This window comes from Christiangramia sediminis (genome assembly GCF_020552705.1).
Lineage (GTDB): Bacteria > Bacteroidota > Bacteroidia > Flavobacteriales > Flavobacteriaceae > Christiangramia > Christiangramia sediminis.
Map to the genome: position 1 here is coordinate 575,830 of NZ_JAJBZG010000001.1, position 371,848 is coordinate 947,677.

Consider the following 371,848-nt stretch of genomic DNA (forward strand, 5'->3'; position numbering starts at 1 on the left):
CCTTTCTGAATTTCTTTATTCAGAAATCTTTCCAAAACATAGAGCACTGTGGCACTACTCATATTACCGTAAAGACGTAAAACTTCCCGGGTATCGTCTATATTCTTTCCTAAGTTACCAAAAAGATCAGAAACAGTTTGCACAATTTTTCTACCGCCTGGATGAAATATCAAATGTTCTACTTTCTCAATAGATGATCCATGCTTTTCCAGAAATGGATGAATGATATCTGGAAAATGACTGGAAATCGTTTCGGGTACGGCTGGATCAAGGATCATTTGCAAGCCGTGATTAGTAAGATCGAATCCCATCATTTGGGTAGCATCATAAAAATGATACATTTCTTCTCCTATTATTGCAGGGCCTTCAGTATTTTCTTCAGAAGAAAGCAATACGCAGGCGGCCCCATCACCAAAGATAGCCGCGCTAACCATATTCGCCATACTAAAGTCATTCAGCTGAAAAGTGGCCGTAGGGCTTTCAACAGCTATTATTGCTGCTCGCTTCCCCGGATTGGATCTTAGAAAATTATACGCGTAAATCATTCCTGAAATTCCTGCCGCACAACCCATTTCGGTAACTGGAAGCCTGGTAATATCCTGTCTTAAATTCAGATCATTTATAAGGTAAGCGTCCAAAGAAGGGATCATTATCCCAGTGCAACTTACCGTGATTATATAATCCAGGGAATCGGCATTCCAATTAGAATTTCTCAATGCTTTTTCAAGAACATTCTTACCGAGTTTTTTTACCTCCCTTACATAAATATTGTTTTTATCTTCAAAGGAAGTCGCTGTAAAAACATCTTCTGGAGACATAATTGAATAGCGTTTATCTACTCCAGCACCTTCAAAAATTTTCAGGATCTTTCTTCTGAATCGTTCATCCTGATCTTCCAGCCAGTTTTCAACCAGGGGTAACACATCTTCTGTTTTTCTGAAATATTCAGGTAATTCCTTTTCAGCCCGCACAATTTTTACACTCATAAATTCCAATTATTCTTTTCTAATGATCCACTGATACCTGAAAGCCCATTTCCATGATATTTCATGATGTTTAGCAGTAACTTTTTCAGTGAAATCCTTAATTTCTTCTTTTTTGAATCCTCTCAGGATGGAAGTTAAACCATCTTTTCTGGCGATCTCATTATTTACAAAAACAGCACAAAAAGCCTGGAACAAAATATACGCAACACGATTTCTATGCAGATCATTTATGACCACACCCAATTTTGCCTGAACATATAGCTGATTTAACAGCTCTACAATTTGATTATCTTTAAAATGATGGAGGGTAAGTGTACAGAGAATTATATCAAACTCCATATTTTTAAAGTCTTCACTGAAAATATTAAGAGTTTTAAAATGTAAATTCCCATAATCCCTGGATAATTCTTCGGCGATCTCAATAGCGTGATGATTGGCATCAATTCCTGTCAATTCAAATTGATAGTCTTTTCTTTGTCCCAATTCAGCAATTTTCCTGAGTATTGCGGCATTTCCACAGCCTATATCTGCAATCCTGATTATTCTTGACTTCGATCTTTCTGCTAATAACTTTTCGATTCCATTAATGGTGATCTGGTTACCGCCCAGCCAGGCATTAATATTTTCCAGATCTTTTAAAGTTCTTCGTAATTCTTCCCCCTGAAGATCAAAACCATCCATGATCTCTGCCCTATCAGTACGCTGGGATGTGTCTATTCTAAACATGAATTCGTTTTCCGTGGGTTCGTCTAATTATGTGCGGTAATATTCCCGGAGCTTTACTAAAAAAGCTCTGAGAAATATCAGACAGTGATTTATTTAAAAGTATTTTCTGAAGCAATCTTCCGGCCTTTATCCTTGATCTAAAATGATGATTCCATTCCTCAATATACCTGTTTTCAATATCACTTCGGGTACAATTCTTTTTATCATAAAATTGAAGAATATTTTCTGAAGCAATTTTTGCGCTATGAATTGCCATGGCCATTCCATTTCCACATAATGGATGGATAAGACCCGCTGAATCACCGATCATAAGAATATGCTCCTCAATAAGTGATTTTTTATCGAAACTTACCTGGGCAATGCTCAATTCTTTATCAAATACCATTTCAGTATTATTAAAGAATTCATCTAAATGCGGATTTTTTCTTAAAACCTGTTCTTTATAATCCTGTGTATTCTTATAATTTTTAAAGCTATTGTATGTAGCGAGATAGCAGACATTAATAGTATTCAATTCTGTTTTTGAAAGTCCGCAATACCCCCCGTTGAAATTATGCAGGGATACCAGGTCATCTGGATAAAAATCAGATGTAGTTTTGTAATGTGCTTTTACCGCCAGCCATCCCGATTGATCCTGAATAAAATTTCTCTTCAATTTCTTATCGAGATTTGATCTTTTACCGTAGGCACCTAATACAAATTCGGAAGAGATAATTTCTCCTTCAGAAGTAGTGATTAAAAATTGCCCATTCTTATAAACGACCTCTGTAACTAAAGAATTGATGATGATACAACCCGCGCTTTTCGCCTTCTGAAATAAAAAATGATCCAGTGAATACCGGCTTATACCAATGCCTCCCATTTCCAGCTGACAACTGATGATATTTCCTGAAATTGAAGAATACTCCATCTTATCGATCCCGGGTGGTTTTATACTCTCTAAATCGATTTCCAAAGAATGTAAATAAGGAATAATCTCCCGGGATAAATACTCCCCGCAAACTTTATGATGAGGATAGCTCTCTTTTTCCACAAGAAGAACTTTAATGCCTTTTCCGCATAAATGAATGGCCGCAGTTAAACCGGCCAGCCCGCCACCAATAATAATTACCTGGGTATTTTGCACTTTATGAAGTTACTTAAAAGAATAAAAAAATCCCGGAATAACCCGGGATTCTTATAAAATCTATTTAAAAAATAAATTAGTTCTCATTATTCTGCTTTTCAGCTTCTTGTTTGGCCTGCTCTTTAAGCTCTTCGTTAGCAACGATCGCAAGTTCTACTCTTCGGTTCTTTGAACGGCCTTCGGCAGTAGAATTATCATATTTAGGTTGCGATTCACCATACCATTTTGTTGTAAACCTACCTCTGTCTATTCCTGCATCTACAAGATACCCGGTAACAGCCTGTGCTCTGTTCTTAGAAAGAGTAAGATTGTAACTATCACTTCCCGTGTTATCGGTATGTCCTTCTACAAGAACATTTGAGTTAGGATATTCTTTGAAGATATCGGCAAGTTTGTTAAGTGTAGTTTGAGATTTTGAGTTGATATTATACTTTTCAGTATCAAAATAAACCCCGCTGGATTCGTCAAAGGTCACATTGATCCCTTCACCTACTCTTTCAACTTCAGCTCCCGGAATTTCTTCTTCTATTTGTTTGGCCTGCTTATCCATACGGTCACCAATGATCGCACCGGCAGCACCACCAACTACTCCACCAATAATAGAACCGAGAGCAGTATTACCATCTCCGGTATTATTACCAATTACTCCACCAATAACGGCACCACCTGTAGCGCCAATTACGGCTCCTTTTTGTTTGTTATTCGCATTTTTTGTCGCTTCACAACCAAATAAAAGGCTGGATACCACTAAAATTGCGAACATTTTATTAAAAACTGTCTTCATAGCTATTCTATTTACTTTATTTATTATTTAGAAAAATTCATTCTTATGGTGAATGGAGAACCATCTAAACTTACTGTTTGCTCCCATACCATATTGGTATCAGATAAACTTTTAAGACTCAATCTAAATCCCTGGTTACCGGTAGTAGATTTATAATCATCATTAGTTGGCTTCAGAAGAAAGTCATATACCCCTGCAGGTGTATTCTCTTCATCTATAGACCAAATAAAATAATTGGTCCCTCCGTCGCAGCCTACACCACTTACCGTATAAGTTCCACGATTGTTATTGGAAACGAAATCCCAGGTACTGTTTTCAAAACAGGAAGCAGAGGCTTCATTGAATAGAGTTACATTAAAATCTCCGGGATTATTAGGATAAGTGATACTGGTAAGTGTCCAGTCTCCATCAAAAGTTTTACGGGCTTCTTTAGCCACTTTACTGGTTCCACCGCAGGAAGCTATTAATGCTGCTACGGTAAATAAAATTAAATATTTTTTCATTGTAGATTTGATTTAAACTAAAAATCCAATGTGTATTACATATTACATAAGTACACATTGGATGATATAAGTTGATTTTTATATTATCTTCTGAAAAGTCTGCTTAAAAGTGAAATCACCAATAATACAAGGAAAATGTAGAAAATAATCTTTGCAATGTCTGCAGCTCCTTCCGCAACACCACCGAATCCAAAGATAGCGGCTATGATCGCGATGATCAGAAAAATAACGATTAAACGTACCATAATTTATTAATTTAATTGATTAGTCAAATCTAAATTACAGCAGTGATAGTCCGTCAACAAAAGATTATTAATAATTTAACAGTGAATTTGTTAAGAATTCTTAATTAGTTAGGCCTTATTTTAAAAGCTTATTAATATTCTATTAAATACTTCAATTTTGCCCTGAATCTATCCTGAGGCAAATACTGTTTTTCAAGATTTTCAGCAAACGGAATTGGAGTATCCATGCTTCCTACCCGCATTACCGGGGCATCAAGACTTTCAAAGCAGTTTTCAGAAATTTGAGCGGCTATTTCTGAAGCAAAACTTCCAAATTGCGAATCCTCAGTTAGAATGATACATTTTCCAGTCTTGGTGACCGATTCACAAAGAGCATCTAAATCTAAAGGCTGAAGACTTCTAAGGTCAATAAGGTCTGCGTTATGATACTTCATATCCTCAAGAATCTCTAATGCCCAATTTACTCCTGCACCATAAGTAATAATACTAACTTCCCCACCTTCTTTTATTCTGGCAGCTTTTCCGAATGGAATGGTATAATAATCTACAGGCACTTCCTGTCTTATACTTCTGTAAAGGCCTTTATGTTCAAAGAATAACACGGGGTTTGGATCATTAAAAGCGGTATTTAGCAAACCTTTTGCATCATAAGGAAAGGCCGGATAAATAACCTTTAAACCCGGTACCTTGGTAAACCATGCTTCATTCGTTTGGCTGTGAAAAGGTCCTGCACCAACTCCACCCCCACAGGGCATTCTGATAACAACATCGGCATTCTGATCCCATCTGTATTTCACTTTGGCAAGGTAATTTACAATGGGATTGAACCCGGAAGTCACAAAGTCACTGAACTGCATTTCTACCATCGCTTTCATTCCATTGATAGAAAGTCCCATGGCAGCTCCGACGATGGCCGATTCACAAATGGGCGTATTGCGAATTCTATCTTTCCCAAATTCTTCGGCAAAGCCTTCCGTAATTTTAAAAACACCGCCATAATCTGCAATATCCTGCCCCATAAGAACAAGGTTCTCATGCTTTTCTACTGAAGATCTTAATGCTTCAGAAATAGCATCTATAAAACGAATATTCTGAGTGTTTTCTGAAAACTTAAAATCCTCATATACAAACTTTTCAAATACGTCATTTAATTCATTAGTTGAGTTTGATTGTATTGGTTCTTCAGCAAAAGCTATCTTTAAATTCTCCTCAATTTCAGTTAGGATCTCTGTACGAAATTGTAATTGCAGGTCTTCTGTTAGAATATTCTTTTCAAATAAATATTGTTCAAAGTTGATTAGGGGATCCTTTTGTTGCCATTCATCCATCAATTCCTGGGGAACGTATTTGGTCCCACTAGCCTCTTCATGCCCCCGCATTCTGAAGGTCTTAAATTCAACCAGCACTGGTCGGGGTTGCTGCCTGATACTTTCTGCCAATTCAGAGATCTTTGTGTAAACATCCAGAATATTATTTCCGTCTATGATATGAGATTCCATTCCGTAGCCAACACCTCTGTCTGCAAGATCTTTACATCTATATTGTTCCAGCGTTGGAGTAGACAAACCATATCCATTATTTTCAATACAAAAAAGCACCGGTAGATCCCAAACCGAAGCAATATTGAGCGCTTCGTGAAAGTCCCCTTCGCTGGTCCCTCCCTCTCCGGAAAAAACTGCCGTAACTTTCTGCTCGTTTTTAAGTTTATGAGCCAGTGCGATTCCGTCAGCCACACCAAGTTGCGGACCTAAATGCGATATCATGCCGACGATTTTGTATTCCTGGGTTCCAAAATGAAAACTGCGATCTCTACCTTTAGTGAAACCTGAAGCCTTTCCCTGCCACTGAGAAAATAATCGATTTAATGGAATATCCCTGCTCGTGAACACCCCCAGGTTTCTATGCATGGGTAGAATATATTCGTCCGTTGTTAAAGACTTTGTAACCCCAACCGAAATGGCTTCCTGCCCAATTCCACTAAACCATTTGGAGATCTTCCCCTGCCTAAGCAAAATAAGCATCTTCTCCTCTATCATTCTGGGCTTAAGCATAGACCTGTAAAGGTCAAGTAAAGTATCATTTGATAAGTGAGTTTCTTTATATTCCACTGCCTGAGCTTTGGTGTTATTTGAAAGCATAAAAAAAGTTTATATCCCAAATGTAACCAAATTTCTATATGCTAAGAAAAATATAAACGAACGGCATATCCCTTAATTTTACTTAACTTTGTCTGTTACCATATAACATAATACTGCTAAAAATGGCAATGAATAATATACCTAGCGTAGATCTGGCCGATTTTTTATCGGATGACCCAAAACGCAAACAAAAGTTCGTCAACGAGATTGGAAAAGCTTATGAAGAAATTGGTTTTGTAGCTTTAAAAAATCACTTTTTAAGCGATGAGCTCGTGGAAGAACTCTACAAAGAAGTAAAATCATTTTTTGAACTTCCGTTAGAAACTAAACAGAAATATGAAATAGATGGCCTTGCCGGACAGAGAGGATATATTTCTTTTGGTAAAGAACATGCTAAAGGAAAAAAGGAAGGAGATCTTAAGGAATTCTGGCATTTTGGTCAGGAGCCTTCAGAAGATGCAAAGCTTACCGAAGAATACCCTGAAAATGTACAGGTTGAAGAACTTAAAGATTTCAACCATACAGGAATGGAAGCATACAGAATGCTGGAGAAAACAGGGATTTATGTTTTACGAGCACTAGCGTTATATATTGGTCTTGAAGAACATTATTTTGATCACTGGGCCAGTAATGGAAATAGCATTTTAAGGCCTATTCACTATCCTCCTATTAAGGAAGAGCCGAAAGGTGCCGTTAGAGCGGGTGCTCACGGAGACATCAATTTAATCACATTATTAATGGGAGCTTCCACCGGAGGACTTCAGGTTTTAAGAAAAGATGGTGAATGGATAGATGCTATTCCTCAGGAAGATGAGCTGGTAATTAATGTAGGCGATATGCTGGAAAGGCATACCAACAATAAATTAAGGTCTACAATTCATCGTGTGATCAATCCACCCAAAGAACAGTGGGATCAACCGAGGTATTCAATACCTTTCTTTATGCACCCCAGAAGTGAAATGAAACTTGATTGTCTTGAAGAGTGTATAGATGAAGATCATCCAAAGCAATATGAAGATATTACTGCTGGAGAATTTCTTCATCAGCGTCTTGTTGAGATTGGACTTGCAAAATAAATATTATGGCAAAAAAGAAATTAGGCCTTGAAGATCTGGGAGGTTTCGTTTTTTCCACCAATGATGATTTTGACGAATCTGAATATGCTAACGGAGAATCCCAGGAAGAAATCGCTCCAAAAGATCAGCAACTCGAAGCTCATTTCAGTAATAAGGGCCGTGGTGGAAAAACCGTGACCATTATTAAAGGTTATGAAGGACCTGATGAAGATCTTATTGTTTTAGGCAAGATGCTGAAGAAAAAATGTGGTGTGGGAGGATCTACTAAAGACGGAGAGATCATTATTCAGGGTGATGACAGAGAGAAAATAATGAAGATTCTTAAGAAAGAAGGATATAATGTAAAGCGTGTTGGGGGTTAACTAACACGTTTTTTTATACTATAAAATGGAAAATAGAACCCTACACATTGTTAATGGTGATAGCCTGGCTGAGCAGATGCAGGAATTGAATCTGCCCGGAGAGATCATTGTTTGGAGAGAATTGCTGTGTGAGGGACCTACCCAGAAAGAAATCAATTCTGATTTTTTTAAATTACGAAAGAAATTTCTTCTGAAGACCTATAATATTTCCGCAGAGAATTATGAAGATCGTTTTATTTCTGAAATAAAGAGGTTAAGATCTTTAAAGGATTATAACAATGTGGTCCTTTGGTTTGACTTTGACCTGTTCTGCCATATTAATATGCTGGCAGCAATAAGCCTACTGGCAGATAAACATGGGGAGATCCCCATTTCATTAGTTTGTAGTAAGAAGTTGAAAGGTGAAAAGGAATTGCAGGCCTTATCTCATTTAAGCCAGAAAGAATTAGAAAATCATTACAGGAATAGTATTCAGCTAAATACTGAAGATATTGAAACAGCCATTCTTATCTGGGAATTGTATTGTGGAAATAATCCATTAAAACTGAAACCTCAGATCAAGGTAAACACTAACTTTGAATATCTATCCAGCTGTATTAGAGCACATATAGAAAGATTTCCAAATAGTATTACCGGGATCAATTCATTAGAAAGAAATATACTTCGGCTTATAGAAAATCAGGATATCAAGAACGAAAATCATCTCCTGGGATATGCTTTGCAATACCAGGGATATTATGGTTATAGTGATGACCAAATACAAAGACTTATCACTAAGTTATCTATTTTCTATGAAAAAAATGAAGACAAGATCGTGCTTTCCGAAAAAGGAAAACTGGTACTTGAAGGCAAAAAGAATTTTTACAGAGACTTAAAAAACGAGGACTATTTTGGTGGAACCAAAATGTATGATTTCCTCTATGAATCTGAATCTCACCGATTATTAAAATTATAGAATGAGTTTAGAAGCTTCAGAATTGATCCTCAACGAGGATGGATCTATTTATCATCTTGGTTTATTACCTGAAGAATTAGCAAACACCATAATAACGGTGGGCGATCCTGCCAGAGTTCCTAAAATTAGTGCTCATTTTGATTCTATTGAGATCAAGAAACAAAAGAGAGAATTTTGTACCCATACCGGCGTCTACAAAGGCAAGAAAATTACCGTAATGTCAACTGGAATGGGGACTGATAATATTGATATTGCCCTTACTGAGTTGGATGCACTGGTAAATATAGATCTGAAAGCAAAGAAGATCAAAAACAAATTGACCAGTCTTGATATTATAAGAATTGGAACCACAGGTTCTATAAGAAAGGAAATTCCCGTAGGGAGTTATATTCTTAGTGAATTTGCTCTTGGTTTTGATGGTCTTATGCATTATTACAAAGATGATTCATTCTTAAGAAAAGATATAGCCGAAGCGTTTGTTGAACAAACTGGTTGGTCTACAAAAAAAGCATTCCCCTATGTGGTGGAAGGCGGAAAGGAATTAATAAACAAATTGAGTTCAGATAAGACCATACAAGGCTTTACGGGAACCAATGTTGGATTTTACGGGCCCCAGGGAAGAGTTTTAAGGGCTGAAGTGCCAGACCCTGAGATGAATGATAAAATTGCCGCTTTTGCATATAAGAGATATTCAGTTACGAATTTGGAAATGGAAACTTCAGGCATCTACGGAATTTCTAAATTACTGGGGCACAATGCCGCTTCTATGAATCTTGTCCTGGCCAATCGGGCTACCGGTGAATTTCTGGAAAATGCCTCAGAGATGATGGAGGAACTCATCCTCTATACTCTTGATAAGATTGTGCAGTAAGGTCCTTATTTAACAATATATTAAAAGCAAAGCATGCGCTGCTTTGTATTTTTGATGAAACAATCTACAATCCATGCAGCAACCTAATGAAGACCGATTTAGACACCGAGATCTAAACTGGTTAAGTTTTAATGAGAGGGTTCTTCAGGAAGCCGCAGATAAGATCAATCCTTTATATGAAAGGATGAAGTTTCTGGCCATATTTTCCTCCAATCTTGATGAGTATTTCAGGGTAAGAGTATCTCAATTGCGCCAGATGAAGCGGGTAAAGAAAAGTATTCGTAAAAAACTTGCTCTTCGCCCATCTAAGATCACCAAACAAATTATTCAGGAGGTAAAAAATCAACAGAACGATTTTGGAGATATTTATAAAAATCACATTATTCCTGAACTGGCTGGAAATGGAATTCATATAAGAGATGCTAAACATTATAGCAAGACTCATAAAAAATTTGTAGAATCTTTTTTTAAGGATAAAGTTGAGCAGCATATAGAACCTATTGTGCTGGATCTTAAAAAAGAAAATGAGCTCTTCCTCAAAAATTCAGTACTCTATTTCCTCGTTACCTTTAAAAATGAAGATAAACTGGCAGTAGTAAATATTCCGGTGGAAGAATGCGGAAGGTTTGTAATGATGGAAGATGTGCAGGATGAACATAATATCACTTATCTGGATGAGATTGTTCGGCATGAGGCTTTTAAGATCTTTCCCGAAAATGATATTACCGGTATCTATGAAATAAAACTCTCTCGTGACGCTGAACTTTATATAGATGATATTTATGAAGGTGTACTTTCTGAAAAGATCTACAAATCTTTAGAACAGAGAACTGACGGGCAACCCACCAGACTCTTGTATGATGCTAAAATGCCCAAGGAAATTCAGAAGAAAATCAGAAAGCTTTTGAAGCTTGGAAAAATAGATATGATGCCAGGTGGACAGTATCATAATTTTAAAGATTTTTTCTCCTTTCCAGATCCAACCAATAACAAGAAATTGCATTTTAAGAAGTTGCCCGCACTTCCGCATAAGACCCTGGATAAGAGCAAAAATTACTTCAAGGCTATTGCCGAAAAAGATCAGTCCTTACATTTTCCCTATATGTCTTTTGCCTATGTGGAAAGATTTGTAGAGATGGCTGCTGTAGATAAAGACGTTACCGAAATAAGTATTTCACTTTACCGGGTAGCTGATGAGTCTGAATTGACAAATTCGCTCATGAAAGCCCTGGATAACGGCAAAAGAGTTACTGTTTTTGTGGAAGCCAAGGCGAGATTTGATGAAGAGAACAACATTAGCTGGGGAAGAAAATTTGAAGAAAAAGGAGCGAACGTTATTTACAGTTATCCAAAGGTAAAAGTACATTCCAAGATCATGCTTATATGCCGACAGGAAGGCGACGTAAATATGCGCTATGCTTATATAGGAACAGGTAATTTTAATGCCGAAACATCTGCGATCTATTGCGATCATGCAATTTTTACAGCAAATAAATACATAACCAAAGAACTTCAAAGATTATTCAAAGTTCTGGAAGGCGAGCTTCTTATTCCAAGAGAAAAAAATCTTCTAATTTCTCCATTTTCAACAAGACAGGAATTTATCAAGCTCATCTATAATGAGATCGAGAATGCGAGGGAAGGAAAAAAGGCAAAGATCACGGCTAAAATGAACAGCCTTGAGGATGAAGAAATGATCGAACTTTTATATAAGGCCAGTAATGCAGGGGTAGAGATAAGAATGCTTATACGTGGATTTACCTGTCTTATTCCCGGTATAAAAGGGATGAGTGAAAATATTTATATTACCAGTGTGGTAGACAGGTTTCTTGAACATGGCCGTATCTACCTTTTTGAAAATGGTGGCGAGGAGCTGATGTTCTACGGAAGTGCAGACTGGATGAATAGGAACCTGAATAGAAGGATCGAGGTTATCTCTCCGGTGCTCGATGAGGATATTAAACAGGAGTTTAAAGATATTCTCAATATTCAGCTAAATGATAATGTAAAAGCACGAATTCAGGATCCTGAGGAAAGTAACATGTATGTGAAACGAAAAGATGGAGAAAAGGAAATCCGTTCGCAGTACGAGATCTATAATTACCTGAAGAAAAAGCATAAGTCATGAAAACGATCAAAGTAGGTGGTGTTCCGGAACATTTTAATCTTCCATGGCATCGCTGTATAGAACAAAACAAATTCCAGGAGAAAGATATAAATGTTGAATGGATCGAGTTTCCAGAAGGTACCGGTGCCATGTGTAAAGCTTTACGTTCAAAAGAAATTGATGCCGCGGTTATTCTTACGGAAGGCGTAATTCGTGATATTATTAACGGCAATAAAAGCAAGATCATCCAGACTTATATTGCGAGTCCTTTAATTTGGGGAATACACGTAGATGCAGCTTCTCCTTTTAAAAATATTCAGGATCTTGAAAATACCAAAGCTGCCATAAGTCGTAAAGGCAGCGGATCACATTTAATGGCCTATGTGAATGCGGAACATATGGACTGGAATACTGAAGAACTTCAGTTCGAGGTCATAAATAACCTCGAAGGAGCAATTGAAGCCCTTAAAAATGATACCGCCCAGTATTTCATGTGGGAACATTTTACAACCAAACCACTTGTAGACAATAAGACCTTTAGATTAATTGCCGACTGCCCTACTCCATGGCCATGTTTTGTTATAGCGGCAAATGAAAATAGCATTAATACTAAGCCTGAAGCACTTAAAACTATGCTCGAGGTTTTGAATTCTGAAACCAGCAATTTTAAACTTCAGAAAAATATAGATGTGGAACTTTCCGAAAGATATCAGCAAAAGCTGGAAGATATAAGAAAGTGGTTAGATCATACAAGATGGAGCCAGGAACAGATAAGTCTGGAAGACCTGGAAAAAGTTCAGCAGAAACTTCTTGAACTTAAGCTTGTAGAAAAGAAAAAAAGTCCAGACCACCTAACTCACACTTTTTAGACTTTCCTGGAATTTATATACAACATTCTAGTTTTCAGTATTTTATAATATATATTTTCATATACTTTGTATATTTGCAAGTATATTTCTCCAGCCTGATATAGTCTACCTGTATTTTAGCTGATCCCCCCTTGTATTAATCCCCAATCGCCAGTTCTTAAATTGAATTGCCCCAGGCAGTTTGTAAAATTTCAAAATAAGGGATATGAAGGCGAAATTAGTATTAATAATAGTGTGTTTAATAGTTTCAGGCTTTAGTGCAGAAGCCCAGATATTAAAAAAACTAAAAAAAACGGTCGAAAAAACTACCGAGAAGGTATTACTGAAAAAGACAGAACAAAAAACTGAGCAGGTAGTTGAAAATTCTATTGATTCTGTCATAAATCCGGATGCAGAAAATTCTTCTAATGGGAATCCAAACCCAAATAGTAAAGATCCCAATGCTAATAAAGCAAAACTTATAAATACCGAAGCGAAACGTGCATTTTATACCTCAGATGTGGTGGTTTTAACTTCTGATAGTAAAGGAAAAGGAAGTGAATATTACTTTGACAGTGATGAAATTGCCGCTCGTGGTGAAGCTCCAAATAATGATAATTCCATTTTTATAGATAGCGAAGGTTTTCAATATGGGTACAATGAAAGTAAAGCACGTTGGGAGAAAACAGGTCTTTTTAAGTCTGATGCCATGGCTTTTATGATGCCCATGATGTCGATGGGATTACTTAAACTTCCTGCTGAACCTACCTTAGATGCTACTGAAAAATTGAAAGATCAGGGGTTAAACCTAAATACATTTCAAATAGTTGAGTGGGCCTTTATCTACAAACCGGAACACTTCCGTTCAGAAGAATATACAGAGACCACAGGGCCTTGTCCTGGCGGAGGAACCTGTCCGAAGTTTTTATATAATGATCCTGAATATAAAGGTTCCTGGGTAATGTTCGATAAACAGGGCCGGTTATCAGAGATTTACGCGAATGTAAATACCCAGCAGGCGAAAGGAGATGGAACCTATAAATTTAAATATGAACCGGTCACGGTTCATGTTCCTTCTGCAGTGGAAGTAAAACAGCCATTTCAGGATCTTTTTGCAAAAGGCCTGGATGCAGATCCCAATAGTTCAAACTCCGGAAGTCGTGTTTCAGAAAGTAATAAAAGCTCGGGCAGTTCAAGCAATACTACACCTACTTCTGATCCCAATGAAAAAATCGCCAGCATAGACCCTGATAATGTATTAAGCTTTCCGGGGGTTACTGCCATTCTTGAAGCTCAAGGCACAAAAGTGACCTTTATGCTGAATACTGAAACCATGGCCATGAAGATGGATCTTAATGATCCTAAAATGAAACCAATTTACTTTGACAGGCATAACTATATGTACATGGAGAATGATGATGGCTGCATTAAAGCCAAACTTGATCTGAATAAAGCCTTTGCTCAAATGGAAGAAGGATTAAAAGATAAGACAATGACTGCTGGAATGGATATGGAAAAAATAAGATCAGATTATTACAAGAATAACTTCGGGATGAAGGGATCGCCTGCAAATGTTACACCCATTGCCGGATGGGCCTATCTGTATAATCCTGAATTCCTGGAAGCCCAGGGCGAATTTGAAAAAAGTAACGTTGCCTGTGATGGAGGTTCCTGCCAGAAGTATGTAATGTCTAACGGAAAGGGAAAAGGAAGTTTTGTATTATTTGACCAATATGGAAGGTTAAAGAAAATTTATTCTACCGAGGCCAAGGGAGGAAGTGTTACCTACTCCTATCCATCCCATAGTGATCTTAAAATTCCGGAATTTAGTAATTGTCAGTTTATAGATATCAATGAAAATATTATAGGGAAAATGATGGGAGGATAGAAAATTAAATATTTGACTTCCTGGAAATATGGCCCATAGCATTTTTATGAAATCTTAAACTTACAATTTTGTCCCATCTCAGCATAAGAATAGTGATCCTACTCTTGCAATTTTTTATATAGAAAATCTAATAGACTAATACAGTATTAAAGGATCCATTATTAATGTTTAACCAAAATTTGATATTATGAAAAATTCAAACCAACAACCAATCAATCTTAGATCAATCTATCAGTTACTTTTAAGTTTTTTATTGTTTTTTATTGTTTCGTGTGAAAAAGAGACCAGTGAGTATACTGGTAAAGTAGCAGACCTCAAGGCCAATAAGACTATGGATGCAGGTCCTTACGAATTTCCAGGAGGTCTCGTATTTGACATTTCAGCAACTCCAGACGGAAGTATTATGGTTGGACTGAATGAATTTTCAGGTGAAAGGAGTATTAAACTTATAAAAAACGGAGAGATCTCTACTATGATTGGTTTAGATGTAGCCACTGATGTACAGGGAGTAGAATCTATTGGTGCTGGGAATGCTTTTTTTACTACCGCAGGAACAGACCTTGCCGCCACGGGAGAATTATATAGAGCATCGAAGGGTAGAGTTAGGATGGTTGCAGATCTGGCTAAATTTGAAAGAGATAACGATCCAGATGCCTTTGAAGGTCTGCAATGGAAAAATCAACAATGTGAAGAAGAATTTACTGATAATGGGGACTTAGTTTTTTCTGCTGGTCCACAAAATAATCCATACAAGCTAACGGCTTTTGATGGGGAAACAGCAATTGTTGCAGACGCTGCAGGGAATACTGTACTTCAGGCAACCATTGAGGGAGATGTAGATTGGAAAGCTATTTTAACACCTCCCTTAAACCCTGAAGGCGAATGGATGCAATTATTTGAAACCACTGATGGTAATGAGGATATTACTTGCTATGTTCAACCCGTACCAACTTCTGTTGCCATTGGAGATGATGGTTATGTCTATGTAGGTGAATTAACCGGTGCAACCCCAGAAGGATTGCCTGTTGGCCTTTCCCGGGTCTGGAAAATGCCTGCCGATGGTTCTAATATGGTTTGCTCTGAAATTGATGGTTCTTCAGAATGCAACGTACTAATTGGGGGATTAACTTCAGTAATTGATCTTGAAATAGGACCTGATGGTCTTCTCTATGTAGTTCAATTTGATTCCAACAGTTGGTTATCATCTGTAGTTTCTTCTATTCCATGGGCTGGTGGTTCGATCATTGCTATTAATACTGAAACAGGACAGGTTGAAAATGAAGTAGCAACCGGACTGGTTTATCCTGGAGCTATCACTTTTGACAAAAAAGGCAAGCTTTGGGTATTAGAAAATAAATTATTTATCGGAGAGTCGGCAATTGTAAGGATGCTCGATTATTAGTGATATTTAGTTCTAAAAAATTAAGGCCGGTATCTTAACCGGTCTTTTTTATGCACTTAAATCCATAATACAAGAAAATTGGGATGTCATTATAATTAAAAGTAGGACCCAAATCGAATTAAATATATTTAATAAAATATAATCTGGAAATCAAATAGTTATATAATTCATCTTTGAATATAAAGTTTTCACCCAGACTTTATAGGGTATTTTTTAGCCTTAAACGATAGTTTTTGATTTGATTAATTCTATTTTTGATCGAGAAATCAAAAAACGATTAATCAATGAAAAAATTATTACTCCCCGCATTCATCTTGCTTTTTTGTTTTAATGTCCAGGCTCAACAAGAAGATGAGGATGGAGAAAGAAACAAAGAAACCGGATTTTTGAAGGATGAAAATTTAGGTAAAAATGAACTAAGTATTAACGCATTAACACTTATTGCCGTTGGAGCCTTAGATATAAGTTATGAACGCAATATAAATGAAGATTCAAGTTGGAGCACAGAATTTTGGGTTCAGTTTAATGAAGAAATCGCAGATGAATTCTATCGTGATATTGCCATTACAGGAAAATACAAACATTTTTTTAGTTCTAATTATGCTCGTGGCTTCTATGTACATGCTTTCGGAATGATCTCCAATGGTGATTACGGCGAAGAATTATATTATGTTGGCGATCAGCTGGTAGAACAAGAAGAGATGAAATTTACAGATTTTGCACTAGGTTTTGGAATTGGTGGAAAACTAATTTCTTCCGGTGGTTTTAAAGCCGATTTTAGTGGAGGTATCGGAAGAAATCTATTTAATTCAAACTCACCTACAATTGTAGGCCAGATAATGGTAAACCTAGGATACAGGTTTTAATACCTAAAATTATAAAAAGTAAAAGCCGACTCAATTTCTAGTCGGCTTTTTTTACTACCAATATATTTCATTTTTACCATTTGCCCTCAAATATTCATTTGCCTTGCTGAAATGACTGTTGCCAAACCAATAACCTCTATTTGCGCTTAAGGGTGAAGGGTGACCGCTAGTCAATATCAAATGTTTTGATTCATCTATTAGTTTAGCTTTTTTCTTCGCGTATCCACCCCAAAGTAGGAACACCACATTTTCTTTTTCTTCGGAAATTGTTTGAATCACATGATCGGTAAAAATTTCCCAGCCCTTATTTTGATGAGAGCCAGCCTGATGAGCCCTTACCGTAAGCGTTGCATTTAAGAGTAAAACTCCCTGATCTGCCCATCGCTCCAGGTTTCCCGTTGCAGGAAGTGGTTTAGCAAGATCATTTTCTATTTCCTTAAAAATATTAATTAAGGAAGGCGGAAAAGTAATTCCGTCTTTAACCGAAAAACACAAGCCATTGGCCTGGCCTATCCCATGATAGGGATCCTGCCCAAGGATCACTACTTTCGTATCTTCAAATTTTGAATGCTCAAAAGCCGCAAAAATATCCGGGCCCGGAGGAAAACATTTATGTTCAGAATATTCCTGCTTAACGAAGTCTATAAGCTTATTAAAATAATCTTTTCCAAATTCTGGTTCCAGCTGTTTATTCCAGCTTTGATCTATTCTTACGTTCATAGGAAATTAAGTAACTTTGCAAAGCCTCAAAAGTAGGGAAAAATTGATATGATTAAAATTAGTTCCAGGAGTCTTGATGATCTTGAGTTTCCGGTGGTATGTGACCAAATTAGCGAATTATGCATTACCGGTCAGGGAAAGGAAAAAGCCCTAAGCATTCAACCTTATTCAAATTATAAAAAAACGGTATTCGGTCTTAACCAAACCAAGGAATATGTTGCATCAAAAACGGTGGATCAGCCTATTCCCAATCATGGTTTTGATTCCATTCAGCAGGAAATAAAATTACTGGGAATTGAAGGTTCTGTGGTTGAAATCAGCGGATTTCGAAAAATAGCCTCTATTACCGAAACTGTAAACTCACATTTAAAGTATTTCAGGAAATTCCAGGAAAATTATCCCGCTTTATCTGAAACGGTTTCTCATATAGAATTCGATCTGAGCCTAACCGATAAGATTAACGGAATTATAGACCGGTTTGGGGAAATGAAAGATGATGCTTCTCCCCTTCTTCAGAATTTGAGAAGATCCATTAATTCTGTAAAAGGTAAAATAAACTCAAGTTTTAATTCTGCACTTACTACCTATCAATCCTACGGATATCTTGATGATATAAAAGAAAGTGTGGTAGAAAATGTTCGGGTTCTGGCTGTAAGCTCTATGCACCGCCGTAAGGTAAAAGGCGGAATTATGGGGAATTCAAAAACCGGAAGTATTGTTTATATCCAACCGGAAGCGACTTACCAGTTTACCCGGGAGCTTAATAATCTAGAATACGAACAAAAGGAAGAGGTAAAAAGAATCCTGAAAGCATTAACGGAATTTTCCAGGCCTTATCGCGAGATCCTTATAGAATATCAGGATTTGCTAAGCGATATGGACGTGATCGCTGCAAAAGCTAAATATGCGGAAAAAATAAACGGTATCCTGCCCAAGATCACCAAAGAAAGAGAACTTCATATTCAGGAAGCTTATCACCCTTTACTTTATTTAAGTAACAAGAAAAAAGGTGAAAAGACTTTTCCGCAGAGTATCGAATTAATGCCCGATAACCGAATTATGGTCATTTCTGGACCTAATGCCGGCGGAAAGAGTATCACCCTTAAAACAGTGGGTCTGTTACAGGTGATGCTTCAAAGCGGGATACTTATTCCTGTTCACGAATATAGCCGTATGTGCATTTTTAAAAAAGTGTTAACCGATATTGGAGATAATCAGTCTATCGAAAATCACCTGAGCACCTATAGCTACCGATTAAAAAACATGAATTACTTCCTGAGGAAATGTGACGATAAAACCTTATTTCTGATAGATGAATTTGGTACAGGAAGTGATCCTGAATTAGGTGGTGCCCTGGCCGAAACTTTTCTCGAAGTCTTTTATGAAAAAGGTTCCTATGGAATTTTGACCACGCATTATGCAAATCTCAAGAAGCTGGCCAATGAACTGCCGGAAATGAGCAATGCCAATATGATGTTTGATAATACAACACTGGAACCTATTTATAAACTTCAGGTTGGGGAAGCGGGTAGCTCTTTTACTTTTGAAGTAGCCCAGAAAAACGGAATTCCCTATAGTCTCATCAATCGCTCAAAAAAGAAAGTGGAACGAGGTAAAATACGTTTTGACCGTAGTATTGCCAAACTTCAGAAAGAAAGGTCTGTACTTAGAAAAACTACCGATTCTCTAAAAGAAAAAGAAGAAAAAGCAGCTGCTCAAAAGGATAAACTTGAAGAAGTGAATTCTAAAGTTCAGCAGAAACTGGAGAATTATCAGGAGCTGTACGATTCTAATCAGAGGCTTATCTATTTAGGGCAGAAAGTGAATGATCTAAGCGAAAAATACTTCAGCAATAAAAAGAAAAAGGAACTTATAGGCGAATTTCTTAAGCTGGTGGAAATTGAAAATTCCAAACGAAAAAAAGAAAGTGTCAAAGAACAGAAGCAGAAAAAAGCAAAAGAAAGACAATTAAAGCAGGAAGTTCAGAAGAAAATAAAACCTATCAGGGAAAAGAAAAAAGAAGAAAAAAAGAAAGCCGAACAGATCAAAAAAGAGGAGGCAAATAAGCCAAAAGCCCAGCTTAAAATTGGTGATCGCGTTCGGTTGGAAGATGGTAAGGCAGTTGGTTCTATAGATAGTATAGAGAAAGGCAAAGCCATTGTAAATTATGGTATTTTTACAACTTCGGTTGGACTGGAACAACTTGAACTTGTCCAGGCTGCTAAAAAATAAGATATGAGTAATATTCCTGAAAATAAAAAGATCGTACTCTTTGACGGGGTTTGTAATCTTTGTGATGGTGCCGTACAGCGTATTATCAAGCACGATAAGAAAGATGTCTTCAGATTTGCATCTTTACAAAGCGATATTGGGAAAAAACTTGTAAAAGAGAGAGGAATGGATCCTGAAGAATTGGATTCTATCATATTAATAGAACCGGGCGTGGCATATTACCGAAAGTCCACTGCAGCTCTGGAGATCTCAAGGGATCTTTCTGGCGGTTACTCGTTATTAAAGAATTTCTTGTTTATTCCTGAATCTCTTAGAGACGGTATCTATGATTTTATAGCAAATAATCGCTATAAATGGTTCGGGAAAAAGGAACAGTGTATGATCCCTACTCCCGAACTAAAAGCTAAATTCTTAGATTAAACCTTTTCTGAAACAGTTTCAGTTTCCGGGTGATATTCATCATCCCATTCTTTCACATTAGGAGGTCCCATCATATCTACAGATTTGGCCACCATAAGAGATACTGCCGCATCACCGGTAACATTCACCGTTGTTCTACACATATCTAAAGGTCTGTCCACGGCAAAGATCAGGGCGAGACCAGCTTCAGGAATTCCTGCCTGGGCAAGTACGATCACTAACATTACCATTCCTGCACCTGGAACTGCTGCAGAACCAATTGAGGCCAGTGTAGCGGTTGCGATAATTCCCAATTGAGCTCCGAGGGAAAGGTCCATCCCAAAAGCCTGTGCGATAAATACCGCAGCAACGGCCTGGTATAAACTGGTTCCATCCATATTAATAGTTGCTCCAATTGGCAACACAAAACTAGTTACCTCCCTGTTCACACCCATATGTTCTTCAACTCGTTCCATGGTTACAGGAAGTGTAGCAGCACTGGAACTGGTTGAAAATGCCAGTAATTGTGCCGGGGCAATTCCATTTATAAAGAATGAAGGTGTATTTTTTGTAAATATCCATACCAGTAAAACATACACACCAATCATTAGTGCCAAACCAATTAAAACCGTTAAAGCATACATAGCGAGGGCAGCAAAAAGATCGGCACTAGGGGATTCTACTACAAGGGCAGCTAATAATGCAAATACACCATAGGGTGCCGTAAGCATTATTAGGTCTATCATTTTCAGGATCACTTCATTAAAGCCGTCAAAGAAATCCTTTACGGGTTTAGCAGTTTTTTCAGGGATAAGGATCAAACCTATTCCGAAGAAAATAGCAAAGAATATCACCTGTAACATATTAGCATTATCACTGGCTGCACCAAAAATATTGCTGGGTACAAGATCTTCCAAGGCCTGTAACGGTCCAGCATCTTTTTGTTTTTGGGCATCCGAAATCCTTACCGATGCATCTCCCTCGTAACTTGCAATTAGATCGCTACGCGTTTCCTCCGAAATAGTACGTCCGGGTCCAATAAGATTCACCAGAAGAAGACCTATGGAAACCGCTATTACCGTAGTAACTATATAAGTGGCAATGGTACGGGTACCCATTTTTGAAAGCTTGGAGATATCTTTAAGATCTGAAATTCCTTTTATAAGAGAAGCCAGGATCAAAGGCACTGCGATCAATTTAAGGGCATTGATGAATATATTTCCGAAAGGTTTTATCCAATCACCAACAAAATCTGCTCCCCAACTAAAATTAGTCATGATTAGGGCAAATATCACCCCGGCCGCCATTCCTAATAAGATCTGCCAATGCAGTGCAAGTTTTTTCATTTTATAGTTTTCTGATTATTAGATTTTCGATGATTTATTCTGAAGATAAAAATCTGCAATAACTAGAGCTGCCATAGATTCTACAATAGGTACAGCCCTGGGTACCACACAGGGATCGTGTCTACCTTTTCCCTGCATTTCTACTTCTTCACCCTTGGAATTGATAGTTTGCTGTTTTTGCATTAAGGTAGCCACAGGTTTAAAGGCAACCTTAAAATAAATATCCATTCCGTTGGAAATACCACCCTGGATGCCTCCACTTAAATTAGTTTGGGTAGATCCATCTTTATTAAAATGGTCGTTGTGCTCGCTACCTCGCATTTTGGTTCCTTCAAAACCGCTTCCATATTCAAAACCTTTTACAGCGTTAATGGAAAGCATGGCTTTACCAAGTTCAGCATGTAATTTATCGAATACAGGCTCACCAAGACCTTTTGGAACATTTTTGATCACACATTGCACCGTTCCACCTACGGTATCGCCATCGGCTCTTATTTCCTTAATATAGGCTTCCATTTCCTTAGCCATTTCAGGATCTGGACAACGTACCGGATTTTTTTCTATTTCTGAAAAATCCAGTTCAGAATAATCCTTTTGCAATTCTATTTTTCCTACGGAAGAAACAAAAGCATTAAAACTAATATTCTGAAGCATTTGTTTGGCAATGCTCCCGGCCACCACCCTACAGGCAGTTTCTCTTGCAGAAGACCTTCCACCACCTCGATAGTCCCTTACGCCATACTTCTCATCATAGGTGTAATCGGCATGCGAAGGCCTGTACGTATCCTGGATATGAGAGTAATCTTTAGATTTTTGATTGGCATTCTTAATCACAAAACCAATAGGTGTTCCTGTAGACCTGCCTTCAAATATTCCTGAAAGAAATTCAACCGTATCCGGCTCATTTCGCTGGGTAACGATGGCTGACTGACCAGGTCTTCTCCGATTCAGATCATTTTGAACACTTTCCAGATCGATAGCAAGACCTGCAGGACATCCATCTATAACACCACCAATAGCTACACCATGTGATTCACCAAAAGTGGTTAACTTGAACATTTTACCAAAGGAATTTCCGGGCATCAGAAGGATTTTGAACAAATGTAATTTTTTAAGAACATATTTAAAAATGGAATCCTATTTAATGTTAACTAACAAATTCATTAAGATTTTAAATTAGAATAATCAAAGTCAGGGATTGTAGAAGCTTATATGCCTAATGTTCTTCCGTATGGATATGCTGAATAGAATCTTAAGAAAAAAACCATAGATAAAATTCAGAATGTTTGAAGAGAGAGAGATCTGAGATCACTTTAGTAGTAAAAAAAGAAAAGCCCGTTTATATAAACGAGCTTAAAATTTACAAATTACATCTCCACATTTAACACTAAATGAAATTATAGAGATCGTAAAATCTAGGAATTTGCGGAATGATTCTCCAGGATAGAATTTATCTTTTCAATAAGAGTTTCCATATCAAAAGGTTTGGAAATAAAATCTGCGGCTCCCGCAGATTTACAAATTTCACCCACATTATGAAGGGCAGACATCATAAGTATGGGAACATGTGAGACGGTCTCATCTTCTTTCATTTGAGCACATACGTCTGTCCCGTCAACTCCAGAGATAAGCTTATCCAGAAGGATTAGTTCAATATCGTTTTCAAGGATGTTTTCCCTGGTTTTTCTGGGTTGTTGAGAAACAGTTACCTCATGCCCGTTAAATTCAAGAATATCTCGCAACATAAAACCGATGGTTTGATCATCGTCAACAATTAAAATCTTTGCCATTATTTAATTATGATTTAAGGGTAATATAAAAGTAAATTCTGAACCTTTTCCAATATCACTTTTCACGAATATTTTACCGTGATGTCTTTGTATAATTTCATTAGAAAGGTATAGTCCAATACCAAAACCGGCATAGGTGTCATCTTTATTTCCAGCAACTCTATAAAATCTTTTGAAAATCTTTTCCTGTTCTTTTTTAGCTATTCCAATACCAAAATCCTTTACGCTAATTGCCACATTGTCTGGCTGCTCGTGATATACTTTTATCTGAACTTTGTTGCTCTCTGGTGAATATTTTAAGGCATTGGTAACAAAATTGATGATCACCTGCCCTATTCTATCCTTATCAGCATAGATATTGCATTCACATTGATGCTCTAATTCTATTTGAACATCTTTATTAGAATAGGTTATATCATCAATGATATTTTCTACCTGTTCATTAAGACTGAAATTTTCTTTTTTAAGTTGCAGTTCCTGTTGTTCGATCCTTGAAAGATCCAGCATTTCTGAAATTAATCTAATAAGTCTTTCCACCTGCGTTTCAATACGATTCAGGTAAGGTTTTATTACTAATTTTTTATCAGATTCAGAATTTTCCTTAGGGAGCATTGAAAGTAGTAACTGGACATATCCTTTAATAGAAGTTACAGGAGTTTTTAATTCATGGCTAACAAGTTTTAAAAAATCACCTTTACGCTGCTCTTCTTTCTTTATTTTATGAATTTGAGTACAGGAACTTATCCAGGATGTAATCTCATTATTTTCATCCCTTATAGCGGTGGCCCTGCAAATATGCCACTCATATCCGCCGTCTTTATTACGAAGTCTGATATCCTTGTCTAAATCGCCACCAGTAGCTAAACACCCGACTACAATTTTCTCTACTTCTTCCCTTTCATCGGGATGAATTTTAGCTGTCCAGGGTTCAGCTATGAAATCTTCTAAATTTTTACCTACATAGTCCAGCCAGTTCTGATTATAAAAAACAGCATTTCCCTCGGCATCTGCCAGGCTTATCTTATGAGGCATGAAATTTACCAGTTCTCGAAATTCAGCCTCGCTCCTTTTAATTTTTTGATTTAAAAGAGCTTCTTCGGTTACATCTGTAGCGATATCAGCTACTCCAACAATATTTCCCTTTTCGTCCCTCTGCGGCTGGTAAGTAAAATCAAAGAACTTATTTTCCAATTTTCCATCTATGACCAGATCAATGGGTAGCTGGCTGGCATAAAATGGCTCACCGGTTCTATAAACATTATCAAGCAATTCCGTAATTCCCTGATCTTTAACTTCGGGTAAAACTTCCAGGATGGTTTTTCCAAATACATCCTCCCCTTTTCCCCATAATTTGATCATAGAGTCATTGGCTTTTTCAATAACATGATCGGGGCCTTTAAAAATGGCAAAAGCAATGGTGGAAGAAGAAATTAATTCATGATAAAGTTGCTCATTTTTCTTCAATTCAGCCTCAGCATGCTTTCTCTTAGTAATATCCTCAAAAGATAAGAGTATATATTTTTCATCTGATCTAAACAACTTAATTTCCTTTGCATTAAGTATGATATAGCGTACCTGAGAATCCTTAGAGTCTATGCTGATCTCAAAATTGCTCATGCTAGATTTAGAAGGTAGTATGGTCTCTAAAATATTTCGCAACTGTGGAATATCCCAAAGCCCCTCTTCTAATTCATAGACAGGCCTTCCCTTGGTTTTCTCTTCATTGGAACCAAAAGTTTTATGATACATTTTATTGGCAAAAACCACGTGAAGATCCTCCTTCAAAACCAATAAAGGGTGATGAATGTTATCTATAACAGAATCTTTTAGATCCTCGCTACTACCTGGTAAATATTTATTGTTTTGGGATTGAAGAATTGAATTCTTTTTTTCCAATTTTTCAATATATTCTCTGGCAATTTTAAGCTCGTTTTTAAGTTCTTCAGTATTCAAGTCCTCCTCCATTCCAAACTGTAGATTCTCTCAATATTTTTGAAATTATTGTGAGGCTAAATTTAGCGTTTTGAAAATGCGATTATAAATTTTTAAGGATTATTAACAAAACTTTGGATTTTAGGCTTTCAGAAGTGCATTCCGTAGAATACTAACGGGATGTTGGGCAAGTCTTCCAGTACCATCTTTTATTTGATGGCGGCAACTGGTTCCATTAGCTGAAATGATCACTGAAGCATGTGCTTTTCTTATTGCCGGAAACAATGAATTCTCCCCAATTCTCATACTTATTTCGTAATGTTCTTTTTCATATCCAAAAGAACCTGCCATTCCACAGCAGCCGGAAGGGATTATAGTAACCTTATAGTTTTCCGGAAGATTTAATATATCGAAGGTTTTAGAAACATTTGATAATGCTTTTTGATGACAGTGGCCGTGAATCTTAACTGTAGCCTTCTTTTTTGAAAATTGTTTTGAAGTTATATTTCCTAGAGAAATTTCCTGCTTTAAGAATTCTTCAATAATAAAGCAATTTTTTGCCAGTTTTTTTGCGGCTTCTTGGTCATCTGCCAGTCTTAAATATTCATCTCTAAAACTCAAAATTGCTGAAGGTTCTATTCCAATTAACGGAATCTCATCAGAGATAAAATCTTTGAAAATACTTACATTCTTATTGGCCAGCTCTTTTGCTTTAGAAAGAAAACCTTTAGATATCTGACTTCTTCCACTCTCAGGATGGTCTATTATAAGTACTTTATAACGGAGTTTAGCCAGTAAATTCAATGCATCTTTTCCAACCTGCACATCCAGATAGTTGGTGAATTCATCGTTAAACAGGTACACGGTCTTAACCGGATCCTCAAGATGAAATTTCGTTATATTCTTAAGGTAATAATCTTTCAGTGTTTGTTTACCAACCACCGGCAACTCCCTTTCTTTGGCGACCCCCAGAACTTTTTTAGCAATGCCAGAGGTGAAATTATTGGTCATTACAAAGCGTGAGAATTTCGGAAATTTTGAGGCTCTCTCATTCTGCTGCGTAATATTGGCAAAGGCTTTGTCTCTAAAACTCGGTTTGTTAGCTTTATGATACTGATGCTGAAATTCAGCTTTTAAGGCAGCCATGTCTACATTAGACGGACATTCACTCTTACAGCCTTTACAACTTATACAAAGGTCCAGTACCTCTTTTAATTCAGGATGGTCAAAGCGGTTTGGTTTATCAGAATTTGTAAGGAATTCCCGCAGCGCGTTTGCTCTGGCCCTGGTAGTATCTTTTTCATCTTTGGTAGCGCGATAACTGGGACACATCGTACCACCTGCCTCTACAGATTTCCTGCAATCACCACTTCCATTACATTTTTCAGCCAGCCTTAAAACACCATCGGCATCTGAAAAATCCATGATCGTTTCTATTTCCGGTTCTTTTCTATCCGGAGTATAACGCAGGGAAACATCCATCGCCGGAGCATCTACTATTTTCCCGGGGTTAAATATATTATGAGGATCAAAAGCATATTTTACTTCTTTCAGTAGATCATATACTTTTTTACCAAACATCAATTCAATAAACTCTGCCCTTACCCGGCCGTCACCATGTTCACCACTTAAAGAACCATTATACTTTTTAACCAATTCGGCTACATCCCGGGTAATACTTCTGAAAAGTTTTACATCTTCAGTTTTCTTTAAATTAAGAATGGGTCTTAAATGGATCTCCCCGGCCCCCGCATGAGCATAATATACTGCCTGCTGGTCATAGGATTTCATGACCTTGCTGAAATCTGAAATATAATCTGCCAGCACCGGTAAAGCCACGGCTGTATCTTCTATACAGGCAACTGCCTTTTTATCTCCTTTTAGATTTCCCAGTAATCCAAGCCCAGCCTTCCTAAGCTCCAGGGCGAGATCTATTTGTTCATCATAGAGAACTGGAAATGCATATCCCAGATCAGAATCTTCTAAAGCCTGAAGTAGTGCTTTAACCTGTTTTTGCAACTCAACTTCAGAATCTGAACGTAATTCCAGCATTAAGATACCCTGAGGATCTCCTTCAATAAAAAATCTATTATCACGATATTTTAAACTTTCCTTGGTACAGTCCAGGATCACTTTATCCATCATTTCGCAAGTGTAAAGCGAATGCTTCATAGCAGGCACCACAGCCTGCATACAGGCATCAACACTGGAATAATGTGCAGCGACCATTGCGGTTTGTTTAGGCGGAAGATCGTCCAGCTGTAAGGTGATTTCGGTTATAAAAGCAAGGGTACCTTCACTCCCTGCTATAAGTTTAGAAAAATTAAAAGGATCTTTATTTAAACCGAATATTTCTGTACTTAATAATTCATCGATCGCATAACCTGTATTTCTCCTGTGAAGTTCTTTGGGTGGATAATTCTTCAGAATTTCCTCCTGATTAGTTTTATCATTTAATCTATCATCCAGCAACCGATAAATATCTCCCTCCAGATTTTGAAGTTTTAATTTTTGCCGGTATTCCGTTAATGAAAGATCCTTGAATTCTGCCTTGCTGCCGTCGCTTAATAATACTTTCAGCGAGATAAGTTTATCCCTGGTGGTACCATATTTTATAGAAGTTGTACCACTGGAATTATTTCCAACCATCCCTCCTATCATACAACGATTGGAAGTAGAGGTGTTCGGACCAAAGAACAGCCCATGTTTTTCCAGTTTTCGGTTTAGATCATCTCTTATCACCCCGGGCTGAACGGTAACTTTTTTATGTTTTGGGTCTATTTTAATAATATCAGTGAAATGCTTTGAAACATCTACTACAATTCCATCTCCTGTACATTGCCCGGCGAGGGAAGTCCCGGCAGTTCTTGGGATCAGGGAAGTTTTATGATCCCTGGCAAAAGCTATTAACTTTAAAAGATCTTCTTCATGCTGCGGAAAGCTTACCGCTAAAGGAATTTCACGATATACCGAAGCATCTGTGGCGTAAATACCTTTCCATAAATCATCCAAATATAACTTTCCAGATAGCTGATTGGAAAGATTTTCTAAAGCCTTCTTCAATTCCATACTCAAATTTAGAAGTTTTCTCTCATCTTGCTTAACAGTTTTTTAATTAATATTAACAATACATTTGCTCGCCTATGCGTTGTGGTATTAGTATTCAATATAAATTTGTCCTTATCTAACAAAACAATCAAACATGAAAAAATTAGTTCTACTCGCAGCTTTAACATTTGGAGCTGTTTTTTTTACTGATGTGAAAGCACAGGAAATTTCGGATAATGCTATTGGTCTAAGAATTGGTGATGGTGGCGGTTTTGGGGCTGAAGTTTCGTATCAGAGGGCATTGGGTGATAATAACAGATTAGAATTAGATCTGGGATGGAGAGACAGTAAGGATTATGATGCTGTAAAATTAGTAGGTCTTTACCAATGGGTCTGGAACATTGAAGGTGGATTTAACTGGTACGTAGGTGTTGGTGGCGGTATAGGAAGTTATGATGACAAATATTACAGAGACTTAGATGATGATGATGTAAACGATGGTTTATTCGCATTATTAGCAGGTGATATTGGAATCGAATATAATTTTGACTTCCCTCTATTACTATCTTTAGATTTTAGACCAGAAATAGGATTTTCCAGCTATGATAGAGGAGATGATCTAACTCCAGATATTGCACTGGGAATAAGATATCAATTTTAGATTTTCTTTAATAGGTTTAAGGAAAGGAAAAGGTGGAGATTAATTTCTCCACTTTTTTTTTATGCCTTCACCAGTGCTTTCTCATATAGATCTTCATACATGGGAACGATCTCATTGATATCAAATCTCTCTGCAGCTTCCCTTGCCTGCCTTTTGAATTTGACTAAAACCTCCTGATCTTCCAGTATAGAAATCGCGCTTTTTGACATAGCTTCTACATCCCCTACATCATGAAGATAACCAGAGAATTTATCTATATTAACTTCAGGCAAACCTCCTGTATTAGAAGATATTACAGGAACTGAGTGAACCATAGCTTCAAGGGCAGCCAATCCAAAACTTTCCGTTTCTGAAGGCAGTAAAAACAGATCTGAAAAACATAAGATCTTATCTATCTCGTTACTCTGTCCCAGGAAAAGAACGCGGTCTCTAATATCTAATTCCCGTACCAGTTTTTCAGCACTTTCTCTTTCCGGCCCTTCACCAACCATCATCAATCTGGCTTTTACTTTTTTCTGAATTTCGAAAAATATATTTACCACATCTTCTACACGTTTTACCTTTCTAAAGTTACTAACATGGGTAATGATCTTTTCATCATCATGAGCCATTAATTCCCGCTGGCAGTCGGTAAATGTCTTTTGCTGAAATTTCGAAACATCAATAAAGTTAGGGATCACTTCTATTTCCTTTCTTACCTCAAAGAACTTTAAGGTATCTTCTTTCAGGCTTTTGGATACAGAAGTGACAATATCACTATTGTTGATACTAAAGGTCACTGCCGGTTTATAAAATGGGTGATTGCCCACCAGAGTAATATCGGTTCCGTGCAGGGTAGTAACCATAGGGATGCTTATTCCTTCTTCTTCCAGCATCTTTTTAGCCATATACCCCGCATAAGCGTGAGGTATGGCATAATGTACGTGAAGTAGCTCAATACCGTAATTTTTGACCACATTTACCAGCTTACTGCTTAAGGCAAGCTCATAAGGCTGATAATGAAAAAGTGGATACTCAGGCACATTTACCTCATGGAATCTAATATGGCTGGAAATGGTTTCCAGTCTCACCGGTTGTTTGTAAGTTACAAAATGAACTTCATGACCTCTTTTAGATAGCGCCAGGCCCAATTCAGTAGCTACAACTCCACTACCACCAAAGGTAGGATAACAAACAATGGCAATTTTCATCGGTTAAAAATCTATAGATTCGTAAATCACTTTCTGGATCTCAGACCTTATATCTTCACGAATAAGCTTCCTGTTATTGGAGTCGGGATAAGTTCTGTTAGACAAAAATACATAAACAATTTCTTCCTCAGGATCTGCCCAGGCAAAGGTGCCGGTAAATCCACTATGTCCAAAACTCATCATCGAAACACAATTACAGGTTGGTCCCACATCCTTGAGTTGTGGTTTGTCGAATCCTACCCCTCGCCTTACATCATCTTCACAATAATAGCAGGTATTATATTTTTCAATGGTCTCTTTGTTAAGAAACTTATCTCCTCCATAAGAACCACCATTCAGGTAAGTCTGCATAATTTTAGCTACGTCATTTGCGGTACTAAAAAGCCCGGCATGCCCACCAATTCCGCCTTGCATAGCTGCACCCTGGTCATGAACATAACCTCTCACTACCTGTTTTCTCCATAATTGATCATTTTCGGTTGGTGCAATTTGCAGGCTATCAAACCTTGTTCTGGGTAAATAACCCGTATAATTAGCTCCCAGTTTTTTGTAGATATGTTCCTGAGTAATATTCTGCAGCGAAGTGTCATAATAAGCTTCCAGGTAATATTTCAGAATATAGAATGGGAGATCACTGTATTTATAATTTAAACTTCTTTCCAGATCGCTATCCCTGATCGTATTTAATATAGTATCACCAATATCTCTTCTGATATACATTTTATCTGCCACCTGAGTATTAAAAACTTCTGAAGGAACATCACTATAATACAAATCAGAAAGTTGTTTAGTCCTGGGGTCTAAAGTAGATATATAGAAAGGAATCCAGGCCTGTAATTTTGCGTAATGCATCAACATATCCTGCAACCTGATGTTCTTTTTATTTGAATTCTTAAAAGAGGGAATCAATTCACCTAATTTAGTATCAAAATTGAGTACCTCCTTTTCATCCAGTTCCATCACCAAAGGAAGTGTAGCCAGTATCTTGGTTAAAGAAGCCAGATCATATACCGTGGTATCGCTTACCGGAAAGTCTTTTTCGTAAGTTTGAAAGCCGAAATTCTTTTCGTAAATGACCTTCCCTTTCCTGGCTATAAGGATCTGGGCTCCGGGAGTCATTTCTTTATTGATCGCAAAATTGATAATGCTATCAATTTTCTTAAGTTTTGACGAGTTCATCCCGACACTTTCCGGGGTTCCGTAAGACAGCCTTTTTATATTATTGGTATTGAATCCGGTACCTACAGGAAATTCATCTTTTATACTTACCGGAAGTCTCCCTTTAGCATCTAAAGCTCCAAATAACACCTGAGCCGCTTTTCTTTGTGCAACAGGATGATTTTGATAACCCACAATAATCCCTTCCAGATTGGCAAAACTTTTTACATCAATTAGCGCGTAAGGCCTTGTAAATAATGAAAGAACTGTTTTATTCTTCCTGGCTATCTCATGCAGCCAAACGAGTTCTTTATCTGAAAATTTGTAAGATGCCCAGGGACTACTATTAGATTTATGAAAGCCAATAACCACATAATTATACTCCTCGAGCTTTTCAAGTAACTCAGGTAATTTGGCAGCCTTTACCCAGTCAACTTCCGCATATTTTTTCATCTGGTTCAAAAACGAACTACCATCATCGTCTCCAAAATTCACATAGGCTATTCTTTGTTTTTCCAGATTTTTAACCGGGACCACTGCTTTATTATTTTTCACCAGAGTAATCGCATTTTCATACAGCTTCTCTAATAAGGCCTCATCCCGGGAGGTATAAAGTTCCTCGATAAGGAAATTTGTGTTAATGGGTTGAAATTTATGTAAACCAGCCTTGTATTTGGCATATAAAATTTTCTTTACAGAAAGCTCCAGTCTTTTTTCAGAAACCAAACCTGAATTCACCGCCTCTATAATACTGGCAGCAGCTTTGCCGATATCTTCGCTCATCAGCAACACATCATTTCCAGCCATAAATGCATCCAAATCTACTTCCCCGGGTTCTTTATCTTTTGCAACACCTTTCATATCCAGGGCATCTGTAAATATAAGACCGTTAAACCCCATATTTTTTTTCAGAATATCAGATATGATCGTTTCAGAAAGAGATGCGGGTTTGCCATCCTGAGCTTCTAAAGCCGGGACATTTAAATGAGCAACCATGACGCTACTAAGGCCGTTTGGGATAAGTTCCTTATATGGGTAAAGTTCAACGTCATCAATTCTTTCAGCAGAAAAGTTAACGGTAGGCAACGTTTTATGTGAATCAGAGTCTGTATCTCCATGCCCAGGGAAATGTTTAGCACTGCTAAGCACACCTTCACGGTGCATTCCATTCATAAACGCCATTGCTTTTTCAGTAACATTTATCTTATCTTCACCGAAAGAACGGTTACCGATAATTGGATTTTCAGGATTGGTATTAATATCAACCACCGGGGCAAAATTGAAATGCACTCCCAGTCTTCTGGTGTGCTTTGAAATCGCCGCACCAGCCTGCTCAATCAATGTATTATTCTGAATTGCGCCAAGGGTCATATTCCAGGGCAGGGCAAACGTACTGTCAAGCCTCATGGCTAAACCCCATTCTGCATCCATCCCAACCAGCAAGGGAACTTTAGACATTTCCTGAAATTCATTGGTAAGCTGAGCCTGTTTTACCGGACCACCTTTTGAAAAAATAAGTCCGCCAATATGGTTTTCCTGAATCTGTTTTCTAATACTATCGGCTTCATTCTCATTTTTAGACCAGATACTGGCCATGAATAACTGCCCCACTTTCTCCTTCAGATTCATAGAATCATAAACACTGTCTACCCATTTCTTTTGCTGGGGATAATCTTCAGCAAACAATGGACTTTTAGTTTGTGCAATTCCCTGGAAGGAAATAAATAAGAAAAAAATACATGCGTAAAACCCTGGGGCGTGATTCAACTTCATTAATTCAGAAAACGTTTATGCCAACTTTCGGATGCTGGAACTTCCCAGTCTGAAAGATATTCAGCTTTATTATTTACAAGGTTATTAAAAACAATAGTATTGGGAGAGACCGCTTTTTCCTTAGCCATTTTCCTGAAATCGGCAAGACTTTTATAGGCGACAAATTCTCCCTGTTTATAAGAAACATTCATCTTGTCTAAAAGATCAACGTTATATTCTCTTTCTAATTGTTGAATAAACTGTACGGAAGCATCTATAGAGCATCCCGAAGCGGCATTTAATTGCTGATCCAGGGCGATCGTAATAAAACGCCTGTATTTTATCTCATAAGAAGCTTTAAGGTTGGCACCATGAGCGGTCCACTTCTCTATGAATACATCCAGTTTATTTGAAATTTGCTGAAGTTCTTCTTCTGTAAAAGACCTGTTCGCCTGATAAATCCAGACTCTGGAACTATCGGGAAGGCTTTCAAAGGCTACTAACATAAGGGCTAAAATTGAATTGTTACAAATCTAATTTATTTACCCGTTAGGTCAAATATAGTACCGTGATTTAACTTTTGAATTATTATTTAAAGATCATCGGCGTTGGCGATCATTTCAGCCACGTCCATAACTGCCACGCTGTCCTCTTTTTCCTTATTCTTAACACCGTCTGTCATCATGGTATTACAGAAAGGGCAACCAGCAGCAATGATCTCGGGTTGGGTTTCTAAAGCCTGTTCGGTTCTTTCAATATTCACATCTTTATTGCCAGGTTCCGGCTCTTTGAACATCTGTCCTCCACCAGCACCGCAACAAAGACCATCTTTTTTGCATTTGCGCATTTCTACAAGCTCTACCTCAAGTTTTCTTAACAAATCTCTTGGCGCTTCGTATTCATTATTTGCACGACCTAGATAGCATGGATCGTGGAAAGTGATCTTTTTTCCCTTAAATTTTCCTCCTTCAACCTTCAACCGACCTTCATTAAGAAGGGCTTTCAGGAACTGCGTATGATGCATCACATCATAATTTCCACCAAGGGCGGGATATTCATTTTTAAGCGTATTAAAACAATGTGGACAAGCGGTAACAACATTTTTAATTTCATACCCATTAAGAACCTCGATATTCGTCGCTGCCTGCATTTGGAAAAGAAATTCATTTCCAGCTCTTTTCGCAGGATCTCCGGTACAGCTTTCTTCAGTTCCCAAAACCGCGAAATCTACTCCAGCCTGATGTAATAATTTTACGAAAGCTTTGGTGATCTTCTTGGCACGGTCATCAAAACTTCCGGCGCAACCAACCCAGAACAATACTTCCGGTTTTTTACCTTCTGCCATATATTCGGCCATTGTAGGAACCTTTAGTGCTTCTGCCATATTGTTGATCTTTATCTTATTCTTAAATTCTTAATTTATTTTTCTTTAGCCCAATTCAAACGATCCATCTGGTTGTAAGGCCATGGTGCTCCGTTATTTTCAATATTGGTCATTGCAATGGCCAACTCATTTGGAGCGGCACTTTCTTCCATCACTAAATATCTTCTCATATCTAAAATAATGGAAAGCGGATCTATACCTATAGGGCAAGCTTCTACACAAGCATTACAGGTTGTACAAGCCCACAGTTCTTCTCTTAAAATATAATCGTCCAGTAATTTCTTGCCGTCGTCTTCAAACTTTCCATTTTTATTAATGATCTCGCCAACCTCTTCTACCCGGTCACGAGTATCCATCATAATCTTTCTGGGAGATAATTTTTTTCCTGTTTGATTGGCCGGACACTCTGAAGTACATCGTCCACATTCTGTACAGGTATAAGCATTTAATAATTGAACCTGGTTTAGGTCAAATATGTCTGAAGCACCAAATTTTTCAGGTTCTCCTTCGTCTTCACCCTCAGCAGGCGCAGCAAAAGGATCTGCATTTGGATCCATCATAAGCTCAACCTCTTTTCTTACCGATTCCAGATTATCCATCTTTCCCTGTACGGTTAATTTAGATAAGTATACGTTTGGAAAAGCCAGAAGAATATGGAGGTGTTTTGAATAGTATAAATAGTTGAGGAAAAACAATATCCCTAAGATATGTAACCACCAGGCAGTTCTTTCAATAATAATTAAGCTTGCATTGCTTAAACCATCAAGTAATGGTAACAAATACTGGCTTACTGGAAAGCTACCCATTATGCCTGCTTCTGATGCATAATGATCTGCCCCGTTCATCTGCAATTGATAGTCGGCTGCATTCATGGTTAGAAACAGTATCATTAAAACCATTTCAAAATAAAGAATATAATTGGCATCATTTTTTGGCCAGCCTTTTAACTCTCTACTTAAAAATCTTCGTATATGGTTTACATTACGTCTAATCCAGAAAATTACCACTCCCACAAATACCAGTAAAGCGAGTATTTCAAAACTTGCAATAAGTATATCATAAAAGCCTCCCATAAAAGAGAAGATCCGGTGAGTACCGAAAATTCCATCTATAATGATCTCCAGAACTTCAATGTTGATGATGATGAACCCAACATACACAATAATGTGAAGAAAACCTGCAATTGGTCTTTTGACCATCTTGCTTTGACCAATGGCTACTTTGGCCATTTTGGCGAATCGTTGCCCGGAATTATCTGAACGATCTACTTCTTTTCCAAGTTTTACGTTTCGAATAACTCGTCTGATATTCATGGCGAAAAAGCCAATTCCTGCCACAAGGGCAATTACAAAAAGGATCTGCGCAACAATTTGCATGGTTGGTTATTTTAAAGAGTCTTTAGGTTCTTCGTATTCTCCGGATTTTTTACCAAAAACAGAAAAATGAACATATCTCTTTGGGTTGAGTTTAATATCCTGTAACAACTCCTCAAGTTGTTTAGTAGCTCTATCCAGGTTGTTATAAACTGCATCATCATTTATCAGCTTCCCAGCAGTTCCTTCTTTGCTATTTAATTTGTTGGAAATACCTTCAAAATCTGCGATCACTTTTTCAAGGTCTCCCGTGATTTTATTGATATTCATATTAGATAGTGTATCTGAAAACTTATTGAAATTAGAAGACATTTCATCAAGATTGGTGAAAGTTCTATCAAGTTTTTCAGAATTTCCTTTTACGATACCCTGAAGCTCATCAGCGGTAACTTTAAAGGAAGAAACCGTAGCATCCAGGTTTCTAAAAGTTCCTCTTATATTATTTCGTGTAGAATCATCAAGTATCTCTGTAATGGCTGTAAGCATAGAATCTGCACTTACAATAGTACCTTCAAGTTTATTCTGAAGTGGGGTTAGCCTGTCATTTACAAGCTCCATAATACCTTCTTCCTTATCTCCTTTAAGTGTATCTCCACTTTTTGCAATTCCCATCTTTGCATCATATTTAGGAACTATGGCTAAGGACTTACCCCCTATAATACTACCTCCATAAATTTGCGCCTCACTATTCTTAGAGAATTTGAAGTCATTTTTTACGGTAAAGGTTACAAGAAGATCTCCAGAATCATTTAAAAAATCGATCCCGGTGATCTGACCGACTTTAAGGCCATTGATGGTTACTTCTGAAGAGGGGGATAAACCTTCAACATCACTATATACTGCATAGAAGGTTCTACTGTTATCAAGAAGATTTTCTCCCTTTAAAAAACTATATCCAAAAATAAGGATAACTATAGCAGTGATAGCTAATAAGGCAGTTTTGACCTCTCTGGAATATTTCAAAAGCAATTTTTTTAGTGAATACGCACAAATTTAGAAATAAAAATAGAAAAGCCGTTCTATTTAAGCTTAGATTTTAACGCGTCATTAACCGTTATTTTTTGCTCATCCTTAAAAGCAACGATGTAACTGCCACTGTATCCTTTCTTTATAGCATCCTGATGCAATTGCTGCACTTTTAAATAATCTGAGGTTTCACCGTAATAATACTTATATAGTTTTCCTTCCTTGGTTCTATCTATATCACTCAATCCTTTAAAGTTATAAGGCTTGGGATCTATCTTCTTAGAACCTGCAGCCAGCTGAACCCTAAATACCACATCTTCATAAATTTGTTGCGAAGCGGGCTGGGCAATGACCTCTTTTTGACCTGCAGGATGACTTTTAGCAATAGTCTCTAAAAGATTAAGGTTGATAGTATGACTATAATTTATAATTGCAGCAGTAATAGCCCGGGCCATATCTTCCTGTCCCCTCCTGCTATTTAAATAAGGACCTTCCTGATTATTAGTTAAGAAACCTGTTTCCACTAAAACACTGGGCATATAAGTTTGATGCAATACAATTAAGCCCATTTGTTTTACACCACGATTCTTTCTTTTAAGATCGTTGGTAAATTCTTTCTGAACCATATCTGCTAGCAAAATACTTTGATCCAGGTATTCTTCCTGCATGATAGTTAAACCGATAAAAGATTCCGGGGAATTTGGATCGTATCCTTCATAAGTAACCTCATAATTTTCCTCCAGATAGATCACAGAGTTCTCTTTTTTGGCGACTTCGAAATTTGTTTCATTCCTGTTAAGTCCTAAAACAAAGGTTTCGGTTCCTGAAGCCTGAGAGTTATGAGAATTACAATGTACAGAAACAAAAAGATCTGCATTTGCTTCATTGGCAATCCTTCCTCTTTCAAATAATTCAACAAAAACATCAGTTTTACGGGTATACACCACTTTTACTCCCTCATATTTTTCCAGGGCCTGCCCTATTTTCAGGATTATATTAAGGGCAATATCCTTTTCCTTAAAGCCATTCCCCATGTTTCCAGGGTCTTTACCTCCATGACCAGCATCTAATACCACTACAAATTCTTCCTTATTCGGTGGAATTTCTGCAGAAAAAGCCGAATTAGATAGACTGAATAAGATAATTGTGAATACGAAAAGTTTAAGTAAGTTCGTTCTCATAAAAAGCTAACGCTTATGTGGGGTGAATATTTTAATTAATATTTTTGCTGCACTCTCAAAACTCAGCTAAAAAAATATACGTAATTTTGAATTTGCAAAAAGCAAGCCAATCTGTACAAAAATAGCACTTAAAGCATTGCAAACAAATATCCCTAATAGTCTTTTTTGCTTAGTTTTCACGCTGTTCTTTTCCCTTGTTTTATACCCGCAGGAAGTTGAAACTTCTTCTATACCTGTTCAAGCGGAAAAGGATTCAATAGCTCCTATAATTGATTCACAGGAGATATCACAACAACTGCAACAACAGGATTCCGTTAAAACCGATACCGTAAAAAAACCTCAGTTTTTAACCGATATCGTGAACTATACGGCAAAAGATTACATGAGGTTGAGTCCTCAGGAAAATAAGATGTATCTATATAATGAAGCAAGAATTGTATATGGAGACATGACTATTGAAGCCGGTCTTATTATTATAGATAATTCAAAAAATGAGGTCTATGCTTACGGGATACAGGATTCTACAGACACCTATTCCCAAACCCCAATTTTTACCCAGGCCCAGAGAAAAGTAGAACCAGACTCAATAAGATTCAATTTTGATACCCAGCGAGCCCTGGTCTATAATTCCCGAACTCAGGAAGCTGAATTCAATGTTAAAGGCATGGTAACCAAGCGGGAAAATGACTCGGTGTATTTTATGAAAAATGTACGTTTCACAACTTCTGAAGATGTTGATGATCCCGATTACTATTTCTATGCCAGGAAGATAAAATTTGTTCCGGACAAGAAGATCGTTGCCGGTCTTGTAAATATGTATATTGCTGATGTTCCTACGCCATTGGGTCTTCCTTTTGGGTATTTTCCTCTTACAGATGAAGAGACTTCTGGTTTCATCATTCCATCTTTTGGAGATAGTCAGTATGGATATAACCTTCAAAATGGGGGGTATTATTTCGCCATTAGTGATTATGTAGACCTATTGACCTTAGGAAGTTATTTTACCAACGGGTCTTATACCTTTGAATTTTCTTCTAATTACGCTAAGAGATACAGGTACCGGGGTAATGCCAGGGTGAGGTATGAGAAATTATTTAACAGTCAGCGAGGTTTTCCTGATTTTAGTGAGCGCTCCAGTTATAACATTCAATGGTCTCACAGCCAGGACGCCAAAGCCAATCCAACTTCAAGGTTTTCAGCATCTGTAAACCTTGGTAGCAGCGAGTATTACGCAGAATCCATTAATCAGTCCAATACCGGAAACTATTTAAATAATACCTTGAGTTCTTCTGTATCTTACAGCAAAACCTTTGCTGGTGAACCTCAGATAAATCTAAGTTTAGCGGCACGACACTCTCAAAATACCAGAACTGGTATCGTGAACCTTAGCCTGCCTACCCTTCAATTGAGTATGTCCAGGATATATCCCTTTGCCCCGAATGGAGGTGCTAAAAAAGGGATCATTCAGAATATAAATTTTCAGTACACTCTTAGAGGAGAAAACCAGATGAACACGGTAGATTCTCTATTCTTTAAACCTGAAATGTTTAGAGACGCAAGATTGGGTGCTCAACACTCCATACCTTTAGCTACAAACTTCAAACTTTTTAAATTTTTAAGTGTTAGCACAGGGACTAGTTATGAAGAAACCTGGGTTTCAAAAACTTTCGAAAGAAGTTATGATCCGGTGTTAAATCAAGAAGTTATAGACACCATCAGTGGGTTTGATTCTTATAGAACCTATAATTTCAATGCGAGTATTGGTACTACGGTTTATGGTTTAAAAAACTTCGGGAAGGACAAAAAGATACAGGCGATAAGGCATGTGATGCGACCTTCTGTTAGTTATAATATCAATCCCGCTTTTGATCAATTTTACGATACATATGAAAGGGATGATCTTAGCACAGCAAACCAAATTGAACTTGTAGATTATTCCAGGTTCGACGGCACCTTGTATGGGGCTCCCGGCAGAAACTTCTCAAGTTCTATAGGTTTTAGTTTAAGCAATACTTTTGAAGCAAAGGTTAGGGATAAAGACAGCACGGCTACAGAACCAAAAAAGATCACCCTTTTAAATAACTTTAGTCTTAGCACAAGTTATAACCTGGCTGGAGATTCTTTAAAATTATCGCCAATATCATTAAGAGGTTCCATACCTATAGTAAAGAACAAATTGGATATAAATTTTGGGGGTAGCCTTGATCCTTATGCATTGGACAATAATAATCGAAGGATTGACAGGCTAAATATTGAAAATGGCGGTAGCCTTTTTAGATTAACCAGTGGAACGGTAAATTTTGGATATTCTTTTTCAAATAAAGATTTTGAAGGTGGAGATGAAGAAGAAACCGATGAATTGGAAAATGAAACCTTTAGAAACGGAGGTAGACCCGATGATCTTTTTGGTAAGGGAATGGGGCCTGATGGCGAATTATTTGAAGAAGATCCTTTTGAGGGAAAAGAAGATGAAAATGAAAGCTCGTGGTATAACTACAAGATCCCCTGGGATGTTCGCCTTGCTTATTCCATGAATTATACCAACAGAACGAGACAGAGTGAAATTTCAGCCCACTCCATAATGTTCAACGGAAATGTTGAACTGGCACCAAAATGGCAGGTTGGGATTAGCTCTGGATATGATCTTGTGAATAATGGAGTCACCCCTACCCAACTTAGATTCCAAAGAGATCTTGACAGCTGGCTTATGAGTTTTAGCTGGGTTCCTTTTGGGAATAGAAGGTCATGGAATTTCCTTATCAGAATTAAGTCCAGCGTTCTAAGTGACATTAAATATGATAAGAGAAGAGCTCCTGACAGACGATTGTAATTACTAAATATATCTTTCAATATGAAGAAAATTGTAAAAACAGACAAAGCTCCTGCTCCAATTGGCCCATACAACCAGGCGATCTTCGCAGGAAATACATTATATATTTCCGGACAGATTGCGCTTGATCCGGTCACTGGAGATTTGAAAACTGAGGATCTGGAGAACGAAACCCTTCAGGTTCTGGAAAATCTGAAAGCGATCCTTACGGAAGCAGGACTGGGCTTAGAGAATGTTGTAAAAACCTCCATTTTCATCAGTGATATGAATAATTTCGGAAAGATAAACGAAGTATATTCACGCTATTTCGATTCTGAAAATGCTCCTGCAAGAGAAACGGTGGAAGTGGCTAACCTTCCTAAATTTGTAAATGTAGAGATCAGTGCTATTGCGGTGAAATTCTAGTTATTCCAGGCCTTTGATTAATAATCTGGCAGTTGCGGGATTTGTTGCCAATGGCACATTGTGAACATCACATAAACGCATAAGCATAAAGATATCCGGTTCATGTGGATGTTTATCCAGGGGGTCTCTAAAGAAAATAACCATATCTACTAAACCCTCGGCAATTCTTGCGGCTATTTGAGCATCTCCACCTAAAGGTCCGGAAAGTAGTTTCTCTACTTTATATCCGGCGGCTTCCGTTTTGGCTCCAGTGGTTCCGGTAGCAATGATCTTAAGTTGTTTAGAATCGAGGATATTACGATTCTCATTAAGAAACTGAACCATTTCTGGCTTTTTTCCATCATGAGCAATAATCGCTATTGTCTGCATATTAGGTAGATAAGATTTCTGATATTCTTAAAAGATCTTTATTTATATTGTGCTTTCCTTTAAGCGCCTGGTCCAGGCTACAGGATTCCATTTCGTTATTCATCATTCCGACCATCAGATCTTTTTGGCCGTCCAATAATAATTCCACCGCTTTTACTGAAAGTCTGCTGGCCAGTACACGATCAAAGCAACTGGGTCTTCCCCCTCTTTGAATATGCCCCAAAACAGTTACCCGGGCATCATAATACGGTAGGTTCTGTTTCACGTATTCAGCGAGTTCAAAAACGTTCTTACCAATCTTGTCACCTTCAGAAACTACTACAATGCTGGAAGTCTTCCCAGCCCTTCTACTTCTTTCGAGGGAATCCAATAATCTTTCCAGACCCAGATCTTCCTCCGGAATAAGGATCTCTTCAGCACCAGCACCAATTCCACTATTCAAGGCTATAAAACCAGCATCACGCCCCATTACTTCCACAAAGAATAACCTGTTATGAGAACTTGCGGTATCACGAATTTTATCAATAGCTTCCACCACCGTATTTAGCGCGGTATCATATCCAATAGTATAATGGGTTCCATATATATCATTATCTATGGTGCCGGGAACTCCAATCACGGGAATACCGTGTTCCTGACTAAAAACCTGACCGCCACGAAAAGTACCGTCACCACCTATAAGTATCATCGCATCAACTTCAGCATCTTTTAAATTTTTTGCAGCCTTAGCTCTACCCTCTTTAGTAAGAAATTCTTTGGAACGGGCAGACTGTAGAATAGTACCTCCCTGGTTCACTATATTACGAACACTCCTCGCATTCATACTTATGTATTCACCATTGATCATTCCCTGAAAACCCCTATAAAAGCCTACACAATCTGTATGATAATAGGCACAGGTTCTTACCACCGCCCTTATGGCAGCATTCATTCCAGGTGAATCTCCTCCTGAGGTCATCACCCCAATACGTCTTACTTTTTTGCTCATAGAAATCTAATTGAAACTTAAATCTACAAACTAAATTTCAAGAATTCAGTATACAGACTTAATTCCTCCAAAATTAAAGGGATGAAAGTGAAAGGAGATTAAATAAATATTAAAATTTAATTATCGCTGGAAGGGAAATTAATATACTCGGGCGCCATTGATTTTGCAGATTTTTTTCTTTCTTCACTAGCTTCAGATTCAGCCTCTGCAATCTCTGTATTGGCTATTTTTCTAATGAGTTCCTTAAAAGTATCAAAATCAACTTTATATGAAAGTCCCACCCCTTGAGTAAAGCCTATTTCTTCACCTATAAACTGAATATTGTTCTCTCTATTGAAAACTTTTGCTCTCAGCGTCCCGTCTTCGTTCAATAAAAATTCAATTTCTAGGTCTCCAATAATAACAGATTCTGTTACTCCCCCAATTGGTACTCCTACCTGGCCATTAATGATCACCCTGTCTGAAATCTGGGTGGAAAGGGTGAGTCCAAATCTGTCCACCGTTTGTTGATCTGGTGTACGGTCTCCCTGCACATAATTTACACCCACCTGAAATTTACCGTCGTCATCAGCAAAAATATCATTCACAATACTGGAAGCTCTTTCTGCAAGTGTACCATAAATAGCCGCGCCGCGTAAACCAAATTCGCTATAGAAAGTTCCCTGTGTTACCAGGAATAAAGCCTGTAATTCGGTGGTTGCCCGGTCATTTATTCTATACTGTAATTCAGACTTTACCGTTGAACTTGCACTTGGAAATTCAATTTCAAAACCAATATCCGGCTGTTCTATTTCCCCCTGGAGATTAATTACGACTTCCACCGGAATTTTACGATTTACAGATGGATTTTCCAGTAATACCGCTGGATTGGCGTTTAAAGAATAAACCGCGCTTACATCCAGTTGCGCATCTGTAGGATCACCATCCCAGTTTATGCTCCCCCCAGATTCAACTGTAAATACTTTTTGTACAAGACCAGCATATTTAAAATTATAAACACCTTCGTAGACAATAAAATCGCCCCACATATTAAACTTACCGTTGGTGTTAATTTCCAGTAAAAGGTTCCCCGAACCGCGTCCCCTTAATGTACTTCCACTGGTCTTATCAACCACCACTTCTACTTCAGCATCATTAGTGATATCAAGATCAAAGATCATCTCTATACCCTTAACCTCTGGCAATTCTAATTCTTCCCCGGCTAATTTTGCGGCTTTCTCTTCAGGACTTAAAAATCTTATAAATGAATTATCACCTACAGATTCGGTATCGCTCAAGGGAATTTTGAAAACCGTCCCTCTTTCAGTAGCCGCATTTACATCAATTATAAGCTCATCTGTGGGTCCTTTTATAGTAGCTTCCCCGTCGATAAAAGCAGTACCGTAATAAAGGGCGTCTTCATCTGCTTCTGTATCCAGCACCAGTAATCTATCTGAATTAAGCGAAAGATCAAGAAACCATTCAGAAAAATTGCGATGAGAAATTATACCGCCTAAAACTCCCCTGGTATTGAATTTTGTATCTACAATATCAATATTGTCAAACACGAATTGTTGCTTGGTAAGATTAACCCTGGCCTCTTGCTGAAAATCTAAATCTACATTTAAATATGGAATCCTGAGGCCGGCATTATTTAGTCTCAAACTTCCAGAAAAATCGGGATTCTTATAGTTTCCTGTCACAAATGCCCGGCCCGAAGCGAAACCTCTAATATCCGTGAGAACATCTGCTCCTAATGCAGTAAATATGGACATGTTCAACCTATTAAGATTCACTTCCAGGTCTATGGCTGGTTCATTACCACTTACATTAATATCTCCTATGGCAGAAAGTGATTCTATATCTTTTTTCTGAAGAACTGCGTAAACTGAATAGTCTGTAAGATCTGTATTTCCCTGCACCTCCATCTGAAGGTTTCCCATAAAGGTATCGTTTACTTCCAGCGAATCTATCTTGAGGTTGGTTGTTGGATAATAAGCACCATCTTGCTGCAGTAGATCAAGATCTCCATTTAAAGTACCGGCCAGATCAAGACTGTCAATTTCAGGAGTGATTTTACCGATATCTACGTTTATAAATTTCATTTTGAAATTTTTATAGGTAGAATCATGCATTTCACCACTCAGTCTTATTTCTTCATTTTCATGACTCATTACCAGGGAATCAATCTGAAGATCCCTGAAACTGTTATCAAATACTATTTTATTACTTCTGTTATTTTCTTCATTAAGATACCAGACATTTTCCTTGAACTTAAAATCTGATTGCTGAATTCCTACCACAGATTTATTGTTCTCATTAATGGTATGGAAAAGATTCAGATTAAATACATCGTTATTTTTATTACCACCCTTAAATTCTGAACGTATAAAAAGGGTGTCACGCTGGGTTACATTAATAAAACTGAATTCAGAGAAATTATAGAAATCTGTGGCTACACTATCGGCTTCAAAGAAGGTATTATATATTGGGTTTGTGTTATCTACCTGAAGGTTGATCTCCTCCACCATATTATTAAAAATATCAATTCGTGGAGATTTAAATGTCAGTCGGAATTCAGATTCATCAGACTCTACTCTACCCCGTATAAATGTATTAGGGGCCAGTTCAATTTCCGGATAAAAAACTTCAACGATCTGGTTATAGATGTCAAAATCAAATTCCATATACTGATTGGTAGTAATGGTCTTTGGTTTATAATTGGTGTAAATACTACCAATGGAATTTTCTACCAGAGCCCCAACTTCTTCCAGTTTAAAAATACCGGTAACTTCACCATTTATAACATCCGGAGAATTGATGGTAATAGTACGAACCTGTCCTTCAAAACTTGAAGAAACGCTAAGATCATCAAAATAGTAAAGGTCATTTTGATTTTTATAGGAAGTATTAAGAAGCAAAATATTACCAAAGGCGTTATCGATATTGGTTCCCTTCATATTCATGATCACATCACCTTTGAAAACAGAAATGCTATCACGATTCACAAAATTCAGGGCATTAAGGTCAGCATACTCTACTGAAGCTTCAAAATCATATACATTGATATCTTTTGAAACATCCACCAGCCCGTTAAATTCCATTTCCAGATTAGGATCATCTGAAACAAAATAACCGTTAAAAAGAGGATTTCGAAGATTCCCAATCACTCTAATATCTGAATACGTGTAATTATTGTAAGTGATCCTGGAAATAGCACCTTTAAGTTGCGTATTAAGATTTTCCCGGTCAAATCCTCCCCCGTCAAAATCAAGGTTAAAACTGGTCTTTCCTAATTGCTTATTATCGATCAATTTACCAATATTGAAGTTCTTAAAGATCAGTTTACCTTTATAGGTCGAAGCAGAAGAACTATTAAAATCACGTAGAACAAAATCGGCATTGGCAGATCCTAACTGACTATTTAAAAACACATCAGCATCAAGAAAAGAATTCGTAACAAAAGTGTTTCCTTTCATATTGACACTTCCAAACTCCCTTAGGGATTCAGGCAATTTTCCCAATAACGCACCCGGTAGAAAATTGACCATATCGTAATAATTGGTAACAAAATCTGAATAACTACCTCTAAAGCTAAAATCATCCGGATTTTTGGAAAATGAACCCTTTACCTCAAATTCACCATATATTTCAGTTCTATCCATTCCCTGAAGTCGGAAATCATCTAAACGAAAATCATTAAGGGTACCGGTAAGTTTGGTTTGAAATTTTAAAAGCTGGTCATCTCCAAAACCATCATAAAAAGCTTGGAGATCATTACTGGCGAGAATACTTTCTCTAAAATCTGCCTCTACCTGAACAAGATTCTCAAAATCTGAAAAATCTGAAAGTTCATACCTAAAGTAAAGATCTGCGTCCACAAGCGAGCCAGGAGTTTGAAGTTTCATATCCACCAGGTTCATCTGAGTAGGATCATAATGAAATTGAGTAGATAGATTATCTATTTCAATTCCGCGATGTTCGTAACCTTTTAAACTACCTATACTAATATCTATATTTGCACCATCTATCTGTAGTTCATTGGCATAAATGCTAAGACTATCTACCACAAGAACATCCTGTTTATCCAGGTTCTGGTCTGTATAACTAAATTTACTGTTTAAAATTTGAACATTTTCAGCATTCAATTCAAAATGAGTGGAATCCCCGGTGGGCTCTTTTCTCAACTTCTCTATTAGAACTCCCAGATTATCTTTATCCTCATTCTTATAACGCCTCATTCGCATATTCAGTCCTTCAATGCGCGTATCCCCCAAATTAGGAGAATTGTTAATAAGATTAGTGAAACTTAATATGGAAGAACGGATCTCCTGCGCAGTTAACAAAGTATCGGCATGATGATCTTCTACATAGATCTCATTGAGCTTTATATTCCCAAAATAACCCAGGGAAACCCTGCCAATTGACATATTTACATCGTTCTTTTCGCGAAGAGAATCAGTAAGTCTTTTAGCTACAGATGTCTGAACTGCAGGAATAGAAAATACTATCAATAAAATTATGAATAACAAAACGAGGGCAACCAGCGTTTTAGTTAGTATTTTCCAGAATTTTTTGATACGTTATTATGTTTTAACTTTGCGTCTAATTTACAACTTCTATGCCCAATAATTTTTAATGCCAAATCAAAAAATCAACATTCTCGCTATTGAGTCCTCCTGTGATGATACAGCTGCTGCTGTTCTTTGCAACGGAAAAATCCTGGCAAATATTGTTGCCACTCAGGAAGTGCATCAACAATATGGAGGAGTAGTTCCAGAACTCGCTTCCAGAGCGCATCAACAGAACATTGTTCCGGTGATCCATCAGGCACTGGCGAAGGCAAATATCGATAAAAAAGATGTTTCTGCAATTGCTTTTACCAGAGGTCCGGGATTGATGGGCTCGCTGCTGGTTGGAACTTCATTTGCCAAGTCACTTTCTATGGGATTAAATATTCCTCTTATCGAAGTAAACCACATGCAGGCGCACATTCTCGCTCACTTTATTGAAGAGGAAGATTTTGAAAAACCTGAATTTCCATTTCTGGCGATGACCATTAGTGGTGGTCACACCCAGATCGTTCTGGTTTCAGATTATTTTAAAATGGAAGTAATTGGCGAAACCATAGATGATGCCGTGGGAGAAGCCTTTGATAAAAGTGCTAAAATATTGGGATTACCTTATCCCGGCGGACCATTAATTGACAAATATGCCCAGGAAGGAGACCCAAAAGCCTTTAAATTTCCCAAACCTAAGGTAGATGGATTAAATTTCAGCTTTAGCGGGTTCAAGACGGCGGTACTTTATTTTGTTCAAAGGGAGACAAAAAACGATCCTGAATTTGTTGAGAAAAACCTGAAGGATATCTGCGCCAGCATTCAATATACTATTATCGGAATCCTTATGGATAAACTTAAAAAGGCGGTCAAAGAAACGGGGATTAATCAGGTGGCGATTGCAGGAGGAGTTTCTGCCAATAGCGGCATTAGAAAAGCTTTAAAGGATGCTGAAAAAAAATGGGGATGGAAATGTTATGTTCCCAAGTTTGAATATACCACAGATAATGCCGCCATGATTGGAATTGCCGGTTATCACAAATTCCTGAAAAAGGATTTTGCCGATTTTTCTGTAACTGCACAATCCAGATATAAATTTTAATATGCAGCTATTCTATAATCCTGAAATTTCAGAAAATGATAAGCAGATCATTTTTCAAAGAGACGAAAGCAAGCATATTGTAAAAGTTCTTAGAAAAAAGGAAGGAGATATTTTAAATATCACCAACGGGAATGGTCTGTTAATAAGTGCCGAAATTATTAAAGCCGATATTAAACAATGCCTGGCAAAGGTTATTTCAGCTGAAAAACAACCTCCACCGCCCTATTATGTACATATGATCGTCGCGCCCACCAAAATGAACGACAGGTATGAATGGTTCCTGGAAAAAGCAATGGAAATTGGGATCCATGAAATTACTCCCATCATTTGTGAGCATAGTGAAAGAAAAGTGGTGAAATTAAATAGATTTGAACGTGTTCTCCAAAGTGCCATGAAACAGTCATTGCATTATAGAATGCCTAAGCTTAACGAACCCATTAATTTCTCAGATTTTATTTCTAAAGAAACTGAAGGCTCAAATTTTATAGCCCACTGTGAAGAGGAGACAGAAAAAGTATATCTTCAGAATAAAATAGAAACCGGAGAACAGGTAAATATTTTAATTGGGCCGGAAGGTGATTTTAGTACCAAAGAAATAGAAATGGCACTGAATAAAGGCTGGGAAGCGGTAAGTTTAGGCGATAGCCGCCTAAGAACCGAAACAGCTGCAATCGTAGCCTGCCATACGGTAGCTCTAAAGAATCAGAAATAGAATGCAAAAATTAAAAATTTCAATAATCATTGCACTGGGAGTTTTCGCATTTGGTAATGCCCAGGAAATCGCAATATTGAAATATAATGGCGGTGGTGACTGGTATTCTAATCCTACCGCACTTCCAAACCTCATTAACTTTTGCAACACGAATATCAATACCAGGATTAATCCAAAGCCGGAAACCGTCGAACCTGGCAGTACAGATATATTTCAATTTCCATTTGTGCATATGACGGGGCATGGCAATGTGATCTTTAGTGATGATGAAATTGAAAACCTTAGAAATTATCTTTTAAGCGGCGGATTTCTTCATATTGATGACAATTATGGTATGAATGAATACATCAGGAAAGAGATCAAAAAACTTTTTCCGGAGAAAGACTTAACGGAACTTCCCGCGAATCATCCTGTATTTTCTGCAGCTTTCGATTTTCCCAACGGACTTCCAAAAATTCATGAGCATGATGCGCTTCCACCGCAAGCTTTCGGAATTATAGAAAATGACCGACTCGTTTTACTTTTTACTTTTGAAAGTGACCTGGGTGATGGCTGGGAGAGTCCTGAAGTACATAATGACCCGGAAGAAGTACGCCAAAAAGCGCTGAAAATGGGAGCTAACATTATAAAATACGCCTTCGAGAATTGATTGATCAACTTACACATAACGAATCCTCCTTTCAGAAAAAGGAATTCCCCATAATTCTATTACTCGACAATATCTTAGGGGAAGCTAACCTGGGCAGTATGTTTCGCCTGGCCGATGCATTCGGGATTCAGAAAATAATATTTTGCGGGAGTGAGCCTAACCTTAAAAGTAACAGACTTAAGCGTACGGCCAGAAACACCTATAAAACGGTAGATTCAGAATTTAAGGAAGATCCCACAGAAGCAATCAAAGAATTAAAAATAAAAGGTTTTAGATCGTTGGCAATTGAGATCACCTCTTCCAGTAAAGCAGTTGAAAATATTAGTCTTGAAAACAATGAAAAAATACTGCTGGTAGCTGGTAATGAAAGACATGGCATTAGTGATGAAGCTCTGAAACTATGTGATGATTGCTATCATATAGAAATGTTTGGAGAGAACAGCAGTATGAATGTGGCACAGTCTGTTGGAATTGCGTTATATGAAATTACCAAAGCATTCAACAAGTTTGATAAGAAATAATATATTTACGCTGTGAAAGCACACGATTTTGCAAATGGAATATTAAGAGCAACGGGTATCATGATTGGTATCGTTCTTCTGCTCTATTTTTTATGGGAAATACAATCTGTCATTGTTTATGTTGCGGTAGCAGGTGTAATCGCGCTTATTGGACGCCCTATTGTAATATTTCTTAGAAATAAATTAAAATTACCCAATCAGCTTGCAGTTATAACCGTTCTAATATTAGTTCTGGCCATATTTGTAGGAATTATTTTTGTTTTTGTACCTATTGTTATTGAACAAAGTAAATACCTGGGACAGATAGATATTGAAGCTTTTAAAAGCGATCTTAATGACCTCAATGATCAGATTAACAATTATCTGGGAATTAATGAGATCAATATAATTGAAGCCCTTAAAAGAAGTGAATTTATACGCAATTTTGATGTTAGCCTAATTCCCAAGTTTTTAAACAACGTATTTGGAATTCTGGGAGCTACGCTTATAGCCGTTTTTTCCATACTTTTTATCTCTTTTTTCTTCTTAAAGGACAGTAAATTAATGCTGAATAGTATCCTGGTTTTCGCCAATCGTGGGGAAGAACAAAAATTTCAAAGAGTATTTAACAAGATTAAGGTTTTATTGTCCAGGTATTTCGTGGGACTCACGATGCAAATCACCGTATTGTTCATTCTTTATACGATTCTGCTTTCGGTTTTTGAAATTAATAATCCCATTGCGATCGCCTTTATCTGTGCCTTTTTAAACCTGGTGCCCTATTTAGGACCTCTACTGGCAGGAATTCTAATGGCATTGTTTGTAATTTCAAGTTTTCTTGGTGCCGACTTTAGTAGCATCATCTTACCACGTCTTATCTACGTAATGTTAGGATATGGAATTTGCCAGCTGATAGATAATTTCATTTCTCAGCCCATGATCTTTGGAGCCAGTGTAAAATCGCATCCGCTGGAGATTTTCCTTATTATTCTTATTGCCGGTCTAATGTTCGGAATTACCGGAATGGTGGTGGCTGTTCCTTTTTATACAGCATTAAAGGTAATCGCTAAAGAAACTCTTAGTGAATATAAGATCGTGAAAAGGTTAACCAGAGACCTCTAGAAGTCTATGCTTAATAAGGCACTCCTTGAACCGGAAGTTTCCAGATTCATCAAAGAGAATCAGAAAAAAGACCTGCCTTCTCTTATTCTTAAAGGAAGTCCTTTCGAAAATGTTAGTGTACAAGAATTAGCTACCCAGATCAAAGGTCTTAAAGTTGCCGAAAAAAAATTCCCGGAGCTTTATAAAAACCCTGATATTATATATCCTCCAAAACTGAATCTGGAGCAAAGCTCTTCTGAAATTACCGCAAAATACAAGGCTTCTCTTATCGATGGAAAAGCAGGAATAGATATCACCGGTGGACTTGGAATAGACACTTATTTTATTTCCAAAAATTTTAAAAATTTCAGCTATTGCGAATTAAATGCCGATCTCGCTGAAATAGCTGAACATAACTTTAAGGTTCTCCACGCAGATAATATTTCAGTTCATAACGGCGACGGACTTGCTATCCTGAAAAGCTCTGAAGAAAAAAAGGACTGGGTGTTTGCAGATCCTGCGAGAAGGGACGATCACGGCGGGAAAGTCTTCAAATTAGAGGATTGTGAACCGAATATCCCGAAGCATCTTAAAATGCTATTTCAGCATTCCGACAACCTGATGGTAAAAAGTTCTCCCATTCTGGATATTACAGCTGGGATCCAGGAATTAAGATTTGTAAAGGAAATACATATCGTAGCCTTTAGAAATGAAGTAAAAGAGCTTCTATGGATCCTGAATAAAGATCTGTCTGGAACTCCAATCATAAAGACAATCAATTTCGACAGGGATAAGGTCGAGATATTATCTGGGAAGTTTGAGAGCAGTCAAGCGGAAGTTCAATTTAGTTTACCTGAAGCCTATTTATATGAGCCCAATGCGGCCATTATGAAATGTGGTTTATTTGATATTCTCGCGAAAAATACATCGACAAAAAAATTACACCAACATTCTCATTTATACACTTCAGACAAACTCATCGACTTTCCTGGGCGTTCATTTAAAATCCTTGAAGTAAAAGACTTTAAACCTGGGGATTTAAAGTCTTACTTTAAGTCCAAAAAAGCTAATATAACCACCCGGAATTTTCCTGAATCTGTAGAAAGTATCCGCAAAAAATTCAAAATTAAAGACGGTGGCAGCGACTATATTTTCTTTACCACAAATATGAGAGAAGAAAAGATCGTGATCGTCTGCAAAAAAGTTTAATTATCTAAGATCCCTGAAAATTTGAGGTTTTCTACTCCCCTTAGGGAATTTTAATTTCGCTATTTCCTCCACTTCTAATTTCTCAATTTCCGGAGTAACATTTAATCGAGATCTGAAATTATCTTTTAAATCATCAATTTGCTCAAACGAATCAGGAACAATTACTTTCAGCTTATCATTCCCGAAATCATCGAGCCTGGCCTCAATAATAAAAGATTTGATCTTTCCGTAATTATTCAAAACTTCAATAATATGCTGCGGATATAAACTTGTACCTTTTAGTTTGATCTTCTGCTGCTTTCTACCAATTACGGGGCTTAATCGAATGGTATTTCTACCACAGCTACACTTTGCTTCGGTATAGCTAAGCATATCGCCTGTAGCAAATCTAAGTAAAGGCATGGTTTCAGTTCCTAAAGGAGTGACCACTAATTCGCCAATTTCTCCCGGTTGCACTGGTTTCCCCTGTGCATCAAGAATTTCAGCATAAATAAGGTCGGTAAGGACGTGATTACCGGTATGGGCCGGACATTCGGTAAATGCCGTAGACATTTCAGTGGAAGCATAGGTTGAAAATAGCTCTATATCCCAAAGATCGGTGATCCTTTTTCCTAAGGCATTCAGGTCAAAATTCTGATCTCGTAAAGGTTCACCGATACAAATGGCCGCCCTTATCGAAGAGTTCTTAAAATCGATATTATTATCCTCTGCATACTGGATCATCTTCAATAAAAATGACGGCACCGCTACCAGGTAATTCGGTTTGAATCTTTCAATACTCTCCCATTGCAACTGGGGCAATCCGCTTCCTGTTCTTATAATTCCGGCACCAAGCTTTCTTAAACCCAGGAAGTAAGCCATGCCAGCCATAAACCTTCTATCCAGCGTAGTAGTGAGCTGAACTTTATCAGATTTCTTTAGACCGGCCATCTTAAATGAACGATATTCATTCTCCGCTAGACGATTCAGATCTGTACCGTTTAGCGCAAAATTTACCGGACTCCCCAGCGTTCCCGAGGTGGTTACAAAGTCTATTATATCCTCATCTGGCACCGCTATAAAATCTGAATTGAACTGCTGAAGATCCTCTTTTGAAGTTATGGGCAATTTCCCAAGGTCGTCCAGAGATTTAATCTCTTCTATAGGAATAGCCTGATCTTTAAAAAGCTTTTTATAGTAAGGAGAATTGGCTGAAATATATTCCAGCTGTTTTTTGAACAATTTCCATTGTTCAGTTCTAATAATTTCTGGAGTCTCAAACGAGTGATCGTTCATATTAAAGTTTTCGATAGCTTTTTTTGATCATTTTCTCGATCATTTCAAGATCGGGAAGTGTTGTAACTTCTCGTTGCTTAGCCTGTTTAAAATGAATTACAGCTTTTTTATAATCTGCATTATTATAATAGATCTTTCCAGCCAGGAACCAGGCTTCCCAAAAATCAGGATTTAACTGAATCGACTTTTGCGCTGTTGCTTCTGAAAGCTGAACTTCGTTTGCTAACTGATTCTTTACTTCAATTTCCAGCTTTCTGAATTCTTCATAATCCTGAAAACTTTTGGTCTTTATAAATTCACTTTCCGGAATGTTGTTTTCAACATCAGCAACAGATCGAGCAACCAGTCCGTTTTCAAATTTATCAAAAACTTTGTCCAGATCATAAGCTACAAATTCTCCCATTTGGTAAGGATTCGAAGAAACCCATACTTTTCTTTCTGCAGGTTTAAAAACGATGCCATGATGTGCCAGCAGCTGATTGATCGCTTTTTCGTTTCCCAATCCAATCTTCTTATCTTTAAGACCGTTCATATTCCTCAAAATTGAAACTGCTTTTTCCGGATCAAGCTTCTCAGTTCCCGAAACCAGTTCCTGCATCCGGTCATACCGATATTGAGAATGACTTTCTTCAATAGCCTTTAAATTTCGATCATCCTCCAAATAAGCTTCACTCTGAAAATGATTACTACAAATTAGCTGATCTGAATTCTGAACCTCATATACCCCAAAATTAGATGGGGAAACCTCAATCAATATGGCTTTTTTCTCGTCACCACTTCCCACCATGATAGCTTCTGAAACAAATACTTCTCTGTTTTTAGCAATTTCAATAGCTTCAGCAGTACTGGAAGCATATTGCAAGATCTCCCGCGCAAGCAGGCTGATAGGAGTTTTAGCCATAAATGGCATTTTAGATTTCCCGGCATTGATGGTTACACTAATTCCCTTTACGTTCATTCCGCTAACCGCGCCGATCATTCCTCCCCAGGTATACATCATAAATTTATGTCCTGAATCGGGATTTACAAAAGCCGCTATTTTCTGATCTCCAAATTCATCGCCTGCATAAAAATCAAAATTTCGTCCAAGCAACAAGTCTCCATCTGCTGTCTTAGAATCCCAGGCCGCAAAAGAAGTACAACCAACCAGCATTAGATCCTGAAGGGCATGGCCAATATCATGCGCACCGTGAAAATAAAGCATTCTAATGTATCCTGGGGCGAAATCGTCGTAACGCTCCAGTCCGTATCTGGAAACGCCGTAGATCTCCTGTTTGTACTCTTCAGGCACATGCAGATATAGTTTACGATTGAACCATGAAACAAATGATTTCAGGAAGCCCCTATAATTTTCTGAAGGCACCATTTCCTGCAGCTTATCCATAAAAGCAATTTCCTGGTGATGAATAAGCTCACGGGTTAAATTCCCATTCGCCACTCCCCTTTCCAGTGCATCTCCTTCCAGATAAAGTTCCCAAATTCCCTGTTCGTTTTGAAAAAGCTGGTTATTTCCTAAACTATAAAATGTTTCGCTGTGCTTAATTCGTGTAGTATCTATTTCCTCAATTCCGGAAATATCGGGTCTATGCTGCATGGATTTTTTAACCCCGCAGGAAGCAAGACTGGTTAAGATCAATACCAAAAGTAAACCGCTAACTTTCATTTATTCAACTTTTCTAAAAACCAGGATGTTATTCTGACGATAAATGATCTCAAAATTAAGATCCAGCAACCATCTATTGGAGAGATCTGAATCTATAAAAATAACCTTCCGGGCATTTTTTTCCACAAGCTCTCTTAATGCCGTCTCCTCCTGAAAATTACCGTATATAACATAAACCCCGGTTCCGGGAAGCTCCTCAATATCAGTATAAAATAAGATTTCGGCAGAATTTGCCCTGGCTGTACTTTTAGAAATATTCAATGGGGTTCTGTCACTTTCCAAGGCATGGATTTCTGAAGTATTAAATTTATAGGAAAGAAATAGCGGAATGATCCCATATCCCGAATTGATCACCGTAATACTTTCTCCTTCTTCAATATACCTGCTGATTCGTAAATTCTTTTCTCTAATTATTCGAAATCTTTTTCTGACTTCCGGGTATATGGATTTGTATCTGTAATTATCCAGAACCGCACGTTTACGATATAATTTCTCACTTTCACTATTGGTGATCCTGCCTTTAAAATCTCCTAATTGGCTCAAGTAAAATGGGGATTTTCCACTTTCAGCTCTATTAAGGATCAGTTTTCTAAAAATTGCTCTTTGTAAGACAAAACTTATTGAAACAGCCGTGATAACCCCAATTATTGAAATTATGGAAACCGATCTTAAAGCAGGATGCTGGGCAAAAATAAGCGCTCCCATTCCCAAAAGAGTAGTAATTACCGAAATAAGGATAGAAGTTTGGTAAGTTTTCAGCTCATATCTTCCCGTTTCATATTCACTTAAACAGGCATTGGTTATAAAAATACTATAGTCCAGTCCCAGCCCGAAAATGAAGGTAGAAATAATAATATTCAGAATATTGAATTCTATATCGAGGATGGCCATGATGCCTAAGGCACAAACCCAGGTGATGGCAATAGGCAATAAGGTAAAAAGACTAATTTCGAGGTTACGATAAGAGATAAGCAGCACAAAAAAAACTGCCAGAACAGAGATCAGGATCAGTTTATTGAAATCTGCCCTCAGGTTTCCAAGAAAATTCTGGTTCATGGCTTTTCGATCCAGGGCAAAAACTCCCGGTTCGCCCTGAAAATAGGATAGGAATTCTTCCGTATTTTCCTCCTCCAGGCTCACCGTACTGGTAACTGTAGCCAGTTGTTCCCCTTCAGAAATAAAGTCATTTAAGTATAAAGAACCGGCATTCTTATAATCATTCAGCCCGATGGTTTCAAAATCTTTATCCAGCTGAGCATAAAAATTATTGAAAGTCTCTGGTTTGAAACCATATTCCGAAGAAATATTTACCAGCTCCTGCTTTAGGGTATCTTTTCTGAGAGGAGTCCAGAAGGAATTCCAATTCTCAATTTTTTCAGCCTGAGTGGTGGTAGAATGTATCACTCCCCCAATACTGCTGAAATTCTGGATAATTTTCTCATTTTCAAATTCCTGAAGTCTTTGATATAATATATTATTTTGCTGAAGTGCCTCATCTACCGTATTTCCATAGGCAACCATGTAAATACTTTTACCAGATCTTCCGGCGAGCGATTCCACCTCTTTTTCAAGTTTTTTCACTTCGGCGGGTTCATAATTCAATTTTGAAAGATCCTTATTGAATTCCACCTTATTAAAAAAGAAGAGTGAGATCACAAAAATGGCGATAATGCCAATAACTAAAGGCTTTATTTTTGAATAATCTACAGCAGCAATTTTATCTATGAAGCTGGTATTTTCAATCTTTTTTATCCCTGGATTATAGAACAAAGGAATTAAGATCAGAGCAAAAAACGAAGAAAGAAGCACGCTTATAGCGGCAAATATTCCCAGATCGTTCAGGGCTTCACTTTGCACAAAAATAAGACAGAGAAAAGCAATGGCCGTAGTGACACTGCTCATGAGAACAGGCTTGGTAATATCCTGGTACAAATGTTCAATATCCCTGTTGTTTCTGAAATGGGTCAAAATATGCAGCGCGTAATCCAGAGTGATTCCAAGTAAGATTGCACCGATCCCCAGGGAAATTACCGAAATACTTCCTTTAAAAATACTGATAACTGCTATTGCGGTAATTCCTGCCAGAATGCTGGGCAGAAACAATAATACGGGAACGTAAATTTTCTGGTAGAAAAATAAAAGAAGCAATAAGAGAAGGCTTATAGCAATTCCCATGGTAAGCCGAATATCTGTTTTAATTCGGTTCGCGTTCGCGAGAGAATAAAGGACGCCTCCAAAATAACTTGCCTCTACCGTAGCATAATCTTTATTGAGTTTATTTACAGTTTCCTCCAGTGAGCTGATAAATATCTCATTCTGATCGGTTTCAGAAGCAGAAAAAACAGGGTCTAAAAAAAGGATAATATGCTGCCTGTCCTTAGTAACAAGATAATTTTTATAAATACTAAAGTTATCGCCCACCTGCAATTCCTGAAGTTTAGCCAGGCCGAGATTGGTAAAATTCAAGGGATCGCTTAGAAAGTAATCCTTAGTGATAAATCCTGTAGGAGACATTAATTGCCTGTAACCAGAAACCAGGCGATTGTTTATACTGTCCCGATATAATCTATTCTCTATCTCTTTATAATCCTGTTCGTCGAGAAAAACAGGAAGATTCCCGTGTACAAAATTGTAGATCTGGTTTATATCCTTTTCAGGAACTTTCCCTTTTATTTCAAGAATATATTCTGAAAAGTCTTTTTCAAGAATCCCGGTAAATTCATTGGCATAAACAACTAAAGAATCAGGATTTATATTTTCAGATTCCGCAGAAATACTGACGATCAATTTGTCTGAAAAATCTGTTTCCTTCAATATTTTTTTCAGCAATTCCTGTTGTTTCCCGGCAGGAATAAGCTTGGTAATATCCTCTTCCAGAGAAATATTCCAGGCAAAAAACGAGATAAGAATGGTGTACAATAACAGTATTATAAAACCGACCAGCTTGTGGTTTTTCAAATAGCTGTGAATATTGAGGAAAGCTTTATGCATTAAGGTTTTATCACCTGCTTTTGGTTAAGTACCGAAAATAGAAAATAAAATACAATCCAAAGGAAAATCGACAGCACAATTGCCAGGGCAAAACTACCCATGATATATTGCCATAAGCCCATGAAAATATCTGCTCCAGAATCTAATTGTTGAAGATTTAGATCCCAGTCAAAACCCTTTCCAGTGATCAAAGAACCCATCTGATAGCTGGCGTACACAATTACCGGAATTAAAGGCGGTATGCTTATATTGGAGAATAAAAAGGCTATAACCTTATTTAATTTAAATACCGCCGCAAGGGTAAATACCAATAAAGTATGCAGCCCCCAGAATGGTGAGATCCCAATAAAAACACCCAAAGCTATTGCTGCAGCCTTTTTATGGGGAGGCTCCTGACTTTTAATGATGTCTTCTTTCCAGAATCTCTTAAAGCCTTTATTCTTGAAATCCTGGTATTTATTTCTTGGGTGTATATAGAAAAAGCTCACCAATACGAACCACATGTACAGCAAAACTATTCGTACAATATCCCAGAATGGCCTGAAATGAGTGACCCTTTCCCCTTCAGGATATAAAACCTTAATGGGAATATTTTTCACTTCTGCTTTTTTCCAGGCGGCCTTTACCAGCACCTCGATCTCTAATTCGAATTTCCAGGTAATAAGTTTTAGAGAATTTATAAGCTTTACCGGGTATAATCTATAACCGCTTTGAGTATCGTGAAGCTCAATGCCAGTTACAACCAGGAACCAAAAATTAGAAAACCTGTTTCCTTTACTGCTTTTTCCTGGAATGCCATCACGTCCCATATTCCTGTCGCCAACCAGTAATAATTCAGGATCATTTTCTTCTCTCCCTTCAAGTTCAGTAAGAAACACATCAAGATCGTCGGGATAATGCTGCCCGTCTGAATCTATGGTGATCGCGTAAGTATAACCTAATTCTTCTGCGTAGTTAAACCCGGTCTTTAATGCTATTCCCTTACCCCTATTTTCTGGATGAACCTTCAGATGAAATTCAGAATGTTGCTTTAAAATTTCAGCAGTAGCATCTGTAGAACCATCATTGATAATAATGATACGGTTGGTGTAGAGTTTAAGATCGGTTAAAAAATTATCGAGGGAATGTGCATTATTGTAAGTGGGCACAATTACGCAGCAATTAAGATCTTCAAATCTTCTTTGAAAAACCGGCTCTTTTTTCACTCTGAAATCATTTACTGCAAAAGTATTATTTATTCAGAGATGAACATAACGGAAGTGAGATATTAGCAGAATTTATATAAGGTGTTAATTTTCAAAACTATACCCTGATTGTTCTTAGCAATTCCTTTAAGCTTAATGAATTCTCCGGTTTCGGTGAGATGGGATTCCAGGATAAGTTCTGCATCCTGGCCAGGATCGAAGACGGCAGTAAATTTCAAATTATCGGCCCTTACCAGTTGAAGTTTCTTATCAAAGATCCTCTCAGCTTCTTCCTTAAATAACTGCATTAAAACCACCCCGGGTGTTACAGGCCTTCCAGGGAAATGACCCTGATAGATCTCGTGATCTTTATTTACTTTTAAGCTGGTGACAGCCTTATCACCTGCAAGCGAAGTGTTGGAAATTTCATAAAAGCCTTCTAAAACCATAGAATATATTTAGAATGTCCAAGATACTTTAGTTTTGAAAAACTGAAGGAGGAATAGGCTGATTAATTTTGATGTTTTTCATCAAGATCTCGGTATAATCCCCGGATGGATCTATTAGTCTGACAGATCTTATAAGATGTTCCTGATTAAAATTGATCCAGATCTCCTTGAACATTCCCCTAAGATTTTGATCTTTAGGAATAATGAGCGCCTTTACATTTTCGCCGGCATGATGATAAGTGATATCGAAGTCTTTATCTGCCATCAATATTTTTCCATTCACGCTTCCGGCTACCAATTCACCCATTTTATCAAAAAGCTTATTAGAAGAGAGATCAACCTCTGAAAGCTGTCCTTCTTCAACTATAAAAAGTTTGGAGTCTTTAAATAATAGCTGATAATCGTATGGTTTTATATATTCCCACTTCAGCGTATTTGGGGATTTATAGTAGACTTTCCCATGACTTTCCGGATTTCCATCCATCATTTTCATATGTTTAGTCTGTGAGAATTCAGCAGAAAAGCTTTTAATATTGTTAGATTTTTCAATCACACTGGTCTTAAATTCCTGTTTCTGGGAACTGTTAAGAGTTCCGTTCTGGGCCAGCATATTTAAGCTGAAAAGAAATATGCAAAGTTTAATTATACGCATGAATATCAAATAATTTATCAGGTCTTACAGTGCTGAAATTACGTTGTTTAAGAACAACCAATAACTGTTCCAAGATAGGTGCCGTCTTAGGCATATTATCATGTAAAAGAATGAGGTCTCCCCTTTTTAAATCCTTAGTTATTCTATTTAAGATCTTACTGGAGGATTTGGTCACCGCATCATATGGCCGATTATTCCAGCCAATTACCTGATGTCCGGTTTTCTGCAGAGCTCTTTTCGTCTTTGGATTTATAATCCCAAAAGGTGGCCGAAAAAGATTCAATTTTATCTCTCCAATTTTTTCAGCAATTTGATCGCATTGCTGAATTTCTTTCAACACAGATTCTGTACTTAGAAATCCCATTTTCCGGGTATGAGAATAGGTATGATTCCCCACAACATGCCCTCTTTTGATGATCTCCTGAAAAATTTCAGGGTGTTTTTTAATATTGCGTCCTATACAAAAAAAGGCTGCCTTGGCATTATGCTCGTCTAATATATCCAGGATTTTCAAGGTATTTTCCACGGGACCATCGTCAAAACTCAGAGCGACGGAATTTTGAGGATAATCAGGATTTTTATTATAAGCCTTTACAAAAAAGTTGAACTGAACATTGGTAGAAAGCAGCAGTATTAAAAGGCTGTAGACAATTGCGATCAAAAGAATAGGCCAGAAAGGCCAAAGTTCCTGGTAGTATAGAGCGATCGCGAAAATTGCGGCAACCGCAAATAAGGTTTTAATCAGTTTAAAGATCAAAGGCTTTGTAAAAGAATTAGTCCGTGGTTTCTTCCCAGGTATTGATTATAAATCAAAACTTTTCCGGGAGCACTGCAATTTAAAGTATTCAATTTAAAAATCTCAGGAATCTGCTTTTCTTTCAGGATCTTAGATGCCAGCCAGAATGCATAAGAGGAAACAGCATTATTTTCTCCTACCAGGTGTTTAAAACCCAGCTGGCATTTAGCTAAAAACATTCCATTCTGTAATTCTTCGTAATAATGATCAAATCTTGCATCTCCATTTCTTCCTAAAATAACAGCGTCTATTTCTGAAACCGAAGTATTATTTCTTTTCAGGAACAGCTCAATTTTTGAGTTTAGCCCGGAAATTTCAATGGAATTTATGATCTCAACATCCTTAAATTCAGCATATGAGCTTGCTTTTTTCTCTGGAGCCAAAGAAAAGAAAGCGGCCGATTCTGAAATTATCGTTCCGGAACTTTCAGATTTATAAAGATCCAGATTACTTATATTTTCTTTTTTGATCTGTGCATCTAGTCTTTGAAAACCGGTGAATTCCTGAGAAGTTTCATCCACTCCACCAACTAGGATATTTTGAGTACTCTCATCTTCCATTTGAAGTATGGCATCTAATAAGGCACTTTCAAAGGAAACCGAATTTTGAGTAAAAGTCATATTATATCCTTTACACTTCAAATCCAGCGCGATCTGCCCTCCCACTGTATTATGAGTGGACTGAATAAAAGAAGTCGGACTCAATAAACCTTCCTCAGATTCCAGCATATTGGTCATGAATTTCTCGGTATCCTGCATACAGCCCTGCCCGGTCCCAACAAGAATAGCATCGGGTATTTCTACTTCAGCTTCCAGTAATGCTTTTTTAGAGCAATAAAGTCCCATTTTAACAGCTTTGGACATGCGTCTAAGCATCATTGAGTTTATAATGGACTTGTAGTCCTGATCCAAAGCCGTCAGCGTATTTTCCTTATATACCAGGGGATTTTCCTCTTCGAAAATATCTTCCGACTGAGGAGAAACAGATGATATTCCATTGATATAGATCTTACTCATTTCGCTGAAATATTAAGGAGGTGCAATTTCCGCCGAAGCCAAAAGAGTTTGAAAGCATTGTATTTATATTTTTTTTCTGAAACCCGGTAACCGGTCCTAAGCCAGTTTCAAGCATTTCAGTACTGAAATTAAGATTAGGGAACATCTCCCCTTTCTGAATTGCCAGTAAACTAAAAATAGCTTCTACCGCACCGGCTGCTCCCAAAGTATGCCCTGTAAATCCTTTAGTGGAACTAAAATAAGGCACTTTATCTCCAAAGATCCTTTTTAAAGCAACGCTTTCTGATAGATCGTTATTCTTTGTTCCCGTACCATGAGCATTAATAAAGTCGATATCTGTTGTGGATAAATTAGCTTTTTTTAGTGCTTTGGAAATTGCCTGGAATGCTCCTTCACCATTTTCAGAAGAAGCGGTTTGATGAAAGGCATCGTTTGCATTTCCATAACCTGAAACCCGTCCTAAAACAGTTTTGCCATTTATACAGTCTTCCGCCTCCAGCATTAAATATCCAGCAGCTTCACCCAGGTTTAAACCATCCCGTGCATTATCAAACGGGCGAGAATTTTTTGTAGACAGGATCTTCAAAGAATTAAAGCCGTTCAAAGTAAATTTCGTTAAACAATCACTCCCTCCAACGATCACACGCATCAACTTACCTGATTCGATCATTTGGGCACCCATCATTATGGCATTTGCTGACGAAGAGCAGGCAGTGCTAATGGTTGTAATCATTCCATTCAGTCCGAAATATTCTGCGATCTTTTCGGTGGTATAACCAGGATGTTGTGCCTGGATATATTTTCGTTTTTCAGGATTATTTTTATAATCATAAAAATGCTTCTCGGTCATATCAATTCCGCCAATACTGGTTCCGGAAATAAAACCTGTATCTTCCGGAAATTGATCATACGCAGAGTTTTCCAGTAATTCTTTTATCGCATAAATTCCCAGTAACGCGGCTCGGGTATAGGAATGATCTTCCGGTAAATTTAGCAACTCGCTTAATTCAGAATTACTCAGTTTGATCTCCCCTACCGGCAGATCTTTGTGTTTCGTAGGAAGAATTTCAGGAAAAGAAATTCCATTTTTTCCATATTTAAGAGATAAATGGGTTTCTTCAATATCCCTGCCTATAGCAGAGATTATACCCATCCCGGTGACGGCAATGCCTTTCATAAATTACCTGGTCCTGTTTTTCTCTATAAAATCGGCCATGGTATTAATAGAATTAAAGATCTCTTTTCCCTGGTTTGGATCGCTGAGTTTGATCCCATAATCCTTTTCCAAAAGCACTATAAGTTCAAGGGCATCAATACTATCAAGCCCTAAGCCATCTCCAAAAAGATGCTCATCATTTTCAATCTCACTAACCTCCATATCTTCGAGGTTAAGTTGTTCAATTATGCTTTTTTTTAATTCGGTATGCAGGTCACTCATGGGTAGGTAAGTATAATTTCTTTAGCTCCTCTTCGTTAAATTTCTTTCCGCCGCTAAGGGCAATTTGCCACAAAAATACATCATATTCATTATTGTGCAAGTCAACCCAGCCACAAAGCACATTAACTACTTTTTTCTGCTGAAATAAAGCTTTGGAATAATCTACAAATAAACCCGGATCAAAGTCTTCGGAAATAAAAAAAACATTCTCAGATCTCAGTTGATGCCTGATACTAATCTCTCCAAGCATTATATTGGGCAATGTATAAACAAAAAGTGAAGGTGAAGGAAATTCATTCATCGTTTCCGCATAAGCGGTATCAGTTTCCAGGCTGGAAGAAGAATTGGCAAAGACCAAAGCAGTTTCTTTATCCTGAATGTCTCCGTGGGTCAATAATTCTACCCCAAGATACCCTAATTTAGAAAGGTTGTCCATTTTAAAGAATTTCGGGTATTTAAGCTCTTGCTGCTTATAAATTTTTTTTAAGAATTTTGAAATACTTAAATCAGTTTCAGCTTCAAAAATAAGCTGCCCATTCTTATAAACTTTTGAGTTCCTAATAACAATTGAATTATGTACGAAAAGCTCCCTGTTCATATCCTTTCCTTTTTTAAAAACATCGCCAAGTTACATCCCCCAAACCCGGAAGCGGTTTTTAAAGCCAGGTTTAAATCCTTGTTTTCATTATTCTGAATGATATTCAAATTTTTAGATACACCTAATTCAGTAAAATTATAAGAAGCGATCAATTCATTATTAAGAAGACTATGTTTGGTTAATATACTTTCAATTAAAGCTGAAGTTCCCAGGGTATGCCCATAATAGCCTTTTAAACTATTTACCGGAACAGATTCCAGACCGGCCCGATTAAAAGCAATAGACTCCATCTCATCATTATAAATGGTCGCGGTACCATGCGCAGAGAGATAATCAATTTGAGTTGTACTGATATTGTTGTTTTTAAGCAATCTGGAAATACTCTGATACAAACCTTCACCGGTTCGGCTGGGACCTGAAATATGATTGGCGTCATTAGCGGTCACGGCATCAATATATTCCACTTTTTGCTTAGTTTCAGAATCATCTGGACCTATCAAAATAGCCGCCGCGGCTTCTCCCAAACTTACTCCTTTCCTGTCATTGGAAAAAGGCCGGCAAGGTTCTGGGCTTATAGCCTGGAAGGATTGAAAACCAGAAAGTACAAATTCTGAAACCAGATCCCCTCCCACGACGATCGCATTAGAAAATCTTCCTGCCTGAATAAAATCGTTAGCGGTTTTAATAGCCAATGCTCCCGAAATACAGGCATTAGAAACCACAATTGGTTTTTGCTTAAATTCGAAAAAATCGGCAATTACCTGAGCCATTTTCCAGAGATATATTCTATCTGTTGGAAACTCGTTTTTCCCTAACTGATCTATATTTCCTTTGGTGGTGGAAATGATCAGTCCCGTATTATTAAGGTCTACTGAAGTAGCTTCTTCAATAACCTGATGGATAGCAAGGATCATCAACTTCTCTAATTTGGTAAATAAAGTGGGATCTCCAATAGTATTGAATTTTCTATCAATAAGATCTGACTCTATCAAACCGGCGTAATACCCGTTTTCGAAGAATTTTGAATAATGATGAAGCTTTAATGCCGATTCAGAATTTCTGATAGCTTCAATATTTACAGCAGTATTGAAGCCTAAAGGGGAAATTATTGAATCATTTAGAAGATAATTCCTGCTCATTTGATCAATCCCATTTTCTTTTTCCAATCTAAGAAAAACGGCGGATTGTTAAGCACCAATTCTGATTTTTTATCTGTAAAAACCTGGGTGGTCTCCCCTGTACAGATCAATTTTCCAGAGGAGAAAATTTTATATTGAAAAATCATCTTGGCAGCTTCAGAATTTATAAAGCGGGTTTCTACTTCAAATTCATCAGCATATTTAAGTGGAAGTTTATGCTCACATTGAGTTTTTACAATGGGAGTGGCAAATCCATTCCTTTTAGCATCCAGATAGGAAATACCATTCTTTTTACAGAAATCTTCCCTGCCTTCTTCAAAATACTTAAAATAGTTCCCATGCCACACAATCTGCAAAGGATCACATTCATGAAAACGAACTTTCATTTCTATTTTACACTGTAAAACCTCACTCATTTTACCGTTACGGTTTTCATTTCGGAAGTGGCGATCACTACTCCCCTTTCATTTTCTGTTCTGGCAGAAACTGAAGTCACATTCATGATCTCATGCAGGATCTCAACATAGGTTTTTAATGTTTCTCCAACTTCGGGTAATCCGAAGATCTCTACAGTTTTGATCACTCCTATAAAACCGGTCTTTGGTTTGGTTTGTCCGCTAAGAGAACCCTGATAACCTCTGTGTAGAGACATGCTTTGAGCCATATGCTCAATCAATCCGCTTTCAGTAAGCTTATTCTCTTGAAGCAAAACATTGTTTCCAGGAACTGTAAAACCAGTAACCCCGGTAAGATTGGTATATTCATAGAGTGTATCTACAAATACGAAAGGTTCCTTTTGAGGGATCAAATTTATGATCTCCTCGTGTGAGCTAATTGGATGATGTAATAGATTTTCTGCCATTTTTAACTAAAATCGTTCCAGTAATCGTAGTAGTTATACCACTGATGCGGATATTTTTTTACCATTTTTTCAAGATCGTCAAGATAAGATTTTAATATTTCCTGAGCAGTAAACTCAACCGGTTTATACGGCCTGGCATAAAAATGATAGTGGAAATTCTTCTCCCGCATTAAATGCACGAATAACACGGGAATCTTATTTCTTGCCGCAAGTTTAAAAGGCCCCTGCGGAAATTTCACTTTTTCGCCCAAAAATTCTGCCTTATAAGTTTTAGAATGTTTCAGGAACCTGTCTGCCGCAAAAACCAAAAGTTCATTTTTTGCCAGCGCTTCTTTCATCTTAAAAACATGGCTAAGATCATCCTTTAAAACAATGGTCTTAACATCTGAAGGCCCGGTGACAGATTCAAGATAATTTTTGATCTGCCGATGCTCAAAATCGGTCACCACAAGATTCACAACGGCTTCAGAATGTTTTTTTTCAAAGAAATGTTTAGCAAGATTGAAATTCCCTATATGCGCGGTGAGTAAAATTCCGCCTTTGTTTTGCTTCAATAAAGCATTAATATGCTCCACGCCATCAAATTCAAAAGTGAATTTATGTTTTAATCCGCTGGTGATGGCCACCCTGTCTAATTGAATTCTGCCAAAAGTAAAATAGTTCCGATATACATTTAAAGCAGACTTAAATGGTGAATAGCCCAATCTTTTTCTGAATAGATAATAAGTGCTTTTAGTGGAAGTAAAGGAAAAGAATATGAAATATAAAGCAACGAACAGCAGTACAAAATAGGCAGAATACAAACCTGTTTTTTTAATTATTTGCACATAGATACGGAAGCCTAAAAGCGTACCGCGAGATTTTCCTTTCCAGGTAGCCATAGATCTATGAATATAAGCCCCCGTTAATATTTATAACCTCCCCGGTGATATAAGATGATTTATCTGAAGCCAGGAAACTTACGAGGTTAGCGACCTCTTCAGCTTTCCCAAATCGATTTAAAGGAATGTGCTTTTTAAGCTCATTTTCATCAAAATCCTTAGTCATATCTGACTGAATAAACCCTGGAGCCACAGCATTTACCGTAACTTTTCTTTTTCCAATTTCCTGGGCAAGTGCCTTGGTCGCAGAGATCATGGCTCCTTTTGCAGCTGAATAATTCACCTGACCGGGATTTCCTTTTAAACCGGAAAGAGAAACAATATTGATCACCCGGCCATATCTGGCTCTAAGCATATCTTTTAATACCGCCTGGGTAACATTGTAAAAGCCATTTAAACTGGTGTCTATCACCGAATCCCAGGATTCTTTATTGGTAAAAATAAATAGTCCGTCTTTCGTTATTCCGGCGTTGTTTACGAGAATCTCGATCTTCGCTTCGGGGTTCTCAGATTTCCATTTAGTAATGGATCCCTGAGTAGCATCCATATCTGAAACATCAAATTTCAAAATACTGCACTTCACCCCAAGCTGTTCAATTTCATCTTTAGTAGACTCTGCAGCTTCTGTATTCGAATTATAGTTCAGAAGAATATTATAATTGAGTTCTTCAGCGATTTTTAAACAAACTGCTTTACCAATCCCTCGTGATCCTCCTGTAACCAATGCGTACTTCATAATTAGTAGGCTTCGTTGTTTCTTAAGTATTCTTTTAGAGCTCTGATCTCCACATATAAAGGTCGGTCTTCTTTTACCTGCGGAATAATCCCTCTTAATTTCTCAAGTTTTGATCTTGTGGCCGAAGATAATTTATCATCAAAATCCAGGAAATATAACGCCTGAATAATTGTAGCAAGTTCTGTGGAAAGCACCTCAAAACTATTTTCAATCACCTTTTTGGTCATATTTGCCGAATTTGCACCCATGCTTACGATATCCTGGTTGTCATTATTATTCGGAATACTGTGAACATACATGGAGTTTGAAAGCATCTGATTTTCAGCCGTCGTGGAAACTGCGGTGAACTGAGCTCCCTGCATTCCGAAATTTAATCCCAGTTTCCCCATATTTACAAATGGTGGCAGAATATCGTTCAGTTTAGAATTCAGAAGATAATTCAATTGCCTTTCAGCCAACATAGAGGTCTTAGTGATTGCTAAACGTAGTTTATCCATTTCCAGAGAAACATAATCACCATGGAAATTTCCGCCGTGGTAAACATGTTCGGTTTCCACGTCGATAATTGGATTATCATTCGCTGAATTCACCTCTTCTATTAAAATCTTCAAGGAGGTATCCAAAGTATCAGAAACAGGACCAAGGATCTGCGGAACACATCTTAAACTATAGTATTCCTGCACTTTTTCCTTGAAGAAGGTATTTTTATCTGCCCCGTTGGTATAAAGATGTTCGTTACGGTCACGGGTAAGTTTAGAATCTGAAAGATGATTTCTCATTTCCCGCGCGATCTTCTGCTGACCCGGATGAAGTTTGGAGGAATTCAATTCTTCAGATAAATGATCATCATAAGCCTCTACGATCTCATTAATCACTGAACTACAAAAAATAGCCCAGTTCAGTAATCTTTTCGAGTAAATAAGATTTACAATTCCAATTCCGGTCATCGCTGACGTGCCATTCATTACAGCAAGTCCCTCCCTTATTTTAATTTGAGCCGGTTTAATATCCAACTCCTTAAAAACAGATGTTGTATCTCTTCGCTCTCCTTTATAGATCACTTCACCTTCACCTATTAGCACCAGGGCCAGGTGCGCAAGTTGCACCAGATCTCCGGAGGCGCCTACGCCACCATGTTCAAAGATCACCGGAGTAACATCCTTATTGATCAATGCGATTAGAGTTTCGGCTACACTTTTATGAATTCCAGATTTACCAAGGCACAAAGTATTCAGACGGGCGAGCATCAAGGCTTTTACATATAAAGGCTCCATCAAGGCTCCGGCACCGGAGGAATGACTTCTAATTAGATTCAATTGTAATTTGATCTTATCTTCATCTTCGATCTTATACTGAGCCATGGGGCCAAACCCGGTATTCACTCCATAAATGATCTTATTTCGGGAAAAATCTTTTAGAAATTCAAAACTCGTTTCAAGTCTTTTCAGGGTAGCTTCACCAAGTTCAATCTCCTCATTATCAAAAAGAACATGGTAAAAATCAGTGAATTCAAGTGCATTATCTAAGTTCAGCATATACCGTTTCAGCTAGTAATTTTAGGTTTGGGATCGCTGTTAAAGCTTTTAACAAATGTAGCATAATTAATAGAAAGCGCGATGAAACACTGCGATTGAAATTTTAATTTATTCCAGCAAAAATGCTGTGATTAGTCCTAATTTTAAGAGAAGATAAATTTAATCTTAACAAGTCTAATTAGATTTTATTAAATAGTTAGTTATAAGAATTCCACTGATTATTACAATTTAAGAGCGCTACATTTGATTATGATCAGTATTATTTTCGTGGGCTTGGTAGAGTAATCCTAACATAATATCTCTTTTAACCACCATCGTCCAGATTATATATTGTCCATTTGCTTATATCTCAAAAAAAGTCCTGGTAAACTTGTCAGGGCTTTTTTCATTTGTTTTCATTACTAAATTTCCGGCTTTCTCATTAAGTTTGTCTCCAGACTCCTTTTACATCTTATGAAAAATGAAATCAGGGATATTATTATTATCGGTGCCGGACCTTCCGGAAGTGTAGCCGCAGGTTATTTAGAGAAACAGGATGTTTCCATATTAGTGCTGGAAAAACAAAAGTTCCCCAGGTTTACTATTGGCGAAAGTTTGATCCCAAAATGTATGGATAATTTCAAGGAAGCCGGATTTTTAGATACTTTGAAATCTCAGGGCTTTCAGAAGAAATTTGGCGCTCGCTTTATCAGGAATAATGAGGTTGCTGAATTTGATTTCAGTAAAAAATTTGGAGAGGGCTGGGACTGGACCTGGCAGGTTCCCAGGGCCGATTTTGACCAGGTATTAACAGATGATCTTACTTCCCGTGGAGTAGATATTAGATTTGAGACAGAAGTCACTTCAGTATCTTATTCTAATGGTTTATGGAATATAAATACTGTGGATATTAAGGGTGCTGAAACTGAAATAAGCTGTAAATTCATAATTGATTCCAGCGGAAATGGGCGTGTGCTGGCTAAGCAGCTTGACTTAGAAGCTCCGCCAAAAATTTACGACCACTCCTCTATTTTTACCCATATTAAAGAATCCTCCAGACCTGAAGGAATCGAAGGAAATCAGATAACTTTTGAAGTATTAAATACCGAAACCTGGTTCTGGTATATTCCTTTCTCTAATGGAGACAGCAGTCTTGGCTTTGTAGGACCAAACTCCTGGTTCGAACAGTTTGCAGGAGATAAGACTGAAGCATTTAAAAATATGCTTAAAGAAACTGATTATTACAAAGGAAGATTTGATGATTATTCTTTCAAATTCCAACCCGTTAAGTTCACTAATATTTCGAAAAATGTAAAATATCTTCATGGGAATGCATTTGCTTTGACAGGAAACTCGGCGGAGTTTCTTGATCCTGTTTTTTCCTCCGGAGTAGCTTTCGCTACAGAATCCGGATTACTGGCTGCAAAACTAGCTTTAAGAGAGATCAACGGTGAAAATGTTGACTGGGAAAACGAGTACTCGAAATACATTAAAAAAGGAGTAGAAGTTTTTTCAACCTATGTAAAGGAATGGTACACAGGGAAACTTCAGGATATATTTTTTCATTCACATCCAAGTCTTCAAATAAAAATGCAGATTTGTGCTGTATTGGCGGGATATGTTTGGGACACAAAGAATCCTTTTGTGAGAAATCACGCCAGAATCCTCGATAATGTCCATAAATTAATTCAGGATGAAAAAATTGTTTAATTTTTTGAAGACTTAGTACGTTGAAGTCAAGTACCTTAAATTATAGAAGCAAATATTAATGCCACATTTAGCCGAAAAAAGAAATAAAAGGTTTGGATGGTTTACAAGTAAAAGTTACATTTGCAACCGCAAAAATACTTGCGAAGTTCTTAAATAACGGAGAGGTGGCAGAGTGGTAATGCAGCAGCCTGCTAAGCTGTCATCCTTCGGGATGCCCGGGTTCGAATCCCGGTCTCTCCGCTAGATTTTTAGTCTGCGGTTTTTTATTCTCTTTTTCAGCGTGAAAGATCGGGATAAATTTCCTCCGCTTCCCGGCTACTTTTTAAAAGTGATTTGGAACGGAAAAGACTAAAAACATAATGTAATTAAATAAGATTTAATCTTATTTTGAATGAATTGTGCAAACAATTCGGGGTGTAGCGTAGCCCGGTTATCGCGCCTGCTTTGGGAGCAGGAGGCCGCAGGTTCGAATCCTGCCACCCCGACGAACCACCTAATAAGTGGAACCAAAACACTGTTAATCTCTTGATTTTCAGTGTTTTTTGTTTTTAAGGGTATCAAATAATATCATTTAAAAGCATAAGTCTGGTGAATCATTCGGTGAATCATTTATTACAGATAATTGCTTAACTTCATAAGGCATTTTAGTTGGTTTGATTTTCGTCTTAGTAAACTGATTGTTTCATTAAAGACGCTTGAGATGCCTAATTACACTACCTTTTCCGTATTATTCTTTGTCCGAAAACATCATGATGGGACGAAGAAATTATTTATTTACGCCCGAATTACTGTTGATGGAAAACGCTCCGAAATTAGTCTGAAAAGATCAATTCTGGTGAATCATTGGGATGCCTCAAAAGGACGCGCCAGGGGAACCGCTCCAAAATCACGAATTCTAAACCAGTACTTAGACCAGGTTTATAATAAGTTATTAGACTGCCATAAGCAGCTCTCTTCAGAGAATAAATTAATCTCCTCCCAGAGTATCAAAGCTCGTTTCTATGGGAAGGATACACATCACAAAACTTTACTGGAACTGATGAGTTATCATAATTCTCATATGATAAATGTGTTGAAGCCTGGCACGCTTAAAAATTATTATACGACCGAAACTTATTTAAAAGAGTTTTTAAATAAGAAAATGAGCTGCAATGATATTAACCTCAAACAGATCAATTACCGGTTTGTAACCGACTTTGAACAGTTTCTACGCAGTTATTCCGCTAAGGTTTCCAGAAAGACTTGTGGCAATAATGGCACTATGAAACACCTGGAACGCTTCAAAAAGATGCTGAATCTGGCAATTAAATTAGAATGGCTGGTAAAAAACCCATTTGACAATTTTAAATTTCGGTTTGAGAAGAATGACAGACAGTATCTCAGTAAGCGAGAGCTTCACATATTAGAGAATACTAACTTTACCAGAGGCAGCTTGCAAAAAGTAAAAGATATTTTTATTTTCTCTTGCTATACAGGGCTTTCATATGTTGATATTAAAGAATTAAGCCTTCATCAGATTGTAAAAGGGATTGACGGGAGTAACTGGATCTATACCAAACGTGAAAAAACAAATGAAACCGTAAAAGTGCCACTACTTCCCCAGGCGCAAATTTTATTAGATAAATATAAGGACCAAATTACACCCGATGATTATTTGTTTCCTGTTTGCTCGAATCAAAAGGTCAATAAATACCTAAAAGAAATTATACTGCAACTGAAAATAAAAAAGACCATAACTTTTCATTCTGCCAGGCATACCTTTGCCACTACGGTAACTTTATCAAATGGGGTGCCCATTGAAACGGTTTCCAAGCTACTAGGGCATACAAAATTATCGACCACACAAATTTATGCAAGGGTAATAGATTCTAAAATCTCCAATGATATGGAATGTTTGAAAAATAAATTACGAAATGGATGACTATAGACGGAGTAGATATATAAAGATTCCTATTCCCAAAATAGAAACTATTATTCCAATTATTAGAAAAAAATAATGCACTATTTTTAATTTGGACATATTCAAATTTGAATCATAAAATTATTATTGTCTCATCAAAAGGATTACTGTTTATACAATTAGTATTAGCAGTTTAAATTAATCGAATTAAAAAAAGTTAGTTATTAATGCAAGATGGGGCCTGTGGGCAAAATCTTTATTACCACCGATGGTTACAATAAAAAATAGATTTTTAGGGGTGAAAATTAGAAACTTAAGTTTACCAAAATTATTTAAAAAAGGGATTCTATCTATTATAATATAGAATCCCTTTTTATATTAAAGGTTATAATCTAGTGTCTCACTATAATCTTATAAGTTTCTTCTTCCTGCCTTCCCTGAATTTTTAGAAAATACATGCCATCTTTCAAATTAGAGACATCCAGTTTGGTAGTTCCATATGGATCAAGCTCTATATCTATGACAAACGCTCCATTAAAATCATATAATTTCGCGAGTTGAGTAGATGGTGCGATTACTAAACTTTGCGTTTCATAGGTGCTGTTTGATTTTTCCGGATTAGCTTCAATAGTCACTTCATTAGATGCCGGATTCGGATATACGTTAAATCCTCCCGGGCCTCCCAACCCACAGGTTTCTGAGGTAACATACATTGCACCTCTACTTTCTCCACATCCATTAGTTGTAAATAGCTCCACTAAATAAGTGCCAGGGCTACTGGAAGAAAAATAAATCAAGGATACCGGTGCATTTGTAAAGGTGACTTCACTCTGCCCATTTATTTTTAAATATGGCGAACCTGATTCTAATCTATAAGAAGTTGCACCATCAGAAGCGGGAAGAGTATAAGGCTCTGAAAAACTATTAGTGCAAAGTGTGGGTGCCTGGGGTAAATTAGCATATGGTTTACCTACATATAAATTTTTTGAAACGGTTGTGCTACCGCAACCTGGAGAAGATATAGTTGCAGATATAGTGACATTACCTCGACTGTTACTATTTGCTGGAGAAATGACCACTTGCCCAGTTGAAGAATTAGATAGATTAATTATACTAGAATTTGTATCCCAGGAAACTAAAGCATTTCCAGATTGAACACTATAGGTTTGAGAGGAGCAAAGATTATCACTCCCTGAAATATTTAACGTACTGCAAACAAATGAACAATCAAAAATACTTGCTGCTACTGCAGGATCAATTTCATCAGCTAACCAATTACCATTTACCTGAAATAAGTCTAGGTGAAATTGGTTAAAATTAGTTATATCTATTTCATTGTTATTAACTTCTAAAGTTTCTATCAAGAATGGCGTTTCACGGAATGAAGTAATAAAGTTATCGAAAGGAGTATCTTTAGGTGAAATGGGGGGAGCACTTGCTCTAAACACATTCAAGTAGTCTGAATTATTTAAATTGGTAAAGCCCTTTCCAATATCTAATGCACTTACTGTAGGAACTAGAACAAAATCAGGGTCACTTGTTACATTAATATCTAAACCATACAAAGCATTTGAATTGGAACTTGTTGATGAAGGTATGCTTGTAGAGACAACTCCTCCAGGATAATAATCATAAGGAAGTGCATTGGATGGAGAATTAAAACTTTCATTTATAATATTCACATTGATATTAATTAGCCAAAGAACCTTCTTAGTAAATGTAACATTCGCTGAATAAATTTGATTTGTTTGTCCAAAATTAGGCAAGGCTTTAATATCGATATCAGCTGTTAACTTCCTACTACCAGGTAATACTCCAAATAAAAATCCAGGTTCGAATGTAAAAATAGTTGTTGCTAAAAATGTTCCCGCATTTGAAATAAATCCGATGCCCGTAAAACTTGTGAAAATATCAGTTAACCATCCTGTCTTAACTCTTCCATCTACTTCAAATAATGTAGAACCTGGGTTGAATCCTTGTGTAATCGCACATTGGCTTCCATTCGATATTGCTACATTTTTAGTTTGCTGAGGATACCCCATATTTTTTAGGGTTGTCTGCCAAGTATCATGGATTGTGTTATCAATAGCATAATCCCTATCTACCCACTTGATAAGCATTTGCTTTACTGCAGGTTCATCTAAAAGTCCAAGATAATCAGATATACCAACTCCATTATTGAATAATGGTAAAACTACATCCCCTCCAAAAAGTTGCACAGGGGATTGAACATACTGGTTACGACCATTCCGAGCGGCATATTGATAGCCCAAAGGAATATTGGCCCCTAAATGGGGTGAATCTTGACTAACAAATAAACGGGTGTCATGGGACAAACTTGGGTCGTCTTCCATCTCTTTTAATGCATAACGGGCAATAAGGCCTCCCATACTTTGACCTATTACAACATTTTCTTCCGTGGTGGTTTTCTGGTCATTGACCCATTCTATAACCGCTTCCAAGGCGTAGGCATTTCTTTGAATATAATCTGTCCCATCATTCCAGTTGACATAAATGATATCATATTCTTGATCATTATCAATAGTAATATCTCCAAGAAGTAAATCCCCTAAGGGATCACTTCTGGAGCTCTCAACATTTTCAAGAAAATCAATGAGACTTGATTCACCAAATGGGAATTCCGGACTGGTTACGGCTCCAAGGTCTAAACCTTCAGCAACTATCAATGGCCTACGAATTTCACCATATACATTCCCGTAGTTTATTTCGAGTGTTGCTTTCCCAAAAGATCCTTGAAAAGTTTTTGTTGAAGTAATCTCTAAAGTTTCGATACATTGACCACCTCCACTATTTCCATAGGCACAATGATTTGGAAGATCCTCAAAATTTAATTTCGAATGGCTCAATAAAGTTTCCCCTGTGGACAAAGATATTTAGTAGGTCCATGTTTTTATACCAGGAGTGTTATAATTTATAGAAACTTGCTGTCCCGGATTAACATTTACATACCCATTTCCGTCATTAAAATTAATTTTTATTGACTGCACTGAACTGGAGTTATTGGTGTACCATAAATTAGATGGTAACTTAACCGTAAAATCCAAGCCTTTATAATTAATTATTGATGGTGAGATTGCAAATGCCTTTTTCTGTTCATAGGGATTCTGCCATACTCCATTCACATATTTATCGTATAACTTATTATTCGAAATCGTTATTTTATTCGGATAAGCATTATCAAGGAATTTTGAATATTTAAAATATAAACCGCTCAATGTAATTGTGTTCACATCACGCGCATTGTTCCAGTTATTTTCAAAATTGCTATAGGAAACAAAGCCCTGATTGATATTTGAATTAACTCTCGACATCAAAAGTGTGCTATACAGTTGTTTAAGCACCCCTGGGGGTACAAAAGTACTATCACTTAAACTTCCTGAGTAAGCGTCTAATGAGGTGTATTCCATGGCAAAATCCTGAAGCAATCCATTAGGAATTCTGGACTTATCCAAATTGGCAAAAACAGAATTCATCTGGGTTGCAAAAGCGGTATTAATTTCAATTTCTTTAGGTGTAGTGTAAGGCAGTTTACCCTGAGAAAACACAGGGATTACCGCCCACAGAAGCAGGTAGAGTAGTTTTGATTTCATAAAATTGGTTTAAGTTAAATAATAGATTTGGGTAGGGTCTTTTTTATAACTTAATAGTATTTCACATCAAATCTTCCTTGGCGGACTTCTATAACCTCTCCTTCATTATTTTCGGCATCAAAATGGAAAGTGCCAGATATTATATTCCTTTCGCTATCTATGAAAGAAATATAAATTTCCCCTGTTCTTTCATTGTTTGTAATATAACCTCCAAGTATTCCATTTCTGTAACTCGCAAAACTTGATGAAGAATTATTTTGCAAACTGTATGTTTCTCCTGCTATTAGTTTCTGATTTCTTATCTCAATATTTAACATTCTATTCTTTTCTCCACGATTTCTTATTGATAAGCCAAAAAGATAAGATCCTTGATAAAAGTTATATTGGGCTTTTAATACGGAGCCACTATTCAGGCTTTGTCCTCCGGGAGTCAGTATTTTCCCATTAACAAGGCAACCTGCTGTATTCGCCCCGGTTTGTGTCATTTCTGGCAGGCAATCTACCGGATTATCGCAATCGGTACTACTATCTTTGGAGCAAGATGTAGTAAACAGTACGACTAAAAGATAAAATGTGAGAGTTTCAGATTTCATAATTGATAAGAATAAATAGTAAAGTAATATCAATGTAGGGTAGGAAAACTATTACAAGTTAAATCATTAACATTTATTATACAAGCTTTTAATTAAAAATTAAAAATTTTGTTAATATTTATTGTAGTGAAAATTACTAAAAGTAAGAGTTCCCTATTATAATAGATAAAATTTTATAAATATTAGTTTTGCCATAGAAATCATTAAAATACTTTTTAAAATCTATGTAAGTATCCTAAAGTAAATTGACCTTGTTCATATGCCCCTTCTGCTTTAGCTTCAAAGAATAATCCAAATTTTGTTATGATACCAATGCCAAGTTCTATACCTAATTCATTATCATCGGCAGCAACATTTTCATTTGGAACTTTGGCTTGAGCATAAGCGGTATCAATTCCTAAAAGACCATAGAAATCAATTGTTTGGTTGTTTACAATGGAATAGGTAGCGTCAAAATTAAATTGATAAGTGGTTAAATCTATTTGTGAAGGAGTCGATGGAAAATAATAGGTGAATCCACCCGTGACTCCCCACCTAGGTGTAAATTTATAGAGTCCCCTTATATTGGCTCCAAATCCAAGTTTACTGGAAAAATCGTCATCAATACTTATTTCAGTACCAAGGGTAAGCCCAGCACCAACACCAAATTCTTGAGATGAAACATTAGTAATAGACATAATAGTTACAAAGCAAGCAAAGAATAATTTTTTCATAGCTAAGAATGATTAGGTTAAGGTTAATTTATGATCTAAAGTATAAAATATACTCATTGATTACATTTTATACTTTCAACTAAGATGCAAAAATTATAAATGGTTGCTTCAACTCCTCAAAAGAAATATTTTCTTTGCAACCTCCGGGCGCAGAGCAAGATTGTCATGACAATGACACATCTTGCTTCCTTTCTTTTTTTCTTAATTAGTAGAATGATCTAGTTGTCCGTCTTTAACCTTATTTTCCTCAAAGAATTCTTTAAAAAGATCTTTTAAAGCCAACTAAAATCAACCTAACTGTATACCATAAAAATTTACTTTTTTTACCTGGAGCATTTTCCTTTTTGTTTCTTATTGTAACAACCCAGTAAGATCAAATAAAAAGGATTTAAGCTTATTAAATTTACTTCTTTCAGAGCTGTTTGCATTACCTTTTGATGTCAATATATAATTCAGGATTTGAAATTAATAAGGACTTATAAAAAGCAAAGCGGCTTTATGCAGTCCGCTAATTTTAAATCCTGTTATTTCAGCATCAAATGGTAAGGCGATGCAAGAATAGCAGATGAGGATTGAAAGGTAGATCTGGATCGTTTTGTAGAACAAGGTTATGAAAAGCAATCTGGCGGACTTGAGTCAAAAAGGTTTTACTAGCTTAATATTCATAGTCTATTTAATCAAAGCTTTTTGACTCATGTCCAAGACCTTTTAATTAAGCCGCTTTTCCTGAAACGAAGCTTTTGCGAAGAGAAAGGAAATATAGTGAAGGTTCTTTGTTACTTTCAAAAACCTAATTCCACTGTATTAATTTGAAGATATTTCATTCTATCATATCTGTGAGAATTGTATTTCAAAATAGATGTTTTTTACTAAAATCTTTTCCAATTTTACTGGGCTGCGAAGGTTTTTTCGTAAAAACAGTTTTCAGTTGAAATTCAAAATGAATCTTTTGGTCTAATTCGGATGACTGGGTAACATTGTACAATTTAGATTTTTGCGTGAAAAATTTCCCTGTTTTCAAGGGCTTCAAAGGTTTTTACGTGAAAAATAGAATGTTTTTAAAACCATAAAGTGGTAAACTCATTGAATCTTAAGGGGGGAATGGATGTCGTAACGTGGCTCTGCCCGTTACCCTCTTGCTACTCCATCCCTTCCTTCCATTTAGGGATTTTCGTGCTTTTAATCTGAAGCCAGAAAACCATTTTTATAATATGATTTGCGTAGTGAAAAATGCTAGCCATTCAATTTTCACTAAAAAACTTGAACATTTTACTAAAAGTGATATAATTATTCAGGTTTTGGTAATCAAATAATTATAATAATTTCATCTTTCATTTTATTTGGTTTCAAATGATATAATTGATGGTAAAATGAATAGCACGACTTACTTATTATATCCTGAGCGTTTTCTTTTTTTCAAATGAACTGGGTTTTTTATAATTATTATAAAGCGAAAATCCTAAACACAGATTTTTCCTTTTTTGTGTTTACTTTCCATAGAGCCTTCGCTGTTACCTTTCTGATAAGCCTGGATTCAAACATTTAGAATTAATTGAGGACTTATAAAAAAGCACAGCGGTTTATGCAGTCCTGTTAATTCTAAATTTTATATCTTAATCAGAAGTGTTACAGTGATATTGTAAGTAATTTTAATGATGGAATATTTTAAAATCTAGTTTAAAAGCAATCTATTTAATTGGATGATGTTCATGCGAACTTCCTTAAAAAGCTTTTTCCGATTTTTTAAGGAGGCTCAAAATTTCTTTAGTGAATCTCTTTTCCCTAAAAGGAGTTGTAACGGAATAAAGGGAATGAGGTTTGCGTTTTTACTATAAATACTTTTTCACAAAAATTACTGCACTTTAGCTATTATATAGCCGGGCACTGATGTAAAATATATACACCTTAGTAACTATTACAAAGTTTAGGTAGAATTAACATCTATATCCCATTTTACTTTCGATGATATACTTTAATAAAGGATTCTCATAACGGTCTAAAAGTAACTTGTTGTATCTTCAGATCTTCGTTTGGAAATTTGTGATATAATATACTTTATTATCTTCCTTTTATTATCATTTAACGAGAACGCTGTAATTCGATTAATTCCATGAGGGGAATTAAAATTAAAAATTACAGCACTATCAGCAAAACATTTCGCACCTGTTTAATTGTCGCCATAGAATTGATTAATTTAGTTACATCCCTTAATCTCGTGGGACTATGATTTTATCATTCTAGTAGGAGGATCATATATTGAGAATTTAATAAGCTCCCCACTTAAAAAGCAATTAACATTTTTTAACATTAGGTAACAATGCTTAACTGTTTACCTGAATGCTAATGCGTTGCTTTATCCCATTATTAATCGTAACCTATTTAAATTATGAAAAATTTATTTTTACTTTCAGCATTCGGACTTATGTCTATGGGTGTTTTTGCCTCAAATGACGAAGCAAAACCGGAGATTCCTAATTTCGAGACTGAAGCTATCGCAACAGAAGCACTAGAAGCTGAAACAACTGTTGATGCTGTAAGGGCTGAAATCACAGTAAATTGTGAGGATGGATCTTCTTACAGTGTAAGTTGTGAATCTTGTAGCACGTCACAGCTTATTGGGATAGCTTCGGCTTTATGTGCCTAAAAAACTTACCCTTCTCTTCATTGTTGGAGAAGGTTATTTCTTCATTTAATTAACTACTATAACATGAGATTTTTATTCATTTTTTTCTTTTTAGCCTCTATAACAGTTAGCCAGGCTCAAAATAAAGGTATTGTTTATTATGGTCACATAGAAAGCCCGGGGAAAGGTGGACCAGCCGGACTCGATTTTAATGCATATTTAGTGTTTAATAAAGAAGCATCTTATTATGTAACGGCTAAAGATTCCCTTGAAAAACAAACGGAATTAGATGAAAACCAAATCAAAGAGGTAAACGGAACTAAACAAATTTACTTAGGTAAACATACGCTTCCGCAAGGTAAGCAGGTTTATTACAACCGTAAAAAAGACAGTCTGTGGTGGAATAAAAAATTTAAAGAACCAGTTTACGGACGGGAGAAACGAACCCAAATAGATTGGAAGTTAGAATCAGAAACAAAAACATTCGGTGGTCTTACCTGCCATAAAGCGACCGGTTCTTTTAGAGGAAAAAATTATACGGCATGGTATACTGATGAGATACCATTACCCTATGGTCCATGGAAATTACAAGGGTTGCCAGGGTTAATTCTGGAAGCATACGATGATAAGAAGGAGATGTATCTTTATTTTAAATCTGTTGAATACCCGCTAGATAGAAATCTTAGTGTCGGACCTATGGATAAACCTAAAGTAGATAGTCAATATCCATATATTTCAATTGAAGAATACAAGCAAACTTTAGATAAATTAGTTGAACGTAATAAGACAAAAGCTATTCTTATTGCAAAGCAAATGGGTGGTGATGTTACTGTAAAAACCGGAGGGGTTGAAACCCTGAGCGTCGAAGTATTTGATTAATACAATATTCTTACTATACACTAAAACCCCATCTAAAATGGGGTTTTAGTTTTATCCATCCTGTATGAAGTACATTTTTCTACTTTTTTTATTTTGCGTTTTTGGAAATAATTATGCGCAGGAAATAGCTATTCGGGGAACTATTATGGATAAGCAACTTCAACCTCTTGAAACGGTTCTGTTACAAGCCAGGAATACAAAAAATCAAGTTCTTGATTATACGTATAGCGATCAAAATGGGAATTATGAATTGGAGTTCATAAATAACAAAGAGTCAATAATCATTGAAGCTTCCAGTTTAGGATTTTCAACTGTTAGGAGAGAAATAACAATTACCGATCAAAGAATGTTGGAGGCTCTGGATTTCGAAATGGAAGAAAAAACGGAGTCCTTAAAAGAAGTGGTTGTTGAAGGTCATCAAAAAATTAGAATAAATTCTGATACCACGTTTATCCGTGTTTCCCAATATGCTACCGATACGGAACAAACGGTTGAAGACCTCTTAAAAAGATTACCAGGTATCGAAGTTTTACCCGACGGTAGTATCAACGCCCATGGTAAGCCTATAGAAAGCCTTTTAGTGGAAGGAGAAAATATACTTGATAAAAATTATAAAATTCTATCTAAGAATCTAGATGCAAAAACGCTCGAAGAAGTTCAGATTTTAGAAAATTATGAAGAAAATCCTATTTTTAAACAATTATCAAGCTCAGAAAAAGTAGCTCTTAATTTAAAGCTCAAAGATAAATTCAAATATGTCTTATTTGGTAATATTTCCGCAGGGTACGGTCTGAAAAACCGATATGAAGCAGCCTTAACTTTGGGCTTGCTTAGAAAGCGAATTAAATTATTAGAATTTAGTAATGCCAACAATACAGGGAACAAAGCAGCCAATTTGTTACAAAGTGAAAGAACAGTAATAGATCTATCCCAAATATTTCAAAAGATCGAAAAACAGCCATTCACTATTTTTTCGATAGATGAACAAGAAGAGAATATTTTCAATACCAGGAGTATTTTTAATACATCCATGCTGCATTCAATCGGATTATCCACTAAAATAAATGACGAACTATCTTTAAGAGGGGGATGTAAGTATTATTTCAGACATAACTACGCAAGATTATCAGACTCAGACAGAATATTTCACAGGTACGAACAACACTACTTTTTTTGAAACCAGTAATTATCAGAATAACAACAGAATAGGAGATACGGAGTTAGAATTTAAATTCGCCCCTAACTCCAGGAATTATTTTAATAATACAGTTAGTTACAATATAAACCCTCATGATGCATTGAATAGTATCACTTTAGGTAATCAAGGAATTACGCAACAAAATGATATTACTTCAGAAACATTTTATAACCATTTAGAACATACATATTTGGTGACGAAAAATAGTGCATTGAACAATTATCTTTATTTTGGATATGGTGATTCTAAAGAAAGTGCACAAATTATCCATCCAAGTTTGAATGATCTGTTCGAAAGGGAAATCGATGAAACCTTTTATCAGAATGTTCGCAATAAGTTCAATTATTATGGTTTGCAAAGTTCACTGCTTACCAAATCTCAAAAGTGGGAAATTCATTTGCAGTTACATATTCATAATGAGGGAGAAACTGCAAAGAGTCGTCTTTTTACCGAAACAGAAGAAAATTTTGACGGATATACTAATAACCTGAATATTGATAATTTTTTTGTAGCAATTAGCAATTTCTTAAAATTTAAATTCACCCAAGATAATTATCTAAGGGGAGGTATTTCTCTTAAACGGAGTCGGTTTAATAGTGATGAATATCTGTTGAAAAATGCCAATTTTGCTTTTAGACAGAAGCTAAAAAATAAGGGAGTAGTTCGATTAGGTTATAGCTATAAGGAGGAATTACCTGGATTGCAATTACTTTTGCCTAATTATGCGCTGAATTCGTATCAGGATTTTATCAGTGGTTCTGATGATATCAAAAAACTGGAAAACTCTGTATTTTCTTTAAACTATAGTTTATATAATGATATTAAAGGGTTCTCAATAAATGCCTCTGCTTTACATACAATAACACATTCTGGATATGCTCAGGGAGCATTTACAAATGAAAATTTTATTTTTAATGAGTTCATACCTACATCTAAAGGTAAGAATACCTTAGTTAATTTGATCTTCACTAATTATTTCAGCAAGCTTAAACTGGCAACTAAGGTAGAAACCAACCAGAGCTTCATTCAGTCTCCATTTTCTATTGATCAAACCAGTGAGCTTAAGCTTCAGAATTATTCAGGAGATTATTCATTTTCCGTGAGTTCCTATTTTGATAAATGGTTTAATTTTTCAAGTGGTTTTGCCTATCGTTATTCTTCTTCCGAGCTTAAAGAGGAAACTAATTCTTTTGAAACATCGAAAGCCTTTGCTGACTTCGATATAAAGATTTTTGAATCTATAAAGTTCAATCTCAACAATGAACTTTACGTTTTAAACAAAGAAAATTACACCTTTATGAACGCAAATATCGTATACGAACCCAAGCAAAGCAGATGGTCAGGAACCGTTCAGTTGAACAATCTATTAAACGAGCGTGAATATCTATTACAAAGTATTAATTCCTTTAAGTCATATCAGAAACGGATTAGTCTTGTCCCTGTCTATGCACTATTGAGTATCAAATACAGATTTTAACTTAGCCGATTAACTTATAACCAACTCCTCTAACATTCAAAATTTTCAGCGTTTTATCTTTATGCAACAATTTCCTGAGTTTACTTATAAATACATCCATACTCCTGGATGAATAGAAATCATTATTTGTCCACATTAAATCTAAAACCGTATTACGTTCTACTATCTGATTTTTATTCTGAGCTAGAAATAAGAGTAATTGATTCTCTCTGCTTGTAAGGGTCTCAATTTTTTCTTCCTTATACTGCAATGTTTGGTTATTCGGATTGAACCTATACTGCCCTAAAATTAGCTCGTGCATGTTATCCTGCCTTGGTTTCCTGGATATTAGGTTTTTTACACGTACAATTAGTTCTTCTATACTAAAAGGCTTTTTGAGATAATCATTTCCACCAGTGTCAAAACCAGTAACTACATCCTGGGGTTGAGATTTGGCAGTAAGAAAAATGATTGGTGTTTGAGTATCATTACTTCTAATCTCTTTTGTTAAAGTAAGTCCATCCTTTACAGGCATCATAATATCAACCACCAAAATATCGGGAGAATGATTCTTATACATTTGGAAAGCTTCTTCCCCGTTTCGGGAATGTAGTACAATAAAATCACGTGTTTCCAGGCTTTCTTTAATTATCTGAGCCAGAGTTATTTCGTCTTCAACTAATAGCAGTTTTATTTTATTCATTAGGTATAGAAATGATAAATGAGGTCTTATTCTTTTTTAAAACGATTTCTGCAACACCATTATGTTTTTCAGCTATTTTTCTAACATAATATAAACCAATACCATATCCTTTTACATTGTGAAGATTGCCTTGCGGTACACGATAAAATTTATCAAAAATATTTCCCGCATGCTCTTTGTTCAAGGTATTTGCGTTATCGCTGACTCGAATTTTTAATTCCTTTTTATTCTCAATGCTTACTTCAATTCGATTTCCTCCGTATTTTATAGCATTATCCAGTAAAGCTCCCAGGCAATTACCAAGATGAAATGGTTCAATATTTGAATTGCTTTTCGAATCCTCAGAAATTTTAAGAATAATTTCTTTTCCATCAGAATTCATCCTATAATTTTTAATAATATTTGCTGCCCATTTAGGGATATCTACCTGGCTTTTATCCAGAATCCAATTTTCAGAATCTAAAAGTGCGGTATCCATAAGTTGATCAACCATATTTTCTAATTTTCTAAGCTGTTGATCGGAATAGTCTAAATATCTATTTGTTTTCTCAACATCGTGGTTTGTATTGAAAAAACGTATGCTTTCAATGGCAGCCCCAATAGTTGCGATTGGAGTTTTAAATTCATGCGTTATATTGCTTATAAGGTCATTTTTTATTTCAGAAAGTTGTTTTTGTTGCTTTATAACCCATTGCAAATAAAACAATGCAAATAGGATGGAGGTCATTAATAAAAGGGAAATAAGTATACTTAGAAAACTTTTTTTCAAAATGATTTGAATTGCATTTGGAAATTGCAACTCTAAGCTTTCCCGATTTTTCAAATAGGTAGATTTCCCAATTACACTAAATTCACCTGATGAGAAGGATTTGCTGCGGGAGGTAGCGAAAAGTGTATCTTTTTTATAGTGATTTAATTTATATGGAATGTTATAATCTCTTCTTTTGAGTTCAGCATTTAAGAGAATTTTTAATTTTTTAAAATTGATAGAATCTTCGTTGATAGATATATAAATATCCTTAATATTATTCAACATTATCAAACTGTCAGAAGACTTATCTCTATAACTTGAATCTGTACTATCAGGACGGATCTTATCTATAATTTTTTTATTACCACCAGTGATAGAAAAATTGTCAGGATTGTTGCTGGTTTCCTTTTTAACTTTCAACGAAACCGAATTTTCCTTTGCAAAATCTACGAAGTAATTATCGATAGCAACGTCCAGTGCATTTTGTATTTCGTTTTTAAACGCAACCGTATTTTTCTGGTATTCTGTATAACTCCAATAGAGCTGTACGGTTATAGTTACAACTATAACAATACTTAATAAATAAGGGATACGTCGATATAGTTTTTTCATATTTCTACGGAAGATAATAAAATTTAAATGTACCGAATTATGTCCTGATTGCAGGGTTAAGTATATATAACTATTCCATTTTCTCGTTTTAAGTGAAGTATAAAATAATTAAAACGATCCTGAATTATTTAATTTGAAATCTCAGTCTGGTTCATAGACCGAATTTTGTTTGCAGCAATTGAAACAACATTTACTTTTTTACCTGGAGCATTTTCCTTTTGCTCTTTATTGAATTCTGCATTCAGATCAAAATGAAACTAATGATGCCTTTTATCATTTACATCTTTCAGAGGAAATTTATCCAGCGGACTTAAGTCAAAAAAGTTCTTCCATTAAATACAATAGAAATCCATCATACTTTTTTTACTTGTGTCCAAGACTTCATCAATGAACCTCTTTTTCTGAAAAGTAGCATTTGTGAAGAGGAAGGAAATGAAGTGAATGGGATACTCTAGATCATTATTCTAAAATAGATTTCTTTTAATAAATGATTCATACTATGAGCCTGAAATATATTTTTCCGTGAAAAATCTTCTAATTACTGGACCTTCCGAAACTTTTTACGTGAAAAAAATTTTTAGTAGAAGCGCAAATTAATTTGCTTTATAATCAATTGTAGTCAAATAGGACCAAAATTAAGGGGGAATACCTATTGAAAATTTGACAATGTTTTCTAACATAGATCTTTAGTTTTTTTAATTAGGGGTAAAAACTCATAATGTTAGCTTTTGGACAAGCTTGTTTTTAAGGAAAATTATATCTTTATAACACAAAGACGAACAAATTATATCAATCTTCTTTGTTTTATGAAGTTTGGTGAATCATTCGGTGAAACATCAAATTGATTCTCAGTGAAAGTATTGTGGTTAGGGCGTTTATAGATAAATAAATTATCCTGCCACCCCGACTTTAAATAAAAAAGAACCACTATAAGCTATAGTGGTTCTTTTTTTTATGCCTACCTACTCTCAATCTCCATATTTAAAGTAGAAACCATTAATATGCTCTTATGGAAGTTGGTCTTTATTATAGAACTAATGAGTAAACAATTTTTTCAGGTATTTAGAAGAACAATTTAATTCCTCCATTTATCACAAAACCGTCAACCGGGGCATAAATATCCCTGAATTGCGGATCTGAAATAGAACCGGTATAAATAGAATCAAAACGGGTTTGTCGAGTATCAGTAAAATTTTCAAAATTGAGGAATATTGAAAAGTCATCCCATAATTTTTCCATCATCAGGCCAAAAATCCAATAATCCTGACCGGTAGCACCATCGCTTAACTGCTGCGGACTAAAATAATAGCCCTCCAAACCAATTTTTAATTTTTCATGTAATTCATACATCAGCACATTATTTAAGCGGTGCTTTGAAACCAGGGGCATTTGAAATGTATTTCCGTTTTCGGTACGCTTAACATCAGCAAAAGTATAGCCCGTAAAAAGTTTGAAATCTTTATAGCCGAATTTCAAATTTGCTTCAATCCCTTTACTTTCAATAAAACCTTCGGGTTGCAAGTATTCAAATACACCTTCAGAAGTGTTTTCCAGAATTATGGGATTATCGATCTTAGTATAAAAGAATAGTGTATTGCTGGTAAACTCTATAATGTCAAAAAGTTCAGTGCGATAGTTAATATCAAAATTACCTCCAATAGAATTTTCAGCTTCGGTAGTACTCACGTCAATAGGCAATACATTTCTAAATTGAAGCCTCTCTGCATCTTCGGTAAAGACCGAAGGCGTTTTGTAACCAAGACCTCCCCCAATTCGGGTGGTAAGCGCATCGTTAATAGTAAACATTGCTGAGACCCGGGGTAACACAAACCAACCGTATTCATTTTGATAATCGGTTCTAAGGCCTGTTTCCAGTTGAAACCAATCGGTGGCACTCCAGTTGTTCTGCACAAAAGCACCATAAGTAAAGTGTTCATAATCTACCACAGGAGCATTCGTAAGCACATCCTGTTCAAAACGATCCACCCATAAATTCAAACCACCTATCCATTCCATCGTCTCTGTTCCCAAAACAACAGAAGCCTCGTTATAGGAAGCAAATTGATTTCCAGCAAAGGTATACTTGCCCGTCTCTATTTCCCGGTCAAAAAAGCTAAAACTGTTTTTCAGGTTAAAACGATTATTATCGTTCCAGGAATGTTCAAACCCCGATTGCAAAGTAGATCTGGCGGTATTATTCCTTTCAAAAAAGGGATCTTCAACCTCATCTCCTTCCAGATAGCGTATATTCCCGCCGGTACGTTCTTCCACGGTTGTATTCACCCCAACATCAAGTTTTGTATTTTCTGTAAATTCATAAAAAACCCTGGGATTTATAGTATATCGATCAAATTCTGGAATAGCGGTTAGTCCAATATCTGCCGGATCATAGGGCGAACCAAGATTATAAGAAGCAAAAACGGTAGTACCAAGTTTTCCGTAGGTATCAGAGTAGAATCCGCTAACGTCCAATCCCAATGCGGAAGTGGCATTGAGCATAAAGTTAAGTTCTCTTTCTTCACCCGGAGTTTTAGAAATAAGATTCACCAGGCCTGCGATGGCACCACCTCCGTAGAGTGTAGAAGATGAACCTTTAATTACCTCAACCTGCTTTAGGTCCAGGGGAACTATTTGCAGTAAACTGAGGCCGCCCGAAAATCCTGAATATAAAGGATAGCCGTCTTTGAGCAATTGGGTATACTTCCCGTCGAGTCCCTGAATTCGAATACTGGAATTTTCGGAAATTGCCGAAGTCTGCTGAGTTTGGATACCGGTGGTTTCGTTAAGCAACATCCTGATATCTCCGGGTTTCATATTTCCTTTTTCGGTAAGTTCTTCTCCAGAAATAACCTCTACCCTGGTGGGTAAATCTGCAATTGTACGCCTGGAACGGGTGGATTGTATAAAAATCTCTTCCATTTCTTCCCCGCCCGGTTGCAGCAAAACTTGGAGTGTATCATTAGTTTTTCTTGGAAAATCAAGACTAACTTCTTCAGAAACAAATCCAACAAAACTAAATACAATTTTCTGGGTCCCATTAGGGATATTTGTTAAAGATAATTCTCCGTCTATATTAGCCGTGGCTCCTATATTAGTTCCTTCTATTACTGCGTTTGCACCTAATAAGGGCGTATTATCTTCAGCATTCTTAATTACTGCTTCCAGGGAATTTTGCCCCAGGGAGTTAAAGGCGATCAGGAAGATCACCATTTTAAATAATGTTTTAATCATTATGAAAATTTAGGTTATTATACTATTTGTTTTCAAGAAATAATAACCTGTTTTGGCGGTTGCCAAACCCTTTCTGAATATTCTGTTTCTATTCTTTTAAATGAAAGACCGAATAAATTTGATAATGCTACTGGTTGAAAATTAAAAGGAATTAATAATCTTTCGCTGATAGATATGAAGCCTATACAACTGCCGCAGCTGATAAAAGGAGAGCATAATCCACAGTCATCCTTTTCTTTATCATCTCCATTTTCTAATTTTTGGTCTACCAAACTGGAATCACAATCATCATCCATACAGCAAGGGTATACAGAAGTTAGCAAGCAAAAAATTCCTAAGAAAACAGCCAGGAGTTTCATACTTCAAAAATAGGAAATTCTTAAAAAGTAAAGCCGGTTTTGAAAGAAGTCTTCTTAAAATAGCTAAGGATAAAGACTGATTTTACTATATAATTCAGGAATGTTAACTTCCCAATTGTATGTCTCCTGAAGCTTTAATTTAAGTGTGGACATTACTTGTTTTTCTCCATGTATGAGAAAAACTTTTTCAGGAATATTTTTAATTGATTTTACCCAATCCAACAATTCGGCTTGATCTGCATGCGCAGATAGACTTTCAATTTTTAAGATTTTTGCGTTGACCTCATAGTATTTCCCCCTGATCTTGATCTCTTTGGCTCCATCTTCAATTTTTCTACCACGTGTCCCTTCTGCCTGAAAGCCCGTCAAAACAATTCGGGTGGTAGGATTCTCTATAAATTTAGTGAGGTAGGTAAGAATTCTCCCGCCAGTAAGCATTCCGCTACCGGCAAGAATAATACGAGGTCTGGATTTATCGATGATCTCCCAGGTGCGCTTATAAGAACTTACCAACTCAAAATGCTCATGAATCGCTGTAATTTCAGAGATTTTTTTATGAAATTGATCAAATTTACCAAAAAGAGCAGTGGCGTCTATCCCCATAGGACTATCAATATAGATGGGGAGCCTGGGGATCTTATTTTTTTGAAACATTTCCCATAATAATACACTGAGTAATTGAAGCCGTTCCACCGCGAAGCAAGGGATAAGCATTACCCCGTTTTCGTGGATAATTTCCTTGATACTTTTCGCTAAAATTTCTTCAACATCTTCCTGCGGATGTAAACGGTCTCCATAGGTGCTTTCCATAAATAGAAAATTGGCCCATTCAGGTTTTTCCGGGGGATCGAGAAGCAAGTCGTCTTTTCTGCCCAGGTCACCAGAGAAGACAAGTATTTTCCCTTCTATATCTAACTCAATAAAGCCTGCGCCTAGAATGTGTCCTGATAACCGATGCCGGAAACGAATACTTTCATTTAATTCATTCCAGGAGCCGCTTTCAAAGATTTGGAAGAAGCGAAGCGTCTCCTCCACATCATCAAGCGTGTAAAGTGGCAGGGCTGGATGATGTTTTGAATAGTTCTCTTTATTGGCTTTTTCAGCCTCTTCTTCCTGAATTTTAGCCGTATCTTTTAAAATAATTTCCGCTATTTCCAGCGTTGGGGCATTTCCCAAAATAACACCGTTGAATCCCTGTGCCTTAAGCTTAGGCAAATAACCAGTATGGTCAAGATGCCCGTGGGTAAGGATCACATAATCTATTTTTGAAACATCTACAGGCAGTTTTTCCCAGTTTTTCAGGCGTAATTCCTTCAGACCCTGAAAAAATCCGCAGTCTATAAGAATATGCAGACTATCTGTTTCAATAAGAAATTTTGAACCGGTTACTGTTTCCGCAGCTCCCAAAAACTGAACATTAAGCTTTTTCATTACTTTTTGAATTACATATGCTTTTAAACTCATTAAGAACCTTTCTTCGCCTCTCCTCTGAAATCCCCAAATGATCCAGGTAATGTGGCTGGCTTAGAAGATGTGATGCAAGCACGACATCCCTTCCTAATAGAAATTGTTTTTCTTCCATGGAGAGCAAGGTAGAGACCGTCACCGGATAAAGTTTCAAACTGTCAATGCGTTTTTTTAAACTGGCATTTTCCGGATAATCCCAGCTAAGAAGATACAATCCCATACACCTTCCATATTGCAGTGCATCTTCAGTAAAACGTGTATTGGTTACCACCCACCCCTGCCCTTCTTTTTCTTCATAGTTTTTGCCAGACATGTGTATGTCCTGAAACCGTGAATGTATATAGAGAGGAATTTTCACATCACAATTCCTTCCTTCTTCATTATGAAATTTGCACTCTACCAGGTGCCTTTTTCTATCTTTAATAGCTACCACATCCACCTCGTGGGATACACATTTTCCCTCTATTAGTTCTCCAATCTTCACTTGATAGCCATCTCTTTTCATAATTTCTGCGATGAATCTTTCAAAAGGAAAACCTGATGGTCCCATCTCATAAATGGCTTTTTTAAGGCTGTATCTGGAAGCATAACATTCTCCAGATTTCTTAAGCATTGAAAATGCCCGGTTATATATTTGTTTCGTTGTGATTCCCGGGTATAACTCATTGGAAATTTCTTTGAGAACCCAGTTTGCGGTTTTTCTATTGACACCACTTCGCAACAAGGAATTGTTGAGTTTAGTCGGAGAAAAAAAGACTTTCTCGCCCGAAGATTTTAGGATTTTCCTTTTCATCAGAAAAAATGATTAATTAGTTGAAGTTACGTAAAGAGAAGCTCCAACTTTATGATATAAATCATCTTTTTTACTGAAAATATCTGGATTTAAGAATAGAAGAGTTTAATCTATTATACGGGAAGCAATAATAGTTTAGGAATAACTCAAAAATGATAATTTATGAGTGACAGACTATTAAAAAAAAATTATCGATTTGAAAAGAAAAGTCAGCATTCTATATTAATACTGATTTTAAAATTCTACCACTTCTGCCATGGTTTTAAATAATTCAGCATTGCTTTTTAGTAGTCTATAGGTCATTTCTATTTCCTTTAACCTGGCAGCAATGAGATTATTTTCTCTACTATTAATTAAGAAAAGAGAACTTTCCCCTAATTCAAATTTTCGTTCTTCTGCGATTACCAAAGACTGGTAATCCCTAACCAGTTGATCCATCAATTCATTTTGTTCCTGTAAAGCTATAATCTGATTTTGTAATGATCTTAATTCATTTTCAATTTTCAAACGTGCAGTTACCAGATCCAATTCGGCATTTTCAAGTTCAAGTTTGGCAAGCTGAAGATCACCTCTTTCCTTTCGAAGAAATATGGGGAAGCTAAATTTCATCCCCATTTTGTAATCACGATTGTTCAGGGTATTTAGATCATTTGTGTTACTGGTTAGAAAATTATATTCCAGATCCAGTTTAGGTAGCAATTTATTAGTTCTTAATTTTTTTTCTACCTCCAGCATATCTATTTCATAAGCAAGAGCTCTTACTTTAGGATGTTCTTCTATATTTAGCGCAAAGATTATTTCTTCTGTATTTAATGTTTCAGTTACTTCGGGATAAAGATTTTCATTAGGGATTACTTCAGGATTTAATTCCAGCGGGATATTTCCTTCCAGCCAGATGAAATTTGAAAGATTTAAACCCGCATTCAATAGGTCTAATTTACTTTGTTCCAGTTCCAGTTTTCTATTTTGTATGCTAAGTCCTGCTTCAAGTGTATCTATAGCCGGTTTCGCGCCTAACCTATATTCAGCGGAAACACCTCTAAAACGAATTTCTGCATTCTCAAGGAAATTCTGATAAAGATTATACTCTTGAAAAGCGGTATACCACTCAAAATATGCTACAGATGCTTTATAAAGGATTTCTGCAACCTGTAACTGTCTTTTTAGCTGAGATTGATTTCTATAAATTTTTGCCTGTTTTAATGCAGCCATACGTTCGCTCATAAAGATCCCGTCTGCAACATTTAATGAAACCCCGGCAGAATATAGGCCATCTTCGGGTACATTATTTTGAGGGTTTAAATAAACCCCTGAGTTATCCTCAAACTTTGCATTTAATTCAAGTCCATACCAGGTGGGTATTTTAAAAGCAGAACTAAAATTGCTATAGTACTCTGTTGCCTTATAATTTTTCGCAGCGTAATCTGCTTCAATTTTAGGATCAAAACTTCCCCTCGCTTTTAGAAGTTTTATCTCGCCTTCATCCAACAAAAGATCTGCCTGTTTCACCAGGGGATGATATTTCTTAACCATGGCTATATATTCTGTAAAACCAAGGGAAAGACTATCTTCTATCTGGGAAAAACCTACTGAAGATGTAAATAAGAAAACAAAGAAGACTAAGATTCTGTTCATTTTTCAGTTTTATTATTTTTTGCAGGGGTATAATAATTCTGTGGGAAACCATTTAGCTGACGCCAGATCTCATACCAGATTGGAACATCCTCAAGTAAGGCCAGTGTGGTAGCTCCAGATCCCACTCTTATGGCAGCCGGCCAGGGCTCATCATCCTTATCCTGGGAAAGCAGAACCCTGTATTTACCATTACTACTAATAAAATTCTCAATGGCTACTATTTTTGCCCCGTAGGTTCCATAAGAAACATTTGGCCAACCACTAAATACTATTGCAGGCCAGCCATCAAACCTAATTCTCATTTCTTCACCCAGGTGCAATAAAGGAAGATCTATAGGATCTACAAAGGTTTCAACCGCCAGGTCGTATTCAGAAGGCATTATTCCTACCAGAGGCTCTCCCTCCTTGAAACTTTCACCTATTCCAGCCTTTATAGCCTTATTAATATATCCAGACTGTGGTGCCTTAATATAGTAAAGGTCATTCCGCATTTGATAATTAGTATAAGAGCTTTCCAGTTTTGAAACATCGGCTTCAGTTTGAAATAGAGCACTCTCTGCGGTAGATCTATCACTATTTGCCTTGGCCATCTTTTCCCTGTATTCCGCACTAATCCTGTTAATTTCGATCTCTGAGTTTATAATTTCATTCCTGCTATTAAGCAATTTATTTTCCTGGGATATTAATTTAGCCTGTGCTTCCTGAAGTTTTAATCTCTTCTCTTCTAAATCTGTCATAGACTTCAGTCCTTCCTCATTTAGCTGTTGCGTACGATTAAACTGTCTTTCAGCAATTTCTAAATTCGTCTTAAATGCCTCCAAATCTATACTATCACTACGCATCTTAAGTATGCTCTGTTTTAGCTTGTTCTGGGCCTGCTGAAGTTTGAGGTTTCTCTCTGTTTCCAGGGCACTGATCTGACCACTAAGAGAGTTGATCTTATTTTCATAAGAATCCATAGACCTCTTTTTGGAATTCACCTGGTCTCCGGTACGTTCGGCTAATTGCGGATCGAAATATTCATTTTTAATTTCCGATATAAAAAGGATCGTATCCCCTTTATTCACAAAATCTCCTTCGTTAACATACCAGTTCTCAATTCTTCCAGGAATGGGGGATTGAATGGTCTGAGGTCGCTGCTCTGGAGTTAATGTAGTTACAGAGCCAGTCCCCGAAACTGTTTGCGTCCATGGGAGAAATAGTATAATTACCAAGAAGAGCGCAAAGAATTTCAAGAACCGATTGAAATACTTAAAATGTGTATCTCTAAGCACCTTCCTGCCCGCTTCAAACTGACCTATATCAATTTTCTCGTGCAACTTATTATTAGTGATGTTTAGCATCTTATTCTTTATGAGTTACTAATTTTCCCTGTTCAATATTCAAGATCCTATCGCAATACTTCTCCCATTTCTTATCCTTACTACTTACAATAACCGACCAAGAATTTTCTGAACTAAAAATAAAGTCCAGGATCTTATCTTCTTCTTCGGGATCTAATTGATCCAGGGGTTCATTTAATATTAATACTGATGGTTTTCTAATGATACTCCTGGCAAGAATGATCTTTCTTCTAATTGAATAAGGAATTTGTAGACCTTCGGGATGAATAATCGTATTTAGTCCTTTTGGTTGCTGTTTTACAAATCCTGCCAGGCCGGTTTTTTCAAGCGCCCAACGAATCTGCTGTTGTGATATGTTTTTATCCCCGAAAGTGATATTATCCAGTAAAGTGCCTTCAAATGGTGATTCTTCAGATAAAGATTGCCCCAGTAAAGACCTGTAATGGTTTAACTTGATGCTCTTTATGGAATGGTCATTAATAAATATTTCACCTCCGGTTGGGGACATGAGCCCTGCTATGAGTTTTAACAGCGTAGATTTACCCGCTCCATTTTTACCTCTTATTAATATTTTTTCACCTGGACGAATACTAAGATCTATGCCGTTAATAATATTCTTACCGTTGAATCCCTGGTAAGAAATATTTTCCAGTTCTATATGTAAGGTATCGCCCTCAGAAAAAACCTGGTCTCCGCTTTGATCTTCAAGTTCTTTGTCTACCACCTGCCCCAGTTTTTCAAGGGAAGTAAGAATATCATAAAAAGATTCAATACCCAGAATCATTTTTTCTACGGAACTAATTATCAGTAATATGATGATCTCTGCGGCGACAAATTGCCCAATGTTCATTTCCTGATTCAAAACCAGGATCCCTCCAATTATCAAAAGACCAGCAGTAACAAGCACTTTAAAGCCTATTATTTGAATGAACTGAAGTTTTAAAATTTGAAAATGACCCTCCCTGGCATCCAGGTAGTCGCTAACCATTTTATCATTTCTGGAAATTGCATGATTGGTATTCCCAGATACTTTAAAGCTCATTAAAGTCCTGGCTACTTCCTGTATCCAGTGAGCAATCCGATACTTATGCTTAGATTCTACAAGACTTGTGACCAAACCTTTTTTAGCCGTAAACTTGAAAACTATATAAATTAATGACACCAGCAATAAGCCATAAATTATAAAGAACGGGTGATAAAGTGATAGCAGGATTAATCCAAAGATCACCTGGGTAATGGCGGTGGGAAAATCTATCATTACTTTTCTTAAAGCCTTTTGGATAATAAGCACATCAAAAAACCTATTGGCTAGTTCCGGTGGATAGAAGTTCTTTAATTCTTCCATTTTGATCTTCGGAAAGCGGTAGATAAATTCAAACGAGGCCCGGGTAAAAATTTTCTGCTGAACATTTTCCAGAATCCTGATTTGCATCAACTGAAGTACTCCTACAAATGCAACTCCCAGGGTTACTAAAATAACCAGCACTACCCAAGAGGTAGAGATCCTGGCTCCCTGTAACAAGTTTACGATGGCTTGAATTCCCAAAGGTACGGAGAGGCTTACCAAACCCGAGAATATGGCATAATAGAAAATTTGGAGAAAATCCTTCTTTTCTAGTTTTAGTAAACCTACAAAACGCTGCCAGGGTGTTAGACTTTTTTCCTTCATAATTATTTTTTTACAAGACTTTCAACCATGTGAATAAAATACTCTGAGGGCGTAACGCTGGCATTACAATCTGTGAGAGAAACAAAATGATCTCTAAGAAAATGTTGATGGAGTGTCCCCTCAATAATAGTACTGGCTAAACTGGATGGATAAGGATATTCAGCATTTACAGCTGTTATCATATCCTTTAGCCGATTTACCAGTCGTTTGTAAACAGAAAAATATCCGTCCTGGTTTTCTTCATCTACCTCCTTGGTTAAAAAGGATTTTGAAAACTCATTAATTATAATGTTGCTTAAAGAAATTTCATTAATATGCCCAAACTCGGCGTCTTCTTCAACAGGTTTAGTGATCACTTCTATAGCTTTTTCTAGTTTTTTATAGTTGTCTGAAATGCTATTGGTGGCAAATACAAGTTGATATTCTTTCCATCCCCAATACCAGGTGGTTATATACACGAGAAATTTATGTTTGTTTTCAAAGTATCTATAAATAGAACTTTCATTAGACTTGATCTCGTGCCCGAGCTTTCTGAAAGTGAAATTCTCAAAACCAATCTTATCAATCAATAAAATGCCATGTTCAACAATCCTTTTACCAAGCTCTGTAGACTCCGGATCTTTCAAATAGATCTTATCACTTACACTTATCCTGATATCCTGAAGAAGATATTTCATATTCAAAAATTTGAACAAAAATAATAGTAAAACTTATATTAATGATAGTAACACTATTATTTAACAAATAATTGAAAATTGTCTACCCATAGTAAGGTAATTGACTGAAAAGCTAAAACAAAAAAAGCCTGTCAATTAAAAATGACAGGCTCTTTTTAAATAATTTAATTTAACTATCGCAAACTGGCTACACTTATAGCGGGATATTTAGCTTTTATAAACATATAAACTCCATAACCCACAAATCCTATAGCTACAATTCCCAATACTATAGATCCAAATTCATTTTGAATATAACTAAAAGCATCTGTTTGGGTACTGATTTTACTTCCGCTGGAGAGACCGGATTTCAAGGTAAGATAGGCCATCAAACCTATGACCGCACCTCTGGCTGTATGCCCAAATTTTCCTGCGTTGATTAATGTCTTTTGTTCTTTTCTATCCATCCCGGCTTCTTCTACCTCTTCCCTGAATTTATTAGAATAAGCTCTATAGAGATCATAAATAGCCTTTATTGCCATTCCAATTCCTATAATAATAGCAATTGTGTCTCCATTGGATCCGGACATTAGAGAACCCATCATGGAACTCGAACCACCAGAACTGCTTCCAAAAGCTAATTTAAGTGAATAGAAGGCGAATCCTCCGTAGATTAAACCACTAATAAAATATGCTACTCTTTTTGCATATCCCTTAGCATCATCATCTAAACCCTTTGGATTAGCAAAAACCTGATACATTCTCCAGAATACATAACCTAAAAGACCAATTCCTAGAATTACAAGAAGAATTTGACCATAAGATTGCTGTGCAAGGTATTGCAAAGCTCCCTTTCCCCCTGTTTGCTGACCTCCCTGGCCAAATGCAGCCAGTGCCGTTAAAACTCCAATTAAAGAATATACTGCTCCCTTAGCCGCCATTCCGAAGCGTGCAAAATTTTTCTTTTTACTCATTACTTTTAATTTTTGATTGGTTAATCATTATTAAAGTTATGGGAATTTGAAATCCTTACCAGTTATTTAGAAAAATTTTATACTAACTTTAGCTAAATCAGGCCTATTTGATAAATTAAATGCTGCTTATCGCTTTAATTCCAACCTGATTTTTATCAAAAACTTTTAAGTTAGATTGAATCACTTTTAGGTAGTTCTGATAAGTAGTTCTTAATCTAATCAGAAAATGAGATTAATTTACTGATTGGTAGTTCATTATGGTCAAAAAAAATAATTAAATCCACAATTTTACAAGCTCTTTCACGTTATTTTCTAAAATTCATAGATATGAAAATAACAAATTTGAAACACGTGTTACTGGTTTTGTTGATGTTATCTATAACTACCATTTCTTGCTCGTCTGATGATGATAACAATCCAGATCAACAAAATCCACAAGTGATTAGTCAAATAGAAAATAATATAAGAGATGGTAATTGGAGAATAACAAAATTTATCGATTCAAACGAAGATGAAACTAATCATTTCAATGGATTTAATTTCACATTTGGCGCAAATGGAGTATTAATTGCTGAAAATGAAAATGATTCTTTTGAAGGCACCTGGAGTATTACCGATAGTGACAATTCAGACGACGATGACGATAGTGCAGATGATTTAGATTTTAATATAAATTTCAATTTATCAAATGATTTTGAAGACTTGAATGATGATTGGGATATTTTGACCCACTCCAGCAATAAAATTGAGCTTATAGATGTTAGTGGCGGAAACGGGGGCTCAGATTATTTAACTTTTGAAAAAAATTAAGTCATATTTGAGTTTCCAATTCTAAAGGATAAATTAAGCAAAATTGGTCTTGATGAGAAATAGAGTAATTGCCAATTATATAATGCAGTTATACCCTACTAATCTTATAACGCATACATCAATTAAATATCTGTTACCGAGCTAAAAGTAAGCTCTTCAGAAAATAATCTATAAAACTGTCAAGATCTTTGATAGAAATTTTACAATATAAGTCGCCACTCGATATTTATTCTATATAAGAAATATAGAATATCAGCACGATGCTAATTATAAAAATAACTAACCTTATATGATCTTCTCTTTTTGTTCGAGATTCCATAATAACCCAATTAGAAAATGAGTTTAAAATAGCTAATTATGCAGGGGAAAAATCGGGGCAGAATAATTTATATAACACAGACAAACAGTGTTATGAATAATAAATATACAGTATTTTCATTAAAAATAGAAACTTACAATTTCTCAATAAACTTTTGATGATCTCTTAACCATCTTTCCAGTTTTAATCGCTTTACTTCAGAAGCTTTTAGTCCTTTTTGCTTTTCATACCAATCATCTTCATTCTCTTTCTTAACAAAAGATCTTTCAATGGAAATTAAACGTTTACCCAGTAGTTTATAGGAAATCAATGTTTTGATTTCGTAAATATTCTTTGATTTTGATATTTTTATCAACTTCATAGCTCCCCAACAATTATTAAAATCAATTCTAATAAAAGAATTACCAAACAAATTTTTAGTTTGTAAAAATATATCAGGAAAATCCAAACTTGCATAAAGCATTGTTAAACCTGATCATCTGCATGGTTTGGATTAAATAATTTATTTCCGAAAGAATTATTTTAATGCTTCTCTAAAACAGAAATTCAATTTCAAAAATTGGGTGATATTTAACTTTAAAAAACAAGGAATAGGGAATTCTTCTGAAGTTGAGATAGTTACTCATCCATCAAAATTTATGTTTTGAGTATTCTTAAATGTTAATTCTTAAAATTTCCTTAAATAAACACAATAGGATTTCTAACTTTACGTTCCAATTAAACCAAACAAAAAATCCTATACCCTATGAAAAGATTTAAAATTGTCTTGGCCTTAATTACAATTAGTGTTTTCTTATCCTGTGATACAGACAGAGATGATATAAACCTTTCTAAAGCTGAAGCGAATGCGTTAAATCTAATTGTTCAAAACGGTGAATGGCAAATCACCCAATTCTCTTTAAATGGCTCGGACAGAACCGCGATTTATGAAGATTATATTTTCGTTTTTGAAGAAGAAAATAATCTATCTGCAAATTCCTCTATAGACCAGGTAACGGGCACCTGGAGAATTAATAATGATGCCGGGAGTGAATTTGATTCTTACAATGATGTAGATTTTAATATTTTCTTTACCTCAAATGGCAAACTTGGAGAGCTAACAAGGAATTACGATGTTATATCTGCTACCAATACAGAAATCAATCTAAATCTTGACATGAACGAGAATGGAGATACAGCTATACTTAGTTTTAGTAAGAACTAGCTGTAGCATACTAATATAAAATTATTAAAAGGGCATTATACTTAATTGGTATGATGCCCTTTTAGTTTTCTCCAGTATCAACATTACACCAATCTTTTATTAAATTGCATGGATCAATAAAATTAGGATGGATACATATAAAGCAGAAGAAAGTAGATACGAAAAAATGCAATATCGCAGATGTGGTAAAAGCGGAATAAAACTTCCATTATTATCTCTTGGATTGTGGCATAATTTCGGAGATCATGATAATTTTGAAAATTCACGTAATATCCTCAGAACAGCATTTGACCATGGGATCACACATTTTGATCTTGCTAACAATTATGGACCTCCTTACGGTTCAGCTGAAAAAAATTTCGGAAAGATCTTTGAGGAAGATTTCCAAAAATACCGAGATGAACTTATTATTTCTACCAAAGCGGGATGGGATATGTGGCCGGGACCATATGGTAACTTTGGATCCAGAAAATATCTTATTGCCAGTTTAGACCAATCTCTACAAAGAATGGGGCTGGATTATGTAGATATATTCTATCATCATCGCCCAGATCCTGAAACTCCGCTGGAGGAAACTATGGGTGCATTAGATCAAATTGTAAGGCAGGGCAAGGCACTTTATGTAGGTATTTCACAGTATAATGCTGAAGATACTTTGCAGGCCTCTAAAATATTAAAAGAACTGGGGACCCCATTTCTTATTCATCAACCAAGGTATAATATGATGGATCGCTGGGTTGAAGATGGTCTTCTAGATACTCTTGAAAAAGTAGGAATTGGCAGTATCGTTTTTTCTCCACTAGAACAGGGAATTCTTACTTCAAAATATCTTGATGGTATTCCTGAAGGTTCACGTGCGGCAACTGAGGGTAGCTATTTGGATAGATCCCAGATAACAGATGAGGTCGTAAATCAAATTCAGCAACTACATGAAATAGCCAGTAACAGGAATCAGAGTCTTGCGCAAATGGCGGTAGCCTGGTTGCTAAAAGATGAGCGTGTAACTTCAGTGTTGGTGGGTGTAAGTAAGGTTCCTCAGTTAAAAGATAATATTGAAGCTATTAAAAATATTGACTTTACAGAAGCAGAATTAAAAAAGATAGATGCTATTTTAAATTATTAAACACCCGGAACTTCTGGAATTTACTTGATATAAATTTCCAGAAGTTCTGTTTTATCGCCTTCTATTTCAACTTCATCAGCAATTGCCGGGATCAAAATACTCTCCCCTTTTTGCAGAATTTCTGTATGATCTTTAAGGCTAATTCTTGAAACCCCGTCAACACACATAAAGATCACAAAAGAATCCAGTTGAGAATAATCTTTTTCGATCTTTCCCTGAACCGGTAAGAAATTGGTTGTAAAGTATTCACAGGATGCTATTTCAGAAGAAACATTCTCTTCCTTCCTATAAGTAAGTTTATAATCATCCTTTTTTTCAAAATCAATAGCATCAATGGCCAAAGCCGTGTGCAGGTCTCTGCCTTTTCCTTCTGAATCTACTCTGTCCCAATCGTAAATTCTATAGGTAATATCTGAAGTTTGCTGGATCTCAGCCAATAATACGCCGCTTCCTATGGCGTGAACCTTTCCTGTATTAATAAAAACCGAATCTCCTTTTTTAACTTCTTCAAAATTCAACAACTCAGTGATCTTGTTTTTTTCCAGGTATTCAAGGTATTCCGTTTTATCCAGCTCCTTTTTAAAACCAATATTCAGTTTGGAACCTTTATCTGCCTGCATTACATACCACATCTCGGTCTTTCCAAAAGAATTGTGACGCTGTTTTGCCAGTTTATCATTGGGATGCAACTGAACTGAAAGGTCAGATTTAGCATCGATGAATTTTATGAGCAACGGAAAATCCTCTCCAAACTGTTGATAGATCTTTTCGCCAACTAATTCAGATTTATATTCTGATATAAGCTCAAGAAGATTTTTTCCAGCTTCAGAACCATTGTCTACTATAGAAATATTATCCTTAACTCCTGAAATTTCCCAACTTTCACCCACATTATCTGTAATGGTATCTTTATTTAAATGATCCCTTAATTTATTTCCACCCCAGATTTTTTCCTGAAGGATTGGTTTAAATTTTATTGGATAGTTGAGCATTTTATTATTATTTAATCTGATTTTCTACTGATTAAAAATAGATTTCTATGTAATCGTTCCCGGTGGGTATTGGGCTGGGTATTCATGTTAATCTCATCGATCTTCTTGATTTCAAATTCAGCCAAAACCTCTTTCATCTCCTGCAGTTGCTCTTCACTTACTAATAACAGAAATTTATCATTTTCAGGAATATCATAAGTTTCTCCATTTTTAAGAGATTCAATAGGTTGTCCATATTCCCAGATGAACTCCGGAGTGAAGCCATTATATTCATATAAAGGCATGGGTTCTTCTTCCAAATAGCGATCTACTTCAGAAATACTTTTATATTCAGGATTCAATTCCAGCTGCTTCACCAAGGGAAAGCCAAAGAATATTATACAAATTATAAACCATACTGTTAAATAGAAGACCGGTTTTATTCGATTTTTCTTAAGGTAGTAAAAAATGAGCGTTCCTATACTAACCAGGCAAATTGAAATAAGTAAATACCATGGCCAGATTTCCGTAAATTGATCTTTCAATAAATAGAATCCTATAACCGGAAATGCCAATCCTATCAGGGCAATAAGTGAAAAATTAAAGTATACTACCCATTTCTCTTTTTTCCGCATCATATCAAATCTCCTGAAGAGATATTCAATATAAAAGCCAGTATTCAAAGCTAATGGGATTAAGACCGGTAACAGGTATCTGGATTTCTTTTCGGGGATAATAGATAGCAACACAACGGCAGCCAGGGTCCACCAAAGCGTAAATTTATAACCTGTTTTATCAAAAACACGATTTTTAAGGTAGGGATAAAGTAAACTCACAAATGCGGGAATGGTCCATATTCCAGATTGAATAACAAAACTCCAATAATAGTAGAAAGGTCTGGTGTTGTAATCCAGCCAGCGACCAGTTTCTTTTTCAGTAATCTTAGCTACCGCCTGGGTATCGAAAAAATAAACATACAGGCTCCAGGAAGCTGAAACAGCCAATGCAACCAATACCATTATTAATAATGCGGGCCACTTATCTTTTAAGTTCCTGTATTTATAAACCACTCCATAAGCAATTAAAAATGGCAATAAAAGCGCATACATAGATACCGGGCCTTTGCTAAGAAAGGAACATCCCAAAAGGATTCCGGTAATTACTCCGTTGGTGAATTTATTAGCTTCATCAGTAAATATTTTATATAATCCATATATGGCCATTAACATCCAGGCATGGGTATGAATATCCCATTGCCCGTCCCTGCCTGAATATAATATGTAAAATGAAGTCGCTCCAATCAAACCTGCGATAAACGCAAATTTTCTATTTGCAGTAAATTTTAGTCCGAGTTTATATATAAAAATAACCGTTATGGTTCCCATGATTGCAGCCGGTAATCTTAAGGCAAAAAGATTTTTCATGCCAAATATCAGCATAGAAATAGCCGTTAACCAGGTGGGTAAAGGTGGTTTCTCATATCTGGGTTCATTATTCAGGGTAGTGAAGATCCAATGATCTAAATTGATCATTTCCCGGGCAGTCACAAAATTACGGGCTTCCATGATATTTACCATGATGGCATCAAGGTTCACGAAAAATATCGCTATACATACCATGAATAATAAAAGAAAATAATTATACTTTGACCTCATTTTTCTGAATATAAATATTTCTAATATACATAATCAAACCAAAGCCGTGGCCCGCCAATAGTACAGGATCCTTTCTAATTACTGCATAAACGATTATAATTCCTGAACCCAAAAGACTTAATAGCCAGAACCCCATTGGTAAACTTGATATTTTTTTCCTCTCTGAATATATCCATTGATAAATAAATCTTAGAACAAAAATCACCTGACCCAAAGATCCGAGCAATAACAACCAGAAAGGGATCGCATCATTTCTGAATAATTTGGCCGCATCGTACTGATCATTATTGAATCCATATATTACAATTAGTAAGGGAAATATCCATAAAAATATTCTGAAAAATCTTGGGAACCTGTACCATTCGCCCTGTAATTGCAGATTTCTTATATAAATGAAATACGTAAGGGTTTGCCCCATCATAATAGCAAAGTCGTCCCTTAAATACCCATAAACAAACAGTAAGAATGAAGCGAGTAAACTTAAATGCCAGAATAAAATTGGGGTAATAATTTTTTTACTTTTTTCAGAAAGTATCCATTGCAGGATCATCCGGCCTGAAAAAAGAAACTGTGCCGCAAATCCCAAAGCATACACTAACCAATTATCCATTCTTTCTTCCAACTTTAAATAATGGAAAATCCCTTTTTTTTGTAAAATGAAAGTTTTGAGATAAAGTGACCATATAAGTAACCGGGGAGTTTTTGGCTAAATTAATATTATTTCTCAAACACTATTATAGTCATTTACCGATTAATTCTTGCACTTTGAAGATTTTTGAATAATTGACCCCCAACGATTCATATTTACTTATATATTTGATTCACCAAATCTATTGAAATACCCTGCTTGGCTAACTAAAATATAATTAGTGATGCTAACACAACAGGACTACATCCTTAATACTGAAGAAGAATACCAACAGATTAAATCTGTAAAGGAGCTGGTTCAGAACATTCATGAATCCGGTACCTTTTTTAATCTTTCTCTTAAAACTTTAGAGTTAATCCGAAGGTTTAATAATCTATATATTCAGGTTTTCGAAACTGAAGATGAAAATCCAGGCATCCTGAATCAATTAGTTATTATATCTAAAAACCTGGAGGCAGAATTAATCAGAGAAAATTAGAAAACTAAAAAATACTATATACTGATAATCAAAAACTTCCTTCGGGAAGTTTTTCTTTTTTAGAAATAAGTGATTTTTTAAATAAAAAAACATTGCATTATTTATAAAGTGGCTTATATTTGCAACCGCAAAACGGTGGCATAGCTCAGCTGGATAGAGCACCTGCCTTCTAAGCAGGCGGTCCCAGGTTCGAATCCTGGTGCCATCACGAAAAGCCTTCTCATTCTGAGAGGGCTTTTTTGTTATATTCCTTAAAGAGATTTTAAAGAATTGTATTTATTTTGCTCATTATTTTAATCTCAATTTTCTCCACAAACGCACACTTTACGCACACAAATTAATATTTAACATTTTTTTAGTACAAACGCTCACATTTAAGATCTTTAAATTAAAAATTGGGATCTTCCCATACATTAAAGGGAAAATAGTTCAGCACATTCCCCTGCATTTCGTTATCACTACATTCTAGGAAAAGAGCTTCACGAAAAAAGTCTTGGACACTATTCCCCTATTTATTTGTAATACATTGACAGTTCAAAATGTCAAAGAAGTGTGCTACTCTCACAATCCCAAAAGTGGAATAGAGTCCGCCAGATTGAAATATTATTGCAATTATTCTTCCACTTCAAATTTTTTCATACTCCTCATAATTATTTAAGACTACTACCCAGCCATCCCGATTTACCTTTTTTGTAATGCAAAATACCATGATTTAGAAGTTAGCCGGAGTGCATAACCGGTCGGCTACGCTTTCCCTTTTATAACTCCTCTCTAATTCTAAATCATGAAACTGTATCGGCATCAAAAAAGGTAACAGCGACGGCACTACGGGAAGTAAATTTTAAATCAGAAATCATGAAATCGTATCAAATCCATAAAACTGAAACGGAAAGAAAGTTAAAAAATCAAAAAAGGAAAACGCTCAGGATACAATAAGTAAATTTTTAAACCTACCCGTGGGTGAAAGCGGGATTCATAAATATTTTAATCTAAATTTTTTCAATCATGAGTACACTTAGAAACAAAGTACAGTTAATCGGAAATGTAGGGAACGCTCCCGAAATCAAGAACCTTGAAAGCGGCAAAAAAGTAGCCAGTTTTTCAATCGCCACTAATGAATTTTATAAAAATTCTAATGGTGAGAAAGTGCAGAATACCCAATGGCATAGTATTGTGGCATGGGGTAAAACTGCGGAAATCATTGAAAATTATGTAGGTAAGGGAAAAGAAATAGCTATTGAAGGCAAACTGACTTCCCGCTCCTATGAAACTAAAGAAGGTGAGAAAAGATACGTAACCGAAATTTTAGCCAGCGAAATTCTTCTACTGGGTGCAAATGCCAGTAATGGTAACAATTAATTTTTAAATTAAAGAGGGCGGCCTTGCTCAAAGATCCGCCCTCTTTTCATTATTAATCCAGTTAAACGAGATCAACATGAAAACCAAAGTTAATGAAATATCGATAAAATATCAGGGCAATTTTAAAATAAGCCAGGCACCTAAAATCACATCTTCCCAAAGTGCCACCGAACTTTTATTCAGCTCCTGGAATAGGGATCAAATAGGGCTACAGGAATGTTTTAAGGTTATGCTTTTAAATAACGCCAATAAAGTAAAAGGAATATTTGAAGTCTCTACAGGCGGAATTACCGGAACCCTAGTAGACTTACGTATTGTATTTGCAGTTATCTTAAAAAGTCTGACAACTTCTGTTATTCTGGCGCATAACCATCCTAGTGGCACCTTAACACCGAGTAATGCAGATAAAGCCCTCACTACGAAAATAAAAAATGCAGCGATCCTTTTTGATATTAAAGTCCTTGATCATCTTATAATAACTCCAGATGGTAACTATTTTAGTTTTGCCGATGAGGGTCTTTTGTAAACAATCAAAACAAATTTTTAACCGGGTCTTGATCTTTAAGGCCCGGTTTTCTATTTGAAAAATTCGCAATCAATTTTTCCAAATTCTAAGATTAGTTCAATAAGATAAAATTCTACATCTTAAAAAATACAATTCATTATTGGGACATATAAAAGGCTATTAAATTCTGTTTAATAGTTTGAATTTTTTGTCCCTGCGGGACGAAAAGGCAAAGCAAGAGGATAACCCGCGAAGCGAGGTTAAGCATGCCTTTAAAGTTTCAAATAGCTGTTATTTAGATACTTATAAAATATCGAAGTTTTTAAAATTTTCGAATTTACAGTAAATGGCTTCTAAACCCCTGCAAAATGGTCAATATTTACTGTAAATGCTAAAAATAAAAAGAAGAATTATGGAAAAATCTACAAATATAACCATCAAGAAAAATATCGCTCAGCGATTCATAAAATTTTCTAGAAGGCACTACAAAACCCACACTGAAACTTTAGCCGGTATGCTGGACTTTTTTTATTACAATGAAATCTCACCTAAAGAAAAATTTGGACCTACCGGAAGACGGATTGAAAATACCCTAAAAAAAAGAATAAATGCAGTGATTGCTATAATGAAAGATGTAGAAAAGAACAAAGCTAATCCTACGCTAGCAATTCTTGAGTCTCTCATGGAAGCCGCAGATCCTAAAAATAAAAACCAGATAAGGGATTATGAAGAAGATGATACTCATCCCGATTTCTATAAATAATTCATTATGTATATCACTATTTCAGCACAAAAATTAGGAGGTAATTATTCACAGAGTGTCGCAGGCTATGTGGATTATTTGGAAAAAGAGAACCAGATACCAGAACAAGATCAGAAATTGGAAAATTTCTTTAACCAGTATGAAGATGATATAATCCCGGAGGAAGTGGTGCAGGAAATTGATTCCAATACTTCTAAATTAAAGAAAATTGAGCCCAAATTTTACTCTATTACGGTAAACCCCTCCCAGTATGAACTTAGAAGACTGGAGGACAATAGCGAGTCTCTAAAGCGCTATACGAGGGAACTTATGAAAGATTACGCTTCCTGCTTTAACCGTGAAATTAATGGACGTCCAATCAGTATTAATGATATTAAATATTACGCCAAAATTGAACATCATCGCACCTTTAAAGGAAGTGATTTTCAGGTGAAGGAGAACCAGGAATATGCTACCAAAATACTTCAGCTGAAGAACGATATTCAAAAAATTCATAGGGTTGAAAAAGAAGGGAATATCAAGAAAATTGAGCTGCAAATAAAACAGCTGGAAAAAGTGGCTCCTCATCAACAGAACGGAAGCCGTATTGTACAGGGAATGCTCAAAGAAGGTAATCAAAGCCATATTCATATTATCGTGAGTCGAAAGGATGTCTCCAATTCAGTCAGCTTGTCCCCCGGGAGCAAATACAAATCTTCCGAAGTCGAAATGAATGGGAGATTAGTGAAAAGAGGGTTTAACAGGGATGCTTTTTTTCAGAAGGCAGAAAAAACGTTTGATAAAAATTTCGGGTACCAGCGCAATTATGTCGAGACATATCAGGCTCGCAAAACTTATATCCATAATCCCAAATTATATTTTTCAGCAGTAATAGGTCTACCTGCTTCTGAAAAAGCCATGGCGATGAAAATAGTACGGGAAAGTGGTCTGCCAATTCTTCCTGTTATTCCCGTATCCCAGGCTCAGCTAACAGTAAAACTGATTAGAACTCTTCAGAAAAGTATTGGCGTTGCGATAAGATCTGGTTCAATAGGAATTTAAACTAAAAAATTATGGAAACTTTTAATCTGTATTCAATCATTTTCCTCATTGCGGCTATAATTTTGATTTATTATCGTGTCTATAAAATATCTACTTACGCTTTCCTAATCAATTCACTGCTTACCGCTCTTCTACTTTGGGGAATTCTAGCCGCTACTCCATCCATTAATGAAATAGCTACGGTAGCACTTTATTTGGGCTGCCCTTTAATTCTAGGGAATACAATACTATATGTATTTCTGCCTAAAAATGAGAAAACAAATATACCTGCCAAGTACGAGGTCCATTTTAAAACTATAAAATCAAAATTTAAAATTGGGAATATAAAACGTGGAGTTTCTATTATTGGTGCTGCAGGTAGTGGCAAAACAGAAAGCGTTGTTTACAATTTATTGGAACATTTCAGTAAGCATGCCTTTTGTGGGGTTATTCATGATTACAAGGATTATGAAATCACAGAAATGGCTTACCCCCTATTTAAGAATCCAAATCTACCCTTCTATATCCTATCATTTGATAAAATATGTAACCGTGTAAATCCTATCGCACCGAGGTATATGGAAAACGAAGAGGATATAAATGAAGTATCCAGAGTTCTTTTGGAAAATCTGCTGGAACAAAAAGAAACAGGTGCTACAGGTACAGGTAAATTTTTTAACGATGCCGCTCAGGGGTTAATTAGCGGTTTGATCTGGAAATTAAAAGTATCATTTCCTCAATATTGTACCCTGCCACATCTTATAGCCGTTTATCAATATTTAAATACCGATGAGCTTATTAGTTTTTTAAAATCCAACCAGACTTCAAGGGCTTTTGCAGATGCTTTTATTAGCGGAAAGGATTCTGACAGACAAACCGCCGGGGTAAAAAGTACAATTTCCAATGCTCTTATGAAGATTAGTAGCAAACGTATTTTTATGGCTCTTGCAGCCGATGATATCCCACTCAATATTAATGCCTCTGAAAATCCAGCGGTAATCTCCTTGGTGAACAATCCAAAATATGATACCGTTTACTCCCCTATTATCGCAACGGTTATGCACACCATTGTAAAGCAAATGAGTATTCGCCATGCCCAATCTTCGTTTCTCCTTATTGAAGAGGCGCCCACAATAAGGCTATTGAATATGCATCGAATTCCGGCCACCTTGAGAAGTTATGATATTGCAACTATTTATGTGATGCAGGATAAAGTACAAAATGATATGATGTATGGAGATAAAGCCAGCAAAGCAATATTGAGTAATTTGTCCTATCAGTTCTTCGGAAAAGTTAACGATCCTGATACCGCCAGATATTATGAAAGATTTTTTGAGATTATAAAAGATGAAACCAAAACGGTGATGCGAGGAACGGGATTGGATTTTGACACCAAAATTTCTACCGGTGAAAAAGAGATTTATAAAGTTCGGGCCAATACCTTTTTTGGGCTGAAACAGGGTGAATTCGTTACGTATGCCGATGGAAAAGATGAAAAGGTATATTTCCAGAAGCAAAAAATTCAGCGACAACTGCCAGAAGATGGTCAGTTTTATTCAGAAGAAGAAATCAATGCCAACTACATAAAAATATACAGGGAAGTCCGGTTTATTTGCAAAAAGGAAAAAGAAAAACCAAATAAGAATAACTCATAATAATAAAATTTGGATTAATTCCTATTTTATGGATAATATCCTTTTTGTAGCTTTGTAGGATGATTGAAATCATTAAATATTCAGAATATCCTATTTTTTTGGTTCGGCCTTTTATTGGCGGAATAACTGCCGGATTTCCTTCACCTGCCGATGATCACCTGGATAACAACATAGATCTGAATATCGAATTCATTAAGGATAAGGACGCTACTTTTTTTGGAAGGGTGCAGGGTGACTCAATGACGGGTGCTGGGATAGACCATGGAGATCTTCTAATCATAAATAAAAGCCTAGAACCCAGAAATGGGAAGATTGCTGTGTGTTTTATAGATGGTGAGTTTACCGTCAAAAGAATAAAAATCGAAAAGGAAATTGTGTGGTTAATTGCCGAAAATAAAAATTACCCTCCTATTAAAGTAGGCAAGGATAATGATTTTCTTATCTGGGGGATTGTTACCAACGTAATAAAATATTTCTAATGTATGCTTTGATAGACTGCAATAACTTTTATGCTTCCTGTGAAAGGGTATTCAATCCTGATCTAAATAATAAACCTGTAGTGGTGCTTTCAAATAATGATGGATGCGTCATAGCCCGTAGTAATGAAGCAAAAGCTTTAAATATTCCTATGGGTGCGCCAGCCTTCCATTATGAGAAAATATTCAACGAGAACAAGGTGCATGTATTTTCCTCTAACTATGTGCTGTATGGGGATATGAGTAACAGGGTAATGAATATTCTTGCTAACTATACCCCCGATATTGAAATTTACTCCATAGATGAAGCATTCCTTTTATTTAAAGGCTTTAGTCAACATTTTGATTTAGATAGTTATAGTAAAGATATAATTCGAAAAGTGAAGACCTCTACCGGAATACCAATAAGTATTGGAATAGCTCCTACGAAAGCATTGGCAAAAGTAGCGAATAAAATAGCAAAGAAATTCTCAGACCGCACCGAAGGAGTGTATGTAATAAATACTGATGAAAAAAGGACAAAAGCCTTGAAATGGACCAAGATAGGTGATGTATGGGGAATTGGAAGGCAACATGAAAAACGCCTGCTAAAAATAGATATTGATAATGCTTTTAAATTTACTCAGCTACCTGATGAATATGTAAAGAATGAAATGAGTATTGTGGGACTAAGACTCAAAAGGGATTTAGCAGGTCTCCCTACATTAGCACTTGAGGAGGTTTCAACCAAAAAGAACATCGCGGTTACCAGGGCTTTCGAGAAAATGTATTCTAATTACGATGATTTAAAAGAAAGAGTATCTACTTATACAGTTAAAGCAGCTGAAAAACTTCGTCGACAGAATTCCAATTGCTCTTTAATACATGTCTTTTTACTCACTAATCCTTTTAGAATGGATCTGCCGCAATATCGTGCAAATATTACCTTACATACTCCCTTCCCTACCAATTCCAGTATAGTTTTGACAAAATCCGCACTGCTGGCATTATCCAAAATTTATAGAAAAGGATATCAATATAAGAAAGCTGGAATCATGGTAATGGGCCTAGCCCCCGAGAACCAACGTCAATTAGATTTATTTACCAGTGAAAATCCAAGCCATCAGGCCTTAATGAAAACCATTGATCGACTTAATAAATCAGAAAACGGTAAAATAAAATTTGGCGGCCAGGATCTTGGCCGCACCTGGAAAATGAAACAGGAAAGACTTTCAAAAAGGTATTCTACTCGGCTTGATGAAGTAATTATTGTCAAGGCCTAAATAGGAGATATTTTAAACTTCTCCCATCTAATCCACATGATACCTGGTTATTAAGCTTTTATCTTTACTGCCTTCCGGTAATAATAACTCTCTCTCAATTAAAAAGATCATCCCTTCTGTATTACCAACAAATCTAAATATACTTTCTAACCTTACATTATCAAAAATCAAGTAAGTGTAAAAGGTTCTGATTAAGTTATTTTCGCTTCTCGAAAAGTTTACTTCAGGATCTATTTTATCCCAAATTTCAATATCTGTGTCACCTTCAGTCCGGTAAGTTTTGATTAAAATCGTGTCATCTTCAAGGATGATTTCCCTATCTATCCATTTATGCGGTGAAGCAGCAGAAGCGGGAACGGTTATATATTCTGTTAACTTGGAAGTAAATGTCGCCTGCCCCCAGCCAATTGAAGTTATACAGATGAGTAAAGTAAAGTATAAAGTTCTCATTTAAATAAGTATCAATTCACTTGTAATTATCTTTTTATTCATCATTAAATTAAGCTATATATTTAACTGAAAATCAAGTTAAAAAGAAAATTTTTAAATTTTAGTTGTGTAAACTTAATACTGGAAGGTAATATTAAAAGCTCTTCTAAAATGGAACGTTTAACTATACCAGTTGCTGAAATAGAATTGAAAAGCGGGACTCATTTTGATTTAGCGGAAATTTACGATTCAACTAACCTAAGTGGTTTATATATCATCCCATCTGATAACCAGCGATATATTTATCCTGCGAAGGAAATTCCAAAACTTCCCAAAGGTCAAATGCTCCCATGCATAGTTCTGGCAGGTGAAGCCGAATTAACTGGATATAAAGCTCAGTGTGTGGATGATGGCGGTGGGAATAATTATCTAGTAGAATTAATTAGTGAAGACGGAATGCTGATTGAATATACTCAGGAACAAATAAAGGAATTTAGTAATTCCTGAATTCCAACAATTTTAAATTTTGTAAATCTTATCTATTAATAAGTAAATTCCCTGCTATCTGGCTTTCTAAAGCTTAATGGTAATCTGAATCTATAGAAAACAACAAATTAAACCATATTACATTAAAAAGGAGGAGGCTTGATAGCTTTCGCCCTCGCGCCCCCATAAAATAAGTCCCGGAAAACCAGGACTTATTTGCAGATTAATATCCAACAGCGCTGTCTTTATCAGCCGGACCCGCCCCCATCATCTGCCAGGTGTTGGCCGCTCCTTGTACCGCTATTATCAACTTGATTTCAAATTTACTTAAATTAACTTTAAGACATTAAAATAATAATCTGACATTGAATTGAAGCAGTTTAGTTTACTATGATAGTTTCTGAAATCACTCAACTTTCGGAATATAAAAAGTTTCGATTATAAATACTTAAGCTCCCAAAATTAGTGGCGGTGCAAAGTTCATTTCAATTATTTGAAATTTTATTTACATCCGTTTTTGGCACAAGTGATTCTTTCACTCGTGTTTTTTCAATGATAATTATCCTCTTTTTCATCTTAATAGCTATCAACTTTTACTTGTTGAAAGCTTTTTTGTCTCCAATGTTAAGGTTTTGAATCTTCTTTATATATTGTTAAAAAATTAATGCAATTACAAATGGGCAGTATTCCCTACGCACTGCTCCAAAAAATAACCCATTTCTGCATGCAGCCTGAACAGGAAATCAATTCGGGGAACCTACAAATACTTAAACCAAGGAAGGCGCTCAACAAAGCTTTTCTTAAGGTGAAGCCTAACCGGTCCCAGATAGAACAATTCAAAGAGAATCTTAAGGAGTTGCTGGACAGGACCAACGACACCGAGTCTGAAGAGTTTCACAAGAACCTGGTCATAGATTTTTTAAAGAAGACCTATTACGATCCTAATCACTATATCAATACTAAAGGGCGTAATGACCTGGTGATCCATAACGGGAACAAGGCTAAAAGTGCGGTGGGGGTTATTATTGAAGCCAAGAAGCCTACTAATCGGGCAGAGATGCTCAGTAAGGAAAAGATTAATGTCAAGGCTTTCCAGGAGCTTGTTTTATATTATTTGCGGGAACGAATTACTCAAAAGAATCTGGAGGTTAAATACGTAATCGCCACCAATATAAATGAGTGGTTTATCTTCAATGCAAATGTTTTTGAAAAAGCTTTTGCTCAAAACAAAAAGCTGGTAAAACAGTTTGAAGATTTTGAAGCGGGAAGGCTGGCCGGGAAAACGACCGACTTCTTTTATAAGGAAATAGCAGAGCCTTTTATTGCTGAAATGCAGCAGGAGGTGGAATTCACCTGGTTCGATATTCGTAATTATGAGAGACCGCTTCGGAACAATAATCCAAAAGACGATAATAAACTTATCTCTTTATTTAAGCTATTATCACCCGAACATCTTTTAAAACTGCCGTTCACGAATGACAGTAACAGCCTGGACAAACGTTTTTACGGGGAGTTGCTGCATATCATCGGCCTTACTGAAACCAAACAGGGCGGCAAGAAAATCATTGAAAGGCAAAAGAAAGGTCAGCGTAACTCCGGCTCTTTCCTGGAAAATGCGATCATCCAGCTGGACAGTATGGATAAGATAGGCCGCTTGGAGAGTCCATCGCAATTTGGGGAGACCAAAGAAGAACGATTGTTCAATGTGGGACTGGAACTTAGCATCACCTGGCTTAACAGGATCTTATTCTTAAAACTGCTCGAAGCGCAGCTGGTTAGTTACCACAATGGCGACAGGTCTTATGAATTTTTAAGCCTGGACAGGATCCACAATTATGATGATCTTAATAGTTTGTTCTTCCAGGTTTTGGCGCGGCAATATTCTGAAAGAAACGAAGATGTAAAAGCACTTTTTGAAAAAGTTCCTTACCTGAATTCTTCGCTTTTTGAGCCTACAGATATTGAGCACGCTACATTGTTTATCAGTAATCTTCGTGATGATAAGACACTGCCTATCTATAGCGCCACCGTTCTAAAGGATAAAAAAGGTAAAAAACGCAGCGGGGAACTTAATGCGCTGGAATATTTATTTGAATTCCTAAACGCCTATGATTTTAGCAGTGAGGGCGGGGAAACCATACAGGAAGATAACAAAACGCTCATCAACGCTTCGGTGCTTGGGCTTATCTTTGAAAAGATCAATGGTTATAAAGATGGTTCTTTCTTTACACCGGGTTTTATTACCATGTACATGTGCCGTGAAACCATCAGGAAAGCGGTGGTGCAAAAGTTTAATGATACCAAAAACTGGGACTGTAAAAACCTGGATGAACTTTATGATTGTATAGAAGACCGTAAGGAAGCCAATGAGCTCATAAATAGTTTAAAGATCTGTGATCCCGCAGTGGGATCGGGGCATTTTCTGGTATCGGCGCTAAATGAGATGATCGCTATTAAAAATGATCTAAATATTCTGCAGGATCGCTCGGGTAGAAGACTGAAGGAATACCAGGTGGAAGTAGTGAACGATGAACTTATTGTTACCGACGAGGAGGGAGAACTCTTTGAATATAATCCCACGGCCAAAGAAAGCCAGCGCATACAGGAAGCACTTTTCCATGAGAAGCAACAAATCATTGAAAACTGTCTTTTTGGAGTAGATATAAATCCAAACTCGGTAAAGATTTGCCGTTTAAGATTATGGATCGAACTACTAAAAAACGCGTATTATAAGAATGAGACGGAACTAGAAACCCTGCCAAATATCGATATTAATATTAAATGCGGGAACTCACTGATAAGCCGGTTTGACCTGGATGCCGACTTAAGCAAGGCACTGAAAGAAAGTAAATGGAACATTGACAGTTACCGGGTGGCGGTAGATACCTACCGTAACGCCCAGAACAAGGAGCAGAAGCGGGAGATGGAAAAGATCATCCACGATATCAAGAACGATTTTAGGAGCGAGATCTCTTCCAACGACCCCAAAGTAAAGCGGCTGCAAAAAGTAAAAGGTGAGATCTTTATGATGAGCAATCAAACCCAGATGTTTGAAATGTCTAAAAGAGAAAAAGCCGCCTGGAACAAGAAGCTGAAAAAGTTTACAACCGAAGCAGGTAAACTGGAAACACAGATCCAGGAGATCAAAGATAATAAGATCTACGAAAACGCTTTTGAATGGCGTTTTGAATTCCCAGAGGTTTTAAATGAGGATGGAGAATATATAGGCTTTGATGTGGTGATTGGGAATCCGCCGTATATTTCTATTCAAGAGTTAAAAAAAATAGATCCAAATCAAAGTCTTTACTACTCAAAAAACTACCATACAGCAGCAAAAGGTAATTTTGACATCTATCTTCCATTTACTGAAATTTCATTTGCAATAACAAATCCAAAAGGAATAGTTGATTTTATAATGCCTTCTCTTTGGATTTACAATGATTACGGTGGTAATTTGAGAGGCTTACTTTTGTCAAATAATTATTTATCAAGGTTTTTGGATTTTGGCTCAAGCCAGGTTTTTGATGATGCTACAGTTTATACAGCCTGTCAACAATTCACGAAAAATGATAACCAAGGCTTTGAATATTCAAAAATTGAAGTTGGAAATTTTGGACAAGAAGTTTGGAATAAAATCGAGTATGCTGATTTGGGACCCTCCAATTGGAACTTAGCTACTCGAGAAGTTACTTCAATTTTAAAGAAATTAGAAAATGATTCCGAAAAACTCGGTGATCTCTGCTCTATCTTCGTTGGCATCCAAACAAGTGCTGATAATTTCTACCACTTGATTAGAAAAGAAAATGGAAATTACTATTCCAAAATTCTTGATAAAGAAATTGAGATGGAAGAAGATTTAATGAGACCTATAGTTACAGGTACTGACGCGAAGAGATATTTGCCTCCTCAAATAAAGAAATATCTTCTACATCCGTATAAAGAAACTGGATCTTACGATTTAATAGATCTCAACGAACACTCATTACCCAAGACATTCCAATACTTTAAAGCTAACGAAAATTTTTTAAGGAGTAGAGAGAAAAGTAAAATGGATCATGAGAAATGGTATGGATATAATTATCCAAAAAATTTGGAAAAGCAGACGATTCCTAAAATTGGAATTGCACAGACGGTTCAAAATTTACAATGTTTCTTGGATGAAAAAGGTGAATATTATTTCCATAATGTTAGAGTAAATGGTATTTCACCTCTAAATGAAACTTTAAAACCAAAATATCTTTTAGGGCTACTGAATTCTTCTGTATTGAACTTTTATTTCACTAATACAGCCAAACCGAAAGACAATGGTTATTATGAAGCAAATAAACAGTTCATTTATCCTTTACCAATCAAATTTGCAACCGATTTTATTCAAGAGCAAATCATTGAATTAGTAACCCATATTCTCGAACTTAAAATTGAAAACCGCGCAGCCGACACCTCTTTATTAGAAGCAGAAATTGATCGGCTAGTCTATGAGCTTTATGGGTTGACGGAGGAGGAGATTGAGATTGTGGAATAGGAAAACGAATTTCTTAATTTCTAGAAATTAGTTCAAAATAGAGTATATAGAGTAATGTCGGTCATTATAAATATAATATGAGTAAATATCATAATATACCCAAACCTAAAGGAAAAGGTAGACTTTCAACCAATGACATACTTGGCGGTCAAATTACGCCTGCAATTGAAAAAATGAGAAGTTTATCCGAAGATGAATTCGAAGACTTAGTACTTGAATGGGCTGATGGATATTTGAAGAACAAATATGATAAAATAAGACAATATGGTGGTTCTGGAGATAAAGGCAGAGATATAGTGGGATTTTACCAAAATGGTGATATCGATATTTATCAATGTAAACACTACTCAGCAATCTTATCACCTTCTTTATTTTGGATTGAGCTGGGTAAACTATGTTACTATACCTTCACAAACCAATATAAAATTCCAAAAGCATATTATATAGTTACTACTAAAGGAGTCGGAACAAAATTGTTAGATTACATTAATAATCCAACTGAATTCAATGACTTACTTATTTCAGAATGGGAAGATAAGTGTGAAACTAAAATAAAATCTACAAAAACAATCCTAACTAAGGAATTTAAAGAATACATAGAAAATTTTGATTTTTCGATAATAAAAGATAAATCACCATTAGAGCTTATTAATGAGCACAAGCAAACTACTTACCACCCACAGCGTTTTGGAGGTGGGTTAATCAAATATCGAAATCTTATACCAAAACCAACTAAAAAAATTCAAAAACACGAGCTGCGTTACACTACCTTATTATTTGATGCATATTCAATTAAAACAGGTGTGGACATAAAAAATCAAATAATTTTAGGAAATACAGACAAAGAGTTAACGGAGCATTTTGAAGACGAAAGAACTTCATTTTACTGCACCGAATCCTTAGATAGATTTAGTAGAGATAATTTTGCCGATTTGACAACACCACCATTTGAAGAAATGAAAGAAGATTCTTTACTAGTTATTAAATCAAAATTAAGATTAAGTAGTTATGTGGAAGCTTTGGATAGATTAGAAGATGCTAAATTGGAAATACTATCTCAGCAATTTTCAAGCAATCCATTACATAAAGAAATCCGCAATCTTGACAAGGTCGGGATGTGCCATTATTTAGCCAATGAAAAAAGTATAAAATGGAAAAAGTAAACTCCAAAAACAAAGTTTACAATAGCAACATTGAAATTGCTATTAGAATACTTGTCATTCTCTTAAATCTTCCATTAAAAAGATCTTCAACATATAAATTGATGGTTTTGGACCATATATCGTTAAACACATATGATGTAGGTGGACCAGCTAGCCTTCATGCACCAATACCAAACAGAGGTGTTCAAATATATTCTAGAAAAGAAATATTAAATGAAAGTATAAAGTTGTTGATATCAAAAGACTTGATTAGTATAAATCCGTCTAAGAATGGTTTGCTTTATGAAATAACAGAGAACGGTATTAATTATTTAAAATATTTTGAGTCAAAATATTTTAATAAATTAAAAGATAAAGTTGAGTGGACATCTGAGAAATTTGGAAATTTATCAGATGGTGATTTAAAAACTTATGTTAATCAAAATTTATCCAAATGGGGAGAAGAATTTATGACTGACGGTAATCAAGCAAATCAGGTATGAAAGGATTTTGGATATATAAAATAATAGCAAGTGGTGAAGACAAAGAAGATGCTTCAATAACTTTAAAAAAAGGAGCGAATATTATTACAGGCCCTTCAGATACAGGAAAGTCCTATTTATTTTCAGTTATTAACTATATATTAGGACGAACTGCTCCCCCTGATGATGATATTCCAGAAGGTGTGAACTATGATATTTTTAGCTTAGAAATAGAAACTTTTGAATCAAGCGACAAATTTAAACTTCAAAGAAAATTAGGTGAAAATAAAATTGCTGTTTGGAATATAAATGCACCAGAACAAAGGAATGTTTTAATTGATACATTTAGTACAACTGCTAACTTATCTAATGAAAATCATATTTCTAATTTTCTTCTTAATCTTTGTGGTTTAAAGAATAAAATTCTTTTAAAAAACAGATTAAAAGGTGTGAAAATACCCTTAAGTTTTAAAAATTTAATTCAATTTACCAATATTGCTGAAGATAGAATAATTACGAAAGGTTCACCATTCTATTTTACTAATGTTAACTCACTTCATACAGTTGAACAATCTATGATAAGTTCAATATTAGAGGAAACTGATTTTTCAAATGTTGATTCAATTGAAGACCCAAAAAAGAAAGAAACAAAAATTTCAGGAAAATTAGAATTTATAGATAAACAAATTGTCGATTACTCAGAGCAAAGGCAAAAGTTGGTTGAAAAATTTGAAAAGCTTATTACAAATAAAACTTCATTGGATAAAGCTCTTATAAATGACCAAATTCAAAAACGAATTGAGGATTCGTATAATTTAGAATCGCAAGTAACTAAATATTTAAATGACGTTAATTCTGTTACAGAACAAAAAATTTACTCCTTAGAATTAATAAAAAGATTTGAAATACTCGAAAGACAATATTTAAGTGACTTAGATAGGCTCGCCTTCATTCTGGAAGCAGAATCACTTACATCACAATTGCCCAGCCAATTATGCCCAATCTGTTCAAATCCAATGAATAATGATGAAATTCAGCATTTAAATGAAATAGAAAATTTTAAAGAAGGAGTAATTGCGGAGATAGCTCTTATTAAAGAAAAATTAGAAGACCTAAAAGAGAGTATAACTGAGTCCGAAGAAAATGTTTTAAAGCTTGAAGCTGAATCAAATAACCTAAAAAAAACTTTAGAAAAATTACAAAACCGCTTAGAAAGTATAAAACCAGAGATTCAGAATTTAAAAACTATTCTAAATGATTATATAGAAATTGAAAAAATTAGTAATTATATAGAATTTATTGATACGGAAACTACTACTCTTTATGAAACAAAAGATTCTCTGGAAATTTTAAAATCTGAAAAAGAATCAACGGACATAGTAAATGTTTGCGATTATGAAATTTTAAAAAAGCTATCGGGATATATTGAGCAGAGATTAAACACTTGGAACTATAATGTTAATCCTAAAGTAATATTTAACTCAGATTTTAAAACATTCGATATTGTTATTTCCAATAAAAGTAGAGGTAGTTATGGGAAAGGGAGAAGAGCAATTTCTTATACCGCTTGTTTATTAGGTTTCTTAGATTATTGTTTAGATGAAAAAAAGAATTTTAGCAACTTTATAGTTATTGACTCACCTTTAACAACATTCAAAGACAAAGAAGTTTCTGAAATTGAAGATGACTCGATTGAATTAGATGACTTATTTTTTGATGACATCAGAAAAACTTCGTTAGAAAGTCAATTAATAATATTTGAAAATAAGATTCCAAAAAAAGTAGAAGGTATTAACATCATTGAATTTACAAAAAGCAAGAATCAAGGTAGATATGGGTTTTTTCCAATAGAATGAAATAGATCCAGCACAACATCTGTTGCTGAGTTGAATTTCCTAATCTTGAATATGCTACATTGAAACGGTGAAAGAAAGGTAAAGCTGAAAAGAATAAAATAAATCAATTATACCGTGAAACTATACCACCAAATTAACAACGCTTCGCTTTCCAATTTAAAGGAGAAACTCTTCAAACTAGAGAGTTGAAGCCAATCTACAGGAGGTGATGGGACTGCAGTTGGTAAAGTCGGAATTCAGTATTAAAAATAAGAGGATAGATACCCTGGCATTCGATCTGGAAACGTAAGCTTTTATCATTATCGAGTATAAATGGAATAATAACATCAGCGTAGTAGACCAGGGATTTACCTACCTGAGTTTAATGCTGGAAAATAAGGCAGACTTTATTATTGAGTACAATGAAACCTTAAAAGGTAGCCTAAAGCGTAATGAAGTGGACTGGACACAAACCCGGGTTGATTTTGTTTCCACCGGCTTTACAGAAAACCGCAACCAACTTTAAGGATATTGCCATTGAGCTTTGGGAAGTAAAGCCGATTTAAGAAAATAATAGTTTAAAACGGACTCTTCTCCCTCAATCCAGTCTCCGTAACCTTCCACATTCCATCTTCCTGGATCAGCTTAAATGTTTCAGGATTATCTTCAAAATTGGTACTGAATTTAACCCAGGCGGTTTTGTCATCCATAGATTCCTCCAGCACCTTAAAATTCGATGCAGATGAATTTTGAGATTCAAACATATCCTGTACAGATATGAAAGATTCATAACTTGCTGAAGTGGTATATTTTTTCAGCTGCGAGTTATCCTTAGAATAAAAACTTTCCACGACTTTCTGAGCAGTCATCGCAGGGCTCATCTGGGATTCCGCACAGGAAATACACATAGCCAGAATCAAGATAAATACATGATTTTTCATAATCAATACTAATTAGGGTTATTAACGAACCGCTGTTTTATTTTCAATTTCATATTCCGTTCGCCGTTCCTTTCATTTAAATCCAGCATCACTAATTTATCATCAGCAATCGAGAATTTTGGCATTACATATACAAAACGGGCGGTTTCCCCTACTCCAATCTTATCCGGCATTTCATATTTAAAAACCGGATCCATATTCAGATTTTGCATAGATTTCTTTTTTCCATTTTTTCGAGTTTTTACCGAAACCTTCAAAAAATTTACTTCGTAATCGATGGCCGATCTGTTTTGTATTTCCATAACAAAGTATAAATGCTCATTATGGAATACAATATTTTCAAGCTTTAAAACAACTTTTTCATTCCGCTTGCGAAGCTTTGCAGACTTTGAACTCTTATTCAACAAATACGAACTAAACTTATCGAGATAAAGTCGGTCATTCAATGATGGTTTTATTTCAGCATTGAGAGGTAAATCAGTCTCGATTTTAACATTTCCAGAATCAACCACCACCCTGTTAACATTGCCTATACTTCCTGACTTTTCAATAAAATAATTAAGGTTTTGAAGCTCTTCGGAATACTTAACAATATACGAAAAAACAGCCCCTGAATTACTGATAAACAGCAAATTACTTTCTTTTCCTGGAGTTGCCTGAAGCAGTGCAAATGTCTGTTCTTTTTCCCTATTATAGGTCAATATAAAATTATCGGAGCCTGCAATTCCCTGTTGGATTGGCTCCGGAAAAAATAGTGCCACGTTTTTGATATCATTAGCGTAAATAGTATCTAATTTCACCTGAGCATTTATCCGGGAAAAGGAAAAAGCGACAAGAATGATTGATAATATGAGTGAATTTTTCATGATTGAAGTGTGTTAATGAGTCTTTAAAATGAGTTTATAGTTATTGGTGATAGTGACTTTAATATTTTTGTTATCTCTTTGGAATATTTTTTTAATTCCCGAAATCTGCGGAACTCCGGTTACATTGATATCTTCCACCACATCACTTATGACTTCCCTGGTGGCATCATTGCGGAAACTATTTTCAACATAGATTCCTTCACTGCCATCCTGCAGGTCGAAAGCTTTTAATTTCACTGGTTGATGTTGGATGTTTTCAATTTCAATTAACGCCCTATTTGGCTTAAAACTGATAAACCCATAGATAAGGGTGTTTTTCTGAACAGATTTAGCATTTATCACTGCATTTTCTATCAGGCGCATACGCAGTCTGGAATTAGTTTTAACCACCTGTTCGCCATCTACTTCTACGTAGATATATGGATCTGTATTGATTGAAGCTACCTCCGTTTTATTTTTCAAAGGTTGTGTAGAGAAGAATAACTGATGTTTCAGCCCAATTTTTTTAGTTTCCAGACTTTCCTTTATCTCTGGAATAATGGAATCGGCTAATTGAACTTCAGGTTTTCTTAACTCAGTGCTTGCTCGTCGAAAGCTGTTCTCGTTATAATCGATCCTACCAGATTTATAGATACTATCAACGATCCGCTCCTTTTCCTTGCTTTGAAGATCCGGATCATAAAAGCCCAGGGAATCGATCAGTCTTTCATCATAAATACTGGGAGCATTGGTTTCCCTGACCTCCTTCAATGCATTAATGGCATCGAGTTTTGATTTGTACTGCTCCTGCTCTTCTTCCAGTTCCGGTACGTTGGTTTGTTTTAGTTGTTCAAATTCTTCAGAATCATCACCCAAAACCAAAACGGAATAGGAAACGATAAAAATGATTACAAATGCCAGTATACTCCCGAAGACGACTTTATTCTTTTCTATTTTCATATTCGATCTTTTTTAAACTGTTTTCAAAATAATTGGTGATTAAAATTCCGTGGGTATTATTCGGGAAATTGCGATCCACCTGAATCAGATTACCGGTAGAGACCAGTTCATAGGTATCTACAATACTTCCCCGATTAATTTCAAAAATGGTAGTGGTTTTAAATTGGAACGGCTCCTGTTCCAGGTCAAGTTCAGAGTTTATGCTCAACACATTTTGTACGAGGGAATATTGAAGTAAGCGATTATAAACTCCATCGGCTTTCTTCTGTCGGTACACATTGTCCACCGAACTATTCCCCAACCAGAGGGCTTTCTCGAGATTCTTTTCGTAATTACTGGCATCGATATCATAAAAATTTCGGTGAAATAATTCCAGATGTGCCAAGGCTTCAACCTTAAGATTTTCCTTTTGGCTTACCCACTTTAGCGGAATCACAGCTCCATCTGTACTTACTGCAAATGCATTATTAAGAGCTTCCCGGTGCATATCATATACCAGCCAGCCAGAAAACAGGCTGATAACAACTGCTCCGCATACCACCGTAATTACTATAAGGCGGTTGATTTTTAAAACACTGAAAATATTGTGATAAGCTGTTTTCATTAGGCGGTAAAGAGTTTAAAGGTGAATGATGTGGCACGGGTATAGAGTTTGAATTTCAGAAATACGATAAAGGCTATAGACCCGGCTTCTACAATGATTTTTATAATTCCATTATCGGTTGATGATCCTAGTAAGTTCGACCAGAAATTGATGTTGATTTCCGCATAAAGCTCATTTACAAATATGTTTACCAGGAAAAAGGCAGGAACGAGCATATAAACCGCGGCATACATCCTGAAAAAATTATAGGCCATACTTCGGAATTTCTCAAAAACGGCCAGGCTGATAACTAAAGGGAAAAAAGCCTGCATGATGCCAAGTAGAAAATAGCGTTCCGCCAGAAACAACGGATAAATAAAAAGATCTAAAACCCATAAAAACAATCCGATTATAAATGAGATCACTTTGACCGGGTAAAGCGGAGTTACCAGAGCTTCATATAATAAAGCCATCGCCTTTTTTGCAGCTTCTATAGCACCTACATCCTGTTCGATATCAATATCCTGTAGCTGAAGTGGTATAAGCGCAGGTGCTGTATCGCGATAATTAGATTCAATTGCCACCAAAATACCGTCGAAGACACCCAGCACCTGCGTTGAAAATATGACCAGTAAAACGATTACAAAATTTTTAGCGAGTTCTCCAGGGCTCAATCCCCAGGTATACCCATCCCTGTCTGCAATTCCTTCATTGTATTTTTTTAAAATATTTACCAGGAAAAACATCACCCCGAGACTTTTCATCCCGGCTATGGTGTATTGCGAAAAATCACTGCTTTTGATCGTCTGAAAAACAGCATCCACATATTCCAGCCCTATTCCTAAAAAAACTCCCATAGCCTTTTAATAGTCAGTTTCCCTGTTGTTGATTTTATCCTGCATTTCCCGAAAGGAAATGATATCGCGATAGCGCTGGGTCTTCTGGTTGATCTCGGCCACCATTTCTTTAGAATTCATTTCCTTTTCTTTAAGGATGGCCGCTCTTTCAGCATCGGTCATTTTTAAATAATCGCTGGAGAGTATCTGGTCTATAAAATCCAGGTCTTCCAATGAGTTTTCAATAATGGAATTAAAGGAATCTGAAATACGGTTCACTTCCTCCGGTTTGATATACGGTGAATTCAAAATCTCCCTGAGATCATCCCGAACTATATCAAAAAGCCGTTGATTATTCTCTGCAATCTCCTGGACCGCTTTCAACTGTTTTACAACACTATTTACCTTCTCCAGATTCTCCTTTTGTTGCTTCAGGAAATTGACAGTTTTCAGTAACTGTGAGGTTTGTTTGGCCGATTCTATAAGCGATTTTGCAAGGCTTATAAAATTGGTGTTGTCATAAACAGGCATTCCCTGGCTCGCAGCCCGCGCGGGCATTATTAAAGCAATTATTATTGCCAGCATTGCAATTTTAGTTTGATGATTCATAGTTTTAGTTTTTTGATGTGAATTCAGTTATTGCTTTTTCCATATTAGAATGTTTTTCATAAAGCCTCATGATCTCTTCATTCTCCCATCCATCTGTCAGATAGGCTGCATATGCTTCTTTCGGTACTTCCAGGCGGAAAATATTGCTCTCCTTACCGATTTTTATAAATATTTCAGTGTAGATCCTGGGGCCGACAAAGTTGTTTTTAATAGATTTCAGCTGATTTAAATCATGCATGGAAAGGTTCAGACGCTTTTTCAACTCGTCATATCCCTTTTCATTTTGGAGGCTATAAATGACCTGTGTGTTCTCCAAAATACTTGCTGAAGTGGAATTATTGGGAAGCTGATTGATGGATTGAAGTATGATCCCTATTGCCCCATTCTGTTTACGGATAGCCTGGTAATAAAATTCCACGCTTTCCAGGACATTTTCGAATTTTAGTTGTTTAGCAAATTCATCAAAAAGGATAATTCCCTTTTCAGCACGGTTTCTCCAAATTGTCCTTTGTATAGCAGATTTAATTAATTTCAGCATTACAGAAAGGATCTCCTTGTTATCCTTGACTTCATCCAATTCAAAGACGATAAGTCTTTTATCTTCAATTTTATAGGTTAGATCTAATCCTTCTTTAAACAGGAAACTATAAATTCCATTTCCAACATACTCAGACATGATGTGGAGGAAGTCGGTTATATTGAAATAATCCGGATGAACTTTTAATTGAACATGTAGATCATTTTGATTCTCTTCTATAAAGCGATAAAAACTGCCTAATGAATGTGGGATAGGAACATTCTGATAATAATGGAGTAAGATCTTTTTAGTGGAAACAGATTGCGCCTTAGTTACTTTCAAACCGGAAGCGAACAGTTCAAAAAGGAAATCTGCCAGATCTTCCAGACGCTGAGGAGTCAGATCTTTCAGATCATTTATATAAAAGGGATTGATACCTAAATTTGTTCCCTTTTTATAGCGTAGAATAGCATAACTGCCAGGGTATAATTTGGCAAATTTGGCATAAGAGCCTCCAAGATCAATGATCACCAGACGTACCCCGCTTTCAAAATACTGACGGAGAATATTATTGGCCAGAAAGGATTTGCCTTCTCCCGTAGGGGCAAAAATTGCAAAATTTCTCGCCTTGATCCGCTTTTTTTTCGCATCCCATACATCCTTAAAAACCGGGATATTATATTCCCTGTCATTAAAAATAATTCCGGTTGAATCTGATTTATAATTTGTATTATTTATTAGCATACACAAGGCATGCTTTAAATCGGTGACATATAAATCTTCATTTGAAAAATTGGAGGAAAAGCAGAAATAGCTGTTCAGGAAATAGTTCTTACGTTCTTCACCACCCGGATAATACGGTATGATATCCAGTTCTTTAAATTCAGACTTTATCCTGGAAGTTATCCTCTGCAACTTGCTGGCATCATCGGTCCAATAAATGATATTCAAATGCCCCCGGATAATCCTGGAACTATCATCATTATTTATCTGATCCTGTATATGCTGAATTTTCTGAAGAACCACTTTATTCTGTGATCCGAAATTGGAACTTTTGCTGAGCTCTTCTATTTTTTTGTCCAGCAGCTTTCTCCATTTTTGTTTATCGTCCAGATAAATGATCTGGTTTACAATATGGTTTTCATTTAAGGTCAGGCCTAAGCCGTCAATAAAGCCCTGGTGAAAAATGAAATCATCCGAGGTGAAATGCTCGTTTCTTTTGCTGCTTTGAACACTTTCCCCGAAACACAATTCACTGTTTATGGATAATAAATCGAAATAATTATCGCCAATATGGATGCCTGATTTATCAAGCAATATATCTGTGTCACAAGCTTCATTGAAACCATTGAAATAGGATTCACTAAAGCTTTTGATTTTATCTGCGTTAAGCGGAACTAAACTGATTTTACGGCTATTATTGATGTATGAAACCGAATCTGAAACCGTACTTACAAATTCCTGGATATTCTCCTCTAGTGTCTCAGGAATCGCTTTTAAAACATTTCTGAAAGGATTTTTATATTTCGCATTGTTCAAAGTTTTGTTTTTTGTCAGTACGAAAAACAAATAGCTTTGGTGATCTATATACTCCCGCCCTTTAAAATGATCGTGTGTAGCCTTTTCCAAAAAAGTTTTATCAGGCAGCTCTTCTGAAGAATACTTCTGTTTCAAATAAACATCCTGTTTGTGAATAACACAGGATGCAGGTAGTGACTTAAACGCTTGAAAAAAAGTACTGTGCAGTTCATCAAAATCCTTTTCTGATAATGAATAGATTTCTGGAAGCATAACTTGGTAGCAAAGAATCAGATTCCCATTACTGGCAAAAACCAAATTCTCCTGAATATCTGAGATCGGCGAATAGGATGCGAGGTTAATTTTCTTCATAATTCAAAAGACTTAATTTCTTATTGCTGATAATACCTGGAAAGACACTTGAGAATTGAAAGAGCCTGGGATTGTTGGAGATTCTGGTCAGGACTATATAGAGGACGGTATTACTAATACAGACTCCAACGATTACGGTCAAACTGAAGGAGAAAATAATTACCATAAGGGAACCTACGATAGAGATCATCATCAATGCGAACATGGTGATGGGAAGTCCCCAAATCATGGCTCTTTTTCTAATATTTCTATATACCTCAAACTGTTTCATTATACAACGATGCTTATGAGGTAAGTAAAAATTCCTACTACTGCTCCGGCGATGAGTACAAAAACCAATACACGGGTAATTCCCTTTTTCAAATCGGCATTTTCACCAAAAAAATGACCCGCATTGAAAAGAAATCCCACCAGAAAGATCACTCCGAGAATGATTGGAAAAATGGTTCTAATAGTGTCGGAAATGTCTGCGACAGAATTTTCTATTCCGCCTATTTGTGCGAAAAGAGGAATAGTAAAAAGGGACAAAAAAAGCGTGGTGTAAATAGATCTTTTCATGATGTTTCGTTTTTTGACTGTTTATTAAAACAGGTCGTTGATGACTACTTGATGAATGGATTTTTATTGAATCTATTATGAAACTGGAGGGCTCATTTTAAATGTTCAAATTTTAACTTGAGTTGATGTTAAACTTTGAGATATTCTCATTAAAACTTTTGATTGACTGAGTTTTGAATAATCAAATAAGAAATTATGAAGCTCATAAAATCAATCTTCGGGATCTTTTTCATGGCAGGAATAATCCTAACGCCCCAGTATATTTCTGCGCAATTAAAAAGCAGTGAGAAAATAATTATTGTTGTTGATCCCGGACATGGAGGCAGGGATTCCGGAGCTATAGGAGTGAATGGGATCCAGGAAAAAGAGGTCGTGCTGAAATTAGCGCTGCATATGCAAAAGCTAAATCAGGAAGTCTTCCAGAATAAATTTGAAATTTATCTTACGCGCTATTCAGATACTTTAATTTCTCTAAGCGACAGATCTAAAATTGCCAGATCGCTGAATGCAGATCTATTTATTTCCCTGCATTGCAACCACTCCCCTGTTCCGGGTTCGAGAGGAATTGAAGTTTATGTTTCACGGAAAATTGGCATTAATCAAAACGAATCTATCTACTTAGCATACCAAATTGAAAAATCAATCGCTCAAAGGACTGGTATAAAGAGCCGAGGAGTAAAATTTTCAGATTTCCAGGTTCTTCGGGAAACAACTGATATTTCCTCATCTGTATTGATAGAATTAGGTTTTTTGAGTAATTCGGATGAGGCAGATTATTTAAGAGATACAAGTAATTTTGTAGTTTTATGTTTGGGAATATTAAACTCTATAAATAAAGTAGACTTGCGTTTATCCCGGAACATACTCGAATAAAAGTGTATATTGCTCCGCATATAACGAGTTGGCAACAAGCTTTTAATGAAAATTCTGCTCAAATGATTAAAATAAATATTGGTCCGGATTGTGGAAATTCTCCAAAAAAACAATTTCTAAAAGAAATAAATATTGCTTTTGCAAAAGGTGATTCTGATTTTCTAATCGCGAGTGTATCCGACAAAATTATTTGGGATATCATCGGAGACAGAAAAATTGAAGGAAAAGAAAATTTTGCTGAGGAACTAGAAAAAATGAAATCACAAAAGGCATCCGAACTAATTATCAACCGAATTTTAACTCACGGAAAAGAAGGTGCTGTAAGTGGAATTATGAAAATATCAAACGATAAAAAATATGCATTTTCAGACTTTTACGATTTTAGTGGAGCAAAAGGTGCAAAAGTGAAAGCCATTACCTCATACATAATTGAAATTTAAATTAAGTTAGCAATCAATTATAATCACGGATTGGATATTAAAACTAACAAGATGAAAAATAAAAATCCCGGAACAATAACAGTTAAAACAATTATTAGAGCAGACATTAATAAAGTTTGGAATAGCTGGACAAATTCGGAGCACATAACTAAGTGGAATTTTGCAAATGACGAATGGTGCTGCCCAAATGCCGAAAATGACTTAAAACCAAATGGTAAGTTTTCCTGGAGAATGGAAGCAAAAGATGGAAGTGCCGGATTCGATTTTACTGGAGAATATGAAAAAGTGATTGAAAAAGAATTAATCACTTATAAAATGTCTGATGGTAGATTGGTAAGAATTGATTTTGTGGAAAATGGAGATAAAGTAACTTTAAGTGAAACTTTTAATGCAGAAGGAACAAACTCAGATGAACAACAAAGAGCAGGATGGCAAGCAATTTTGGAGAATTTCAAAAAATATGTAGAAGCGAAAAAATAAAAAGCCAGTTGCCAACAACGGCTCATCGCAAATAACGGGTAGTTTGCTGAAAATTGCTATTTTAGAAACCAATTATTAAACAATTAATCCGACTAATCCGCATCCTAATTCCCGCAACTTGCGATAGCCGGGACCGTTGGCAAAAATTTATCTGAAACTAATAGATGAATAATTTAAATTAAATATTTAAGACTAAATTGTTCTAAGAAAATCATTAAAAACCAGATTTGAGTTTCGTTTTGAGTATTTTGAAGAATAATTAAAAAAATTTATATAAATATAAAAGTTCAAAAACGAGAAGTATTAATTAAAGATATCAGTCTAAATGATAAAAGTTTTAAAATATCTTTATGTTTTAAGTGTACTTTACTTCACAGGATTATTTCTATTTGTAATACTAAATATAATCCTACGTGGAACAGATATCTTTAATGTTAGTATTGAAGATGTTTTATATATTTTATTAATTCCTTCTCTAATATTGTTGGCTTCAAAGATTTTAATAAACCGTATGAGTTAAGTAAATTCTAAAGTAAAAAATGAAAAATCCATATGCAATAATCTTCTCTGGATTCATATTCATATTAATGGGTATTGGTGACAATCAAATAGAAATAATTCCTTCTGAGATAAAATTGATCTCTGGATTTTTAATCATATGTTACGGTATATTTCTCTTTAATAAAAACAACTCGAAAAATGATAAATCAATAGTAGAAAATAAAAGGAAATTTAAGACAAGATATTCTTTCATCTATTTAGCAATAGGTGCTTTACTCTTAAAAAGTTCCAAATTTATTTTTCCTGATCAATATTTAAAATTGAATATTATAACAACAAGCTCCTATGAAAAGCAATAATCGCTTCTCTCAAATTTAATATTTTATTTTCTCTTATCTCATTATGATGATGATTTTGTAGTGTTGAATTGGTTGACAAGCCTTTTCACTCCTCGAGTTGCTTGTCAATAATTCAATACTTAATAACCTGCCCGGGCTCCTATTTGTGGTCATTTGTTTTTGAAACGCCACCTGCATCGCTATGATTCCGGTTATATAATCCTGTCCACTTGCTCATAAAAATGTGATCCACTATGGTCACCACCGTTGTTGTGTGATACAGGATAAGTTTGTCTAGGGCTTGGTCATTTATATTATTTTCATGCTACCACTCCTATCACATAAGGAGTTTCTGTTTTTATAACTGCTAAAGTCCGACTCAGTAACTTATGAGCCACCTTAATAATGATCTTCTTACTATCTTTTCCAACATGCTTACGGTAATAGGCCTGCATGATAGGATCTGTTCGTACAGCCTGCCAAGAGGCTTCTACAAAATAGGATCGCATTAAACGCTGAGCCCTGGGGGTCATCCCGGTGGTTCGAGAAGTAGTCCCACTCTGATAGATACCAGGTGCTATTCCAACATAACCAGCCAGATGCTTCAGGGTATTGAAACGTCGCAGGTCACCTAATTCGGCTAGAATACCAGCTGCCACGATACCACCGATTCCAGGAACACTCTTTAGCAAATAATAATCCTTTTTATAGTGCTTGCGCGCGTAAGACCGAAGCTGATTTGAAATATGACGAAATTCCTGGTCCAGAAACCGAAAACTTCGAAGTTTACTAGCCAGACTCTCGTTAGCCGTCCCATGGGAGAATTCCTGAACTTCCAGCCAATTGCGAAAGGCATGGCTCCAGTGATTATTATCGAATTCTGCAGGAAGCTTTACTCCAAAATACAAGAGTTGCATCTTGATCATACTTTTGATCCGGCGAAGATCCTTGCTCAGACTATACCGTCTTCTAAATAAGCTTCGAAAACATTCCTGTTCTTCCCCAACAATTCCGATACTATCCAGACGCCCATCTTTGAGTTCCCGACTAATGAGTTGGGCATCGATACGATCGGTCTTGGTATACTGTTCTTTTCCCTTACGATGGATATCTGCTGGATTTACTACCAGGGACTGCCATCCGTAAGATTCAAACTCCCGGTGTGCAGCATAGCCAAAGCATCCTGCTTCGTAGGCAATACTAACCTGGTGATCCGGATAATGCTTCTGGACATATTTATAAAGAATCTCACAATGGGGCTCCATACTGAAGGATTTACCAGAAAAAAGATCAGTACTACAGTGAATCTTCCAGCTTGACTTGTGGATATCAAGCCCAATGAATAACTTTGGTAAGGCAGTAACTCGGGTTTCCATATCTTTAATGTTTATCGTGAATTTTAAAGATAACCGATTACTGCTTTTTCATTGATGCTCATCGCAAATAACGGGTAGTTTGCTGAAAATGGTTATTTTAGAGACCAATTATTAAAACAACTAAGCCGACAACTCCGTGTCCCTTACTCCGCCAACTTGCGATAATCGAGACCGTTTTGGGCACAATACCAGAAAAAACCGATCTTTGTAAGAAAGTTTGAAAATGGGAAATATTAGATTAATAATTACTTTAATTTTTACATCGTTATTAATTGGTTGTAATACGGAAAAAACAAAAGTAGAAGATCCAGAATTCACGAAAACCGAACAAAAAGGTGATACGCTGATCAAACACTTGAAGCCATTTAAAAAAGATTTACCTACCATAGGTCTATTGATGTATAATGGAGTTTTACAAAGTGAGGTAATAGCAGCATCAGACGTATTTGCAAAACCATCTGAGGACGGAAAACAACTTTTCAATGTAATTACGATTGCAGAGACTAAAAATCCAATCACAACGGAAGAAGGAATTAGAATTATTCCAGACTATACATTTAAAAATACGCCAAAATTAGAAGCCCTTTTTGTTCCTAGTGCTTATGATGTGTATGCACAAGTTCATAATGATAAGATTGTAAATTTCATAAAAGAAAAAAATAAAGAAACTAAATATACTGTTAGTAATTGCGCAGGTGCTCAATTAATAGGTAAATCTGGAATTGCGAACGGACACAAAATTGTAACCTGGATTGGAGGAGGAGAACAATTACAAAAGGATTACCCGGAATTAAAAGTTCAGAATGATAGCCTGGTAACTTATGTTAAAGATGGAAAATTTCTATCTTCAAATGGAAATTTAGCTAGTTACATTTCAGCATTAAATTTAGTTGAAATAATGACAAGTCCAGAACATAGAAAATTTGTAGAATCTTATTTATATCTGGACAGATTACAAAATTGGAAAAAGTAAGTACTGTGCCCAACATCGATTCATCGTAAGTAATGGTTTACTCGAAAAAGTCTAATTTTAAGAACTAGGGAACCAACAAGTTCTTGTCTCTCGAGAATTTCAGGGTAATATCTTTAGATTTATTTTTTTTATACATCTATCTCCACCCAAATCGCAGGATGCTCACTGGCAGCCTGATTTTTTATTTGCATACTGGGATAAATAGACCACATAGGCTGATTTTCAGGCCATACTCCCCTCCTATTTAATCCACATTTTATCACTTTGGTAAAAAGTTCTGGGGACAGTAATAAATAATCCTTTTGTTTAATATTCACTCCTTTCTGGTAAGCGCCCAGGCTAAAATAGCCAGCGTCTTTCCCTTTATCATAGTCCACTTTAAAGGAATGGTGTCTGGTAACATCTCTTAAATTGGTTTCCTGCAGAAGGGGTATTATAGAATTACTAAAACATGCGGCATTGAGGGTACCAACTAGGGCTATATAATTTTTGCCTTCCTCAAGTAAATTCATGTATATCTCTGCAGCTCGTTCAGCCTGTTTTCTTCTATAAATTTCTGAAAGATCATTAGCAATCCCGGTTTCCTGTAAATGAGCGGCAAGAATGAAAATTGTATTTCCTGCTTTGGTCCTGATATCATATTCTAACAAGTCTTTATTAAAAATGTTTCTTCCTGAGATATCCTGGTCAAAAATATGACTTCTCACAGACCTAATTTCAAACCCTTTCCTGGTCAAAATCCCAATTTCCCGACCTCTCTTATCATTTCCCTGCACCACAAAAGAATCCTTAAATGGAGTACAGTTAAATTTAGGCAGTAAAATCGTATTAAATTCCTCCAAGGAAGCCCGATCTTCAATTTCCTGCAGAATGAGGATATCCGGATTTATATCTGCAATTACCCTCGCTTTGTTTTCAATTGCTAAAGGCTCTATGGGAACATTTTGCAAGGCTATCCACCCATTCCAGTCGGTAAGTTCCCCTGCTTTTAATTCTTTTGAATAATTCATTCCTTTAAGAAAAAGAAAACCCGATTTTCTTTTAACAACAGCATAGGGTAATTGCAGTGAATTATCTATTCCTAACATACATGAGAGTTCTCTTAGACGTAGGTTATCCTTATCCGTTCTTTTGATTTTCGCCATTAATTGATCTATCTCTATAGTCCATTCTGCTGAGCAATCATCAAAAGGTTTATCCAATAAACTTCTATCTCTATGAAATAAATTCTGAATATTAAAAGTTGCTATTTTCATTTTCTTTTGTCTTTTGTTTTAAAATCAAAAGCGATTAGATTGAATAAGATTTTCATTCTGCTTCTTACCCTTGTGCCATACTTATTTTCAAATTCCTTAGCAATTAGATTAGTAGTTCCATGAGTTTTTAAATTTGTTTCTAGAAACAGTTCATAACGAGACACCATAATTTCACCTATTACGTTGCAATCCCTCCCGTAGTATCTTCCTACTGGCTCCATACCCATATCATCAAAGCAGAAATAGCTATCATCCCCATAATCCTCAATAGTTTTATAACCAAGATGGTTAAAGGCAAATACTACATTTCTACAGGGCATCACCACATAACTTCTTTGATGGGGCACCATGAATCGCATAAGTTTCATCAGGCTTGTTTTTCCACATCCTACAGGGCCTGTCAGCAAAATTCCTTTATCAGGATCTATTCCTAATTTTTCGCAGTTTGCTTGATCTTTTATAAAATAGTTAGATAGCTTAAACAGAACCTCTTTATCCTCTTCATATATTTTAAAATGCTGCCCAAAAAGCATTTTACCTTTGGCTTCGAGATAGATAAGGATTTTTGGAAAATCGTAGATTATCTTCTTACCATCGAACCTTCCAAGGGAATATTCAATTCCATCTTCCAAAATACTAGAGGGGTTCGGCATAATTCTTATATTTAGTTGTTTTTAGGTTGTCACTATTTTGAAATACTGATGACTGACTTTGGAATTCGTTTACTTTCAACATCCAATTTTCAGCAGTTGCGTGCCAATTAGTAATCGTTATTTTCCCTCTTACTAACCATCCAATTGAAGTGTAGTGATTGTAGAATTTTCGCGCCTCCAGTTCAGGCCAATTTTTATTTCTAAAAAAAATTAAAACTTCATTTTCATTTTGCGGGAGCTCTAGTTTATTAATGTTTTTATTTTGTTTATTTAAGTTTACTAAAGGAGTTAATGCTTGTTTTGAGGTTGATTCAAGCTTGTTTACTACTTGTTTAGAGCTTGCATCAAAAATGAACATCCTAACTCTACTCCCCTTATATGGATTATGAGAAGGCAGATATTGAATATATTTTTGATCGTGTAATTTTCTCAGACATCGATGGTAAGTTGGATTGGAACCAATTTTGGCCATTTCCATGATTTCATCTCTATGGATATAGAATAATTCTTTAAAACGGTGAATATTCCAGGATTGAAATAAAGCCATATATACACTGATATGAGTGGCATTAAGGCTGGAATCCTTGGAGAATCTCTGAAATATCGCATTCAAGTGTTTTATATAATTCATGGCTTATTCATTTTGGATTAGATTATCTGCCAATATTTTTTGAATAATAGCTGAATCATAGTAAATAAGCCCTCCAATCTTGCTATACGGTAGTATACCCTTAGTTCTAAAACCATTCAGAGTTCCGGCGCTAATCTTAAGCATTTCTATGACTTCGGTGGATTTGAGCCATCTTTTAGAAATATTTCCAGATTCCTTTTCGAGTAGTTTCTGAATTTCTTCCAGGAGCTCCATTTTAAACTCCATTAAATCATCTGTAGTAATAATTGATGTTGGCATAATAATTTTGTTTTTAAACAATCCCACCGCAGATTATAAAGTTTAAAGCAGTGGGATTGGAATTAATTTTCATTACAAAATTGATAGATACCAATTGAAGATTTAGCCAAGTAATAACCAACTTGGTAAAATTATTTTTCAGGGAAATAGTGATATAATTAGATATAAAATAAAGAGATTCCTAAAAGTCTGGAATGTAATTCCATAATTCAAGTAAAATACCCACTTGGCTTCACCTTGGTTGTTCAGTTCATGCATCGAGTTCTTCCATATATTCAAGCATGGAATTTCTCATCTTGTCGATAAATTTTAAAGGTTCAGAGCGACCCCTAAGCCTTGAAAAGGTATGAGGGTAGTCTCCCAAATCTAAGCCTGTTAAAGTCTCAAATATTACCATAAGTTCTTTCAGGGTGCTATTCCCATTATTTACACTGCCACTTAAATGTAGGGCATAGATCAGTTCTGTTAGTGCAACCTTAGAAGAAGTCCAGTTTATTTTTACCGGTTCTTCAAAAGCTATAGAAGAAGTTTGTTTATCCTGGGATAATTTGTTCAAATATTCCAGCAAGAAATTCCGGGCATTCAGCTCACTTAATAGCAAATCGTGGGAGGAGCTAAATAAAGGATCTCTTTCATATTGATTATAATTTGCAATATGATCTTTACTGAAATATTTTCGGGTAAAATAGATCTCATCGAGGTATTCTTGATCCAGTGCGATATACTGAAGAAAATTTTTATGCGCAGAAAGGAAACTATTTATTTTTTGAATTTTTTTTCGGATAAATTTCGACCGTAAAGATTCGCCTATAGATGAAATTTCCAATTCAATAGATAGCAAGTTTTCGTAATAAATCTGATATGTTAAAGGAATCGTTTTCTGTTCTCTAAAAAACTGAATTTCTGAAGGAGTATCCGGGAAGTCTTTTAAATAAATCTCTTTCCGATAAATTTCTAATACTTTACGACAGTAGTTAATTACTTCGAAGTATGCAGTATTCTTATTTAGGAATGTCTGCTCAATTTCGTGGATCTTATTTTTTAGCTCATACTCGGTAATAAGAAAATCCATTAGATTAATATTTAAAGAATACTACCTTAAATATCCTGCAATTCTTCCACTTTATATAATATTAGAAATCTGCCTTTATAAATGAATGCGTTGCATTTATAAACAATCGGAAAGAGAAAGAAGAAAAAATATTGTTAACCTGGACGAAATAACTAATGCTTCATATTGGATTTGGCGAAGCTGAAGATTTTACTATACAGTTGGACAGATTCATCATAATCACCAACGGATTCATGCCCATTTTGATAATTGATATCCATTAAAACAGGATTGTTTGTATGATTGCTATTTTGCAGTTTAGCAATATATTTACCACTATCCCATAATGGAATGCGGTCATCGTTATAGCTTGGCATGACAAGAACTGCCGGATAAAGCATTTGAGACCGTATGTTTAAGTATGGATCCATTTTTAGGAGACCTGTAAATTCTGTACTGTCTTTAACCGTTCCGTACTCAAGGTAACTTGTACTGCTTGCGGTACTGGAAGATTCTAAACCAAGAGGATTCAAACGTGGAACTTCTGCTATAAAGGAAGAAAAGAGATCGGGACGTTCATTTACAGCCATTCCGGCAGTGATCCCTCCTGCACTGCTGGTATAAAGAGAAATTAATCCTGCTTCTGTCAAATTTAAATTTATTAGAGCTTCGGTACAGGCGATAAGGTCTTTCCAGGAATTATATTTAAGATTCTTCATTCCCTGTTCGTGCCATTCCTTCCCTTTTTCACCACCACCTCTAACATGAGGAAAAGCCAGAACACCCCCCTGTTCAGCCCAATCTAAAAATATAGGAGAGAAAAAGGGACTCATACTTTCCCCGTAGGCCCCATAGACATAGATAAATACCTCATTTGCTGAATTTCTCTCCATACCTTGCTTATAAACAAGCGATAAGGGAACTTCTACCCCATCATGGGAGGTAATCATTATTTGCTCAGTTATAATGTTTTCAAACTCTGGATAAGTCAATAGAGGTGAAAGAACTTCTCTTGAAAAACTTCCATCTTTGTGTATTAAATAACGGGTATAATCGGTAGTCCAACCATCCAATCCCACTCCAATGTTATTGTGCATTATAGATCCCCCAAAAAAGGTAGCATAACCGGGATCAAAAGGAGGTTGTAATTGTTGTATCTCATTTGAAGAGTTGAGGACGTATAAAGAAACATTCGAGCCATATAAGGACCGTGCATAATAGATATTGCTCTTAGTTACCTCAAATTTAATTATAGGGTTATCAGTACTTCCTTCTGCTAAAATAATCGGGTTATTGAAATCAGGATTTTTGATACTTACTTTTCCTAATAAATTTCCTTTTAAATTTCCTTGGCGAAAAATAAAATCTCCACCACGAACCTCACCCTGATCATAAAATATCGCGTCTTCCTTTTTAAAAAATGGTTTCCAATCTGGTTTTCCTTGTAAAACATCTGAAATTGTAGCTATGTAGCTGTCATAATAATCATCAGAACTGGCTACATAACCAATTATATGTTTATCCAGGCTCGATCCTATTTTTACTTTAGGGTAAAAATCTTCAGAAATTAGTAAGTCTTCATTTGTCTGAAAAATCGGTATCCTGCTTTCGGGATTCTTACCTAATTTATGAATAACAGAAAAGGAGTTCTTCTTATATTCGGGTTGGGTTTTATCTACTTCAGGAAAATATAAATAGATAAATCCGGAACTGTCCGGCAACCATTCTATTCCTCCAAAATCTGGATTGATTTTAGTAATTACGTCTTCTAAAACCTTTTTCTTTTCAAGATCATAGATTAAAACCTTACTGGAAAAACCACCATTTTCATTAAACCCTATTGCTATCTTTTTGCCGTCAAAGGAGGGTTTGAGATAGGTAATTGATAAATTCTCTCCGCCGTACTGAAAAGGATTATACAATTCTTTTTCATTGTCAGCCAAGTTCTCCCTAAAAAACAACTTTTCATATCCCAGACTATCATCATATTTTAAATAAAAATAATTTCCTGCTTCATTAATCCTAATCATACTCACGGAAGATTCAGCATTATTTTGCAATTTTCTAAGCCTTTCCAGGTAATTCTTCATTATATCATTGGCAGCAAAATATGATTCAGCTAGCGAATCCTGGGCTTTGAACCATTCCTTCACTACGCTATCTTCAAGCTTATTTAAATTTGAATACTCGTCTATAATCTTAATTCCATAATGTATTTCGATAGCAGGTTCTTTAGAGATTTTGGGATAAACCAATTGATTGTCTTTTCCTTCCTGGGCAAAAGAAACCGAAAGGAATAACCAGAAAAAATAGAATTGAAAAAGTCTGATAATGTTTTTCATATTTTCGTTCTTTAAAAAATTCCCGAAACAATATTTTGATCCGGGAATTTTTTTACGAATTAATATTTAATCTCGTTTACCAACCTTAGGAACTTTGATCTTATCTCTGTCAATTGGGCCCGCTACTCCACCTCCTTTAATTTGTTTTAAATTTTTAAGAGCTCTTCCTTTAAAATCTTTTAGTTCTTTCTTCATGATTATAATATTAAAATGGTTTATAATAAATTTCAGTACTAAATAATCACATTTGGGTACAAACTGCAAAAAGCTTAGCCGTCCATTTATAAATGACGTGTTGTTTAGCGCGATTTAAGTTCATTTAAAAACTTAGATGGATATACCCCTGTTTTCTTATAAAAGGCTTTCGAAAATGATTCCCCTGTTTTGAAACCAAAAACTTCCGCTAAACCTTGATAATTATATTTTAATAAATCAGGATTTTTACTCAACTGATTTATTGCCGCTTTGATTTTTAAATCCTTGATATAAGTAGGAAAGCTTATCTTCTTATAATGATTAATTACAGTGGATAAATAGGTAGTGTTGGTTCCTATTTGTTGTGCCAGTCCATACATATCTAAATCTTTGCTCATAAAGCCCTCTGATGTTTCAAATACAGCAAGTTTTTCTAAAATATCCTTTCTGATTTCCTCTGGAACAGAAGAGGGGTGCTCAGTAATGGTCTTAGTTTTTTCCTCCCCCATTTCCGATCCTTGCATAAGTAGTTTTAATCTGGTATTCATTTTTCTGGATCGCATATAGAAATATAATCCCATAAGCATGGCAAGACCGGCTAGAATTGCAATCAATGCCACGTATATATTTTTTGCTTGAAGCTGATTTTCAGCTTTAAGTTTTTGCCTTTTTAAATCCGGGATATCATATGCTACTACAGCTTGATTTGCTATGTTTTCATGCTCCGAGGACAAAACACTATCATAATAAATTAGTTTTTCTATATAATCTATCTGCTCCTTCTCATCATCTTCTAATATTGAACTAATTATTAATTGCTGATAAACATCCTTAACTTCATCAAAAGGATCCTCTGTTGAGGAAACGATGGAATCAATGGTTTTAAAATACGTAGTGGCAGCCTTTTCATTTCCGAAATGTTTTTCAATTTTGCCCAAATAATAAAGCTTGATCGCCTTACTGGTACCCTCAAAATCATTAATATATTTTAGTAATGTATCCTTAGCCTTTTTGAAATCCCTTTTATAAAAGTTTATCTGGGCATCCACCAAAACAAAATCCTTAAAATCTTCTTTTTTGTGCTCTAATCTCGCAACTCAATCCCCTTCTGAACATAATATTTTGAGGTATCCAATTGAGACAATCTCAAGTAGGTAAGTGATAGATTATAAAACAGTGTGGCATAATCATCATAAAAACCTTCAGTTGAACTTGATTTCTGTTTTAAAAGATTAAGGGATCGATTATATAAATCGGCGGCGGCGTAATGCTGACCATTAATATTCCTTATGGCAGCAATGGCCAAAGAAATTTCACGTTGATCTTCTATATTATTCTTTTCTAAAGCCAGATCATGGGCCTTTAAAAAATTATCTAATGCAAGTTGGAATTTACCCTGATCATAAAATATATTTGCCTTAAGAATATAGCCAAGAGTTGGATAATTCGGATGTACGCTGTTTTCAGTAATCTGGATCATAGAATCTGAATAAACTAAAGCAACGTGCGGTTTTTCATTCAAAATTCTGTAGTAATAAGCCCTTGCTACTTCAATGGGATCATTCTCCTTTTTTGCTTTTTTTAGGTGGACTTTTACAATCTCTTTAAGTTCGTCAATTCTAGAATCTGCCATAGCGACTGATTCAAGTTCATGCAATTCTGAAAAGGTTGAGTTAATCGAGTAATTAGAGGTAGTCTGTTCTGAATTATCCTGGGAAAACAATGCTTGGGAAATACATAAAGTCAAAACCACGAACATCAGCACGCGGCACAGGAAAAACTTTATTTCAGAATACAAAATCATCTTTAACCATTTAAAAATCCCCGTTTGACCATAAATGTCGGAATTGATAAAAAATCCGTTCTATCAGCGTAACTTCCTTTAGTAAAATTTCTGCTGTTCCATTTAATTCCTGATAAAATTCTAATTCTTTTCCATAAGAGGTTTTCAGGTCCTCAACAACTAAGTAAACAACATAGCCAGGATTATTCCCTCCTTTTGGCACTTCCGAAATAGATCCTACCTTCGCTCTTAGCATTCCCCATTCATGATATGGATAATTTTCCAGCTTTAAATTCACTTTTTGTCCCTTCTTCAACTTTCCTGCATTCCGAATGGGTATTATACACTTCCCTATCAGATCCTGTTGAATTTGGGGAACAACACTATATATTAATTCCCCTTTTTCTACATTCTGATATTCTCCCCAAACTTCGAAATAAGATAATCGTCCATCTATTGGGCTTTTCAAAAGGTAGGTATCTTCCCATTTTTGAATAGCATTGATTAAATTCTGTTGAGATAGCAAAAGATCAATCTCCAGATTAAGCTTAGTTCTCAAAGAACTATTTGTTGTGAGCTGTAATTTGGTGTGTATGCCTTTATTCTCCAGAATTAACTGATTATATTGTTGATTTATAAAATGAAATTGACGCTGCTCCATCAGGAAATCCTTTTCTATATTTTCCAGATCAACCTGGGAAATTACTCCCTTACTGTACAATTCCTGAAACCTCTTATAATTGGCTTTCGATACTTCCAGATTTCTATTGGCAAGAAATAACTCCGCTTTTTTACTATCAATGGAATGAAACTGATTTAATAATTCCTGTTTTATTTGTTGATCATAAACAATTTCGTCATTAATGGAAGCGTCAAGTAGCAATTGATGATAATTACTTAAAAAAGCATTATAATATAATTGTAGATCATTGCCCAAAATTAATTGTGAAGGATAAATCTCACTTAAAACTTTAAGGGAATGGGTATTGAAAAGGGTATCTAATTTAGCTTTTAACTGTAATACATTCTCGGTATTTGAATCATTTTCCAGTTCGCCTAAAATATCCCCTTTTAGAACTAGATCACCAGGCTGAAAATTCATGGCTAAGATTTTACCTTCAGTTTTTGCTTTGATATGAACCGGAGGATTTTTCGAGGTGACAATTACCTCTCCTTGAATAACTTCATTAAATGGAAAATTGGAAGCAAATATTAGTAATATTACAAAGAAACCGAATGTCAACTTAGTGCCATTCCGTAACATCCAACTCGGTTCACGTTGAAGATTATTATCATCTTTATTTTTGTTGAAGTTTTTGATAATCGCTGATTTTAAAGTTGATTTCTTATTAATTTGTAGTAAACACCTTTCCTAGAAAGCAACTCTAGATGATTTCCCTTTTCCACTATATTTCCTTTATCCATCACCAATATTTGATCAGCATTTTTCACCGTGGAAAGCCTATGGGCTACAATAATTACTGTTTTGTTCAAATAAAAATGGCTTAAGTTTTCCGTAATCACTTTTTCATTTTCAGCATCTAAAGAACTTGTAGCCTCATCGAAAAATAAATATTTAGGATTTTTGTATATCGCCCTTGCAATTAGAAGCCTTTGTTTCTCACCTCCGCTTAAAAGCTGTCCCTGTTCACCAATCCTGGTCTGATATCCAAGTGGGAGTGAATTAATTAAGCTGGTCAAATTGGTCTTTTCAACCGATTCTATTAACCGATTTTGGTTTAAAGGTTCATCAGATTTTGATTCTGTGATATTTCGTTCTATCGTATCATTGAACAAAATTCCATCCTGTAAAACTACCCCACACATCCTTCTCCAATTGTCAACTTCAATATGCTCGAAATTTTCATTTCCAATACTTATCCTGCCGTCACTAGGCTTATATAATTTCAATAATATTTTCAGTAAACTTGTCTTACCAGACCCACTAGGTCCGACAATGGCAGTAACTTTCCCGTATGCAAACACTGTAGAAACATTCTTAAGAACAGCGTTTGATCCCTGTTCCCCATAATTGAATGATATATTTTCGAGTTTTATATCGCCTCCCAATTCGACCACATTGCTATCATCCTGATAAACTTCAGATTTTTGATTATGAATTTCAGCCAATCTCTTTAAAGAAAGTTTTGCTTTCTGGTAGCCCACTAAAAAATCTATGGTATTAGAAACTGGAATATAGAGGCTGCCTACGATGAATTGAATGGCCAACATGGTCCCCAATGATATTTCACCTGATATGACTGCTTTTGCGGACCAAAAAACAATCAAGATGCCTGTAACTTCATTAATAAATTTCCCACCCTTAATTTGACTATGATCAACTTTTAAGATGGTTGATTGCAGTCCAAAGAGCCTAGACTGATTCATCTTCCACTCCGATTTTCTTCTTTCTTCTGAATTGTTAAGTTTGATTTCCTTCACCGCCATAATAATTTGAAGAAAATGGGATTGCTCTTTTCTATTTAAATCAAATTGCTGGTGATCCAGAATTTCCTTTCTTTTCATAAATAAAAGGGACCAACCCAAAAACAAAGCTGTTCCAGTCAGGAAAATCAGAAGAATCGTACTATTAAAAATTCCTAAAACAAAAGCAAAAACTATTATACTAAGCAAGTCAAAAAATATAGTTAGGGATTGACCGCTCAGGAATTCCTCCACTCTCTGATGATCGTAAATCCTCTGCATAAAATCGCCAGTGGTTTTTGAATCAAAAAAAGTAATTGGAAGCTTCAGGAGTTTATCCAAAAAATCTGATACCATCGCTATGGTTACTTTTGTGCTTATGTGTAATAAGAGCCAATCCCGAATGACCTCAGTAACGGAACGGGTTAGAAATAAAAATAGTTGTGCTATAACGATCAGGTATATAAAATCAAGATTTTCATAATTGATTCCGTAATCCACAATACTTTGGGTTAGAAAAGGAAGAATCAACTGAATTAACATCGCAGTAAATAATCCCAAAGTAATCTGTCCTATAAATTTTTTATATGGACTAAGATATTCGAATAAGAATCCTATTCCTTCCGGTTTAGTTTCTTCATTTTCGTTATTCAGAAAATTCTCCTTAGGTTGGACAAGCAGTAAAACACCCTCATTTTCGATTGCACCAGACCATCGAACCTGAAATTCATTATGAGAATATTTTATTCTCCCTATGGCTGGATCGGAAACAAAGACATTCTTATTATCTGTTTTATATACCACCAGAAAATGATTATGCTCCCAATGGGCTATAGCTGGAAGTGGGATGTCATCGATCAGTTCCTGAAAGTTTGCTTTGATACCCACTGAATCTAAACCAATTTTTTCTAATGCCCTGGAGAGACCCTCGAAGGACACACCTCCTTTTTGTTGGGATGAAATTTCACGTAAAAAATTTAAATTGAAATTTTTGCCATAATATTCCGTAATAATTTTTAGGCAGGTCGGCCCGCAATCCATTTGATCAAGCTGATGGTAAACCGGAAAATTAACTGTTCCAAACATGATACCCAATTAATAATCATAGCACTAAATTAATCTAGAATAAAAATGAAAGAAAGCGAAATAGCAGTCTATTTATAAATAACGGCGTATTCGTCGAAACTCTACAAATCTATGATTTGGGTGATTATAGATTTTATCAGGGACATAAAAGAAAATTTTACGTAGCGGTTTAAAAAGCTTTGTAAGAAATTGAATTTTATAAATTTATATAAAAAATGGACACGTTGATACTACAAATTTCAAAAAAGCAATTTTGCTATATAGGAAGGTCTTCAAATTCGAATGCTAATAATCCGTTTTCTCAATGCTGCACTTACCGGTGACAATTTTTTTAATTTGAAAACTATTTTTTAAAGCCCCTAAATTATCAGAGACAACATAGTTATAACAATTCATGCATTCAAATGAACTATATGGAAATAAGTAATTTGATTAATGTTTTATCTTGCTGTATTTAAGAACTTTAAATAACATTTATAAGTTGATCATAATACTTCCGAAACCGGAGGTCACGAGTTCAAATATAAGTCTCTCTGTAAGTAAATAAAAGGCTCTCGATTTCTCGAGATCCTTTTATATTTTGTCCTAATACCGGATTATTAAAAAGTTTTTATATCTGGTTTCATTTGATATAAAAAGCTACTAACTAAATGGAATATCAGCTAAGCTGTCCTAACAAATGGGGGTACTTCACTCGACCTCCATCTTTTTATTTTTCCAAACAACCTATATTATAGGATAGTTTCATTTCATTGAATTTTTCGGATCAGAATTACAATATATTTTTTTGATTGGATTTAATTCATGTAATTAAACTACCATCTAAAAGACGGTAGTTTAATTTTCATACATATAAGTTTCACTTTTTATTTATAGCCAAGTTGTAAACGCAAGGTATTACGACGAGGTTCAGAACGGTTGCAGAAAGCAACCCTCCAAGTATCACCACCGCCATTGGACTCTGAATCTCACTTCCTGGCTCACCTCCTTTTAACGCAAGTGGAATAAGTGCCAACCCTGTGGTAAAAGCCGTCATCAGAATTGGATTTAACCTGTCAAGTGCACCAGATTTGATGAGTTCATATCCCCTAAGGCCTTCCTTCCGAAGATCTTCATATCTCGATACCAGTAAAATTCCGTTTCGTGTCGCGATCCCAAATAAACTGATAAAACCAATGGTTGAAGCAATACTTACAATTCCTGATGTGAAATAAACGATCAGAATTCCTCCGATAAGGGCGAGGGGCAAATTGATAAGCACGACAAAAGCCAGTTTCACATTATTAAATTCAAAATACAGTAAAAGAAAGATCACAAAAATTGCAATAATAGCAGTGATTAACAGCATTTGTGAAGCTCTGGATTCACTTTCAAATTGTCCGCCATATTGTACCCTGTAACCTTCGGGAATAGTCACTGAAGAACTAACGGTTTCGCGAATTTCCTCCACTGCACTTCTCAAATCCCGACCCTGCACGTTGGCAGCAACCACGATCTTCCTTTGCACATCTTCCCGACTGATGGTATTAGGGCTGCTTACCGACGAAACGCTCGCGAGCTGTTCCAGTGGTACCTGTGAACCATTTGGCAATCCAATCAAAGCGGTTTTGATTTTCTCAATGCTGTTTCTAACATCCTCCTTATAACGCACCACCAGGTCAAAATACTTCTGACCTTCATAAATTTCACCTACCTCATGACCGGCAAAGGCGATATCTATCTGCTCCATTAACTGTCCTACGGTCATTCCATAAGCTGAAAGAATCTGGCGTTTTGGCGTAATCTTAATCTGAGGCACTTCGATCTGCTGATCAACAGCTACATCGGCAAGCCCCTCGATAGGAGTAATATTCTCCTCTACACTTTTACCAATTTCATATAGCTGTTGTAAATCGGGTCCAAAGATCTTAATCGCGATATTGGCTCTCGTACCTGAAAGCATATGATCGATACGGTGGGCAATTGGCTGCCCCAGCGTAATATTAACACCCGGAACGATACTTAATTTCTCCCTTACATCTTCAAAAAATTCTTCCTTCGATTTATCTTCCAGGGTGAATGGTACATCGATCTCGGCGGCATTTACTCCCTGGGCATGCTCGTCCAGTTCAGCCCTACCGGTCCTTCTGGTAACCACATCCACTTCAGGCATTTCAAGCAATATTTGCTCTACCTGGTTTCCAGTCTTATTACTTTCTTCCAAAGACATAGATGGAGGTCCCACAACACTTATCACGAGTGATCCCTCATTAAATTCAGGAAGGAAACTTCTTCCTAATTGCGTAAATAACGCAATACTCAGTAAAAAAGCAACCACTGTTACCGCGATCACTGTCTTTGGGATCTGTAAGGCTCGATTTAGAATATCGGCGTAAGCCTTCTGTAACCATCTTTCCACTTTTGTTCCTTCGGACTGCTTTTTCAGCATTTTCTCCTTTTTCAGAAGATAACTACACAGCACCGGAGTAACCGTTACCGCTACAATCAGCGACGTCAATACAGAAGTAATAAAAGCAATTCCCAGTGGTTTGAGCAATCGACCTTCCATTCCACCAAGGAAAAACAGCGGCACAAAAGAGACGATAATTATAAGGGTTGCTATGATGATGGAACTTCTAATTTCAACCGATGCATCCCTTACCACGGTGATCACCGACTGCCTTTCAGCTTTTGGTTTTCGAATATTTTCGCGCAGGCGTTTATAAACATTCTCCACATCAATGATAGCATCATCTACCAGTGCTCCAATTGCAATTGCCATCCCTCCCAAACTCATGGTATTGATGGTATAGCCCAGCATTTTTAATACGATAATCGATACGAGTAACGAAATTGGGATCGCTAATAGCGAAATTAGGGTAGTACGCCAATTCATCAGGAAAATGAATAACACAATGACCACAAAAAAAGCTCCTTCAAGCAAGGTCATATTCAGGTTACTGATGGAAGCATCAATAAAATCTGCCTGTCGGAAGATCTGACTTTTGATCTCGACGCTTTCCGGCAGACTGGTTTCCAGTTCGGCAATGGCTTCATCCAGTCTTTCCGTAAGCTCGAGGGTATTTACATCGGGCTGCTTGGAAATTGTTAGGATAACCGCCGGTTCCGCATTCAGCGAACCATCACCTATCTTATCAGCAGCTCCTATTTTCACTTCTGCCACATCCTTGATCTTGATACTCTGGCCGTTCACCTGTTTTACCACAGCTTCTTCCAGATCATCTATCGCATAAGCCCTACCACTTCCTTTGATGATGTATTGATTTCCGTATTGATTAAGAAAACCACCGGGAGCATTCGTATTCGCCTCTTTAACCTTCTCGGTTAATTCGTCGAGACTTACATCGTAATATTTCATTTTTCCGGGATCGGCAAAAACCTGGTATTGTTTATAGTCTCCTCCAATCACCACCACGTTTGCAATCCCTCCGATGGCTTTAATCCGTGGACGGATCTGCCAATCAGAAAGGGTTCTTAATTCCATTGGGCTAAGACTGTCTGAAGTAACCCCCAATAGCATGACTTCTCCCATAATCGAGGAGATGGGTGCCATGGTAGGAGCTCCTATTCCTGTTGGTAAGTTTTCACGAACCATTGGAATACGTTCACTTACAATCTGTCTTGCCTTGTAAATATCGGTGCCCCAGTCGAATTCAACCCAAACGATGGAAATCCCTGCGGCTGAGGAAGAACGAATCCTTCTTACATTCGGCGAACCGTTCATCGCGGTTTCGAGCTGATAGGTCACTAGTTTCTCTACCTCTTCACTTTCCATTCCGTGTGCTTCCGTTAGTATGGTCACGGTAGGCGCGGTAAGGTCTGGGAATACATCCACGTTCATATTACGTGCGAGGTAAAACCCGGTGACGCTCAGTACCACAGCCGCCAGAAGAACCAGAAGCCGGTTTTGAAGCGAAATCGATAATATTTTATTTAACATCTAATTTCTATTTCTTTATTAATGATCATGACCGTGTGCGGGTGTTTGTCCGGACATTGAAGCCATCTTAACCTGATAATTTCCGGTGGTCACGACAACGTCTCCGGCATCAAGTCCGCTAAGGACCTGCGCATTCTTTCCGTTTCGTTTCCCGATCTTTACAGGTCTCCTCTCGAAACTTTCACCACCGGTTTGTACGATCACAGAATAATTCCCGTAATCTTCCAGCAGTGCAGCTTCAGGTACTACAATTCCGGTTTCAGCTTCTCCAAGTGCAATTTGAACTTCAGTAAAACTGCCTTTGGGCATTTCAACTACATCGTTCACTTTGATATACACCGGGATCATTGGTTTGCGATCCTCCACTTCCTTACCTACGGAAACTATAGATCTATCTTCCACTTCACTCCAGTTCCCTTTATCATTTCTGTACCAGACACCCGAAATAGCTTCCTTACTTGGATTGTGGGATGCATTTAACTGTGTTTTCAACAGGCGTGATCTGTCAGTTCCAATAGAGACGAGATTAGCTCCTTGTTCCACATAAGCCCCGTTCGAGGTGCTGATGGATTTAATGAATCCGGCAAAAGGTGCACGGATTTGCTTTCCTCCAGCTCCGTAATTGGAGGCAAGTGCGCGGTAATTTGATTCAGCTACCCGAAAATCGCTTTCCACCCTTTCAAATTCCGCTTTGGGCACAATCTTATCCTCATAAAGTTCCTTTTTCCGATCATATTCAGCTTTCGCCTGATTGAACCTTGCTTTGGCCTGGGCTATCTCTGCCTGGATATTATTGGAAGAAAGTCCTTCGCTACTCAAATTCATCAATAGCTGACCTCTTTTAACTTCCATTCCTTCGGTCAAATTTTCTAAAACGAAATTTACCATTCCATTGGCTCCTGCAACAAGGGTCTTATAAGTTCCCGGCGCGGCTTGCCAGACTCCGGAAGTATGAACGATATCATAAACTTCTCCTTTAATCACAGGTGCTGTCTGAAAATCGATCTTCCAGGCCTGTTCCTTTAAAAAACTAATACCTGCGTCTTCTGCTTCCGCTACATTTTCTGAAGCTTCCTCAGCGGAGGCATATACCTGAACGTCTTCTATCACGATCCGGTCTGAATATTCAGTAGTTTTCAGATCAAAAATGAGGTCATAAGTTCCCGGTTGTTTTGGCTGTAAGGCCGGAGAAAAAATCCCAGGTGAAGAAGGCGAGTCTACCTTATGCCGAATTCCGCTATCTCCCTGAATGAGACTTACCGTAACCGAACCATTTCGAACCGGCTGGTGCTTATCCAGAACAGTAAAATGAGCGGCAAATTTGCTGGTTTTGCCTTCCACTAAAGCCGGAAACTCTACGAAAAGCTCCGTCTGGTCTGTCCAGATAGTTTTGCTGATCGCAGGAACTTCTGAGCCTACGTGATTTCCTTCTGCATCGTGCGCATGGCCTTCCTCCTCATTATTTCCGCAGGAAAAAAGGAAAAGCGAGATACATACTATATAAATATATTTCATGTCTAATATTGTTTTTTAATGATCCTTATGCTCCGTCCCGTCATCATGCGAATGATGATCAGACTCTTCATGCATATCAAGTGAGTCTTCACCAACCTTGAATTCTTCCTGTTCCATATGATTTTCGTCCATATGACTACCGTCTTCATTATGTGGATGACCATGCTCTTCTTCCTCATGGGCGTGAGCTTCAGCTCCTTCCTCATGTTCATGTCCATGATCTTCTTTTGCAGTATCTCTACAAGCTGAAAACCCTAATACTAATATTGCCGCGAAAAATAAATTCTTGAAATTCATATTATTTAATTTTAATTATAATTGATGTTTTAAAAGTGTTGCTTTAAGCTGAAGGAGTTCTTTTTCCATCTCAAGCATATTGTTAAAAGCCTGCCGGTAGAACTCCACTTCCCGGTAATAATCCAGAAATGAAAATTCCCCCAGCTCGTAGGCTTTAAATAAAAGTTCTTCAGAATTCAGATCCTGAAAAGTTTCCAGATATTGATCGTATTTTCTCTTTAATAATTGATATTGCTGATAGTCTTCCTGAAAACGGGTGTATAGTTCAGCAGTTTCAGCGCCAGTGTTCGCCTGGTTGTATTCCAAATTTGCCTCTGCCGCTTTTACCTTATTCTTGCTGTTCCAAAGCGGAATTGATAGTCCGCCTAAGAAACCGGAATAATTGCTAGAATTCACTCCCTGGTAATTATACCCAATGCTTAGATCTGGAAGAATCTTATTCTTTTCCAGTTTTACCTGCTGCTGAGCAAGATTCTCTCGAGCTTTTAACTGCTGAATTTCGGCATCTTCGGAAAGTTTTTCTTCCCAAAGCGTCTGCATTTCGGCCAATTCAGGATCTTCGAAAAATTGGACCTCTTCAGCCTCAATTGTATTTCCACCGTTCAATTTCTGAAGTTCCAGCAATGTGTTCCTAATCCTGATGTTGACCTGATCCAGTTCAAACTGCTCCTGTAACCAGGCTACTTTGGCTTTATTCAATTCCAGGATACCAATCTGTTCTGCATCGAATAAACGCTGAATTTGATCATACACCTGTTTGGCCTGCTCCACTCTTTTTTCCTCCAGCTTTTTTCGTTTCTGCAGGGTCTGCAGTTCTAGAAGCTGTTCCTTGGCATTCAGTAATACTTCTTCACGTAGCGTTTCATACTCTAGTTCCTGCAATTCCTTTTGCTTTTCAATACGCTTACTTCGCGCTCCATAAACTGTAGGAAACTCAAATTGCTGAGAAACCTGATATTCTGTATAATCACCAGTTTGATGCTCGCCGAATGGAAGGTAAAATGCTGAAACCTCGGGATCCTGCAAGTTATTCTCTGACTTATTAGCAAGATTCTGACTAGCCATATAAGACTGATATGCCTTAAGTTGCCTGTTATTCTGGCTTATCTGCTGCAAAATACCATTCATACCGGTATCCTGGGCAAATGAGCCCATAGATATTAGTATTCCGCATACAGCGGAAACTATATTTCTGTACATAAATTTTGATTTTAGTTTAATCTATACGATAAGGTCAGCCAGCTATTTTAAATAGTGGCCTGACTAGTTGATCAAACTAAGTCGGGAGGTCCCCGAAGTGAGAGTAAGGATAAATAAGGATTGAAATATTCATTTGGAGGCTGATAATTTTCAAAATTTTCTGAATCCTGATCAGCTAAAATCCAATTCCCTAAATAGTTTTTGTTTGAAGTTTTCTTTTTGGCTTCTGTCTTTTGTGCCCTGACGTCCTCGGTATATTCCTTAATTACCGGAATTTCATTGGAAGCACTCGTATGAGAATGAATAGCCAGCAAATAAGATAAGAATCCGCCCTGCTTATCTTCCTGCTTCTTTTTGTGGTGATGAGCTTCACCGGAATGATGATGTGCAACCTCGTTATTCTCCTCCTGATGTTCATGGTGTGCATGCGGTATGACCTGATGAAAAGACATCAGCATAAATATACCTAGAAGGAATAATGCTTTTATTTGATTTTGTATTTGCACTGATTACAAAAGTAATAATTTATCACAGAGATTTGAGGAAAAATAGTATAAACCATAAGAACCTTAGCTCCTATGGTTTATACTTCAACTAATTAACTTACTGACTATTTAGAGTTCTATACTCAAATAACCTTTCTTCTGAAGTTGGAAATCATGTAAAATACCATTGTCCACAACTTCAAGTTCTTCGGGAATACATTCCTTATTAACTTTGAACTTTTTCAAAGAAAAGCCGCAAACCACTATTTTCACGTGTGCTTTTTCAGCTTTCTCAATAAAACGCTTCATCACTTCTTTATCATTAAGATCTTCCAGGGTTTTTCCACAGATAATCGCTTGGAAATCCCCGAAACTCTTCCCATCTTCTTCCACCAGCGCTTCAGCGGTTAAAATAATTGGCTGAAGTTGGGGGATCTTTTTCGTAAGTACCACATAATTATGTGAGTGATCCTCTTGTTTGGATGTTTGTGTCACTTATCAAAACTTGTTTTAAATTCTACGAAAGTCCATTCCATAATTTCATTTAATTCTAAAGAAGTCATAATTTTCTATTGGCTATTTCAGCCTTAGTTATTCCACGCTCAATAGCTTCTTCTTTTGAACAATTTTTATTCAAATGGAAATCCCTTGCATGTTTCAATGCTACCGCTCTAATATTTTCATCTAGCGAATTGAGCCTCTCCTGGTAATCCTTAAATATATCCTCCTTCATTTTTTAAAATAGTTTTAGAACAAAAAAGACCATAGTTAATATATTTACTCTGCATCACACAAAAAAAATTGCCAGCGGAGAAATCGGCTTATCCAAATTATTGTTTTTATTTCCGTGCAAATTCCTAAATCTACCATGGTTTCAACTTTATGATACGTAAGACGAAGTGTGCACATTGATTTCTTAATTTTGCCATTGTAACTAATAAGAAGATTCCTGGAACCATCTATCTCTGTCTGCAACAAGCAGGCACGAGGCAAGCCGTAGAGGAATTTTATAGATTAAATATTTTACAGATTTTTTCTTTCTGTTTGCACCATTTTTAATTCGTATTATATTCAATGTTTCTGGCTTTATTGAAAGCTTCCCAACCTTCTTTGGCTGCATAGGGAACAATAAGCAGTGCTGCAACCGGGTCTGCCCACCACCAGCCTAGCCAATTGACCAGCAGTAATCCTGCAAGTACTACCACAGTTTGGTACAAACAGATAAAAGTGTCTTTGGCATCGGCCAGCATAGCCGGACTGTCCAATTTATTTCCGTATTTTCTTTTGTAATAGATTAAAATAGGATTAACTACCAATGAAACAAGCAAGATGATTAAACCCAATGTACTCCAACGTGCCGTTTCTTGATTAACTAGCTTTGTGATTGAATCATAGGAAATAAAAAGGCAAACCAGTGTAAAAGATGCTGCAATAACATATAATGTAATTTTCTTACGACGCTTAACCTTTTCCTCTTCTATGTCGTTAAGCTCGCCGTGCAACCGCCAGCCTAAAGTTGCTGCGCTTATTACTTCTATGGTGCTATCCAGTGCCCATCCTATGAGTGCAGAACTATTTGCAGTTATTCCAGCAATAAGTGAAACGACCACTTCTATCGTGTCGTAAATGACATTCCATATTTGAAGTGTTCTTGCTTGTTTAAGATTCTTTTTTCTTGATGATTCCATATTTAATTCGTCTGTATAGTTCCCTCTTTTTTCATTTTTTTCATTAAGTAATAGGCATTTTGATAGATGATTTTTTTTCCGGATTTACCTTGATAATTTCAATATTTTAATCGCCCCACGCATCACAAATGTGAAGACAATAGCGCCAATGATCAAATCTGGCCATTTACTTCCTAAAAAATAAACCAAAACACCCGCCAAAATTACTCCGCCGTTCACGATAATATCATTTGAAGTAAAAATGGCACTGGCTTGCATGTGGACTTCGTTACTTTTAGCCTTGTTGATTAGCCATAATGAGATTAAGTTTCCGGCAAGTGCCAAAGAAGAAATAATAATCATCCACTGGAATAAAGGAGTTTCACTACTCATAAAAAACCTGCGCAAGACTTCTATAAATCCAAGAGTCGCCAGTAACATTTGAAAGTACCCACTAAATTTTGCGACCTCCTTTTTTCTTGAAACTGCACCACCTACTGCAAATAAACTCAGCGCATATACTATCGAATCTGCCAGCATATCAAGAGAATCTGCAATAAGGCCCATCGAAGAAGATATCCAACCCGTAATCATTTCAACGAGAAAAAACCCAAAATTAATACCCAACACCCACCAAAGAATATTTTTTTGTTTGGTTTCGTTTTCCATAACTGGAACTTCCGCCTCTTCTGATCCTATAAATTTATCGCCTAATTTTAATTCTGAAATCGAGGAATGAATAACCTCAATCCCTTCTCGATGATACACTTCAAGTTTTCGATTGGGAATATCAAAGTCTAGATATTTTATCTGTTCATAAGATTCCAGTTTCATCCTAATCATCTGCTCCTCAGAAGGGCAGTCCATTTGACTGACTATAAAAGTGCTTTTGTTCATTTTTTATAGGCTAAAAGTCTTAAAGCGTTGAAAACTACCAGAAGTGTGGAACCTTCATGTATAACTACCGCCACTCCAATGTTAGCGAAACCAAAAATGGTAGCAGGGATAAGCAGAGCTACAATTCCCAGACTTACCCAAAGGTTCTGCTTGATTATAGCTTTTGCCTTTCTACTCAGTCCAATGGCAAAGGGCAGGGTTTCCAATTTATCGGCCATTAGGGCAATATCTGCGGTTTCCAGGGCAACATCGCTACCAGCAGCTCCCATAGCTATTCCTACGGTGCTATTTGCCATGGCAGGGGCATCGTTCACACCATCACCTACCATTGCTACCTTAGATTCTTTTTCTTTTAGTTTTTTTATGGCTTCCACCTTTTCTTCCGGCAGTAAACTACCCCAGGCATCGGTCAATCCTATCTCTTCTGCTACTGCGTCTGCTACCTTCTGGTTATCACCGGTAAGCATGATCATTCGTTTAATTCCTATTTTCTTCAATTCAGAAAGGGTCCTTTTGGCTGCCTCCCGGGGGGTATCCATTAAAGCAAGGATGCCTATATATTCTTCATTCTTACGAAGAAGCATCGTTGTGTTTCCACCACCTTCAAGATCTCGTACTTTAGTAGTTATTTCTTCTGATGGAATAGTATCATTTAGTTCTTCGTATAGATCCAAATTACCAACATAGATCTTATCATTTCCCAATGTTGCTTTAATACCTTTTCCTAACACGGCTTCCAGATTGGAGGCATCCGGGATTTCCTCGCCTTCCATCCGCTCCTTTCCATCGCGAACTACAGCTTTTGCCAGGGGATGATCACTCAAACTTTCCACGGCTACTGCTATTTTGAGAAGTTCATTTTCTGAAATACCCCCAAGTGGTACTACTTGCGTAAGTTTTGGCTTTCCTTCCGTTAGAGTCCCGGTCTTATCAAAGGCGAGGGCGGTCAATTCTCCCAGATCCTCTAGTGGTCGGCCTCCTTTAATTAATACCCCACCTCGAGCCGCCCGGGCCACACCACTCAATACAGCACTTGGGGTCGAGATCGCCAAAGCACAGGGACTTGCAGCTACCAATACAGCCATTGCTCTGTAAAAGCTGGCGCTAAATGGCTCGTCAATTACTAAAAATGCGAATAAAAGAGCTCCGACCAAAATAAGAACGGACGGCACAAAATATTTTTCGAATTTATCGGTCAGCAACTGGGTAGGTGATTTTTGGGTCTGGGCTTCATTAACCAATTTGACCAGCCTTGACAATGTAGAATCCTTGGCTGCTTTGATCACTTTAATTTCCAAAGTATTGTTCCCATTGATAGTTCCGGCAAAAACGCGGTTTTCATCTTTGATATCATCTACCTCTGAGTAATCCTTCTCAACATCTTCTACGGGAATTTTATCTACCGGTACACTCTCCCCGGTTATTGGAGCCTGGTTTACACTACTCTGCCCATCTACAACTACGCCATCTGCGGATATTTTACTATTAGGTTTCACCACAATGATATCCCCAATATTGAGTTTTTCGATACCAACTTCTTCCGTTTTACCATTTTTTTTAACCAAAGCTGTTTTAGGTGCCAATTCTGCCAATGCGGCTATAGATTTTCGTGCTTTGTTCATCGCATAATGCTCCAGGGCATGTCCCAGGCTAAAGAGAAATAATAACAAAGCACCTTCAGCCCATTCCCCTAATATAGCTGCTCCAATAGCAGCGACCAACATTAGAAAATCAATTTCAAAACCACCTTTGGCCACTGTTTCCACAGCTTCTTTCGCGGTATAAAAGCCACCAAAGGAATAGGCTCCAATATAAAGTGCAAGGCTAACCCATTGGGGAACTGAATCTACAAAGGATAATCCAAAACCTATCCCTAGTAAAACACCACAAATAATGGCAAATATAAGTTCTGTATTTTTTCCAAAAATACCTCCGTGGGAGTGTGAATGTTCTTCCCCGGCTCCGTGACTATCACCCTCTTTATGATTCAGTTCATCTTCATCTTCATGTTGGTGTTTCTGACTCATCTTATTTTTTTCATATAATTCATCAGAGGTTTTTTCCGAGGATTTAAAACCATTCTTATGGCCAGAGGAGCTTTTTTTAACTTGTAGGTTTTCCTTTTCAAGCCTTGCATTTATCGCTTCAAAACTAGTCTCACGCTTATCATATTCTAAACGGATCATTCCTCCGGCATTGGCGGAAGCTTCCAAAACGCCTTCGATATTCAGCAGACTCTTTTCTATAGTTCTTGCATGGCGGGTATGTCTAATCCCCTCAACCTCTAAAAGAAGATGACCATATTTTTCTGTAATTTCTGCCCCGGCATTTTCCGCCAAAGATTGAATTCGGTCAATAGAGATAATGTCCGGATCATAATGAAAGCACAGTTGTGGCACCGTATCTTCCTGATCATCTACTATATGTACTTTTTCAAGACCCTCTTTGGCCTCTAATCCAGCAATGAGCCTTTGCACACAAGTATCTTTTTCATTTGGCACCTGAGGTAGCAATACCGGAATTTTTAGTTGTAGCTTTTTCATATCCCTATTGGTTTAATATCCATCTTTTAGCTTCTTCCTTTTCATTAAGGTCGAAATATTTAACTTCCGAGCTTGTAAAAAAATCAGTGGCTTTAGCAGCCCATTGCTGCCATTCTTTTTCACCCACAAAGGCCATTTTTCCATAATCTGAAATATGGGCGGTATCAACTTTTAAATCTTCCCATAAGCCTTTGAGATCGTAGCCCTTAAAGTTAACTAGTTCAAAAAAGAAATCCACCTTATTTCCATTTTTGACAATATTATGTATCAAAGGATGGATTTTCTCTACATCCTCTTTAGTAATCTTACCGCTTATTGAAGCGTATATCAAATTGCTTTTTTCGACATTTTTGATTCGTATCATTGTTTTAACTTTTTATGAGCAGATTGGTCTATGTTATATTTCAGCTTCTTTGCTTTGAGGCAATTTGCACATGCCCCCTTCAAAACTAAATTTACTTCGGTTATTTCGTATTTGTCAGGTAAATTTTCCTGTGGAACTTTATTGGGCAAACAGAAGGTTTTGCTGCAATTCATAAAGTGAAGGTGTAAGTGTAGATCCAGCGAATTCTTATCAGAATATGCATATTTTGCGATAGCCGTACCGTCATCAATTTGATGTATAATCCCTTTCTTTAGAAATAATTTTATACTCCGATAAATTGTTGTTCTATCTCGTGTATGTTCACTTTTTTTAACGAAAGCCGTTTCTATTTCCCTTAATGTTACAGCATAAAACTTTCTTTTGAGATATCTATAAATAAATAATCTCATTTTGGTAGGTCTAATCCCGTTGTTTCTAAGTGTTTTTTCGGCTTTGGTCATCTCATAAAATTAAACGCCACTACATTTCTCACATATTCCCTTTACTACCAGGTTCACATTTTCTGCCATATATCCCTCTGGTAAATTAATATGCGGAATTTTATGATCGGTCAAACAAACAGTTTCATCACAATTATTGCAATGAAAGTGGATGTGTAAATCCTGTTCTACCTCACAGTTACAATTATTTTCACAGAGCGCATATTTTGGTATCCCTGTGCCATCATCTATTTGATGAACAATATTCTTGGTCTCGAATGTTCTTACTGTTCTGGATAGTGTAGCCCGGTCTGCTTTTCCAAAGGCATTTTCAATTTCAGTAAGCGTTACAGCCCTGTCTTTTTTAGCCATAAATTTATAGATCAGAATACGCATGGCTGTTGGTCGAACTTCGTGTGCCTCTAATATTTTCTCGATTTCATTCATTTTCATCCTTATTTAAATCAGATATTTTAAGCGATTTTCCTGTCTTTATTTGAAAAGCATTTTCAATATCTGATAGATAAATGATCCCATCCCCGGGTTCAGTTGTTTTTGCATTTTCAAGGATAATATCGATTGCTGATTGTGCTTCTTCATTTTGACATACCAGTTCCAACTTTACCACCGGACTGTCGGTTACACGAAAATCCAAAGAAGGCGACGCACCTTTTGCTTTAAATGCCCCGGTGCCTTCCCCCTGAGACAGCGTCATACTTTTGAATCCACTTTCACTAAGGGATTCTATCACTTTTTGAACCCGTTTTGGTTTTATAAATGCTTTTATTTCTTTCATCGCTGTTTTATTAATTCTTTATTAAGAATGAACCCTCTGGAATTGTAATTAAGACAAACATTTTACAGAGAGCCCATCCATCTAAATTTTTAAAGCTCTATTTAATGACCATGAGAGGTTTGGTTTTTCTGCATTTCAGATACCAGGTAATAGGCATTGTTATACGCAACTAAAGTACCTTCTGGAAGGGGCTCCAACAGTTTAATTTCTACCCATCCATCTTCACTGATCCCCGTTCTTACCTGCACCGGTTTTAATTCCCATTCTGTTTTACCCTCTTCCTGATGTTTTTGAGCCGTAAATATGTAAGGATTTCCCTCTTCTTCTATCACCGCCTCTTCTGGTAATGCAGGTACTGCTTCTTCTCCTGTCCTAATTTTTCCTTTGATATACATTCCCGGAATGAGGTAATCTTCCTTATTATCTATCTCTGCGTGAACGTGCACCGCTTTAGGATTTTGTTCAAATTGTTTCCCCACTGAATATATTTTTCCGGTGAGTTCACTTCCAGGGACTGACTCCAGCTTAAAAGAAATCTTTTGGCCTTCTTTTACCTTATAAATATCTTTTTCGAAAACCATTAGATCGGCATGAACATGCTCATTATCTACCACCATAAACATGCTGGTTTGAGGTTCCACATATTGGCCAATTTGCACCTTTACTTTTTCTATATAGCCAGCAATAGGACTAACTACAGGCACGTATTCGTAGAGGGTGCCGTTTCTTATTTGGGAAGCACCTAAATTTAACTGCCTTAATTGGGATTCGTAACCACTCACCTCTCCTTTTACCGACTGAAAATCTGCCTGTGTTTGTTGAAAAGTTTTCCCGGAACCAACTTCTGCCTCATACAAACGTTTTTGTCTATCAAATTCCTTTTCCAAAAACTGCATCCGGTTATAGGCATTTATATAGTCCGTTTGTATTTTAGTTAAATTGGGATGGGATAGATACGCCAGTACCTGACCTTTATTTACCTTATCCCCTTCAATAACTTTTATTGAATTAATATTACCTCCTAATACAGCTGTAACGGTAGCTTCATATTGAGGAGGAACCTCTAATTGTCCATTTGCTTCTACTATTCCTGATAATGCTTTACTTGGTAAGGTATCCACTTTGACCCCTAAACTATTGAATTTCATTTCTGAAAGATGAACCGAGCGTATCCCGCCTTCTTCTCCTTCAGGTCCTTCTTCATTCGTAGTTGAATCTTCAGTTTCGTGAGAAGTTGTTTCTGATGTATCAGAATTTTCTTTACACCCAAAGAACAGGCTGAATGATAGGGCAAGCATTAGAATATTTATTGATCTTTTATTCATATCGTTTTTCTTTCTAATTTTAGTTTGATTTTTCGAGGTAATATTCGAGTTGATAACGGCTATCGAGATAATTATCAAAAGCACTCCAGGCATTTACCTCGATTCTAATGGCATCTCTTATATTTTGAAGGAAGGTTACATAATCTATAGCACCTTCCTTAAATGCCAATACAGATCCTTCCTGTTGCTCTTTAGCCAAGGGAAGCGCTTCATCCTTATAATAATTCCATGAATTTCTCCATTTGATGAATTCTTCCCGCATATTTTTATAGGCAGTTTCCAATTCGAGTTTATCCTGGTAAAAATTTTGCTCTGCAATCTTTCGATTCACTTTTGCTTCCTGAGTACGGCCTAATTCAGGCCCAAAGAATAACGGAATTTGAATTCCTATTTGATATTGGAAGAAACCCGATTGCCCATTAATTTCCTGCCTGGCATACTGTCCCTGAAATTTTGGTAGAAATTCAGATTTCCGTTCTCTGGTTAAAGCTTTTGCAACATTAACTCTCTGTTCTGAAACCTCAAGAGCCGGGTGGGTTTTGAGTGACTCTGTCAGAAAATTTAAAGGTTCATCTAATGCTTCGGCAGGTAAATCTGGTACATCATAGATCGTATCACTAACAAACCATAAATTTAAACGCTGCAATGATTTCAGGTAATTTCGATAAGCTTGTTCCAGTTGTATTTTTACTTCGTTTCCCTGATTGGACGTAGCAAGATACTCCAGTTTAGAAGTAGCTTCTGTCTCATATCGGATTCTTGCAGCCCTTTCAATGTCTTCAAAAATTGAATCCATTTTCTTATATACCTGATACCTCTTTTTACTTGTATAAACTGAAGCCCAGGCCCTGCTTACTTCACGTTCCACTTCTAAGGTATTTAGTTCTAAAGCATTTTCAGCAAGGGCCACCCTTTCTTTTTGCAATTTTAACCGGGGGGCAATTCCAAAAATATCTATGCCTTGTTGTTGAACACCAATTTGAGTATAGATCCCATCTGAACCATTTCCTACCTCTTCTTTTCCAGTAAAGATTTGGGTATTCCCAAAATCATAAGCGGTTTTACGCAGTACTTCTTCACTTTCAATTTCAAGCTGAGCGGCTTTTAGCTGAGGAAAGTTTTTGATTGCTATTTCGCGGGCTTTTTCCAAACTTATGGTCTGTAAAGTATCCTGTTGTGGATATTCAGATGAAACAGCATCAGATTGTGCATTTACGGAAAAGGTTCCGCCTAACATCAAGCCAATTATCAAAATCGTAGCTAAAGATCCTGAATTAGAAGCACCCAGCTTTTTCTGTTCTTTTTTCTCACGCTTTCTTTCCACAATGGTGTATAACACTGGTAAAACAACCAGGGTAAGCAGTGTAGCTGTAAGCATACCACCTATAACCACCGTAGCAAGTGGTTGTTGAACTTCTGCACCGGCAGAGGTGGAAAATGCCATTGGTAGAAAACCGAAAATATCTGTTGTTGCTGTTAACATAATTGGGCGTATTCGTTCTTTGGTTCCTGTAAAAATTCTATCTCTTATACTGGTTACTCCTTCTTCTTTTAAAGAATTGAATCTATTTATTAGTACCAGTCCGTTTAAAACTGCAACACCAAATAGTACAATGAAGCCTACACCAGCGGAAATGCTAAATGGCATACCTCTTAACCAAAGGGCAAAAACACCTCCGATAGCAGCCAATGGTATCGCCATATAGATCATGATAGATTGGGAAAAAGATTGTAGGGCAAAATATAGAAGCACGAAAATCAAGAATAAAGCTATTGGTACCACAATCACTAATCGATCTTTGGCACTCTGAAGATTTTCGAATTCTCCTCCATAGGTAATGTAATAACCGGGTGGTAATTCTAATTCTTCATCTAATTTTTGCTGGATGTCGTTAACCACAGACTCTACATCCCTTCCCCGTGCATTTACTCCTACATAGGTTCTTCTGTATGTGTCATCTCTCGAGATCTGCATAGGTCCTGGAACATAGTCAATATCTGCTATTTCTTTTATGGGTACCTGGGTTCCATCGGGCAGGTCGATATACATTCCTCGTAAGTCATCAATATTCTTTCTATGGTTTTCATCAAATCTTACTACTAAATCGAATCGTTTTTCACCTTCAAAGATGACCCCGGCAGTTCCTCCGGCAAAAGCGGTGCTTATATAATCATTGACTTTCTGAATATCCAGTCCATATTGGGCAATTTTATCACGGTTAAATCTAACAGTCATTTGTGGGAGGCCAGAGGTTCTCTCGGCATTTACATCTCCTGCACCAGGGACGGTTTGGATAATATTGGCCATTTCCTGTACCTTCTCTGACAATACTTCTAAATCTTCACCATATAACTTTACCGCAATATCTTCTCTAACCCCTTCTAATAACTCATTAAACCTCAATTCTACAGGTTGGGTAAACACTAAATTAACACCCGTTAGATCTTCATTTAATTTTTCCTTGATCTGTTCAATAAGTCCTTCTTTAGTTTCAGAAGTTTCCCATTTGTCCTTATCCTTTTCCAGGATTAGATACATATCTGCGATATCCATGGGCATTGGATCTGTGGGAATGTCGGCCACTCCAATCCTGGCCGTTACCGTTTTAATTTCAGGGAAGTTTTCTAAGAGTATATTCTCTATTTTTTTAGAAACTTCAATAGACTCTGTTAGTGAACTACCTGGTCTTATTAAAGCCTGCATGGCGATATCCCCTTCATCTAATTGAGGCACAAATTCTCCTCCCATTCTCGAAAAAAGAAAACCGGCTATCACAAGTAAAACAGCGGCAGATCCAATTACGATCAGTTTCAATTTTAATGCTCCTTTTAATAAAGGCATGTATACTTTTTGTATTCTGCCAATTATCCTGTCACTTATTTTTTCCAGCCATCGTTCAAACTTTCCAAACCAGTTCTTTTTATTCTGAATTGGTTTCATAAATAAGGCAGACATCATAGGGACATAGGTAAGGCATAAGAAGATAGCACCTATCATGGCAAATCCGAAAGTGTACGCCATTGGCTTAAACATTTTACCTTCTACCCCGGTAAGAAAAAGAATGGGTGTAAATACGATAAGTATAATAATTTGTCCAAAAAATGCAGAGCTCATCATCGTGCTCCCAGCATCATAGGCTACTTCATCCATTTTAGCCTGATTGAATTTCAACTTGCCAGATCTTATCCGTTTTTGTATTTCATATACGGTTCCCTCGATGATAATCACTGCACCGTCTATAATGATTCCAAAATCGATTGCCCCCAAACTCATTAGATTGGCCCAGACATTGAATTGCTTCATTAAAATAAAAGCAAAAAGCAGTGATAAGGGAATAGTGGTAGCAGTAATAAGTCCACCTCTTAGACTACCTAATAACAATACCAGGGCAAAAATCACTATCAATGCACCTTCCAGTAAATTTGTTTTAACAGTATCGGTTGTTCGTGCTATTAAATCACTTCGATCAATAATTGGCTCTATGGTCAAACCTTCAGGAAGTGACTTTTCAACTTCTGCCATTCTATCTTTAACATCTTGAATTACGGCATTGGGATTGGCGCCTTTTAACATCATTATTATCCCACCTACGGCTTCCTCTCCGTCTTGAGTGAAAGCTCCGTAGCGTACCTGATTTCCAAACTGAACATCTTCCGCAACATCACCAATCGTTATCGGGATCGCGTTTTCTGTGGTAATTGCAATTTTCTTGATGTCCTCCAGTGAACGGATTAAGCCCTCACCCCTAATAAAATTCGACATTTTATTTTTCTCGATATAGGCTCCTCCAGTATTTACATTATTCCGTGCCAGCGCCTCATAAACTTCAGAGATACTTATACCCATACTGTTCAATTTTTCCGGGTTAATTGCTACCTCATATTGTTTTATAGACCCTCCAAAAGAATTTACCTCAACCACACCTTCCAGTAAAGTGAGTTGTCGCTTAACTATCCAATCCTGAATAGTTCGAAGTTCCATGGGGGAATATTCAGTTTCGTATCCTTCTTCTGGTTTAATAGTGTATTCATAAATTTGCCCTAACCCGGTTGAAATGGGTCCCATAGTAGGACTTCCAAATTTATCGGGAATGGTTTCTCCCAATTCATTAAGTTTTTCCTGTACTAGTTGACGCGGGAGATAAGTTCCCATATCATCTTTAAAAACAATAGTAACTACCGAAAGTCCAAAGCGTGAAATAGAGCGAATCTCTGTAACCCCAGGTAAATTACCCATCGACAGTTCTACGGGATAGGTTACAAATTGTTCAATATCTTCTGTTGCAAGATTTGGTGACTGAGTGATCACCTGAACCTGATTATTAGTAATATCTGGTACCGATCCCAGATTTACGGTAGACATGGACCAAATACCCGTGCCTATAAGTGCCAAGGTGAGTAGCCCAATAATAAATTTATTATTAATGGAAAATGAAATGATTCTATTGATCATATAAAAAAATTAATTCAGTTAAACATCTCGACAGTCCACGAATAGAGGAAATCGATATCGTTTTAGCCTTCAGAAAACAAGGGCTTTGGATGAAAAAGGATATAACTATCCTATAAAAAAACTGAATTAAACTTTTGGAGGATCTAAAAAGGAAAGAATAGGTTCTTCCACTGAGCTGTCAAAATGGACAAAGGCTTTTGATGGAATTTCCGTAATCAATGGTTTGAAATTTGAAGAACCAAAATCTACTGTGTGCACATGGCAGCAATGGCAACTACAAAAAGGAGGGCATAAATCCGCTACTTTATCATGTGAATGGTCGATATCAAAATTCTGGGTAGTAACCATTATCACTTCTGAGCCAGAATTATCTTGTGAAGTATCACTATCATTACAGGCTAAAAAATTAAGCCCCAGAACATATAAAGATAATATGAATGCCATTATTTTCACATTACAAAGATAATTAAATAGGCATGCACAGGGTGTGCAAAAAAGACCTGAGCCAATTATCGTCAAAAATTCAAACACTAAATAGATTTATCCACCACAATGGATGTAATTACAAAGTAGTTTTTAAGATCCTATGTGGATATAATTTTTGAACCATTTCAGAACGTATAATATCTCCCGCATTAATTTAAAGATATGTTGAGCAATGTGATCGATTGATTTTTATTAATACTATAGTGACAAAACATTTATGTTAAGTACCTAAAGGCCAATTATTACTTAACATTTATTTGCGCTCTTATAATTATTCGTATAAATATTTATTAAATTTTAATGCTAATAATAATTGTAATAACACATTTAATTAAAGCACCAAACTCTTTAGACTCTTATTCTTAGTTTTTGAATGCTATAAAAATGGGCTGCCACAATTGAAGCAGCCCATTTTTGGCTAATTATCTATTTTAGAATTAAAACCTAATGAGAAGCTACTGCCTTCTTCTTTTTGTTTTTTTTCTTCTTTTTATTAGTGAATTTCCTAACTGTTGGAGATGAGGTATACCATAGCAAGAATCCACTTAAAACCGTAATAAGACCGAGTAAAGAAAATGCCCTTAAAATTATATTATTAAAATCATCTCTACCTTCGTAATCCATTGTATGAGTCATCCATAAAAAATCGAACCAGCGCCAATCTCGGTGCCTTAGAGTTCTAAAGGTTCCATCTGCTTCGGAGACGTAAGCCTTAATGTTTTCAGAAGTGTTATATGAAATAACGTAGGCTGGAAGCGGTCGTCCGCGATATTCATGATGTTCTCCTGTAGAGGTTATTCTTTCAATTCCAGTCACCTCTAATTCATCAATCATATGTTGTCTAGCTACCTCCATTGCCTCTTTCTCGGATAAACTCTCTTTAATCTCTCCTGTCCTAGCATTCTGAAGAATTTCTTCGTTAATCCAGTAATAAGGTTCCCCAGCAACTTCTTTTAATTGTAAAGAATTAATCTCAATTTCAGGACTAAATTCTGCGGGACTTCCAAGCCCTGAGAAATTGGGATGTTTCATTTCTGTTTTAAGAAATTGATCTCCGTGTATTTCATCTATATCGGTCCAGCTGAAGTATAAACCACTTACAGTCCACATTATAAATTGTATACCTATAAAAATACCCAGATATCTATGTGCCTGTCTTATTTTCAGGGCTGTTTTTCTTTTTACCATAATTATTTGATAATAAAGAGATAGTCATTGAATTCTAAGACTATCTCATTTTAGATTTTTAATTATTTTTTAGTATCCTTCAGTTTGTTCCATACCCGATGCTTCTACTTCACTAGCAGGAATTGGACAAATGGTTCTATTATCGGTGGCCTGAATATCCAGATTAGCTACATCTACTCCGGTATTTACATGCTCATCAACAGGACGATTTATATTTTTAGCTCTACGGATATAGTCATAAATTCCATGTCCCTCTAAAGCTAATTCACGTCTTCTCTCTTCTGCAATCCTTTCTTTTAATTCTTCCCCAGTTTCTGTGGCCTGATTAGAAGAGAAATTAGTGGTTCTGTTTTCTATAAGCGTATTAAGGAAGTCCTGAGCTTCTGTCTCGCCACCACCGGCACCATTTGCTGCTGATTCAGCCGCAATTAAATACATTTCAGATAATCTAATAACCGGAATATTGTGGGCACTTAATCCGCCTCCATCACTACGATTAATGTACTTAATATATGCTTGCTGGGTACCTTCCTTATCTTCTTCAAGCAATGCGGCTCTTGGATCACCTTCATAGGCACTTAATAATTCAATAAAAGTTTTAGTAGCGATTATATCTCCCTGACCTCCATTCTTAAAATCAAATTGGGCTCCCAGCCCGTTACTACCCAAAGAATTCTGGCTTGTAATGCTTAATTCGAAGATAGATTCAGAATTATAATCTTCAAATACATACGAATTGACTCCCATAAGATTTTCGGCCCCTCTGGTAGCAATTACTTCCTTGGCATTCTTAAGAGCGTTTTCCCAATCTTGTTTATATAAATAAACCCTTGCCAATAAAGCTTTAACTCCACTTTTTGTTAAATATTGAGTACTACCTTGTGCCCAACTATTTTCTTCTAACAAGTCTAGTGAATTCTGCATGTCACTTATAATCTGCTCATAAGTTTCACCAAGACTACTTCTTTCGGTTACAATCTCATCCGAAGAAAGTTTCAAAGGTAATCCCTGGGATGCTGCACCCTCCTTTATCCATGGGTAGGAGAAGGTTCTTGCCAGATCAAAATATATCATGCCTCTTAAACCCAAAGCTTCACCTAAGATCTCTTGCTTTTGCGCTTCGTTACCTTCAGCCGCCTCAATATTATTAATGATAAGGTTTAGGTTATTTATAGATTTAAAGGATTGAATCCACAAATCTTCACAGCTTCCGCTACTATTACTACTTTCTTCATATTTATAAGCAATCAGCTCATAATTTCTGGGATTAAAAGTAGTTTTCACAAATCTAAAATCTGTACCTTTTACTGCCGCTCTTTTATATAAAACCCTTCCCAGATAGGTATTACGGGAGATCTCGTTGTAAGTTCCAGTTAATAGTTTATCAAGTTTTTCCACTGAATTCAGAACCAGGTTCTCTGAGATAACATGATCTGGTCTTTGGTCCAGCTTATCTTCGCTGCAACCTTGGAGCATTACTAATCCTAAGATTAGAATACTGTTTTTAAATATTTTCATTTGAATATGTTTTAAGTTCTAAAATTGTAATTGAAGTCCTAATAAAATAGTTCTTGCAGTTGGTACCTGGAAAAAGTTTACCCCATCTACAACAGCTTCCGGATCGTAGCCATCCAATTCTGTCCATAAAAATAAATTATCCCCTTGCACATAAACTGAACCTCCTTTTAAAGAGTTACCAAGAGATGGTAGGTTATAGGTCACTTTAAAGTTTCTGAGTTTTAGGTAATCTGAATCATACAAATGCCTGGTGGAAACATCATTCGAAAATGTTGGATTTCCGTTAATTCTAATAGGCACTGTAGCGTCCGGATTATTTGGATTCCATGGATTAAGCTGGGCAATTGTGTTAGTATACTGGGGAGCAAAACCATCGTCATCGCGCTTAAATGCGGTACGATCATACACTTTCCCTCCCATACCAAATGTAAATTGAAAATCTAATGTAAAATTTTTATAGTTGAACTGATTGAAAACTCCACCTTGAAAATCTTGTAAAGCGTCTCCAAAAATTCCAAATCCGGCCTCCTGAGCATTTGTAGTCAACTCTCCAGTTCTTTCACCATTTTCAAGTACATGATATTGAGCATATCCATTTGATGGATTTACGCCTGCATAATCCCGTAAATAAAATGAATAAATACTTTCACCTTCTTTAATAATTAAGGGATCCTGACCATATCTAGAACTATATGTAGGTACTATATCATTCTTTAATTTAGTTATTTTGTTATCAAGAAGAGTAAGGTTTGCGCTGGTACTCCACGAAAAGTCTTCTGTTGCTATAGGATTATATCCTACTTCAAACTCCCAACCTTTATTGATCATTTCTCCAAAGTTCTGTAATTGAGTCATGAAACCAGTGGTAGGTGAAACCGGAACATTCAGCAATAAATCTTCAGTTTTTTTACGGAAGTAATTTACTGTAAGATCTAATTCTCCGAATATATTGATATCCATTCCCACATTGAAATTTTTACTTAATTCCCAGGAAAGATCTGGGTTCTGTAGTTGACCATAGGACAGTCCTGAATTTCCACCATAACCTTTTCCATCAGTTTCAAAAAACGCCAGGGCTGCATAATATTGTGGAGGTAAATTTCCATTTGTACCGTAGCTACCTCGGAATTTCAGGTAATCCAAATCACCTATATCCAGAAAATCTTCTTCGGTCGCGACCCAGGATCCCGAGACAGACCAAAATGTCCCCCAACGTGAATCCTTCCCAAATCTTGAGGAACCATCCCTTCTGAAACTTGTAGATAAGTAATATTTCTGATCAAAATTATAAGCAACCTGAGAGAAGTAAGAGAGTAAGGCGTAATTTTCCGCATAGCCGGTATGTGACCATAAACTTCCTATACTACTGGCAGATAACAACTCACTGTCTAAGACATCATATCCATAGACATTGATAGAATTCATGTTGGAAACCTGAGATTCTTGTCCCAATAAAACATCCAAACCATGATTTCCATAGTTTTCATTATAATTTAAAATATTGGTTACAGTATATTGAAAAACTTCACTTTTTACTCGATTAAGTACTCCATTCCATATTCCACCTCCAGCACCAAACTCTTTGTTATCATATAACGTTTCATCTATTGCTTGTTGGTCTACCCCAAACGTGGTTTTAAAGCTGAGCGGTTCCAAAACCTGGAACTTTGCATAGGCATCTCCTCTAACACGGAATTCAGCATTCTCATATTCACCGACTTTTAATACCCCAATAGGATTGGCATTTTTCTCTATATCGTTAGGCAGGTTTGCAAAACCTCCATAACCTTCCGGATCGTAAATAGGTGCAGCCGGAGGAAGTACGCGAGCCATATATAATGGGTTTAGACCTCCTGCATAAGAACCATCAAAGTTTGCTGCATTTCTTTCAGTTTTTGCCACCGAAAGATTTACTCCAAGTGTTAACCATTCTTTTGCCTCATTCTCTAAGTTTACTCTCCCGGAATATCGTTTCAATCCCGTTTCTATAATTGTTCCTGTTTGTTCCAAATAATTTCCTGAAATGAAAAAGGTAGTTTTTTCATTTCCACCTCTAGCCGACAGATTATATTTTTGCGTTAATCCATTTTGATATAATGCATTCAGCCAATCCGCATTCGCATTAGTAGTTCCGTACACATCTTCATAATCACTGATAGCCTGATCTTCGTAGCCATTATAAAGATCATTGTTAGCATAAACTCTGGAAAATTCAGCGTTCTCATTATTTTGGATGTATTGATTTATTTGACCTTCGATCCAAAGATCTTTAAACTGTTCATTATTGATAAGATTTTCTTCAGTTAAGTTTTGACTCCATCCTGTTTCAAGACCTAAAGTAATTTCGGTTTCCCCTTTTTTACCATCTTTTGTAGTGATAATAATTACACCATTTGAAGCTCGTGAGCCGTATAAAGAAGATGCAGCTGCATCTTTTAATACAGTTATGCTTTCAATATCTTCTGAATTGATAGTAGAGAGAGGGTTATAACCGGTGGATCCTTCCATGAAATCACCTGCTCGAAGATTTGAGTTAGTATTGATCACCACTCCATCAAGAACATATAGAGGTTGAGTATTACCGCTAATAGAACTAATCCCTCTTATTTGGACATTTGATTTACCTCCAGGCTGACCTGAGGTAGAAATATTTATACCTGAAACTTTACCCTGAAGTGCAGTTTCAAAACTAGCCGTGGAACTTCGGGTTAGGGCTTCACTGTTTACGGTCTCTGCGGCACCTGTAAAACTTCGTTTATCTGAAGATCCATAAGCGACAACCATCACTTCATTCAGCGATTCTGCGCTCTTTTCCATATTAATATTGATCTCCGTTTCAGAGCCTACGGTAATATTTACAGGCTTTTTCCCAACAAATGTGAAACTTAGTACGTCACCGGAGTTAGCCTTTATAGAATATTTTCCGTTAAAATCGGTTTGTGTCCCGATTTGAGAATCTTTGATAGAAACGTTTACCCCTGGCATTGGAATTCCGTTCTCATTTAAAACAGTACCTGTAATGGTCTTTTCCTGTGCAGTGGTCAATTGCACTAATAACACTATTAAAAGTGTGAAAATAGTTTTTAATTTAATTTTCATAAATATTTGATTTTAGATAAAAATGATTGTCCGGAAAAAATTGGTGTACTACCAATACTTCCCTATGGAAATAAAATTTATACTTCCATTAGAACGTAGCTCTATAGCTATCTTTTTAAATAAAAATCAAATAAGGAATACTTGGTAAAAAACCTGCACATCTGCGAATAGCAAAGGAGGTTTATAGTATTTATGAGGAATTTCCTGAAAAGGTAATTCATAGAGAAAATTCTCTGAAATAAATATAAGCGGAATTATATAATTGAATTGAAGAAAATCAAATGAGAATGAAGATGTTTTTAATTCATCCTGACCATCTATATTCTCTTTTTTATTTGAGCAGCAAGAATCCTTTTTGGTGTTCATATGGCCGCGATCTTCTGCAGCACAGATGTGCATTTCACTGCTACATTTTTTAGCTGAAGAAAAAACTGCTTTTCCAACCAAAGTTTTCCCACAAAAATGTTTTTCTACAGTAAAAGATAAAGTAGAAAATACCACTAATAATGCCAGGCTAAGGGAAATAATATTTCTAAAGCTGCTCTTCATTCATTTCAAATATAAACATATGTTAATACAATTAACAATAATTTTACAAGTCAATTATTAAACCACTGCTTTTCAGATACTTAATAAAAATTTTTATTAAAAAACGAAAAATCTTCTAAATTTTACATAAAAACTGAATAATATTAAATTATTTTGGGGATTGTGAAAATTATTCTTAAAACTAATCGAATTACACCTAATTTAAACTTATGTCATTTCACATAGTATCATCTTCAAACCTTGAAATAGAGATAATTGAAAAAATTATAACTGAAAAGAAAAAGTTAAAGCTAAGTGATGAAGCAAGATTAAAAATAACCAGATCGAGAGAATATCTAGATCAAAAATTGGAGAAAAGTCAAGCTCCTGTTTATGGAATAAATACTGGGTTTGGATCATTGTGCAACGTTAAAATTTCTCCTAATAAATTAATAGAATTGCAGGAGAATTTGGTGATGTCACATGCATGTGGAACAGGCAATGTAGTTCCAAAATCTATTATCCGATTAATGCTTTTATTTAAAATACAATCTCTTAGTTATGGCCATTCCGGCGTAACAATTGAGACCGTTAGCAGGCTAATTGATTTTTATAATAATGACGTGCTTCCAGTAGTATATGAACAAGGCTCATTGGGGGCCTCTGGGGATTTGGCCCCACTTGCTCATCTGGCGCTTCCGTTACTGGGAAAAGGAGAAGTATATTTCAAGGGGGTTAAACAGGAATCGGCCGAAGTATTAAGAAAATTTGGATGGAACCCTATAAAATTAAGATCTAAAGAGGGATTGGCTTTATTGAATGGAACTCAATTTATGAGTGCTTATGGTATTTTCAATTTAATGAAGGGCAGGAAATTATATGATTTGTCCAATATAATTGGAGCCGTATCTATAGATGCTTTTGATTGTAATTTATCGCCGTTTGATGAGTTAGTTCATCTAGTACGACCACACAGAGGTCAGATTAAAACTGCAGAAAGAATACGAAAGATTTTAGAAGGAAGCGAAATTGGAAAAAGGGAAAAAAATAACGTTCAGGATCCATATTCTTTCAGGTGTATTCCTCAAGTACATGGTGCTACTAAAGATACCCTTTCCTTTGTTGAAAATACTTTTATAACCGAGATAAATTCGGTAACTGATAATCCTAATATTTTTGTTGAAGAAGATAAAATAATATCGGGTGGAAATTTTCATGGCCAGCCATTGGCTTTGGCCTTAGATTATCTTAGTATTTCTATAGCTGAATTAGGCAATATTTCAGAACGTAGGATATACCAGTTAATCTCTGGATTAAGAGATCTTCCTCCATTTTTAGTAAATAACCCAGGTTTAAATAGCGGTTTTATGATTACCCAATATACCGCTGCTAGTATTGTAAGTCAAAATAAACAATATGCTTCTCCTGCCAGTATAGATTCTATTGTTTCTTCTAACGGGCAGGAAGATCATGTGAGTATGGGAGCAAATGCAGCTACGAAAGCTCTAAAAGTGACTAATAATGTATTGACGATTCTGGCAATAGAATTATTTAATTCGTCCCAGGCACTTTATTTCAGGAAAGAAGATACCTCGCCTTTCTTAAAGGATTTTATAGAAAATTTCAGATCTAAGGTGCCAATAGTAAAAGAAGATCAAATTATGTCTTACCACATTCAAAATTCAAAGGATTTTATTTCCGCTTTTAAGGTTTAAAGTACATGTTTATATAATAATCAGAATTTTATAATAAAAATTTATTTCCAATGGATTTTAAAATGCAGATTTTAGAGGGTATCCCAAATAACATACCTGCACAAAAAAAATACGCCTTAGATATTAATCATGCGCCAAAACGAAAGGAGATTTTAAACAATCAAGAAAAGAAACTCGCATTGCAAAATGCTCTAAGATATTTTGAACCTAAAGATCATGCCGCATTACTTCCAGAGTTTCTGGATGAATTGAACACCTATGGTAGAATTTACATGTATCGATATCGTCCTGATTATAAAATATACGCCAGACCTGTAGATGATTATCCGGGCAAAAGTATACAAGCCAAAGCTATTATGCATATGATTCATAATAATTTGGACCATAAAGTAGCCCAGCATCCACATGAATTAATAACTTACGGGGGGAATGGTGCTGTGTTTCAAAACTGGGCGCAATATAGGCTGGTAATGAAATATTTGGCTGAAATGTCTAATGAACAAACTTTAGTTATTAATTCTGGTCATCCTTTAGGGCTCTTCCCCTCCCACTCCAATGCGCCAAGAGTGGTCGTAACGAATGGTATGGTGATACCTAACTATTCCAAACCAGATGATTGGGAGAAATTTAATGCCCTGGGAGTATCACAATATGGACAAATGACAGCAGGGAGTTATATGTATATTGGACCTCAAGGAATAGTTCACGGAACAACGATCACAGTGCTAAATGGATTACGCATGGTGGCCAAAAAATTTAACTTATCAACTGGAGCCAAACTTGGCAAGGGATCTCTATTTGTAACTTCTGGATTAGGAGGCATGAGCGGAGCTCAGCCTAAAGCTGGAAATATTGCTGGATGCATTACTGTATGTGCTGAAGTCAACCCTAAAGCGGTAGAAGTAAGACACTCTCAGGGATGGGTAGATGAAGTAGTAAAAGATATTAAAAGCTTAATTCTCAAAGTAAGAAAGGCAAAAGAAGAGAAAAAAATAATCTCCTTTGCTTATGAGGGAAATGTGGTCGAGGTATGGGAAGAATTTGATAAAGAAAATATTCATATAGATTTGGGCAGTGATCAGACATCCCTTCATAATCCTTGGTCCGGAGGCTACTATCCAGTAGGTTTATCATTTGAAGAATCAAACCAACTTATGGCTAAAAATCCTGGTGAATTTCAAACAAAGGTGCAAGAAAGTTTGCGGAGGCATGCCGAGGCAATTAACAATCACTCAAAAAAGGGAACTTACTTTTTTGATTACGGAAATGCCTTTTTACTGGAAGCCTCTAGAGCAGGTGCTAAGGTTCATAGAGATAAAAGTGGAAATTTAGTTGCGGCTTCTGAGGCTATAAACAAGGAAGAATTTGCCTATCCTAGTTATGTACAAGATATCATGGGACCTATGTGTTTCGATTACGGTTTTGGACCTTTTCGGTGGGTGTGTGCATCGGGTAAACCAGAGGATCTTGAAAAAACCGATTTGATTGCAACGAATGTTCTTAACAAATTAAAAGAGAGCTCCCCTGTTGAAATACAACAGCAGATGCAGGATAACATCAAATGGATTAAAGAAGCACAACAAAATAATCTAGTGGTTGGTTCACAAGCTAGAATTTTGTACGCAGATGCTATTGGAAGAATAGAGATTGCAAAAGCTTTTAATGATGCTATCGCTAAAGGAGAAATTGGGCCGGTTGTCCTTGGGCGTGATCATCATGATGTGTCGGGAACTGATTCGCCTTATCGCGAAACTTCGAATATCTATGACGGTTCTAAATTTACCGCAGACATGGCTATTCAAAATGTTATAGGCGATGCTTTTAGAGGAGCTACGTGGGTAAGTATCCACAACGGTGGCGGTGTAGGTTGGGGAGAAGTAATTAATGGTGGATTCGGAATGCTTTTGGAGGGTGATGAAGCATCAGAAAAAAGACTACGCTCTATGTTGCATTGGGATGTGAATAATGGAATCACTAGAAGATCATGGGCACGAAATAAGGGGGCTATGTTTGCGATCAAACGAGCAATGGAAATTGAACCTAAATTAAAAGTCACCATTCCAAATTTAGTTAAGGAAGAATACTTTAAAGATCTTGATATCTAATTTTATAAAACCTATTTATCTTTTTTTATTAAAAATAAAAAAGGATCCTACCGGAGGGAGATTAGTATCCTTTAATTTAGACATAACATAAGTGAAGCATTCACTATACTTTTATAAATTACTTATTTTATCCAAAATAGTGGTATACAACATACACGGCAAGCACCACACTTAATGCTAAAATAATACCTCGATAAATATGTGAATAATCTTGTATCAATTATGAAATCTTTTTCGGACTATTAAGATAAATATTCAATGAATTTGTGCAAGGTAGGGTTTTCCCTTGTTTTTCAACATTGTGTCATTTTAGTTTTTTTCTCAAAATTTCGAAATCATTTGAAGGGTACAGTGACAGCAAAAGTATGCCTGGCAGAATGAAAAGTAATGGTCTTTTTTATTTTCAATTGCACGTACTTCCTAATGCGGTAATGAATTTCTTATTTATCATTAATTTTAAGGTTATAATATAAAGAAAGAAATGAGTCAAAACCCGTACTTATAAATTGTGCTAAGATCTTTCAGTTTTAAATGAATTTGACTTGCCATTTAAGAATTTCTTGTGTCTACCTTGCTCCAGGTCCATCCATCCTGCTGTACAAGGTTTAAAAAAATTTTACGATGATCTTCAGATTTAGTATCTAACAATTGACATCCCTTAGATTGGTCAATTAGACTAAGTTCCTTTAATCTTTGTAGGGTTGAATAGGCTGGAGTTTCATTACTGGTATTTCTAAGAGTAACCTCTTTTAATACTTCAAAATAATTCTCGAATGCAATTTCTAACGGACGTAAGTCTCCTAGCTTTGGTTTTACCCTATCATTTAAGTTAAATGCCAGAATAAGATAGGCTTCGTAAAGTCTAGCAAGTTGTAAAATAATGGCATTCTTCTCCTTGTGATTATGGAAATAGTGAATTACTGGATAAGCCTTATGTTGCTGGCTATATTTTATAATTGATCCAGATAGTTCGTCAACTTTAGAAGTAAAGGATTGAAAGCTTTTGCCATCCCAGAAGTTTAGGATTATTTTTTCAGGACTGCTCCCTAATATGCTAAGTCTTATTCCCAGTCTTCGTTGCTCTATAACTGCTGATAGTACCGGGATGAAATATGTAACCGACATAGTTAATAGAATGAGGCCGGTAAAAGAATAAAAGCTGGTGAGAATCCTGCCCCCATTTCCGGCAGCTATAAAATCTCCCATGCCCAGGGTAGATAAGGTATATCCACTGTAGTAAATAATTTCCAAAAGATCTGCAGAAATTTGCGTGCTACTGTTAACAATAATTCCAGGTTGCGATATCAAAATAAGGACAAAACTAATCCACAATAAAAATACCCAGATTAAAACAATTGAAATTAACAATATATAACCTGCATGAGATAAGATTTTTGATTTACCATTACCACCGGAAACAAAAAGGAAAAATTTCCAGAAAAGATGAGAATACCTGCTTGTTAACCAACCTCCTCCTTGCATAGACAGTGTTGTTTGAAGTATATCCAGTACTGTAGCCATATAAGCGATGATCCCTAAAGCCAGAAATATTTCCATATCATAAATTATTAGTCTGGTCAGCTGAAATAGAATTTAACCCTGTCATCTAAAAAAATATTCGAGTAACGGTGAACTTTTTATCTAATCCTACCTGTTTTCTACACTCATATATAGGCAGATTTAATAATCGCTATACTGAATAATATCCATAAAATTTTAGTGGCTATGATTTTCAGATTCCAGATATTTACCCTGTGGGCCAACTCCTTCCAGATACACCAATTGAGCTCCATAATGTCCTGCTTCAGAAACTGAATATGCTGAAAAAGCCAGCACTAAAAAAACTACAATTTCAAAGATTCTGTTCCTTTTTAATAAAAACAAACTCACCAATTTTAAGGTAGCAGCGACTGCGCTGGAATAAATGGTCCATTCGGCAAATTTATCGTGCTGTTCCAATACACTTTTAGCCATTGAGGTTAAATCATGCGCATGTGGATGGGCATACACCCCGGCGATATAGGCACCGATAAACCCTCCCCCTACGGTTAAAAGGATCACCCAATCTAAGTTTCTTTTTAAAACAAATAATTGAATTAACTGCAATATAGCTCCCAGCAATAGCAACACTATGGGAAAATGAACCACCAAAGGATGCAGATTGGGAAAATCATCAAATTCAGCTTTTACTTCATTCGTATGATTCCCTAATTCTCCCTTTTCAGGATGGTCTGCATCCTCATTAGGGTTTAATTCAGGAGTTGAAATACTATCTGCTTCCAATTGCTGCTCCTGATTGTTCGACGAGTGATCATGGTCTTCATGAGTATCCTGCGCCTGTGTAGCAAGCGTCATACTTATAAAAATGAATAAAAAGAGTATTTTTTTCATGACATTACTTTACATTTTTTCATCCCTAAAAAGAGAGAATCCGGTTTTTAAGATGATTTAAATTTTATAATAAAGGGAAATGGAGGATAATTAAGAAATTCAACTAATCACTATTAAAACAAACCCCTCCATTTCCCTGGATTTTAATGCGAATGCTCATGTTCATCGTCGTGGTTCATCTTCTCATCATGTTCCATTTCCATACCGTCATTTTCCATCTCCTCATGTTGCATTTCCATGTCGTCGTGATCTTCTTCTGTAGTTTCTCTACATGAGATCATCGAAAAGTTAAGCCCTGCTACTAACAAAAAGATCATTAAGGCTCTTATATTTTTCATCTGTTTATAGTTTTAGAATTGTAACGAAATAGTTTAAAACCTTAAGGATAATCCGCCACCGGCGCCAAACCTATTATCGTAACTTCCCATCAACGAAAAGTTTTTTGACAGAAAATATTCCAGACCCGCACTCCAGGTTTCTTCTTTTTTAAAATTATCGCCTTCCGGCAAATCATCTACCCATCCAAAATCTGCCTGGAATTCATACTCGCCAAACACCGCAAGTCTTGGAAAAATCATGATTTCCCTGGCCAGGCTTATTTGAGGCCTTAATTTATTATCTAATCGAACATCCAGGCTAAACATATAAGGTGTGAAATACCTAATCCCCCCAATAGCTGTGGTACTAAGTTCTTCCATACTGTTCTCCATCTCATTTTCCACATTAACACCTGCAAACAGGCGTAGCCAGTCATTTAAATAATATTCATAGGAGAGTTCTGCTTCAATATTTTCATTCCAGCCATATTCTGCCAGAGCAGTAAACTGGTTTCTAACATTGGAACTAACCACATTCAACTCTGTCATATGTGAAGCGGCATCTAACATCCCCCAGGTGTAAAATTTATTTGTTTCATTTATCAAATTACTTACGGGGTAAGCTTTCATACGTTCATCCCTGGGAGTATCATAGCTAACTACACGGGCCATTCCCGCATCCATATGATATAATATATGGCAGTGCAAGAACCAGTCTCCATATTCGTTCCCATAAAACTCAATAGTAACCTTTTGCATTGGTGGTACATTTACCGTATGCTTTAAAGGAGAATATTCCCCATTTTCATTAATCACCCTAAAGAAATGACCGTGAAGGTGCATAGGATGGTGCATCATCGTAAGGTTATTGAAGGTAATTCTTGTTACCTCGTCTCCCTTGATTGCTATCTTATCAGCTTCATCAAGTACCACCCCGTTCATACTCCATACGTAACGAGACATATTACCTGTAAGGTTTAAAAGGACTTCTGTAACAGGATATTCTTTATCAAAATTTGTTTTCTCTGGAGACCTGAGGTAGTCATAATTATATTCTGAAAACATATCCATTCCATTATCTTTCATATTTTCCTTTTCATCCATTTTCATAGATCCTTCGGCCATATTCATTTTATCGTGCTTCATCTTAGAATGATCCATTTCCATTTGGGTAGTATCCTTCTTCATATTCATTTTGGAATGGTCCATGCCATCCATACCATCGTCTTTCTTCATTTCCATTTGCCCATGGTCCATTTCATCCATCTGCATTCCCCATTCATCCATCATCTCATAAGGATCTACATTTTTAGACCTAAACTTTAAAGCCGGTGCTCCCATTTTCATATCCATTTTTGCCATTTTCTGCATCATGCCAATCTTGTCTGGACTGGGAACATTTGGCGCGGGTAAAACATCTCCCTGACCTAAAAATGCTGAAGCAGTTCCTGAACCATCCTGAGCAGTAATCTTAAATTCAAGTTTTCTATTTTCAGGAATTTCCACAATAAAATCATAGGTTTCTGCTACGGCTATAAATGTTTTATTTCGTTTAACAGGCACCACATTTTTTCCATCGGCTGAAACTAAAGTGGGCGTCTCCCCTCCAAAAGTCATCCAGAAAGAAGTGGATGCTGAACCATCTACTATTCGTAATCTTACCTTTTCTCCAGGTTTAAATTGAGGATATTCTATTTTCTCTTCCCCGTTAATCAAAAACGCAGGATAGTAAATATCTGCAATATCGGCTCCTTCCATTCGCTGTTTCCAGAAATTTAGCTGTGCGCCGAAGGCTCCTCTCTTAATCACCTGATTTAGGGGTGTTGCTGTTCCTTTCTTAATATTATACCATTCAGTCCCCCTTTTTAAGAACCTTAAAACATCTTTAGGTTTTTCATTGGTCCAGTCTGAAAGCACCAAAACAAGATCCTTATCATATTCCATCTCTTTCTCCTTAGGGTGTATCAGTAAAGATCCAAACACACCACTTTGTTCCTGCAACATCGTATGCGAATGATACCAGTAAGTCCCATTTTGTTTTATTTCAAACTCATATTTAAAGGTGGTACCAGGCTTTATTGGCGGGGTAGTTAAATAAGGCACCCCATCAAAAAAGTTTGGAAGTAACATTCCATGCCAGTGAATGGAAGTTTCCACATCCATCTTATTCTCCACATAAATCACTGCATACTCCCCTTCAGTAAATTCCAGGGTTGGGCCGGGAATACCTCCGTTCACGGTCATTCCCATCACTTCCTTTCCGGCTTTGTTTACTTTTTCCTGATTTATGGTTAGCTTATATTCCCTTACCGGAAGATTATTGACATTCCCTTCAATCGAAGCCTCTAATTCTTCCTGACTATAACCTGTGATGCCCAGTAAAAAGGCTAGTATTATTAAGTAATTTTTCATTTTCATTATGGTATTATCAAAAAGAGAGGGTTTCCCCTCTCCAATCTATAATCAATTTTCATTTTCCAGACGATAGATTATCTTTTTCATCTGGGCGATCTCCCTTTTCTGAGCTTCAATAATTTCTTTAGCAAGTTTTTTAGTTTCCGGATCTTTTAAATCGGCTCTTTTACTGGTTAAAACAGCAATAGAATGGTGAGGTATCATAGCCTTCATATAAAGTACATCTCCAATAATAGGTCTCTGTGCTCTTACCAGGCCTAAAGCACTAACAAATAGCACCAGACTGCCCACATAAATAGCAATATTTTTTTTCTTATTCTTATACATATTGAGCATGAGAGACAACATGATTACGGCCATAGCAGCAATACCCAGACAGGTCATATAAAATCTAGTTAGGCTGAAATAAACATGGTCAAATTCATACGTATTCAAGTACATGGTGATATACATGGCTACAAATGATAATCCCAGCATTGAGAAAAATCTTCCATAATTGGTACCACTCATTTTGTGCTGGTTGTTTACTTCTGAATTCATATTTTTGGTTTTAAAGTTAGTTGAGAGGTATTTACTTTTTAATTGTCTTTTTTACTGAACCACAATTCAGCATCTTTTCCCCGAAATAAGGATTGTTTATTTCTTCAACATCAGCATACCAGTAAGCACCTTTATTATTAAAGGCCATTGGGCAGAATTTTTTATAAATAGTTCCGCCAGACAAAGCCTCCTCAAACATGGATCCTGCTTTTTCAGTAAATTTTGAAAATAATTCACGCTGCTTCTCAATATCATCTGTAGAGGCAATTTGCCCTGCTAAAGATTTCATCTCTGCTCTCTCTTCAGTAAAAGATTCTTCCATGCTTTTAGCTACATCTTTAACCTGACTGGCATCTTCATTGGTTAAGGCTATTTTCATTTCAAGATAGTTATGCCAAATTTTCCCAGTCATTCCATCTTTAAAATCCTGATCGGCAACATCTGGCGTTTCATTTTCAGCCTTCTTAACTTCCTCAGGGGTATTAATTTCTACCGACTGCTTGCCTTTATCATCCATACAGGAAGTTAATAGTAACATTACTATAGCGACTACACCCATTTTAATAATAAATCTCATAATATTAGTTGTTTGGTTAATTTGTTAAACTGTAATTCCCTCCACCTCTTTTTGTTTTAAACAATTAAAAAATATCCTATTCTTTATAACTCATATATTTCTATAATTTTTCAAAATTAACTCGACCTCCAATTATTATAATCGTCTGACATCGAAATATATAAATTTTGAATAAAGTATAGAATTTTAGTGGAGTTACTATTTTTTAAATAGCAAAATTAGAAATTGAAGAAGTCAATTCCTTTTGTTTTCATAGAGAAAACTTTCAAAATTATTTTTTTAACAAAAAAATGAATCTTCGATTTCATATAGAAAATCAAGCAAAGATTACGTAATGAAACATCGTAATAAGATTAAATTTAAAAAAGATAATCTCAAGTTAAAAGTTAATGACACTATCCAAAGCCTCATCTGCATCCCTGCGAATAAAATTTGCCTGATAATTTATAGTGGTTTTTAAATCACTATGCCTATGTAATTTTTGCAGCATCAGAGATTGAATTCTATCACCTGCGATATTTCCAAAATGATGTCGAGCGATATAACTGTTTAAATTTCTTCCTTATTATTCACTATTCGTTTAGAACTTTATAAACTGGATTCGTCTCATTATTTACTAAATGAATTCCGCATCAATACACGTAACATTATGCAATTGGGGAATACGTAATCCCATTGAAATTTTTATAGATATCTGATATGAAATTGTTCAAGCTACTATTAAATCATTTGCATCATCCAAAACTGTATTATCAAAGCTTTTTAAATATATTTCAGTAGTTTTCAATGAATGGTGACCTAAACCTTCACTTATTATTTCAGTTGAAATACCTATATTTTTAGCAATGGTTGCCCATGAGTGCCGAATATAATATGACGTAATCTTTTCATCAATCCCTGCGTCTACGGCAATCCTTTTTAGCAATTTGTTTACTAACCTCCGATCAGATCTATATTTTTTAAAAGTGGTTACAGAACCATTATAACCTATTGGGAAAATAAAATCGTCTTTATCTTTATCGTGAAGGTAAAATTCTAATATTTCGGCAAATTCTTTAGTCACCTTTACAGATAGAAGATCTCCCGTCTTACTTCTGCCATAAAATATTCTATTATTACTAATGTCTTTAACTCTTAACTTCGCTAAATCAATAAGATTCATTCCTCTACAATTAAACATACATAAGAAGTAATTCTTTGTATGCCAGAGATTGGAATATTTTTCATAATCCAAATTTCTAATAGCTATAATTTTTTCTTTTGAAAGAGCTTTCTTTTTTGTCCTTCCAGTTGCAGGAATCTTATAATTTAAAAAAGGATTCTTCGAATTACTATACCTATCTTCTCGTAAAGCACTATTATAAATTGCACGTATAGCTCTTATATAAGAGCTTATTCCGTTTTTTGAATTTCCTCTTGAAATATGTTCCATTTCAAAGTTTTTAAGAAAAGAAACACTTATTTGATGTAGCTTTACCTCCTTACCTTCATTGAATTTTGTAAAAGCCATGATCGAATCTTTATACCATTTCGCCGTAGCAGGTTTGTTGGATTTTAATTTTCTATCAATTAGAATTTGAGCCCAACTATCCAATGTTATTTCATTGGATAAGTCTTTTTTAATTTTCGAATCCAGCTGTTCATCCCAACATTTTTTAATGTTTTCAACTAAGGTATCAACAGAAATGATGTTGATAGTATCTCCCAAACTGTGAATAGTGGATTTTGCTGAATGCAGTTTGTTATAAAGTATGGTATTAATTTTATCACAATCAATCTCCTTATTCGCAACAGCTGATTTCTTCAGAATCATATTCTTATCATCCCATCCCGATTTGGAAGTACTATACGGAAGTCGGATCATTCTTGGTTTCTTATGGAAAATTCTAACAGTAATTGGAAACAAACCTTCCTTGGAGTATTTTGACTTTGTCCGTGTATCTAAAACTAATCTTGCTCTTGCCATGTCCTACATAATTACAATCTAAATTTAGCTAAAATTACGCACACTTTACGCACATATATTTTTGATATCAAACGGTATCAGATGAGCACAAATATTACTAAAATCAAGGCTTTAAAGGTCTTTATGTATTATTTTGCATTCAGAAGTATTCAAAAAAGCTGCCTTCTAAGCAGGCGGTCCCAGGTTCGAATCCTGGTGCCATCACGAAAAGCCTTCCATATGGAAGGCTTTTTTGTTTTTAATCAATAAGTGTATTTTGAATAGAATAAAAAAGCATATTCCATGAAAACTTATTTTTCTTGTACCTTAATTAGCTTTCTTCAATCACGCTAATATTTAAGTTAAAAATACAGTCTACAAAACTTCTAAACCAGCATACCCAACTCCTACTCTACTAAATTTAAATAAGAAAAAGGCTTAAATACTAAGAGATACTAATCAGCAATTTCTTACCGCCAATGCGATTAAGTAAACAAGTTTAAGTGGTTAATGAATCTTAATAGTGCGAAAATGATTGATATTCCCGAACTTTGATAAAGAAATAACCCCCTTGAATATGAGCAATGAAATTTCGCTTTCAAGAAAGTTAGAAGAACGCGTAAAAGAACTCTCTTGTTTATATGGAGTATCTTCTGCCATCCGGAAACATTCAGATTCAGTTTTAAATACACTGGAGGAAATCTGTCTCATTACCAAACAGGCCTGGTTACTTTCTGATGATGCAATTGTTCAGTTATCTATAAAAGATTATAATATTTCTACTTCCGAAATTCCTGAAAAAAACATTTCACAACAATCTGAAATATTAGTATTTGGTGATCATCTAGGATTTATTAAAGTATATTATGATACTCAAAATTCTCATGGAGCAAGATTTTTAAAAGAAGAACAAAAACTACTTGATAAGATCGCCATAGAAATCAGCGAATTTATTGAGCGTAAAGAAGTAGCCCAAAAAGAAGAATTATTAAGAAGAAGCGCTGAAAGAAATGATCGTCTATCTATTCTTGGAGAAATAACAGCCGGTATTGCACATGAATTAAATACACCTTTAGGTAATATTTTAGGTTTTGCCGAATTGATAAAATCTAATACACAGGATGATCAAACCGATAAAGACACCACGAAGATCATTAAAGCAGCAATTTACTCGCGAGAGATCGTAAAAAAACTCATGTTCTTTGCCTGTGAAATGCCTCAAAATAAAGAGTTTACGCAAATAAAACCAATTATAGATCAGGCACTTAAATTGTTATCTCAAAATTTCCAAAAAGCTGAAATCGGTTATAATTTCAAAATTGATAACCCCAGTCTTGAAGCACAAATAGATACGATACAGTTCACTCAGGTTCTATTTAATCTCCTTATCAATGCTATTTATATCTCCCCTAAAAAAAGTATAATTTCAGTAAAAGTTTCCAATACATCTTCCCATTTTATCATGGAAATAATAGATGAAGGACCTGGAATTCCTGGTGATTTGAATGCAAAAATATATGAACCTTTCTTCACTACTAAGCCAGTTGGAGAAGGCTCTGGTTTAGGACTTAGTGTAGTTCATGGAATTATTAAGAGCCATCGAGGAGAAATTATTAATTTTGATAACAAACCTACAGGAACTGTTTTTCAAATTAAATTACCCTTAAAAATGTAAGTTATGATGCTCAAAAAGGCAAATATTTTAATAGTTGATGATGACTATGATATGCTTGAATTAATTCAACGCCAGCTTCAGGAGCAAAATTTTCATTCTTATAAGGCTGCTTCAGTTGTGGAAGCTATAGATATATTAAAATTTAATGCGATAGATTTACTTATTACCGATCTCCAGATGCCAGGAATTGGTGGTATGGAGCTTATAAAATATGTGGAAGAACATTTTCCCAAAGTACCAAAATTGGTTATAACCGGATACCCCTCTATAGATGGTGCGCTAAAGGTCATGAAATCTGGAGCACTGGATTATATAGTTAAACCTTTCACTGTTGAAGAATTAAAACATTCTGTAGAAAAATCCCTTCCTAAAAGAACTCAGAATTCTGAAAGTAAAACCCCTCCCACTAATAAACCAACCGTATATGCTGGAATCGTTGGAAATTCAGAAAAAATTGAGAAATTAATTGACCTCATAGAACGGGTGAAAAATAACCGAGCTACTGTTCTTATTCAGGGAGAAAGCGGTACAGGAAAAGAATTAGTGGCCCGGGCCATTCATTATAAAGGTTCGTTTGCTGCAAACCCGTTTATAGCAGTTAACTGTGGAGCAATTCCAGAAGAACTCCTGGAAGCAGAACTTTTTGGATATAAAAAAGGAGCGTTTACCGGAGCTAACGAGAATCGTGAAGGCTTTTTTCAGGCTGCCGCAGGAGGCACTATCTTTTTAGATGAGATTGGTACTGCTCCCCTAACAGTTCAAACAAGGCTATTGCGAGTTCTTCAGGAAAAAGAAGTACGTCGTATAGGTGAGCAAAAAGCCCGTAAAATAGAAGTTCGTATTGTCGCTGCTACCAATGGTGATTTGCAGCAAATGGTTAAGAAAGGTAGTTTTAGGAAAGATCTTTATTATAGGTTAAACGTTGTAAATATTGAAACTCCGCCATTGAGAGAACATAAAAGTGATATTTCTCTTCTTGCCAAGAATTTTTTAAGAAAATATGCTGGGGAATATGCCAAACCTAAAATAGAATTTACGAATAAAGCATTGGAAATGCTGGAACGATATAACTGGCCGGGCAATGTTCGCGAATTGGAAAATGTTGTTCAACGGGCGATCATTATGAGTGAAAATAAGATAGATATTGAACAACTTCCCGATTTTCTCAAATATCCTTCCCCAAAATTAACAAGTACCTCAAAATCACTACAACAGGTCGAAAAAGAGCATATTCTAAAGATAATGGCCAGCGTGGATAATAATAAAACAAAAGCCGCTGAGATCCTTCAAATAGACCGTAAAACCCTTCGCAAAAAGCTGAAATAATAGCTATATTTTAGCGGTACTTTTCTCCCCTACCGGGACTTTTCTCCCCGGTTATAAATATTAATATCATTTATTTTACATTATCAATAACCTGTTTTTCAGGTGTTTATATTTTATTCGCAAATTTTTATAAATGACGGGCATAAGATTTGACTTTCTGTAATGAAGAAAATTAAATCTATGATCAAATGAATTTGATAAAGGAAAAAGCAAAAACCAATATTCCAAAAAGAAAGCATCTTAATGGAGTTACTCAGGAGATGCTCAAAGGGCTATGCTTTAATTGCGACCACCGCAAAACCTGTACCTGGAAAGAAAACAGAAAAATCTATTGTGAACACTTTGAATAACATAAAATGATAAACACTAAAAAAGCTATTAAACAATCTATGTACGAGACCGTTATGAATCAATTCAACAAAACGGCAGATATTATAGATTTAAATCCCAATATCAGAAAGATACTTGGTATCACCAATAATGAAATCATTGTTCATTTTCCCGTAAAAATGGACAATGGCGAGGTAGAAGTCTTTACAGGATATCGAGTGCAACATAACAATGCGTTGGGCCCTTATAAAGGGGGGTTGCGATACCACGATACTGTAGACATTGATGCTGCAAAGGCACTGGCAATGTGGATGACCTGGAAAACCTCTCTGGCTGGATTACCATTTGGAGGTGCAAAAGGAGGTATTAAATTAGATCCCCGAGATTATTCAGATTCTGAATTAGAACGCATTACTCGTCGTTTTACTTATGCCTTAGGCGAAAATATAGGACCGGAACATGATATTCCTGCACCCGATGTAAATACAAATCCACAAACTATGGCCTGGATTGTGGATACCTATATGTCAACCATTTCTTCATCTGAACGTTCACATAATCAACATGTTGTTACAGGAAAACCTGTTGGCGCTGGTGGTCTGGAGGGAAGGGACCGTGCAACAGGATTTGGAGTTTATCTGAGCATCAAACTATTACTGGAAACCAAAGGAGAAGATCTAAAAAATAAAAAATTTATAGTCCAGGGCTTTGGTAATGTAGGGTATTGGGCTTCCCATTTTCTTACTAAGGATGGATCAAAATTACTAGCGGTGCAAGATGCACACGCCACCCTTTATAATGAAAACGGGATAGATACGGAAGCTCTGGCTCAACATTGCGAACCTAGGAAAGGCTCTATAAAAGGATTTGAAGGAGCAGAAGAAATAGAAGCTGATGATTTCTTTGGCTTAGACTGTGATATAATAGTCCCTGCTGCCTTGGGAAATCAGATTACTGCGGAAAATGCTTTTAAAATAAAAGCTTCTATACTAGCTGAAGGCGCTAATGGACCTACAGATAAAGATGGTGAACAAATTCTGCTCGATAATGGTGTTACTATTATACCTGATATTTTCTGTAATTCTGGTGGTGTAATTGGAAGTTATTTTGAATGGTTACAGAATAGAAATGGAGAACTATGGCAACTAGATGAAGTAATGGCTAAAATTGAAAAAAAACTCAAAGAAAATTTCCATAAAATAAATACTGAGGTAAATAAACGTAACGTGGATTGGAGAACAGCGGCTTTTATTCTGGCTATATCTCGAGTAGAAACAGCATATATCCAAAGGGGGATTTTTCCATAGGAATAGTTCAATTAAAAAAAATTAAAATGAAATACGGTGAATTAATCATAGAGAAAAAAGAATATGAATTTTTAAAGCAAATAATGTCTTTAGCAAGATATTACAAAGACACATCCTATAAGGCTTCAATTTATAAATTGAATGAGGAATTAAAGGAAGCAAAAATTGTTACCAAAGTTAATATGCCTATGGATGTGATTCGCTTAAATTCATTTGTTACTATAGAAACACCTTATGCCGTAGAAAAGACTTATCAAATTGTAACACCTGAAAAAGGTGATATAAGAAAAGACAAGGTTTCTATTTTGGCTCCCATGGGATTAGCTCTATTTGGATACGCTGAAGGAGATCAAATTACTTGGACCTTTCCATTGGGAGAAAGTCGTATTAAGATTAAAAAAGTAAATCAAATACAAACAGGTTTAATGAACTTAAATCATGATAAACAAAATACAGGAACACCACAATGATGAAGAAATAGAGATAATAAGACTTCAAAATGATATTGATCAATGGAAATCTGAATTGGGTTTTCTTATTCAGGAAATTAATTTTTATCTGGAATTGTTGAATTCAAAAATAATCAATGATATAGATGTTAATAAGAAAGAAGCCAATGATCTATTAAATCAATTTCTAATGTTAAAGGTTACTAGTGAAAATATTGAAAATAAATGTGGACTATTTAAACCTAAACTGGAGGAAAAGAAAGAATGCGAGGATATTCAATGTGATCATGCATACTTAAACGAACATTTAATTTTGCGTTATAAAATTGATAGACACATGAAGGATGTACGGAAGGTGAAAGGCTCAGCCTTTAAATATATACGATGCGGAATAAAGAATTTTTTGAATTAAATAAAAATAATTTGTCTTAGTTGATCCAGATAGTTCGAAATAGATACTTCTCAATTATTTTATTAAGGGTTAAATTTTCAAGCAGATTTTGAGCTATCTGGTTTTTTTAAAAATATATATTATGAAAAATAAATTTTTTAAAAGTATAGTTTTAGTCTTTTTGGTGGTATTATTTAGATCGATCTATTTGCAACAAAATTTCTACCTTAATATCTGGGAGGAAAATAAAATTACAATTCTATTTATAGGCAGTCTTTTCGCAATAGCAATTTCTATAATCATTTTCTTTCAAAAAATAGAAACCTCCCGAAAAGATATTGATTAAAACTTTTTAAAGAATCCTTAGTTACCTTGTGGAATTTGAATCTTCTAATCCTCTAATTCGAAACTCAAATTGTCTATTTCTAAACTTTGCAAATGATTTCATACTGAAGCCTTAGAATTAATTAATAAAAATGAAATTTTCTTTTCTTAAAAAGTTTTACGCTCTGGTTTTAATCCAACCAGAACCCTTATCTCATAAACTTAGAAATATTTCTACTGAGTCAAAAAAAATTAAAAAAAAGAACAGATTAAAAAATCTGGTATGGCTAGACGATACGTTAAATCCTCAGGACCCCAGAATGGACTGGTTAGCATACAGTCCTGTTGGAAGAGAGGTCAATGTGGTTTGGATTAAAAGTTATGCAGAGTTTAAACTCTGGCTTGAACTTAACGGTAAACCTGATGGAATATGTTTTGACTACAATTTAGGTATTGGTGCTCCCACTGGATACGAATGTGCAAAATACCTAGTTGATTTTTGTAGACGCAATAAATTAAAACTTCCATCCTGGTCGTCTCAGTGCACTGATCCAGTGGAAAAAGTCAAAATAAACAGACTTTTAAAATCTGCAGTTACTGTATATGAGTATTAATAATTTTCTAAATCATTCTGAAAATTATCAAAGTCTCTTTTTGTTTTTATTATTCTAGTAATTCTATAAGAATTTCCAACCAACAGTTTAAGTCTCAATGCTCAAAATTATATAATGCACAGAGAACAATAAGTTTTCCAAAAATAAGGGTCGTAGTTGGAGCTATTCAAACCTTAAGAGGTTTTAGAGACCTTATAATTAATATAATTCTTCCTCATCCATAAATAGGCGAAGCAATCCAGGAGTGGTTTTACCAGTCTATTTCTAAGACCAAATTTAGGAGTTCCAGCTATTCTGGGAAAATGTCTAATAGGCACTTGTTTTATGCGCCCCCCCTGCAACATGATCATCGCGGGAAGAAAACGATGAAGCCCACTAAACATAGGGATTCTTTTCGCGTAATCTGTTCTTATAATTTTAAGTGGACAACCGGTATCGTACATCCCGTCATTTGTAAACCAGTTTCGGACTGTATTGGCAACCAAGGAAGAGAGATTTTTTATTCCTGAATCTTTACGTTCATGACGAAAACCATTCACAAGATCATAATGATCAATCTCAGCTAATAAGGATTCAAAATCAAAAGGATCAGTTTGAAGATCTGAATCAATATACCCCGTTAAATTAGTGGTGGAATAATCAAATCCAGCTTTTATTGCCGCGCTTAGACCACAGTTCTTTTCAAAACTGATATAATTAAAGTTAGGATTACGCTCACAGATAGCGATCATTAATTCTTCCGAATTATCTTTAGAACCATCGTTCACAAAGAGTACCTGACATTTCACACTGGCCATTGAAATATACTCATTCATCTTCTCCTCTACTCTCCTAAGGTTTTCTTCTTCATTAAATAAAGGGACAATGATGGTAAGACTGTAATCCATACTAAGAAATAAATTTGAGCAAAAATAGCTTTAAAAATAACAAAAGCCAATCTTGCTTTTTTCATTAAAAGCGCTTCTTAATAGAGATTTATTGATCAGCCTGAAACTGAAATCTACATGGGAGCTTCCTTTCACATTAATTTATAAGCCTTTCATAAAGTATTGTCAAAAGCTGAAAAATGGCGGTCATTGCCTATTAATCTTCATAAATTAGGTTACGAGACAAGTACAAACCAATCAATAAACCAATATTATGAACCCCTAAGGGGTTTTTAATAAAATAAGTTTTCAAAGTAATGCAGGAAATACCTGATTTATCTGAGAAATCCATTGAGCAAATTTTAACAATTCTTGAAAAGGAAAAAGAAATTAGTTGCCATTTACCTGGCAATGGAATTTTGCATATAGAAAAAGAACTTCCCTACTTAGTTGTTTACCGGAGAAAAGAGAAAGATAAAGGTACCAGAAGATTCGTGATTAATGAATCTTCCTACCTTATAATTGGAACTGAAGATTTTGCCGGGTACCAGAAGTTATTATATAGAATTTCAGACCAGATTTCTGCAAATATGGAATCCTTTCTATTATTTGAGATCTATGCCGGGCCGGCAGGTTCTTCAAAAATAAAGATTAAGGGTCCTGCGCAGAGGTTACCAGCTACTTTAGATACTTTAAAAGAAGAGTTTTTAAAAGTGAATTCAGAATTTACGGGTATTTATCTCGATACAGAAATTCTGGATACTCCCAATAGACAAGCCGAAGGTGAAGCCGCCTTAATGAAAGTGGAGGACGCTAAAAATTGTGGTGCTGTACTTGTTGGGCTTGAAGTACCTCCCATATACAGAACAGATAACAACCAGTTATACCCTGTTTTCTTTAGAAATTTTAAGGATTTTCTAATTAAAGCGGTACATCGTTCCTTTTTCGAATTTATCCGGGTTCAAACCTCAGGTGGAGTTACCAGCTTTAATGCATTGGGAAGAAAATATCTAAAACAAATAGTTTTTGATATCGACAAACAACTCACAGATATTGAAAAATCCTATCAATTTCTATGGCTGGTCTCCCCTGCCAATATTCATGATATTAAAAAGCATTTTTTTGACAGCAATTATGATAAAGTTATAGACTACCACTACAGGCTATTACCGGTAGATCCAGATGTACTTAAAAGAAAACTGTACAATCTAAAGATCGAGGATATAGACGATCCTGCAATGTCTTATTTATTCCGGGAAAAGCGCGAAGAACTGGATATGCAAATCACGATGCTCAATGAAAGAGGCACTCGTAATTTTATGTATGATAGTATTCGACTCTATAAGGGAGTAGAAAAAAATCTATGTGAGGAAGCCAGAAATATTCTTAATACGGTAAGTGAAGAAACTTCAAAAAGTGATGAAGACCTTTTAGATTCGAAAGCCTTCAGTAGTATGGCTAGGAAAGAATTTGATTTTTATCGTGAACAGGATGAAAATTTTAAGTGTAAAGTCCATATCAGGAAAGATGTAAATGTAATGATGGTCTCGCACGGAGAATTATATATTCCTGCCGACTATAAAATGAATCGTGTTGAAGCCGAAGCTTTAATTCAACATGAAGTAGGTACACATGTACTAACTTATTATAATGGGAGTAATCAACCTTTAAATCAATTAAGCATTGGTCTTGCCGATTATGACCCACTACAGGAAGGACTTGCCGTAATGTCTGAATTTATGGTAGACGGGCTTACCGCAAACCGGCTTAGAATTCTTGCAGGCCGGGTAATTGCCGGAGAAGCTTTAATGGAAGGCGGGAACTTTCAGGAGATCTTCAGATTATTAAAAAAAGATTTTGGATTCTCTGCAGAACGAGCTTTCAACATTACTTCCCGGATCATGCAGGGTGGCGGATTTATGAAAGATATCATCTATTTAAAAGGTTTGGTATTATTAAAAGAATATTTAAAAAATGGAGGAGAATATGAACCTCTTCTGGCCGGAAAATATGGAATAAAACACACCGGTATTATTAAAGAACTTACAGATAGAAAAGTTCTTAAAACCGTGCAGGTTAAACCAAGTTATCTGCATAGTGATAAGATGTATAAAAAATTAGAATTAATCAGGCAAGGCCTTAGCCTGCCACAAATGGTATGTAAATGAAAATATGTTTTGTATTAAATGATGTTGCTACAGAGAAAAATGGCACATCTACAGCACTAATGTCTATGGCACATCAAAGAGGTCATGAAGTTTATGCTATGGGAGTTGGGGATTTTACATTTCATCATAATGAACCAATTAGTATAAATGCGGTTTCAGTACCAAAAAGTTTTAAAAGCAAATCGCCTCAGAAATTTCTTGAAGCACTTCAGGAAAAGAAAAATAAACCGAAAAAGATTAATTCCTCTAAACTTGATGTATTATTTATTCGAAATAATCCAACCGAGGAAGAAGGACGACAATGGGCAGAACAGGCAGGAGTTGCTTTCGGAAGAATGATTCAGCAACATGACGTTCTGGTTTTAAATGATGCCTATGCCCTTTCGCATGCATTTATAGATAAACTGTATTTTGAAGAATTACCTCAGGAAATAAAACCAGATTCTATAATTACCCGGGATAAGGATCAGCTGCTTGATTTCTGGGAAAAACAGGATAAAAAGATGGTGTTGAAACCTCTTGAAGGTTCCGGGGGACAGGATGTGTATCTTATAGACAAACATGAGAAGAATGTTAACCAGATCATAGATCATCTAAGCTCTCAGGGTTACGTGATCGCCCAGGAATTCCTTCCAGCCGTAAAAGATGGAGACGTTCGTGTTCTTCTGTTGAACGGGAAAATTATGGAGAAAGATGATAAAAAAGCAATTATAAGAAGAGTTGCCGGAGAAGGTGAATTCAGAAGTAATTTCGCTCTTGGAGCAACTGCAGACAGTAGTGATCTTACCCCAGAAATGCAACGTATCGTAGACTTAACCGCCCCTAAACTAATACGTGACGGGTTATTTTTTGTAGGTCTGGATATCGTAAAGGATAAATTGATTGAAATCAACGTATTGAGTCCCGGCGGAATGGAACACTTTAAAGATATTGGCTTACCCCCATTTACAGATTATGTAATTGAAGCCATTGAAAGAAAAGTGGAATATAAAAATATGTATAAAGGTCAGCTAAGTAATAGAACCTTAGCTACGATGGACTAAAGCAATATTATGAGCGAAGAGTTAAAGAAAGATATTCCAAGGATAATAGGAAAATACAGTTCTGGCAAAAAAGGACCTTTACTTTTTGTAACCGGTGGAATTCATGGAAATGAACCTAGCGGGGTAAAAGCATTGATGACGGTTTTTGAAGAACTGGATAAAACAAAGCCTGAAATTGATGGAACTATCGTAGGTGTTTCAGGAAATAAAAAGGCTTTAAATGAGAATAAGCGATATATAGATGAAGACCTTAATAGAACCTGGACTGAGGAAAATGTAAAGAAGAATCAGCCGGATTCTCATGAGGAACGGGAAATGTTTGAGATCATTGAAGTGCTGAAAGAACAGTCTAAAGGAGATTTCACTAAAAGATATTTCCTTGACTGTCATACCACCTCCTCGGCAAGCCTGCCTTATGTTTCTGTGCAGGAAGTGAATGACAATGATCAATGGGCTCATAAGTTTCCTACTTACATTATTCGCGGATTTAGTGATATAATTACCGGGGATATAGACCATTATCTAAGTCGAATTGGGATGACCGGTTTTGTTTTTGAAGCTGGACAACATACCGATAAAACTTCCCAGGAAAATCATGAAGGAGTGATCTGGCTTGCTTTAAAGGAAGCCTGCAGCCTGGATCTAAGTAAAATTGTAACCTATCCGGAATGTGTGGACAGGTTCGTGAAAAAAAATGCTCCCGAGCAAAAGACTTTTGAAATTCTTTACAGACATGGTTTGGAAGATAGTGATATCTTCGAGATGGAACCGGGTTATGAAAATTTTCAGAAGATCGAAAAAGGTGAATTACTCGCTAAGCAAAATGGAAATAAAGTAAAAAGTGAATGGGACGCTTATATTTTTATGCCCCTTTACCAGGCTCAGGGAAATGATGGATTTTTCGTGGTAAAAGAAGTATAATTCATATATCTCTTATTTATAAAAAGGTCGCTCATGAGCGGCCTTTTTATTTTACGAATTCCAAGCAAACAGGAGTCTTGATTTCAAATACAGGTTCCTGAGGTTTTAATTTACCATTTTCAGAATTGATCCTGAAGGTGGTAATATTTCCCGTATCCTGACTCGCAGCGTATAAATATTTACCGTACGGTGAGATTGCAAAATTTCGGGGAGTTTTTCCTGCTACAGGAACAAAATCTACGTTTGTAAGTTTTCCAGAATCATCAATTTTAAAAATGGCAATACTATTATGGCCTCTGTTGGAAGCATAAATGAATTTTCCTGAAGGATGGATATGAATATCGGCTCCGGAATTTCCCTGTTTATAAGATGAAGGGAGAGATGATATATTTTGGATTAATTCCAGACCCCCACCTTTAAGTACTTTATAAACGCTAAGCGTACTATTCAACTCATTCATAGAATAAGCATAGCTGCCATTTTTGGCAAAACTCATATGTCGGGGCCCTGAACCTTCTTCAAGTGCAATATACTCCTGCTCATGAGGCGTTAATTTTCCTTCATTAAAATTATATATCCAGATCTTATCATTACCCAGGTCTGCAATGTACCCATACCGGTTATCTCCACTAATTTTAACTGAATGAGCATGGGATTTTTCAGGGTTCTCTAAATTGATTTTCTGATTTTTTACCAAACTGCCATCAGCCTCTATTTTATAAGACATCACCACACCACCCATATAATTACTAACAAACACATATTTACCAGACCGGTCTAAAGCTATATGGCAGGGAGCAAATGCGCCGGTAGATTCTTTGCAGATCTCTTTTAGTTTTCCGTCTTCCAATATTTCAAAAGAATAGATAAAACCGCTTTCTCCTTCGTGAGGTCCTAATTCACTTACTGCAAACAGAAATTTTCCCATCTTCCCAACTTTCACAAAAGAAGGATTGATCACTTCAGCAACACTGCCCATAAATTTTAGAGCTCCGCTATCAGAATTTTGATTCAGTAAATAAATACCCTCAGCTTTGCCATCTACATGACCTTCTTTTTTGGTGTAGGTACCAACATACATTTTATTAATTGAGTCATTTATCTTTCCGCTTTCTACCTGCGCAATTGCTGAATTACTCATAACAAAACATACTATACCCAGTAAAACTGAAGTTCTCATTATTTTAAATTTACTCATTATATCCATTTCTTTCTTTTAAAATAATAGATCATCAATAAGAAAATAATGATCATCACTCCCCAAAGTACGAAATAACTGTATTTCCATTGCAATTCAGGGATATATTCAAAGTTCATTCCATAGATACCGGCGATAAAAGTTAAAGGAATAAAGATACTGGCCATAATGGTAAGTACCTTCATCACTTCATTCATTTTATTACTTATGGTGGTCATATACATATCCATAAGCCCCCAGATCATTTCGCGATAAATATCAATATTCTCTGAAATTTGAATAATATGATCGTAAAGATCCCTTATAAAGTTAGCGGTATGTGCATCTATTAGCTCACTGTCTATTTTCTCCAGACGGCTTATCACCTCCCGAAGTGGAAAAACTGCTCGGCGTATTCTAAGAATATTTCTTTTAAGGTCCTGTATCTCGTAAGTTATATCATCGCTGGGACGGGAAGTGAAAAGACTTTCTTCAAGACTTTCAATCCTATCGCTCATATCATCGATCACCAGGAAATAGTTGTCAATAATAGAATCCAGTAAAGCAAACATTAAATAATCGGCTCCGCGGGACCTTATCCTTCCCTTGGCTGTTTCAATTCGTTCTCTTATGTGATCAAAAACATCTCCATCAGATTCCTGGAAGGTGAGCACATAATTTTTACCAACAATAATGCTAAGATGTTCATTCTCGATCTCCCCGTTCTTATAGTAAAGCATTTTGGCAACTATAAACAGATAATCGTCATATTTTTCAATTTTTGGCCGTTGTCCGGTATTCACAATATCTTCCATTACCAAGGGATGCAATTCATAGTAATCTCCAAGCTTTTCGATCTCTTCTACATTACTAAGCCCGTCTATATTGAACCAGGTAATACTATTTTCATCTACAAATTTGAATGCATCTTCAGTAGTGGTAGAACTGAACCTTTCATAATTTTCTACATTATAATCTATAACATCGAGCTTGGTTTCAGAAGCTTCCTTGTGCCCTACGTAGGTCATGGTACCCGGCACCTGATTTACAGATTTCGTAGTTTTAGGACGCCGGAGCAGCAGCTTTCTTCTTTTCGCCATAAGTAGAATTAATTTTGAATAAAAATACTAATTATCTCCAAACAGCAATCTGAATATGTTTTAATGCTGAAAAACTCAATATTTCTGATGAAATCGCTAATAATAGTTAGCATGAATATCTTCTTAATTTTACCTTTGCAATTATGAAAGAAGCGGTGTTGTTAGATACTTTGAAGGAGTACTTTGGTTATGAGAAATTCAGACCTTTACAGAAGAAGATTATCAGTTCGGTATTTGAAGCCCAGGACAATCTTGTGATCATGCCAACGGGAGGTGGTAAATCTATTTGTTATCAGCTGCCCGCAATTCTGCTTCCTGAAATTACGCTGGTTATTTCTCCACTTATCGCCTTAATGAAAGACCAGGTTGATGGTCTCAACGCTAATGGTGTGCCCGCAGCCTATCTGAATAGTAGTCAGGAAGAGGCAGATAAACAGGCTATCTTTCAGAAAATAGATAATAAAGAGCTTAAATTACTATATGTAGCTCCGGAAAGTTTACAATTTGTAGACCGGTTTTTAAATGACGGGAAAGTAAGCCTTATAGCTATAGATGAAGCCCATTGTATCTCCAGTTGGGGACATGATTTCCGTCCGGCATACACCCAGTTAGGATATTTAAAGAACCGCTTCCCTTCTACTCCAGTCCTGGCATTGACCGCCACCGCAGATAAAGCCACCCGAAACGATATTTGCAGGCAGCTTAATATTCCTAGCGCCAAAAAACATGTCGCATCTTTTGATCGTAAAAATCTTAGCCTGGAAGTAAAGCCCGGAATTAAAAGATTCGAACAGATCACCGAGTTTCTAAAAAACCGAAAGAATGAAAGCGGAATTATCTATTGTTTAAGCCGAAAGACTACCGAAGAGCTAGCTTCTAAACTTAAAGTAAAGGGCTATAAGGCGGAAGCCTATCATGCGGGAATAGATCATACGAACAGATCCCAAATTCAGGATGATTTTATCAATGACGAAAAACATATAATTTGCGCAACCATTGCTTTTGGAATGGGGATAGACAAATCGAATATCCGCTGGGTGATACACTATAATATGCCGAAAAATCTTGAAGGCTATTATCAGGAAATTGGTCGTGCAGGCCGGGATGGTCTACCTTCGGACACACTGCTATTTCATAGTTATGCTGATGTGGTTCAACTTCAGAAATTTGCCTCCAATGCAAAGAATGAAGAAGTGCAGTTAGCCAAACTGGACAGAATGAAACAATATTCAGAAGCACTAAGTTGCAGGCGTAAGATCCTGTTAAGCTATTTTGGAGAATATTTAGAGAAAGACTGCGGTAACTGTGATATTTGCAGGAATCCGCCTGAATTCTTTGAAGGAACGGTGATCGCTCAGAAAGCTTTATCCTGTATTTTCAGATTAAAAGGTTCTGAACCTATTTCAGCCGTCATAGATGTGCTTCGGGGTTCTCAAAATGAAGTGATTAGAAGAAATAATTATCAGGAACTTTCAACTTATGGGATTGGGAAAGATATTTCCTGGCAACATTGGCAGCAATATCTAATTCAGCTTATAAACCTTGGCTATATAGAGATCGCTTTTGATAAGAACAATCACTTACAGTTAACTAAACAGGCCAAAAAGGTATTGTTCGAGAATGAAAAAATTTATCTGGCCGATGTTAAAGATGAAAAGTTAAAAACACAAACCGAAAAAGCTTCCACTACAGCGGACTCATTATTTGAAAAACTAAGACAATTACGCCTGGAGATTGCAAAAGAAGAAAATATCCCGGCCTATCTCATTTTCAACGATGCCGCGCTTAAAGATATGGAGAAACAAAGACCAATGTCTGATTCTGAATTCTTACTTATTAATGGTGTGGGAAGAAAAAAGATGGAAGATTATGGATATAGATTTATAAAAGAGATCATCGCCTTCAGCAAAGAAAAGAGGGAAAAGAAACCGAAGAAGAAAACAAAGAAGGGCAATACTTTAAAAGAAACCCTGTCTCTATATAATGATGGATTAAGTGTGGAGGAAATTGCAAAAGAAAGAGGAGTCGCTAAAAATACTATTTTCACCCACCTTATAAAACTTTATGATGAGGGTGAAGAAGTAAACCTGCACCAGCTTATACCAATTTCAGATCTTAAATCTATTGAGAGGGCCAAAAAGGAACTGGAAAATCCGAGTGGACTAAGAACCTACTTCGAACATTTTGAAGAAGCAATCCCTTACGAAACCATTAAAATATCCTTGAAGATACTTGAAGATAAAGAAAGTTCTTAGTCGAACTCAATTTTTCTCAAGATCAGTCCCGATGCGGGTGCTATATAGTCCATTTGATGTTGCGGGCTATCCGGGTTTAAACTCTCTTCAATATCCTGAAGACTGAGTTCTCCGCGCCCAACCAGGACAAGGCTGCCCATCATTAGTCTTACCTGGTGCCGTAGAAATCCGGCGGCATGAATATGGAAGATATAGGATCTTTCCGGAAAAAAATTGGCCGTATATTCTGTGTTCTCAACCAGTTCAGATTTCAGCATTTCTCTTTCAAAAGTGCTTTTTTCGGAAACCCGTACACAGTAGTTTTTAAAGTTATGGACTCCCTGGAATAATTTTGCAGCTTCCTTCATTTTTTCGATATCCAGATCCTCCTGAAAATTCGCCATAAATGGAGCGCAGAATGGATGGAACTTATCTCCAATACTGAACAAGTAAGCATATTCCTTAGTTTTGGAATGCTGGATAATATTAAATTTATCATCCACTTCCTCTATTGCTAAAGCTCTAATGTCCTGCGGTAAGTTCTTATTGAATAATTTCAAAAAAACTTCAAGGTCTTCAAGCGGTTCATGATCTACAAATAATTCAAAAGCTGACTCCTCTGCTGAAACCATCGCATCGGTCCTGCTTGTTCCCAGGATCTTATATTTTACTTCGGGCATTACCCAACGTAGCGTTTTCGTAATAAGACCTTCAACCGTTTTTACATCCGGTTGTTTTTGCCAGCCGTGAAGCCTGTATCCTAAATATTGAACTTTTATGAAGTAATAGAATCTCTTTCGGAACAAAACTGAAATTTTTGGTAAAGGTATTTAAAATTAAGCCGGGCTTCCTTAAAGATCATTTTAGGAATTACAAAAAAATCATAAATCTGGGATTCCTGATTCCAAAATCCTTTAATTCTACCTAAATTGAAAGCATAAGCATTCGAAATAATATATATTAGTTCGTTTATTCAATAGAAAACCTAAAATTAAGTCTGCAAAATAATATTTAATGATTTCAGCACCGGTAATAAAAGATATAGAACCTAAAAAGTTAATAGGTATTCGCATCGCTACCAGCCTTGCAGATGATAAGACCAGCCTTTTATGGAACAGGTTCATGAAACTTAAAGCCTCCATTAAAAACACTAAGGCAGAAAAGCTTTTTTCTGTTCAGGTATATGGAGAGAAGTTTATGATTGGAGAGTTTGATACCCAATCAGAGTTCAGCAAATGGGCTGCCACCGAAGTCCTCGATTTTGATGAAATTCCGAAAGGACTGGAAAAACTTGAGATTCCGGCCGGAAAATATGCGGTTTTCACTCACGAGGGCACAGCAAAAGAATTTGCCGAAACCTCTACTTACATTTTTAATGAGTGGTTGCCTGATTCAGATTTTAGTTTAGATAACCGACCGCACTTTGAAATTTTAGGAGAAGATTATAAAGGACCAGAAGACCCCGATTCTAAAGAAGATATCTGGATCCCCATCAAAGAAAAATAACTTAAAACACCGGGAGAAATAGATCTCTTTGATTCATTTCTTCACAACCAACCTGTATTCCTTTTGAAAGATAGTAGCATTCTAAATCAATTTCAGGGATTTTTGGACACGCCAGATATCTTCCCCAAAGATCATCAAGGTAATTTTAAAAGTTTCAATTTTCCAAAAATTAAAATTACAGATGACTTAATAGTAGATCTGCAAAAATTAGATCATCCCCGATATTCTATTCTGGGAAAAAGAATGGAGGGTTTCTTTGAAATTGCCATAAGGCATAGCGACAGATATGAAATTATAGATTCTAATATCCAGATAATTGAAAATAAACAAACTCTCGGGGAACTTGATTTTATTATTTACGATAAGGAGAATTCAAAACCAATCCATGTAGAGCTTGTATATAAACTTTATATATACGATCCTGGATTTCCGCCCGGCATAAAAAGATGGATAGGCCCTAACAGGCGTGATAGTTTTTCAGCAAAACTTGAAAAACTTGAAAATAAACAATTACCATTATTATTTAGCCCGAAGACTACCAGTTATCTATCCACTTTAGAGCTTACTGCCGGAAGTATGGAACAACAATTATGTTTTAAGGCACAATTATACACCCCAATTGATGAAATTGTCGAACACAGGAGTCTTATAAATTCCGATTGTCTCATTGGAAATTGGTATAATTTCGACGAGTTTCTCCAAATGAACTGGGAGGATCATCTCTTTTATAGTCCGAAGAAAAAAGATTGGAGTTTTAATCCTGTGAACAATACAAACTGGTATTCGCGAAAAGAATTACTAAAAAATATTGAAGTTTTATTTGAAAAGAAGAAGGCTCCTTTGATTTGGATGAAAACCAAAACAGGATTTTATAGATTTTTTATAGTTTGGTGGTAATCTTCAAAATTTTTCTGAATTGAAACTATTTTAATGGAATCTATTTTTCAAGACATCAATTTTCTCTATTTAGCAATTCTATTTGTAACTGGAACTGTAGCTTTTATAATTTCAACAATCTCTGGGGGTGGCGGTGCTTTAATTCTTGTTCCGTTTCTAAATTTTCTTATCGGAACCACTAAAACTGCACCTGTAATAAACCTGGGAACTTTTATAGGAAGACCCGCCAGACTTATACTTTTCTGGAAACATATTAACTGGAGCGTATTCTGGTATTATGTTCCGGCGGCAATGCTGGCGCCTGGGTAGCTGGATGGTTCTTTACCAGAGTTGAAGCCTCCTGGTTACAAATACTTGTTGGAGTATTTCTGATAAGTACCGTATTTCAATATCGCTTTGGCAAAAAAGAAAGATCCTTTCCGGTTAAACTCTGGTATTTCATTCCTTTAGGATTTATTGTATCAGTATTGGGAACTATCATTGGAGCCCTGGGTCCAATCCTTAACCCGTTCTATCTGAATCTGGGTCTGGATAAGGAAGAATTGATCGCTACAAAAACTGTGAATTCCTTTTTTCTGGGTATCGCACAAATTGGAAGCTATACCTTTTTCGGATTGCTATATAAAGAATTATGGGTCTACGGAATTGCTTTAGGTTTAGGAGCTGTTATAGGAAACATAATTGGTAAAAAATTCCTTTCAAGAATGAAAAGCAGTACATTCAGAAAGCTCCTCATCATTTTAATGGTGCTCAGCGGAATTTTACTTATCTATAAACAATTCAACTAACTAATTCTTTTAAATTTGTAAACTCCAAAAACCAACGTTTATGCAGCCGGGTTACCGGGAAGCCGTAAAGGCCTCCTATTTTAGCATCGCAGGAAATGCACTTTTAGCAGTAGCCAAGGCAGTTACCGGTATTTTTGGTAATTCGTATGCACTAATTGCCGATGCCATAGAGTCTACCACCGATGTCTTCTCTTCTCTATTGGTGCTCCTAGGCCTTAGGTATGCAAATAAACCCGCTGATGAAAATCATCCCTATGGACACGGAAAAGCGGAACCACTCATAACTTTTATGGTGGTTGGCTTTCTAATAGTTTCTGCGACCATAATTGCCTATGAAAGTATTGAGAACATCCAAACCCCCCACGAAGTCCCGGAGCCTTATACTCTGATAGTTCTCTTTGTAATCATTATTATTAAAGAGGTTTCTTATCGTTTTGTATCTAAGAAAGGTACAGAAACAAATAGTTCAGCCCTGAAAGCAGATGCCTGGCATCATCGCAGCGATGCGATCACTTCCTTAATGGCCTTTATCGGGATTTCTGTCGCTCTTTTTATGGGAAAGGGTTATGAAAATGCAGATGACTGGGCCGCTTTATTTGCCTCGGGATTCATACTTTTTAATGCATATTTAATTTTACGACCTGCCCTTGGGGAAGTTATGGATGAACACCGATATGATGATATTGAATCTGAAATAAGGGACTTAGCTCATAACGATAAGGGGGTTGTTGAAACAGAAAAATGCTTTATTAGAAAGACCGGAATGACCTACCACGTAGATCTTCATATTGCCGTCGATGCGCACATTAGTGTTAAAGAAGGTCATGATATTGCGCATAGGGTTAAAGACGTGATTTTGGAAAAACTTCCCCAGGTTGCAGATGTCCTTATACATGTCGAACCAGACGACGAATTGTAATCTCATACTTTATATTAATAATTTTTCAGAATTATTAAGAAACATTTAGCAGAAACAAGCCCCTATAGGCTTTGAAATAGCTGTGTTTAAGCGTATCTTATCATTAATAATTAACCAAAAAAATAGAGTTATGTCGATGATTAATGATCAAGATTTTAAAGAACTTTCAGACTATAATAATGAAACCTGTGTTTCAATTTTCATTCCTACTCAAAGAGGTGGGAAAGAGGTTTTAGAAGAAAAGAATAAAAAACATCTTCACTCGGAATGGACCCAGGTAAAAAAGAAATTGAAAGAAAAGAACGTTGCCGAGGGAAATATCGAAAAAATAGGAAAACCAATCCAGGAATTGCTAGATAACCGTGATTTCTGGCGTCATCAATCTGACGGTCTGGCGATATTTTCTTCTTCAGATTTTTTCAAAAGTTTTACTATTCCAGTGAACTTTGAGGCTTACCATTATATTTCAAAAGAATTTTATGTAAAACCTCTGGTTCCAGCCATGACTGGCGACGGGAAATTCAATATCCTGGCAATTCAGCTGGAAGATGTTAATTTTTATGAGGCTTCGAAATACAGTATCATGCCTGTAGAAATTGATGATCTTACCCCATCACGCCTGGAGGAAAGAGTGGGATTTGATTACAAAGAAAAAGCTTTACAATTCAGAACCCAGGGAGAAGGTGGTGAGAAAACACAATTTCATGGACATGGTGGTAGTGAAAGAGATGAAAAAACCGAGATAAAACAGTTTTTCAGAGCAGTAGATCAGGGTTTAAAAGATCATTTAACTAAAGAGAAATTACCATTGGTGGTTATATGTCAGGATTATTTATTTCCAATTTATAAAGATGCGAATACTTACAACCATCTAATTGATAAAGTAGTCCCTGGAAATCCTAATGATACAGATATGCTGGGAATTCATCAAAAAGCGCTGGAGATAGCAGAACCCTATCTAAATGAGAACCGAGATGAAAAAATCGAAAAATACAGGGAATTGAGTAAGACAGAAAATACTACTTCCGCAGTAACCGATATTATTCCTGCAGTTTATCAGGGAAAGGTTGATACTTTATTTATTGAAAACCGGGCTGAAATCTGGGGTGAATATAATGAAGATAATATGGAAGTAAAACTTGCTGATAACCATGAAAATGGGAACATTTCATTATTAAATCTAGCCGCTAAAAAGACGGTTGAGATGGGCGGTAAAGTATATCTAGTAGAGCACGAGTTTATGCCGCAAAAGAAATCAAAAATGAATGCCTTGCTGAGATTCTAAAAAATCAAAAGGCCTGAAGCAATCCTTCAGGCCTTTCTTATTACATTTTCTTCAGACTATTACCTGACTAAAATTTTTAATCTTAACTTTAGTCACCCAAAAATAAATATTTAATGGAAACAAATTTGGCCGTACTTATAGACGGCGACAACATACCATCTGCTCATGTAAAAGAAATGATGGAAGAAATTGCCAAATATGGCAACCCAACGATTAAAAGAATTTACGGCGACTGGACCAAACCCCATTTGAATAAATGGAAAAATGTACTTCTGGAAAACGCCATTCATCCAATTCAACAATACGGTTATACCCAGGGAAAGAACGCGACAGATTCAGCGATGATCATCGACGCTATGGATATATTATATTCAAATAAAGTGGATGGATTCTGCCTGGTTTCTAGCGACTCAGACTTTACAAGGCTGGCTACCCGACTTAGAGAAGCAAGTATGAAGGTGATTGGAATTGGCGAAAAGAAAACTCCAGATCCTTTTATTGTGGCCTGTGATAAATTCATTTATATCGAGATCCTTAAAAATAATACCAAAGAATCCGGTGGTGATAAGACTAAGGAGAAAGAAAGTAGAAAACAAAATGTAGATAAGATCACTCCAAAAGTGATAAGACTTATTTCGCAAACAATTTCTGATGTCGCCGATGAAGATGGATGGGCATTTCTTGGAGATGTTGGAAGCTTACTTCAGAAAAAACAACCAAACTTCGATTCCAGGAATTACGGATTTCAAAAGTTGACGCCAATGATCAATTCTATTGACAAGTTTGAAATTGAATCCAGAGAGAATGCGAATTCTAAATTCAAACTTATTTACGTTAGAAACAAGTAAGCTCTTAAATGAGGAATATAAAAAAACTACATAAAGCTGAATATCGTCCTATCGGCGATCTAAAGACCTGGTCTCCCCTACCCACGAGAGATCTTCAAATGATAGATCCTTTTATTTTTCTAAACCATCACGGTCCCCAGGAATATCCACCAAACAATAATGGGTTGCCATTTGGCCCGCATCCACATCGTGGAATGGAAACGGTTACTTTTATTCTGGATGGCGATATTACCCATAAAGATACCGGAGGTCATAATAGTGTTATTGAAGCGGGTGGAGTGCAATGGATGACAGCAGGAAAAGGTCTCTTACATGCTGAAGTTTCTTCAGAAGAATTCAAAAAGGAAGGAGGTCCTCTTGAAATACTTCAATTATGGGTTAACCTTCCCAAAAGATTAAAAATGACCGAGCCACATTATCGAGGACTTCAGAAAGATCAGATCTCGGTCTGGAAAAATGAAAATGGGAGCGTTAGTGCACAGGTAGTTTCCGGGAATTTTAAAGGAATTCGTGGTGCCTTCGATACACCAACATCGGTAGATCTATCCCTGGTACACTTTGATAAAGATTCTGAAATTCAACTAGAAATTCCGAAGTCTGATAATATCTTCTTTTATGTGATCCGTGGAAAGCTAGAGGTAAACGAAATTGAAGTACCAGAACTTCATCTGGCTGAATTCTCCAGGAATAGTGAGATCCTTAATATTATAGCAAATGAAAATAGCATCCTGTTGTTGGGACATGCTGAACCTTTCGATGAAAAAGTAGTATTTGGAGGACCATTTGTAATGAATTCTGAAGAGGAAATTCAGCAAGCATATGAAGATTATAAAGCGGGCAAAATGGGCAGCTGGTAATCTTATCATAAAGGCTAAGGCCGCAACATCTGAGTTTTGTAAATTGAAATGAAAAATTAAATTGAAACTATGGAATTGACTACACAAAAAGCTCAGCAAATTGTAGAAGCTGCGATCAAAAAATCAAAAGAATTAGACGTAAAGATGAACATTGCCGTTGTTGACGCTGGTGCCAATCTAAAATCCTTTGTGAGAATGGATGGTGCCTGGCTTGGTTCAGCAGATATCGCTATCAAGAAAGCTAAAACCGCTCGTTATTTTGATATGAATACAGGAGAAATAGGAAAGCTATCACAACCTGGAGGTTCTCTTTTTAATATTGAGCATTCTAATGATGGACTCATCACTTTTCCCGGTGGAGTATTAATTAAAGATGGGAACGAAATTATTGGCGCCATAGGTATCTCTGGTAGTTCAGTAGAAAATGACCACGAAGTTGCTACTTACGCTTCTAATGCTTAAAAAATTAGTAAGAATCCGCTGAATTTTACTATTCAGCGGATTTTTTTATTTGTGCCTTTCTTCAAGTACTTTCACTATATCTTCCAATCCAAATCCTTTGGCCTTTAGTAATATCATGTAATGAAAAAGCAAATCTGCACTTTCATTCAGAAATAGATCATCGTTATCATCTTTAGCCTCGATCACTACTTCTACTGCTTCTTCCCCAACTTTCTGGGCAATCTTGTTAATTCCCTTATCAAAAAGCGATACCACGTAACTATTATCGTTCTCCTTTCTTAATTCAGGTTCTGTTTCACTTAGTTTATGACGACTTTCAATAATGCCTTCCAGTTTAGATAAGAACCCGTAATCGGCAGTATTTTCTTCTGCCCAACAGGTATCAGTGCCTTTATGACAAACCGGTCCTTCGGGATTTACTTCAACCAGTAAGGTATCATTATCACAATCTAATTTGATGTTCACCAGATTTAGAAAATTTCCACTTTCTTCGCCTTTGGTCCATAAACGTTCTTTGGTTCTGCTGAAAAAAGTAACTTTTTTAGTTTCGTTAGTTTTCAGGAAAGCTTCTTCATTCATATAACCCAGCATTAAAACCTTCCTGGTATTAGAATCCTGAATTATCGCTGGCACGAGTCCGTCGTTATTTTTATTAAAATCTATATTCATGTTATTATTTTATAGGTCATCCTGAAATTTGAATTATACTGAATCTTTTTGGGTATTCATCATATTGATGAGAACAATTTCAAGCTGACGACATCAAATTTTCAAATTGACTAATTTTCAAATTATTTTAAATTCTCACTGGAATTCCTGCAGATTTTAATTCTTCCTTTAACTGAAAAATTTCGATCTCTTTAAAATGAAATACACTGGCGGCCAAAGCAGCATCTGCCTTTCCTTTTTGAAAAGTATCTCTAAAATGTTCGATTTTACCCGCTCCGCCCGAGGCGATGATAGGAATGTTCAGTTCTGAAGAAAGTTTTGCCAGGGCTTCGTTGGCAAAACCATTCTTAGTTCCGTCATGATCCATAGAAGTGAAAAGGATCTCTCCTGCTCCACGTTGCTCAACTTCTTTAGCCCATTCAAATAGATCCAATTCCGTAGGCACTTTTCCACCAACCAGGTGAACGGTCCATTTACCATTTATATTCTTGGCATCTATGGCCACTACGACACACTGACTCCCAAACTTTTCTGAAAGCTGGTTAATAAGATCCGGATTCTTGACCGCGGAAGAATTTATAGAAACCTTGTCGGCTCCATTCTGCAGAAGTATATCCACATCTTCTACCGAGGAAATTCCACCACCTACCGTAAAAGGAATATTAAGTTGTTCTGCAACTTTATAGCAAAGTTTTGCCAGCGTTTTCCTTTTTTCTTCTGTAGCTGAAATATCCAGAAATACTAATTCATCCGCTCCCTTTTCAGCATAAGCAGCGGCGAGTTCTACAGGATCTCCAGCGTCCCTGAGATCGACAAAATTGATCCCTTTTACAGTTCTTCCATTCTTGATATCAAGGCAGGGTATAATTCGTTTTGTTAACATTTTTCAAGTATTGAGTTTCGAACGACGAGCGACGAAGCATGGTTTCTGTAGAGCTATCTTGTTTCAGCTTCTAAGAGACCCTGAATCAAGTTCAGGGTGACGTCTTTAATTTTCCTATTGATTTAAAATATAATTTTCCAGTTGTTTTAAACTGATCCTGTTTTCATAGATCGCTTTCCCTATGATCACCCCTTCACAACCAAGTTCTTCAAGTTTTGGAAGTTCATCAAATTCTGAAATTCCGCCGGAAGCGATCAGTTTAATATTTTCAGTTTCACTAAGGATCTCGTTATAAAGGTCAAATGAAGGACCTTCAAGCATACCATCTTTCGAAATATCTGTACAGATCACATAACTTACACCCGCTTTCTCAAAGTTCTGGATAAAAGGAATGATCTCTTTATCTGAATCTTCCAGCCAGCCGGAAACGGCAATTTTTCTATCCTTAGCATCAGCACCTAAAATGATCTTTTCATTTCCATATTTCTGAAGCCAGCTTTGGAATAATTCCGGATTCTTTACAGCGATGCTTCCGCCGGTGATCTGATTTGCACCACTTTCAAAAGCAATCTGAAGATCCTTATCGGTTTTCAATCCGCCGCCAAAATCAATTTTTAAGGATGTTTTGCTAGCAATGGTTTCAAGGACCTTATGATTCACAATGTGGCTAGATTTAGCACCGTCAAGATCTACCAGGTGTAAATACTCAATTCCGTGGTCCTGAAAAGATTTTGCAACCTCCAGCGGATCCTCATTATATATTTTCTTGGTATTATAATCACCTTTGGAAAGTCTAACGCATTTACCTTCGATGATATCAATTGCAGGAATAATTCGCATTATAGTATTTAGATTTTAGTATTGAGAATTAAGATTCTCCTATTTCAATAAAATTTATAGTTCTAAATTCAGGAAGTTCTTTAAAATATGTTCTCCAGTTTTACTGCTTTTTTCCGGATGAAATTGTACTCCGTAAAAATTATTCCGATGCAAAGCTGTGGAATAATTCACGCCATATTCTGTTCTGGCAATTTCATCCTTACATTCCGGAACATAATAACTATGAACCAAATAAACATACTCGCCACTTTCAACATTATCGAAAAGGTGTGATTCGAGATTGGTGATCTGGTTCCAACCAATTTGAGGCACCTTCACGTTGTTTTCAAATCTTTTTACATCAGCATCAAAGATCCCGAGCCCTTTGGTATCAACTTCTTCAGAATGATTACACATCAATTGCATACCCAGGCAAATCCCCAAAACCGGCTGGGTAAGGCCTGGAATGATCTTATCCAAACCAGTAGACCGAAGCATTTTCATGGCACTTCCTGCTTCACCTACCCCGGGAAAGATTACTTTATCTGCACTCCTTATTTCTTCCGCATCGCTACTAAGTCTCGCCTCTAAACCCAGCCTTTTAATGGCAAATTTGATACTCTGTATATTCCCGGCACCATAATCTATAATTACTATTTTTTGATTTTCTCTCATAATAAAATTTAAGGAAGTCGTTTCTTTTAAAGGAAACTAATTTCTCACTTCTAAATTCTAACTTCTTTACAGCATTCCTTTTGTAGATGGTAAAATCATTTTTTCAGCATCTCTTTTTACCGCCATTTTTATAGCTTTTGCGAAGGCTTTAAAAATAGCTTCGATCTTATGATGCTCATTTTTTCCTTCAGCTTTTATATTTAAATTAGCTTTTGCTCCGTCTGTAAAGGATTTGAAAAAATGATAAAACATTTCAGTTGGCATTTTACCAATCATTTCGCGATTGAAATCTGCTTCCCAAACCAGCCAGTTCCTTCCACCAAAATCAATTGCCGACTGAGCCAGACAATCATCCATAGGTAAACAGAATCCATATCTTTCTATTCCAAGCTTATTACCTAATGCTTTACTAAATACTTCACCCAGAGCAATTGCTGTATCTTCAATAGTATGATGCTCGTCAACCTCCAGATCTCCTTTTACAAGGATTTTAAGATCCATTTGTCCGTGACGCGCTAATTGATCTAACATATGATCAAAAAAGGCAATACCGGTGCTTATTTCGCTTTTACCGGTTCCGTCGAGATTCAAATCGATTTCAATATCGGTTTCGTTGGTTTTTCTTTTGATCGAAGCCGTTCTATCCTGAAGTTTTAGAAATTCATAGATCTCCTTCCAGGATTTGGTTTTAAGGGCGATGTGTTTTTCAACTTCAGATTTATCATTTCCAACTTCATCCTGAGCAAGATCTTCATGATTATCTATAAAAATACCTTTGCCGCCGAAGTTCAAAGCAAATTCTATATCTGTAAGCCGATCTCCCACCATAAAGGAATTTTCAAGGTCGTAATCATGATTCCCAATAAATTTCTTCTGAAGTAATCCTGTATTAGGCTTTCTAGTTGGAGCATTTTCTTTAGCAAAAGTTCTGTCTATTAAAACATCGCTAAACTCCACACCTTCATTTTCGAAAGTCTTTATTATAAAATTCTGAATAGGCCAGAAATCAGTTTCAGGAAAACTATCGGTTCCCAATCCATCCTGATTGGTCACCATCACGATCTCGTAATCCAGTTCTTTGGCAATTTTACCCAGATAGGTAAATACCTCAGGATAAAATTCAAGTTTATCTAAACTGTCTATCTGATAGTCTTCCGGCTCATGAATCAAGGTCCCATCACGATCTACGAATAATACTTTATTCATTATCTAATTCTTTAAATGCTTTGATTAATTGATTATTCTCTTCTTTTGTCCCTATTGTAATTCTCAGGCAGTTTTCACATAAGGGCTGATTGCTTCTATTTCTAATTACGATCCCTTTTGCTAATAACTCATCATATCTTTCATTCGCATCATCTACCTCCATAAGTAGAAAATTAGCATCAGATTTATAAATTTTAGCAATAAAATTAACCTCAAGTAATTCTTTAGATAATGTAAGTCTTTCTTCCAGTAAATCAGCTATTTGAATTTTTATAATTTCTAAGTTTGAAAGACTCTTCAGCGCCTTATCCTGAGTTTGTTGATTTACATTATAAGGAGGCTTTATTTTATTTAAAACCGAAATAATTTCTTTGGAAGCATAAAGTGCTCCAAGCCTTATTCCGGCCAAACCAAATGCTTTTGAAAAGGTTTGAGTTACGATTAGATTCGGAAAATATTCCAGCTTTTTCAACCAGCTCTCCTTTTCAGAAAAATCTATATAAGCTTCATCAATAACTACAAGCCCTTTAAAATTATCCAGGATGCTACTCACTTTGTTTTCATCAAATGAATTCCCTGAAGGGTTATTAGGCGAACAAAGAAAGATCATTTTGGTATGAGCGTCTACCTTATTTAAAATTGCCGTAACATCCGGCTCAAATTCGTGATCCAGGTAAACCTCTCTATTCTCGATATTATTAATATCGGCAAGCACTTTATACATACCATAAGTTGGAGGAAGCGTGATCACATTGTCTTTCCCGGGCACACAGAAAGCACGGAAAATAAGATCTAATACTTCATCACTTCCATTCCCTAACAAAATGTTCTTGGTTGCGACCTCCCGAACATCAGCAAGCTTTTCTTTGACCTTGCATTGCTGTGGATCTGGATACCGATTCAAGCCATTATTATTTGGATTCTCATTGGCATCCAAAAAGATCATTTCCTGGCCCTGGGTTGTAAATTCATCCCGGGCTGAAGAATATGGCTTTAACGCAGCCACATTAGCGCGAACCAATTTAGTTAAATCAAAATCTTTCATTTATTTTAAATCTTTTAATCGAAGACTTACCGCATTTTTGTGAGCCTGCAATCCTTCAGCTTCCGCCATTAACTCAATTGAGGACCCAATTTCTTTAATCCCTTCTTCTGAAATCTTTTGAAAAGTGATCGTCTTCATAAAACTATCCAGGTTCACGCCACTGTATTGCCTGGCATAGCCATTCGTTGGCAAAGTGTGGTTGGTACCTGAAGCATAATCTCCGGCACTTTCGGGAGTATAATTTCCTATAAATACCGAACCGGCATTTCTTATTCTATCTACAAAGAAATCCTCATTTTCAGAACAGATAATAAAATGTTCCGGTGCATATTCATTGATCATTTCAAGGGCCTCATCATTAGAACTGACTAAAATAAGTCTTGAATTTTCTATAGCTTTATCGGCAATTTCCTTCCTGGGAAGCTCTTTTACCTGAGCTTCGATCTCCTCTGAAACTTTATCTATAAACTTTTCAGAAGTTGAAACCATAATCACCTGGCTGTCCGCACCATGTTCTGCCTGACTTAAAAGGTCTGAAGCAACATAGGCTGGATTTGCTGAATCATCGGCAAAAACAAGCAATTCTGAAGGTCCTGCCGGCATATCTATCGCAACCTGGTATTTGGTAGCAAGTTGCTTGGCCACCGTAACAAATTGATTTCCGGGACCAAATATCTTATAAACCTGTGGGACATCCTCTGTGCCAAAAGTCATAGCTCCAATCGCCTGGATCCCTCCTATTTTAAAGATCTGGGTTACGCCACATAATTCAGCAGCATAGAGAATTGCCGGATTCACATTTCCTTCTTTGTCTGGAGGTGTGCATAAAACGATTTCTTCGCAACCGGCAAGGTTCGCGGGAATGGCAAGCATCAAAATTGAAGAAAATAATGGCGCTGTTCCTCCGGGAATATAAAGCCCAACTTTCTGGATAGCTTTCTTTTCCTGCCAGCAACTAACACCATTGGTAGTTTCAACACTTACCCTCTCTGTTTTCTGCGCAGAATGAAATTTTTCAATATTAGACTTGGCAAGTTTAATCGCAGTTTTCAACTCCTCTGATATCTCTTTTTCCGCCTTCTGAACTTCAGTTGGAGAAACTCTTAGTTCGTCTAATTTAATTCCATCGAAAAGCTCTGTATATTTTGCAACTGCAGCGTTCCCCTTTGCTTTTATCTCATCGAAGATCTGGTTCACGGTTTGCTCAATATCAGCAACAGTTTGCGTAGGTCTCTTCAGGATCTCCGGCCAGTCTGCTTTGGTTGGATTCAAAATCTTATTCATAATTTAAATTTTCAGCAGTTTATTAAATCACCATTTTTTCAATTGGAGCGACAAGAATCCCTTCTGCTCCAAAGTCTCTAAGTTGATCCAGAACTTCCCAGAAACGCTCTTCATTTATGACTGTATGCACAGAACTCCAGCCTTCTTCTGCTAAAGGTAAGACCGTGGGACTTCTCATTCCCGGTAACAACTTTATCACATCTTCAAGTTTTTCGTTAGGAACATTCATTAAAATATACTTGGAAGTCCTCGCATTCAATACAGATTTCATTCTGAATTGCAGCTTCTCAAGAATTTTCTTTCTCTCTTCGGAAATTTGTGGAGAGATTGCCAGAACAGCTTCACTTTTCAGCATAACTTCCACTTCCTTTAAGCCATTTTTGAAAAGAGTGCTACCGCTGGATACAATATCGCAAATTGCATCTGCAAGACCAATATTTGGCGCGATCTCTACCGAACCATTAATGATATGTAGTTCTGCAGAAATACCTTTCTCCTTTAAAAAATCGTTTACCGTGTTAGGATATGAAGTGGCAATCTTTAGCCCGTCCAGGTCCTTTATTCCGGTGTAATTAAAAGATTTGGGAACTGCCAGGGAAACCCGACATTTTGAGAATCCAAGTTTCTCGCCTCTAATTATATCCTGTCCCTTTTCAATTAATACGTTTTCTCCAATGATAGCAACATCTACCACCCCATCTCTTAGATATTGAGGAATATCCCCGTTTCGAAGATACATGACTTCCAGGGGGAAATTTCGGGAGGAAGCCTTTAACTGTTCTTTTCCATTATCTATTGATATACCGGCATCTTTTAAAATTCCAATGGAATCCTCAAAAAGACGACCTGATTTTTGAACCGCAATTCTTAATTTTTCTTTACTCATAATATTTGTTGGCGATTAGAAATAAAAAACCCGTTTGATTACTCAAACGGGTCATGATATTTAGTTATAGTTACAACATATCACATACACCTCGCCTGAGCGTGGGTAGAAAAATGATGATGATGTACTGTATATTTTTTCATTGTGAGTTCAAATCTAATTAAAAATTTCAGAAATAAAACCTGAAATTTATTTTTTAAGATTTGTTTATTAGTTGTTACCTAAAATAAGAGGCATGCCGTCATCACCAGAACCAATAACCACTACCTTCGCATTGGGAGATTTAGCCAGTTCCACGGTGGCCTGAATACCTTTTTCTTTTAAAACTTTATCGGTCAAAGATTCACTAAGAATACGGTTAGCCGTTGCCTTACCTTCAGCATCGATACGCTGACGTTCTGCTTCCTGCTCAGCTTTGGTCAATCTAAATTCATATTCCAGAGATTCCTGTTCCTGTCTAAGCTTTCTTTCAATCGCATCTTTAATAGTTGAAGGCAAAGAAACATCTCTAACCAAAACTTCATTTACCTGAACGTATTGTTCCTCCAGTAAAAGATTGGTTTCATCAAAAATCTCCTTTTGAATGGCTTCTCGTTTACTTGCGTAAAGCTGTTCAGGATTATACCTCCCTACCACTGCTCTTGTTGCTGAACGAATCGCCGGCTGTAGCAAACGCTGAATATAAGCCTCTCCTTTCTCCTGGTGAAGTTTTCCCAAAACTTCATATTCTGGTTGAAACCAAACTGAAGCATCTAAAGATATTTCTAATCCATTTGAAGAAAGAACGGTCATTTCTTCATCCAGAGACTGTTGACGTACTTCATAAACGAATACTTTGTTCCAGGGAGCTACAAAATGAAAACCTTCAGATAAGGGCGGTTGATCTGTCACCACACCTCCCCCAAAAGTTTTGTATAAAACTCCGGCTTCACCTGAGTCTATTGTAACAGTAGATTTAGCTATAAAAATTATTAAAACGACAATACCAATAAAAAGAGGCACTGCGATCTTGGGTAATCTTTCCATATATAAAATTGAAATTTAAATTAGTCCTAAATATTTTCGGTAAAACCATTCAGCGGCAAGTACAATTACGAGTATAAACAACAGGTAATACCAGTCTATCAAAGGTAGGCTTTTTTGACGGCTTTTTTGAACAGGTTTGAACTTATCCTTAGATAATAAGGCATTTATAACTTCCTCCAGTTGATCTGGATAGGAAACTGCTGTTTGATTATTCGCTGCAAACGACTTCATCGCGGATAAATTAGCAGAAACGAATTGCTGTTCTGAATTATAATCGATCACTTCAAAACTACCAGATTCAGAAAGATTTTTATCAGCTACGTAAACATTAAAAAAATATTCTCCCGGTGGCAGATCCCCTGCATCTAACTCGTAAAAGTTATTTTTCAAAATAAGATCTGAAGTAAAAGAATCTTCATTTTCTTTATTTTCTACTTTAATCTTAAGGTTTACACCAGAGTCAAACTGGTAGTTTTCATCGAAATACTGTGCAGATATCAATACATTTTGATTGGCATAATAGAAGTTTTCAACCTCTACAGTTAATCTTTGTTTTAAACTATTTTTAGCCAGATTCTGAATAAGCTTTCCGAAAAAGTCGTCAAATTCCTGAAATGAATTATTATCCAGATAGGATTTTGCCCTCCATCTCCAAATATTCTCGCCGAATAGAAATCCTGATTTTGGTGAATTTTGACTTACAGCCATCAAAGGATCTGTCGTTTCAACCCCTTCAATTTCCTGATACAACATTATGTTGAATTTATTTTCATCATAATCTAATGTTCCAAACTTATCCTGCAAGGGTGGAAAATCATCAAATCCAATATCCTCAAATTGAAATGCACTAAAGGTATTATTGTAAACCGGGAAAAATTCCTGGGGCTGGTTTACGGAGCTTCTGGTATAACCTAAACCAAGATCATTCAAATAATTCCAGTCGGTTTTACTTCCTGTGATCAATAGATAGTTATGGTCATTTTCTAAAATTTCAGAAATATATTTATTAAAGCTTCTGTTTATCTGATAAATTATAATTAATTGATATTCTGATATTTGTAAATTTTTATCATTCACATATTTTATATCTACAGTTCTTTGCTGATTACTTTCTATAGACTTCTGAAGTGCGCCCAGGTCGGGATGAGAAATATCTGATAATACCAATACTGAAGTTCTTTCGTCTATGACTTCAACCGCGAAATTTTGTTTATTATTAAGTTTATTCTTTTCATTTTCTAAAGCTTCTATTTCAAAAGTATAGGTTTTAACCCCCAGTGAATTTGCTGGAAGATCGGTTCTAACAATTTGAGATTTTACCTCCTTTGAGAATTCGATATTTTGAGTATAGAGGATAGCATCTCCCGACTTGATCTTTACAGTGGCCTGAATATTCTCATCTCCGCTGTAATTTAAAAAAGCTTCTACCGGAAATCGGTTGTTTAGAAAAGCATACCGGTTAGCGTTGATCCTTTCAATACTCAAATCTTTATAAGTAGCGGTATCACCAATAATTACTGGAAAGATCGAGATATTCTGCTTATTTTTAAAATAACGGTAATCTCTTCCCAGACTCTGATTCCCATCTGTAATAAGAACGATTGCTGATTGTCGTCCTGAATAAATATTTTCAGTTTCAGAGAGTGCAGAAAAAATATCGGTTTGGGTGGCCGAAAAATCAAGGCTATCACTGATATTCAATTTTTCACCAAAATTCAGCCTGCTAACCTGAAAATTCTCTTTGAGCTTATCATTTTCGGCTAGCCTATTGGATATACTTAAAAGATTCTCCTGTTCATCCAGATAAGAAACCGATTGTGAATTATCTGAAAGAATAACAAGTTCAGGCTTTTCAAGCTCATATGTCGTAGAAATGATCTTCGGGTTTATAAGTAAAAGTAAAACGAGAAACACGGCCAAGGTTCTCATTCCAAAGAAAATATAATCTTTCCCTGATAAATTCTTTTTTCGGAATAAATACTGAAAAAAAGCAAACCCCAGCGCTACCAAAAGTGCCAGGGTTATATATAAAATCGTGCTTAATGCCATTAAAGTTTGAAGTTATCAGCTTAAAGTTCTAAGTTAATCAAAATCATTACGTAATGACAAATTCTTTAAAAGTAGCCTAAACACAAATCTTGATTCTAGGTATGCATTCCCCCATCGACATGAATCACCTGCCCGGTAACATAAGCGCTAAGATCACTACCAAGATAGACACAGGCATTGGCGATATCTTCCGGCTTCCCTCCTCTTTTCAATGGAATCGCATCTCTCCAGCCCTGCACGGTCTTCTCGTCAAGTTTCTCGGTCATTTCAGTTTCAATAAAGCCCGGAGCAATTACATTGGTCCTGATATTTCGGGAACCTAATTCCTGAGCCATAGACTTGGAAAAACCAATAATTCCGGCCTTGGAAGCAGCATAATTTGCCTGTCCCGCGTTTCCGGTAACACCTACAACAGAACTCATGTTAATAATACTTCCGCTACGCTGTTTCAACATGGTACGCTGAACGGCTTTGGTCATATTAAATATAGATTTAAGGTTTACTTCAATAACCTTGTCAAAATCTTCCTCGCTCATTCGCATTAAGAGATTATCCTTGGTGATACCTGCATTATTAACTACAATATCAATAGAACCGAAATCTTCCACTACGCTATCTATCAATTCCTGAGCTTCTTTAAAACTCGCGGCATTAGACTGGTAAGCCTTTGCCTTAACCCCTAAAGATTCCAAATCCTTAGCAAGTTCTTCAGCAGATTGAGAAGATGAATTATACGTAAAAGCAACATTAGCTCCATGTTGAGCGAAAACCTCGGCGATACCTTTTCCAATTCCGCGGCTACCACCAGTAATTATAGCATTTTTTCCTTCTAATAATTTCATCTGTTTTTATTTATATGTTTTTGATCGGTCAGATGCAATTCGCCAAAAGTGATATCGATTTATATCGAAATTTCATTATGGCTCATTTCATATTAAATGATCTTGGTTAATTGACTTTCCAAATATAATAAAACCTTAAGGGCATTAAATAAAAATTTCCTGATCTTATTTGATCAAATTGCGCTATATCTTAGATTCTGGTATAGTTAAAATTGTTTAACTTTAGAAAGCTTCACTTTATACTTAAGTTTTTTAAGATCAAGAATGAAAAATAAGAACAACATATATTATTTTTCTAGCCTCTTACTATTCGTATTTATAATAAGTACCTGGAATCCTTTTCAGCCTGGAATAAATTCTACTGATTTATACAAAAATGAAGACACCATACTCGTCGCAGCTCACCGTGGCTCCCATTCTTCTTATCCTGAAAATTCTATTGCTGCCATACAAGAAAGTATTAGGAATGAGATCGATATTGTAGAAATAGACATTCGGCAAACCAAAGACGGAAAATTAGTTCTCCTGCACGATCATCATTTAGATAGAACTACAAATATGAAAGGCCTGTTATCAGATCATACCCTGGCAGATATAAAAAAAGGCTATTTACTTTTTAAAGAAAAACCTACTAAAGAAAAGATCCCGGCTTTAGAAGAAGTACTAAGCCTTGCCAGAAATAAAATTATTCTTAATCTGGATTTTAAAATTGATGAGCTGGAAACCTTGAAAATTGCAGCTGATCTTATAACTGAATTTGAAATGGAAAATTCAGTTATAATCACTATAAATGACATAAAACTGATTGAAGCCTTATATGATTATAATCCCACGATAAGAATTATGCCAGTTGCCTACACTACAAAAAAGATTAAACAGGTATTTAAATATGATTTTATAGATGTTGTACAGGTTTATCACAGGGCTTACCCAAAATCTATCATTAATACGTTTGAAGAAAAGAAAATTTCAATCTGGGTGAATTCAATAAAAAAGTATGATAAAATCCAGGAAAAAGGTCAACCGGGCTTCGACCGTTTACTTCAAATAAAGAAGGTTGATATTATTCAAACAAATCATCCTGAAGACTTACTCTTATTTCTTCGGGAAAAAGGATTACATCCCTGAAATATTAAAAATAAAAATCCCTCTTTATTAAAAGAGGGATTAATAGAATATTATAGAAATGAAGTCTTATGAATTTAAAACTTCAGCTACTTTTTTTCCAATCTCAGCAGGAGAGTCTACAACGTGAATTCCGTTCTCTTTAAGGATTTTCTTCTTAGCCTGAGCGGTATCTTCACTACCTCCAACAATTGCACCGGCATGACCCATGGTACGCCCTGCAGGAGCAGTTTCACCAGCGATAAAGCCTACAACCGGTTTTCTATTTCCGTTTTGTTTTACCCACTGCGCAGCATCTGCTTCCAACTGACCACCGATTTCACCGATCATTACGATACATTCGGTCTCATCATCATTCATCAATAATTCAACAGCTTCCTTCGTAGTAGTTCCAATAATTGGATCTCCACCAATACCAATGGCAGTAGTAATCCCAAGACCTTGTTTCACTACCTGATCTGCAGCTTCGTAAGTAAGTGTACCAGATTTAGAAACGATCCCTACTTTACCTTTTTTGAATACGAAACCTGGCATAATACCAACTTTCGCTTCTCCAGGAGTAATAACCCCAGGACAGTTAGGACCAATCAATCTACAATCGCGATCTTTAATATAATCTGAAGCTTTTACCATATCAGATACTGGAATACCTTCAGTAATAGTAATTATTACTTTAATACCTGCATCGGCAGCTTCCATAATTGCATCAGCGGCAAATGCCGGCGGTACGAAAATAATTGATACATCTGCCCCTGTTTGCTCCACAGCATCAGAAACTGTATTAAATACAGGTTTGTTCAGGTGCTTTTGCCCTCCTTTACCGGGAGTCACACCACCAACGACATTTGTACCATATTCTATCATCTGCTCAGCATGGAAAGTACCTTCACTCCCCGTAAAGCCCTGCACAATTACTTTAGAATTTTTATTGACTAAAACGCTCATATGTATCTTTAATTTTAGGTTTACAAAAGTATGTTTTTAAATATAAACCCTAAAGTCATTTTAAGGATTATTGCATCCAAAAACCTTAAAATTCCTATAAAATTGACCTTAAATGAAAAATCCCAATTCATAGGAATCGGGATTTATGAAAATAAGAATTAATTATTTCCCTGAAATTTCAAGTTTTCCATCAGGACCACCTGTTTGTAAAATGTCAATTTTTGAATATTCCTTCTTCTTTACAACCTCCCTGGCTTTTGCTGCAGAAATTTTCTTTCCATTAAGATAAAAACTACCGCCCTCTTGTTCTAATTCATCTATAGACTCTAGCGGATCTGGTGCTGAAGGTGGATTTGGCGGAGCGGGCATATCAAGATCCATCTTCCTATGTTCTCTTTCTATTTCGGCTTGCTCTCTCTTCACTACAACCATTTTACGCTGTATCTTGGCTTCCTGTCTCTTTACATCCTGGAGCATTTTTCTTCGAGCGTTTTTATCCAGATTTTTATTCTCATTAAGCTCTTTTTCAATTTCCCTAATTCTTTTTCTTTCTTCAGCAATTTTATTTCTCTCGACATCTTTCATAACTCTCCATTCCTTAGCCTTTTTCCTATGAGCATTTGCTGCTTCTTTGGACTCTGAATCTAATTGAGAAATTGGCGGTGCCGGAGGAGATGGCGGAGCCGGGACATTATCGTTTCTTTTCTGAACCGGTGGCGGTGGCGGTGGTGGCGGAGTTCCCGATGGAGCTACTGGCTTTGGGGCAATAAATTCTGTTTCTGAAATTTCAGATAAATTTGTTTTTCTATATTCCGCATTTAATCTTTCTACGAACTGAGTATTTGCATTCTGAAAATCAATTTGAAACCAGGGCTTCTTTAGTTCTTCCGGGGACCAGTTGGAGGTGATCTTGTCTAATTCTTCTGCAAAATTTTCTAACTGAACCTTATTGCTATTTAACCAGATATTCTCTTCTACAACTTTAATAGTTATTGTTCTTTTTTCCTGAAATTTATCAGTTAGAGAAACTGGATGGTCTGCTGTCGGTTTCATATTATTAGGCATGGCAACAATATCTTCATTGAAAAGATAAATACAGCCTGCAAAAACTGGCAGGAAAATAACTGATCTTACAAATAACCGCCTGGGCGAAAAACTTTTTGTAATCATAATAATTCGTTTTTTGATTAATGAATGACCTATAGGGCTGGCAAATGAATTTTGATGATGCCCCGAGCTATATTGAACCAGAATATTTGAATATTCCAGCGGATTGATATTTTTCTTTATTACACTATCATCGGCCAGGAATTCATGATTTAATTTAACCGCTCTTTTCAATAAAAAGAAGATGGGGTTAAACCAAAAAACTACATGCAGTAACTCCAAAAACAAAAGGTCGTAAGAGTGCTTCTGGTCTACATGTGCTTTTTCATGATCTATAACCGCAGTTGAAATTTTTTCGTTCCTGAAATCATTTTTATTTAAGAAGATATAATTAAAGAAAGAATACGGATCTATTTTTCTTCCTAACAAAACATAGATATAATTCAGCTTATCCAGCTGATCATTGGTTCTGGCGTCTTTTATTAAATCCCGAAGGTTTCTATAAAATCTGATTCCAAATATTAAAAAACCAATAATATAAATACTGAATAATATTGTTGGTAGCAGCTCTTGCCAAAGGTGTAATTCAGATACTGAATCCGAACTTACCTGATTCACTATAGCAGTCTGCCCTACTTCCCCCATGGGTACTTCAGTATAGTATGAAATAGTAATGAACGGTAGTAATATTGAAATGATCAGGGAGCCAATTAGATAAAACCGTTTTATATTATGAAAATATTCAGCTTCCATAAAAAGTTTATAGAAACTGAAAAGAACTATAAGACATAAAGCCGATTTTATTACGTATTCCAGCATCTTATTTGTTTTTTATCTTCTCGTCTATGAGTTCTCGCAATTCTCTAAGTTCCTTTTCAGAAAGATCTGTTTCCTGGGTAAAGAACGAAGCAAACTGAGAAGTGGAATCATTGAAAAAGTTCTTGATAAGTCCGTTCATTTGTTTAGAGAAGTAATTCTTTTTGGAAACTTTCGGAAAATATTCTCTGGATCTACCAATCTGGGTATAGCCTACAAATTTTTTATCCTGCATTCGCTTTAGCAAAGTAGCAACAGTAGTTAAAGCTGGTTTTGGGTCGGGATACGCTTCAACCAAATCCTTCATAAAAGCTTTATCCTTTTTCCAAAGAATCTGCATTAATTGCTCTTCTGAATTTGAAAGTTCCATAGTTCTATTTTATTACTCTACAAATGTAGAATAATTTTTTAATTCTACAAACATAGAATATAAATAAAATAAAAAACCCTCTGCAATTAGAGGGTTTTTAAAATATACTATTTAAGTTCTTAATTCCAAGGGTTGTCTTCCACTTCCTCTCCTAGCTGACTAATTTGAACGCCTTTAAATAGCTTTCCATCCTTTAATTCCCACATGGCAACAAAATGCGCCAAAGGCATTTCTTCATCAGGATTTTCGATTGTGGTGACATGATAGGTAAAATGTATCGCGGCATTTTCTTTATCTACAACGATCTTTTCTATCTCTGCTCTTAAAGATTCAAAGGATGCTGCCAGTTGTTCACTGATCTCGGCTATTCCAGAAAGGTTTAGTTTCCTCATGCCGGTAGTACCGTACCAGGAAAGCTCAACATCAGGATGCAGATAGCTTCTCAAAACATCTTCATCTTTATAGAAATTGGATTGATAGAATTGCTCTACAACTTCTTTTGTGTTTAAACCCATAGTAATTTTATTTTATATTTTTCACAATTTCTGGTAGTCTCTTTATAGCTGCGTATTCTTTCAGTTTTGTACGTACTTCACCAAAAGGCGTGCCCCAATAGGTAGTATTAGGTTCAGTATCTTTAGAAACTCCACATTGAGCCATCAAAACAGTACCTTTGGCTATGGTTACATCACTTCTGATCCCTACCTGTCCCCAGATAGTTACATCATCTTCCACAACCACACATCCGGCGATCCCTATTTGTGACGCAAGCAAACAATTCTTTCCAATTACGGTATCATGTCCTATTTGAATAAGGTTATCCAGTTTTGAACCTTCACCAATAACAGTGTCTCCGGTCACTCCTCGGTCTATAGAGTTATTTGTACCTATTTCCACATTATCCTGCACCACTACTCTACCACCGGAAAGCAATTTATCATAACCTTCAGCTCTCTTTTTATAGTAGAAAGCATCACCACCCAACACAGTTCCGCTGTGAATGATAACGTTATCTCCAATAATACAGTTATCCCCAATACTAACATTGGACTGAATTAAACAGTTCTTTCCAATTTTCACATGATTGCCAATGACCGCATTTGGCTGAATAATAGAACCCTCTCCAATCTCAGCTGAATCTGAAATAAGATCATTCAATTGCTGGAAAGGTTTGAAATGTAGGGTTAATTTATTGAAATCCCTGAAGGGATCGTCTGAAATCAAAAGAGCCTTCCCTTCCGGACATTCTACTTCTTTGTTTATAAGAACAATGGTCGCAGCAGATTGCAGTGCTTTATCGTAGTATTTTGGGTGATCCACAAATACGATATCACCAGGGGTGACCACATGAATCTCATTCATTCCCTGCACTGGGAAATTATCATCACCTACGTAATCACAATTGATTATAGCAGCAATTTCTTTAAGAGAATATTCGCAAGGAAATTTCATATAAATGTTTACTCCTTAATTCTTTCTTTATAAGTACCCTTCTCTGTTTCGATCTTGATCTTATCCCCTTCATTAATAAACAATGGAACATTCACTTCAAAACCGGTCTCCACAGTTGCAGGTTTAGTTGCGTTGGTGGCAGTATTTCCTTTAAGCCCAGGTTCTGTATGAGTAACTTCAAGAACAACACTTGCCGGCATATCTACTGAAAGTGGCATATTATCCTCTGTATTGATAAGGATAGTAACAACCTCTCCTTCCTTTAAAAGTTTTGGCTGATCTAAAGCATTTTCAGTAAGTCTTATCTGAGTGTAATCTTCCACATTCATGAAGTGAAAGAATTCGCCATCTTCATAAAGGAACTGAAATTTATGAGTCTCCACTCTAATATCTTCGATTTTGTGTCCTGCAGAAAACGTGTTTTCAAGAACTTTCCCGGTAGTTACACTTTTTAATTTCGTTCTAACGAAAGCCGGACCTTTTCCCGGTTTTACATGAAGAAATTCAATAATTTTATAGATATCGTGGTTATATCGAATACAAAGTCCGTTTCTAATATCACTAGTTGATGCCATTCTTTATTTAGTTTGAACTGAAGTATCCTTTCATGATACCTCGTTGCGAGTTTTTAATAAATTCTAATATTTCATCTCTTTCTGCAGTAGCTTGCATTTCTGCTTCAATAATAGCCACCGCCTGAGAATTGTTATAATTTTTCTGATATAAGATCCTGTAAATATCCTGTATTTCCCTGATCTTTTCCGTTGAAAATCCTCTTCTACGTAAACCTATGGAATTAATCCCTACATAACTTAAAGGTTCACGTCCTGCTTTAACAAATGGCGGAACATCTTTTCTTACCAAAGATCCCCCGGTAACAAACGCATGCTTACCAATACTACAAAACTGTTGAATGGCAGCCATTCCCGCAAGAATTACATGTTCTCCAACATTAATATGCCCTGCCAGGGTACTGTTATTTGAAAAAATACAGTTATCACCAACGATGCAATCGTGAGCAATATGGCAATAAGCCATGATCCAGCAATTATTACCGATCACAGTTTTCATTCTATCTGTAGTACCCCTGTTAATGGTGACACACTCCCTGATGGTGGTGTTATCTCCAATAACAGTTAAAGTATCTTCATCATTAAATTTTTTATCTTGTGGAACAGCTGATATCACTGCACCTGGAAAAATACTACAATTCTTCCCGATGCGCGCACCTTCCATTATACTCACATTGGAACCAATCCAGGTACCTTCTCCAATCACTACATTATTATGTATCGTCGCGAAAGGCTCGATCACCACATTTTTGGCGATTTTAGCTCCCGGATGCACATATGCTAAAGGTTGGTTCATAACTTTATTTTGATTTTACGATTTGCGCCATTAGAATGGCTTCTGTGGCTAACTGTCCATTTACAAAGGCATAACCCTGCATTTGGCAAATTCCACGTCTTATTGGGGCCAATAATTCCAGTTTGAAGATAAGAGTATCTCCAGGAACCACCTGCCTTTTAAACCTTACATTGTCTATTTTCATAAAGAAAGTAAGATAGTTTTCAGGATCTGGCACCGACTTTAATGCTAAAATACCTCCGGTTTGAGCCATTGCTTCTACCTGAAGTACACCCGGCATTACGGGCTTACCTGGAAAATGCCCTACAAAGAATGGTTCGTTCATAGTGACATTTTTCATCCCGATAACATGAGTATCTGTAAGTTCATAGATCTTATCTACTAATAAGAACGGTGATCTATGCGGAAGCGTATCCATAATATCATTCACATCCATTAATGGGGGTTGCGAAAGATCTATTTTGGGAACATTATTTCTTTTTTCAGCTTTAATAACTTTTGCCAGCTTTTTTGCAAATTCAGTATTCACATGATGACCTGGCTTGGTCGCGATGATCTTTCCTCTAATTCTGGTTCCTACCAAAGCGACATCTCCAAGTACGTCAAGTAACTTGTGTCTCGCGGCTTCGTTTGGATAATGCAGCGTAAGATTATCAAGAATTCCATTCGGTTTCACTGAGATCTCATCTCTATTAAAAGCTACTCTGAGTTTTTTCAGAGTTTCTTCACTGATCTCTTTATCTACGTAAACAATTGCATTATTTAGATCGCCACCTTTGATGAGGCCATGTTCCAATAATGTTTCAATCTCATGTAAAAAACTGAAAGTTCTGGAGTTGGCGATTTCAGTTTTAAATTCAGATAAGTGGTCTATGGAAGCATTCTGAGTTCCCAGAACTTTAGTGCCAAAATCTACCATTGTGGTAACCTGATATTCATCAGCAGGCATAGCGATGATCTCGCTTCCGTTTTCATCACGGTAGCAAATAATTTCGGTAACTACATATTCGTCTCTATCAGCATCCTGCTCAACAGTACCAGCCTTTTCCAGGGCTTCCACAAAGTATTTCGAAGAACCATCCATAATTGGAGGTTCCGAAGAATTCAACTCAATATAAAGATTGTCTATTTCCAGACCTACACAAGCAGCCAGCACATGTTCTGAAGTTTGAATAGATACTCCATTTTTATCAAGGTTGGTTCCCCTCTTGGTATTTACTACATAACTAACATCAGCTTCAACCTGGGGCTTTCCTTCAAGATCTGCTCTTACAAAAACATATCCTGTATTTTCGGGTGCAGGTTTAAAGGTTAGCTTAACCTCTTTTCCTGTGTGGAGGCCAACACCTTCAAGAGAAACTTCCTCCTGAATGGTTGTTTGTTTCGAAATTCTATCAGCCATTATTCATCTTTTTTTCCAGTTGGTGTATAATATTCATAGTTTGAGGCAGATTCTTAAAATGTATATAAGATTTACTGTAATCACTGTATCCAAATGCTGGTGAACCCTGCAACATTTCATCATCCTTAATATCTCGTCCAATTCCAGACTGAGCCTGAATTTTCACGCGATTTCCAATCGTAAGGTGCCCGGCTATTCCAACCTGACCGCCTATTAAACAATTCTTACCAATCTTAGTAGAACCGGCAATCCCAGTTTGAGCAGCAATGGCAGTATTCTCTCCAATTTCAACATTATGGGCGATCTGGATATGATTATCCAGTTTTACTCCTTTCCTAATTATGGTAGAACCAAGTGTAGCTCTGTCAATAGTAGTAGCAGCACCAATATCTACATAATCTTCAATGATCACATTTCCAATTTGAGGTACCTTACTATATTCACCTGTATCTCCGGGACTAAATCCAAATCCGTCAGCACCAATTACAACGCCACTATGAATTGTAACTTCATTCCCAATAAGACTTTCAGAATAAACTTTTACCCCCGGAAAAATAGTTACGTTATCCCCTATTTTTACATTGTCGCCAATATATACATTAGGATAAATCTTTACATTATCACCAATTTTCACATTATCTCCTATATATGCAAAAGAGCCCAGATAAAGGCCTTCCCCGTATTTAGCAGATTCTGATATATGACTTGGTTGTTCAATTCCAGATTTATTCAGTTTGATCTGATTATAGTACTCAAGTAGTTTTGAGAAAGCCTTATAGGCGTCCTTCACTTTAATAAGAGTAGTATTTACAGGTTGTTCAACCTCAAAATCATTATTTACTATAGTGATAGAAGCATTGGTGGTATATAAGAAGGAAGTGTATTTAGGATTGCTTAAAAAAGTTAGGGAGCCTTCAGAGCCCTCTTCAATTTTGGCCAGCTCTGAAACTTCCGCTTCAGGATTGCCTTCAACTTTGCCGTCTAATATCTCGGCTATTTGCGTTGCAGTAAACTTCATTCTGGCAAAAGTAAAAAAAATGAGTTAATCTTTAACTTTTGGGTAACACATATAGTATTTAGTTACCGTATTTGTGAGGGCTTTTAAGTTGAATTGGTCTGAAACCTTTACTACATCGTTGATCTTCCCGTTTTTATGAAGGATATTAATATTATCTTTTTCTTTCTTATAGGCTAAATTGGCGATCTCTCCTTCAAAAACAAAATAAGAGGCTTCCTTTTCAGTAATATTATATTTCTTCTGAAGTGCTAAAGATCTCTTTTCCAATTTTTCCCTGGAAGGTCTATTCTTTTTGATCTTTACTTTCAGGAGATTTCGGTTTATGATCATTTCGCATAAATTACTCAAAACAAAATCATCTGAATACATCCAGTCTTTCATAGCTGAAATTACATCATTATCATCAAGGCGTGAAAACATTTCCAGCGTTTTACTATCAAAATCGTCCCGGGAGATCTTATTTTCTAAAAAATACATCAAGGAACCGCTGGCATTTAACTTCTCTCCCTTTTCTATTAATTCCTTCGCTCTTTTTAAAACTCTTATTAGAAGCTGTTCTGCCACCAGGCTGGTTTTATGCAGGTAAACCTGCCAGTACATTAAACGACGCCCTATGAGAAATTTCTCTACGGAATATATCCCTTTCTCTTCCACAACCAGTTCATCATTTACTACATTCAGCATAGTGATCAAGCGTTCACTATTGATATTGCCTTCTACTGCTCCGGTATAAAAACTATCTCGTTTAAGGTAATCCAGCCTATCCATATCCATCTGACTGGAGATAAGCTGATTCATGAACTTTCGATCATAAGTGCCTTTGAAAATTTTGATGGCCAGCGTTAAACTTTGGTTAAACTTTGAATTCATTTCTTCCATAAACAGGAGTGAAATAGTCTCATGATCTACACCTTCCACCAGACTGTGCTCCATGGCATGACTAAAAGGGCCATGACCAATGTCGTGCATTAAAATAGCGATAAGAAGCGCTTCTTCTTCATTTTCGGAAATCTCAACACCTTTATATCTTAGGACTCGCATTGCTTTTTGCATAAGATGCACACAACCCAAAGCATGATGAAATCTGGTATGATGCGCACCGGGATATACCAAATATGAAAGTCCCATTTGGGAAATTCGGCGTAATCTTTGAAAGTATGGATGTTCAATAATTCTAAAGATCCGCTCGTTCGGGATAGTAATAAAACCGTAAATTGGATCGTTTAGTATTTTAAGTTTAGTTTGCGACGCCAAGCTATATTTTTTCTAAAATTCAGAACAAAGATACATATATGAAATGAGCCAGAGTAATAACTAAAAACAATCAGAATTATTACTAAAATCCTCATTCTAAATCAAAATAAATAGAGAAAGCACATGAGTAATATCAAAATATTATGGGTAGATGACGAAATTGATTTATTAAAACCTCACATTATGTTTTTGGAATCACGAAATTATGAGGTGCAAACCTGCAAAAGTGGGACTGAAGCATTGGAACAGATAGAAAATGAGAATTTTGATATGATATTCTTGGATGAGAATATGCCCGGTCTAACCGGAATTGAAACTCTTACTGAAATAAAAGAGAAAAGGGAAACGGTTCCAATCGTAATGATCACCAAGAGCGAAGAGGAATATATCATGGAAGAGGCTATTGGGTCTAAGATTGCAGATTACCTCATTAAACCTGTAAATCCCAACCAGATCCTCTTAAGTATTAAAAAGAACCTGGACCATTCAAGACTGGTTTCAGAAAAGACAACTTCAAATTACCAGCAGGAATTTAGAAAGATAGCCATGGAAATGGCTCAGGTAAATTCCTTTGAAGAATGGGCGGAGCTTTATCAAAGGTTGATTTACTGGGAAATTCAACTTGAGGAGATCGAGGATTCTGGAATGTTCGAGATCCTTGAATCTCAAAAACAGGAGGCTAACAGCCAGTTTTTTAAATTCATTTCAAAAAATTACCAAAGCTGGTTTGAGAAAAATGCTGAACCACCGGTAATGTCTCATACCTTATTCAAGAAAAAAGTCCTGCCTGAGCTTAAGAAAGATCAACCAACTTTGATGATCGTGGTTGATAATTTAAGGTTCGATCAGTGGAAAGCCCTGGAACCAATTATAAATCCTTATTATAAAAAGGAGAAAGAAAGCGCTTATTATAGTATTCTTCCCACAGCCACACAATATGCACGTAATGCTATATTTTCCGGACTTATGCCCAGTGAGATGGAAAAGCTTTTTCCAAATTACTGGAAAAATGACACCGAAGAGGGAGGTAAAAACCTGCATGAGGCTGATTTTCTTCACGAACAATTGAAACGTTTGGGGAGCGATTTAAAATTTGAATATCACAAAATAACCAGTTTAAAAGGAGGCAGAAAACTTGTAGATAATTTCAAAACACAAAAATCGAACGATCTCACCGTGGTTGTTTATAATTTTGTAGATATGCTTTCCCATTCCAAAACAGAGATGGAAGTAATTAAAGAATTGGCTTCTAATGATAAATCTTATAGAAGTCTTACTCAAAGCTGGTTTAAGAATTCTCCGCTTTTAGAAATAATTCAGAAAGCTCAGCAATCAGGATTCAAACTTATTATTACTACAGATCACGGAACTATAAATGTAAAGAATCCGTCTAAGGTGATTGGAGATAAGAACACCAGTCTTAACCTGAGATACAAAACAGGAAAGAGCTTAACTTATGAGAATAAGGAAGTATTAGCCATAGAGGATCCAAAATCAGTACACCTCCCCACTATTAATATGAGTAGCTCCTATATATTTGCGAAGGAAGACCTGTTCTTTGCTTATCCGAATAACTTTAATCATTATGTAAGTTATTACAGGAATACCTATCAACATGGAGGCATTTCGCTGGAAGAAGTTGTAATCCCATTTGTAGTCCTAAATCCTAAATAATCGATTAAAGGCATTTTTTATCGTTAAAATACATAAAATTATTTTATACTTATCTGAAAATCAGGCAGGTGTATGGTTTTATGTATTTTTTATATATCTTTACAATCCCAAATCTGACATATTGAATTATGGAGTTAACCTACAAACTTCAAGAACTGGATGTAGCCGTAGATTACATACTTAGTAACACAAAAAGTAAAACCTTACTTTTTTACGGTGACATGGGTGCTGGCAAAACTACTCTCATAAGGGAGTTGGTAAAAGCATTAGGCGTACAAGATACTGCCTCCAGTCCGACGTTTTCACTAGTTAACCATTACGAGTCAGAAAAAGGACCAGTGTTTCATTTCGATTTTTACAGGATCGAAGATGACACAGAAGCATTAGATATAGGTCTGGAAGATTACCTGGATTCAGGAGCATGGAATTTAATAGAGTGGCCTGAAAAAATAGAAAGATTATTGGGTGATAACACCCAGAAATTGCTCATTCAAGTAGAATCGGAAGATACGAGAAAGTTAAAGTTTTGTTAACAAAAACAAAAAATGTGAAAAATGCGGCGTAAAAAAGTTTGTAAGAATTTTTCTACATTTGCAATTGTTTTATAAAGTGAATTAAAAAGAATTAATTCATTAAACGATTTATAGTTTAATTTAAACTAACATATTTTAAGTTTTTATTGCGGTTTTTCAGGCAATTTTTGCCTCAAAAAAGGGCGCAAAGGTACGACTAATGTTTTAACTGACAGGTTTTTAAGTTGTTATATGTTTGTTCTAGAAAACAAAACGAATTAACAATCTTAAAACCTATAATTATGAAACTTAAAGCAGTACTTTTCGCAGCCGCTATATTTGGAGCTAGTTTTTTTGTAACTTCAACTTCAAACGATAACATTAGTAAGGATGAAATTCAAAAGCAAGCCGTTGACAAAAGGCTCATCAGGATTCCTACTCACGGGTAGTCTAATTGCGATTTGCATCGCATTTTCACCTTATATATTTTATTTATATGAAATTTTCCCAAGCGGACCTGTTTGGGAAAATTCTTTTTTTACCTATGAAAGCAAATATTACAAAGATGTTGCTACAGTAATGTGGACTTATCTGGGTAAAATCACTCCCCTTTTTCTTCTCTTAATTTGGTTTTTCACCTGTAAACATTGGTGGTATCATGTAATTCTAGTTCCTATTGGAATGTATGCATTTCAGTTAGTTGGAACTATATATGATGATGTATATTTAGAAACTTTTATTATGGATGCTAATGAACTTTTATATTTAGCACCATTTTTTATAGGTATCCTTAGTATCGTTTATTTAGTACGTATAAAAATATTTGATCGAGTATATGGAATAGATCTTTCAGAGTTAGATGAAACTGAAATTTCTGTTTTCTCCCCTGTTTCTGATAAAGACTTAAGAGAGATCAAAGATTTCCAGGAAGAAGAATCTGAAGATTTTGAACAATCCAATGTTCTTATTGAAGACTACTACCGTAAACTATAAATCCTATTCTTCTTTTTCTAAATTTAGTTGTAATTTAACTGCTTTAACTTATTTATATGGGCAAACAGCAGGTTTCACCTTTTACTAAGGAACAACTCATACCACAGGAGGAAACTCTCGAAATCTATAAAAAAAAAGGTCAGCTTTTCATTGGGATTCCTAAAGAAACTGCTTACCAAGAGAAACGAATTTGCTTAAGTCCAGATGCTGTGGCTGCCATTACTGCTCATGGTCACCGGGTAATGATCGAGTCGGGCGCTGGTAAATGGGCAAGATTTAGTGATAAAGACTATTCAGATGCCGGGGCTGAAATTACCAAGGACACCAAAAAAGTATTCTCCTGCCCTACTATCTTAAAAATTGAACCTCCCTCAATTGAAGAGTTGAAATTCATTAATCCACAGACCATTCTTATTTCTGCCTTGCAGATCAAAACCCAGTGTAAGGAATATTTTCAGAAACTTGCTGAAAAAAGAATTACTGCTTTAGGCTTTGAATTTATTAAAGACGACGACGGTAGTTATCCTATCGTACGTGCTTTAAGTGAAATCGCAGGAACTGCATCAGTACTTATTTCCTCAGAAATAATGAGCAATCACGCTGAAGGCAACGGATTGATGTTCGGAAATATTAGTGGGGTACCCCCCGTGGAAGTCGTTATTATTGGTGCTGGAACTGTGGGTGAGTTTGCCGCAAGATCGGCCATAGGTCTTGGCGCAAGTATCAAAGTTTTTGATAGTTCTCTTACAAAACTTCGAAATATTCAGGCGAATTTAGGAAGTACCTTCTATACAAGTACAATTCAACCTAAAAATCTATCCAAAGCCTTAAAAAGAGCAGATGTGGTAATTGGTGCCGTTAGAGGAAAAGACAGATCGCCAATTTTGGTAACCGAAGAAATGGTGCGATCTATGAAGCGAGGCGCTGTAGTGATAGACGTAAGTATAGATATGGGAGGCTGTGTTGAAACCAGTGAGATCACTTCTCATGACGAACCCATTTTTTCAAAACATGATGTAATTCATTATTGCGTTCCTAATATTCCATCACGTTATGCGCGAACCTCTTCACTTTCAATTAGTAACATTTTTACTCCATATCTTTTACATATCGCCGAGGAAGGCGGACTCGAAAATACGTTGAGATTTGATCGTGGTTTACGGAATGGTTTGTATTTTTACCACGGAATATTAACCAGCAAATCTATAGCAGACTGGTTTAATCTTTCATATCGCGATATAAATTTATTGATCTTTTAGAATATGAAGTTTATCCATCGCCTGGCCTATTATGGGTTAGGTCTTTTTTTTGGAATCGTTATTTTAATTTTCTTTTTGGGAGGTAAAAAAACTTCCTGTGATTATTCTCCAAACGCACGGGTACTGAAAAACATCAGGATAAAAGAGCGTCGATTTTCTGAAAATTCCCTGAGATTTTTCCAATCTAATAATATAGACACTTCTGCGGTCTCTGAAATTTTGGACAAAGGAGATGTGGATTTCAATAAAAGTAAAACTGATGCTGAGCCTTGTGGTATTTATCTAGTTTCCGGTTTATCAGAATCCAGGAATATAGCTTTAGAGATCGAAAATTGCGATAGTATAGCTACCATTAGAAAAGCGTTCATAAAAAAAGACGAATAAATATTCGCCTTTTATTTTCTGAAATTTGAACAGTCTAATCTTCTAAGATCTGTTCGGCATGAGCTTTGGTTTTTACCTTTTTGATCACTTCTTCAATTTTCCCTTCTTCATTAATTATAAAAGTTGTTCGGTGAATTCCGTCGTATTCTTTTCCCATAAACTTTTTCGGACCCCAAACACCATAAGCGTTTATAACTTTCTTGTCTTCATCTGCCAAAAGAGGGTAATTAAAGTTGTACTTATTTTTGAAATTCTGCTGTCTTTTTTTAGAATCTGCACTAACCCCAAGGATCTCATAACCTTTCTTTTTCATAGCCTCATAATTATCGCTTAGATTACAGGCTTCTGCTGTACATCCCGGTGTACTGGCTTTGGGATAGAAAAACAGCACTAATTTCTTTCCTTTATAATCTGAGAGTTTGATCTCATTTCCATCCTGATCTTCAGCTTTAAAATCGGGAGCCTTATCCCCTTCTTTCAATGTTGTCATAATTATTACTTTTGCCCTAAATTAAAACTTTATGACCAAACAAGAAAAGGTACAGTTTGTTATTGATACATTAAATGAAATATACCCTGAAATTCCCATTCCGTTAGATCATAAAGATCCTTATACTTTATTAATTGCCGTGCTGCTTTCGGCTCAAAGTACAGATGTGAAAGTAAACCAGATCACTCCTAAACTATTTGAAATTGCAGATAATCCATACACCATGGTTAAGCTTTCCGTTGAAGAAATTAGAGATATAATTAGACCAGTGGGTTTATCTCCAATGAAATCTAAGGGTATACATGGTTTGTCAAAAATCCTGATTGAAAAGTATGATGGTAAAGTTCCAGCAGATATGGATGCCCTTGAAGAATTACCGGCGGTGGGCCATAAAACTGCAAGTGTAGTAGTAGCTCAGGCTTTTAATATTCCTGCATTTCCTGTAGATACTCATATACATCGATTAATGTACCGGTGGAATTTAAGTAATGGAAAAAACGTTACGCAAACGGAAAAAGATGCCAAGAGATTATTTCCCAAAGACCTGTGGAATAAATTACATCTACAGATCATTTGGTATGGAAGACAATATTCTCCCGCCAGAGCATGGGACCTGGAAAAAGATGTGATCACCAAGACAATTGGCAGAAAATCTGTTATCAAAGATTATCTTAAGAAAAAGAAATAAAAAAGACCCGCTGGCTAATAATGCAGGTCTTTTTTAAAATTAATTCAGAAGCGTCTCAAACTTCATCTTCTTGTATTCATTTACACGAAGTGCTTTTGAATAATTCAAAAGAAACTCAACAGTCTCTTTTTTTGGATGCAGATGATTAATTTTTTCTTCTTTCGAAGATTTTTTAAAGTAGAGTTTCCCCATTTGGTATTATTTTATGATTGTTTTATAGAATAACGAAACAAACAGGGGGATATTGTTTTTCTTAATTAGTTAAAATTAAATTTCTTTTTTCTATTATTTTCCGGAGATTAATAAGGGCATAACGCATTCTTCCCAAAGCTGTATTTATACTAACCCCGGTGCGCTCTGAGATCTCTTTAAAGCTCATATCCTTATAGATTCTCATGGTAAGCACCTCTAACTGATCGTCTGGTAATTCTTTAATCAATTCCTGAACATCAGATTCTATCTGGTCTTTAATTAGCTGCGTTTCAGCATTAAGATCGCCATCGCTTAAAACAGAAAAAATATTGAAATCGCCACTATTATCAAATTTGGGCATTCTTTTATTCTTTCTGAAATGATCGATGACAAGATTGTGGGAAATACGCATTACCCATGGAAGAAACTTCCCTTCTTCGTTATACTTTCCTCTTTTCAAGGTCCTGATCACTTTGATAAACGTATCCTGGAAGATATCTTCCGCGATATCTCTATCATAGACCTTTGAAAAAATAAAACTGTAAATACGATGTTGGTGACGATTGATGAGGGCGCCAAGTGCGTTTTCATTTCCATCAAGATAATCACGTACGAGCGAGGCGTCAGTTACCTTAGTGTTGTTCATAACAGTTACTTTAATGTACAGGAATTAGGGATTCCCGTGGATTAGGTTATTAAGTTTTAAAAAAGTAACTGTGTTTAATAGGCAACTGTGATTTTCGGTTATGGTTCAAATATAGCAAGATAAAATCGAGAAATGCAAACAAAAGCTTAATATTTTAACAATACTATAGGTTTTATCAGGCTTTCTTTCCCGCTTGATATTGAGTAACTTTGCCGTTTTAGCAGAAAACAAGCATGACAGCAGATATATCTAAAGTAGATCCCAAGAGGAATATTATTATCAAAGGTGCAAAACTGCACAACCTTAAAAACATCAATGCTATTATTCCCAGGAATAAACTGGTAGTGATTACTGGTTTATCGGGTTCAGGAAAATCAAGTTTAGCATTTGATACGCTCTATGCCGAAGGTCAGCGTCGATATGTGGAGAGTTTAAGTTCCTATGCAAGACAATTTCTTGGCAGGCTAAACAAACCCAAGGTGGATTATATTAAAGGTATTGCTCCTGCTATTGCTATCGAACAAAAAGTGAATTCCACAAACCCAAGATCTACGGTTGGAACTTCTACCGAAATTTACGATTATCTAAAATTGCTTTTTGCCAGAATTGGAAGAACCTATTCCCCGGTTTCAGGAAATGAAGTAAAAAAAGATACGGTCACAGATGTAATAAATTATGTAAAAGTTTTTCCTGAAAGAGAAAAACTGTTACTCCTCGCCCCTATTCATGTGGAGGAAGGCCGTTCTCTCGAGAAGAAAATAAATATCCTTGCTCAACAGGGATATAGCAGGATAAAAATCGATAAGGAGGTTGTAAGGATAGATGAAACCGATCTGAAGAAGGCTAAAGATGATAATACCTGGTTGGTCGTAGACAGAATTATCACCAAAGATGAAGAAGATTTTTATAACCGACTTGCAGATGCAGTTGAAGCAGCATTTTTTGAAGGTCAGGGGGAACTTTTTATTGAGAAACTTTCAGATAATAGTTCCAGGCACTTCAGTAATAAATTTGAGCTTGACGGAATAAATTTTCTGGAGCCAAATGTGCATTTATTCAGCTTTAACAATCCTTACGGAGCCTGCCCAAAATGTGAAGGATATGGAGATGTTATTGGTATTGATGAAGAACTGGTAATTCCAAATACCGGGCTTTCAGTTTATGAAAATGCTATTTTTCCCTGGCGTGGAGATAGTATGAGCTGGTACCGCGATCAACTGGTCAATAATTCTCATAAATTCGATTTCCCAATTCATAAACCATATTTCGAGCTGAGTGATGAGCAAAAAGAACTGGTTTGGAATGGAAATCAATATTTTGAAGGATTAAATCAATTCTTTGCGTTTCTTGAAAGTAAAGCTTATAAGATCCAGAACAGGGTCATGCTTTCCCGTTATCGCGGAAAAACCAAATGCTCTGCCTGTAAAGGAAAACGATTAAGACCGGAAGCCCAATATGTAAAGATAAGTGATCACAGTATTACAGACCTTGTTGAAAAACCTCTGGATAAAGTAAGAGCTTTCTTCAATGATCTTGAATTGAATGAATATGACGAAAAAATTGCCAAACGTCTGCTAACCGAAATAAGAAACCGACTGGAATTTCTTTCTAATGTGGGACTGGATTACCTAACTCTCAATAGAAAATCGAATACACTTTCTGGAGGGGAATCCCAGCGAATAAATCTTGCCACATCCTTAGGTAGTAGCCTGGTGGGGTCTATGTATATATTAGACGAACCTTCTATTGGATTACATCCCAAGGATACGGAGAAACTTATAGGAGTTTTAAAGCATCTTCGGGATCTGGGAAATACCGTTATTGTCGTGGAGCATGATGAAGAGATCATGAATGCAGCCGATGAAATTATTGATATTGGGCCGGAAGCAGGAACGAATGGTGGTCACTTAGTAGCTACCGGAACCATGAAACATATTTTAAAATCTGATTCTCTTACTGCAAGTTATCTCAATGGAAAAATGGAAATTGAAGTTCCTGAAAAAAGAAGGACTTCCAAAAATAAGATCAAAGTTTTAGGAGCAAGGGAAAATAACCTGAAGAATATAGATGTAGAATTTCAATTAGGAGTATTCACAGCTATTACCGGGGTTTCTGGAAGTGGTAAAAGTACCCTAGTAAAAAAGATATTATATCCTGCTGTTCAAAAAGAAATAGGAGGCTATGGAGAAAAAGCCGGGCAATTCAGCGGTGTGGAAGGTAATTTTAAAAACCTGAGTTCGGTAGAATTTGTAGATCAGAATCCCATCGGTAGATCTTCAAGATCCAATCCTGTTACCTACATTAAGGCATACGATGATATTAGAAACCTTTTTGCAAATCAGCGTTTATCCAAAATAAGAGGGTTCAAAGCAAAACATTTTTCATTTAATGTTGATGGCGGCAGATGTGAGACCTGTAAAGGTGAAGGTGAGGTTACCATCGAAATGCAATTCATGGCAGACGTTCACCTGGAATGCGAAACCTGTAATGGAAAACGTTTTAAAAAAGAGGTGCTTGAAGTAACATTTCACGACAAGAACATCGATGATATTTTGAATATGACCATTGATGATGCCACTAAATTCTTTGAAGATCATGATCAAAGTAAGATCGTTAAAAAATTAAAACCTCTTAAAGATGTTGGTCTGGGGTATGTACAACTTGGGCAAAGTTCTTCTACTCTATCTGGAGGTGAAGCACAAAGGATTAAATTAGCATCATTTTTAGTAAAAGGAAATACTAAGAACAAAGCGCTTTTCATCTTTGATGAACCTACTACAGGACTACATTTCCATGATATCAAAAAACTCCTTAAATCTTTTAATGCTCTTATTTCAAAAGGTCATACCGTAATTGTAATTGAACATAATATGGATCTGGTGAAATGTGCAGATTATGTAATAGATCTTGGACCTGAAGGAGGGGAAAATGGAGGATATCTCGTAGGCCAGGGAACTCCTGAAGAGCTTTCAAAAATAAAAAAATCTTATACTTCTAAATATCTGAAAGAAAAACTTTCCTGAATAGTAAGCGTTTAATAATCAGATTTTTAATCTTGGAATAATACTGGATTTGATTTGTGAGCTCACTGTTTCAGGACTTTGGCACGTGCTTTGTATTTAATAAGAAAATGTTCTTAATTAAATACTTTACTACCATGAAAAATCTGACCCTTATTTTCACATTCTTATTTATTGGATGGTCAGTATCGGCATCCGTAAATTCCAATACAGCTACCACTTCCTATACAAATTATAACGACTCATTCATTTTTGTTGAAGAAGGTGTAGAATTCGCGGTTTACCCAAATGGTGAATTTGATTTTTACTTTAACCCCGATTTCAGAAGAGGCAATTCTGGACATTTTTCAACTCCAAATGTAAATATTAGTTATAATTCCGGATATAATTATGAACCTTATATTCAATATGATGATTATGGAGCAGTGATTCAAATTGAAAATGTCCCAATCTATTATGATTATTATGGTAGAATTATACAGGCAGGAGATATTTTTATGCGATATAATAATTTTGGACGTCTGGCCAGAGTAGGAAATTTACATGTGCATTATAATCGTCATCACCATATAACCCATTACTCAGGTTTTATAAATCCATACAACAGGAGATATGTTTACAGGCCGTGGCATGATTATTACCGTCGTCCTAATGTAAATGTTAGTATTGTGTTTGGCAGGCCTTACAGAGCTTATTATGAACCTCAAAGGATATCTTATAATAACTATGTAACTGTTTACAACAACTATTATGTAACCAATCAGAGAAAACGGAATTTTTACAGACCTTCTCAGAAGGTGAGATCTTATAGTTATGGAACCAGAACTACCACAAAGCGTAATATAGCCCAGGTAAGAACTCGATCTAATGATAATTTCACTACTACAAGGCAGAATGCTTCCAGAAGTAATACTAACGGAATTAGAACGGAAAGAAGTGTGGCCAGAGAAAATTCTCGCTCTGCAAATACAAAAATATATAGTAACAGAGTAGAAAGAAGTACAGATTCCAGAGGTAGATCTACTAGAATTGAAAGTTCTCCTCAAAGTAGACAGATTTCAAGAATTGAAAGATCTGTGAGAACTCCGCAAAGATCTGCAGAAATAGAAAACAGAAGTTCTACCAGAGTGGAAAGACCAACTTCTACAACTAGAGAAAGAGCTGTACAAGCAAGAAGTAATACCAGAGTGGAACGTTCTGCTCCTGCTACCCGAAGCAGAACTATTGAAAAAAGTTCAGGAAATTCTGCAAGGAATTCCAGAATTGAGCGTCCAACATCAAGACAAAGTAGTTCATCTGTAAGAACACGATCTGCATCTGGAACATCAAGGTCTCAGGCAATTAGATCAAATTATTCTTCAAGATCGAGAAGTTCGGCACGAAATGTGGATAATAGAATATAGATGACAAGTTCATAATTTAATTTTTTGGTTGGTTAGTTGGAAAACCCTTGAAGCTCCCAAGCTGATAGGGTTTTCTCGTTTTATGAACTTTTCACAAACCTATCTATCATCTGATTAATATCTTCTGAAAACCGGAAATAATAAACTATAAAAAGATACAGTCCACCGGCTAAACTTGCTTTAAGAGCTATGTTCAGTATTGGAGATAACGGAAAGTTCAGAAAGTAGAAACCTACACTAAAACCAACTGTTAACAGCAGAGCTAACCAGGTTTTAGTAGTAAAGGGATGAATTTTGAATTTATTAAATACAATAAATAGTTTTGACGTATTATAAAGGGCGAAAGCTATAAAGCTAGCAATCGCTGCTCCTTCTATTCCGAATTCAGGAATAAAAAACATGTTTAAAGCAAAAGCCAATATCACAAGGATCACCCCTACTCCCAGAACGATCCTGTAATAATCTGAATTGAACAAAATACTGTTATTATTCCCCAGAATGTTATCGTAAAGTTTCACTAAAGAGATCAATAGTACCACTAGAATGCCAATATTGTATTCTTCGGGGATCAATTCATATAGGGAATTTACATTAGTGATGATCCAGATAAAAATAAGTCCGCTAATAATGAGCAGGTTTAAAGAACTCTTTTCATATAGCTCTTTTAACCCCGATCTATCCTTTTTATTAAGCATTTCGGCAGTAAGCGGATGGGTGATCTGGTGCATCGCCTTTTGTGGTACTGAAATAACCGTGGCGATATAAACCGCTATCCCATAAATAGCAACGTTCTCAATAGGCAAATAATACTCTATCATCACTTTGTCCAGATCAAGCAGCACAGTAGCCACAGAAGCCGCTAATAAGATCAGGGACGAATACTTAAGAACGGGAGAAAGGTTTTTTGGGAATTTGAAGCTGAATTTAGGACGATGCAATGAAAATGCATACATCGCCATCAATATTGTCCTGAATACGAAAACAGCCGAAATCCCATAGATAAAAACCTCCACAGTGATCCATTCAAAATACACCGCAAATAGAAGTATACTGATGCAAAACCTGTGAAAGACCTCTTTCATTAGATTTCCAAAAGCGCTTTTATAGTATATTTTAGACCAGGAGAAAAAGACTTCAAAATAAGAGGTTGCCAGTGCAATTAGAAAAATAAGCCAGATATAGGGTTGTACAAGATCATTTTCTCCCTTAAAGTATTCCAGCAAATAATCGTAAAAAAGAATTCCGAATAATCCAATAACCAATCCTGCTATAGCCGGAATTATTAGTACAAAATTTAAAAGCCTATCCTGATCTCCTCTTGTTTTATAGGAGGTAAAAAATTTGATCAAAGTACTATGTACCCCAAAAACAAGGAACGGCCAGATAAGATTAGCTGCCGATAAAAGAAAACTTACCAGTCCGTAATATTCTTTCTCGAGAAAATAGGTGAAAAGAAACAATGTATTAACCGCACCAATCCCAAAACCAATATAGGTGGTAACCATATTCTTAAAAGACTGGTTGATGATAACTCCCATTTAAACTTGCTTTATGAGATTAGCCAGATCTTCAGTGAGGGACTTCCGGTGATATTGTTCCAGATTATGAGATGTGCTCATCTGCTCATTTTTAAGATATTTACGAAACAGAGATTCAATATGATGTTTAATTTCTGAAGCATCCGCATAAGAAAATACTTTTCCGGCATTGGTTTTTGAAATTATTTTTTCAGCATCCCAATTCTTTGGACCAATGGCTAAAATAGGCTTATTCGCGGCAAGATATTCAAAGATCTTCCCCGGAATGATCCCTCTGGTTTCTTCTGAATCAATTTCAAGAAGTAGTAAGACGGAAGCTTCTCTTTGCAATTTAACAGCCCGGGCATGATTTACGTATCCTTCATTTTCCAGAAAATGCTGAAGATCATATTTTCGGATACTTCCTAATACTTCATCACTCACTTTTCCGGCAAGTCTTAATCGAAAATAGTCTTTAAAGTCTTTATTATTTTTAATCAGTTCTTGTAAAGCTTTCCAGAGACTATCCGGATTTCGTCCCGATAACAAGGAGCCAATATGAGCTATTTCAAATTGCTTTTTGGTGGAATTATTTCGATTGATTTCAGTATCAAAACCATTGGTTATAACCGTTACGGGTTGAGAAGTTTTTGAACTGAATTCTTCTTTGGTGGTAAAACTGGTAGTTATTATATGATCTGCAGCGTTTAAAACCTGTTCTTCAAGTTTTTCATGCTTTTTTCTTGAGCTATCATTCAGTTTCAATTTCTCATGATAACCGATCTGCGTCCAGGGATCCCGAAAATCTGCGATCCATTTTACAGCTAAAGCCTGCTTCAGCTTTAATCCTATAAGATGCAAACTGTGGGGAGGGCCCGTGGTAATAATTGCGTGATAATGACCATCCTCAATTTCCTTTTTTAAAAATTTAACCGAAGGCGAGATCCAGAATTTACGGGCATCAGGAATAAAATAATTCCCGCGGATATAAAGCATTGCTTTTTGTAAAGCAGACTGGTTTTCTTCTTTTTGAATAATCCCTGCACTTATGGTCTCGGTATCTTTTTTGGAAAATATCCCAGCAATTGAATATGGTTCGAAGATCTTTTTCCGGATAACCCTGATCCCTTCCGGAATTTCTTCTTCCAAGCTTTTATCGATAATAGGGTAACTTGGATTCTCCGGAACATATACCACTGCTTCAATTCCATATCCTCTCAGATACTTTACGAATTTAAGCCAGCGCTGAACGCCGGGACCGCCAGAAGGAGGCCAGTAATATGTTATAATGAGAACTTTCTTCATTCAGATATTAAATGACAAGATCATTTTCTCTTTTTGAACTCGTAACCTATTCCGCCAATGAGAACCAAGCCTATAAAAATTGAACTTATCAAGGCAATCGTACTACCTGTCTTGACAACTTCAGGTTCAAACTTAAAAACAATTTCATGATTTCCTGCGGGAATTTTCATTCCTCTTAGCACATAATTAACCTGAACATGAGACACAGGTTCACCATCAATATAAGCCTGCCAACCGGGTTGATAATAATTTTCAGAGAAAACCACGAATTGATCGGTTTCTGCTGAAAATTCATAGGTAAGTTCATTAGGCTGGTATTTTACCAATTCTATATTTGTACTCGGATCGAATTTAAAATCCTCTTTAACTTCATCCCTGAATTTAGAATTGATAATGGCGGTAGATTCAAGATCTGTATCTTTTAAACTCAGTATTTCCTCATTCTGATTTTCTACCCATTTCAGATCTTTTACGAACCAGGCATTACCATAAGTATTTGGATTTTGCTGAGCCTGATTACCCTCTTCAGTTGGTACTATAAAATATTTCACATTGAGCATGCTCAATATTTTCATATTATTCTGCGAAATATAAAAATCGAACAGATCCTGAATTCTTCCCGGTTTAGCCGCATGATAACCGCCCAGCGCATTATGGTAATAGGAAGTTCTTCCGGTATTGAAAGGGTCTCCTGAAACATCAAATACCCTATAGTGAGTTTTATCTTCCAGAATCTGCGCATCAGCTGCCATTTTTTGAAAAGGCTGTTCCATTTCTGAAGCCCTAACAAAATCATCATTATTAACATAGCGTTTGTCTACACCAATCAGATCAAATAAGATCAAAGCTACCATACCACCAATAACGATATCTTTGCTCACTTTAGATTTTAAATAGGCCCAGATAAGTCCGGCAGCAATTAAAACTAGAATAAGCGAACGAATTACATCTGAAGTAAAAATAGCTTTTCTATCCTCCTCGAGAGCATTCATAAAATCCATTCCGAATTGTTTGCTATACATCGCATCACTGGCGCCGGCAAAATCAAATAAGACAGATTTAAACAAAAGAAAGACAAGCAACAATCCACCAGTAATTATAGCAGACCATTTTAAAGCATATAATTTCTCTTCCTGTTTTACCTCTTTCAGGAATAATTTGTAAAGTCCAAAAACAGCCAGTAAAGGCAGACATAATTCCAGGATAACCTGTATGGATGTAATCGCTCTGAATTTATCATATAAGGGCACAAATTCTATGAAAAATCTGGTGAGAAACTCGAAGTTCTTTCCCCAACTTAGCAGTAAGGCCAGAATACTTCCTCCAACGATCCACCACTTCAATCGCCCACGAATTAAAAGGAGGGCAAATACAAATAGAAAGACCACGGTTGCCCCAATATATGCCGGAGCGCCTACATAGGGTTGATCACCCCAATAGGTAGGAGCATTTTCAGCAAAGCCTGCAGCCTGAACCGGTGAGGCACCAATTCCCCTTAAAGCATCATAGATATTAGAGTCTTTACCAATATTTTCTGAACTTCCACCACCCATAAACCTTGGAACCATGAGGTTGAAGCTTTCCACAATTCCGTAACTGTAAGAAGTAATATATTCAAAGCCCAGCCCGGATTTCTCTTTTGGGCTTCCGTTTGGCTGTATGCTCAATTCTGATTCACCCCGAGTACTAAACTGCGTATATTCACTGGTCGCCAATAAATTGGTGGCATTAGCCGCAATAGCAATAACTACAGCTACTACCATAACCCCAATGGCTTTAAAATAATTGGATAATAGCTTTTTTCGATAGGCATCTACCAGATATGCGATCCCCAGAATAATAACCAGAAGTAAAAGATAATAGGTCATTTGGAAATGATTCGCCTGGATCTCCAATGCCATTGCTACCGCGAGCAGTAAAAAACTCCAGATATTCCGATTTCTGAAAATGGCAATGATCCCGGCAAGGACCATGGGCATATAAGCGATGGCATGAGCTTTTGAGTTATGCCCTATGCCTAATATAATTATAAGATAAGTTGAAAAACCAAAGGCTATGGACCCTAAAAATGCCAGCTTATAGTCCACTTTCATACAAAGAAGTAGGATATAGAAACCTATAAAATATAGAAAGAGATAATCTGCAGGCCTTGGTAAGAACCTTAATAGACTGTCCAGTTCCTTTACGTAATTATGAGGATAATAAGCACCTAATTGATAGGTAGGCATACCACCAAAAGCAGAATCGGTCCAGTAGGGTTCTTCACCAGTTTCGGCTCTAAAATCTTTTTGTTCCTGAGCCATCCCGATATATTGAACGATATCGCTCTGGAAAATCTCTTTTCCCTGCAGTACAGGATTGAAGTAAAATAATGATAATACAATAAAACCTGCCAGAACCAGCAGGTGAGGTAAGAATTGCTTCAGTTTAGTCATTAATCGGACTTTTGATTTTAACCACAATTTTGTGCTACAAAGCCCAGAATGATAAGCTTTGTTAAAATCCGAAATTAATCAATTTCTTCGTAATCGATATATTCACCAACGTTTTTATTGGATCCCTTATTTTCTTTAGGTTTTTTATCGATACTAACTTTTCCTTTTTTTTCCTGGGATTGACGGGCACCTCCAAATTGCTGATTGAATTGTTTTTCAACTTTCTGACCCATTTTCTTCATGAACCACTTAAGTATAAGCGGACCGAAAAACCGGAGGAATATTTTTAAACCAAAGTATACTAACAAAACGATGAGTACCGTTTTTAATACTCCAGATAATGATGCTTCTAACATTTTTAAGCTTTTTGCAAAAATAAAAATAAGCCGCCACAATCATGGAAACTTCGGCTATAAAATTATAATAAATCTTATATCTTTGAAAGAATCAACCCACATAAGCATGCGTAATTTAGCCATATGTAGCCTTCTACTATTTATTGCCACCACAAGTCTTCACGCTCAATATACTGAAACCATAAACTCGAACAGACCCGGGCAATCACAGGGTGCATTCGCCGTAGGGACCAATGTCCTGCAATTGGAAACAGGAGCCTATTTTGGGAATGATGAACATTCGGGACTGGGAACAGATACTGATATTTGGGGAATAGATTATCAATTACGCTACGGTCTTCTTTTTGAAAGACTGGAATTAAATATTAGCGGTTCTTTCGAAAATCAGGATATCACCAGAAACTTTCTTGGGACCACTGGTGAAGCCACGATTAGAAATTTCAGATCGAATAGCATAGGAGCTAAATATCTGGTTTTTGATCCATATGTAAGTCTTCCGGAAGATAAACCCAATCTATATAGCTGGAAAGCCAATCAGAGATTTAAATGGAAAACCCTGATTCCCGCAATTTCAATTTATGCGGGCGCTAATTTTTCTTTTGGTGATAATCCTTATTTATTTGAAGGGGAAGGTAAGTTCAGCCCCAAAGCTGCAATAATTACCCAAAATAACTGGGGACGATGGGTGCTGGTTTTAAATTTAATAGCCGATAAACTAACAGAAGATTATAGATCTTATGTTGGTATAGCTACTATGACGCATGCAGTAACTCCGAATTTTGCAGTATTTGGAGAGTATCAGGCAATCAAAGGTGATATTTATGCTGATGACCTGGTTCGAGGAGGAGCTGCTTATTTAGTAGGAAAGAATTTGCAATTTGATGTTTCCGGATTATTGAATTTTAAGGATACTCCATCCAGGTGGCAGGTAGCTGCCGGCATCTCTTATAGACTTGATCTGCATAAAGTAGATGAGTTCCTGGAAGAATCTAACGAAGGAAACAGAAGAAGGGTCAGAAGTAAAAAGTTGAAAGAAAAAGAAAATGAAGGTGATGATAATGGAGATGATGATCAATAAATATTGTTCTTAAAAGCAAAAAAAGTCCTGCAATTTGCAGGACTTTTTTATGTAATAATATATGTAACTTTTACTTATTAGACATCGCAGCTTCAACCGAAGCAGAAAGTCTTTTATAAGTACCATTTTCAAGTCTTTCTCTAATTGCTGAAAAAGCTTTAAGTGTTTCTTCAATATCTTCAAGGGTATGTGTGGCTGTTGGGATCATTCTTAGAAGAATTAATCCTTTTGGAATTACCGGGTATACAACAATAGAACAGAATACGCCATGGTTCTCACGAAGATCTTTCACTAAAGCCATAGCTTCTGGAATACTTCCTTTAAGATATACCGGAGTCACACAACTTTGAGTAGTTCCAATATCAAAACCATTTTCTTTCAATCCGTTCTGAAGTGCATTTACATTCTCCCATAACTTTTCTTTAAGCTCAGGCATCGTTCTTAGCATTTCCAGACGCTTTAATGCACCTACGACCAACTGCATTTGCAGTGACTTCGCGAACATTTGTGATCTAAGGTTATATTTCAAATAATCTATGATCTCTTTATCTGCAGCAATAAAAGCCCCAGTACTTGCTAAAGATTTAGCGAAAGTTGCGAAATATACGTCTATTTCGTCCTGTACACCTTGCTCCTCACCTGCTCCGGCACCTGTTTTACCTAGGGTTCCAAAACCGTGAGCATCATCAACAAATAGTCTAAAATTGAATTTCTTTTTAAGCTCTACGATTTCCTTAAGTTTTCCCTGCTCACCTCTCATTCCGAAAACACCTTCAGAAATTAGCAGAATTCCACCACCGGTTTGTTCTGCGATCTTTGTAGCACGTTGAAGGTTTTTCTCGATACTTTCCATATCGTTGTGCTTATAGGTAAATCGCTGACCTAAATGCAATCTAACCCCGTCAATGATACATGCATGAGCATCTACGTCATATACAATGACATCCTGTTTGGAAACCAAAGCATCAATGGTAGAAACCATTCCCTGGTACCCAAAATTAAGTAGGTATGCTGATTGTTTATGAACAAAGGAAGCTAATTCATCCTGCAATTTTTCATGAAGATCTGTATGACCACTCATCATTCTTGCTCCCATAGGATAAGCAGAACCGTATTCGGCCGCTGCTTCTGCATCTATTTTACGAACTTCAGGATGATTGGCAAGTCCCAGGTAATCATTAATACTCCAGGTGATCACTTCTTTACCGCGAAATTTCATACGATTAGAAATTGGCCCTTCGAGTTTTGGAAATACGAAATATCCCTCTGCCTGATCTGCCCATTTACCTAGCGGTCCTTTGTCTTTGTAAATTTTATCAAATAAATCCTTCATCAGTCATTTTTTAGACGAGCCGCAAAAATACTGAAATTTGGCTCAATTCTACAAAGTAAATTTTAAACATCGAAATCTAATAAAAACAAAAGCATCCTACAAAGAATAGGATGCTTTTGTTAATAAGTGTTAATAAAGTATTATTTAATCACATCTATTGATTGTGATTTTGTTTCATGTTCTGTATCAAAAAATCCTTGTTCGTTCATCCAGTCATCGCTATAAATCTTACTCATATAACGGGAACCGTGATCTGGGAAAATCATAACCACATTTGAATTCTTATCAAATTCTCCCTCTTCATAATACTGCTTTAATCCCTGCATAGCAGCTCCGCTGGTATAGCCTACAAAAAGACCTTCTGTTCTTGCAATTTCCCTGGCAGTATGGGCTGCATCTTCATCAGACACCTTGGTGAATTTATCTATCACATCAAAATCTGTGGCTGTAGGGATCAGGTTTTTACCAAGTCCTTCAATTCTATAAGGATAGATCTCTTCCTTATCAAACTCACGGGTTTCATGGTATTTTTTTAGAACAGAACCAAAAGCATCTATTCCAAGAATTTTAATATCAGGATTTTGTTCTTTCAGAAATCTTGCAGTTCCGGAGATAGTTCCTCCTGTTCCGCTACAAGCTACTAAATGAGTGATTTTTCCTTCAGTTTGTTTCCATATTTCGGGTCCTGTAGTCTGGAAATGAGCCTCAATATTAAGCTCGTTGAAATATTGATTGATATATACTGAACCTTTTATTTCTTTATGAAGCCTTTTTGCTACTTCATAATAAGAACGTGGGTCATCGGCAGGAACATTCGCAGGACAAACATACACCTTCGCTCCCATTGTCTTGAGCATGTCTATCTTATCTTTCGAAGATTTTGAGCTAACTGCCAGAATACATTCATAACCTTTGATACAGCTAACCATGGCAATACTGAATCCTGTATTGCCAGAAGTTGTTTCGATAATTGTATCTCCGGGTTTTAAGATGCCTTTTTTCTCAGCTTCTTCTATAATGTGCAGGGCTATTCTATCTTTAGATGAGTGTCCAGGATTAAAAGCTTCTACTTTAGCAAAATATTGTCCTTTATAAGTGCTGGTTATCTTATTCAGGTGAATTAACGGAGTATTACCCACGAGTTGTAATACATTGTCATATACCTTCAAGTCTTCTCTCATAAGTCGAAGTTCATTTATAAAAATGATTCTAAAAAGCTACACTTTTAAAATCGTTCAAATTTAAGGCAAATTTTTTAATTATTCGTTTATCCCCTCTAAATCCAATAGAAACGCGTACTCTTCTGCCACTTCCTTTAATGCTTCAAACCTTCCCGAAGCGCCTCCATGACCTGCATCCATGTTCGTATGAAGAAGGAGAATGTTATCGTCGGTCTTCAACTCCCTTAATTTAGCGACCCATTTCGCCGGCTCCCAGTATTGTACCTGGGAATCATGTAATCCCGTGGTGATAAGCATATTTGGATAATCCTGGGCTTTTACATTATCATAGGGAGAATAGGACTTCATATAATCGTAATAATCTTTATTATTAGGATTTCCCCACTCATCATACTCGCCGGTAGTTAATGGAATAGTATCATCCAGCATAGTAGTCACCACGTCTACGAAAGGTACAGCAGCTATAACACCGTTATAAAGGTTAGGGGCGATATTTACCACAGCTCCCATAAGTAATCCCCCGGCTGAACCACCCATGGCGTATAAGTGATTGGCTGAAGTATAATTTTCTTTCACCAGAAATTCTGAAACATCAATAAAATCTGTGAAGGTATTTTTTTTGCTGAATAATTTTCCATCCTCATACCATTCACGTCCTAAATATTCTCCTCCGCGAATATGAGCAATAGCATAAATAAATCCTCTGTCCAGTAAACTTAATCTAACGGAAGAGAAGTATGGATCTATAGTTGAACCATAAGAACCATAGGCATACTGAAGCAATGGACTATTACCATCTTTTTTTGTTCCTTTTCTATAAACTAAAGAGACAGGGATCTTAGTGCCATCATTTGCTGTTGCCCAAAGTCTTTCTGAAGTGTAATTATCCTTATCGAATTTGCCTCCCAGCACTTCCTGTTCCTTCAGGACCACCTTATCCCCGGTTTTCATATTATACTCCACCACTGAAGTTGGGGTGGAGAGGCTATTGTAGGTATACCTTAGAATATCCGTCTCAAAATCAGGATTTATAGAGGTATAGGCAGTGTAAGTTTCATTATCGAACGGAATATAGAATTCTTCGCTATCATCCCATTTTATAATTCTTATCTTATTAAGACCATTATTACGCTCACTAACTACCAGATATTCTTTAAAAATATCAATATCTTCAAGGAGGTAATCCTCTCTATGAGGTATCACATCCACCCAATTTTCCATACCTGTATTATCTACAGGTGTTTTCATCAGTTTGAAATTGGTTGCATTATCTTTATTCGTAACCACATAAAAATCCCCATCAAAATGAGAAATACTGTATTCAAGACCTCTTTGTCTTGGCTGGAATACATTAAAATCTCCTTCAGGCTTATCGGCATCAAGAAAACGATATTCTGTAGTTAAAGTACTATGCGAGCCTATGATGATATATTCTCTGGACTTAGATTTATATACATATGTATTGAAGGTCTCATCTTCTTCTTCATATACAAGTTGATCTTCCTTAGGATCGGTTCCCAGGATATGCTTGTAAATCCTGAAAGATCTTAAAGTTTGCGGATCCTTCTTGGTATAATATAGTGTTTTATTGTCGTTTGCCCAGGTTGATCCTCCCGTAGTATTTTTTATTTCCTCCTTATATATTTCTCCGGTTTCAAGATTTTTGATCCTGATGGTATATTTTCTTCTACTCAAAGTATCTGTCCCAAAAGCTACCAGTTTATTATCGGGACTTACATTAAGTCCACCCAGGCTGTAATAATCGAAACCTTCAGCCATATCGTTAACATTGAACATGACCTCTTCAGGCGCATCAAGGCTTTCTTTTTTTCTGGAATAAACAGGATAATCGTAGCCCTTTTCAAATCGAGTAATGTACCAGTATCCGTTCAATTTATAAGGAACAGATTCGTCATCTTCTTTTATACGCGACTTCATCTCTTCAAAAAGATCTGCCTGGAAATCTTTGGTATGAGAAGTCATTTTATCATTATAGTCATTTTCAGCCTTCAGATAATCAATAACTTCCTGGTCTTCGCGTTGGTTCATCCAGAAATAATTATCGATTCGCACATCACCGTGCTTTTCGAGTTCTTTAGCAACTTTTTTTGCCTTCGGGGCTTGAATATCTTTTTTCAAATCTGTGTTATTTTGGGCGGTTGCAAATGTAACGCATCCTAATAGAATAACTAATACTCTTTTCATTTTGACTGGTTTGATGCCGTAATTTAGTAAATTTGAAATCATAAATTTTAAAATAAAAAAATATGTTTGGAGATATGATGGGCATGATGAATAAACTGAAGGAAGCCCAGGAAAAAGTAGAAGCGACAAAAAAGAGATTGGATACTGTCTTGGTTGATGAACAATCCAGTGATGGTCTTTTAAAAGTGACTATTACCGCTAACAGAAAAGTGAAGAATATTTCTATTGATGACAAGTTGCTGGAAGATAAAGAGCAACTGGAAGATTACCTTGTTCTAACGATGAATAAAGCGATAGAAAAAGCTACGGAGATCAATGAAGCTGAGATTGGAGCTGCCGCTAAAGATGGAATGCCAGATATCCCAGGAATGGACGGATTGATGAAATAAAGAATAAAAGCCCGAAATATTAATTTCGGGCTTTTCATTTTATATCAAATATCAATTTGTTCTATGCTCCTCCTCTTGCAGGATAATCTTCTTTCAAAACAAAAGAAATGGATTTTAGCAAATCATTAAATTTGGGTCTGGCAAAAGGCATAGATTGAATACTCGCCGAATACAATGTATTATCTGGTTTGATCAAAAATAGGGCTGGCTCAACAAATACCTCCGGTTCTGAATCTTTAACCGCTTCAGAAATGAACAATCCCCATTTCCTTCCTTCTTCAGTACTAAAATCATAGCCGATATTCAACTTATCGATATCCCATTCTTCAACAGTCTTTTGAGCTAAGTCCTCATTATTTGCACTTATGCAAATCACATTCACACCTTTATCTCTGAAATCTTCGATCTTGGTATTTAATTCTTCCAGATATTTTTTACAAACGGGACAATGAATTCCACGGTAAAAAATAAGCATGGTGAAATTTTCAGGTTTATTATCTCTAATATTCCATTTCAATCCTTTGGTAGTCTTCACTAATAGTTCGGGAACTTCCTGTTTTGGTTTCAAGTTTTTCATAATTCAATTTTTTGAAAAATACCTGAATTTGAAACCGATCCATATTAAAGACCTGCTAATCTTTAGTTAAGCTTTTTCAAACTTAATCAAGATCGATACTTCGTAATGTTTCCAGAAAATGATTATGCATTTCTTCTGAATAATCCAGATGTGTCACCACTCTAAGTTTTCCCTGACCCATATTACTTATACGTATATTCTTATCTGAAAGCTGTTGGATAAATTTAGATTCATCTTCAGCATTCTTCAGGTAAAAGATGACAATATTAGTTTCCACCGGTTCTACTTTCCCAATGTAATCTAATTGTTCTAACACTCCCGCAATCTCTGCAGCTCTATCATTATCTTTTGCCAGTTGCTCCATATGATTATCCAGTGCATAAATACCAGCTGCAGCCATAAATCCTACCTGGCGCATGCCTCCGCCTAAAACTTTTCTCACTCTTATCGCGTTTTTCATCAATCTTTTATCCCCAATAAGTACAGATCCCATTGGTGTTCCTAATCCTTTGGAAAGACAAACTGAAATAGTATCAAATAACTTCCCATAGTCTTTAGGGTTTTCATCATTTTTTACAATGGCATTAAATAGTCTTGCTCCATCCAGATGTAAACCAAGTTCATTATTGTCACAGACTTTCCTTATTCTTTTGATCTCTTCAAGGTCATAACAAGCACCACCACCTTTATTAGTTGTATTTTCAAGACAAACCAGGCTTGTTAGCGGACTATGATAAAAATCTGGCGGATTGATATTTTCTTCAACCTGTTCTGCAGTGAACATCCCGCGGTCTCCGTCAACCAACTTACATGAAACTCCGCTATTAAAAGAAACTCCTCCCCCTTCATAATTATATACATGGGCCCATTTATCACATATTAATTGCTCGCCTGGTTGCGTATGCAATTTTATTGCGGCCTGATTTGCCATACTTCCGGTAGGAAAAAACAAGGCTTCATCCTTCCCGAACATACTGGCCAGTTTCTCCTCCAGTTTATTAATGGTAGGATCTTCTTTATACACATCATCCCCCACCTCAGCGGTCATTATCGCCTGCAGCATTCCTTTAGTTGGTCTGGTAACGGTATCACTTCTAAGATCTATTTCTTTCATGGTTATTTTTTCTGAAATGCTAAGTTAAAATTTATAAAGTCTTTTTCTAAAATTCATTATTCATAATTAAATGTGGCAATAAAAGCGTAAAATATGATTTATCTGCCTTTTATTAAATTATACAGAATAATCTATAAGGTTTTACTTAAATAACTGATAAACAGATAATTTATTCGTATTTTAAGACAAACCTGAGTTATGAAAAGAAAAGATAACAATCCAACTTTTGAATCCTACAATAGGGATCCAAAGCTATATGATGAAATATTTGATGAACATGAAAACGTAAGAGAGACCTATAAGACCCTATTCGAATTATATAGTGAGCATTCCGCTCAGGATTTTGGAAGACTTAATAACAAGGCCAAGGCATCCTTCTTTAATCAGGGAATTACGTTTCAGGTTTATGGAGATCATGAGATCAAGGAAAAGATTTTTCCATTTGATCTCTTCCCCAGAATTATTGATTCAGAAGAATGGGAGCATATCGAGAAGGGAGTTCTCCAAAGAAGTAAAGCCCTCAATGCATTTCTCCATGATCTCTACCATGACAAAAATATTATAAAAGAAGGTATTGTCCCGTTAGACCTAATTAGTTCTTCAGAAAATTACCTGGATCAGATGAATGGTTTTGATCCACCTGGTGGAATTTATAATCATATTTCTGGCACAGACCTTATAAAACATTCAGACGGAAAATACTATGTACTGGAAGATAACATTAGGTGTCCTTCCGGAGTAAGTTATGTGATCTGTAACAGAACGGCTTTAAAAAGAGCCTTGTTTGGTGTTTTTAATCACTACCAGGCTCATACGGTTACCGATTACGCACAAAATCTTCTGGAAATTCTGGAAACGGTAAAACCTAAAGGAGTTGATGTCCCTAATTGTGTAGTGATCACTCCGGGAATATACAATTCGGCTTACTATGAACATTCTTATCTTGCCAAAGCCATGGGTGTTGAACTGGTAGAAGGACGGGACCTTTTTGTTGAAAATGATTTCGTTTATATGAAAACGATAAATGGCCCGGAAAAGGTTGATGTAATTTATCGAAGAATAGATGATCAGTTTTTAGATCCGCTGGAATTTAAACCAGATTCGGCAATAGGAGTACCGGGACTTATGGCCGCCTATAAACAGGGAAATGTTTGTCTCGTGAATGCACCGGGAACGGGAGTTGCAGATGATAAAGCCATTTATACATATATGCCTGAGATCATTAAATACTATTTAGATGAGGAACCCATTCTTAATAATGTGTCAACCTATCATTGTAGCAGACCAGATGAACTTAAATATGTACTGGATAATGTTCATAATTTAGTCATAAAACCCGTTGATGAAGCCGGTGGTTATGGAATCTCCATTGGAAACAGACTGACCCAGGAAGAAATTGAAGAAGTGAAAGCGACCATTATAGCCAGCCCAAGAAAATATATTGCTCAACCAATCATGTCTTTATCTGTTCATCCAACTTATATAGAAGATAAAGAATGTTTTGAACCTCGACATGTAGACCTCCGTACGTTTACATTATTGGGCGAAAACAAGGAATTTGTGCTTAAAGGTGGGCTTACCAGAGTTGCGCTTCAAAAAGGAAATCTAATAGTTAATTCTTCTCAAGGTGGTGGTTCTAAAGATACCTGGGTATTAAAAAATAATCAATAATTTATGTTAGCAAGAGTAGCCAATAACCTGTTCTGGATGGGAAGATATATTGAACGTGCAGAACATGTAGCAAGATATTTAAATGTCAATTATTTCGCATCTCTGGATGCACCTAACGAGCAATCTCAATCCAGACAATTTGTTTTGCAGTCCATGCTTTACATGGCCGATGATTTCAGCAGAAATGAAAATGAATTAAAGGAAGAAGAAGTTTTATATGATATCGCCTTAAATCCTGAAAAAGATTTTTCGGTAATCAACTATGTGAAGTTGGCACGTGAAAACGCAAATAGCGCAAGAGACTTAATCTCTACTGAGTTATATGAGTCACTGAATAAATTCTACCATTTTGTCCTGAATTATCCTGTTGAAAATTTCAAAAAAAGCGGGTTGTATGATTTCACGGTCCAGGTAAATGAAAATACCTCTGTACTAAGAGGAAAAATAAGAGGAACATTACTGCATGACGAGGTATATGCGATCATTATGCTGGGAATCAATATTGAAAGAGCCACGCAGGTGATTCGCATTATCAATTCTAAATATAAGGACGCTGTCTTCGCACAGGGAAGTTATGGGGATACTTTAAAAAATAGTTACGAATGGACCACATTATTAAAGTGTGCAGAATCTTATGATATGATGAGAAGATTCTATCGTCAGACTCCTACGAGCATTACTACCCTGGAATTTCTAATTTTAAATACAGATTGTCCAAGATCGGTAATGAACAGCTTGAATGAGGTTTGTAAACATATCATGGTGCTGAGTCATGAAAAGCATCCCTCCAAACATTCTTCCGCATTTTTAATCGGAAAGGTAAGAGCGAAATATCAGTTTAAGATAATAGAAGAAATTGAAAGTGATCTTCAGGCATTCATAGAAAACATCCTTGAGGATCTTAACAATATCGGGCTTAAATTAGAAAAGGATTATTTTCATTATTAATCCATAAAAATCAATTTAATTTGAAGTTCCTAAATTTCTGAAAATGAACCTGGATTACACCATACGCTATACAGCAAAAAACACTTATCAAAATGAGACCAACGGTGCTTTATGGCAATTTTTGATTATTCCTGAAAATAATGAGTCACAGGAATTAATTTCCGATGATTTTAGTAATTCACTGAATACTCCTGTAGAAAATTCGGTCAATGGTTATGACTTCAGAACTTATCGTATTAGACCTAAACAGTCTTTTGAAGAAATAGAATTCACGGCAGATTTTAAGATCATCAAAAAGGTAGAGAATATTTTTGAAAAAGTTTCTCAGGAATTTTCTGAAAGAGAATTCGAAGATTTGAAGTCTCTGGAATTTAAAGCTGGTAATGATGTATTTTTAAGGAATACAGATCTTACTACACTTCACCAGGAAGTAGATTTTAAATTTGATAAGACATTGTCTTTATTCGAAAATCTTCAGAATCTTAATTCCTGGATAAAAGAAGAATTTACTTTTAAAACTAATGTCACCGATATAGACACAGATCTAAATCATATCCTGGAGATCAAACAAGGCGTATGTCAGGATTTCACCCATTTGTTTATAGCAATAGCCAAGCAATTCGGTATTCCCTCCAGATATGTTTCGGGTTACCTGCATCAGGGCAATGGATATTTTGGAGATTCCCAAATGCATGCCTGGGTAGAATGTTGCCTGCCAGATAGCGGCTGGATAGGTTTTGATCCAACAAACAACCTTATCGCAGCAGAAAACCATATCAAAGTAGCTCACGGTAAAGATTACACCGATTGCCCACCTCTAAAAGGCGTGGTATACTCTTCAGGTAAAAATGAAACTGAATATACCGTTCAGGTTTCTTCCCAGAAGCAGCAACAGCAATAGTGTTTATTAATAAGCACCAATTGGGGAACCGTCTGGAATCTTCGGAACATTTATTTCCAGCTTGAATTCTTCCGGCTTCTCTCTGAATCTTTTAATATTTCTATACATTTCTTTGTAAACCACATCATCTTTACTTCTCAGCCAGTTTGCTAGTTCATCTATTTTCTGATTAGTAATAGATCTCACCATTGGAGTAGATTTTTGATCTATGGCCATATTTAATAGATGCTTAAAAACTACAAAATTGATAGTTTTTTGCACGGCTGCTTTGTAATCATCCTTCCTTTCAGTTTTTATAGTTTCAGATATCAATTCTTCCAGAACAGAAGATAATCCTGGAAGGTCATTCTCCAATGAATGTTGCTGAACCAGTCTTTCTGCCCTGGCCGGATGAAGCAACAGCGCTAAGGTCATCTCACTGGCGGTCGCCGGAGCTCCTAAAGCATCAAAAGCTACATCGGTATTACTTTTAAAAGACTCTCTGTCTCTGCCGTAACCAAATGCTCTCGGTGGAAACAATTCCAGCTTATCCTGTGGAATAGCCAGTTCCTCTGCAGTAAGTGTCTTTATTACTGTCTCCAGTGCTTTTTCCTGAAGTTTTGCATCCAGATGTTTTACAACCTGGTTATTTCCACCCTTTACGGCATAATCATATTCAAGTCCGCCAATTAACTTTACCGTTGCCTCGGTCTGATATCTATGGAAGAAATATAGAGGTACAAACACATCCTCTAAAACCGTATAAGGCTCATTACTCCTTATGTTATCCTTTGAAAAATCCTGGATAGCTTTTTTCCTTATCGCAAGCACTCTGTTCAATTCATCTGCCGCATTCTCACCATTATCCCAAAGGTGGGCAAAGGCATGTGCTCCCCCGGCAGCCCGGGCATCTGAATCTGTAATAAACTTCAATCCTTCAAGTTGGGCATCCTCCAGTATTGAATTTAAATATTCTTTTTCGTTCTGTTCTTCAGGTACATCACTATAACTATATTTTACAGTTACTTTATCCCACTCACCTATTCCGGTATCGTAAGCATTGGCAAATTCAATTTGGCCATTATTAAGTTCAAATTGAGGATGAGGATAATCCATTACCGAAGCTCTTCCGTTGGTACTTGCTGCGAAATTGTGTGTAAAACCAATGGTATGTCCCACTTCATGAGCAGATAGTTGCCTTATCCTGGCCAGGGCCAGCTCCATCATCGGGTCATGATTTACATCACTTTCAGCAAAAGGTTTATTCGTCATGGCCTGGGCTATCATAAAATCCTGCCTGATTCTTAAACTTCCTAAACTTACATGCCCTTTAATGATCTCACCGGTTCTTGGATCTACCACACTGGCTCCATAACTCCATCCTCGGGTAGAGCGATGCACCCATTGTATTACATTGTACCTAACATCTAAAGGATCTGCATCTTCCGGCAACATTTTAACCTGGAAGGCATCTTTATAACCTATTTCTTCATAAGCCTCGTTCCACCATTTTGCTCCTTCCAGCAATGCCGATCTAACCGGTTCAGGGGTTCCACGATCTAAATAATAAACAATAGGCTCCACGGCTTCACTAACTTCAGCTTCCGGATTTTTTTTCTCTAAACGGTGTCTTATGGCATATCGTTTCTTTATCGGTTCATACACGGGGGAAGCATAATCCATATACGAAATAAAGATCGCGCCGCTTCGCGGATCAAATAATCGTTTTTTATAATTATCATCTGGTAACTTTACAAAAGAATGATGCTGGGTTACACTAATATTTTTTGAGTCTGGAACAACAGTATTTACAGTTCTGCCCTTAGACTCTCCTTCAAAAGTAAGCAGGGCTTCAAATTCAACATTTTCAAGAAAAGCTTTGGTACGATCCAGCGACAAAGCACTTTTAGATTTTTCGAGCTTATAAGTCCCATAACTTCCTTTCTTTAATCTTTCTTCTACCCCGTGTGCATCCTGCATCAAAAAAGGTGTAAGATCAATAATATATTTACCATCCTTTTCTTCCTTGATTTCAAAACCAAAAATGACCGATTTTGCAAATGCTTCTGCCACACTTTCCTTTTCAGCCTGATTGTCTGTGATCGCCCGGTAATCCTGATTTGGCTGAACCAATAAAAGTTTATTCCCGGCTTTCTGAAATTTCACTACCTCTGCTCCTCCCAATTGGCCACGATCCAGCCCTATGTCATTAGAGCCAACGCCGGTGGTTAAAAAATGGGTATATAGAAATTCCTGTTCCAGGCTATCTACTTCAAGATAGATCTCATCCTCATTTTCATTATAATGAAAGTTGAAGAAACCCTTATATTCTTTGAGGTCTTCCTTTTTTTCTAAAAATTGGGCTGACACAGACAGAGAAATACTGAGGGTCAGAATTATAAGTAAATTAATGCGCATTTATTGAGTTTTTTTTAGCCTTCTAAAACTAAAAAATATTCGTTAAATACTTTCTGAAAAGTCCCTTTAATTCTATTTTTACGACAAATCAACCAAGAATGATAACAATAGAGAATATTAGAGATCTTAAAGAGCGCCTGGTTGCGTTAAGGAGGTATCTTTGACATTGATGCCAAAAAGATCGAAATAACCAATATGGAGGAAAAGACCTTTGCTCCAGATTTCTGGGATGACCCTAAAAAGGCTGAACAGATCATGAAAGAGGTCAATGCTGAAAAAAGCTGGGTAGGAGATTATGAAAAAGGCGAGACCCTTGTGGAAGACCTTGAAGTAATCTTTGATTTCTATAAAGAAAGTGAGGCTACTGCTGAAGATGTTCAGGATAGATATGATAAGGCTGTAGACCTTATTGAAGATCTTGAGTTCAAAAATATGCTTTCTGAAGAGGGAGATAGTATGAGTGCTGTTCTTCAGATCACTGCCGGTGCCGGTGGAACTGAGAGTTGTGATTGGGCTGAAATGCTCATGAGAATGTATCTCATGTGGGCCGAAAAGCGAAAATATAAGATCCGTGAACTTAATTACCAGGCTGGCGAAGTTGCCGGAATAAAGACGGTTACTCTGGAAATCGAGGGTGGATATGCTTTCGGTTGGTTAAAAGGTGAAAATGGTGTTCACCGTCTGGTGAGGATCTCCCCATTTGACTCCAATGCAAAAAGACATACATCCTTCGCTTCTGTCTATGTTTACCCGCTAGTGGATGACAGTATAGAGATTGATATTAATCCGTCAGATCTTAGCTGGGAAACCATGAGATCTTCAGGAGCCGGGGGACAAAATGTGAACAAAGTGGAAACCGCGGTAAGACTACGCCACGCCCCTACCGGAATTGTTATTGAAAATTCTGAAACAAGATCACAACTTGAAAATAAAAATAAAGCCATGCAGCTTCTGAAATCTCAGCTCTTTGAGATCGAGCTTCAGAAAAGACAGGAACAGCGTAGAGAGATAGAAGATTCTAAAATGAAAATAGAATGGGGATCACAAATTAGAAATTACGTGATGCATCCATATAAACTAGTAAAAGACGTTAGAACGGCTGAAGAAACCGGAAATGTAGACGATGTGATGAACGGTGATATTGATGCTTTTCTAAAATCTTTTTTAATGATGATGGGCCAACGGAATGATGATTGATAAGTTAACCACTCAATTAGATTTTTAAAATTAAAATAATTGATTATTTTAATAAAGAAAACAAGAACAGAATGCTAAAGATTTATCATAACGCAAGATGCAGCAAGTCCAGAGAAGGACTTGAAATATTGAAAAATTCAGGCAAAGATTTTGAAATAATAGAATATCTTAAAGAACCGCTGAATGAAAATGAATTGGGAAACCTGATCAAAAAGTTAAAGATCACCCCCATTCAGCTTGTTCGGAAGAATGAAAAGATCTGGAAAGAAGAATATAAGGATAGAGATTTAAGTGACCGTGAAATAATTACCGCCATGGTTAAAAATCCTAAACTTATTGAAAGGCCTGTGGTTGAAACAGACAAAGATGCTGTTATTGGAAGACCACCTTCAGATATTGAAAAATTGCTATAAAACAATATAAATGAAACTTCAACACAAAATTGCATTGATAAGTGTCGCAGCCGCTGCAGTCGCTGGTTTCGTATATTCACAAATATATATTCACGAAAAAAATCGTAAAGAAATTAGAGAAATAGCTGCAGAGCTTGCTCTTACCTGGAAAGGTCAGCTTAATTTAAATCCTGAGCAAACAGATCTTCTGGAAGACGCTATTATCGAATATACGATCAAGAAAAATGAGATCATCAACTCCAGCCTGGGGAATATTCAGCAAATAAATAAGTTAAAGACTATCCAGAAGAACGAACACCATACTTTAAAGAAGTTCCTGGACGAAGATCAGTTTGAAAATTATATTTTTCTGAATAAACAGATCACCCGAAAATCTTAATTTTTAGGCTTTTATATTTAGGTTTAACAGCAAGGTTTAAGCATTAACACAATATTAACCGCTGTTGATTAAACTATTTAAGTTCTGATTGGTCATAGAAAAAAAAATCTATAATGACCATCCGAAAGATCTATGCACTTAGTTTGATCCTAAGTTTACTCAGTATTTTTACTTTTAATAGCTATGCACAGGCACCTGCCGATGTTGTAGAATACACTATCACTGGAAAAGTGATAGACAATGAATTAGAAGTTCCGTTAGAATATGCAACCATTTCCATACAGGATGTTAATGATCCTTCTATTATTAATGGAGGGGTGACCGACGTAAATGGAGAATTTTCCATAGAAGTTAAAAAAGGAACCTATGATATTCTAGTTGAGTTCATATCCTACGAAACAAAAGAATTTAAAAACAGAACCATAGACAGTGATCTTAACCTTGGAACCATTGAGTTGGGACTGGGTTCTGAAAATCTGGATGAAGTTGTGGTAAGGGCTGAAACTACCCAGGTTGATATTAGACTGGATAAGAAAATCTATAATATAGGAAAAGACCTTACTACTGCAGGTGGTACGGTAAGTGATGCTCTTAATAATGTCCCTTCGATATCTGTAGATATAGAAGGAGGTATAAGTCTTAGAGGAAATGAGAATGTAAGAATTCTTATAAACGGAAAACCTTCAGCAATGGCTGGTTTTGGTAGTACAGATGTTCTAAGTCAGCTACCTGCAGAAGCAATAGAAAGAGTTGAAGTGATCACCTCGCCTTCTGCCAGATATGATGCCGAAGGAACTGCCGGTATCATCAATATTATTCTTAGAAAGAAAGAAACTCTTGGATTTAACGGGTCACTTAGCCTTAACGGTGGATATCCCGAAAATGCCGGAATCAATGCCAATCTAAATTATCGAACAGATAAGTTTAACCTTTTTACTACTACCGGTTATCGATATAGAGAATCCCCGGGAATGGCATTCTTCGATACCAGATATTTTAATCAAAGAGAAGATTCCTTTTTAGACGGACTAATTTATGATCAAAATATTGAAGACAGGGAATACGATAGGATCAACAGAGGCTTCAACACTAATGTTGGGATGGAATATTATCTTAACGACCAGTCTTCTATTACCGGTGCTATCTTTTATCGTTATGGAAACGACTCAGATCTAACCACCAATGCCAATGATTATTTATTAGACGGCAGTCCGCAGTTACGTACTACTCGATTTGAAAATGAGACAGAAGAAGATAATAGCTGGCAATTCTCGTTAAACTATATTAACAGGTTTGATAATAAAGGCCATGAATTAACAGCCGATTTCCAGGTTGAAAGTGACGGTGAAACTCAGAATTCATTTATACGAGAGCCGGTGAATCTTAATAATACTGAAATAGAGGATATCTTTATTCCACGTGAAAGGACCATAACTTCAGAAGACCAGAACGAATATCTGATACAGGCCGATTATGTTAGACCTATTGGAGAAGATTCACAATTTGAAGCCGGATACCGTGGTAATTTTGAAAATGAAATTACTGATTATACGTTGCTTCAGGAAGCTAGAAATGGAAGTTTCGTTCTAAATAGAAATCAGACAAATATTTTTGATTATTCCGAAAATGTACATGCCTGGTATACACAGTATGGAACCAAATTTGGAGATTTCAGCTTTCTTTTTGGGTTAAGAGCCGAGCACACCCAACTTAAGGGAGATATTGATTCTGAACTTTCTCAAGAAGAATTAAGAGAAGAATTCAGCTTTGATATTACTACTAATTTCGACAATAAATATTTCGGATTGTTCCCTACGCTAAATGTGATCTATGAAATTGCAGAACAGGAGAGTATAACTTTTGGTTACAATAGAAGAATTAATAGACCAAGAGGATGGTATATCAATCCATTTCCTTCACGAAGCAGTAGAAATAACGTTTTTCAAGGTAATCCAAATTTACAACCAGCATATTCCAATTCATTTGATCTTGGATATCTGAAAAGATGGGATAAACTTACATTAACCTCTTCGGTTTACTTTCAAAGAGAAACAGACGCATTCCAAAGAGTTCAGGAAGAAATTGAAATTGAGGTTGCAAACCCCGATTTTCCAGAAGAGGGGCCAGAAACTATTCCACAAACTGTAATTAGAAGTATCCCGTTTAACCTGGCAACGAATGACAGGATGGGTGGTGAACTTGGATTTTTATATAATCCTGCTGAGTGGTTAAGACTAAATGGTAGTTTCAACTATTTCAGATTTAAATTAGACGGGGAATTCAATGGAAACGACTTGAGTACTGATAATACTAGTTGGTTTGCAAGGTTCAGTTCAAAAGTAACACTTCCCGCAAAAATCGACTGGCAAACCAATGCGTTCTATCGTGGACCTTCTGAGGAAATTCAAGGAACCCAGGATGGGATTCTATCCATTGATGTGGCCTTGAGTAAGGAAATTTTAAATGAAAAAGCCACGATCGCTTTAAATGTAAGTGATATTTTAAACGGAAGAAGAAGAGCCAGCCAGACCACGACTGAATTCTTCGAACAGGATAGCGAATTCCAGTGGAGACAGGGACAGGCGGTAAATGTTTCCTTTATTTACAGGTTCAATCAGCAGAAGCAACGTCAGCAAAGAAGAGAAGGCGGGAATGAAGATTTTGAAGAAGGAGAATTCTAGAATAGAGATTAGAAGGAAATAAAAAAAGGGACTAAAATTAGTCCCTTTTTTTATGCTTTTTCCGCTTTAGCTTTTTTTCGGGCTTCGCGTTTTTCTTTAATCAACTCTCCAACAGAACCTCCTATCCAGTAAGGTAGGAATGCCATTAAAAAGATCATAAGCCAGAAACCCATCGTTAATATTGCCAGAAAAGCTAAGAAACCAAGATATTGATCGAATTCGAACATAACAGTCAAAGTTTAATTTGAATCTGGTCAAAGATAGGAAGTCTCCCCCGCTTATCACAAAAAATTACCCAGTTTTTTGAGCATCTTATTTCTTTAAGTAAAGGGAGTTACGAATTACGGAATATATTTTAGCCTGAAATCACCATCTACTGCTCCAAAAACATCCGCTAAAACACTCTTTAATTCCTTACAGGAAATTTTACCTTCGATAAGATCGTCTTCACTTTGTGTGATATCAATAAAATTCGATGTCAAATTTAAAGCTCCCCCAGTATTTAGCATCCATTGTTCAGAATTGGAAGGCTTTTGGTATTTTATCCAGCTATTGTTGTAAATATTATTTCCAACATAATACTTCCCGACACCCTGGTAATTTTCAATCATAAATTCCATGATGTCTCCATCTGCAGAGATCGCACTCACAAATAAATTTACTCTTCCTGCGGGATCTATTTCTCTGGTGAAAATAAGCGAAGCCTTATTAGTCCCTGAATTAAATTCTGATCCGTTTACATTTGCCGTCAAAAATTGATCTGTCAAGCCTGCTTCATCATCGGTACTACAACTTAAAGTAGCCAGGGAAAGCACCAATGAAAAAAGATAATAATAGAACTTTTTCATCTTTATATGTATTTAGTTAAAAGTTCCAGAAAGTTAGGTCTTTTAAGCCTATCAGAGTAAGGGAAACCCCCCCTATTTTAAGCATAAAAAACTGATTTAGTGATATTTACGATTATATAAATTTTTATTATTGAGATTACTATTTATAAAATTTAAAGCCTCGTAAAAGAAGATTTATAAAGATCTTGCAATAAAATTAAGCTTTTCATGAATATTTAATTTTAAAGAATTTTTAGTTTAAAGAAATCCTGTAAACCTTAACTTTGCGAAACAACCAATTTTTGTATTATGGATTACAGAATAGAAAAAGATACCATGGGGGAAGTAAAAGTTCCTTCAGATAAATTATGGGCTGCACAGACTGAGCGTTCAAGAAACAATTTCAAGATTGGTCCTGCTTCTTCTATGCCCCTGGATATTATTTATGGCTTTGCCTACCTCAAAAAGGCAGCTGCTTATACTAATTGTGAGCTAGGTGTCCTACCAGTTGATAAAAGAGATCTTATCGCACAAGTTTGTGATGAGATTCTGGAAGGTAAACATGACGATCAGTTTCCATTAGTAATATGGCAAACCGGAAGCGGCACCCAAAGCAATATGAATGTGAATGAGGTAATTGCCAATAGAGCCCATCAAATTGCCGGAAAAACAATCGGGGAAGGAGATAAAACCTTACAACCCAATGATGATGTAAATAAATCACAGTCATCTAACGATACTTTTCCAACAGGGATGCATATTGCGGCTTATAGAAAGATTACTAAAGTCACTTTACCAGGCCTTCGTAAATTAAGGGATACGCTAAAAAGAAAATCAGAAGAATTTAAGGGTACCGTTAAAATTGGACGTACACATTTCATGGATGCTACCCCCCTAACCTTAGGTCAGGAATTTAGCGGATATGTTGCTCAACTTGATTACGGAATCAGAGCATTGGAAAACACGCTTCCACATCTTGCTGAACTTGCCTTAGGAGGAACTGCGGTAGGAACCGGACTGAATACTCCAAAAGGTTATTCCAAAAGAGTGGCAGAGTTTATCGCAAAATTCACTGATATGCCATTTGTTTCTGCCGGAAATAAATTTGAAGCCCTGGCCGCGCACGATGCGTTTGTGGAAACACATGGTGCTTTAAAGCAATTGGCAGTTTCTTTAAACAAAATCGGAAACGATATTAGAATGCTGGCTTCAGGACCTCGCAGCGGGATTGGAGAGATCAATATTCCAGCGAATGAACCTGGATCTTCTATAATGCCCGGAAAAGTAAATCCAACCCAATGTGAAGCACTGACCATGGTATGTGCTCAGGTTATAGGAAATGATACTACCATAAGTGTTGGCGGAATGCAGGGACAGTTTGAACTGAACGTATTTAAACCGGTGATGGCAAATGCATTATTGCAAAGTGCAGAATTACTGGGAGACGCCTCTGCTTCTTTTGAAGAGCATTGTGCAAGAGGAATTGAAGCGAATCACAAGAGAATTCAGGAACACCTGAATAATTCTTTAATGCTTGTAACTGCACTCAATACCAAAATAGGTTATTATAAAGCGGCAGAAATCGCAAATACTGCTCATGAAAATGGAACCACTCTAAAAGAAGAAGCTGTAAACTTAGGTTACGTAACCGAAGAGCAGTTTGATGAATGGGTAGATCCAAAAGATATGGTGGGGAATTTAAAGTAAATCCCTTCTATATACTATATAGAATTAGAAAGCCCCTGCAGATTTGCAGGGGCTTTTCTATTTATTAGATCTAATATGGTCTATATAGTATCAGAATTTTTTCTGATCTCTTTCTTCGCTTTTTTTGCATAGTGCTTTTGATATTTCCAGTAAGATAAAGCACCAAGAACTGCTATTCCCGCCAGTGTATAATAAACAAAGGTTGGAGTAATTACTTTATCTCCGCTGGCATAGGAGTGCAAACCACTTAGATAGAAATTCACCCCAAAATAGGTCATCATAATGGAGGCGTAAGCGATAATTGACATAAAGTTAAAAATCCATCTGCCTCGAAGGCCAGGAACCAATCTCATGTGAATTACAAAAGCATACACCATAATACTTACTAGTGCCCAGGTTTCCTTAGGATCCCATCCCCAGTATCTTCCCCAGCTCTCGTTGGCCCACTGCCCTCCAAGAAAGTTTCCTATAGTTAGCATTACCAATCCCACAGTTAGAGCCATTTCGGTAATAATGGTTATTTCCCGAATATTCAATAGCATTTTCTTCTTGTTGGATTCCGTAGTAAGCACCATTAATAGTAGCGCTACAACTCCAAGGATCATCCCTAAGGTTAAAGGACCATAACTACCAACAATTACAGATACATGTATCATCAACCAGTAAGAATCGAGTACTGGAACCAAATTTGCTATTGCCGGATCTGTCCAGTTCTGGTGGGCGCTCCATAAGATCATAGCGGTTACAAAAGCGGTAGATGCAATAGTTAAGTTGGATTTTCTTCCAAATGCAAGACCAAAGAACATGGTCGCCCAGGCTACATAGATCATCGATTCATAAGCATTACTCCAGGGAGCATGCCCTGAAATATACCATCTTGCGCCAAGACCAATAGTGTGTAAAGTAAATAGAATTATAATAACTCCTACACTCAGGTATATAATGTTGCGAATAAATTTGTTAGCCTTAAAGATTCTAAAGACCACAAATATCAACATGAATAAACCTGCCAGCATATACATCCAGTATAGGTTCTTGAAAATATTATACTTATTATAGGTTATTTCAGCCTCAATTTTCTGCTCTGAAGGCATCACTTCTGCTCCAAATTTTTGCTGATAACTTTTAATGCTTTCCAGGTATTGATCTGCTTTTGAGTAGTCACCCGTTTTACGGGCATCTCTCAATGCATTCATATAAAGCGGCAGGATTTGTTTGGTATAAACTGAATCCATTCCTTTAAGATTGGATTCATCAACCTGTTTATAAGAGACCCACTTGTTATTTTCGTCACCTGGTATTGGAAAAACTTTAAGGATATTTCCTTCTAGGGCGCTGTACAAAAGATTGACCTTCTTATTCGTATTTATAAAATCCTTCTGAAACTTATTAGGAACTGCAGCCTGATAGGCATCATCCAGATATGGAGATAATTTATATTTTCCTCGTTGATCAAAAAAGTCAGTTAGAGATAGATATTTCTTTCCTTCTTCAACTCCCAAAATTTGATGGAGGCTGTCGTTATGTTTTTCTACAAATAGTAAAGGTACATCATACCATACCATAGGATTCTCGGTAATAGAAATAAGAACCTGATCTGAAGTTAGACCTTCATAAGAATCTTTTTTAGTTAATTTCCGAAGTAATTCTGAAGAATAAGTATTGGCAGGTTTCATCCTACCGCCGGCATCCTGAATAACCAATCTTCCAAATTTTTCTGCATGTTCAACTTTGACAGCATTGGAAACGATGATACTATCTAATTGGGATTTAGCAGTTTCACTATGCTCATGATCCTGAGTTTGAGCATTAATTCCGAAAGAAATAGATATAAATGCTAATAAAGTAGTGAGTGTTTTCTTTTTACTCTTCACCTTATCCAGCATAACTTTTAAATTTCCAAATCGCGATCCCTTATCGAACAAGATCCACATAAGTCCGAAATAAAGAAGAAAATAACCAATATAAGTTGTCCAGGTTCCCCAGAAATCATGGTTTACAGATAAAACTGTTCCTTTTTCATCAGGATCAAAACTAGACTGGAAAAATCTGTATCCCTGTTCATCTAAAACATGATTCATATAGATCTCATATGGCATTGGTTCTTTCCCTTCCCTAATAACTTCTACTTTACTTTTAAAGGAAGCATACCCAGGTGTTTCCCTGTCTGCTGTTCCGGGATATTTTTCAGCTATAAAGTCATTGAGCTTTATTGCGAAAGGCAGTTCTTTTTCTATAGACCCATAATTGACAAATATCTCCAGGTCTCCAAGATTGAGCTGTGTTGGATTCCCTACAGTTCCCTGCCCTCCTAATAAGGTAACAGTTTCAGATTCTCCACCAGAAGAAACTCTTAAAGTTACGGCATCGAGATCCTGCTTGGTTTTAGGATTAGTTGGGACCACATCATATTCTCCCTTCACAACAGGTTCAGGAATTACAAATTGCATATTCCCAATATTATAAAGGGATCTAAGCATAAGAGTTTGAGTAGAATCTTTTGCTAATTCCCCCTGCTTTTGATCGGCCATCCGCATGTAGGTGCCTTCAAAAGGAGAATCTATGATATACTCTCCATTTTCAGAAACCTGAATGTTTATAGCTCCGTCCTGTGGACTATTCAAAGTAAAAAGTACGTTGTGAATATTACTAACCTCGCCTTCCTGCAGATAATGATCGTGCCGCTGACCTTCCCCGGCCTCTACTATTTTGAGGTAGTTTTCACCATCTTCAGTAGGCACTAAAGCTTCTTCAGCTCCATGAATAAAATTAGTTACTTCAAATCTTACCGGTTGCCCGTTAAAATCTGTATTCAGAACATAGTCATTTTCAACTTCCGGCCCAAAAAGAACATCTTCCTGTAAAACTCTACGTCTTGGTTGTCCATCGATCTCGCCATCTACAAAAAAAGTAAAATGAGGACTATGGCTCAAAAATTTATTGGTGGTTTCCCCTTCTCTAATAGGCATGATACCTTCATAACTGATATAGCGTGTAATAAAAGCGCCAATGAGGATTAGAATAAAGGAAAGGTGAAGAAGGAGCGTGCTCCATTTTTCTTTTTTATAAAGCTGGTAACGTTTTATATTCCCGATAAAATTGATAAGAAGAAAAAGCATAATTCCTTCAAACCACCAGGTATTATAAATTAAAATTCTTGCGGTTTCAATACTATACCAGGTTTCTATGAAAGTACCCATGGCCATGGATATTGCGAAAATTATAAACAAAACGGCCATTATTCGGGTAGAAAAAAGGATTGAGGCTATTTTTTTCTGCATGGAAGAAGTGTCATTTTAACGGGTGCAAATTTAACGATTTATTATCAGTTTAAAAGACTTATCCTAAATCATTCTCAAGTCTACAAACGTTAATTTTACCTGCTTAAAAATTTTGGTATTTTAGCCACATGATCAAAGTGGTAATTATCGGTGCTGGCAATGTGGCAACTCACTTATACCAATGCTTTACAAAATCCAAACAACTGGATGTAATTCAGGTTTATAACCGGAATATCCAGCATCTCGATTTTGTTGAAGATGCGTCAAAAAAGGTTTCAGCTCTTGATGAGCTAAAGGAGGCAGATCTTTATCTTATTGCAATTAAGGATGAAGCGATTGGCGAATTAGTTGCTAAATTCAATCCTAAAAATGGAATAGTTGCACATACTTCAGGGACCCAACCCCTTCATATTTTATCAAAATTCGATAATTACGGGGTTTTTTATCCGTTGCAAACTTTTTCTAAAATTAAACCGGTCAACTTTAGAGAGGTTCCGCTTTGTCTGGAAGCAAATTCAGAGGATAATTTAGAGTTCCTAAAGAAAATTGCTTCCATAATCAGCAACCAGGTTTTTGAGGTAAATTCAGATCAAAGAAAAGCCCTGCACGTTTCGGCGGTTTTCGTTAATAATTTCAGTAATCATCTGTTTACATTGGCTTCAGATTTTTGTAAAAAAGAGGAATTGCCTTTTGACATTTTGAGACCTCTCATCAAAGAAACTGTAGACAAACTGGAAAATCTGGATCCATATTCAGCACAAACAGGACCTGCGCTAAGAAATGATAAAGACACAATATCTGCCCATCTGGAAATGCTGGATGGAGACCGCAAGAAAATCTATACTATATTAACCGAATCTATTCAGAATTTGCATGGAAAAAAGCTATAAAGAACATCTAAACCAGATAAACACCTTTGTTTTTGACGTTGACGGAGTTTTGACCAATGGGTCTATCCAGATTTCCACTAAAGGGGAACTTCTTAGAACTATGAACATTAAGGATGGGTATGCCATGAAATTGGCTCAAAATTCTGGCTATACTGTTTGCATTATCAGCGGAGGGAAAAACGAAGGAGTAAGAAAACGCTTGCGTGACCTGGGAATTACCGATATCTATCTTGGAGTAAGTGATAAGGTGGAACAAATGGATGAATTCTTTGATATTTACAATATTAAACCGGAACAGGTTCTTTATATGGGAGATGATATTCCAGATTATTATCCCATGAAACTTGTTGGGCTGCCATGCTGTCCACAAGATGCGGTGCCCGAAGTAAAAGACATTTCCCTGTATGTTTCCCATAAAAATGGCGGGGAAGGTTGCGTACGGGATGTAATAGAGCAGGTAATGAAAGTCCAGGGAAAATGGATGGATAAAAATTCCTGATAGAATGTTGCATTTCCTGAAACTTATACGCGTGGGCAATCTTATTTTTATTGCTCTTACCATGTTTCTTATAAAATATGGCCTTTTTGAACCTTTTGAGGTCGCCATTACTCTGAACCTTTTTGGTTTTTCCATGCTGGTTCTGGCAGTGGTCTGTGTTGCCGCCTCGGGTTATGTGATCAATGATATATTTGATGTTTCGGCCGATCTAAAGAATAAACCGAAAAGAACAATTATCGGAAACCAGATCTCAGAGAAAACAGCCTATAGATTGTTTTTTATCCTGAATATTATTGGAGTAGGCCTGGGTTTTTACCTGTCTAATATGATTGGCAGACCCGGCTTTGTAGCTTTCTTTATCTTTGGTTCTGCTATATTATATATTTATAATTCTCAATTTCAGCAGAGCATTTTAATTGGAAATATACTGGTAAGTATTATTGTGGGACTTATTCCGGTGGGTGTAGGACTCTATGATCTGCTGCCGGCTATAACTCCGCAGAATCAGCAAACCCAATCGGTCATATTTTCAATTCTGATCGACTATTCCATTTTTGCATTTTTGATAAATCTCTTAAGAGAAATAGTGAAAGATCAGGAAGATATTGATGGAGATTATAATGCGGGATATAAAACACTTCCCATTGTTCTGGGTAAAAAACGCACTAACAGGATACTTTTTGTTGCAGCCCTTCTACCCCTGGGCTTTCTGATCTATTATATCTATCAGTATTTATTTGAAAATGTATCTGCGGTTGTATATGCTTTATTTTTATTGGTGGCTCCGCTCCTATTCTTTTTAGTGAATATCTGGACTGCCCAAAAGAAATCGGAATTTACCAGATTAAGCCTTATCCTGAAATTCGTCCTTTTCTTTGGCTTGATATCCATTGGACTTCTGCAATTTATTTTACTTTAAAGCTATGCTGAAAGAATTAGTTAGAGATCATGAAATCATCCTGGCTTCCGGATCCCCGAGGAGACAAAAATTCTTTAAAGATCTGGAGATCCCGGTTACCATCGATGTGCGCCCTGTAGATGAAGTCTTTCCGTCGCATCTGAAAAAAGAAGAAATAACAGGTTTTTTGTCTGCACTGAAGTCTGAAGTTTTCCGGGATGACCTTAAAGAGAATCAAATATTGATCACCAGCGACACCATTGTTTATAATGACGGGGAAGCTTTGGGAAAGCCAAAAGATCATGCAGAGGCGGTGAAAATGATAAAATCACTTTCAGGTAAAGATCATGAGGTGATCACTTCTGTTTGCTTTACTACCCAAAACTCTCAAAAGATCTTAAATCATACCACAAAGGTTTATTTTTCTGAATTAAGCGACCAGGAAATTGATTATTACGTTACCAACTTTAAACCTTTTGATAAAGCTGGCGGATATGCGATCCAGGAATGGATTGGTTTAATTGGGATAGAAAAAATAGAAGGAAGTTATTTTAATGTAGTAGGCCTTCCTACCTATGAAGTATATAAAACCCTAAAAGATATCCTTAACTCCTGAATTTGTAACTTTAAGAAAAAATATGATTCGGTTATTCAATATTTGTCTTTTGGCCGCCCTGTGTTTTTCCTGCGACAATACTTCTGAAGAAAAACGGGCCATGTTGCTTTCTGATGAATTTAAAGAATACTGGTATACAGGCGAGGCAGAGATCACATCCTACCGTTTAGAACAGGCCAGGTATGGCGAAATGAGAAAGGGAGAAGCTGTTCTCATTTATGTGACTGAAGATTTTTTTGCGGAAGAACAGGTAAAAGCCGGAAATAAGACTGAAGAGACAATTAACGTTCTTAAATTGAATGCTACTAAGAATTTTAATACGGGTATCTATCCATATAGTATCATGCAAAGTAGTTTCTATCCTTTGAATGGTGAACAACATGCCCTAAAGGTTTCTGCATCTATACAGGAATGGTGTGGCCAGGTTTATATGCAACTTAATAAACGTGGAAAATTCCATATTACCAGTCATTCGTATTTTGAAGGTGAGGCCGATGAAGAACTGGAACTAGAAAAGGTTCCGCTGGAAAACGAAATATGGAACCGACTTAGAATTGCACATGACAAATTACCTACTGGAGAATTTAAAATGATCCCTTCTTTTGAGTATTTAAGGCTTAGTCATCAACCGGTCAGGGCATATTCAGTAATCGGCGAATATTTTACGACGGAAGAGTTTAATGTATATCAGCTAACGTATCCAGACTTAAAAAGAGAGCTTAAGATTTACTATAGCAGGATTTTTCCCTATACTGTAGAGAAATGGGAAGAATCATCTCCCTCAGGTTTTGGTGAAGATGCTGAAATATTAACGACAAAAGCATTCAAAAAAGAGCGTATAAAGACTGATTACTGGAATAAAAATTCGAATAAAAATCTACCTTTACGGGAAAAACTGGATTTAAAATAATGTACGAAATACTAACCACTTATCGCGAAGAATTGTTGTACTCACTGGTAGTACTTATTTTATTGATGATCATCCAATTCGTGTTGAAGAAAGCCGCGAATAAGGTGGGTAAACGAAGTGAAATAAACATTACCCGAACCAGGCTGATGTTTAAATACATCAATATTTTAATTTTGTTAATTGCCGCTTTTCTGTTGTCTTTTTCATGGGGAGTAGGATTAGCGGAGTTAGCTCTTGTTTTCTCTTCTACATTTGCAGTAATTGGGGTGGCGTTATTCGCAATCTGGTCTATTCTTAGTAATATCACTTCCGGGATCATTATGTTCTTTTCATTTCCATATAAAATTGGAGATACCATTAGAATTCATGATAAAGACATGCCTGTTGAAGCTGAAATTGAAGATATCAAGGCTTTTCATTTACACCTTAGAACTTCTGATGGCGAATTGATCACCTATCCAAATAATCTCATTCTTCAAAAGGCAGTATCCCTGGTACAGACTGAAAGGAAACATGATGATGGTAAAGAAGCTCTTTAAAATCTAAAAGAAGCCGAAAAAATAAGTCTGTAGCATTGAAAGTTTTTATATTTGGTAAAACCTCTTAGTTCATGCGTAAATTATTTTTCATTCTATTTTTTCTAAGTTTCTGTGCAGGTAAAGCACAGGCTCCGGAAAAATGGAGTTCTACTGAAATTTATAACCACATTAAAAAACTGAACTTTCTGGGATCAGTTCTATATATTGCTGCACATCCAGACGATGAGAATACACGACTTATCTCCTATTTTTCAAACGAAAAAAATGCCCGGACAGCTTATTTATCACTCACCAGAGGTGATGGCGGCCAAAATCTTATCGGGCCCGAATTAAGAGAACAATTAGGACTTATTAGGACTCAGGAATTACTTGCTGCCCGGAGAATAGATGGCGGTAAACAATTTTTTACCCGCGCCAATGATTTTGGATATTCCAAGACTCCTGCTGAAACCCTGGAAATATGGAATAAAAAAGAAGTTTTAAGTGATGTGGTATGGATCATTAGAAAATTCAGGCCTGATGTTATAATAAACAGGTTTGATCACCGAACGCCTGGAAGTACTCACGGGCATCATACTTCTTCAGCAATGCTAAGTGTTGAAGCGTTCGAACTTTCCGGAGAAAAAAGTGCATACGATTCTCAGTTAGAGTATTTAGAAGCTTACCAGCCAAAAAGACTATTTTTTAATACCTCTCCCTGGTTCTATGGTGGTGATGAGGCATTTCAGGAAGCTGATAAATCTAATTTTATAAGTTTTGATACCGGAACTTATTTCCCACTTCACGGTTTATCCAACCCGGAGATTGCATCCCTGAGCAGAAGCCAGCACAGGTCACAGGGTTTTGGTAGCACAGGAAGCCGTGGAAAACAAATGGAATATCTTGAATTATTGAAAGGCGATCTGCCGTCAAAAGATTCAGGCATCTTCGACGGAATTGATACTTCATGGAATCGGGTCGAAAATGGTAAAGCCATTGGTGAAATTCTAAAAGATGTTGAAGAAAATTTCAATTTTGAAAAACCCTCCGAACATTTACCTCAATTATTAGAGGCATACAAACTTATTCAAGACCTGGAAGATGACCATTGGAAGAAAATAAAAACCGAAGAGATCAAAGAAATCATCTATGCTGCCTCTGGTCTATACCTGGAAGCTGTTGCTCAAAAAGCGTTTGCCACGCCCTCAGAAGAATTACAGGTAAAGCTTGAAGCCATTAATAGAAGTGATGAGAAGATTCAATTAGCGGCTGTTGAATTAACTCCAAATAATTCCAAAATTGAACCTCAGGCAAATTTATCAAATAATGAAGGCTGGAATAATAGTATGATTTTCAGAATTCCGGAAACAGCAGAATATACCACTCCATATTGGCTTAATAAACCTGGTGATATTGGAATGTATGCGGTAAAAGATCAAAAATTACGAGGTCTGCCCGAAACTCCGTTGCATACCAAAGCAAACTTCAGGATCAGGATGAACGATACTGAAATAAATTTTCAAAAACCTGTAGTTTATAAATTTAACGACGAGGTTTATGGTGAGACTTATAAGAATTTTGAAATAATCCCTGCGATCACACTTCATTTTAAAGAAGATGTTTTGATCTTTAATAATGCCGAAGCAAAAGAAATAATGGTTCAGGTTACGGCCAACAAACCCAATATTACAGGTGAGTTAAATTTAAAGGCTGGTGAAGGCTGGCAAATTGAACCTGTAAAAACAAATTTTACTATAGCTCAATCCGGCGGGAATGCGAACCTTCTTTTTAAGATTACTCCTCCGGAAGCTCAGAATGAAACCAGTCTTATGCCTGAAGCGAAAGTTGAAGGAAAAATTTATACCGAAAAGCTTGTTGAAATAGACTACGATCATTTTCCCGATCAGAACATTATCACGCCGGCGAGCTTAAAATTGGTCAAACTTGATATAAAAAAGAAAGGTCAGAATATTGCATATATCGAAGGTGCTGGAGATGTGGTTCCTGAAAGCCTGGAACAAATTGGTTACAACGTAACTAAAATACCTCCGAGTTCTATTTCATTGAATTCACTGAAAAATTTTGACGCTGTAGTTTTAGGCATTCGAGCTTATAACGTTGTGGAAGAATTAAAATTTAAACAAAAAACTTTGTTAGAATATGTAAAGCAGGGTGGTACAATGATCGTTCAATATAATACCAGTCGAGGTTTACTTTTGGATAATCTTTCTCCTTATAACTTAGAACTTTCAAGAGACAGGGTTACCGAGGAAAATTCAGAAGTAAATTTCCTTTCTCCCGAACACCCGGTTTTGAATACGCCTAACAAATTAACCAGCGCAGATTTTAAAGGTTGGGTCCAGGAACGCGGACTTTATTTCCCTGATAGCTGGGATGAGCATTTCACTCCAATTCTTAGCATGCACGATAAAAATGAAACCCCTAAAAATGGCAGCCTCTTAATAGCCAAATATGGAGAGGGCTATTATATCTATACTGGAATCAGTTTTTTCCGGCAGTTTCCAGAAGCAGTCCCGGGCGCTTTCAGACTATTTGCCAATCTAATTTCAATAGGTAAATAATGGATAAACCGGAAAAATACCATTGGAAAAAAAGCTACAGCCTGGTTCTTATCGCAAACGTGATCTACATCGTGGCGTTTTATTTAATAATGAATTATTTCGCCTGATATGCAATTGATAGACTGGATAATCCTTACAGGAACCATTGCCTTTATTGTATGGTATGGCGTTTATAAATCACGAGGCAGTAAAAATGTAGAAGATTATATTGGGGGTGGAAAAAATGCCAAATGGTGGACCATAGGTTTATCTGTGATGGCTACGCAGGCCAGTGCGATCACTTTCCTTTCTACTCCAGGACAGGCTTTTCACGATGGAATGGGCTTCGTGCAATTCTATTTTGGATTACCCATAGCAATGGTCATTATTTGCATGGTTTTTATTCCTATTTATCACCGGCTGAAAGTTTACACGGCTTACGAATATCTCGAATCCAGGTTCGACCGAAAAACAAGAACCCTTACAGCCATCTTATTTCTCATACAGCGCGGGCTTGCTGCCGGTATTACCATTTTTGCTCCGGCCATCGTCCTTTCAGCAGTACTGGGCTGGAATCTAACCTCACTTACCATTATCATCGGGGTTCTGGTGATCATATACACTGTTTCAGGAGGAACCAAAGCCGTGAGTGTAACTCATAAACAACAAATGGCAGTGATCTTTACCGGTATGGTCGTCGCATTTTTTATTATTCTAAGTTATCTCCCGGATTCTGTTGGTTTTACAGATGCTCTTGAAATTGCTGGAACGGGTGGTAAAATGAATATTCTTGACTATTCTTTCGACTTTGAAAATCGTTATACACTTTGGAGCGGACTTATAGGAGGAAGCTTTCTTGCCCTCTCCTATTTTGGTACAGACCAAAGTCAGGTGCAACGTTATCTTACCGGCGCCTCAGTTAGGGAAAGTCAGATGGGAATGATCTTCAACGGATTATTGAAAGTACCACTCCAGTTTTTTATTCTGTTGGTTGGTGTTATGGTATTTGTATTTTATCAATTCAATACCGCTCCCTTAAACTTCAATCCTGCCGCCACAGAAACTGTTTTAAACTCTAATTATTCTGAACAGTATAAAGATCTGATGCTCGAACATGAAGAAGTTCAGCTAAAGAAGCAGCGACTGGGTTTAAATTATGCAGAAACTAAATCTGGGATGAATCCTTCTGAAGTCGCAGATTTCGAAAGGGAATACATGAGTCTGGATAAAGAACAAAACGAGATAAGAGAGAGGGCTAAAATATTCATTGACGCTTCAGATGCTGAGGCTGAAAGCAATGATAAAGATTATGTCTTTATTCATTTTATCTTAAATAACCTTCCTAAAGGTTTTATAGGCCTTTTACTGGCCGTAATCCTGTCTGCCGCGATGTCTTCTACCGCTTCTGAACTTAATGCACTGGCTTCTACCACCGTTATTGATCTTTACAAAAGAAATCATAAGGAAGATAAAAGTGAGGAGCATTACCTCGCCGCTTCCAAGTGGTTCACATTAATGTGGGGTATTATTGCCATTGCTTTTGCCAGCCTGGCCGATCTTTTTGATAATCTTATTCAGCTGGTAAATATTATTGGAAGTCTTTTCTATGGCAATGTTTTGGGAATATTCCTGCTCGCCTTTTTCATTAAATACGTTAAAAGCAACTCGGTATTTATCGCCGCTATTATAACCCAGGCTATTGTCCTATTAGTTTTTAAACTTGAGCTTATGCCCTATTTATGGTTAAATGTGCTTGGATGCTTGCTGGTGATCTCTCTGGCTTTATTATTACAAACTTTTAAACCAAATAATTCTGAACTTAGGGAAGTATGAAAAAGATAAAATGGGGAATAATAGGTCTTGGAAAGATCGCCAACAAATTCGCTGAAGGCCTTACTTCAGTTGAAAATGCTGAATTATATGCGGTCGCTAGTAGAGATCTTAGTAACGCAAAGAAGTTTTCAGAAATTCATGCTGCTGAAGTTTTTTATGGTTCTTATGAAGAATTAATGAAAGATAAAGCGGTGGAGGTTATCTATATCGCAACGCCTCACGTTTTTCATTATGAGCTGACCTTAAAGTGCATCAATCATGGAAAAGCGGTGCTGTGCGAAAAGCCATTTGCCATGAATATTCAGCAAACAGAAGAAATGATAGCTCTTTCCAGAGAGAAAAAGATCTTCTTGATGGAAGCGCTCTGGACGAAATTCCTGCCGCATTTTAAATATGTTTCCACAAGAATAAATTCGGGAGAATTTGGAAAGATTGAATCGATAAAAGCCGATTTTGGATTTCCGGCAAAATTTGATAAAACAAAACGACTTTTTAATAAATCGCTTGGAGGTGGCAGCCTTCTGGATATTGGTATCTACCCGGTTTTTCTAACCTACAGTCTATTAGGAAAACCAGATACAATTAAGGCATCTGCTGAATTTACCGAAACCGGGGTTGACTCAGAGTGTCGCATGCAATTCAACTATGCCGATAATGTGAAAGCAGAACTTTTTTCCACTTTCAAAGAAAAAACACCCACTATTGCGGAAATCAATCTGGAAAAAGGAAAAATTCTATTGAATTCACGGTTTCATGAACCCACCACGGTCACTATTACTTTTAACGGAGAGGAAGAGCTCAGGGAGTTTGGTGTACAAACCAATGGATATAATTTTGAAGCAGCGCATGTATCTGAGATGCTTCAGAAAGGAAAAACTGAAAGTGATATCTGGCCCCTTGATAAAACCAGGGATTTGATGAGTTTACTGGAGCAAGTTCGTGAAGAAATTGGCTTAACATATTAAAATAAGAAAGGTTTTCTAAATCTTTGATTCGTCAAGCTGAAATTATTTCAGCTTCTCTAGAGATCCTGAAACAAGTTCAGGATGACATAATCGCAATTAGAAAACCTTTCTTAAGAGATAAATGTGATTTTGGGGATTATTTAGTTCCTCCCCACTCTTTAATAGATTCTTTATTCATTTTTACATAATCTGCATTGTTCGCTTTTTCAGCAGAAGCCATTGATTTTTTTGCTGTCGCAATCGCTTCCTGTTTTTTACCCATTTCAGCTTCGATCAAAGATTTTCTTCTAAGCATCCAGAATGCATCATCACCAGCCATTTCAGTAGCTTTGGAAACCCACTTATAGGCTTTTTCCAAATCCTTTCCCGCTTCATGATAATAAGTTCCCGCCGCAAAATAATCATTGGCCGTAGGCCCGTTCATTACTTTTTCTATACTGGACATTGCCTTCTCATCGGTTGGAACTTCCATCTTCAACATTGCAATAGTATTCTCCCAGATGAAATTAAGACTAGCCGAATCATTTTTAAGATCATCAATAACAATGGTAAAAGTTTCCATCGGCATTGGCATTTCCATAGTTTCGGCAGTGGCCTTTAAAGCAACCTTACTCTCATCCCATTGCTGTGGCACACCCCAATTATCGGTAGAGGTATAAAACATCACCTCCCAGGAGTCTTCTGAAGGAATTGTATAAATGCTATAAGAACCCTTTTTAAGTTCCTTACCGTTGATCTTTACATCATCACTAAAAGTAATTTCCGTATTGGCATTAGCCCCCGTTCTCCATATTTCTCCGTAAGGAACAAGATCTCCAAAAATTGTTCTGTCTCTCATTCCTGGACGGGAATATTCGATGGTAACATCGGTAAGGCCCACAACTTGCTCGATCTTTCCCGTGGGACTTGCCTGTGGAGCCTGAATTTGAGCTTTCATAGAAATAGCTATGCAAAAGATAATTGCAAATGATAGTAGTTTTTTCATTGTAGTAATTAATTGGTTTTCTCAAATATACATAGAAAGCCATTTAATTACTTCATTCAGCAACCAAAGAGTTTTGAAAACCAGGTACAAGACCACATTTGCCTATTTCACTGTGAAAGTTTTTCTAATGCTAATTGGCTGGATATCTTCGGAAAAACCCTGAATAAGAATTTCAAAGGTTCTGGTAACATCTGAAGTATAAAAAGATAGTGTTTCAGAACTCTCATTCATATATTTATGAGGCTCCCACAAGAGTTGATATCTAAAATCGGGAATATCTTCATAATCTTTTGAAGCTTTATCATAGGTCTGTTTGAAATAATTCTTTGGAGTTTCTATACTCTTCAGCTTAATTTCTTTTACATACTCAGGATTATAATATTCTATGTAATCCTTTTCAAAAGTTTCGATCATTATGACTCCTTTGTAAGATTTTGATCCTAAAAAGTATTGATCCCGTATTATTTTTATCTTATCTATTTTTCTTGAATCATAAGATTCTACAAAATCTGTAGGATCCTGAACCAGTAGACCATCAATAATTAATAAAGGGGTTCCATCAAAATTCTCGTAAGGTTTATAGCCCAGGACTCCTAATTCATACTTACCCTCAGGGTTTCTTCTAAGCCGGGCATATTCTAAGACTTCAATAAAAGTTTCTTTAACAGTTTTGAACCGGGTGTAATCATCCAGGTCATATTCTAAAGTTTTAATTCCGTTAAACAAATTACTCATGTCCACGGTCTTAATTGTATCAGGCTTTTTAGTATAGAAAGCATTTTCTATTTGATTATGGACACTTCTCTCCTCAATCATTGATTTCATAGAAGAGTCAATTCTGAAGTCATCAAAACTGGACATATCATAATCAACTGAATTATTTCTATTTATACCTACCTTATAATCCTCAAGATTTGAATCCAGAACCTGAATTTTCGCCAGATCTGAAGTGAAACTTTGATCGATATTGAAGTAAAAATTACCATTAGAATCGGTATTAGCTATTCTTAGAAAGAATTGTTCCCCTGGAATAGATAATGCTACCTTGGTATCTGCGAGGTCTAATTCACTGCTATCAGATATTGGTATAATTTGCCCTTTTAAAATATGTCCTCTTAAATCTGGAAGAAAGATAGAGTCTGTATTTCTAAAATTAGTCTCTAGATCACTTTTCGTTAATTTTTCACTGTAACTAATTGCAGTGACATTATCAGGTTGATCAACGGTGTTTATTTTTCTAACTGAAACGGAATAGTAAATTTCACTATTCTCAGTATTTAGCAAATTCATTTCTACTTTCTCGCGGGTACTATAACTTGGTTTATTCAACGTCAGGCTTAACATTCTGGAAGTATCATCAGCTTTATCCACTATACCGGAGTAGACAATACTCTCAGAAATAGAATCTTTTTTACTTTCAGCTAAGATTTGATCCTGGCTTGATTGATATGGATTTATAATGACAATATTCTGACTGAAATAAGGATTATTAGTATTATTCCTCATCCAGCTGGTATATGCGATCAACTTATAATTCCCCGAAGGCACATTGGTAGGTATAAAATAATCTCCCGTACCTCTTCCATTTTTAATTTTAATACTTTGCTCAAAAACAGATTTTCCTGCAGAATCAATTAATTCTACGAATGCCACTTTACTCAAATCACTAAGGCTATTCTCTTGCTTTTTTAGATTGTATATACTGTAGTATAAATATTCTCCTACCAAAAACATGGTAGAATTGGTATGCATATAGATACTCTCTACAGGTATTAAATTGAGAAGCTCTATATCAGATTCTTTTTTTTCAACGGCAACCTGAGCATTTGAAAAAAAAGCAATATTGATAATTATTATGCCTAAAAAAAGTTTCTTATTCATTCTAAAATTTTAATCAATCCAAAAGTTAGGTTTCACATTGGTTCCAAGAACTGTACAATCCATACAAAAAGTGGGGACTACTCGGTAGGGTCCCTCTCCCTCTTCATCTGGAGGAGCTCCATAAGTTTCATCATAAAACTTCACCTGGTTATTTCTTATAAATTCTATCAGAACCCGATATTCAGGTCTTGTAATTTCACAAAAACGCAATGGATCTGGTTTTTCATTTAGACTGAAAAAATCTGTGTAATTAAAGAATATTCTTTTCGAACTTACCTTACCAAGATTAAAATTTCCGACTACCTTTTCATTAGAATCTTCTACGGAAGATATATTTCCATTTATAAACCCTGGCTGATTCTGGGAAAAAACACTTTCAGATCCTGAAAGTTCTTTAAGAGTTTCATAGTAATCATACGCTTTTTGAGAAATACTTACTTGACTAACAAGAATGCTATACCTATTTTGAATTGGGAAATCATCAAACTCATAAAATTTAACTAGGTAATCTGAAATTTCATTTTCAGAAAGAGCTCCTGTGTCTGCCAGTAATATCTCTTTGGATCTTCGGGTATTATAACAAATCTCTTCTTCCTTGGTTTTTGGAACAATTTCTAAAAAATTAGACTGGTTAAGTATAAGATCTCTACTTTGTGTATAGGGAGAGACAATCTTATAGGTTTCATTATATGAATACTTATAATAACTAACTCCATCCTGGCCAGGATTTGCAGAGCTGCTATAGATTGCAATTCCATCAATACCTTCATCATTGGTAGTTCTCTCAGCATATAGATCTTCCATTACAGCATTATTCTCTGGAAGCGTTTCTTCTTCTGAAATATAATTTCTCCCGTTTGAGGTGAGGATCTCTAAATGATATTTTTTACCAGAACTAATATTAAATTCATTTATTGAAGTATATTTTCCAGGTTGTGTTTCCCGAAACTCATATTCATTCTGATTATCATCTACTACAAGAATTCTCGCATTACTTTCAGGGATAATCGTATCGTTATCTATTCTATATACATTTGATAAATAGATCTCCTGTGTTTTTACTTCATCGGTGATGGTCGCTTCTACTACAAGTAACTTCTCATAGGTTTCCGACTTAAAATCATATGGTTCTACACAGGCATGTAATACCACCAACAATATATAAGTGAAGAGTATTTTAATCTTTTTTTCTTTTAAAGTTTTTATAACAAGCATCTTTAAAAATTAAAATTAAAAGAGTTATTTATTATGCTTAGAAAAAATATCTTATACATAATCTAGTATCAATCGACCCAGAATTCGGGTTTTACGTTGGTCCCAAGCACTGTACAATCCATACATATAGTTCTTACCAATCTATAAGGACCTGCTCCTTCTTCATTAGGAGGAATCCCATCTGCTTCTCCATAAAATTTCATCTGATTAGTACTTATGAATGCAACGATATCTAAAAATCTTTCAGGCCTGGTTACTTCACAGGATCGTCCTGCATTAGGATTATCACTAAAATTGAAAAAATCTTTGAAATTAAAGAATATACGTTTAGAGCTCGCTTTTCCTAAATTAAAATTCCCTATCACTTTCTCATTTGAATCTTCTACAGAAGATATGTTCCCATTTATAAAACCGGGTTGATTTTGAGAAAAAATGCTTTCAGAACCAGACAATTCTTTTAAGGTTTCATAGTACTCATAGGTTTCCTGAGAAACACTTATTTGATTTACCAGAATACTATACCTATTTTGAATTGGGAAATCATCGAACTTGTAAAATTTAACTAGGTAATCTGAAATTTCATTTTCAGAAAGAGCTCCTGTGTCTGCCAGTAATATCTCTTTGGATCTTCGGGTATTATAACAAATCTCTTCTTCCTTGGTTTTTGGAACAATTTGAAGAGCTCCAGAATTAGTTACAATAAGATTTCTATTAGAGGTATATGGAGAGACAATCTTATAGGTTTCTTTATATGAATATTTATAATAACTAACTCCATCCTGGCCAGGATTTGCAGAGCTGTTATAGATTGCAATTCCTTCAATACCTTCATCATTGGTCGTTCTTTCAGCATATAGATTTTCCATTACAGCATTATTCTCTGGAAGCGTTTCTTCTTCTGAAATATAATTTCTACCGTTTGAGGTGAGGATCTCTAAATGATATTTTTTACCAGAACTAATATTAAATTCATTTATTGAAGTATATTTTCCGGGTTGTGTTTCCCGAAACTCATATTCATTTTGATTATCATCTACTACAAGTACTCTCGCATTACTTTCCGGGATAATCGTATCGTTATCTATTCTATATACATTTGATAAATAGATCTCCTGTGTTTTTTCTTCATCGGTGATTGTCGCCTCTACTACAAGTAGCCTCTCATAAGTTTCCGACTTAAAATTATACGGTTCTACACACGCATGTAACACCACGACTAATATGCATGTGAAGAGTATTTTAATCTTTTTTTCTTTTAAAGTTTTTATAACAAGCATCTTTAAAATTTAAAATTAAAAGAGACCGTTGGAACCGGAACAGAAAAAATTGAACTCTGCCTTCCTTCTATATTACCTTCATCATTTACAAAGAATACTGAGTATGGATTGTTTCTACCCAATACGTTATATACCGATATATTCCAGAAAGTATGTGCCAGTTTCTTTAGTTTGTGACTCCCTTCAATATTTAAACTGAGATCCAGACGGTAGTAGTCAGGTATTCTAAACTGATTCCGGTCACTATAGACTACATACTCCCCTCCTTCGTAATTATATTGCCCAATAGGAAAAGTAACAGGCCTGCCTGTTTGATAAACGAAATTTGCAGAAATGCTATAGCGCTGTGTGATCTTATAATTTGTAACCGCGCTAAAATCATGAGGCTTGTCAAAATTGGAAGGAAAAAATTCTCCGTTATTAACAGTCTCCTCATTAAAGGCGCCATCTAATTTTAATAAAGATCTTGAATAGGTATAGGCAAGCCATCCGTTAAGACGACCGGAGTTCTTCTTTAACAAGAGCTCTACACCATACGATTTTCCTTCTCCTTGAATAACTTCTGTCTCAAAATTTTCATTTAAGAAAAGATCTGCGCCTACTTTAAAATCGAGGATATTATCAGATGTTTTATAAAAACCTTCAATACTCGTTTCAAATATATTATTATCGAAATTCTTAAAAAGACCAAGTGAATACTGCTGTGCTCTTTGCGGATCGATATTAAATCCAGATAACCTGTAAGTGTCGGTTGGTGAAACTGTCGTGTTATTAGTTAACGTATGTATATATTGAATGGTATTGTTATAGCTCGCCTTTACAGAAAGATCTGCGGCAAAACTATATCTTGCCGAAGCTCTTACTTCTGGTCCTCCATAGGTCTTAATTACTTCATTTTTACCATAATCTACTATATCGATAACAGTAGCATCGGTTTTGGGAACTCCTTCTTCATAAATACGAACCTCTTTTGATCCTAATGCTGTAAAGCTGGAATATCTCAAACCTACGCTTAAAAGTAATGCGTCACTAATCTCAAAATCGTCTGAGATGAAAATTGCAGCTTCCACTCCTCTTTCTTGAGCAAGTTCTAAAGCTTGTATTTGAGAGCTGGAACCTACTGGCTTAATTTCTCCCGGATCAATTCGATAAAATTTTCCTGAGACCCCATAATTGAATTGATGTTTGTTGCTATGAATATAATCCATATCAAGTTTTAATTCAGTCTCATTTAAATGATAACCAGATTCAAAATTGTCGCCAAAATTACTTTCATAATCTATATTAAACTGGTAATCACTATTAGTTAAATAAAGGCTTCCTCTATTCTTATCATTAAACCTATGGTTGTAATTTAATGTAAGTGCCCTGTTTTGATAACTATATATAGAATCTGAAGTGATACTAAATTTATCGTTACTTATATAACCGGTAGCTTTAATATTATTATTCTTATCGATTTTATGGTTATACTTAGCAATTACATCGTAAAAGAAAGCAGTACTGTTATTCAAAGATTCTTCATCCAGATTTTTTAGTATCCAGTCTGAATAAGTACTTCTTCCTCCCAGTATTAACCCCGATTTTTCTTTAACAATTGGCACCTGCAGAGCAAGATTACTTGTTACCGGTCCTATAGACGCTTCTCCCTGAAATTCTTCAGTATTAGCATCTTTGGTAGTTATTTCGAAAACAGAAGACAACCTGCCGCCATATTTTGCAGGAATATTTCCTTTATAAATATTTGCTTCCCCTGAAGTAAACGGGTTGATAGCCGAAAATATTCCAAAGAAATGAGCAGGATTATAAATAACTGCGTTATCCAGCAAGATGAGGTTTTGATCTGCTCTTCCTCCTCTAACGTTATAACCTGCAGAACCTTCGCCAGCTGTAGAGATCCCAGGTAAGGTAGTTGCTACTTTTAAAATATCTCTTTCTCCCAGAACTAAAGGGATATTCTTAATATTTTCAATATCTATTTGCTCCTGGCCGGTATTGGCATTATCAACATTCTTGTCGGCATTAGAATTCAAAAGTACTTCCCCTAACATCTCATAAGAATCTCTTAGAGAAAAATCTAGTTTCCCGTCATTATAGATAATTACTTTCTTTCGAACATTTTCATTCGTCAAAGATTTTGTTTCTATAAAATTCACTCCTTTCCGGAGGTTAATCTCATAGAAACCATTAATATCTGTGGAAACACCGGTATTTCTCCCCTCTACAATTATTGCAAGATTTGAAATGGGTTCACCAGTTTCAGTACTTTTTACATACCCAGATAAAGTAAAACCTCTTTTTCTATTAGAAGCGTTTTGTTTTCCAATTCTAACAGTTTCTGTTTTCTTATTTTCAGAAATATTATTATTAAAAAAAATAGGAGAATCTACCAGTTCAGTCTCTTCATTAACATTGTTTTCATCAGAAGGTTTTACCTGGGGCTCTCTAAAAAACCTAGCAGGGAGCTCATCATAAATTATACTATTTTGTGTTAGTACAACCCTGTTATCATCAAGGATATAATAATTTAAAATTGTTTCATCCAACAGGTCGTTTAAAACATCCTGTATGGGAATTTTATCATAAGTAGCGGTAATAGATTTATTGGGAATCCATTCTTCTACAAAGTAAAATTTCACATTTGCTTTCTCTTCAATTTGAGAAATAGCTGTTAGCAGTGGAGTATTATTAAAGCTAATAGTTATGGTATTCTTAGTATCCTGTCCAAATATTAGTTGTACACAAAATAATAAGAAGAAGAGTTTGATATATTTAAACATGAATTATGATGACTTTTCTAATTGGGAAGTAATTTCTTTAAAAAGCTGAATCATAAAATCGTCAGGCTTAGCTCTTAGAACAGACCTTTGTTCACGATAGAATTTTTTGATTTCAGATTTTTGAGTGGGGAAAATAGAATTTATCTCTTTTTTTGAGTCGGCAGAAAAAAACTCTCCTTCATATTTAAAAATAAACTCGGAATCTGTAGGCTCAAATTCGTAAAAAACGTAGTTACGCTCCATTTTTCGTTGGACTTTTTTTCTATGTTTTTTAAATAAGGTTAATGAAGAAGTTTCTAATATATTCTCATAAAAACCTTCAAAATCTTTCTCTGTTTCAATCCCAATATTTTCAAATTTATGACCATTCATTTCAAATTTTTGAATACGAGAAGTAATAAGTTGAAAAGTTGAGAATTTATTTGAAACAGGAATTTTCGCTAGTACTAAATCATCATATACATTAAATTTTAGCAGAACACTTGGATAATAGTTGTTCTCATAAACTATTGAAGAAACATTAAAATCCTGATAAGTATATAAAAATTTATTTTTTTCATTAATGGTAACTTCTTGATCTAAGTTTTGAATTCCATTAAAGAGCATTGTATTTTCCAAACCAATCTTGTGATCCAGCAATAAATAAGCTGCATCGTTTTGAGCCAATAAACTTCCAGAAAAAACAAAAAATAAAGATAAGAGCAGATAATTAGTATTATTCAATATCATTTAAAAGGTAAAAATGTTAATAAAATGAGATCACTCTCTGCAATTTTGACCTTATAATATTATTAGGTCAGGACGAATCTAAAATTTATGAGGGTCTAAAAAAAATAAATCTCCTTTTTAACATAACGTCCCGGGATAAAAAGTGAAAGTTACTTTTCATATTTAAATTTTGTTTAACTATTATATTTTTATTTTAAACAAAATGAAGTGTAATTTTACTGGAAACAAATTAAAATGAAGCTTTATACACTGCGTAGTGTTCAAAAATTGCCCATCAGTCCACAGAAAGCCTGGGATTTCTTATCAGATCCTCGAAATTTAAAAACAATTACTCCAGATTATATGGGTTTCGAAATTCTTTCGGGTGGTGACCGTCCCATGTTTCCGGGACAAATTATTCAATATATCGTAACTCCTGTTGCAGGAATAAAAACTAAATGGGTCACCGAGATCACTCATGTAAAAGATGGAGAATATTTTGTAGATGAACAAAGGTTCGGACCTTACTCTTTATGGCATCACAAACATTTTATAAAATCTATCCCAGGAGGGGTAGAAATGGAAGATATCATTGATTACAAATTACCTTTCGGAATTTTAGGGCAACTCGCACACCCAATATTGGTGAAATCCAAGCTTAAGGAAATTTTTGATTATCGCAAACACAAATTAATAGAAATGTTTGGTGAGTATAACGAAGATTCCCATTCTACTGAGACTCTAAAACAAGACATCTTAAATTAAATATGATGAAGAAAAATATATTATTAATAGGCGGTTCTACCGGAATAGGATATCAAATCGCTGAACTTTTAAATGAGAATAACAATATAATCGTTGCTTCCAGAAATAAATCTGAATTAGATACCGATAAAGTAACCCATCTTGAATTTGATGTACTAAAGGATGATATTTCAGAACTTGATTTGCCCGATACTATAGATGGATTGGTATATTGCCCAGGAAGTATAGATCTTAAACCTTTTAAAATGATCAAGCCTGAAAGTTTTGAAAAGGAAATGAATCTTAATTTCTTCGGACTGGTGAGATGTGTAAAAGGAGTTCTTGATAAACTTAAAAATTCAGATCAGGCAAGTCTGGTATTTTTCAGTACCGTTGCGGTAAAAGTAGGTATGCCATTCCATACGAATGTAGCAGCCGCAAAAGGAGCCATTGAAGGTTTTGCCAAATCCCTGGCAGCAGAATATGCTCCAAATTTCAGGGTAAATGTCATCGCTCCATCCTTGACCGATACTCCGCTGGCTGAAAAATTACTTTCCAATGACGATAAAAGGAAAAAAATGGATCAGCGACATCCTTTAAAAAGAGTTGGAGAACCTAAAGACATTGCCAATCTCGCAGCTTTTTTATTAAGTGAGAACAGTTCGTGGATCACGGGACAAATATTAGGAGTAGATGGAGGCCTCTCTACTATAAACAGCAATTAATGAGTAAAGAAGTTAATATTTTTTGGTTTAGAAGAGATCTTAGGCTTGACGATAATGCGGGTTTAAAAGCAGCTCTACAAGATGACCTGCCGGTACTACCTATATTTATTTTTGATTCTGAAATTCTTGAAAAGTTACCTGAAGATGATGCCCGGGTTAGCTTCATTTTCGACGAGCTACAAAAAATGCGAAATGAACTCCAGGAAAATCAGGAAAGTTCAATCGCGATGCTTCAGGGAACTCCGGAAAATGTTTTCAAGGAATTGATAGCAGATTATGAAATAAAGAAAGTCTTTACCAACAGGGATTACGAACCTTATGCCAGGGAAAGAGATAAAAAAATATCCCGGCTCTTATCTAATAATGAAATTGAATTTCTTGATTTTAAGGATCAGGTGATATTTGAAAAAGACGAGGTGGTTAAAAAAGACGGCGATCCTTATGTAGTTTATACACCCTATAAGAATTTATGGAGAGACAAATTCAGTAAACTAGATATGGAATTCCATTATACCACAAGGTTTATGGATAATTTCTATAAAAACAGCCGACTTCCCAATTTAAGTTTATCAGACATAGGATTTAAAAAGTCCTCCCTAAAAGTTCCTGATTATAAAGTTACCCCCGGGTTGATAAAGGACTATAAAGAAAAAAGGGATTATCCGGCGGTGCAAGGAACATCCCGCCTTGGACCACATCTAAGATTCGGAACGGTGAGTGTGCGGCAGATGATTCGCGATGCAGATAAAGAAAGAAATAAGACATTTCTGGATGAGCTGGTATGGCGGGAATTTTTCATGCAGATACTTTATCATTTTCCAGATACGGTTACAGAGGCATTCAAGAAAAAATATGACCGAATAAACTGGAGAAACAATAATGAAGAATTTGAATTATGGAAAAGTGGTGAAACCGGTTATCCACTTGTAGATGCTGGAATGCGGCAATTAAATGAATCCGGTTTTATGCATAATAGAATTAGAATGCTGGTGGGTTCATTTCTATGCAAGCATTTATTGATTGACTGGCGTTGGGGAGAAGCTTATTTTGCTGAAAAATTACTGGATTATGAAATGTCTTCCAACGTTGGAAACTGGCAATGGGTTGCCGGAAGCGGGGTGGATGCAGCTCCTTATTTCAGAATTTTTAACCCTACTACTCAAATTGAAAAATTTGACAAAGATGAAAAATATATAAAAGAATGGGTGCCGGAATATGGAACTGAAAATTATCCTGAAAAAATGGTAGATCATAAAGAAGCCCGGGAACGGGCACTCCAAACCTATAAGGAAGCTGTTAGCAATTAAATAATTAAGATTTTATAGAGGAGTTAAATAGCTTTCTCGCTTTTTCAAGGTCCTCAGGTGTATCAATCCCAATACTTTTCACACTGGTCTCCACCATTTTAATCTTTTTACCATATTCCAGATATCTGATACACTCTATTTTTTCGGCCGCCTCCAATGGCAACATTGGTAATCTATAAAAATCCATCAAAGCTGATTTTCTAAAAGCGTATATGCCGACATGCTTAAAATAGGTGACATTGGCCGAAGTATCCCGGGGATATGGAATTGGAAATCTTGAAAAATAAAGTGCAAAATCATCCTTCCCGGTGATTACCTTTACATTATTGGGATTAGTGATTTCATCACTATCAATTAATTTCGTCTTCAAAGATGCCAGGTCAATTTCTTCAGCTCCCTCCTGTTCAAATACCTCAAGAAGTTTAGCCAAACTATTTTTGTCTATAAAAGGTTCATCTCCCTGGACGTTCACTACAATATCCACATCCATATTCTCCACAGCTTCCGCAATACGGTCACTTCCGCATTCATGCTCCTTAACACTCTTGATTACCTGTCCGCCTTCATTTACGATCTCATCGAAGATCTTTCCGCTATCGGTAACTACATAGACTTCATCAAAAAGATCAGTATTAACGGCAGCCTCATAGGTTCGGGTTATTACAGTCTTCCCATTTAAGTCCTCCATTAATTTCCCCGGAAACCTGGAGGCTTCGAAACGTGCGGGTATCATGGCAATAATTCGATTTTTGGAAGTCTGTTTCATGTATAATTTTCAGTAAAAATAGTAATTAGTTAGCTGTGAAAAAATCATCGCCAAAACCTATTAAATATAATTTATCCTGTGCTCGGGTCATGGCAGTATAAAGCCATCTTAGATATTCCTTCCCTACCCCATTAGGTAGATAAGGTTGCTCTATAAATACATTCTTCCATTGCCCGCCCTGTGATTTATGGCAGGTAATAGCATAGGAGAATTTAATCTGAAGTGCATTGAAATATTTATTGTTCTTAATATTCATAAACTGTTTGTACTTAGAGCGCTCATTGGCATAATCCTTTTTCACCTCTTCATACAGCTTATTTGATTCCTCATAAGTTAATGACGGAGTATTACTGGTTAGCGTGTCCAGCATGATCACTGTTTCAAAAGGGCGCATCTTGGGATAGTCTACCATTTGGACCTGTACTTCTGCAAATCTGAATCCGTATAATTCCTTAAATCCGAAGATCTCCAGAACCTTGACAATATCCCCATTGGCAATGAATCCGGCTTCGCTGGTTGGTTTCACCCAGAAATAATTATTCTTTACCACCATTAAATAGTCACCCGCTGAAAGTTCTTCTTCCTGAAACAGGATCCTGGACCTTATTTGCTGATTGTACATATTCGCCCTTTTATTTGAACGGACGATGATACTTGTATCTTCATATCCATTGACCCCATAAGAATCCTGTATCGCATCCATGATCTCGTAGCCATCTACCAGCCTAACCACATCTGCATTCTGAGTAAGTTCAAATTTGAAACTTTCGTAGAATCCTTCCTGTAAACTTTCTCTTATAAGTGTAGCGTTATGAAGAATATCACTTCCTTCGCTTTGTCTTACCACTTCGTCAAGTTCTATAAACGAAACTTCCTTATTATAATTCATTCTTAGTTTATTCTCTTCCAGAGCAGGACTTAGCTCCATTTTCACGGGAGGAAGCTGAGCAGTATCACCAATAAGAATCAACTGACAGTTATGACCCTGATAAACATATTGAATAAGATCATCTAGAAGGGAGCCATTCTCAAATAATTTTGAATTCCCTCCGTCATCAGAGATCATGGAAGCCTCATCAACAATGAATAAAGTATTTTTATGTTTATTGGGTTGAAGTGTAAATTGAATTCCTCCCCCACTCGACTTCTTAGGGAAATAGATCTTTTTATGGATCGTAAAGGCTTCCTTATTAGAATAATTAGAGATCACCTTGGCTGCACGACCGGTGGGCGCCAGTAGAACACCAGACTTTCTTATCTTCCAAAGGTTCTTTACCAGCGTGCTAATAATGGTCGTTTTTCCTGTTCCGGCGAATCCTCGCAGTAGAAAAAGTCGGTCCTTACCTCCATTAACCACGAACTCAGATAACATCTGCAAGGCTATATCCTGCTTATGCGTGGCGGTAAAGCCAAGATCTTCAACAAGTAACTTAAAAAAGGAATCCGGAGTGGTTTTTTCCATAGAAAGTGCATAAAATCTCAAAGATAAGAATGGATTTTTATGGCAGAAACTTTTACGAATAAAAAAAAGTTGTAGATTTGCGTGTAACCAATAACCTTCAAATTAAAACATAAACTATTAAAGCATGAGATTTGTAATACAAATACTTCTTTGGTTGGTAATTATCTTCCTGGCATATCTTACTTTCAACGCGGTTTACGAACCTATTCAATTCAACAAAATCAAGGAAAAAAGATATACAAAGGTTATTAAAAACCTTAAAGATATAAGAAGCGCAGAACTGGCGCATCAAGAAGTAACCGGAAAGTTCTCGGGTAACTGGGACAGCCTGGTAAAATTCATTGATACTGCTGAATTTGCTATTACTCAACGTCGTGACACAACTCTTCTGGATGAAGAATATAAAAAGACCTACGGAGTAGATCAATATATCGAAAAAGTAATTGTAGATACTCTTGGATTCGTACCTGTTAAAGATTCATTGTTTAAAGGAAACGAGGAAAGATATCGTACTATGATGAATGTGCCTATAGATGGTGTAGATGAGAAGTTTGAACTAAGAGCAGGTACCATCAGTAAAGGAGATAATAAAATTCCGGTTTTTGAGGCCAGAGTTGCAAAAGCAGTAGTACTTTCAGATCAGGATAGAACTTTGGTTCTTCAGGAAAACGAAGTACAATCTGTAGATGATGTAAACGGGCGTTATATTAGTGTTGGTTCCATGACCGAAGTAAGTACCAGTGGTAATGGATTTGACAGATATGGAGGAGATACCGACAATTAGAAAACATACAAATAATAAGAAACTGTCCATTCAGGTTAGCTTGAATGGACTTTCTTTTTGTATTCTGGATACACAGGAAAATAGGATTAGTTATTTCAAAAAGATTAATTTTGAAAAGCAACTGGATCCTATTAAAGTTCTGTCGAATATTGAACTGACTTATGAGAACGAAAAAGAACTGAATGAGCCGGTTGATGAAGTCGTTCTTATATTTACAAACAGTCTTTTCACCCTGGTTCCTGAAGAACTTTTTGATGAAGACCATGCGGCAGGTTACCTTAAGTTCAACACCAAAATTCTTAAAACCGATTTTATAGCTTTTGATAAGATCAATAACGAATTGGTGAATGTGTATATTCCATATGCTAATATCACCAATTATTTTTTTGATAAATATGGGGAGTTTGAATATCGTCACAGCATGAGTGTGCTTATTGAGTCTTTACTTAAACTTCCCGGGGAAGCAAAACCCAAAGTTTACTTACATTCCCATTTAAATTCTTATGAACTGGTAATAATTGAGAATAAAAGGTTGCTTTTTGCCAATAGTTTTGAATTTGATACCAGGGAAGATTTTCTTTATTATCTATTATTTACCGCTGAACAACTCAATCTGGATGCAGATGAGTTTGAACTAATCCTGATTGGTGATATTTCAAAAGATTCTGAGGAATATAAAATGGCCTGGGAATATATCCGAAATATTTCTTTTATGGGACCTTTTCATTCTTTCCAGTTTGATACAGAAAACAGCCCAACAGAAGAACGCTCAGAATATCTTTTAATCAAATCATTATAATGCGCATTATCTCAGGAACCCATAAAGGGAGAAGAATTACCGCACCATCAAAGTTACCGGTACGCCCTACTACCGATGTAGCCAAGGAAGCCTTATTCAATATCCTGAATAATTATTACCATATTTCAGAACTTAGCATTCTTGATCTGTTCTCGGGGACAGGGAATATAGCTTACGAATTTGCAGCAAGAGGAGCTGAAAATATAACTTCGGTAGATGCTAATTACGATTGTGTAAAGTTCATTAAGAAAACCTCTGAAGAACTTGGATTTCCAATAACGACCATAAAGAGCGATGTATTTAAATATCTGGAGAAAGCTTCAATAAAGGCAGATATCATTTTTGTTGATCCACCTTATAATTTTGAAGATGAAAAATTTGCCAGAATAGCCGGGCTGGTTTTTCAGCATGAGATGTTAAATGAAGATGGCCTGTTAATAATTGAACATTCTAAACATACCGATCTTTCAACTCTTGAAAATTTCAGGGAAAGCCGGAAATATGGCAGCTCTGTTTTTAGTTTCTTCGAATAATTGTTTATCTTCAATTATGACCAATCTCACAAAGAAACTCGAGGTGAGTTTCACCACGCTCGAATTTTTTGAATCTGTAGTTATATCAACCGTTAAAGAAGATATTCTTTTCGATGAGAATCACGTAGAAGAATTAAGGTCCATTTGTAAAAATCATTTCGGAGATAAGAAATTCATATATATTGCAAATAGAGTATATAACTATAATGTAAATCCCGTGATTTATATAAACCTTATTCAAAGCAATGCATTACAAGGTATTGCAGTAATAAGCGAGGATTTAGAAAAGCTTAAAACTGCAAATTTTGAAAAGCAGTTCTCGCCGGTTCCATTTGAGCTATTTCAAAATAAAAAGGAAGCTCTCGTTTGGGCATATGGTTTCGTTTAGTAATGAGATTGCACTCCTACTTTCTTACATTCATTTTAATATTTTTTTCTATTCAATTTTCAAACTCACAAAGCTACAAGCTGATCTGGAACGATGATTTCAACAATGATGGAAAACCTGACTCAGAAAAGTGGAATTTTGAAACAGGTTTTATCAGAAATCTTGAAGAACAGATCTACACCAACAGGAAAAAGAATGTTCGAATAAATGATGGTAAACTTGAGTTGATCGCCAGGAAAGAGAATTTCAGAAATAAAAAATTTGATCCTTCAATTCAGAATTATCGCTTTAATACGGAATATTCTGCATATACTTCTGGGAGCATACATACCAAAGATAAATTTGAATTTAGGTATGGACGTGTGGAAGTTCGGGCTAAACTTCCCAAGGGAAATGGAGTCTGGCCTGCGATCTGGATGCTAGGAGCAAATTTCTACGAAATTGAATATCCTAATGCCGGAGAGATCGATATCATGGAGTATGTTGGGAAAGAAACCGGAAAGATTCATGCTACTGTCCATTTTCCGTGGGATGATGCTCAAGGAATAAAGTCGGATGGGGGAAGCGAGCTAATCAGTGATCCTTCTGAGAAATTTCATGTTTATTCGATGAACTGGACTTCAGAGAAAATTGAATTCCTTATAGATAACTCTCTATTTCATACTTTCAATATTGATGAAGCAGGAGACAAAAATAATCCTTTTAGAAAGCCTTTTTATTTGATTTTGAATCTAGCACTTGGAGGGAATTGGGCCGGAGAAGTAGACCCGGAGATCTTTCCGCAGAAATTCATTGTAGATTACGTTAGGGTCTATAAAGAAATAGAAGAATAAAAAGCAGGCCTGTAAGCCGGATTCTGTCATCCGATAATTGATCGGATTCCTTATCATTTATCTGAAATTAGCGTTGCCACTAATTTTTAGCTGCCTACCCTCCGGCAACGAACGAGCAATCCTTAGATGCCGGTTTACATGGCATTGCACCGCATAGAGTTTACCTGGTTTCACTACAGCTTAACCTGTACATTCTTTCTGTTGCACTTGTCCTGATCTCACGACCGGTGGGCGTTACCCACTATGCTGCCCTGTGGTGTCCGGACTTTCCTCCCTGAAAAATGTCAGAGCGATAAGGCGGCCTGCTTAGCGCAAATGTAAGTTAATTTATGTTGATTTCTTCCCGTATTTGTTCATAAATAAGCCTCTCTACCCCTTAGTTTAGACTTGTGATTTTTATATTTGTAATTCAATTCTTTTTGATGGAGCATTTTGTAGTATCGGCAAGAAAATACAGGCCGCAAACCTTTAAAGACGTAGTTGGCCAGCAGGCGATCACAAATACCCTGGCTAATGCCATTCATAACAATCACCTGGCTCAGGCTTTGTTATTTACGGGGCCTCGTGGTGTTGGTAAAACTACCTGCGCGCGTATTCTTGCTAAAATGATCAATCAGAAGGAAACTCAGGATCCTGATGAAGATTTTGCTTTTAATATTTTTGAACTTGATGCCGCTTCCAACAACTCTGTAGACGATATTCGTAACCTTATAGACCAGGTTAGAATTCCTCCACAGGTTGGAAATTATAAGGTGTATATTATAGATGAGGTTCACATGCTCTCTGCCTCAGCTTTCAACGCATTTTTAAAAACCCTGGAAGAGCCGCCTAAGCATGCTATTTTTATCCTTGCTACTACTGAAAAGCATAAGATAATCCCTACGATTCTTTCCCGTTGTCAGATCTTCGATTTTAAAAGGATTACGGTAACCGATGCTAAAAATTACCTTGGATATATCGCTGAACAAGAAGGTGTGAATGCTGAAGATGATGCGCTGCATATAATTGCTCAAAAAGCAGATGGCGCGATGCGGGATGCCCTCTCCATCTATGACCGGGTCGTGAGTTTCAGTGGAAATGATCTAACAAGACAGGCGGTTACAGAAAACCTGAATGTACTGGATTATGACACCTATATGCAGGTGACAGATCTTATCCTTGAAAATAATATTCCGCAGTTATTGGTAAAATTCAATGATATTCTCTCCAGTGGATTTGATGGTCATCATTTTATTGCCGGCCTTGCCTCCCACTTTAGAGATCTCTTGGTTTGCAAAGATCAAAAAACTATAGTGCTTTTGGAAGTTGGTGAACAAACCAAGGCCAAATATTTTGAACAATCTCAAAAGACTTCACATCAGTTTTTACTGGAAGCCATAGAGCTTGCGAATTCTTGTGATCTTAAATATAAGAACAGTCATAATCAACGGCTTCTCGTGGAATTATGCATAATGCAACTCGCCTCTATCACTTTCGATTCAGAAAAAAAAAAGGCTGAACGTAAAATAGTTCCTGCTTCTAATTTTGAACAGGAAGCAGTAAGCATTCCTTCCGAAAAGAAAGAACTGCTTAGAGAAAATGAGCACGACAACTCCTCTCCTGTCGAAGAAAATAATCTTCCCGAGCAAAAAGTGGCTACTGAATCCTGTGCCAAAGAAGAGGAAGAAAAATATTATTCGGAAAATAGCCCTGCTGAAGAAACTTCTGAAGCAAGCTTAATTGATGAGACTCAGGAAGAAGAGGCGGTCGAGAAAACCCAGGACTCTTATGAAAATCAGGCTCCAGATCTTTCAACCGAAACGGAAGTAATAAAAGAAAATTCACTTCAGCCTTCAGAGCCAGAAGAAATTGAGGTCCCTGCAACAGATTCCTCAAAAGAAACAGAGACTACAAAAAAGGATTTTCCGGACATCAAAAGAGAAAAAGTTTCCGGCTTATCCATCAAAAGTATAGGAAAAAAGAAGGAAATTGCTGAACAGCAAAAGGCGATGATGCCCACTGAAAAAGTGATGGATGATGAGTTCACCGAGGAAGACCTGGTGAATGAATGGAAAAATTACACGGAACGACTGAAGAAAAAAGGAGAAAAAATACTTGCTTCCATTTTTGAGTCACAGGTTCCAAGCCTCAATAATAAAGAGATCCATCTCACTTTCCCTAATGAGACGATGAAGATTGATCTTGAACGTGAGGAAAACCGCTTGATGACTTATCTTAAAGCCAGATTGAGAAATACTCACATTAGCCTTACTATTCACGTTGATGAGGCAACCTCGAAAAAATACGCATTTACGCCTCAGGAAAAATACGAAAAGCTGAAAGAGGCTAATCCCCTACTGGATAAATTACGTGCAACTTTTGATCTAGATGTATAACTATGTTAGGACTCAAATTACCTACAGACCCCAGATGGGCCGATATTGCAGAAAAGAATATTGAAGATATTCTGGTAGACCACGCTTACTGCGAGCAAAAAGCGGCATCTACCGCAATCTCCCTAATCGTTACTTATCCTGAATATTCAGAATTGGTGACTGCCATGACTGCTCTGGCCAGGGAAGAAATGGGACACTTTAAAATGGTACACGACCGTATCCTGAAAATGGGATTTACCATGGGAAGAGATAGAAAAGATGAATATGTATTAAAATTGCGTGAATTTTTTCCGAAAGGAGGTAGCAGAACCACCCAAATGGTACATCGCCTCTTAATTGCAGGTTTGATTGAGGCAAGAAGTTGTGAGCGTTTCAGACTTCTTTCTGAAGAACTGCAAGATAAAGAACTAGCTAAATTCTACCGAGATCTCATGGTAAGCGAAGCCAATCATTATACCATGTTTCTGAAATTTGCCAGACAGTATGGAGATCGTGAGATCGTAGATCAAAAATGGCAGGAACTTTTAGAATTTGAAGCTGAGATCATGAAAGAGCTCAGTAAGAATGAAAGCATTCACGGTTAAAACCTTTCTCAGGAATTTTTGCTTTTATACAGCGATTTTATAATTCCATCTGCCAGTCCAATTTTTGGTACATATATCCAATTGGCTCTAGCCCATTTCATAGAGTTCACATAGATTTTTGAGGCAGGAATGATTACATCTGCCCGGTCATTTTTAAGATCAAGCTCTGTAATTCGTTCTTCATAGGTGTAAGAATTGAGTTTTTCATCATAATCCTTTAAATATTTCAGGCTTAAAGGCTTTCCTTCTTTTTTACCACTGGTTTTAAAGATATTATTGATATTTCCACCGGAACCTATAAGATCTATATTATCATAGTCTTTAGTCGTTTCTTTAACCCATTGTCGCATCTCTTCCCAGGTCTTATGTTCAACCAGGTCTTCCATCATTCTTACCGTACCAACCTTGAAGGATCTTGAGGTGACCGTTTTACCATTACTATACATGGTATACTCTGTACTACCTCCTCCAACATCCACATATAGATAGTTACAATCATTCTGGATAAGTGCATGAAGATCTGTCGCGGCAATAATTGCTGCTTCATGGCTCCCATCTATGATTTCAATCTCAATTCCCGATTTTTCCTTTATGATACTGGCAATTTCATCACCGTTATTTGCTTCTCTCATCGCGGAAGTAGCACAGGCTTTATATTTTTCAACTCCATGCGACTTCATTATTAATTTGAAGGCATGCATGGTATCTACCATTCTCGTGGTATTTTTCTCTGATACCTTTTGTTTTAAAAATACATCTGCACCCAATCTAATTGGTACCCTTACCAGAGAAGTCTTTCTGAAATTAGTTTCCATTCCTTCCTTTTCGGTAATAGTAGACACTAAAAGTCTTACGGCATTAGAACCAATATCGATTGCGGCGTATGTTTTCTGTTTTATCATTACTCGTTAATATCAATTTTTTTTAAATAATAGTCATATAAAGCAAACTGCGAACGAACTTTTGGTCCCTTCACCTCTCTATATGGATTCTCCATCCCACGACAATGATTTCTAGCTTTCACATTATCACTCCAGCTAATTTCAAAAGTTTCTATAAGTTCCTTTTTTATATCCTCATCATAAATTGGACATGATATTTCAACCCGTTGATCAAGATTCCTTGTCATAAAATCTGCGGAGGAAATATAGACCCGGGGATCATTGTTATTCTCAAAAATGAAGACTCTGGGATGTTCCAGGAATTTATCAATGATACTGATGGCTTCTATATTCTCACTTAAGTCTTTAATGCCAGGCACCAAACAGCAAATTCCACGAATCAAAAGCTTAATTTTAACCCCGGCCTTACTGGCTGAATATAGCTTATCGATCACTCCGTTATCTGTAAGACTATTTAGCTTGAGTCTTATTCCTGACGGTTTGCCATTCCTGGCATTATCTATCTCCGTCTGAATAAGATTATAAATCGCATTTCGGGTATAATGGGGAGAAACAATGAGATGTTTGTATTTGTTCACCTTATAATTGGTTTCAAAGAAATCGAAAACCATATTCACTTCCTTCAGAATAGAAGGATCGGCAGTGAATAATGTATAATCAGTATACACCCGGGAAGTGTTCTCATTAAAGTTACCGGTACTTATAAAACCATATCTTTTTAACTTGCCCTCCTCTTCGCGCTCTATCACACAAGTTTTACAGTGAACCTTTAATCCCGGAACCCCGAAAATGAGCTTCACTCCTTCCTCCTGCATCTGTTCTGCATAACGAATATTGGCAACTTCATCAAAACGAGCTCTTAATTCTATTTGTACAGTTACTTTCTTCCCATTCTTGACCGCATTAATAAGGGAACTGGCAATGTGCGAAATCTTTGCCAGCCTGTAGATGGTAATTTTTATTGATCTTACTTTTGGATCTAAAGCAGCCTCCCTTAGAAACTTTACCACATAAGCAAAACTCTGGTAAGGCGTATAAAGCAGGTAATCCTTTTCTGCAATTCCTTTTAAAACACTAGTTTGAAGAATCAGCCCCGGTATCGGCAAAGGTTCCCTCACTTCATAATGCAGCTCTTGTTTGCCAAGACTTGGAAAATCCATATAATCCCGGCGATTATGATATCTACCTCCAGGAATTATGCTATCTGTAGAATCAATTCCCATTTTATTCATTAGATAAGCAAGCGTATCACTCTCAATATTTTTATCATATACGAATCTAACCGGATCCCCTTTAATCCTGTCTTTTACACTATCGGAAATCTTATCTATAAAACTTTTACTAAGGTCGCTATCCAGATCGAGTTCTGCATCCCTGGTGATTTTGATCATATGGGCAGAGAGGCTCTCATAATTGAAAATATTAAAAATGGTATTAAGATTATACCTTATAAGATCATCCAGAAGAATTATATATTGCTGGCCATTTTCTTCAGGCAAGACTACAAACCGCTCGATATTTCTAGGAATCTCGATTAATACATACCTCTTTTCCTTAACGGGCTTATTCAGTATCTTAGAAATTCCCTGAGCTGGTTCTGTCTCATCTGTCATTACCATCTTCACTGCTAAATAAGCCGCACTATCCTTTAAAGATGGCATTTCAGGAAGATCATTTAGTATGATGGTTACTAATGCAGGACTCACTTTACTCAGGAAGAAGTTCTTTATAAATTCTTTCTGATTCCTGGTTACCTGATCTTCATTAATAATATTTATGCCGTGATTTTTAAGCTTAGACTGAATATCTTCCAGAATTTTCAAACTTTCAGATTGTTGGTCTATCACTATTTTGGTGATCGCTTCCAGTAGTTTACTGGCTTTTATTCCTCCCAGGACACTTTTCCCAGCTTTCCCGGCGAGATCTATACGTTTAACCGTGGCATATCTAACCTTAAAAAATTCATCAAGATTATTTGAAAATATCCCCAGAAACCTTAGCCTTTCGATCAAGGGAACTGTTTCATCTGCAGCCTCCTGTAAAACCCTGGCATTAAAAGACAGCCAGCTTAATTCTCTGTTAACGTAACGTTTTTCGGCCATACAGTTTATCGAAGATTTTTAGGCAAGAGGGTTAAGATTGTTTTTCCATTTCGTATATCATTCCAGGAGGAGGCTTCAAAATCTATTACACATAAACCGGTGGTTGGCAGGTTATCAATTTTCTTGTCTCCTAACGAATTCACCAATATGGTCATGGCGGGATTATGGCCAAAAACAAAAAGCCGGTCGGTTTCATCTGTACATGATTTTATTACAGAAAGAAGATCATTTTGATTGAAACTATAAAGCTCCTCTAAAACTTTAAAATCATTTTCAGGAATATTTAAACCTTGCTTGAATAATTTTGCGGTTTCATGCGCCCTTACAGCATAGCTAGTCCAAAACAGAGCTCCTGGCTCATAAAAATGTTTAAAAGCCTTAATAACCAGATCTGCATCATTATAGGCTCTTTTTTTTAAAGGTCGTTTATGATCGGGAAAGTTATTATCCCAGGACGACTTACCATGTCTTATTAAAACTAATCTTTTCATTACGGTGCGAGTCTTTCAATTTTCCAACTATCATTTTCTCTGGTATAAAAGATCCTGTCGTGTAAACGACTAGCTCTCCCCTGCCAGAATTCAAAATTTACAGGTTTAAATAAGAAACCACCCCAGGCTTCAGGCTTTGGGATTTCTTTATCTGCATATTCCTTTTCTAATTTAATCAATTTCTCCTCAAGATATTCCCGGGAAGGAATGACTGAACTCTGATTAGATGCATGAGCCCCCAATTGGCTGCCTTTTGGTCTGGAATGAAAATATTCTTCCGACTCTGCAGCTGAAATTTTTGAAACTTCCCCCTGGAGGATGACTTGCTTTTCAAGTGACGGCCAGAAAAATGAAATACAACATTTAGGGTTTTCTTCAAGGTCCTTTCCTTTATTCGAATTGTAATTGGTAAAAAAATAAAAGCCATTACTACCAAATCCCTTAAGAAGAACTACTCTGGTTTTAGGATAATGATCCTTTCCTACGGTAGCTATACTCATGGCATTAGCCTCCTCTACAGCTAGAGATTTATCGGCAAGGTCGAACCATGATTTAAATAATTGATAGGGATCGCCAGGAATATCTTCTTCAAGAAGTTTTCCTTTCTCATAAGATTTGCGGTAATCTTTTAAATCTTTATCCATTTTCAGGGAGGTTTGATGCAATTTACAAGTTTATTAAAGAAGGCAGAAATGTTTTTTCTAAATAAAAGGACTTTCAGATTTCTAACAAATATCTTCGGCTAAGTGCAATTTAAGAAGCCCTGGATTTACAGAAATCTCTCTCAAAAGTAATATGTAGGACTACAAAGTAGCATATGGCATTTAGCTAATTAACAAGGAATTAGACAAGAATATTTAGATGGTTTTTTAGGGTTTTCCCCTATAAATTTTCAATTTTTCCTACAAAATTCCCACATATAGAATCTTCAAATAGGTCATTTTCAGAGTTTAAAAAGCAGTTTTAAGTGTATTTTAACGAATTTTTCCCACGTTATATCTAAAATATTGAATTTCCTATACGAGACCCGTTTTCTTGTGATAGTTTTACATCATAATTACACCACAATAGAGTCACCCCCACACTTCTATAGGTAGTTCCTCAAGACTACGGTGTTATTTACCCTTAATTTTTTTACTGAACTCCCCAAATCAGAAACAATAGATTTTCTCTGAAAATCATACTATTGAAATTATTTGAACAAACTCGCTAAGACCGAGAAAAAATAGAATTGATAATTCTAAACATTATTGATATGATTTGGAAAACTACTTTACCACATTTTAGCGAACAAAAAAACAAAGCAAAAGCTAAATCGCTGTATACGCCATTTAAGCTAATGTTCGCTGTTATACTAACCTTATCTTTAAATTCTTTCCAGGTAAGCGCGCAATCAGTGATTGATGTTGTCAATCCGAATGGAGGTTTTTCTATAGAAGGAGATTTAAAGGCAAATATTCCAGTTTCTAACGTAGGGGATTGGTTCCCTGGCGGAACAGGAACTGGTGGGTATGTTTTTAACAACAACGGTACACCTGTGGATCCGAATTTCTCAAAATTCGTTTCTGATATTCCTACCGCTGGAAACAATGATCGTTTTTTAACTGGAAGCAAAGCTGACCAGGATCCTGACATTTGGAAATGGTCGGATAATAATAGTGGAGCACAAAATAAAGGTGACCTGCTTCATGCGTTTTATCATATCTCAAGAGATGAAACTAGTGGTGACCAATGGATATTTGTTGGGGCAGACAGAGTGGGTAATAATGGAACATCTTATATAGACTTTACTTTCTTACAGAATGAGATCATAGAAAGTGATGATAAATCTGTAAGTTTCATTTCTACTGGACCTGATGCAGGACGAACTGTTAATGATATTTTATTAACTATAGAATATACTAATGGAGGATCGAATCCAAAATTCTATGTTTACCAATGGAAAGAGGTTTCTCCGAATGTTTTTCAGTATGTTGAAATCATTAATTATACTCAAGCAACTACTGAAGCCTATGCCAGGGTAAATACTTCGGAAAATATTGATTCTCCTGCCGGAGCTTTTGGGTATTCTTCAATTGCACAATACAAATTTGTTGAAGGTGCTATAAACTTATCTGCAATATTAGATAATCTTGATGTATGTAATAATGACAGTATCGGAATAGAGTCAATTTTTGTAAAAACCAAAAACTCTGATTCTCCTTCTGCAGATTTAGAAGATTATATAAGTCCTATAAGTGTAGATTTTACTATCGCTTCTGCTACAATCTCATATTTAAATTCACCTGTTTGTAGTGATAGCGAAAATATACAGGTAACTTTAGAAGGTAAAACCGGAGGAAAATTTAGTAGCACTACTGGTTTAAGTATAGATGAGAACACTGGTGAAATCAATGTTTCACTAAGTACACCAGGAACTTATACAGTAACGTATAATTATACTTCCTATACCTGCAATAAGCAAACGACTACTTCCGTAACAATTATTCCTAAGCCAGATGCACCAGAGTTTAGTGTGACTCAGCCTGTATGTGGAGATACAAATGGTGTCGTTACTATTAGTAATTATGATAATTCTCTTACTTATACGCTAAAAAATACGGAAGATGATTCCGAACAGCAGCTTACAAACGCCTCTAACGATGTTGCTCCAGGGACATATGTTCTCACTGTTTCTTCTAATAATTGCAATGCTACAGCTGCTTCAAATGTGGTAATAAATAATGCACCTGTAATGCCCGATGCTCCCACCGGAGATGCTACCCAGAATTTCTGTGCTATTGACTCTCCTACCGTAGCTGATCTTTTAGCTACCGGAAGTAATATAAAATGGTATGCTACTATCGATTCTGATAATGCATTAAATGATACGGACACTCTTGTAAACGGAGAAGATTATTTCGCCACTCAAACAGGTACTGATTGTGAAAGCGATACAAGACTCAAAGTAACAGTAACAGTGGATGACCCTGCAGCTCCTACTGGAGAAGCAACTCAGGATTTCTGTGCTATCGACACTCCAACCGTAGCTGATCTTTCAGCAGCTGGAACTAACATTAAGTGGTATGCAGAACAAGGTGATGAAAATGCTCTTGAAGCTACTACTGCTCTTATGGCTAATGAAGATTACTTCGCTACGCAAACTATTGATGGTTGTGAGAGTGATGAGTACCTGCAAGTAACTGCTGATATCGCTGATCCTGCGGCTCCTACTGGAGAAGCAACTCAGGATTTCTGCGCTATCGACACTCCAACCGTAGATGATCTTTCAGCAACTGGAACTAATATTAAGTGGTATGCAGAACAAGGTGATGAAAACGCTCTTGAGGCTACTACCGCTCTTATGGATAATGAAGATTATTTCGCTACGCAAACTATTGATGGGTGTGAGAGTGATGAGTACCTGCAAGTAACTGTTGATATCGCTGATCCTGCGGCTCCTACTGGAGAAGCAACTCAGGATTTCTGTGCTATCGACACACCAACCGTAGCTGATCTTTCAGCAACTGGAACTAACATTAAGTGGTATGCAGAACAAGGTGATGAAAACGCTCTTGAGGCTACTACCGCTCTTATGGATAATGAAGATTATTTCGCTACGCAAACTATTGATGGGTGTGAGAGTGATGAGTACCTGCAAGTAACTGTTGATATCGCTGATCCTGCGGCTCCTACTGGAGAAGCAACTCAGGATTTCTGTGCTATCGACACACCAACCGTAGCTGATCTTTCAGCAACTGGAACTAACATTAAGTGGTATGCAGAACAAGGTGATGAAAACGCTCTTGAGGCTACTACCGCTCTTATAGATAATGAAGATTACTTCGCTACGCAAACTATTGATGGTTGTGAGAGTGATGAGTACCTGCAAGTAACTGTTGATATCGCTGATCCTGCCGCTCCTACTGGAGAAGCAACCCAGGATTTCTGTGCTATCGACACTCCAACCATAGCTGATCTTTCAGCAACTGGAACTAACATTAAGTGGTATGCAGAACAAGGTGATGAAAATGCTCTTGAAGCTACTACTGCTCTTATGGATAATGAAGATTACTTCGCTACGCAAACTATTGATGGTTGTGAGAGTGATGAGTACCTGCAAGTAACTGTTGATATCGCTGACCCTGCGGCTCCTACTGGAGAAGCAACTCAGGATTTCTGCGCTATCGACACTCCAACCGTAGCTGATCTTTCAGCAACTGGAACTAATATTAAGTGGTATGCAGAACAAGGTGATGAAAACGCTCTTGAGGCTACTACCGCTCTTATGGATAATGAAGATTATTTCGCTACGCAAACTATTGATGGGTGTGAGAGTGATGAGTACCTGCAAGTTACTGTTGATATCGCTGATCCTGCGGCTCCTACTGGAGAAGCAACTCAGGATTTCTGTGCTATCGACACTCCAACCGTAGCTGATCTTTCAGCAACTGGAACTAATATTAAGTGGTATGCAGAACAAGGTGATGAAAACGCTCTTGAGGCTACTACCGCTCTTATGGATAATGAAGATTACTTCGCTACGCAAACTATTGATGGTTGTGAGAGTGATGAGTACCTGCAAGTAACTGTTGAAATCGCTGATCCTGCGGCTCCTACTGGAGAAGCAACTCAGGATTTCTGTGCTATAGACACTCCAACCGTAGCTGATCTTTCAGCAACTGGAACTAACATTAAGTGGTATGCAGAACAAGGTGATGAAAATGCTCTTGAGGCTACTACCGCTCTTATGGATAATGAAGATTACTTCGCTACGCAAACTATTGATGGTTGTGAGAGTGATGAGTACCTGCAAGTAACTGTTGAAATCGCTGATCCTGCGGCTCCTACTGGAGAAGCAACTCAGGATTTCTGTGCTATAGACACTCCAACCGTAGCTGATCTTTCAGCAACTGGAACTAACATTAAGTGGTATGCAGAACAAGGTGATGAAAATGCTCTTGAGGCTACTACCGCTCTTATGGATAATGAAGATTACTTCGCTACGCAAACTATTGATGGTTGTGAGAGTGATGAGTACCTGCAAGTAACTGTTGAAATCGCTGATCCTGCGGCTCCTACTGGAGAAACTGTTCAAACTTTCTGTTTCGATTCAGGAGCAACTGTAGCAGATCTTTCTCCAAATGGTAACAATATCATATGGTATGCAAACGATGCAACTGATACTCCACTTTTATCTACTGAAACGCTTCTAAATGAGGAGGACTATTATGCTTCTCAAATTGTGAATGGTTGCGAGAGTGATGAAAGACTTATGGTTGTAGTTGAAATACTTCCGGAAATCACGCTTTCTGCTGAAACTACTTCAGTTACCTGTAACGGAGAAGCAGACGGAGAAATCACAGTCACATCAGACACCAATGTTACTTTCGAAATATTCCAAGGAACAGAGAATGTGACTTCTCAAAATGGTTCACTTTCCGCAGGATTCTATACAATTGTTGGTTCATTGGCCAGCACTCAAACAGATATTGTTTGTACTAATGAGATAGTTGTGGAAATTAAAGTTCTGGATAATATTGATCCTGAGATTACTGTACCTGAATCCTTAACTCTTGAGGTTTGTACTCCCGAAGAAATCACTGCTGATAATGCAAGATTCCCATTAGATACTGATGGATCTGATGATATAAAAGAAAATTTCGAAGCTTCAGGATATTCCGCAAGTGATGACCAGGAATTAGTAAGCCTTACTTATACTGACGATATCCAAGATAACGGAAATTGTTTTCCAGTGATTATCAGAACCTTCTACGCTACCGACAATTGTGGTGGCCAGTCCTCAGATTCAATAACAATTAAGCTGGAAGATAATACGAATCCAACTTTTAATGAAACACTTCCAAGCGCAAGCTTAACAGTAGAGTGCGATAACATTCCTGACGCTCTTGAGCTTACAGCGATTGATAATTGTTCCGGTGAGATCGAGGTATTGTACACTGAAACCTTTGAAGGTAAGGACGATGATTGTGCTAATGAGTACACTATAATCAGAACATGGTCTGCTGAAGACTGTTCAGGTAATGACATATCCTTTACTCAAACTATTACTGTGGAAGATACAGTAGCTCCGGAATTTGATCAGGAAACTTTACCAACAGCTGAAATAACTGCAGAGTGTGATAATATTCCTGCTGCAGCTACTTTAACTGCAACAGATAGTTGTGCTGGGGTTCTTGAGGTAACTTATACAGAGGAATTTAATGGTCAGGACGATGAGTGTGCAAATGAATACACTATAATCAGAACCTGGTTTGCTGAGGACTGTGCTGGAAACGAACTGGAATATGTTCAAACTATCACTGTGGAAGATACAATAGCTCCGGAATTTGATCAGGAAACTTTACCAAAAGCTGAAATAACTATAGAGTGTGATAATATTCCTGCTGCCGCTACTTTAACTGCAACAGATAGTTGTGCTGGAGTTCTTGAGGTAACTTATACAGAGGAATTTAATGGTCAGGACGATGAGTGTACAAATGAATACACTATAATAAGAACCTGGTTTACTGAGGACTGTGCTGGTAACGAACTGGAATATGTTCAAACTATCACTGTGGAAGATACAGTAGCTCCTGAATTTGATCAGGAAACTCTACCAACAGCTGAAATAACTGTAGAGTGTGATAATATACCTGCTGCCGCTACTTTAACTGCAACAGATAATTGTGCTGGGGATCTTGAGGTAACTTATACAGAAGAAATTACTGGTCAGGACGATGAGTGTGCAAATGAATACACTATAATCAGAACCTGGTTTGCTGAGGACTGTGCCGGTAACGAACTGGAATATGTTCAAACTATCACTGTGGAAGATACTGTAGCTCCAGAATTCAATGAAGCAATTCCTGCCGATATGAGTATGGAGTGTGAAAATCTTCCGGAAATACCAACTATTACGGCAACTGATAATTGTGCAGAAAACGTAGAGGTTGAATTTTCAGAAATTTCTACAAAAGAGAATGAAACCGATAAAGAATATACAGTGACACGTACCTGGAGTGCTTCCGACTGTGCTGGAAATGAAATTTCTGGTAGTCAGGTTATCACCATCCAGAATACTGGTGCACCTTCTTTTAATGAGAATCTGCCTGCTGATTTAACAGTAGAGTGTGATGCAGTTCCAACTGCGCCGGTTATTACTGCTACAGATGGTTGCGTAGGTGATATTGAAGTAAATTACACCGAAACATTCTCTGGACTTGATGATGAATGTGCTAATGAGTACATGATCACAAGAATATGGACTGCTACAGATGATGCTGAAAATGAGGTTTCTCATACTCAGACAATTACTGTGGTTGACACTACTGCTCCAGAATTTGATCAGGAACTTCCTGAAAGTAATCTGACAGTAGAGTGTGACGCTGTTCCTGTTGTGGTAACTCTTACCGCTTCAGATAACTGCTCTGGAACTGTAGAAGTTTCTTTTGAAGAACTGATTTCTGATAAAGATTCTGACGATGATAACAATTATACAATCACCAGGTCTTATATGGCTGCTGATTGTGCTGGTAATGAAGTTTCCTTTACACAAATAATTACAGTAGAGGATACTACTGCACCAGTAATAACTACCTGTCCTGAAGCTGTGACTATATCTTCAGATGACGGATTATGTTCAGCTTCTAATGTAGAATTGGGCATGCCAACTGCTACCGATAATTGTGATTCAGATCTTACAATCACCAATGACGCGCCGGAAGTATTTCCAATAGGAGAGACTACTGTTAACTGGACCGTCACTGATAAGGCCGGGAACATTGCTAGCTGTTCGCAAATTGTTAATGTGGTAGATGATGAAAATCCGGTTGTTGAAGCTATTGACGATATCAATATAAATAGTGATCCTGAAGTTTGTGGTGCTATCGTGAATTTTGAAACTATTATAGCAACCGATAACTGCGAAATCGACACTATAGAAGTTACTGAAGGATTATCCTCAGGATCTGAGTTCCCTGTAGGTACTACCACAGTAAGTATTACTGTTACAGATGTGTCTGGGAACACAACTACTACTAGCTTTGATGTAAATGTTACAGATAACGAAGCTCCTGAGATTAGCTGTCCGTCAAATATGACAGTTGATACTGAAACTGGTGTTTCTTATGCTACTGTAGATTTTGATAATGCAACTGCAACCGATAACTGTAAAGTAACTGTTGAGCAAACTGCAGGACCTGTATCAGGATCTCAGTTTGAAATTGGAACTACCACGATCACTTTCACTGCGACAGATGACGCTGGAAATACTTCAGAATGTAGCTTTACAATTACTGTAGAGGATAATGAAGATCCAACGATCACTTGTCCAGCCGACATAGATCTAACAAATGATGCCGGAGTTTGTGGAGCAGTTGTTGAATTTACAATTCCAGAATTCTCAGATAATTCAGGTTTCGCTACTATCGAGCAAACTGCCGGACTAGAACCTGGTGAGGTGTTCCCGGTTGGAATTACTACCGTTTCTTATACGGTAACAGATGAAGCTGGAAATTCTGCGAGCTGTAGCTTTGATGTTACAGTGACAGATAATGAAGCTCCTGTTCTTGAAGAGATGAATGATATTACCATGAATAATGATAATGGTGTTTGTGGAGCTGTAATTGAATTTGCAAGTGTAGCAGCAACTGATAATTGCGAAATTGAATCAGTAGTAATTACTGAAGGTTTTGAATCTGGTTCAGAATTCCCTGTTGGAACTACTACCGTGACTTATACTGTTACCGATATCAATGGTAACGTTTCTACGGAAAGCTTTACAGTAACTGTAAATGATAACGAAGATCCAGTAATTAGCTGTCCGGTAAGTATGACCGTAAGCACTGAAACTGGTGTTTCTTATGCCACTGTAGATTTTGATAATGCAACTGCAACCGACAACTGCGAGGTAAGTGTTGAACAAACTGGCGGACCTGTTTCAGGATCACAGTTCGAGATTGGAACAACTACCGTAACATTTACTGCAACCGATGCTGCCGGAAATACTACTGAATGTAGCTTTACTGTTACAGTAGAAGATAACGAAGATCCAACGATCTCCTGCCCTTCTGATATTTCTCAGAATGTAGATGCAGGTATCTGTGGAGCTGCAGTGACTTTTGAAACTCCAGAAGGATTAGATAATTCAGGAAATGTAACTATTGAGCAAACAGCAGGTTTAGGATCTGGAGAAGTATTCCCGGTTGGAACCACTACAGTTACTTTTACTGCAACAGATGCAGCTGGAAACTCAGTAGACTGTAGCTTCACTGTTACAGTTGCTGACGATGAGGCTCCGGAAATTGAAGATATGGACAACATCACTTTAAATACTGAAGACGGTATTTGTGGAGCTGTTGCAAACTTCAATACTCCTGGTGCTACCGATAATTGTGAAATAGAAAACGTAGAACTTACTGAAGGTTTAGAGCCAGGAAGTGTATTCCCGGTTGGAACTACTACAGTAACTTATACTGCTACCGATAATAATGGAAATACAGCAACATCTTCTTTTACAGTAACTGTAAATGATAATGAGGCTCCAGCAATCGAGTGCCCTGAAAGTATAACAGTAAATGTTGACAATGGTGTAACTGGCGTAGTTGTAAACTATGATGCGGTAACTACTACAGACAATTGCGAAGGCACTACTATTAAATTAACTTCAGGAATTGCTTCAGGAGAAGAGTTCCCGGTGGGAGAAACAACGGTAACTTATACGGTAACCGATGCATCTGGAAATTCAACTACTTGTAGCTTTACTGTTATCGTAAATGAAAATAATCCGGCACCACCAGCAGGACCAACTGTAGAGATTACACCTGCAACTTGTAGCAATCCAACAGGAACTATAACTGTAGTGGATGCACAGGATGGCCTTTCTTACAGTATAGATGGTGAGAACTATCAAACTGAAGGGGTATTCGCAGATCTTGCACCGGGAACTTATGATGTAGTTGCCCAGGATGAGTTCGGTCAATTATCTGAACTTACTACTGTAGTAATTGAAGATCCTGTAGCTGAAGAGATAGAACTTGTTAATAATGGAGTTGTTGACCTTTGTGTGGATGATTCAGCATACGACCTATCTGAATTATTTGTAGGAGACTTCGATGAATCAGGAGTTTGGGTCGATGTTAATAATACCGGCGCTCTTAGCAACGGATTCGTAGATCCAGATTTACTAGCCTTAGGTTCTTACACTTTCGAATATCAGGTTGATGGTAATTGTCCTTCAACTACTACCGTAAGCGTACTTATCAATGATGACTGTGTGGTCTTGGATTGTAGCATTGAAGACATTAAAAATGGTATTTCTAAAGCGGTAACCCCTAACGGAGATAATAAGAATGACGTCTTCAAGGTAGATCTTGATCTTGCCTGCGGATTCACTTACAATGTTAAGATATTCAACAGATGGGGTGCAAAAGTGTTCGATGCTCAGAACTACCAGAACAATTGGGATGGTTATTCAGATTCATCATTCTCAAGCTCTAATCAGCTGCCTTCTGGAACGTACTTCTATATTCTAGAGATAAGAGAAGGTAACTTCGAGCCAATACAAGGATATATTTACTTAGGAACTAAATAAAAAAGGGAAACCATGAAAAAAGTTTATTTTATAATATTAATTCTGTTTGTTGCAGCCCCCGGATTTTCGCAACAGCTCCCTCAGTTTACGCAGTATATGTATAATACGGTCTCCATTAACCCTGCTTATGCAGGTAGTAGAGACGGGTTTTCCATAACAGCTCTTAACAGGAACCAATGGGCTGGTGTAGATGGAGCTCCGGTAACTCAAACCCTATCTGTCAATTCTCCTTTGGGAAATGATAAAATTGGTTTAGGTCTGTCGGTAATTAATGATAAAATTGGTGATGAAAATACCACTTTTGTTTACGGAGACTTCTCATACAGAGTAGATCTAAGTGCAGATCTTACCTTAAGACTTGGATTAAAAGCAGGAGCATATTACTACGGACTGGATGATCCAACTTTAGGTGACGATCCTTTCTTTGCAGACAACTTCAACCGATGGACTCCTAATTTTGGAGCAGGTGCATACCTCTCCTCTCAAAACTGGTATCTAGGATTCTCAGCACCAAAACTGATCAATAAAGATAATAACCGGGCTGAAGAATTCAGAGCGCTGGAACAGGTTCATTATTACCTTACTTCTGGTTATGTTTTTGACCTGAGTGACAATTTAAAGCTGAGACCTTCTACACTGGTAAAAGCGACAAATGGTGCTCCGCTTTCAGTAGACCTTACCGCTACAGCGATATTTGACGAAAAGTTCTATCTAGGTGCAAACTACCGTATTGATGATGCCATTGGAGCATTTCTGGACGTTCAGTTATTTCCAGGTTTTAGGGCTGGATACGCGTATGAGTATTCTATTTCAGACATACAACCTTATACTTCCGGATCTCATGAATTCCTGTTGATCTATGAATTCAGATTTAAGAATACCAGGTACAAATCACCCCGTTTCTTTTAACTTAAAGCCTGATGATTATGAAAAATTTTTACTCTTTATTTTTAATACTTCTCTCCTGCTCGCTTAGCGTCCAGGCACAGAGTGGAAAACAAAAAAAAGCAGATAGGCTTTACAAAGATTTTGCTTATCTGGAAGCAACCGATGTTTACAAGGAGCTTATTGAAAAAGAATATAATGTCACTTATAATTCAACAAAATTAGGCGATACTTATATGATGTTGAGAAGCCCGGAAAATGCGGTTTTTTATTACGGTGACGTTATTGAAGACACTGCCATCTCGCCGGAATATTATTATAAATATGCCCAGGCTCTACGTGGAGTTAAAAGATATGATGAATCCAGACAATGGCTAAGAAAATATCTTGAAAACGGAAGTGGATCTGAAGAAATTCAGAAGATGCTCAACAAAGATGAGTATAAAAGTAAAGCCACTTATAAGCTTCAAAGTGCCGACTTCAATACCGAAGTAAGCGATTTTGGAGTATTTGTAAAGGACGACCAGGTTTATTTCGTTTCGGCAAGAGCTCAGGATGAAAAAGTGAAGGATAAAACATATAGCTGGAATGGCGAACCATTTCTAGATATTTATGTTTTAGACAAAGCTTCCGGAAACATCACCCCTATTGGCGGAGACATCAATACGAAATTACATGACGGGCCGGCTGTTATAAGTCCAGACGGGAATACGATTTATTTCACAAGGAATAACTACCTGGAGAATAAAGAAGGAAAAAGAGACAAAGACAAAACCAATCATTTAAAATTATATTCCGCTACGAATTCTGGAAATGGATGGGCTGAAGTTAAAGAGCTTGGATTTAATAGTAACGAATATTCTGTAGGACATCCTTCCCTGTCCTCTGATGGAAAGACACTTTATTTTACATCAGATATGCCTAATGGTTTAGGCGGAACAGATATCTATAAAGCTTCAATAGATGAAAATGGAAACCTGGGGACAACTGAAAATTTAGGCGAACCCGTGAATACAGAATTTGATGAGACCTTCCCTTTCATGGATACCGACGGAACTTTATATTTTTCCTCCAATGGTCATGCTGGCTTAGGATTATTCGATATTTTCAAAATGACTGAAGAAGATGGAGTTGAAAATCTTGGTGAGCCCGTAAATAGCAATATGGATGATTTTGCCTATTTCCAGGTATCAGAATCCAGAGAGGGATATATATCTACCAACCGCGGTGGCGGAAGTGATGATATTTTTATCTTCAATAAACTAAATCCTCTTATTGTAAAAGGTCAGGTGACAGATGCTGTAAATGGTAATCCTATTTCAGCCGCAACCGTTCGACTTATGGATGAGAATGGAGACCAGATGGCTTTTCTTGAAACCGATGAAGAAGGAAATTATGAAACAGAGATTGCAAGAGATAAAAGATTTCCAGTTGAGGCTAAAGAAATAGAATATGAAACTTTTGAAGGTGAAATCAACACGATGGATTCTGATGAAAAAGATGAGATCACCTACGATATTCAACTTAACCCAGTGAAGGATGTAGAATATCTTGCTGAAATTGACAATATCTATTTCGACTTTGATAAATCGAATATCAGACCTGATGCTGCAACAGAATTAGATAAACTGGTTGATCTTATGCAAAATGAATATCCAGATCTTGTAATTGAAATAGGTGCTCATACAGATCGAAGAGGAAGCAATGCGTATAATGAAAAGCTTGCGGAAAGAAGAGCCAAATCAACATATGATTACCTAATATCAAAAGGAATAGCTGAGGATAGAATTATAGAATATAAAGGCTACGGCGAGACTAAACCGGCTATAAACTGTGATCGTTGTTCTGAACAGGATCACCAGTTGAACAGAAGATCTATGTTTAGCGTAGTGAAAATGGAATAAATTTCTAACTAACCTGAAGGAAAGAGGCGTTCTGGATTTATCGCTGTCTCCCCCCTATAACGAAGCGTTTAGCGCGGATGTGGACAGAATTATTCAGATAGCCTCTTTCTATTTGCACACCATACAACCAAGATCGATGACGGGGTAATTACTATAAATAAAGTAGTTATTAAGATAATTCGAATCGAACCCCCAACAGATCGATTTTAAGAAAAAGGTTCAGCCTCTAGCCTGAACCTTTTTTGATTTTATTACGTAAATATTATCAGTTTCCAATCCCATAGTAAGTCAGAAGCCCTCTTAACACTTTATGGCATAATTCCTGAACTATATAGAGAAATTGGAAAGAACCGGCAAATTATCTGCTGAAAATCAAATATATGAAACTGAAAAATTTACTGATACTAAGTAGTCTTCTCTTGTTAATTCTTAGCGCATGTACAAAAGAGGAAGACGTAATAAATAATCAAGGCTCTGAGACTGAAAACCCCGTAAATTCAACTGAAAATGTTGAATTAGAAGTGGAAAGCTTTGTCTATAACGGGCTAAATGAGATTTATCTATATAAGTCTGATATTCCCGAGCTGGCTGATGATTTTTTCAGCTCATCAAATGAAAAGAATGAATTTCTGGCTAATGCAAGTTCTCCTGAAGCCCTGTTTGATGACCTTACGGCCAGTTTTGATCGTTTCAGTTTTATAACAGATGATTATAATAGCCTGGAAGAACGTTTTCAGGGAATGAGCGGTGCCACGGGGATTAAATTTGGAATAGGCCAGATCTCAGGTACCGGAAATGTATTTGGAATAATAAGATATGTCCTTCCAAATACTTCCGCCGCTGCAGCCGGCCTGGAACGAGGAAATATTTTCACCGAAATAGACGGGCAAAAGCTTTCCTCTTCAAATTTTTCCCAACTTATCGAAAAGGAAAGTTTTACTATTAATGTAGGCTATGTAGAGAATAATCAAATTATGCTTACTGGGGAAGAAGTTAATCTTACAGATGAAACCTATACTGAGAACCCGGTTTATATTGCTAAAACATTTGAAATCGCAGGAAAAAAGATAGGTTATATCATGTATAATAGTTTCATCGCTAATTTTGACGGGGAGTTAAACGCAGCTTTTAATGATTTTAAAGCTAACGGAGTTACAGACCTGATCCTGGACCTTAGATATAATGGCGGTGGTTCTGTAGAATCTGCAAAGGATCTTTCCAGTATGATCACAGGACAATTTAATGAGAAGGTGTTTATAAAAGAACAATGGAATTCCAGATACCAGAATTTTTTTGAGAATCAGGATCCTGAAGCGTTAATTAATCGTTTTGATGCTAAACTTAGAACAGGCGAAGCTATTAACAGTTTGAATTTATCTGAAGTCTATGTACTTACTTCAGCCTCCAGTGCTTCGGCCAGTGAACTTATTATAAATGGTCTCGATCCATATATTAATGTTGTCCAGGTGGGCGACAAAACGGTTGGAAAATTTCAAGCCTCGGTGACTTTGTATGATAGTGATGATTTTGATAAAGAAGGTGCCAGTGATAACCACACTTATGCGATGCAACCACTTGTTTTTAAATCTATCAATGCTGAAGGAAAATCAGATTATGTAAACGGACTGGAACCGGACATTGCATATGTTGAAAATCTTAATGATTTTGGGGTTCTGGGTCAGCAAGACGAACCATTACTGGAAAAAGCTATCAATGCTATACTGGGCCGCTCTCAAAGTAATAAATCCTCTGTAGTGAGATTAGATTTTAAGCAGCTTGGTGAAAGTGGAATGAATAATATTGAATATCAAAGAATGTATATTCAAGAGCTTCCAGCGATAAACGAATAATCATATTTACAGGAATAAAAAAAAGCCCGGGAATAATAATCCGGGTTTTTTAGTCTTTGATCCAAGGAACCAAAAATTATCCTAAACTGAAGTATATCTTATTAAATTGTCTTAAATCTATTTCCCGACAGAGGTAAATTGAGATTTTAAGTACTTGTTATGTTAATACTCAATTAGCCTTGGGCTGTTCAAAAAAGAATTAAAATAAAAAAAAGGGTCAGCCTCTAGCCTGAACCCTTTTTTTCGATTTGGGGGGAAAACAAAACTTATCTTTTATTTTTTTATAAAAATATTGGTGAAGTAATTTTTTCCGTCAGCATCCTGTCTGACTGAAATTCCAAAATGGGTGAAATCACCTTCAACATTTTCTCTATGACCTTTACTCTTCAACCAGGCATTTACTACTGCCTCTGAAGTTCTGTAGCCATATCCTACATTCTCTGCTACTTTCTTAGCACCAACCTCCTGCATTAAGAAAGATGCGCGTTCAGAAAAATTATCATGACTCACACTGCCCATGTCTATCATATATTCATTATGTCCTTCAGACTCTACAGATAGATTAACCAAGGCTTTTAATTCACTTAGACCAAGGGCACTTCTGTAAAGATTCAATTCATCAAGGATCTCAACTTCAATAGAGCTATAATTATATTCTACCTTTTTGGTTACTACTTGATCATAAGAAGCAACTTCGTCTCCAAGGCTATCTTTAGAGCATGACGTAAGAAACAACGTACAAAGAATTAACATAAATCCTGTTAAAGTAAATTTTCTCATAGGTTGAATTGTTAGATTCAGGGAAGATAAATCTACACATTTTATCGACTAATAACATAGACAACTTAAGAAAAAGCTAAATTTTGATAAATTTTAACATTTATTGTAGGAATTTACGTCAATAATACTGGAAATCAATCCATTAAAGACCTACGTAAAGTTAATATGAGAATTGGTTATTCAACGGTAATTTCCTCTCCATCATCGGCTAAAATGATGTTCTGGAAAATATCCGAAGCTTCGGTTCGAAATAATTCAATATTTTCATACCGTGTTGAATAATGACCCAGAATGAGTTTTTCAACTCCGGCCTCCTTAGCGATGGTGGCGGCCTCTTTAGCGGTAGAATGCTTTGTAGGAAAAGCCAGTTCTCTTTGATCTTCAAGGAAAGTTGATTCATGATATAAGACGGTGGTATTCTTAATCATAGGTACCAGTTCCAAATCAAAAACCGTGTCACTGCAGAAAGCGTACGATTTTGGGGGTGGTGGATCTGCGGTGACCAACCTGTTAGGGATAAGTTTTCCGTCTTCAGAAACCACATCTTTTCCTTTTTTCAGGCTCTTGAACAGGCTAAAGTCAATATTATATTCTTCCGCTTTATCTATAAGTAATTTCCTGTCGCCCGCTTTCTCCTTAAAAAGAAACCCATTGGTGTAAACACGGTGCTTAAGGGGCAATGTGCTCACACTAAGCTTAGAATCCTCAAATAGAAGTTCGGGTTGCTTCGAAGTTAGTTCATGAAATATCAAAGGGAAATTAGTCCAGGAATTGGCCAATTTTAATTGTAAGGTTATGATTTCCTTAATGCCTTTAGGACCATAAATATGCAATTCATTTTCCCGGTTTAGTAACCTGAAAGTAGATACAAGTCCCACTAACCCATAAAAATGATCCCCATGCAAATGAGAAATAAAGATGTGCTTAATTTTTGAAAATTTGATCTTATTACGCCTCAGCTGGACCTGGGTTCCTTCCCCACAATCTATCAGGAATAAATGATTTTTGATTTCCAGAACCTGAGAAGTAGGATTCGTAAAACTTCTAGGCGTTGCTGCATAGCAACCAAGAATGGTGATTTTCATTCAATCTTCATTTTCAATTTAAGGGCAAAGACGGTATTAGAATCCAAGATCTCTCTGGATCTCATCCATTTGTATCATATCTTCAGCTTCCTGAAGGGTAGGCACTACCACTAGTTCTTCTGGAAGTTCGTCAATTCCAACCGCATCATTTACCAATACAAAACTTTTATTTTCCGCTCTGTGAATATTGGATATTTCCAGAAAGGATAATAAATGTTCTGTAGCCAGATCTTTATACCTGATAAGGTCAACGACCAGATTATCATTTTTTAGATCATTATGATGTTTTGTAAGTTCCGTAGAAAAATCGGTTAAAGAATTATTCTCGTTTTCAATTAGTAGATAATTATCTTTTTTGGCAGTTTTCATATACAAATTCTAATTCTCTCTAAGTTAAGTAAAACAAAAATCTAAAACACAGATATTGTTATTGTTTGATCTTGGAAGCTAACAGATAAATAACAGCCATTCTCACCGCGACTCCATTTTGAACCTGGTCAAGTATGATCGCATGTTCTGAATCTGCAACATCACTGGTGATTTCTACTCCGCGATTTATAGGTCCCGGGTGCATTACCACAATTTCCTTATTTAGACTGTCCAGCAGTTTTTTATTTAACCCAAATTGTTTTACATATTCACGAGTGCTTGGGAAATAGCTAATATCCATACGTTCATTTTGAACTCTTAGCATATTTGCCACATCACACCACTCCAGTGCTGCTTTCAAGTTCATCTCCACTCCTACTCCCAGTGACTCTATATGTTTTGGTAATAAGGTTTTTGGTCCACAAACTTTAACTTCTGCTCCCTGCATTTTCAGAGCGAAAATATTCGAAAGAGCTACCCGGCTATGTAAAATATCGCCAACAATAACCACTTTTTTACCTTTTACATCTCCTAATTTTTCTCTAATGGAATAAGAATCCAGGAGAGCCTGGGTGGGATGTTCGTGTGCACCGTCACCGGCATTTATGATACTTGCCTTAACGTGCTTGGAAAGAAAAATCCCTGCACCGGGATTTGGATGGCGCATTACCACCATATCCACTTTCATTGAAAGTATGTTGTTGACTGTATCTATTAAGGTTTCCCCTTTCTTAACTGAAGAAGATGCCGCAGAAAAATTGATCACATCAGCACTAAGTCGCTTTTCGGCAAGTTCAAAGGAAAGCCTTGTTCGGGTACTGTTTTCAAAAAATAGATTTGCAATAGTAATATCTCTTAAAGAAGGGACCTTTTTAATTGGTCTATTAATTACCTCTTTAAAATGATCGGCTGTTTTGAAGATAAGTTCTATATCCTCAGGTTTAAGATATTTGATTCCTAATAAGTGATCTACACTTAATTCGCTGCTCATTTTTTATCTATTTTGAAATAAGGTAAACAGCATCTTCCCCATCGTTCTCCTCCCAGCTTACCTTTACTTTTTCTTCATTAATTGCATCTACCTGTCTGCCATTATAATCCGGCTGAATTGGTAAATGTCTGCTGAATCTTCTGTCTATCAAACTTAAAAGCTCTATTTCACTGGGTCTTCCAAATGATTGAATTGCCGTTAGTGCTGCTCTAATACTTCGGCCGGTATAAAGTACATCATCAATAAACACGACCCGCTTATCCTCAACCACAAAATCTATCCTGGTTTTATTGGCTTCCAGAGGTTTTTCTCCTCTTCTAAAGTCATCCCTGTAGAAAGTAATATCAAGTTGACCCGTTTTAATATCTTTCAAACCATACTCTTGTTTCAGAATCTTTTCTAATCTATTGGCAACATAAATTCCTCTGGGCTGAATGCCAACAAGTACGGTATTTTTAAAATCGGTATGTTTTTCAACCAATTGACAAGCCAGGCGATGTAGAATAATATGGATTTGGTTTGAGTCAAGTAGTACTTTACGGCTCATAAGACTATTTGTAGATTGCAACAAAAGTAATGTTTTTTTTGGATTGAATAATATCTACAAGCTATCTTATAAATTCAAGACACTTAACAAATTTCAGATTTTCGTAAATTTAAGTAGTAGGAAATTTTACACTGCAGGAAGTTCTTAAAATTTAAATTTTATAAGTCGTAAATCATGTATAAAAGCAAAGAAATTAGATGGTTCTCTCGTACAGAAGATCAGTCCATTAGTAGATGGTTTGAAGAAAACGGTTTTACCTTCGAAAATTCAGATGCCCGTACCGATTATTATCTCCCGCTTCAGAATCAGAATGGTATCGGAATTAAACTTAGAGAAGGCTATATCGAGATAAAACAACTTATAAGTAGATCGGACAGAGAAAAGTTGGCGCCATCTGTAAAAGGTTATTTTGAACATTATATAAAATGGAGTTTTACTTCCGCGGAAGAAGACCCGTTATTTGATGAAATAATTAAAGAAGAAAAGTATTCCTGGCTTGCCGTGAGAAAAGAAAGAATAGGTTTTAAATTGAAAGAAAATCAAAACGGAAGTATCATAAGAGTAAAAATGGACGAATATCCTGACTTTGGCTGCCAGGTAGAATATACCCGGTTAAAAGTTAAGGATGAACTTTGGTATACCCTGGGTCTGGAATGGTTTGGAGAGAAAGAATTAAAATTTGATTTTTCATTGCTGAATAAAATTTTTGGGGATCAACAATTAGAAGAAGAAAACTCTATGGGGTATTCAGCCTTCTTAAACAGATTCCAGGCTCCTGAAGTGGAATGAATCAATTGCTAGAAGCTTCAATTTTGTTTAAAAATTCCTGGATTTCCTTCTGCACAACTTCAGTATCCCTGGATTTTATATCACTCCCTATAAAATGAGTGCCTGGTGTTTTTAATGCTTTTAAAACTTTTAACGAATCTGGAGTAGAAAATAAAGTATAAGCATCCCTGTATACACTTACCTCGACATGCTGATCTTCTTCCAGGAAATTCTTATGATAATATAAAGTGAGTACGGGCACGTTAATTTTCTCAAAAGTTTCAGGCAACATGGTAGTCTCCACCAAAAGCTGCAGATCTACCAGGGCACTAGACGGGTAAATGGTATCCCAGTATTGTCGGGCTTTTTCTTGCTCATGCTCGATCTTTTTGTTTTTTCCGAAAGAAATAAGATTTGCGATCTCATAACCCCAGGGAGAATTAAGCACAAAAGTACCCGGCTGATCATCCTCCATATTCGGAGATAGATTAATAAGTGCATAAACTTTTTCAGGATAAGTGGCGGCTAATTTGAGTGCCAGAGTTCCTCCTGTTGAAGTGCTCATTATGATCACTTTCTCCCCTATTTTGTTTCCTATTTGCAGAGCTTCTTTTGCAGATCTCCAGGCACTCTCCCCATCAAAATTATTTAAAGATGCCGGGGGTTTCAATCCGTAACCAGCCCATCTGGCGAGATATAAATTTGCCCTGAGAGAATCTGCAATATTTTGATTCACAGGGTAAGCGTCTCTGTAACTTCCGGCAAATCCATGTAAATAGACGATACTATACTCTGTTTTTTCCACATTTCCCTGCCAGACTATCCTTGCCTGGTTGTCTTCCCTTACGGGCAAAGAATCTTCACTTTTATTTATATAAGTTTCCAAAGCCTCCAGGCTGGAAGGTAATTCCGGTAATTTTTTCGAATAAACAGGACTTTCGGGGATAGGTCCTGAGAAGTAAGTGATGGTCATTCCCAATATCAATAACAGAACAACCCAGTATCTTTTTTTCATGGTCAATGATAAGGATTTTTTCCACTATGCATTGCTAAACTATTGTGAAATGCCTACATGAAAAATATTCAGATTCACTTAAGTTTTCTGTTTCAATTAAAATGAATTATAAAACAGAACTGTAATATTTTGAGGATCTCTTCCTTGACTTTAATTAAGCTCCCCCATTACGCATATTGAATCAAAATAACTAAATTGAGTGCTTATCCATTATTCTCCAGAAAGATGACCAAATTTTTCCCACCAGTACAATTAATAAAACTAATGAAAGAATTCTTCTTAATGCTATTTCCAGGCATTCTAGCTTTTACAGGTTTTGCACAAACAAAAAATATCCCAGAACTTATAAAAGGCGCACCTTCGATTGAAGGAAAAACAGAATATTTAAACTCTCCTTTTGTAGAAGCGGGAGATCGATTATATGTGGTAGGCCATCAGGACGGTAGTTTTCCAGAATTGGGCTGGCACATTCCGGGAGAAATGGGTGGTGTTTGGAACCATCCTATTAAATTATTTGACGGATTTGAGACTGAAATAATAGTTGGAAAGGATACGATTATACTTAATAGGGCTGATGCTTTCATCAACTATCCTATAGCCAGTCAGCATAAATTTAAGCTTGAGAAACAAAATTTAAGTGTTGATCGCTGGCAATTTGTTTCAGATAAATCTCAGAGCCTGGCGATCCAATTAGTACTTATAAATCATTCTGGTGACCAACAGGAGCTTCAATTGATATTTAAAGCCTTTTCAGATCTAAGGCCAACCTGGCTGGGTGAGAAAACTGATATGGTTGACGGTCCTGATAAAGCCGCTTTTAATGCAAATACAGGCTACTGGGTGATTAAGGACAGTATTAGTCCCTGGAGTGCAAATTACAGGGCTGAAAAAGAGGCAGATTTTAATAAAATAATTCCTTCAGAATATAAAGGTATGGGAACTGGTACACTACTGGGGTATAATTTATCAATTCCCCCGAACCAGAAGGAAGTGATCACTTTTTACCTTGCAGGATCTTACAATTCCGTTTCAGAAAGCATAGAAAATTTCAGAAATATTGAGAAAAATCTGGAAAAAGAAATAATTGTTAAAAAAGAAAAATATCAAAAGCTGGCCAGTAAATCGAAGCTTACAATTGAAGATAAGGAGCTACAACAAACCTTTGAATGGCTCAAATATAATTCGGCCTGGCTGGTCCAGGAAGTTCCCGAAATAGGAACAGGAATTACTGCTGGTATTCCCGATTATCCCTGGTGGTTTGGCGTAGACAGCGAATATGCTTTAAAAGGATATATGGCAGTGGGCCAAAAAGAGGCTGTTTACAAAACGATTAAACTACTGGATAGTGTTTCTATGGCTGTAAATGGAAATGGAAAGATCATCCATGAAATGTCTACCAATGGCGCTGTTTTTAATAAGGGAAATATAAACGAAACACCACAATTTGCTTCACTTATCTGGGAGGTCTATAAATGGAATGGGAACAGAGAATTCTTAAAAGAATATTTTCCAACTATCAAAAAAGGTTTGAAATGGCTGCTTGAAGAAAATGATAAAAATAACAACCTTTTTCCTGATGGTTTCGGAATGATGGAAATTCATGGACTTGACAGTGAGATGATAGATGTGGCGGTTTATACCCAAAGAGCTTTTGAAGATGCCGCCAGAATAGCTGCTGAACTGGATCAAAAAGAAATTTATAAAAAGTATACCGAAATCGCCAGCCAGCTAAAAAACAAAATCAATTCTGAATTCTGGTCAGCTGAATTTGGTTCTTATGCCGATTTCATTGGAACCGATGAACAGGCAATTAGATTAATAGAAGATGCTATTGTGAGGGCAGATACTTTAAACAAACCCTGGTCTGTTAAAGAGCTAAAGGATAAAAAGAAATATATTCTGAACAATCCTTCCCGGGAAGAGCGTCCTTTCGTACTACATCACAACTGGGTGGTAAATACGCCAATGGAAATGAAAATCGCCGACCCTGAAAAGGCGAAGATTGCCCTTAAAACTGCAGAAAAATTCACGAATCCGTTTGGAGTCTTCGTAACAGGGATAGACCGGGATGAACAAGTTAGCAAAGATGAAGCCTCTTTTAAAGGAAGTAAGTCTTTTTCTTATACCGGAGCGGTAATGACATTACCAACGGGCGTTCAGGTGATCGCTGAAAACAATTATGGCAACCCCGATAAAGCTTTGGATTATTTACAACGTATGAGTAGGTCTTTTAGCTACGCATTTCCTGGAAGCATGTATGAGGTTTCTCCAGATTATGGGATGATCACGCAGGCCTGGAATATCTATAGTTTTGCCATTCCTGTGGTGCAGCAGTTTTTCGGAGTTCAACCCATGACTTCTGAAAAACTGGTCACTATAAAACCACAAATGCCGGCTGAATGGAATCCTGCCTCCCTCGAAAATGTAGAAATGGGAGATAATGAAATTTCAGTTTACCATACGGGTTCTAGTGTAAAAGTGACCAAAACCAATCCCGACTGGAAAATAAAACTCATCATGCCCAAGGCTTCTTATCATGAACCTGAAAGCAACATACAATTACAAGAAGACGGTGAAAGCTTTATTTTCTCTACCTCTGCCAATGAGATGGAAATACGAAAAAAACTTTCAAACTAAATAAGTTGATATTTTAATATTGGATTTTGAGGTTTAAGCGGTAGAGTATTTTATTAATTTTTAATTTTCAATAGTAACAAACTATAAAATGTAGCGTCAATATTAAAAACGCATACCATTTTATATTATGAAAAAATTACTCCTTTTTTTAGTATTTCTCAGTCTGGGCTATACTGCCAGCGCCGAAGAAAAATTTATTACCACCTCTGACGGTGTAGAACTATTTGTAAAAATTGAAGGTACTGGTATTCCCTGTTTATATATACACGGCGGGCCGGGATCGGGCAGTTACTGGTTTGAAAAATTCTTTGGAGATTTCATGGAAGAACATTTTACCATGATCTACCTGGATCAACGTGGGGTTGGAAGATCTGGTAGTTCTGAAAATGGAGATTATAGCATGCAAAGGTTGACTCAGGATTTTGAAGAGGTTCGAGAGTCCCTGGGAATAAAGAATTGGTTGACATTGGGACATTCTTTTGGAGGTCTCTTACAAATGGGATATGCTGAAAATTATCCCCAGGCTCAAAATGGAATGATGATGATCAATGCCACTTTGCATTTAAATGAAAGCTTCTGTCAAAGCTGGGCTCCGAAAGCTTCTGAATTTTTAGGCGAGAATTATGTAGGCTGTAAAAATGATACACTTCCGCTTATGGAAAGAATGGGTGTTCTTGGAAACAAACTAAGGGAAAAAGACCTTTTCTGGAAAATGGCTTATGCAAATAAAGAGAATCAAGCGATCATGGATAGCACCTGGAATGAAGTTGAAAACTGGAATTTTGATCTTGGAAATAAGGTTTGGGCTTATGAAGATTACTGGAGAAATTTTAAACCAAATACAAAAGAAGTTTCTATACCTGTTTTATTTTTTTATGGAACCAAAGATTATATGGTAGGTCCAGATCATTACAAGGAAGTGCAATTTCCTGATATGATACTTTGGAAAAGCGAGGTGGGACATATCCCGTTCCAGGAGAATACAGAGGATCTTAAAAAAGCAATTTTATTTTATAAAAACCAATTATCAGTTTTAAATCATAATTAATAAGAAAAACAGAATAATTTTCAAAAGAGATCTAAGATATAAGTAATTTTTTCACCGCATTAATTTTCTGTTGATCCATAGGTTTGTAAATCACATCATACACTAAAGGATGATTGTTAACAAAGTTTATTTCTACTGGGTTTTGTGAAAAGGTAAGAATAAATATTATGGGCTCCACTTTAATTTCCTGATTGTCTAATTCATTTAAAAAATCAATTGCATCCATCACAGGCATATTAAGATCTAAAAAAATTAAGGGTTTATAATTAATTTCTTTTAAGACCGACAGTAACTCCTTTGCCGTACCAAACTTTAAGATTTCATATTCTGGAAACTCAGACTTAACTATCTTAGTCTGAATGGCATTAATTATATCCTCATCATCAACTAAAAAAATTTTCTTAAAATTCATGCAATAAAATATTTAAATAAATTGTGCGCGCAGTTTTTAAAAATTGGCTTATTATAGTCAGATAGAAATTATACTCATTTTAAGTTTCTTCATTTTAGTATTTTAAGTTGATAATAATATTTTTTCAGGTTTTAACTAAACTAAGGAAAATACACTATCTCTTTTAGTTCGTATAAAAAGCTGTTTATATTTCTGTAATCTACAATCCCTATTAACATAACTTCGCAATTGAAAGGCGACTATACTAAAGAATACTTCTTCATAAATTATAAGATCCAAATTTAATAGCCAATACAGTTAATATTATACTGGAATAAACATAATTAGTTTTCTAATTTGGCGCAATTATTTATTTTTTTAAATTATTACCAAAGAAAAAGGATTTTTTTAAACAATATTTCACATAAAAACTGCTTTTTGTGTTTTTTTAGCATTTATTTTAAAAATTTTTCATTGTTTTTATTTATTTTAGGGTTATTTGTATTTATAATTTAATTTCTATTAGTTTTTAATTTTAATTCAGGAATTGTTTTTCCCACAAATCTAATTTTTGAACTTAATCTATTTTATTATGCCATTTAAGTCAATATATGTTATCGATGACGATGAAATATTTCAGTTTATGATTAGGAGGAGCATCAAGGCGATAGACGAAAACATAAAAGTAAAAGTTTGTTCAAATGGCAAAAAAGCAATTGCTGAACTTAAAAATGAAATGGAAGAAATCCCCGACATAATTCTACTGGACATTAACATGCCAGTTATGGATGGTTGGGAATTCTTAAGGCATTATTCAAAAGTGAAATCAAAGGTCAAAAAGGATATTTCAATATATATGGTATCGTCCTCTGCAAATCCTTCAGATATTGATAAAGCAAAAGATATTCAGATTTTATCAGGGTATATCCCAAAACCCATAGACCGAAACGAACTTAAAAAAATTATTACCGAGACACCTGAGAACCACTGGAAAATTTCCTATGCTTAATAACAATTGCTACACCCCTTAAATATTTACTAGCCGCTATAAGAAGTTATTAAGGCTAAAGCCTGTTAAAGTTTACAGATTACATGAAGTTATTTGACCCCCCCCTTCAAAATGAGTTATACCAACAGATATGCAAAGATATTTCGGTGTTTTATTTCCTTCAGAAAAATGCAATCAGTGGTTTTTTTCTATATGATCTGAAAAATGATTTCTGGCTGGATCCAAAATTACTTGAATCACTTGGGTATGATTTTAAAAATCATAAAATTAAAGATAACTCCAGGGAGTATATTTTTAAGGATGATCTTAAAGGTCTAGAACGGAATATTGAAGATGTTTCAGAATTTGACTCTATTTTAAGATTTAAAGATTCTGCTGGTAATACCATCCAAATGAAGTCCCATTTTAAGTTAGCAGCAGGGAAGGACGAGAATTCTCTGATTTTAATTGGTGCCCTAAATGAAGTAATTAGATCCCCTAGGAAAGATTTGAACCCGGACCAGCAATTAAAAAGATATGCCCGAATAATTGAAGGTACAAATATAGGTCTGTGGGAATGGAATATTCAAAATGGAGAAACAATCTTACATAAACAATGGGCTAATGTATTAGGATATACCCTTGAAGAGCTACAGCCGATTTCAGCAGACACCTGGAAAAAGCTTTCCCATCCCGAAGATCACCTTAAATGTGATGAATTACTAAATAAGCATATAGAAGGCAGATCAGATTTTTATGAATGTGAATGCCGTATGAAACATAAAAACGGGGAATGGATTTGGGTTGAGGATAAAGGGAAGGTAGTAACCTGGACTAGTGACGGTAAACCTGAATGGATGACTGGCTTTCATGAAGATATCACAGAGATGAAAGAAAGGTTAATAATTAAAAAGACGTTTATAGAAAATGCTCCCAGCGCCATTGCCATGTTCGACACTAACATGAATTATATAAAAGCATCAGATAAATGGCTCAAGGATTATAACATTAAAGATCATAAAATCAAAGGAAAAAATCACTATGAATTATTTCCTGAAATTGAAGATGAGTGGAAGAAGATCCACCAAAGATGCCTTAATGGAGAGATCATAAAAAAAGAGGAGGATTTGTTTCTAAGGGAAGACGGAACCAAGACCTGGCTTAACTGGGAGGTTAGACCATGGTTGAATGCAAATAATCAAATAGGAGGACTTATAATGAATACCACTGATATAAGTCACACGATGAAACTCGAAAAAATAGCCGAAGAGAAACAACATTTTCTAGAAACCATTTTAAGAAACATTGATGTAGGTGTTATTTCCTGCGATAAAGAAGGTAATCTTACTCTTTTTAATAAAGCCACCAAGGATTGGCATGGCTTACCGGCTACAGATATACCACCTTCAGAATTTGCAGATTACTATGGTTTATTTAAAGCAGATGGGGTCACCCCTTTTACAACCAGCGAAATACCATTAATTAAAGCCCTTAATGAAGGATCTGTAGAAAATGAAATAATGGTAATAAAGCCCAAAAATGCGCCTGACAAAATAGTTTCTATAACTGGTTCTCAGTTAAAGAATGATGCGGGGAAAGTATCAGGTGCAGTAATTGCTATGCATGATATTACCCAGCAAAAAAAGGCTGAGGACGGCTTAAGGAATATTATTGCAAAAATGCAAGCGATCCTTGGAGCCAGTTCAAAAACAATTGTAATCGGAACCGATACCAATGGCCTTATTACATTTTTAAATAAAGGAAGTGAAAAGCTCCTTGGGTACAGCAAAGAAGAATTATTGTATAAAGGAAATCCCGGAATGTTCCATATTGAGGAAGAGCTTGTGGAGTTACATAAGGAGTTACTTGCTAAAACAAATAAGTCTCTACAGGGTTTCGACTTATTTAAGGAACTTGTTAGACAGGGACAGTCTACAAGAAACTGGACCCTAAAAAAGAAAGATGGTACAAAATTTCCTGTACAATTAACTATAACCTCCATAAAAGAGGGAGATGAGATAGTAGGCTATTTAGGTGTAGGTGCAGATATCAGTGACCTTAAAAAAACTGAAAAAGAGCTTCAATCAGTGCTCAAAGTATCTCAAAATCAAAATGAACGATTAAAGAATTTTGCTCATATAGTTTCGCATAATTTGAGATCTCACTCAGGGAATAATTCAATGTTATTTGAATTATTTCTGGAAGAAAATCCTGAAGCAAAGGGTGATGAAATGATGATACATTTGCAAACAGCTTCAAAGAATCTAAAAGAAACTATAGACCACTTAGGCGAAGTAGTCATGATAAATACTTCATTAGATGAAAGCTTCATTAAGCTCAATCTTTCAGAATATATCAATATGGCTATAAAAAATATAGAGGCCCTTGCTAAGAGCTCTGATGTCGTTATTGAAAGTCAATTACCTACTGACATTGAAATATTAGGGGTGCCAGCTTACCTTGATAGCATCATTCTTAATTTCCTAACCAACGGCATCAAATACAGCTCACCAAAATGAGATAGTTATATTAAGCTAAGTACAGAAAAGACAGCTAATAATGTGATATTGGAGATTGGAGATAACGGTCTTGGAATAGACTTAAATAAACATAGAAGCAAACTTTTTGGAATGTATAAAACTTTTCACACGCACAAAGATTCCAGGGGTATTGGACTTTTTATCACAAAAAACCAGGTTGAAGCTATGGGTGGGAAAATTGAAGTGGAAAGTGAATTAAACAAAGGAACTACCTTTAAAATATATTTTAAATATGAAAAAAATTGATCTTGCCTGTATCATAGACGATGACCCGGTCTTTGTTTTTGGAGCAAAAAAGATTATGGAACTTGGTAATATCTGTAAAAGTTTCATGGTGTTCCATAATGGTGCGGATGCTCTTTCCAGCTTAAAATCTATTATTTCTACCCGGGAAAAATTACCCGATTTTATTTTGCTGGATATAAACATGCCCATTATGAACGGATGGGAGTTTCTGGATGAGTTTATAAAGATTCCTTCTCATAAAACCATAACCATTTATATTGCAACATCCTCTTTAGACCCCCTGGATTCCCATAAAGCAGCATCTTACTCTGATGTAAAGAATTATCTTATAAAACCAATTAATATAGAGCAACTAAGACAAAAATTATTAGAGCAGGATTAAAAGAAGAAATACCTTTTTAAGAAGCATCCATAAAAAAACCTCCTTAGTTGCCTAAGGAGGTTTTTACTTATAAATATCAGGAAAGATTACTTCTTACCTTCCATTTTGTCTTTCAACGCTTGAAGATCAGCATTTACATCACCAATAGTAGTGGCGCTGTCTTTGCCTTGCGTAGCTGATTTCTTAGCAGCCTGCTTAACAATTTTTTGCTCTTCTTCTTTGTGAATAACCATGTGAGAAGCTACCACTCTTTTGAATTCTTTGTTGAATTCAATGATCTGGAATTCTGCTTCTTCACCTTTTTTCAATTTACTTCCGTCTTCTTTTTCAAGATGTCTCTGAGGAATAAATGCAGTGATATCTTCATTGAAGTCGATAGTAGCACCTTTGTCTACGATCTCAGTGATCTCTGCAGTATGCTTAGATCCAACACCGAAGTCTTTTTCATATTTATCCCAAGGGTTATCCTCGATCTGCTTATGTCCAAGAGAAAGTTTTCTACCTTCTACATCAAGTTCAAGAACTACAACTTCAAGCTCATCACCTACGTTAGTAAATTCTGATGGATGCTTGATCTTCTTAGTCCATGAAAGATCAGAGATATAGATAAGACCGTCGATTCCTTCTTCTAACTCAACGAATACACCGAAGTTAGTGAAGTTACGAACAATACCTTTATGCTTAGAACCTACAGGATATTTAGAAGTAATATCAGTCCATGGATCCTGGCTCAATTGCTTGATACCAAGAGACATTTTTCTGTCATCTCTATCTAAAGTAAGGATCTGTGCTTCAACCTCATCACCAACATTTACGAAATCCTGAGCTGAACGCAGGTGCGTGCTCCAGGACATTTCAGAAACGTGGATAAGACCTTCAACACCTTCAGCAACCTCGATAAATGCACCGTAATCTGCGATTACAACTACTTTACCTTTTACATTGTCACCAACTTTAAGTTCCTCGCTAAGCGCATCCCATGGGTGCTGGCTTAATTGCTTAAGACCTAACTGTATTCTAGACTTAGACTCATCAAAGTCAAGGATTACTACGTTCAATTTCTGATCAAGTTCAACGATCTCATTTGGATGGTTGATTCTAGACCAGCTAAGATCTGTAATGTGAACAAGTCCATCAACTCCTCCAAGGTCAACGAATACACCGTAAGAAGTAATGTTCTTAACAGTACCTTCAAGTACCTGACCTTTTTCAAGCTGCCCGATGATCTCTTTCTTCTGCTCTTCGATATCTGCTTCGATAAGCGCTTTGTGAGATACCACAACATTCTTGAATTCATGGTTAATTTTAACCACTTTGAATTCCATGTTCTTCCCAACGTAAGCATCGTAATCTCTAATTGGCTTCACATCGATTTGTGAACCAGGTAAGAAAGCTTCGATACCAAATACGTCTACGATCATACCACCTTTGGTACGACATTTAATGAATCCATTCACTACCAGACTTTCGTCATGAGCAGTGTTTACTCTTTCCCAAGCCTTGATTACTCTCGCCTTACGGTGAGAAAGGATCAATTGTCCGGTAGAATCTTCGCGAACGTCGATCAATACCTCAACATCATCACCTTCTTTAAGGTCTGGATTGTAACGAAATTCGTTAAGAGAAATAACTCCCTCACTCTTTGCGTTGATATCAATAATTGCATCACGATCTGTAATATTAATTACTTTTCCTGTTACAACTTCATCATCTAAAGTGTCTACGAAATTTTCGGCAACTAGCTTTTCAAACTCTTCCAGCTTTTCATCGTCGATAGGATCTATCCCTTCTTCGTAGTTATGCCAGTTAAATTCTTTTAGAAATTTTTCAGGATTTTCCTGTTGCTTTTCTGCTTCAGGTTGTGAGTCTGTAGCCATTCCAGCTACATCCTGTACTTCAAGATCCTGAGTTTCTTTGTTTGTGTTTTCTTCAGCCATTACTGACTCCTAAATTTGTATTCTGTGTTTCTTCGGAAATCTTTCAGCAAAACAGAAACTACAGAAGTTGTTTATAGTTTTGATTTTCAACCCCTTTTGGATTTCCGGTCTTCTGCCAAAAAGGAGTGCAAAAATACGCAACTAAATAAAAATCCGCAACTAATATTTAAATTAATTGCGGATAGTATTTATTAGGTTTAGAGAACTAAGAATTCACTTCAGCAATCTTATCCCTGGCTATTTTAAGTACCTCCTCAAACTGGTCGTCTAATCCCATGCTGGAATTATCAAATTCTATAGCATCTTCGGCCATTATCAACGGAGAGTCTTCCCTTGTAGAATCCATATAATCCCTGTCTTTTACATTCTGCAGAACCTCATCAAAATTCACATCATCTCCACGACCTTTTAACTCATCATATCTTCTTTGAGCTCTCTTTTCTGTTGAAGCGGTCATAAATAACTTTAATTCTGCATCAGGAAATACAACCGTTCCTATGTCACGACCATCCATCACTACTCCTTTACTTTTCCCCATTTCCTGCTGTTGTTCTACCAACATTTTTCTCACCTCTGAAATCGCAGATACTTTACTTACCTGCTGGGAAACCTCCATATATCGTATTTCTTTTTCAACATTTTCATCATTCAAAAACATATGGCCGTATCCAAGGTCTTCATCAAATTCAAAACGTAAACTAATAAAGGGTAAATGTCGCACGATAGCTTCTTTATCAAAATTTCCCTCAGAAACAAAAACCTTACGCATCATATAAAGAGTAACAGCCCGGTACATAGCACCTGTATCTACGTAAACATAACCTAATTCCTTCGCTAAACGCTTCGCTACGGTACTCTTACCTGTAGATGAAAATCCGTCAATTGCTATCGTAATCTTTTTATCCATGTTAATTTATTTCTTTTGCAAAGGTACTTTTTTATAAAAGCTATTCTAGTTATTCATAAAATAAGCCCCTTAGCCGGGCTTGTATCTTATAGCTTCTTAGCATTTTTCACATTCTGATCTGTGATGGCTATATCTATTACGTCACTCATTTCTTTCACGTAATGAAAAGTGAGCCCTTTGACGTACTCATCTTTGATCTCTTCAATATCACGTTTGTTATCTTCACAAAGAATGATTTCTTTAATTCTTGCTCTCTTCGCAGCAAGGATCTTTTCTTTAATACCACCCACTGGTAATACTTTACCTCTTAAAGTGATCTCACCGGTCATGGCAATGCTTTTCTTCACTTTTTTCTGAGTGAAAAGAGAAACTAATGAGGTCAGCATGGTTATTCCTGCACTGGGACCATCTTTAGGGGTTGCACCTTCAGGCACGTGAATATGTACATTATATTGATCAAATATGGAAGGCGTTATGCCTAATCTCTCTGCGTTGGCTTTAATATATTCCATAGCGATGGTGGCCGACTCTTTCATTACTTTCCCCAGATTACCGGTAATACTCAAATTACCTTTTCCTTTTGAAAGTATAGACTCAATAAAAAGAATATCCCCGCCCACACTGGTCCAGGCAAGTCCTGTTACCACTCCTGCAACATCATTATTCTCATATTTATCACGTTCCATTTTAGGACTACCCAGGATCTCAATAATATCCTCGTCTGAGATCTTGATATTGTACTCCTCCTCCATCGCGATATTCTTGGCTGCATATCTCACCACTTTGGCGATCTGTTTCTCAAGCGCACGAACACCAGATTCACGGGTATATCCTTCAACGATCTTTTCAAGTTGTTTTTTACCGATTTTAAGATGATCTGCATTCAACCCATGTTCTTCAAGCTGCTTTGGAAGTAGGTGTCTTTTCGCGATCTGAACTTTCTCTTCTATAGTATATCCGGTAACATTAATGATTTCCATACGATCTCTCAATGCGGGCTGAATGGTACTTAAGGAGTTACAGGTCGCAATGAACATTACTTTGGAAAGATCGAATCCCATTTCAAGGAAATTATCATGAAATTCAGAATTCTGCTCAGGATCTAAAACCTCTAATAGGGCTGAGGAAGGATCCCCCGCATTTCCCATGCTTAACTTATCTATCTCATCCAGCACAAATACAGGATTACTGGTTCCTGCTTTTTTCAAACTCTGAATAATTCTACCTGGCATCGCTCCAATATATGTCTTCCGGTGACCTCTAATCTCTGCCTCATCACGAAGTCCTCCTAGTGAAATTCGCACATATTCTCTTCCCAGAGCTTCCGCAACAGATTTACCCAGGGAAGTTTTACCTACTCCAGGAGGCCCATAAAGACAAAGAATTGGAGATTTCATGTCGTTTCTCAGCTTTAAAACAGCGAGATATTCAATGATCCTTCTCTTTACATCATCAAGACCATAATGATCACGATCAAGAATTCTCTTGGCTCTCTTAAGATCGAATTTATCTTTACTGAACTCGTTCCATGGAAGATCCAGGAACAGATCCAGATAGTTTCTTTGAATAGAATATTCCGCAACCTGCGGGTTCATTCGTTGCATTTTGGAAAGCTCTTTCTCAAAATGGTTCTGAACCTCTTCTCCCCACTGCTTATCCTTAGCTCTGTCCCGCATTTCAACGATCTCTCCTTCATGAGAAACACCACCTAGTTCTTCCTGGATGGTTTTCATTTGCTGGTGAAGGAAATATTCCCGCTGCTGCTGACTCATATCACTTTGCACCTTGCTTTGAATATCATTTTTGAGCTCCAGTTTCTGGTTCTCTGTGTTCATATGCTTCAAAGTTGCAAGAGCACGCTCCCTGAGATCGTTCATCTCAAGTAATTTTTGTTTTTCCTCAACACTTAAACTCATGTTGGAGGATACAAAATTGATCAGGAAAGAATCACTTTCAATATTCTTGATCGCAAAAGATGCTTCTGAAGGAATATTAGGACTACCCTTAATTATTTGAAGAGCCAGATCCTTGATCGAGTCGATAATTGCAGAAAACTCGGCATTATTTTTTTCTGGCCGGTTATCTGGAATTTCGGCAACCGTAGCGTTCATATAAGGCTCTTCCGTCACTACCTGCGTTATCTGGAATCTTTTCTTTCCCTGGATGATCACCGTGGTATTCCCATCTGGCATTTTCAAAACCCTAAGAATTCGGGCTACTACCCCAACCTTATTAATATCTTTTGAAGTTGGATTCTCAACTTCTTCATCTTTTTGAGAGACTACCCCAATTATTTTACTTCCGTTATTCGCTTCATTAATTAGCTTAATAGAAGCATCACGTCCTGCGGTAATTGGGATTACCACTCCAGGAAACAATACAGTATTTCTTAAGGGAAGTATAGGCAGAGTTTCGGGCAGATTCTCGCGATTTATTTCTTCTTCATCTTCAGGCGTCATTAAAGGGATTAATTCTGCATCTTCATCAATACCCTGCAATGACAAACTGTCAATATTACTAAACTTTGTTTTCGCCATAATTTTATTTAAGTCAAACTGTCATCAAAACTAATATTCACTAATTTTGAGAAGTTGTTTAAAAGCCCTGATAAATAAGACTTTCAGTTTTATTTCAGATTTTCTATTTCAATTATTCAATTCCTATGCCACGCTCAATGTAAATTAATTTTTCAAAAGTGTAACAAATGGAAAACAAGCACCTCTTTATAATAGAAACCAAGTTTTAATTGACACCAACCATCACACATATTAAAGACCTGGTAGAACGTTGTCGTTATGGCGATAAACGTGCTCAAATGGAAATTTATGATCGGTATTACAAAGCGATGTACAACACTGCTTATCGTATAACTGGTCATTCGGCTGAAGCTGAAGATATTTTGCAGGAAGCTTTCTTAAGTGCTTTTACCAAAATTGAAAGTTTTAAGGAAAATTCAACCTTCGGTGCCTGGTTAAAGAGAATTGTGGTGAATGAAAGTCTCACTGCTTATAAAAAGATCAACAAACTGGGAGAAGTAAGCTACAATGACGAGTTAAAAAATGAGGTGGATAATGATGGGATCTCTTTGGATGAAGATGATAAAAACAACGCTAAAGTTCGTTTAATCCTGAAACAGATCAAGTCTCTTAATGATAATTACAGGCTTGGTTTGACTTTGCATCTGATTGAAGGATACGACTATGAAGAAATTTGTGAAATAATGAATATTTCTTACGCTAATTGCCGAACGATGATCTCCAGGGCGAAAGAGAGCTTAAGAAAAAAATTAATGGATCATGAAAAATAATGACTTTGATAAGCTTTTCGAAGAATTAAATTTCGACATCGAAGAGCCTCATACCGGACATAAAGAACGCTTTTATAAGAAACTTGAAGCCAGGTCTTCCAAGAAGCCAAAGTCTAAAGGAAAAATCAGGAATATCCTGACGCCTGTTTTTGCGATAGCGGCCAGTTTCCTTTTAGCATTTTTTCTGCTGGGTGATTTTATTGGCCAGGGTAATTCTGCTAAGAATTCAGATCTGGCAAGCATCTCTCCCGAGATGAAACAAACCCAGGAATTCTATACCAGCGTGATAAGCAGAGAACTTAAAAATCTGAATGCTGAAAAAACTCCGGAAACCGAAGCCATTATTAATGATGCATTATTACAAATGGACAAATTGGAAAAAAGATACGGGGAACTTAAGAAAGACCTTGTAAATAGCGGAAAAGACAATAGAGTTATTTATGCTATGATCCAGAACTTCCAACAACGAATAGACCTGTTGAACAACGTATTGTCCCAAATTGAAAATATTAAAACACTAAAGAACCAAAATCATGAAAACAATATTATCTAGTATCTTAATCTTTGCGGTGCTGGCACCTGGATTACCTTATTTTGATGCTAATAAAAGCCCTGAAGTATGTATTATCGAAAAAAATGAATTCGACGGCAAACATACCCGGGAGAAAAAAATAAAAAAAGAGTTCAATGTTAGCGCCAACTCCAATCTTAGTATTGATAATTCCTACGGAAATGTAGACCTCACAACCTGGGATGAGAATCGCGTGGTCATTGAAGTGATCATCAAGACCAATGGAAATGATGAAGAGAAAGTTCAGGAGAAACTTGAAGAGATCAACGTAGATTTTACTCAGTCATCTGCCGGCGTAAGTGCAAAAACAAGGTTTTCTAAGGAAGAAAGATCCTGGTGGAAAAGTTTAGTTGGCGGCTTTGATAATGTAAATATGGAAGTGAACTATATTATTCGCGCCCCGGAAAGAAACAATCTTGATATCAGCAATGATTATGGTGGAATCTATATAGATAAAACTACCGGAAACGCTAAGATCTCCTGTGATTATGGAAAAATGGATATAGGTGAGTTGAGGGGAAGATCTAATTACCTAAATTTCGACTATACCCGAAGCAGTAGAATTGGGTATGTAACCAATGCCGAAATCAATGCAGATTATTCAGATTATGAAGTTGAAGAGGCAGAAGAATTACTTATTAGTGCCGACTATTCTAAATCTAAAATCGGGAAAGTCTCAAAAATGACTTTCAATTGTGATTATGGAAGTGTTGAAATTGATAAGGTAAAAGTGCTGGAAGGAAATGGAGATTACCTTACCACCAAAATAAACCGTGTATTTACGGCATTAGATCTTAACCTGGATTATGGCTCGCTTTCCATAGAAAAGATCATTAAAGGCATTCGCAAGGTAGAGATCAATACAGATTATGCCGGTGTTAAACTGGGATTCGACCAGGAAATGAGCTTTCAATTTGATGTGAGAACATCTTATGGAGGTATTAAAGGATTAGAAGACCTGGAAGTTCAGAAAAGAGATCAACAAAATAGCAGTAATTCTGTTTCCGGGTTTTATGGCTCTCAGAATAGTGATACTCAAATAAATATATCTACCAGTTATGGTAGTGTGAATTTTAATAAACAATAATCAATCATCAAATAACTAAATCATGAAAAAATCATTTTTATTTCTTGCAGCCTCTTTGATATTCATAACCACCGCCTGTGCCCAATGGGGAGGAGAAAAAATTAAAGGGAACGGTGATATGGTCACAAAAACCAGGAATGTAGGCTCCTATGATGGCGTACAGCTAGTAGGCTCCATGAATGTAGAATTAATTTCAGGCAGTGAAGGAAACCTTAAAATTCAGGCTGAAAGTAACCTTCAGGAATATATAACTACTGAAGTAAAGAACGGAAAACTTAAGATCTCAACGAAAGAAGGTTTTAACCTTCACCCCAAGGATGATATTCTTATTATCGTGCCAGTAGAAAGTATTGAAGAGGTTTCGGTAACCGGTTCAGGAGATATCTGGACAAAAGACAGGCTTAAATCTTCAAATATGAAGGTTCAGGTTACCGGATCTGGAGATCTTGTTCTTGATCTGGAAGTAAAAGATCTTAAAGGAATGGTTACAGGCTCTGGAGATGTAAAGTTAAGAGGAAAGAGTCAGAATTTTGAATGCACAGTAACCGGGAGCGGAGACTTTGAAGCCTATGATCTACAGGCTGAAAATGTTGAAGCCAGGGTTTCAGGTTCAGGAGATATTATGGTTTATGCCAGTAACTCTTTAAAAGCCTCAGTTTCCGGCTCAGGAGATATTGTTTATAAAGGAAACCCTGGAAAACAGGATTTTAAAACCAGCGGCTCTGGTAGTGTATCTTCGCATTAATCAATTTCAAATGTATTTTAAAACCTGCCATTGTGCAGGTTTTTTTTTATTCCTGAATTGTTCGTTTAGGCACACGCATTAATAATATTACTCCTGCAATAAAGAAGATTACCAGAAAAAGTATGGCGTTTCTTACACTGCCAGTTTTCTGGGCTACGAATCCATATAGAGACATCCCTATAACGATCCCGATCTTTTCGGAAACATCATAGAAACTGAAATAGCTTGCTGTATCTACAGCATTCTCGGGTAACATTTTTGAATAGGTAGAACGTGAAAGTGATTGTATTCCTCCCATGACCAATCCTACTGAGGCAGCTGCGAAATAGAATTGAACCGGAGAAGTAATAAAATAAGCATAACCGCAGATCGCGATCCAGATTAGGTTAATAAAAATTAAAATCTTCACATCCCCATATTTTATTGCCAGTCTTGAAGTTAGCGTCGCTCCTGCAACTGCAACCAGCTGAATCAACAAAATGCTCACTATAAGACCCGTGGTGGGATCCTGATCACCCCACTCCAGTTCTTCAATTCCGAAATAGGTAGCAATCAACATAATGGTCTGTACAGCCATACTGTAAACAAAGAAGGCGAGTAGATATCGTTTTAAAATTTTGTTCTTTTTAATAGAATTCCAAATTCCTCTTAGTTCCTTAAAACCATTAAAAAGTACATCATTGGTAAGCTTCGCTTTTTTATTTCCTTTAGGTAAATAATAATAAGTATACTGGCTAAAACCTATCCACCAGATCCCGGTAAGTACAAAAGACAGGCGGGTAGGAAGGCCTTCATTTTCAAAACCAAACCAGTCATATTTTAGGATCATCACCAAACATACTATCAAAAGAATTACACTTCCCACGTAACCAAGGGAGAAACCTTTTGCACTGGCTTTATCCTGCTGATTTGAATAAGCAATATCTGGTAAATAAGAATTATAGAATACCAAACTGGACCAAAATCCTATGAGTGCCAGGAAATAACAAAGTAAGCCAAACCATAAATATTCCAGATTAAACCAGAACAACCCTATACATGAAGACGCACCCAGATAGCAGAAAAATTTCAGAAAATTCTTCTTATTCCCAATATAATCTGCAATTCCAGATAAGAATGGACTTAAGAGGCTCACTACTAAAAAAGCCCCTGCGGTGACGTAACTTATAAGCGTATCATTATTAAAATCAATTCCTAAAAAAGTAACAGTATCGTTTATTTTATTTCCGTCAGCATCTTTAACAATTGTAAGAGCTCCATAAAATATGGGAAAGATCGCAGAAGATATTACCAGGCTATAAACTGAATTAGCCCAATCATAAAAAGCCCATGCATTAATAAGCTTTTTACTTCCTTTTGGTAGTTGGTTCATGCTCTAAAAATAGAAAAAGCCACCGAATTTGGTGGCTTTTCAAATTTATTTTTAAGCTATCTTATTTAAAACTGGTAGTCCCGTATTTTTTTGCTTCCGCAATAGCTTCCGGTGCCCATTTGGTAAGATTATTAATTCTTGTTTGGGTTGAAGGGTGAGTACTCAAAAATTCCGGTGGAGCCTGGCCCCTGCTGTTAGCCTGCATTCTTTTCCATAACTCAGGAGCTTCACGCGGATCGTATCCGGCAATAGCCATCATAGTTAATCCTACTCTATCAGCTTCAGATTCATGACTTCTACTAAATGGGAGCATCACTCCTACTGTTGAACCCAAACCATATGCCTGAGCAAATATTTGCTGGGTTTGCTGACTTCTTCCGCTCACAGCAACTGATCCGGCTACAGCGCCTAATTGCTGTAATTGTGCGGCACTCATTCGTTGCGCACCATGGTCTGCAAGCGCGTGGGCGATCTCGTGAGCCATTATTGTTGCAAGTCCATTGGTGTTTTTGGCTTCATCAAGAATTCCCGTATAAACCACAACTTTCCCACCTGGCATAGCAAATGCGTTCGCCTGATCATCTTTTACAAGGTTGAACTCCCATTTGAAGTCGTTCATAAAACCCTGGTATCCGTTTGCATTCAAATAACGTTCTGCAGCAACTACGATATCTTCTCCTAGCTTTTTAACCATTCTGGAATCTTCAGTTCCACGCACTACTTCCGCTTCATTAAGAAACTGATTATATTGTTCAAAAGAAGCCGGGAATAGTTGATCGTTAGAAACAAAATTCAGATTCTTTTCGCCGGTAAAAGGATTTGTCTTACATGCTACCATGAGCATTAAAACACTTAAACATACAAAGGCACTTCTTAACTTCATGATTTTTGGTTTTAGATACCTAAAAGTACAAAAGCTGGGTTACCGCTATTGATGGTTTAAGTATGATTTAACACTAACTAGACTTTCAAAAATAATACCATTGTTGATATTTGCAGTATATACAAGGTCTCCACGGCCAATGGGGACTAGTGTTAGAAAAATTATAATAAAATGAGGATTTCTTAAATATGCCTAAAAAAACTAAAGATAATACACCTGTTCAAAGACTGTTAGTGCCTTCATATATACTAGTAATATCAAAACTTTTAACTAAAATATCGCCATTTCTGGCAAGTAGATTTGCAGCCAAACTTTTTCTTACTCCCTTTAAATACAAATTACCGCATAGAGAAAAAGAAATGGATTCAAATTCAGTTCAGAAAAACGTAATGGTGCCTAGCATGAATCGAGAGATCGTTACCTATGAATATGGTCAAGGCAGGAAAAAAATACTTTTGGTGCATGGGTGGAGTGGCAGAGGAACCCAACTGGCACGAATTGCCCAGGCCTTAAATGATAAAGGTTATATGGTGATTAGTTTTGACGCTCCCGCTCACGGTAAAGCCCAGGGAAAAATGAGTATGATGCCTTTCTTTATTAAAGCCGTTCATTTTCTTGATGAAGAATATGGTCCTTTTGAAGCCCTGGTAGGTCATTCCCTTGGCGGCATGTCTGCTTTGAAGGCAATTAGCAACGGACTAAAAACCAAAAAGCTGGTGATCATTGGTACCGCAAATAATATTACGGAGATCACCCAGCACTTTGCCGAAAATATGAAAATGAATCATAAAGTCGCTGCAAAAATGAAAAAGTATCTTGATGAACGATTCAACGAAGACATGGATACCTTATCTGGCGCCAGATCTGCGGAAAATGTAAGGATTCCCACCCTGGTGATACATGACGAAAAAGATGTGGACGTTAAAGTTAATTCAGCTTACGAAATACACGAAGCCCTGGAAAACAGCGAATTAATGATCACTAGCGGTCAGGGGCACCGCCGAATTTTAGGAAATCCAGAAGTAATTAACAAAACAACAACTTTTATAGCGGCACAATCTTTGTAATTTTAGGGAAAAGATTACTATGAAAAAGATACTCCTATTTAGCCTGCTCTCAGCTTTTCTGATGAGTTGCAACGGAAATGCTCAAAAAAAATCCAATAAGGATTCTTCAGAAAATTATGAAGTAAACAAGACGGAAGCAGAGTGGAAAAAAGAACTCAGCGCGGAAGAATTTGATGTCCTTAGAAATGCAGCTACCGAGAGGCCGTTTTCCAGTGAACTTAATAATATAAAAGAACCGGGAACATTTGTGTGCGCTGCTTGCGGAAATGAACTTTATAAGACCGAACATAAATTTATGAGCGGAACTGGTTGGCCAAGTTTTGACCGTGCTATCGAAGGCGGCGTAGCTTATGGAAGTGATTCAAAATTAGGTTACCAGAGAGATGAAGTGCATTGCGCTAAATGTGGAGGACACCTGGGTCATGTATTTAACGACGGTCCTAGAGAAACCACCGGAAAAAGACACTGTATCAATGGTGTAGCAATGAATTTTCTTCCTGAAGAAAAATAATTGCTGGTTATAAAATTATAAAGCATTATGAAAAAATATAAGATAGAAAAGACCGAAGAAGAGTGGAAAAGGGAACTTTCACCTGAACAGTACCGGGTGCTTAGAGAGAAAGGCACTGAAGCTCCAAATTCGGGAAAATACAATTTACATTTCGACAAGGGTGAATACAAATGTGCGGCCTGTGGCGAAAAACTTTTTGAAAGTGATTCCAAATTTGAAAGTGGCTGTGGATGGCCAAGTTTTGATGAAGCTATTGAAGGAAAAGTAGAATATATTCAGGACAGAACCTTTGGAATGCTGCGCACAGAAATACTTTGTTCCAACTGTGGAAGCCATCTTGGCCATGTTTTTGATGATGGCCCTACAGATACCGGCCAGCGTTACTGTGTAAACTCGGCTAGTATTGAATTTAAAAAATAATTAAAACCAATTTATCATGAGAAAATTTTTATCATTTATAGTATTAGCAAGTTTATTTTTCGCTTCATGTTCTTCCGATGGTGACAGAGGGCCACAAGGTCCTCCTGGAGAAGATGGAATTAACATAGTAGGACAGGCTTTTGAAGTCACCGGTGTTAATTTTAATGGTCCTGAATATTCAGTATTCGCTGAAATTCCTGCAGGTATTGAAGTACTTCCTACAGACAGTATTTTAGTATACTGGCTGGAAGATGTTGATGATGACGGTAATGACATCTGGAGTTTAATTCCTCAAACTATTTATTTTGATGATGGTCAATTCCAGTATACTTACAATCATACAGATTTTGATGTAAACATCTTTTTACAGGGCAATATAGATCTGGCGACACTTGGCGCACGCTACACGCAAGACCAGGTTTTTAAGGTAGTTGTGCTTCCGGTAGATTATGCTGCAGATGCAACTATTGACGTAAGTAGCTATGAAAATTTGAAAACATCAGTAAATATTAAGGAATCTAATATCAAAGCTAAAACATATAAATAAATTCAAGTCTTGAATTTATTAAAGCCTGTATACTCAATACAGGCTTTTTTTATGCTTTTATCCTGGAACTGTAACTTTCAGTTTAGGGTTTAATTCCTTAAATTCGCAAACTCTATAACAGATTCAAAATATTCCGAATATGAGTAAATACGATATTATAGTTTTAGGTAGTGGCCCGGGCGGTTATGTAACTGCGATACGCGCTTCTCAATTAGGTTTTAAGACCGCAATTGTTGAAAAAGAAAGCCTTGGAGGTGTATGTCTTAACTGGGGATGTATTCCCACTAAAGCCCTTTTAAAGAGTGCCGAGGTTTTTGATTATCTGAAACATGCGGAAGATTATGGTTTAAAACTCGAAAAAGCCGATAAGGATTTCGGGGCCGTAGTCAAAAGAAGCCGTGATGTGGCTAACGGAATGAGCAAAGGTGTTCAATTCCTGATGAAGAAGAACAAAATCGATGTTCTGGAAGGATTCGGAAAATTAAAATCTGGCAAGAAGGTAGAAGTTACCGATAAAAAAGATAAGAAGACAGAATACCAGGCTGATAATATCATTATTGCTACCGGTGCAAGATCAAGAGAATTACCAAACCTTAAACAGGATGGTAAAACTGTAATTGGTTACCGTGAAGCAATGACCCTGGAAAAGCAACCAAAATCTATGATAGTGGTTGGTTCAGGAGCTATTGGCGTGGAGTTCGCGCATTTTTACAATGCAATGGGAACTGAGGTAACCGTGGTGGAATTCCTTCCGAATGTGGTGCCATTAGAAGATGAAGAGGTTTCAAAACAATTTGAAAGAAGTATCAAAAAGGCCGGAATCAAGGTAATGACCAATTCTTCCGTAGAAAGCGTGGAAAAGAAGGGTGGAAAAGTTATCGCTACCGTGAAGACCAAAAAAGGTGAAGAAAAACTGGAAGCTGATGTGGTACTTTCTGCCGTAGGTATAAAAACTAATATTGAAAATATAGGTCTGGAAGATCTTGGGATCAAGACAGATAAAGATAAGATCGTGGTAAACGATTTCTATCAGACCAATGTTTCCGGAGTTTACGCTATCGGTGATGTGGTACATGGTCCTGCTCTGGCTCACGTAGCCTCTGCTGAAGGTATTCTTTGTGTTGAGAAGATCAAGGGAATGGATGTTCAGCCACTGGATTATGGAAATATCCCAGGTTGTACGTATGCTACTCCAGAGATCGCTTCAGTTGGTATGACTGAAAAGCAGGCCAAAGAAGCCGGTTACGAGCTTAAAGTTGGTAAATTTCCTTTCTCTGCTTCAGGTAAAGCGAAAGCCGCAGGAAAGTCTGACGGATTCGTAAAAGTGATCTTCGACGCCAAATACGGAGAATGGTTAGGTTGCCATATGATTGGTGCCGGAGTTACAGATATGATCGCTGAGGCTGTCTTAGGAAGAAAACTTGAAACCACAGGTCATGAAGTGCTAAAGGCTGTTCACCCTCACCCTACCATGAGTGAAGCCGTGATGGAAGCTGTTGCAGCTGCTTATGACGAAGTGATACACCTATAGACGTTAGACGTAGTAATATAAAAAAACCGCATTCAGAAGAATGCGGTTTTTTTATTTGTCATTTCGACCAAAGGGAGAAATCTCTTTTAGGCTTGAATCTGAATGTTGTTTTTAAATAAAGTATAGAACTATTATCAGATTTCTCAGTCGGTTCCCTCCTTCGAAATGACGGGGTCGAAATATGCGTTATTATTTAGGAATAAGATCACAAAAACAGAATTCCGTATCCCAGGCTCTTGAATCATCCTGAAAACAATTATCATCCTCTTTTCCCGAAGGCTTATAAGATCTTCTAACCTTCTCTCCTATTTCAAATTCAACAGGCGAATTAAAGATAGGTCCGTCAAAAACAAACGTATGAAATTCCCCATTTTCACCACAGGGATCAACGTTATCTGGTAGTTCCTTTAGAAAATCATGATCTATGATTCTTCCACAGAAAGAATCTTCTAAATATTTTGAATTGGTGCAGACGATAATCGCTTTAAAGCCCAGATCAATAAATTCTGATATAAGTTCTTTCGTATTCCTTTTCCATAAAGGAAAAATAGCCTTAAGACCAACCGAATTCAATTGCCCTTCCCGATACTCTTTGAGGTCTTCCAGAAAAATATCTCCAAAGACACTATGGGTAAAACCTTCTTTTTTTAGAGAATCTGTCGCCGCTTTCATTTTGGAATTATAATCTTCCATACTAGTATCGGAACTTAGCTCTGAGATCATAAGCGACAGACCAATTTTTTCAGCTTGCTGGAGAAGAAGCTCTTTTCTAACGCCATGCATGGTCACTCTGTCTACATCTGTATTTAAGGTGGTTAGAAGCTTTTCGACCTTATAATTAGTTTGTTGATTCGCATAATAAAGAGAAAGCGCCGCGTCTTTCCCACTACTCCAGTTTAGATATGCTTTAGTCATTCTTATCATTTAAAAAGCTCTGGATAGCCAGATCATAACTTTGCAATCCAAATCCAACGATAATTCCTTTCGCGATAGGCGATATATAAGACTTATGACGAAACTCCTCTCTGGAAAATGTATTGGAAATATGAACTTCAATTACCGGAATATCTATAGCCGCTACGGCATCCCCTATTCCAACGGAAGTATGAGTATAGGCTGCAGCATTCAGAATAATACCATCAAAATCTTTATTTGCTGCCTGGATCTTATCGATCAATTCTCCCTCAATATTAGTCTGATCAAAAGAAAGTTCGATATTTCTGAATTTGAATTGCAGTTCTGAGAAATAATCTTCAAAACTCTTTTTTCCGTATTTTTCAGGTTCTCGAGTTCCGAGCAAATTAAGGTTTGGTCCGTTAAGTATAAGTAGCTTCATACTGTAAATGTAGCAAATTGTGAATATTCGTCAGATAATATAACGGACTGAAAATTTAAAATTTGGTTTTGAAACCTAAACTTAGGGGCTGAAGCGGTATTAACTGAACTGGCTCAAAATCCTCATCGGGCGAAGTATTATACAAACTATAAAAAGATCGTGCTTCTACTTGCATTTTTTTGGTTACGTCATACCCCAAACCTCCGTTGAGTCCAAAATCATAAGTTCTCCTGGATTCTATATCTGTTGTAATAATTGTTTGCATTCCTCCCAGCATATAAATGTTGGAATCTCCTAAATAATATTTAAAGGTATACCCAAATTCATTCAATTTCAAAGTTGGTGTATTTAAATGGAGATATTCAGGACGAAGAAATAGGCCAGGAGTAAAATTTTCAAGACTGTATAGTCCGTTATATAAACCGGTATTAAAACGTTTAATTTCTTTATTTAGCTGAATAGTGGAAGCATCATTTTTTAAATATTTATGATCCTGCCTTAAAAGGCTATTATTTTCAGTTTCCTGAGAAAGAGCGGAAAAAGAAAATATCATTACAAGAAGAACGGTCAATCTGAAAGCCATACGGTTATTTTTAAACAAATTATTAAATAAAAAACTTTAACCGGTCTCCTTTAAAAATATATTAACGTGTAGGCATAAAAAAAGCGAAGATTTAATCTTCGCTTTCTTATTCATAGGTGTGTTCTAAAAATCTAGAACTGAAATCCTACTCCCAGTTGAATTCCATTATTTTTGATCGCGTCATCATCAAAATTATCACTATCGAATGCGTCGGTAAATCCTAATACATATCTACCATTCAAAAAGAAACCATTATTGAATTTGTAAGAAGCACCCACGGCACCACCAAATTCAAAAGTACTGGCCAATTCAGAATCTGTTTCAAGGTCCAGATTATTACTTTCAAAATCGTATTCTTCTTCTACAAGAAAATTAAAAGAAGGACCAGCTTCTAGAGCTAAACCGTCGATAACGTAAAATTTAGCGATTACCGGTACCTGTACATAATCCAGTTGATATTCACCTTCAATTCGCTCTCCGCGAAAAACTCTTCTTGCTTCTGTTCCCTGTGTAGAGTATAAAACCTCTGGCTGAACCGAAAATCGTTCGCTTACCGGTATTTCAGCAAGAACTCCAAGGTGAAAACCGGTTCTGCTATTATTTTCCTCAAATCCGCTGGAGGTCATATTGGTGAAATTCACACCACCTTTTACTCCAAAGTTCCAGTATTCCTGTGCATTAGAAGATGCACCGAATCCTATGATCGCAATTGCTACTAATAAAAATGTCTTTTTCATCATTTTCCGTTTTTGTTTGGGTCAAAAGTAGGACACAACTTGTTAAAAAAACGTTAGTCAAACCTAAAGTATTATTAAGACTGCTATGTCTATATTATTATCTTTAACACATGAAATGGCAGAATGCGCTACAGGATTATCGTCACTATCTAAAGCTGGAACGCGGACTTTCAGCAAATTCCATTGAGAATTACAGCTTGGATGTGATTAAATTGATGAAATATCTTGACGTTAATAAAATTGAAGTAAGTCCTACTAAAATTTCAGATAAGAGCATTCAGGAATTCATATACAGTGCTTCAAAAAGTTTGAATGCGAGGTCCCAGTCCAGGCTAATTTCAGGTTTAAGAAGTTTTTTCGGTTTTCTCATATTTGAAGATTACCGAAAGGACAATCCTCTGGATCTTATGGAATCCCCAAAGATCGGCAGGAAATTACCCGATACCATTTCTATTGCAGAAGTAGATAAGATCATCGCAGCTGTAGACCTTAGCAAGTTTGAAGGGGAACGAAACAGGGCAATTATTGAAACACTGTATGGTTGCGGATTAAGAGTTTCAGAATTAATTGATCTTAGAATATCAGATCTATTCTTTCAGGAAGGTTTTATAAAAGTTACCGGAAAAGGAGACAAACAGCGTTTTGTTCCAATTTCAGAATACACGATAAAATTCATCAATATCTATAAAGACGAGGTAAGAAATCATCAGGATATCAAACCGGAAGCTACAGATACCCTATTTCTAAACCGCAGAGGAAACAGGCTTACCCGGGCTATGATCTTCACCATCGTTAAAAGACTAACTGAAGCTGCTGGTATCAGGAAAAAAATTAGTCCGCACACTTTTAGACATTCCTTTGCGACGCACCTGCTGGAAAATGGAGCCGATCTTAGAGCAATTCAGCAGATGTTAGGCCATGAAAGCATCACTACAACCGAAGTTTATGTTCATGTAGACAGATCGCATCTTAGACAGGTCATGGAAGACTTTCATCCCAGGAAATAGGTATTAAAATTCTGCTAAACCAATCTCATTCTTTTCCACACCGATGCATAATTCTTAACTTCATAGAAAATTGAATTATGAAGAAATTGAAATTTAAGAACGGAGATACTATGGATGCCATAGGTCTCGGAACCTGGAAGTCTGAAAAAGGAAAAGTTACTGAAGCGGTAAAGATCGCCCTAAATAACGGATATAAACACATCGACTGTGCCGCAACCTATGGCAATGAAGCCGAAGTAGGTGAGGCATTTTCTGAAGTTTTTAAAAAGGGAGACGTAAAAAGAGAGGATATTTGGGTAACTTCTAAATTATGGAACAATGCGCATAAAAAGGAAGATGTTATTCCTGCGCTAAAGCAAACCTTAAAAGATCTGCAACTGGATTACCTTGACCTATATCTAATGCACTGGCCGGTGGCCTTTAAACCGGATGTAGGATTCCCTGAAAAAGCTGAAGATTTTCTTTCACTCGAAGAAGTTCCTTTAATTGAAACCTGGAATGAAATGGTGAAAGCCAAAGAACAGGGATTGGTTAAACATATAGGGGTCTCAAACTTTAGTATTCCAACCCTGGAATCTTTAATGAAAGATACAGATTATATTCCTGAAATGAATCAGGTAGAGCTTCACCCCTACTTACAACAAAATAAACTTTTAGAATTCTGTAGCAAAAATGGAATAAACGTAACGGCTTATTCCCCTTTAGGAAGTGGTGATCGACCAGATGAAATGAAAGCTGCAGATGAAAAATCTTTATTGGAAAATCCGGTCATCGTAAAGATCGCTAAAAAGCATGGCGCTTCAGCGGGACAGATTCTTATTAAATGGAGCGAACAAAGAGGTACGGCAGTGATCCCGAAATCTACGAATGAAGAAAGGATCAAACAGAATCTAATGAGTGCCGGATATCAACTTGATGAAGATGACATGAAAGAAATTGCTGATCTTGATTATCACTTTAGATATGTGAATGGTAAATTCTTTGAGCTGGAAGGAAATTCGTATGAGAATATTTATGATGATTAATAAATAACTTTCTTGTCATTTCGAACTGAGCAAAGCGAGGTGAGAAATCTGTAAATATTAGATTTCTCCCTTTGGTCGAAAAGACATTACACAAAAAGGCCGTTCAAATTGAACGGCCTTTTTTAACTATATATAACTAACAACTAAAATCTATTTGGCAACATTAACCGCCCTGGTTTCACGAATAACCGTGATCTTCACCTGACCTGGATAGGTCATATCTGTTTGTATTTTCTGAGAGATCTCAAAAGAAAGGTTAGCAGCTTTTTCATCTGAAACCTTCTCGCTTTCTACGATTACTCTTAATTCTCTACCTGCCTGGATCGCGTAAGCTTTCTTAACCCCTCCAAAACCAAAGGCAATATCTTCGAGATCTTTCAATCTCTGAATATAAGAATCCAGCACCTGTCTTCTTGCTCCCGGCCTGGCTCCGCTAATCGCATCACAAACCTGGACGATTGGAGACAATAATGAATTCATCTCTATCTCATCATGGTGAGCTCCAATGGCATTACAAACTTCCGGCTTCTCACCGTGTTTTTCAGCCCATTGCATACCCAAAATTGCGTGAGGCACTTCTGTTTCGGTTTCTGGTACTTTACCAATATCGTGGAGTAAGCCGGCACGCTTGGCAAGTTTAGGATTCAATCCTAATTCAGCAGCCATCACCCCACAAAGTTTAGCAACTTCCCTGGAGTGTTGCAATAAATTCTGACCGTAAGAAGAACGATATTTCATTCTACCTACCATTTTGATCAATTCTGGTTGCAAACCATGAATTCCAAGATCGATCACCGTTCTCTTACCGATATCGATAATTTCTTCTTCTATTTGTTTGCGGGTCTTTTTCACTACCTCCTCGATTCGGGCAGGGTGAATACGACCATCAGTTACCAGTTTATGCAGGGATAATCTTGCTACCTCTCTTCTAACGGAATCAAAACAGCTTAAAATGATCGCCTCCGGAGTATCATCTACGATGATCTCAACTCCTGTGGCTGCTTCCAGCGCTCGAATGTTTCTACCTTCACGACCAATAATCCTACCCTTAACATCATCACTTTCAAGGTTGAATACAGAAACGCAATTCTCGATGGCTTCCTCTGTTCCAATTCTCTGGATGGTATTAATGATGATCTTTCTAGCTTCCTGCTGTGCAGTAAGTTTAGCTTCTTCAACTGTATCCTGAATAATAGACATGGCATCTGCCTTGGCCGTATCTTTCAGAGATTCTATAAGCTGTGCTTTAGCATCTTCAGCAGATAGACCTGAAATCACTTCCAGTTGCTGCACCTTACTATTGTGAAGTTTATCGATCTCTTCCTGTTTCTTGTCAAGGAAATCTAACCTATGGTTGTAATCTGCAACCTTCTCCTCTAGATCCTTATTAAGTTTTTTATTCTTTCCGAGCTCATTAGAAACATGAGACTCTTTATCTTTTATTCTCTTTTCAGCATCATTGATCTTCTTGTCCCGGGAAAGGATCACTTTCTCATGTTCTGACTTTAGCTCAATGAATTTCTCTTTAGCCTGAAGAATTTTATCCTTCTTGATACTTTCACCTTCCGCCTTAGCTTCTTTGATTATGCTATTTGCTTCTTTCTTAGCACTTGCGATGGTATTGGAAGCCTGCTTTTTTTCGAGCATCTTTGCGATTGCAAAACCCAGTGCCAGACCAACCACTGCGGCAATAATTATAGTTAGTATTTCCATTAGTTATTGTTTAGTATATATATAAAAAAAGCCTGTATTAGTCAGGTTTTGTTATAAACTCCTTTAAATCAAGTTTAGGATTAACAAGTTGATCAAGAATCCGCTCTCCCAAAAAGGGACACGGCCCGCTTTTACAACTTAGACTCATCCTTTTTAAAAGAATCGTGTTGAGTTTATCAAAAAAGCACTAATACAGGCAGTAACCTTATTTTATTTAAAGAACTTAAGAGGTTAAATGCTGTTGCAGCAAGTCGTTAAGTGACCTTAACTTCTCTTCTGCTACAATCATTTCGCTCGAATTATCAATATTCTTTTGCTCGGTTTGGGCAGCGAACTGCAATGCACACATTGCCAGAACATCCTGTTTATCCCTTACCGCATAGCTTTGCTCAAATTGTTTGATCATCGCCTCGATCTTTTTTGCCGCCTTACGCAAACCTTCTTCCTGACTAGGCAGAATGGTTAGCGGATATACGCGGTCTGCAATCGATATTTTGATCTTCAGTTTATCTTCCATCACGTCAAATTATTCAGATAACTGAACTATACATTGATCTATCTCTCTGATCAAACTGTTTATTTTAAGCTTCGTTTCTCTTTTATGGTCGGTACTGCCAAGCATCGCATTCGCAGCTTTTAAAGTCTGAACCTGTTCCTGAGAAGTTTGTAAATTTACTTCCAGTTTTTCATATTCAGCTTTTACAGAGGTCAATTCTTCCTGAAGAGATTCGTTGGCCTGCTTCATAACATCGTATCTATGAAGTAGCTTGCTGATTCTATTCTCAAGGTTATCAACTATTTCTGTAATTTCACTCATAAGCGCTAAAACCGATGTGAACCCTTACAAAGTTAACATACGCTTTGTAATATCCCAATACTTTTTTAGGTGTTTTAAAATAATAATCAACAATCTCAATAATTCTCTGTGAACAAGCTGTTTAATTTTGAGATAAGTTTGATTAACTTTACGGCAGGTTTAATACAGAATACCCTAGATTTATGAAGAGAGCAACAAGCCTACTGTTTCTTATTTTATTTTCAACGTTACAAGCACAAAATTCCCTCCCACAGGATTACTTTCATAATCCCCTGGATGTTCCAATAGTTCTTGCGGGAACCTTTGGAGAGTTAAGATCCAATCATTTTCACAGCGGCCTGGACATAAAAACCCAGCAACGCGAAGGCCTGGAAGTAAAAGCTTCAGCGGCAGGATATATAAGCCGGATCAATATTCAGCATTATGGCTATGGAAAAGCTCTTTATATTCAGCATCCCAATGGATATACCACGGTATATGGCCATCTTCAGAAACTTGCCCCTAAACTTAAAGAGTATCTTAGAAAACAGCAATACGCAAAAGATTCTTATGAAATAGAACTTTTTCCTGAACCCGGGGAACTTGCTGTGGAACAAGGCGAATTGATCGCATATAGTGGAAATACCGGCGGCAGCGGCGGGCCGCATTTGCATTTTGAAATACGTGATGGAAGTCAGCGACCCATGAATGCTCAAATGTTCGGACTCGATGTTCCTGATAGCAAAAAACCTATGATCGAAGGTCTATTTGCTTATCCTCTTGGTGAAGATGCCCATGTGAATAATTCTCAGGAACGTCAAAAATTAAGATTGATCCCTTTAAATGATGGCACCTATACCGTTAACCAGGTTGAAGCTTGTGGTGAAATAGGCTTTGGTATCTCTACTGTAGATCAACAAGATGGAGCTTATAATCATAATGGTGTTTTTAAAATTGAAGCAAATCTCAATGGAGATCAGGTTTTCGTGGCTAACTTCGATAAATTTTCGTTTGCTGAAACCAGGCATTTGAATCAGCTTATAGATTATGAGTACTATGCCAACCATAAAAGCCGCGTACAAAAGCTTTTTAGAACTCCTAACAATCCATTGAGCATCTATGGAGAACTTAGTAATGAGGGTATGTTAAATGTCAAAGACAGCCTCGATTACCAATACACCATAAAAGTGACCGATTTTAAAGGGAACGAGAAATTAGTTAGAATCCCTATCAAGGGCCAGATCAGTGATAATATCAAAAAAAGAGATAAGAAAGAAACTGAATATTTAGCCAGTGCCAGTAATGGACTTTCTGCTAAAGGAGATAAAATAGATGTATATATCCCCGGCGGAAGTTTATATGAAGATGCTTACCTGGATATAAATTTTAGTGGAGATACTGTTGAAGTGCATAAAGACGAGATCCCTGTACACAAAAATTTCACCATTGGTTTTGACGTTAGTGATTATCCAGCGGAAGAAAGAGAACAACTATTCATCGCCAGACTTTCAAATTACGGCCGACCAAATTATTCCACCACTTATAAGAAAGGTAATCGTTTTACTACCGGCACAAGAAGCTTTGGTAAATATACCCTGGCTAAAGATACTACAGCCCCAAGCATTCGTCCCGGAAATTTTTATGATGGCCAATGGATCTCGAATAACGAAACCCTGAAAGTAAAAATTTCAGATGACCTTTCAGGAATTGAAGCCTATAGAGCGACGGTAAACGGGAAATTTATTTTGATGGAATATGAGTATAAGAACAATACGCTTACGCATTATTTCTCAGATGATGTTCTTACTGAAACTGAGAATGATCTAAAGGTGATCGTTACCGATAATGTTGGTAACACTAATACTTATACGGCGAAGTTCTTCAGGAAATAAAAAATAGATTTTATTAGGCTAGTACTAAGGTTTCGAAGATCTGGTTAAATTTAATTCTAGCCACGATTCACGAATATTTTCCGGAAGTTACAATTGAACTGTCATTTTGAACCTTAGCTTAGTGAAGGAAGAAATCTGTTAATGCTCGAAATTTCTCTGTTCGGTCAAGAATTACTATTAAGATAGACTAAACAAACTAATACAGCTTGACGAATATTTAAGCGATTTAATTTTTTCCTGGCCTTAAACTACCCTTGATCATAAGTAGTACGCCGGCTCCAGAAAGTAATCCCGCGAAAAAATTCACCAACAATCCTTCCGAAAAATAAGCAAATAATATGGCAGCCAAAAAAAGAAAAGCTCCTAAAATTCTATTTTGAGTACTAGATAATTTCATGGATTAGCTTTCAATAAATTCCTTAAGAGTTTTGATTACATAATCTATCTCTTCTTTAGTGTTGTATCTGGAGAATGAAAACCTCAGTGATGGTTTTTTAATATCTTCTTCAGATAGAAAAGCATTCAATACATGAGAGCCTTTTTCACTTCCGCTCTGGCAAGCGCTACCTTTGGAACAGGCAATTCCTTTAAGATCCAGTTGAAACAATAGCATCAATGCTTTTTCCGGACTTAGCGGAAGACATACATTAATTAAAGTATAGGTACTCTTTTCAAGATCTTCACATTCCCCATTAAATTTTACGCCGGGGATTTTTTGTTTTAAGCTTTCAATAAAATACTTTTTTAAGGAAAGCGTATACTCCTTTTCTTCTTCCAGATTTTCATAAGCAAGCTTTAGTGATTCTTCAAGCCCAACAATATTATGTACCCCTTCAGTTCCTGCACGATGCCCTCTCTCCTGCTCTCCTCCGAAAATGAGTGGTTTTAACCCTGAATTTCGACGTATAAAAGCAAATCCAACACCTTTTGGCCCATGGAATTTATGTGCGCTCACCGCAGTAAAGTCAACCGGAATATCATTAAGGTCCAAATTAAAATGACCTATAGATTGTACGGTATCTGAATGAAATAAGGCATTATATGATTTTACCAGATGGGCAGTCTTCTTAAGATCGATCATATTCCCGATCTCGTTGTTCACATGCATCAAACTAACCAAAGTCTTTTTATCTGAACTTTTTAATCGGTTTTCAAGGTCTGAAAGATCAATATTTCCTTTGGAATCAAGATTTACATATTCCACTTCTATATCAAAACAATGTTTTAATTGATCTACGGTATAAAGAACGGCATGATGCTCAATTTTGGAAGTGATAATGCGTTCAACACCCAGGTCACGTACGGCTGAATTCAGAGCCAGATTATCAGCTTCGGTACCTCCAGAAGTAAATACGATCTCTGAAGCTTTTACGTTAAGAATTCCCGCTACTGTCTTCCTGGCCTGTTCTACAAGAGACTTTGAAGACCTGCCAAAACTATGGGCAGAAGAAGGGTTTCCATAATTTTCTTTTAAAACGCGGGCCATTTTATCGACCACTTCCTCCCTGAGTTGGGTAGTAGCTGCTGAATCAAAATACACATTTTCCATAGGTCGCAAAATTAACGGAAATAAAATAATTTCCTACATCTCTTACTTATAAGTTTGATTCCTTTATTTTTGTTGAAAAAGCATCTTGATGAGACGTTTATTATTCGGCATATTATCGCTTATATTTCTTAATTCCTGTGATGACGGGGAGATCATTGTTACTACCTTCGATTTTGAAGATAGTACCGTCCAGTTCTGCGAAGGTCCGAATAAGAATGTATTTTATGCCGTAAATAATAATGATGTTTTCGAATCTATTTCACTTGAGTTTCGTAAGGATTTACTGGACCTTGACGAAGATGGAAATCTGGTTCCGGAAGAAGAAGAAATAAGCTTTGACCTAACCGGTTCCAGCAGTACCGATAACAGGATCGTTTACAGGATTTTTAATTCTGAAGTACCTAATGATTATTTCTGTAATGTGGTGCCTCCAAGAGAACCGGCGGTAATTAAGGAATGGATCAGTGGCACCGGAGCTACCGTTTTTATTACCACCAGTTTTGCAGATGAATCTGGTGATATCGATGTTGATGGAGATGGATTAACAAATGCTGAGGAAGGCTGGAATGCCGAAGGAGTGGATCTACAGGATACCGATAGCGATGGAATACCCGATTACCTGGATGTAGATGACGATGGTGATAATGTGGAAACAAGTATTGAAATTGAAAATCCAGATAACGATCCCGTCAATGCGGATGGGGATAGAGATACCGATGAAGATGGAATTCCCAATTACCTCGATAATGATGACGATAACGACGGAGTCCCAACCAGACTTGAAGTTTCAAATGACGATTTAGATAATCCAATAGCATTACAGACGGCACAAGGTATTTCAAACTATTTGAATCCTGAGCAAACTTCCCAGTTACAACATGATGAATATATAGATCATAATATCACCAGAAATTATGGCTTCCGAATCATTGTGGAAGATCTTAAATTCATCAAGCAGGATGGTTCCGGGGAATCAATCCAGTATGAATCTTATGATTTTGGTAATTTTGCTGAATCGGGGATAGAATTTATTCAATGCCCTTCACAGGATCCTGATTGTGGAGAGACGGACACTGAAGAAGAGGAAGAAGAAGAAACGGAGGAAACCAATTAAGGATTCTGAAGTATATAAACTTCCGTAGCTCCCAGACCGTATTTTTGATAATCGGCATCATAATATTTTACATTGGAATATCTTCCCAGTAAATATTCCAGTTCCATTTTAAGAACTCCCTCTCCTACTCCATGAATAAAAACGATCTTCTGGATTCTTTTTTTCATGGCGAATTCCAGTTTATGTCTTGCGGTATCTAATTGCAAATTCAGCATCTCGTGATTGGACAAACTACGAGAAGATTTTACTAACTGATTAATATGCAGGTCAACCTCCATGGGAGGCGTATTTCTCTCCTTTGGTTTAATTCTATTCGATTTTGGCTTTTTGCCGGGAGCCTTTTCCTTTAGAACTTCTTCAAAATCAAATTCTTCTACATCAATGTCGTCAATATCATTCTGAATTTTCACGAGATCAGCAGCAGGAAAATTCATTATAAAACCATCTTCTGTTTTTATCTCAACATCTTCTCCTACAATACTTTGAACAACTCCACTTAAAGCATCATCCAGCAATTCTACTCGGTCACCAGGTTTAATATCTTTCATTATTCCTTGTTTTCATTTTCATTCTCGTGATCATCTTTTGTAGCCACCCAGTAATTTGTAGCCCGATACAGTCCCAGCATAATTATAATAAGTCCAATTATTTTAAAATAGGGACTTACATTTTCTACTGAAATTGTATAAATAAGAAGTGCTCCACCAACTACAATCAGAGCGGTATTAATTATTTGTGAATTGTTCATTTTCAGTAAGTTAAAAAACTTTCTTTAGTAATTTTAAAAGTTTTATTGTTTACATTTATGCAAATTTATGGCTTTCATGAGGCTTACAATCCTTTTTTTACTGATTTTTAGCACAAGCGGACTTTTCGCCCAGCTATATATCTCTCCTTCAGAAAAATCTGATAGCTATATCTATGCAAAAGACCGGCTGATTTTTGTCCAAAAGGGAATCGATCTGACCAAAAATAATAAAAAGGAAACTGAAGCTAGTTTATATCTTCGGAAAGGCTCACAGTTACTACAGGGCGATAAAATAGCTAATTTGAATACAGGGAATGGTAGTATATCGGTGTTTCAGAAAGGGACTTCCAATGCCTTTGATTATAATTACTGGGGACTTCCCGTAAAAGTGACCGATGAAAAACAACAGTTAAGTGATTATTTAAACGAGCCGCTTTCAACAACCGAAAGCAGAACAGCAAAACTAATTTCAGCATTGGAAGGGCATAGCGATCCGTTAAGTATCTCTAACCGATGGATCTATACCTACTCCGGGACAAGTTATTCCAACTGGCAATATATTGGAGACCATTTTGATCTTTTACCTGGTGAAGGTTTTAGCATGAAAGGGGTTAATGGCACTAATTTTAGTGAAGTAGAAGGCGAAAAAATAAATTCCGGATCTGCCCAGGTCTACGATTTTCGAGGCACTCCCAATGATGGCAAAATTGAATTGTCCATTAAAAAAGACCAGGTGCTGCTGGTAGGTAATCCATATCCTTCCGCATTAGATCTCGATAAATTTTTAATAGAAAACACCGCTAGTACAGGAATCGCCTATTTCTGGGATTCCAAAAAGAATGGAAATTCTCATTACTTATCAGATTATGAAGGTGGTTACGGCACCTACTCTCCCGGCTCCGGGATCTATCTTCCGGCGGTTTTTAAAAAATATGATTCTGAAATTGGGACGGGTGAAACCGGAGAACTATATCCCAGAAAAATAATGCCCATCGCTCAGGGATTTATGATCATTGGTAAAAAAGATGGAATCGTTTATTTTCAAAACTCTCAAAGAATTTATCAAAAAGAGGCTCCAGGGTTCTCCTTATTTAAATCTTCAGAACCTTTAAATTCTTCAATAATTTTGAATATTGAACTGGATTCAACCTATGTAAGACAACTCGCGCTGGCTTTTAATCCTTATTCCACGGTAGATGAGGATCACGCGATGGATGCAAGGAAGATGGAAGAGGCTAAGGAGGATATCAGCTGGTCGATTTCCGAAGAAGATTTCCTTATCAATGTAAGACCTAAAAGAGATGAAGAATTAATTCCGCTCAATATCAAGTTGAAAAAAGAAACTTCGCTAAAATTTTCTATAGCTGAATTTGATAATTTTAATCCAGACCGTGTGTTTTTATATGATGCTAAAGAAGATCTCTATTTTGGGATTAAAACCGGATATTTACAGATCAAATTGCCGGAAGGGGAATATAAGGATAGATTCTTTATAAGTTTTATTGAAAACCTTCCATCTGAAAATCCTAAAACCGATCCTCAAATATCTGAAGAAAATACAGGGAAATTGCCTAATATTCTACTAAATACCATAGATATCTTTCAGAATAACCAGTTGGAACAGCTGGAAATAAAAATTCTCTACGATACTGAATTAAGTAATTTGCAGCTCTATGATCTCAATGGAAAGCAATTTCTCAATCAAAATTTCAAGGCCAAGGAAAAAGAATTTAATTTTACAACCGCAAATTTGAGTAATGCTGTTTATATTGTTAAGGTAAAAACAACAGACAATATAGAGCTTACAAAGAAAATTGGTATTAAGAATTGAGTAGTCTTGAAGAATATATGTTTCCCTGCGTCAACAAAAGCCTGCTGGGCGTTGAATGCACGGGCTGTGGAGGTCAACGGGCTGCGATGCTCCTTTTTCGGGGAGAATTTAGCCAGGCTTTTTTTATGTATCCCGCAATTTACAGTTTAGCTATATTATTCATTTTTCTACTGGTCAATCTTTTCATTAAATTCAAATATGATTATAATATTAAAATTGGTCTTATTATATTCAACGCTGTAATTATTGCCGGAGCTTATATTTTCAAAATGTTTCATATTTTCTACTAACCAACAACTTAATCTATGGAAAAAAGAGAACTACCCAATTCAACATTAATCTTAGTATTTGGAATATTATCAATTATCGGTTGTTGCTGTTATGGTATACCCGGTGCTATATTTGGTATCATTGTTCTGGTAATGTCCAAACGAGCAACAGAAATTTATAATGCAGATCCAGAATTATATACCGGTTATCAAAATGTAAAGACCGGAAGAATTTTAGCAATTATAGGTTTAGTTCTTAGTGGACTGAGCATACTTGGCTCTATTATAAGCCTCATAATATTTGGAGGATTTGAAGGTATTGAACAAATGCAACAGGAGATCCTTAGAGAATATGGTGGATAAGCCTAAATATCTCTTTAAATAAAAAATCCCGCTGTTAGCGGGATTTTTTATTTAAGTGCAATATCGAATTACTTCTCGAACTGCTTTAAGGTCTTAACGATAATATCTACACAATCTCTCAATTGCTCTTCAGTCATTACCAAAGGAGGCGCAAAACGAATAATATTACCATGGGTTGGTTTTGCCAGAAGCCCATTTTCTTTTAATGCCATACAAATATCCCAGGCCGTAGAACTTTCTTCAGAATCATTGATAACGATCGCATTCAATAATCCGCGTCCTCTTACCAGGTTCACAATATTCGACTCCCTGATATAATCATCAAGCAATCTTCTGAAAAGTTTACCCAGTTTTCGGGCATTCTGAATTAAATGCTCATCTTTTACAACATCAAGCGCAGCAACAGCAACAGCTGCCGCAACAGGATTACCACCAAAGGTAGAACCATGCTGTCCCGGCTGGATCACATCCATCACCTCATTATCTGCAAGAACTGCTGAAACCGGATAATTACCTCCTGAAAGTGCTTTCCCAAGAATTAGAATATCAGGTTTACTATAAGTTTCCTGTCTTTCACAGTGACTTTCACAGGTACAGTGACCACAAACAGCGAGTAATCCTCCGGTTCTTGCGATACCGGTCTGGATCTCATCTGCCATGAACAATACATTATGTTTATTACAGATCTCCTTCGCTCTCATCATGAAATCATCTGCCGGAGTATAAACACCAGCTTCCCCCTGAATTGGTTCCACTAGAAAACCAGCTACATTCGGATTAGATTCGATGGCGGCTTCCAGTGCTTCCGGATCATCATAACTAATCTTGATAAATCCCGGAGTATAGGGACCAAAGTTTTTACGTGCACCTTCATCATTAGAAAAAGAAATGATCGTAGTTGTTCTACCGTGGAAGTTATTTGCACACACAATGATCTGCGCTTCTGCTTCTTTTACACCTTTTCTTTCATAGGCCCATTTTCTGGCAATTTTAATAGCAGTCTCAACAGCTTCTGCCCCTGTATTCATTGGGAGTAGCTTATCAAAACCAAAATATTCAGTAGCATATTTCTCATAACTTCCCAGTACGTCATTATGAAAAGCTCGTGAAGTAAGCGCCAGTTTTGATGCCTGCTCATGCATGGCACCCACTATCTTGGGATGACAGTGACCCTGGTTTACTGCGGAATATGCAGAAAGAAAATCGTAGTATTTATTACCTTCCACATCCCAGACATGAACACCTTCTCCCCTGCTTAGTACAGCAGGTAATGGATGATAATTATGTGCTCCATGCTGGTCTTCAAGTTGTATAGCTTCTTCTGAAGTTTTGATCTTAGGTAATGGCATGTTGGTTTTTCGTTTTTGAATTATTGTTATGCAATTCCTTCTTTATTCGGTTGAAATAAGACGAAAAGGGAGAGAAATCATCCCTGAAAATCGAATAGCTGCAAATTACTAAATGTTTGCTGAAAATTTCAACTGACGCCTCTTTAAATCTTGTTAATTATCCTATTTTTGCGCTATGGCAAGACGAAATAAAAACAAACTTTTTACTGAAATTGAAGTTACAGATGCCGGAGCCAAAGGCAAGGCAATCGCCAAATCACCCGATGGAAGGGTCATCTTTGTAGACAATGCAGTTCCAGGAGATGTGGCAGATATTCAAACTACAAGAAAAAGGAAATCATATTACCAGGGAACTGCTACCAATTTTCATACATTATCTGATAAAAGAACAGAACCTGTTTGCCAGCATTTTGGAACCTGTGGAGGTTGTAAATGGCAGAATATGGAGTACAAATATCAGCTGGAATACAAGCAGAGCGAAGTTGAAAATAACCTTAGAAGACTTGGGAAAATTCAACTTCCCGAGATCACTCCTATTTTAGGAAGTGAGGAAATATATTTTTACCGAAATAAAATGGAGTTTTCTTTCAGCAGTAGTCGCTGGTTAACTCAGGAAGAAATCCAGAGTGGGGAAGATATTCAGAATAGGAATGCTTTAGGATTTCATATTCCGGGAATGTGGGATAAAATACTTGATATTAAAAAATGTCATTTACAGGCAGATCCAAGTAACGCTATAAGAAATTTCGTAAAGGAATTTGCTACTGAAAATAAGCTTGCTTTTTTCAATACCCGTAACCAGGAAGGCCTTTTACGTACTTTGATGATCAGAACCACATCTACCGGAGAGATCATGATCCTGGTTCAGTTTTATGAAGACAGAAAAGATCAGAGAGAATTGCTGTTAAATGCAGTTGCAGAAAAATTCCCTGAGATCACTTCTTTGCAATACGTTGTAAATAATAAGGCGAACGATACCATTTATGATCAGGAAGTGATCTGCTTTAAAGGGCGCGACCATATTTTTGAAGAAATGGAAGGTCTTAAATTCAAGATCAATGCAAAATCCTTTTATCAGACGAATTCAGATCAGGCCTATAACCTTTATAAGATCACCAGGGATTATGCCAATCTTAAAGGTGATGAACTTGTGTATGACTTATATACTGGGACGGGAACGATCGCACAATTTGTAGCGAAAAATGCAAAAAAAGTAATTGGTGTTGAAGCAGTTCCGGAAGCAATAAAAGATGCAAAAGAAAATGCCGAAAGAAATGAAATAGACAACGTAGAATTCTATGTTGGGGATATGCGAAAGGTATTTACACAAAGTTTTATCAATAAACATGGCCATCCAGACGTTATTATTACCGATCCACCACGGGACGGAATGCATAAGGACGTGGTGGCTCAAATTATTGGTATATTACCCCAGCGTATTGTCTATGTTAGTTGTAATTCGGCAACCCAGGCCCGTGATCTCGCTTTGCTGGATGAATACTACAAGGTGACCTCGGTACAGGCAGTTGATATGTTTCCACAGACCCACCATGTTGAAAATGTGGTATGTTTGGAAAAACGATAGTTGAAATAAATGAAACAACTTAATTATTATTTTGTACTTATTCTGGCTTTATTAGTTTCGCTAGGCTGCCAGCGTGACGATATTTGTGCGGAATCTATTGAAACTACCCCATTATTGATCATAAGATTTTATGATATTGAGGAACCGGACGAACTCAAAGCTCCACAGAACCTTAGTATAAGATCGGTGGATAGTGATAGTACAGATTTTGTTGTAAACACCGGAAGTGGCGGAGCAGTCCCCTATTATAGATTTAGCAGGGACAGTATTGCCATTCCTTTGAAAACAGATAACGACCTAACCGAATATGTTTTCACTCTGAATACGGCTCAGGGAGATAGTACAGCTACTAATAGTGGAACTAGAGATACTATAAGTTTCACCTACGGTCGTGAGGAAGAATACATCAACCGTGCCTGTGCCTATAAAATAAGCTATGTGGGATTAAAGCAAGCTGTAAATGGTGGAGAAGACGGACCAAACTGGATACAGGATATACAGATAGAAGAACCAAATGTTGAAGATCAAAATCAGGCGCATGTATCGATATTTTTCTAGCTTAATTTTAATTCTTCTGGTAGGATATTCGGTTTCTGCGCAACAACAGGCATCTGTTGAAGATACACTTAGATATAATGAAAAGTATGGAATTAGGCTTGGGATAGATCTAAGTAAACCGATTAGAACCTTATTGGATGATAACTATAGTGGGTTAGAATTAGTTGGGGATTATCGGATCTATAAGAACTACTATCTCGCAGCTGAAGTAGGAACTGAAAAGATCACTTTTGAAGGGGATAATATTGAAACCTTTACCAATGGAAGCTATATAAAGCTTGGGGGAGATTATAATGCCTATGAAAACTGGCTGGATATGCAAAATGCCATCTTCGTGGGAGTTCGATATGGCTTTGCTACATTTTCCCAGACTTTGGATGAATACAGGATCTATACTTCATCAAACTATTTTGGACCGGACATTAGGGAAGATGATACTGAAGCAACAGGCTTAACGGCCAGTTGGGCGGAAGTAATGATAGGAATAAAAGTGGAATTGTTCCGAAACCTATTTCTCTCTGCTAACGTTCAGCTAAAAAGAAGAATTGGGCAGAATAGCCCTACCAATTTTGACAATCTCGCAATTCCCGGTTTCGGAAGAACTTATGATAGCAGTGAGTTTGGAGCAGGATTCGGATATTCTATCTCCTATTTGATTCCATTTTACAAAAAAGCAAGGGATTAATCTTGCTTACTTTTTTTCTTAGAACCCTCATAAAGAACATATTTTAATAACCTTCCTTCTAGAGGGCCATTGTATAATTTGATCTTTCTCGAAGCTCTTAAACCAACACTTTTAATAGCATCAAAATTTGTTGCGATAAACCAGGCATGAGTACCCGCGTAACCCTGTTTTAGCGTATCCCCTATTTTACCGTAGAAATCTTCAATATCAATTTCCAGGCGCTCCCCGTATGGTGGATTAAAAAGCATATGAAGGTATCCGTCATTCTGCTTTACACTCTCAAAGAAACTTTTTTGTTCAATTTCAATGAAATCTGAAAGGTTGGCATTTTTCACATTATCCTTAGCCTTCATCACTGCAGAAGGTGCCTTATCATATCCCCTGATCTTGAAATGGAAATCTCTTACTTTCTTTAAAGCAGAATCTTCAATCTTCTCATACAGATCTTCATCCCAGTCATTCCATTTTTCAAAAGCAAATTCTTTCCTATTAAGATTTGGCGGAATATTACAGGCGATCATAGCCGCTTCAATTGGTATGGTTCCACTACCACACATAGGATCCAGGAAATCACACTGGCCATCCCAACCGGACATTAGCAACATCCCCGCTGCCAAAACTTCATTTATAGGAGCGATATTAGTTGCCGTTCGATAACCTCTTTTGTGAAGGGAATCACCCGAACTGTCGAAGGAAACATTACAGAAATTATTTTCAATATGAATATTGATACGCAGATCTGGAAAATCAAGATCTACATCAGGTCTCTTTCCAAACTTCTCGCGAAATCTATCTACAATAGCATCCTTACTTTTAAGAGCCACGTATTGTGAATGAGTAAATATTTCTGAATGCACGGCAGAGTCTATGGCCAGACTTCCATCTTCTGCCAGGAATTTCTCCCAGGGCAGCTTTTTGATATTATCGTATAATTCCTGTTCAGAATTTACCCTGAAACTCTCATAAGGTTTTAGAATTTTTATGGCTGTCCTTAAGCAAAGGTTTGCTTTATACATAAAGCCCAGATCGCCAACGAAGCTAACCATTCGGTTCCCTTCTTTGATTTCCATTGCCCCGAGGTCAAGTAGTTCTTTTGCGAGGATCGATTCAAAACCATAAAGGGTCTTGGCGATCATTCTGTAGTTATCCATAATCCTTCTTTAAAGAACCACAAAAATAAGTTAATTTTGTCCGAAAGTATAATTATTACGGGATTGTTCAGCATTAGTTATGGACATCTCAAACTCAACCAACCAGAAGTACTTTGCTTACAGATCTATACATTTACCTATTACCTATACTTGCAGTTATTGCGGGTTACATCATCTCTCTTTTTTTAAAACCTGGCAGTTCTTCAGGTTTTAAACTTCTACTTGCTTTTAGTGGGGCATACCTTTTAGCGGTAACGGTTCTGGAATTACTTCCAGACGTATATAGTGAACCTGATTCAGGGATAGGAGTTTTTATTATGCTTGGTCTTTTATTGCAAATTATACTTGAATTCCTTTCCAAAGGATTAGAACACGGGCATTTACATTTTAAAGGGAATTCTAAAGCTTTTCCCTTACTCCTACTCATTAGTTTAAGTTTGCATTCCTTATTGGAAGGTTTCCCCTTAGATAATGATAATCATCTCTTACACGGCGTGGTCGTGCATAAGATACCTGTCGCAGCCATCCTTTCTGTATTTCTTGTGCAAAGTAAACTGAGCAAATCTAAAGTATTCTTATTCTTGGGCTTTTTTGCTTTAATGACACCGCTGGGAAGCTGGTTAAAAAACAATGTCCCTTTGATTTCTGAATATGCTACTTACGTAAATGCAATGGTAATTGGTATTTTTCTTCATGTATCTACCACGATTCTATTTGAATCTTCCAAAAATCACTCTTTCAATGCCTCTAAATTAGGAGTAATCATTTTGGGTATTCTCCTTGCTTATTTTATTTAGTATGTTAGTCAGGAAGAATCAAAGAAAATTCGGCAACAATTCTGGACCAGCTTCGGAAAAGAATATCCTCACAAATGGCTTTTATATAATACCAAAATGAAGGAAATTCAATTAAAATTTACCTTCAATAGAAAATTTGCCCAGGTCTCTCTTGATATTATTGACGATGATGAAATGATACGAGCTTATTATTTTGAAAAAATGCAATCATTACAAAACATCTTAAAGGAGGAATATTTACCTGAAATTATTTTTGAAGAAAATTATGAATTGCCTGAAGGTAAAATAATAGGAAGAATTTATACTCAATTAAATAATGTTAGTATCCATGATCCAAAAACATGGCCGCAAGTAAAACAATTTTTATCCGGTCAAATGATGCGTTTGGAGGAGTTTTTTAAAGATTTTAGCGATTATATTAAAAATTAAAAAAGGCAAAGGCTATTTTTTATTATTTTGATTCACAGAAAGATAGCGACCTTTCGTCTTGACCCTACCACATCTTTTTCATTTTATTATTAACCAACCTAAAATTTTTAAAAATGAAAACGATCAAATTTTCACTGCTTTTCTTGTTATTTATTTCTCTAATTTCCTGTTCTGAAGATGAATCTACACCTCCAAACGGCAATACATCTGAGATGTCGGGGGAATGGAATCTTGAAACCATCGATTATGACGGTACTACAAAAATGAATGCTTCCGGAACCGATTTCACATTCAATTTTTCTGGAATATCTACGGAATCCAATGCGGTGATTGAATTTAATGATAATGGAACTTATTCTTCTCAGGGAGCATATACAATCGCTTTAAGTATGGAGGGCATTACTTATGAGGTACCGATAGATATGACTTCAGGATCTGGAAACTGGAGTATTGAAGGAGATACAATGAAATTTTCTGAAGGTTTTGTTACATTAAGCACAGGTCAGGAACTTTCAAGTGAACCTGGAGAAATGATCATTGATGAACTTACCCAAAACAGAATGGTTCTGTTATTTGAGCAGGAAGATGAAATAAACCAAAACGGGTTTACCAATATTGTAAATGTAACCGGTAAATATGTGCTCACAAGGTAGAAACTGAATATACTAATATGAAGCACATGAAAATTGTGTTTTTTATATTAAGTAGGAACGAGGAATAGTTTAATTCATATATGAAAGACAATAACCAATTTTACAATGAAAATTCTATAACTAACCAGGGAAGTTCCAAAGAAATTCCATTATTCAGGACTGATAGGTTGATATTAAAAAAGGTTCAAAGAGAAGATCAACCCAATATTCATAAAGGATTATCCAATAAAGATGTAATAAAATATTATGGTGTCCAGTATAATACTCTTAAGGAAACAGCAGAACAAATGCAATGGTATGAGAACCTGGAGAGATCTGGTTCCGGGCTATGGTGGACTATTGGCATAAATGAGTCTGGCAAATTTTGCGGTGCTATTGGTTTTAATGACTATCACAAGGAATACAATCGTGCTGAAATAGGTTTTTGGTTGTTACCAGAATTTTGGGGAAAAGGATTAATTAGTGAAGCTGCAAATTCAATGATAGACTACCTATTTAAAGAATTAAAATTACATCGCTTAGAAGCTTATGTAGAAACTGAAAATGATAATTCGGCTAAAGCCTTACGTAAATTAAATTTCAACTTCGAAGGGAGAATGATAGATTGTGAGGTCAAAAATGATAGATATATAAGTATTGATCTTTTTGCAAGAATTAATCCGGAATATTGACTTGTAACTTATTTATAATTCTTAAAGCTATTCTATTTCCCTATAGCGCATAAAAAAACCCTTTATCTAGTTAGATAAAGGGTTTTCAAGAAGAAGGCGGCGACATACTCTC

General features: G+C 36.4%; 329 protein-coding genes, 3 tRNA genes, 2 other RNA genes and 1 pseudogene (1 of these 335 cut by a window edge). 146 read left to right on the forward strand and 189 right to left on the reverse strand.

Annotated features, from left to right (window positions below):
• From LGQ90_RS02795 to LGQ90_RS02825, 7 genes are all read right to left on the reverse strand, one after another.
• Positions 1–986, reverse strand: the 5' portion of a protein-coding gene (locus LGQ90_RS02795; RefSeq protein ID WP_229337898.1) for a type III polyketide synthase. 67 nt of this gene lie to the left of the window's left edge; 986 of the gene's 1,053 nt are visible here — the first part of the coding sequence; it begins with the start codon at positions 984–986; its stop codon lies beyond the left edge, outside the window.
• Between the two features lie 9 nt (positions 987–995).
• Positions 996–1,712: a methyltransferase domain-containing protein gene (locus LGQ90_RS02800; RefSeq protein ID WP_229337900.1), complete on the reverse strand. Its 717-nt coding sequence runs from the start codon at positions 1,710–1,712 to the stop codon at positions 996–998.
• Entirely contained in the window at positions 1,705–2,838 is a 1,134-nt protein-coding gene (locus tag LGQ90_RS02805) for an NAD(P)/FAD-dependent oxidoreductase (RefSeq protein WP_229337902.1), read from the reverse strand. The genes LGQ90_RS02800 and LGQ90_RS02805 overlap by 8 nt, the downstream gene beginning before the upstream one ends.
• Before the next feature lie 76 nt (positions 2,839–2,914).
• Positions 2,915–3,622: a YiaD family glycine zipper/OmpA-like lipoprotein gene (locus LGQ90_RS02810; RefSeq protein WP_229337904.1), complete on the reverse strand. Its 708-nt coding sequence runs from the start codon at positions 3,620–3,622 to the stop codon at positions 2,915–2,917.
• Positions 3,623–3,645: 23 nt separating this feature from the next.
• A complete protein-coding gene (locus tag LGQ90_RS02815) occupies positions 3,646–4,125 on the reverse strand; it encodes a lipocalin family protein (protein WP_229337906.1) in 480 nt (159 codons plus the stop codon).
• A gap of 83 nt (positions 4,126–4,208) precedes the next feature.
• Entirely contained in the window at positions 4,209–4,370 is a 162-nt protein-coding gene (locus LGQ90_RS02820; protein ID WP_026934355.1) for a DUF1328 family protein, read from the reverse strand.
• A 131-nt stretch (positions 4,371–4,501) separates the two neighbouring features.
• On the reverse strand, positions 4,502–6,508 hold the full coding sequence (locus tag LGQ90_RS02825; RefSeq protein WP_229337908.1) for an alpha-ketoacid dehydrogenase subunit alpha/beta: 2,007 nt from the start codon (positions 6,506–6,508) through the stop codon (positions 4,502–4,504).
• Positions 6,509–6,636: 128 nt separating this feature from the next.
• On the opposite strand from LGQ90_RS02825, the gene LGQ90_RS02830 reads away from it, so the two are divergent.
• The 9 genes from LGQ90_RS02830 (at position 6,637) to LGQ90_RS02870 (ending at position 16,883) form a co-directional block, all read left to right on the forward strand.
• Complete coding sequence (locus LGQ90_RS02830; protein ID WP_229337910.1) at positions 6,637–7,584, forward strand: isopenicillin N synthase family dioxygenase; 948 nt, start codon at positions 6,637–6,639, stop codon at positions 7,582–7,584.
• Between the two features lie 5 nt (positions 7,585–7,589).
• Positions 7,590–7,946, forward strand: a complete 357-nt coding sequence (locus tag LGQ90_RS02835) for a translation initiation factor (RefSeq protein WP_229337912.1) — start codon at positions 7,590–7,592, stop codon at positions 7,944–7,946.
• A 25-nt stretch (positions 7,947–7,971) separates the two neighbouring features.
• On the forward strand, positions 7,972–8,901 hold the full coding sequence (locus LGQ90_RS02840; protein ID WP_229337914.1) for a DUF1835 domain-containing protein: 930 nt from the start codon (positions 7,972–7,974) through the stop codon (positions 8,899–8,901).
• Between the two features lies 1 nt (position 8,902).
• Positions 8,903–9,772 (forward strand): nucleoside phosphorylase, encoded by an 870-nt coding sequence (locus LGQ90_RS02845; RefSeq protein ID WP_229337916.1) that lies wholly within the window; start codon positions 8,903–8,905, stop codon positions 9,770–9,772.
• A 73-nt stretch (positions 9,773–9,845) separates the two neighbouring features.
• Positions 9,846–11,900, forward strand: a complete 2,055-nt coding sequence (gene ppk1, locus LGQ90_RS02850; protein ID WP_229337918.1) for a polyphosphate kinase 1 — start codon at positions 9,846–9,848, stop codon at positions 11,898–11,900.
• A complete protein-coding gene (locus LGQ90_RS02855) occupies positions 11,897–12,748 on the forward strand; it encodes a substrate-binding domain-containing protein (protein ID WP_229337920.1) in 852 nt (283 codons plus the stop codon). Before ppk1 (LGQ90_RS02850) ends, LGQ90_RS02855 begins: the two co-directional genes overlap by 4 nt.
• Before the next feature lie 205 nt (positions 12,749–12,953).
• Positions 12,954–14,615: a hypothetical protein gene (locus LGQ90_RS02860; protein ID WP_229337921.1), complete on the forward strand. Its 1,662-nt coding sequence runs from the start codon at positions 12,954–12,956 to the stop codon at positions 14,613–14,615.
• A 187-nt stretch (positions 14,616–14,802) separates the two neighbouring features.
• A complete protein-coding gene (locus LGQ90_RS02865) occupies positions 14,803–16,017 on the forward strand; it encodes a ScyD/ScyE family protein (protein WP_229337923.1) in 1,215 nt (404 codons plus the stop codon).
• Positions 16,018–16,301: 284 nt separating this feature from the next.
• Entirely contained in the window at positions 16,302–16,883 is a 582-nt protein-coding gene (locus tag LGQ90_RS02870) for a hypothetical protein (RefSeq protein ID WP_229337925.1), read from the forward strand.
• Between the two features lie 54 nt (positions 16,884–16,937).
• Here the strand turns inward: LGQ90_RS02870 and LGQ90_RS02875 are convergent, their stop codons facing one another.
• Positions 16,938–17,603 (reverse strand): uracil-DNA glycosylase, encoded by a 666-nt coding sequence (locus tag LGQ90_RS02875; RefSeq protein ID WP_229337927.1) that lies wholly within the window; start codon positions 17,601–17,603, stop codon positions 16,938–16,940.
• Between the two features lie 48 nt (positions 17,604–17,651).
• Here LGQ90_RS02875 and LGQ90_RS02880 point away from each other — a divergent pair, with 48 nt between their 5' ends.
• Together LGQ90_RS02880 and LGQ90_RS02885 are read left to right on the forward strand one after the other, a co-directional pair.
• A complete protein-coding gene (locus LGQ90_RS02880) occupies positions 17,652–19,835 on the forward strand; it encodes an endonuclease MutS2 (protein WP_229337929.1) in 2,184 nt (727 codons plus the stop codon).
• A gap of 3 nt (positions 19,836–19,838) precedes the next feature.
• Positions 19,839–20,255 carry a thiol-disulfide oxidoreductase DCC family protein gene (locus tag LGQ90_RS02885; protein WP_229337931.1) on the forward strand — a complete coding sequence of 139 codons (417 nt, stop codon included), beginning with the start codon at positions 19,839–19,841 and terminating at the stop codon, positions 20,253–20,255.
• Here LGQ90_RS02885 and LGQ90_RS02890 read toward each other — a convergent pair.
• The 5 genes from LGQ90_RS02890 to LGQ90_RS02910 form a co-directional block, all read right to left on the reverse strand.
• A complete protein-coding gene (locus LGQ90_RS02890) occupies positions 20,252–21,580 on the reverse strand; it encodes a dicarboxylate/amino acid:cation symporter (RefSeq protein WP_229337933.1) in 1,329 nt (442 codons plus the stop codon). The genes LGQ90_RS02885 and LGQ90_RS02890 overlap by 4 nt on opposite strands.
• Before the next feature lie 18 nt (positions 21,581–21,598).
• Entirely contained in the window at positions 21,599–22,663 is a 1,065-nt protein-coding gene (gene aroC / locus LGQ90_RS02895) for a chorismate synthase (protein ID WP_229337935.1), read from the reverse strand.
• Positions 22,664–22,995: 332 nt separating this feature from the next.
• Entirely contained in the window at positions 22,996–23,370 is a 375-nt protein-coding gene (locus LGQ90_RS02900; protein WP_229337938.1) for a response regulator transcription factor, read from the reverse strand.
• A 3-nt stretch (positions 23,371–23,373) separates the two neighbouring features.
• Positions 23,374–25,335, reverse strand: a complete 1,962-nt coding sequence (locus LGQ90_RS02905) for an ATP-binding protein (protein ID WP_229337939.1) — start codon at positions 25,333–25,335, stop codon at positions 23,374–23,376.
• Positions 25,336–25,443: 108 nt separating this feature from the next.
• Complete coding sequence (locus LGQ90_RS02910) at positions 25,444–28,371, reverse strand: FAD-binding and (Fe-S)-binding domain-containing protein (RefSeq protein WP_229337941.1); 2,928 nt, start codon at positions 28,369–28,371, stop codon at positions 25,444–25,446.
• A 133-nt stretch (positions 28,372–28,504) separates the two neighbouring features.
• On the opposite strand from LGQ90_RS02910, the gene LGQ90_RS02915 reads away from it, so the two are divergent.
• Positions 28,505–29,011: a hypothetical protein gene (locus tag LGQ90_RS02915; protein ID WP_229337943.1), complete on the forward strand. Its 507-nt coding sequence runs from the start codon at positions 28,505–28,507 to the stop codon at positions 29,009–29,011.
• Between the two features lie 59 nt (positions 29,012–29,070).
• Here LGQ90_RS02915 and bshA read toward each other — a convergent pair whose 3' ends face one another.
• The 7 genes from bshA to LGQ90_RS02950 all read right to left on the reverse strand — a co-directional run bounded on the left by bshA (position 29,071) and on the right by LGQ90_RS02950 (position 38,015).
• Positions 29,071–30,201, reverse strand: a complete 1,131-nt coding sequence (gene bshA / locus LGQ90_RS02920) for an N-acetyl-alpha-D-glucosaminyl L-malate synthase BshA (protein ID WP_229337945.1) — start codon at positions 30,199–30,201, stop codon at positions 29,071–29,073.
• A gap of 3 nt (positions 30,202–30,204) precedes the next feature.
• The gene (locus LGQ90_RS02925) at positions 30,205–33,132 is read right to left on the reverse strand and encodes a serine hydrolase domain-containing protein (RefSeq protein WP_229337947.1); all 2,928 of its coding nucleotides are present in this window, start codon (positions 33,130–33,132) and stop codon (positions 30,205–30,207) included.
• Positions 33,132–33,617, reverse strand: coding sequence for an ABC transporter ATPase (locus LGQ90_RS02930; RefSeq protein ID WP_229337949.1), 486 nt, complete (start codon positions 33,615–33,617; stop codon positions 33,132–33,134). The genes LGQ90_RS02925 and LGQ90_RS02930 overlap by 1 nt, the downstream gene beginning before the upstream one ends.
• Before the next feature lie 86 nt (positions 33,618–33,703).
• A complete protein-coding gene (locus LGQ90_RS02935; RefSeq protein WP_229337951.1) occupies positions 33,704–34,495 on the reverse strand; it encodes a (Fe-S)-binding protein in 792 nt (263 codons plus the stop codon).
• A gap of 35 nt (positions 34,496–34,530) precedes the next feature.
• Positions 34,531–35,871, reverse strand: coding sequence for a 4Fe-4S dicluster domain-containing protein (locus LGQ90_RS02940; protein WP_229337953.1), 1,341 nt, complete (start codon positions 35,869–35,871; stop codon positions 34,531–34,533).
• A 6-nt stretch (positions 35,872–35,877) separates the two neighbouring features.
• Entirely contained in the window at positions 35,878–36,831 is a 954-nt protein-coding gene (locus LGQ90_RS02945; protein ID WP_229337955.1) for an MlaD family protein, read from the reverse strand.
• Between the two features lie 56 nt (positions 36,832–36,887).
• Positions 36,888–38,015 carry an N-acetylmuramoyl-L-alanine amidase family protein gene (locus LGQ90_RS02950; RefSeq protein ID WP_229337957.1) on the reverse strand — a complete coding sequence of 376 codons (1,128 nt, stop codon included), beginning with the start codon at positions 38,013–38,015 and terminating at the stop codon, positions 36,888–36,890.
• Between the two features lie 136 nt (positions 38,016–38,151).
• Between LGQ90_RS02950 and LGQ90_RS02955 the strand changes: the two genes are divergently transcribed.
• Positions 38,152–40,845, forward strand: a complete 2,694-nt coding sequence (locus LGQ90_RS02955; RefSeq protein WP_229337958.1) for a putative LPS assembly protein LptD — start codon at positions 38,152–38,154, stop codon at positions 40,843–40,845.
• A 21-nt stretch (positions 40,846–40,866) separates the two neighbouring features.
• Positions 40,867–41,250: a RidA family protein gene (locus LGQ90_RS02960; protein WP_229337960.1), complete on the forward strand. Its 384-nt coding sequence runs from the start codon at positions 40,867–40,869 to the stop codon at positions 41,248–41,250.
• On the opposite strand, the gene LGQ90_RS02965 is transcribed toward LGQ90_RS02960, so the two are convergent.
• The 3 genes from LGQ90_RS02965 to LGQ90_RS02975 form a co-directional block, all read right to left on the reverse strand.
• Positions 41,251–41,619 carry a methylglyoxal synthase gene (locus LGQ90_RS02965; RefSeq protein WP_229337962.1) on the reverse strand — a complete coding sequence of 123 codons (369 nt, stop codon included), beginning with the start codon at positions 41,617–41,619 and terminating at the stop codon, positions 41,251–41,253. It lies immediately after the preceding gene.
• A 1-nt stretch (position 41,620) separates the two neighbouring features.
• Positions 41,621–42,607 carry a 6-phosphofructokinase gene (gene pfkA, locus LGQ90_RS02970; protein WP_229337964.1) on the reverse strand — a complete coding sequence of 329 codons (987 nt, stop codon included), beginning with the start codon at positions 42,605–42,607 and terminating at the stop codon, positions 41,621–41,623.
• A gap of 116 nt (positions 42,608–42,723) precedes the next feature.
• A complete protein-coding gene (locus LGQ90_RS02975; protein ID WP_479875912.1) occupies positions 42,724–47,118 on the reverse strand; it encodes a translocation/assembly module TamB domain-containing protein in 4,395 nt (1,464 codons plus the stop codon).
• Between the two features lie 106 nt (positions 47,119–47,224).
• Between LGQ90_RS02975 and tsaD the strand changes: the two genes are divergently transcribed.
• From tsaD to LGQ90_RS03005, 6 genes are read left to right on the forward strand one after another with little or no spacing between them, the layout of a single operon-like run.
• Positions 47,225–48,247 (forward strand): tRNA (adenosine(37)-N6)-threonylcarbamoyltransferase complex transferase subunit TsaD, encoded by a 1,023-nt coding sequence (tsaD, locus tag LGQ90_RS02980; RefSeq protein WP_229337968.1) that lies wholly within the window; start codon positions 47,225–47,227, stop codon positions 48,245–48,247.
• 1 nt (position 48,248) lies between these two features.
• The gene (locus tag LGQ90_RS02985) at positions 48,249–48,959 is read left to right on the forward strand and encodes a 16S rRNA (uracil(1498)-N(3))-methyltransferase (protein ID WP_229337970.1); all 711 of its coding nucleotides are present in this window, start codon (positions 48,249–48,251) and stop codon (positions 48,957–48,959) included.
• Position 48,960: 1 nt separating this feature from the next.
• On the forward strand, positions 48,961–49,608 hold the full coding sequence (locus LGQ90_RS02990; protein WP_229337972.1) for a DUF4159 domain-containing protein: 648 nt from the start codon (positions 48,961–48,963) through the stop codon (positions 49,606–49,608).
• Positions 49,605–50,129: a TrmH family RNA methyltransferase gene (locus tag LGQ90_RS02995; RefSeq protein ID WP_229337974.1), complete on the forward strand. Its 525-nt coding sequence runs from the start codon at positions 49,605–49,607 to the stop codon at positions 50,127–50,129. Before LGQ90_RS02990 ends, LGQ90_RS02995 begins: the two co-directional genes overlap by 4 nt.
• Positions 50,130–50,141: 12 nt before the next feature.
• A complete protein-coding gene (locus tag LGQ90_RS03000) occupies positions 50,142–51,230 on the forward strand; it encodes an AI-2E family transporter (protein WP_229337976.1) in 1,089 nt (362 codons plus the stop codon).
• Positions 51,231–51,236: 6 nt separating this feature from the next.
• Complete coding sequence (locus LGQ90_RS03005) at positions 51,237–52,418, forward strand: class I SAM-dependent methyltransferase (protein WP_229337978.1); 1,182 nt, start codon at positions 51,237–51,239, stop codon at positions 52,416–52,418.
• On the opposite strand, the gene flxY is transcribed toward LGQ90_RS03005, so the two are convergent.
• From flxY to flxA, 17 genes are all read right to left on the reverse strand, one after another.
• Entirely contained in the window at positions 52,419–53,693 is a 1,275-nt protein-coding gene (gene flxY / locus LGQ90_RS03010) for a flexirubin biosynthesis putative acyl-CoA ligase FlxY (RefSeq protein WP_229337981.1), read from the reverse strand.
• 1 nt (position 53,694) lies between these two features.
• The gene (locus tag LGQ90_RS03015) at positions 53,695–55,356 is read right to left on the reverse strand and encodes a C45 family autoproteolytic acyltransferase/hydrolase (RefSeq protein ID WP_229337983.1); all 1,662 of its coding nucleotides are present in this window, start codon (positions 55,354–55,356) and stop codon (positions 53,695–53,697) included.
• Positions 55,357–58,314, reverse strand: a complete 2,958-nt coding sequence (locus tag LGQ90_RS03020; RefSeq protein WP_229337985.1) for an MMPL family transporter — start codon at positions 58,312–58,314, stop codon at positions 55,357–55,359.
• Between the two features lie 32 nt (positions 58,315–58,346).
• On the reverse strand, positions 58,347–59,552 hold the full coding sequence (locus LGQ90_RS03025; protein WP_229337988.1) for a DUF2062 domain-containing protein: 1,206 nt from the start codon (positions 59,550–59,552) through the stop codon (positions 58,347–58,349).
• Positions 59,553–59,614: 62 nt separating this feature from the next.
• Complete coding sequence (locus tag LGQ90_RS03030) at positions 59,615–59,980, reverse strand: ApeI family dehydratase (protein WP_229337990.1); 366 nt, start codon at positions 59,978–59,980, stop codon at positions 59,615–59,617.
• 28 nt (positions 59,981–60,008) lie between these two features.
• On the reverse strand, positions 60,009–60,632 hold the full coding sequence (gene lolA2, locus LGQ90_RS03035; RefSeq protein ID WP_229337992.1) for a flexirubin biosynthesis/transport protein LolA2: 624 nt from the start codon (positions 60,630–60,632) through the stop codon (positions 60,009–60,011).
• Positions 60,619–61,389, reverse strand: a complete 771-nt coding sequence (locus LGQ90_RS03040; RefSeq protein WP_229337994.1) for a polysaccharide deacetylase family protein — start codon at positions 61,387–61,389, stop codon at positions 60,619–60,621. The genes lolA2 and LGQ90_RS03040 overlap by 14 nt, the downstream gene beginning before the upstream one ends.
• Positions 61,386–62,444 carry a beta-ketoacyl synthase chain length factor gene (locus LGQ90_RS03045; RefSeq protein ID WP_229337995.1) on the reverse strand — a complete coding sequence of 353 codons (1,059 nt, stop codon included), beginning with the start codon at positions 62,442–62,444 and terminating at the stop codon, positions 61,386–61,388. The genes LGQ90_RS03040 and LGQ90_RS03045 overlap by 4 nt, the downstream gene beginning before the upstream one ends.
• Complete coding sequence (locus tag LGQ90_RS03050) at positions 62,437–63,621, reverse strand: beta-ketoacyl-[acyl-carrier-protein] synthase family protein (protein WP_229337997.1); 1,185 nt, start codon at positions 63,619–63,621, stop codon at positions 62,437–62,439. The genes LGQ90_RS03045 and LGQ90_RS03050 overlap by 8 nt, the downstream gene beginning before the upstream one ends.
• 3 nt (positions 63,622–63,624) lie before the next feature.
• Entirely contained in the window at positions 63,625–63,882 is a 258-nt protein-coding gene (locus LGQ90_RS03055) for a phosphopantetheine-binding protein (protein WP_229337999.1), read from the reverse strand.
• Positions 63,875–64,318 carry a 3-oxoacyl-ACP synthase gene (locus LGQ90_RS03060; RefSeq protein WP_229338001.1) on the reverse strand — a complete coding sequence of 148 codons (444 nt, stop codon included), beginning with the start codon at positions 64,316–64,318 and terminating at the stop codon, positions 63,875–63,877. The genes LGQ90_RS03055 and LGQ90_RS03060 overlap by 8 nt, the downstream gene beginning before the upstream one ends.
• Before the next feature lie 158 nt (positions 64,319–64,476).
• Complete coding sequence (locus tag LGQ90_RS03065; protein WP_229338003.1) at positions 64,477–65,619, reverse strand: beta-ketoacyl synthase N-terminal-like domain-containing protein; 1,143 nt, start codon at positions 65,617–65,619, stop codon at positions 64,477–64,479.
• A complete protein-coding gene (locus LGQ90_RS03070; protein WP_229338004.1) occupies positions 65,616–66,035 on the reverse strand; it encodes an acyl-CoA thioesterase in 420 nt (139 codons plus the stop codon). The genes LGQ90_RS03065 and LGQ90_RS03070 overlap by 4 nt, the downstream gene beginning before the upstream one ends.
• Positions 66,032–66,481: a hotdog family protein gene (locus LGQ90_RS03075; RefSeq protein WP_229338005.1), complete on the reverse strand. Its 450-nt coding sequence runs from the start codon at positions 66,479–66,481 to the stop codon at positions 66,032–66,034. Before LGQ90_RS03075 ends, LGQ90_RS03070 begins: the two co-directional genes overlap by 4 nt.
• Before the next feature lie 2 nt (positions 66,482–66,483).
• Complete coding sequence (locus tag LGQ90_RS03080) at positions 66,484–67,362, reverse strand: LpxL/LpxP family acyltransferase (RefSeq protein WP_229338006.1); 879 nt, start codon at positions 67,360–67,362, stop codon at positions 66,484–66,486.
• Between the two features lie 4 nt (positions 67,363–67,366).
• A complete protein-coding gene (gene flxB, locus LGQ90_RS03085) occupies positions 67,367–68,098 on the reverse strand; it encodes a flexirubin biosynthesis SDR family reductase FlxB (protein WP_229338007.1) in 732 nt (243 codons plus the stop codon).
• A 2-nt stretch (positions 68,099–68,100) separates the two neighbouring features.
• Complete coding sequence (flxA, locus tag LGQ90_RS03090; protein ID WP_229338008.1) at positions 68,101–69,633, reverse strand: flexirubin biosynthesis tyrosine ammonia-lyase FlxA; 1,533 nt, start codon at positions 69,631–69,633, stop codon at positions 68,101–68,103.
• Between the two features lie 453 nt (positions 69,634–70,086).
• On the opposite strand from flxA, the gene LGQ90_RS03095 reads away from it, so the two are divergent.
• The 4 genes from LGQ90_RS03095 to LGQ90_RS03110 all read left to right on the forward strand — a co-directional run bounded on the left by LGQ90_RS03095 (position 70,087) and on the right by LGQ90_RS03110 (position 73,243).
• Positions 70,087–71,322, forward strand: coding sequence for an NAD(P)/FAD-dependent oxidoreductase (locus LGQ90_RS03095; RefSeq protein WP_229338009.1), 1,236 nt, complete (start codon positions 70,087–70,089; stop codon positions 71,320–71,322).
• A 158-nt stretch (positions 71,323–71,480) separates the two neighbouring features.
• Positions 71,481–71,562: transfer RNA gene (locus LGQ90_RS03100), tRNA-Ser, on the forward strand.
• Between the two features lie 170 nt (positions 71,563–71,732).
• Positions 71,733–71,807: transfer RNA gene (locus LGQ90_RS03105), tRNA-Pro, on the forward strand.
• Between the two features lie 215 nt (positions 71,808–72,022).
• Positions 72,023–73,243, forward strand: a complete 1,221-nt coding sequence (locus LGQ90_RS03110) for a site-specific integrase (RefSeq protein ID WP_229338010.1) — start codon at positions 72,023–72,025, stop codon at positions 73,241–73,243.
• A gap of 371 nt (positions 73,244–73,614) precedes the next feature.
• On the opposite strand, the gene LGQ90_RS03115 is transcribed toward LGQ90_RS03110, so the two are convergent.
• The 4 genes from LGQ90_RS03115 to LGQ90_RS03130 form a co-directional block, all read right to left on the reverse strand.
• Complete coding sequence (locus LGQ90_RS03115) at positions 73,615–76,110, reverse strand: T9SS type A sorting domain-containing protein (protein ID WP_229338011.1); 2,496 nt, start codon at positions 76,108–76,110, stop codon at positions 73,615–73,617.
• Positions 76,111–76,116: 6 nt separating this feature from the next.
• Positions 76,117–76,833: a hypothetical protein gene (locus tag LGQ90_RS03120; RefSeq protein ID WP_229338012.1), complete on the reverse strand. Its 717-nt coding sequence runs from the start codon at positions 76,831–76,833 to the stop codon at positions 76,117–76,119.
• Between the two features lie 50 nt (positions 76,834–76,883).
• Positions 76,884–77,426 carry a Riean_0653 family protein gene (locus LGQ90_RS03125; RefSeq protein ID WP_229338013.1) on the reverse strand — a complete coding sequence of 181 codons (543 nt, stop codon included), beginning with the start codon at positions 77,424–77,426 and terminating at the stop codon, positions 76,884–76,886.
• A 215-nt stretch (positions 77,427–77,641) separates the two neighbouring features.
• Entirely contained in the window at positions 77,642–78,139 is a 498-nt protein-coding gene (locus LGQ90_RS03130; RefSeq protein ID WP_229338014.1) for an outer membrane beta-barrel protein, read from the reverse strand.
• Between the two features lie 2,386 nt (positions 78,140–80,525).
• Here LGQ90_RS03130 and LGQ90_RS03135 point away from each other — a divergent pair.
• The 4 genes from LGQ90_RS03135 to LGQ90_RS03150 all read left to right on the forward strand — a co-directional run bounded on the left by LGQ90_RS03135 (position 80,526) and on the right by LGQ90_RS03150 (position 84,316).
• A complete protein-coding gene (locus LGQ90_RS03135; protein ID WP_229338016.1) occupies positions 80,526–80,783 on the forward strand; it encodes a hypothetical protein in 258 nt (85 codons plus the stop codon).
• 63 nt (positions 80,784–80,846) lie between these two features.
• On the forward strand, positions 80,847–81,641 hold the full coding sequence (locus LGQ90_RS03140; RefSeq protein ID WP_229338018.1) for a GLPGLI family protein: 795 nt from the start codon (positions 80,847–80,849) through the stop codon (positions 81,639–81,641).
• Positions 81,642–81,705: 64 nt separating this feature from the next.
• The gene (locus LGQ90_RS03145; protein ID WP_262904324.1) at positions 81,706–82,818 is read left to right on the forward strand and encodes a carboxypeptidase-like regulatory domain-containing protein; all 1,113 of its coding nucleotides are present in this window, start codon (positions 81,706–81,708) and stop codon (positions 82,816–82,818) included.
• A gap of 121 nt (positions 82,819–82,939) precedes the next feature.
• Positions 82,940–84,316 carry a hypothetical protein gene (locus LGQ90_RS03150; RefSeq protein WP_229338022.1) on the forward strand — a complete coding sequence of 459 codons (1,377 nt, stop codon included), beginning with the start codon at positions 82,940–82,942 and terminating at the stop codon, positions 84,314–84,316.
• A gap of 1 nt (position 84,317) precedes the next feature.
• On the opposite strand, the gene LGQ90_RS03155 is transcribed toward LGQ90_RS03150, so the two are convergent.
• From LGQ90_RS03155 to LGQ90_RS03205, 11 genes are all read right to left on the reverse strand, one after another.
• Positions 84,318–84,998 carry a response regulator transcription factor gene (locus LGQ90_RS03155; protein WP_229338024.1) on the reverse strand — a complete coding sequence of 227 codons (681 nt, stop codon included), beginning with the start codon at positions 84,996–84,998 and terminating at the stop codon, positions 84,318–84,320.
• Positions 84,991–86,361: a sensor histidine kinase gene (locus tag LGQ90_RS03160; RefSeq protein WP_229338027.1), complete on the reverse strand. Its 1,371-nt coding sequence runs from the start codon at positions 86,359–86,361 to the stop codon at positions 84,991–84,993. Before LGQ90_RS03160 ends, LGQ90_RS03155 begins: the two co-directional genes overlap by 8 nt.
• A 1,062-nt stretch (positions 86,362–87,423) precedes the next feature.
• Positions 87,424–89,592: a TonB-dependent receptor gene (locus LGQ90_RS03165; protein ID WP_229338029.1), complete on the reverse strand. Its 2,169-nt coding sequence runs from the start codon at positions 89,590–89,592 to the stop codon at positions 87,424–87,426.
• A 32-nt stretch (positions 89,593–89,624) separates the two neighbouring features.
• Positions 89,625–89,951 (reverse strand): DUF6660 family protein, encoded by a 327-nt coding sequence (locus tag LGQ90_RS03170; protein WP_229338031.1) that lies wholly within the window; start codon positions 89,949–89,951, stop codon positions 89,625–89,627.
• Between the two features lie 63 nt (positions 89,952–90,014).
• The gene (locus LGQ90_RS03175; protein WP_229338033.1) at positions 90,015–91,415 is read right to left on the reverse strand and encodes an MBL fold metallo-hydrolase RNA specificity domain-containing protein; all 1,401 of its coding nucleotides are present in this window, start codon (positions 91,413–91,415) and stop codon (positions 90,015–90,017) included.
• Positions 91,369–92,211: a restriction endonuclease gene (locus tag LGQ90_RS03180; RefSeq protein ID WP_229338035.1), complete on the reverse strand. Its 843-nt coding sequence runs from the start codon at positions 92,209–92,211 to the stop codon at positions 91,369–91,371. The genes LGQ90_RS03175 and LGQ90_RS03180 overlap by 47 nt, the downstream gene beginning before the upstream one ends.
• Positions 92,212–92,445: 234 nt before the next feature.
• Positions 92,446–93,846 (reverse strand): TolC family protein, encoded by a 1,401-nt coding sequence (locus LGQ90_RS03185; RefSeq protein ID WP_229338037.1) that lies wholly within the window; start codon positions 93,844–93,846, stop codon positions 92,446–92,448.
• The gene (locus LGQ90_RS03190) at positions 93,843–95,189 is read right to left on the reverse strand and encodes an HlyD family secretion protein (RefSeq protein WP_229338039.1); all 1,347 of its coding nucleotides are present in this window, start codon (positions 95,187–95,189) and stop codon (positions 93,843–93,845) included. The genes LGQ90_RS03185 and LGQ90_RS03190 overlap by 4 nt, the downstream gene beginning before the upstream one ends.
• Position 95,190: 1 nt before the next feature.
• Positions 95,191–96,858 carry a peptidase domain-containing ABC transporter gene (locus LGQ90_RS03195; RefSeq protein ID WP_229338041.1) on the reverse strand — a complete coding sequence of 556 codons (1,668 nt, stop codon included), beginning with the start codon at positions 96,856–96,858 and terminating at the stop codon, positions 95,191–95,193.
• A 2-nt stretch (positions 96,859–96,860) separates the two neighbouring features.
• Positions 96,861–97,535: a TetR/AcrR family transcriptional regulator gene (locus LGQ90_RS03200; RefSeq protein ID WP_229338043.1), complete on the reverse strand. Its 675-nt coding sequence runs from the start codon at positions 97,533–97,535 to the stop codon at positions 96,861–96,863.
• A gap of 173 nt (positions 97,536–97,708) precedes the next feature.
• Positions 97,709–98,488 (reverse strand): DUF1206 domain-containing protein, encoded by a 780-nt coding sequence (locus LGQ90_RS03205; RefSeq protein WP_229338045.1) that lies wholly within the window; start codon positions 98,486–98,488, stop codon positions 97,709–97,711.
• A 327-nt stretch (positions 98,489–98,815) separates the two neighbouring features.
• Between LGQ90_RS03205 and LGQ90_RS03210 the strand changes: the two genes are divergently transcribed.
• Positions 98,816–99,298 (forward strand): hypothetical protein, encoded by a 483-nt coding sequence (locus LGQ90_RS03210; RefSeq protein ID WP_229338047.1) that lies wholly within the window; start codon positions 98,816–98,818, stop codon positions 99,296–99,298.
• Between the two features lie 452 nt (positions 99,299–99,750).
• On the opposite strand, the gene LGQ90_RS03215 is transcribed toward LGQ90_RS03210, so the two are convergent.
• Positions 99,751–99,978 (reverse strand): hypothetical protein, encoded by a 228-nt coding sequence (locus LGQ90_RS03215; RefSeq protein ID WP_229338048.1) that lies wholly within the window; start codon positions 99,976–99,978, stop codon positions 99,751–99,753.
• A gap of 384 nt (positions 99,979–100,362) precedes the next feature.
• Here LGQ90_RS03215 and LGQ90_RS03220 point away from each other — a divergent pair, with 384 nt between their 5' ends.
• Both LGQ90_RS03220 and mgrA read left to right on the forward strand, forming a co-directional pair.
• Positions 100,363–100,821, forward strand: coding sequence for a hypothetical protein (locus LGQ90_RS03220; RefSeq protein ID WP_229338050.1), 459 nt, complete (start codon positions 100,363–100,365; stop codon positions 100,819–100,821).
• Positions 100,822–100,948: 127 nt separating this feature from the next.
• A complete protein-coding gene (mgrA, locus tag LGQ90_RS03225) occupies positions 100,949–101,944 on the forward strand; it encodes an L-glyceraldehyde 3-phosphate reductase (protein ID WP_229338052.1) in 996 nt (331 codons plus the stop codon).
• Between the two features lie 20 nt (positions 101,945–101,964).
• On the opposite strand, the gene LGQ90_RS03230 is transcribed toward mgrA, so the two are convergent.
• The 3 genes from LGQ90_RS03230 to LGQ90_RS03240 are packed head-to-tail and all read right to left on the reverse strand — an operon-like array spanning position 101,965 to position 105,180.
• Positions 101,965–102,936 carry a type I phosphomannose isomerase catalytic subunit gene (locus LGQ90_RS03230; RefSeq protein ID WP_229338054.1) on the reverse strand — a complete coding sequence of 324 codons (972 nt, stop codon included), beginning with the start codon at positions 102,934–102,936 and terminating at the stop codon, positions 101,965–101,967.
• An 11-nt stretch (positions 102,937–102,947) separates the two neighbouring features.
• Positions 102,948–104,570, reverse strand: coding sequence for an ArnT family glycosyltransferase (locus LGQ90_RS03235; RefSeq protein WP_229338056.1), 1,623 nt, complete (start codon positions 104,568–104,570; stop codon positions 102,948–102,950).
• Positions 104,554–105,180, reverse strand: a complete 627-nt coding sequence (locus tag LGQ90_RS03240; protein WP_229338058.1) for a lipid-A-disaccharide synthase N-terminal domain-containing protein — start codon at positions 105,178–105,180, stop codon at positions 104,554–104,556. Before LGQ90_RS03240 ends, LGQ90_RS03235 begins: the two co-directional genes overlap by 17 nt.
• 262 nt (positions 105,181–105,442) lie before the next feature.
• On the opposite strand from LGQ90_RS03240, the gene LGQ90_RS03245 reads away from it, so the two are divergent.
• From LGQ90_RS03245 to LGQ90_RS03285, 9 genes are all read left to right on the forward strand, one after another.
• Positions 105,443–105,697: a hypothetical protein gene (locus tag LGQ90_RS03245; protein ID WP_229338059.1), complete on the forward strand. Its 255-nt coding sequence runs from the start codon at positions 105,443–105,445 to the stop codon at positions 105,695–105,697.
• Positions 105,698–105,831: 134 nt separating this feature from the next.
• Positions 105,832–105,905, forward strand: a tRNA-Arg gene (locus tag LGQ90_RS03250).
• Positions 105,906–106,702: 797 nt separating this feature from the next.
• The gene (locus LGQ90_RS03255; RefSeq protein ID WP_089663508.1) at positions 106,703–107,056 is read left to right on the forward strand and encodes a single-stranded DNA-binding protein; all 354 of its coding nucleotides are present in this window, start codon (positions 106,703–106,705) and stop codon (positions 107,054–107,056) included.
• Between the two features lie 76 nt (positions 107,057–107,132).
• Positions 107,133–107,582: a JAB domain-containing protein gene (locus LGQ90_RS03260; protein ID WP_229338061.1), complete on the forward strand. Its 450-nt coding sequence runs from the start codon at positions 107,133–107,135 to the stop codon at positions 107,580–107,582.
• A 391-nt stretch (positions 107,583–107,973) separates the two neighbouring features.
• Positions 107,974–108,324, forward strand: a complete 351-nt coding sequence (locus LGQ90_RS03265) for a BfmA/BtgA family mobilization protein (protein ID WP_229338063.1) — start codon at positions 107,974–107,976, stop codon at positions 108,322–108,324.
• A gap of 6 nt (positions 108,325–108,330) precedes the next feature.
• On the forward strand, positions 108,331–109,365 hold the full coding sequence (gene mobB, locus LGQ90_RS03270) for a MobB family relaxase (protein WP_229338065.1): 1,035 nt from the start codon (positions 108,331–108,333) through the stop codon (positions 109,363–109,365).
• Between the two features lie 11 nt (positions 109,366–109,376).
• Positions 109,377–110,999 carry a type IV secretory system conjugative DNA transfer family protein gene (locus tag LGQ90_RS03275; RefSeq protein WP_229338067.1) on the forward strand — a complete coding sequence of 541 codons (1,623 nt, stop codon included), beginning with the start codon at positions 109,377–109,379 and terminating at the stop codon, positions 110,997–110,999.
• A gap of 59 nt (positions 111,000–111,058) precedes the next feature.
• Entirely contained in the window at positions 111,059–111,478 is a 420-nt protein-coding gene (locus LGQ90_RS03280; RefSeq protein WP_229338069.1) for a LexA family protein, read from the forward strand.
• Entirely contained in the window at positions 111,478–112,737 is a 1,260-nt protein-coding gene (locus LGQ90_RS03285) for a Y-family DNA polymerase (protein ID WP_229338071.1), read from the forward strand. Before LGQ90_RS03280 ends, LGQ90_RS03285 begins: the two co-directional genes overlap by 1 nt.
• 27 nt (positions 112,738–112,764) lie before the next feature.
• Here LGQ90_RS03285 and LGQ90_RS03290 read toward each other — a convergent pair whose 3' ends face one another.
• Positions 112,765–113,187 (reverse strand): hypothetical protein, encoded by a 423-nt coding sequence (locus tag LGQ90_RS03290; RefSeq protein WP_229338073.1) that lies wholly within the window; start codon positions 113,185–113,187, stop codon positions 112,765–112,767.
• A 150-nt stretch (positions 113,188–113,337) separates the two neighbouring features.
• Here LGQ90_RS03290 and LGQ90_RS03295 point away from each other — a divergent pair, with 150 nt between their 5' ends.
• The 6 genes from LGQ90_RS03295 (at position 113,338) to LGQ90_RS15050 (ending at position 122,159) form a co-directional block, all read left to right on the forward strand.
• A complete protein-coding gene (locus LGQ90_RS03295; protein ID WP_229338076.1) occupies positions 113,338–113,673 on the forward strand; it encodes a hypothetical protein in 336 nt (111 codons plus the stop codon).
• 643 nt (positions 113,674–114,316) lie between these two features.
• Positions 114,317–118,174, forward strand: a complete 3,858-nt coding sequence (locus tag LGQ90_RS03300) for a DUF7149 domain-containing protein (RefSeq protein ID WP_229338078.1) — start codon at positions 114,317–114,319, stop codon at positions 118,172–118,174.
• 77 nt (positions 118,175–118,251) lie between these two features.
• Positions 118,252–119,337: an ABC-three component system protein gene (locus tag LGQ90_RS03305; RefSeq protein ID WP_229338080.1), complete on the forward strand. Its 1,086-nt coding sequence runs from the start codon at positions 118,252–118,254 to the stop codon at positions 119,335–119,337.
• Positions 119,325–119,819, forward strand: a complete 495-nt coding sequence (locus LGQ90_RS03310; protein ID WP_229338082.1) for an ABC-three component system middle component 2 — start codon at positions 119,325–119,327, stop codon at positions 119,817–119,819. The genes LGQ90_RS03305 and LGQ90_RS03310 overlap by 13 nt, the downstream gene beginning before the upstream one ends.
• Positions 119,816–121,654: a hypothetical protein gene (locus LGQ90_RS03315; RefSeq protein ID WP_229338084.1), complete on the forward strand. Its 1,839-nt coding sequence runs from the start codon at positions 119,816–119,818 to the stop codon at positions 121,652–121,654. The genes LGQ90_RS03310 and LGQ90_RS03315 overlap by 4 nt, the downstream gene beginning before the upstream one ends.
• A 364-nt stretch (positions 121,655–122,018) precedes the next feature.
• Positions 122,019–122,159 carry a hypothetical protein gene (locus LGQ90_RS15050; protein ID WP_341481949.1) on the forward strand — a complete coding sequence of 47 codons (141 nt, stop codon included), beginning with the start codon at positions 122,019–122,021 and terminating at the stop codon, positions 122,157–122,159.
• Positions 122,160–122,211: 52 nt separating this feature from the next.
• Here the strand turns inward: LGQ90_RS15050 and LGQ90_RS03325 are convergent, their stop codons facing one another.
• The 9 genes from LGQ90_RS03325 to LGQ90_RS03365 are packed head-to-tail and all read right to left on the reverse strand — an operon-like array spanning position 122,212 to position 129,372.
• Complete coding sequence (locus LGQ90_RS03325; RefSeq protein ID WP_229338086.1) at positions 122,212–122,574, reverse strand: hypothetical protein; 363 nt, start codon at positions 122,572–122,574, stop codon at positions 122,212–122,214.
• 8 nt (positions 122,575–122,582) lie between these two features.
• Positions 122,583–123,440 (reverse strand): DUF4138 domain-containing protein, encoded by an 858-nt coding sequence (locus tag LGQ90_RS03330; protein ID WP_229338087.1) that lies wholly within the window; start codon positions 123,438–123,440, stop codon positions 122,583–122,585.
• A gap of 12 nt (positions 123,441–123,452) precedes the next feature.
• Positions 123,453–124,379 carry a conjugative transposon protein TraM gene (gene traM, locus LGQ90_RS03335; RefSeq protein ID WP_229338089.1) on the reverse strand — a complete coding sequence of 309 codons (927 nt, stop codon included), beginning with the start codon at positions 124,377–124,379 and terminating at the stop codon, positions 123,453–123,455.
• On the reverse strand, positions 124,360–124,983 hold the full coding sequence (locus LGQ90_RS03340) for a conjugal transfer protein TraK (RefSeq protein WP_229338091.1): 624 nt from the start codon (positions 124,981–124,983) through the stop codon (positions 124,360–124,362). The genes traM and LGQ90_RS03340 overlap by 20 nt, the downstream gene beginning before the upstream one ends.
• Positions 124,983–125,819, reverse strand: coding sequence for a hypothetical protein (locus LGQ90_RS03345; RefSeq protein ID WP_229338094.1), 837 nt, complete (start codon positions 125,817–125,819; stop codon positions 124,983–124,985). Before LGQ90_RS03345 ends, LGQ90_RS03340 begins: the two co-directional genes overlap by 1 nt.
• A gap of 6 nt (positions 125,820–125,825) precedes the next feature.
• The gene (locus LGQ90_RS03350; RefSeq protein ID WP_479875913.1) at positions 125,826–126,383 is read right to left on the reverse strand and encodes a conjugal transfer protein; all 558 of its coding nucleotides are present in this window, start codon (positions 126,381–126,383) and stop codon (positions 125,826–125,828) included.
• Positions 126,384–126,411: 28 nt separating this feature from the next.
• Positions 126,412–128,814, reverse strand: a complete 2,403-nt coding sequence (locus tag LGQ90_RS03355) for a TraG family conjugative transposon ATPase (protein ID WP_229338098.1) — start codon at positions 128,812–128,814, stop codon at positions 126,412–126,414.
• A complete protein-coding gene (locus LGQ90_RS03360; protein WP_229338100.1) occupies positions 128,801–129,085 on the reverse strand; it encodes a hypothetical protein in 285 nt (94 codons plus the stop codon). The genes LGQ90_RS03355 and LGQ90_RS03360 overlap by 14 nt, the downstream gene beginning before the upstream one ends.
• Positions 129,085–129,372 (reverse strand): hypothetical protein, encoded by a 288-nt coding sequence (locus LGQ90_RS03365; RefSeq protein ID WP_229338102.1) that lies wholly within the window; start codon positions 129,370–129,372, stop codon positions 129,085–129,087. The genes LGQ90_RS03360 and LGQ90_RS03365 overlap by 1 nt, the downstream gene beginning before the upstream one ends.
• 195 nt (positions 129,373–129,567) lie before the next feature.
• On the opposite strand from LGQ90_RS03365, the gene LGQ90_RS03370 reads away from it, so the two are divergent.
• The 4 genes from LGQ90_RS03370 (at position 129,568) to LGQ90_RS03385 (ending at position 132,025) form a co-directional block, all read left to right on the forward strand.
• A complete protein-coding gene (locus tag LGQ90_RS03370; protein ID WP_229338104.1) occupies positions 129,568–130,245 on the forward strand; it encodes an N-acetylmuramoyl-L-alanine amidase family protein in 678 nt (225 codons plus the stop codon).
• A 62-nt stretch (positions 130,246–130,307) separates the two neighbouring features.
• Positions 130,308–130,685, forward strand: a complete 378-nt coding sequence (locus LGQ90_RS03375; RefSeq protein WP_229338106.1) for a nuclear transport factor 2-like protein — start codon at positions 130,308–130,310, stop codon at positions 130,683–130,685.
• A gap of 51 nt (positions 130,686–130,736) precedes the next feature.
• Positions 130,737–131,165: an SRPBCC family protein gene (locus LGQ90_RS03380; protein ID WP_229338108.1), complete on the forward strand. Its 429-nt coding sequence runs from the start codon at positions 130,737–130,739 to the stop codon at positions 131,163–131,165.
• Positions 131,166–131,704: 539 nt separating this feature from the next.
• Positions 131,705–132,025 (forward strand): hypothetical protein, encoded by a 321-nt coding sequence (locus LGQ90_RS03385; RefSeq protein WP_229338110.1) that lies wholly within the window; start codon positions 131,705–131,707, stop codon positions 132,023–132,025.
• Positions 132,026–132,324: 299 nt separating this feature from the next.
• On the opposite strand, the gene LGQ90_RS03390 is transcribed toward LGQ90_RS03385, so the two are convergent.
• Positions 132,325–133,380, reverse strand: a complete 1,056-nt coding sequence (locus LGQ90_RS03390) for an IS110 family RNA-guided transposase (RefSeq protein WP_229338112.1) — start codon at positions 133,378–133,380, stop codon at positions 132,325–132,327.
• Positions 133,381–133,603: 223 nt separating this feature from the next.
• On the opposite strand from LGQ90_RS03390, the gene LGQ90_RS03395 reads away from it, so the two are divergent.
• The gene (locus tag LGQ90_RS03395; RefSeq protein WP_229338114.1) at positions 133,604–134,353 is read left to right on the forward strand and encodes a DJ-1/PfpI family protein; all 750 of its coding nucleotides are present in this window, start codon (positions 133,604–133,606) and stop codon (positions 134,351–134,353) included.
• Positions 134,354–134,481: 128 nt separating this feature from the next.
• Here LGQ90_RS03395 and LGQ90_RS03400 read toward each other — a convergent pair whose 3' ends face one another.
• From LGQ90_RS03400 to LGQ90_RS03550, 32 genes are all read right to left on the reverse strand, one after another.
• Positions 134,482–135,609, reverse strand: a complete 1,128-nt coding sequence (locus tag LGQ90_RS03400; protein ID WP_229338116.1) for an endonuclease/exonuclease/phosphatase family protein — start codon at positions 135,607–135,609, stop codon at positions 134,482–134,484.
• The gene (locus LGQ90_RS03405; protein ID WP_229338118.1) at positions 135,606–136,262 is read right to left on the reverse strand and encodes an ATPase; all 657 of its coding nucleotides are present in this window, start codon (positions 136,260–136,262) and stop codon (positions 135,606–135,608) included. The genes LGQ90_RS03400 and LGQ90_RS03405 overlap by 4 nt, the downstream gene beginning before the upstream one ends.
• A complete protein-coding gene (locus LGQ90_RS03410; RefSeq protein WP_229338120.1) occupies positions 136,246–136,893 on the reverse strand; it encodes a hypothetical protein in 648 nt (215 codons plus the stop codon). Before LGQ90_RS03410 ends, LGQ90_RS03405 begins: the two co-directional genes overlap by 17 nt.
• Positions 136,894–136,896: 3 nt before the next feature.
• Positions 136,897–137,172 (reverse strand): helix-turn-helix domain-containing protein, encoded by a 276-nt coding sequence (locus LGQ90_RS03415; RefSeq protein WP_229338122.1) that lies wholly within the window; start codon positions 137,170–137,172, stop codon positions 136,897–136,899.
• A 250-nt stretch (positions 137,173–137,422) separates the two neighbouring features.
• A complete protein-coding gene (locus LGQ90_RS03420) occupies positions 137,423–138,244 on the reverse strand; it encodes an RteC domain-containing protein (protein ID WP_229338124.1) in 822 nt (273 codons plus the stop codon).
• A gap of 152 nt (positions 138,245–138,396) precedes the next feature.
• Positions 138,397–140,565 (reverse strand): prolyl oligopeptidase family serine peptidase, encoded by a 2,169-nt coding sequence (locus LGQ90_RS03425; RefSeq protein WP_229338126.1) that lies wholly within the window; start codon positions 140,563–140,565, stop codon positions 138,397–138,399.
• Between the two features lie 66 nt (positions 140,566–140,631).
• On the reverse strand, positions 140,632–140,760 hold the full coding sequence (locus tag LGQ90_RS15035; protein ID WP_262904325.1) for a hypothetical protein: 129 nt from the start codon (positions 140,758–140,760) through the stop codon (positions 140,632–140,634).
• Positions 140,761–140,864: 104 nt separating this feature from the next.
• The gene (locus tag LGQ90_RS03430; RefSeq protein ID WP_229338537.1) at positions 140,865–141,809 is read right to left on the reverse strand and encodes a helix-turn-helix domain-containing protein; all 945 of its coding nucleotides are present in this window, start codon (positions 141,807–141,809) and stop codon (positions 140,865–140,867) included.
• Positions 141,810–141,844: 35 nt separating this feature from the next.
• Positions 141,845–142,393: a hypothetical protein gene (locus LGQ90_RS03435; protein WP_229338128.1), complete on the reverse strand. Its 549-nt coding sequence runs from the start codon at positions 142,391–142,393 to the stop codon at positions 141,845–141,847.
• 181 nt (positions 142,394–142,574) lie between these two features.
• A complete protein-coding gene (locus LGQ90_RS03440) occupies positions 142,575–143,645 on the reverse strand; it encodes an HlyD family secretion protein (protein ID WP_229338130.1) in 1,071 nt (356 codons plus the stop codon).
• A 230-nt stretch (positions 143,646–143,875) separates the two neighbouring features.
• Positions 143,876–146,053: a peptidase domain-containing ABC transporter gene (locus LGQ90_RS03445; RefSeq protein WP_229338132.1), complete on the reverse strand. Its 2,178-nt coding sequence runs from the start codon at positions 146,051–146,053 to the stop codon at positions 143,876–143,878.
• An 859-nt stretch (positions 146,054–146,912) separates the two neighbouring features.
• On the reverse strand, positions 146,913–149,993 hold the full coding sequence (locus LGQ90_RS03450; RefSeq protein ID WP_229338134.1) for an efflux RND transporter permease subunit: 3,081 nt from the start codon (positions 149,991–149,993) through the stop codon (positions 146,913–146,915).
• An 18-nt stretch (positions 149,994–150,011) separates the two neighbouring features.
• Positions 150,012–151,508 (reverse strand): efflux RND transporter periplasmic adaptor subunit, encoded by a 1,497-nt coding sequence (locus LGQ90_RS03455; protein WP_229338136.1) that lies wholly within the window; start codon positions 151,506–151,508, stop codon positions 150,012–150,014.
• Between the two features lie 15 nt (positions 151,509–151,523).
• Positions 151,524–151,805 (reverse strand): hypothetical protein, encoded by a 282-nt coding sequence (locus LGQ90_RS03460; RefSeq protein WP_229338138.1) that lies wholly within the window; start codon positions 151,803–151,805, stop codon positions 151,524–151,526.
• A gap of 15 nt (positions 151,806–151,820) precedes the next feature.
• Positions 151,821–153,005 (reverse strand): TolC family protein, encoded by a 1,185-nt coding sequence (locus LGQ90_RS03465; protein ID WP_229338140.1) that lies wholly within the window; start codon positions 153,003–153,005, stop codon positions 151,821–151,823.
• A gap of 71 nt (positions 153,006–153,076) precedes the next feature.
• The gene (locus LGQ90_RS03470) at positions 153,077–153,457 is read right to left on the reverse strand and encodes a hypothetical protein (RefSeq protein WP_229338142.1); all 381 of its coding nucleotides are present in this window, start codon (positions 153,455–153,457) and stop codon (positions 153,077–153,079) included.
• A gap of 162 nt (positions 153,458–153,619) precedes the next feature.
• Positions 153,620–153,985 carry a DsrE family protein gene (locus LGQ90_RS03475; RefSeq protein ID WP_093406124.1) on the reverse strand — a complete coding sequence of 122 codons (366 nt, stop codon included), beginning with the start codon at positions 153,983–153,985 and terminating at the stop codon, positions 153,620–153,622.
• A gap of 64 nt (positions 153,986–154,049) precedes the next feature.
• Entirely contained in the window at positions 154,050–154,223 is a 174-nt protein-coding gene (locus tag LGQ90_RS03480; RefSeq protein ID WP_219549002.1) for a hypothetical protein, read from the reverse strand.
• Positions 154,224–154,545: 322 nt separating this feature from the next.
• Positions 154,546–155,178, reverse strand: coding sequence for a cation diffusion facilitator family transporter (locus LGQ90_RS03485; protein WP_229338144.1), 633 nt, complete (start codon positions 155,176–155,178; stop codon positions 154,546–154,548).
• A gap of 84 nt (positions 155,179–155,262) precedes the next feature.
• The gene (locus LGQ90_RS03490; RefSeq protein WP_229338146.1) at positions 155,263–156,054 is read right to left on the reverse strand and encodes a cation efflux transmembrane domain-containing protein; all 792 of its coding nucleotides are present in this window, start codon (positions 156,052–156,054) and stop codon (positions 155,263–155,265) included.
• A complete protein-coding gene (locus LGQ90_RS03495; protein ID WP_229338148.1) occupies positions 156,051–158,597 on the reverse strand; it encodes a heavy metal translocating P-type ATPase in 2,547 nt (848 codons plus the stop codon). Before LGQ90_RS03495 ends, LGQ90_RS03490 begins: the two co-directional genes overlap by 4 nt.
• 4 nt (positions 158,598–158,601) lie before the next feature.
• On the reverse strand, positions 158,602–158,961 hold the full coding sequence (locus LGQ90_RS03500) for a SpoIIAA family protein (protein ID WP_229338150.1): 360 nt from the start codon (positions 158,959–158,961) through the stop codon (positions 158,602–158,604).
• Positions 158,958–159,422, reverse strand: coding sequence for a Fur family transcriptional regulator (locus LGQ90_RS03505; RefSeq protein WP_229338152.1), 465 nt, complete (start codon positions 159,420–159,422; stop codon positions 158,958–158,960). Before LGQ90_RS03505 ends, LGQ90_RS03500 begins: the two co-directional genes overlap by 4 nt.
• Before the next feature lie 9 nt (positions 159,423–159,431).
• A complete protein-coding gene (locus tag LGQ90_RS03510; protein WP_229338154.1) occupies positions 159,432–159,848 on the reverse strand; it encodes a Fur family transcriptional regulator in 417 nt (138 codons plus the stop codon).
• Positions 159,841–160,197 carry a P-II family nitrogen regulator gene (locus tag LGQ90_RS03515; RefSeq protein ID WP_229338156.1) on the reverse strand — a complete coding sequence of 119 codons (357 nt, stop codon included), beginning with the start codon at positions 160,195–160,197 and terminating at the stop codon, positions 159,841–159,843. The genes LGQ90_RS03510 and LGQ90_RS03515 overlap by 8 nt, the downstream gene beginning before the upstream one ends.
• Before the next feature lie 101 nt (positions 160,198–160,298).
• On the reverse strand, positions 160,299–161,522 hold the full coding sequence (locus tag LGQ90_RS03520; RefSeq protein WP_229338158.1) for an efflux RND transporter periplasmic adaptor subunit: 1,224 nt from the start codon (positions 161,520–161,522) through the stop codon (positions 160,299–160,301).
• Between the two features lie 19 nt (positions 161,523–161,541).
• Positions 161,542–165,975 carry a CusA/CzcA family heavy metal efflux RND transporter gene (locus LGQ90_RS03525; protein ID WP_229338160.1) on the reverse strand — a complete coding sequence of 1,478 codons (4,434 nt, stop codon included), beginning with the start codon at positions 165,973–165,975 and terminating at the stop codon, positions 161,542–161,544.
• A 126-nt stretch (positions 165,976–166,101) separates the two neighbouring features.
• On the reverse strand, positions 166,102–166,419 hold the full coding sequence (locus LGQ90_RS03530) for a DUF6660 family protein (protein WP_229338162.1): 318 nt from the start codon (positions 166,417–166,419) through the stop codon (positions 166,102–166,104).
• A gap of 486 nt (positions 166,420–166,905) precedes the next feature.
• Positions 166,906–167,649, reverse strand: a complete 744-nt coding sequence (locus LGQ90_RS03535) for a PepSY domain-containing protein (RefSeq protein WP_229338165.1) — start codon at positions 167,647–167,649, stop codon at positions 166,906–166,908.
• 69 nt (positions 167,650–167,718) lie between these two features.
• The gene (locus LGQ90_RS03540; RefSeq protein WP_229338167.1) at positions 167,719–169,167 is read right to left on the reverse strand and encodes a RagB/SusD family nutrient uptake outer membrane protein; all 1,449 of its coding nucleotides are present in this window, start codon (positions 169,165–169,167) and stop codon (positions 167,719–167,721) included.
• An 18-nt stretch (positions 169,168–169,185) separates the two neighbouring features.
• Positions 169,186–172,266, reverse strand: coding sequence for a SusC/RagA family TonB-linked outer membrane protein (locus tag LGQ90_RS03545; RefSeq protein ID WP_229338169.1), 3,081 nt, complete (start codon positions 172,264–172,266; stop codon positions 169,186–169,188).
• A 126-nt stretch (positions 172,267–172,392) separates the two neighbouring features.
• Positions 172,393–172,815, reverse strand: coding sequence for an HYC_CC_PP family protein (locus tag LGQ90_RS03550; protein ID WP_229338171.1), 423 nt, complete (start codon positions 172,813–172,815; stop codon positions 172,393–172,395).
• 209 nt (positions 172,816–173,024) lie between these two features.
• Between LGQ90_RS03550 and hutH the strand changes: the two genes are divergently transcribed.
• Positions 173,025–174,509 carry a histidine ammonia-lyase gene (hutH, locus tag LGQ90_RS03555; RefSeq protein ID WP_229338173.1) on the forward strand — a complete coding sequence of 495 codons (1,485 nt, stop codon included), beginning with the start codon at positions 173,025–173,027 and terminating at the stop codon, positions 174,507–174,509.
• A 50-nt stretch (positions 174,510–174,559) separates the two neighbouring features.
• Complete coding sequence (locus LGQ90_RS03560; protein ID WP_229338176.1) at positions 174,560–176,614, forward strand: urocanate hydratase; 2,055 nt, start codon at positions 174,560–174,562, stop codon at positions 176,612–176,614.
• Positions 176,615–177,163: 549 nt separating this feature from the next.
• Here the strand turns inward: LGQ90_RS03560 and LGQ90_RS03565 are convergent.
• From LGQ90_RS03565 to LGQ90_RS03600, 8 genes and pseudogenes are all read right to left on the reverse strand, one after another.
• Complete coding sequence (locus tag LGQ90_RS03565; RefSeq protein WP_229338177.1) at positions 177,164–178,171, reverse strand: potassium channel family protein; 1,008 nt, start codon at positions 178,169–178,171, stop codon at positions 177,164–177,166.
• A 159-nt stretch (positions 178,172–178,330) separates the two neighbouring features.
• Positions 178,331–179,005, reverse strand: a complete 675-nt coding sequence (locus LGQ90_RS03570; RefSeq protein ID WP_229338179.1) for a DUF2231 domain-containing protein — start codon at positions 179,003–179,005, stop codon at positions 178,331–178,333.
• 143 nt (positions 179,006–179,148) lie between these two features.
• On the reverse strand, positions 179,149–179,343 hold the full coding sequence (locus tag LGQ90_RS03575; protein WP_093406145.1) for a hypothetical protein: 195 nt from the start codon (positions 179,341–179,343) through the stop codon (positions 179,149–179,151).
• A gap of 33 nt (positions 179,344–179,376) precedes the next feature.
• Positions 179,377–181,740, reverse strand: a complete 2,364-nt coding sequence (locus LGQ90_RS03580) for a multicopper oxidase domain-containing protein (protein WP_229338182.1) — start codon at positions 181,738–181,740, stop codon at positions 179,377–179,379.
• A gap of 45 nt (positions 181,741–181,785) precedes the next feature.
• Complete coding sequence (locus tag LGQ90_RS03585) at positions 181,786–182,277, reverse strand: DUF305 domain-containing protein (RefSeq protein WP_229338184.1); 492 nt, start codon at positions 182,275–182,277, stop codon at positions 181,786–181,788.
• Between the two features lie 31 nt (positions 182,278–182,308).
• Positions 182,309–182,854, reverse strand: a complete 546-nt coding sequence (locus LGQ90_RS03590; protein WP_229338186.1) for a DUF3347 domain-containing protein — start codon at positions 182,852–182,854, stop codon at positions 182,309–182,311.
• Between the two features lie 379 nt (positions 182,855–183,233).
• Positions 183,234–183,398 (reverse strand): annotated as a pseudogene (locus LGQ90_RS03595) (site-specific integrase); the annotation flags it as partial.
• Between the two features lie 165 nt (positions 183,399–183,563).
• Complete coding sequence (locus LGQ90_RS03600) at positions 183,564–184,820, reverse strand: tyrosine-type recombinase/integrase (RefSeq protein WP_229338188.1); 1,257 nt, start codon at positions 184,818–184,820, stop codon at positions 183,564–183,566.
• A gap of 556 nt (positions 184,821–185,376) precedes the next feature.
• Here LGQ90_RS03600 and LGQ90_RS03605 point away from each other — a divergent pair.
• The 7 genes from LGQ90_RS03605 to LGQ90_RS03635 all read left to right on the forward strand — a co-directional run bounded on the left by LGQ90_RS03605 (position 185,377) and on the right by LGQ90_RS03635 (position 191,215).
• On the forward strand, positions 185,377–186,474 hold the full coding sequence (locus LGQ90_RS03605) for a sensor histidine kinase (RefSeq protein ID WP_229338190.1): 1,098 nt from the start codon (positions 185,377–185,379) through the stop codon (positions 186,472–186,474).
• Positions 186,475–186,477: 3 nt separating this feature from the next.
• Positions 186,478–187,800, forward strand: coding sequence for a sigma-54-dependent transcriptional regulator (locus LGQ90_RS03610; RefSeq protein WP_229338192.1), 1,323 nt, complete (start codon positions 186,478–186,480; stop codon positions 187,798–187,800).
• A 188-nt stretch (positions 187,801–187,988) separates the two neighbouring features.
• Positions 187,989–188,150 carry a hypothetical protein gene (locus LGQ90_RS03615; protein ID WP_229338194.1) on the forward strand — a complete coding sequence of 54 codons (162 nt, stop codon included), beginning with the start codon at positions 187,989–187,991 and terminating at the stop codon, positions 188,148–188,150.
• A gap of 6 nt (positions 188,151–188,156) precedes the next feature.
• A complete protein-coding gene (locus LGQ90_RS03620) occupies positions 188,157–189,437 on the forward strand; it encodes a Glu/Leu/Phe/Val family dehydrogenase (protein WP_229338196.1) in 1,281 nt (426 codons plus the stop codon).
• A 26-nt stretch (positions 189,438–189,463) separates the two neighbouring features.
• The gene (locus LGQ90_RS03625) at positions 189,464–189,907 is read left to right on the forward strand and encodes a GreA/GreB family elongation factor (RefSeq protein WP_229338198.1); all 444 of its coding nucleotides are present in this window, start codon (positions 189,464–189,466) and stop codon (positions 189,905–189,907) included.
• Positions 189,876–190,298, forward strand: a complete 423-nt coding sequence (locus LGQ90_RS03630) for a hypothetical protein (RefSeq protein WP_229338200.1) — start codon at positions 189,876–189,878, stop codon at positions 190,296–190,298. Before LGQ90_RS03625 ends, LGQ90_RS03630 begins: the two co-directional genes overlap by 32 nt.
• A gap of 455 nt (positions 190,299–190,753) precedes the next feature.
• Complete coding sequence (locus LGQ90_RS03635; RefSeq protein ID WP_229338202.1) at positions 190,754–191,215, forward strand: cyclic-phosphate processing receiver domain-containing protein; 462 nt, start codon at positions 190,754–190,756, stop codon at positions 191,213–191,215.
• Between the two features lie 173 nt (positions 191,216–191,388).
• On the opposite strand, the gene LGQ90_RS03640 is transcribed toward LGQ90_RS03635, so the two are convergent.
• Entirely contained in the window at positions 191,389–192,102 is a 714-nt protein-coding gene (locus tag LGQ90_RS03640; RefSeq protein WP_229338204.1) for a glycosyltransferase family 2 protein, read from the reverse strand.
• A gap of 296 nt (positions 192,103–192,398) precedes the next feature.
• Here LGQ90_RS03640 and LGQ90_RS03645 point away from each other — a divergent pair, with 296 nt between their 5' ends.
• The 3 genes from LGQ90_RS03645 to LGQ90_RS03655 are packed head-to-tail and all read left to right on the forward strand — an operon-like array spanning position 192,399 to position 196,213.
• On the forward strand, positions 192,399–194,249 hold the full coding sequence (locus LGQ90_RS03645) for a peptidase MATCAP family protein (protein WP_229338206.1): 1,851 nt from the start codon (positions 192,399–192,401) through the stop codon (positions 194,247–194,249).
• The gene (locus LGQ90_RS03650; protein ID WP_229338208.1) at positions 194,246–195,292 is read left to right on the forward strand and encodes a glutathione synthetase; all 1,047 of its coding nucleotides are present in this window, start codon (positions 194,246–194,248) and stop codon (positions 195,290–195,292) included. Before LGQ90_RS03645 ends, LGQ90_RS03650 begins: the two co-directional genes overlap by 4 nt.
• Positions 195,293–195,301: 9 nt before the next feature.
• The gene (locus tag LGQ90_RS03655) at positions 195,302–196,213 is read left to right on the forward strand and encodes a M14 family metallopeptidase (protein WP_229338210.1); all 912 of its coding nucleotides are present in this window, start codon (positions 195,302–195,304) and stop codon (positions 196,211–196,213) included.
• A 46-nt stretch (positions 196,214–196,259) separates the two neighbouring features.
• On the opposite strand, the gene LGQ90_RS03660 is transcribed toward LGQ90_RS03655, so the two are convergent.
• Entirely contained in the window at positions 196,260–197,393 is a 1,134-nt protein-coding gene (locus LGQ90_RS03660) for a lactonase family protein (RefSeq protein ID WP_229338211.1), read from the reverse strand.
• Between the two features lie 17 nt (positions 197,394–197,410).
• Positions 197,411–198,490, reverse strand: a complete 1,080-nt coding sequence (gene corA / locus LGQ90_RS03665) for a magnesium/cobalt transporter CorA (RefSeq protein WP_229338213.1) — start codon at positions 198,488–198,490, stop codon at positions 197,411–197,413.
• Between the two features lie 143 nt (positions 198,491–198,633).
• On the opposite strand from corA, the gene recQ reads away from it, so the two are divergent.
• Complete coding sequence (recQ, locus tag LGQ90_RS03670) at positions 198,634–200,745, forward strand: DNA helicase RecQ (RefSeq protein ID WP_229338215.1); 2,112 nt, start codon at positions 198,634–198,636, stop codon at positions 200,743–200,745.
• Here recQ and truA read toward each other — a convergent pair.
• Positions 200,742–201,530: a tRNA pseudouridine(38-40) synthase TruA gene (gene truA, locus LGQ90_RS03675; protein ID WP_229338217.1), complete on the reverse strand. Its 789-nt coding sequence runs from the start codon at positions 201,528–201,530 to the stop codon at positions 200,742–200,744. The genes recQ and truA overlap by 4 nt on opposite strands.
• Before the next feature lie 208 nt (positions 201,531–201,738).
• On the opposite strand from truA, the gene LGQ90_RS03680 reads away from it, so the two are divergent.
• The 9 genes from LGQ90_RS03680 to LGQ90_RS03720 all read left to right on the forward strand — a co-directional run bounded on the left by LGQ90_RS03680 (position 201,739) and on the right by LGQ90_RS03720 (position 208,286).
• Positions 201,739–202,230 (forward strand): GyrI-like domain-containing protein, encoded by a 492-nt coding sequence (locus LGQ90_RS03680; protein ID WP_229338219.1) that lies wholly within the window; start codon positions 201,739–201,741, stop codon positions 202,228–202,230.
• 63 nt (positions 202,231–202,293) lie between these two features.
• Positions 202,294–203,127, forward strand: coding sequence for a DUF1853 family protein (locus tag LGQ90_RS03685; RefSeq protein ID WP_229338221.1), 834 nt, complete (start codon positions 202,294–202,296; stop codon positions 203,125–203,127).
• A 33-nt stretch (positions 203,128–203,160) separates the two neighbouring features.
• Positions 203,161–203,436: a TSUP family transporter gene (locus LGQ90_RS03690; protein ID WP_229338223.1), complete on the forward strand. Its 276-nt coding sequence runs from the start codon at positions 203,161–203,163 to the stop codon at positions 203,434–203,436.
• Positions 203,397–203,915 carry a sulfite exporter TauE/SafE family protein gene (locus tag LGQ90_RS03695; RefSeq protein WP_229338539.1) on the forward strand — a complete coding sequence of 173 codons (519 nt, stop codon included), beginning with the start codon at positions 203,397–203,399 and terminating at the stop codon, positions 203,913–203,915. Before LGQ90_RS03690 ends, LGQ90_RS03695 begins: the two co-directional genes overlap by 40 nt.
• A 40-nt stretch (positions 203,916–203,955) precedes the next feature.
• Entirely contained in the window at positions 203,956–204,834 is an 879-nt protein-coding gene (locus tag LGQ90_RS03700; protein WP_229338225.1) for a cation diffusion facilitator family transporter, read from the forward strand.
• A gap of 136 nt (positions 204,835–204,970) precedes the next feature.
• Complete coding sequence (locus LGQ90_RS03705; protein WP_229338227.1) at positions 204,971–206,119, forward strand: baeRF7 domain-containing protein; 1,149 nt, start codon at positions 204,971–204,973, stop codon at positions 206,117–206,119.
• Positions 206,120–206,232: 113 nt separating this feature from the next.
• Positions 206,233–206,967, forward strand: coding sequence for an NYN domain-containing protein (locus tag LGQ90_RS03710; RefSeq protein WP_229338229.1), 735 nt, complete (start codon positions 206,233–206,235; stop codon positions 206,965–206,967).
• An 8-nt stretch (positions 206,968–206,975) separates the two neighbouring features.
• The gene (locus tag LGQ90_RS03715; protein ID WP_229338232.1) at positions 206,976–207,824 is read left to right on the forward strand and encodes a pirin family protein; all 849 of its coding nucleotides are present in this window, start codon (positions 206,976–206,978) and stop codon (positions 207,822–207,824) included.
• A 69-nt stretch (positions 207,825–207,893) separates the two neighbouring features.
• On the forward strand, positions 207,894–208,286 hold the full coding sequence (locus tag LGQ90_RS03720; RefSeq protein ID WP_229338234.1) for a GlcG/HbpS family heme-binding protein: 393 nt from the start codon (positions 207,894–207,896) through the stop codon (positions 208,284–208,286).
• Between the two features lie 45 nt (positions 208,287–208,331).
• Here LGQ90_RS03720 and hisIE read toward each other — a convergent pair whose 3' ends face one another.
• The 11 genes from hisIE to fabG all read right to left on the reverse strand — a co-directional run bounded on the left by hisIE (position 208,332) and on the right by fabG (position 219,670).
• Positions 208,332–208,955, reverse strand: a complete 624-nt coding sequence (hisIE, locus tag LGQ90_RS03725) for a bifunctional phosphoribosyl-AMP cyclohydrolase/phosphoribosyl-ATP diphosphatase HisIE (protein ID WP_229338236.1) — start codon at positions 208,953–208,955, stop codon at positions 208,332–208,334.
• A gap of 127 nt (positions 208,956–209,082) precedes the next feature.
• Positions 209,083–209,838, reverse strand: coding sequence for an imidazole glycerol phosphate synthase subunit HisF (hisF, locus tag LGQ90_RS03730; RefSeq protein WP_229338238.1), 756 nt, complete (start codon positions 209,836–209,838; stop codon positions 209,083–209,085).
• A 114-nt stretch (positions 209,839–209,952) separates the two neighbouring features.
• The gene (gene hisA / locus LGQ90_RS03735; protein WP_229338241.1) at positions 209,953–210,678 is read right to left on the reverse strand and encodes a 1-(5-phosphoribosyl)-5-[(5-phosphoribosylamino)methylideneamino]imidazole-4-carboxamide isomerase; all 726 of its coding nucleotides are present in this window, start codon (positions 210,676–210,678) and stop codon (positions 209,953–209,955) included.
• 54 nt (positions 210,679–210,732) lie between these two features.
• A complete protein-coding gene (hisH, locus tag LGQ90_RS03740; protein ID WP_229338243.1) occupies positions 210,733–211,332 on the reverse strand; it encodes an imidazole glycerol phosphate synthase subunit HisH in 600 nt (199 codons plus the stop codon).
• A gap of 66 nt (positions 211,333–211,398) precedes the next feature.
• Positions 211,399–212,538 carry a bifunctional histidinol-phosphatase/imidazoleglycerol-phosphate dehydratase HisB gene (gene hisB, locus LGQ90_RS03745; protein WP_229338245.1) on the reverse strand — a complete coding sequence of 380 codons (1,140 nt, stop codon included), beginning with the start codon at positions 212,536–212,538 and terminating at the stop codon, positions 211,399–211,401.
• Positions 212,531–213,583 carry a histidinol-phosphate transaminase gene (gene hisC, locus LGQ90_RS03750; RefSeq protein ID WP_229338247.1) on the reverse strand — a complete coding sequence of 351 codons (1,053 nt, stop codon included), beginning with the start codon at positions 213,581–213,583 and terminating at the stop codon, positions 212,531–212,533. The genes hisB and hisC overlap by 8 nt, the downstream gene beginning before the upstream one ends.
• A complete protein-coding gene (hisD, locus tag LGQ90_RS03755; RefSeq protein ID WP_229338249.1) occupies positions 213,584–214,867 on the reverse strand; it encodes a histidinol dehydrogenase in 1,284 nt (427 codons plus the stop codon).
• A 22-nt stretch (positions 214,868–214,889) separates the two neighbouring features.
• A complete protein-coding gene (gene hisG / locus LGQ90_RS03760; protein WP_229338251.1) occupies positions 214,890–215,753 on the reverse strand; it encodes an ATP phosphoribosyltransferase in 864 nt (287 codons plus the stop codon).
• A 210-nt stretch (positions 215,754–215,963) separates the two neighbouring features.
• Positions 215,964–216,779, reverse strand: coding sequence for a prohibitin family protein (locus LGQ90_RS03765; RefSeq protein ID WP_229338252.1), 816 nt, complete (start codon positions 216,777–216,779; stop codon positions 215,964–215,966).
• Between the two features lie 15 nt (positions 216,780–216,794).
• Positions 216,795–218,828, reverse strand: a complete 2,034-nt coding sequence (locus LGQ90_RS03770) for a vWA domain-containing protein (RefSeq protein WP_229338254.1) — start codon at positions 218,826–218,828, stop codon at positions 216,795–216,797.
• Between the two features lie 95 nt (positions 218,829–218,923).
• The gene (gene fabG, locus LGQ90_RS03775; RefSeq protein WP_229338256.1) at positions 218,924–219,670 is read right to left on the reverse strand and encodes a 3-oxoacyl-[acyl-carrier-protein] reductase; all 747 of its coding nucleotides are present in this window, start codon (positions 219,668–219,670) and stop codon (positions 218,924–218,926) included.
• A 264-nt stretch (positions 219,671–219,934) separates the two neighbouring features.
• Here fabG and LGQ90_RS03780 point away from each other — a divergent pair, with 264 nt between their 5' ends.
• Positions 219,935–220,798, forward strand: a complete 864-nt coding sequence (locus LGQ90_RS03780) for a glycerophosphodiester phosphodiesterase family protein (RefSeq protein ID WP_229338258.1) — start codon at positions 219,935–219,937, stop codon at positions 220,796–220,798.
• A gap of 66 nt (positions 220,799–220,864) precedes the next feature.
• Here LGQ90_RS03780 and sucD read toward each other — a convergent pair whose 3' ends face one another.
• The 10 genes from sucD to LGQ90_RS03830 form a co-directional block, all read right to left on the reverse strand.
• Complete coding sequence (sucD, locus tag LGQ90_RS03785; protein ID WP_229338260.1) at positions 220,865–221,740, reverse strand: succinate--CoA ligase subunit alpha; 876 nt, start codon at positions 221,738–221,740, stop codon at positions 220,865–220,867.
• 162 nt (positions 221,741–221,902) lie between these two features.
• Positions 221,903–223,666, reverse strand: a complete 1,764-nt coding sequence (locus LGQ90_RS03790; protein ID WP_229338262.1) for a M56 family metallopeptidase — start codon at positions 223,664–223,666, stop codon at positions 221,903–221,905.
• 1 nt (position 223,667) lies between these two features.
• Positions 223,668–224,033, reverse strand: coding sequence for a BlaI/MecI/CopY family transcriptional regulator (locus tag LGQ90_RS03795; protein WP_229338264.1), 366 nt, complete (start codon positions 224,031–224,033; stop codon positions 223,668–223,670).
• Positions 224,034–224,152: 119 nt separating this feature from the next.
• The gene (locus LGQ90_RS03800; RefSeq protein WP_229338266.1) at positions 224,153–224,548 is read right to left on the reverse strand and encodes a nuclear transport factor 2 family protein; all 396 of its coding nucleotides are present in this window, start codon (positions 224,546–224,548) and stop codon (positions 224,153–224,155) included.
• Positions 224,549–224,555: 7 nt separating this feature from the next.
• Entirely contained in the window at positions 224,556–225,485 is a 930-nt protein-coding gene (locus LGQ90_RS03805) for a UDP-3-O-(3-hydroxymyristoyl)glucosamine N-acyltransferase (RefSeq protein WP_229338268.1), read from the reverse strand.
• An 8-nt stretch (positions 225,486–225,493) separates the two neighbouring features.
• Positions 225,494–226,060, reverse strand: a complete 567-nt coding sequence (efp, locus tag LGQ90_RS03810) for an elongation factor P (protein WP_229338270.1) — start codon at positions 226,058–226,060, stop codon at positions 225,494–225,496.
• A gap of 7 nt (positions 226,061–226,067) precedes the next feature.
• Positions 226,068–226,853 carry an acyl-ACP--UDP-N-acetylglucosamine O-acyltransferase gene (gene lpxA / locus LGQ90_RS03815; RefSeq protein WP_011709652.1) on the reverse strand — a complete coding sequence of 262 codons (786 nt, stop codon included), beginning with the start codon at positions 226,851–226,853 and terminating at the stop codon, positions 226,068–226,070.
• A gap of 4 nt (positions 226,854–226,857) precedes the next feature.
• Positions 226,858–228,255, reverse strand: a complete 1,398-nt coding sequence (locus LGQ90_RS03820) for a bifunctional UDP-3-O-[3-hydroxymyristoyl] N-acetylglucosamine deacetylase/3-hydroxyacyl-ACP dehydratase (protein WP_229338272.1) — start codon at positions 228,253–228,255, stop codon at positions 226,858–226,860.
• On the reverse strand, positions 228,248–229,273 hold the full coding sequence (lpxD, locus tag LGQ90_RS03825; RefSeq protein WP_229338274.1) for a UDP-3-O-(3-hydroxymyristoyl)glucosamine N-acyltransferase: 1,026 nt from the start codon (positions 229,271–229,273) through the stop codon (positions 228,248–228,250). The genes LGQ90_RS03820 and lpxD overlap by 8 nt, the downstream gene beginning before the upstream one ends.
• A 24-nt stretch (positions 229,274–229,297) precedes the next feature.
• Entirely contained in the window at positions 229,298–230,527 is a 1,230-nt protein-coding gene (locus LGQ90_RS03830; protein ID WP_229338276.1) for an HD domain-containing protein, read from the reverse strand.
• A 123-nt stretch (positions 230,528–230,650) separates the two neighbouring features.
• Between LGQ90_RS03830 and porX the strand changes: the two genes are divergently transcribed.
• From porX to LGQ90_RS03860, 6 genes are all read left to right on the forward strand, one after another.
• Entirely contained in the window at positions 230,651–232,201 is a 1,551-nt protein-coding gene (porX, locus tag LGQ90_RS03835) for a T9SS response regulator signal transducer PorX (protein ID WP_229338278.1), read from the forward strand.
• A gap of 128 nt (positions 232,202–232,329) precedes the next feature.
• Positions 232,330–232,734, forward strand: coding sequence for a tRNA (adenosine(37)-N6)-threonylcarbamoyltransferase complex ATPase subunit type 1 TsaE (gene tsaE / locus LGQ90_RS03840; protein ID WP_229338280.1), 405 nt, complete (start codon positions 232,330–232,332; stop codon positions 232,732–232,734).
• Positions 232,735–233,015: 281 nt separating this feature from the next.
• Entirely contained in the window at positions 233,016–233,162 is a 147-nt protein-coding gene (locus tag LGQ90_RS03845; protein WP_229338283.1) for a hypothetical protein, read from the forward strand.
• Positions 233,125–233,706: a hypothetical protein gene (locus tag LGQ90_RS03850; RefSeq protein ID WP_229338285.1), complete on the forward strand. Its 582-nt coding sequence runs from the start codon at positions 233,125–233,127 to the stop codon at positions 233,704–233,706. The genes LGQ90_RS03845 and LGQ90_RS03850 overlap by 38 nt, the downstream gene beginning before the upstream one ends.
• A gap of 56 nt (positions 233,707–233,762) precedes the next feature.
• Entirely contained in the window at positions 233,763–234,965 is a 1,203-nt protein-coding gene (locus LGQ90_RS03855) for an alanine dehydrogenase (RefSeq protein ID WP_229338287.1), read from the forward strand.
• Between the two features lie 3 nt (positions 234,966–234,968).
• Complete coding sequence (locus LGQ90_RS03860; RefSeq protein WP_229338289.1) at positions 234,969–235,349, forward strand: hypothetical protein; 381 nt, start codon at positions 234,969–234,971, stop codon at positions 235,347–235,349.
• A 34-nt stretch (positions 235,350–235,383) separates the two neighbouring features.
• On the opposite strand, the gene bcp is transcribed toward LGQ90_RS03860, so the two are convergent.
• A complete protein-coding gene (bcp, locus tag LGQ90_RS03865; RefSeq protein WP_229338291.1) occupies positions 235,384–235,839 on the reverse strand; it encodes a thioredoxin-dependent thiol peroxidase in 456 nt (151 codons plus the stop codon).
• 31 nt (positions 235,840–235,870) lie between these two features.
• Between bcp and LGQ90_RS03870 the strand changes: the two genes are divergently transcribed.
• On the forward strand, positions 235,871–236,527 hold the full coding sequence (locus LGQ90_RS03870) for an endonuclease III domain-containing protein (RefSeq protein ID WP_229338293.1): 657 nt from the start codon (positions 235,871–235,873) through the stop codon (positions 236,525–236,527).
• Positions 236,528–236,566: 39 nt separating this feature from the next.
• Here the strand turns inward: LGQ90_RS03870 and LGQ90_RS03875 are convergent, their stop codons facing one another.
• Positions 236,567–236,719, reverse strand: a complete 153-nt coding sequence (locus LGQ90_RS03875; RefSeq protein ID WP_229338295.1) for a hypothetical protein — start codon at positions 236,717–236,719, stop codon at positions 236,567–236,569.
• A 61-nt stretch (positions 236,720–236,780) separates the two neighbouring features.
• The gene (locus LGQ90_RS03880) at positions 236,781–237,365 is read right to left on the reverse strand and encodes an RNA polymerase sigma factor (protein WP_229338297.1); all 585 of its coding nucleotides are present in this window, start codon (positions 237,363–237,365) and stop codon (positions 236,781–236,783) included.
• Positions 237,366–237,598: 233 nt separating this feature from the next.
• On the opposite strand from LGQ90_RS03880, the gene uvrA reads away from it, so the two are divergent.
• The gene (gene uvrA, locus LGQ90_RS03885) at positions 237,599–240,388 is read left to right on the forward strand and encodes an excinuclease ABC subunit UvrA (RefSeq protein ID WP_229338299.1); all 2,790 of its coding nucleotides are present in this window, start codon (positions 237,599–237,601) and stop codon (positions 240,386–240,388) included.
• A gap of 134 nt (positions 240,389–240,522) precedes the next feature.
• Complete coding sequence (locus tag LGQ90_RS03890) at positions 240,523–241,788, forward strand: hypothetical protein (protein WP_229338301.1); 1,266 nt, start codon at positions 240,523–240,525, stop codon at positions 241,786–241,788.
• Positions 241,789–241,868: 80 nt separating this feature from the next.
• On the opposite strand, the gene LGQ90_RS03895 is transcribed toward LGQ90_RS03890, so the two are convergent.
• From LGQ90_RS03895 to LGQ90_RS03910, 4 genes are all read right to left on the reverse strand, one after another.
• On the reverse strand, positions 241,869–243,326 hold the full coding sequence (locus tag LGQ90_RS03895) for a lipopolysaccharide biosynthesis protein (RefSeq protein ID WP_229338303.1): 1,458 nt from the start codon (positions 243,324–243,326) through the stop codon (positions 241,869–241,871).
• Positions 243,327–244,610, reverse strand: a complete 1,284-nt coding sequence (locus tag LGQ90_RS03900) for a glycosyltransferase family 4 protein (protein WP_229338306.1) — start codon at positions 244,608–244,610, stop codon at positions 243,327–243,329.
• Between the two features lie 20 nt (positions 244,611–244,630).
• Complete coding sequence (locus LGQ90_RS03905) at positions 244,631–247,045, reverse strand: YfhO family protein (protein WP_229338308.1); 2,415 nt, start codon at positions 247,043–247,045, stop codon at positions 244,631–244,633.
• 74 nt (positions 247,046–247,119) lie between these two features.
• Complete coding sequence (locus LGQ90_RS03910; RefSeq protein WP_229338310.1) at positions 247,120–247,401, reverse strand: DUF4834 family protein; 282 nt, start codon at positions 247,399–247,401, stop codon at positions 247,120–247,122.
• A 106-nt stretch (positions 247,402–247,507) separates the two neighbouring features.
• On the opposite strand from LGQ90_RS03910, the gene LGQ90_RS03915 reads away from it, so the two are divergent.
• Positions 247,508–248,479, forward strand: a complete 972-nt coding sequence (locus LGQ90_RS03915; RefSeq protein WP_229338311.1) for a transporter — start codon at positions 247,508–247,510, stop codon at positions 248,477–248,479.
• 70 nt (positions 248,480–248,549) lie between these two features.
• Here the strand turns inward: LGQ90_RS03915 and capB are convergent, their stop codons facing one another.
• The 3 genes from capB to LGQ90_RS03930 form a co-directional block, all read right to left on the reverse strand.
• Positions 248,550–249,812 carry a cysteate-C-fatty acyltransferase gene (gene capB, locus LGQ90_RS03920; RefSeq protein ID WP_229338313.1) on the reverse strand — a complete coding sequence of 421 codons (1,263 nt, stop codon included), beginning with the start codon at positions 249,810–249,812 and terminating at the stop codon, positions 248,550–248,552.
• 140 nt (positions 249,813–249,952) lie between these two features.
• Positions 249,953–250,993 (reverse strand): cysteate synthase, encoded by a 1,041-nt coding sequence (gene capA, locus LGQ90_RS03925; RefSeq protein WP_229338315.1) that lies wholly within the window; start codon positions 250,991–250,993, stop codon positions 249,953–249,955.
• A 78-nt stretch (positions 250,994–251,071) separates the two neighbouring features.
• Positions 251,072–253,198, reverse strand: coding sequence for a S9 family peptidase (locus tag LGQ90_RS03930; RefSeq protein WP_229338317.1), 2,127 nt, complete (start codon positions 253,196–253,198; stop codon positions 251,072–251,074).
• Between the two features lie 62 nt (positions 253,199–253,260).
• Between LGQ90_RS03930 and LGQ90_RS03935 the strand changes: the two genes are divergently transcribed.
• A complete protein-coding gene (locus LGQ90_RS03935) occupies positions 253,261–253,587 on the forward strand; it encodes a YbaB/EbfC family nucleoid-associated protein (RefSeq protein WP_229338319.1) in 327 nt (108 codons plus the stop codon).
• Positions 253,588–253,648: 61 nt separating this feature from the next.
• Here LGQ90_RS03935 and LGQ90_RS03940 read toward each other — a convergent pair whose 3' ends face one another.
• Positions 253,649–254,164, reverse strand: a complete 516-nt coding sequence (locus tag LGQ90_RS03940; protein ID WP_229338321.1) for a redoxin domain-containing protein — start codon at positions 254,162–254,164, stop codon at positions 253,649–253,651.
• A gap of 82 nt (positions 254,165–254,246) precedes the next feature.
• Positions 254,247–255,278, reverse strand: a complete 1,032-nt coding sequence (locus tag LGQ90_RS03945; protein ID WP_229338323.1) for a threonine aldolase family protein — start codon at positions 255,276–255,278, stop codon at positions 254,247–254,249.
• 198 nt (positions 255,279–255,476) lie between these two features.
• Between LGQ90_RS03945 and LGQ90_RS03950 the strand changes: the two genes are divergently transcribed.
• Genes LGQ90_RS03950 through LGQ90_RS03960 form a run of 3 tightly spaced genes read left to right on the forward strand, consistent with a single transcriptional unit; the run spans position 255,477 to position 258,798 of the window.
• On the forward strand, positions 255,477–256,949 hold the full coding sequence (locus LGQ90_RS03950; protein WP_229338325.1) for a circularly permuted type 2 ATP-grasp protein: 1,473 nt from the start codon (positions 255,477–255,479) through the stop codon (positions 256,947–256,949).
• A gap of 3 nt (positions 256,950–256,952) precedes the next feature.
• On the forward strand, positions 256,953–257,897 hold the full coding sequence (locus tag LGQ90_RS03955; RefSeq protein ID WP_229338327.1) for an alpha-E domain-containing protein: 945 nt from the start codon (positions 256,953–256,955) through the stop codon (positions 257,895–257,897).
• 43 nt (positions 257,898–257,940) lie between these two features.
• Entirely contained in the window at positions 257,941–258,798 is an 858-nt protein-coding gene (locus LGQ90_RS03960; protein WP_229338329.1) for a transglutaminase-like domain-containing protein, read from the forward strand.
• 6 nt (positions 258,799–258,804) lie between these two features.
• Here the strand turns inward: LGQ90_RS03960 and LGQ90_RS03965 are convergent, their stop codons facing one another.
• Positions 258,805–261,195 carry a zinc-dependent metalloprotease gene (locus tag LGQ90_RS03965; RefSeq protein WP_229338331.1) on the reverse strand — a complete coding sequence of 797 codons (2,391 nt, stop codon included), beginning with the start codon at positions 261,193–261,195 and terminating at the stop codon, positions 258,805–258,807.
• A 98-nt stretch (positions 261,196–261,293) separates the two neighbouring features.
• Here LGQ90_RS03965 and prfB point away from each other — a divergent pair.
• The 4 genes from prfB (at position 261,294) to LGQ90_RS03985 (ending at position 265,865) form a co-directional block, all read left to right on the forward strand.
• Positions 261,294–262,392, forward strand: a protein-coding gene (prfB, locus tag LGQ90_RS03970) for a peptide chain release factor 2 (protein WP_229338332.1) whose coding sequence is annotated in 2 segments (ribosomal slippage) — positions 261,294–261,356 and positions 261,358–262,392 — 1,098 coding nt in all. Because the reading frame shifts where the segments join, the coding sequence is not laid out codon by codon here.
• Between the two features lie 71 nt (positions 262,393–262,463).
• Positions 262,464–262,805 (forward strand): arsenate reductase (glutaredoxin), encoded by a 342-nt coding sequence (gene arsC, locus LGQ90_RS03975; RefSeq protein WP_229338334.1) that lies wholly within the window; start codon positions 262,464–262,466, stop codon positions 262,803–262,805.
• Positions 262,806–262,815: 10 nt separating this feature from the next.
• Entirely contained in the window at positions 262,816–263,184 is a 369-nt protein-coding gene (locus LGQ90_RS03980; RefSeq protein WP_229338336.1) for a hypothetical protein, read from the forward strand.
• 113 nt (positions 263,185–263,297) lie between these two features.
• A complete protein-coding gene (locus LGQ90_RS03985; RefSeq protein WP_229338338.1) occupies positions 263,298–265,865 on the forward strand; it encodes a TonB-dependent receptor in 2,568 nt (855 codons plus the stop codon).
• A 50-nt stretch (positions 265,866–265,915) separates the two neighbouring features.
• Here the strand turns inward: LGQ90_RS03985 and LGQ90_RS03990 are convergent, their stop codons facing one another.
• Positions 265,916–266,092 (reverse strand): hypothetical protein, encoded by a 177-nt coding sequence (locus tag LGQ90_RS03990; RefSeq protein ID WP_026934940.1) that lies wholly within the window; start codon positions 266,090–266,092, stop codon positions 265,916–265,918.
• A gap of 114 nt (positions 266,093–266,206) precedes the next feature.
• A complete protein-coding gene (locus tag LGQ90_RS03995) occupies positions 266,207–266,713 on the reverse strand; it encodes a hypothetical protein (RefSeq protein ID WP_229338340.1) in 507 nt (168 codons plus the stop codon).
• Between the two features lie 288 nt (positions 266,714–267,001).
• On the opposite strand from LGQ90_RS03995, the gene fumC reads away from it, so the two are divergent.
• Positions 267,002–268,399: a class II fumarate hydratase gene (gene fumC / locus LGQ90_RS04000; RefSeq protein ID WP_229338342.1), complete on the forward strand. Its 1,398-nt coding sequence runs from the start codon at positions 267,002–267,004 to the stop codon at positions 268,397–268,399.
• An 80-nt stretch (positions 268,400–268,479) separates the two neighbouring features.
• Here the strand turns inward: fumC and LGQ90_RS04005 are convergent, their stop codons facing one another.
• Positions 268,480–271,680, reverse strand: coding sequence for a cytochrome c biogenesis protein CcsA (locus LGQ90_RS04005; protein ID WP_229338344.1), 3,201 nt, complete (start codon positions 271,678–271,680; stop codon positions 268,480–268,482).
• Positions 271,681–271,808: 128 nt separating this feature from the next.
• On the opposite strand from LGQ90_RS04005, the gene LGQ90_RS04010 reads away from it, so the two are divergent.
• The 9 genes from LGQ90_RS04010 to LGQ90_RS04050 all read left to right on the forward strand — a co-directional run bounded on the left by LGQ90_RS04010 (position 271,809) and on the right by LGQ90_RS04050 (position 281,370).
• Entirely contained in the window at positions 271,809–272,570 is a 762-nt protein-coding gene (locus tag LGQ90_RS04010; protein WP_229338346.1) for a Rossmann-like and DUF2520 domain-containing protein, read from the forward strand.
• The gene (locus LGQ90_RS04015) at positions 272,554–273,069 is read left to right on the forward strand and encodes a KdsC family phosphatase (protein WP_229338348.1); all 516 of its coding nucleotides are present in this window, start codon (positions 272,554–272,556) and stop codon (positions 273,067–273,069) included. The genes LGQ90_RS04010 and LGQ90_RS04015 overlap by 17 nt, the downstream gene beginning before the upstream one ends.
• A 4-nt stretch (positions 273,070–273,073) precedes the next feature.
• Positions 273,074–273,988 (forward strand): geranylgeranylglycerol-phosphate geranylgeranyltransferase, encoded by a 915-nt coding sequence (locus LGQ90_RS04020; protein WP_229338350.1) that lies wholly within the window; start codon positions 273,074–273,076, stop codon positions 273,986–273,988.
• Positions 273,989–273,992: 4 nt separating this feature from the next.
• Entirely contained in the window at positions 273,993–274,583 is a 591-nt protein-coding gene (locus LGQ90_RS04025; protein ID WP_229338353.1) for a Maf-like protein, read from the forward strand.
• Positions 274,584–274,605: 22 nt separating this feature from the next.
• A complete protein-coding gene (locus LGQ90_RS04030) occupies positions 274,606–275,493 on the forward strand; it encodes a septum formation inhibitor Maf (RefSeq protein WP_229338355.1) in 888 nt (295 codons plus the stop codon).
• Entirely contained in the window at positions 275,493–276,032 is a 540-nt protein-coding gene (locus LGQ90_RS04035; protein WP_229338356.1) for a mechanosensitive ion channel domain-containing protein, read from the forward strand. Before LGQ90_RS04030 ends, LGQ90_RS04035 begins: the two co-directional genes overlap by 1 nt.
• A gap of 71 nt (positions 276,033–276,103) precedes the next feature.
• Positions 276,104–278,593 (forward strand): PIG-L family deacetylase, encoded by a 2,490-nt coding sequence (locus tag LGQ90_RS04040; protein ID WP_229338358.1) that lies wholly within the window; start codon positions 276,104–276,106, stop codon positions 278,591–278,593.
• Between the two features lie 108 nt (positions 278,594–278,701).
• Positions 278,702–280,405 carry a sodium:solute symporter family protein gene (locus LGQ90_RS04045; RefSeq protein WP_229338359.1) on the forward strand — a complete coding sequence of 568 codons (1,704 nt, stop codon included), beginning with the start codon at positions 278,702–278,704 and terminating at the stop codon, positions 280,403–280,405.
• The gene (locus LGQ90_RS04050; RefSeq protein WP_229338361.1) at positions 280,402–281,370 is read left to right on the forward strand and encodes a Gfo/Idh/MocA family protein; all 969 of its coding nucleotides are present in this window, start codon (positions 280,402–280,404) and stop codon (positions 281,368–281,370) included. The genes LGQ90_RS04045 and LGQ90_RS04050 overlap by 4 nt, the downstream gene beginning before the upstream one ends.
• A 136-nt stretch (positions 281,371–281,506) precedes the next feature.
• Here LGQ90_RS04050 and LGQ90_RS04055 read toward each other — a convergent pair whose 3' ends face one another.
• The 6 genes from LGQ90_RS04055 to LGQ90_RS04080 all read right to left on the reverse strand — a co-directional run bounded on the left by LGQ90_RS04055 (position 281,507) and on the right by LGQ90_RS04080 (position 290,231).
• Positions 281,507–282,355 (reverse strand): DUF2911 domain-containing protein, encoded by an 849-nt coding sequence (locus LGQ90_RS04055; RefSeq protein WP_229338363.1) that lies wholly within the window; start codon positions 282,353–282,355, stop codon positions 281,507–281,509.
• 102 nt (positions 282,356–282,457) lie between these two features.
• On the reverse strand, positions 282,458–284,236 hold the full coding sequence (locus LGQ90_RS04060; protein ID WP_229338365.1) for a hypothetical protein: 1,779 nt from the start codon (positions 284,234–284,236) through the stop codon (positions 282,458–282,460).
• A gap of 9 nt (positions 284,237–284,245) precedes the next feature.
• Entirely contained in the window at positions 284,246–285,451 is a 1,206-nt protein-coding gene (locus LGQ90_RS04065) for a DUF4249 domain-containing protein (RefSeq protein ID WP_229338367.1), read from the reverse strand.
• A 68-nt stretch (positions 285,452–285,519) separates the two neighbouring features.
• Positions 285,520–286,728 (reverse strand): DUF4249 domain-containing protein, encoded by a 1,209-nt coding sequence (locus tag LGQ90_RS04070; protein ID WP_229338369.1) that lies wholly within the window; start codon positions 286,726–286,728, stop codon positions 285,520–285,522.
• A 2-nt stretch (positions 286,729–286,730) separates the two neighbouring features.
• Positions 286,731–289,508 (reverse strand): carboxypeptidase-like regulatory domain-containing protein, encoded by a 2,778-nt coding sequence (locus LGQ90_RS04075; protein WP_229338371.1) that lies wholly within the window; start codon positions 289,506–289,508, stop codon positions 286,731–286,733.
• Positions 289,509–289,511: 3 nt separating this feature from the next.
• On the reverse strand, positions 289,512–290,231 hold the full coding sequence (locus tag LGQ90_RS04080) for a hypothetical protein (protein ID WP_229338373.1): 720 nt from the start codon (positions 290,229–290,231) through the stop codon (positions 289,512–289,514).
• 240 nt (positions 290,232–290,471) lie between these two features.
• Between LGQ90_RS04080 and LGQ90_RS04085 the strand changes: the two genes are divergently transcribed.
• The 3 genes from LGQ90_RS04085 to LGQ90_RS04095 are packed head-to-tail and all read left to right on the forward strand — an operon-like array spanning position 290,472 to position 292,992.
• The gene (locus tag LGQ90_RS04085; RefSeq protein ID WP_229338375.1) at positions 290,472–290,981 is read left to right on the forward strand and encodes an SRPBCC family protein; all 510 of its coding nucleotides are present in this window, start codon (positions 290,472–290,474) and stop codon (positions 290,979–290,981) included.
• A 5-nt stretch (positions 290,982–290,986) separates the two neighbouring features.
• Positions 290,987–291,685, forward strand: a complete 699-nt coding sequence (locus LGQ90_RS04090; protein WP_229338377.1) for an SDR family NAD(P)-dependent oxidoreductase — start codon at positions 290,987–290,989, stop codon at positions 291,683–291,685.
• Positions 291,685–292,992 carry a cryptochrome/photolyase family protein gene (locus tag LGQ90_RS04095; RefSeq protein ID WP_229338379.1) on the forward strand — a complete coding sequence of 436 codons (1,308 nt, stop codon included), beginning with the start codon at positions 291,685–291,687 and terminating at the stop codon, positions 292,990–292,992. Before LGQ90_RS04090 ends, LGQ90_RS04095 begins: the two co-directional genes overlap by 1 nt.
• Positions 292,993–292,996: 4 nt before the next feature.
• Here the strand turns inward: LGQ90_RS04095 and kdsB are convergent, their stop codons facing one another.
• Both kdsB and LGQ90_RS04105 read right to left on the reverse strand, forming a co-directional pair.
• On the reverse strand, positions 292,997–293,758 hold the full coding sequence (kdsB, locus tag LGQ90_RS04100) for a 3-deoxy-manno-octulosonate cytidylyltransferase (protein WP_229338381.1): 762 nt from the start codon (positions 293,756–293,758) through the stop codon (positions 292,997–292,999).
• Positions 293,759–293,783: 25 nt separating this feature from the next.
• Positions 293,784–295,220 (reverse strand): ATP-dependent DNA helicase, encoded by a 1,437-nt coding sequence (locus LGQ90_RS04105; RefSeq protein WP_229338541.1) that lies wholly within the window; start codon positions 295,218–295,220, stop codon positions 293,784–293,786.
• Positions 295,221–295,344: 124 nt separating this feature from the next.
• Here LGQ90_RS04105 and LGQ90_RS04110 point away from each other — a divergent pair, with 124 nt between their 5' ends.
• The 5 genes from LGQ90_RS04110 to LGQ90_RS04130 are packed head-to-tail and all read left to right on the forward strand — an operon-like array spanning position 295,345 to position 298,557.
• Positions 295,345–296,004 carry a hypothetical protein gene (locus tag LGQ90_RS04110; protein ID WP_229338382.1) on the forward strand — a complete coding sequence of 220 codons (660 nt, stop codon included), beginning with the start codon at positions 295,345–295,347 and terminating at the stop codon, positions 296,002–296,004.
• The gene (locus LGQ90_RS04115) at positions 295,967–296,803 is read left to right on the forward strand and encodes a DUF3822 family protein (RefSeq protein ID WP_229338384.1); all 837 of its coding nucleotides are present in this window, start codon (positions 295,967–295,969) and stop codon (positions 296,801–296,803) included. The genes LGQ90_RS04110 and LGQ90_RS04115 overlap by 38 nt, the downstream gene beginning before the upstream one ends.
• The gene (locus LGQ90_RS04120) at positions 296,803–297,336 is read left to right on the forward strand and encodes an RsmD family RNA methyltransferase (RefSeq protein ID WP_229338386.1); all 534 of its coding nucleotides are present in this window, start codon (positions 296,803–296,805) and stop codon (positions 297,334–297,336) included. The genes LGQ90_RS04115 and LGQ90_RS04120 overlap by 1 nt, the downstream gene beginning before the upstream one ends.
• A gap of 16 nt (positions 297,337–297,352) precedes the next feature.
• Positions 297,353–297,724, forward strand: a complete 372-nt coding sequence (locus tag LGQ90_RS04125) for a hypothetical protein (RefSeq protein ID WP_229338387.1) — start codon at positions 297,353–297,355, stop codon at positions 297,722–297,724.
• 2 nt (positions 297,725–297,726) lie between these two features.
• Positions 297,727–298,557, forward strand: a complete 831-nt coding sequence (locus LGQ90_RS04130; protein WP_229338388.1) for a glycoside hydrolase family 16 protein — start codon at positions 297,727–297,729, stop codon at positions 298,555–298,557.
• On the opposite strand, the gene rnpB is transcribed toward LGQ90_RS04130, so the two are convergent.
• An RNA gene (gene rnpB, locus LGQ90_RS04135) (RNase P RNA component class A) lies at positions 298,554–298,866 on the reverse strand. The genes LGQ90_RS04130 and rnpB overlap by 4 nt on opposite strands.
• A 113-nt stretch (positions 298,867–298,979) precedes the next feature.
• Between rnpB and LGQ90_RS04140 the strand changes: the two genes are divergently transcribed.
• Together LGQ90_RS04140 and LGQ90_RS04145 are read left to right on the forward strand one after the other, a co-directional pair.
• Entirely contained in the window at positions 298,980–300,932 is a 1,953-nt protein-coding gene (locus LGQ90_RS04140) for a DNA polymerase III subunit gamma/tau (protein WP_229338389.1), read from the forward strand.
• Between the two features lie 2 nt (positions 300,933–300,934).
• On the forward strand, positions 300,935–301,516 hold the full coding sequence (locus LGQ90_RS04145) for a MiaE family protein (RefSeq protein WP_229338390.1): 582 nt from the start codon (positions 300,935–300,937) through the stop codon (positions 301,514–301,516).
• Between the two features lie 8 nt (positions 301,517–301,524).
• On the opposite strand, the gene LGQ90_RS04150 is transcribed toward LGQ90_RS04145, so the two are convergent.
• Genes LGQ90_RS04150 through pdxH form a run of 4 tightly spaced genes read right to left on the reverse strand, consistent with a single transcriptional unit; the run spans position 301,525 to position 305,655 of the window.
• Positions 301,525–302,418, reverse strand: coding sequence for a Ppx/GppA phosphatase family protein (locus LGQ90_RS04150; RefSeq protein WP_229338391.1), 894 nt, complete (start codon positions 302,416–302,418; stop codon positions 301,525–301,527).
• On the reverse strand, positions 302,418–304,520 hold the full coding sequence (ppk1, locus tag LGQ90_RS04155) for a polyphosphate kinase 1 (RefSeq protein ID WP_229338392.1): 2,103 nt from the start codon (positions 304,518–304,520) through the stop codon (positions 302,418–302,420). Before ppk1 (LGQ90_RS04155) ends, LGQ90_RS04150 begins: the two co-directional genes overlap by 1 nt.
• Before the next feature lie 5 nt (positions 304,521–304,525).
• Positions 304,526–305,011 (reverse strand): SixA phosphatase family protein, encoded by a 486-nt coding sequence (locus tag LGQ90_RS04160; protein WP_229338393.1) that lies wholly within the window; start codon positions 305,009–305,011, stop codon positions 304,526–304,528.
• Positions 305,011–305,655 (reverse strand): pyridoxamine 5'-phosphate oxidase, encoded by a 645-nt coding sequence (gene pdxH, locus LGQ90_RS04165; RefSeq protein WP_229338394.1) that lies wholly within the window; start codon positions 305,653–305,655, stop codon positions 305,011–305,013. Before pdxH ends, LGQ90_RS04160 begins: the two co-directional genes overlap by 1 nt.
• A gap of 611 nt (positions 305,656–306,266) precedes the next feature.
• Here pdxH and LGQ90_RS04170 point away from each other — a divergent pair.
• The 4 genes from LGQ90_RS04170 to LGQ90_RS04185 all read left to right on the forward strand — a co-directional run bounded on the left by LGQ90_RS04170 (position 306,267) and on the right by LGQ90_RS04185 (position 320,223).
• Positions 306,267–315,584: an HYR domain-containing protein gene (locus LGQ90_RS04170; protein ID WP_229338396.1), complete on the forward strand. Its 9,318-nt coding sequence runs from the start codon at positions 306,267–306,269 to the stop codon at positions 315,582–315,584.
• 12 nt (positions 315,585–315,596) lie between these two features.
• Complete coding sequence (locus LGQ90_RS04175; RefSeq protein WP_229338399.1) at positions 315,597–316,493, forward strand: PorP/SprF family type IX secretion system membrane protein; 897 nt, start codon at positions 315,597–315,599, stop codon at positions 316,491–316,493.
• Positions 316,494–316,510: 17 nt separating this feature from the next.
• The gene (locus LGQ90_RS04180; RefSeq protein WP_229338401.1) at positions 316,511–318,373 is read left to right on the forward strand and encodes an OmpA family protein; all 1,863 of its coding nucleotides are present in this window, start codon (positions 316,511–316,513) and stop codon (positions 318,371–318,373) included.
• Between the two features lie 380 nt (positions 318,374–318,753).
• Positions 318,754–320,223 carry a S41 family peptidase gene (locus LGQ90_RS04185; protein ID WP_229338403.1) on the forward strand — a complete coding sequence of 490 codons (1,470 nt, stop codon included), beginning with the start codon at positions 318,754–318,756 and terminating at the stop codon, positions 320,221–320,223.
• A 273-nt stretch (positions 320,224–320,496) separates the two neighbouring features.
• Here the strand turns inward: LGQ90_RS04185 and LGQ90_RS04190 are convergent, their stop codons facing one another.
• The 5 genes from LGQ90_RS04190 to pyrR form a co-directional block, all read right to left on the reverse strand.
• Positions 320,497–321,003 (reverse strand): CAP domain-containing protein, encoded by a 507-nt coding sequence (locus tag LGQ90_RS04190; protein ID WP_229338405.1) that lies wholly within the window; start codon positions 321,001–321,003, stop codon positions 320,497–320,499.
• 176 nt (positions 321,004–321,179) lie between these two features.
• Entirely contained in the window at positions 321,180–322,088 is a 909-nt protein-coding gene (locus LGQ90_RS04195) for a ribonuclease Z (RefSeq protein ID WP_229338407.1), read from the reverse strand.
• A 36-nt stretch (positions 322,089–322,124) separates the two neighbouring features.
• On the reverse strand, positions 322,125–322,457 hold the full coding sequence (locus tag LGQ90_RS04200; RefSeq protein WP_229338409.1) for a ribonuclease Z: 333 nt from the start codon (positions 322,455–322,457) through the stop codon (positions 322,125–322,127).
• 58 nt (positions 322,458–322,515) lie between these two features.
• Positions 322,516–323,448 (reverse strand): aspartate carbamoyltransferase catalytic subunit, encoded by a 933-nt coding sequence (locus LGQ90_RS04205; RefSeq protein ID WP_229338411.1) that lies wholly within the window; start codon positions 323,446–323,448, stop codon positions 322,516–322,518.
• A 7-nt stretch (positions 323,449–323,455) separates the two neighbouring features.
• Entirely contained in the window at positions 323,456–323,995 is a 540-nt protein-coding gene (gene pyrR, locus LGQ90_RS04210) for a bifunctional pyr operon transcriptional regulator/uracil phosphoribosyltransferase PyrR (RefSeq protein ID WP_229338413.1), read from the reverse strand.
• A 174-nt stretch (positions 323,996–324,169) separates the two neighbouring features.
• Here pyrR and LGQ90_RS04215 point away from each other — a divergent pair, with 174 nt between their 5' ends.
• Positions 324,170–324,784, forward strand: a complete 615-nt coding sequence (locus tag LGQ90_RS04215) for a hypothetical protein (RefSeq protein WP_229338415.1) — start codon at positions 324,170–324,172, stop codon at positions 324,782–324,784.
• Between the two features lies 1 nt (position 324,785).
• Here LGQ90_RS04215 and LGQ90_RS04220 read toward each other — a convergent pair whose 3' ends face one another.
• On the reverse strand, positions 324,786–325,778 hold the full coding sequence (locus LGQ90_RS04220; protein ID WP_229338417.1) for an alpha/beta hydrolase: 993 nt from the start codon (positions 325,776–325,778) through the stop codon (positions 324,786–324,788).
• Between the two features lie 264 nt (positions 325,779–326,042).
• On the opposite strand from LGQ90_RS04220, the gene LGQ90_RS04225 reads away from it, so the two are divergent.
• Together LGQ90_RS04225 and LGQ90_RS04230 are read left to right on the forward strand one after the other, a co-directional pair.
• The gene (locus LGQ90_RS04225; RefSeq protein ID WP_229338419.1) at positions 326,043–328,415 is read left to right on the forward strand and encodes an alpha-L-rhamnosidase-related protein; all 2,373 of its coding nucleotides are present in this window, start codon (positions 326,043–326,045) and stop codon (positions 328,413–328,415) included.
• A gap of 127 nt (positions 328,416–328,542) precedes the next feature.
• Positions 328,543–329,463: an alpha/beta fold hydrolase gene (locus LGQ90_RS04230; RefSeq protein ID WP_229338420.1), complete on the forward strand. Its 921-nt coding sequence runs from the start codon at positions 328,543–328,545 to the stop codon at positions 329,461–329,463.
• 31 nt (positions 329,464–329,494) lie between these two features.
• On the opposite strand, the gene LGQ90_RS04235 is transcribed toward LGQ90_RS04230, so the two are convergent.
• Positions 329,495–329,875, reverse strand: a complete 381-nt coding sequence (locus LGQ90_RS04235; protein WP_229338422.1) for a response regulator — start codon at positions 329,873–329,875, stop codon at positions 329,495–329,497.
• 571 nt (positions 329,876–330,446) lie between these two features.
• Here LGQ90_RS04235 and LGQ90_RS04240 point away from each other — a divergent pair.
• From LGQ90_RS04240 to LGQ90_RS04255, 4 genes are all read left to right on the forward strand, one after another.
• Complete coding sequence (locus tag LGQ90_RS04240) at positions 330,447–330,863, forward strand: response regulator (RefSeq protein ID WP_229338425.1); 417 nt, start codon at positions 330,447–330,449, stop codon at positions 330,861–330,863.
• A gap of 83 nt (positions 330,864–330,946) precedes the next feature.
• Positions 330,947–333,361: a PAS domain-containing sensor histidine kinase gene (locus LGQ90_RS04245; protein ID WP_229338427.1), complete on the forward strand. Its 2,415-nt coding sequence runs from the start codon at positions 330,947–330,949 to the stop codon at positions 333,359–333,361.
• Between the two features lie 42 nt (positions 333,362–333,403).
• Positions 333,404–333,628 (forward strand): ATP-binding protein, encoded by a 225-nt coding sequence (locus tag LGQ90_RS04250; RefSeq protein WP_229338429.1) that lies wholly within the window; start codon positions 333,404–333,406, stop codon positions 333,626–333,628.
• Positions 333,615–334,010 (forward strand): response regulator, encoded by a 396-nt coding sequence (locus LGQ90_RS04255; protein ID WP_229338431.1) that lies wholly within the window; start codon positions 333,615–333,617, stop codon positions 334,008–334,010. The genes LGQ90_RS04250 and LGQ90_RS04255 overlap by 14 nt, the downstream gene beginning before the upstream one ends.
• An 86-nt stretch (positions 334,011–334,096) precedes the next feature.
• Here LGQ90_RS04255 and rpsA read toward each other — a convergent pair whose 3' ends face one another.
• The 3 genes from rpsA to lon form a co-directional block, all read right to left on the reverse strand.
• Positions 334,097–335,947, reverse strand: a complete 1,851-nt coding sequence (gene rpsA / locus LGQ90_RS04260) for a 30S ribosomal protein S1 (RefSeq protein ID WP_229338433.1) — start codon at positions 335,945–335,947, stop codon at positions 334,097–334,099.
• A gap of 205 nt (positions 335,948–336,152) precedes the next feature.
• A complete protein-coding gene (gene cmk, locus LGQ90_RS04265) occupies positions 336,153–336,854 on the reverse strand; it encodes a (d)CMP kinase (protein ID WP_229338435.1) in 702 nt (233 codons plus the stop codon).
• Between the two features lie 86 nt (positions 336,855–336,940).
• The gene (gene lon / locus LGQ90_RS04270) at positions 336,941–339,391 is read right to left on the reverse strand and encodes an endopeptidase La (RefSeq protein WP_229338437.1); all 2,451 of its coding nucleotides are present in this window, start codon (positions 339,389–339,391) and stop codon (positions 336,941–336,943) included.
• A gap of 209 nt (positions 339,392–339,600) precedes the next feature.
• Between lon and LGQ90_RS04275 the strand changes: the two genes are divergently transcribed.
• The 4 genes from LGQ90_RS04275 to LGQ90_RS04290 are packed head-to-tail and all read left to right on the forward strand — an operon-like array spanning position 339,601 to position 342,564.
• Positions 339,601–340,161, forward strand: a complete 561-nt coding sequence (locus tag LGQ90_RS04275) for an RNA polymerase sigma factor (RefSeq protein ID WP_229338439.1) — start codon at positions 339,601–339,603, stop codon at positions 340,159–340,161.
• The gene (locus LGQ90_RS04280; protein WP_229338441.1) at positions 340,151–340,714 is read left to right on the forward strand and encodes a DUF4179 domain-containing protein; all 564 of its coding nucleotides are present in this window, start codon (positions 340,151–340,153) and stop codon (positions 340,712–340,714) included. The genes LGQ90_RS04275 and LGQ90_RS04280 overlap by 11 nt, the downstream gene beginning before the upstream one ends.
• Positions 340,695–341,819, forward strand: coding sequence for a DUF4097 family beta strand repeat-containing protein (locus LGQ90_RS04285; RefSeq protein WP_229338443.1), 1,125 nt, complete (start codon positions 340,695–340,697; stop codon positions 341,817–341,819). The genes LGQ90_RS04280 and LGQ90_RS04285 overlap by 20 nt, the downstream gene beginning before the upstream one ends.
• A 22-nt stretch (positions 341,820–341,841) precedes the next feature.
• Positions 341,842–342,564: a head GIN domain-containing protein gene (locus tag LGQ90_RS04290; RefSeq protein WP_229338445.1), complete on the forward strand. Its 723-nt coding sequence runs from the start codon at positions 341,842–341,844 to the stop codon at positions 342,562–342,564.
• 46 nt (positions 342,565–342,610) lie between these two features.
• Here the strand turns inward: LGQ90_RS04290 and LGQ90_RS04295 are convergent, their stop codons facing one another.
• Positions 342,611–343,936 carry an MFS transporter gene (locus tag LGQ90_RS04295; RefSeq protein ID WP_229338447.1) on the reverse strand — a complete coding sequence of 442 codons (1,326 nt, stop codon included), beginning with the start codon at positions 343,934–343,936 and terminating at the stop codon, positions 342,611–342,613.
• Positions 343,937–343,997: 61 nt separating this feature from the next.
• Complete coding sequence (locus LGQ90_RS04300) at positions 343,998–344,819, reverse strand: M48 family metallopeptidase (protein WP_229338449.1); 822 nt, start codon at positions 344,817–344,819, stop codon at positions 343,998–344,000.
• A gap of 188 nt (positions 344,820–345,007) precedes the next feature.
• Between LGQ90_RS04300 and LGQ90_RS04305 the strand changes: the two genes are divergently transcribed.
• The 5 genes from LGQ90_RS04305 to lpdA all read left to right on the forward strand — a co-directional run bounded on the left by LGQ90_RS04305 (position 345,008) and on the right by lpdA (position 348,895).
• Complete coding sequence (locus LGQ90_RS04305) at positions 345,008–345,886, forward strand: alpha/beta fold hydrolase (protein WP_229338451.1); 879 nt, start codon at positions 345,008–345,010, stop codon at positions 345,884–345,886.
• Between the two features lie 19 nt (positions 345,887–345,905).
• Positions 345,906–346,397, forward strand: a complete 492-nt coding sequence (gene msrB / locus LGQ90_RS04310; protein ID WP_229338453.1) for a peptide-methionine (R)-S-oxide reductase MsrB — start codon at positions 345,906–345,908, stop codon at positions 346,395–346,397.
• Positions 346,398–346,424: 27 nt separating this feature from the next.
• Complete coding sequence (msrB, locus tag LGQ90_RS04315; protein WP_229338455.1) at positions 346,425–346,817, forward strand: peptide-methionine (R)-S-oxide reductase MsrB; 393 nt, start codon at positions 346,425–346,427, stop codon at positions 346,815–346,817.
• 16 nt (positions 346,818–346,833) lie between these two features.
• Positions 346,834–347,364 carry a hypothetical protein gene (locus LGQ90_RS04320; protein WP_229338457.1) on the forward strand — a complete coding sequence of 177 codons (531 nt, stop codon included), beginning with the start codon at positions 346,834–346,836 and terminating at the stop codon, positions 347,362–347,364.
• Between the two features lie 139 nt (positions 347,365–347,503).
• Positions 347,504–348,895, forward strand: coding sequence for a dihydrolipoyl dehydrogenase (gene lpdA, locus LGQ90_RS04325; protein WP_229338459.1), 1,392 nt, complete (start codon positions 347,504–347,506; stop codon positions 348,893–348,895).
• 189 nt (positions 348,896–349,084) lie between these two features.
• Here lpdA and LGQ90_RS04330 read toward each other — a convergent pair whose 3' ends face one another.
• The 4 genes from LGQ90_RS04330 to LGQ90_RS04345 form a co-directional block, all read right to left on the reverse strand.
• Positions 349,085–349,810, reverse strand: coding sequence for a Dph6-related ATP pyrophosphatase (locus LGQ90_RS04330; protein ID WP_229338461.1), 726 nt, complete (start codon positions 349,808–349,810; stop codon positions 349,085–349,087).
• The gene (gene aroQ / locus LGQ90_RS04335; protein ID WP_229338463.1) at positions 349,803–350,231 is read right to left on the reverse strand and encodes a type II 3-dehydroquinate dehydratase; all 429 of its coding nucleotides are present in this window, start codon (positions 350,229–350,231) and stop codon (positions 349,803–349,805) included. The genes LGQ90_RS04330 and aroQ overlap by 8 nt, the downstream gene beginning before the upstream one ends.
• 55 nt (positions 350,232–350,286) lie before the next feature.
• The gene (locus LGQ90_RS04340; protein ID WP_229338466.1) at positions 350,287–350,814 is read right to left on the reverse strand and encodes a hypothetical protein; all 528 of its coding nucleotides are present in this window, start codon (positions 350,812–350,814) and stop codon (positions 350,287–350,289) included.
• Positions 350,815–350,945: 131 nt separating this feature from the next.
• Positions 350,946–351,551: a porin family protein gene (locus LGQ90_RS04345; protein ID WP_229338467.1), complete on the reverse strand. Its 606-nt coding sequence runs from the start codon at positions 351,549–351,551 to the stop codon at positions 350,946–350,948.
• A gap of 110 nt (positions 351,552–351,661) precedes the next feature.
• Here LGQ90_RS04345 and xerD point away from each other — a divergent pair, with 110 nt between their 5' ends.
• Positions 351,662–352,558: a site-specific tyrosine recombinase XerD gene (xerD, locus tag LGQ90_RS04350; protein WP_229338469.1), complete on the forward strand. Its 897-nt coding sequence runs from the start codon at positions 351,662–351,664 to the stop codon at positions 352,556–352,558.
• Positions 352,559–352,635: 77 nt separating this feature from the next.
• On the forward strand, positions 352,636–353,583 hold the full coding sequence (locus LGQ90_RS04355; RefSeq protein ID WP_229338471.1) for an aldo/keto reductase: 948 nt from the start codon (positions 352,636–352,638) through the stop codon (positions 353,581–353,583).
• Positions 353,584–353,733: 150 nt separating this feature from the next.
• Here the strand turns inward: LGQ90_RS04355 and rny are convergent, their stop codons facing one another.
• The 4 genes from rny to LGQ90_RS04375 form a co-directional block, all read right to left on the reverse strand.
• A complete protein-coding gene (gene rny / locus LGQ90_RS04360) occupies positions 353,734–355,296 on the reverse strand; it encodes a ribonuclease Y (RefSeq protein ID WP_229338473.1) in 1,563 nt (520 codons plus the stop codon).
• Positions 355,297–355,351: 55 nt separating this feature from the next.
• Positions 355,352–355,469: non-coding RNA, 6S RNA (gene ssrS / locus LGQ90_RS04365), on the reverse strand.
• Positions 355,470–355,519: 50 nt separating this feature from the next.
• Positions 355,520–355,813 carry a cell division protein ZapA gene (locus tag LGQ90_RS04370; protein ID WP_229338475.1) on the reverse strand — a complete coding sequence of 98 codons (294 nt, stop codon included), beginning with the start codon at positions 355,811–355,813 and terminating at the stop codon, positions 355,520–355,522.
• A gap of 9 nt (positions 355,814–355,822) precedes the next feature.
• Positions 355,823–356,113 (reverse strand): hypothetical protein, encoded by a 291-nt coding sequence (locus LGQ90_RS04375; RefSeq protein WP_229338477.1) that lies wholly within the window; start codon positions 356,111–356,113, stop codon positions 355,823–355,825.
• Between the two features lie 182 nt (positions 356,114–356,295).
• Between LGQ90_RS04375 and LGQ90_RS04380 the strand changes: the two genes are divergently transcribed.
• Positions 356,296–357,984, forward strand: a complete 1,689-nt coding sequence (locus LGQ90_RS04380; protein ID WP_229338479.1) for a M23 family metallopeptidase — start codon at positions 356,296–356,298, stop codon at positions 357,982–357,984.
• 400 nt (positions 357,985–358,384) lie between these two features.
• Here the strand turns inward: LGQ90_RS04380 and LGQ90_RS04385 are convergent, their stop codons facing one another.
• Positions 358,385–359,533: a cysteine desulfurase family protein gene (locus LGQ90_RS04385; RefSeq protein ID WP_229338480.1), complete on the reverse strand. Its 1,149-nt coding sequence runs from the start codon at positions 359,531–359,533 to the stop codon at positions 358,385–358,387.
• Between the two features lie 88 nt (positions 359,534–359,621).
• Here LGQ90_RS04385 and LGQ90_RS04390 point away from each other — a divergent pair, with 88 nt between their 5' ends.
• Positions 359,622–360,647: a hypothetical protein gene (locus tag LGQ90_RS04390; protein WP_229338482.1), complete on the forward strand. Its 1,026-nt coding sequence runs from the start codon at positions 359,622–359,624 to the stop codon at positions 360,645–360,647.
• Here LGQ90_RS04390 and LGQ90_RS04395 read toward each other — a convergent pair.
• A complete protein-coding gene (locus LGQ90_RS04395) occupies positions 360,644–361,195 on the reverse strand; it encodes a Smr/MutS family protein (RefSeq protein ID WP_229338483.1) in 552 nt (183 codons plus the stop codon). The genes LGQ90_RS04390 and LGQ90_RS04395 overlap by 4 nt on opposite strands.
• A complete protein-coding gene (locus LGQ90_RS04400; protein WP_229338485.1) occupies positions 361,195–361,395 on the reverse strand; it encodes a hypothetical protein in 201 nt (66 codons plus the stop codon). Before LGQ90_RS04400 ends, LGQ90_RS04395 begins: the two co-directional genes overlap by 1 nt.
• Before the next feature lie 76 nt (positions 361,396–361,471).
• Here LGQ90_RS04400 and LGQ90_RS04405 point away from each other — a divergent pair, with 76 nt between their 5' ends.
• Genes LGQ90_RS04405 through LGQ90_RS04415 form a run of 3 tightly spaced genes read left to right on the forward strand, consistent with a single transcriptional unit; the run spans position 361,472 to position 363,858 of the window.
• Entirely contained in the window at positions 361,472–363,226 is a 1,755-nt protein-coding gene (locus tag LGQ90_RS04405) for a T9SS type A sorting domain-containing protein (RefSeq protein ID WP_229338487.1), read from the forward strand.
• 17 nt (positions 363,227–363,243) lie between these two features.
• Positions 363,244–363,516, forward strand: a complete 273-nt coding sequence (locus LGQ90_RS04410; RefSeq protein ID WP_229338543.1) for a DUF2752 domain-containing protein — start codon at positions 363,244–363,246, stop codon at positions 363,514–363,516.
• 15 nt (positions 363,517–363,531) lie between these two features.
• Positions 363,532–363,858 carry a CCC motif membrane protein gene (locus tag LGQ90_RS04415; RefSeq protein WP_229338489.1) on the forward strand — a complete coding sequence of 109 codons (327 nt, stop codon included), beginning with the start codon at positions 363,532–363,534 and terminating at the stop codon, positions 363,856–363,858.
• Positions 363,859–363,926: 68 nt separating this feature from the next.
• On the opposite strand, the gene rocD is transcribed toward LGQ90_RS04415, so the two are convergent.
• Positions 363,927–365,207 carry an ornithine--oxo-acid transaminase gene (gene rocD / locus LGQ90_RS04420; protein WP_229338491.1) on the reverse strand — a complete coding sequence of 427 codons (1,281 nt, stop codon included), beginning with the start codon at positions 365,205–365,207 and terminating at the stop codon, positions 363,927–363,929.
• A 175-nt stretch (positions 365,208–365,382) separates the two neighbouring features.
• Between rocD and rlmD the strand changes: the two genes are divergently transcribed.
• From rlmD to LGQ90_RS04435, 3 genes are read left to right on the forward strand one after another with little or no spacing between them, the layout of a single operon-like run.
• A complete protein-coding gene (gene rlmD / locus LGQ90_RS04425; protein ID WP_229338493.1) occupies positions 365,383–366,792 on the forward strand; it encodes a 23S rRNA (uracil(1939)-C(5))-methyltransferase RlmD in 1,410 nt (469 codons plus the stop codon).
• A gap of 9 nt (positions 366,793–366,801) precedes the next feature.
• Complete coding sequence (locus tag LGQ90_RS04430) at positions 366,802–367,350, forward strand: DUF6452 family protein (RefSeq protein WP_229338495.1); 549 nt, start codon at positions 366,802–366,804, stop codon at positions 367,348–367,350.
• On the forward strand, positions 367,331–368,035 hold the full coding sequence (locus LGQ90_RS04435; RefSeq protein WP_229338497.1) for a DUF6048 family protein: 705 nt from the start codon (positions 367,331–367,333) through the stop codon (positions 368,033–368,035). The genes LGQ90_RS04430 and LGQ90_RS04435 overlap by 20 nt, the downstream gene beginning before the upstream one ends.
• Here the strand turns inward: LGQ90_RS04435 and LGQ90_RS04440 are convergent.
• A complete protein-coding gene (locus LGQ90_RS04440; protein WP_229338499.1) occupies positions 368,032–369,186 on the reverse strand; it encodes a THUMP domain-containing class I SAM-dependent RNA methyltransferase in 1,155 nt (384 codons plus the stop codon). The genes LGQ90_RS04435 and LGQ90_RS04440 overlap by 4 nt on opposite strands.
• Positions 369,187–369,299: 113 nt before the next feature.
• On the opposite strand from LGQ90_RS04440, the gene LGQ90_RS04445 reads away from it, so the two are divergent.
• The 4 genes from LGQ90_RS04445 (at position 369,300) to LGQ90_RS04460 (ending at position 371,736) form a co-directional block, all read left to right on the forward strand.
• Complete coding sequence (locus tag LGQ90_RS04445) at positions 369,300–369,983, forward strand: ZIP family metal transporter (protein ID WP_229338502.1); 684 nt, start codon at positions 369,300–369,302, stop codon at positions 369,981–369,983.
• A 27-nt stretch (positions 369,984–370,010) separates the two neighbouring features.
• Positions 370,011–370,412 (forward strand): DUF4268 domain-containing protein, encoded by a 402-nt coding sequence (locus LGQ90_RS04450; protein ID WP_229338545.1) that lies wholly within the window; start codon positions 370,011–370,013, stop codon positions 370,410–370,412.
• A gap of 113 nt (positions 370,413–370,525) precedes the next feature.
• Positions 370,526–371,065, forward strand: a complete 540-nt coding sequence (locus LGQ90_RS04455) for a lipocalin family protein (protein ID WP_229338504.1) — start codon at positions 370,526–370,528, stop codon at positions 371,063–371,065.
• An 80-nt stretch (positions 371,066–371,145) separates the two neighbouring features.
• Positions 371,146–371,736, forward strand: a complete 591-nt coding sequence (locus tag LGQ90_RS04460) for a GNAT family N-acetyltransferase (protein WP_229338506.1) — start codon at positions 371,146–371,148, stop codon at positions 371,734–371,736.
• Positions 371,737–371,848 lie beyond the last annotated feature (112 nt).

What these genes read in the sequence shown, in the direction of transcription:
- LGQ90_RS03015 (WP_229337983.1), bottom strand. Translation starts at nt 55,356, where the DNA reads ATGAAAGTTAGCGGTTTACTTTTGGTATTGATCTTAACCAGTCTTGCT.
- lolA2 (WP_229337992.1), bottom strand. Translation starts at nt 60,632, where the DNA reads ATGCGTATAATTAAACTTTGCATATTTCTTTTCAGCTTAAATATGCTG.
- LGQ90_RS04300 (WP_229338449.1), bottom strand. Translation starts at nt 344,819, where the DNA reads ATGAAGTTAAGAAGTGCCTTTGTATGTTTAAGTGTTTTAATGCTCATG.
- LGQ90_RS03655 (WP_229338210.1), top strand. Translation starts at nt 195,302, where the DNA reads ATGAGCGAAGAGTTAAAGAAAGATATTCCAAGGATAATAGGAAAATAC.
- LGQ90_RS04185 (WP_229338403.1), top strand. Translation starts at nt 318,754, where the DNA reads ATGAAACTGAAAAATTTACTGATACTAAGTAGTCTTCTCTTGTTAATT.
- LGQ90_RS03875 (WP_229338295.1), bottom strand. Translation starts at nt 236,719, where the DNA reads ATGGGGAAACTCTACTTTAAAAAATCTTCGAAAGAAGAAAAAATTAAT.
- LGQ90_RS03860 (WP_229338289.1), top strand. Translation starts at nt 234,969, where the DNA reads ATGAAGTTTATCCATCGCCTGGCCTATTATGGGTTAGGTCTTTTTTTT.
- LGQ90_RS03255 (WP_089663508.1), top strand. Translation starts at nt 106,703, where the DNA reads ATGAGTACACTTAGAAACAAAGTACAGTTAATCGGAAATGTAGGGAAC.
- LGQ90_RS02875 (WP_229337927.1), bottom strand. Translation starts at nt 17,603, where the DNA reads ATGAACGTAAGAATAGATCAAAGCTGGAATAAACAGCTGGAACCAGAA.
- LGQ90_RS04055 (WP_229338363.1), bottom strand. Translation starts at nt 282,355, where the DNA reads ATGAAAAAACTACTATCATTTGCAATTATCTTTTGCATAGCTATTTCT.
- LGQ90_RS03375 (WP_229338106.1), top strand. Translation starts at nt 130,308, where the DNA reads ATGATTAAAATAAATATTGGTCCGGATTGTGGAAATTCTCCAAAAAAA.
- LGQ90_RS03360 (WP_229338100.1), bottom strand. Translation starts at nt 129,085, where the DNA reads ATGAAACAGTTTGAGGTATATAGAAATATTAGAAAAAGAGCCATGATT.
- LGQ90_RS03130 (WP_229338014.1), bottom strand. Translation starts at nt 78,139, where the DNA reads ATGAAAAAATTATTCTTTGCTTGCTTTGTAACTATTATGTCTATTACT.
- LGQ90_RS04255 (WP_229338431.1), top strand. Translation starts at nt 333,615, where the DNA reads ATGAAAAAAATTGATCTTGCCTGTATCATAGACGATGACCCGGTCTTT.
- LGQ90_RS03060 (WP_229338001.1), bottom strand. Translation starts at nt 64,318, where the DNA reads ATGGACAACCTTTCTAAATTAGGGTATCTTGGGGTAGAATTATTGACC.
- LGQ90_RS04075 (WP_229338371.1), bottom strand. Translation starts at nt 289,508, where the DNA reads ATGTTTAAATATATCAAACTCTTCTTCTTATTATTTTGTGTACAACTA.
- LGQ90_RS03880 (WP_229338297.1), bottom strand. Translation starts at nt 237,365, where the DNA reads ATGAACAACACTAAGGTAACTGACGCCTCGCTCGTACGTGATTATCTT.
- hisIE (WP_229338236.1), bottom strand. Translation starts at nt 208,955, where the DNA reads ATGAATATAGATTTTAATAAAAATAACGACGGACTCGTGCCAGCGATA.
- LGQ90_RS03965 (WP_229338331.1), bottom strand. Translation starts at nt 261,195, where the DNA reads ATGCGCATTAATTTACTTATAATTCTGACCCTCAGTATTTCTCTGTCT.
- LGQ90_RS04010 (WP_229338346.1), top strand. Translation starts at nt 271,809, where the DNA reads ATGATCAAAGTGGTAATTATCGGTGCTGGCAATGTGGCAACTCACTTA.
- rpsA (WP_229338433.1), bottom strand. Translation starts at nt 335,947, where the DNA reads ATGGCTGAAGAAAACACAAACAAAGAAACTCAGGATCTTGAAGTACAG.
- LGQ90_RS03175 (WP_229338033.1), bottom strand. Translation starts at nt 91,415, where the DNA reads ATGAGTTTAAAAGCATATGTAATTCAAAAAGTAATGAAAAAGCTTAAT.
- LGQ90_RS03870 (WP_229338293.1), top strand. Translation starts at nt 235,871, where the DNA reads ATGACCAAACAAGAAAAGGTACAGTTTGTTATTGATACATTAAATGAA.
- hutH (WP_229338173.1), top strand. Translation starts at nt 173,025, where the DNA reads ATGTCATTTCACATAGTATCATCTTCAAACCTTGAAATAGAGATAATT.
- LGQ90_RS04175 (WP_229338399.1), top strand. Translation starts at nt 315,597, where the DNA reads ATGAAAAAAGTTTATTTTATAATATTAATTCTGTTTGTTGCAGCCCCC.
- LGQ90_RS03145 (WP_262904324.1), top strand. Translation starts at nt 81,706, where the DNA reads ATGAAGTACATTTTTCTACTTTTTTTATTTTGCGTTTTTGGAAATAAT.
- LGQ90_RS04385 (WP_229338480.1), bottom strand. Translation starts at nt 359,533, where the DNA reads ATGGAAAATGTGTATTTTGATTCAGCAGCTACTACCCAACTCAGGGAG.
- rny (WP_229338473.1), bottom strand. Translation starts at nt 355,296, where the DNA reads ATGGAAATACTAACTATAATTATTGCCGCAGTGGTTGGTCTGGCACTG.
- recQ (WP_229338215.1), top strand. Translation starts at nt 198,634, where the DNA reads ATGAAAGAAGCGGTGTTGTTAGATACTTTGAAGGAGTACTTTGGTTAT.
- LGQ90_RS03110 (WP_229338010.1), top strand. Translation starts at nt 72,023, where the DNA reads ATGCCTAATTACACTACCTTTTCCGTATTATTCTTTGTCCGAAAACAT.
- LGQ90_RS03380 (WP_229338108.1), top strand. Translation starts at nt 130,737, where the DNA reads ATGAAAAATAAAAATCCCGGAACAATAACAGTTAAAACAATTATTAGA.
- lpxD (WP_229338274.1), bottom strand. Translation starts at nt 229,273, where the DNA reads ATGAAGTTTACTGCAACGCAAATAGCCGAGATATTAGACGGCAAAGTT.
- LGQ90_RS03365 (WP_229338102.1), bottom strand. Translation starts at nt 129,372, where the DNA reads ATGAAAAGATCTATTTACACCACGCTTTTTTTGTCCCTTTTTACTATT.
- hisB (WP_229338245.1), bottom strand. Translation starts at nt 212,538, where the DNA reads ATGAATAAAGTATTATTCGTAGATCGTGATGGGACCTTGATTCATGAG.
- hisA (WP_229338241.1), bottom strand. Translation starts at nt 210,678, where the DNA reads ATGCGAATTATTCCTGCAATTGATATCATCGAAGGTAAATGCGTTAGA.
- LGQ90_RS03915 (WP_229338311.1), top strand. Translation starts at nt 247,508, where the DNA reads ATGCGTAATTTAGCCATATGTAGCCTTCTACTATTTATTGCCACCACA.
- LGQ90_RS03680 (WP_229338219.1), top strand. Translation starts at nt 201,739, where the DNA reads ATGATTTCAGCACCGGTAATAAAAGATATAGAACCTAAAAAGTTAATA.
- LGQ90_RS02825 (WP_229337908.1), bottom strand. Translation starts at nt 6,508, where the DNA reads ATGCTTTCAAATAACACCAAAGCTCAGGCAGTGGAATATAAAGAAACT.
- LGQ90_RS04065 (WP_229338367.1), bottom strand. Translation starts at nt 285,451, where the DNA reads ATGCTTGTTATAAAAACTTTAAAAGAAAAAAAGATTAAAATACTCTTC.
- LGQ90_RS03445 (WP_229338132.1), bottom strand. Translation starts at nt 146,053, where the DNA reads ATGTTTGGAACAGTTAATTTTCCGGTTTACCATCAGCTTGATCAAATG.
- LGQ90_RS04105 (WP_229338541.1), bottom strand. Translation starts at nt 295,220, where the DNA reads ATGGAAAAAACCACTCCGGATTCCTTTTTTAAGTTACTTGTTGAAGAT.
- LGQ90_RS04095 (WP_229338379.1), top strand. Translation starts at nt 291,685, where the DNA reads ATGAGTAAAGAAGTTAATATTTTTTGGTTTAGAAGAGATCTTAGGCTT.
- LGQ90_RS02800 (WP_229337900.1), bottom strand. Translation starts at nt 1,712, where the DNA reads ATGTTTAGAATAGACACATCCCAGCGTACTGATAGGGCAGAGATCATG.
- LGQ90_RS02870 (WP_229337925.1), top strand. Translation starts at nt 16,302, where the DNA reads ATGAAAAAATTATTACTCCCCGCATTCATCTTGCTTTTTTGTTTTAAT.
- LGQ90_RS03065 (WP_229338003.1), bottom strand. Translation starts at nt 65,619, where the DNA reads ATGAGCAGGAATTATCTTCTAAATGATTCAATAATTTCCCCTTTAGGC.
- kdsB (WP_229338381.1), bottom strand. Translation starts at nt 293,758, where the DNA reads ATGAAACAGACTTCCAAAAATCGAATTATTGCCATGATACCCGCACGT.
- ppk1 (WP_229337918.1), top strand. Translation starts at nt 9,846, where the DNA reads ATGCAGCAACCTAATGAAGACCGATTTAGACACCGAGATCTAAACTGG.
- LGQ90_RS03400 (WP_229338116.1), bottom strand. Translation starts at nt 135,609, where the DNA reads ATGAAAATAGCAACTTTTAATATTCAGAATTTATTTCATAGAGATAGA.
- LGQ90_RS04230 (WP_229338420.1), top strand. Translation starts at nt 328,543, where the DNA reads ATGAAAAAATTACTCCTTTTTTTAGTATTTCTCAGTCTGGGCTATACT.
- LGQ90_RS03125 (WP_229338013.1), bottom strand. Translation starts at nt 77,426, where the DNA reads ATGAAATCTGAAACTCTCACATTTTATCTTTTAGTCGTACTGTTTACT.
- LGQ90_RS03930 (WP_229338317.1), bottom strand. Translation starts at nt 253,198, where the DNA reads ATGAAAAGAGTATTAGTTATTCTATTAGGATGCGTTACATTTGCAACC.
- LGQ90_RS03165 (WP_229338029.1), bottom strand. Translation starts at nt 89,592, where the DNA reads ATGATTAAAACATTATTTAAAATGGTGATCTTCCTGATCGCCTTTAAC.
- LGQ90_RS03955 (WP_229338327.1), top strand. Translation starts at nt 256,953, where the DNA reads ATGTTAGCAAGAGTAGCCAATAACCTGTTCTGGATGGGAAGATATATT.
- LGQ90_RS03960 (WP_229338329.1), top strand. Translation starts at nt 257,941, where the DNA reads ATGAACCTGGATTACACCATACGCTATACAGCAAAAAACACTTATCAA.
- LGQ90_RS03045 (WP_229337995.1), bottom strand. Translation starts at nt 62,444, where the DNA reads ATGAGTAAGATCTATATCAATGGAATATCATCTGTTTCTCCTCAGTCG.
- LGQ90_RS04220 (WP_229338417.1), bottom strand. Translation starts at nt 325,778, where the DNA reads ATGAAAAAAAGATACTGGGTTGTTCTGTTATTGATATTGGGAATGACC.
- LGQ90_RS03630 (WP_229338200.1), top strand. Translation starts at nt 189,876, where the DNA reads ATGATAAACAAAATACAGGAACACCACAATGATGAAGAAATAGAGATA.
- LGQ90_RS04375 (WP_229338477.1), bottom strand. Translation starts at nt 356,113, where the DNA reads ATGAGTGAAATTACAGAAATAGTTGATAACCTTGAGAATAGAATCAGC.
- LGQ90_RS03910 (WP_229338310.1), bottom strand. Translation starts at nt 247,401, where the DNA reads ATGTTAGAAGCATCATTATCTGGAGTATTAAAAACGGTACTCATCGTT.
- LGQ90_RS03495 (WP_229338148.1), bottom strand. Translation starts at nt 158,597, where the DNA reads ATGAAAAAGCTACAACTAAAAATTCCGGTATTGCTACCTCAGGTGCCA.
- LGQ90_RS04020 (WP_229338350.1), top strand. Translation starts at nt 273,074, where the DNA reads ATGTTGCATTTCCTGAAACTTATACGCGTGGGCAATCTTATTTTTATT.
- LGQ90_RS03765 (WP_229338252.1), bottom strand. Translation starts at nt 216,779, where the DNA reads ATGGAAAGATTACCCAAGATCGCAGTGCCTCTTTTTATTGGTATTGTC.
- LGQ90_RS04345 (WP_229338467.1), bottom strand. Translation starts at nt 351,551, where the DNA reads ATGAAAAAGACATTTTTATTAGTAGCAATTGCGATCATAGGATTCGGT.
- LGQ90_RS03265 (WP_229338063.1), top strand. Translation starts at nt 107,974, where the DNA reads ATGGAAAAATCTACAAATATAACCATCAAGAAAAATATCGCTCAGCGA.
- LGQ90_RS03460 (WP_229338138.1), bottom strand. Translation starts at nt 151,805, where the DNA reads ATGAATTTCAAGAATTTATTTTTCGCGGCAATATTAGTATTAGGGTTT.
- LGQ90_RS03235 (WP_229338056.1), bottom strand. Translation starts at nt 104,570, where the DNA reads ATGAGGTCAAAGTATAATTATTTTCTTTTATTATTCATGGTATGTATA.
- LGQ90_RS03605 (WP_229338190.1), top strand. Translation starts at nt 185,377, where the DNA reads ATGAGCAATGAAATTTCGCTTTCAAGAAAGTTAGAAGAACGCGTAAAA.
- LGQ90_RS04040 (WP_229338358.1), top strand. Translation starts at nt 276,104, where the DNA reads ATGCGTAAATTATTTTTCATTCTATTTTTTCTAAGTTTCTGTGCAGGT.
- LGQ90_RS04060 (WP_229338365.1), bottom strand. Translation starts at nt 284,236, where the DNA reads ATGAATAAGAAACTTTTTTTAGGCATAATAATTATCAATATTGCTTTT.
- LGQ90_RS02865 (WP_229337923.1), top strand. Translation starts at nt 14,803, where the DNA reads ATGAAAAATTCAAACCAACAACCAATCAATCTTAGATCAATCTATCAG.
- pyrR (WP_229338413.1), bottom strand. Translation starts at nt 323,995, where the DNA reads ATGAGCCGTAAAGTACTACTTGACTCAAACCAAATCCATATTATTCTA.
- LGQ90_RS04380 (WP_229338479.1), top strand. Translation starts at nt 356,296, where the DNA reads ATGAAGAGAGCAACAAGCCTACTGTTTCTTATTTTATTTTCAACGTTA.
- LGQ90_RS04005 (WP_229338344.1), bottom strand. Translation starts at nt 271,680, where the DNA reads ATGCAGAAAAAAATAGCCTCAATCCTTTTTTCTACCCGAATAATGGCC.
- LGQ90_RS03370 (WP_229338104.1), top strand. Translation starts at nt 129,568, where the DNA reads ATGAAGCTCATAAAATCAATCTTCGGGATCTTTTTCATGGCAGGAATA.
- LGQ90_RS04440 (WP_229338499.1), bottom strand. Translation starts at nt 369,186, where the DNA reads ATGGATAACTACAGAATGATCGCCAAGACCCTTTATGGTTTTGAATCG.
- LGQ90_RS04280 (WP_229338441.1), top strand. Translation starts at nt 340,151, where the DNA reads ATGAAAAATAATGACTTTGATAAGCTTTTCGAAGAATTAAATTTCGAC.
- LGQ90_RS03195 (WP_229338041.1), bottom strand. Translation starts at nt 96,858, where the DNA reads ATGAAGGAAAAAAGTCTAACACCCTGGCAGCGTTTTGTAGGTTTACTA.
- rlmD (WP_229338493.1), top strand. Translation starts at nt 365,383, where the DNA reads ATGGCAAGACGAAATAAAAACAAACTTTTTACTGAAATTGAAGTTACA.
- LGQ90_RS02935 (WP_229337951.1), bottom strand. Translation starts at nt 34,495, where the DNA reads ATGGCAGAAGCACTAAAGGTTCCTACAATGGCCGAATATATGGCAGAA.
- capA (WP_229338315.1), bottom strand. Translation starts at nt 250,993, where the DNA reads ATGAGAGAAGACTTGAAGGTATATGACAATGTATTACAACTCGTGGGT.
- LGQ90_RS04330 (WP_229338461.1), bottom strand. Translation starts at nt 349,810, where the DNA reads ATGACTAAAGCATATCTAAACTGGAGTAGTGGGAAAGACGCGGCGCTT.
- LGQ90_RS02810 (WP_229337904.1), bottom strand. Translation starts at nt 3,622, where the DNA reads ATGAAGACAGTTTTTAATAAAATGTTCGCAATTTTAGTGGTATCCAGC.
- LGQ90_RS03450 (WP_229338134.1), bottom strand. Translation starts at nt 149,993, where the DNA reads ATGTTAAATAAAATATTATCGATTTCGCTTCAAAACCGGCTTCTGGTT.
- LGQ90_RS03620 (WP_229338196.1), top strand. Translation starts at nt 188,157, where the DNA reads ATGATAAACACTAAAAAAGCTATTAAACAATCTATGTACGAGACCGTT.
- LGQ90_RS02815 (WP_229337906.1), bottom strand. Translation starts at nt 4,125, where the DNA reads ATGAAAAAATATTTAATTTTATTTACCGTAGCAGCATTAATAGCTTCC.
- LGQ90_RS03550 (WP_229338171.1), bottom strand. Translation starts at nt 172,815, where the DNA reads ATGAAGAGCAGCTTTAGAAATATTATTTCCCTTAGCCTGGCATTATTA.
- LGQ90_RS03705 (WP_229338227.1), top strand. Translation starts at nt 204,971, where the DNA reads ATGATTAATGATCAAGATTTTAAAGAACTTTCAGACTATAATAATGAA.
- pdxH (WP_229338394.1), bottom strand. Translation starts at nt 305,655, where the DNA reads ATGGATAAAGATTTAAAAGATTACCGCAAATCTTATGAGAAAGGAAAA.
- fumC (WP_229338342.1), top strand. Translation starts at nt 267,002, where the DNA reads ATGGATTACAGAATAGAAAAAGATACCATGGGGGAAGTAAAAGTTCCT.
- LGQ90_RS03800 (WP_229338266.1), bottom strand. Translation starts at nt 224,548, where the DNA reads ATGGGTTTAAACACAAAAGAAGTTGTAGAGCAATTCTATCAATCCAAT.
- LGQ90_RS03080 (WP_229338006.1), bottom strand. Translation starts at nt 67,362, where the DNA reads ATGGCTACCTGGAAAGGAAAATCTCGCGGTACGCTTTTAGGCTTCCGT.
- LGQ90_RS03280 (WP_229338069.1), top strand. Translation starts at nt 111,059, where the DNA reads ATGATTGAAATCATTAAATATTCAGAATATCCTATTTTTTTGGTTCGG.
- fabG (WP_229338256.1), bottom strand. Translation starts at nt 219,670, where the DNA reads ATGAAATTATTAGAAGGAAAAAATGCTATAATTACTGGTGGTAGCCGC.
- hisC (WP_229338247.1), bottom strand. Translation starts at nt 213,583, where the DNA reads ATGAAAGATTTTGATTTAACTAAATTGGTTCGCGCTAATGTGGCTGCG.
- LGQ90_RS04370 (WP_229338475.1), bottom strand. Translation starts at nt 355,813, where the DNA reads ATGGAAGATAAACTGAAGATCAAAATATCGATTGCAGACCGCGTATAT.
- LGQ90_RS02925 (WP_229337947.1), bottom strand. Translation starts at nt 33,132, where the DNA reads ATGAAGTTGAATCACGCCCCAGGGTTTTACGCATGTATTTTTTTCTTA.
- LGQ90_RS03315 (WP_229338084.1), top strand. Translation starts at nt 119,816, where the DNA reads ATGAAAGGATTTTGGATATATAAAATAATAGCAAGTGGTGAAGACAAA.
- LGQ90_RS03570 (WP_229338179.1), bottom strand. Translation starts at nt 179,005, where the DNA reads ATGAAAAAAATACTCTTTTTATTCATTTTTATAAGTATGACGCTTGCT.
- LGQ90_RS03580 (WP_229338182.1), bottom strand. Translation starts at nt 181,740, where the DNA reads ATGAAAATGAAAAATTACTTAATAATACTAGCCTTTTTACTGGGCATC.
- rocD (WP_229338491.1), bottom strand. Translation starts at nt 365,207, where the DNA reads ATGCCATTACCTAAGATCAAAACTTCAGAAGAAGCTATACAACTTGAA.
- LGQ90_RS03440 (WP_229338130.1), bottom strand. Translation starts at nt 143,645, where the DNA reads ATGAATTTTCAGCCTGGTGATCTAGTTCTAAAAGGGGATATTTTAGGC.
- LGQ90_RS04070 (WP_229338369.1), bottom strand. Translation starts at nt 286,728, where the DNA reads ATGCTTGTTATAAAAACTTTAAAAGAAAAAAAGATTAAAATACTCTTC.
- LGQ90_RS04395 (WP_229338483.1), bottom strand. Translation starts at nt 361,195, where the DNA reads ATGAAAGATATTAAACCTGGTGACCGAGTAGAATTGCTGGATGATGCT.
- LGQ90_RS04045 (WP_229338359.1), top strand. Translation starts at nt 278,702, where the DNA reads ATGCAATTGATAGACTGGATAATCCTTACAGGAACCATTGCCTTTATT.
- LGQ90_RS03980 (WP_229338336.1), top strand. Translation starts at nt 262,816, where the DNA reads ATGAAACTTCAACACAAAATTGCATTGATAAGTGTCGCAGCCGCTGCA.
- LGQ90_RS03135 (WP_229338016.1), top strand. Translation starts at nt 80,526, where the DNA reads ATGAAAAATTTATTTTTACTTTCAGCATTCGGACTTATGTCTATGGGT.
- LGQ90_RS03185 (WP_229338037.1), bottom strand. Translation starts at nt 93,846, where the DNA reads ATGAACAGAATCTTAGTCTTCTTTGTTTTCTTATTTACATCTTCAGTA.
- flxY (WP_229337981.1), bottom strand. Translation starts at nt 53,693, where the DNA reads ATGAACGATCACTCGTTTGAGACTCCAGAAATTATTAGAACTGAACAA.
- LGQ90_RS04050 (WP_229338361.1), top strand. Translation starts at nt 280,402, where the DNA reads ATGAAAAAGATAAAATGGGGAATAATAGGTCTTGGAAAGATCGCCAAC.
- LGQ90_RS02900 (WP_229337938.1), bottom strand. Translation starts at nt 23,370, where the DNA reads ATGGCAAAGATTTTAATTGTTGACGATGATCAAACCATCGGTTTTATG.
- LGQ90_RS03990 (WP_026934940.1), bottom strand. Translation starts at nt 266,092, where the DNA reads ATGTTCGAATTCGATCAATATCTTGGTTTCTTAGCTTTTCTGGCAATA.
- LGQ90_RS02855 (WP_229337920.1), top strand. Translation starts at nt 11,897, where the DNA reads ATGAAAACGATCAAAGTAGGTGGTGTTCCGGAACATTTTAATCTTCCA.
- LGQ90_RS03610 (WP_229338192.1), top strand. Translation starts at nt 186,478, where the DNA reads ATGATGCTCAAAAAGGCAAATATTTTAATAGTTGATGATGACTATGAT.
- LGQ90_RS04455 (WP_229338504.1), top strand. Translation starts at nt 370,526, where the DNA reads ATGAAAACGATCAAATTTTCACTGCTTTTCTTGTTATTTATTTCTCTA.
- LGQ90_RS03500 (WP_229338150.1), bottom strand. Translation starts at nt 158,961, where the DNA reads ATGATACGAATCAAAAATGTCGAAAAAAGCAATTTGATATACGCTTCA.
- LGQ90_RS03310 (WP_229338082.1), top strand. Translation starts at nt 119,325, where the DNA reads ATGGAAAAAGTAAACTCCAAAAACAAAGTTTACAATAGCAACATTGAA.
- LGQ90_RS03600 (WP_229338188.1), bottom strand. Translation starts at nt 184,820, where the DNA reads ATGGCAAGAGCAAGATTAGTTTTAGATACACGGACAAAGTCAAAATAC.
- LGQ90_RS03845 (WP_229338283.1), top strand. Translation starts at nt 233,016, where the DNA reads ATGAAACTTAAAGCAGTACTTTTCGCAGCCGCTATATTTGGAGCTAGT.
- LGQ90_RS03240 (WP_229338058.1), bottom strand. Translation starts at nt 105,180, where the DNA reads ATGGATAATTGGTTAGTGTATGCTTTGGGATTTGCGGCACAGTTTCTT.
- LGQ90_RS03505 (WP_229338152.1), bottom strand. Translation starts at nt 159,422, where the DNA reads ATGACCAAAGCCGAAAAAACACTTAGAAACAACGGGATTAGACCTACC.
- uvrA (WP_229338299.1), top strand. Translation starts at nt 237,599, where the DNA reads ATGACAGCAGATATATCTAAAGTAGATCCCAAGAGGAATATTATTATC.
- LGQ90_RS03005 (WP_229337978.1), top strand. Translation starts at nt 51,237, where the DNA reads ATGCTTAATAAGGCACTCCTTGAACCGGAAGTTTCCAGATTCATCAAA.
- LGQ90_RS04320 (WP_229338457.1), top strand. Translation starts at nt 346,834, where the DNA reads ATGAGAAAATTTTTATCATTTATAGTATTAGCAAGTTTATTTTTCGCT.
- LGQ90_RS03770 (WP_229338254.1), bottom strand. Translation starts at nt 218,828, where the DNA reads ATGGCATTAAGCACGATTTTATATATAACCCTGGCACTTTTGGTAGCG.
- LGQ90_RS04035 (WP_229338356.1), top strand. Translation starts at nt 275,493, where the DNA reads ATGTACGAAATACTAACCACTTATCGCGAAGAATTGTTGTACTCACTG.
- LGQ90_RS04025 (WP_229338353.1), top strand. Translation starts at nt 273,993, where the DNA reads ATGCTGAAAGAATTAGTTAGAGATCATGAAATCATCCTGGCTTCCGGA.
- LGQ90_RS03715 (WP_229338232.1), top strand. Translation starts at nt 206,976, where the DNA reads ATGAGGAATATAAAAAAACTACATAAAGCTGAATATCGTCCTATCGGC.
- LGQ90_RS02830 (WP_229337910.1), top strand. Translation starts at nt 6,637, where the DNA reads ATGAATAATATACCTAGCGTAGATCTGGCCGATTTTTTATCGGATGAC.
- LGQ90_RS15035 (WP_262904325.1), bottom strand. Translation starts at nt 140,760, where the DNA reads ATGAAGAAAGAACTAAAAGATTTTAAAGGAAGAGCTCTTAAAAATTTA.
- porX (WP_229338278.1), top strand. Translation starts at nt 230,651, where the DNA reads ATGAGTAATATCAAAATATTATGGGTAGATGACGAAATTGATTTATTA.
- msrB (WP_229338453.1), top strand. Translation starts at nt 345,906, where the DNA reads ATGAAAAAGATACTCCTATTTAGCCTGCTCTCAGCTTTTCTGATGAGT.
- LGQ90_RS03545 (WP_229338169.1), bottom strand. Translation starts at nt 172,266, where the DNA reads ATGAAAATTAAATTAAAAACTATTTTCACACTTTTAATAGTGTTATTA.
- LGQ90_RS03660 (WP_229338211.1), bottom strand. Translation starts at nt 197,393, where the DNA reads ATGAGAACTTCAGTTTTACTGGGTATAGTATGTTTTGTTATGAGTAAT.
- LGQ90_RS03305 (WP_229338080.1), top strand. Translation starts at nt 118,252, where the DNA reads ATGAGTAAATATCATAATATACCCAAACCTAAAGGAAAAGGTAGACTT.
- LGQ90_RS03995 (WP_229338340.1), bottom strand. Translation starts at nt 266,713, where the DNA reads ATGAAAAAGTTCTATTATTATCTTTTTTCATTGGTGCTTTCCCTGGCT.
- LGQ90_RS03350 (WP_479875913.1), bottom strand. Translation starts at nt 126,383, where the DNA reads ATGCTGGCAATAATAATTGCTTTAATAATGCCCGCGCGGGCTGCGAGC.
- LGQ90_RS02950 (WP_229337957.1), bottom strand. Translation starts at nt 38,015, where the DNA reads ATGAGAACGAACTTACTTAAACTTTTCGTATTCACAATTATCTTATTC.
- LGQ90_RS02835 (WP_229337912.1), top strand. Translation starts at nt 7,590, where the DNA reads ATGGCAAAAAAGAAATTAGGCCTTGAAGATCTGGGAGGTTTCGTTTTT.
- LGQ90_RS04460 (WP_229338506.1), top strand. Translation starts at nt 371,146, where the DNA reads ATGAAAGACAATAACCAATTTTACAATGAAAATTCTATAACTAACCAG.
- LGQ90_RS03905 (WP_229338308.1), bottom strand. Translation starts at nt 247,045, where the DNA reads ATGACTAAACTGAAGCAATTCTTACCTCACCTGCTGGTTCTGGCAGGT.
- LGQ90_RS03325 (WP_229338086.1), bottom strand. Translation starts at nt 122,574, where the DNA reads ATGAAAAATCATGTATTTATCTTGATTCTGGCTATGTGTATTTCCTGT.
- lon (WP_229338437.1), bottom strand. Translation starts at nt 339,391, where the DNA reads ATGGCGAAAACAAAGTTTAGTAATATTGACAGTTTGTCATTGCAGGGT.
- LGQ90_RS03170 (WP_229338031.1), bottom strand. Translation starts at nt 89,951, where the DNA reads ATGAAACTCCTGGCTGTTTTCTTAGGAATTTTTTGCTTGCTAACTTCT.
- LGQ90_RS03275 (WP_229338067.1), top strand. Translation starts at nt 109,377, where the DNA reads ATGGAAACTTTTAATCTGTATTCAATCATTTTCCTCATTGCGGCTATA.
- LGQ90_RS03575 (WP_093406145.1), bottom strand. Translation starts at nt 179,343, where the DNA reads ATGAAAAATATAAGAGCCTTAATGATCTTTTTGTTAGTAGCAGGGCTT.
- LGQ90_RS03330 (WP_229338087.1), bottom strand. Translation starts at nt 123,440, where the DNA reads ATGAAAAATTCACTCATATTATCAATCATTCTTGTCGCTTTTTCCTTT.
- LGQ90_RS02960 (WP_229337960.1), top strand. Translation starts at nt 40,867, where the DNA reads ATGAAGAAAATTGTAAAAACAGACAAAGCTCCTGCTCCAATTGGCCCA.
- LGQ90_RS03395 (WP_229338114.1), top strand. Translation starts at nt 133,604, where the DNA reads ATGGGAAATATTAGATTAATAATTACTTTAATTTTTACATCGTTATTA.
- LGQ90_RS03470 (WP_229338142.1), bottom strand. Translation starts at nt 153,457, where the DNA reads ATGTCTTTTCATCAGGTCATACCGCATGCACACCATGAACATCAGGAG.
- LGQ90_RS03245 (WP_229338059.1), top strand. Translation starts at nt 105,443, where the DNA reads ATGCTAACACAACAGGACTACATCCTTAATACTGAAGAAGAATACCAA.
- LGQ90_RS03485 (WP_229338144.1), bottom strand. Translation starts at nt 155,178, where the DNA reads ATGGAATCATCAAGAAAAAAGAATCTTAAACAAGCAAGAACACTTCAA.
- LGQ90_RS03410 (WP_229338120.1), bottom strand. Translation starts at nt 136,893, where the DNA reads ATGAATTATATAAAACACTTGAATGCGATATTTCAGAGATTCTCCAAG.
- tsaD (WP_229337968.1), top strand. Translation starts at nt 47,225, where the DNA reads ATGCCAAATCAAAAAATCAACATTCTCGCTATTGAGTCCTCCTGTGAT.
- tsaE (WP_229338280.1), top strand. Translation starts at nt 232,330, where the DNA reads ATGGAGTTAACCTACAAACTTCAAGAACTGGATGTAGCCGTAGATTAC.
- LGQ90_RS04305 (WP_229338451.1), top strand. Translation starts at nt 345,008, where the DNA reads ATGCCTAAAAAAACTAAAGATAATACACCTGTTCAAAGACTGTTAGTG.
- LGQ90_RS04180 (WP_229338401.1), top strand. Translation starts at nt 316,511, where the DNA reads ATGAAAAATTTTTACTCTTTATTTTTAATACTTCTCTCCTGCTCGCTT.
- msrB (WP_229338455.1), top strand. Translation starts at nt 346,425, where the DNA reads ATGAAAAAATATAAGATAGAAAAGACCGAAGAAGAGTGGAAAAGGGAA.
- LGQ90_RS04295 (WP_229338447.1), bottom strand. Translation starts at nt 343,936, where the DNA reads ATGAACCAACTACCAAAAGGAAGTAAAAAGCTTATTAATGCATGGGCT.
- LGQ90_RS04200 (WP_229338409.1), bottom strand. Translation starts at nt 322,457, where the DNA reads ATGAAAACTGCCAAAAAAGATAATTATCTACTAATTGAAAACGAGAAT.
- LGQ90_RS04125 (WP_229338387.1), top strand. Translation starts at nt 297,353, where the DNA reads ATGACCAATCTCACAAAGAAACTCGAGGTGAGTTTCACCACGCTCGAA.
- LGQ90_RS02930 (WP_229337949.1), bottom strand. Translation starts at nt 33,617, where the DNA reads ATGTTAGTAGCCTTTGAAAGCCTTCCCGATAGTTCCAGAGTCTGGATT.
- LGQ90_RS03585 (WP_229338184.1), bottom strand. Translation starts at nt 182,277, where the DNA reads ATGAATTCAGAAGTAAACAACCAGCACAAAATGAGTGGTACCAATTAT.
- mobB (WP_229338065.1), top strand. Translation starts at nt 108,331, where the DNA reads ATGTATATCACTATTTCAGCACAAAAATTAGGAGGTAATTATTCACAG.
- hisF (WP_229338238.1), bottom strand. Translation starts at nt 209,838, where the DNA reads ATGTTAACAAAACGAATTATACCCTGCCTTGATATCAAGAATGGAAGA.
- LGQ90_RS03050 (WP_229337997.1), bottom strand. Translation starts at nt 63,621, where the DNA reads ATGAAAGGCATTGCCGTCACCGGGATGGGTATAATCTCTGCTATAGGC.
- bshA (WP_229337945.1), bottom strand. Translation starts at nt 30,201, where the DNA reads ATGAAAATTGCCATTGTTTGTTATCCTACCTTTGGTGGTAGTGGAGTT.
- LGQ90_RS04355 (WP_229338471.1), top strand. Translation starts at nt 352,636, where the DNA reads ATGAAGAAATTGAAATTTAAGAACGGAGATACTATGGATGCCATAGGT.
- LGQ90_RS03055 (WP_229337999.1), bottom strand. Translation starts at nt 63,882, where the DNA reads ATGAGTGACCTGCATACCGAATTAAAAAAAAGCATAATTGAACAACTT.
- hisH (WP_229338243.1), bottom strand. Translation starts at nt 211,332, where the DNA reads ATGAGAGAAAATCAAAAAATAGTAATTATAGATTATGGTGCCGGGAAT.
- LGQ90_RS03435 (WP_229338128.1), bottom strand. Translation starts at nt 142,393, where the DNA reads ATGGCAGATTCTAGAATTGACGAACTTAAAGAGATTGTAAAAGTCCAC.
- arsC (WP_229338334.1), top strand. Translation starts at nt 262,464, where the DNA reads ATGCTAAAGATTTATCATAACGCAAGATGCAGCAAGTCCAGAGAAGGA.
- traM (WP_229338089.1), bottom strand. Translation starts at nt 124,379, where the DNA reads ATGAAAATAGAAAAGAATAAAGTCGTCTTCGGGAGTATACTGGCATTT.
- LGQ90_RS04030 (WP_229338355.1), top strand. Translation starts at nt 274,606, where the DNA reads ATGATTCGGTTATTCAATATTTGTCTTTTGGCCGCCCTGTGTTTTTCC.
- LGQ90_RS04390 (WP_229338482.1), top strand. Translation starts at nt 359,622, where the DNA reads ATGAGACGTTTATTATTCGGCATATTATCGCTTATATTTCTTAATTCC.
- LGQ90_RS04130 (WP_229338388.1), top strand. Translation starts at nt 297,727, where the DNA reads ATGAGATTGCACTCCTACTTTCTTACATTCATTTTAATATTTTTTTCT.
- LGQ90_RS04015 (WP_229338348.1), top strand. Translation starts at nt 272,554, where the DNA reads ATGGAAAAAAGCTATAAAGAACATCTAAACCAGATAAACACCTTTGTT.
- flxA (WP_229338008.1), bottom strand. Translation starts at nt 69,633, where the DNA reads ATGCTGAACTTAGATAATGCACTTGAATTCACTGATTTTTACCATGTT.
- LGQ90_RS03215 (WP_229338048.1), bottom strand. Translation starts at nt 99,978, where the DNA reads ATGAAGTTGATAAAAATATCAAAATCAAAGAATATTTACGAAATCAAA.
- LGQ90_RS03300 (WP_229338078.1), top strand. Translation starts at nt 114,317, where the DNA reads ATGCAATTACAAATGGGCAGTATTCCCTACGCACTGCTCCAAAAAATA.
- LGQ90_RS03160 (WP_229338027.1), bottom strand. Translation starts at nt 86,361, where the DNA reads ATGAAAAAACTATATCGACGTATCCCTTATTTATTAAGTATTGTTATA.
- aroC (WP_229337935.1), bottom strand. Translation starts at nt 22,663, where the DNA reads ATGCCCGGAAATTCCTTTGGTAAAATGTTCAAGTTAACCACTTTTGGT.
- LGQ90_RS03210 (WP_229338047.1), top strand. Translation starts at nt 98,816, where the DNA reads ATGAAAATAACAAATTTGAAACACGTGTTACTGGTTTTGTTGATGTTA.
- LGQ90_RS03230 (WP_229338054.1), bottom strand. Translation starts at nt 102,936, where the DNA reads ATGCTCAACTATCCAATAAAATTTAAACCAATCCTTCAGGAAAAAATC.
- bcp (WP_229338291.1), bottom strand. Translation starts at nt 235,839, where the DNA reads ATGACAACATTGAAAGAAGGGGATAAGGCTCCCGATTTTAAAGCTGAA.
- flxB (WP_229338007.1), bottom strand. Translation starts at nt 68,098, where the DNA reads ATGAAGTACGCATTGGTTACAGGAGGATCACGAGGGATTGGTAAAGCA.
- LGQ90_RS04190 (WP_229338405.1), bottom strand. Translation starts at nt 321,003, where the DNA reads ATGAGAAAATTTACTTTAACAGGATTTATGTTAATTCTTTGTACGTTG.
- LGQ90_RS04150 (WP_229338391.1), bottom strand. Translation starts at nt 302,418, where the DNA reads ATGATAAAACAGAAAACATACGCCGCAATCGATATTGGTTCTAATGCC.
- LGQ90_RS04245 (WP_229338427.1), top strand. Translation starts at nt 330,947, where the DNA reads ATGAAGTTATTTGACCCCCCCCTTCAAAATGAGTTATACCAACAGATA.
- LGQ90_RS04415 (WP_229338489.1), top strand. Translation starts at nt 363,532, where the DNA reads ATGGAAAAAAGAGAACTACCCAATTCAACATTAATCTTAGTATTTGGA.
- LGQ90_RS03900 (WP_229338306.1), bottom strand. Translation starts at nt 244,610, where the DNA reads ATGAAGAAAGTTCTCATTATAACATATTACTGGCCTCCTTCTGGCGGT.
- LGQ90_RS03780 (WP_229338258.1), top strand. Translation starts at nt 219,935, where the DNA reads ATGAAAAATAAGAACAACATATATTATTTTTCTAGCCTCTTACTATTC.
- lpdA (WP_229338459.1), top strand. Translation starts at nt 347,504, where the DNA reads ATGAGTAAATACGATATTATAGTTTTAGGTAGTGGCCCGGGCGGTTAT.
- LGQ90_RS02885 (WP_229337931.1), top strand. Translation starts at nt 19,839, where the DNA reads ATGAGTAATATTCCTGAAAATAAAAAGATCGTACTCTTTGACGGGGTT.
- pfkA (WP_229337964.1), bottom strand. Translation starts at nt 42,607, where the DNA reads ATGAGCAAAAAAGTAAGACGTATTGGGGTGATGACCTCAGGAGGAGAT.
- LGQ90_RS04405 (WP_229338487.1), top strand. Translation starts at nt 361,472, where the DNA reads ATGAGGCTTACAATCCTTTTTTTACTGATTTTTAGCACAAGCGGACTT.
- LGQ90_RS04285 (WP_229338443.1), top strand. Translation starts at nt 340,695, where the DNA reads ATGAAAACAATATTATCTAGTATCTTAATCTTTGCGGTGCTGGCACCT.
- LGQ90_RS03490 (WP_229338146.1), bottom strand. Translation starts at nt 156,054, where the DNA reads ATGAACAAAAGCACTTTTATAGTCAGTCAAATGGACTGCCCTTCTGAG.
- LGQ90_RS03590 (WP_229338186.1), bottom strand. Translation starts at nt 182,854, where the DNA reads ATGAGATTTATTATTAAAATGGGTGTAGTCGCTATAGTAATGTTACTA.
- LGQ90_RS03260 (WP_229338061.1), top strand. Translation starts at nt 107,133, where the DNA reads ATGAAAACCAAAGTTAATGAAATATCGATAAAATATCAGGGCAATTTT.
- hisD (WP_229338249.1), bottom strand. Translation starts at nt 214,867, where the DNA reads ATGAATAAGATTTTGAATCCAACCAAAGCAGACTGGCCGGAGATCCTG.
- ppk1 (WP_229338392.1), bottom strand. Translation starts at nt 304,520, where the DNA reads ATGGCCGAAAAACGTTACGTTAACAGAGAATTAAGCTGGCTGTCTTTT.
- LGQ90_RS03510 (WP_229338154.1), bottom strand. Translation starts at nt 159,848, where the DNA reads ATGAATGAAATCGAGAAAATATTAGAGGCACACGAAGTTCGACCAACA.
- LGQ90_RS03565 (WP_229338177.1), bottom strand. Translation starts at nt 178,171, where the DNA reads ATGGAAATATTTCTGGCTTTAGGGATCATCGCTTATATGGCTACAGTA.
- LGQ90_RS03140 (WP_229338018.1), top strand. Translation starts at nt 80,847, where the DNA reads ATGAGATTTTTATTCATTTTTTTCTTTTTAGCCTCTATAACAGTTAGC.
- LGQ90_RS04170 (WP_229338396.1), top strand. Translation starts at nt 306,267, where the DNA reads ATGATTTGGAAAACTACTTTACCACATTTTAGCGAACAAAAAAACAAA.
- LGQ90_RS03425 (WP_229338126.1), bottom strand. Translation starts at nt 140,565, where the DNA reads ATGAAAAACATTATCAGACTTTTTCAATTCTATTTTTTCTGGTTATTC.
- LGQ90_RS03720 (WP_229338234.1), top strand. Translation starts at nt 207,894, where the DNA reads ATGGAATTGACTACACAAAAAGCTCAGCAAATTGTAGAAGCTGCGATC.
- LGQ90_RS03950 (WP_229338325.1), top strand. Translation starts at nt 255,477, where the DNA reads ATGAAAAGAAAAGATAACAATCCAACTTTTGAATCCTACAATAGGGAT.
- LGQ90_RS03095 (WP_229338009.1), top strand. Translation starts at nt 70,087, where the DNA reads ATGAAAAATGAAATCAGGGATATTATTATTATCGGTGCCGGACCTTCC.
- LGQ90_RS03290 (WP_229338073.1), bottom strand. Translation starts at nt 113,187, where the DNA reads ATGAGAACTTTATACTTTACTTTACTCATCTGTATAACTTCAATTGGC.
- capB (WP_229338313.1), bottom strand. Translation starts at nt 249,812, where the DNA reads ATGAAGGATTTATTTGATAAAATTTACAAAGACAAAGGACCGCTAGGT.
- LGQ90_RS03940 (WP_229338321.1), bottom strand. Translation starts at nt 254,164, where the DNA reads ATGAAAAACTTGAAACCAAAACAGGAAGTTCCCGAACTATTAGTGAAG.
- LGQ90_RS04115 (WP_229338384.1), top strand. Translation starts at nt 295,967, where the DNA reads ATGGATTTGACAGATATGGAGGAGATACCGACAATTAGAAAACATACA.
- mgrA (WP_229338052.1), top strand. Translation starts at nt 100,949, where the DNA reads ATGGATACATATAAAGCAGAAGAAAGTAGATACGAAAAAATGCAATAT.
- LGQ90_RS03540 (WP_229338167.1), bottom strand. Translation starts at nt 169,167, where the DNA reads ATGAAAATATTTAAAAACAGTATTCTAATCTTAGGATTAGTAATGCTC.
- LGQ90_RS04240 (WP_229338425.1), top strand. Translation starts at nt 330,447, where the DNA reads ATGCCATTTAAGTCAATATATGTTATCGATGACGATGAAATATTTCAG.
- LGQ90_RS03530 (WP_229338162.1), bottom strand. Translation starts at nt 166,419, where the DNA reads ATGGCATTCATATTATCTTTATATGTTCTGGGGCTTAATTTTTTAGCC.
- LGQ90_RS03465 (WP_229338140.1), bottom strand. Translation starts at nt 153,005, where the DNA reads ATGTACAGAAATATAGTTTCCGCTGTATGCGGAATACTAATATCTATG.
- LGQ90_RS03640 (WP_229338204.1), bottom strand. Translation starts at nt 192,102, where the DNA reads ATGGATTACAGTCTTACCATCATTGTCCCTTTATTTAATGAAGAAGAA.
- LGQ90_RS03700 (WP_229338225.1), top strand. Translation starts at nt 203,956, where the DNA reads ATGCAGCCGGGTTACCGGGAAGCCGTAAAGGCCTCCTATTTTAGCATC.
- efp (WP_229338270.1), bottom strand. Translation starts at nt 226,060, where the DNA reads ATGGCATCAACTAGTGATATTAGAAACGGACTTTGTATTCGATATAAC.
- LGQ90_RS03525 (WP_229338160.1), bottom strand. Translation starts at nt 165,975, where the DNA reads ATGATCAATAGAATCATTTCATTTTCCATTAATAATAAATTTATTATT.
- LGQ90_RS02965 (WP_229337962.1), bottom strand. Translation starts at nt 41,619, where the DNA reads ATGCAGACAATAGCGATTATTGCTCATGATGGAAAAAAGCCAGAAATG.
- LGQ90_RS02905 (WP_229337939.1), bottom strand. Translation starts at nt 25,335, where the DNA reads ATGGAGGAGGACTTGAATACTGAAGAACTTAAAAACGAGCTTAAAATT.
- LGQ90_RS03405 (WP_229338118.1), bottom strand. Translation starts at nt 136,262, where the DNA reads ATGCCGAACCCCTCTAGTATTTTGGAAGATGGAATTGAATATTCCCTT.
- LGQ90_RS02915 (WP_229337943.1), top strand. Translation starts at nt 28,505, where the DNA reads ATGAAAAAATTAGTTCTACTCGCAGCTTTAACATTTGGAGCTGTTTTT.
- LGQ90_RS04215 (WP_229338415.1), top strand. Translation starts at nt 324,170, where the DNA reads ATGTATAAAAGCAAAGAAATTAGATGGTTCTCTCGTACAGAAGATCAG.
- LGQ90_RS02845 (WP_229337916.1), top strand. Translation starts at nt 8,903, where the DNA reads ATGAGTTTAGAAGCTTCAGAATTGATCCTCAACGAGGATGGATCTATT.
- LGQ90_RS02940 (WP_229337953.1), bottom strand. Translation starts at nt 35,871, where the DNA reads ATGCAAATTGTTGCGCAGATCCTTTTTGTAATTGCCCTTGTGGCAGGA.
- LGQ90_RS03075 (WP_229338005.1), bottom strand. Translation starts at nt 66,481, where the DNA reads ATGGCAGAAAATCTATTACATCATCCAATTAGCTCACACGAGGAGATC.
- LGQ90_RS03190 (WP_229338039.1), bottom strand. Translation starts at nt 95,189, where the DNA reads ATGCTAAACATCACTAATAATAAGTTGCACGAGAAAATTGATATAGGT.
- LGQ90_RS04145 (WP_229338390.1), top strand. Translation starts at nt 300,935, where the DNA reads ATGTTAGGACTCAAATTACCTACAGACCCCAGATGGGCCGATATTGCA.
- LGQ90_RS04205 (WP_229338411.1), bottom strand. Translation starts at nt 323,448, where the DNA reads ATGAGCAGCGAATTAAGTGTAGATCACTTATTAGGAATCAAATATCTT.
- cmk (WP_229338435.1), bottom strand. Translation starts at nt 336,854, where the DNA reads ATGGATAAAAAGATTACGATAGCAATTGACGGATTTTCATCTACAGGT.
- LGQ90_RS03690 (WP_229338223.1), top strand. Translation starts at nt 203,161, where the DNA reads ATGGAATCTATTTTTCAAGACATCAATTTTCTCTATTTAGCAATTCTA.
- LGQ90_RS04110 (WP_229338382.1), top strand. Translation starts at nt 295,345, where the DNA reads ATGAGATTTGTAATACAAATACTTCTTTGGTTGGTAATTATCTTCCTG.
- sucD (WP_229338260.1), bottom strand. Translation starts at nt 221,740, where the DNA reads ATGAGCGTTTTAGTCAATAAAAATTCTAAAGTAATTGTGCAGGGCTTT.
- LGQ90_RS03520 (WP_229338158.1), bottom strand. Translation starts at nt 161,522, where the DNA reads ATGAATAAAAGATCAATAAATATTCTAATGCTTGCCCTATCATTCAGC.
- LGQ90_RS15050 (WP_341481949.1), top strand. Translation starts at nt 122,019, where the DNA reads ATGCTGGAAAATAAGGCAGACTTTATTATTGAGTACAATGAAACCTTA.
- LGQ90_RS03890 (WP_229338301.1), top strand. Translation starts at nt 240,523, where the DNA reads ATGAAAAATCTGACCCTTATTTTCACATTCTTATTTATTGGATGGTCA.
- LGQ90_RS02910 (WP_229337941.1), bottom strand. Translation starts at nt 28,371, where the DNA reads ATGGAATTGAAGAAGGCTTTAGAAAATCTTTCCAATCAGCTATCTGGA.
- LGQ90_RS03415 (WP_229338122.1), bottom strand. Translation starts at nt 137,172, where the DNA reads ATGCCAACATCAATTATTACTACAGATGATTTAATGGAGTTTAAAATG.
- LGQ90_RS03285 (WP_229338071.1), top strand. Translation starts at nt 111,478, where the DNA reads ATGTATGCTTTGATAGACTGCAATAACTTTTATGCTTCCTGTGAAAGG.
- LGQ90_RS03935 (WP_229338319.1), top strand. Translation starts at nt 253,261, where the DNA reads ATGTTTGGAGATATGATGGGCATGATGAATAAACTGAAGGAAGCCCAG.
- xerD (WP_229338469.1), top strand. Translation starts at nt 351,662, where the DNA reads ATGAAATGGCAGAATGCGCTACAGGATTATCGTCACTATCTAAAGCTG.
- aroQ (WP_229338463.1), bottom strand. Translation starts at nt 350,231, where the DNA reads ATGAAGCTACTTATACTTAACGGACCAAACCTTAATTTGCTCGGAACT.
- LGQ90_RS03295 (WP_229338076.1), top strand. Translation starts at nt 113,338, where the DNA reads ATGGAACGTTTAACTATACCAGTTGCTGAAATAGAATTGAAAAGCGGG.
- LGQ90_RS04090 (WP_229338377.1), top strand. Translation starts at nt 290,987, where the DNA reads ATGAAGAAAAATATATTATTAATAGGCGGTTCTACCGGAATAGGATAT.
- LGQ90_RS03180 (WP_229338035.1), bottom strand. Translation starts at nt 92,211, where the DNA reads ATGAAAAGGAAAATCCTAAAATCTTCGGGCGAGAAAGTCTTTTTTTCT.
- LGQ90_RS02860 (WP_229337921.1), top strand. Translation starts at nt 12,954, where the DNA reads ATGAAGGCGAAATTAGTATTAATAATAGTGTGTTTAATAGTTTCAGGC.
- LGQ90_RS03895 (WP_229338303.1), bottom strand. Translation starts at nt 243,326, where the DNA reads ATGGGAGTTATCATCAACCAGTCTTTTAAGAATATGGTTACCACCTAT.
- LGQ90_RS03855 (WP_229338287.1), top strand. Translation starts at nt 233,763, where the DNA reads ATGGGCAAACAGCAGGTTTCACCTTTTACTAAGGAACAACTCATACCA.
- LGQ90_RS03355 (WP_229338098.1), bottom strand. Translation starts at nt 128,814, where the DNA reads ATGAAGAAAATTAACCTCGCATCCTATTCGCCGATCTCAGATATTCAG.
- LGQ90_RS03795 (WP_229338264.1), bottom strand. Translation starts at nt 224,033, where the DNA reads ATGGAACTTTCAAATTCAGAAGAGCAATTAATGCAGATTCTTTGGAAA.
- LGQ90_RS03420 (WP_229338124.1), bottom strand. Translation starts at nt 138,244, where the DNA reads ATGGATTTTCTTATTACCGAGTATGAGCTAAAAAATAAGATCCACGAA.
- lpxA (WP_011709652.1), bottom strand. Translation starts at nt 226,853, where the DNA reads ATGAACCAACCTTTAGCATATGTGCATCCGGGAGCTAAAATCGCCAAA.
- LGQ90_RS04225 (WP_229338419.1), top strand. Translation starts at nt 326,043, where the DNA reads ATGAAAGAATTCTTCTTAATGCTATTTCCAGGCATTCTAGCTTTTACA.
- LGQ90_RS03220 (WP_229338050.1), top strand. Translation starts at nt 100,363, where the DNA reads ATGAAAAGATTTAAAATTGTCTTGGCCTTAATTACAATTAGTGTTTTC.
- LGQ90_RS04435 (WP_229338497.1), top strand. Translation starts at nt 367,331, where the DNA reads ATGTATCGATATTTTTCTAGCTTAATTTTAATTCTTCTGGTAGGATAT.
- LGQ90_RS04195 (WP_229338407.1), bottom strand. Translation starts at nt 322,088, where the DNA reads ATGAAAATCACCATTCTTGGTTGCTATGCAGCAACGCCTAGAAGTTTT.
- LGQ90_RS04140 (WP_229338389.1), top strand. Translation starts at nt 298,980, where the DNA reads ATGGAGCATTTTGTAGTATCGGCAAGAAAATACAGGCCGCAAACCTTT.
- LGQ90_RS04340 (WP_229338466.1), bottom strand. Translation starts at nt 350,814, where the DNA reads ATGGCTTTCAGATTGACCGTTCTTCTTGTAATGATATTTTCTTTTTCC.
- LGQ90_RS04430 (WP_229338495.1), top strand. Translation starts at nt 366,802, where the DNA reads ATGAAACAACTTAATTATTATTTTGTACTTATTCTGGCTTTATTAGTT.
- LGQ90_RS03205 (WP_229338045.1), bottom strand. Translation starts at nt 98,488, where the DNA reads ATGAGTAAAAAGAAAAATTTTGCACGCTTCGGAATGGCGGCTAAGGGA.
- LGQ90_RS03650 (WP_229338208.1), top strand. Translation starts at nt 194,246, where the DNA reads ATGAAAATATGTTTTGTATTAAATGATGTTGCTACAGAGAAAAATGGC.
- LGQ90_RS03615 (WP_229338194.1), top strand. Translation starts at nt 187,989, where the DNA reads ATGAATTTGATAAAGGAAAAAGCAAAAACCAATATTCCAAAAAGAAAG.
- LGQ90_RS02990 (WP_229337972.1), top strand. Translation starts at nt 48,961, where the DNA reads ATGCAAAAATTAAAAATTTCAATAATCATTGCACTGGGAGTTTTCGCA.
- LGQ90_RS04085 (WP_229338375.1), top strand. Translation starts at nt 290,472, where the DNA reads ATGAAGCTTTATACACTGCGTAGTGTTCAAAAATTGCCCATCAGTCCA.
- LGQ90_RS03390 (WP_229338112.1), bottom strand. Translation starts at nt 133,380, where the DNA reads ATGGAAACCCGAGTTACTGCCTTACCAAAGTTATTCATTGGGCTTGAT.
- LGQ90_RS03710 (WP_229338229.1), top strand. Translation starts at nt 206,233, where the DNA reads ATGGAAACAAATTTGGCCGTACTTATAGACGGCGACAACATACCATCT.
- LGQ90_RS02840 (WP_229337914.1), top strand. Translation starts at nt 7,972, where the DNA reads ATGGAAAATAGAACCCTACACATTGTTAATGGTGATAGCCTGGCTGAG.
- LGQ90_RS02820 (WP_026934355.1), bottom strand. Translation starts at nt 4,370, where the DNA reads ATGGTACGTTTAATCGTTATTTTTCTGATCATCGCGATCATAGCCGCT.
- LGQ90_RS03385 (WP_229338110.1), top strand. Translation starts at nt 131,705, where the DNA reads ATGAAAAATCCATATGCAATAATCTTCTCTGGATTCATATTCATATTA.
- LGQ90_RS03155 (WP_229338024.1), bottom strand. Translation starts at nt 84,998, where the DNA reads ATGAATAAAATAAAACTGCTATTAGTTGAAGACGAAATAACTCTGGCT.
- LGQ90_RS04235 (WP_229338422.1), bottom strand. Translation starts at nt 329,875, where the DNA reads ATGAATTTTAAGAAAATTTTTTTAGTTGATGATGAGGATATAATTAAT.
- LGQ90_RS03805 (WP_229338268.1), bottom strand. Translation starts at nt 225,485, where the DNA reads ATGAAATTTCCTTGCGAATATTCTCTTAAAGAAATTGCTGCTATAATC.
- LGQ90_RS04290 (WP_229338445.1), top strand. Translation starts at nt 341,842, where the DNA reads ATGAAAAAATCATTTTTATTTCTTGCAGCCTCTTTGATATTCATAACC.
- LGQ90_RS02985 (WP_229337970.1), top strand. Translation starts at nt 48,249, where the DNA reads ATGCAGCTATTCTATAATCCTGAAATTTCAGAAAATGATAAGCAGATC.
- LGQ90_RS03645 (WP_229338206.1), top strand. Translation starts at nt 192,399, where the DNA reads ATGCAGGAAATACCTGATTTATCTGAGAAATCCATTGAGCAAATTTTA.
- corA (WP_229338213.1), bottom strand. Translation starts at nt 198,490, where the DNA reads ATGGCGAAAAGAAGAAAGCTGCTGCTCCGGCGTCCTAAAACTACGAAA.
- LGQ90_RS03340 (WP_229338091.1), bottom strand. Translation starts at nt 124,983, where the DNA reads ATGAAAACAGCTTATCACAATATTTTCAGTGTTTTAAAAATCAACCGC.
- LGQ90_RS03635 (WP_229338202.1), top strand. Translation starts at nt 190,754, where the DNA reads ATGAAATTTTCTTTTCTTAAAAAGTTTTACGCTCTGGTTTTAATCCAA.
- LGQ90_RS03535 (WP_229338165.1), bottom strand. Translation starts at nt 167,649, where the DNA reads ATGGTAAAAAGAAAAACAGCCCTGAAAATAAGACAGGCACATAGATAT.
- LGQ90_RS03790 (WP_229338262.1), bottom strand. Translation starts at nt 223,666, where the DNA reads ATGCTGGAATACGTAATAAAATCGGCTTTATGTCTTATAGTTCTTTTC.
- LGQ90_RS03120 (WP_229338012.1), bottom strand. Translation starts at nt 76,833, where the DNA reads ATGAAATCAAAACTACTCTACCTGCTTCTGTGGGCGGTAATCCCTGTG.
- LGQ90_RS03820 (WP_229338272.1), bottom strand. Translation starts at nt 228,255, where the DNA reads ATGGCTGATAGAATTTCGAAACAAACAACCATTCAGGAGGAAGTTTCT.
- LGQ90_RS03480 (WP_219549002.1), bottom strand. Translation starts at nt 154,223, where the DNA reads ATGAAGGAGGATATATTTAAGGATTACCAGGAGAGGCTCAATTCGCTA.
- LGQ90_RS03070 (WP_229338004.1), bottom strand. Translation starts at nt 66,035, where the DNA reads ATGAGTGAGGTTTTACAGTGTAAAATAGAAATGAAAGTTCGTTTTCAT.
- LGQ90_RS04400 (WP_229338485.1), bottom strand. Translation starts at nt 361,395, where the DNA reads ATGAACAATTCACAAATAATTAATACCGCTCTGATTGTAGTTGGTGGA.
- LGQ90_RS03345 (WP_229338094.1), bottom strand. Translation starts at nt 125,819, where the DNA reads ATGGGAGTTTTTTTAGGAATAGGGCTGGAATATGTGGATGCTGTTTTT.
- LGQ90_RS03985 (WP_229338338.1), top strand. Translation starts at nt 263,298, where the DNA reads ATGACCATCCGAAAGATCTATGCACTTAGTTTGATCCTAAGTTTACTC.
- LGQ90_RS03560 (WP_229338176.1), top strand. Translation starts at nt 174,560, where the DNA reads ATGGATTTTAAAATGCAGATTTTAGAGGGTATCCCAAATAACATACCT.
- LGQ90_RS03455 (WP_229338136.1), bottom strand. Translation starts at nt 151,508, where the DNA reads ATGAAATATATTTATATAGTATGTATCTCGCTTTTCCTTTTTTCCTGC.
- LGQ90_RS03625 (WP_229338198.1), top strand. Translation starts at nt 189,464, where the DNA reads ATGAAATACGGTGAATTAATCATAGAGAAAAAAGAATATGAATTTTTA.
- hisG (WP_229338251.1), bottom strand. Translation starts at nt 215,753, where the DNA reads ATGAGTAAAGAAAAATTAAGAATTGCGGTTCAAAAATCAGGTCGTCTT.
- LGQ90_RS04410 (WP_229338543.1), top strand. Translation starts at nt 363,244, where the DNA reads ATGTTTCCCTGCGTCAACAAAAGCCTGCTGGGCGTTGAATGCACGGGC.
- LGQ90_RS04160 (WP_229338393.1), bottom strand. Translation starts at nt 305,011, where the DNA reads ATGAAAAGATTAGTTTTAATAAGACATGGTAAGTCGTCCTGGGATAAT.
- LGQ90_RS04120 (WP_229338386.1), top strand. Translation starts at nt 296,803, where the DNA reads ATGCGCATTATCTCAGGAACCCATAAAGGGAGAAGAATTACCGCACCA.
- LGQ90_RS02890 (WP_229337933.1), bottom strand. Translation starts at nt 21,580, where the DNA reads ATGAAAAAACTTGCACTGCATTGGCAGATCTTATTAGGAATGGCGGCC.
- LGQ90_RS03945 (WP_229338323.1), bottom strand. Translation starts at nt 255,278, where the DNA reads ATGAAAGAAATAGATCTTAGAAGTGATACCGTTACCAGACCAACTAAA.
- LGQ90_RS03515 (WP_229338156.1), bottom strand. Translation starts at nt 160,197, where the DNA reads ATGAAAGAAATAAAAGCATTTATAAAACCAAAACGGGTTCAAAAAGTG.
- LGQ90_RS03030 (WP_229337990.1), bottom strand. Translation starts at nt 59,980, where the DNA reads ATGGTTTTAGAAGGCTTTTATGAAATTTCCAACACTTCGCTTGCAGGT.
- LGQ90_RS03200 (WP_229338043.1), bottom strand. Translation starts at nt 97,535, where the DNA reads ATGAAATATCTTCTTCAGGATATCAGGATAAGTGTAAGTGATAAGATC.
- LGQ90_RS02880 (WP_229337929.1), top strand. Translation starts at nt 17,652, where the DNA reads ATGATTAAAATTAGTTCCAGGAGTCTTGATGATCTTGAGTTTCCGGTG.